Source organism: Mesorhizobium sp. M2D.F.Ca.ET.226.01.1.1 (assembly GCF_004022705.2).
Taxonomy (GTDB): Bacteria; Pseudomonadota; Alphaproteobacteria; order Rhizobiales; family Rhizobiaceae; genus Mesorhizobium.
This window is the reverse complement of the sequence record NZ_RZOY02000002.1, coordinates 163,758-612,457: the sequence shown is the minus strand read 5'-3', so window position 1 is coordinate 612,457 and position 448,700 is coordinate 163,758. Positions and strand designations below refer to the sequence as shown.

432 protein-coding genes, 4 tRNA genes, 1 other RNA gene, 8 pseudogenes and 2 riboswitches (2 of these 447 cut by a window edge) are annotated in these 448,700 nt (G+C 63.6%); of the genes and pseudogenes, 252 read left to right on the top strand and 193 right to left on the bottom strand.

The annotated features are described in order from the left end of the window. The 4 genes in view from EN869_RS06795 to EN869_RS06780 are tightly spaced (at most 3 nt apart) and all read right to left on the bottom strand, a layout consistent with a single transcriptional unit that may run on beyond the window. Positions 1–1,385: the 5' portion of an E2 ligase fold family C protein gene (locus EN869_RS06795; protein ID WP_126057776.1), read on the bottom strand. 145 nt of this gene lie to the left of the window's left edge; 1,385 of the gene's 1,530 nt are visible here — the first part of the coding sequence; it begins with the start codon at positions 1,383–1,385; its stop codon lies beyond the left edge, outside the window. A 3-nt stretch (positions 1,386–1,388) separates the two neighbouring features. Beyond that, positions 1,389–1,877, bottom strand: a complete 489-nt coding sequence (locus EN869_RS06790; protein ID WP_126057777.1) for a Mov34/MPN/PAD-1 family protein — start codon at positions 1,875–1,877, stop codon at positions 1,389–1,391. Continuing rightward, positions 1,874–2,491 (bottom strand): putative metal-binding protein, encoded by a 618-nt coding sequence (locus EN869_RS06785; RefSeq protein ID WP_126057778.1) that lies wholly within the window; start codon positions 2,489–2,491, stop codon positions 1,874–1,876. Before EN869_RS06785 ends, EN869_RS06790 begins: the two co-directional genes overlap by 4 nt. Then, on the bottom strand, positions 2,484–2,780 hold the full coding sequence (locus tag EN869_RS06780; RefSeq protein ID WP_126057779.1) for a DUF2604 domain-containing protein: 297 nt from the start codon (positions 2,778–2,780) through the stop codon (positions 2,484–2,486). The genes EN869_RS06785 and EN869_RS06780 overlap by 8 nt, the downstream gene beginning before the upstream one ends. Before the next feature lie 311 nt (positions 2,781–3,091). On the opposite strand from EN869_RS06780, the pseudogene EN869_RS34745 reads away from it, so the two are divergent. The 16 genes and pseudogenes from EN869_RS34745 to EN869_RS06705 all read left to right on the top strand — a co-directional run. Beyond that, positions 3,092–3,331, top strand: a pseudogene (locus EN869_RS34745) (hypothetical protein); the annotation flags it as partial. Further along, a pseudogene (gene fni / locus EN869_RS06775) lies at positions 3,320–4,243 on the top strand (type 2 isopentenyl-diphosphate Delta-isomerase); the annotation flags it as partial. The pseudogenes EN869_RS34745 and fni, both read left to right, overlap by 12 nt. A gap of 515 nt (positions 4,244–4,758) precedes the next feature. Beyond that, complete coding sequence (locus EN869_RS06770) at positions 4,759–7,065, top strand: S9 family peptidase (RefSeq protein ID WP_126080685.1); 2,307 nt, start codon at positions 4,759–4,761, stop codon at positions 7,063–7,065. A gap of 833 nt (positions 7,066–7,898) precedes the next feature. Beyond that, positions 7,899–11,420 carry a Ulp1 family isopeptidase gene (locus tag EN869_RS06765; protein ID WP_245454737.1) on the top strand — a complete coding sequence of 1,174 codons (3,522 nt, stop codon included), beginning with the start codon at positions 7,899–7,901 and terminating at the stop codon, positions 11,418–11,420. A 206-nt stretch (positions 11,421–11,626) separates the two neighbouring features. Next, the gene (locus tag EN869_RS06760) at positions 11,627–13,651 is read left to right on the top strand and encodes a conjugal transfer protein TraG (protein ID WP_024502848.1); all 2,025 of its coding nucleotides are present in this window, start codon (positions 11,627–11,629) and stop codon (positions 13,649–13,651) included. 116 nt (positions 13,652–13,767) lie between these two features. Continuing rightward, positions 13,768–14,181 (top strand): CopG family transcriptional regulator, encoded by a 414-nt coding sequence (locus tag EN869_RS06755; protein ID WP_095488561.1) that lies wholly within the window; start codon positions 13,768–13,770, stop codon positions 14,179–14,181. After that, the gene (gene trbB / locus EN869_RS06750; protein WP_024502850.1) at positions 14,178–15,146 is read left to right on the top strand and encodes a P-type conjugative transfer ATPase TrbB; all 969 of its coding nucleotides are present in this window, start codon (positions 14,178–14,180) and stop codon (positions 15,144–15,146) included. The genes EN869_RS06755 and trbB overlap by 4 nt, the downstream gene beginning before the upstream one ends. 12 nt (positions 15,147–15,158) lie before the next feature. Next, entirely contained in the window at positions 15,159–15,467 is a 309-nt protein-coding gene (locus EN869_RS06745) for a TrbC/VirB2 family protein (RefSeq protein ID WP_126057781.1), read from the top strand. Continuing rightward, positions 15,467–15,739, top strand: a complete 273-nt coding sequence (locus EN869_RS06740) for a VirB3 family type IV secretion system protein (RefSeq protein ID WP_024502852.1) — start codon at positions 15,467–15,469, stop codon at positions 15,737–15,739. The genes EN869_RS06745 and EN869_RS06740 overlap by 1 nt, the downstream gene beginning before the upstream one ends. Then, positions 15,733–18,183, top strand: a complete 2,451-nt coding sequence (gene trbE / locus EN869_RS06735) for a conjugal transfer protein TrbE (RefSeq protein ID WP_126057782.1) — start codon at positions 15,733–15,735, stop codon at positions 18,181–18,183. Before EN869_RS06740 ends, trbE begins: the two co-directional genes overlap by 7 nt. Next, complete coding sequence (trbJ, locus tag EN869_RS06730) at positions 18,180–18,905, top strand: P-type conjugative transfer protein TrbJ (protein WP_024502854.1); 726 nt, start codon at positions 18,180–18,182, stop codon at positions 18,903–18,905. The genes trbE and trbJ overlap by 4 nt, the downstream gene beginning before the upstream one ends. 33 nt (positions 18,906–18,938) lie before the next feature. Next, on the top strand, positions 18,939–20,261 hold the full coding sequence (gene trbL / locus EN869_RS06725) for a P-type conjugative transfer protein TrbL (protein WP_126057783.1): 1,323 nt from the start codon (positions 18,939–18,941) through the stop codon (positions 20,259–20,261). After that, complete coding sequence (gene trbF, locus EN869_RS06720; RefSeq protein WP_126063930.1) at positions 20,262–20,993, top strand: conjugal transfer protein TrbF; 732 nt, start codon at positions 20,262–20,264, stop codon at positions 20,991–20,993. 1 nt (position 20,994) lies between these two features. After that, the gene (gene trbG, locus EN869_RS06715; protein ID WP_127232321.1) at positions 20,995–22,020 is read left to right on the top strand and encodes a P-type conjugative transfer protein TrbG; all 1,026 of its coding nucleotides are present in this window, start codon (positions 20,995–20,997) and stop codon (positions 22,018–22,020) included. After that, positions 22,017–23,231, top strand: coding sequence for a TrbI/VirB10 family protein (locus EN869_RS06710; protein ID WP_126057785.1), 1,215 nt, complete (start codon positions 22,017–22,019; stop codon positions 23,229–23,231). The genes trbG and EN869_RS06710 overlap by 4 nt, the downstream gene beginning before the upstream one ends. Positions 23,232–23,243: 12 nt before the next feature. Next, complete coding sequence (locus EN869_RS06705; RefSeq protein WP_126057786.1) at positions 23,244–23,486, top strand: DUF2274 domain-containing protein; 243 nt, start codon at positions 23,244–23,246, stop codon at positions 23,484–23,486. A 235-nt stretch (positions 23,487–23,721) separates the two neighbouring features. On the opposite strand, the gene hemN is transcribed toward EN869_RS06705, so the two are convergent. Further along, positions 23,722–25,071, bottom strand: a complete 1,350-nt coding sequence (gene hemN, locus EN869_RS06700) for an oxygen-independent coproporphyrinogen III oxidase (RefSeq protein ID WP_126059321.1) — start codon at positions 25,069–25,071, stop codon at positions 23,722–23,724. Between the two features lie 152 nt (positions 25,072–25,223). On the opposite strand from hemN, the gene EN869_RS06695 reads away from it, so the two are divergent. The 13 genes from EN869_RS06695 to EN869_RS34980 all read left to right on the top strand — a co-directional run bounded on the left by EN869_RS06695 (position 25,224) and on the right by EN869_RS34980 (position 38,988). Next, positions 25,224–25,967: a Crp/Fnr family transcriptional regulator gene (locus EN869_RS06695; protein WP_126057787.1), complete on the top strand. Its 744-nt coding sequence runs from the start codon at positions 25,224–25,226 to the stop codon at positions 25,965–25,967. A 496-nt stretch (positions 25,968–26,463) separates the two neighbouring features. Continuing rightward, positions 26,464–28,083, top strand: a complete 1,620-nt coding sequence (ccoN, locus tag EN869_RS06690) for a cytochrome-c oxidase, cbb3-type subunit I (RefSeq protein ID WP_126057788.1) — start codon at positions 26,464–26,466, stop codon at positions 28,081–28,083. Beyond that, positions 28,083–28,814, top strand: a complete 732-nt coding sequence (gene ccoO / locus EN869_RS06685) for a cytochrome-c oxidase, cbb3-type subunit II (protein ID WP_126057789.1) — start codon at positions 28,083–28,085, stop codon at positions 28,812–28,814. The genes ccoN and ccoO overlap by 1 nt, the downstream gene beginning before the upstream one ends. 11 nt (positions 28,815–28,825) lie before the next feature. Beyond that, positions 28,826–28,975, top strand: coding sequence for a cbb3-type cytochrome c oxidase subunit 3 (locus EN869_RS06680; protein ID WP_024502864.1), 150 nt, complete (start codon positions 28,826–28,828; stop codon positions 28,973–28,975). Between the two features lie 2 nt (positions 28,976–28,977). Continuing rightward, positions 28,978–29,841: a cytochrome-c oxidase, cbb3-type subunit III gene (ccoP, locus tag EN869_RS06675; protein ID WP_126057790.1), complete on the top strand. Its 864-nt coding sequence runs from the start codon at positions 28,978–28,980 to the stop codon at positions 29,839–29,841. A gap of 166 nt (positions 29,842–30,007) precedes the next feature. Beyond that, positions 30,008–31,567 (top strand): cytochrome c oxidase accessory protein CcoG, encoded by a 1,560-nt coding sequence (gene ccoG, locus EN869_RS06670; protein WP_126057791.1) that lies wholly within the window; start codon positions 30,008–30,010, stop codon positions 31,565–31,567. Beyond that, positions 31,564–32,061 carry a FixH family protein gene (locus EN869_RS06665; protein ID WP_126057792.1) on the top strand — a complete coding sequence of 166 codons (498 nt, stop codon included), beginning with the start codon at positions 31,564–31,566 and terminating at the stop codon, positions 32,059–32,061. Before ccoG ends, EN869_RS06665 begins: the two co-directional genes overlap by 4 nt. Next, a complete protein-coding gene (locus tag EN869_RS06660; RefSeq protein WP_126059322.1) occupies positions 32,058–34,331 on the top strand; it encodes a cation-translocating P-type ATPase in 2,274 nt (757 codons plus the stop codon). Before EN869_RS06665 ends, EN869_RS06660 begins: the two co-directional genes overlap by 4 nt. Before the next feature lie 5 nt (positions 34,332–34,336). Further along, positions 34,337–34,492, top strand: coding sequence for a cbb3-type cytochrome oxidase assembly protein CcoS (gene ccoS, locus EN869_RS06655; RefSeq protein ID WP_081714250.1), 156 nt, complete (start codon positions 34,337–34,339; stop codon positions 34,490–34,492). Between the two features lie 612 nt (positions 34,493–35,104). After that, entirely contained in the window at positions 35,105–35,449 is a 345-nt protein-coding gene (locus EN869_RS06650; RefSeq protein ID WP_126057793.1) for a hypothetical protein, read from the top strand. A gap of 280 nt (positions 35,450–35,729) precedes the next feature. Further along, the gene (ubiM, locus tag EN869_RS06645; protein ID WP_185928959.1) at positions 35,730–36,911 is read left to right on the top strand and encodes a 5-demethoxyubiquinol-8 5-hydroxylase UbiM; all 1,182 of its coding nucleotides are present in this window, start codon (positions 35,730–35,732) and stop codon (positions 36,909–36,911) included. A 254-nt stretch (positions 36,912–37,165) separates the two neighbouring features. Continuing rightward, positions 37,166–38,329 carry a GGDEF domain-containing protein gene (locus EN869_RS34985; RefSeq protein ID WP_245455339.1) on the top strand — a complete coding sequence of 388 codons (1,164 nt, stop codon included), beginning with the start codon at positions 37,166–37,168 and terminating at the stop codon, positions 38,327–38,329. Then, the gene (locus EN869_RS34980; protein WP_245454739.1) at positions 38,323–38,988 is read left to right on the top strand and encodes an EAL domain-containing protein; all 666 of its coding nucleotides are present in this window, start codon (positions 38,323–38,325) and stop codon (positions 38,986–38,988) included. The genes EN869_RS34985 and EN869_RS34980 overlap by 7 nt, the downstream gene beginning before the upstream one ends. Positions 38,989–40,442: 1,454 nt before the next feature. Here EN869_RS34980 and EN869_RS06635 read toward each other — a convergent pair. The 3 genes from EN869_RS06635 to EN869_RS06625 form a co-directional block, all read right to left on the bottom strand. Beyond that, positions 40,443–41,765 (bottom strand): integrase, encoded by a 1,323-nt coding sequence (locus EN869_RS06635; RefSeq protein ID WP_126057794.1) that lies wholly within the window; start codon positions 41,763–41,765, stop codon positions 40,443–40,445. Positions 41,766–41,879: 114 nt separating this feature from the next. After that, a tRNA-Ser gene (locus EN869_RS06630) sits at positions 41,880–41,969 on the bottom strand. Positions 41,970–42,105: 136 nt separating this feature from the next. Further along, on the bottom strand, positions 42,106–43,260 hold the full coding sequence (locus EN869_RS06625) for a serine hydrolase domain-containing protein (protein ID WP_127225467.1): 1,155 nt from the start codon (positions 43,258–43,260) through the stop codon (positions 42,106–42,108). Between the two features lie 274 nt (positions 43,261–43,534). Between EN869_RS06625 and EN869_RS06620 the strand changes: the two genes are divergently transcribed. The 3 genes from EN869_RS06620 (at position 43,535) to EN869_RS06610 (ending at position 45,312) form a co-directional block, all read left to right on the top strand. After that, a complete protein-coding gene (locus tag EN869_RS06620) occupies positions 43,535–44,230 on the top strand; it encodes a 50S ribosomal protein L21 (RefSeq protein ID WP_127225466.1) in 696 nt (231 codons plus the stop codon). A gap of 100 nt (positions 44,231–44,330) precedes the next feature. Beyond that, entirely contained in the window at positions 44,331–44,600 is a 270-nt protein-coding gene (rpmA, locus tag EN869_RS06615) for a 50S ribosomal protein L27 (protein WP_040991608.1), read from the top strand. Between the two features lie 124 nt (positions 44,601–44,724). Next, positions 44,725–45,312, top strand: coding sequence for a GNAT family protein (locus tag EN869_RS06610; protein WP_127225465.1), 588 nt, complete (start codon positions 44,725–44,727; stop codon positions 45,310–45,312). Between the two features lie 184 nt (positions 45,313–45,496). Here the strand turns inward: EN869_RS06610 and EN869_RS06605 are convergent, their stop codons facing one another. Beyond that, positions 45,497–46,357 (bottom strand): endonuclease/exonuclease/phosphatase family protein, encoded by an 861-nt coding sequence (locus EN869_RS06605; RefSeq protein ID WP_127225464.1) that lies wholly within the window; start codon positions 46,355–46,357, stop codon positions 45,497–45,499. A 245-nt stretch (positions 46,358–46,602) separates the two neighbouring features. Here EN869_RS06605 and obgE point away from each other — a divergent pair, with 245 nt between their 5' ends. The 5 genes from obgE (at position 46,603) to EN869_RS06575 (ending at position 52,312) form a co-directional block, all read left to right on the top strand. Beyond that, the gene (obgE, locus tag EN869_RS06600) at positions 46,603–47,637 is read left to right on the top strand and encodes a GTPase ObgE (protein WP_127225463.1); all 1,035 of its coding nucleotides are present in this window, start codon (positions 46,603–46,605) and stop codon (positions 47,635–47,637) included. Then, complete coding sequence (gene proB / locus EN869_RS06595) at positions 47,634–48,773, top strand: glutamate 5-kinase (RefSeq protein ID WP_127225462.1); 1,140 nt, start codon at positions 47,634–47,636, stop codon at positions 48,771–48,773. The genes obgE and proB overlap by 4 nt, the downstream gene beginning before the upstream one ends. A gap of 30 nt (positions 48,774–48,803) precedes the next feature. After that, positions 48,804–50,090, top strand: coding sequence for a glutamate-5-semialdehyde dehydrogenase (locus EN869_RS06590; RefSeq protein ID WP_127225461.1), 1,287 nt, complete (start codon positions 48,804–48,806; stop codon positions 50,088–50,090). Positions 50,091–50,339: 249 nt separating this feature from the next. After that, a complete protein-coding gene (locus tag EN869_RS06580; protein WP_127225459.1) occupies positions 50,340–50,927 on the top strand; it encodes a nicotinate-nucleotide adenylyltransferase in 588 nt (195 codons plus the stop codon). Between the two features lie 98 nt (positions 50,928–51,025). Further along, positions 51,026–52,312: an MFS transporter gene (locus EN869_RS06575; RefSeq protein WP_127225458.1), complete on the top strand. Its 1,287-nt coding sequence runs from the start codon at positions 51,026–51,028 to the stop codon at positions 52,310–52,312. Positions 52,313–52,331: 19 nt separating this feature from the next. Here EN869_RS06575 and EN869_RS06570 read toward each other — a convergent pair whose 3' ends face one another. Then, positions 52,332–53,183 carry a mechanosensitive ion channel family protein gene (locus EN869_RS06570; RefSeq protein ID WP_127225457.1) on the bottom strand — a complete coding sequence of 284 codons (852 nt, stop codon included), beginning with the start codon at positions 53,181–53,183 and terminating at the stop codon, positions 52,332–52,334. Positions 53,184–53,425: 242 nt separating this feature from the next. On the opposite strand from EN869_RS06570, the gene rsfS reads away from it, so the two are divergent. The 8 genes from rsfS (at position 53,426) to EN869_RS06530 (ending at position 61,691) form a co-directional block, all read left to right on the top strand. Then, on the top strand, positions 53,426–53,803 hold the full coding sequence (gene rsfS / locus EN869_RS06565; protein WP_126080694.1) for a ribosome silencing factor: 378 nt from the start codon (positions 53,426–53,428) through the stop codon (positions 53,801–53,803). A gap of 62 nt (positions 53,804–53,865) precedes the next feature. Next, positions 53,866–54,348 carry a 23S rRNA (pseudouridine(1915)-N(3))-methyltransferase RlmH gene (gene rlmH, locus EN869_RS06560; protein ID WP_127225456.1) on the top strand — a complete coding sequence of 161 codons (483 nt, stop codon included), beginning with the start codon at positions 53,866–53,868 and terminating at the stop codon, positions 54,346–54,348. Between the two features lie 144 nt (positions 54,349–54,492). Then, complete coding sequence (locus EN869_RS06555; protein WP_127225455.1) at positions 54,493–55,827, top strand: murein hydrolase activator EnvC; 1,335 nt, start codon at positions 54,493–54,495, stop codon at positions 55,825–55,827. A 1-nt stretch (position 55,828) separates the two neighbouring features. Next, positions 55,829–57,160, top strand: coding sequence for a S41 family peptidase (locus EN869_RS06550; protein ID WP_167498458.1), 1,332 nt, complete (start codon positions 55,829–55,831; stop codon positions 57,158–57,160). 193 nt (positions 57,161–57,353) lie between these two features. Further along, entirely contained in the window at positions 57,354–58,547 is a 1,194-nt protein-coding gene (locus tag EN869_RS06545; RefSeq protein ID WP_127225454.1) for a divergent polysaccharide deacetylase family protein, read from the top strand. Positions 58,548–58,598: 51 nt separating this feature from the next. After that, positions 58,599–59,114, top strand: a complete 516-nt coding sequence (locus tag EN869_RS06540; protein WP_127225453.1) for an RNA pyrophosphohydrolase — start codon at positions 58,599–58,601, stop codon at positions 59,112–59,114. A gap of 75 nt (positions 59,115–59,189) precedes the next feature. Then, on the top strand, positions 59,190–60,341 hold the full coding sequence (gene alr, locus EN869_RS06535; protein WP_127225452.1) for an alanine racemase: 1,152 nt from the start codon (positions 59,190–59,192) through the stop codon (positions 60,339–60,341). Between the two features lie 87 nt (positions 60,342–60,428). Continuing rightward, positions 60,429–61,691, top strand: a complete 1,263-nt coding sequence (locus EN869_RS06530; RefSeq protein WP_127225451.1) for a D-amino acid dehydrogenase — start codon at positions 60,429–60,431, stop codon at positions 61,689–61,691. Positions 61,692–61,719: 28 nt separating this feature from the next. Here the strand turns inward: EN869_RS06530 and EN869_RS06525 are convergent, their stop codons facing one another. Beyond that, positions 61,720–63,885, bottom strand: coding sequence for a phosphatidylserine/phosphatidylglycerophosphate/cardiolipin synthase family protein (locus tag EN869_RS06525; protein ID WP_127225450.1), 2,166 nt, complete (start codon positions 63,883–63,885; stop codon positions 61,720–61,722). Beyond that, a complete protein-coding gene (locus EN869_RS06520) occupies positions 63,882–64,322 on the bottom strand; it encodes a hypothetical protein (RefSeq protein ID WP_127225449.1) in 441 nt (146 codons plus the stop codon). The genes EN869_RS06525 and EN869_RS06520 overlap by 4 nt, the downstream gene beginning before the upstream one ends. Positions 64,323–64,466: 144 nt before the next feature. On the opposite strand from EN869_RS06520, the gene EN869_RS06515 reads away from it, so the two are divergent. After that, entirely contained in the window at positions 64,467–65,042 is a 576-nt protein-coding gene (locus EN869_RS06515; RefSeq protein WP_127225448.1) for a hypothetical protein, read from the top strand. On the opposite strand, the gene EN869_RS06510 is transcribed toward EN869_RS06515, so the two are convergent. Further along, a complete protein-coding gene (locus EN869_RS06510) occupies positions 65,039–65,920 on the bottom strand; it encodes a LysR family transcriptional regulator (protein WP_127225447.1) in 882 nt (293 codons plus the stop codon). The two genes, EN869_RS06515 and EN869_RS06510, sit on opposite strands and share 4 nt — an antisense overlap. A 159-nt stretch (positions 65,921–66,079) precedes the next feature. On the opposite strand from EN869_RS06510, the gene EN869_RS06505 reads away from it, so the two are divergent. The 3 genes from EN869_RS06505 to EN869_RS06495 all read left to right on the top strand — a co-directional run bounded on the left by EN869_RS06505 (position 66,080) and on the right by EN869_RS06495 (position 68,870). After that, a complete protein-coding gene (locus tag EN869_RS06505; protein ID WP_127225446.1) occupies positions 66,080–67,576 on the top strand; it encodes a CoA-acylating methylmalonate-semialdehyde dehydrogenase in 1,497 nt (498 codons plus the stop codon). Between the two features lie 410 nt (positions 67,577–67,986). Next, the gene (locus EN869_RS06500) at positions 67,987–68,286 is read left to right on the top strand and encodes a hypothetical protein (RefSeq protein WP_127225445.1); all 300 of its coding nucleotides are present in this window, start codon (positions 67,987–67,989) and stop codon (positions 68,284–68,286) included. 266 nt (positions 68,287–68,552) lie between these two features. After that, positions 68,553–68,870, top strand: coding sequence for a hypothetical protein (locus EN869_RS06495; protein ID WP_127225444.1), 318 nt, complete (start codon positions 68,553–68,555; stop codon positions 68,868–68,870). A 33-nt stretch (positions 68,871–68,903) separates the two neighbouring features. Here the strand turns inward: EN869_RS06495 and EN869_RS06490 are convergent, their stop codons facing one another. Beyond that, positions 68,904–69,608: a GntR family transcriptional regulator gene (locus tag EN869_RS06490; protein WP_127225443.1), complete on the bottom strand. Its 705-nt coding sequence runs from the start codon at positions 69,606–69,608 to the stop codon at positions 68,904–68,906. A gap of 68 nt (positions 69,609–69,676) precedes the next feature. On the opposite strand from EN869_RS06490, the gene EN869_RS06485 reads away from it, so the two are divergent. The 3 genes from EN869_RS06485 (at position 69,677) to EN869_RS06475 (ending at position 73,000) form a co-directional block, all read left to right on the top strand. Continuing rightward, a complete protein-coding gene (locus EN869_RS06485; RefSeq protein ID WP_127225442.1) occupies positions 69,677–70,600 on the top strand; it encodes a dihydrodipicolinate synthase family protein in 924 nt (307 codons plus the stop codon). 14 nt (positions 70,601–70,614) lie between these two features. After that, positions 70,615–71,922, top strand: coding sequence for an FAD-binding oxidoreductase (locus EN869_RS06480; RefSeq protein WP_167498457.1), 1,308 nt, complete (start codon positions 70,615–70,617; stop codon positions 71,920–71,922). Between the two features lie 76 nt (positions 71,923–71,998). Beyond that, on the top strand, positions 71,999–73,000 hold the full coding sequence (locus tag EN869_RS06475) for a 4-hydroxyproline epimerase (protein ID WP_127225441.1): 1,002 nt from the start codon (positions 71,999–72,001) through the stop codon (positions 72,998–73,000). 20 nt (positions 73,001–73,020) lie between these two features. On the opposite strand, the gene EN869_RS06470 is transcribed toward EN869_RS06475, so the two are convergent. After that, positions 73,021–73,899 carry a LysR substrate-binding domain-containing protein gene (locus EN869_RS06470; protein WP_127225440.1) on the bottom strand — a complete coding sequence of 293 codons (879 nt, stop codon included), beginning with the start codon at positions 73,897–73,899 and terminating at the stop codon, positions 73,021–73,023. A gap of 175 nt (positions 73,900–74,074) precedes the next feature. Here EN869_RS06470 and EN869_RS06465 point away from each other — a divergent pair, with 175 nt between their 5' ends. The 10 genes from EN869_RS06465 (at position 74,075) to EN869_RS06420 (ending at position 85,310) form a co-directional block, all read left to right on the top strand. Continuing rightward, complete coding sequence (locus EN869_RS06465) at positions 74,075–74,461, top strand: ectoine synthase (RefSeq protein ID WP_127225439.1); 387 nt, start codon at positions 74,075–74,077, stop codon at positions 74,459–74,461. 417 nt (positions 74,462–74,878) lie between these two features. Further along, positions 74,879–75,781, top strand: a complete 903-nt coding sequence (locus EN869_RS06460; RefSeq protein WP_127225438.1) for a branched-chain amino acid ABC transporter permease LivH — start codon at positions 74,879–74,881, stop codon at positions 75,779–75,781. A gap of 5 nt (positions 75,782–75,786) precedes the next feature. Beyond that, positions 75,787–77,178 carry a high-affinity branched-chain amino acid ABC transporter permease LivM gene (livM, locus tag EN869_RS06455; RefSeq protein WP_127225437.1) on the top strand — a complete coding sequence of 464 codons (1,392 nt, stop codon included), beginning with the start codon at positions 75,787–75,789 and terminating at the stop codon, positions 77,176–77,178. Then, positions 77,178–78,353, top strand: coding sequence for an ABC transporter ATP-binding protein (locus EN869_RS06450; protein WP_127225436.1), 1,176 nt, complete (start codon positions 77,178–77,180; stop codon positions 78,351–78,353). The genes livM and EN869_RS06450 overlap by 1 nt, the downstream gene beginning before the upstream one ends. Next, positions 78,353–79,081: an ABC transporter ATP-binding protein gene (locus tag EN869_RS06445; protein ID WP_127225435.1), complete on the top strand. Its 729-nt coding sequence runs from the start codon at positions 78,353–78,355 to the stop codon at positions 79,079–79,081. Before EN869_RS06450 ends, EN869_RS06445 begins: the two co-directional genes overlap by 1 nt. A gap of 14 nt (positions 79,082–79,095) precedes the next feature. Then, the gene (locus tag EN869_RS06440) at positions 79,096–79,440 is read left to right on the top strand and encodes a DUF6867 family protein (protein WP_127225434.1); all 345 of its coding nucleotides are present in this window, start codon (positions 79,096–79,098) and stop codon (positions 79,438–79,440) included. Between the two features lie 137 nt (positions 79,441–79,577). After that, on the top strand, positions 79,578–80,699 hold the full coding sequence (locus EN869_RS06435) for a branched-chain amino acid ABC transporter substrate-binding protein (RefSeq protein WP_127225433.1): 1,122 nt from the start codon (positions 79,578–79,580) through the stop codon (positions 80,697–80,699). Positions 80,700–80,969: 270 nt separating this feature from the next. After that, on the top strand, positions 80,970–84,428 hold the full coding sequence (pyc, locus tag EN869_RS06430; RefSeq protein WP_127225432.1) for a pyruvate carboxylase: 3,459 nt from the start codon (positions 80,970–80,972) through the stop codon (positions 84,426–84,428). Between the two features lie 152 nt (positions 84,429–84,580). After that, positions 84,581–84,841 (top strand): DUF2312 domain-containing protein, encoded by a 261-nt coding sequence (locus EN869_RS06425; protein ID WP_040991643.1) that lies wholly within the window; start codon positions 84,581–84,583, stop codon positions 84,839–84,841. 22 nt (positions 84,842–84,863) lie between these two features. Further along, the gene (locus EN869_RS06420) at positions 84,864–85,310 is read left to right on the top strand and encodes a hypothetical protein (RefSeq protein ID WP_127225431.1); all 447 of its coding nucleotides are present in this window, start codon (positions 84,864–84,866) and stop codon (positions 85,308–85,310) included. Between the two features lie 9 nt (positions 85,311–85,319). Here the strand turns inward: EN869_RS06420 and EN869_RS06415 are convergent, their stop codons facing one another. Together EN869_RS06415 and EN869_RS06410 are read right to left on the bottom strand one after the other, a co-directional pair. After that, complete coding sequence (locus EN869_RS06415) at positions 85,320–85,595, bottom strand: hypothetical protein (RefSeq protein WP_189341220.1); 276 nt, start codon at positions 85,593–85,595, stop codon at positions 85,320–85,322. Between the two features lie 75 nt (positions 85,596–85,670). Next, positions 85,671–86,180, bottom strand: coding sequence for an arsenate reductase ArsC (locus tag EN869_RS06410; RefSeq protein ID WP_127225430.1), 510 nt, complete (start codon positions 86,178–86,180; stop codon positions 85,671–85,673). Between the two features lie 156 nt (positions 86,181–86,336). Between EN869_RS06410 and EN869_RS06405 the strand changes: the two genes are divergently transcribed. Then, positions 86,337–86,663, top strand: a complete 327-nt coding sequence (locus tag EN869_RS06405; RefSeq protein WP_127225429.1) for a hypothetical protein — start codon at positions 86,337–86,339, stop codon at positions 86,661–86,663. A gap of 57 nt (positions 86,664–86,720) precedes the next feature. Here EN869_RS06405 and msrB read toward each other — a convergent pair whose 3' ends face one another. The 4 genes from msrB to EN869_RS06385 all read right to left on the bottom strand — a co-directional run bounded on the left by msrB (position 86,721) and on the right by EN869_RS06385 (position 89,795). Continuing rightward, on the bottom strand, positions 86,721–87,125 hold the full coding sequence (gene msrB / locus EN869_RS06400; protein ID WP_127225428.1) for a peptide-methionine (R)-S-oxide reductase MsrB: 405 nt from the start codon (positions 87,123–87,125) through the stop codon (positions 86,721–86,723). Positions 87,126–87,219: 94 nt separating this feature from the next. Continuing rightward, positions 87,220–88,410 (bottom strand): VWA domain-containing protein, encoded by a 1,191-nt coding sequence (locus EN869_RS06395; protein WP_127225427.1) that lies wholly within the window; start codon positions 88,408–88,410, stop codon positions 87,220–87,222. A gap of 7 nt (positions 88,411–88,417) precedes the next feature. After that, positions 88,418–88,864, bottom strand: a complete 447-nt coding sequence (locus EN869_RS06390; RefSeq protein ID WP_127225426.1) for a GNAT family N-acetyltransferase — start codon at positions 88,862–88,864, stop codon at positions 88,418–88,420. A 91-nt stretch (positions 88,865–88,955) separates the two neighbouring features. After that, positions 88,956–89,795, bottom strand: coding sequence for a MoxR family ATPase (locus EN869_RS06385; protein ID WP_127225425.1), 840 nt, complete (start codon positions 89,793–89,795; stop codon positions 88,956–88,958). A gap of 164 nt (positions 89,796–89,959) precedes the next feature. Between EN869_RS06385 and ssrS the strand changes: the two genes are divergently transcribed. The 5 genes from ssrS (at position 89,960) to EN869_RS06360 (ending at position 93,093) form a co-directional block, all read left to right on the top strand. Beyond that, positions 89,960–90,115: non-coding RNA, 6S RNA (gene ssrS, locus EN869_RS06380), on the top strand. An 82-nt stretch (positions 90,116–90,197) separates the two neighbouring features. Beyond that, the gene (locus EN869_RS06375) at positions 90,198–90,782 is read left to right on the top strand and encodes a 5-formyltetrahydrofolate cyclo-ligase (RefSeq protein ID WP_127225424.1); all 585 of its coding nucleotides are present in this window, start codon (positions 90,198–90,200) and stop codon (positions 90,780–90,782) included. An 80-nt stretch (positions 90,783–90,862) separates the two neighbouring features. Then, entirely contained in the window at positions 90,863–91,381 is a 519-nt protein-coding gene (locus EN869_RS06370; protein ID WP_127225423.1) for a DUF3592 domain-containing protein, read from the top strand. 49 nt (positions 91,382–91,430) lie between these two features. Continuing rightward, complete coding sequence (locus EN869_RS06365; protein WP_112129722.1) at positions 91,431–92,255, top strand: YmdB family metallophosphoesterase; 825 nt, start codon at positions 91,431–91,433, stop codon at positions 92,253–92,255. Positions 92,256–92,325: 70 nt separating this feature from the next. Beyond that, positions 92,326–93,093: a TerC family protein gene (locus EN869_RS06360; RefSeq protein ID WP_127225422.1), complete on the top strand. Its 768-nt coding sequence runs from the start codon at positions 92,326–92,328 to the stop codon at positions 93,091–93,093. A 19-nt stretch (positions 93,094–93,112) separates the two neighbouring features. Here the strand turns inward: EN869_RS06360 and EN869_RS06355 are convergent, their stop codons facing one another. From EN869_RS06355 to EN869_RS06345, 3 genes are read right to left on the bottom strand one after another with little or no spacing between them, the layout of a single operon-like run. Beyond that, positions 93,113–93,580, bottom strand: a complete 468-nt coding sequence (locus EN869_RS06355; protein ID WP_127225421.1) for an SRPBCC family protein — start codon at positions 93,578–93,580, stop codon at positions 93,113–93,115. A 21-nt stretch (positions 93,581–93,601) separates the two neighbouring features. Continuing rightward, positions 93,602–93,994 carry a VOC family protein gene (locus EN869_RS06350; RefSeq protein WP_127225420.1) on the bottom strand — a complete coding sequence of 131 codons (393 nt, stop codon included), beginning with the start codon at positions 93,992–93,994 and terminating at the stop codon, positions 93,602–93,604. A gap of 45 nt (positions 93,995–94,039) precedes the next feature. Next, positions 94,040–94,522, bottom strand: a complete 483-nt coding sequence (locus EN869_RS06345; RefSeq protein ID WP_127225419.1) for an SRPBCC domain-containing protein — start codon at positions 94,520–94,522, stop codon at positions 94,040–94,042. Between the two features lie 51 nt (positions 94,523–94,573). Here EN869_RS06345 and EN869_RS06340 point away from each other — a divergent pair, with 51 nt between their 5' ends. From EN869_RS06340 to EN869_RS06320, 4 genes are all read left to right on the top strand, one after another. Further along, positions 94,574–94,897: a helix-turn-helix domain-containing protein gene (locus EN869_RS06340; protein WP_127225418.1), complete on the top strand. Its 324-nt coding sequence runs from the start codon at positions 94,574–94,576 to the stop codon at positions 94,895–94,897. Positions 94,898–95,182: 285 nt separating this feature from the next. Then, positions 95,183–95,932 (top strand): YebC/PmpR family DNA-binding transcriptional regulator, encoded by a 750-nt coding sequence (locus EN869_RS06335; protein ID WP_127225417.1) that lies wholly within the window; start codon positions 95,183–95,185, stop codon positions 95,930–95,932. A gap of 336 nt (positions 95,933–96,268) precedes the next feature. After that, complete coding sequence (locus EN869_RS06325; RefSeq protein ID WP_127225415.1) at positions 96,269–96,811, top strand: RDD family protein; 543 nt, start codon at positions 96,269–96,271, stop codon at positions 96,809–96,811. Next, entirely contained in the window at positions 96,808–97,119 is a 312-nt protein-coding gene (locus tag EN869_RS06320; RefSeq protein WP_127225414.1) for a SelT/SelW/SelH family protein, read from the top strand. The genes EN869_RS06325 and EN869_RS06320 overlap by 4 nt, the downstream gene beginning before the upstream one ends. 33 nt (positions 97,120–97,152) lie before the next feature. Here EN869_RS06320 and EN869_RS06315 read toward each other — a convergent pair whose 3' ends face one another. After that, complete coding sequence (locus tag EN869_RS06315) at positions 97,153–97,629, bottom strand: DUF1772 domain-containing protein (RefSeq protein ID WP_127225413.1); 477 nt, start codon at positions 97,627–97,629, stop codon at positions 97,153–97,155. 122 nt (positions 97,630–97,751) lie between these two features. On the opposite strand from EN869_RS06315, the gene EN869_RS06310 reads away from it, so the two are divergent. Beyond that, on the top strand, positions 97,752–98,393 hold the full coding sequence (locus tag EN869_RS06310) for a TetR/AcrR family transcriptional regulator (protein WP_127225412.1): 642 nt from the start codon (positions 97,752–97,754) through the stop codon (positions 98,391–98,393). Positions 98,394–98,571: 178 nt separating this feature from the next. On the opposite strand, the gene rpmE is transcribed toward EN869_RS06310, so the two are convergent. Continuing rightward, the gene (gene rpmE / locus EN869_RS06305) at positions 98,572–98,793 is read right to left on the bottom strand and encodes a 50S ribosomal protein L31 (protein ID WP_095816661.1); all 222 of its coding nucleotides are present in this window, start codon (positions 98,791–98,793) and stop codon (positions 98,572–98,574) included. Positions 98,794–98,999: 206 nt separating this feature from the next. On the opposite strand from rpmE, the gene EN869_RS06300 reads away from it, so the two are divergent. After that, a complete protein-coding gene (locus EN869_RS06300; protein WP_127225411.1) occupies positions 99,000–100,802 on the top strand; it encodes an ABC transporter transmembrane domain-containing protein in 1,803 nt (600 codons plus the stop codon). A gap of 55 nt (positions 100,803–100,857) precedes the next feature. Here EN869_RS06300 and EN869_RS06295 read toward each other — a convergent pair whose 3' ends face one another. Further along, positions 100,858–102,852, bottom strand: coding sequence for a DUF3857 domain-containing transglutaminase family protein (locus tag EN869_RS06295; protein ID WP_167506948.1), 1,995 nt, complete (start codon positions 102,850–102,852; stop codon positions 100,858–100,860). A gap of 212 nt (positions 102,853–103,064) precedes the next feature. After that, the gene (locus tag EN869_RS06290; RefSeq protein ID WP_127225409.1) at positions 103,065–104,549 is read right to left on the bottom strand and encodes a carboxypeptidase M32; all 1,485 of its coding nucleotides are present in this window, start codon (positions 104,547–104,549) and stop codon (positions 103,065–103,067) included. Positions 104,550–104,694: 145 nt separating this feature from the next. Between EN869_RS06290 and EN869_RS06285 the strand changes: the two genes are divergently transcribed. Continuing rightward, positions 104,695–105,036, top strand: a complete 342-nt coding sequence (locus tag EN869_RS06285; protein WP_127225408.1) for a DUF1304 domain-containing protein — start codon at positions 104,695–104,697, stop codon at positions 105,034–105,036. A 250-nt stretch (positions 105,037–105,286) separates the two neighbouring features. On the opposite strand, the gene EN869_RS06280 is transcribed toward EN869_RS06285, so the two are convergent. From EN869_RS06280 to EN869_RS06255, 6 genes are all read right to left on the bottom strand, one after another. Beyond that, positions 105,287–106,315, bottom strand: a complete 1,029-nt coding sequence (locus tag EN869_RS06280; protein WP_127225407.1) for a peptidoglycan -binding protein — start codon at positions 106,313–106,315, stop codon at positions 105,287–105,289. Position 106,316: 1 nt separating this feature from the next. Further along, positions 106,317–107,339 carry a MotA/TolQ/ExbB proton channel family protein gene (locus EN869_RS06275; protein WP_127225406.1) on the bottom strand — a complete coding sequence of 341 codons (1,023 nt, stop codon included), beginning with the start codon at positions 107,337–107,339 and terminating at the stop codon, positions 106,317–106,319. A 160-nt stretch (positions 107,340–107,499) separates the two neighbouring features. Next, positions 107,500–108,192: a hemolysin III family protein gene (locus EN869_RS06270; RefSeq protein ID WP_127225405.1), complete on the bottom strand. Its 693-nt coding sequence runs from the start codon at positions 108,190–108,192 to the stop codon at positions 107,500–107,502. A gap of 110 nt (positions 108,193–108,302) precedes the next feature. Further along, a complete protein-coding gene (locus EN869_RS06265; RefSeq protein WP_127225404.1) occupies positions 108,303–109,103 on the bottom strand; it encodes an inositol monophosphatase family protein in 801 nt (266 codons plus the stop codon). An 89-nt stretch (positions 109,104–109,192) separates the two neighbouring features. Continuing rightward, positions 109,193–109,759 (bottom strand): elongation factor P, encoded by a 567-nt coding sequence (gene efp, locus EN869_RS06260; RefSeq protein WP_042645720.1) that lies wholly within the window; start codon positions 109,757–109,759, stop codon positions 109,193–109,195. Positions 109,760–109,889: 130 nt separating this feature from the next. Further along, positions 109,890–110,753, bottom strand: a complete 864-nt coding sequence (locus EN869_RS06255) for a LysR family transcriptional regulator (protein WP_127225403.1) — start codon at positions 110,751–110,753, stop codon at positions 109,890–109,892. 104 nt (positions 110,754–110,857) lie between these two features. Between EN869_RS06255 and EN869_RS06250 the strand changes: the two genes are divergently transcribed. After that, complete coding sequence (locus tag EN869_RS06250; protein WP_127225402.1) at positions 110,858–111,874, top strand: NAD(P)-dependent alcohol dehydrogenase; 1,017 nt, start codon at positions 110,858–110,860, stop codon at positions 111,872–111,874. Between the two features lie 6 nt (positions 111,875–111,880). On the opposite strand, the gene EN869_RS06245 is transcribed toward EN869_RS06250, so the two are convergent. The 4 genes from EN869_RS06245 to EN869_RS06230 all read right to left on the bottom strand — a co-directional run bounded on the left by EN869_RS06245 (position 111,881) and on the right by EN869_RS06230 (position 115,748). Further along, entirely contained in the window at positions 111,881–113,026 is a 1,146-nt protein-coding gene (locus EN869_RS06245; protein ID WP_245489375.1) for a tetratricopeptide repeat protein, read from the bottom strand. Between the two features lies 1 nt (position 113,027). Next, positions 113,028–113,675 (bottom strand): thiamine phosphate synthase, encoded by a 648-nt coding sequence (locus tag EN869_RS06240; protein WP_127225401.1) that lies wholly within the window; start codon positions 113,673–113,675, stop codon positions 113,028–113,030. Positions 113,676–113,784: 109 nt separating this feature from the next. Then, a complete protein-coding gene (locus EN869_RS06235) occupies positions 113,785–114,375 on the bottom strand; it encodes a PH domain-containing protein (RefSeq protein WP_127225400.1) in 591 nt (196 codons plus the stop codon). Between the two features lie 275 nt (positions 114,376–114,650). Beyond that, on the bottom strand, positions 114,651–115,748 hold the full coding sequence (locus EN869_RS06230; protein ID WP_127225490.1) for an adenylate/guanylate cyclase domain-containing protein: 1,098 nt from the start codon (positions 115,746–115,748) through the stop codon (positions 114,651–114,653). A 161-nt stretch (positions 115,749–115,909) separates the two neighbouring features. Here EN869_RS06230 and EN869_RS06225 point away from each other — a divergent pair, with 161 nt between their 5' ends. After that, positions 115,910–116,344 (top strand): SRPBCC domain-containing protein, encoded by a 435-nt coding sequence (locus tag EN869_RS06225; protein ID WP_127225399.1) that lies wholly within the window; start codon positions 115,910–115,912, stop codon positions 116,342–116,344. A gap of 127 nt (positions 116,345–116,471) precedes the next feature. Here EN869_RS06225 and EN869_RS06220 read toward each other — a convergent pair whose 3' ends face one another. Continuing rightward, positions 116,472–116,930 carry a GNAT family N-acetyltransferase gene (locus EN869_RS06220; RefSeq protein WP_127225398.1) on the bottom strand — a complete coding sequence of 153 codons (459 nt, stop codon included), beginning with the start codon at positions 116,928–116,930 and terminating at the stop codon, positions 116,472–116,474. Positions 116,931–117,090: 160 nt separating this feature from the next. On the opposite strand from EN869_RS06220, the gene EN869_RS06215 reads away from it, so the two are divergent. Continuing rightward, complete coding sequence (locus EN869_RS06215; RefSeq protein ID WP_127225489.1) at positions 117,091–117,861, top strand: sulfite exporter TauE/SafE family protein; 771 nt, start codon at positions 117,091–117,093, stop codon at positions 117,859–117,861. A 155-nt stretch (positions 117,862–118,016) separates the two neighbouring features. Here EN869_RS06215 and EN869_RS06210 read toward each other — a convergent pair whose 3' ends face one another. Beyond that, positions 118,017–118,568 (bottom strand): DUF2269 family protein, encoded by a 552-nt coding sequence (locus EN869_RS06210; RefSeq protein ID WP_127225397.1) that lies wholly within the window; start codon positions 118,566–118,568, stop codon positions 118,017–118,019. A 533-nt stretch (positions 118,569–119,101) separates the two neighbouring features. Between EN869_RS06210 and EN869_RS06205 the strand changes: the two genes are divergently transcribed. The 6 genes from EN869_RS06205 to EN869_RS06180 all read left to right on the top strand — a co-directional run bounded on the left by EN869_RS06205 (position 119,102) and on the right by EN869_RS06180 (position 124,327). Beyond that, complete coding sequence (locus EN869_RS06205) at positions 119,102–119,632, top strand: DUF1465 family protein (protein ID WP_127225396.1); 531 nt, start codon at positions 119,102–119,104, stop codon at positions 119,630–119,632. 280 nt (positions 119,633–119,912) lie between these two features. After that, the gene (locus EN869_RS06200; RefSeq protein WP_127225395.1) at positions 119,913–120,977 is read left to right on the top strand and encodes a glycosyltransferase family 2 protein; all 1,065 of its coding nucleotides are present in this window, start codon (positions 119,913–119,915) and stop codon (positions 120,975–120,977) included. A 91-nt stretch (positions 120,978–121,068) separates the two neighbouring features. Further along, positions 121,069–121,578: a crossover junction endodeoxyribonuclease RuvC gene (gene ruvC, locus EN869_RS06195; RefSeq protein WP_127225394.1), complete on the top strand. Its 510-nt coding sequence runs from the start codon at positions 121,069–121,071 to the stop codon at positions 121,576–121,578. 10 nt (positions 121,579–121,588) lie between these two features. After that, positions 121,589–122,209 (top strand): Holliday junction branch migration protein RuvA, encoded by a 621-nt coding sequence (gene ruvA, locus EN869_RS06190; protein ID WP_127225393.1) that lies wholly within the window; start codon positions 121,589–121,591, stop codon positions 122,207–122,209. A 43-nt stretch (positions 122,210–122,252) separates the two neighbouring features. Further along, positions 122,253–123,290, top strand: a complete 1,038-nt coding sequence (ruvB, locus tag EN869_RS06185) for a Holliday junction branch migration DNA helicase RuvB (RefSeq protein ID WP_127225392.1) — start codon at positions 122,253–122,255, stop codon at positions 123,288–123,290. Positions 123,291–123,424: 134 nt separating this feature from the next. Beyond that, on the top strand, positions 123,425–124,327 hold the full coding sequence (locus tag EN869_RS06180; RefSeq protein ID WP_127225391.1) for a metallophosphoesterase: 903 nt from the start codon (positions 123,425–123,427) through the stop codon (positions 124,325–124,327). 9 nt (positions 124,328–124,336) lie between these two features. Here EN869_RS06180 and EN869_RS06175 read toward each other — a convergent pair whose 3' ends face one another. Both EN869_RS06175 and EN869_RS06170 read right to left on the bottom strand, forming a co-directional pair. Beyond that, positions 124,337–125,026: a glutathione S-transferase family protein gene (locus tag EN869_RS06175; RefSeq protein ID WP_127225390.1), complete on the bottom strand. Its 690-nt coding sequence runs from the start codon at positions 125,024–125,026 to the stop codon at positions 124,337–124,339. Between the two features lie 47 nt (positions 125,027–125,073). Next, a complete protein-coding gene (locus EN869_RS06170) occupies positions 125,074–126,327 on the bottom strand; it encodes a cellulase family glycosylhydrolase (protein ID WP_127225389.1) in 1,254 nt (417 codons plus the stop codon). A 53-nt stretch (positions 126,328–126,380) separates the two neighbouring features. Between EN869_RS06170 and ybgC the strand changes: the two genes are divergently transcribed. The 10 genes from ybgC to ftsH all read left to right on the top strand — a co-directional run bounded on the left by ybgC (position 126,381) and on the right by ftsH (position 136,816). Next, on the top strand, positions 126,381–126,854 hold the full coding sequence (gene ybgC, locus EN869_RS06165) for a tol-pal system-associated acyl-CoA thioesterase (RefSeq protein WP_127225388.1): 474 nt from the start codon (positions 126,381–126,383) through the stop codon (positions 126,852–126,854). A 309-nt stretch (positions 126,855–127,163) separates the two neighbouring features. Beyond that, positions 127,164–127,874 carry a protein TolQ gene (tolQ, locus tag EN869_RS06160; RefSeq protein ID WP_127225387.1) on the top strand — a complete coding sequence of 237 codons (711 nt, stop codon included), beginning with the start codon at positions 127,164–127,166 and terminating at the stop codon, positions 127,872–127,874. A gap of 15 nt (positions 127,875–127,889) precedes the next feature. Then, on the top strand, positions 127,890–128,345 hold the full coding sequence (gene tolR / locus EN869_RS06155) for a protein TolR (RefSeq protein ID WP_127225488.1): 456 nt from the start codon (positions 127,890–127,892) through the stop codon (positions 128,343–128,345). Positions 128,346–128,352: 7 nt separating this feature from the next. Then, entirely contained in the window at positions 128,353–129,507 is a 1,155-nt protein-coding gene (locus EN869_RS06150) for a TonB family protein (protein WP_127225386.1), read from the top strand. A 39-nt stretch (positions 129,508–129,546) separates the two neighbouring features. Then, complete coding sequence (tolB, locus tag EN869_RS06145; protein ID WP_127225385.1) at positions 129,547–130,860, top strand: Tol-Pal system beta propeller repeat protein TolB; 1,314 nt, start codon at positions 129,547–129,549, stop codon at positions 130,858–130,860. A 60-nt stretch (positions 130,861–130,920) separates the two neighbouring features. Next, positions 130,921–131,298, top strand: a complete 378-nt coding sequence (locus EN869_RS06140) for a four helix bundle protein (RefSeq protein ID WP_127225384.1) — start codon at positions 130,921–130,923, stop codon at positions 131,296–131,298. 230 nt (positions 131,299–131,528) lie between these two features. After that, complete coding sequence (pal, locus tag EN869_RS06135; protein ID WP_127225383.1) at positions 131,529–132,035, top strand: peptidoglycan-associated lipoprotein Pal; 507 nt, start codon at positions 131,529–131,531, stop codon at positions 132,033–132,035. 218 nt (positions 132,036–132,253) lie between these two features. Next, positions 132,254–133,411: a tol-pal system protein YbgF gene (gene ybgF / locus EN869_RS06130; RefSeq protein WP_127225382.1), complete on the top strand. Its 1,158-nt coding sequence runs from the start codon at positions 132,254–132,256 to the stop codon at positions 133,409–133,411. After that, the gene (gene tilS / locus EN869_RS06125) at positions 133,405–134,760 is read left to right on the top strand and encodes a tRNA lysidine(34) synthetase TilS (RefSeq protein ID WP_245489373.1); all 1,356 of its coding nucleotides are present in this window, start codon (positions 133,405–133,407) and stop codon (positions 134,758–134,760) included. The genes ybgF and tilS overlap by 7 nt, the downstream gene beginning before the upstream one ends. A 121-nt stretch (positions 134,761–134,881) precedes the next feature. After that, a complete protein-coding gene (gene ftsH, locus EN869_RS06120) occupies positions 134,882–136,816 on the top strand; it encodes an ATP-dependent zinc metalloprotease FtsH (RefSeq protein WP_127225381.1) in 1,935 nt (644 codons plus the stop codon). 293 nt (positions 136,817–137,109) lie between these two features. On the opposite strand, the gene EN869_RS06115 is transcribed toward ftsH, so the two are convergent. Then, positions 137,110–137,568 carry a hypothetical protein gene (locus EN869_RS06115; protein WP_127225380.1) on the bottom strand — a complete coding sequence of 153 codons (459 nt, stop codon included), beginning with the start codon at positions 137,566–137,568 and terminating at the stop codon, positions 137,110–137,112. Positions 137,569–137,806: 238 nt separating this feature from the next. Then, positions 137,807–138,667, bottom strand: coding sequence for a hypothetical protein (locus EN869_RS06110; protein ID WP_127225379.1), 861 nt, complete (start codon positions 138,665–138,667; stop codon positions 137,807–137,809). Positions 138,668–139,035: 368 nt separating this feature from the next. Here EN869_RS06110 and glmM point away from each other — a divergent pair, with 368 nt between their 5' ends. From glmM to serA, 5 genes are all read left to right on the top strand, one after another. Continuing rightward, the gene (glmM, locus tag EN869_RS06105) at positions 139,036–140,388 is read left to right on the top strand and encodes a phosphoglucosamine mutase (protein ID WP_127225378.1); all 1,353 of its coding nucleotides are present in this window, start codon (positions 139,036–139,038) and stop codon (positions 140,386–140,388) included. A 219-nt stretch (positions 140,389–140,607) separates the two neighbouring features. Next, the gene (locus tag EN869_RS06100; RefSeq protein WP_127225377.1) at positions 140,608–141,453 is read left to right on the top strand and encodes an outer membrane protein; all 846 of its coding nucleotides are present in this window, start codon (positions 140,608–140,610) and stop codon (positions 141,451–141,453) included. 202 nt (positions 141,454–141,655) lie between these two features. Continuing rightward, positions 141,656–142,438 carry an outer membrane protein gene (locus EN869_RS06095; protein ID WP_127225376.1) on the top strand — a complete coding sequence of 261 codons (783 nt, stop codon included), beginning with the start codon at positions 141,656–141,658 and terminating at the stop codon, positions 142,436–142,438. Between the two features lie 198 nt (positions 142,439–142,636). Further along, a complete protein-coding gene (locus EN869_RS06090) occupies positions 142,637–143,812 on the top strand; it encodes a phosphoserine transaminase (protein WP_127225375.1) in 1,176 nt (391 codons plus the stop codon). A gap of 64 nt (positions 143,813–143,876) precedes the next feature. After that, positions 143,877–145,478 (top strand): phosphoglycerate dehydrogenase, encoded by a 1,602-nt coding sequence (gene serA, locus EN869_RS06085; RefSeq protein WP_127225374.1) that lies wholly within the window; start codon positions 143,877–143,879, stop codon positions 145,476–145,478. A gap of 80 nt (positions 145,479–145,558) precedes the next feature. Here the strand turns inward: serA and EN869_RS06080 are convergent. After that, positions 145,559–146,458, bottom strand: a pseudogene (locus tag EN869_RS06080) (DMT family transporter). 301 nt (positions 146,459–146,759) lie between these two features. On the opposite strand from EN869_RS06080, the gene EN869_RS06075 reads away from it, so the two are divergent. Next, positions 146,760–148,058, top strand: coding sequence for an adenylosuccinate synthase (locus EN869_RS06075; RefSeq protein ID WP_127225373.1), 1,299 nt, complete (start codon positions 146,760–146,762; stop codon positions 148,056–148,058). Positions 148,059–148,127: 69 nt separating this feature from the next. Next, complete coding sequence (locus tag EN869_RS06070; RefSeq protein ID WP_127225372.1) at positions 148,128–149,966, top strand: hypothetical protein; 1,839 nt, start codon at positions 148,128–148,130, stop codon at positions 149,964–149,966. A gap of 14 nt (positions 149,967–149,980) precedes the next feature. On the opposite strand, the gene EN869_RS06065 is transcribed toward EN869_RS06070, so the two are convergent. Genes EN869_RS06065 through EN869_RS06050 form a run of 4 tightly spaced genes read right to left on the bottom strand, consistent with a single transcriptional unit; the run spans position 149,981 to position 153,048 of the window. Next, entirely contained in the window at positions 149,981–150,280 is a 300-nt protein-coding gene (locus EN869_RS06065) for a CcdB family protein (protein WP_127225371.1), read from the bottom strand. After that, positions 150,280–150,522, bottom strand: a complete 243-nt coding sequence (locus EN869_RS06060; protein ID WP_127225370.1) for a type II toxin-antitoxin system CcdA family antitoxin — start codon at positions 150,520–150,522, stop codon at positions 150,280–150,282. Before EN869_RS06060 ends, EN869_RS06065 begins: the two co-directional genes overlap by 1 nt. Positions 150,523–150,578: 56 nt before the next feature. Further along, entirely contained in the window at positions 150,579–152,393 is a 1,815-nt protein-coding gene (locus EN869_RS06055) for an ABC-F family ATP-binding cassette domain-containing protein (protein ID WP_127225369.1), read from the bottom strand. 10 nt (positions 152,394–152,403) lie between these two features. Beyond that, positions 152,404–153,048, bottom strand: coding sequence for a thiamine diphosphokinase (locus EN869_RS06050; protein WP_127225368.1), 645 nt, complete (start codon positions 153,046–153,048; stop codon positions 152,404–152,406). Positions 153,049–153,183: 135 nt separating this feature from the next. Continuing rightward, positions 153,184–153,288, top strand: a riboswitch (TPP riboswitch). A 43-nt stretch (positions 153,289–153,331) separates the two neighbouring features. On the opposite strand from EN869_RS06050, the gene thiB reads away from it, so the two are divergent. From thiB to EN869_RS06025, 4 genes are all read left to right on the top strand, one after another. Further along, complete coding sequence (gene thiB, locus EN869_RS06045) at positions 153,332–154,342, top strand: thiamine ABC transporter substrate binding subunit (RefSeq protein ID WP_127225367.1); 1,011 nt, start codon at positions 153,332–153,334, stop codon at positions 154,340–154,342. 229 nt (positions 154,343–154,571) lie between these two features. Next, entirely contained in the window at positions 154,572–156,182 is a 1,611-nt protein-coding gene (gene thiP / locus EN869_RS06035) for a thiamine/thiamine pyrophosphate ABC transporter permease (RefSeq protein WP_127225366.1), read from the top strand. After that, complete coding sequence (gene thiQ, locus EN869_RS06030; RefSeq protein WP_127225365.1) at positions 156,179–156,967, top strand: thiamine ABC transporter ATP-binding protein; 789 nt, start codon at positions 156,179–156,181, stop codon at positions 156,965–156,967. The genes thiP and thiQ overlap by 4 nt, the downstream gene beginning before the upstream one ends. 153 nt (positions 156,968–157,120) lie before the next feature. Continuing rightward, positions 157,121–158,587, top strand: a complete 1,467-nt coding sequence (locus EN869_RS06025) for a M48 family metalloprotease (protein ID WP_127225364.1) — start codon at positions 157,121–157,123, stop codon at positions 158,585–158,587. A gap of 123 nt (positions 158,588–158,710) precedes the next feature. On the opposite strand, the gene EN869_RS06020 is transcribed toward EN869_RS06025, so the two are convergent. Next, positions 158,711–160,606, bottom strand: coding sequence for a caspase family protein (locus EN869_RS06020; RefSeq protein WP_245489372.1), 1,896 nt, complete (start codon positions 160,604–160,606; stop codon positions 158,711–158,713). Between the two features lie 204 nt (positions 160,607–160,810). Continuing rightward, positions 160,811–161,674 (bottom strand): RNA polymerase factor sigma-32, encoded by an 864-nt coding sequence (locus EN869_RS06015; protein WP_127225362.1) that lies wholly within the window; start codon positions 161,672–161,674, stop codon positions 160,811–160,813. Positions 161,675–161,977: 303 nt separating this feature from the next. On the opposite strand from EN869_RS06015, the gene EN869_RS06010 reads away from it, so the two are divergent. The 3 genes from EN869_RS06010 (at position 161,978) to EN869_RS06000 (ending at position 164,359) form a co-directional block, all read left to right on the top strand. Then, the gene (locus EN869_RS06010; RefSeq protein ID WP_127225361.1) at positions 161,978–162,751 is read left to right on the top strand and encodes an amino acid ABC transporter substrate-binding protein; all 774 of its coding nucleotides are present in this window, start codon (positions 161,978–161,980) and stop codon (positions 162,749–162,751) included. 160 nt (positions 162,752–162,911) lie between these two features. Beyond that, positions 162,912–163,592, top strand: a complete 681-nt coding sequence (locus EN869_RS06005; RefSeq protein WP_127225360.1) for an ABC transporter permease subunit — start codon at positions 162,912–162,914, stop codon at positions 163,590–163,592. Then, a complete protein-coding gene (locus tag EN869_RS06000; RefSeq protein ID WP_127225359.1) occupies positions 163,589–164,359 on the top strand; it encodes an amino acid ABC transporter ATP-binding protein in 771 nt (256 codons plus the stop codon). The genes EN869_RS06005 and EN869_RS06000 overlap by 4 nt, the downstream gene beginning before the upstream one ends. 254 nt (positions 164,360–164,613) lie before the next feature. Here the strand turns inward: EN869_RS06000 and EN869_RS05995 are convergent, their stop codons facing one another. From EN869_RS05995 to EN869_RS05970, 6 genes are all read right to left on the bottom strand, one after another. Next, positions 164,614–165,195, bottom strand: coding sequence for a CarD family transcriptional regulator (locus tag EN869_RS05995; RefSeq protein ID WP_040974338.1), 582 nt, complete (start codon positions 165,193–165,195; stop codon positions 164,614–164,616). 375 nt (positions 165,196–165,570) lie between these two features. Next, positions 165,571–165,909, bottom strand: coding sequence for a ferredoxin FdxA (fdxA, locus tag EN869_RS05990; protein WP_095767304.1), 339 nt, complete (start codon positions 165,907–165,909; stop codon positions 165,571–165,573). Positions 165,910–166,059: 150 nt separating this feature from the next. Beyond that, positions 166,060–166,446, bottom strand: a complete 387-nt coding sequence (locus tag EN869_RS05985) for an RNA-binding S4 domain-containing protein (protein WP_127225358.1) — start codon at positions 166,444–166,446, stop codon at positions 166,060–166,062. A gap of 70 nt (positions 166,447–166,516) precedes the next feature. Next, entirely contained in the window at positions 166,517–169,960 is a 3,444-nt protein-coding gene (locus EN869_RS05980) for a helicase-related protein (protein WP_127394957.1), read from the bottom strand. 697 nt (positions 169,961–170,657) lie between these two features. Continuing rightward, positions 170,658–171,383 carry an acetoacetyl-CoA reductase gene (phbB, locus tag EN869_RS05975; RefSeq protein ID WP_127225357.1) on the bottom strand — a complete coding sequence of 242 codons (726 nt, stop codon included), beginning with the start codon at positions 171,381–171,383 and terminating at the stop codon, positions 170,658–170,660. Between the two features lie 121 nt (positions 171,384–171,504). Next, entirely contained in the window at positions 171,505–172,689 is a 1,185-nt protein-coding gene (locus EN869_RS05970; protein WP_127225356.1) for an acetyl-CoA C-acetyltransferase, read from the bottom strand. A 305-nt stretch (positions 172,690–172,994) separates the two neighbouring features. Here EN869_RS05970 and phaR point away from each other — a divergent pair, with 305 nt between their 5' ends. Then, positions 172,995–173,588 (top strand): polyhydroxyalkanoate synthesis repressor PhaR, encoded by a 594-nt coding sequence (phaR, locus tag EN869_RS05965; protein WP_127225355.1) that lies wholly within the window; start codon positions 172,995–172,997, stop codon positions 173,586–173,588. Positions 173,589–173,791: 203 nt separating this feature from the next. Here phaR and EN869_RS05960 read toward each other — a convergent pair whose 3' ends face one another. Further along, positions 173,792–174,934 carry a citrate synthase gene (locus EN869_RS05960; protein WP_127225354.1) on the bottom strand — a complete coding sequence of 381 codons (1,143 nt, stop codon included), beginning with the start codon at positions 174,932–174,934 and terminating at the stop codon, positions 173,792–173,794. A gap of 89 nt (positions 174,935–175,023) precedes the next feature. Here EN869_RS05960 and EN869_RS05955 point away from each other — a divergent pair, with 89 nt between their 5' ends. The 6 genes from EN869_RS05955 to EN869_RS05930 all read left to right on the top strand — a co-directional run bounded on the left by EN869_RS05955 (position 175,024) and on the right by EN869_RS05930 (position 184,157). Next, entirely contained in the window at positions 175,024–176,109 is a 1,086-nt protein-coding gene (locus EN869_RS05955) for a citrate synthase/methylcitrate synthase (RefSeq protein WP_127225353.1), read from the top strand. A 191-nt stretch (positions 176,110–176,300) separates the two neighbouring features. Further along, a complete protein-coding gene (locus tag EN869_RS05950) occupies positions 176,301–177,431 on the top strand; it encodes a patatin-like phospholipase family protein (RefSeq protein ID WP_127225352.1) in 1,131 nt (376 codons plus the stop codon). Positions 177,432–177,555: 124 nt separating this feature from the next. Next, entirely contained in the window at positions 177,556–178,977 is a 1,422-nt protein-coding gene (locus EN869_RS05945) for a coniferyl aldehyde dehydrogenase (protein ID WP_127225351.1), read from the top strand. 363 nt (positions 178,978–179,340) lie between these two features. Further along, the gene (locus EN869_RS05940) at positions 179,341–180,549 is read left to right on the top strand and encodes an efflux RND transporter periplasmic adaptor subunit (protein WP_127225350.1); all 1,209 of its coding nucleotides are present in this window, start codon (positions 179,341–179,343) and stop codon (positions 180,547–180,549) included. Positions 180,550–180,623: 74 nt separating this feature from the next. After that, positions 180,624–183,800 carry an efflux RND transporter permease subunit gene (locus tag EN869_RS05935; protein ID WP_127225349.1) on the top strand — a complete coding sequence of 1,059 codons (3,177 nt, stop codon included), beginning with the start codon at positions 180,624–180,626 and terminating at the stop codon, positions 183,798–183,800. Between the two features lie 198 nt (positions 183,801–183,998). Beyond that, complete coding sequence (locus tag EN869_RS05930; protein WP_095816715.1) at positions 183,999–184,157, top strand: DUF3309 family protein; 159 nt, start codon at positions 183,999–184,001, stop codon at positions 184,155–184,157. A 62-nt stretch (positions 184,158–184,219) separates the two neighbouring features. Here EN869_RS05930 and EN869_RS05925 read toward each other — a convergent pair whose 3' ends face one another. Continuing rightward, complete coding sequence (locus tag EN869_RS05925) at positions 184,220–185,176, bottom strand: SDR family oxidoreductase (protein ID WP_127225348.1); 957 nt, start codon at positions 185,174–185,176, stop codon at positions 184,220–184,222. A gap of 96 nt (positions 185,177–185,272) precedes the next feature. Here EN869_RS05925 and EN869_RS05920 point away from each other — a divergent pair, with 96 nt between their 5' ends. Continuing rightward, positions 185,273–186,166 carry a LysR family transcriptional regulator gene (locus EN869_RS05920; RefSeq protein ID WP_127225347.1) on the top strand — a complete coding sequence of 298 codons (894 nt, stop codon included), beginning with the start codon at positions 185,273–185,275 and terminating at the stop codon, positions 186,164–186,166. A 77-nt stretch (positions 186,167–186,243) separates the two neighbouring features. Here EN869_RS05920 and EN869_RS05915 read toward each other — a convergent pair. The 3 genes and pseudogenes from EN869_RS05915 to EN869_RS05900 form a co-directional block, all read right to left on the bottom strand. Next, positions 186,244–187,437: pseudogene (locus tag EN869_RS05915) on the bottom strand (MFS transporter). Positions 187,438–187,768: 331 nt separating this feature from the next. Beyond that, positions 187,769–188,077, bottom strand: coding sequence for a DUF1244 domain-containing protein (locus EN869_RS05905; protein ID WP_127225346.1), 309 nt, complete (start codon positions 188,075–188,077; stop codon positions 187,769–187,771). Positions 188,078–188,103: 26 nt separating this feature from the next. Continuing rightward, positions 188,104–188,901, bottom strand: coding sequence for an N-formylglutamate amidohydrolase (locus EN869_RS05900; protein ID WP_127225345.1), 798 nt, complete (start codon positions 188,899–188,901; stop codon positions 188,104–188,106). A gap of 170 nt (positions 188,902–189,071) precedes the next feature. On the opposite strand from EN869_RS05900, the gene EN869_RS05895 reads away from it, so the two are divergent. Together EN869_RS05895 and pyk are read left to right on the top strand one after the other, a co-directional pair. Beyond that, positions 189,072–189,626 (top strand): DUF1036 domain-containing protein, encoded by a 555-nt coding sequence (locus EN869_RS05895; protein ID WP_189341219.1) that lies wholly within the window; start codon positions 189,072–189,074, stop codon positions 189,624–189,626. Continuing rightward, on the top strand, positions 189,623–191,050 hold the full coding sequence (gene pyk, locus EN869_RS05890) for a pyruvate kinase (protein ID WP_127225343.1): 1,428 nt from the start codon (positions 189,623–189,625) through the stop codon (positions 191,048–191,050). The genes EN869_RS05895 and pyk overlap by 4 nt, the downstream gene beginning before the upstream one ends. Positions 191,051–191,275: 225 nt before the next feature. Here the strand turns inward: pyk and EN869_RS05885 are convergent, their stop codons facing one another. The 3 genes from EN869_RS05885 to ykgO form a co-directional block, all read right to left on the bottom strand. Further along, positions 191,276–192,337: an alpha/beta hydrolase gene (locus EN869_RS05885; protein ID WP_127225342.1), complete on the bottom strand. Its 1,062-nt coding sequence runs from the start codon at positions 192,335–192,337 to the stop codon at positions 191,276–191,278. 169 nt (positions 192,338–192,506) lie between these two features. After that, positions 192,507–193,127, bottom strand: coding sequence for a hypothetical protein (locus tag EN869_RS05880; RefSeq protein WP_127225341.1), 621 nt, complete (start codon positions 193,125–193,127; stop codon positions 192,507–192,509). Positions 193,128–193,290: 163 nt separating this feature from the next. Continuing rightward, entirely contained in the window at positions 193,291–193,416 is a 126-nt protein-coding gene (ykgO, locus tag EN869_RS05875; RefSeq protein WP_040974291.1) for a type B 50S ribosomal protein L36, read from the bottom strand. Between the two features lie 260 nt (positions 193,417–193,676). Between ykgO and EN869_RS05870 the strand changes: the two genes are divergently transcribed. After that, positions 193,677–194,087 carry a lysozyme inhibitor LprI family protein gene (locus tag EN869_RS05870; protein WP_127225340.1) on the top strand — a complete coding sequence of 137 codons (411 nt, stop codon included), beginning with the start codon at positions 193,677–193,679 and terminating at the stop codon, positions 194,085–194,087. A gap of 5 nt (positions 194,088–194,092) precedes the next feature. Here EN869_RS05870 and EN869_RS05865 read toward each other — a convergent pair whose 3' ends face one another. The 8 genes from EN869_RS05865 to EN869_RS05830 form a co-directional block, all read right to left on the bottom strand. After that, complete coding sequence (locus tag EN869_RS05865) at positions 194,093–195,169, bottom strand: 5-(carboxyamino)imidazole ribonucleotide synthase (RefSeq protein ID WP_127225339.1); 1,077 nt, start codon at positions 195,167–195,169, stop codon at positions 194,093–194,095. Then, positions 195,166–195,663 carry a 5-(carboxyamino)imidazole ribonucleotide mutase gene (gene purE / locus EN869_RS05860; RefSeq protein ID WP_127225338.1) on the bottom strand — a complete coding sequence of 166 codons (498 nt, stop codon included), beginning with the start codon at positions 195,661–195,663 and terminating at the stop codon, positions 195,166–195,168. Before purE ends, EN869_RS05865 begins: the two co-directional genes overlap by 4 nt. Before the next feature lie 77 nt (positions 195,664–195,740). Beyond that, positions 195,741–196,946, bottom strand: a complete 1,206-nt coding sequence (locus tag EN869_RS05855) for an aminotransferase class V-fold PLP-dependent enzyme (protein ID WP_127225337.1) — start codon at positions 196,944–196,946, stop codon at positions 195,741–195,743. An 18-nt stretch (positions 196,947–196,964) separates the two neighbouring features. Beyond that, on the bottom strand, positions 196,965–197,426 hold the full coding sequence (locus EN869_RS05850; protein WP_127225336.1) for a RidA family protein: 462 nt from the start codon (positions 197,424–197,426) through the stop codon (positions 196,965–196,967). Positions 197,427–197,464: 38 nt separating this feature from the next. Then, on the bottom strand, positions 197,465–198,259 hold the full coding sequence (locus tag EN869_RS05845; protein ID WP_127225335.1) for an amino acid ABC transporter ATP-binding protein: 795 nt from the start codon (positions 198,257–198,259) through the stop codon (positions 197,465–197,467). A gap of 4 nt (positions 198,260–198,263) precedes the next feature. Beyond that, positions 198,264–198,914: an amino acid ABC transporter permease gene (locus EN869_RS05840; protein ID WP_127225334.1), complete on the bottom strand. Its 651-nt coding sequence runs from the start codon at positions 198,912–198,914 to the stop codon at positions 198,264–198,266. A gap of 1 nt (position 198,915) precedes the next feature. Then, positions 198,916–199,581, bottom strand: a complete 666-nt coding sequence (locus EN869_RS05835; protein ID WP_127225333.1) for an amino acid ABC transporter permease — start codon at positions 199,579–199,581, stop codon at positions 198,916–198,918. Positions 199,582–199,695: 114 nt separating this feature from the next. Next, on the bottom strand, positions 199,696–200,526 hold the full coding sequence (locus EN869_RS05830; RefSeq protein ID WP_189341225.1) for a transporter substrate-binding domain-containing protein: 831 nt from the start codon (positions 200,524–200,526) through the stop codon (positions 199,696–199,698). 163 nt (positions 200,527–200,689) lie between these two features. Between EN869_RS05830 and EN869_RS05825 the strand changes: the two genes are divergently transcribed. After that, a complete protein-coding gene (locus tag EN869_RS05825) occupies positions 200,690–201,490 on the top strand; it encodes an IclR family transcriptional regulator (protein ID WP_127225332.1) in 801 nt (266 codons plus the stop codon). A 166-nt stretch (positions 201,491–201,656) separates the two neighbouring features. Here EN869_RS05825 and EN869_RS05820 read toward each other — a convergent pair whose 3' ends face one another. Next, positions 201,657–201,860, bottom strand: a complete 204-nt coding sequence (locus tag EN869_RS05820) for a DUF465 domain-containing protein (RefSeq protein ID WP_040985243.1) — start codon at positions 201,858–201,860, stop codon at positions 201,657–201,659. A gap of 241 nt (positions 201,861–202,101) precedes the next feature. Here EN869_RS05820 and EN869_RS05815 point away from each other — a divergent pair, with 241 nt between their 5' ends. The 3 genes from EN869_RS05815 to EN869_RS05805 all read left to right on the top strand — a co-directional run bounded on the left by EN869_RS05815 (position 202,102) and on the right by EN869_RS05805 (position 204,651). Then, entirely contained in the window at positions 202,102–202,281 is a 180-nt protein-coding gene (locus tag EN869_RS05815) for a YdcH family protein (RefSeq protein ID WP_095816731.1), read from the top strand. Between the two features lie 254 nt (positions 202,282–202,535). Continuing rightward, entirely contained in the window at positions 202,536–203,786 is a 1,251-nt protein-coding gene (ispG, locus tag EN869_RS05810; RefSeq protein WP_127225331.1) for a flavodoxin-dependent (E)-4-hydroxy-3-methylbut-2-enyl-diphosphate synthase, read from the top strand. A 4-nt stretch (positions 203,787–203,790) separates the two neighbouring features. Then, positions 203,791–204,651 (top strand): transglycosylase SLT domain-containing protein, encoded by an 861-nt coding sequence (locus EN869_RS05805; protein WP_127225330.1) that lies wholly within the window; start codon positions 203,791–203,793, stop codon positions 204,649–204,651. 240 nt (positions 204,652–204,891) lie between these two features. Here the strand turns inward: EN869_RS05805 and EN869_RS05795 are convergent, their stop codons facing one another. From EN869_RS05795 to EN869_RS05780, 4 genes are all read right to left on the bottom strand, one after another. After that, the gene (locus EN869_RS05795; RefSeq protein ID WP_127225329.1) at positions 204,892–207,234 is read right to left on the bottom strand and encodes a response regulator; all 2,343 of its coding nucleotides are present in this window, start codon (positions 207,232–207,234) and stop codon (positions 204,892–204,894) included. 150 nt (positions 207,235–207,384) lie between these two features. Beyond that, positions 207,385–207,597 (bottom strand): 4-oxalocrotonate tautomerase family protein, encoded by a 213-nt coding sequence (locus EN869_RS05790; protein ID WP_127225328.1) that lies wholly within the window; start codon positions 207,595–207,597, stop codon positions 207,385–207,387. Between the two features lie 25 nt (positions 207,598–207,622). After that, a complete protein-coding gene (locus EN869_RS05785) occupies positions 207,623–208,516 on the bottom strand; it encodes an SDR family oxidoreductase (RefSeq protein WP_127225327.1) in 894 nt (297 codons plus the stop codon). Positions 208,517–208,527: 11 nt separating this feature from the next. Continuing rightward, positions 208,528–209,262, bottom strand: a complete 735-nt coding sequence (locus tag EN869_RS05780) for an SDR family oxidoreductase (protein WP_189341218.1) — start codon at positions 209,260–209,262, stop codon at positions 208,528–208,530. Positions 209,263–209,366: 104 nt separating this feature from the next. On the opposite strand from EN869_RS05780, the gene EN869_RS05775 reads away from it, so the two are divergent. After that, positions 209,367–210,260 carry a LysR family transcriptional regulator gene (locus EN869_RS05775; RefSeq protein ID WP_127225325.1) on the top strand — a complete coding sequence of 298 codons (894 nt, stop codon included), beginning with the start codon at positions 209,367–209,369 and terminating at the stop codon, positions 210,258–210,260. Positions 210,261–210,291: 31 nt separating this feature from the next. Here EN869_RS05775 and EN869_RS05770 read toward each other — a convergent pair whose 3' ends face one another. Beyond that, positions 210,292–211,209, bottom strand: a complete 918-nt coding sequence (locus EN869_RS05770; RefSeq protein WP_127225324.1) for a polyprenyl synthetase family protein — start codon at positions 211,207–211,209, stop codon at positions 210,292–210,294. A gap of 127 nt (positions 211,210–211,336) precedes the next feature. On the opposite strand from EN869_RS05770, the gene EN869_RS05765 reads away from it, so the two are divergent. The 3 genes from EN869_RS05765 to EN869_RS05755 all read left to right on the top strand — a co-directional run bounded on the left by EN869_RS05765 (position 211,337) and on the right by EN869_RS05755 (position 213,011). Next, positions 211,337–212,044: a transglycosylase domain-containing protein gene (locus EN869_RS05765; protein WP_189341224.1), complete on the top strand. Its 708-nt coding sequence runs from the start codon at positions 211,337–211,339 to the stop codon at positions 212,042–212,044. A gap of 154 nt (positions 212,045–212,198) precedes the next feature. After that, positions 212,199–212,381, top strand: coding sequence for a 50S ribosomal protein L32 (gene rpmF, locus EN869_RS05760; RefSeq protein ID WP_006203806.1), 183 nt, complete (start codon positions 212,199–212,201; stop codon positions 212,379–212,381). A gap of 228 nt (positions 212,382–212,609) precedes the next feature. Continuing rightward, positions 212,610–213,011: a hypothetical protein gene (locus EN869_RS05755; protein ID WP_042641631.1), complete on the top strand. Its 402-nt coding sequence runs from the start codon at positions 212,610–212,612 to the stop codon at positions 213,009–213,011. On the opposite strand, the gene EN869_RS05750 is transcribed toward EN869_RS05755, so the two are convergent. Further along, the gene (locus EN869_RS05750) at positions 213,003–213,521 is read right to left on the bottom strand and encodes a helix-turn-helix domain-containing protein (protein WP_127225323.1); all 519 of its coding nucleotides are present in this window, start codon (positions 213,519–213,521) and stop codon (positions 213,003–213,005) included. The two genes, EN869_RS05755 and EN869_RS05750, sit on opposite strands and share 9 nt — an antisense overlap. A gap of 88 nt (positions 213,522–213,609) precedes the next feature. Between EN869_RS05750 and EN869_RS05745 the strand changes: the two genes are divergently transcribed. The 4 genes from EN869_RS05745 (at position 213,610) to EN869_RS05730 (ending at position 215,995) form a co-directional block, all read left to right on the top strand. After that, a complete protein-coding gene (locus EN869_RS05745; RefSeq protein ID WP_127225322.1) occupies positions 213,610–214,437 on the top strand; it encodes an alpha/beta hydrolase in 828 nt (275 codons plus the stop codon). A gap of 84 nt (positions 214,438–214,521) precedes the next feature. Beyond that, positions 214,522–215,178: a glutathione S-transferase family protein gene (locus EN869_RS05740; protein WP_127225321.1), complete on the top strand. Its 657-nt coding sequence runs from the start codon at positions 214,522–214,524 to the stop codon at positions 215,176–215,178. A gap of 6 nt (positions 215,179–215,184) precedes the next feature. After that, positions 215,185–215,520, top strand: coding sequence for a metalloregulator ArsR/SmtB family transcription factor (locus EN869_RS05735; RefSeq protein WP_127225320.1), 336 nt, complete (start codon positions 215,185–215,187; stop codon positions 215,518–215,520). Between the two features lie 10 nt (positions 215,521–215,530). Further along, positions 215,531–215,995, top strand: a complete 465-nt coding sequence (locus EN869_RS05730) for an SRPBCC family protein (protein WP_127225319.1) — start codon at positions 215,531–215,533, stop codon at positions 215,993–215,995. A 9-nt stretch (positions 215,996–216,004) separates the two neighbouring features. Here the strand turns inward: EN869_RS05730 and EN869_RS05725 are convergent, their stop codons facing one another. From EN869_RS05725 to EN869_RS05715, 3 genes are all read right to left on the bottom strand, one after another. Further along, on the bottom strand, positions 216,005–216,280 hold the full coding sequence (locus EN869_RS05725) for a metalloregulator ArsR/SmtB family transcription factor (RefSeq protein ID WP_127225318.1): 276 nt from the start codon (positions 216,278–216,280) through the stop codon (positions 216,005–216,007). Positions 216,281–216,311: 31 nt separating this feature from the next. Continuing rightward, the gene (locus EN869_RS05720) at positions 216,312–217,559 is read right to left on the bottom strand and encodes an MFS transporter (protein WP_127225317.1); all 1,248 of its coding nucleotides are present in this window, start codon (positions 217,557–217,559) and stop codon (positions 216,312–216,314) included. An 80-nt stretch (positions 217,560–217,639) separates the two neighbouring features. Continuing rightward, entirely contained in the window at positions 217,640–217,834 is a 195-nt protein-coding gene (locus tag EN869_RS05715; RefSeq protein ID WP_059189946.1) for a DUF1192 domain-containing protein, read from the bottom strand. A 113-nt stretch (positions 217,835–217,947) separates the two neighbouring features. Here EN869_RS05715 and EN869_RS05710 point away from each other — a divergent pair, with 113 nt between their 5' ends. From EN869_RS05710 to EN869_RS05700, 3 genes are all read left to right on the top strand, one after another. After that, complete coding sequence (locus EN869_RS05710; RefSeq protein WP_127225316.1) at positions 217,948–218,958, top strand: NAD(P)H-quinone oxidoreductase; 1,011 nt, start codon at positions 217,948–217,950, stop codon at positions 218,956–218,958. 300 nt (positions 218,959–219,258) lie between these two features. Continuing rightward, positions 219,259–219,399 (top strand): DUF1127 domain-containing protein, encoded by a 141-nt coding sequence (locus tag EN869_RS05705; protein WP_095816751.1) that lies wholly within the window; start codon positions 219,259–219,261, stop codon positions 219,397–219,399. 287 nt (positions 219,400–219,686) lie between these two features. Further along, positions 219,687–220,379, top strand: a complete 693-nt coding sequence (locus tag EN869_RS05700; RefSeq protein ID WP_127225315.1) for a DUF1013 domain-containing protein — start codon at positions 219,687–219,689, stop codon at positions 220,377–220,379. Positions 220,380–220,466: 87 nt separating this feature from the next. Here EN869_RS05700 and EN869_RS05695 read toward each other — a convergent pair whose 3' ends face one another. From EN869_RS05695 to EN869_RS05685, 3 genes are all read right to left on the bottom strand, one after another. Further along, a complete protein-coding gene (locus EN869_RS05695; protein WP_127225314.1) occupies positions 220,467–221,186 on the bottom strand; it encodes a YafY family protein in 720 nt (239 codons plus the stop codon). A 15-nt stretch (positions 221,187–221,201) separates the two neighbouring features. Continuing rightward, positions 221,202–221,612 carry a hypothetical protein gene (locus EN869_RS05690; protein ID WP_167506946.1) on the bottom strand — a complete coding sequence of 137 codons (411 nt, stop codon included), beginning with the start codon at positions 221,610–221,612 and terminating at the stop codon, positions 221,202–221,204. Between the two features lie 208 nt (positions 221,613–221,820). After that, a complete protein-coding gene (locus tag EN869_RS05685) occupies positions 221,821–221,985 on the bottom strand; it encodes a hypothetical protein (protein ID WP_116397974.1) in 165 nt (54 codons plus the stop codon). Between the two features lie 183 nt (positions 221,986–222,168). On the opposite strand from EN869_RS05685, the gene EN869_RS05680 reads away from it, so the two are divergent. After that, a complete protein-coding gene (locus EN869_RS05680; RefSeq protein ID WP_167506936.1) occupies positions 222,169–222,348 on the top strand; it encodes a hypothetical protein in 180 nt (59 codons plus the stop codon). Between the two features lie 3 nt (positions 222,349–222,351). On the opposite strand, the pseudogene EN869_RS05675 reads toward EN869_RS05680, so the two are convergent. The 7 genes and pseudogenes from EN869_RS05675 to tkt all read right to left on the bottom strand — a co-directional run bounded on the left by EN869_RS05675 (position 222,352) and on the right by tkt (position 231,875). After that, positions 222,352–223,087, bottom strand: a pseudogene (locus EN869_RS05675) (SGNH/GDSL hydrolase family protein). A gap of 64 nt (positions 223,088–223,151) precedes the next feature. After that, entirely contained in the window at positions 223,152–223,892 is a 741-nt protein-coding gene (locus tag EN869_RS05670; RefSeq protein WP_127225313.1) for a thioredoxin family protein, read from the bottom strand. Between the two features lie 153 nt (positions 223,893–224,045). After that, positions 224,046–225,071, bottom strand: coding sequence for a class I fructose-bisphosphate aldolase (locus tag EN869_RS05665; RefSeq protein ID WP_127225312.1), 1,026 nt, complete (start codon positions 225,069–225,071; stop codon positions 224,046–224,048). Between the two features lie 138 nt (positions 225,072–225,209). Further along, positions 225,210–226,406, bottom strand: coding sequence for a phosphoglycerate kinase (locus EN869_RS05660; protein ID WP_127225311.1), 1,197 nt, complete (start codon positions 226,404–226,406; stop codon positions 225,210–225,212). A 161-nt stretch (positions 226,407–226,567) separates the two neighbouring features. Then, entirely contained in the window at positions 226,568–228,457 is a 1,890-nt protein-coding gene (locus EN869_RS05655; protein WP_245489371.1) for a potassium/proton antiporter, read from the bottom strand. Between the two features lie 260 nt (positions 228,458–228,717). Beyond that, positions 228,718–229,728 (bottom strand): type I glyceraldehyde-3-phosphate dehydrogenase, encoded by a 1,011-nt coding sequence (gene gap / locus EN869_RS05650; RefSeq protein ID WP_127225310.1) that lies wholly within the window; start codon positions 229,726–229,728, stop codon positions 228,718–228,720. Between the two features lie 158 nt (positions 229,729–229,886). After that, on the bottom strand, positions 229,887–231,875 hold the full coding sequence (gene tkt, locus EN869_RS05645) for a transketolase (RefSeq protein ID WP_127225309.1): 1,989 nt from the start codon (positions 231,873–231,875) through the stop codon (positions 229,887–229,889). 260 nt (positions 231,876–232,135) lie between these two features. Here tkt and EN869_RS05640 point away from each other — a divergent pair, with 260 nt between their 5' ends. The 3 genes from EN869_RS05640 (at position 232,136) to EN869_RS05630 (ending at position 233,632) form a co-directional block, all read left to right on the top strand. Further along, on the top strand, positions 232,136–232,408 hold the full coding sequence (locus EN869_RS05640; RefSeq protein WP_040973690.1) for a DUF4164 domain-containing protein: 273 nt from the start codon (positions 232,136–232,138) through the stop codon (positions 232,406–232,408). Between the two features lie 5 nt (positions 232,409–232,413). Further along, on the top strand, positions 232,414–232,779 hold the full coding sequence (locus EN869_RS05635; protein WP_127225308.1) for a cell division protein ZapA: 366 nt from the start codon (positions 232,414–232,416) through the stop codon (positions 232,777–232,779). A 193-nt stretch (positions 232,780–232,972) separates the two neighbouring features. Next, positions 232,973–233,632, top strand: coding sequence for a peroxiredoxin (locus tag EN869_RS05630; RefSeq protein ID WP_127225307.1), 660 nt, complete (start codon positions 232,973–232,975; stop codon positions 233,630–233,632). Positions 233,633–233,919: 287 nt separating this feature from the next. Here the strand turns inward: EN869_RS05630 and rpoH are convergent, their stop codons facing one another. Next, entirely contained in the window at positions 233,920–234,831 is a 912-nt protein-coding gene (gene rpoH / locus EN869_RS05625; protein ID WP_112100827.1) for an RNA polymerase sigma factor RpoH, read from the bottom strand. A 214-nt stretch (positions 234,832–235,045) separates the two neighbouring features. Beyond that, the gene (locus EN869_RS05620) at positions 235,046–236,110 is read right to left on the bottom strand and encodes an RluA family pseudouridine synthase (protein ID WP_127225306.1); all 1,065 of its coding nucleotides are present in this window, start codon (positions 236,108–236,110) and stop codon (positions 235,046–235,048) included. Between the two features lie 26 nt (positions 236,111–236,136). Between EN869_RS05620 and EN869_RS05615 the strand changes: the two genes are divergently transcribed. The 3 genes from EN869_RS05615 (at position 236,137) to EN869_RS05605 (ending at position 237,090) form a co-directional block, all read left to right on the top strand. After that, entirely contained in the window at positions 236,137–236,520 is a 384-nt protein-coding gene (locus tag EN869_RS05615) for a fimbrial protein (RefSeq protein ID WP_127225305.1), read from the top strand. Continuing rightward, positions 236,517–236,930, top strand: a complete 414-nt coding sequence (locus EN869_RS05610) for a VOC family protein (protein WP_127225304.1) — start codon at positions 236,517–236,519, stop codon at positions 236,928–236,930. Before EN869_RS05615 ends, EN869_RS05610 begins: the two co-directional genes overlap by 4 nt. An 85-nt stretch (positions 236,931–237,015) precedes the next feature. Next, positions 237,016–237,090, top strand: a tRNA-Glu gene (locus EN869_RS05605). A gap of 50 nt (positions 237,091–237,140) precedes the next feature. On the opposite strand, the gene EN869_RS05600 is transcribed toward EN869_RS05605, so the two are convergent. Beyond that, positions 237,141–237,395: a hypothetical protein gene (locus EN869_RS05600; RefSeq protein WP_127225303.1), complete on the bottom strand. Its 255-nt coding sequence runs from the start codon at positions 237,393–237,395 to the stop codon at positions 237,141–237,143. Positions 237,396–237,959: 564 nt separating this feature from the next. On the opposite strand from EN869_RS05600, the gene EN869_RS05595 reads away from it, so the two are divergent. The 4 genes from EN869_RS05595 to EN869_RS05580 all read left to right on the top strand — a co-directional run bounded on the left by EN869_RS05595 (position 237,960) and on the right by EN869_RS05580 (position 241,807). Then, the gene (locus tag EN869_RS05595; protein ID WP_127225302.1) at positions 237,960–239,501 is read left to right on the top strand and encodes a winged helix-turn-helix domain-containing protein; all 1,542 of its coding nucleotides are present in this window, start codon (positions 237,960–237,962) and stop codon (positions 239,499–239,501) included. 216 nt (positions 239,502–239,717) lie between these two features. Further along, on the top strand, positions 239,718–240,299 hold the full coding sequence (locus tag EN869_RS05590) for a VOC family protein (RefSeq protein WP_127225301.1): 582 nt from the start codon (positions 239,718–239,720) through the stop codon (positions 240,297–240,299). A gap of 23 nt (positions 240,300–240,322) precedes the next feature. Continuing rightward, on the top strand, positions 240,323–241,186 hold the full coding sequence (locus EN869_RS05585; protein ID WP_127225300.1) for a glutathione S-transferase family protein: 864 nt from the start codon (positions 240,323–240,325) through the stop codon (positions 241,184–241,186). A gap of 276 nt (positions 241,187–241,462) precedes the next feature. Beyond that, positions 241,463–241,807: a hypothetical protein gene (locus EN869_RS05580; RefSeq protein ID WP_245489385.1), complete on the top strand. Its 345-nt coding sequence runs from the start codon at positions 241,463–241,465 to the stop codon at positions 241,805–241,807. A 17-nt stretch (positions 241,808–241,824) separates the two neighbouring features. On the opposite strand, the gene EN869_RS05575 is transcribed toward EN869_RS05580, so the two are convergent. Both EN869_RS05575 and EN869_RS05570 read right to left on the bottom strand, forming a co-directional pair. Continuing rightward, positions 241,825–242,058, bottom strand: coding sequence for a hypothetical protein (locus EN869_RS05575; RefSeq protein WP_127225299.1), 234 nt, complete (start codon positions 242,056–242,058; stop codon positions 241,825–241,827). 165 nt (positions 242,059–242,223) lie between these two features. Beyond that, positions 242,224–242,583: a hypothetical protein gene (locus tag EN869_RS05570; protein ID WP_127225298.1), complete on the bottom strand. Its 360-nt coding sequence runs from the start codon at positions 242,581–242,583 to the stop codon at positions 242,224–242,226. A 239-nt stretch (positions 242,584–242,822) separates the two neighbouring features. On the opposite strand from EN869_RS05570, the gene EN869_RS05565 reads away from it, so the two are divergent. The 7 genes from EN869_RS05565 (at position 242,823) to phoB (ending at position 252,468) form a co-directional block, all read left to right on the top strand. Continuing rightward, positions 242,823–246,545, top strand: coding sequence for a PAS-domain containing protein (locus EN869_RS05565; protein WP_245489370.1), 3,723 nt, complete (start codon positions 242,823–242,825; stop codon positions 246,543–246,545). 722 nt (positions 246,546–247,267) lie between these two features. After that, entirely contained in the window at positions 247,268–248,326 is a 1,059-nt protein-coding gene (gene pstS, locus EN869_RS05560) for a phosphate ABC transporter substrate-binding protein PstS (protein WP_127225297.1), read from the top strand. A 65-nt stretch (positions 248,327–248,391) separates the two neighbouring features. Further along, on the top strand, positions 248,392–249,378 hold the full coding sequence (gene pstC / locus EN869_RS05555; protein WP_127225296.1) for a phosphate ABC transporter permease subunit PstC: 987 nt from the start codon (positions 248,392–248,394) through the stop codon (positions 249,376–249,378). Between the two features lie 3 nt (positions 249,379–249,381). Then, complete coding sequence (gene pstA / locus EN869_RS05550; protein WP_127225295.1) at positions 249,382–250,233, top strand: phosphate ABC transporter permease PstA; 852 nt, start codon at positions 249,382–249,384, stop codon at positions 250,231–250,233. Next, positions 250,230–251,033 (top strand): phosphate ABC transporter ATP-binding protein PstB, encoded by an 804-nt coding sequence (gene pstB / locus EN869_RS05545; RefSeq protein WP_127225294.1) that lies wholly within the window; start codon positions 250,230–250,232, stop codon positions 251,031–251,033. Before pstA ends, pstB begins: the two co-directional genes overlap by 4 nt. A gap of 20 nt (positions 251,034–251,053) precedes the next feature. After that, complete coding sequence (gene phoU / locus EN869_RS05540; protein ID WP_127225293.1) at positions 251,054–251,761, top strand: phosphate signaling complex protein PhoU; 708 nt, start codon at positions 251,054–251,056, stop codon at positions 251,759–251,761. A 17-nt stretch (positions 251,762–251,778) separates the two neighbouring features. Continuing rightward, complete coding sequence (phoB, locus tag EN869_RS05535; RefSeq protein WP_010911896.1) at positions 251,779–252,468, top strand: phosphate regulon transcriptional regulator PhoB; 690 nt, start codon at positions 251,779–251,781, stop codon at positions 252,466–252,468. A 426-nt stretch (positions 252,469–252,894) separates the two neighbouring features. Here the strand turns inward: phoB and EN869_RS05530 are convergent, their stop codons facing one another. Then, positions 252,895–254,136 carry an ROK family protein gene (locus tag EN869_RS05530; RefSeq protein WP_127225292.1) on the bottom strand — a complete coding sequence of 414 codons (1,242 nt, stop codon included), beginning with the start codon at positions 254,134–254,136 and terminating at the stop codon, positions 252,895–252,897. 270 nt (positions 254,137–254,406) lie between these two features. Here EN869_RS05530 and xylF point away from each other — a divergent pair, with 270 nt between their 5' ends. The 4 genes from xylF (at position 254,407) to EN869_RS05510 (ending at position 259,609) form a co-directional block, all read left to right on the top strand. After that, positions 254,407–255,447 (top strand): D-xylose ABC transporter substrate-binding protein, encoded by a 1,041-nt coding sequence (gene xylF / locus EN869_RS05525; protein ID WP_127225291.1) that lies wholly within the window; start codon positions 254,407–254,409, stop codon positions 255,445–255,447. A 235-nt stretch (positions 255,448–255,682) separates the two neighbouring features. Then, on the top strand, positions 255,683–257,035 hold the full coding sequence (locus EN869_RS05520) for a sugar ABC transporter permease (RefSeq protein WP_127225290.1): 1,353 nt from the start codon (positions 255,683–255,685) through the stop codon (positions 257,033–257,035). An 18-nt stretch (positions 257,036–257,053) separates the two neighbouring features. Next, positions 257,054–257,854, top strand: coding sequence for an ATP-binding cassette domain-containing protein (locus tag EN869_RS05515; RefSeq protein ID WP_127225289.1), 801 nt, complete (start codon positions 257,054–257,056; stop codon positions 257,852–257,854). 132 nt (positions 257,855–257,986) lie between these two features. Next, on the top strand, positions 257,987–259,609 hold the full coding sequence (locus EN869_RS05510) for a CHASE domain-containing protein (RefSeq protein WP_127225481.1): 1,623 nt from the start codon (positions 257,987–257,989) through the stop codon (positions 259,607–259,609). Between the two features lie 183 nt (positions 259,610–259,792). Here EN869_RS05510 and EN869_RS05505 read toward each other — a convergent pair whose 3' ends face one another. The 6 genes from EN869_RS05505 to EN869_RS05485 form a co-directional block, all read right to left on the bottom strand. Next, positions 259,793–260,038 (bottom strand): YMGG-like glycine zipper-containing protein, encoded by a 246-nt coding sequence (locus EN869_RS05505; RefSeq protein WP_027166589.1) that lies wholly within the window; start codon positions 260,036–260,038, stop codon positions 259,793–259,795. A gap of 83 nt (positions 260,039–260,121) precedes the next feature. Continuing rightward, on the bottom strand, positions 260,122–260,448 hold the full coding sequence (locus EN869_RS05500; protein ID WP_127225288.1) for a hypothetical protein: 327 nt from the start codon (positions 260,446–260,448) through the stop codon (positions 260,122–260,124). A 172-nt stretch (positions 260,449–260,620) separates the two neighbouring features. Continuing rightward, positions 260,621–260,791 (bottom strand): hypothetical protein, encoded by a 171-nt coding sequence (locus tag EN869_RS34305; protein WP_167498453.1) that lies wholly within the window; start codon positions 260,789–260,791, stop codon positions 260,621–260,623. Between the two features lie 132 nt (positions 260,792–260,923). Next, positions 260,924–261,895, bottom strand: coding sequence for a PAS domain-containing sensor histidine kinase (locus EN869_RS05495; protein ID WP_189341223.1), 972 nt, complete (start codon positions 261,893–261,895; stop codon positions 260,924–260,926). A 249-nt stretch (positions 261,896–262,144) separates the two neighbouring features. Continuing rightward, on the bottom strand, positions 262,145–262,309 hold the full coding sequence (locus tag EN869_RS05490; protein WP_018429836.1) for a DUF1328 domain-containing protein: 165 nt from the start codon (positions 262,307–262,309) through the stop codon (positions 262,145–262,147). A 169-nt stretch (positions 262,310–262,478) separates the two neighbouring features. Beyond that, entirely contained in the window at positions 262,479–263,273 is a 795-nt protein-coding gene (locus EN869_RS05485) for a response regulator (protein ID WP_127225286.1), read from the bottom strand. Between the two features lie 220 nt (positions 263,274–263,493). Between EN869_RS05485 and EN869_RS05480 the strand changes: the two genes are divergently transcribed. After that, complete coding sequence (locus tag EN869_RS05480; RefSeq protein WP_127225285.1) at positions 263,494–263,697, top strand: NepR family anti-sigma factor; 204 nt, start codon at positions 263,494–263,496, stop codon at positions 263,695–263,697. A gap of 3 nt (positions 263,698–263,700) precedes the next feature. Beyond that, complete coding sequence (locus EN869_RS05475) at positions 263,701–264,252, top strand: RNA polymerase sigma factor (protein WP_027166584.1); 552 nt, start codon at positions 263,701–263,703, stop codon at positions 264,250–264,252. A 43-nt stretch (positions 264,253–264,295) separates the two neighbouring features. On the opposite strand, the gene EN869_RS05470 is transcribed toward EN869_RS05475, so the two are convergent. Next, a complete protein-coding gene (locus EN869_RS05470) occupies positions 264,296–264,676 on the bottom strand; it encodes a response regulator (RefSeq protein ID WP_127225284.1) in 381 nt (126 codons plus the stop codon). Between the two features lie 154 nt (positions 264,677–264,830). Here EN869_RS05470 and EN869_RS05465 point away from each other — a divergent pair, with 154 nt between their 5' ends. The 4 genes from EN869_RS05465 (at position 264,831) to EN869_RS05450 (ending at position 266,862) form a co-directional block, all read left to right on the top strand. Further along, positions 264,831–265,592, top strand: a complete 762-nt coding sequence (locus tag EN869_RS05465; protein ID WP_127225283.1) for a Crp/Fnr family transcriptional regulator — start codon at positions 264,831–264,833, stop codon at positions 265,590–265,592. Positions 265,593–265,669: 77 nt separating this feature from the next. Beyond that, positions 265,670–265,996, top strand: a complete 327-nt coding sequence (locus EN869_RS05460; protein WP_127225282.1) for a DUF883 family protein — start codon at positions 265,670–265,672, stop codon at positions 265,994–265,996. Positions 265,997–266,002: 6 nt separating this feature from the next. Beyond that, positions 266,003–266,467, top strand: a complete 465-nt coding sequence (locus tag EN869_RS05455) for a phage holin family protein (protein ID WP_127225281.1) — start codon at positions 266,003–266,005, stop codon at positions 266,465–266,467. A 191-nt stretch (positions 266,468–266,658) separates the two neighbouring features. Then, positions 266,659–266,862 (top strand): hypothetical protein, encoded by a 204-nt coding sequence (locus EN869_RS05450; protein ID WP_127225280.1) that lies wholly within the window; start codon positions 266,659–266,661, stop codon positions 266,860–266,862. 8 nt (positions 266,863–266,870) lie between these two features. Here the strand turns inward: EN869_RS05450 and EN869_RS05445 are convergent, their stop codons facing one another. Continuing rightward, a complete protein-coding gene (locus EN869_RS05445; protein ID WP_127225279.1) occupies positions 266,871–267,791 on the bottom strand; it encodes a diacylglycerol kinase family protein in 921 nt (306 codons plus the stop codon). Positions 267,792–268,051: 260 nt separating this feature from the next. Between EN869_RS05445 and EN869_RS05440 the strand changes: the two genes are divergently transcribed. Further along, complete coding sequence (locus tag EN869_RS05440; protein WP_127225278.1) at positions 268,052–269,380, top strand: PRC-barrel domain-containing protein; 1,329 nt, start codon at positions 268,052–268,054, stop codon at positions 269,378–269,380. Positions 269,381–269,467: 87 nt separating this feature from the next. Here EN869_RS05440 and EN869_RS05435 read toward each other — a convergent pair whose 3' ends face one another. Further along, positions 269,468–271,030 (bottom strand): alkaline phosphatase family protein, encoded by a 1,563-nt coding sequence (locus EN869_RS05435; RefSeq protein WP_127225277.1) that lies wholly within the window; start codon positions 271,028–271,030, stop codon positions 269,468–269,470. A gap of 213 nt (positions 271,031–271,243) precedes the next feature. Between EN869_RS05435 and EN869_RS05430 the strand changes: the two genes are divergently transcribed. The 5 genes from EN869_RS05430 (at position 271,244) to EN869_RS05410 (ending at position 274,901) form a co-directional block, all read left to right on the top strand. Further along, positions 271,244–272,176 carry a VOC family protein gene (locus tag EN869_RS05430; protein ID WP_127225276.1) on the top strand — a complete coding sequence of 311 codons (933 nt, stop codon included), beginning with the start codon at positions 271,244–271,246 and terminating at the stop codon, positions 272,174–272,176. 4 nt (positions 272,177–272,180) lie between these two features. Beyond that, positions 272,181–272,810, top strand: a complete 630-nt coding sequence (locus tag EN869_RS05425) for an alpha/beta hydrolase (RefSeq protein WP_127225275.1) — start codon at positions 272,181–272,183, stop codon at positions 272,808–272,810. Beyond that, entirely contained in the window at positions 272,811–273,110 is a 300-nt protein-coding gene (locus EN869_RS05420; RefSeq protein ID WP_127225274.1) for a GNAT family N-acetyltransferase, read from the top strand. Positions 273,111–273,365: 255 nt separating this feature from the next. After that, the gene (locus EN869_RS05415; protein ID WP_127225273.1) at positions 273,366–274,424 is read left to right on the top strand and encodes a dipeptidase; all 1,059 of its coding nucleotides are present in this window, start codon (positions 273,366–273,368) and stop codon (positions 274,422–274,424) included. A gap of 60 nt (positions 274,425–274,484) precedes the next feature. Next, positions 274,485–274,901 (top strand): VOC family protein, encoded by a 417-nt coding sequence (locus tag EN869_RS05410; protein WP_127225272.1) that lies wholly within the window; start codon positions 274,485–274,487, stop codon positions 274,899–274,901. Between the two features lie 11 nt (positions 274,902–274,912). Here EN869_RS05410 and EN869_RS05405 read toward each other — a convergent pair whose 3' ends face one another. The 4 genes from EN869_RS05405 to EN869_RS05390 are packed head-to-tail and all read right to left on the bottom strand — an operon-like array spanning position 274,913 to position 279,612. Beyond that, positions 274,913–275,167: a hypothetical protein gene (locus EN869_RS05405; protein WP_127225271.1), complete on the bottom strand. Its 255-nt coding sequence runs from the start codon at positions 275,165–275,167 to the stop codon at positions 274,913–274,915. Positions 275,168–275,169: 2 nt separating this feature from the next. After that, positions 275,170–276,429, bottom strand: coding sequence for an aminomethyltransferase family protein (locus tag EN869_RS05400; RefSeq protein ID WP_127225270.1), 1,260 nt, complete (start codon positions 276,427–276,429; stop codon positions 275,170–275,172). A gap of 2 nt (positions 276,430–276,431) precedes the next feature. Next, on the bottom strand, positions 276,432–278,006 hold the full coding sequence (locus EN869_RS05395) for an NAD(P)/FAD-dependent oxidoreductase (protein WP_127225269.1): 1,575 nt from the start codon (positions 278,004–278,006) through the stop codon (positions 276,432–276,434). Further along, complete coding sequence (locus tag EN869_RS05390) at positions 277,993–279,612, bottom strand: NAD(P)/FAD-dependent oxidoreductase (RefSeq protein ID WP_127225268.1); 1,620 nt, start codon at positions 279,610–279,612, stop codon at positions 277,993–277,995. The genes EN869_RS05395 and EN869_RS05390 overlap by 14 nt, the downstream gene beginning before the upstream one ends. Before the next feature lie 201 nt (positions 279,613–279,813). Here EN869_RS05390 and EN869_RS05385 point away from each other — a divergent pair, with 201 nt between their 5' ends. The 5 genes from EN869_RS05385 to EN869_RS05365 all read left to right on the top strand — a co-directional run bounded on the left by EN869_RS05385 (position 279,814) and on the right by EN869_RS05365 (position 284,949). After that, on the top strand, positions 279,814–280,608 hold the full coding sequence (locus EN869_RS05385) for a methyltransferase domain-containing protein (RefSeq protein ID WP_127225267.1): 795 nt from the start codon (positions 279,814–279,816) through the stop codon (positions 280,606–280,608). 6 nt (positions 280,609–280,614) lie between these two features. Next, on the top strand, positions 280,615–281,298 hold the full coding sequence (gene betI, locus EN869_RS05380) for a transcriptional regulator BetI (RefSeq protein ID WP_127225266.1): 684 nt from the start codon (positions 280,615–280,617) through the stop codon (positions 281,296–281,298). Between the two features lie 80 nt (positions 281,299–281,378). Further along, positions 281,379–282,461 carry an ABC transporter substrate-binding protein gene (locus tag EN869_RS05375; protein ID WP_127225265.1) on the top strand — a complete coding sequence of 361 codons (1,083 nt, stop codon included), beginning with the start codon at positions 281,379–281,381 and terminating at the stop codon, positions 282,459–282,461. Positions 282,462–282,577: 116 nt separating this feature from the next. Next, positions 282,578–283,654 carry an extracellular solute-binding protein gene (locus EN869_RS05370; protein WP_127225264.1) on the top strand — a complete coding sequence of 359 codons (1,077 nt, stop codon included), beginning with the start codon at positions 282,578–282,580 and terminating at the stop codon, positions 283,652–283,654. Further along, on the top strand, positions 283,651–284,949 hold the full coding sequence (locus tag EN869_RS05365) for a flavin monoamine oxidase family protein (RefSeq protein WP_127225263.1): 1,299 nt from the start codon (positions 283,651–283,653) through the stop codon (positions 284,947–284,949). The genes EN869_RS05370 and EN869_RS05365 overlap by 4 nt, the downstream gene beginning before the upstream one ends. On the opposite strand, the gene EN869_RS05360 is transcribed toward EN869_RS05365, so the two are convergent. The 3 genes from EN869_RS05360 to EN869_RS05350 are packed head-to-tail and all read right to left on the bottom strand — an operon-like array spanning position 284,913 to position 287,759. Beyond that, positions 284,913–285,986, bottom strand: a complete 1,074-nt coding sequence (locus EN869_RS05360; RefSeq protein WP_127225480.1) for an ABC transporter ATP-binding protein — start codon at positions 285,984–285,986, stop codon at positions 284,913–284,915. The two genes, EN869_RS05365 and EN869_RS05360, sit on opposite strands and share 37 nt — an antisense overlap. A 37-nt stretch (positions 285,987–286,023) precedes the next feature. Beyond that, complete coding sequence (locus EN869_RS05355) at positions 286,024–286,845, bottom strand: ABC transporter permease (protein ID WP_127225262.1); 822 nt, start codon at positions 286,843–286,845, stop codon at positions 286,024–286,026. Continuing rightward, positions 286,842–287,759 (bottom strand): ABC transporter permease, encoded by a 918-nt coding sequence (locus EN869_RS05350; protein WP_127225261.1) that lies wholly within the window; start codon positions 287,757–287,759, stop codon positions 286,842–286,844. The genes EN869_RS05355 and EN869_RS05350 overlap by 4 nt, the downstream gene beginning before the upstream one ends. Before the next feature lie 291 nt (positions 287,760–288,050). Here EN869_RS05350 and EN869_RS05345 point away from each other — a divergent pair, with 291 nt between their 5' ends. Beyond that, the gene (locus EN869_RS05345; protein WP_127225260.1) at positions 288,051–289,469 is read left to right on the top strand and encodes an aminotransferase; all 1,419 of its coding nucleotides are present in this window, start codon (positions 288,051–288,053) and stop codon (positions 289,467–289,469) included. A 47-nt stretch (positions 289,470–289,516) separates the two neighbouring features. On the opposite strand, the gene EN869_RS05340 is transcribed toward EN869_RS05345, so the two are convergent. Then, positions 289,517–290,719 (bottom strand): aromatic ring-hydroxylating dioxygenase subunit alpha, encoded by a 1,203-nt coding sequence (locus EN869_RS05340; RefSeq protein WP_127225259.1) that lies wholly within the window; start codon positions 290,717–290,719, stop codon positions 289,517–289,519. A gap of 458 nt (positions 290,720–291,177) precedes the next feature. Between EN869_RS05340 and EN869_RS05335 the strand changes: the two genes are divergently transcribed. Further along, complete coding sequence (locus EN869_RS05335) at positions 291,178–291,588, top strand: hypothetical protein (RefSeq protein WP_127225258.1); 411 nt, start codon at positions 291,178–291,180, stop codon at positions 291,586–291,588. Between the two features lie 233 nt (positions 291,589–291,821). Here EN869_RS05335 and EN869_RS05330 read toward each other — a convergent pair whose 3' ends face one another. After that, a complete protein-coding gene (locus EN869_RS05330) occupies positions 291,822–293,930 on the bottom strand; it encodes an ATP-binding protein (protein ID WP_167498452.1) in 2,109 nt (702 codons plus the stop codon). 34 nt (positions 293,931–293,964) lie between these two features. Beyond that, entirely contained in the window at positions 293,965–294,693 is a 729-nt protein-coding gene (locus EN869_RS05325) for a response regulator transcription factor (RefSeq protein WP_167506945.1), read from the bottom strand. Between the two features lie 93 nt (positions 294,694–294,786). Between EN869_RS05325 and EN869_RS05320 the strand changes: the two genes are divergently transcribed. Next, a complete protein-coding gene (locus tag EN869_RS05320; protein WP_127225257.1) occupies positions 294,787–295,488 on the top strand; it encodes a response regulator transcription factor in 702 nt (233 codons plus the stop codon). Positions 295,489–295,558: 70 nt separating this feature from the next. On the opposite strand, the gene EN869_RS34300 is transcribed toward EN869_RS05320, so the two are convergent. Next, on the bottom strand, positions 295,559–295,723 hold the full coding sequence (locus EN869_RS34300) for a hypothetical protein (protein ID WP_167498450.1): 165 nt from the start codon (positions 295,721–295,723) through the stop codon (positions 295,559–295,561). A gap of 36 nt (positions 295,724–295,759) precedes the next feature. Continuing rightward, positions 295,760–296,092 carry a hypothetical protein gene (locus tag EN869_RS05315; RefSeq protein WP_127225256.1) on the bottom strand — a complete coding sequence of 111 codons (333 nt, stop codon included), beginning with the start codon at positions 296,090–296,092 and terminating at the stop codon, positions 295,760–295,762. Between the two features lie 352 nt (positions 296,093–296,444). Here EN869_RS05315 and EN869_RS05310 point away from each other — a divergent pair, with 352 nt between their 5' ends. Beyond that, positions 296,445–296,900, top strand: a complete 456-nt coding sequence (locus tag EN869_RS05310; RefSeq protein ID WP_127225255.1) for a L,D-transpeptidase — start codon at positions 296,445–296,447, stop codon at positions 296,898–296,900. 146 nt (positions 296,901–297,046) lie between these two features. Here the strand turns inward: EN869_RS05310 and EN869_RS05305 are convergent, their stop codons facing one another. Together EN869_RS05305 and EN869_RS05300 are read right to left on the bottom strand one after the other, a co-directional pair. Next, positions 297,047–300,130 carry an efflux RND transporter permease subunit gene (locus EN869_RS05305; RefSeq protein WP_127225254.1) on the bottom strand — a complete coding sequence of 1,028 codons (3,084 nt, stop codon included), beginning with the start codon at positions 300,128–300,130 and terminating at the stop codon, positions 297,047–297,049. Then, entirely contained in the window at positions 300,127–301,446 is a 1,320-nt protein-coding gene (locus tag EN869_RS05300) for an efflux RND transporter periplasmic adaptor subunit (RefSeq protein WP_245489368.1), read from the bottom strand. Before EN869_RS05300 ends, EN869_RS05305 begins: the two co-directional genes overlap by 4 nt. Positions 301,447–301,590: 144 nt before the next feature. Here EN869_RS05300 and EN869_RS05295 point away from each other — a divergent pair, with 144 nt between their 5' ends. Together EN869_RS05295 and EN869_RS05290 are read left to right on the top strand one after the other, a co-directional pair. Then, positions 301,591–302,124: a TetR/AcrR family transcriptional regulator gene (locus EN869_RS05295; RefSeq protein WP_127225253.1), complete on the top strand. Its 534-nt coding sequence runs from the start codon at positions 301,591–301,593 to the stop codon at positions 302,122–302,124. 82 nt (positions 302,125–302,206) lie between these two features. Beyond that, positions 302,207–303,817: an inorganic phosphate transporter gene (locus EN869_RS05290; protein ID WP_127225252.1), complete on the top strand. Its 1,611-nt coding sequence runs from the start codon at positions 302,207–302,209 to the stop codon at positions 303,815–303,817. A 12-nt stretch (positions 303,818–303,829) separates the two neighbouring features. Here EN869_RS05290 and EN869_RS05285 read toward each other — a convergent pair whose 3' ends face one another. From EN869_RS05285 to EN869_RS05275, 3 genes and pseudogenes are all read right to left on the bottom strand, one after another. Continuing rightward, positions 303,830–304,711 (bottom strand): MFS transporter, encoded by an 882-nt coding sequence (locus EN869_RS05285; RefSeq protein ID WP_127225251.1) that lies wholly within the window; start codon positions 304,709–304,711, stop codon positions 303,830–303,832. Between the two features lie 187 nt (positions 304,712–304,898). After that, entirely contained in the window at positions 304,899–306,059 is a 1,161-nt protein-coding gene (locus EN869_RS05280) for a patatin-like phospholipase family protein (RefSeq protein WP_127225250.1), read from the bottom strand. Then, positions 306,052–306,840, bottom strand: a pseudogene (locus EN869_RS05275) (acetoacetate decarboxylase). The gene EN869_RS05280 and the pseudogene EN869_RS05275 overlap by 8 nt, the downstream one beginning before the upstream one ends. A gap of 225 nt (positions 306,841–307,065) precedes the next feature. On the opposite strand from EN869_RS05275, the gene EN869_RS05270 reads away from it, so the two are divergent. The 5 genes from EN869_RS05270 to EN869_RS05250 all read left to right on the top strand — a co-directional run bounded on the left by EN869_RS05270 (position 307,066) and on the right by EN869_RS05250 (position 312,138). After that, a complete protein-coding gene (locus EN869_RS05270; protein WP_127225249.1) occupies positions 307,066–307,854 on the top strand; it encodes a 3-hydroxybutyrate dehydrogenase in 789 nt (262 codons plus the stop codon). A gap of 180 nt (positions 307,855–308,034) precedes the next feature. Next, complete coding sequence (locus EN869_RS05265) at positions 308,035–308,853, top strand: sulfurtransferase/chromate resistance protein (protein ID WP_127225248.1); 819 nt, start codon at positions 308,035–308,037, stop codon at positions 308,851–308,853. Next, positions 308,850–310,238, top strand: a complete 1,389-nt coding sequence (gene chrA, locus EN869_RS05260) for a chromate transporter (protein ID WP_127225247.1) — start codon at positions 308,850–308,852, stop codon at positions 310,236–310,238. Before EN869_RS05265 ends, chrA begins: the two co-directional genes overlap by 4 nt. 459 nt (positions 310,239–310,697) lie before the next feature. After that, complete coding sequence (locus tag EN869_RS05255) at positions 310,698–311,225, top strand: sigma-70 family RNA polymerase sigma factor (protein ID WP_245489384.1); 528 nt, start codon at positions 310,698–310,700, stop codon at positions 311,223–311,225. Then, complete coding sequence (locus EN869_RS05250) at positions 311,212–312,138, top strand: anti-sigma factor (protein ID WP_127225246.1); 927 nt, start codon at positions 311,212–311,214, stop codon at positions 312,136–312,138. The genes EN869_RS05255 and EN869_RS05250 overlap by 14 nt, the downstream gene beginning before the upstream one ends. A gap of 83 nt (positions 312,139–312,221) precedes the next feature. On the opposite strand, the gene EN869_RS05245 is transcribed toward EN869_RS05250, so the two are convergent. The 3 genes from EN869_RS05245 to EN869_RS05235 all read right to left on the bottom strand — a co-directional run bounded on the left by EN869_RS05245 (position 312,222) and on the right by EN869_RS05235 (position 314,208). Next, positions 312,222–312,401 (bottom strand): hypothetical protein, encoded by a 180-nt coding sequence (locus tag EN869_RS05245; RefSeq protein WP_127225245.1) that lies wholly within the window; start codon positions 312,399–312,401, stop codon positions 312,222–312,224. 435 nt (positions 312,402–312,836) lie between these two features. Further along, positions 312,837–312,913 (bottom strand) — tRNA-Arg (locus tag EN869_RS05240). A gap of 131 nt (positions 312,914–313,044) precedes the next feature. Next, positions 313,045–314,208 carry a M20 aminoacylase family protein gene (locus EN869_RS05235; protein ID WP_127225244.1) on the bottom strand — a complete coding sequence of 388 codons (1,164 nt, stop codon included), beginning with the start codon at positions 314,206–314,208 and terminating at the stop codon, positions 313,045–313,047. A 234-nt stretch (positions 314,209–314,442) separates the two neighbouring features. Here EN869_RS05235 and EN869_RS05230 point away from each other — a divergent pair, with 234 nt between their 5' ends. Both EN869_RS05230 and EN869_RS05225 read left to right on the top strand, forming a co-directional pair. Then, the gene (locus tag EN869_RS05230) at positions 314,443–315,615 is read left to right on the top strand and encodes a D-alanyl-D-alanine carboxypeptidase family protein (RefSeq protein WP_127225243.1); all 1,173 of its coding nucleotides are present in this window, start codon (positions 314,443–314,445) and stop codon (positions 315,613–315,615) included. 8 nt (positions 315,616–315,623) lie between these two features. Continuing rightward, positions 315,624–316,769, top strand: a complete 1,146-nt coding sequence (locus EN869_RS05225) for a GTP-binding protein (protein ID WP_127225242.1) — start codon at positions 315,624–315,626, stop codon at positions 316,767–316,769. Positions 316,770–316,771: 2 nt separating this feature from the next. On the opposite strand, the gene EN869_RS05220 is transcribed toward EN869_RS05225, so the two are convergent. From EN869_RS05220 to EN869_RS05200, 5 genes are all read right to left on the bottom strand, one after another. Further along, positions 316,772–317,011 carry a sulfurtransferase TusA family protein gene (locus EN869_RS05220; protein ID WP_127225241.1) on the bottom strand — a complete coding sequence of 80 codons (240 nt, stop codon included), beginning with the start codon at positions 317,009–317,011 and terminating at the stop codon, positions 316,772–316,774. 11 nt (positions 317,012–317,022) lie between these two features. Further along, on the bottom strand, positions 317,023–318,312 hold the full coding sequence (locus EN869_RS05215; protein ID WP_127225240.1) for a murein L,D-transpeptidase family protein: 1,290 nt from the start codon (positions 318,310–318,312) through the stop codon (positions 317,023–317,025). 233 nt (positions 318,313–318,545) lie between these two features. After that, a complete protein-coding gene (locus EN869_RS05210) occupies positions 318,546–319,496 on the bottom strand; it encodes an acetyl-CoA carboxylase carboxyltransferase subunit alpha (protein ID WP_127225239.1) in 951 nt (316 codons plus the stop codon). Positions 319,497–319,597: 101 nt separating this feature from the next. Continuing rightward, positions 319,598–320,512: a site-specific tyrosine recombinase XerD gene (locus EN869_RS05205; protein ID WP_127225238.1), complete on the bottom strand. Its 915-nt coding sequence runs from the start codon at positions 320,510–320,512 to the stop codon at positions 319,598–319,600. 21 nt (positions 320,513–320,533) lie between these two features. Then, the gene (locus EN869_RS05200) at positions 320,534–320,686 is read right to left on the bottom strand and encodes a histidine kinase (RefSeq protein WP_127225237.1); all 153 of its coding nucleotides are present in this window, start codon (positions 320,684–320,686) and stop codon (positions 320,534–320,536) included. Positions 320,687–320,875: 189 nt separating this feature from the next. Here EN869_RS05200 and EN869_RS05195 point away from each other — a divergent pair, with 189 nt between their 5' ends. From EN869_RS05195 to EN869_RS05185, 3 genes are read left to right on the top strand one after another with little or no spacing between them, the layout of a single operon-like run. Further along, entirely contained in the window at positions 320,876–321,505 is a 630-nt protein-coding gene (locus EN869_RS05195; RefSeq protein ID WP_127225236.1) for a shikimate kinase, read from the top strand. After that, complete coding sequence (gene aroB / locus EN869_RS05190; RefSeq protein ID WP_127225235.1) at positions 321,502–322,647, top strand: 3-dehydroquinate synthase; 1,146 nt, start codon at positions 321,502–321,504, stop codon at positions 322,645–322,647. The genes EN869_RS05195 and aroB overlap by 4 nt, the downstream gene beginning before the upstream one ends. Beyond that, the gene (locus EN869_RS05185; protein WP_127225234.1) at positions 322,644–323,540 is read left to right on the top strand and encodes a transporter associated domain-containing protein; all 897 of its coding nucleotides are present in this window, start codon (positions 322,644–322,646) and stop codon (positions 323,538–323,540) included. The genes aroB and EN869_RS05185 overlap by 4 nt, the downstream gene beginning before the upstream one ends. Before the next feature lie 188 nt (positions 323,541–323,728). Here the strand turns inward: EN869_RS05185 and EN869_RS05180 are convergent, their stop codons facing one another. Genes EN869_RS05180 through EN869_RS05170 form a run of 3 tightly spaced genes read right to left on the bottom strand, consistent with a single transcriptional unit; the run spans position 323,729 to position 328,577 of the window. After that, positions 323,729–325,273 carry a SpoVR family protein gene (locus tag EN869_RS05180; protein WP_127225233.1) on the bottom strand — a complete coding sequence of 515 codons (1,545 nt, stop codon included), beginning with the start codon at positions 325,271–325,273 and terminating at the stop codon, positions 323,729–323,731. A gap of 11 nt (positions 325,274–325,284) precedes the next feature. After that, positions 325,285–326,598, bottom strand: a complete 1,314-nt coding sequence (locus EN869_RS05175) for a YeaH/YhbH family protein (RefSeq protein ID WP_127225232.1) — start codon at positions 326,596–326,598, stop codon at positions 325,285–325,287. Positions 326,599–326,627: 29 nt separating this feature from the next. After that, the gene (locus EN869_RS05170) at positions 326,628–328,577 is read right to left on the bottom strand and encodes a PrkA family serine protein kinase (RefSeq protein WP_127225231.1); all 1,950 of its coding nucleotides are present in this window, start codon (positions 328,575–328,577) and stop codon (positions 326,628–326,630) included. Between the two features lie 295 nt (positions 328,578–328,872). Between EN869_RS05170 and EN869_RS05165 the strand changes: the two genes are divergently transcribed. Further along, positions 328,873–329,679, top strand: a complete 807-nt coding sequence (locus tag EN869_RS05165) for an alpha/beta hydrolase (RefSeq protein ID WP_127225230.1) — start codon at positions 328,873–328,875, stop codon at positions 329,677–329,679. On the opposite strand, the gene EN869_RS05160 is transcribed toward EN869_RS05165, so the two are convergent. Beyond that, complete coding sequence (locus EN869_RS05160) at positions 329,680–329,982, bottom strand: BolA family protein (protein ID WP_127225229.1); 303 nt, start codon at positions 329,980–329,982, stop codon at positions 329,680–329,682. It abuts the gene before it with no gap. Between the two features lie 135 nt (positions 329,983–330,117). Between EN869_RS05160 and EN869_RS05155 the strand changes: the two genes are divergently transcribed. The 4 genes from EN869_RS05155 to EN869_RS05140 all read left to right on the top strand — a co-directional run bounded on the left by EN869_RS05155 (position 330,118) and on the right by EN869_RS05140 (position 334,819). Beyond that, positions 330,118–330,741 (top strand): DnaJ domain-containing protein, encoded by a 624-nt coding sequence (locus EN869_RS05155; RefSeq protein WP_127225228.1) that lies wholly within the window; start codon positions 330,118–330,120, stop codon positions 330,739–330,741. A gap of 124 nt (positions 330,742–330,865) precedes the next feature. Further along, complete coding sequence (gene cobS, locus EN869_RS05150; RefSeq protein WP_127225227.1) at positions 330,866–331,852, top strand: cobaltochelatase subunit CobS; 987 nt, start codon at positions 330,866–330,868, stop codon at positions 331,850–331,852. Positions 331,853–331,907: 55 nt separating this feature from the next. Beyond that, positions 331,908–333,806, top strand: coding sequence for a cobaltochelatase subunit CobT (cobT, locus tag EN869_RS05145; protein WP_127225226.1), 1,899 nt, complete (start codon positions 331,908–331,910; stop codon positions 333,804–333,806). After that, positions 333,803–334,819: an esterase-like activity of phytase family protein gene (locus tag EN869_RS05140; protein WP_127225225.1), complete on the top strand. Its 1,017-nt coding sequence runs from the start codon at positions 333,803–333,805 to the stop codon at positions 334,817–334,819. Before cobT ends, EN869_RS05140 begins: the two co-directional genes overlap by 4 nt. Before the next feature lie 41 nt (positions 334,820–334,860). Here EN869_RS05140 and EN869_RS05135 read toward each other — a convergent pair whose 3' ends face one another. The 5 genes from EN869_RS05135 to rpmB form a co-directional block, all read right to left on the bottom strand. Continuing rightward, entirely contained in the window at positions 334,861–335,670 is an 810-nt protein-coding gene (locus EN869_RS05135; protein WP_127225224.1) for a hypothetical protein, read from the bottom strand. A 215-nt stretch (positions 335,671–335,885) separates the two neighbouring features. Continuing rightward, positions 335,886–337,661, bottom strand: coding sequence for a GtrA family protein (locus EN869_RS05130; protein WP_127225223.1), 1,776 nt, complete (start codon positions 337,659–337,661; stop codon positions 335,886–335,888). Positions 337,662–337,747: 86 nt separating this feature from the next. After that, a complete protein-coding gene (locus tag EN869_RS05125) occupies positions 337,748–338,422 on the bottom strand; it encodes a hypothetical protein (protein WP_127225222.1) in 675 nt (224 codons plus the stop codon). A gap of 29 nt (positions 338,423–338,451) precedes the next feature. Next, a complete protein-coding gene (locus EN869_RS05120; protein ID WP_127225221.1) occupies positions 338,452–339,132 on the bottom strand; it encodes a queuosine precursor transporter in 681 nt (226 codons plus the stop codon). A gap of 111 nt (positions 339,133–339,243) precedes the next feature. Continuing rightward, a complete protein-coding gene (gene rpmB / locus EN869_RS05115) occupies positions 339,244–339,540 on the bottom strand; it encodes a 50S ribosomal protein L28 (RefSeq protein ID WP_040989302.1) in 297 nt (98 codons plus the stop codon). 258 nt (positions 339,541–339,798) lie between these two features. Between rpmB and EN869_RS05110 the strand changes: the two genes are divergently transcribed. Genes EN869_RS05110 through EN869_RS05100 form a run of 3 tightly spaced genes read left to right on the top strand, consistent with a single transcriptional unit; the run spans position 339,799 to position 342,180 of the window. Beyond that, entirely contained in the window at positions 339,799–340,590 is a 792-nt protein-coding gene (locus EN869_RS05110; RefSeq protein WP_127225220.1) for a DUF3108 domain-containing protein, read from the top strand. A gap of 34 nt (positions 340,591–340,624) precedes the next feature. After that, the gene (locus EN869_RS05105; RefSeq protein ID WP_127225219.1) at positions 340,625–341,512 is read left to right on the top strand and encodes a DMT family transporter; all 888 of its coding nucleotides are present in this window, start codon (positions 340,625–340,627) and stop codon (positions 341,510–341,512) included. After that, entirely contained in the window at positions 341,509–342,180 is a 672-nt protein-coding gene (locus EN869_RS05100; protein ID WP_127225218.1) for a lysoplasmalogenase family protein, read from the top strand. The genes EN869_RS05105 and EN869_RS05100 overlap by 4 nt, the downstream gene beginning before the upstream one ends. Here the strand turns inward: EN869_RS05100 and EN869_RS05095 are convergent. Then, positions 342,177–342,608 carry a cupin domain-containing protein gene (locus tag EN869_RS05095; RefSeq protein ID WP_127225217.1) on the bottom strand — a complete coding sequence of 144 codons (432 nt, stop codon included), beginning with the start codon at positions 342,606–342,608 and terminating at the stop codon, positions 342,177–342,179. The two genes, EN869_RS05100 and EN869_RS05095, sit on opposite strands and share 4 nt — an antisense overlap. 145 nt (positions 342,609–342,753) lie before the next feature. Further along, complete coding sequence (gene gloB / locus EN869_RS05090) at positions 342,754–343,521, bottom strand: hydroxyacylglutathione hydrolase (protein WP_127225216.1); 768 nt, start codon at positions 343,519–343,521, stop codon at positions 342,754–342,756. A 100-nt stretch (positions 343,522–343,621) separates the two neighbouring features. Between gloB and EN869_RS05085 the strand changes: the two genes are divergently transcribed. The 3 genes from EN869_RS05085 (at position 343,622) to EN869_RS05075 (ending at position 347,199) form a co-directional block, all read left to right on the top strand. Then, positions 343,622–344,398, top strand: a complete 777-nt coding sequence (locus EN869_RS05085) for a methyltransferase domain-containing protein (protein WP_127225215.1) — start codon at positions 343,622–343,624, stop codon at positions 344,396–344,398. A gap of 117 nt (positions 344,399–344,515) precedes the next feature. Next, on the top strand, positions 344,516–346,345 hold the full coding sequence (locus EN869_RS05080) for an ABC transporter ATP-binding protein/permease (protein WP_127225214.1): 1,830 nt from the start codon (positions 344,516–344,518) through the stop codon (positions 346,343–346,345). A gap of 53 nt (positions 346,346–346,398) precedes the next feature. Continuing rightward, positions 346,399–347,199, top strand: coding sequence for a DUF1194 domain-containing protein (locus EN869_RS05075; protein ID WP_127225213.1), 801 nt, complete (start codon positions 346,399–346,401; stop codon positions 347,197–347,199). 110 nt (positions 347,200–347,309) lie between these two features. Here EN869_RS05075 and EN869_RS05070 read toward each other — a convergent pair whose 3' ends face one another. Beyond that, positions 347,310–348,239 carry a glycosyltransferase family 2 protein gene (locus tag EN869_RS05070; RefSeq protein WP_127225212.1) on the bottom strand — a complete coding sequence of 310 codons (930 nt, stop codon included), beginning with the start codon at positions 348,237–348,239 and terminating at the stop codon, positions 347,310–347,312. Positions 348,240–348,358: 119 nt separating this feature from the next. Next, positions 348,359–348,688: a hypothetical protein gene (locus EN869_RS34295; protein ID WP_167506935.1), complete on the bottom strand. Its 330-nt coding sequence runs from the start codon at positions 348,686–348,688 to the stop codon at positions 348,359–348,361. On the opposite strand from EN869_RS34295, the pseudogene EN869_RS05065 reads away from it, so the two are divergent. Together EN869_RS05065 and EN869_RS05060 are read left to right on the top strand one after the other, a co-directional pair. Continuing rightward, positions 348,572–348,893, top strand: a pseudogene (locus tag EN869_RS05065) (DUF1330 domain-containing protein). The gene EN869_RS34295 and the pseudogene EN869_RS05065 overlap by 117 nt on opposite strands. Continuing rightward, positions 348,847–349,362, top strand: a complete 516-nt coding sequence (locus EN869_RS05060; protein WP_245489367.1) for a macro domain-containing protein — start codon at positions 348,847–348,849, stop codon at positions 349,360–349,362. Before EN869_RS05065 ends, EN869_RS05060 begins: the two are co-directional and overlap by 47 nt. A gap of 3 nt (positions 349,363–349,365) precedes the next feature. Here the strand turns inward: EN869_RS05060 and metW are convergent, their stop codons facing one another. Both metW and EN869_RS05050 read right to left on the bottom strand, forming a co-directional pair. Beyond that, positions 349,366–349,983, bottom strand: a complete 618-nt coding sequence (metW, locus tag EN869_RS05055; RefSeq protein WP_127225210.1) for a methionine biosynthesis protein MetW — start codon at positions 349,981–349,983, stop codon at positions 349,366–349,368. Beyond that, entirely contained in the window at positions 349,980–351,149 is a 1,170-nt protein-coding gene (locus EN869_RS05050) for a homoserine O-acetyltransferase (protein ID WP_127225209.1), read from the bottom strand. The genes metW and EN869_RS05050 overlap by 4 nt, the downstream gene beginning before the upstream one ends. 96 nt (positions 351,150–351,245) lie before the next feature. Next, a riboswitch (SAM riboswitch) is annotated at positions 351,246–351,323 on the bottom strand. A 146-nt stretch (positions 351,324–351,469) separates the two neighbouring features. On the opposite strand from EN869_RS05050, the gene hisC reads away from it, so the two are divergent. Together hisC and EN869_RS05040 are read left to right on the top strand one after the other, a co-directional pair. Next, positions 351,470–352,573 carry a histidinol-phosphate transaminase gene (gene hisC, locus EN869_RS05045; RefSeq protein ID WP_127225208.1) on the top strand — a complete coding sequence of 368 codons (1,104 nt, stop codon included), beginning with the start codon at positions 351,470–351,472 and terminating at the stop codon, positions 352,571–352,573. A gap of 6 nt (positions 352,574–352,579) precedes the next feature. Then, positions 352,580–353,515, top strand: coding sequence for a prephenate/arogenate dehydrogenase family protein (locus EN869_RS05040; protein ID WP_189341216.1), 936 nt, complete (start codon positions 352,580–352,582; stop codon positions 353,513–353,515). A gap of 120 nt (positions 353,516–353,635) precedes the next feature. Here EN869_RS05040 and EN869_RS05035 read toward each other — a convergent pair whose 3' ends face one another. Both EN869_RS05035 and EN869_RS05030 read right to left on the bottom strand, forming a co-directional pair. Continuing rightward, entirely contained in the window at positions 353,636–354,580 is a 945-nt protein-coding gene (locus tag EN869_RS05035; protein ID WP_127225206.1) for a sugar kinase, read from the bottom strand. An 86-nt stretch (positions 354,581–354,666) separates the two neighbouring features. After that, a complete protein-coding gene (locus tag EN869_RS05030; RefSeq protein WP_127225205.1) occupies positions 354,667–355,665 on the bottom strand; it encodes a DUF2125 domain-containing protein in 999 nt (332 codons plus the stop codon). A gap of 116 nt (positions 355,666–355,781) precedes the next feature. Here EN869_RS05030 and EN869_RS05025 point away from each other — a divergent pair, with 116 nt between their 5' ends. From EN869_RS05025 to EN869_RS05015, 3 genes are all read left to right on the top strand, one after another. Further along, complete coding sequence (locus EN869_RS05025; protein WP_127225204.1) at positions 355,782–356,303, top strand: gamma-glutamylcyclotransferase; 522 nt, start codon at positions 355,782–355,784, stop codon at positions 356,301–356,303. A 173-nt stretch (positions 356,304–356,476) separates the two neighbouring features. Then, positions 356,477–357,424, top strand: a complete 948-nt coding sequence (locus EN869_RS05020; RefSeq protein ID WP_127225203.1) for an aldo/keto reductase — start codon at positions 356,477–356,479, stop codon at positions 357,422–357,424. 77 nt (positions 357,425–357,501) lie between these two features. Further along, the gene (locus EN869_RS05015; RefSeq protein ID WP_127225202.1) at positions 357,502–358,122 is read left to right on the top strand and encodes a LysE family transporter; all 621 of its coding nucleotides are present in this window, start codon (positions 357,502–357,504) and stop codon (positions 358,120–358,122) included. Between the two features lie 105 nt (positions 358,123–358,227). Here EN869_RS05015 and EN869_RS05010 read toward each other — a convergent pair whose 3' ends face one another. Together EN869_RS05010 and EN869_RS05005 are read right to left on the bottom strand one after the other, a co-directional pair. Further along, complete coding sequence (locus EN869_RS05010; protein ID WP_127225201.1) at positions 358,228–359,022, bottom strand: 1-acyl-sn-glycerol-3-phosphate acyltransferase; 795 nt, start codon at positions 359,020–359,022, stop codon at positions 358,228–358,230. An 80-nt stretch (positions 359,023–359,102) separates the two neighbouring features. Further along, positions 359,103–360,005, bottom strand: a complete 903-nt coding sequence (locus EN869_RS05005) for a LysR family transcriptional regulator (protein ID WP_127225200.1) — start codon at positions 360,003–360,005, stop codon at positions 359,103–359,105. Positions 360,006–360,106: 101 nt separating this feature from the next. Here EN869_RS05005 and EN869_RS05000 point away from each other — a divergent pair, with 101 nt between their 5' ends. Continuing rightward, positions 360,107–360,727: a pyridoxamine 5'-phosphate oxidase family protein gene (locus EN869_RS05000; RefSeq protein WP_127225199.1), complete on the top strand. Its 621-nt coding sequence runs from the start codon at positions 360,107–360,109 to the stop codon at positions 360,725–360,727. Here EN869_RS05000 and EN869_RS04995 read toward each other — a convergent pair. The 3 genes from EN869_RS04995 to ftsE form a co-directional block, all read right to left on the bottom strand. Then, positions 360,724–361,404, bottom strand: a complete 681-nt coding sequence (locus tag EN869_RS04995; protein ID WP_245489366.1) for a YdcF family protein — start codon at positions 361,402–361,404, stop codon at positions 360,724–360,726. The genes EN869_RS05000 and EN869_RS04995 overlap by 4 nt on opposite strands. A gap of 205 nt (positions 361,405–361,609) precedes the next feature. After that, on the bottom strand, positions 361,610–362,602 hold the full coding sequence (locus tag EN869_RS04990; RefSeq protein WP_127225197.1) for an ABC transporter permease: 993 nt from the start codon (positions 362,600–362,602) through the stop codon (positions 361,610–361,612). Then, positions 362,595–363,254, bottom strand: a complete 660-nt coding sequence (ftsE, locus tag EN869_RS04985) for a cell division ATP-binding protein FtsE (RefSeq protein WP_027167480.1) — start codon at positions 363,252–363,254, stop codon at positions 362,595–362,597. The genes EN869_RS04990 and ftsE overlap by 8 nt, the downstream gene beginning before the upstream one ends. A gap of 180 nt (positions 363,255–363,434) precedes the next feature. Between ftsE and EN869_RS04980 the strand changes: the two genes are divergently transcribed. The 3 genes from EN869_RS04980 (at position 363,435) to EN869_RS04970 (ending at position 365,349) form a co-directional block, all read left to right on the top strand. Further along, positions 363,435–364,070, top strand: coding sequence for a hypothetical protein (locus tag EN869_RS04980; RefSeq protein ID WP_127225196.1), 636 nt, complete (start codon positions 363,435–363,437; stop codon positions 364,068–364,070). A gap of 178 nt (positions 364,071–364,248) precedes the next feature. Next, positions 364,249–364,791 carry a hypoxanthine phosphoribosyltransferase gene (gene hpt, locus EN869_RS04975; RefSeq protein ID WP_095816886.1) on the top strand — a complete coding sequence of 181 codons (543 nt, stop codon included), beginning with the start codon at positions 364,249–364,251 and terminating at the stop codon, positions 364,789–364,791. A 186-nt stretch (positions 364,792–364,977) separates the two neighbouring features. Next, a complete protein-coding gene (locus EN869_RS04970; RefSeq protein WP_127225195.1) occupies positions 364,978–365,349 on the top strand; it encodes a response regulator in 372 nt (123 codons plus the stop codon). Here the strand turns inward: EN869_RS04970 and EN869_RS04965 are convergent. Further along, the gene (locus tag EN869_RS04965) at positions 365,332–366,285 is read right to left on the bottom strand and encodes a DMT family transporter (RefSeq protein WP_127225194.1); all 954 of its coding nucleotides are present in this window, start codon (positions 366,283–366,285) and stop codon (positions 365,332–365,334) included. The genes EN869_RS04970 and EN869_RS04965 overlap by 18 nt on opposite strands. A gap of 186 nt (positions 366,286–366,471) precedes the next feature. On the opposite strand from EN869_RS04965, the gene EN869_RS04960 reads away from it, so the two are divergent. Beyond that, positions 366,472–367,356, top strand: coding sequence for a LysR substrate-binding domain-containing protein (locus EN869_RS04960; RefSeq protein WP_127225193.1), 885 nt, complete (start codon positions 366,472–366,474; stop codon positions 367,354–367,356). Here the strand turns inward: EN869_RS04960 and EN869_RS04955 are convergent. The 3 genes from EN869_RS04955 to EN869_RS04945 form a co-directional block, all read right to left on the bottom strand. After that, positions 367,353–367,955 carry a DsbA family protein gene (locus tag EN869_RS04955; protein WP_127225192.1) on the bottom strand — a complete coding sequence of 201 codons (603 nt, stop codon included), beginning with the start codon at positions 367,953–367,955 and terminating at the stop codon, positions 367,353–367,355. The genes EN869_RS04960 and EN869_RS04955 overlap by 4 nt on opposite strands. 74 nt (positions 367,956–368,029) lie before the next feature. Next, positions 368,030–370,618, bottom strand: coding sequence for a TIGR02302 family protein (locus EN869_RS04950; RefSeq protein ID WP_127225191.1), 2,589 nt, complete (start codon positions 370,616–370,618; stop codon positions 368,030–368,032). Positions 370,619–370,732: 114 nt separating this feature from the next. After that, positions 370,733–371,674 carry a threonine/serine dehydratase gene (locus tag EN869_RS04945; protein ID WP_127225190.1) on the bottom strand — a complete coding sequence of 314 codons (942 nt, stop codon included), beginning with the start codon at positions 371,672–371,674 and terminating at the stop codon, positions 370,733–370,735. Between the two features lie 49 nt (positions 371,675–371,723). On the opposite strand from EN869_RS04945, the gene EN869_RS04940 reads away from it, so the two are divergent. Further along, entirely contained in the window at positions 371,724–372,026 is a 303-nt protein-coding gene (locus EN869_RS04940; protein ID WP_127225189.1) for a metalloregulator ArsR/SmtB family transcription factor, read from the top strand. Between the two features lie 16 nt (positions 372,027–372,042). On the opposite strand, the gene lysA is transcribed toward EN869_RS04940, so the two are convergent. The 3 genes from lysA to argH all read right to left on the bottom strand — a co-directional run bounded on the left by lysA (position 372,043) and on the right by argH (position 375,068). Next, complete coding sequence (gene lysA / locus EN869_RS04935; protein ID WP_127225188.1) at positions 372,043–373,311, bottom strand: diaminopimelate decarboxylase; 1,269 nt, start codon at positions 373,309–373,311, stop codon at positions 372,043–372,045. 21 nt (positions 373,312–373,332) lie between these two features. Then, complete coding sequence (locus tag EN869_RS04930) at positions 373,333–373,539, bottom strand: lipoprotein (protein WP_112100590.1); 207 nt, start codon at positions 373,537–373,539, stop codon at positions 373,333–373,335. Between the two features lie 128 nt (positions 373,540–373,667). After that, positions 373,668–375,068 (bottom strand): argininosuccinate lyase, encoded by a 1,401-nt coding sequence (gene argH / locus EN869_RS04925; RefSeq protein WP_127225187.1) that lies wholly within the window; start codon positions 375,066–375,068, stop codon positions 373,668–373,670. Between the two features lie 33 nt (positions 375,069–375,101). Between argH and EN869_RS04920 the strand changes: the two genes are divergently transcribed. After that, a complete protein-coding gene (locus EN869_RS04920; RefSeq protein WP_127225186.1) occupies positions 375,102–375,785 on the top strand; it encodes a TlpA disulfide reductase family protein in 684 nt (227 codons plus the stop codon). Positions 375,786–375,790: 5 nt separating this feature from the next. On the opposite strand, the gene EN869_RS04915 is transcribed toward EN869_RS04920, so the two are convergent. Next, the gene (locus EN869_RS04915; RefSeq protein ID WP_127225185.1) at positions 375,791–378,274 is read right to left on the bottom strand and encodes a bifunctional diguanylate cyclase/phosphodiesterase; all 2,484 of its coding nucleotides are present in this window, start codon (positions 378,272–378,274) and stop codon (positions 375,791–375,793) included. A 160-nt stretch (positions 378,275–378,434) separates the two neighbouring features. Beyond that, positions 378,435–379,475, bottom strand: coding sequence for an endonuclease/exonuclease/phosphatase family protein (locus tag EN869_RS04910; RefSeq protein WP_127225184.1), 1,041 nt, complete (start codon positions 379,473–379,475; stop codon positions 378,435–378,437). A gap of 241 nt (positions 379,476–379,716) precedes the next feature. Here EN869_RS04910 and EN869_RS04905 point away from each other — a divergent pair, with 241 nt between their 5' ends. From EN869_RS04905 to EN869_RS04885, 5 genes are all read left to right on the top strand, one after another. Beyond that, entirely contained in the window at positions 379,717–381,069 is a 1,353-nt protein-coding gene (locus tag EN869_RS04905; RefSeq protein WP_127225183.1) for an extracellular solute-binding protein, read from the top strand. 105 nt (positions 381,070–381,174) lie between these two features. Continuing rightward, positions 381,175–382,059, top strand: coding sequence for an ABC transporter permease subunit (locus tag EN869_RS04900; RefSeq protein ID WP_127225182.1), 885 nt, complete (start codon positions 381,175–381,177; stop codon positions 382,057–382,059). A 7-nt stretch (positions 382,060–382,066) separates the two neighbouring features. Continuing rightward, positions 382,067–382,981 (top strand): ABC transporter permease subunit, encoded by a 915-nt coding sequence (locus tag EN869_RS04895; RefSeq protein WP_127225181.1) that lies wholly within the window; start codon positions 382,067–382,069, stop codon positions 382,979–382,981. A 12-nt stretch (positions 382,982–382,993) separates the two neighbouring features. Then, a complete protein-coding gene (gene ugpC, locus EN869_RS04890; RefSeq protein ID WP_127225180.1) occupies positions 382,994–384,103 on the top strand; it encodes a sn-glycerol-3-phosphate ABC transporter ATP-binding protein UgpC in 1,110 nt (369 codons plus the stop codon). 16 nt (positions 384,104–384,119) lie between these two features. Beyond that, positions 384,120–384,917 (top strand): phosphodiesterase, encoded by a 798-nt coding sequence (locus EN869_RS04885; protein WP_127225179.1) that lies wholly within the window; start codon positions 384,120–384,122, stop codon positions 384,915–384,917. Positions 384,918–384,931: 14 nt separating this feature from the next. Here the strand turns inward: EN869_RS04885 and EN869_RS04880 are convergent, their stop codons facing one another. The 3 genes from EN869_RS04880 to EN869_RS04870 form a co-directional block, all read right to left on the bottom strand. Beyond that, positions 384,932–386,014: an ABC transporter ATP-binding protein gene (locus tag EN869_RS04880; RefSeq protein ID WP_127225178.1), complete on the bottom strand. Its 1,083-nt coding sequence runs from the start codon at positions 386,012–386,014 to the stop codon at positions 384,932–384,934. After that, positions 386,011–387,567 (bottom strand): iron ABC transporter permease, encoded by a 1,557-nt coding sequence (locus EN869_RS04875; RefSeq protein WP_245489383.1) that lies wholly within the window; start codon positions 387,565–387,567, stop codon positions 386,011–386,013. Before EN869_RS04875 ends, EN869_RS04880 begins: the two co-directional genes overlap by 4 nt. 193 nt (positions 387,568–387,760) lie before the next feature. Then, positions 387,761–388,765: an iron ABC transporter substrate-binding protein gene (locus tag EN869_RS04870; protein WP_127225177.1), complete on the bottom strand. Its 1,005-nt coding sequence runs from the start codon at positions 388,763–388,765 to the stop codon at positions 387,761–387,763. Positions 388,766–388,970: 205 nt separating this feature from the next. On the opposite strand from EN869_RS04870, the gene EN869_RS04865 reads away from it, so the two are divergent. The 3 genes from EN869_RS04865 to EN869_RS04855 all read left to right on the top strand — a co-directional run bounded on the left by EN869_RS04865 (position 388,971) and on the right by EN869_RS04855 (position 392,275). Continuing rightward, a complete protein-coding gene (locus tag EN869_RS04865) occupies positions 388,971–389,507 on the top strand; it encodes a sigma-70 family RNA polymerase sigma factor (protein WP_127225176.1) in 537 nt (178 codons plus the stop codon). A gap of 1 nt (position 389,508) precedes the next feature. Next, complete coding sequence (locus EN869_RS04860) at positions 389,509–390,147, top strand: NrsF family protein (RefSeq protein ID WP_127225175.1); 639 nt, start codon at positions 389,509–389,511, stop codon at positions 390,145–390,147. 151 nt (positions 390,148–390,298) lie between these two features. Beyond that, a complete protein-coding gene (locus EN869_RS04855; RefSeq protein WP_245489365.1) occupies positions 390,299–392,275 on the top strand; it encodes a PAS domain S-box protein in 1,977 nt (658 codons plus the stop codon). 30 nt (positions 392,276–392,305) lie between these two features. Here EN869_RS04855 and EN869_RS04850 read toward each other — a convergent pair whose 3' ends face one another. The 7 genes from EN869_RS04850 to EN869_RS04820 form a co-directional block, all read right to left on the bottom strand. Further along, the gene (locus EN869_RS04850; protein ID WP_127225173.1) at positions 392,306–393,184 is read right to left on the bottom strand and encodes a 3-hydroxybutyryl-CoA dehydrogenase; all 879 of its coding nucleotides are present in this window, start codon (positions 393,182–393,184) and stop codon (positions 392,306–392,308) included. A 200-nt stretch (positions 393,185–393,384) separates the two neighbouring features. Continuing rightward, complete coding sequence (locus EN869_RS04845) at positions 393,385–394,314, bottom strand: electron transfer flavoprotein subunit alpha/FixB family protein (RefSeq protein WP_127225172.1); 930 nt, start codon at positions 394,312–394,314, stop codon at positions 393,385–393,387. Positions 394,315–394,338: 24 nt separating this feature from the next. After that, positions 394,339–395,088: an electron transfer flavoprotein subunit beta/FixA family protein gene (locus EN869_RS04840; protein ID WP_127225171.1), complete on the bottom strand. Its 750-nt coding sequence runs from the start codon at positions 395,086–395,088 to the stop codon at positions 394,339–394,341. Between the two features lie 161 nt (positions 395,089–395,249). Beyond that, the gene (locus EN869_RS04835; protein WP_127225170.1) at positions 395,250–396,059 is read right to left on the bottom strand and encodes a rhomboid family intramembrane serine protease; all 810 of its coding nucleotides are present in this window, start codon (positions 396,057–396,059) and stop codon (positions 395,250–395,252) included. Positions 396,060–396,081: 22 nt separating this feature from the next. Then, positions 396,082–396,663 (bottom strand): cob(I)yrinic acid a,c-diamide adenosyltransferase, encoded by a 582-nt coding sequence (locus tag EN869_RS04830; protein WP_127225169.1) that lies wholly within the window; start codon positions 396,661–396,663, stop codon positions 396,082–396,084. Between the two features lie 19 nt (positions 396,664–396,682). Beyond that, entirely contained in the window at positions 396,683–396,874 is a 192-nt protein-coding gene (locus EN869_RS04825; protein ID WP_127225168.1) for a twin transmembrane helix small protein, read from the bottom strand. Between the two features lie 25 nt (positions 396,875–396,899). Next, positions 396,900–397,766: an SDR family oxidoreductase gene (locus EN869_RS04820; protein WP_127225167.1), complete on the bottom strand. Its 867-nt coding sequence runs from the start codon at positions 397,764–397,766 to the stop codon at positions 396,900–396,902. Between the two features lie 58 nt (positions 397,767–397,824). On the opposite strand from EN869_RS04820, the gene EN869_RS04815 reads away from it, so the two are divergent. Beyond that, positions 397,825–398,676, top strand: coding sequence for a YihY/virulence factor BrkB family protein (locus EN869_RS04815; protein WP_127225166.1), 852 nt, complete (start codon positions 397,825–397,827; stop codon positions 398,674–398,676). A 157-nt stretch (positions 398,677–398,833) separates the two neighbouring features. Here the strand turns inward: EN869_RS04815 and EN869_RS04810 are convergent, their stop codons facing one another. After that, a complete protein-coding gene (locus EN869_RS04810) occupies positions 398,834–399,712 on the bottom strand; it encodes a DMT family transporter (RefSeq protein ID WP_127225165.1) in 879 nt (292 codons plus the stop codon). A 156-nt stretch (positions 399,713–399,868) separates the two neighbouring features. Between EN869_RS04810 and EN869_RS04805 the strand changes: the two genes are divergently transcribed. After that, a complete protein-coding gene (locus EN869_RS04805; RefSeq protein WP_127225164.1) occupies positions 399,869–400,156 on the top strand; it encodes a hypothetical protein in 288 nt (95 codons plus the stop codon). Positions 400,157–400,175: 19 nt separating this feature from the next. On the opposite strand, the gene gluQRS is transcribed toward EN869_RS04805, so the two are convergent. After that, positions 400,176–401,051, bottom strand: coding sequence for a tRNA glutamyl-Q(34) synthetase GluQRS (gene gluQRS / locus EN869_RS04800; RefSeq protein WP_127225163.1), 876 nt, complete (start codon positions 401,049–401,051; stop codon positions 400,176–400,178). 91 nt (positions 401,052–401,142) lie between these two features. Here gluQRS and EN869_RS04795 point away from each other — a divergent pair, with 91 nt between their 5' ends. Then, positions 401,143–401,802: a DNA-3-methyladenine glycosylase gene (locus EN869_RS04795; RefSeq protein ID WP_127225162.1), complete on the top strand. Its 660-nt coding sequence runs from the start codon at positions 401,143–401,145 to the stop codon at positions 401,800–401,802. A gap of 110 nt (positions 401,803–401,912) precedes the next feature. Then, the gene (locus EN869_RS04790; RefSeq protein WP_027167440.1) at positions 401,913–402,470 is read left to right on the top strand and encodes an HNH endonuclease; all 558 of its coding nucleotides are present in this window, start codon (positions 401,913–401,915) and stop codon (positions 402,468–402,470) included. A 162-nt stretch (positions 402,471–402,632) separates the two neighbouring features. Here EN869_RS04790 and EN869_RS04785 read toward each other — a convergent pair whose 3' ends face one another. Then, the gene (locus EN869_RS04785) at positions 402,633–403,151 is read right to left on the bottom strand and encodes a disulfide bond formation protein B (RefSeq protein WP_127225161.1); all 519 of its coding nucleotides are present in this window, start codon (positions 403,149–403,151) and stop codon (positions 402,633–402,635) included. Between the two features lie 24 nt (positions 403,152–403,175). Then, entirely contained in the window at positions 403,176–403,763 is a 588-nt protein-coding gene (locus EN869_RS04780; RefSeq protein ID WP_127225160.1) for a YqaA family protein, read from the bottom strand. Positions 403,764–404,043: 280 nt separating this feature from the next. On the opposite strand from EN869_RS04780, the gene EN869_RS04775 reads away from it, so the two are divergent. Then, positions 404,044–404,128 (top strand) — tRNA-Leu (locus EN869_RS04775). A 72-nt stretch (positions 404,129–404,200) separates the two neighbouring features. On the opposite strand, the gene EN869_RS04770 is transcribed toward EN869_RS04775, so the two are convergent. The 6 genes from EN869_RS04770 to EN869_RS04745 form a co-directional block, all read right to left on the bottom strand. Continuing rightward, entirely contained in the window at positions 404,201–405,367 is a 1,167-nt protein-coding gene (locus EN869_RS04770; RefSeq protein WP_127225159.1) for a YncE family protein, read from the bottom strand. Next, complete coding sequence (locus EN869_RS04765) at positions 405,364–406,158, bottom strand: creatininase family protein (protein WP_245489364.1); 795 nt, start codon at positions 406,156–406,158, stop codon at positions 405,364–405,366. The genes EN869_RS04770 and EN869_RS04765 overlap by 4 nt, the downstream gene beginning before the upstream one ends. Before the next feature lie 60 nt (positions 406,159–406,218). Then, the gene (locus tag EN869_RS04760; RefSeq protein ID WP_127225157.1) at positions 406,219–407,499 is read right to left on the bottom strand and encodes a GNAT family N-acetyltransferase; all 1,281 of its coding nucleotides are present in this window, start codon (positions 407,497–407,499) and stop codon (positions 406,219–406,221) included. Further along, positions 407,499–408,902 carry a lipopolysaccharide biosynthesis protein gene (locus tag EN869_RS04755; protein ID WP_127225156.1) on the bottom strand — a complete coding sequence of 468 codons (1,404 nt, stop codon included), beginning with the start codon at positions 408,900–408,902 and terminating at the stop codon, positions 407,499–407,501. The genes EN869_RS04760 and EN869_RS04755 overlap by 1 nt, the downstream gene beginning before the upstream one ends. Positions 408,903–409,167: 265 nt before the next feature. Next, entirely contained in the window at positions 409,168–409,620 is a 453-nt protein-coding gene (locus EN869_RS04750; protein WP_245489382.1) for a hypothetical protein, read from the bottom strand. 429 nt (positions 409,621–410,049) lie between these two features. Next, entirely contained in the window at positions 410,050–410,322 is a 273-nt protein-coding gene (locus EN869_RS04745; RefSeq protein WP_127225154.1) for a DUF4242 domain-containing protein, read from the bottom strand. Between the two features lie 294 nt (positions 410,323–410,616). Here EN869_RS04745 and EN869_RS04740 point away from each other — a divergent pair, with 294 nt between their 5' ends. Beyond that, positions 410,617–413,202, top strand: a complete 2,586-nt coding sequence (locus EN869_RS04740; protein ID WP_127225153.1) for a LuxR family transcriptional regulator — start codon at positions 410,617–410,619, stop codon at positions 413,200–413,202. Positions 413,203–413,410: 208 nt separating this feature from the next. Here the strand turns inward: EN869_RS04740 and secA are convergent, their stop codons facing one another. Continuing rightward, positions 413,411–416,143, bottom strand: coding sequence for a preprotein translocase subunit SecA (gene secA, locus EN869_RS04735; protein ID WP_127225152.1), 2,733 nt, complete (start codon positions 416,141–416,143; stop codon positions 413,411–413,413). Between the two features lie 263 nt (positions 416,144–416,406). Between secA and EN869_RS04730 the strand changes: the two genes are divergently transcribed. Then, the gene (locus EN869_RS04730) at positions 416,407–417,321 is read left to right on the top strand and encodes a peptidylprolyl isomerase (protein WP_127225151.1); all 915 of its coding nucleotides are present in this window, start codon (positions 416,407–416,409) and stop codon (positions 417,319–417,321) included. Positions 417,322–417,369: 48 nt separating this feature from the next. On the opposite strand, the gene EN869_RS04725 is transcribed toward EN869_RS04730, so the two are convergent. After that, on the bottom strand, positions 417,370–417,966 hold the full coding sequence (locus tag EN869_RS04725) for a TetR/AcrR family transcriptional regulator (RefSeq protein WP_127225150.1): 597 nt from the start codon (positions 417,964–417,966) through the stop codon (positions 417,370–417,372). Between the two features lie 188 nt (positions 417,967–418,154). Here EN869_RS04725 and argJ point away from each other — a divergent pair, with 188 nt between their 5' ends. The 5 genes from argJ (at position 418,155) to EN869_RS04700 (ending at position 421,368) form a co-directional block, all read left to right on the top strand. Continuing rightward, positions 418,155–419,396 carry a bifunctional glutamate N-acetyltransferase/amino-acid acetyltransferase ArgJ gene (argJ, locus tag EN869_RS04720; RefSeq protein WP_127225149.1) on the top strand — a complete coding sequence of 414 codons (1,242 nt, stop codon included), beginning with the start codon at positions 418,155–418,157 and terminating at the stop codon, positions 419,394–419,396. Beyond that, positions 419,396–420,175, top strand: coding sequence for a GNAT family N-acetyltransferase (locus EN869_RS04715; protein WP_189341215.1), 780 nt, complete (start codon positions 419,396–419,398; stop codon positions 420,173–420,175). Before argJ ends, EN869_RS04715 begins: the two co-directional genes overlap by 1 nt. Then, a complete protein-coding gene (locus EN869_RS04710; RefSeq protein WP_127225148.1) occupies positions 420,172–420,594 on the top strand; it encodes a (deoxy)nucleoside triphosphate pyrophosphohydrolase in 423 nt (140 codons plus the stop codon). Before EN869_RS04715 ends, EN869_RS04710 begins: the two co-directional genes overlap by 4 nt. A 166-nt stretch (positions 420,595–420,760) precedes the next feature. After that, positions 420,761–421,081 (top strand): hypothetical protein, encoded by a 321-nt coding sequence (locus EN869_RS04705; protein ID WP_127225147.1) that lies wholly within the window; start codon positions 420,761–420,763, stop codon positions 421,079–421,081. A 107-nt stretch (positions 421,082–421,188) separates the two neighbouring features. Further along, positions 421,189–421,368, top strand: coding sequence for a Flp family type IVb pilin (locus EN869_RS04700; RefSeq protein WP_127225146.1), 180 nt, complete (start codon positions 421,189–421,191; stop codon positions 421,366–421,368). Between the two features lie 145 nt (positions 421,369–421,513). Here the strand turns inward: EN869_RS04700 and EN869_RS04695 are convergent, their stop codons facing one another. After that, on the bottom strand, positions 421,514–422,386 hold the full coding sequence (locus EN869_RS04695; RefSeq protein ID WP_127225145.1) for a methyltransferase domain-containing protein: 873 nt from the start codon (positions 422,384–422,386) through the stop codon (positions 421,514–421,516). A gap of 64 nt (positions 422,387–422,450) precedes the next feature. Between EN869_RS04695 and EN869_RS04690 the strand changes: the two genes are divergently transcribed. The 4 genes from EN869_RS04690 to EN869_RS04675 all read left to right on the top strand — a co-directional run bounded on the left by EN869_RS04690 (position 422,451) and on the right by EN869_RS04675 (position 424,882). After that, on the top strand, positions 422,451–423,251 hold the full coding sequence (locus EN869_RS04690; RefSeq protein ID WP_127225473.1) for a ComF family protein: 801 nt from the start codon (positions 422,451–422,453) through the stop codon (positions 423,249–423,251). Between the two features lie 76 nt (positions 423,252–423,327). Beyond that, a complete protein-coding gene (gene grxC / locus EN869_RS04685; RefSeq protein WP_127225144.1) occupies positions 423,328–423,591 on the top strand; it encodes a glutaredoxin 3 in 264 nt (87 codons plus the stop codon). 2 nt (positions 423,592–423,593) lie between these two features. Next, a complete protein-coding gene (locus tag EN869_RS04680) occupies positions 423,594–424,460 on the top strand; it encodes a carbon-nitrogen hydrolase family protein (protein WP_127225143.1) in 867 nt (288 codons plus the stop codon). After that, complete coding sequence (locus tag EN869_RS04675; protein ID WP_127225142.1) at positions 424,457–424,882, top strand: DUF1178 family protein; 426 nt, start codon at positions 424,457–424,459, stop codon at positions 424,880–424,882. Before EN869_RS04680 ends, EN869_RS04675 begins: the two co-directional genes overlap by 4 nt. 178 nt (positions 424,883–425,060) lie before the next feature. Here the strand turns inward: EN869_RS04675 and EN869_RS04670 are convergent, their stop codons facing one another. Continuing rightward, positions 425,061–425,558 (bottom strand): MarR family transcriptional regulator, encoded by a 498-nt coding sequence (locus EN869_RS04670; RefSeq protein ID WP_127225472.1) that lies wholly within the window; start codon positions 425,556–425,558, stop codon positions 425,061–425,063. Positions 425,559–425,657: 99 nt separating this feature from the next. Between EN869_RS04670 and EN869_RS04665 the strand changes: the two genes are divergently transcribed. After that, positions 425,658–426,590, top strand: a complete 933-nt coding sequence (locus EN869_RS04665; protein ID WP_127225141.1) for a DMT family transporter — start codon at positions 425,658–425,660, stop codon at positions 426,588–426,590. Here the strand turns inward: EN869_RS04665 and EN869_RS04660 are convergent. After that, a complete protein-coding gene (locus EN869_RS04660; RefSeq protein ID WP_127225140.1) occupies positions 426,587–427,168 on the bottom strand; it encodes a winged helix DNA-binding protein in 582 nt (193 codons plus the stop codon). The two genes, EN869_RS04665 and EN869_RS04660, sit on opposite strands and share 4 nt — an antisense overlap. 110 nt (positions 427,169–427,278) lie before the next feature. On the opposite strand from EN869_RS04660, the gene EN869_RS04655 reads away from it, so the two are divergent. Continuing rightward, on the top strand, positions 427,279–428,403 hold the full coding sequence (locus EN869_RS04655; RefSeq protein WP_128334323.1) for an LLM class flavin-dependent oxidoreductase: 1,125 nt from the start codon (positions 427,279–427,281) through the stop codon (positions 428,401–428,403). Between the two features lie 103 nt (positions 428,404–428,506). Further along, the gene (locus EN869_RS04650; RefSeq protein WP_127225138.1) at positions 428,507–429,010 is read left to right on the top strand and encodes a flavin reductase family protein; all 504 of its coding nucleotides are present in this window, start codon (positions 428,507–428,509) and stop codon (positions 429,008–429,010) included. Positions 429,011–429,168: 158 nt separating this feature from the next. Here EN869_RS04650 and ubiG read toward each other — a convergent pair whose 3' ends face one another. Beyond that, positions 429,169–429,918, bottom strand: a complete 750-nt coding sequence (gene ubiG, locus EN869_RS04645) for a bifunctional 2-polyprenyl-6-hydroxyphenol methylase/3-demethylubiquinol 3-O-methyltransferase UbiG (protein ID WP_127225137.1) — start codon at positions 429,916–429,918, stop codon at positions 429,169–429,171. 143 nt (positions 429,919–430,061) lie between these two features. On the opposite strand from ubiG, the pseudogene EN869_RS34975 reads away from it, so the two are divergent. Together EN869_RS34975 and EN869_RS04635 are read left to right on the top strand one after the other, a co-directional pair. Then, positions 430,062–430,202: pseudogene (locus EN869_RS34975) on the top strand (putative glycolipid-binding domain-containing protein); the annotation flags it as partial. Between the two features lie 114 nt (positions 430,203–430,316). Further along, the gene (locus tag EN869_RS04635; protein WP_127225136.1) at positions 430,317–432,548 is read left to right on the top strand and encodes a diguanylate cyclase; all 2,232 of its coding nucleotides are present in this window, start codon (positions 430,317–430,319) and stop codon (positions 432,546–432,548) included. A gap of 2 nt (positions 432,549–432,550) precedes the next feature. Here the strand turns inward: EN869_RS04635 and EN869_RS04630 are convergent, their stop codons facing one another. Further along, the gene (locus EN869_RS04630) at positions 432,551–432,847 is read right to left on the bottom strand and encodes a hypothetical protein (RefSeq protein ID WP_127225135.1); all 297 of its coding nucleotides are present in this window, start codon (positions 432,845–432,847) and stop codon (positions 432,551–432,553) included. A 213-nt stretch (positions 432,848–433,060) separates the two neighbouring features. Here EN869_RS04630 and EN869_RS04625 point away from each other — a divergent pair, with 213 nt between their 5' ends. From EN869_RS04625 to EN869_RS04590, 8 genes are all read left to right on the top strand, one after another. Then, on the top strand, positions 433,061–434,314 hold the full coding sequence (locus tag EN869_RS04625) for an aspartate kinase (RefSeq protein WP_127225134.1): 1,254 nt from the start codon (positions 433,061–433,063) through the stop codon (positions 434,312–434,314). An 83-nt stretch (positions 434,315–434,397) separates the two neighbouring features. Next, a complete protein-coding gene (gene ptsP / locus EN869_RS04620; RefSeq protein WP_127225133.1) occupies positions 434,398–436,668 on the top strand; it encodes a phosphoenolpyruvate--protein phosphotransferase in 2,271 nt (756 codons plus the stop codon). 9 nt (positions 436,669–436,677) lie between these two features. Beyond that, entirely contained in the window at positions 436,678–437,757 is a 1,080-nt protein-coding gene (gene prfA, locus EN869_RS04615; RefSeq protein ID WP_127225132.1) for a peptide chain release factor 1, read from the top strand. Continuing rightward, the gene (gene prmC / locus EN869_RS04610) at positions 437,750–438,628 is read left to right on the top strand and encodes a peptide chain release factor N(5)-glutamine methyltransferase (protein ID WP_127225131.1); all 879 of its coding nucleotides are present in this window, start codon (positions 437,750–437,752) and stop codon (positions 438,626–438,628) included. Before prfA ends, prmC begins: the two co-directional genes overlap by 8 nt. A gap of 331 nt (positions 438,629–438,959) precedes the next feature. Next, positions 438,960–439,973: a DUF4167 domain-containing protein gene (locus tag EN869_RS04605; protein ID WP_245489362.1), complete on the top strand. Its 1,014-nt coding sequence runs from the start codon at positions 438,960–438,962 to the stop codon at positions 439,971–439,973. Positions 439,974–440,195: 222 nt separating this feature from the next. After that, positions 440,196–442,802 (top strand): ATP-dependent chaperone ClpB, encoded by a 2,607-nt coding sequence (clpB, locus tag EN869_RS04600; RefSeq protein ID WP_127225129.1) that lies wholly within the window; start codon positions 440,196–440,198, stop codon positions 442,800–442,802. A gap of 116 nt (positions 442,803–442,918) precedes the next feature. Beyond that, positions 442,919–443,278 carry an MmcQ/YjbR family DNA-binding protein gene (locus EN869_RS04595; RefSeq protein WP_127225128.1) on the top strand — a complete coding sequence of 120 codons (360 nt, stop codon included), beginning with the start codon at positions 442,919–442,921 and terminating at the stop codon, positions 443,276–443,278. Positions 443,279–443,418: 140 nt separating this feature from the next. After that, positions 443,419–444,963: a L,D-transpeptidase family protein gene (locus tag EN869_RS04590; RefSeq protein ID WP_127225127.1), complete on the top strand. Its 1,545-nt coding sequence runs from the start codon at positions 443,419–443,421 to the stop codon at positions 444,961–444,963. Here EN869_RS04590 and EN869_RS04585 read toward each other — a convergent pair. Further along, positions 444,937–445,569, bottom strand: a complete 633-nt coding sequence (locus tag EN869_RS04585; RefSeq protein ID WP_127225126.1) for a TMEM175 family protein — start codon at positions 445,567–445,569, stop codon at positions 444,937–444,939. The genes EN869_RS04590 and EN869_RS04585 overlap by 27 nt on opposite strands. Positions 445,570–445,845: 276 nt before the next feature. On the opposite strand from EN869_RS04585, the gene EN869_RS04580 reads away from it, so the two are divergent. Then, entirely contained in the window at positions 445,846–447,399 is a 1,554-nt protein-coding gene (locus EN869_RS04580; protein WP_127225125.1) for an MFS transporter, read from the top strand. Here the strand turns inward: EN869_RS04580 and EN869_RS04575 are convergent. Then, positions 447,396–448,700: the 3' portion of a M23 family metallopeptidase gene (locus EN869_RS04575; protein WP_167506944.1), read on the bottom strand. It continues 675 nt past the right edge of the window; the window shows 1,305 of its 1,980 coding nt (coding positions 676–1,980); the start codon falls outside the window, past its right edge; its stop codon occupies positions 447,396–447,398. The two genes, EN869_RS04580 and EN869_RS04575, sit on opposite strands and share 4 nt — an antisense overlap.

Here is a 448,700-nt window from a genome sequence, read left to right as displayed (position 1 = left end):
CTCATGGGAAACCCCGCACTATGCTTGACCAAATCCGCGGCAAGCATAATCCCGGCAAGCACCGACTGAAAGGCCATCGGAACCACAGTTCGAACGCGGCGACTTCCTTCGCTAAGCTGGAACACCAGACCGCCGCAGATAGCCTGCTGATAAAAGGAGCGCAGGGGCTGGCCGACAAACGGGGCTAGCGGTTCAAACGGCACAGCCATCGCTGTAGCCACGCGAACTACAAAGTCGTTGGGAACTCCGGCATTTGTCTGCAGGAGCGTTTTCACCTGCTCGTGTGCTTCCGGTATTCCGAGTTCCTCGGCAATCAGCTGGTGCTCGTCCTTGGATTTTCCGGATGGCAGGTACATGCAACAAAGGCAAGCCTGGCCGTCATCGAAACCATGCCGGGAGATACCGAGATCGTGCTCCTGCATCCAAGCGTTTGCGATCCATCGCGGCAGTGCACCTTGGACAGCCAGACGGTCGGCGGCGGTGTCAAGCGCCACACCCACTTGGTCTAAGACCCAATTGCCCCGGCGCGCAACATATTCTGCCCACGTCAGAGGGTGCGCCTCGACCTCAAGGCCAGTCGATCTAAGGGCGGTGGCTGCAAGAACCGCCTTGGACATACCAATCTCCGCCTGGCCGGCCAATGCGTAGCGCTGCAGGTTTGAGAGTTCGATCGCTTCGTGATCGATTACATGCAGACGACCCTTGAGATCGGGTTGTCTCGCTAGCGCCCAAAGCGAGCCATGGCCTATCGCACCGAGCCCAACGAGGTGGGTTTCGCCAAGGTCGACTGGGAAGTCGATCGGGCCAGCCTCCCCGGCTTTGGTCTTGTCGTAGCTGCATAGCGAGAGGTCGATGGTTTCGTCCAACTCGGCGCCGGTCAACTGGGCGGCGAAGATAGTTCGAAAGACGTTGGCGGCGCCGAAGCAACTGGCGGCGCCAGCTCCAAAAGGCAGCAGACTTGGGCCAGAGCCCACCGGGTCCGTACGCGACAGCTTTGCCGCCCAACCGTCCGATCCCACGAAAAAGATCGGGCACCGGAGTGATGGGCGCGTTACCCCTGCAACGACGCAGACGGTGGCAGACTTGCCGGAACGCCGGATGCCGACTTTTGGATTGATCGACTTTGCCAAGCGCTCCAGCGCTTGGGCTTGAGAGCTCGCCGCGCTGTCCAGCGGGAGTATCGCCAGAACCGGGTAGAGCCTAGCGAGCAATCTCACCGCAAGATCTAGTGTCGCCTGGCCTTCGGCGCAGGAAGCGGCCTGATGGTCGAAGGCGACTGCCACGACCTGCTTTTCAAGAGCTGCTTTGAAGTCTCCCAGATGAAAATCGGCCAGGACCTGAGATGCCGCCGTGGCGGCACGATCGATGAAGTTAGCGAATGCCATTGTTCAACTCGATATCATGATCATTCGCGACAGTGCCGCGGGAGGGAGCGCATTCCATTTGGCCTTTTCGTCAAGCCGATAGGCGGCGACCCGAGCAAAATCGAAAGGCTCGCGGGCGAAATTCGGCACTACCAGCGACAGACACCCAACCGTGGTAGCAACCGCATAAGCGTCGTCCGTCGTCGAATGGTAGGCGCGGCCCGGATGGCTGTGAATCTGGGCCAAGAGTTTCAGGCCGCTTTTGTAGAGCCAGACATTGAGCCGGTGCAGTTCTTCGGCCGCAACGATCACGCAAACGCCATCGTTTGTCCGAATGTGACGCTGCGCCGGGATAACCGTCTCTGTTACGGCAAAGTGCCGGTCTTGCTGAACGCCGACCCAGAGCGCCATCCCCTCATTGCCTTCGCGACCAACTGAGCGCAGATGCCCATGCGTGGTCGAGATGCAGCCGCGCGGGAGAGTCACGATCGTTACATCTCTCAAACCAGTCATTCTTGTATCGCCTGAGGGGATACCACCATTCCTACGATTGCCGGTGGGAGTTGAATCTGCAACTGCTCTATAGGAATGATTCCGTACTTGATGATCTTGTCCAGGATGAAGGCCAAACAGCCTTCGCCAGAACCCCGATGAAGTAGCCATGGATCACCTGAATGGGCTGGATTGTCGTGGTATTCCCGGACGCCCGCCATGCACAGGAATGGTTCGTCCTCGGGACTGTTGGCCTGGATGAAGTCCGTCAGCGGCACGGCGTTCTGCTGGATGAGAGCTCCTATCATCTCCGGCGGCGTTCCGGGCAGCGGCGGACGTCTAAGCATTTTCAGGTATAGATCTTTCCGGGCAATCGGATGACGCGTAAACGGATCGACGAAGACCACGGACGGTGGTCTTAAGTCGTAGTCGGTGAAGTCGACCTCGCTCGCTGCGCTGATCACCCGTGGTTTTAACTTGAGGCTTGCGAAAATGAAGAAAGCGCGCGGAAAGGTCGCCTCGATCAAGAAGCAGCCCTGAGCCCGATAGACATCAGCATATGGCCGGAACCGGCCGATCTCCCGATCAAACTTCGCTCGGGAGACCTCCGGATCCACACTTTGGGGTTTAGGCACCTGCGACGCCCGCCTTCAGGCTGAGGAACAGGGTCACAGTATTCGGGAAACCGAAATCGCCAAGCTTCTTGTCGACGTCGAGCAAGTTGCCGGCCTCATCCTTCAATTCCCAATTCTCGGCTGGTTGGGCGACATTCTGCGTGTTCTCAAGGGCTTTGGTACGAATGACGTGAAGCGGCTGGTTGGGATTGGCTTCGACCTGCGTGGGCTGGCCGTTCACCACCATCGTGATCTCGATCTTGCCCGGCCCGCCGCCGTGATTATCGCCCTTACCCGAATCCTTCGACATTGTCCTACTCCTGTGGCTTGCCAACCGTCCCACGCCCTGGCGCCCACCTGCGAGTGAGACCGGCGGTCTTCAATCGTTCACCCGGCGCCACGGCCGCGAGTACGCGAAAGACAGGGGATAAGCTACCGAATCGGTGCTTGCCTTCTTTTATGGGTGACTTGAGCCGCAAGTAAATGGTCTCAAATTGCTCCTCACAACTATAATCGATTATAGCAATGCGAAAATATTGGCGACACGCCTATTCATCTGCTCTCTCACTCGCCTGCTCCGTGCTTGGCAAGGGGAGCTTTGACTGCGTCACGCGTCCCCCAATCCTGCAACGCATTCACCCGAGCCTGCGCGACACCAGCGCCCGCACCGGCCGTGATCCGCAGAACGAAACGCTGATCGTGGCGTTCTATCGCGAACTGGCGCTGCTGTTCTGGCTAGACGATTGCAACGACGTTGGCCTGATCGCGCCGGAGCAGCTCGCCGCCGTGGAGCAGGCGCTGGGGCACGGCGTACCGTGCGTTCTCTCCGGATTCGAGGGCTGCGCTCAGCTGCGCGCTTCGCTGGTGCTGGATCGGCGAACGGCGCCGGCCACGGTGGCCGCTGGCTGGGAGTACATCCATTTCGAACACTGCGCACTGCCCGAGTTGGACCTGACGCAGATCGACCTGCGCGCCTCGCTGCTGGGCAAGGCTATGCGCGCGCCGCTGCTGATCAGCTCTATGGCCGGCGGCATGCCACGGGCCGAGGCCATCAACCGGCATTTGAGCGAGGCAGCGCAAGCCTTGCGGATCGCCATGTGCGGTTCGCAGCGTGTGAGCCTGCAATCCCGTAACTCCCAGGGGCTAACGCGCGCGCTGCGCCGCCTGGCGCCAGACATTCCCTTGCTGGCCAATATCGGCGCCGCGCAACTGCGGGAGGCCGACGGCCTGGACCTGGCGCGTCGCGCGGTGGACGCGCTGGAGGCCGATGGGCTCATCGTCCATCTCAATCCGCTGCAGGAAGCGGTACAGCCGGGAGGGCGACCGCGACTGGCGCGGCGTCCTGGCGCTGATCGCTGGCGCCGCGCGCATCGTGGGCGTGCCGATCGTGGCCAAGGAAGTGGGGGCGGCCTGTCCGCCTCGGTGGCCTGTGCGCTCGTCGAGGCGGGCGTGGCGGTAATCGATGTCGCCGGCGCCGGCGGCACCAGTTGGGCCGCAGTGGAGGGCGAGCGCGCCCGCAATGCCGCCGACCGTGCAGTGGCGATGTCATTCGCCAATTGGGGGATTCCCACCCTGACCAGCGTGCAGGCGGTGCGTCGGGCGCTGCCAACGGTGAAGCTGATCGCGTCGGGCGGGATCCGCGATGGCGTCGACGTGGCCAAGGCCATCCGCCTGGGCGCGGACATCGCCGGGCAGGCGGCCAGCGTGCTGGGCGCGGCGACAGTGTCCACCGAGGCCGTTGTCGCGCATTTCGAGATCGTCATCCGCCAGTTGTTGGGTCACCATCAAACCAATTTGACGCCCCGGGACAATATCGTCCGGCATTGTCCGGTGTGCGACGATGTTGGGGATGCGACATAGGCGGATTGCCGTGTATTAAACCGCTTTTCCTTTGGCACGCATATTGCGCCCTATCGGTAAACCTCGTCATGGGCCGGCGGCAATCGCTCGGAGATTGTCGAAATAGCACAATCTGCCGGGGTGACATCCGGCCCGACTAGAGCAGGACCTTTCAGATGATGCAGAAAAGCAAGCGGCCATACTCGCGGGGAAATAGTCGCGTCAGGGCTGCATGGACGCTCTTTCCTGGTTGTTTCGGCGACGGACGCCAACTCTTCAATCGGCACCCGAACCAGTGCCTGGATGTCCAAGGAGCGCCCCTGTTGCGCGTGCCTGGCTGCACCCGCGTGCTGGCTCTCCTCCAAGGCGACGCTCGGCGCTGCTGCAGACCGGCGACGAGAACCCAACTTCAAAATTAGCATTCCGAAAACCGAAAGAAGTGAACAGGTATGTCCAGGATCGGCGCTTTGACGCGCGCGGCATGGCGATCGGCAACTCAGACGCTGGCCAAGGGTTCGAAAAGTTTACACCCGACGCTAGCGCCGGCCGATTTCAAGCGCGCACTTACGATCAACGATCGATATGGCGGGCTCACTGTCAATGTCCCCAAAATGCCTTTCTGGCTGACCGGGGGTGAAGCCTTCGTCTACCGCCGGACTAGCCACGGCGAGCAGCAGTTCATGCAGGTCGATGCTGCCACGGGTTTCAAGCGGCCCGCTTTCGATCAGGCGCGTCTGGCGGCAGCGCTAAACAAGGTGAGCCATGAGAGCTATCAAGCCGGCAATCTTCCGTTCGACCGTTTCGAACTGAGTGAGGATGGTCGCAGGCTCGACTTCCAGATTGAAGACACCCGGTGGAGCTGCGACCTTGCAAGCTATGACTGTACCAGCACCACATTCGATGCAAGGAAAGGGGACCGTAGGGAGCTCAGCCACCGCTACACGCCGCCAGCGGAGAACAACCCCGACAAGAGCAACGCGTCGCCCGACGGCAAATGGATCGCCTATATCAAGAACTGCAACGTTTTCCTGCGCAGCGAGGACGGATTGCAGGATGTTCCTCTGAGCCGGGACGGAGCCGAAGGCAATTGCTACGTCTTTTCGACGCTGAGCTGGTCGCCGGACTCGCGCCACCTCGCCGCTTACCTTGTTCGCCCCGGCTATAGGCGAGAGGTCCGCTACCTCAATTCATCGACGGACCAGTTGGAGCGGGAATATTCAACAATATTCTATCCCAGGCCGGGCGATGTCCTTCCGCTGCCCCAACCAGTCCTGTTCGACATTGCCGGCCGGCGCCAGATCGTGATTGACGGTGCCCTCTTCTCGAACGTCTTCGAACTTTCCCCTCTCCGGTGGTGGGCGGACAGCCGCGGCTTCACTTTCGAATATAACCAGCGCGGGCATCAGCTCTATCGCTTGGTCGAGGTAGACGCCGCCTCGGGCCGCGGGCGCTCCCTGATCGATGAGACCAGCGAGACATTCGTGGATTATTTGCCGCTGGGGCATGGCCAGGAGGATGCCGGAAAAATCTTCCGTTACGATGTCGATGACGGGAAGGAGATCATCTGGGCATCAGAGCGCGACGGGTATGAGCATTTGTATCTTTTCAACGGCCGGACAGGCGCGCTCGAAAACCAGATCACCCGAGGTGAGTGGGTCGTCCGGAGGGTCAACCATGTCGATCCGGTGAAGCGTCAGATCTGGTTCGAGGCGAGCGGGATGAACTCGCAGGAGGACCCCTATTGGGTCCATGCTTACCGCATCGGCTTTGACGGCAAGGGACTGACTGCACTGACGCCCGAACCGGCCAACCACCATATCGAGTTCTCGCCTGACAGGCGCTATTATGTCGATCTCTGGTCACGCATCGATCTGCCCCCGCGCATGGCACTCTACCGCGCCAGCGACAATGCCAAGCTCCAGCAGATCGAGACGGCCGACATTTCCGAGCTCGTCGCCGCAGGCTGGCAGCCGCCGCTCAGTTTCCATTCCAAGGGGCGCGACGGCAAAACTGACATCTGGGGTGTGCTCCACCTGCCAGCCAACTTCGACCCGACGAAGAAATACCCGGTTGTGGAGAATATCTATGCTGGACCCCACGGCTCCTTCGTCCCAAAATCCTTCTCGCGGTGGACAGAGCCGCTCACGCAGCTGGGCTTCGTCGTTGCTCAGATCGACGGCATGGGCACCAACAACCGCTCCCGCGCCTTCCATGATGTTGCTTGGAAGAATCTGAAGGACGCAGGATTTCCCGATCGCATTCTGTGGCACAAGGCGGCGGCCGCGCAATATCCATGGTACGACATATCCAACGTCGGCATTTTTGGCGCATCCGCCGGCGGCCAGAGTGCAGTCAGCGCGCTGCTCTTTCACCCCGATTTCTACAAGGTCGCCGTCGCCAAAAACGGCTGCTTCGACAACAGGATAGACAAGACCTGGTGGAATGAACTGTGGATGGGGTGGCCGGTCGGCATTGAATATTCGCAATCCTCCGCCGTTGACAATGCTCACAGGCTGCAGGGCAAGCTGATGATCGCGGTCGGCGAAATGGATGATAATGTCGATCCGTTTTGCTCGTTCCAGCTTGCCGATCGACTCATCAAGGCAGGAAAAGATTTTGACATTGTCTACGTTCCTGGTGCCAATCACCATACTCTAGGCACCTACACCGAGCGCAAACTCCTAGACTTCTTCGTTCGCAACATTCTCGGTCAGACCCCGCCCGACTGGAACAGCAAACCGATCGAGCTGGAGTAGCTTGTGGCTCTTGCAATTGTTAGCTCGCCTTATCGGCTGTAATCAGGGCGAGGCGCGAGCAAATCTGCACCGAAGGACGATCGTGGAGTCTAGGACTTGCGCTGCGTATTGAGGATAGGCTCGCCGCGACGTTGGTCTGAGCAAACTGCTTGATAGGCACGCCTGCAGACCGCGTGTGTGCGATTGCAAGATCCCCTATCAGCCTGGTGTGAAGCGTTCAGGGGAAAAGCCGCACCCAACGCCGCTTCCGCTCGCCGTAACGCTACGGCGGTGCGGCCCACCCGATCCGCTCGACGAGCATAGGAACACATAGGTCCCCGAACGGACGATTACCTTGGCAATAGAAGACCCTCGTCGGTCATCGCCGCTGTGGGTGGCAGCCCGTCGGTCTGGAGCTGCCACGATTCTCATCCTCGCGTCACATATGAGCTGAAGCTTTCCGGATCGGGTATCCAATCGGCATCCAGTTGCTCGGCGATATGGTTGAATTCTACCTCAGGACAAGAGTGAGTAGAGCAGCCCCGCTACGAAAATCCTATCCTGGTTCGTTTGACGCATCGACTATTCAGATTGATTGGCGTGATACCCGGCGCGGCCGCAACACGCTAGGCCGTCAACCGCTGAGCAGAAAACCAGCCTTCGCCTTCCGCGGCGGCGGACCTCGTCAGCCTTTCGAAAGCTTGCCTGAGTAGGTTGCTCATGTGATCTGTGGAAGTGAGGCTAGCGTGCACCCGTACAAACTGGACATTCATCGTAGCAGCTTGGCTGCAGGTGCAGCACGCCGTACCGCACGAGCAAGCGGACAAGCCGGCCAAGCCGGTTTTGAGCAGCACTTGGGCGAATTGCAGGCGGCGGATGAGTTGATGAGTGCACCAGGCGAGGATGTCCTCGTCAATGGCTCGCATGGCAAAGGTGAGTTGAGACCAACGAAGAGGCAGAGGATCCAAAGCAATCTGCAGCATGCTGTCACTGAGCGGCAACCAGGTCAGGTTGGTGACTCAGGCGCTCGCGCGATGATGCAACTCCCTGCCCATCAGGTGGGTACATCGGAACGGGAGGCGCAGCTCGCGATGCAGGGGGATGAGCACGAATACACCCCAGCGCCGCATCTCGATGGGTCGATGCCCTCGACAGTGCAGCCGGATCGTCCAATTGTGGCCCCCGACGGTGCCGACAAGCGTCCTGTTTATTCCAACGATGCCACCGCCATCGAAGGGCTGAAGTCTGCACTCCTTGCGGGTAAAGCCAGGCCGGACACGGTCACTCGCAGCGCAAATTCTCTTTTCGGCTTTAGTCGTTGGCTCTTTCAAAACAAAAAGCCAGGGTTTGCTGCTCGGCTTTACCATCCGTCGCTGAGCCAGGATCTCGAGGAGTACGAGAGTAGGGGTGGTTCCTCCACAGTGGCTGGCGCACTGCGTCAACTGATGAAGCCGATAGGCGGAGCCGCCCCGATTGTGGGTCGCGCTGTCCTGAACCCCCATCCTGACGACGCCGCGCTCACTAGACATTTCAGATCCGCGAGCGGCTACGCAACTGCTCTTAACCATTTCAGTCATTACCTACGTCAAAATGACAAGCTCGGGATTGCGGGCCGGATTTACGATGAATCGCTGGATAAAGATGTTGAGAGCTACAAGGCCGCCTCCTCTACTCGTGGAGCTCCGATCGAATCTGCACTGGTTTATATCCGCAAGCACCCGCCGCGCGTTATACTCGGGAGTCATCTGGAAAACGCGGTCAGCATGGAGGCTCGTCCCCGTGGCGACGCTGCTCAGCATACCGCACCACAGCAGGGATTCGATTGGCCAGAGGAGCTCCTGCCGGTAGGTTATAAGGAGGGCACCGATCTACCATTGTCTCTCGCCCCAACCGCGCACCAACACCAAGCACCCGACTTTGGAGAGGCCGTCCCTCACTTGAACTGGCGCCACGGCGACCAGGGCGCCCCGGAGGGGCTGGTAGCTGCACGGGACAGGAGCAGCCCGCTGCCAAGCGAGGCGGTGCCACATAAATCTGGACGGGGACTCGCTACGCAGCCCAGATTGTGGGCGGAGAAATCCGCCTCGCCAGAGCTCTTTCGACGGCGGGCGGAGCAGGCTCTGCCGGCGTCCGCCAGAGGTGTGGAGACATCCTCCGCGGTTGATGAAGCCGCCGCTCGCCAAGCTTTGGCTTGGTTGCAGCAGGAGATGGAGGGGATCGAACCGATGCAGGATCCTCATAAGGTGGCTACACCGGAATCTGAGGCGCAGCTCGTCAGGCAGAGGGATGAACACGAATCCACCCCAGCACCGCATCCCGGAGGTGGTGGTTCGATGTCCTCGACAGTGCAGCCGGATCGTCCAATTGTAGTCCCCAACGGTTCCGACAAGCGTCCTGTCTATTCCAACGATGCGACCGCTATCGAAGGGCTGAGGGCAGCATTCCACGCGGGTAAGGCCAGCGCGAACACGGTCACTTTCAATGTAAATTCTCTTTTCGGCTTTAGTCGGTGGCTCCTTCAAAACAACAAGCCAGGGTTTGCTGCTCGGCTTTACCATTCGTCGCTGGATCAGGATCTCAAGGAGTACGAGAGTACGGGTGGTTCCTCCACCGTGGCTGGCGCACTGCGTTACCTCAAGAAGTCGACAAGCGGAGCCCCGATTATGGGTCGCCCTCTCGTGATCCCCTATCCTGACGATGCCGAGCTCATTAGAGATTACAGAGCCGCTTCGACCAAGGAGTACCTGGCAGCGCCTGCGACCGGACGGAATCCAGATACCGTGGGCGGCTATACAAATTTTCTTAGACATTTTAGCCAGTATCTGCGTCAAAATAACAAGCCTGGGATTGCCGCTCGGATTCACGACAAATCGCTGGATAAAGATGTTGAGAGCTTCAAGGCTGTCTCCTATGGTAATAGACTAAGTATCGGTTCTGCATTGGCTCACCTCCGGGATATCCTGCCGCGCATTGTGCTCGGGCGCGAAACTGTCCTTGCTGCTCATCCGGCAGACGCAGTCACCAGGCGCGTTGGGGCCGCTGCTGAAGCTGGGCCAGCGGCACCGGCAAGAGCTCCCCAACCCGCCTCGCCAGCAACCGCTAAGCTGCCAGGCACCTACCGCGGCCTTCCACTGGTTGATGTGACCACACTGACGACCAGTTCCTCTGGGGCTCAGATCGGGGCGCTCGATCCGACAGCCCCGTCCAACGTTGCAACGGGGCGGGTGCTCGGCGCCGCCGAATGGCTGAGCGACGCCCATGTCCAGAGAGATTACAATTTGCTGGAGCGGCAACTGCAGGGGATCAATCCGGCGCTCGCTGCCCGGACTCGGCTGGTGGATCCTTCCGTATCCCATCTACTGCGACACACGTCGCCGCAAGACGCTCGAGGCATATTGCAGTCCATCTATAATCAAAACAACGCCACAGCCGACTTCCTGTTCTTGCCAGTGAATAATGGCACGGCTACTAGCCCCGGCACCCATTGGTCGCTGCTGCTCGTTGATCGCCGCGACCCCGAAAGGCGGTTCGCCTATCACTACGACTCCCTCCAGCGAGAGGGATATAACGACGTGCCTGCAAAACAGCTCGCAGGACTGCTGAATGCTACCTTGGCGCCAGCCCCCATGGCCAGACAGACGAACCATTATGATTGCGGCGTATTTGTCCTGGAGGGCACGTGGGCGCTGGTTGAACGATTGGTGAAAGGGCAGCGGCCAGACCACGAGCCGCTGCCCCTCGACAACCTCGTTGCCGATCGGCAGGCGCTGCAAGACCGGCTAAGGAGGCGCTTGCCGCACGAGGAAGAGCCGCGGCAGCTGCTGGAGGATGAACCCGCCTCCCCACCGATGATGGCATTCGAGCCAGGGGAACTGCGGCAACTGTTGGAAGACGAGCCTGACTCCCCACCAATGATGGCGTTCGAGTCAGGGGAACTGCGGCAACTGTTGGAAGACGAGCCTGCCTCCCCACCAATGATGGCGTTCGAGTCAGGGGAACTGCGGCAACTGTTGGAGGACGAGCCTGCCTCCCCACCAATGATGGCGTTCGAGCCAGGGGAACTGCGGCAGCTGTTGGAGGATGAACCCGCTTCCCCACCGATGATGGCGTTCGAGCCAGGGGAACTGCGGCAGCTGTTGGAGGATGAACCCGCTTCCCCACCGATGATGGCGTTCGAGCCAGGGGAACTGCGGCAACTGTTGGAAGACGAGCCTGCCTCCCCACCAATGATGGCGTTCGAGCCAGGGGAACTGCGGCAACTGTTGAATGATGAGCCTGCCTCCACTTGGGCACAAATCAATTCGACCCCACATGCGCGAGCGGACGGTGTTCATCAGCCAGCCCAGGCGCCCTGGCTCCCTGAACGCAGAAGATAACTTTGCGGAGGAGCGGTCACGCAACTGTCGGCGGCGCCGGGCCTCAGGGTGAATGGAGAGGATGGTGTCGCGTGAAGGCGCAACACGCGTGCTGACCGACCTGCATAGTAGGAAGTCGTTCATTGCTCCCAAATCGTATGTGAGGAACATTCCTGTCCCGGCTGCACCGCGCGATGCTAGGTCGCGTTGTTCAGCGGGCCAAGCCGATGACACCTACGAAGCTACTGATCGGGCAGATCGCCGTTGTGTGCGCAATTGTCATTATCGGCGTATGGACGGCAACCCAATGGTGCGCTCAAATGCTGACCTACCAGACGCCTCTCGGCGCACCATGGTTTCTCTTCGCCGGCTGGCCAATCTACAAGCCGTGGAAGCTGTTTGAATGGTGGTTCCACTTCGATGCTTATGCGCCGGAGGTCTTCGACAAAGCCGGTACGCTTGCAGGCGCCAGCGGATTCCTGGGCTGTGCCGCCGCAATCGCAGGCTCGCTTTTGCGCGCGCGACAGCGCGGGTCGGTTACGACCTATGGGTCTTCACGGTGGGCCACGACTCATGAGGTCGAGACGGCAGGGTTGTTACGGCCGGCGGGCGTTTTCCTCGGTAGGCTGAACGATCGCTATCTGCGCCATGACGGCCCGGAGCACGTCATGGCATTTGCGCCGACGCGTTCGGGCAAGGGCGTGGGGCTGGTTGTTCCAACGCTACTTTCCTGGACCGGGTCTGCCATCATTCATGATATAAAAGGCGAAAATTGGCAGTTGACCTCCGGCTGGCGGTCGAAATTCTCGTACTGCCTTCTGTTCAATCCGACCGACCCGAGATCGGCACGCTACAACCCGCTGCTGGAGGTGCGCAAAGGCCCAGATGAGATCCGGGACGTTCAAAACATCGCCGACATCCTCGTCGATCCCGAGGGCGCGCTGGAGCGACGGAATCACTGGGAGAAGACCAGCCATTCACTCCTAGTTGGCGCCATTTTGCACGTGCTCTACGCTGAAGAGGACAAGACGCTAGCCCGCGTCGCCACCTTCCTGTCGGACCCGCAACGCTCGTTTGCCGCAACGCTACGGCGGATGATGACGACAAACCATCTCGGGACGGGGCATAACCCTCAGGTCCATCCCGTAGTGGCCTCGGCGGCTCGCGAACTCCTGAACAAGTCGGAAAACGAGCGCTCAGGCGTCCTCTCGACCGCCATGTCCTTTCTTGGGCTTTATCGTGATCCAACGGTCGCGGCGGCCACTTCGTCCTGCGACTGGCGCATCGCTGACCTAGTGGATGGAGAGCGACCGCTGTCGCTCTATCTGGTCGTGCCGCCTTCGGATATCTCGCGCACCAAGCCTTTGGTGCGACTGATCTTGAACCAGATCGGCAGGCGGTTGACGGAGCGTCTGGAGGGGGACCCGAAGAAGAGCCGTAAGCATCAGCTGCTCATGATGCTGGACGAGTTTCCGGCGCTCGGTCGCCTCGACTTCTTCGAAACGGCGCTCGCCTTCATGGCAGGTTATGGCATTCGCTCCTATCTGATCGCACAATCTTTGAACCAGGTTTCAAAGGCCTATGGCGAGAACAATGCTATTCTCGACAATTGCCACGTGCGAATTGCCTTTTCCTCCAATGACGAACGCACGGCCAAGCGCATCTCGGATGCCCTCGGCACCGCAACCGAACTTAGGTCGATGCGCAACTATGCGGGCCATCGGCTTGCGCCCTGGCTTTCACATGTCATGGTGAGCCGCCAGGAAACCGCGCGCCCGCTCCTGACGCCAGGCGAGGTGATGCAATTGCCGCCGTCAGACGAATTGGTCCTGGTTTCTGGGTTGCCGCCGATCCGCGCCAAGAAGCTGCGCTATTATCAGGATCAGAATTTCACAGATCGGGTGCTGCCTGCGCCGGTGCTGCACGACGGACCCTATGCGGACTGCCCTGCATCACGCCCGGACGGCTGGACTGGACAAGTGTGCAGCGTCGATAGCCGACTTGCTGCGGACGAGGAAAGCGCCGACGCGCCAGTTGAAGACGAGGGAGGCGTTCAGCAGCAACGCCATCCAAGCCTGCCCGAAGAAGACGTTGTTGTCTCTCAAGAGCCCGATCAGGCCGATCTGTACAAGCCCGCAGACGATGACAGCGAAGCGCTCGCGGACAAGCGTGTCATGGATCGGATTTCCACTGCGGCCCGCGCCTACGGTATCAACGAGGGCAGGGGCGACGATGTCATTCCCGGCTTCTGAAGTCCGCTGAGTTGCAGAGCGCACCTCAGCGTAGATAACGGCCATAAGCAATTTTGAGCGTCTGGCCGATGCTTCTCCCGTCGCCGGCGCAACGCCGGGCCGTCGGAACGAGCCGCATGAAGCCGCACCGCATTCGCCATCAGTTTCTGCTTGAGCCGGAGCTCAGCGAGAAACTGGACAACCTCAGTCGCGATCCGTCAACGACCAAATCAGCGATCGTGGCGAAGGCGATCGAGGCGTTCATCGAGCGGCGTGGCGAGAGCGAGTTCGATCGGCGCTACGGCGTAAGGCTTGACCGGCTCTCCCGCGATCTTGCCCACGTCAGGCGCGATTCCGAGGTGATCCTGGAGAGCCTGGCGCTCTTCATCCGCTTTTCGATCACCCTTCACGCCCACACGCCGGTCCCGGATCGGGCAACGCAGGCTATTGCCCAAGAGCGTTTCGAGAAATTCGTTGAGAAGGTCGGCCGCCAGATCGCTTCCGGCAAAAAGTCGCTTAGCAAAGACAATGGTGGGGGAGGGGAAGGATGAGCTCTCATCCCGAGGCCGACCACCGGCGGCGTGTCATGCTGCGCACCGCCATGGGTCCGGCAATCACCGAAGCCCTGGCCGATCCGTCCGTCATCGAGGTGATGGTCAATCCCGACGGCGCGCTGCGACTCGACCGGTTAGGCGAAGGTCGGGTCGATACCGACGTTCACATGCACCCGTCCGAGGCAGAACGTATCATCCGCCTGGTTGCTTCGCACGTGCGCGCCGAGGCGCACGCCGACAACCCGATCGTCAGTGCCGAATTGCCGTCTGGCGAACGCTTCGAAGGCCTGCTGCCACCTGTGGTGTTGGCGCCATGTTTTGCCATCCGCAAGCCCGCCGCGAAAGTCTACACCCTGGCCGACTATGTTGCCGAACGCATCATGCTGCCGCTGCAGGCCGATGCGCTGAAAAAGGCCGTCCGCGAGCGGCGCAACATGCTGATCGCCGGCGGCACTTCCTCGGGGAAGACAACACTCGCCAACGCTCTGCTGGCTGAAGTCGCCGAATGCGACGATCGGGTGATCCTGATCGAGGACACACGCGAACTGCAGTGCGCGGCCAGGGACTGCGTTGCCCTGAGAACAAGGCGGGGCTCGGTCACCCTTGCCGATCTCGTGCGCTCGACGCTGAGGCTCAGGCCGGACCGCATCATCGTGGGCGAGGTGAGGGGCGCGGAAGCGCTCGACATGCTGAAGGCATGGAACACCGGGCACCCAGGCGGCATCGCTACCGTACACGCCAATTCCGCGCGCTCGGCTCTCTATCGCATTGAGCAACTCGCCCAGGAAGCGGTGGTCACCGTTCCCCGCCGGCTCATCGCTGAGGCGATAGATCTGATCGTCTTCATAGCGGGACGCGGCTCGTCGCGCCACATCGACGCAATCGCCGAGGTCACCGGTCTCGACGGCAGCGGCGATTACGCCGTTGCCCCGCTCACGCTTTCGCAACTCCAGCAGCTTTGAAAGGCCTTCCTCATGCGCAAGAAGCTTCGCTTTCTTTCGTCCACAGCGCTCGCGTTTCTTAACACGGCCCCGGTTTATGCCGCCGGCTCCGGCATGCCGTGGGAGCAGCCGCTGCAGCAGATCCTGGAGTCCGTGCAGGGACCGGTCGCCAAGATCGTTGCGGTGATCATCATTATCACCACCGGCCTGACGCTTGCCTTCGGCGACACCGCCGGTGGTTTTCGGCGCCTGATTCAGATCGTCTTCGGTCTGTCAATCGCCTTCGCGGCATCGAGCTTCTTCCTCTCCTTCTTCTCCTTCGGTGGTGGGGCGCTCGTCTGATGGCCGCCGGGGAGCAGCATATCGAGGGCTTCGCAGTACCGGTCCACCGGGCGCTGACCGAGCCGATCCTGCTCGGCGGGGCTCCGCGCGCGGTGGCGATCCTCAACGGTACAGTGGCCGCGGCCATTGGCTTCGGCTTGCAGCAATGGATTGCTGGTCTGGTGCTTTGGATCGCAGGCCACTCGTTAGCGGTGTTTGCCGCAAGACGCGATCCGGACTTCGCCAGCGTGCTTGTGCGCCACCTACGTCTGAAGGGGTGGCTTGCATGCTGAACCTTTCGGAATATCGAAGCAAAGCCGACCGGCTTGCCGACCATCTACCCTGGGCTGCCTTGGTGGCGCCCGGCATCGTGCTCAACAAGGACGGCAGCTTTCAGCGGACGTTGCGGTTCCGCGGCCCGGATCTCGAAAGTGCGACGGAGGCTGAACTCGTCGGCATTTGCGCCCGGGCGAACAATGCTCTCAGACGCCTTGGCTCTGGCTGGGCATTGTTCTTTGAGGCCGAGCGCACAGAAGCGCTGGGCTATCCGAACTCGCATTTTCCTGACGCCGCGTCGTGGCTGGTCGACGAAGAACGCCGCGCTGCTTTCGAGGGGAAGGTAGCGCACTACGAGAGCCGCTATCATCTGACCTTGGTGTTTATGCCACCGCCGGACGCCCAGGCGCGCGCAGAAAGCGCGCTCGTCGACTCTCATTATTCCCGAGGAGAAAGAGACTGGCGCCAGGATCTGGCGAGGTTCCGTGACGAGACCAACCGCGTGCTCGATCTCTTCTCGGGTTTCATGTCCGAAGTACGCGTCCTCGATGATGCTCAGACGTTGACCTACCTCCACGGCACGATTTCGCCTCGTCGCCATCCTATCATGGCCCCGGAAACGCCGATATATCTGGATGCAATCCTGGTCGATGCGCCGCTTACCGGTGGCCTGGAGCCGATGCTGGGTGAGCAGCATCTTCGCACACTGACCATCCTCGGCTTTCCGAACCTCACCCGGCCCGGAATCCTCGATACCCTCAATCATCAGGATTTCGCCTATCGCTGGATGACGCGCTTCATTCCGCTCGAGAAAACGGAAGCCACGAAGACGCTGACGCGATTGCGCCGGCAGTGGTTTGCCAAGCGCAAATCGATCGTGGCAATCCTACGCGAGGTCATTACCAACGAGCCGGTCCCGCTTGTCGATAACGATGCCGACAACAAGGCGCTCGATGCCGACGAAGCCCTTCAGGCATTGGGCGGTGATCATGTGAGTTTCGGCTATCTCACCACCACCGTGACGGTGTGGGGCGAGGATCGCCAAGCCGCTGCAGAGAAGCTTCGCGCGGTCGAGCGCATCATCAATGGGCTCGGCTTCACCACGATCCGAGAAGGCGTCAATGCGGTCGAGGCTTGGCTCGGCTCATTGCCTGGCCATGTCTACGCTAACGTTCGCCAACCGCTCGTTCATACATTGAACCTTGCCCATCTCATGCCGCTGTCGTCGGTTTGGGCCGGTCCTGCGACAAACGAGCATCTCGCGAAAGTCACCCAAACCGAAGCGCCACCGCTTTTCGTTGCCGAGACCAGTGGGTCGACACCGTTTCGGCTTTCCACCCACGTCGAAGATGTCGGCCACATGCTGGTTGTTGGTCCGACCGGCGCCGGCAAGTCGGTTCTGCTTGCTCTGATTGCTCTGCAGTTCAGGCGCTATGCCGGCGCCCAGGTTTATGTCTTCGACAAAGGCAATTCGGCCCGTGCTGCAACACTTGCCATGGGTGGAGAACACCACGCGCTAGGAGCGGACGGTTCCCTTGCCTTTCAGCCACTGCGCAGCATCAACGACCAGGCTAGCCGAAGCTGGGCGGCCGAATGGATCGCCAGCCTTGTTGCCCACGAGAACGTCACCGTCACGCCGGAGGTGAAGGAGGCTATTTGGTCAGCGCTGGCCAGCCTTGCCACCGCGCCGGCGCAGGAACGCACACTGACCGGTCTTTCGGTCCTGCTTCAATCCAATGCGCTGAAGACCGCATTGATGCCCTACACGCTCGACGGTCCCTTCGGCCGCCTGCTCGATGCCGATCATGATGGGCTGGCCTTGTCGGATGTGCAGTGTTTCGAGACCGAGGAGTTAATGCACAGCCAAGGCGCTTTGCTGCCGGTGCTTACCTATCTGTTCCAGCGACTTGAGGAACGGTTCGACGGACGGCCCACGCTGATCATGCTCGACGAGGCGTGGGTCTATCTCGACAATCCGCTGTTCGCCGCCCGCATCCGCGAATGGCTGAAGGTGCTGCGAAAGAAGAACGTGTCGGTTGTCTTCGCTACGCAGTCGCTGGCTGATATCGCGGGCTCTGGCATAGCGCCGGCAATCATCGAAAGCTGCCCGCAGCGCATTTTCCTTCCCAATGATCGTGCCGTGGAACCCCAGGCGCGCACAGCCTACGAGCGCTTCGGTTTAAGCGAGCGGCAGATCGAATTGATCGCCCGCGCCACGCCGAAGCGTCAGTATTATCTGCAATCGCGCCGCGGCAACCGTCTGTTCGAGCTCGAGCTTGGCCCCATCGCTCTTGCGCTTTGCGGTGCTTCCGATCCGGCCACGCAGACTCTGATCGACAGGATCATGTCCGAAGACGGGCAAGGCAGCTTTGCCTCGCAGTTCCTGATCGCGCGCGGCCTCGATTGGGCCGGCGAACTTCTCAAGCAATTCCCTCAACCAGACAAGGAGCAATTCTCATGATGCGGCGACGCCTTCTCTCCGGCCTGATCACCGTTTCCCTGATCGCCAAGCCTATGGCCGACTATGTGCAGCCCGCGTACGCCCTTATCGTGTTCGATCCGTCCAATTATGCGCAGAACGTGCTGACGGCCGCGCGCGCATTGGAGCAGATCAACAACCAAATCCAGTCGCTGCAGAATCAGGCGACCATGCTGCAGAACATGGCGCGCAATCTTCAGCGTCTGGATTTCTCTTCCGTTGGCCAACTCACCGGTTCGCTCCATCGCATCGACGGCTTGATGGACCAGGCGAGTGGCCTCAGCTTTGATCTGGGCAAGCTTCAAGACCAGTGGCGCAGCCAATATCCGGAAAGCTACGACGCCACGATCAAAGTCAGCGATGTGGCGAGTGCTGCGCGGGAGCGTTGGCAAACCGCCATGCAGGCGTTCCGCCAGACCATGGGTGTCCAGTCGCAAATCGTCGAGAACGTCCGCGCCGACGGCGATCTGCTCGCCGATCTCGTCAACCGCAGCCAAGGGGCGGCCGGTGCGCTTCAGGCAAGCCAGGCCACCAACCAGCTGATGGCGCTTTCGACAAAACAGCAGATGCAGATCCAGACGCTGCTCGCAACGCAGTTTCGAGCTGAGGCCGAGGATGCCGCCCGCAAGGCCCAGTCAGACGAAGCCGCCCGCGAGATGACGAAGCGGTTCTTGGGTACCGGCTCGGCTTATCCCGGCAATTAATCACGAGTTCATCACGACGAGAAAGGCAGCGGCATGAACGACCTTGGCGTCATCGATCGCTTCATGGAGACCTTCATCCGCTACATCGACAGCGGGTTCGGTCTGCTATCGGGCGACCTCGCCTTCCTCACTACCATTCTGATCGGCATTGACATCACACTTGCCGGCCTGGCGTGGGCGCTCGGCGACGAAACCAGCGTTCTCGGCCGGCTTGTCCGCAAGGTGCTCTATGTTGGCGTCTTCGCCTTCATTCTGAACAATTTCAAGAACCTCGCCGATATCGTTTATCGTTCTTTTGCCGGTCTCGGGATTAAGGCGTCGGCCGGCAATCTGTCGGCAGACAATCTCTTGCGCCCGGGCCGCATTGCCGCGACCGGTTTCGAAGGTGCTTGGCCAATGCTTGACCAAGCCAGTCAGCTCCTGGGCTTCCCGGAAATCTTCGGCAACGCACTGACCATCTTCGTGCTGCTGATGGCCTGGTTCCTGGTTATCATCGCCTTCTTCATCCTTTCCATCCAGCTTTTCATCACCATCCTAGAGTTCAAGCTCACCACGCTGGCAGGTTTTGTTTTGGTTCCATTCGCACTTTGGAACCGTTCAGCGTTCCTGGCCGAACGCGTGCTCGGCCATGTTATCTCGTCAGGCATCAAGGTGATGGTGCTCGCCGTCATTGTCGGTATCGGCTCCACGCTCTTCGGGGAGTTCGCTTCCGCATTGCAAGGCAAGGAGCCGGATCTTGCCGGTGCCATGTCCCAGGTACTGGGCGCACTGGCACTGCTTGGCCTTGGCATTTTTGGGCCGGGGATCGCGTCGGGTCTTGTCTCAGGCGCACCGCAGCTTGGGGCGGGCGCCGCCCTCGGCACGACCGCGGCGGCAGCGGGTGTATCACTCGTTGCTGGAGGCACAGCATTTGCTGGCGCGCGTATGGCAACCAGCGGCGGTCTCGCCGCCATCCGAGCCGGCACAACAATGGGATCGGCTGCTTCCACGTCATGGCAGATCGGGCGCGCAACCTCGCCCGACGCTGGCCTCTCCGGTGTGGCTGCTGGAATGCATGGTGTAACCAGTGCAGCTGGCGGCGCCGCTATACGCATAGCGCGATCCGCCACTGCAAGTGTTGGGCGCAACGCCGATGCCGGGCGCGATGCCGCGTGGACCGCGACCGGCGGCGCGCCGACAGCGTCAATGACCGAACGCTCTGCCGGTTCGGCCACTGTTTCGGCGCCGACGTGGGCAAGGCGCCTACGTTCTGAACAGACCGCCCGGGCAAATCGCCACGCTGCCATGCAAGCTGTCCGAGACGGAGACCGGCCGGGAGGCAGCGCCAACCCCTCTCTCAACGACAAGGATGACTAGATGCTCTTCAAGCGACCCGTGCACCGTTACGGCAAAACACCCGAACCGGTCACGCCGTATCAAAAAGCCGCCCAACTGTGGGACGAGCGCATCGGCTCATCTCGACTGCAGGCCAGGAACTGGCGGATCATGGCCCTTGGCTGCCTGGCCTTGGCGACCGGGCTTTCCGGCGGACTCGTATGGCAGTCGATGCAAAGCCGTGTCGTGCCTTATGTCGTCGAGGTCGATGGCTTCGGCGAGACGCGCGCCGTCGCGCCGGCGGTCCGGAATTATGAGCCCTCGGATGCTCAGATCGCCTGGCATCTCGGCCGCTTCATCCAGAATGTCCGTTCCGTTTCCACCGATCCGGTTTTGGTTCGGCAGAACTGGTTGGCAGCGTACGACTTTGCTAGCGATCGCGCAGCGCTCTTCCTCAACGAATACGCCAAGGCGAACGACCCCTTCGGTCAGATCGGAACGCGCAGTGTTTCGGTACAGGTCACCAGCGTGGTCAGAGCCTCCGAAAGTTCATTCCAGGTCAAATGGACCGAGCAGGTGTTTGAGCGCGGAAGCCTTGCCAGCACGATGCGCTGGACTGCGATCCTCACGATCGTGATCCGCTCGCCAAGCAATACGGATCAGCTGCGCAAGAATCCGCTCGGCGTCTTCATCAATGCCATTGACTGGTCACGCGAGCTCGACAGCGCCGTCCCAGCCCCCCTTTCTCCGACGGAGTCCACCAATGAAAGGTAAAATGTCACCGATTCGTGCCGTGCTGATCCTATCGGTGTCGGCAGCGGTCGTTTCCGCTTGTGCATCGAAGAAGGTGCCGCCGCCTGAGATTTCCTATGACGCTGCCGACTTCAAACCGGCCGCGATCGAAAAAGCGCCGGAGAGGCCGATTAGAATTGTCGAGGTGCCAAAACCACTGCCGCTGCCTGGCCAAATGCAGCCCGAGCCCGGCAAGGCCGAGGACAAGCGCCCTCCTGAAGAACGCGTCGCTGATGCCAACAAAGCCGCGACCCAGCAACCCACCAAGTACGGGTATGTTAATGCAGTGCAAGTCTACCCCTTCACCGATGGCGCGCTTTATCAACTCTATGCCGCGCCGGAGCGCGTGACCGACATCGCTCTGCAGCCGGGCGAGAAACTAACCGCCGTGTCGGCTGGCGACACCGTGCGCTGGGTCATTGGCGATACCGCAAGCGGCACCGGTGACAATCAGCGCACCCATGTTCTGGTAAAACCCTTCGCGCCGGGTCTTGCCACCAATGTCGTCATTACGACGGACCGGCGGACCTATCATTTGCAGCTTCAAAGCACCGAGAAGACCGCAATGGCGGCAATCTCCTGGACCTACAGCCAAGACCAGATCATCGCGCTTCGCCAGCGCAATGCTCAAGCCGAGGCAGTTACACCGGTCGCGTCGAACATCGCGCTCGAAAACCTTCGCTTTCGCTACTCAATCAGTGGCGACACACCGCCCTGGAGACCGACGCGAGCCTTCGACGACGGCAGCAAGGTCTATATTGAGTTCCCTCGTCGCATAGATCAGGGCGAGGCGCCACCACTCTTCATCGTCGGCGCAGATGGGAGCAGCGAGCTCGTCAACTATCGCGTGCGCGGCAACTATTACATCGTCGATCGGCTCTTCGCCGCGGCCGAACTTCGCCTCGGCACCAAGCGGCAGCAGGTGATCCGCATCAGCAGGATTGACGGCAGGCAACCGCAACGGCGGATCTCGCTCTTTCGCGGCAGCCGGCGAGGTGAGGGCTCATGATCGAAAATTCCCGCTCTGGCATCCCGCCGAAACTGGATCCCGAGGAACTGCAGCTTCGGGCCTCTCCCCGCCGCGTGGTGCGGTTCAGGCGCGGTGTGATCATCGCTATCGCAGCGCTCGGATCCGGCGCTGTCTTCGGCGTTACCATGATCGCCCTCCAGGGGCCGGCCCTTCGCATCAGGGATCAGGCGGAAGATCTCTACAACACTGAGCGCAAACCAACCGCCGAGGGACTCGATACGCTTCCCCATGACTATTCCGGCATGAAGCCAAAGCCTCCCGTCCTTGGGCTACCTTTGCCGGGCGACCTCGGCCGCCCCATCCTCGAGCGGCAGCGCCAGCTCGGCATCGTGCCGGGCCAAGACATCTCGGCCGAGGAGCAGCGTCTAGCGCAGCAGGCGATCGAAGCGCGTGAATCGCGGGTGCTTTTCCGCGTCGAAAATCGAGCTCAACAGACAGATGTCGGAGAGAGCGTGCAAACTGCTCAGCATCCATTTGAGGCGCTTCCCCAATCCGAAGCAGGACGCGCGTCAGCCTCGGTGGCGGCGGCGGAAGGCGACCAGAACAATCAGCAGCGAAAGCTTGATTTTCTCAGCCAGCGGAGCACTGGCGGGATCTACAATCCGCATGCGCTTCAGACGCCGATCTCGCCATATCAACTGATGGCTGGCAGCGTGATTGCCGCCAGCCTGATCACCGGCATCAATTCCGATTTGCCGGGCCTTGTCGTCGCGCAAGTCACCGAAAATGTGCACGACACGGTCACGGGCAACATATTGCTGATTCCGCAGGGCTCACGTCTTATCGGCGTCTACGACAGCGTCGTCGCGTTCGGGCAAAAGCGAGCGCTGCTGGTCTGGCAGCGCATTCTGCTGCCCGACGGCTCGTCGGCCGAAATCGACAATCTGCCCGCGAGCGACACCGCCGGCTACGCAGGGCTGGAAGACAAAGTCGATTTCCACACTTGGCAGATGATCAAGGGAGTGGCGCTTGCCACATTGCTCGGTGTCGGCACAGAATTCAGCCTCGGCGAAAACGAGAGCGATCTGGTCAAGGCGATCCGGGAATCAGCCCAGCAGAACGCCAGTCGAGCCGGCCAGCGCATCACCGAAAAAAACCTCAATATCCAGCCCACCATCGTCGTCCGCCCAGGTTGGCCACTGCGCGTCATCGTGCACAAGGACATCGTGCTGCGGCCATACGCCAGTTGAGCAGGAGTTATCATGGCTGACCTGAAACTTGGAAAACTTCCGGACCGAACAGCTTCGAAGATCACCATTACCGTCAGCGCGGAGCTGAGCCAAACACTCAAGGAGTATGCTGCACTTTACCGTCAGACCTATGGTCAGTCTGAAACCGTGGCAGAACTCATCCCTTTCATGCTGGCGGCGTTTCTGGAAGGCGACCGAGCCTTTGCCAGGGCCAGAAAAGAACGTCTGCCGACGGAGCTTGCCGGAAAATCGTGACTCCTCCGCTAGGGCAGCTGGAACATTGCCTAGCTGTCGCGACCTACCTGCTCCTCGCGAAGCATAGGATCAAACCCCTTGGAATGTAGGTATGCGCAAGAGAGGATGTGGAAGGAGATACCGCGCAACAGCCTAAGTTTGCATTTTCGATTTGATGCGGTAGTCGCCTATGAGCGGTCAAAACGAACGCAGCTGGTTCGCCGATCGACCAAACGGCGAGCGCACTGTGCTTTGCTCAGACCGCCACCGAGTGCCTCGCCGTTCCCCCTTTGAAATATGTATCGAACTTGGCCGCGATGGTTCGAATGAAGGGGCGACTTTCAGTCCGTACGAGGAAACTGTCACCATCGAATTCAAGCGCTCGGGCAGGATCGTGGAGTGCGATGGACCTCGAGCGATGAAGGAGCTGCTCGCCGGCTTTGCCGAACCGCTCCACCAGATCGACTGCCGAGAAGGCAAAATCACACATCAGCCGCTCGATGATCCAGCCACGGACGCGATCGTCGTCGGAAAGGGCAACGCCGCGGACGGCAGCCAACCCGCCATCCGCAACCATGCGCCCGTACCCGGCAGTCGAAGCCATGTTTTGCACGTAGCCTTGGCGAAAACGACCGATGGACGAAGGGCCAAGTCCGATCAGTGTCGGGCAGCGATCCTCAGTGTAGCCCTGAAAATTGCGATGCAAAACCCCTGCGCGGGCCGCTATGGCCAGCGCATCGTCGGGCTTCGCGAAATGATCGAGTCCTATTGCCTCATATCCCTTGGCGACAATTGCCCGCGCCGCGAGTTGAGATTGGGCGAAACGCTCAGTGGGACTCGGCAGCCATGCCTCGTCGATCATCGTCTGATGCTTCTTGAACCAGGGCACATGTGCGTAGCCGAACAGGGCCATCCGGTCTGGCTCCAAGGTCAGTGCCTGCGCCACCGTGGAACAGATCGTCTCGCGTGTCTGATTCGGGAGCCCGTAGAGCAGGTCCAGATTGACCGATTCGACGCCCCGCGAACGAACCCCGTCGACGACTGCCTTGGTCTGCAAAAAACTCTGCTCACGATTAATTGCTTTTTGCACTTGCGGATCGAAATCCTGCACGCCGAGGCTCGCCCGGGTTACGCCGATTTGAGCAAGTGCATCAAGGCGCGCCTTGTCCATGTCGTTGGTTTCGATTTCGATGCTGACCGTAGCATCCGGGAGAAAGTCGAAGCTGTCCCGCAAGGCCGCTCCAAGAGCAACCATATCATCGGGCCTCAGAATAGTTGGCGAACCGCCACCGAAGTGGATTGCACGGACATGTGCCTTGCCGCTCAGCAGACCGGCAATCGTGACGATTTCGGCATTCAGCGAGCGCAGATAAGCGGCCACCGGCTCATATTGGTGCGTCTGCTTGGTGTGGCAGGCGCAGAACCAGCAGAGCTTGTCGCAGTAAGGAATGTGCAGGTACAGCGAGATTTCGTCGCCGCTTTCCAGCGTCTCCAACCAGCCACGGTAAATGGCAGCATCGATCCCCGAATGGAAATGCGGCGCCGTCGGATAGCTGGTGTAGCGTGGGACGTTCTCGCTGAGTTTGACAGCTATTTCCGATTGCATCTCGCGTTCACCGTGTTGCCCGCCGGAACACTGCACGCATCGCTGAAGCAGACCCTGATCTCGATCAGCCGCGCTCATGGACAAACCGCCGCAGGATTTCTCTACCCTGGATGGGTATCCTGCCGGCAGTTAGGATCGGGTAAGGCGAACGCATGACCTTTCGGCAAGACATTCATAGTTCCGGCATTCCTGTTCTTTGCTTCCCTTGCGAGGCACGGCGTCGCGGTGTCTGCGGTGCGCTCGATCCAGACAATTTGGTTGGGCTCGCCAAGACTTGCTCGCGTCGCCGGATCGAGTCAGGAATGGAGTTGACCGGCGAGGCACAGAACGTCGACAGCTACTCCAACGTGCTTTCAGGCGTTGTAAAGCTATCAAAGAGCCTGTCGGATGGGCGCCAGCAGATCGTCGGTCTCCAGTTTGCACCGGATTTTCTGGGACGTCCTTTCAAGGTGGAAAGCTCGATCAATGCGGAAGCGGCAACAGCAGTCACGCTGTGTTCGTTTCCGCGAGCGGCCGTCGAACGGATGATGAAGGCGTCACGGGAATTCGAGCATCGCCTGCTCAAACAGACGCTGAATGAACTCGATGAGGCGCGCGAGTGGATGGTGACGCTGGGGCGCAAGACAGCTCCGGAAAAGGTAGCGACTTTTCTCCTCATGATGGCCCGGAATATCGATTCCAGTCTCGATGCGGCTTCCGGGTCGGCGTCCTTCGATCTGCCGCTGACGCGTGTCGAAATGTCTGATTTCCTTGGAATCACCAACGAGACCGTGAGCCGCCAACTGACGCGATTGCGGGCTGACGGGGTGATTCGGATTGAGAACGCACGCCATGTGACGGTGGACAGCATAAGCCGTCTGGAGAAGCGCTGTGGCGGCGGACGCGAGCGGCCCTAAGCGGCGAGGCCATGTCGCATGACTCCGGGGCGGGCCGTGTTTGCCTTTTAATGCGATGTTGCCGCGCCTTCGACGAAGCGGCGTCACGGTCGAGACAAACAGCTTTCGGGCTTTGATAGGAACGTGACCAATCGCCAGGTGTGTTTCGGCACATACCGGCGAAGCATGGTCCTTAATCTGCCACGGCTCGGCGGAACGATCGCGTTCGTTTCCAATGGGATCCGAACAACGTTTGGCAGGGCATCGGCAATAGCATCCAACGCGCGCAGGGCCTCAGCTTTCGCCTCAGCGATCGCGTCTGCGCCCGCCCAACCCAGGGAACGCCTTCCATGAGGGGGGTGAGCCCGCGCTGCGTTCCTCGTTCATTCGCCACCTGCTGATTGCGCCGCCGACACAAAATCTTGCGGCCTGACATAGATCAGGGCGAGGGGGCGGCGGCTGCGCGATTAGTGCGCTGCGGATTTGGCATCCACCAGATTCGAGATCGGGATCTGCAATGAAATTCGGCACAGAGATCGTCCTTCTAAGCGTGTTCGCTTTTGCGGCCCTGGTGGCCGCCGGCTTCGGCGTGGATGAACCTTTCCGCCGACACATGTGGGTGTTGTTCTTCGCAGTGGCTGGTTTCACTGCGATCCTGTTGCGCAACACGGAGTTCAAGCCAGCAGCTCCGATTGACCCATCCGCTTACATGGATGGTCCGATCCGCTACGGCGCGATCGCCACCGTGTTCTGGGGTGTCGTCGGCATGCTGGTCGGCGTGGTGATCGCGCTGCAGCTCGCCTACCCCGATCTCAACATCCAGCCCTGGTTCAATTTCGGTCGTTTGCGGCCGTTGCACACATCCGGTGTCGTCTTCGCCTTCGGCGGCAACGCGCTGCTTTGCACGTCTCTGTATGTCGTGCAGCGCACCTGCCGCGCCCGCCTCTTCGGCCGTGATCTGGCCTGGTTCGTCTTCTGGGGCTACCAGCTGTTCATCGTCATGGCCGCGACCGGCTACCTGCTCGGCATCACCGAGGGCCGCGAGTACGCCGAACCCGAATGGTATGTGGATGTCTGGCTGACCATCGTCTGGGTCGCCTACCTCATTCTGTTCCTTGGCACGATCCTGAAGCGCAAGGAACCGCATATCTACGTGGCCAACTGGTTCTACCTGTCGTTCATCGTCACCATCGCGATGCTGCATGTGGTCAACAACCTGTCCATACCAGTCTCGTTCCTGGGCTCCAAGAGCTACTCCGCCTTTTCAGGGGTCCAGGACGCCTTGACGCAATGGTGGTACGGCCACAACGCGGTCGGCTTCTTTCTCACCGCCGGCTTCCTCGGCATGATGTATTATTTCGTGCCCAAGCAGGCGAACCGGCCAGTCTATTCGTACCGGCTGTCGATCGTCCATTTCTGGGCGATCATCTTTCTCTACATCTGGGCCGGGCCGCATCACCTGCACTACACCGCCTTGCCCGATTGGGCGCAGACGCTCGGCATGGTGTTCTCGATCATGCTGTGGATGCCGTCCTGGGGCGGCATGATCAACGGCCTGATGACGCTGTCCGGCGCCTGGGACAAGCTGCGCACCGATCCGATCATACGCATGATGGTGATGGCCGTCGCCTTCTATGGCATGTCGACCTTCGAAGGCCCCATCATGGCGATCCGGGCGGTCAATTCGCTGTCGCATTATACCGACTGGACGATCGGCCACGTCCATTCGGGCGCGCTCGGCTGGGTTGGCATGATCTCGTTCGGCGCAATCTACTACATGGTGCCGAAGCTCTGGAACCGGCAACGGCTCTACTCGTTGCGGCTGGTCACCTGGCATTTCTGGCTGGCGACACTTGGTATCGTTGTCTACGCCGCGGTGATGTGGGTATCCGGCGTCATGCAGGGCCTGATGTGGCGCGAATACGACGAGCAGGGCTTCCTGGTCTACTCCTTCGCCGAGACCGTCGCCGCCATGCACCCCTACTATGTCATGCGCGCCATCGGTGGGGCCATGTACCTCTCCGGCGCGCTGATCATGGCCTGGAACATCACCAGGACCATCCTCGGCCACCAGCGCGAGGAGGAGCCGATGCCGAGCCCCGTCGCCATCCGACCTGCGCGATCAGGAGCCAGGTAATGGGCTTGATGGACAAACACGCAATCATCGAGAAGAACGCCACGCTTCTTCTCGTTGGCTCGCTGCTCGTGGTGACGGTCGGCGGCATCGTCGAGATCGCGCCTCTCTTCTATCTCGACAATACGATCGAGAAGGTGGAAGGCATGCGCCCCTATTCGCCGCTCGAACTTGTCGGGCGCAACATCTATATGCGCGAGGGCTGCTACCTCTGTCATAGCCAGATGATCAGGCCGTTCCGCGACGAAGTTGAGCGCTATGGCCACTACAGCCTAGCTGCCGAGTCCATGTACGATCACCCCTTCCAGTGGGGATCGAAGCGCACCGGGCCGGATCTCGCCAGAGTTGGCGACCGCTACTCGAATGCATGGCATGTCGCGCATCTTACCGACCCGCGCTCGGTGGTGCCGGAATCGATCATGCCGAGCTATGGGTTCCTGAAAGACACGCCGATCGACGTGAAGGATTTCTCAACGCATCTGGTCGCCAACAGGCTTGTAGCCGTCCCTTACACCGATGACATGATCGTCCACGCCAATGCGGATCTGGCGGCGCAGGCCGATCCCAATGCCGACACATCAGGCCTTGAGGCGCGTTACCCAAAAGCCAAGATCGGCGACTTCGACGGCAACCCGCAACAGGTCACCGAAATGGATGCCCTGCTCGCCTACCTGCAGATGCTTGGCACACTGGTCGACTTCAAAAATTACGACGAAGCCGCCGGCTACCGCTGAGGAGAACGCTGATGACCTACAATTTGATGCGGGCGTTTGCCGACAGCTGGGGCCTGGTTGCGATGGCGCTGTTCTTCGTGGGGTGCATCGCCTTTGCCCTACGCCCCGGCAGCCGAAGGCTGGCCGACGAAGCGGCCCGCATTCCGCTCGAGGACGAGTGATCATGAGCGACGAGCATATCGATGAAATCTCTGGCGTCTCGACCACCGGCCACGAATGGGATGGCATCCGGGAGCTGAACAACCCGCTTCCCAGATGGTGGGTTATCACCTTTTACGTCACCATTGTCTGGGCGATAGGCTACACCATCGCCTATCCAGCATGGCCTCTGTTGCACTCGGCGACGAAGGGTGTGCTCGGCTATTCCAGCCGCAACGAGGTCAGGAACGAGCTGACTGCGGCTGAGGCCGCCAAGGGCAAATATATCTCGGCGGTGGAGTCCAAGAGCGTCTCGGAGATCTCCGCGGACGACGGCCTGCGCGAATTCGCAATCGCCGCCGGTGGCGCCGCTTTCAAGGTCAATTGCGTACAATGTCACGGCTCCGGCGCCCAAGGTTCCAAGGGCTTTCCCAATCTCAACGACGACGACTGGCTATGGGGCGGCAAGGCCGAGCAGATCCAGCAGACGATTACGCACGGCATCCGCTTCGCATCCGATCCGGACACGCGCCTGTCGGAAATGCCGGCCTTCGGCGACATCATTACCGCCGACCAGATCGCACAAGTCAGCGCCTACGTGGCCAGCCTTTCCGGCAAGGTCCGCGATGCAAGTCTGATCCAACCCGGCGCCAAGGTCTTTGCCGAGAACTGCGTCGCCTGTCACGGCGACAATGCAAAAGGCAACAGGGAATTCGGCGCCCCCGACCTGACCGATGCGATCTGGCTCTATGGATCCGGTGAGACAGCCATCGCCGCACAGGTCCGTGCGCCAAAACAGGGCGTCATGCCGGCCTGGGTTGGCCGTCTCGGCGAGATCAAGGTCAAGGAACTTGCAGTTTATGTCCATTCGCTTGGCGGCGGAGAATAGGAATGGAAGTCCTATTCTTCGGTCCCCCCTGCCAAGCGGACGAGGCCCGGCGTGAGCCGGGCCTCGACACCATCCCTAATGCGATCTGCACAACCCGGCAAGGCTATCCTACCGCGAGGCTTTACGACAGGTGCCCCTGACATTGGCTGGGAAAGTGGAGTTGCACATGCGTGATAAGACGCAGTTGACACGGCTCGAAACAGAAACTGTCAATTCCGCCAAAACCCGCAAGCCGCTTTATGCCGCGCGTCAAAAGATCTTTCCGAAGCGCGCCTCGGGCAACTTTCGTCGCTTCAAATGGCTGGTGATGACGATCACACTTGGCATCTACTACCTGGCTGCGTGGCTGCCTTGGGCTCGCGGTCCATTTGCCCCGGACCAGGCAGTCCTGCTCGATCTCGCGAACCGGCGCTTCTACTTCTTCTTCATCGAGATATGGCCCCAGGAATTCTTCTATGTGGCCGGCCTCCTGGTCATGGCGGGCGTCGGTCTTTTCCTGATCACCTCGACTGTCGGCCGTGCCTGGTGCGGCTATGCATGCCCTCAGACGGTGTGGGTCGATCTGTTCCTCGTCGTCGAACGTGCGATCGAGGGGGACCGCAACGCCCGCATGAAACTTGACGCAGGTCCCTGGACCGCGCGCAAGCTCATGCTGCGTGTGTCCAAGCACACCATCTGGCTGGTCATAGGGGCGGCGACTGGCGGCGCCTGGATCTTCTACTTTGCCGATGCACCGACGCTGCTCGGCGAGCTCTTCACCGGCACTGCGGCGCCCGTCGCCTACATCACTGTCGCCGTCCTGACGGCTACCACCTACACGTTCGGCGGTCTGATGCGCGAACAGGTCTGCACCTATATGTGCCCGTGGCCCCGCATCCAGGCGGCCATGCTCGATGAAAATTCCCTCACTGTCACCTACAATGACTGGCGCGGCGAACCGCGTTCGCGCCACGCCAAGAAGGTGCTGGCCGCAGGCCAGCCCGTGGGCGACTGCGTCGACTGCAATGCCTGTGTCGCGGTCTGCCCGATGGGGATAGACATTCGCGACGGCCAGCAGCTCGAATGCATCACTTGCGCGCTCTGCATCGACGCCTGTGACGGCGTCATGGACAAGCTCGGCAAGGAGCGTGGGCTGATCGCCTATGCGACGCTCTCCGACTACAACGCCAACATGATGCTGGCGACTGCAGGCGGGTCCAGCTCAGTCAATCCATCGCTGATCAGGACCGCTGATGGCCTGTTCTCCGACAAGGTGGCGCATTTTCACATCCGCAAGATCTTTCGGCCGCGCACCTACGTCTACATGGGCTTGTGGTCGCTGATCGGCCTCGGCCTGCTCTATTCGCTGCTGACGCGCGATCGGCTCGAACTGAACGTATTGCATGATCGCAATCCCCAGTTCGTCACGCTGACCGACGGATCCATCCGCAATGGCTATACCGTCAAGCTGCTCAACATGATCCCCGAGCCGAGGACGATCGTCGTAACCATGCAGGGCCTTGAAGGCGCTGACATGGTCGTCGTCGGCGACGACATCCCCGCAGGCCGTTCCTTCGCCATTCCGGTCGAACCCGACCGCCTGAAAATGCTGAGGGTCTTCGTTCGCCAGCCGGCGGACCAGATCCGCGCTCCGGCACAGACCTTCAAGTTCCGCGTCGAGGACAGAGCCAGCTTTGAGTCGAACGAGTACACCGCCACCTTCAACGCGCCGGAGCCCCTCAGATGACTGCCAATGTACAAAAGCCTCGTGAATTCACCGGCAGGCACATGCTGGTCATCATCCTGGCCTTTTTCGGCGTGGTCATCGCAGTCAATCTGACCATGGCAACGCTCGCCAGCACAAGCTGGACTGGCCTCGTCGTCGAAAACACCTATGTGGCGAGCCAGCAATTCAACAAGAAGGCCGAGGAAGGACGGGCGCAGGCAGCACTTGGCTGGACCGGCAAGCTGACCATCGCATGGGGCGAAGTTCGCTATGGCCTCGCCGACGTCGCCGGCAAGCCGGTTCCCTTGCACGGCGTCAAGGTGCTGTTTCGCCATCCCGCGTACGAGAAGGAGGACAAGTCGGTCACCCTCGCACCCGCCTCGGGCCAGGAATTCGCAGCCCAGCACATGCCGAAGGACGGCGTCTGGATTGTCGAAGTCGACGCCGACGCCGGTCTGGACAAACCGTATCGCGACGTCCGCCGGATCATGATTTCCAATGGAGCGCTGCAATGAGTTGTTGTGCACCGGGCGCCGAAATGGCGCTTGATCTGGTCAACACCGGATCGGTCCTGCCGTCCAGCCAGGAGATCAGGCTGGCGAGCCGATCGCTTGGCGATGATCTTCACCAGACCGATCTTTCAGTACCGACGGTTCATTGCGCAGGCTGCATCCAGACGATCGAGACGGCGCTGGGAAAGCTCGATCGCGTCGAGAGCGCCCGCGTCAACCTGTCGACGAAACGGGTCTCTGTCCGGTGGCGTGGTGACGAGGTCCCACCGTTCGTCGTCGCGCTTGGGCGGCTAGGCTACCAGGCGCATCTCTTCCCTTCCGAGGTCGGCGACAAGGACAGGACGTTATCGGATTTGATCCGCGCGGTCGCGGTTGCCGGCTTTGCGGCGGGCAACATCATGCTGCTTTCGGTCTCGGTCTGGTCCGGCGCCGAAGGTGCTACCCGCGACCTGTTTCACTGGGTCTCGGCGCTGATCGCCATTCCTGCCCTCGCCTTCGCCGGCGGCATCTTCTTCCGTTCGGCCTGGAATGCTTTGCGCCATGGCCGCATGAATATGGACGTGCCGATCGCGGTCGGTGTTTCGCTCGCCTACGCCATGAGCCTCTACGAGACGATCAACCATGGCGATCACGCCTATTTTGACGCGTCGGTATCGCTGCTGTTCTTCCTGTTGATCGGCCGCACGTTGGATCACGTGATGCGCGAACGTGCCCGGACCGCTGTGAAAGGCCTGTCCCAGTTGGCCGCACATGGCGCCATGGTGCTGCGCAGCGACGGCGCGCGCGACTATTTGCCGGTCGGCGAGATCGAACCAGGCATGCGGTTGTTGATCGCAGCCGGTGAGAGGATCCCCGTCGACGGCAAGATCATCCAGGGAACGTCGGATCTCGACTGCTCGCTGGCCTCAGGCGAAAGCACGCCGAAAAACGTGGCGCCGGGCGAAGCAGTTCAGGCCGGCGTGCTCAATCTTACCGGCCCGCTGACGATTGAGGCGACAGCCGCCGCGAAGGATTCGTTTCTGGCGGAAATGGTTCGTCTTATGGAAGCCGCAGAGGGCGGCCGCGCGCATTATCGCCGGATCGCCGATCGCGTTTCAGCGCTCTATGCCCCGGTGGTTCATCTCACAGCCTTCGCGACGTTCCTTGGCTGGATGGCGGTGACCGGCGACTGGCACCGGGCGATAACCATCGCCATTGCCGTTCTGATCATCACCTGCCCGTGCGCGCTCGGCCTCGCCGTACCGATCGTTCAGGTGGTCGCCGCGCGGCGCCTGTTTGAGAACGGCATCATGGTAAAGGACGGTTCTGCCATGGAGCGCCTGGCGACGATTGATACAGCGGTGTTCGACAAGACCGGAACGCTCACGCTCGGCCAGCCCCGGCTGGTCAATGCATCGTCGATCGATCCGGCCATGCTGGCAGTCGCGGGAGACATGGCTACGCATTCCCGCCATCCTTTTTCAAAGGCCATAGCCGGTTTTGCCCATCCCGGCGGGCAGTACAAATTTGATGCCGTCACCGAGCATCCAGGGTTTGGAATCGAAGCCACTGGAGCCGGAAGCACCTGGCGGCTAGGCCGACGCGGATGGGCTGGATGGAGAGCCCGGACCGGTGGTGAAGGCAAACATGGCGGAACCGTGCTGACAAAAGACGGGTTCATTGTCGCGACCTTCGATTTTGAGGACGCGCTGCGCGCAGACGCCAAGGCGGCGATCGGGCAATTGAGCCATGCCGGGGTGTCAGTGGAAATGCTGTCGGGCGATACTGCGGGTGCCTGCGGTGAAGTCGCAGAAATGCTGGGTGTCAAGGACTTCGTTCCGTGCCTGCTGCCATCCGGCAAGGTCGAGCGCATCGAGACCCTGGCGAAAGACGGACACAAGGTTCTGATGGTTGGCGACGGCCTCAACGACACGCCGGCGCTCAGCGCGGCGCATGTCTCGATCGCTCCAGCTACCGCCGCCGACATTGGCCGCAATGCCGCCGACTTCGTATTCCTGCGCGAAAGCCTTCTGGCAGTGCCTCTCGCGCTGGACGTCTCGCGCAAGGCGGGACACCTGATCCGCCAGAACATCGCGATTGCGATCGTCTACAATGCGGTGGCAGTACCAATCGCCATCCTCGGGCACGCCACGCCTTTGTTAGCGGCGATTGCCATGTCTGCCTCATCGGTGCTTGTTATTGGAAACGCATTGCGCTTGCACGGCTTCGGGGCGAATGCGACGCTGCAAGTTATTCAAAAAGTCGGACGCTCCGCAGTCAGCTATTCGGCATAATCCTCGTGACGACGTTGCTCTATCTCATACCAGTGGCCCTTTTTCTGGGTGCACTGGGTGTGTCCGGCTTCGTCTGGGCATTGCGAAGCGGTCAATACGAAGATCTCGACGGAGCCGCCGAGCGGATACTAATTGATCGGGACGACAAACCGGAACGCTGATTTCAATCCGCTGTGCATAAGATGCGCGGATCGCGCTCGTCAGTCGAGCCGGCTCGGTCGGGAACAAGCTGTCCATGCTCCATGCTCCATGCTCCATGACCATCTTGACCTAAGCTGCACACTACATTTGTGAAAAGCCTCTGTCGTGCGAAGGACTGCCTCCCATTGCACCCAGTATGAGGCGGCTGATGCCACGAGAGTACCTCGCGTGGCCGGACGAGAGCTTGGCCATGTGCGCACGGGTTCCAAAGTGGAACGTCACGGTCGATCACCTGACCGTGAACCGCCAGTGCCGATTGGTCATGTCTGGCTGATCCAGATCAGGGTCATACTCATCGGTGTGTTCTATTGACCAGTCTTCGACGGAGAAATGCATGACTTACGGAAAGATTGGTCGTCATTATCAGCACCTTCACGGTTCTGGGTTTTCTGTCGTGTGGTCGGCCATGCCTTGTGCTTACGGCGCAGCCATTAGCTGACCGGCGTCGTGTGTATCTCGCTTGCTGGCTGACCATCCGCGTGGCTGCGCGGACACGGGGGCCGATCAACAGCTTTCGCCTTTGATGGGTTGTGTGCGTCGAAAGTGGCCTTCTTTGGGCTGACTTCGTAGAAATGTTCCAGGGCTCGCATCCAGCGCCGAAGATCCTCGTGATGTCAACGTGCTGCGGAGCATCATCGGGGTTGGGACGTGCGTTTTCGAGATCGATCAACCGTCCGAAGTTGATCATTGGTTCGAGTGACGCGCGCTATTTCGACGACTATGTCGCCGCGTGGGCTTTGCTCTATCGGCGACTGAATTGCAAGGACATCGACATCGAAGCCATGCAGCAGGTTCTTGATGAGATATGCGCGGTCGTGGATAAAAGTTTCCGCTACCTTGGCTGGGATGACGAGAGAGAGCGCTACGTTCGATACCCTCGCAAGAGAGCCCGCTTCGACGTCGTGGAGCGTGAGTAGTATGCGCAAGGGTTCCAGGTGGAATGTGGCGATCGATGCGGCGCGGCCGTGGCTGACCAGCGTCGCGAGTGTCTCGCTTGCTGGCGGCGATCTGCGCGGCTGCGCGGCCAAAGGGCGGGATCGGTTAGCCGCATCCACCTCTGAGCGCTTTGAGTGCTTCGTTGCCGATCGATGCGAATCTCCCGGCCCAGCGCCTTTAGGCAATGCGGCGGCCACGGAGCTCATGTCACTCGGCTCAGTTCCACCGTTACACGAGGATAGGCGACCGGATGGCGGCACGCTGATGGGCTCTGACGATAATTTTGACATCGTTGTCGTTGGAGCCGGCCCGGTCGGCCTTTCGTTCGCTGCGTCGCTTGCCCAAAGCGAACTCAAGGTGGCAGTTGTTGAACAGAACACATTCGATAGTCTGGCGAATCCGGCTTTCGATGGTCGCGAAATCGCGCTGACCAACGCTTCGATCAGAACCCTTCGCGAGCTCGGCGCCTGGGATGTCATCCCGGCTTCGGACAAATCAGCACTTCAAGGCGCGCGCGTGCTCAACGGCTCGAGCGCATTCGCTCTTCGTTTCGATCCTCCCAGCAACTCTGGAGAACCGCTGGGGGTTTTGGTTCCAAATTGCCGGATCCGCGAGGCGCTGTTCAAAATCGTCCGCTTGCAGGATCGCGCCCGGCTGTTGTGCGGCCACTCGGTCGTCGATGCAACAAACAGCCAAGAAGGAGCAGTCGTAACGCTCTCTAATGGCGCGCGTTTAACTGCTCGGCTGGTTGTTGCCGCGGATTCGCGTTTGTCCGCCACGCGTGATCTGCTAGGCATCGGCGCCGATATCAACCGGCTTGGCCACTCGATGCTGATTTGCCGAGTGAGGCACGAGCGCGCCCACCACCAGATCGCCATCGAATGGTTCGATCACCATCAGACGATAGCGATGTTGCCCCTCGCGGAGGGCATGTCGTCGCTGCTGCTCACATTGCGCTCAAACGAGGCCTATAGACTGCTTGCCTTCGATGATGATTTGTTCCTGTCGGAGTTGACGAAACGGTGTCGAGGGCGCCTTGGAAAAATGACCTTGGCAAGCAAGCGCCACACCTATCCGCTGGTCACGACCTGGGCGCACAAATTCCGGGCGCCGAGCGCCGCACTCATCGGCGACGCTGCCATCGGCATGCACCCGGTGACCGCTCACGGATTCAACATCGGTCTCAGCAGCCAGAAGCAACTCGCCCGTGGAATCATGACTGCGTGCCGCGACGGCCGCAATGTTGGCGACCCCGACATGCTGCATATATACGAAAGGCGGCTGCGCCTGTCGGCGGCGCCGCTCTACCATGCAACGAACATATTGATTGGACTCTACTCCAGAGACCACCTGGCGGCACGGCTTGCAAGGCATCTGGGGCTTCGCTTTGCCCAACATGTTCCCCTTGTCCGGCATGGGATATCGGCGGAGCTCCAGCGGTGATACTGCACCAGCAGTCGCATTTTTGCGCGTGCTGGGCGAGCGATGGGAGAGAGTGCATGATGCACCGGAGTAATCCTGCTCCCCGACGCTGATCTCCGATTGAAGAATTAACCCGTCCTTCAGGGGGGCTGCATAGGCTGCGGACAAGCAGGAGTAAGCAAGCTGACCCGTCCAGCCTTGGAAAAGAAGATCCGCTGGAGGCGAGAATCCTTCAGGACCAGCTCGCTGATCTGAGGGCAGGCCTTTTCGTCTCAATGCCGATAAGCATTGTGCTGTCCGGGCTGATTTTGACCGTGCAGGCCCTTTCCGGGAACGGTCTTGCTGGCGCGGCCTGGTTTTCGGTCGTTAATGCGATAAATGCCGCCCGCCTTGCACTCGCCCGTCATCAGCTGAAGGAACCCGGAGTCCAGGATGATCTGACACGGGTTTGGCTGCGGCTTCGCTGGTTTGGCAGGCTTGCTCTTCTGGCGGGATTCACCTGGTCATTCCTTGCCATCCTAACGGCTGGATACACGACGTCTCAAGCATCGCTGCATCTAATAATTCTGGCGGGCATTTCAGCTGGCGCGGTCACGTACGGCAGCTCATATGCTGCGGCAGCGATATGCTTCATCACACCGCCACTCCTCATTGCCGCCGCATGTTTGCTGACGAAGGGAGCCCCGGAAAACTACATTCTGGCTTTTGCCGTCCTGCTTTTCGAGGGCGGCCTGGTTCGATCCTCGTTCGTTGGACAAGCGCGCTTCCGTGACGCGAGCCGCCTGAGACATCAAGCCGAGCGGCTTGCCGCGGAAATGGAGCGCAATTCCAGGGAGGACCATCTTACCGCGCTCCTCAACAGGCGGGGCCTCGAACATGCAATCGATCAGTTTGAGAACACCGATGGACCCTTTGTGGCCATGCTGATTGATCTGGACGGGTTCAAATCTGTCAACGGTACCTACGGTCACAGAACGGGTGACGAGCTGCTTGCCAGGATCGCCCGCCGAATAGAGGAAGAAGCACCGGAGGGCTCAACGCTCGCCCGCATCGGTGGGGATGAATTCGTGCTGGTTTTTTCTTCGCGAAAGAATTCTCCTTCTCCCACCAATCTCGCGTCCAATCTCATAGCCAAGCTTGCTCGCCCCTATCCTGGGATCGCATCCGTCCGCATTGGAGCGTCTATAGGAATCTACTTGGCTGAAAACCCCGGACTGACGGAAATGTTGTTGCGGGCCGACATCGCCCTTTACACAGCTAAGCGCCGCGGCAGGAATGAATTTTGTCTGTTCGGTGCCGAGCTAGCCCGGGAACTGCAACGCCGCCAGTCAATCGAACGCGATCTTCATTCGGCGATAACGATGAGAAGCTTGGTCGCTTGGTTTCAGCCAATCGTAAGACTCGAAACTGAAGCGTCGTCGGTTTTGAAGCCTTGCTAAGATGGTCTCACCCGCTTCACGGTCCCATTTCTCCGCCCGAGATCATGACAGCGGCACGCGAAACTGGAATGCTTCAGCTGCTAACTCAAACGGTATTCGCCGACTGTTGCGCTCTTATCGAGGGCTTGGTCAAAGCTGACCGTCGTGATGTTCGTGTGGCGATGAATGTTTCACCGCGCGAGTTGGAAGCTGGCGATATTGACGAGATGATTCTTAATGGTCTGGCGGCAAAAGACCTCCCTGCAACGATGTTCGACATCGAGATTACCGAAGAAGCCCCAGTGGATCCGGACAGAGTGGATGAAAAGCTCGGCCAGCTTTCACATGCTGGCATTTCTATCGCGCTCGAGGACTTCGGCACCGGTTTTTCGACGTTGGCATCGCTCAAGGACAGTCGGATCAGGAAAGTGAAAATAGATCAGGGCTTCATTCGCGGCTTAGCCAAGTCCCGGGAGAATCGGCTGCTTGTCAAAGCGGTGATTGACCTTGGTAGGACGCTCGGGATCGAGGTCATGGCCGAGGGCGTTGAAACAGAGGCAGATCGGCAAACTCTGTACAAGCTTGGCTGCAGAACCGCGCAGGGCTTCCTGTTCTCTAAGGCAGTGCCTCTCCATTTGGCACTTGATTCGGTAGTAAAAGAGCACGCGAAGGAGTTGTGACCGGCCTCTCCGTCCGTGCTGCTCGCGGAACTTTCATGTGGGGTGGACCTGACGCGCGAAAGCCGTTTCGGACGGTAGAGTTATTACGGGGGCGAAACTGAGCACGTGGTTTGGATAGCAGCAATCCGGTCCACCGGCGCACATGCAGCGGCTTCATACAAGCGTTCAAGTTGCGAGATGAGCTTGAGTGAACGACGTCGGAGAATTGCGTCCCTTGGACGCTGGTTTCGCGGTTCCCGTAGGATTCGATTACGGGAAGCGTTCTTGGCTGCTTCTCGGCTCAGCGCTCATCTGGATGAACAACGTACCCGCGGTCAAGGTTTTCGCGACCTCAACCCAGTCACCATCCCGCAACAGCAGCGGTCGGGTCCTGATCAAGCGCTCAGCCTCAGCACAGGTGCTGGAGCAACGGTAGAGCGCGGAAAACGTGTATCGGAATGCGCTGGCTCACCATAGGAAGCTGCCACGGCATGTCGAATGTCCCCAGGGGGCGGGACCGTTCCCTTGCATTTGTCTCGATGACGGGCTCTCAAAGCTAAAGCCAAGAGAGCTTTATAAAAATCGCACCCGATCGGCTGCGCAACGACGACCAGCTGAGGCCCGATCGGGTGCTAAGGTCGTGCCAAAAAAGGCGCGTCACTGTCGCATTTCTAGCCGGCTTGCGATCGGACGTCATCTCTTGGCGATCGTTGCCCCTTCTCTCAAATGCGCTTAGCGGCGCCGACGGCGAATAGCGCAAGCTTTTCCACCCGTTTCTACTCCACTACCGAGACTCGTCACCAACCTCCTTTTATTCGCTTCCATATGGCCCATCCTGTCTCCAATCGAGGAGGAGCGCGAACATGGGCCAAGCCGTAGAACGTCTCAGTCTCGGGAATTCTTCTGCTCGCCAAACTGCCGTTGTCACCGGCACCATATTTGGCAGGGTGACAGTGAACGACAAGATATCAGGCGTTCTTGTCTGGGCTGAACTATGCTTGCAAGCCATAACCCAAAAATCGCCGATCCCTTTGAATTCGAGCCGGATGAATGGGTGTTTCAAAATTTTTGGCGGTTTTAGGCAGAACCCTCCGATGGCCCGCGTACCGGTCAAGCTTCGTGAGCACTTTAGGTTCGTCGATCAGGCATAGGTTTGTATCCCATGCCACATGCTGGCCGTTTGCCTAGTTCGGAAGCCCTCGAGAGGCGTTGCTCGTCTTGGTATGGCGTCGCCCCTTTTTCCGATCCATCGGCCACGGAGCTAGAATGCTGTCTAGCTGTTGCCGCCTACTTGGTCATCCGGCATGGAGATGCCTATATACCGACCTTCGAAAGGCTGGAATACGAGGTCGAACAAATGCGGCGGAAGCTCGGAAATCGCGAGCGAGCGCAGCGCGTGCTGGCCACGCTCAACCTAAATGGCTCGGACAGCTGGAGCCGTGAGGTTGGTTCTCAAGGCCTGGATGGCGCCGCAATCACATTCGCCCGGGCGGGGTAAAAGCGATTTTTTGAAGCCACTCGCGCTTTTGCGCTAACGAAGGTCCCGCGCCGTATTTGGGCCGGATCCATTTGTGGCCCATCAGAGAAGCAATTACCTTCTCCGGCGCCTCAACTGCCGTCAGCCGGTCCTCGAAAGTGTGTCGCAGGCTATAAAGACTATGCTCGGAAGTCGGCAGAAGTTCCTTGCTGGCGAGCACCTTGTTGACGAGCGCTGAAAGTGACGCGGCCTTGTCGCGATAACGAGGAAAGCCGTCCGGATGGAGCTTGATGGCTGCAAGTGCGCCGCCAACCAAGGGAATGTCACGGGCTGAATGACCGGTCTTCAAGCGACGGCCATTGGGGCGCACCCGCACATGCGGGATTTCTTGATCGAGGTGGATTGTTTCGGTGGTGAGGTTTGCCGCTTCAGAAAGCCTGAGTCCGGTATCGGCAATCACATAGATTAGATGGCGGGCTTCGTCATTGAGTCCGTCGAGCGCGCCTTCAGCGAGTATCTTCTCCTGAATGAACTCCGCTGTGAACGCAGCGCGTTGCCCGGGGACGGCGCCGGAAAGACGCAGGTTTCGAAAAACCGGCTCCAGCTTGAGCTGGTGAGTCAGATCGACGACGCGCAGCATTTTCGAAACATGGCCGATGTCCTTGTTGGCCGTACCGATATCAAGTCCATCCTCAACGATCCGCTTTTGCCACCACTCGCGGAACGCGATTGCGTCGTCCCGAGTGAGGCTTGCGATCTCCTTGTCGCCAATGACTCCAACCAGATTGGCAACTGCGCGCTTTTTGGGGTTACGCCATTTCTTGATTTGGTTAGGCGACATGGTCAGCAAGTTCTGTTGCTCGATCGTCTCGAATTCCTTGATAAGACCGCTCAGGCGGACCGCTGGCCGCTTCTCCCCACCCATGACGGCCGAGACGTCCTGCGCGTCCTCGATCGATTTTTTGTCGAGGAGCAGCTTGATACGGGCCATGAGTTCGTCGAGCGGCCCCGCTGCTAGTTCCTCGTTAGAGCGATAGGCCAATCCAAATGACCGCGCGCGCTTCCTCGCGGCTTCGAAACGCAGCCCCGCCTCGGCGGATTGGCCTTCCCGCAGTCTACGCCAATACGCCTCCAGCCCCGCGCCGAGGCTTTGCACTGCATCTCGCGCCCGTACACCGCGGGGATCGTCAGCCACGGCGACGCCCGTGGAAATGCGTACTAGGCAGCGGCGATCAAACGCCGCGAATTCCTTCGGCACCCTGCGGACGAGATACCAGATGCCTTCACGTTTATGCGGCTTTGGCGCTGCGGAACGTCGCATTATCTTTCTCTAATGTTACACAGTTTGTTACACAGTCTAAGATAAGTTTCGCTTCGCGCTGGTCAAGCGCAACAAGGAAGCTTTTGAAAGGAAACGATTATTATGGAAGCTAAATGGCGGAGAGGGAGGGATTCGAACCCCCGATACCCTTGCGAGTATGCCGCATTTCGAGTGCGGTGCATTCGACCACTCTGCCACCTCTCCGCGAGGTCATGGTCGGCCGTTGCCGGCGCGGCGCACTAGATAACGGCTGGTTGATCCACTTACAAGGCCCTATTCGCGCGATTTCCGGCTTCTTCGAAAAGCGATGCCTGGACCACAGTCTACCCCAGCGACGCGCTTAGGGTTTCTTCACCGCCTTGCCGTCCGCGGGCGCCGTATCCTTGGAAGATGGCGCCTCGGGGACGTCATAGGCGGCACTTTCAGTCATCGCCGCGATCACGCTCTTTTCCAGCGCCGCATAGGTCTTGCCGTCATTCTCGCCGGAAAAGATAACGACCGCGGCATAGCCGGCCTCGTTGACGAAGAAGAACGAGCCGCCCGTCTTGGGATAGTCGGGCATGTGATGGTGCAGCAGGCCGTCGTGATAATACTGCGTGCCGCGCGCCGTGCGTTTCATGCAGACGCCGAAGCCATAGGCAGGCTTGCCGGAAAAACGCGGGCAGGGCGCCTGGGTCGGCGGCGACTTCTGGCCCTTGGCATAGCCGGGATCGCCGGCAAGCGTGTCGAGCCATTGCCGTGTCTTCGGGCCAAGCACGCCGGACTGCGGGTCGAAAGCGTAGAGGAACCTGGCATAGTCATCGGCCGAGATGTCCCAGCCGCCATTCGGCGCGCGCGCGGCCAGCGTTGCGTCGATCGTGCCTGTGTTGGCCGGCATGCCCAGCCTCGTGAAGACCTTGCCGCAGGTGACGGGGTAGGGCCGGCCGCCGATCAGCTGGGCAACATAGCCCAGCACCAGGTAGCCGCTGTCGCTGTAGGAAACCGTGCCGCCCGGATCGAAGTCGAGCATGGTACGGGTCGCGGTCCGGAAGGAAGCGGCCAGCGAATGGTCGTTCTTGTCGTCGAAAGCGTTCTTCTTCAGTCCGGCGCGATGGGTGAGCAGTTCTTCGATGGTGATCGTCTTGAAGCGCGGGTCCTTCGGCTCGCTGTCCTTGTGCTTGCGGGCGAAATAGCCGCCAAGGGCCGTGCCGAGCGGCTCGTCGAGCGACAGCTGCTTGTGGTCGACAAGGCCGGCGATGCAGAGGCCGGTGATCGCCTTGGAGAGGCTGGCGACGGGTTGCCGGTCCGTCGCCTTCCAGCCATGGTCGAATGCGCCGACGATGTCCTTGTGCAGCGCCACCGCCACTTCGGCGTCAGCGATGTGCCGTTCGGCCATCCAGGACGTGACCGCAGCATCGACTTTAGCGGCGACCTCGTTCGGTTTGGCCGATGCGCGCGAGAGCCAGGCAACACACAGCACAAACAGAACCGGCCAAGCCCGCAACCGCCTGAGCATCCTCTTCCCCCCGGAAATGTCTGCTTCCTCGGCGGCGATGTTGCCATGACCGTGCGGTGAGCGCCAATAACAGTCTTGACAACAAGCCGATAGCCGGCTGCTTGCCTTGACTCCGCTTGCCTTGACTCTGGCGCAACCTTCGGTTAGGGACAGCCCGCATTCGGCGTGGAGGCTCTTCCGCGCCGCTTGTTTTTTGAACCCGCAGACTGACAAAAAGACGGCCGAACCGCGTGAAGCGGTTCATCAAGGCCGACCGAACAGCGAAAGGCAAAAAATGTTCGCAGTCATTAAAACGGGCGGCAAGCAGTATCGCGTGGCCGCCAACGATCTCCTGAAGATCGAGAAAGTCGAAGCCAAGGTCGGCGATATCGTCGAGATCGGCAGTGTGCTCGCGCATGGCGAGGGCGAGAATGTCATCTTCGGCGCACCGTTCGTCGATGGCGCGCTGGTCACGGCGGAAGTCGTCGAGCAGGGCAAGAACCGCACCGTCATCGCTTTCAAGAAGCGCCGCCGCCAGAATTCGCGCCGCAAGATCGGCCACCGCCAGCTTTTGACCACCGTGCGGATCGCCGAGATCCTGCTGGGTGGCGCCAAGCCGTCGAAGAAGGCCGCCGCGAAGCCGGAAGCCAAGGCAGAGGCCAAGACTGAAGTCGCCGCCGAGGCGAAGGCCGAGGTGGCTGCGAAGGAGCCGAAGGCCAAGAAGGAAGCCAAGGCAGACGCCGCAGCTGGCGAAGAGGCCAAGGCCGCGCCGCTGTTCAAGGCCCCGAAGGGCGAGCCGGACGACCTGACCGTGATCAAGGGCATCGGCCCGGTCGCGGCGAAGGACCTCGCCGAGCAGGGCATCGTCACCTTCGCGCAGCTCGCCAAGCTCAGCGACAAGGATGTCGCCAAGATCGACGAGCACATGCCGTTCAGCGCCGACCAGATCAAGGACTGGCGCGAGCAGGCCAAGGAACTGGCGAAGAAGTAATTTTTCCGGCGACGATCGTCGCCGGTACGGGACTTGAAACGGAACGCGAACGCGTTCATAAGACCATTCAAGCGCCTCAGGGCGCATCGGAGTTAGTCAAATGGCACACAAGAAAGCTGGCGGTTCGTCGCGCAATGGTCGCGATTCGCACTCCAAGCGTCTGGGCGTGAAGAAGTTCGGTGGCGAAGCCGTCGTCGCCGGCAACATCATCATTCGTCAGCGCGGCACGCAATGGCATCCGGGCACTAATGTTGGCATGGGCACGGACCACACCCTTTTTGCGCTCGAAGCCGGCGCAGTCACCTTCAACAAAAAAGCCAACGGCCGAACCTACGTATCGGTGAACCCGATTACCAAAGCAGCGGAGTAGCCGGTTCCGCACCACAACACCGGCGCCCATCTCGGGAACCGGTGTCTGGCCAGGCCAGGAAAAGGATCAGGAGAGATGGGCCACCATCTCTCCTTTTTCATTTTTCTTGCCCTGGAGGACTAAAATGGTTGCCGAAGCGGAAGATACCGAAGACGAAAGTTACGCGATCGATTGCCCGGTGCTCGCCACCGAGCGGCTGGTCATGCGCGGCCCGCGCGAGAGCGATCTCGAGCAACTCGTCACGCTTGCCGACAACCGACATGTCGCCGAAATGCTGGCCCGCATGCCGCATCCCTATGGCGAGACCGAGGGCCGCACCTTCCTCGCCATGGCGGCGTCGCGCCGCGCCGGCATCGTCTATGCGCTCACCCTTGCCGGCACCGGCACCTTCGTCGGCTGCGCCGGCTTGAACACCACCGATCGCGGGCTGGAGCTCGGTTACTGGATCGGCGAGCCCTATTGGAAGCGCGGCTATGCCACCGAGGCCGCGCATGCGCTGGTCGACCTTGCTTTCCAGAGGACGACGATCCAGGTGCTGCATGCCTCGACCAGGGTGATCAACCCGGCCTCGCGCCGGGTCATCCACAAATGCGGCTTCCAGTATGCTGGCCAGGGTATGCTGAACTCGATCGTCGCCGGCCAGGTGCCGGTCGAGCGCTATCGCCTGGACCGGAAGACGTGGACCAGCCTCAGGAATTGGGTGCATTTTTGATGGTTGCTTGCGAGGGTTGAGCCAGCGCCCCCTCACCCGGATTGCCAGCCGAATTGCGAAGGGCAATTCGGGGCAATCCGACCTCTCCCTGAGGGGAGAGGAGCAGGTAGGCGCTGGCGTCAGCCTCTTCTCCCCTCGGGGAGAAGGTGGCCGCGTAGTGGCCAGATGAGGGGGAGTCCAGAACTCAGCCCAACTCAGCCCAGAGCGGCAGATGATCCGATCCGACGGCCTCCCGGTCGGACCACAGGCGCTGCAGCGATCTGGCCAGCGAGGCACTGGTGAAGATGTAGTCGATGCATTTGTAGCGGCGGTCTTCGGGGCGCTCCGGATCGACCCAGGTGATCAGGTCGGCGACGCCCAGCCGTTCAGCGACGTCGACGGCGAGATCGGCGGTCAGCGGCATGCCGAACTCATGGTCCGGGCGGCCGGCAAGTTCGACATATTCGGGCGAGCCCGGCAGCATGTTGAAGTCGCCCATGACGATGAAAGCTTCCGGATAGGGCAGGTCCGGCAGCCCGATCTCGGGAATGCCTGACAGGCCGCCGCCTTCCAGCGCGTAATTCAAGAGGCGCTGGCGCAGGAAGCGGATTTGGTTCTGGCGCTCGACCGGGCTGCGGTGGTCGAGATGGGTGGAATAGAAGCGGATGAAGCCAAGCGGCGTCTCGATCAGCGCTTCGAGGGCGCCGCGCTGGAAGTTCATGGCCTCGAGGCTACGGCTGCGCGGCAGAAGGAGATTGCGCGACAGCTGAATGGGCGTCGTCGACAGCACCATGTTGCCGAGCTGGAAGGAGGTCGAGATGGCGCGGCCGTTCTCCAGGCGCGAGCCGATATTGACTTCGAAATTGCTGCCATAGGCGGCAAAATAATCGGGCAGCGCCCCGCAGATTTCGGCCACCATGTCGCGGCCGCCATTGCGCGGGTTGTTGCGGGTCACTTCCTGCAGCGCAATGACATCGGCACCGCGCACGGCATCGGCGATACGGCCGACATCGTATTTGCCGTCGAGGCCGATGCCATATTGGATGTTGTAGGAAACGATCTTCATTGCGCGCCCGTCCAGTCACGTCCCCGCAACAGTGCTACCGCGTCCCCGGCAAAAGGGCATCCGGCGCTTTAGTCGCAAATCGGCCTCGCGCTAGATCGTTTCACCGTTTCAAGGAAACGGCGAACCGCTCTATCTCTTTGTTTTTACGCAATTCCGGAGGGAAAACCGTTCTTTTCCTGGAATTGCTCTGGGCCCTGCCTTGGTTTAGAGCAATCCCGCAAGCGCAATAGCAGAAACTCGAAACGATGAAATTCCTCGACCAGGCCAAAGTTTATATCCGCTCCGGCGACGGCGGCGCCGGATCGGTGTCGTTCCGGCGCGAGAAATTCATCGAATTCGGCGGGCCGGACGGCGGTGACGGCGGCCGCGGCGGCGATGTCTGGGCGGAAGCGGTCGACGGGCTGAACACGCTGATCGACTATCGCTACCAGCAGCATTTTAAGGCCAAGACCGGCATGCACGGCATGGGCCGCAACATGACCGGCGCCAAGGGCGCCGACATTACGCTGAAAGTGCCGGCCGGCACGCAAATCTTCGCCGAGGACAATGAGACGCTGATCTGCGACCTGACCGTGGTCGGCCAGCGTTTCCTGCTTGCCAAGGGCGGCAATGGCGGCTTCGGCAACCAGCATTTCAAGACCTCGACCAACCAGGCGCCGCGCCGCGCCAATCCCGGCCTGCCTGGCGAGGAGCTGAGCATCTGGCTAAGATTGAAGCTGATCGCGGATGCCGGCCTCGTCGGCCAGCCCAATGCCGGCAAGTCGACCTTCCTTGCCGCCGTCACCGCCGCCAAGCCGAAGATCGCCGATTATCCGTTCACGACGCTCTATCCGGGCCTTGGCGTCGCCCGCATCGACGGCCGTGAATTCGTGCTCGCCGACATTCCCGGCCTGATCGAGGGCGCGCATGAGGGCGTTGGCATCGGCGACCGCTTCCTCGGCCATGTCGAGCGCACGCGCGTGCTGCTGCATCTGGTCTCGGCGCAGGAGGAGAACCCGGGCAAGGCCTATAAGACGGTGCGCGCCGAGCTCGAAGCCTACGGCCATGGTCTGGCGGAGAAAGCCGAGATCGTTGCGCTCAGCCAGGTCGACATCCTCGACCCGGACGCCCGCAAGAAGAAGACGGCTTCGCTGAAGCGCGCCGCTGGTCGCACGCCGCTGCTTGTGTCGGCCGTCACCGGCGAAGGCGTCGAGGCGGTGCTGCGCGCGCTGATGGCGGTGGTTGCCGAATCGCGCGACGCCGTTCCGGCTCCCGTCGAGACGCGTTGGCAAAACCCATGAAGTCGTTGAAGTCCTACAAGCGCATCACGGTGAAGATCGGCTCGGCGCTGCTCGTCGACCGGACGACGGGCTTGAAGCGTGACTGGCTGACCTCGCTTGCCGACGACATCGCGGTGCTCGCGAATGCCGGCGCGGAAGTGCTGGTCGTGTCGTCGGGCGCGATCGCGCTCGGCCGCACCATCCTTGGCCTTGGCAAGCGCGCGCTGAAGCTCGAGGAGAGCCAGGCGGCGGCGGCCGTCGGCCAGATCGCGCTCGCCGGCGCCTGGTCGGACGCGCTCGGCAAGGACGGGCTGAAATCCGGCCAGGTTCTTTTGACGCTTGGCGACACCGAGGAACGTCGCCGCTACCTCAACGCGCGCGCGACGATCTCCACCTTGCTCAAGATGAAGGCGGTGCCGGTCATCAACGAGAACGACACGGTGGCGACCTCGGAGATCCGCTATGGCGACAATGACCGGCTGGCGGCGCGGGTGGCGACGATGATGGGCGCCGATCTTCTGGTGCTGCTCTCCGACATTGACGGGCTCTACACGGCTCCGCCGGCCAGAGATCCGGCAGCGAAATTCATTCCGGTGGTCGATCGCATCACGCCTGACATCGAGGCGATGGCGGGCGCCGCCGCGTCCGAGCTGTCGCGCGGCGGCATGCGCACGAAGCTCGACGCTGGCAAGATCGCCAACGCCGCCGGCACCGCCATGATCATCACCTCGGGCACCAGGCTTTCGCCGCTGATGGCGATCGAGCGCGGCGAGCGGGCGACCTTCTTCAAGCCGAGCGCCAATCCGGTGAAGGGCTACAAGACCTGGATCGCCGGCCAGCTCGAGCCGGCCGGCCGGCTCACCGTCGATGCGGGCGCCATCGGCGCGCTGAAGTCGGGCAAGTCGCTGCTGCCGGCCGGCGTGAAACTGGTGAGCGGCAATTTCTCGCGCGGCGACACGGTGGCGATCCTGTCGCCCGAAGGCCGCGAGATCGCGCGCGGCCTTGTTGCCTATGATGCCGCCGATGCCGTAAGGATCGCAGGCTTGAAGACGGCCGAGATCGAAAACGTGCTCGGCTACGAGGCGCGTTCCGCGATGATCCATCGCGACGACCTTGTGGTAAGCGTCGCCGGCGACCACGTATTGGCCGACGACTAGGTACTGAACGACGACGGGCGGAGGATGACCATGCTGAAGCTGCATGAAAAATCCGGCGAAGACACGATTGCGCTGATGGCCGATATCGGCCGCCGCGCCCGTGCAGCCGCCCGACCGTTGGCCGTTGCTTCGATCAAGGCCAAGAATGCCGCGCTCGTCGCCATGGCCGATGCCGTTTTGCGCAATGAGCAGGCGCTCCTCGACGCCAACGCCATCGATATGTCGAATGGCGAGGAGGCCGGGCTGTCCGGTTCCTTCATGGACCGGCTGAAACTCACACCGTCACGCATTAAGGCGATGGCCGACGGCATTCGCGAGATCGCAGCGCTCAAGGATCCGGTCGGCGACGTCATTGCCGAATGGGACCGGCCGAACGGGCTGCATATCGAGCGCGTGCGCACGCCGCTCGGCGTCATCGGCGTCATCTATGAGAGCCGGCCGAATGTGACGGCGGATGCCGGCGCGCTTTGTCTCAAGGCCGGCAATCCGGTCATCCTGCGCGGTGGCTCGGATTCGCTCAATTCGTCGGCCGCGATCCATGCCTGCATGGTCGAAGGGCTAAAGGCCGCCGGCCTGCCGAAAGATGCCATCCAGCTGGTACCGACCACTGACCGCGCCGCCGTCGGCGAGATGCTCAAAGGCTTGAGCGGCAATCTCGACGTCATCATCCCGCGCGGCGGCAAAAGCTTGGTCGGGCGCGTGCAGACCGAGGCGCGGGTGCCGGTCTTCGCGCATCTCGAAGGCATCTGCCATCTCTATATCGACGGTTCGGCCGATCTCGACATGGCGGTGAAGATCGCGGTCAATGCCAAGATGCGGCGCACCGGCGTTTGCGGCGCCGCCGAGACGCTTCTGGTCGACCGCGCTGTGGCCGCCACGCATCTGGTGCCGATCCTCGAAGCGCTGCGCGCTGCCGGCTGCGAGATCCACGCCGACGCCGAGGTGATGAAAGCCTTCGCCGATGCCAGCCCGGCGACCGACGCCGACTGGGTGACCGAGTATCTCGATGCCATCATCGCGGTGAAGCTGGTCGACGGGGTCTGCGAGGCGATCGAGCATATCGAGACCTTCTCCTCGCACCACACCGAGGCAATCATCGCCGAAGACGCGCAGGCGGTCGAAAAATTCTTCAACGAGATCGACTCGGCGATCCTGCTGCACAACGCCTCGACGCAGTTCGCCGATGGCGGCGAGTTCGGCATGGGCGCCGAGATCGGCATCGCCACCGGCAAGATGCATGCGCGGGGGCCGGTCGGCGTCGAGCAGCTCACTTCGTTCAAATATCGCGTGCGCGGCTCGGGGCAGGTGAGGCCTTGAAGTTGTTTGCCTTAAGGGTTTGAAGCTTGCGCCCAGGCCCCCCCCTCTGGCCTGCCGGCCATCTCTCCCTCAAGGGGAGAGATTGGATATCGCCTTGGCTTTCGCCAATCGCCAAGGTTGCAAGGAGAGGCGAGGCGCCTGAGCTGCCAATCTCCCCCCTTGAGGGGGAGATGCCCGGCAGGGCAGAGAGGGGAGCCTAGCACCGTGCTTTCCCTTTCTGAACCACCGGTTCCTTCACGCTACTTCCGCATGCCCCACGCCCCCAAAGGCCTGACCGTCGGTCTCTTCGGCGGCTCATTCAATCCGCCGCATGCCGGGCATGCGCTGGTCGCCGAGATCGCGCTGAGAAGGCTCGCGCTCGACCAGCTGTGGTGGATGGTGACACCCGGCAATCCGCTGAAAAGCGCCCGCGAACTGGCGCCGCTCGCCGAGCGCATCGAGCTGTCCGAAAAGATCGCCAGGAACCCGAAGATCAAGGTTACCGCCTTCGAGGCGGCGCAGCATGTGCGCTACACTGCCGACACGCTGGTGCTGATCAAGGCACGCAACCCTGGCGTCGATTTCGTCTGGATCATGGGCGCGGATAGCTTGCGCGATTTTCATCGCTGGCAGCGCTGGCGCGAGATCGTGCTGACCTTCCCCATCGCGGTCATAGATCGTCCGGGCGCCACGCTCTCGTTCCTGTCGTCGGTAGTCGCCAGGACCTTCGACTATGCCCGTGTCGACGAGGGCGACGCCCCGCTGCTTGCCCGCATGCAGGCGCCTGCCTGGACCTTCATCCACGGTCCGCGCTCGTCGCTGTCGTCCACGGCGATCCGCAAGGCGGCGAAGGGCTGAGCGCTGATTCTCCCTTCTCCCACAAGGGGGGAAGGGAAGGCGCGCCATGTCGCTTTTACGGCGGCCTTTTGCTCTTCGGTAAGCCAAGCTGCGCAGGCATGCTGCAGCAGAACCAAACCACGACCGATCCCGGACGCGTCGCGCAATCGGCGCCGCTGATCGCCATTGCCAGCGTCATTGTGTCGATGGCGCTGATCGCGATCGGCAACGGACTGATGTTCGCCTATATTCCCGTGCGTCTCGGCGCCGATGGCTTCGACCCGACCTGGGCAGGGCTGATCGTCACCGGGCTTTCAGCCGGCGGGCTGGCCGGCTGCATCCTGACCGGACCGCTCGTCAAGCGGGTCGGACACGCCCGCGCCTTCATGGTGCTTTCGGCGCTGATCGCGCTTTCCAACGCGGCGATCGGCGCCGGGCCGATCCCGCTTTTGTGGATCGCCGCGCGGGCGCTTTACGGCTTCGCCATTTGCGGGCTGTTCATCGTCGCGCAGAGCTGGCTGAACGACGCCCTGCCGAATTCGATCCGCGGCCGGGTGATGGCGGTGTTCTATGTCGCCTATATTGCCGGGCTCGGCGTGGGATACGCCGCGCTCGCCCTGGTCGACATCCATACGGCCGCCGCGTCGCTGATCGGCATCACCTTCACCGCGCTCTCCATCCTGCCGGTCGGCATGACGCGGCTTGCGCAGCCGCCGGCGCCGCAGGCTGCTTCCGTCGCGCTGCGGCGTGCCTGGCGCATCTCGCCGGTCGGCGTCACCGGCATGCTGGCGGTCGGCGGCCTGTCGATGATCGTTTCCGGCTTCGCGCCGATCCATGCCACCGCCAAGGGCTACAGCCAGGCGGACGTGGCGCTGCTGTTGTCGGCGATGCCGGTCGGCACGCTGATCCTGCAGATCCCGCTCGGCTGGATTTCCGACCGCACCGACCGGCGCTATGTGCTGGCGGGCGCGGCGGCGCTCGCGACCGTCGCCAGCGTGCTTGCCATCGTCTTCGACGGCGGCGCGCTGATGGCTCTGGTGGTGATCTATCTGATCTGGGACGGCGCGTCGGAATCGATCTATGCGCTGTCCAGCGCGCATGCCGCAGACCGCGCCGGCAAGGATGAGCTCCTGGCGCTGTCGAGCTCGATGCTGTTTGCCTGGTCGCTGGCCGGCTTCATCGTGCCAGGCATCGTGACGGCGCTTTCCGCCGTCTTCGGCACCGCGACCTTCATCTATGTTGGCATCGTCATTGCTTCGGCCTTCTGCCTGTTCGTGCTGTGGCGCGTGACGGCGGGCCGGCCGACACCGGCGGCCACAAGCGGCAGTTTCGCGCCGATGTCGGCGCAGACGCCCTTGCCGGTGGAGCTCGCCTTCTCGCCGGACGAGACGGCAACCAAGCGCTGATCGGGAAGCACCGGTCGAGCTACTGCTTACGTGCCTCCGGCGCCGGCACTTCCGGCGGCGGCAGCGGGATCGAGATGCCTTCGCTGTCGAAAGCCTGTTTGGCGCGCTTGGTCGTGTCGATCTGGGTGGAGAAATAGTCGGCGGCGGAAGTCCAGTAGCGCAAGGTGAGTGAAACCGTCGAGTCGCCGAGACTCGCGATGAAGGCGATCGGCGCCGGTTCGCGCCGGATCCGCTTTTCCGCGCCGGCAATAGCAAGCAGCGTCTTCTGCCCGCGGTCGATGTCGTTCCACGAGCCGTTGCTCAAGGTGACGTCCGTGCGGCGCACGCCGTTGCGGGTGAAGTTGCGCACCGGCTGGTTCCACAGGGTGGAGTTAGGCGCCAGTATGTAGACGCCTTCGGCATTGCGCAGCTTGGTAGCGAACAGGCCGATCTCTTCGACGATGCCGGCAATCGAGCCGACCTCGACATTTTCACCGATGCGGAAAGGCCGTAGCGCCAGAAGCATGATGCCGGCGGCGATGTTCTGCAGCGTGCCTTGCAAGGCTAGCCCGATGGCCAGGCCGGCGGCCCCTATCGCCGCGATGATGGAGGCCGTCTGCACGCCGAATTGGCCGAGCACCATGATGACGACAAGGATCAGGATGGCGTAGCGCACGACCTGCGAGAAAAAGTGCCGCAAGGTCTCGTCGAAACCGTGGATATGACCGAGGCCGGAATAGATCGAGCGTTCGGCCAGGCCGGCGACGAGATAGCCGACAACCAGCAGAATAACAGCGCCGATGGCCGAGAAGGAATAGGAAACGATCAGCGTAGAGAGCTGCGCGAGTCCGGCCTGGATGGTGATGAGGGCGCTTTGCGGGTCGGTTGGCATGGCGGGGATCCCGTTGATCGGTCAGCCGATAACCCACGCATCCGGGATCAGTTCCTGCTTTTTAGACCCTCCTAACGCAGTGATCCGGACCAATGCGCGGTACAGCCGAAGGGCTCTCGTCTTGAAACTGCAATGGAACTCTGCCTATCTAAGTGGTGTCACCTGATTTGCATGGTGATTTGGTTGTTCTTGTTGGGAAAGGAAACACACTGAGAACAGCACTGCGGAAGAAGGCTGACGTCATGCCTTCGCCGGCCGGGATCAGCGGCAACGCCGCCGCGTCCCTCGCCATCGACACAGTCCTTGCCAGTCTGGAAGACTCCAAGGCCGAAAACATCGTCTCAATCGACATCCAGGGAAAATCGAGCCTCGGCGACTATATGGTCATCGCCTCGGGCCGATCGCACCGTCATGTCTCGGCTGTCGCCGATCATCTCCTCAAGGCGCTGAAGGATGCCGGTCTCGGCAATGCGCGGGTCGAGGGGCTGGCCAGCGCCGACTGGGTCCTGATCGATTCTGGCGACATCATCGTCCATGTCTTCCGCCCCGAAGTCCGCGAATTCTACAATCTCGAAAAGATGTGGCAGGCGCCGGACCTCGAGGAAGAGACCTTGCACTGAGCCTTGATCCGCCTGCCGTGAACCGTCACGGTATGCGCTGAAACAAGCTCGCCGGGGCGAGGATGAAGATCACCGTTCATGCCGTGGGCCGGATGAAGACCGGCCCCGAGAGAGAACTCGCCGACCGCTATTTCGAGCGCTTCGCCAAGAGCGGGCCCGCGGTCGGGCTGGAATTTGCCGGCATCGTCGAAATCCCCGAAAGCCGCGGACAGAGCGCCGACGAGCGCCGCCGCGAGGAAGCCCAGAAGCTGCAGGCCCAGTTGCAGGCGGGCGCTGTCCTCGTCCTGCTCGACGAACGCGGCAAGTCGCCTTCCTCGGAGGATCTCGCCGCCCGCATCGGCCAGTTGCGCGACGGCGGCCGCAAGGCGCTGGTCGTCGCCATCGGCGGCGCCGACGGCCATGACAAATCGTTGCGCGAGCAGGCTGACCTTGTGCTGTCCTTCGGGGCGCTGACCTGGCCGCACCAGTTGGTGCGGGTGATGCTGGGCGAGCAGCTTTATCGGGTCGCGACCATTCTCTCCGGGCACCCCTATCATCGCTCGTGAATGGCGCTTGCCATCTCCAAAAGCTGGGGATTGCTTATCCCGGCTCGGATTTTCGCCTCAAAGGCTGAACATCACTGCTGGAGTAGGGCGTTTCTAACATGGTTGATGGTTCGTTAACGAAGCGGCGGATAGGTTAGAGGCCTGATGTCTGAGGGCTGGTACCCGATTATGCGCGCCTGGCGCAGCCGCTGCGGCTTGACCCTTGTCGCCGCCGCGATCGCGCTCGGGCCGGTCCGGGCGGCCGAAAATTCGCTCGACCTGGCGCCCGATCCGGATCAGAGCCGGGCCGAATACGAGCAGGTGTCCAAGGAAATCACGCTGTCGTCGGAACGGCTGGCCAAGCTCGCCGCCGAAATCGCCTCGGTGCGCAAGGATTATGCCTCGATCACCGCGGCGCTCATCCAATCGGCGATGACGGAACAGAAGCTCGGCCAGGACATCGAGGATATCGGCGCCAAGCTCGAAGGGTTGAAGGCCGAGGAAACCAAGCTGCGCGCCTCGCTCATGGCGCGGCGCGACGTGCTGGCCGAAGTGTTGGGCGCGCTGCAGCGCATGGGGCTCAATCCGCCGCCGGCGATCCTGGTCAAGCCCGAGGATGCGCTGTCGTCGGTGCGCAGCGCCATCCTTCTCGGCGCGGTTGTGCCGGAACTGCGCCAGCAGACCGACCGGCTGATGGCCGATCTCAAGGAACAGACCCGCGTGACGGCCTCGATCGAGGCGGAACGGGCACGACTCACCGCCGCCGTCACCGACCAGACGGCGGAAAAGAAGCGGCTCACCATGCTGCTCGAGGCCAAGAAGAAGCTGCAGGCCGATACCCAAACGGCGATCGCGGCCGAGCAACGGCATTCGCAGGAACTGGCCGCGAAAGCGAGCAGCCTCAAGGACCTGATCGCCTCGCTCGAAGCCGACAAGGCGCGCAAGGCGCAGGACCAGGCCAAGGCCGGCGAACGGAAATCGACCGACAGCGACACGACGGCCTCGACGACCGAGCTCGCCGCGTTGCCGGTGCCGGAGGCCAACCGCCTCACGGGGTCGGCGCCGTTTTCGGCACTGCAAGGCCAGATCGCGCTGCCGGTCATCGGCAAGATCAAGCGGCGTTTCGGCACCGACGACGGCAGTGGCGCGGCGATGCAGGGCGACATGGTTGCGACACAATCGGGGGCCATCGTCACCGCGCCGGCGGATGGAAACGTGCTTTATGCGGGGCCGTTTCGCTCCTATGGTCAACTCTTGATCCTCAATGCGGGCGACGGGTATCATGTCGTTCTGGCTGGGATGAGCAGAATCAGCGTCGCGACCGGACAGTCGGTGCTCGCAGGAGAGCCGATCGGCGCGATGGGAGAGGCCCGGGTGGCAAGCACCTCGGCCTCGCGGAATGAAAGTTCGACGTCGGAACTCTATGTCGAGTTCCGCAAGGATGGAAAACCCGTCGATCCGGCCCCATGGTGGGCGAATCGATTCTCTGGAAGGACGTGAAATGATGCGGAAACTGTCGCTTCTGTTTGCCGGCGCGCTGATGGGCGCATCGGCAATGAGCCTGGTCTACGGCGCACCGGGTTCGGCGGCGAACGCTGCAGGTTCGGAAACCTACAAGCAGCTGGCGATCTTCGGCGACATCTTCGAGCGCGTGCGCGCCAACTATGTGACGCCGCCGGACGACAAGTCGCTGGTCGAGAACGCCATCAACGGCATGTTGTCCTCGCTCGACCCGCACTCCTCCTACATGAATGCCGAGCAGGCGCAGGATATGCGCGTGCAGACCAAGGGCGAGTTCGGCGGCCTCGGCATCGAGGTCACCATGGAGAACGACCTGGTCAAGGTGATCACGCCGATCGACGACACGCCGGCCGCCAAGGCGGGAGTGCTTGCCGGCGACTACATCGCCAAGATCGACGGCGAGGAGGTTCGCGGCCTGACCCTCAACGACGCGGTCGAAAAGATGCGCGGCCCGGTCAACACGCCGATCAAGCTCACGATCCTGCGCCAGGGCGCCGACAAGCCGATCGAGCTGACGGTGGTGCGCGACATCATCAAGGTCAAGGCGGTGAAGTACCGGGTCGAGAACGACATCGGCTACATGAAGATCACCTCCTTTACCGAAAAGACCTATGACGATCTCGAGAACGCCATCGAGAACATCAAGAAGCAGGTGCCGAACGACAAGCTGAAGGGCTATGTGCTCGACCTGCGCCTCAATCCGGGCGGCCTGCTCGACCAGGCGGTCAGCGTGTCGGATGCCTTCCTCAAGCGCGGCGAGATCGTCTCGACCCGCGGCCGCGATCCGAAGGACGTCACCCGCTTCGACGCCAAGCCGAAGCAGGTCGACGACATCAACGGCAAGCCGATGATCGTGCTGGTCAATGGCGGTTCGGCGAGCGCCTCGGAAATCGTCGCCGGCGCGCTGCAGGACCTGCGCCGCGTCACGGTGGTCGGCACGCAGTCCTTCGGCAAGGGCTCGGTGCAGACCATCATCCCGCTCGGCGAGAATGGCGCGCTGAGGCTGACGACCGCGCTCTATTACACGCCTTCGGGCAAATCGATCCAGGGCAAGGGCATCACGCCCGACATCAAGGTCGACCAGCCGCTGCCGCCGGACCTGCAGGGCCGTGACCTGACGCGCGGCGAATCCGACCTCAAGGGCCACATCAAGGGCGCCGATGAGAGCGCCACCGGCTCGGGCTCGGCCGCCTATGTGCCGCCGGATCCGAAGGACGACCTGCAGCTGATCTACGCGGAGAAGCTGCTGCGTGGCGAGAAGACCGATCCGGCCTTCCCGCCGAACCCGGACAAGGCCGTGCTGAACCAGTAAGGCCGTCACGGCCGGGGCAAAGCTCTGGCCGGCCGAGCGAAGCAGTGCAATGCTGCCGGGACCGCGAGGTTCCGGCAGTTTGATTCGGGGACTAAGCTTGGGGCGCCACGCGTCTGGGGTATCGCGCCGAGGATTGCGCAGGATTTCACGTAAAGCGTGACATTCACTTCAAGCGGCGTGCTGGGAACATAAGTTGGCTCACATCGGCAAGGACATTGAACGCCCGCTCGGACAGTCGCTCCAGCCCAAGCGGCCTGCCTCGCGCGGCATCGGTTCCGGCTCTCTCGTCGCGGTGCTGGCCGTGCTTGGCGTGATCGGCGTCTCCGGCGCGATCGCGCTGCGTGAAAAACCGTTCCGCAAGCCGCAAGAAGTGGCCGTCTCGACACCGAAGGTGACCGCGGCGCCTGCTGCTGCGGCGGCACCAGCGCCGGCGCCTGGCCCGGTTGCGGCCGCCGCGCCGCAGGCAAGCACGCCGATGAAGAGCGGCGGGCCGCAGATCATCCATGTCCAGACCGAAGAGGGCGACAGTCCGCCGAAGGCGGCGATCGTTATCCGCGATCCGTCGACGCTCGGCCAGAACCTCAAGGTCGCCCACATCCCGGACAGGGCGCTAATCGAGACCAGCGAGACGGGTCCGCTGCCGGTGCGCTCGGCCGACGGCAGGCGGCCCTTCGACGTCTATGCGCGGCCATGGTCGGGCGCGCGCGGCGCACGGGTGGCAATCGTCATCGGCGGGCTCGCCGTCTCGCAGACCGGCACGCAGGCCGCGATCACCAAGCTGCCGGCCGAAGTGACGCTGGGGTTCGCGCCGCAGGGCAACAGCATCGGCCGCTGGATGCAGGCGGCGAGGCAGAGCGGGCATGAGATCGTCATGCAGGTGCCGCTCGAGCCGTTCGACTATCCGAACGTCAATCCCGGCCGTAACACGCTGACGGTGTCGGCCAGCCCTGACGAGAATCTGAAAAGCCTGCACTGGGCGCTGTCGCGCACGACCAACTATACCGGGGTCATGAACTATATGGGCGCGCGCTTCTCGGCCGATGCCTCGGCGATGGAGCCGTTCATGGCCGAGCTCGGCAAGCGCGGACTTGCCTATGTCGATGACGGCTCATCCTCGCGCAGCGTCGCGCCTGACCTGGCGCTGAAGGACGGCGTGCCGTTCGTCGCCGGCGACACGGCGATCGACGCGGTGCAGGATCGCGGCGAGATCCTGAAGAAGCTGGACAGCCTGGAAGCGACGGCGCGCGCCAAGGGCAGCGCGGTCGGCATCGGCTCGGCCTTCGACATCACCGTCGACACGGTGACGTCCTGGATCGCCGAAGCGAAGAAGCGCGGCATCGAGATCGTGCCGATCTCGGCGGTGGCCATCGACCCGCAAAAGGGCTAACGCTGCCCTTCTCGCCGCAGTCAATCCTCAAGACCGCTGGAACACTGACACATGGCCAAGACGATCGATCCCGAAACGCTGCCTTACCGTCCCTGCGTCGGGCTGATGATCCTCAACAGAGCAGGCCTGGTCTGGGTCGGCCACCGCATCGCCGAGCCGGACAGCGAGTTTGCCGGCACGACGCAGCTCTGGCAGATGCCGCAAGGCGGCATCGACAAAGGCGAGGAGCCGATCGAGGCCGCGGGGCGTGAGCTCTACGAGGAAACCGGCATGCGCGGCGTGACGCTGCTTGCCGAGGCGCCGCATTGGATCAACTATGATCTGCCGCCGCATCTGGTCGGCGTCGCCTTCAAGGGCCGCTATCGCGGCCAGACGCAGAAATGGTTCGCCTACCGTTTCGAGGGCGACGAAAGCGAGATCGCGATCAACCCGCCGCCCGGCGGTCATACCGCCGAATTCGATGAATGGGCCTGGCGGCCGATGCGCGAGCTGCCCGAACTGATCGTGCCATTCAAACGCAAGGTCTATGAGCAGGTGGTGGCGGCATTCCAGCACCTGGCTCCCTGACGAACCAGTCCCTGCCGGTTGTCGCGGCGGCCTCGTGGCCGTATTGATTGGCGACATAAACAAGCGGGGGTCGCCATGAACGACGACACCGGACGCGGGTTTCCGGCAAAAGACGTAGGCAGCGGTTCGCCTGTTAGCGAGGCGGCCGCCGGCGCGATCTTGACAATCGACCTTGGTGCCATCCGCGAAAACTATCGCCGGCTGAAGGTACGGCTGAAAGGCGTGCGCTGCGCCGGCGTGCTCAAGGCCGACGGCTATGGGCTTGGTGCTGCGCAAGTGGCCTCGGCGCTGGCGAAAGAGGGCTGCGACATCTTCTTCGTCGCGCTGCTCGGCGAGGGCATCGCGCTGCGCAAAGCGATCGGCCCCGGACCGGACATCTTCGTGCTGAACGGACTGGCGCCGGGTTCGGAACCGGAAGCCGTGGCGGCCGGACTTTGCCCTGTCATCAATAGCGCCGTTCAGCTGAAGGCTTGGCGCCAGGCCGCGCGAGGCGTGGGCCGCAGCCTGCCTGCCGCCATCCAGGTCGACAGCGGCATGGCCAGGCTCGGCATGGCGCCGGCGGAAGTCGAGGCGGTCGCGGGCGAGACCGGCGCCTTCGATGGCATCGACATCCGCTTCGTGATGAGCCATCTCGCCCGCGCCGACGAGCCGCTTCAGCCGGCAAACGAGAAGCAGCGGCGCGAATTCGAACGGTTGCGCAAGATGCTGCCAGCGGCGCCTGCCTCCTTGGCCAACTCTTCCGGCATCTTTCTCGGCCCGGCCTATCACTATGACTTGGCTCGTCCGGGAGCAGCACTCTACGGCGTCAATCCGACGCCCGACCAACCCAACCCGATGCTGCCGGTGATAAGGCTGCAGGCCAAGGTGGCCCAGATCCGGGAAGTCGGCACCGGCGCCGGCATCGGCTATGGCCACGCCCATCAGGCGGGCGGGCCGCTCAGCCTGGCAACCATTTCGCTAGGCTATGGCGACGGCTGGCACCGGCGCGCTGCTTCGGCCGCCTGGTTCGAAGGCGCGCGTCTGCCCTTCGTCGGGCGCGTGTCGATGGATTCGATCATCCTCGACATTTCGGCGCTTCCGGCAGGCCGGCTCGGCGAGGGCGATCTCGTCGAGCTCATCGGCCCGTCGCAAAGCGTCGACGACGCGGCCGGCCACGCCGGCACCATCGGCTACGAAATATTGACCAGCCTCGGCGCGCGCTTTCACCGCCGCTACGTCGGCGCCTGACCTCGCCCCTTGGCGGGCGCCGCAAAATCCGGCACACAGATGGAAGAGCCAAGCGCTTCGGCGCGCCCGGCCTTTGAGGGAGACAGAATGAAAGTCATTGTGCTGGGCGGCGGCGTCATCGGGGTCACCACTGCTTACTTCCTCACAGAGGCCGGCCACGAGGTCACGGTCTATGATCGCCAGCCCGGGCCCGCCCTCGAAACCAGCTTCGCCAATGCCGGCGAAGTGTCGCCCGGCTACGCCTCGCCCTGGGCCGGACCCGGCATCCCGGTCAAGGCCATCAAATGGCTGCTGATGAAATACGGCCCGCTGGTTGTGCGGCCGGCCTTCGACCCGAATATGTGGACGTGGCTGCTCAAGATGCTGCGCAACTGCACGGCCGAGCGCTACGCGCTCAACAAGTCGCGCATGGTTCCGCTTGCCGAATACAGCCGCGACACGCTGAAGGCGCTGCGTGAATCGACCGGCATCACCTACGACGAACGGACCAAAGGCACGCTGCAGCTCTTCCGCAAGCAGAAGCAGCTCGACGGCACCGGCGGCGACGTCGAGGTGTTGAAGAAATACGGCGTGCCCTACGAGATCCTCGACCGCGACGGCTGCATCGGCGCCGAGCCGGCGCTTGCCGCGGTGCGCGAGAAATTTGTCGGCGGGCTCAGGCTTCCCGGCGACGAGACCGGCGACTGCAAGATGTTCACCGACAAGCTCGCCGAACTCTGCGTGGCGCGCGGCGTGACCTTCGAATACGGCTCGACCATCCGGCGCATCGTCAGGAACCGCAATCGCCTCACCAATGTGCTGACGGACAGCGGATGGAAGACCGCGGACGCCTTCGTGATGGCCATGGGCAGCTATTCGCCGCAATTCATGCGCTCGCTGGGGCGGCCAATTCCGGTCTATCCGGTGAAGGGCTATTCGATCACCGTGCCGATCACCAACGCCGAGGCCGCACCGGTGTCGACCGTCATGGACGAGACCTACAAGGTGGCGATCACCCGGCTCGGCAACCGCATCCGCGTCGGCGGTACCGCGGAGATTTCAGGCTATGATCTTCGCCTGCACGAATCGCGCCGCCGCACGCTCGAACATTCGGTCGGCGACCTCTTTCCAGGCGGTGGCGATCTCAAGGCGGCGAGCTTCTGGTGCGGCTTGCGGCCAATGACACCGGACGGACCGCCCTTGATCGGGCAAAGCGAGGTTGCCAATCTCTACCTCAACACCGGCCATGGCACGCTCGGCTGGACCATGGCCTGCGGCTCGGCCAAGGTGCTCGCCGACATCATGTCGAACCGGGTGCCCGAGGTGAACGCGCGCGACCTGAGCCCAGAGCGATACCTGAAACCGATCTAATGATTCTCGAGCTTCAGGCGTATCGTATTCAGAACGCCTCCCGGACCGATTTGTCGCTGAACAGCAGCCGGTAGGCCCAGCCGATCGTGACATTGGCGGAGACCGGGCGCGAATGGGCGAGGTAATCGTCATAGACCGGCTTCATGCGGCGGTAGAAGGCCGAATCGAGCACCACGAAGCCGTTCTCCGAGTCATGGAAGAAGCTGCGGTTGTTGAGGTTGACCGAGGAGATGGCGACCAGCCTTTCGTCGATCATCATGATCTTGGAGTGCAGCACGACATCCGGCGCCTTGAACTCACGGATGTTGATGCGATCGCCATATCTCTCGACGAACAGCTTGTTGAGCGCGGTGAGGAAGCGGCCACCGATATCGCCCTTGAGGTCGATGCGGCCGACGACATCGATCTTCACGCCCCTGGCCAGCGCTCGGTCGAAGGCGCTCGCAATGTCGGGCGTCAGGTTGAGGTAGGGATTGACGATCTCGATGCGATGCTCGGCGGTGTCGATCAGCTCGACGAAATAGGCCTCCAGCGCATGCCCGTCCTCATAAGGCACGGAAATGAAATGCCGCGCCACGCACCGCGGGCTTCCGCCGGAACGAACCGGAATGGAAAACGGCCGCGACAGATTGGTGTTGGCGTCGCGCAGCCAGATGGTCGACAGATGCGCGGCCAGCGTCTCGACGGTCGTCTGGTCGGCGATCTCGATGTCGAAATCGCTCCAGTTGGAATAGTAGTTCAGCGAGAAGCCGTCGGTCTTGCCGTATTGCTGGAGGTCCGGATAGCGGGTCAGGTCGACCGGCCGGTGGAACAGAAAGCCGTCATGGATGTTGCGGCCGCCGATGATGACGCGCGAGCGGCCAGGCTCCTCGGCCAGCGTCGCCAGCATCTTGACGTGGTGGGTCTTGTGCAGCTGTGAGATCTGCTCGTCGAATGGCGCGCCCTGATCGGCCTGCCAGCGATATTCCTGCAATTCGACATTGGGGAATTCGGAGGCCAGCCGGTGCAGCATGGCGTCGTCCTTCTCGCGCTCCAGCACGTCGGTCACCAGGATGCGCACCTTGGTGCCAAGTGCGGCGTGATGGCGGATCAGCCGCTCCATGACGCGGCCGGAGAAATCCGCCTTGAACTCCAGCGACGACAGATAGATCAGCCTGAGTTTGGGCGCGTTGGAGAAATCGAGCGGCAGTTCGGGATCGGCCTTGTCGAGGGCGCTGTCCGGCAGCGTCTTGCCAAGCAGGGCTTCGACCTTGGCGTTGAAGCCCTCGCGCGATTTGCGCAGCAGGGTCGGCGACCCCAGCGGCAGCGCGCAGGTCTGGGACAGCCAGCGGCTGGCATAAAAAACGCGGTCGAGTTCTTCCAGTCCCGCCGGGTCGGGCACCGGGCAGCGGTCATAGCGGCTGTCGAGCCCCGCGATCCATGGATCGGCAGCCTCCTCGCGCAGCAAGGTCAGCGGCGCGCCAGCAGGCGCCTGGGAAGAGCTGATGCGCAAATCGCAGCGGCTGAGGGTCTCGTCAGGAAACAGGCTGACGGAGGACGTGTCGGCGACCGGCAGGCTCAAATGAAACGGTGAAGCCCTTGCGACCGTGGTGGATCGGCCGGACGCGCGGATCGCGAGCGGGCCGTCACAGGAGCCGCCGATGTCGACAGGCTGCTGCCCGGCTTGGCGCAGCACGATCTGGACCGAACGCGCCTGCAGGCCGGAGAAGCTGAAGGTCTTGGGCGCCGAAGGCCGCGCGGCGGCATCGAGATAGAGCGTCTGTCGCGACATGCGCCAGCGTCCGGTGAAATGGCCTTCACCGGGCTGGCCCTGCACCGGCGCCACCTCGGTCTTGTCGAGCGGTTTCACCAGCTGTTGCAGCGCCGGATAGGCGGCGTGGAAGCCGCTGTTCTGGACGTCGCGCCAGTCGCGGCCGAAGCGGCCGGTGCCGTTGGCGCGGTCGAGCGCATCGAGGCGGCTTTGGGCGAGCAGCGCCTGGAATTCTCTCTCGTAGGCGCTGTTGCCGTCGCTTGCGAAATAACCGGCCGCGGCGATCTCTGTGCCGCCGCTGTCGGCCGAGATGGGCAGTCGGCCGCAGGCGGCGTCGCCCGAAAAGAAAGCGCAGGCCGAATGTCCGGGCATGCCGGCGCAACTGGCCAGCGTCGCCAGCGCCAGTCCAAGCAACGCCCTGGTGACGGCCGACCTGACGCTCATCCGGTCGTCCCGTTCATGGCCTTGAGCTCCGCCGGGCCGCGCGGCGGCAGGAAGCCTTGAGGAAAGATCCTGCAGACGGGAAATGCGAAGGTGGCGATCAGCAATTCAGCCTCGTTGCGCATCTTGCGCGGCGCCGTCCTGTCGTCGCGAATCTTCCTGGCGGAAGCGACGAGCGCGCCGTCGCAGTCGCAGTGGTTGTGGCGGGCAATGTAGCAGGCGTCATGGACCCGGCAGGCGGCGTCGAGACGGTCGATCGGCCTGGCCGACAGGTCGCCGGTGCGCGTGCCGGGGCCGCAATAATTGCCGATGACGAAAGGCGAGGGGCGCGCCATGACATAGCGTATCGGCTTCGGCAGCTCCGCTTCCGGAACCTTGGCCCAGGGATTGGCGCAGTCGGACAGGAAGAGCAGCGGCAGAATGGCAAGAACGGCTCGCATGTTTCCGCCGGTGATCCGATATTCCCCTCGCCGGCCATACGCGCGGCGAAACGCTGGTGCCACACTCGCCGACTTTGTGGCAAGTGCAAGGCGGCACGCCGCGCCGCTGTGCTATGATTGACAGCGCTTGGGGAGAATATGCGAATGCGGCTTTATCGTCTGGCCACGGCGGCGGCATGCCTGATCTCAGCCACGGCTGCATTTGCCGCTGACAAGACCGTTCACGACAAGGAGCACGTCTCTTCGCTGACCTATCCGGAGGCGTGGACGAGCGAAACCAACTTCGACAATACCATACGGCTCAAGGTCAAATCCGGTGACGGAGGGCTCACCTGCCGTGTGTCGGAAAATTCGTACGATCCGACCGCCCCGGACAATCCCCCCGACCGCAGGGTCTTCATGGAGAAGGACTGGTCGATCAGCGACTGGCAGAAACTGATGGCCTCCGCCTATGACAAGGCCAGCTTCAGCCTGGACAGGCTGGCGCATTTTCCGGACGGCTATCCGGTGCGGATAACCGACATGGATTTCCACTATGCCGATGAGAATGTCCGCTTCTACGGCCATTCCCGCATCGCATTGACGCTGCGCCGCTCGCATTATGGCTTCGTCGACTGCGGGGTCTCGGCCGACAGCGCCGAGGAGGCCGCGCGCAAATGGGCGCCTCTGGCGGACGAAGCCGGGAAGGTGGTGAATTCGTTCGTGCTCGACGCGGATTAGACGAAAAGACCGCGTTCCCGCTCCACCGCCTTGGTGATGAAGTTGGCGACAAGCTGGACGCGGCGCAGCGGCCGCACCGATTCATGATAGACCAGCCAATAGGCGCGGCGGATCGGTGCAACGATGTCGACCGGCACCAGTTCCGGCATCGAGCGGGCGACGAAAGTGTGCAGGATGCCGATGCCAGCACCGGAGCGCACCGCCTCGGCCTGGCCAAGCGCCGAAGAGATGGCGAAGCTGGTGCGCCAGTCCGGACTGAACTCGGCGGCATAATCGAGCGAGGGGCTGACGATGAGGTCCGGCACGTAGCCGATCAGCGTGTGCCGGCCGAGATCTGCCGGCGCTTTCGGCAGGCCGTTGGCCTCGGCATACGCGCGAGACGCGAAGAGGCCGAGCGTATAGTCGACCAGCTTGCCGGCCACCAGCCGGCCTTCGGTCGGCCGCTCGACGGTGATCGCGATGTCGGCTTCGCGCCTGGACAAAGAGAAGGAGCGCGGCACCGGCGCCAGCTGGATGGTGAGCTCGCGGTGCAAGACGGTCAGTTCGCCCAGCCGCTTCGCCAGGAAAGCGACGCCAAAGCCGTCGGGCGCGCCGATGCGCACGGTGCCTGACACGTCGTCGCCCTCGCCGGCGATGGTCGAACGCGCGGCGATCATGTCGCCTTCCATGCGCTCGGCGATGTCGAGGAAGCGCTCGCCGGCCGGTGTCAGCTCGCTGCCAGTGGTCAGGCGGCGGAAGAGCTTTGTGCGCAGCGCTTCCTCAAGCGCGGCGATGCGGCGCGAGACAGTGGCGTGGTTGAGCTCCAGACGTTTGGCGGCACCCAGGATCTGGCCGGCGCGCGCCACGGCGAGAAAGATGCGGACGTCATCCCAGTTCATTGGAACCTCCGACGACAGGCGCACCTGCCATTTGCGACAATTAATGCACGCTCTGCCATCGTTGTCTATTTACCGCACAACGGTTGCGATCTTCCTCGCGTTGCCATCGCCGCCGCAAAGGCGGACAATGGCCTCATCACCAAACAAGGGAGAGAAACCATGATCGAATATGGTCATTTCATCGGCGGCAAGCGTGTCGCCGGCACCAGCGGCCGCAAGCAGGATGTGATGCAACCGATGGACGGTTCCGTGCGCGGCACGGTGGCGCTCGCCTCGCAGGCGGAACTGCGCGCCGCGGTCGAGAACGCCAAGGCGGCGCAGCCGAAATGGGCCGCCACCAACCCGCAGCGCCGCGTGCGCGTTTTGATGAAGTTTCTCGAACTGGTCCAGCGCGACTATGACGAACTGGCCGACATCCTGGCGCGCGAGCACGGCAAGACCATCGCCGATGCCAAGGGCGACATCCAGCGCGGCCTCGAAGTGGTCGAGGTCTGCATCGGCGCGCCGCATATGATGAAGGGCGAGTTCACCGACGGTGCCGGCCCCGGCATCGACGTCTATTCGATGCGCCAGCCGCTCGGTGTCGTCGCCGGCATCACCCCGTTCAACTTCCCGGCCATGATCCCGCTGTGGAAGATCGCGCCGGCCATCGCCTGCGGCAACGCCTTCATCCTGAAGCCGTCCGAGCGCGATCCGGGCGTGCCGTTGCGTATCGCCGAGCTCTTCATCGAGGCCGGCCTGCCGGAAGGCATCCTCAACGTCGTCAACGGCGACAAGGAAGTCGTCGACGCCATCCTCGACGATCCGGACATCAAGGCGATCGGCTTCGTCGGCTCGACGCCGATCGCCCACTACATCTATTCGCGCGGCACCGCCTCGGGCAAGCGCGTGCAGTGCTTCGGCGGCGCCAAGAACCACATGATCATCATGCCCGACGCGGACATGGACCAGACGGTCGATGCGCTCATCGGCGCCGGCTACGGCTCGGCCGGCGAGCGCTGCATGGCGATCTCGGTGGCGGTCCCGGTCGGCAACGACACCGCCAACCGGCTGATGGAAAAGCTGGTGCCGCGCGTCGAAAGCCTGAAGGTCGGTCCGTCAACCGATTCTTCCGCCGATTTCGGTCCGCTCGTAACGGCGCAGGCGCTGGAGCGCGTCAAGGGCTATGTCGATATCGGCGTCAAGGAGGGCGCCAAGCTCGTCGTCGACGGCCGCGGCTTCAAGATGCAGGGCTATGAGAACGGCTACTATATGGGCGGCTGCCTGTTCGACAACGTGACCGCCGACATGCGCATCTACAAGGAAGAAATCTTTGGGCCGGTGCTCTCGGTGGTGCGCGCGCCGCGCTACGAGGATGCCATCAAGCTCGCCAACGACCACGAAATGGGCAACGGCGTCGCCATCTTCACCCGTGACGGCGACGCCGCGCGTGACTTCGCCTCGCGCGTTCAGGTCGGCATGGTCGGCGTCAACGTGCCGATCCCGGTGCCGATCGCCTACTACACCTTCGGCGGCTGGAAGGCGTCGTCCTTCGGCGACCTCAACCAGCACGGCCCTGACGCGTTCCGCTTCTACACCAAGACCAAGACGGTCACCTCGCGCTGGCCGTCCGGCATCAAGGACGGTGCGGAATTCGTCATCCCGACGATGAACTAGCCGGACGGTCTTCGTTTGCACGTCCTCGCCTTCGGCTGCGGGCGTGCGGGCTGGCATCAAGGACGGTGCGGAATTCGGCATCCCGACGATGAACTAGCCGGGCGGATTTCCGAAATCAGTCGCGATAAAAGCGCGGTGCAAACCGCGCTTTCTTCTTTTTTAGAAGCCGGGAAAACCCGCCGGTTTTCCTCAGCCCAGCACTGCGCCGCCCAGCTCATTCCGCAACGGCGAAGTGCAAGTTCAGGTGCACTTCGTGCTCAGCGAGCATCCGCACCTTCTAAAATTTCCGTGGCCGTGTGATGGAACCAACAGACCACCATCCGTCTTAGCCTGTATTCCTGCCATGCGTGCAGGCAATCAAACAGCGCCGGTGGCAGCCGGGGTTCTCGTCTGGCGCGAGGAGGTGTCAGATGACACGATTGGTTATGGCGACAATGTTGGCGGCGGCGGCGGCGATCGGCGGAACCGTGCAGGCGAACGCAGCGCAATGCGCAGCACGCGCGGACATTATCAAGGCGCTGGGCGACAAGTATCACGAAAGCGAAGCCGGGCGCGGTCTGATCAACCCGAACGTCGTGCTCGAGATTTTCGTCTCGGATCAGGGCAGCTGGACCGTGCTGGCCTCCGATACCAAGGGTCAAAGCTGCGTCCTGTCGGCCGGTGAGGGCTGGGACAGCCCGACGATCAGGGCGGCGATGCCAGGCGCCTGAACCGGTACCGGGCGTTGGGCTGAGCGCCACGGAGGCCCGCGCGGCCGAGCTTCGGGGCCGCAGCGGGGCGCCTTCGGCGGCACCGCTTGTTTACGAGGCGAAGCTTCACCATATCGAATCCAGGGAGTGATGATCTCCCCAGGACAGACCGGAAACCAGAAGGAGTGACGTGATGAAGACGTCGAATCCGGCCTGGAGCTTTCCGGCACACTGAGGCGGCCGTATGTGCCTCCCTTGCCGGAATGCGAAGGCGAAGGAGGTGCCCCATGGCACGCAAATTTTCATTTCGATGGGTTAAGCTTGCAGCCGTCGGCGCCCTGATGGCGCTGCCGGCTATCCCGGCGCAGGCGCAAGTCATCTGCGGCGGCCATGACGTTCTGGTGGCGCGGCTGGCAGCGGGTTTCGAGGAGAACCGGCTCGGCTACGGCGTGGCCGGGCAGGTCGCTATTTTCGAGGTGTTCGTCTCGCCAAGCGGAACCTGGACCATAGTGATGACCGACGTTAAGGGCCAAAGCTGCATCCTGGCCGCGGGCGACGGATGGGAGGACACTCTGGCCACCGCCGTCCAGCAGCCGGGCGGCTGAGCAAGCCGCTCCAGCGTTGAACGGCCGCTCCGCTCACCGCGTCGCGGCCACCTCGGCGTGGCCGCGCAGCAGCGCCATCAATTTCTTGGCATCCTTGGCGGCCGCTTCCTCGTCGCCGTCGAGGATGGAACGGATCAGCGCGACGTGGTGCTCGGCCGATTCGGCGAGGCCGGTGTCGGCCTTGTAGCGATACCAGAAGCGGCGGCTGTGGGTCTGCAAGGGGGCGGCGACACGCGCCGCGAAGGGGTTGTCGGCGGCGATGGCCAGCGCCTCGTCGAGCGCCTTGTCGGCCTGGATGAAGGCCAGCACGTTGCCGGAAATCACCGCCTTCTGCATCGCCAAGGCCGCCTCGTGGAACAAGTCGGCTGCCTCGCGGGTGACGAAGCGGGCGGCCGAGCGGGCGAGCACCACCTCGATGCCGCGCCGCGCATCCAGCACCCGCAGCCAGTCGCCGGCGTGAAGCGGCGCGACCGCGATGCCGGCGCGGGGTCTTATGTCGAGAAGTCCTTCCCAGGCCAGCCGCTGGATCGCTTCGCGCACCGGGGTGCGGCCGAGACCCAGCCGATCGATCAGCGCGCCTTCGGTGACGAAGCTCGACGGCGCCAGCTCGAGCGTGACGATCATGTGTTCCAACGCGCGATAGGCCTTGGTCGCCGCAGGCTCGAAGGCCGCGTTCGTTTCGGCGGATATTAGTGGGGAGATCAATGACAGGCTCCTGATATATTTTTCATATATCATAGCGGATTCAGCGTTGACAGGCCAACTCTTAATAGATATACGACTGATATATCAGAGGAGAGTTTGCCATGTGGACCGGAGTTTTCCCAGCCGTCACGACCAAATTCACCGCCGACGACCGACTCGACCATGCCGAGATGGAGCGCTGCTACGGGCTGCAGATGGAGGCCGGCTGCGACGGCATCATCGTCTGCGGTTCGCTGGGCGAAGGCCCCATGCTTTCGCCTGACGAGAAGATCGAGGTGCTGAAGACGGCGCAGAAGGTCGCCGGCAAGAAGCCGGTACTTTTGACCGTCAACGAGCCCGGCACCCGCGAGGCGGCAAGCATCGCCAAGCGCGCCGCCAAGGAAGGCGCTGACGGTCTGATGGTGGTGCCGAGCCCGATCTACCACACCGACCCGCGAGAGACGGTCGCCGCCCTGCGCGCCGTCGCGGAAGCCGGCGATCTGCCGGTGATGATCTATTCCAACCGGCTCGCCTACCGCGTCGACGTCACCGTCGAGCTGATGGAGGAGCTGGCGTCGGACAAGCGCTTCGTCGCCATCAAGGAATCGTCCGACGACATCCGCCGCTCGACCGAGATCATCAACCGGTTCGGCGACCGCTACGATCTCTTCACCGGCGTGGACAACCTCGCCTTCGAGGCGCTGTCGGTCGGCGCCATCGGCTGGGTCGCCGGCCTGGTCACCGCCTTTCCGCGTGAGACCGTCGCCATCTACCAGCTGATGAGAGAGGGCCGCCGCGAGGAGGCCCTGTCGATCTACCGCTGGTTCCGGCCGTTGCTCGACCTCGATGTCTCGACCTATCTGGTCCAAAACATCAAGCTTGCCGAAGTGTTGGCGATTGGTACCAATGACCGCGTGCGCATGCCGCGCCAGCCGCTGTCGAGCGAACGCCGCAAGGCCGTGGAAAAGATCATCCGGGACGCGCTGGCGGTGCGGCCGAAGCTGCCGTCGTTCCAGACGTCGGACAGACTGGTGGCGGCCGAGTAAGGGACAGCATTCGCGTGCAGGAAAGTTCAGAGGAGGGGCGCCGCCCCTCAGCCGCCCTTCGGGCACCTTCTCCCCGTGAACGGGGAGAAGGGGAAGACATCGCCATCATCGGTGGCGGCATCATCGGCATCTGCGCCGCGGCCCTGCTTTCGGAAGCAGGGCGCGGCGTCACCGTTTTCGACCGCACCGGCATCTGCGAGGAGACGAGCTCCGGCAACGCCGCCGCCTTCGCCTTCTCCGACGTGCTGCCGCTGGCGCATAAGGGGATGATCCGGCAATTGCCGAAATGGCTTGCCGATCCGCTCGGGCCGTTGGCCATTCCGCCGGCCTATCTGCCGAAACTCCTGCCCTGGCTGATCCGCTTCTGGCGGGCGGGCGCGGCGAAGCACTATGAGACAAGCCTGGCAACGCAGGCCGGTATGATGAAGCTGGCCGAGGTCGAATGGATGGGCCTGCTCGACCGCTCCGGCACGCGGCCGATGCTGCGCGAGGATGGTTCGCTGGAATTCTACGAGAGCGAGGCGGAGTTCCGCGCCTCGCTGCCAGGCTGGGCCGAGCGTCAGCGCTTCGGCATCGGTTTCCGCCATGTCGAGGGCGAGGAGATGGCGGCGCTGCAGCCGGGCCTGGCGCCGCGCTTCGTCAAAGGCACCTTCGTGCCGGGCTGGAAGACGGTCGCTGATCCCAAGCTGCTCGGCAAGGCGGTCTGGGCCTATGCGGAAAAACGCGGCGCCCGTTTCGAGCATGCGCGGGTCGAGCGCATAGAAGCCAGCGCAACCGGAGCCACGATCTTTCTGGCCGACGGTAGCAGGCGGACATCGAAGAAGCTCCTGATCGCCGCCGGGGCATGGTCGCATCTGCTGGCAAGGAATCTCGGCGACCGCATCCCGCTCGAAACCGAGCGCGGCTACAACACGACGCTGCCGGGGTCGGCCTTCGACGTGAAGCGGCAACTGATCTTTTCCGGGCACGGCTTCGTCATCACACCGCTGGAAACGGGCCTGCGCGTCGGCGGCGCCGTCGAGCTCGGCGGCATCGAGCGGCCGCCAAATTTCGCCCGTTCCAAAGCGATGCTGGAGAAAGCAAAACGTTTCCTGCCCGGACTCGACCCATCCGGCGGCCGCGAGTGGATGGGCTATCGCCCGTCACTGCCGGATTCTCTGCCGGTGATCGGCGCGGCGCGCGCGCCGAACGTCTATTATGCTTTCGGCCACGGCCATCTCGGCCTGACCCAGTCGGCGGCGACCGGTCGCTTGATCCGCGATCTCGTTCTCGGGCAGACTCCGCCGCTCGACCTCACCCCTTTCCGTCCGCAACGGTTCTGAGCAGTCTCTTTGTTTTGACGCAATTCCGGACAGAAAACCGCTTCACACTTTTCCTGAAATTGCTCTAGGAAGCATCATGGCCAAAAAATCCTTCTTCTGCATTGACGGCCACACCTGCGGCAATCCGGTGCGTCTCGTCGCCGGCGGCGGACCGTTGCTCCAGGGCTCGACGATGATGGAGCGGCGGGCGCACTTCCTTGCCGAGTATGACTGGATCCGCACCGGGCTGATGTTCGAGCCGCGCGGCCATGATGTGATGTCGGGCTCGATCCTCTATCCGCCGACGCGCGAGGACTGCGATATCGCCATCCTGTTCATCGAGACGTCAGGCTGCCTGCCGATGTGCGGCCATGGCACGATCGGCACGGTGACGATGGCCATCGAGCACGGGCTGGTGAAGCCGAAGACGCAAGGCGTGCTCAGGCTCGATACGCCAGCCGGCCTGGTCATCGCCGAATACAAGCAGGTTGGCGAATATGTCGAGGAGGTGCGTATCACCAACGTGCCGTCCTTCCTCTACGCCGAAGGCCTGACCGTCGAATGCCCGGTGCTCGGCGAGATCAGCGTCGACGTCGCCTATGGCGGCAATTTCTACGCCATCGTCGAGCCGCAGAAGAATTACCGCGACATGGCAGACTATTCGGCCGGCGACCTCATCGCCTGGAGCCTGGTGGTGCGGCAGCGCCTCAACGAAAAATATTCCTTCGTGCATCCGGAGAATCCTGGCATCAACCGGCTGTCGCACATGCTGTGGACGGGCAAGCCGAGGAACGCCGAGGCCGATGCGCGCAACGCCGTGTTCTATGGCGACAAGGCGATCGACCGCTCACCCTGCGGCACCGGCACCTCGGCGCGGATGGCGCAGCTGCATGCCAAGGGCAAGCTCAAGCCCGGCGACAGCTTCGTTCATGAATCGATCATCGGCTCGCTGTTCAAAGGCAGGGTCGAGAAAGAGGTCAGCGTCGCGGGCAAGCCGGCGATCATTCCCTCGATCGGCGGCTGGGCGCGCATGACGGGGTTGAACACCATCTTCATCGACGACCGCGATCCGTTCGCGCACGGCTTCATTGTCACCTGAGACGATGAGGCGGCATGCCTTCAGATGTCGGCCGACACCTGATCGCAGAACCAGTCGGCGAATTTGATCTCGGCCGCCGAAGGCTGAGCCGACATCGTCAAAAAATAGCCCTTGTCGTCGTCGGTCGAAATATCGGAGACGACGACAAGGTCGCCGCGCCTCAGTTCCTCGCGAAAGACCTCGATCGGACAAAGGGCGACGCCGTGGCCGGCGATGACGGCGGTCGCCAGGATGTTGAAGTCGGCAAAGACCGGCCCGTGGCCAATGTCGGTCCTTCCGGTCCCGGCTTTCGCGAACCATTCCTGCCAACCCTGGCGCGTCTCGTCATGCAGCAGGTCCGCCGCCGCGATCCGCGCCGGCGTATCCAGTCGGCCCTTGCGCGCCAGGTAGTGCGGACTGCAGGCCGGCCGGCTTATGCGGGAAAACAGCTTCAGGCTGGCAGCCTTCGGGGATGGATCCGCGCCCAGCGTGATCAAGACATCGTTGTCGTCGTCCTCGAGCCGGTCATCGGCCTTCGCATAGGCGACCCGGATCGCGATCTCCGGATGGCGAGCCGTAAAGTCCGACAGGCGGGGCACCAGCCAGCGGCTGGCGATGGAGGGAATGCAGCCGACCGAAAGCGACTGCAGGCCGGCGCTCCTGCGGATGCGCCGGCAGGCGGCGTCGAGCTCCGCCAGCGCGGCGCCGGCGGATGCCTGCAGCGCCAATCCGGCTTCGGTCAGGCGGACCTTGCGGGCGTCGCGATGAAACAGCGCCACGCCAAGCCACTCCTCCAGCCTTCTAATCTGGTGGCTGATGGCGGGATGGGTGACGTGCAGCTCTTCACCGGCCGCGGAGAAGCTCAAGTGGCGGGCAGTCGCCTCGAAGGCCCGGATCGCGTTCAGCGGCAGATAGTCCATCTGTAAAATTCTCTAACAGATCAAGCCAAAATCCATCATTTGAAGCATGGTTCGACCTGCGTCATTGATCTGGGGTGCGGCGTGAAATCTAACCCGTCAGTGACGGAAAAGTCCACCTCGGCCGTCGATCTCGAAGCACTGACGCTTGGCAAACCTGTCTTATGGAAAGGCTCCCATGTTTACCCGGCAATTGGCTGATGTAGAAAAAACTGACTTTTTTGTCGACTGGGGCAACGGCACCAGTCATCGGCTGCTGACGAGCCAAGACGGCATGGGCTTCACGGTGTGCCACACAGTGGTGCGCGCCGGCAGCGAATCGCGCCTGCAATACCGGCGGCACCTGGAGGCCTGCTACTGCATTTCCGGCAGCGGCGAGGTCGAGGACATGGCCGGCACCGTCCACCGCGTGGGGCCGGGAACGATCTATGTGCTCGACGCCCATGACGATCATTTCCTGCGCGCCGACAGCGCTGGCGACATGGTGCTGATGAGCGTGTTCAATCCGCCGCTCAACGGCACCGAGAAGCACAGCCTCAATGCGGACGGAGGCTCTGCTTACTGAGGCTTCTTCTCGAGGCTTTTCCATTTCGGCGAGGTTGCCCCGCGCGCAAGGTGCCTCGCCGTCACATGGCCGACACACATGACGGAATCCTGACCCAACGGAAGGCGCGGGGGCCCAAAACCGGGCGCCTCGGATTGCGCAAGGATTCGTCCCATCAACTTATTTTGACGCCGATTTCTTCGAAATAGGGCTCATCATAGGATTGAATCGTCAAAGACATTGCGTTGTGCCAATGATAGGGTCCGCGATAGTCCAGGGGTCGGATGCGAAAAAAACGGGCAATCGGACAGCGTGCTTCCAAACCACGCGGAGCGATTGAAAAATCACGTTGCAATCCGGGCTCGAAACTTTACGACTAGGGGAAATACGAAAAGGAATGCGCCCTGAAAGGCGACATTCCAGGGGAGCCGCTTAAATATGCAGTACTTCGTCCAGCAGCTTATCAACGGGCTGACGCTGGGATCGATCTATGGCCTGATCGCGATCGGCTATACGATGGTCTACGGCATCATCGGCATGATCAATTTCGCCCATGGCGACATTTTCATGGTCGGCGCCTTCACCGCCCTCATCGTCTTCCTGATCCTCGGCGCGCTGTTTTATTCGGTGCCGATCGTGGTGGCGCTTCTGATCATGATGATCGTGGCGATGCTCCTGACCAGCCTCTACAACTGGACGATCGAAAAGGTGGCCTACCGGCCGCTGCGCGGCTCGTTCCGTTTGGCGCCGCTGATCACCGCCATCGGCATGTCGATCGCGCTGTCCAACTTCGTGCAGGTCACCCAGGGTCCGCGCAACAAGCCGATCCCGCCGCTGGTCAGCCAGGTCTATACGATTGACGGCATCAGCATCTCGCTGAAGCAGATCATCATCGTGCTGGTGACGGCGGTGCTGCTGGCGATCTTCTGGTACCTCGTCAACAGAACGGCGCTCGGCCGGGCGCAGCGCGCCTGCGAACAGGATCGCAAGATGGCGGCGCTGCTCGGCATCGATGTCGACCGCACCATCTCCATCACCTTCATCATGGGCGCGGCCCTTGCCGCCGTCGCCGGCACGCTGTTCCTGATGTATTACGGCGTCGTGGTGTTCTCGGACGGCTTCGTGCCAGGCGTGAAAGCCTTTACGGCGGCCGTGCTCGGCGGCATCGGCTCGCTGCCGGGCGCCGTGCTCGGCGGACTCTTGATCGGCTTCATCGAGAGCATGTGGTCGGCCTATTTCTCGATCGACTACAAGGACGTCGCCGCCTTCTCGATCCTGGCGATCGTGCTCATCTTCCTGCCCTCCGGCATACTGGGCCGGCCTGAAGTCGAAAAGGTCTGATCCTCATGGCCGCTACCGTGTCCTCGGAGCGCGACGACGTCGTTCCTCCCATCCAGCGCGCTTTGCGCGAAGGGCTCTATGCCGGCGCCATCGCGCTTGGCCTGTTCGTTCTGTTTATCGGTCTAAGAACCGACCAGAACATCAGCAACGAGCTGATCCTGGTGCAGCGCTGGCTGCTGCTTGCCCTGGTGGTTGTCGCCACCGCCGTCGGCCGCTTCGTCTACGTTGGCTACGCGCAGCCGGCGATGGAGCGGGCGAAGGCCGAAAAGGCCAAGGCGCCCGCAGTCGTGGCGGAACCTGGTTTCGTGCGCCGGAACTTCAACAAGATCGGCATCGTCGTGTTGCTGCTTTATCCGATCGCGATGGTGCTCGCTTTCGGCTTCCAGGGTTCGCTGAAATGGGTCGACAATTTCGGCATCCAGATCCTGATCTATGTGATGCTGGCCTGGGGCCTCAACATCGTCGTTGGCCTCGCCGGCCTGCTCGATCTCGGCTATGTCGCCTTCTATGCCGTCGGCGCCTATGCCTACGCGCTACTCGGCACGCATTTCGGCCTGTCGTTCTGGATCCTGCTGCCGGCCGCCGGCTGCATGGCAGCCTTCTGGGGCGTCATGCTCGGTTTCCCGGTGCTCAGGTTGCGCGGCGACTATCTGGCGATCGTGACGTTGGCGTTCGGGGAGATCATAAGGCTTGTGATCATCAACTGGCGCGAAGTGACCAACGGCTCGGCCGGCATTTCCGGCATTCCGAAAGTCTCATTCTTCGGGCTGATGTCGTTCAACGTGTCTGACCCGAATTACATCGCCAAGGTGCTGCACATCGCCCAGTCGGGCGCCTACTACAAGATCTTCCTCTATTATCTGATCCTGGCGCTCTGCTTCCTCACCGCCTTCGTCACCATCAGGCTTCGCCGCCTGCCGGTGGGCCGCGCTTGGGAAGCGCTGCGCGAGGACGAGATCGCCTGCCGCTCGCTCGGCATCAACACCACCACCACCAAGCTGACGGCCTTTGCCACCGGCGCCATGTTCGGCGGCTTTGCCGGCTCGTTCTTCGCCGCCCGGCAAGGCTTCGTCAGTCCTGAATCCTTCGTCTTCCTGGAATCGGCGATCATCCTCGCCATCGTCGTGCTCGGCGGCATGGGTTCGCTGGGCGGCATCGCGGTAGCGGCGCTGGTGATGATCGGCGGCACCGAGATCCTGCGCGAGCTCGGCTTTCTCAAGGTGGTGTTCGGCCCCGACTTCACGCCGGAGCTTTACCGCATGCTGTTGTTCGGCATGGCCATGGTCATCGTCATGCTGTGGAAGCCGCGCGGCTTCGTCGGCAGTCGAGAACCGACAGCCTTCCTCAAGGAGCGAAGAGCGGTCTCAGGGTCCTTCACCAAGGAGGGCCACGGCTGATGAACGTCCAAGCTTCCCAGAGCGACTTCATCCTGCAGGTCGAGCATCTGTCGATGAAGTTCGGCGGCCTGGTCGCCATCGGCGACCTGTCGTTCCAGGCCAGGCGCGGCGAGATCACCGCGCTGATCGGTCCGAACGGCGCCGGCAAGACAACGGTGTTCAACTGCATCACCGGCTTCTACAAGCCTACCGAGGGCATGATCACGCTCAACAAACGTGACGGCTCGACCTACCTCCTGGAGCGCCTGCCCAATCACGAGATCCCGGCACGCGCCAACGTCGCTCGCACCTTCCAGAACATCCGCCTGTTCTCGGGCATGACGCTGCTCGAGAACCTGCTGGTGGCCCAGCACAACAAGCTGATGAAGGCCTCGGGCTACACCTTCCTTGGCCTGTTCGGCTTTCCGAGCTATCGCCAGGCCTCGGCCGAATCGATCGAGCTGGCCAGGCATTGGCTGGAAAAGGCCGGTCTCGTCGACCGCGCCGACGACCCGGCGGGCGACCTGCCCTACGGCGCGCAGCGACGTCTGGAGATCGCGCGCGCCATGTGCACGGGTCCCGAGCTTCTGTGCCTCGACGAGCCGGCCGCCGGTCTCAATCCGAGAGAGTCGGCGGCGCTCAACGAACTCTTGATGGACATCAAGAACAGCACGTCGATCCTGCTGATCGAGCACGACATGTCGGTGGTCATGCAGATCTCCGATCATGTCGTCGTGCTCGAGTACGGCCGCAAGATCTCCGACGGCAGTCCGCAGACGGTCCGCACCGACCCGCGCGTCATCGCCGCCTATCTCGGCGTCGACGACGAGGAAGTGCAGGAAGTGCTCGTCGAAGTCGGCGACGAGGACGTCATCGAGCAACTCGATACGGGCCCCGACTCCGCGCATGGCCCTGGCAATTCCGCTTCGATGCTGGCGGGACCGGTCTCCGATACCGTCGAGCACGCGGACGAGGGCGAACGGGTTACGGTGTCGAAAGGCGCTTCGAAAGCGGCGCAGGTAGACGCGCGCTCTGCGTCAATCGCCAGCAAGCCCCAACCGGCAGCCAAGCCGGCCGCGAAATCCAGCACTGCGAAAGCGGCGCCGAAGAAGCCGGCCGCGAAAGCCGACAACGCTTCGAAAGGCACTGAAGCAGCGGCCAAGCCCGCATCGGGCAAGCGCGGAGGGGACAAATAATGGCCGGCACAACGCTGCTCGATATCAAGGGCGTCGAGACCTATTACGGCAACATCCGGGCGCTCAATGGCGTCAACGTGCAGGTCAACCAGGGTGAGATCGTGGCGCTGATCGGCGCCAACGGCGCCGGCAAGTCGACATTGATGATGACCATTTTTGGAGCTCCGCGCGCTCGCGCGGGCACCATCACCTTCGCCGGCACCGACATCACCCAGATGCCGACGCATGAGATCGCCCGCCTGCGCGTAGCCCAGTCGCCGGAAGGACGCCGCATCTTCCCGCGCATGACGGTGATGGAAAACCTGCAGATGGGCGCCAGCCTCGACAACCTCAAGCATTACGACGAGGACGTCGAGAAGGTGTTCGCACTGTTCCCGCGACTGAAGGAACGCATCAGCCAACGCGGCGGCACGCTATCGGGTGGCGAACAGCAGATGCTGTCGATCGGCCGCGCGCTGATGGCGCGGCCAAAGCTTCTATTGCTCGACGAGCCGTCGCTGGGTCTCGCACCGTTGATCGTCAAGCAGATCTTCGACGCCATCCGCGAATTGAACAAGTCGCAAGGGTTGACCGTGTTCCTGGTCGAGCAGAACGCCTTCGGCGCGCTCAAGCTCGCCACGCGCGGCTATGTCATGGTCAACGGCAATGTGACGATGAGCGGCACCGGCAAGGAACTGCTCGCCAATCCGGAAGTGCGCGCCGCCTATCTCGAAGGCGGACATCACTAAGAGGAGTCTTCACTATGGGCATTATCTACGAAGAAGCCTCGATCTGGCAGTTCCTGTTCGTCACCTGCCTGCTTGGCGGCTGGGCGGCGTGGATGACCGGCAAGGCCGCCGCACAGACGTGGAGCAGCCACGTTCAGCTGTTTTTCTACATGCTCGGTCTCGGCATCGGCATCAGGTTCATCCATCACGCGCTGTTCGACGGCACGATGTTCTCGCTGCATTACTATGTCGTCGACACCATCGTGCTGATGATCTTGGGCTTTCTCGGCTATCAATACACGCGCACCAACCAAATGGTTACACAGTACAACTGGCTCTATGAAAGAGCTTCCTTGTTAAGCTGGAAGCCAAAAGGTTGACGTTCACCATTACGCCGTCTCGGGGGACGAATCGGCGTGACAAGTGCCTGAAAATCGGCATTCTATGCTTTCTGCGATAAGGGTGGGCATCGCATGAAAGTATCATCCACGCCCACTCCGTAAATGGGAGCGTTTCAATGAAAAAATCACTCTTGTCCGCCGTTGCGCTGACCGCGTTCATCGCGTTCAGCGGCAGCGCGTGGGCCGCTGACATCCTGATCGGCGTCGCCGGTCCGATCACCGGCCCGAACGCCGCCTTCGGCGCACAGCTGCAGAAGGGCGCTGAACAGGCTGTCGCCGACATCAATGCGGCGGGCGGCGTCAATGGCCAGCAGCTCAAGATCGAGATCGGCGACGACGTCTCCGATCCCAAGCAGGGCATCTCGGTCGCCAACAAGTTCGTCGCCGACGGCGTCAAGTTCGTCGACGGCCACTTCAATTCGGGCGTGACCATTCCGGCTTCGGAAGTCTATGCCGAAAACGGCATCCTCGTCATGACGCCGTCGGCAACCAATCCGAAGCTTACCGAGCGCGGCCTGTGGAACACCTTCCGCACCTGCGGTCGCGACGACCAGCAGGGCAAGGTGGCCGGCGACTACATCGCCAAAAACTTCAAGGACGCCAAGATCGCCATCGTCCACGACAAGACGCCTTACGGGCAGGGCCTTGCCGACGAGACCAAGAAGAATCTGAACGCCAACGGCATCAAGGAAGTGATGTATGAAGGCATCAATGTCGGCGACAAGGACTTCTCGGCCCTCATCGCCAAGATGAAGGAAAACAACGTCAACCTGATCTACTGGGGTGGCCTGCACACCGAAGCCGGCCTGATCATCCGTCAGACGGCCGACCAGGGCCTGAAGGCGCCGATGTTCTCGGGCGATGGCATCGTCTCCAACGAACTGGCCTCGATCGCGGGTGACGCGGTTGCCGGCACGCTCAACACCTTCGCTCCGGACCCGCGCAAGAACCCGGACGCCAAGGAAGTCGTGGAGAAGTTCCGCGCCGCCGGCTTCGAGCCGGAAGCCTACACGCTCTACTCCTATGCCGCCGTGCAGATCATCTCGCAGGCTATCGCCAAGGTCGGTTCGGCCGACGATGCGCAGAAGGTTGCCGAAGTGATCAAGTCCGGCGGTCCGTGGAAGACGGTTATTGGCGAGATCGGCTACGACGCCAAGGGCGATATCACCCGTCCGGACTACGTCATCTACGAATGGAAGAAGGGTGACGACGGCAAGTACAGCTACTTCGAGAAATAAGCCGGCCACTCCAGCCGACTTTCAATGGGATGCCCGGCGCTTGCGCCGGGCATTTTAGTTTGCGGCCTTGCTGCCGTAAGGGGCCCGCGCTCGGCCCTGGGCGACCCTCCCGCTACCTACCAACGGCGTTGGAAGAAACAGCGGCGGCACGTTTGGCGCAAACAAACGATTTAAATCGGTTTAGATGTCGTGCAAATTCGGTTGCACTGCAGCATTTTCACGTTAATCATTGCGCGGTTTGCTTTTCCTTCCGCTGCTGGAGCCCAGTCCTTGGCAATCACGAAGATTCTTGTCGCCAACCGGTCCGAAATCGCCATTCGCGTGTTCCGCGCGGCCAATGAGCTTGGCCTCAAAACCGTGGCGATCTGGGCGGAGGAGGACAAATATTCGCTGCACCGCTTCAAAGCCGATGAGAGCTACCAAGTCGGGCGCGGACCGCATCTTGCCAAGGATATGGGGCCGATCGAGAGCTACCTGTCGATCGAGGAGGTGATCCGCGTCGCGAGGCTGTCGGGCGCCGACGCCATCCATCCCGGCTACGGTTTGTTGTCGGAAAGCCCCGAATTCGCGGAGGCATGCGCGGCGGCCGGCATCACCTTCATCGGCCCGAAGCCCGAAACGATGCGCCGGCTGGGCAACAAGGTCGCCGCGCGCAACCTGGCGATCGAGGTCGGCGTGCCGGTCGTGCCGGCAACCGATCCGTTGCCGGACGATATGGAGGAGGTCAAGAAGCTCGCCGCCCAGATAGGCTATCCTGTGATGCTCAAGGCGTCGTGGGGCGGCGGCGGCCGTGGCATGCGCGCCATCCGCGCCGAGGCCGACCTCGCGCGCGAGGTGATGGAAGGCAAGCGCGAAGCCAAGGCCGCCTTCGGCAAGGACGAGGTCTATCTCGAAAAGCTGATCGAACGCGCCCGCCATGTCGAGGTGCAGGTGCTGGGGGACACCCACGGCAATGCGGTGCATCTGTTCGAGCGCGACTGCTCGATCCAGCGCCGCAACCAGAAGGTCGTGGAGCGCGCGCCGGCGCCCTATTTGAGCGAAGAGCTGCGCCAGGAGCTTTGCGGCTATGCGCTGAAGATCGCGCGCGAGACCAGCTATATCGGCGCCGGCACGGTCGAGTTCCTGCAGGATGCCGACACCGGCAAGTTCTACTTCATCGAGGTCAATCCGCGCATCCAGGTCGAGCACACCGTCACCGAGCAGGTGACCGGCATCGACATCGTCAAGGCGCAGATCCATATCCTCGACGGCTTCGCCATCGGCACGAAGCAATCCGGCGTGCCGGCGCAGAAGGATATTCGGCTCAACGGCCATGCGCTGCAGTGCCGCATCACCACCGAGGATCCGGAACACAATTTCATTCCGGACTACGGCCGCATCACCGCCTATCGCGAGGCGGCCGGCTTCGGCATCCGGCTCGACGGCGGCACCGCCTATTCGGGCGCGGTCATCACCCGCTTCTACGATCCGCTGCTCGAAAAGGTGACGGCCTGGGCGCCGACGCCGGGCGAGGCGATCTCGCGCATGAACCGGGCGCTGCGCGAGTTCCGCATCCGGGGTGTGGCCACTAATCTCACCTTCCTCGAAGCGATCATCAACCACCCGCGCTTCGCCGACAATTCCTACACGACCAAGTTCATCGACACGACGCCGGAACTGTTCGAGCAGGTGAAGCGGCAGGACCGCGCCACCAAGCTGCTCACCTATCTGGCCGATGTCAGCGTCAACGGCCATCCCGAAACGCGCGGCCGGCCGGTGCCGAAGGCGAATGCGGCCGCGCCCGTCGTGCCCTATCTCAACGGCCACGTCCCGGACGGCAGCAAGCAGCGGCTCGACGTGCAGGGCCCGGAGAAATTCGCCGCCTGGATGCGGGAGCAGCGCCAGGTGCTGGTCACCGACACGACGATGCGCGACGGCCACCAGTCGCTGCTCGCCACGCGCATGCGCACCTATGACATCGTCGGCATCGCCGGCACCTATGCGCGGGCGCTGCCGCAGCTCTTGTCGCTGGAATGCTGGGGCGGCGCGACGTTCGACGTCGCTATGCGCTTCCTCACCGAGGATCCGTGGGAGCGGCTGAGCAAGGTGCGCGAGGCCGCGCCCAACCTTCTGCTGCAGATGCTTTTGCGCGGCGCCAACGGCGTCGGCTACACCAACTATCCCGACAATGTCGTGCAGCATTTCGTCAAGCAGGCAGCCAGCGGCGGCGTCGACCTGTTCCGCGTCTTCGACTGCCTGAACTGGGTCGAGAACATGCGCGTCGCCATGGACGCTGTGGGCGCCGAGGGCAAGCTGGTCGAAGCGGCAATATGCTACACCGGCGACATCCTCGATCCGGCGCGCGCCAAATACGACCTCAAATACTATGTCGGGCTGGCCAAGGAACTGGAAGCAGCCGGCGCCCACATCATCGCCGTCAAGGATATGGCCGGGCTGTTGAAGCCGGCCGCGGCGCGCGTGCTATTCAAGTCGCTACGCGAAGCGACCGACCTGCCGATCCATTTCCACACGCACGACACGTCGGGCCTCTCGGCGGCGACGGTGCTGGCGGCGGTGGAGAGCGGCGCCGACGCCATCGACGCGGCGATGGATTCCTTCTCCGGCAACACCTCTCAGCCTTGCCTCGGCTCCATTGTCGAGGCGCTGAAGGGCACCGAGCGCGACCCCGGCCTCAATCCGCAATGGATCCGCCACATCTCCTTTTATTGGGAAGCGGTGCGCAACCAGTACGCCGCCTTCGAAAGCGACCTCAAGGGGCCGGCATCGGAGGTCTATCTGCACGAGATGCCTGGCGGCCAGTTCACCAATCTCAAGGAGCAGGCCCGCTCGCTTGGCCTCGAGACGCGCTGGCACGAGGTGGCGCAGGCCTATCACGACGTCAATCTGATGTTCGGCGACATCGTCAAGGTGACGCCGTCGTCCAAGGTGGTCGGCGACATGGCGCTGATGATGGTCAGCCAGGACCTCACCGTCGCCGATGTCGAGAACCCGGCCAAGGACATCGCCTTCCCGGATTCGGTCGTGTCCATGCTGCGCGGCGATCTCGGCCAGTCGCCCGGCGGCTGGCCGGCCGCGCTGCAGAAGAAGGCGCTGAAGGGGGACAAGCCGATCACCGTCAGGCCCGGCTCGCTGTTGAAACCCGCCGACCTCAAGGCAAGCCGCAAGGACATCGAGACGAAACTCGAGCGCAAGCTCTCGGAATATGAGTTCGCTTCCTGGCTGATGTATCCGAAGGTGTTCACCGATTTCGCCGCCGCGCAGGAGACCTACGGGCCGGTGAGCGTGCTGCCGACGCCGACCTATTTCTACGGCATGAAGTCGGAGGACGAGATCTTCCTCGACATCGAGAAGGGCAAGACCCTGGTTGTTCGCTGCCAGGCGTTCGGCGACGTCGACGACAAAGGCATGGTCACTGTCTTCTTCGAGCTCAACGGCCAGCCGCGCCGCATCAAGGTGCCGGACCGGGCGCATGGCGCTTCCGCCGCCAAGGCGCGCCGCAAGGCCGAGCCCGGCAATGAGGGGCATGTCGGCGCGCCGATGCCCGGTGTTGTATCGGCGCTTGCCGTGGCGGCCGGCCAGGCGGTCAAGGCGGGCGACGTGCTGTTGTCGATCGAAGCGATGAAGATGGAAACCGCGCTGCACGCCGAATGCGACGGCGAGATCGCCGAAGTGCTGGTCAAGGCGGGCGACCAGATCGACGCGAAGGATCTGTTGATCGCCTTTAAATGATGGTCGGAGCGTGATGCTTGATGGGCGGCTGACAGCAGCCGTCCACAGCCGCTCGACAAGTGTCTTGACCCGCCGCGTCCGCTCGGGCAGGGAACCCGCTCCAATTTGCCGTGGCGGGAATCGCCATGGCTCCAGAAGACGCGGAGAGAAAAATGGCCGACGAAATCACCGAGACCAGCCAGACTGTAGCCGCCGGCCAGCTGCGCACCATCATCGAGCGTATCGAGCGGCTCGAGGAAGAGAAGAAGACGATCTCCGACGACATCAAGGATGTCTATGCGGAGGCCAAGGGCACCGGCTTCGACACCAAGGCGATCCGCACCATCGTGCGGCTGCGCAAGAAGGACCAGGCCGAGCGCCAGGAGGAGGAATCGATCCTGGACCTCTACAAGGCTGCTCTCGGCATGGTCTGAGGCGCATGGCCGGAGGCCGGCCATGAACGAGTTCGACTTCGGCGGCCGCCGTGCCTCGGAGTTCCGCCATCGCGGCTTCTGGGCGCTGTTCGCGGAGCGGCATCCGGAAGAAAAGCCAAGGATGGCGCGGCGCGGGCCATGGTTCTGGCAGCGTGGGCTGCCGGACTTCGCCCTGGTCCTTTCGATGTATGTCGCGCCGGCGCAGAACCATGTCGGCGTCTTCTTCGGCCGCAATGAAAAGTACGGCGCAACGGAGTCCTGGTCGCGATTGAAGCCATTCCAGCCGGCGATCGAGACCAGGCTGAAGCTCAAGCCCGAACAGAGTTGCGAGGGCCTCGGTATCAACTCGATGTGGCGGGTGAACTGCTATGCCGAGGATAACTGGCCAGCCATGGCCGACTGGCTGGTGACCGAATGCTCGCTCTTCGAACAGGCCGTCCTCGCCGTGCTGGGGGACGCCCGGCCGTAAGACCTGCGCTCAGTTCGGTGCGAGCGTGAGCGCTCGATCGAAGAATGCCGGGATTTCCTCGCCGAGTTGCTTCAGAAATTCCGCGCGATCGAAGCCGGGAGGGTCGGCGCTGATGTCGCCATCCAATGTCGGGATCGGGGCGCTGGCGGGGTTCATGAAGGCGAAGTGCCAGGCGTTTGCGATGACGCGATAATCCGCTCCGGGAAGGTTTTGCCCGATCCATGCGGCGTGAAAGCGTGGCGGTAGCCAGCGGTCCTTCTCCGCGGCGTAGATCAGGGCCGGCATGGTGATGACCTTCAGGGATTGCTAACCGTCCTGAAGGACCCGGCCGTTGCGCGGCTACGCCCCACGCAGTCACCGTCAGTTCGCCGCAACCTGATCGCGGCCGATATCGTCCAGGTGCTGCTGCAGCGCCATCTGGTCTAGCGAATGGATCGGCAGGTTGGCGAACAGGCCGATACGATTGCTCATCATGCGGTAGGCGTCGGCGAAGGCGAAATGCTGCTCGGCGTCGTTGCCGGTAGCCTTGGAGGGATCCGGCACCGCCCAGAGCGCCGTCAACGGGTGGCCGGGCCAGACCGGGCAGCTTTCATTCGCCGCGCTGTCGCAGAGCGTGAAGACGAAATCCATCCTCGGCGCATCCGGTCCGGAGAATTCGTCCCAGCCTTTCGAGCGGGCGAAGGATGTGTCGTAGTTCAGGCTTTCCAGAAGCTGCAGAGCGTAGGGATTGACGGTGCCGCTGGGATTCGCGCCGGCGGAATAGGCCTTGAAGCGGCCGGCGCCGAGCCGGTTGAGAATGGCCTCGCCCATGATCGAGCGGGCCGAGTTGGCGTTGCAGAGAAAAAGAACATTGTAGACGTGACCGGCCATTCTGAACCTCTCCGTGTTTGCCATGCAAAAGACAGAATGCGATGCGGATCACAGGCTTGTGATGGTACACGTTTTGGCGGGCGATTTCTGCACCTCCCGGCATCCGATTTTCGTCAAGGATCTGAGATTGCAATGGTGGCCCGAGAAGCCCGATTGATGGAAAAGGCAAACCCGGCAGCAGGTAAGAATACCGGTTTCTTCCGCGCCCGCTGGAGAGGCGAGGCGCCGCTCGACCGGCTGTTCTGGCGCGACATGCTGCTTGTCGGCACAGCAATCAGCATCACCTCGTCGGCGCTGGCGCTCGTGCTGCTAGGATCGAAGCTGCCGCTCTGGCTGGTGCTGGCGGTGCATTTCCTCCCCGTTCCCTACAACATCTTCTTGACGATCGCCGTCTGGCGCACGGCGGAGAAGGCCGGCGGCTTCAAGGCGCAGCTGATGATGCTGGGTTCCGCGCTCTGGTTGATTGCGACTGCCGTCGCCTGAGCTTCCACGAAAAAGGGCGGCCGAAGCCGCCCTTTGCGAAGTCATATCCGAAATAGGTCAGGCCGCAGGCTCGAAACGCAGCGCCACGCCGTTGATGCAATAGCGCAGGCCGGTCGGCGGAGGGCCGTCCTCGAAGACATGACCGAGATGGCTGCCGCAGCGCGAGCAGTGGCATTCGGTGCGGACCATGCCGTAGCTGCGGTCGACGGTGGTTTCGATCGAGCCGGCAACGGGATCGTTGAAGCTCGGCCAGCCGGTGCCGCTTTCGAACTTCAGCTTGGATTCGAACAGCGGCTGATCGCAGCCGACGCAATAGAAGGTGCCGGCGCGCTTCTCGTAGAGCAGGGCGCAGCTGCCGGGACGCTCGGTGCCGTGGTTGCGCATCACGGCATATTGCTCCGGCGTCAGCCGGGCGCGCCACTCGGCGTCGGTGCGGATGACGGGATAGGCGTGGGTGTCCATGAAATCTCCTCGGCCTTAACGGCTCGTTGTTGCTTGCAACGGGTATTCGCACGAAGGTAGGTGATTGTTACACCACTTGCCAACGCCATCCCAGCTAATGCTTGCGCGACAACTGCCTGGTCGCAGCCTCCAGCCCAGCCAGCGTCAGCGGGAACATGCGGCCACCGAAGATCTCGCTGATCATCTGGGTCGAGTGGGTGTAGCGCCAGTTCTTCTCCGCTTCGGGATTGAGCCAAATCGCGTTCGGCCATTGCTGCAACAGGCGCGCCAGCCAAACACTTCCGGCCTCGGGGTTCCAGTGCTCGACCGAGCCACCCGGATGGGCGATCTCGTAGGGGCTCATCGAGGCATCGCCGACAACGATCACCTTATAGTCCGGTCCGTATTTGTGGATGAGGTCGAAGGTCGGGATCGTCTCGGCAAGGCGGCGCCGGTTGTCCTTCCAGACGCGCTCGTAGAGGCAGTTGTGGAAGTAGAAATATTCGAGCTGGCGGAACTCGGCGCGGGCGGCCGAGAAGAGTTCCTCGACGCCGCGGATATGGTCATCCATCGAGCCGCCGACATCGAAGAACATGAGAAGTTTTACCGCGTTGCGCCGCTCGGGCCGCGTCTTGATGTCGAGGTAGCCATGCTCGGCGGTGGCGTGGATGGTGCCGGGCAGGTCGAACTCTTCCTCGGCGCCCTCGCGCACCCAGCGGCGCAGCCGCTTCAGCGCCACCTTGATGTTGCGGGTGCCGAGCTCGACGGTGTCGTCGAAATTCCTGAATTCGCGCTTGTCCCAGACTTTCACCGCTCGGCGATGCCGGCTCTCGTGCTGGCCGATGCGCACGCCTTCGGGATTGTAGCCATAGGCGCCGAAGGGCGAGGTGCCGCCGGTGCCGATCCATTTCGAGCCGCCCTGGTGGCGGCCTTTCTGTTCCTCGAGCCGCTGCTTCAGCGTCTCCATCAGCTTGTCGAAACCGCCCAAAGCCTCGACCAGCCTTTTTTCCTCCTCGGTCAGGTGCTTTTCGGCCAGCCGACGCAGCCATTCCTCGGGAATGTTGGCGACATCGACGGCATCCGGGCCGCCGAGCGCCTCGACGCCCTTGAAGACATGCGCGAAGACCTGATCGAAACGGTCGATATGGCGCTCGTCCTTCACCAGGGCCGAGCGCGCAAGATAGTAGAAAGCCTCGACGTCATAGTCGACCAGCCCGGCTTCCAGCCCTTCCAGCAGCGACAGATATTCCCGGAGCGAAACGGGAACCCGCGCGGCCTTCAGTTCGAGGAAGAAAGGGATGAACATTCAGCCCTTATAGCAGATCGTACTCGATGAAGCCTGTCCGCCGCGCCACATGGTCGTAAAGCCGGCGCGCCGTGGTGTTGGTCTCATGCGTCATCCAGTAGACGTTCTTGACGCCGATCTTGCCGGCCTCGTCCTGCACAGCCTTGATCAGCGCCGCGCCCACGCCTTTGCCGCGCACGTCCGGGTCGGCGAAAAGGTCCTGCAAATAGCAGTTGTTGACCGGCGACCAGCAGGAGCGGTGGTAGAGGTAATGGGTCAGGCCGACGGCCTTGCCGTCCAGCGTGGCGATAAAGCCCTTCGGCTCGAACTCGCCGGCCGTGAACAGCCGCTTCCAGGTGAGATCATAGACCTCTTGCGGCAGCTTGGTCTCGTAGAAGGTGAGGTAAGCGGTCCATAGCCGCCGCCAGTCGGCGTGGTCGGACTGCGCCAGCGGGCGGATGGTGATTTCGGACATTTTCTCTCCTCCAACATTTGCACCCGAAGCTGCGGCAGCGGCCGCTTGCCGGCAACGGTCCACAGAAGGGGAAAGCGCTATTGCTGCCGGCTTAACCCTGCCGCCTGGCCATGAATGCCAAGCGCTCAAACAGATGCACGTCCTGCTCGTTCTTCAAGAGCGCACCGTGCAGTTTCGGCAGCATGTTCTTCGGGTCTGCGCGCAGGTCTTCCGGTGCGATGTCATCGGCGACCAGCAGGCGGATCCAGTCGAGCGCTTCGGAGGTCGAGGGCTTCTTCTTCAGGCCAGGCACATCGCGGATTTCGTAGAACTGGGTGAGCGCCGCCCGCACCAGGTTCTGCTTGATGCCGGGATAATGCACTTCCACGATGCGATGCAGCGTGTCGATGTCGGGGAAGCGGATGTAGTGGAAGAAGCAGCGGCGCAGGAAAGCGTCCGGCAGCTCCTTCTCATTGTTCGAGGTGATGATGACGATCGGCCTGAATTCGGCGCGGATCGTCTCTCCGGTCTCGTAGACGAAGAACTCCATCCGGTCGAGCTCCTGCAGGAGGTCGTTGGGGAATTCGATGTCGGCCTTGTCGATCTCGTCGATCAAAAGCACTACCTTCTTTTGCGCCGCGAAGGCGTCCCACAGCTTGCCGCGCTTGATGTAGTTGGCGATTTCGTTGAAGCGTTCGTCGCCGAGCTGGCTGTCGCGCAGCCGCGAGACCGCGTCATATTCGTAGAGGCCCTGCTGCGCCTTGGTGGTCGACTTGACGTTCCACTCGATGAAGTCCAGCCCGAGCGCCGACGCCACTTGCCGGGCGAGCTCGGTCTTGCCGGTGCCGGGCTCGCCCTTGACCAGCAAGGGCCGCTCCAGCGCGATCGCGGCGTTGACCGCGACCATCAAATCCTTGTCGGCGACATAGGCCGCTGTGCCTTCGAAACGCATTTTTTCTCCTGGCTATTTTGCGGCGACCGTAAGGAGCCGTGCGCATGCGCGCAAGCTTCGACGCCAAACTGGCCCGCCTGGGCGATAGGCGACCAAGCAAATAACGCTCAAACGCCCATCCGTTTCTCTGGCGCCCGGCCACCCGCCGGCCTATATTCGCTACCGGCGGTCTGCGCTTCCCGGCAGGAGAAACTTATCCCCGGGGCCTTATCGATCCTTAGGGAGCTGTCCCTGGGAAGACCCGTGGGTTTTCCCACACGGCGCCCACCTACTTTGTAGGCACCCGGGATCGACCTCTCCACCGGTTGTGTGGATCGTCGCTCTCCCGATTTTGGGAGACATGCGCTAGAAAACGTCGCTCTTAAAACTCCATCCAATTCCGGCCCTTTCTAGCGTCTGAGCATGACCTCACCGAAAGACCTCAAAAAACAGCTTCGCAAGGAAGCGCTGGCGCGCCGCGATGCGCTCGACGAATTCTGGCGCGTGGAGATCGCGCTCGAGATGGCCGAGACCGCGAAGGAAAAAATCGACTTCGAGCCCGGCCGGATCGTCTCCGGTTTCTGGCCGATGCGCTCGGAGGTCGATGTGCGGCCGCTGATGTTCGCGCTGCGCGAGAAGGGCGCCAGGCTCTGCCTGCCGGCTATCCTCGACAAGACCACGATCGTCTTCCGCGAGCTGGTGCGCGGCGCGCCGATGGTCGAGATGGGCTTCGGCACGGTCGGTCCGCATGAAGAGGCGGAAGTGCTCGACCCGACGCTGATGCTGGTGCCGCTCGCCGCCTTCGACGCCCGCGGCCACCGCATCGGCTATGGCGCCGGCTACTACGACCGGGCGATCGCCAGGCTGGCTGAAAAGGGCATCACGCCGAGGCTGATCGGGATCGCCTTCGACTGCCAGGAAGTCGAGCGGGTGCCGGAAGAGAACCATGACGTCATCATTGCGGAAATACTGACCGAGAGCGGGTTGCGCCGCTTCGATGTCGGTTAAAATATCGCGATCCGTTTAACGCGTTTCAAAGAACCGTCGGGTAATATTCGAACAATATAGTTCGAGCCGACGGGGTCGTGGTGTTTATCTTCGCACGCTACTTGCTGATGCCTTTCGCCCTGATCGCCGCCGTGCTGTTTGCGATGGGAGCCCACATCGTCGGCACAAGCTTGCATCACCAAGCCGCCTGGCAACGCACCGTCGCCACCGTAACGGATGTCAGTCCGTACAGCGAAACGCGGGCGAACGGTCTCACCACGGATGGCATCAATGTCGCCGTCAGCTATGTCGCCAACGACGCGCCGATGACATGGTCCGGCAAGGACAAGGAGATTGGTCTCTACAAGGCAGCCAAGGGCGACAGAATAGAATTCTACTACGACCCGGCTGATCCATCGAACCTCGATACGGCGGCGATGAAAGGATGGCGCGGCGGGCTGCTGCTGCTTGCCGCCACTGGCGGGTTCACTTTGCTCTACGTCTGGTTCTTCTGGCTGCGCGGGCGCAACGCCCCGCCCATGACGCCTTCGACCATTCGCGCTGCCGGGGCGGGCGCCAAGCCAGCCGGACAGCAACGCGGCACTTTCGGCCGGCATTAGGACCTCGGTGCCGCTTGCCTAGCGTCCACAGCTCTGGATAGAAGGGGCTATGAGACTCCTCTTTCTCGGCGACATGGTTGGCAAAACAGGGCGCACGGCGGTTTGGGAACAGCTGCCGGGGCTGATTTCCGACTTCAGGCTCGACTTCGTCATCGTCAATGGCGAGAACGCCGCCGGCGGCTTCGGCATCACCGAGGAGATCTTTCGCGAGACGCTCGCGGCGGGCGCGGATGTTGTCACCACCGGCAACCATGTGTGGGACCAGCGCGACGCGCTGATCTTCGCGCCGCGCGAGGAGCGCTTCCTGCGGCCTTCCAATTTCCCCAAAGGCACGCCGGGGCGCGGCTCGGGCGTCTACATCGCCAGGAACGGCGCGCGCGTGCTGGTCGCCAACATCATGGGTCGCGTCTTCATGCACCCCGAGCTCGACGACCCGTTCCAGGCCGGCGAGCGCGAGCTGGCGGCCTGCCCGCTCGGCGAGCAGGCCGATGCGGCAATCGTCGATTTCCATGCCGAGGCAACCTCGGAGAAAATGTGCTTCGCGCATTTCGTCGACGGCCGCGCCAGCCTGGTGGTGGGGACGCATACGCATCAGCCGACCGCCGATCATCAGATCCTCAATGGCGGTACCGCCTATATTTCGGATGCCGGCATGTGCGGCGACTACGATTCGTCGCTCGGCATGGACAAGGAAGAGCCGCTCAACCGCTTCCTGTCGAAAGTGCCGAAAGGCCGCTTCGAGGCGGCGACCGGACCGGCGACATTATGCGGGGTCGGCGTCGATATTTCCGACCGCACCGGACTTGCCGAAAAAATCGCGCCGTTTCGTCGCGGGCCGCGGCTGGAAGAAACGGCGCCGTCGTTCTGGTCGTGACATTGATATAGGCGTGCAGAGTACCTAATTGCCGGCAACACTGCTCTAGATCGTAGAGGGGACGACCTCCATGCAGCTTGTCGAATTTCTGGCGCCGCATTTCGCCTTTGTTTTCAATCCGACCGCGTGGATCGCGCTTTTGACCCTGGTGGTGCTCGAGATCGTGCTCGGCATCGACAATCTGATCTTCATCTCGATCCTGACCAACAAGCTGCCGGAAGCGCAGCGCGCCCGCGCCCGCCGGCTGGGCATCTCGGCCGCGCTGGTCATGCGCCTCATCCTGCTCGCCACGATCTCGATCATCGTGCAACTGACGACGCCGGTGTTCACGGCGTTCGGACACGGCTTTTCCTGGCGCGACCTGATCCTGATCGCCGGCGGCCTGTTCCTGGTCTGGAAGGCAACCAAGGAAATCCATCACACGGTCGACCCGCAGGACCATCAGGACACGATGGTCGGCGGCACGCTGCAGATGAGCCTTGCGGGCGCCATCTTCCAGATCCTTTTGCTCGACCTCGTCTTCTCGATCGATTCCATCATCACCGCCGTCGGCATGACCGACGAGATCGCGATCATGTATGTCGCCGTGATCGTGGCGGTGAGCGTGATGATGCTGGCGGCGACGCCGCTCGCCAATTTCATCGCCAGGAACCCCTCTATCGTCATGCTGGCACTGGGCTTCCTCTTGATGATCGGCATGACCCTGATCGCCGACGGCATGGGCTACCACGTGCCCAAGGGATACATCTACACGGCCATGGGTTTTTCGGCGCTGGTCGAGGGCCTCAACATGCTGGCACGCAATCGCAAGAAGCAGGCGTCGGGCGAGGGACACTGAGGTCGCGGAGCTGCGGCCTCTACCCGCCTGAAATGCCCTTCGGGTGACGGTCGCCGACCAGGCCTAGCGTCAGGCCCTGTTCCAGCCATGCCTTGGCACCGGCCAGCACCAGCGAGAAGCCGCCGGTCGAGTCGACCGCCTGCTTGACCTGCTCGTCGCCCGGGCCGACGAAGCCGAAGTTGCGGACTTCGAGGAAGGTCGCATCGCCAGTCATATCAGTGAAGGTCCAGACGACGGTGGTCGGCGGGTCGTTCCATTGCATGACGATCTTTTCGTTAGGAACGATCTCGCTGACCTCGACCTTGGTCGAGACGCCATACATGCGCCACTCCCACTTGACAGGCTCGCCTTCGTCCAGCCGGCCGCTGGAATGCGTGAACCAGAATTTCGTGGTGACCGCCGGATCGAGGATCGCCTCGAAGACTTCGGCGACCGGCCGGCGGATCAGCATGGCGGTTTCAGCGGTTGGAGTTTCCTTAAGTTCCACTGTGATCCTCCTGGGATTGTTTCACGGCAGGTTGATCTGCCACGAGACGCCGAAGCGGTCGTTGAGCCAGGCGAAACGTTGACTGAAGCCGTAGCTGCCGGTGGGCATCAGGAAGCCGCCGTCCTCGGACAGAACGCCGACGATGCGCTCCAGTTCCTCCTCTGACGAACAGTCGACGAAGAAGGAGAAGGACGGCGTGAAGGTGAAGGCGTGATGCACGGGACTGTTGTAGATCCTGACCTCGACGCCGCCGATCAAAGCGCGCGCCAGCTTGAGCGTTCCTTCCGCCCCGTGCTCGCCCCGGTCGTAGCGCGTGATGTCGAGGACCTCGCTATCGGGAATGGTCCCGCAATACAGGGTCATGGCCTCCTCGGCCCTTCCCTCGAACATCAGGAATGGCGTTGCTTTCGTCATCGGGCGGCCTCCTCCTGCCGGGTTATCGTGACTTGAATATCGAGCTCAGATGTTGGTCTCGTTGGCCGGTTCGCCCTTCATCTCGCTGCGATAGTAGCCATCGCGCAGATTGATGCCGTATTCGAGATAGGCCTTCATGAAGGCCAGCATCTGCGACCAGCCTTCGCAGTTGAGGTAGGACTTCTTCAGGCCGACCTCGCCTTCGTGCCAGCCTTGCTCGGCAATGGTGACGAAGGTGCCGCCATCCTCCAGCGGTTCGAAATTCATCTCGATGCGGGTCTTGTAGGCGGGCCTGCCGTCGGCATCAGTGGCGTCCCAGCGCAGCACGATGCGCTTGTCCTTGGTCACTTCATCGACCTCCACCGGTACCATCTTCCACCAGGTCACGGTGGTGCCGGCGACAAGCGGCGCCGAGGCGCCGCCGATGGTGGTGAAGTAGCCACTGAGCTTCGTCGGGTTGACGACGGCGTCGAAGACCTCAGCGACCGGTTTGCCGATGCGTCCGGAAATCCTGAATCCGAGGGACATATCCACAGCTCCTTCCTTGCTCAACGAAACGATATGTTATAGAAATATAACATGTCAAGCCGAACCCCGGACGACCATGTTTTCAAGGCCTTGGCGCATCCGCGCCGTCGCGAATTGCTGGATCGCCTGAAGGATCAGCCGCAAACCACTGGCATGCTGTGCGGGGCTTTTCCGGACATGGACCGCTGCACGGTGATGATGCATCTGAAAGTGCTGGAGGAGGCGGACCTGGTTGTTGCGAAGCGCGAGGGGCGCGAGCGCTGGAACCATCTCAACGCGTTGCCGATCAGGCAGATCCACGATCGCTGGATCAGCCAGTATGCCGGCCACGCCATCAGCATTCTGGACCGGCTGAAATCCGATCTGGAAGGGTGAGCGGGCTGCTTCGGTGCCCCTGTCCTTTCGCAAGTCCGAACGGAAGGCTACGGCAAAGGCGTCGAGCCCAACCGCCGCGTACATTTCCTGGAATTGCTCCAGCGCCACGGCGCGTCTGGACGAATTGAGCCGATTTATCTATAAGCCGGCCATTCCGACAAAGAGCGCCGCATGCCTTCACAGGCGAGGTCAGGACGTTCTGAAGATTGAATTCGAGCAATCCGCGGGTGGCAAGGTGATCGCACTTGGCTCCGCAATGCTCTAGCCGAACACGACAGGGGTGCCATGGCTGGCCATTCGCAGTTTAAGAACATCATGCACCGCAAGGGCCGCCAGGACGCGGTGCGGTCGAAAATGTTTTCCAAGCTGGCGCGCGAAATCACCGTCGCCGCCAAGACCGGCACGCCGGACCCGGCGATGAACCCGAGGCTTCGCCTTGCGGTGCAGAACGCCAAGGCCGTGTCGATGCCGAAGGACAACATCCAGCGCGCCATCAACAAGGCATCTGCGGGCGACGGCGAGAACTACGAAGCCGTGCGTTATGAGGGCTATGGCCCGGGCGGCGTGGCGCTGATCGTCGAGGCACTGACCGACAACCGCAACCGCTCCGCCTCCAATGTGCGCGCCGCCTTTACCAAGGCCGGTGGGGCGCTCGGCGAAACCGGCTCGGTTTCCTTCATGTGGAACCGCGTCGGCGAAATCTACTATCCGGCTTCGGCCGGCAGCGCCGACAAGGTGATGGAAGCCGCGATCGAGGCCGGCGCCGACGATGTCGAGTCCGATGAGGAAGGCCACACCATCTATTGCAGCTTCGAAAATATGGGCGAAGTGTCGAAGGCTCTCGAAGCTGCGCTCGGCGAGGCGGAATCGGTGAAGCCGATCTGGCAGCCGCAGAACAACGTGCCGGTCGACGAAGAACGCGCGCAGTCGCTGATGAAGCTGGTCGCCACGCTCGAGGACGATGACGACGTGCAGAGCGTCTACGCCAATTTCGAGGTCGACGACGAGACCATGGCCAAGCTCAGCGCGGCGTGAGTTGTGCACTGTCTTACAACGAAGCGCATTCTGACATCATAGCCAAGAACTCCCCGCCTACAGTATAGATCTGTCAGCGGGTGGGGAGAAAAGATGACTGACCAGGGGACTGAACTTGCCGACGCGACGGCTTGGCCACATCGCGGCGGTTTCTGGCGACGGTTTTTCGCTGCGCTTATCGACTATCTTGTCGTAATGATACCCCTGTTTGCGCTGGTAGCAGTCTTATTCCAGCTGACTGACGGAGGCGTGAAAGGTCACTTCTGGCTCAACTGGAAACTATGCAGCTCAGCTACGGTGCACGGAAATCAGTCGCTTGAATGATACAATTGGCAGATGTGCAGAACATCTTTCTTAGGCTTTCCGGTAACCGACTGGGCGGCCGGCACAGCCAAGGATGCCCAGGACGGGAAGGCCGAGACCGTTTCAATCGATCTTGATTCGAAGGGGAACTTTCGGCCTGCGGCCTTGGATCTGGGTTTTCTCGAATTGCCCGTTCTGGCGATCTATCTTTTCGTGATGGAGATGATGTCGGGCCAATCAGTCGGCAAGCGTGCCCTGTCGCTTGTTGTGCATGATGAGTACGATTGGCGCAGGGTCGGCCTTTCCCCAAAAAAGGCGGTTCGCCGACAAGTGATAAAGTTTCTCGGCACGTTCCCCTCCATGCTGACGGGGGCCTGGTTTGCTTTTCAGAGCTGGCGGAGCGTTCCTGGACCGGTGCCGAACTATTTCCAAGTGGAGATTGTATGCGCCGTCGCCGCGTCTGTCTTGGTTTTGATTTGGCCTGTCTGGATCGGATTGTCGATTGCTTCGGGCAACGAGCCGATTCACGATCGGGTTGCCGGCACGACCGTCCGTATCAGCGAGACCAATGAATGAGCCTGTCGGAGAAACCTCGGATCGTCATCACCTACTGCACGCAATGCCAGTGGCTGCTGCGCGCCGGATGGATGGCGCAGGAACTGCTCTCGACCTTCGGCACCGATCTCGGCGAAGTCACGCTGGTGCCGGGCACCGGCGGCATTTTTACGATCTCCTGCAACGATCAGCTGATCTGGGACCGTAAGCGTGACGGCGGCTTTCCAGATGCAGCGAAGCTGAAGCAGCTGGTCCGCGACGTCATCGATCCGGAGCGAGATCTGGGGCACTCGGATCGCAAGGGACACGAGACCAAGGACCGCGCCTAAGCGGGGTCTTTGGTATTCGCGGGCTGCTTATCCTCAGATCAATGCCATGATGAAGCAGGCCATCGACACGATGGCGGTGATGGTGCGGACGTGGTTCCACATCACCCATTCACTCAGATGGTTCGCCCACACGGCGGCGCCGTTGGCGCTCTCCCGATCGACGGCGGCTAAAGCGTCGTTGAGCGGAACGTTGAAGACCATAGTCACGAGCGGATTGCCGACGAAATAGATCACGGCGCCGGCAAGCAGCCAGTACGAGCCCGATTGGCTCCAGCCGAAGAGAACGGCGGCAACGAGCACGAGGCAGATGAGGCCGGTGCCGAACAGCGCCGTCATGAAGGTCGGGGTGATCACCGTGATGTTGATTGAGTTCATCGCGGCGATGCCGCTTGGGACCGGCAGCCGGGCAAGTGCTGCCATGACGAAATTGGAAAAGGCGAAGAACACGCCGCCGACCACGCCGGAGCCGATCGCGGCGATGAAGGTGAGGGTGGGAAGAAGTTTCATCATATCAGTTGCTCCAGATGCCAGGTTTCGTTAAAACATGAGAAATCCTCACATTTGCAAAACGTGATAAACCCTCGTATTTTGCGAGTCAAGCCAGTTTTCGGAAAAAGCGTCCGGAGAGAGCCATGGATGAAAAAGTCACCGCGAAGGCCGATCAGCCCGGTATCGCTTCGCCGCGGCGATCGCCGAGCCAGCAGCGCAGCCGTGAGCGGGTCGAGCGCATGCTTGCGGCCGCCTCGGCGCTGATTGCCGAGCAGGGCAGCGATGCGATGCGGATGGGTGAGGTGGCGGAGCGGGCCGGGGTGTCGATTGGCTCGCTCTACCAGTTCTTTCCGGACAAGCGGGCGATCGTCTGGGCGCTGGCCGAGCGCTACACCGCCGAAAGCCAGGCCTGCATTTCGGCGGCGCTGAAGGATGTCAGAGACGTGGAGGGCTTCAAAAGCGCGTTTTCAGAGCTGGTCGACATCTATTACCAGCTGTTTCTGGCCGAGCCTGTAATACGCGACGTCTGGTCCGGCACTCAGGCCGACAAGGCGCTGCGTGCGCTCGAGCTCGCCGACAGCCGGGCCAATGCCGAATTTTTGGTCGCTGTGCTGAAGCGGCTGAGGCCCGATGCCGATCCGGTCGAGCTGGAAACGACCGCCTTCCTCGTCTGGCAGATGGGCGAGGCGGCCGTGCGACTGGCGATCTCGGTCGATCGGGAAGAGGGCGACAGGCTGGTTGAGGCCTACAAGCGCATGGCGCTGAGGGAATTGGTGGGCGCGTAGGAAGCCCACCCTCCCCCTTGTGGGGAGGGTCGCTGCGCAGCAGCGGGGAGGGGGCAGCGCACGTCCCCCACCCGGACCTTCGGTCCGACCTCCCAACAAGGGGGAGGTAGGGGCAGGTGCAGCCAACAAAAAACCCGCCTCGAAGGCGGGTTTTTCAAATCCTGCAGGCGTATCCGGCTTAGAGGCCGAAACCCTCGAAGCGCTTCTTGAACTTCGACAGGCGGCCGCCGCGGTCGAGCAGGGTCTGCTGGCCGCCGGTCCAGGCCGGGTGCGTGGTCGGGTCGATGTCGAGGTTCATCGTGTCGCCTTCCTTGCCCCAGGTCGAACGGGTCAGGTACTCGGTGCCGTCGGTCATGACGACCTTGATGGTGTGGTAGTCGGGATGGATAGAGGCCTTCATTGTCTTATGTCCTGGCTTGCCGGCGCCGGTGACGGGCCAAAGGCCTGCGTCGATGCGCCCCTTTTTAAAACTCGAAGCCGCAGCTAATGAAAAGCCACGGCTTCTAAAACGGTCGGCGAGCCTATACATCAGCCGGAATTGAATCACAAGGCCGCGGCAAGCGCATATTGAAGCGCGGTATTGGCAAGCGGCCAGAGGAAACGCTCATGGCGGATATCGGTGCCAGTGGAGACCAGCGCAGGCGCTCGGTCCGGCCGCTGAGGAACCTTTTTCCCTATATCACGCGCTACCGGAAACTGGCGGTCGGCGCGATCCTATCGCTGATCGTGGCCGCGGTGACCACGCTTGCGTTGCCGATGGCCGTGCGGCGCATGATCGATCATGGTTTCCAGGCATCCGGTTCAACCTTCATCGCCGAATATTTCGCCGCGCTGGTGGTGATGGCGGCCTTGCTCGCGGCGGCCTCGGCCAGCCGCTATTATTTCGTCATCACGCTCGGCGAGCGGGTCGTGGCCGACATCCGCCGCGACGTTTTTTCCCATGTCACGACACTTTCGCCGGCGTTTTTCGATCGCGCGCATTCGGGCGAGATCGTGTCACGGCTCGCCGCCGACACCACGCAGGTGAAGTCGGCGGTCGGCGCCACCGCATCGGTCGCGCTGCGCAATCTCATCCTCGGCCTCGGCGCGGTGGCGATGATGGTCGTCACCAGCCCGAAACTTTCCGCCCTGGTGATCGCGGCCATTCCGCTGATCGTGCTGCCGCTGGTCGCCTTCGGCCGCTCGGTGCGGCGCAAGTCCCGGCAGGCGCAGGACACGCTTGCCGAAGCCACTGCCTATGCCAGCGAGCAGATCGGCGCGGTGCGCACGCTGCAGGCCTTCACGAACGAGAAGCTGGTCACCGGCCGCTTCGCGGCTGCGGTGGATGCCGCCTTCGAGGCGGCGCGGGCTTCGGTGTTCGCGCGCTCCTTCCTGACCTTCTTCGCCATCTTCATGATCTTTTCCTCAGTGGTGGCGGTGCTGTGGTTCGGCTCGCGCGACGTGCTTGCCGGCACGTTGTCGCCGGGCACGCTCAGCCAATTCCTGCTCTATTCGGTGTTCGCCGCCGGCGCACTCGGCGCCTTGTCGGAGGTGTGGAGCGAGCTGTTGCAGGCGGCGGGCGCGGCCGAGAGGCTGACGGAAATCCTGGCCGAGAGACCGGCCATCCAGCCACCTGTCGATCCTCAGCCGCTGCCGACCACCGCCAAGGGCGTGATCAGCTTCGACGACGTCTCCTTCTCCTATCCGGCGCGGCCGGACCGCGCCGCCGTGCATGGCCTGAGCTTCCAGGTGAAGCCCGGCGAGACGGTGGCGATCGTCGGACCTTCGGGCGCCGGCAAGAGCACCGTCTTCTCGCTGATCCTGCGCTTCTACGATCCCGAGACCGGGCGCATCGTCATCGACGGCGTCGACCTGCGCGAGGCCGATCCGGCCGCCATCCGCCAGCGCATCGCCATCGTGCCGCAGGACGTCACCATTTTCGCGGCAAGCGTGCGCGACAATATCGGCTTTGGTCGGCAGGGGGCCGGCGCCGCCGAGATCGAGGCGGCCGCCAAGGCGGCGCTTGCCGACGAATTCATCGCTAGGCTCGACAAGGGCTATGACAGCCAGGTCGGCGAACGCGGCGTGACGCTGTCGGGCGGCCAGCGCCAGCGCATCGCGATCGCCCGCGCCATCCTGCGCGACGCGCCGATCCTTTTGCTCGACGAAGCGACCTCGGCGCTCGACGCCGAAAGCGAGACGCTGGTGCAAACGGCGCTGGAGCGGCTGATGCGCGGCCGCACCACCATCGTCATCGCGCACCGGCTGGCGACGGTGCTCAAGGCCGACCGCATCCTCGTCATGGAGGGCGGGCGCATCGTCGAGGAAGGCACGCATCAGAGCCTTGTCGCCAAGGGCGGCATTTACGCGCGGCTCGCCAAGTTGCAGTTCGAGACAGGCGCCGGCGCCTTCAAGGGCGCGGCGGAGTAAAGGGCCGCCCCGGGGCCGCGCGTCCTCCCCGGCAGGCAAATATCGCGGCTTGCGGCTACCAGCGCCGCAAGGCCATGAAAAGCGGTATGCCGACAAAAATCGAGACCAGCAGCAAACCGCCAATGACCTGCTGTTTGGATCGGTCTTCCGGGGCTGCGACCGGCGCCGGATCTTCGGACGCATCCTTATAGGCAAAGTTGAAGGACCAGTCGGTGTTGTCACCGAGGTCCTTGACCGACTTCAAATAGTCCCCGATGGCCTTGGCTGGAACCTGCGTTGCCAGCGTCCGGAAGTCCCACTTCACATCGAAGGTGGTCGGCGTGTTGCTCCATGACGATCTCAGCGAGACATAGGGCGTCACGACATTTTTCATGTCCTCGCCGGAAAATCTTGCCTTCAGATTGCTTACCGTTATGGCGTGGCTGCGGTAGACGGGCGCGCCCAGCGAAACCGGCCCGACGCGGTCCACCATGGTCGGTGTCGGCAGATCGGTGCCGAGATCGGCCGCCGTGAGCGGAAAATTCTTGGCCAGATCGTTGGCCGCCAGCGCCTGCGCCGGCAATTGGTAGCTCTCCCGCACATTGATGATGTTGCCGTCGCGATTGTCAAAGACCTCCAGCTTCGCCACGCTCTCGATGCCCGGATAACGCTTGCTGTAGTATTTCAAGTAGGAGTCCGACAGATCGCTCAGCGACCGGCTGGCAAGCCTGCTGCGCATGTCGTCGGCGTCGGCGCCGGCGTAGGTCGAAAGCACCGCCAACGTCAGATGGCCGTCGGGCCTGTCGGGAAAGGAAAAGTCCTCGGCGACCTTGATCGACGGGCTGGTCAGTTCCGGGCTGGGCATCTTCTCCAGCTGACCGTTGCCGAACAGCGGCAGGGCAAAGCCGTAGTCGGGCTGCCAGAAGTTGCTGGCATCGCCGCCCTGCAGGTAGTTGGTGGCGTCGAGCCAATAGATTTTTGCGCCGATCGCCGCTTTGACGATGGCATGGTCGAAGGCGCGGATTGCCGGCAGACGCTGGTCCAGCGCGCGGCCCTTGTCGAGGTCGGCCAACGCCACCTGCGCCGGGACGCCCAGCCGCTGCAGCGCCGAGGCCAAAAGCAGGGCCTTGTCCTTGCAATCGCCGAAGCCGCTCTGGATGACCGTCGCCGGATCGCGCGGAATGTAGGAGCCTGAGCCCATCGACAGGCTGACATAGCGGATCTCGTCCTGGACCAGACGCATCGCCTGGATCATGCGATCCTCAGGCTGCGGATGTTTGGCCGCGATCTCGTCCAGCTTCGCGGCGAAAGCGGCGGGGAAGGCGGTCGCCGGCTTGTAATAGGGTTGGATGGCGTCCACCACGCCCTGCCAGCTGGCGGTCGAGGAAATGTCGATCGATCCCCAAGCCGGAAATTCCACGGGCAGGTTGTCCTCGACCTTGACCGGTTTCGGATTGGCGATCTCCCAGAGATAGACCGTGTCCGAGCCTGACGTGGTGACGATGGGCTTGATGTCGGTGCCGCGTGGCTTGATCGCCAGCGGCTGAGCGGCCGGCCAGATGATGCTGGTGCGGATCAACCCAACCGGCTCGTCCCATTCGGCCGAGAAGCTGTCGAAGAACAGATCCTTGCCGACGAGCGGCGTATTCTCATAGGTCTGGCCATAGTCGACGATGTCGCCGACGCGCACGTCGTTAATGTTGACGTGAGCGGTCAGCCAGCCGTCATAGACGCCTTTTTCGGCGTCTTTCTCCTGGCGGAAAATGTCGAACTTGACGTCGGCCAGCCGGTCCAGCGTCTGGCCGTCGCGGATAATGCGCAGGTGATTGAGCGTGACCCTGTGGCGCGAGGGATCGAACTGCAGGTCGATGCCGGCGCCCCGCTCCAGGCCGGGCCGGTCGACTATTTTGTAGACCGAGCGCCAATAGTCGTCGTAGCCGTGTTCGCGATGGATGATCTGCTCATCCGCCAGCAGCCATGAGATGCCGTTCTTGATGCGGTCGGCGCGCGCCGGATCGACGGCCGGGATATCGACCGTCTTGATCCAGTCCGCCTCCGGTCCCTTGCGCACAATTTCATCCGCGCCCGCAAGGGAGACCGGACCTGCCAGCAAGATCAAAAAGAGCAGGAGGCAGCGGAAAGACCTGACCCCGCGAAGACTGTTACCCACCAACAATCCAAGCCCGTTGACGCAACCAGACTCTTTGTCGAAGTCTTTCCCGCCAAAGTAAAGCCCGGCCGCGCAGTTTTGCGCCTGTGGCTCAACAGACATCCACGGATGCGTCAGTTGCCGTAGCGCTTGCGCAGATGTTCCGTGAAGTAAACGGCGTTGAGCTTCTCGCCGGTGGCGCGCTTGAGGAGTTCCGGTGTCGACCAGCGCGAGCCCTGCGACCAGATCTTCGCGCGACGCCACTCGTTGATGGCGCTGAAATCGCCCTTGGCAAGATCGTCGTCGGCGGTCGGATGCTCCCTGGTCAAGGCCGCCCATTGCTGCGCCGCCATCATGGCGCCCAGCGTGTAGGAGGGGAAATAGCCGAAAGCGGCACCCGGCCAATGCACGTCCTGCATCGGCCCGTCGGCCGGGTTGTCGATGGTCGAGAGCCCGAGATAGTTGCGCATCCCGGCATCCCAGGCTTCCGGTAGGTCGGCGACCTCCAGCCTGCCGGACACCAGCTCCTGTTCGAGCTCGTAGCGCAGGATGACATGCAGCGGGTAGGTGACCTCGTCGGCATCGACGCGGATCAGGCCGCGCTCGACATGGTGGACATGCGGCAGGATGTCGTCGAGCGCCCAGGCTTCGCCGAGATGTTTTTCGACCACTGGCAGCGCCCAGCGCCAGAAGGCCGGGTTGCGGCCGATCTGCTTTTCGACAAACAGGCTCTGGCTCTCATGCACGGCCATGCCGCGCGCCTTGCCGAGCGGCCAATGCGACCAGGCTTTGGGCAGGTTCTGCTCATAGAGCGCATGGCCGGTCTCGTGCAGCACGCCCATCAGCGCCGACAGGAAATCGGAGGTCTTGTAGCGGGTGGTGATGCGCACGTCGGTCGGCACGCCGCCGCAGAAGGGATGGTGCGACACCGACAGCGAGCCTTGGGTGAGGTCGAAGCCGACCGCCGCCATCATGGCGAGACCAAGCTCGCGCTGCTTCTCGATGGCGTAGCTGCCGGAGAGCGGCTTCAGCGGATGCCTGGCCAGCCGCGCATCCTGCACGGCCAGCGCATGCGGCAGGAAATCCTTGAGAAAGGCCTTCAGTTCGGCAAAGACCGGCGTGATATCGCCGGCTCGGTTGCCGGGGTCATATTGCTCCATCAGCGCGTCGTAAGGGGCGAGGCCGAGCGCATCGGCGCGCAAGGCGGCTTCCTCGCGCACCAGGGCGACGACGCCTTCCAGCGCCGGCTGGAACCCAGCCCAGTCGTTCTTGGCGCGCAAGTCGCGCCAGAGCTGCTCTGATCGCATGCGCGCCACTGTCTGGCGCTCGACGAATTCGACCGGCAGACAGGTGAGGTTGGTGTATTGCCGGCGCAACTCTCGGACCGCCGCCCGCTGCTCTTCGCCGAGCGGCTCGGCTTCGGCGGCGGCGATCCAGTCGCCGATCTCGGGCGCCGTGGCCTGGCGATGCAGCATCCCGGCAAGCGAGGACATCGCCTTGGCACGCTTCTCGCCGCCGCCGACGGCCATATGCGTCGCTTCATCGGCACCGAGGATGGCCAGCGCGTGTTCCAGCGCTTCGAGCTTGTGGCCGAGTTCGTCGAGTTTCTGGAAGGACATGGATGGATCCCAGCTTCAATTTGGCTGGCGCGAAAAGATACCAAGGCACCGCGCTTGGCAACCCTGCTCGGTCGGTGGGATCAGCAGTCTTGCCTTGTGACATGACCGCGTGATCAATGCCGGGGACAAAATGCTGGAGGGGACTATGATCGGCAATATCCTGGTCGGGCTGGTGGCGCTGATCCATTGCTACATCGTCTATCTGGAGATGGTGCTGTGGGACACGCCGCGCGGCCACAAGGCGTTCAAGCTGACGCCTGAATTCGCCGGCGCATCCAAGGTGCTTGCCGCCAACCAGGGGCTCTACAACGGCTTTCTCGCGGCGGGCCTGATCTGGGGCCTCTATCTCGGCGCCGCAGGCTTCCAGATCAAAATGTTCTTCCTGCTTTGCGTCACTATTGCCGGCCTCTACGGCGCGGCGACCGTCGGCCGCAAGATCCTCTACATCCAGACGGTGCCGGCGGTGCTCGCCATCCTCGCGCTCTGACTGGGGTGGTGACGGAGAAGGACGCCCTCGGGCGCCAGGTGGTCCCTTCCTCTAGTCTAGGGCAACTCCAGGAAAGTGTGAAACCGCTTTCCCGGAATTGCGTCAAAAGAAGCGGCTCGTCGCTTCCCAGGAACGGCGAACACCCAAACCGCGTCGCGATCTTTCAGATACGCTCTGTGTGCTTTAGGTCTTTGATTCTACGCATGTCTTTGTCCCGAAACCGGTTCGCGTTCGGGAGACATGCTTTAAATCACCGTTCGGTGAGCTTGAGTTCAATACGACGGTTCTTGCCGCGCGCTTCGTCGGTGTCGGCGGGGTCGAGCGGCTGGAACTCGCCGAAACCGGCGGCGACCAGACGGTTGGCCGGCACGCCGTTCTCGATCAGGAACTTCACGACCGAAGTCGCGCGCGCCGTCGACAGTTCCCAATTGTCGCGATAGCGGCCGGTGCCGGACAGCGGCTTGTTGTCGGTGTGGCCGTCGACGCGCAGCACCCAGCTGATCTCCGGCGGGATTTCCTTCTGCAATTCGATGATGGCGTCGGCGAGCTTCTTCATCTCGACCTTGCCGGCATCGTTGATCTCGTCGGAACCGGTCGGAAACAGCACCTCCGACTGGAAGACGAAACGGTCGCCGACGATACGGATGTTCTCGCGATCGGCGAGGATCTCGCGCAGGCGGCCGAAGAAGTCGGAGCGGTAGCGGTTGAGCTCCTGCACGCGCTGCGCCAGCGCCACGTTCAGGCGGCGGCCGAGATCGGCGATCTTGGTGTTGGAGTCGCGGTCACGCTGCTCGGAGACGTTGAGCGCGTCTTCGAGCGCGCCGATCTGCTTGCGCAGTGCCGCGATCTGCTGGTTGAGGATCTCGACCTGGCTCAGCGCCTGCTGGCTGATCTGCCGCTGATTGCTGAGCTCGCCGGAGAGCTGGTCGGCGCGCTTGTTGGCCGCGTCGCCGGCGCCGGCGCCTTGCTCCAGCAATTGCTGAAGACGACTCTTTTCCGCCTGCGCCGCCGACAGCGAAGCCTGCAGATTGGTAAGCGTATCCTCCTTGTCCTGGCTGTTCGAGCGTTCCAGCGCCAGCAGCTGGGTCAGCTCGTTGATCTGCGAGTTGAGGCGGTTGAGCACCGTGTCCTTGCCGGAGATCTCGCGGCTGAGCAGGAATTGCGCCAGCACGAACACCGTCAGCAGGAACATGATTGCGAGCAGAAGCGTCGACAGCGCGTCGACGAAACCCGGCCAGTAGTCGATGCGGCGGTCGGCGCGCCGTCTTGCCAGCGCCACGTCAGTGGACCCCTTGCTTCTTCAGCGCGTCGGCGATCTTTTCCAATGTGTTACGCATGGCCTTCTGCTCGTCGGACTGGGCCTCGACCCAGTCGCGCATGATCTGCTGCTCGGAGCGCATGTTCTTCACCAGCCCGGAGATGCCGTCGGCGAGGTTGGCCATAGCGGTGGCGACGCGCGGGTTGGAGCCGCCGCCATTCTCCTGCAGGCTGCGCAGCCGCTCGGACAGCAGGCGGATATCCTCGGAGGATTCGGTTGCTTTCGACGTGTCAGAGACGACGATGTCGGACGACAGGTCGGTGACGGAAGACAGCCAGTTCTCGAGCTCGGTGTAGAAACGGGTCTGGGCGCGGCCGGCCTGCAGGTCGAGGAAGCCGAGCACCAGCGAGCCGGAAAGGCCGAACAGCGAGGACGAAAAGGCGGTGCCCATGCCGGCGAGCGGCGCCGACAGGCCCTGCTTCAGCGCATCGAGCACGGCCGCCGCATCGCCGGTGCCCGGGTCCAGCGCCTCGATCGTCTCGCGGATCGAGGCAATGGTGTTGAGCAGGCCCCAAAAGGTGCCGAGCAGGCCGAGGAACACCAGCAGGCCGACCAGATAGCGCGAGGTGTCGCGGCTTTCGTCGAGGCGGGTGGCGATGGAATCGAGCATCGTGCGCATCGAGGAGGTCGAGAACGCCATCGAGGACGAACGGCCGATCATCGCCTTCATCGGTGCCAGCAGGACGGGCTCGGTGGTCTCGGAGCCGGCGCGGAAGGAATTAACCCAGCGCACCTCGCGAAACAGCCGTCCCACCTGCGTGAAGGCAAGCAGGATGCCGACCACCAGCACGCCGACGATCAGTCCGTTGAGACCGGGATTGCTGGAGAAGGCGGTGGAGATCTGGCGGGTGAGGATGGCGGCGATGAAAGCGACGATGATCAGGAAGATCATCATGGTGAGCAGGAACACCTGCGGGCTCGACAGCTTGTGCGGATCGTAGATCAGGACGTCCGATCGCCTGCCGAAGGATCTGAGAAAAGCCATCCGTGCCCCGTTTCCGATGCCACCGCCGCAGAATTGCCGCGACTCTAAACGGAATTGTGACCAAATTGAATGGCGCTTGGCAATATCGCCTATGCCTCCCTGTTCTGGCGCAATTCCGAACGAAAACCGCTACACACTTTTCCTGGAATTGCTCCACGGTTTAGAACCGGTTGACGACCAGGCAGTCGACCATGGCGGCGAGATGCAGCCCGGCGCCGGTGACGACGAAGCCGTGCCAGACCGCATTGTGGAAGCGCAGGCCCTTCCAGGCGAAGAAGATGACGCCGCAGGAATAAACGATGCCGCCGGCGACGAGCAGCGCGACCGAGGCCGTCGGCAGCGTCTCGACCAACGGTCCGGCCAACACCACGCCGCTCCAGCCGATGGCGAGGTAGAAGACGATAGCCAGCCGATCATAGCGGCCGGGCAGGAACATCTTGATGGCGATGCCGGCCAACGCGGCGCTCCAGACGACGATGATCGTAGGCACGGCGAGCGCCGATGTGTGAAGCTGCGCGAGGAAGGGCGTGTAGGTGGCGGCGATCAGCAGATAGATCGCGGCATGATCGAAGCGCCGCAGGATCCATTTCGCCGGCCACGACACCGGCCACAGATTGTAGGCCAGCGACACCGAGAGCACGGTGAGCAGCGACACCACGTAGAAGACGGCGGCGACATACTCGCCCGGGCCGGAATGGAATGCGGCGAGCGCCAGGAAGGCCGAGCCTGCGGCGATCGCCAGCACGATGCCGACAGCGTGGATGATGCCGTCCGCGATCATCTCAGCGCGCGAATAGTGCCAGCGCCCCACGAAGGGGATTTCGATCTGGGTATCTGGCCGCGCGTCGCTCATGAATGATCCTGAAGCGCCTAATCTGGGCGCTCGCGGACCAGTATTTCAAGCTTCGGTTGCGGTTTTGCGACTAAAGTCGCGCGTCCTTTCGACGCGCAAGGACGCTGTAGTCAGCGCGTGGCCAGCGGCTTCTTCACGGTCTTGAGCAAAGCGCGCTGGATGATCTCGTTGCCGGCGCAGACCTCGCCCTTGTCGAGCATGTCCTGTCCGCCGCTCATGTCGGAGACGAAGCCGCCCGCTTCGCGCACCAGAAGGGTGCCGGCGGCGATGTCCCAGGACGACAGGCCGGTTTCCCAGAAGCCGTCCATGCGCCCGGCCGCGACATAGGCAAGGTCGAGCGCCGCGGAGCCCAGTCGGCGCACGCCGGAGACTTCTGCCATGACATTGCGCAGCTCGATCAGGAAATTGCCGTGCTGGCCGCGGCCGAGATGCGGCACGCCGCAGCCGATCACCGCGTCGGTCAACTTGGAGCGCCCGGCAACGCGCAGCCGGCGGTCGTTCATGAAGGCGCCGCCGCCGCGCTCGGCCGTGTAGAGCTCGTCCATCGCCGGATTGTAGACGACGCCGGCAACGACCTGGCCCTGGCGCTCGAGCGCGATCGATACCGAGAACAGCGGGATGCCATGCAGGAAGTTGGTGGTGCCGTCGAGCGGATCGACGAGCCAGCGGTGCTGGGCGTCCTCGCCTTCGACGGCGCCGCGTTCCTCCATCAGGAAGGCATAGCCCGGCCGCGCCTTGGAAAGCTCGGCAAAGACGATCTCTTCCGCCTTGCGGTCGGCCTGGCTGACATAGTCGCCCGGCCCCTTCATCGAAACCTGCAGGTTCTGCACCTCGCCGAAGTCGCGCGACAGCGATCGGCCGGCCTTCATCGCAGCCTGAACCATGACGTTGAGGAGAGCGGAACGCGCCATTTTTTCTTCCTGGCTTTCTTCCTACCGGCCGGCTGTCTTTTTTGAAGCATGATCTTTTCCGAAAAGTCTGCAACTTTTCGGGATCATGCTCAGTCGGCGCGGCGCATATAGGTGATTTCGTTTGTGTCGACGATGATGCGCTCGCCGGCCGAGATGAAGGGCGGCACCAGCACGCGGATGCCGTTCTCCAGCACCGCCGGCTTGTAGGAGGACGCGGCCGTCTGGCCCCGCACCACCGGATCGGCCTCCGTGACGGTCAGCGTCACCTGGTCGGGCAGCGAGATGCCGATCGGCCGCTCTTCATAGAGCTGCACCGTCACCATCATGCCGTCCTGCAGGAAGGCGGCGCGCTCGCCGACGAAGTCCTTGGCGAGCTCGAGCTGCTCGTAGCTTTCGGTGTCCATGAACACCAGCGCGTCGCCCTGTTCGTAGAGGAAGGAGAAATCCTTCAGGTCGAGCCTTATTTGCTCGACGGTTTCGGCCGAGCGGAAGCGTTCGTTGAGCTTGGTGCCGTTGATCAGGTTCTTCAACTCGACCTGGTTGTAGGCGCCGCCCTTGCCGGGTTTGACGGTGTTGGTCTTGACCGCCACCCACAGCCCGCCATCGTGCTCGATGACGTAACCGGGACGGATTTCGTTGCCACTGATCTTGGCCATGTTGAACTGATCCGAGTGAGATTTTTCCGGCGCGGGTCGCGCTTTGGCGCCTCCAAGACCACAAATTGCACGTACTAGCAAGGGAGGGAGGCAAGGGAGGCGGGATACGGCCGCGCGAAGCGAGCCGGTGTCAGTCATTGCCAGCGATCATGTTGCCGACGGCCTGAGCGATGGCGTCCGCGGCCTTCGCCAGGCGATTGAGGTGCGGCGAGCGGAGCGCCACGACCCGCATCGAAAGGTCGAGATCGCCGGCGTCGACAAGTGCGAGGCCATCGGGAATTCCGCGTGCCGCGAGTCGCGACGGCATCAGACCCAGGCCGTGTCCCCGACGGACCCATTCCATCTGCATGGCGGGGTCCTGAATTTCCGCCGCCACGACGAGTTGGCGCCGTCCGTCGCTCCCCATTGCGGACAGCAGCCTTTGCCGGGCGTCGCAGGGCTCGGGGCTCAGCACCCATGGCACCGGAGACCGGACTTCGAGGTGTTCAGTGCCGCCGGCCTGCGCGATGACGCTGAGGCGCTCGATGCCGAGCGCACCGGGACCCTCATAGTCGAAGGGTTTCAGGACGATCGCCATGTCGAGTTGCCCGCCGTCGAACTCATCGGCGAGCTCCGCGCTCCAGGCGGTTCGCAGACGCAGCGAGACTTTCGCAAAGGCCGCTGCGGCATTGGCGGTTGCGCCAGCGATAGCGGCGTCGGACAGGCCATGCGCCAGGCCGACGCGCAGCACCCCTTGCGGCTCAGACTGCGCGGCGAAGGATTTCAGAGCCTCTACCGAGGCGAGAATATCCCTGGCGCGCGAGAGCACTTCCGATCCTGCCGCCGTCAGCCGCGGCGGCTTTTGCCGGCGGTCGAGCAGCGTCGTGCCGAGCAACTCCTCCAGCCGCTGTAACTGCCGTGTCACCGCCGGCTGTGTCAGCGGCAGGCGCTGCGCGACTTTCTGAATTGAGCCCTCCTCGGCGAAAAGGACAAGGGTGCGCAGTTCCTCAAGCATCGATTATGTCCAGTATGCATAATCATGCTGATTATTATGAATTTGAAATCCAGTATGACGCAAGCGATTTTCCTGCCCTGCTCAGGCAGTCAAGGAGAACCCAAATGCGCACGATTGAATTGCAGGCCCCCGGCGGCATCGAAAATCTCAGGATGGCCGAGCGTCCGACGCCGGCGCCGGGCCGGCAGGAAATCCTGATCAAGGTGAAGGCAAGCGCGCTCAACTACCGCGATGTCGAAATCGCCCGCGGCAGCTATCACACCAAATTCGCTCTGCCCCTGGTGCCGCTTTCCGACGGCGTCGGCGAGGTGGTTGCCGTCGGCGCGGAGGTCAGCCGGTTCAAGATCGGCGACCGTGTCTGCGGCACTTTCTGGCAGCGCTGGGTGGCCGGCGGCTTCGTCATGGCCGAGGCGTCCTATCAGCGCGGCGGGCCGATCGACGGCATGCTCAGCGAGTATGCGCTGCTCGATGAGCAGGCGGCGGTGCTGGCGCCCGCCCACCTCAGCGACATCGAGGCGGCGACGCTGGCCTGCGCGGGCGTGACCGCCTGGCACGCGCTGTTCACCGAAGGCAGGCTGAAGCCGGGCGAGACGGTTCTCACTCTCGGCACCGGCGGCGTATCGCTGTTCGCCCTGCAGTTCGCAAGGACCGCCGGCGCGCGCGTGATCGTCACGTCGAGCAGTAATGAAAAGCTCGCCCGAGCGAAGGAGCTCGGCGCGCATGAGGGCGTCAACTATCGCGACAATCCGGACTGGGCGGAGGGCGTGCTGGCGCTGACGGAGGGCCGTGGCGCCGACCACATCATCGAAGTCGGCGGGCCGCAGAGCTTCGCGCAGTCGCTCAAGGCAGCTGCGCGCGGCGCGCAGATCAACGTCATTGGCTATCTCGGCGGCAGCGACGGATCGATCAATCCGCTCGACATCTTCCGCCGCCAGGTCACGGCGCGCGGCATTCAGGTCGGCTCACGTCAGTCTTTCGAGGCAATGAACCGGGCGATTGCCGTCAACGGCCTGCGTCCGGTGATCGACAAAGTGTTTGCTTGGCGCGAGGCGGCATCGGCGCTTCGCTACCTCGAGCATGGAGCGCCTTTCGGCAAGGTCGTGCTCGACCATATGCAGTGAGGGGGGTTACGGCAGCCGGTTTGCCTTTTGCAGCGCCTGCTTGGTCTGGTCGTCGTCGAGGCCCTGCAGGAAATCGTCCATCTGCGGGTCGATCAGTCCGGCGCGGCGGGCGACGATGTACCAGGCGCCGGCGAGGATCAGATCCGGGTCGGTGCCGATGCCGCCCATATAGAGCTTGGCAAGGCGGTTCTGGGCGGCGACGTTGCCGCCTTCCGCTGCCCGCCGCATCCAGGCGAAGCCAGATTTCAGATCGCGTGGGCCGCCACGGCCCTCAATCATCCAAGCGGCGAGGTCGATCTGCGCGGTGTCGTAATTCTGCCTCGCGGCCTGCGCCAGCAGGATGCGCGCCTGGGCGTCGTCATGCGGCTTGCCGCCGGCGCCATTGGCATAGAGCTGCGCCATTGCATATTGCGCGTCGGCAAGGCCGGTGGCGGCCGCGCGCTCGTAATAGACGGCGGCCTTTGCAAGGCCGGCGTCGCCCGGATCCTGCTGGACGACCAATTGCGCGAAGTTGAACTGGGCCAGCCGGTTGCCAGCCTCGGCCGCGGCCTGCATCAGGGCGAAGGCGGCCTTTTCGTCTTTCTTCACGTAGCGGCCGTCGAGCTGCATCAGGGCATATTGGAACTGCGCCTCCGGCACGCCCTGTTCGGCCGCCAGCGCATACCACTTGCCGGCCTCCGCGGGATTGACCGGCACACCGAGCCCGCGCGACAGGATTTCGGCCACCAGCGTCTCAGCCGCCGGATCGCCGTTCTTGGCGCGCTCCATGGCAAGGTTATAGGCGGTCTTGTAGAGCCCGCGCTGGAAAGCGCCGTAAGCCGCATCCGGCTGCTTAGCGCCGAATCGGTCGGGATTGACCGTGTCGGCCGATGGCGGTGTCATGGTGGCCGGTTGCGGCAGCGTGTTCTGGATAGGCTTGTCGATATGGGCGGCGGGCTTGCCCTCGTCCGGCTCGCCAGCATTTTGATTGCCGGCATCCGGCTTGCTTGCATCCGAATTGCCCGTGTTGGGAGCGCTCTTATCCGGCACGCTCGTGTCCGGCCGGGGTTGCGGCACCGGTGCCGTTTCGGCCGCGGTCGCCACGTCGCCCAGCCAGCAAGCCGGGGCGATCAAGCCGGCCAGGACAGCCAGAAAAAGGACACGCAGCCGCATGTCAGTCCTCGAAACGCGGCGCGGTTTCGTCGAGCAGCGCGTTGGCGGCGGCGACCGCCGCCCGCGGGTCGCGGCCGTCGGCAAACACGGCGCTGGAAAGCGCCACGAATTCGGCGCCGGTCGCGGCCACCGTCTCCACGGACGAAAGCTCGCAGCCGGCCATGACGATGCAAGGGATCGAGATCATCTCCGCCCACCATTCGCCGAGAGCGAGGTTGCGGTGGTGCGGCTCCGGCTTGTTGTCATAGCCGAAGCGACCGAAGAACATGTAGTCGGGTCGTTGCTCGCCAAGCTCCAGCGCCTCGTCGCGCGTCTTGGCGCCGCCGACGCCGACCATCATCTTGCCTGCCAGGCGCTCGATCGTCTCGGCAAGCTCCTGCGGTCTCGTTTCGACATGGATGCCGTCGGCCTGGACGCGCCCGGCGATGCGGCTGTCGCCGGCGATGATCACGGCGACGCCGGCGCCTTGAGCGATCGGCACGATCCTTTCGGCGAAGGCCTGGAAGGAGGCGTCGTCCATGCCGTTGTCGGGCAGGATCAGCGAAGCGACGTCGCCGCCCTCGAAGGCCGCGCAGATATGCTCTGCCGGTACAAAAGGCGGCGCGATCAGCACGATGCGGCAGCGATTGGGCGGGTTTAAATCGTTCATTGGCCTTCGATCCCGGTTTCGCCTATGCCGGGCGAAGATGGTTGCATTGCGGCATAGAGCAAAGCGCTAGGTTTGAACAGGCAGGGCCGCGCAGCGGCGCGGATCGGTTTCAACGCCTGCTGTCGTGTCTCGTCTTCATGACAAGGTCAAACACGCGTCGCGGATCCTGGATGCCGATAAATTGCGGGACCGGGTCAAGAGCCGGAAACCATCCGGTCATTCTTGAATAGCCGGAGAGCGGATAGCCTGACGCAGCCGCTCCGAAACGCAAAGTGCCTCTCGTTGCGGTTTCCCCCGTCAGCTGAACATCGGGAATGCGGTCGAGGTCGATCGACGTGAAATTGGCGGATGGAGCCTGGCGCATTATGAGGATGCGCTGGTTCGTGACGGCGTAATGTATCCGCTGCCTCAACCATGCATCGAATATAAACCTGCCGAAAACGAAAAACAGCCCGATACAGACGAACATCGCGCCCCAGGCGTCGAAGAACAAAGGCGCGCCCTGTTTTGTCGCCATATAGGTCCAGAAAATCGCGAAGCCGCCCCAAAGCAGGCTGAATGGTATCAGGAAGATATCGCGACCTGAGAAAAGCAGCCCTTGTGCGGGGATTCCGCTCCACAAAATGCGCTCATGCGACAACAGCCGACCTTGAAGAAGCTGATTTTCCACGCCGCCGCCCACTGCTTTGCGCCGGCTCATTCATCGCATAAGTGATGCGGACAGAGAAGGGCAGACATGGCGCAGAACATTTGCGACCGGCCGGATTTCTTCGAGGGCTATAGTTTGCCTCGGTCGCCCGGATGATACCAGCCACATCGGTGGGAAGCTGGGATAGATCGGCGACGGGTGGTGCCAGTGGTGAACCGCTCTATCCCTTTGTCTTTACGCAATTCCGGACGGAAGACCGCTCACACTTTCCTGGAATTGCTCAGGTGCGGTTCACCGTCTCACGAAACGCCGAACCGTTGTAGGGGTCACCCGTCCGGCAGGCCGAAGACGGCGCACGGTCTGACAATTCCACGCAATTGGTGTTCGCCCAGCGGGACCAAGGGTGTCGATGTTTCCGCCGCGACAGCGCCCGAGATCAGCACACTCCGTCCAAGCGGCCGGCACAGTCCTTCGAGCCTGCTGACTAGATTCACGGCTGGGCCGATCGCGGTGAAATCCAGCCGGTCGGCCGTGCCGACGTTGCCCCACACCATGTCGCCCAGATGCAGCGCCATGCCGAACTGCAGTTCGGGCATGCCCTGTCTGGTGCGGACCTGATTGAGTTGCGCCATTCCCGCCCGCGCCGCTCCGATCGCGCGCAACGCTGCCTCGCAAGCCTCTGAAGCCGAGCGCTCGCCGACAGGAAAGATCGCCAGCACCCCGTCACCGATGAATTTCAGCACCTCGCCGCCAAAAGCGTGAACGGCGCCGGCGATGCGGTCGAAGCTGGCGTTGAGCGCCGCCACGACCTGTTCGGCGTCCGTCTCCTCCGACAGGGCGGTAAAGTCGCGCAAATCGCTGTAGAACAGGACGGCGCGGATCGTCTCACCAACCTCGCGCCGCGAACGGCCGGCCAACACCTGCGCCGCGCTTCGCTGCCCGAGATAGGCCTCAAGCAGGGCCGACAGCGCTGACCTGGCGGCGAGAGCGGCAAGTGGCGCGGCGGCAAAGCGCGCCACCTGGTCCAGTGTGTTCGATTCGTGCTCCGCGAGAGGACGGGCCGCGACCCAATTCAGTTTTGGATGCTCGGATTGCGCACCCCCGCGCTCGGAGCCAACCGTGTAATCGTGCACGACACCAGTTCCCAGTCCCGCCAGCCATTCGCGTCCGAGATCGCCCTCTCCGGTTCCAGGCATCGTGCCGGCGCCAAAAACTAGCGCCTCCATGACGACGCCCGTATCGGCCCGCCACAGCCAGGCGCGGCGTGTTATGATCGGATGCGGTACGGCGAGCGTCAGGGCTCCACCGGCGAGCGGCAACCCATCTTCAACCAGCCGCGCGCCGAGCGTGGCCAGAAAATCATCCGGCTGGACGGCGCCGCCAGCGCTGTCGACCAGCCAGGCGAGAGTTGAAGAAAGCCGCATCGATATGATCATGCTTCGGCGTTCCGTCGCTGTCACCAGCGCGAATCGACCAACGAAATTTTAGTTGAACGGCAGGGCGATTTGGCTTCGAATCGAAAGCGCTGGCCCGGCACCACCTGCCAGACGAGCCGTGTTGGCGCGCGCAAACCCGGGAGATTTCGATGGCTGAACCCTTGATCGTTCGTCGCGAAGTACAGATCGCGGCGCCGCCGGCGACGGTCTTCGCCTTCCTGACAGATCCGGACAAGATTGTGCGCTGGATGGGAACGGAGGCAACGGCAGAACCCAACCCCGGCGGTCTCTATTTGCTGAATTTGGGAGGAAGGGCCACGGCTCGCGGCCAATTCACCGAGGTCATACCCGTCCACCGCCTTGCCTACAGCTTCGGCTGGGATGGCAACGACCGGACACCACCCGGTTCGACCCTTGTCGAAATCGATCTGGTCGAAGAGCCGGGCGGGACGCGGGTCAAGCTCACCCATAGCGGCCTTGCCGACCGAGAGATTTGCGACAGCCATGAGAAGGGCTGGACGCACTATCTGGGCCGGCTCGCAATCACCGCCGCCGGTGGCGACCCGGGACCGGACAAGATGTAGGGCTGCGGCCGCGATTGCCGACAGCCAATCACCAGAGCGTTTCACCGTTTCACGGAAACGGCCAACCGCTCTATCTCTTTGTTTTGACGCAATTCCTGACGGAAACCGTGTCACACTTTTCCTGGCTCTAGAGTTCGAGCTTGTAGCCGATGTGGCTGGCTTTGAAGCCGAGGCGATCATAGAAGCGATGCGCATCGAGCCGGCTCTTGTCGGTTGTCAGCTGGACCACCCGGCAGCCGCGCTCGCGGCATTTCTCGATCGCCCATTCGAAAAGGCGCTGTCCCAACCCCTCGCTGCGGCGGTGTTCGGCGACGCGCACAGCCTCGATCTGCCCGCGCCGGGCGCCGCGCAGCGACAGTCCGGCAATAAAGGTGATCTGCAGCGTGCCGATGATTTCGTCGCCGTCGGTCATCACGGCAAGGAACTGGTTCGGATCGCCGTCTATCGTGGCGAAGGCATCCAGATAGGCTTGCGACAGCGGCAGGCTGGCGTCTTCACGGGCCCGACCGAGCGCGTCGTCGGCAAGCATCGCGACGATCGCCGCAACATCCGTTTCGCGTGCCCGGCGAATGCTGATCGCGCTCATTTCCACACCTCGGAGTTGGCGAACCGGCCGACAAAGCATTGCGATGCGGCCGGTCGTTCATCTTGGCCGGCAATAACGGATGCCGGCATAAATGACTATCCCGCAGGCCGTGTTCTGCGCTATGGCTGAAGTCCCGCCTTCCTCAACCTTCCCTTTGCCGATGTCAGGCCTGCTCAGCGATCCGTGGTTCTATGCCGCCGCCTCTCCCGCGGTGATCCTTGTCGGCCTGTCGAAAGGCGGCTTCGGCGGCGCCGTTGGTTTCGTCGGCGTGCCGCTGATGGCGCTGACCATCCCGCCGGTGCAGGCGGCTGCCATCCTGCTGCCGATCCTGTGCCTGATGGACATCGTTTCGGTATGGACATGGTGGGGCGTCTATGATCGCAAGATGCTGGTCGACATGATGCCGGGCGCCGTCATCGGCATCGGGCTCGGCTGGCTGACCGCGGCTTTGGTGACCGAGGAGATGGTGCGGCTGATCGTCGGCGCCGTCGCGCTGGTGTTCGTGCTGCGCTGGCTCTACCTGCAGTTCCGCCATGGCGCCGACCATGCGGCGGAGCCGAACCGCGTTGCCGCCGCCTTCTGGGGCACGGTGGCCGGCTTCACCAGCTTCGTCGCCCATGTCGGCGGGCCGCCCTTCCAGGTCTATGCGCTGCCGATCCGCCTCGACCCGAAAGTTCTGTCGGGGACGGCGGCGATCTTCTTTGCCGCCACCAATGCGCTGAAGCTCATCCCCTATTTCGCGCTCGGCCAGTTCGACACCACCAACCTCACCGCCTCGGCGGTGCTGATGCCGTTGGCGCCGCTTTCGACCATCGCCGGCGCTTGGCTGGTGCGCCGCATGCGGCCGGAAATCTTCTATCCGTTCACCTACGCCACCGTCGCGGTGGTGGCCGTCAAGCTGCTGTGGGACGGAATTGCCGGCCTGATGTGAGGCGCGTCGATATTCAGGTGAGACCGGCCTGCAAATGTCGATTTCGCTTCCGGTGCTCACGTACTTTAAGTACGCTCCGCTCCGGTTCTCGGAAACCACCATTTTCGACTCGGCCTGACCTGAATCTCAACGCGCCTTCGGGCGGGCGCTTAAAGTCAGGCGGCGCTCGGCACCATCTGGCGGCTGCCGCCGAAGGCGAGCGCGGCGCCCAGTGCAACCACCATCGCCATGCCGGCAAGAATGCCGATGTCGTGCAAGGTCGGCTTCAGCACCATGTCGGCGATGATCACCAGCATCACCGCATAATCGAGGCGCGCCCATTTCATCATGCGCTGGCCGATGGCGAGAGCCGCCGGCGTCACCCCGTCCTTGGCGATCATGGCGCCTATGCGCTCGCCGGTCGGTTTGAAGACCAGCATCCCGATCGAGAAGGTCGTGGCATAGCCGACGAGGCCGATGACGATCCACAGTTCGGTGAAGCCGACCCAGAAGCCGCACATGACGAGACCGAAGATCAGCGTCAGCATCGACATCGGCGCGAAGAACTTGCTGCCGAGCTCTCCGCTGGCGCGCATAGCCTGCAGCTTGTCCTCGATGTTGCCGGCGCGCTCGGCCAGCACGCCGAGCAGGAACAGCACGAAGCCGCCGCCGACCCACAAAATGGCCGAAACAACGTGCAGGAATTTGACGATCGAATACCAGTCCATGGTTTGCTCCCGGATGTGCTTGTTGATTTGCGCCGGCGCGGGTTTGCGTGGCGCTTGAGAGGAGCGGCCTTTTGCGTGGCGCGTGTTTCGGAACGATGCCGCGGCGGCAGCCGGCATGTTTCCAAGCCGCGACCGATGGCCGAAAATCCGGCTTTCCGACGATCTTGGAAAAGGCGGCCGGCTGTCCTGTTCCGGCACATGAAAGTGCGTTCGATCAAAAAATCGCCGCGGCGTTAAGGCTTCATTAAGCTTTACAGGCGTTTATTATCCACATCCAGTTTTGCTGGATTCTTACCGAGTGGTTGGAGCCACTTTGTTTGACGCCTCCCTGTTAAACTCCTGAGAGCCGCCTTATCCGCGGCTCTTTTTTTGTCCGCGAGCGGCCGGCTCCGAAGCGGCCGGCGTTAACCGTTTGTTAAACATGCGCTTGCCTTCATGGGTATCGAAGCGCATTTTCAAGCCTCAGTCATTTAGGGTGCTGGCCACGTCGGCAAGATAGTCGAATCGGCTGGCGGCAGTGCAGGGGCGTATCGATGAACGAGCCTTCGAAGGGCAGCGCGAAAACCATCAAGCTAGCGGAGCGCCGGGTTTTCTCCCAATCCTTCAAGCCGCTCTACCAGGAAGGCATGGGGCTGGTCGAACAGGCCGCCGAATATCTCGATGGCAAGGGCAGGCTCGAGGCCAAGAAATTGTCGCGCACGGCGGCGACGCTCTATGCGGCGGAATCGATGCGGCTGACCACCAGGCTGATGCAGGTCGCCTCCTGGCTTTTGCTGCAGCGGGCGGCGAATTCCGGCGAGATGACACGCGACCAGGTGGCCTCGGAGAAATCCAAGGTGCGGCTCGACACCGCGTCCGCGCATGACGAGGCGCTCGGCTGGAACGAACTCCCGAAGGAATTTCTGGAACTGGTGACGCGCTCGCTGCGCCTGCAGGCGCTGGTGCGGCGCATGGATGAAGAAATCTATGGCGGCGTCATCAACGACGTGCACGCCCCCAGCCGCCGGGCCAACCCGGTTTCCGACCAGATCAGCCTTTTGAATACGGCGTTCGCGCGCGGCTGAGCCGCGTTTACATCAAACACCGCGATAGTCCGCCCAGAGCTGGCATAGCCTCCACCCGGTTGTGATCTGGCGAGCCATGGTTTTTGGACGTCTGCGGCTCCAACCGGTCTTCGATGTTGCGGTAGCCCTCGCGCATAGTATGGCCTTCGCAAGAAGAAACACCCTTGCCTTGAAGTGATTGGCCCCTACTTGGGGCCGTTCGCCGCTGCCGGGTCGGCCCGACCCGGTCTTGCATCAAATCACCGTCACTGTGACCAAATGAGATTGCGAGGCTTGACCCGTGCATTCGCCATTGGACCGCATCCCGGTATCGATCATCATCCCCAATTATAACTACGAACAGTTTCTGGGACGCGCCATCGACAGCGCCTTGGAACAGGACCACCGCAATGTCGAGGTCGTGGTCGTCGACGACGCATCGACCGATGCGTCGGTGGCCGTCATCGAATCCTATGGCGACAAGATCCGCCCGTGCCTGAGGCGCCGGAATGGCGGGCATGCTGCCGCATTCAACACCGGGTTCGAGGCGAGCACCGGGGAGATCGTCCTCTTTCTCGACGCCGACGACTATCTCTATCCGCACGCCATTTCCGAGGTGCTCGGAGAGTGGGACGCGGCTGTCGCGCAGGCGCAATTCAGACTGCATCTCGTCGATGAGGACCAGCAGATCAAGGATGTCTTTCCGCCGCCGGAACAACCGTTCGACTCCGGGGACGTCGTCCCGGAATTGCTGCGCAAGGGACGCTATCATACGACGGTGACAAGCGGGTTGGCGTTCGACCGCGAGGCGCTGGCAACGATCATGCCCGTGCCGGAACGCGATTTCCGGCAGGGTGCCGATGGCTATCTCGCGACGCTTGCACCGCTTCAAGGAGAGGTGAAATCCATCGACACCTGCCTGGGCGCCTACCGCATTCACGGCGCCAACCATTCGGTCTTCGCCGAAAAGCTGGCCGAGCGAGCGCGCTGGCGCGTAGAGCATGATTTCCGGCGCCTTGAAGCTTTGTCGGTCCGCGCGGCCGAGATCGGCCTGACGGTGCAGCAGGAGGCCGGCCTTCGCGATCCGGTTCACCTGGAAGAGCGGCTGGCTTCGCTCTGTGTCGACGAACCCCAGCATCCCGTTGCAACCGACTCCCGGCTGGGACTGGCAAGAGCTGGCGCCGCCGCAAGCCTGGAAATGAATGCATCCTGGCGGCGGCGGGCAGCTCTGGCGTCCTGGTTCCTTTGCATCGGCATCCTGCCGCGGCGCATGGGCAATGCGGTCCTGGCGTGGAAGCTGGTCGCATCGTCCAGACCGGAATTTCTCAAAAGGCTGTCGAAGGCCCTTCGTCGCATGACGAGCTGAAGCGCATCGCGTGACGATCTTAAGATCGCAACTGTTTCTGGTTTGTTCACATTTTGCTGGCATCGCTTGCCGCCACGGCTAAACTTGGCGCATGGGGGAAGCGATTCGCATCATCGGCATCGATCCGGGCCTGAGGCGCACCGGCTGGGGCATCGTCGAAAGCGTGGGCAATTCGCTGCGCTTCGTCGCATCGGGCACCGTGCGTTCGGACGACAAGGCGCCATTGGCGACAAGGCTTTGCCAGCTGCATGACGGATTGGTCGAGGTGTTGCACCAGGCCTTGCCGCATGAAGCAGCGGTCGAGCAGACGTTCGTCAACAAGGACGCGACGGCGACGCTGAAGCTCGGCCAGGCGCGCGGTATTGCCATGCTGGTTCCGGCGCGCGCCGGGCTGGTGGTCGCCGAATACGCCCCCAACGCGGTCAAGAAAGCGGTGATCGGCGTCGGCCATGGCGAGAAGAAGCAGATCCATATGATGGTCAAGGTGCTGATGCCCAGGGCAATCTTCGACACCGACGACGCCGCCGACGCTCTTGCCATCGCGATCTGCCACGCGCATCACCGCCCGAGCGTCGCCTACCGGATGGCGGTTGCGGGCTAAGGGGAAAATCATGATCGGCAAGCTGAAAGGCACGCTGGACGAGATCGACGAGGACAGCTGCCTCATCGACGTGCACGGGGTCGGCTATGTCGCCCATTGCTCGGCGCGCACGCTGGCATCATTGCCGTCGCCGGGCGAGGCGGTGGTGCTATTCATCGAGACCTATGTGCGCGAGGACATGATCCGGCTCTACGGCTTCCAGTCCGGGCTGGAGCGCGAGTGGTTCCGGCTTTTGATGAACAATGTGCAGGGCGTCGGCGCCAAGGTGGCGCTGGCGGTGCTGTCGACGCTGGCGCCGGCCGACCTCGCCAACGCGATTGCACTGCGCGACATCGCCATGGTTTCCCGCGCCCCTGGCGTCGGCAAGAAGGTGGCCGAGCGCATCGTCACCGAATTGCGCACCAAGGCGCCGGCCTATGCGGGCGCGGCCGCCGGCACGATCGGCCTCAAGCAGGAGCTCGGCGAAGGCGTCGCGGCCGCGCCGATCACGGACGCGGTCTCGGCGCTCGTCAATCTCGGCTATTCGCGCGACATCGCGGCGAACGCCGTTGCGGCGGCGCTGAAATCGGCCGGCGAGGGTGCCGACGCTTCGAAGTTGATCCGTTTCGGCCTGAAGGAACTGGCGCGGTGAGGCAGCGCTTGTTCCGCCGTCAGTCCTATGCAAGGAAGGCGGCATGAGCCTTTCGCCCCGCCTCATTGCCCCCGACAAGCGCGGCGAGGATGCCGATCAGACGCTGCGGCCGCAGTCGCTCGACGAATTCGTCGGCCAGGCGGCGGTGCGCGCCAATCTCAAGGTCTTCGTCGACGCCGCCAAGAGCCGCGGCGAGGCGCTCGACCATGTGCTGTTCGTCGGCCCGCCGGGGTTAGGCAAGACGACGCTGGCGCAGATTATGGCGCGCGAGCTCGGCGTCAACTTCCGCTCGACCTCCGGTCCGGTCATCGCCAAGGCCGGCGACCTCGCGGCGCTGCTCACCAATCTCGAGGAGCGCGACGTCCTCTTCATCGACGAGATCCACCGCCTCAATCCGGCGGTCGAGGAAATCCTCTATCCGGCGATGGAGGATTTCCAGCTCGACCTGATCATCGGCGAGGGGCCGGCGGCGCGCTCGGTCAAGATCGACCTGGCCCGCTTCACCTTGGTCGCGGCGACGACGAGGCTTGGGCTTCTGACCAATCCGCTGCGCGACCGTTTCGGCATTCCGGTGCGGCTCAATTTCTACACGGTCGAGGAGTTGGAGCTGATCGTGCGGCGCGGCGCCCGCATCCTGTCGATGCCGCTCGGCGATGACGGCGCGGTGGAGATTGCGCGCCGCGCGCGCGGCACGCCGCGCATCGCCGGCCGGCTGCTGCGCCGTGTGCGCGATTTCGCCAGCGTCGCGGGTGCTTCGCATGTCGACAGGAAGATCGCCGATGAGGCGCTGACCAGGCTTGAGGTCGACGCGCTCGGCCTCGACGCGCTCGACCGCCGCTATCTGTCGATGATCGCGCGCAATTTCGGCGGCGGGCCGGTCGGGATCGAGACGATCGCGGCCGGGCTCTCGGAGCCGCGCGACGCGATCGAGGACATCATCGAGCCCTATCTCATCCAGCAGGGCTTCATCCAGCGCACGCCGCGCGGCCGTGTGCTGACCGCCAATGCCTGGCGGCATCTTGGGCTCGACCCGCCGAAGGACATCGCCCAGCAGCAGATCAGCCTGTTCCAGGAAGAGTAACGCAGATTTGTTCGCCTTCCTGCCGCGCGCAGGCCGATCTGCGCGGAATCTGCGCGCCTCGGCCTAGCTGAGGGCGCAATTGCTGCCTTTAAGCCAACGTATCTGATGCAAATCCCAAGGGGCTTGGGCGATCCATGATCACCAGACGCGCTTTCCTGCGCCTTGTCGGCGGCTCGGCCTTCGCCATGGTGTCGCTCGGCGCCTATGCGGTCGGCATCGAGCCGATGCTGCTGACCCATGTGAAGCGCTATGCGCTGACGCCGCCGCATTGGCCGGCCGGGCTCAAGCTGCGCGTCGTGGCGCTTGCCGACATCCATGCCTGCCGGCCGTGGATGACGCCGGAGCGCATCGCAGCGCTTGCCGAGCAGGCCAATGCGCTGCAGCCGGACGTCATCGTCATGCTTGGCGACTATCCTGCCGGGACGCGGCTGGTGACCGGCTGGGTCGACGCATCGGAATGGGCGCCCGCCTTGTCCGGGCTCAAGGCGCCGCTTGGTGTGTTTTCGATCCTCGGCAATCACGACTGGTGGGAGGATCGCGCCGCGCAGGCCGCCGGAGCAGGGCCGACCATTTCCCGCAAGGCGCTGGAGGCTGTCGGAATTCCGGTGCTGGAGAACGACGTCCTGCGCCTGGAAAAGGACGGGCAGAGCTTCTGGATCGCCGGGCTCGCCGACCAGATTGCCCTGCTGCCGGACAGAGCCAAAGGACGCAAGGGGCTCACCGGCCTCGACGACCTGCACGGCACGCTGGCCAAGATCGGCGACACCGCTCCCATCATCCTGCTCGCGCATGAGCCGGATATTTTTCCCAAGGTGCCATGGCGGGTGTCGCTGACGCTGTCCGGCCACACCCATGGCGGACAGGTGCGGCTGTTCGGCTATTCGCCGGTCGTGCCTTCCGCCTTCGGCAACCGCTACGCCTACGGTCATGTCGTCGAGAACGACCGCAACCTGATCGTCTCGGGCGGTCTCGGCTTCAGCATCGCCCCGGTGCGTTTCGGGGTGCGGCCGGAAATACTGCAGATCGATCTCGGCTGAGGTTTCCGATCAAATGGCGCGGATGGGGGTGCCGTCGGCTTCGTAGCCGGTGATGCCGGGTTCCCACCACAACACCGGATTATTCCGGAAGCTGGCGCGATCCTCCATCCTGTTCACGAGCGCGCTGATTTTCGGATGCGCGGCGAGCCGGGTATCGACGTCCAGTGGCCGGTTGGCGATGAAGCGAAGGTGGCAGGTGAGAAAAATGTCCTGGACCGACACGACTTGGCCGAAAAATCCCTCGCCGTCGCGGTCGATCCGCTCTTCCAGCCACCCGATCAGATGGGCGATGCGCTCGGCGCAGCGCGTCAGATGCGAATTGCCGTGATGTCCGACGCCAGACCATTGCATCTGGCTGATCGTCGTCGCGGCGGTGCCCAATGTCTGGATCGAAGCAAAGAGCAGTCGATCCTGCCATTCCGATCCGGCCCGCCACATCGAGGATGCCAGAGCCGGATCGCGCCCGACGCGCTGCGGATAGGTGGCAAGCAGATAGTCGGCGATCACGCCGCTCTCCCATAGCGTCAGGTCGCCGTCGCGTAATGTCGGAACTTGAAGCGCGGGCGTCCATTCGGCACGAGACGCGGCGGATGGCGTCGTCGTCTCCTCCCGGCGTTCGTATTCGAGGCCGATTTCATCGAGCATGACGCGAATGCCGCGCGCGAAAGGTGATCCGGTCGTGTAAAGCAGCGAGCGCATAGCCCAACCCCCTCGATGCCAGCGCGGAATGGTAGCATCGCTGGTGACTAACGCGGAAGTTGGCGGATTACATCCATCACGTCGGGTTCCGCCTTCTCGCCGTCGAAGGCATCGACGATGCCGAAGGCGCCGCCATAGCTCCACACCGACCAGGAAAAGCCATGCGCCTCGGCGCGGGCGATCATGTCGCGCACATAGGCCGCGCGGTACGCGGCCGGTATGACGAAGCCGTTGCCGTATTCCTTGCGGATCATGCCGAATTCGCCGAGCGTGATATCCTGCGGCTTGACGCCATTGGCCTTCGCCCAGGCCTCGACCGTCCTGAACGGCTGATCCATCAGGCCAAGCAGCTTCTCGGGGCTGTCCATCGTCGCCACCTGCTCGTCGAGATAGGCGAGCATGCCGCTCCGCCGCGCCCAGGGTGCCTCGGCCCGGATGCGGTCGCGGATCGTGTCCAGCGTCATGTCCAACTGCGCTTTCGGAACGGCCGTCAGCGGGTAGGGCAGGCCGGTGACATATTGGATGAAGTCGCCGGCCCAGGTCGCGCCCTGATGCGTCAAAAGGAAAGGGTCATAGGAGTGGAAGGCCCAGATGATGTTGTCATCCGCGATCGCTTTCGCATCGATCTTCGCCAAGGAGGCTGCGTTCGAATAGCAGCCGCCGGTGAGCACCAGCGTCAGCCTGGTGGCGGAGGCACGCGCGGCCGCGAACAATTGCTTCTGGCGCTCGGGCCAAAGACTGGTGCCGTTCTCGTCGCAATCGACGATCGGCTCGTTCATCAGTTCCAGCGCGACCTGTTCGGGGTCTTCCTTGGCCAGCGTCCGCGCCATGTTGCGCACGACCTCGGCATAGGCATCGAAGACGGCCGGATCGTCCATCACCTGCCCCATGCCGATTCTGCGGTTGCCGTCGGCGGGGATGAGATGCAGGTCGACCACGACCTTCAGGCCGGCGCGATTGATCATGCGCGCTGAGTCCAGGACGCCGGCATAGAGCTCGTCGCGAAGAGCCGTGGTCCGGTCCGAGAGAAAGGGCGCGGGATCGACCGGCATGCGCAGGAAGTCGAGACCTGCATCCTTGAGCGTCTTTAGATCGTCGTCCTTGAGAAATTTGCGCCACTCCGGATAGGGCAGGATCGCCTGGCGCTCGCCCCATTTGTCCTCGGTCGGCCAGGTCACCCACTGGTCGAGATTGAGGCCGCGTTTCATCGAGAACGTCGCGGCTTTGGCTGGAAGCACCAGCGGGCCAAGCGCAAGCAGCGCCGCCATCAAGGTCTTGATCATCGTGCCCAACAGTGCCATCCCGTTCCCGCGCGACAAACACCTGCCTTTCTGGGCTGAAAAAGGAAAGCGCGATGGACGATCATGGTGAATCGGCGGCGCTCAGCGCCGGGCTTTCCGGAGCGCTGACGGATTTCGGCCACCGGCTGATGGCCAGGGTCTACTATGCCGACACCGATTTTTCCGGCGTCGTCTACCATGCGCGCTATCTCGAATTCCTCGAGCGCGGCCGCTCCGACTATCTGAGACTGACCGGCGTCCATCACACCGAACTTCTGGACGGCAAGCATGGCGAACGCATCGTCTGGGTGGTGCGGCGTATGGAGATCGACTTCCGTTCGCCGGCGCGCATGGACGATATCCTGACCATCGACACCCGCACCAACGACATTTCCGGCGCCCGCATCTTCATGGGGCAGCAACTGAAGCGCGGCGGCGATGTGCTGGTGGAGGCGAAAGTCGAAGCCGCGATCATCGGTGAGAACGGCCGACCCAAACGGTTTCCGAAAGAATGGATCGCCGCCTTCATGCCTCGGGGGAAGGGTTAATTTAGCGCCTGCCACCTGATCTTTGGCCCATTAACCCGACGGTTCCAGGCGCCACGCCGCCCTGCCAAGCGCGGCAATGCGCCGCGCCTTACGTCCTAACCCATCCTTAACCATAACGGTTCATGAAGGAATTGGCGAGGATTGGCGCAATTCGTGCGCCTTCCTTTCACCAATATTTGCCCCGAAAAGGCCGCGAAACGGTGCATTCGGGGCTTGTCCCGCAAGCTTCTAGCTTCGCGCGATCGGACCAAAGGGATGCCCATGGGTCAGCCGCCAGCGACGCCCGGAAAATTCTTAAGGACTTAAGTCATGGAAAATATCGCTCTTGCCGATCCGGCAGCGCATTTGTCGATCTGGGCGCTGTTCATGCAGGCCGGCTGGGTGGTCAAACTGGTCATGATCGGCCTGCTCTGCGCCTCGATCTGGACCTGGGCGATCATCATCGACAAGCTCGTCGCCTATAGCCGGATGCGGATGGCGCTCAACCGCTTCGAGCAGGTGTTCTGGTCGGGTCAGTCGCTGGAGGACCTCTACCGCACGCTCGCCGACCGCAAAACCACCGGCATGGGAGCGATCTTCGTCGCCGCCATGCGCGAGTGGAAGAAAAGTTTTGAGAAGGGCGCGAAATCGGCGCTGGCGCTGCAGACCCGCATCGACAAGGCGATGGATCTGGCGCTAACGCGCGAGATGGAGAAGCTGGAGGGCCGCCTCGGCTTCCTCGCCACCACCGGCTCGGCAGCGCCCTTCATCGGCCTGTTCGGCACCGTCATCGGCATCATGACGTCGTTCCAGGCGATCGCGGCTTCCAAGAACACAAGCCTGTCGGTCGTGGCGCCCGGCATCGCCGAGGCGCTGCTCGCCACCGCCATCGGCCTGCTCGCGGCCATTCCGGCGGTTATCGCCTACAACAAGCTGTCATCGGACGCGAACAAGATCGGCATGCGCATGGAAGGATTCGCGGACGAGTTCTCCGCCATACTCTCGCGCCAAATCGATGAAAAAGTAGCGCAGAAGGCCTGAGGAACGATCATGGGGATGTCTGCTGCAGGGGCAAGTGGATCGGGGCGAGGCGGACGCGGCCACAGGCGGCGTGGCCGGCACCATGCCCTGATGTCGGAAATCAACGTCACGCCGATGGTCGACGTGATGCTGGTGCTGCTGATCATCTTCATGGTCGCGGCGCCGCTCTTGACGGTCGGCGTGCCGATCGACCTCCCCGAGACGAAAGCCAAGGCACTGAATGTGGACACGCAGCCGATCACCATCTCGATCGGCGCCAATGGCGAGATCCACCTGCAGGAAACCGAGATCCCGCTCGACGAGCTGGTGGCCAAGCTGCAGGCGATCTCGAAGACCGGTTATGACGAGCGCATCTTCATCCGGGGCGACAAGGCTACCAATTACGGCGCCGCGATGAAGGTGATGGGTCTCATTCAGGCCGCCGGTTACAAGAATATCGGCCTGATCTCGCTACAGGAACAGGATCAGTAGACGCCAAATGCGGACGGGTCTCACCTCATCGGTGATCTTGCATACGGTGGCGCTGGCCTTCGGGCTGTTCACGCTGTCGTCGCCGCCGGCCATGCCGGCCAGCGATGTAGAGTCGGTGTCAGTGGACATCGTGCCGATGGAAGCCATCGCGCAAACGCTGCAGGGCGACAAGAAAGCAGTCATGCATGACAAGCCCGCGCCCGTTCCAACAAAGCGCCCGGATATCGTGCCAAATGCCCAGAAGGTCGGCGAAAACACCGTCGACACCGAGAAGCCGGTGACGGACGAAGCCAAGCCGAAGCCGATTGAGAAGACGGCGGCGCCGCCGCCCGCGCCGACGCCGACCGAGAAGCCGGCGGTCGAGGACGTGCCGAAGCCGCAGGAAAAGCCGAAGCCGACGCCTGCGACCGAGGTCGCGCCGACACCGACGCCAAAGGAAGAGGTCAAGCCCGAGCCGGTCAAGCAGACGGAGCCCAAGCCGACGCCGGCCAAGCAGCCGGCGCCGACACCGCCGAAGGACACGACCGCCGCCATCCCGAAGGAAGAGGTGAAGCCGGACGCCGTCGCCGAAGCAATCGATCAGCAGCAGCCGACCGAGGAAGCCAAGCTTCCGGATTCCGCGCCGGCGCCGGAGGCGCGGCCGAAGCCGCAGCCGGCGCAGGCCGAGAGCGCCAAGGCGCCGGACCGCAAGGATGCGGAAAAGCCGGTGAAGGAGGCCTCGTCGAAGCCGAAGTCGGATGAGAAGCAGTTCAACGCCGACGAGATAACGGCCCTGCTCGACAAGCAGAAGCCGTCCGGCGGCGGCGCCAAGCGTTCGACCCAGCAGGCCTCGCTCGGCGGCGAGAAGGATCAGGGCCAGAAGCTTTCCAAGTCGGAGCAGGGAGCGTTGGAGGCTCAACTCGGTGGTTGCTGGACCCTTCCGGTTGGCCTCGAAGGCTCTGAGGATTTCACCGTGGTCGTCCGTTTCAACCTGAATGCCTCCGGCAAGCTGGAGGGCCGCCCGACTGTCGAAAAGTCCAGCGGTAATCCCCAGTTCGACGCCAGCGCGGTTCGCGCCGTGCAAAAATGCGACGTCGCCGGGCTGCAGGTTCCCGCCGGAAAGCAGGACATATGGTCTGACGTTCGCGTCAACTTTGACCCGAGAGCGATGCTTGGTCTTTAGCCTGAGCGTCCGAGAAATCAGCAAGAGAAGCGAGAAGACATGAAATTCATCCTCAAGCCGCTCCTGATGGTCGCCGCGATGGCGATGGGCATAAATGCAGTGGTCACCTTGCCTGCTCGGGCGACCCTCGAGCTCAACGTCAACAAAGGCAATGTCGAGCCGATGCCGATCGCCATCCCCGATTTTCAAGGAGGACTTGGGCCACAGATATCGGAAATCGTAACAGCCGATCTGAAACGGTCCGGGCTGTTCGCGCCGATCGACAAGGCAGCCTTTGTCGAAAAGATTACCAATCCGGATGCCCAGCCGCGCTTCGACGACTGGAAGGTCATCAACGCACAGGCGCTGGTGACCGGCAGCGTCAGCAAGGAAGCGGATGGCCGCATCCGCGCGCAGTACCGGCTGTGGGATATTTTCGGCAACACGCAGCTGGCCGGTGAGCAGTTTTTCGCCAACGACGCCAATCAGCGCCGTGTCGCGCATATCATTGCCGATGCGATCTACGAGAAGATCACTGGCGAGAAAGGCTATTTCGACACGCGCGTGGTCTTCGTCGACGAATCCGGCGCCAAGAACGCGCGCAAGAAGCGCCTTGCCATCATGGACCAGGACGGCGCCAATGTGCGCTATCTGTCCGACGGCCGCGCCATCGTGCTGACGCCGCGCTTCTCGCCGAACCGGCAGGAAATCACCTACATGTCCTATGAGAGCGGACAGCCGAAGGTGTATCTCCTGCAGATCGAGACCGGACAGCGCGAGCTGGTCGGCAACTTCCCCGGCATGACGTTCGCGCCGCGCTTTTCGCCCGATGGCCAGAAGGTGATCATGAGCCTGCTGCGCGATGACGGCAATTCCAACATCTTCGCCATGGATCTGAGAAGCCGCTCGACCACGCGGTTGACGGATTCGACCGCGATCGACACCTCGCCGTCCTATTCGCCGGACGGCTCGCAGGTCGTCTTCACCTCCGACCGCGGCGGCGGCAGCGGCCGCTCGCAGATCTACGTCATGGGTGGCGACGGCTCGAACCCGCACCGCATCTCCTTCGGCGACGGCGTCTATTCGACGCCGGTCTGGTCGCCGCGCGGCGACTTGATCGCCTTCACCAAGCAGAGCGGCGGCGAGTTCCAGATCGGCGTCATGAAGACGGACGGTTCGGGCGAGCGCATCCTGTCCTCCGGCTTCCAGCAGGAAGGCCCAACCTGGGCGCCGAACGGCCGCGTGCTGATGTTCTTCCGCGACTCGGGCGGTGGACCGAAGCTGGTCTCGGTCGATCTCACCGGCCGCAACGAGCAACCGATTCCGACCGCGAACTATGCCTCGGATCCGGCGTGGTCGCCGTTGCTGGAGTGAGGGGCGGGGGCAGGAGAGGAATTGAAGAACTGATGAATTGAAGAATTGAAGAATTGAAGAATGGAGAAAGAGGGCAGCTACATCAAGCGCGCGAAGGATTTGGAAGTCTATAGGCGTGCTTATGCAGTTTCCCTTGACGTCCATAGAGGCACGCTCGTTTTTCCCAAAATCGAGCAATACGCGCTGGCGGACCAAATGCGTCGGTCCAGCAAGGCGATCTGCGCCAATCTGGCGGAGGGCTTCGCCAAGCAGACGCACTCCAGGCCTGAATTCGCACGGTTCATTTCGATGGCTATGGGATCCTGCAGCGAAGTTGAAACGTGGATTTCTTACGCGTTCGATCTTGGCTACATCGCACAAGCGCAGCGCGACGAATGGCTGCAGGCCTATGTCCATATCTATGGAATGCTGGTGAATTTGCGGGAGAGGCTGAAGTGAGCTTTTTCTTCAATTCCTCAATTCTCCAATTCTTCAATTCCTCTTTTTCACAGGCTGGTCGCCTTTTGGCCGCATTTCCGCCTACGGTCCCCGCGCAATGTGAGCCCGGCAAAAACGGCCGAGGACGGCGGCTCGAAACCAAAAATTAACCGTGTTTCTTGAATGCCGGTTAACCCAAACGTGGTTACTGGGTGATCAACGAAATCACTCGAATGCGAAGGAGAGGCGGCATGGGCCGTATCGCAGCACTTACTCGAAACCCGGCCATGATCGCGCTTGTGGCAGCGCTTGCCATCACCGGCTGCGCCTCGAAGAAGACCCCGAACAGCCCGGCCGATCTCGGCCTCAACGGCGCCGGCGCCGCGACGCCCGGTTCGGCGCAGGACTTCACCGTCAACATCGGCGACCGCATCTTCTTCGACACCGACTCGTCGTCGATCCGCGCCGACGCGCAGACCACGCTGGCGCGTCAGGCGCAGTGGCTTAACCAGTATCGCCAGTACGCCATCGTTATCGAAGGCCATGCCGACGAGCGCGGCACGCGCGAATACAATCTGGCGCTGGGCGCCCGCCGCGCCGCCGCCACCCGCGACTTCCTGGTCTCCAAGGGTGTCGCCGCCAATCGCCTGAAGACGATCTCGTACGGCAAGGAACGTCCGGTCGCCGTCTGCGACGACATCTCCTGCTGGTCGCAGAATCGCCGCGCCGTCACCACGCTGTCGGGCGCCGGTTCCTAGGGCCTGGCCGCCGCGGCGTCGGTTCAGGCAGACCGCGGGCGACAAAAATACAACATCCCGGACATGAAAGGCGGCCTTCGGGCCGCCTTTTTCATTTGCAACACCCCGAAACAAAATTTGGCCGAAGTCTCGCGTCCTGCTATGAGCGCGAGGGCGCTTCCTCCCCCTGTTTTGATTTGGAAAGGCGCATCAGGCCAACACCCACCGCGAGAGACAGAATGCATTTTAGAACGGTCCTGAGCGGCACGCTTGCGCTGCTGCTCGTATCAAGCCTCCCAAGCCTCGCCGCGCCGGCCGACAGCGCCGGGCAGTCTTCCGGCAGCGGATTCACCTTCCATCTGCCGACGCTCGGCATCTTCGGCGACAAGAAGAAGCCTGAACAGGCGCAGGTCGCGCAGCAGGATAGCAGCGGCGGCGTGACCGGTCTGGAAGATCAGCTGCGCCAGCTGAACGGTAAGATCGAGGAGATGAATTTCCAGATCCTGCAGATGCAGGAACAGATCCGCAAGCAGCAGGAAGACAATGAATTCCGCTTCCAGCAGCTCGAGGGCGGCTCGCAGGGCGGCGCCAAGCCGGCCGGGCAGAAGAAATCGGAAGCCACGCCCCAAGGCGGGAATAGCAGCGAGGGCAACACCAATCTCGGCGATGCCGGCACCGGTCAATCCGGAACCGGCGACGCCGGAACCGACAACAGCGTCGCCCAGGCCCCGGCGCCGAAGGCGCCGGCCGACACCAGCAGCGGCAAGAGCGTCGGCGACGTCATCGTGGAATCGCAGACCGGCGACCCCGGCAAGTTGATTACTGGCGCGCCGCCGAAGAATTTCGGCACCATCACCGTCGACAAGAACGGCAACGTCGTGAATGCCGAGAGCAATCCGCAGCCCAGCGCGCCGGCGCAAGCGCCCACGGCCACGGCAAGCGCTCCCTCCGCCGAGACACCGGCCAAGAAGAACAAGGCCGGCGGCACCGAAGTCGCGGCCCTGCCGTCGACCAACGATCCCGACGAGCTCTACCGCAACTCCTACCAGTTCATCCTGTCGGGCGATTATCCGACCGCCGAACAGGGTTTTCGCGATCATATCTCCCGCTTCCCCAAGGACGCCAAGGCGTCGGACGCGCATTATTGGCTCGGCGAGTCGCTGCTCGGGCAGCAGAAATACCGCGACGCGGCCGAGGTCTTCCTTGCCGCCAGCAAGGATTATCCGAAGGCCAAGAAGGCGCCCGACATGCTGCTCAAGCTCGGCGTTTCACTGGTCGGCCTGAAGCAGAACGACGTCGCTTGCGCCACCTTCAATGAAATCGGCAAGCGCTATCCCGATGTCTCCATCACGCTCAAGGAACGCATCAAGCAGGAAAAGGCTCTGGCGGCGTGCTGACGCCCGATACCAAATCCGATCTTTCAGACCGCCTTTTCCGTGACCTAGACTTTTCGACCGGCGCTGTTGCGGCCGTGTCCGGCGGCAGCGACTCGACCGCCCTTCTCCTCCTTCTCAAAGATCACCTCGACCGGACCGCGCCCGCCGCCAGGCTGCTTGCGGTGACGGTCGATCATGGCTTGAGGCCGGACTCGGCCATTGAGGCGCGGCTGGTTGCCGATTTCTGTGCCGAGCGCGGCATTGCGCATCGCATTCTTGCCTGGAGCGGCGACAAGCCCCTAACCGGGCTGCCGGCCGCGGCGCGCGCGGCGCGCTACAATCTGCTTGCCGAGGCGGCCTATGCGGAAGGCACAAAGCTAGTCCTGACCGGCCACACCGCCGACGACCAGGCCGAGACGGTGCTGATGCGGCAGGCGCGCGACGATGACGGACGCGGTCTTGCCGGCATGGCGCCGGCCACGCTTTACGACTGGCGGACATGGATCGCCCGGCCGCTGCTCGGCACACGGCGCGCGGTCCTGCGCGACATGCTGCGGCGTCGCGACATCGGCTGGATCGAGGATCCGACCAATGTCGATGCCCATTTCGAGCGGCCGCGTATGCGCGCGGCGCTGGCGCTGCGCGATGGAGAGCGGCGTATCGCGGAAGCGCTGGCAAGGGCTGGGCAGGCTGCTCTCGAACGCGAGGACCTCGGGCATCGTGCCTCCGTGCTGATCGAGGCTTTTGCCAGCAGGCCGGTTCCGGGCCTCATCCGCCTCGACTGCGATTTTGCCGCGCATGGGGACGAGAAGGCGGCCGTCTACGCGCTGCGCATCCTGCTGGCCACAATCGGCGGCACGGCGTTCCTGCCCGACGAAGCGCGCTGTGCCGTGCTGCTTGCTCGCCTGCGGGAGGCTTCGCTTCGCGCCACATTGTCGCGGACGGCGATCGACGCGCGCCGGGCGGGCATTTTCCTTCGCCGCGAGAACCGCAACCTGCCCGCCCCCGCTCTGCCAGCGGATAACGGGCTTTGGGATAACCGGCGGCGCATCACTTTGAACGACAGACGGGGCGGTTTGGTGATCGCGCCGCTGGGGGCCGCCGCCAGGCAAGCGCCGGTGAGCGATGCTGTTCCAGCAAGCCTTTCACGCGCCGCACTTGCCACGGAACCCTCGCTGTGGTCCGGCGCCGAACGCCTTGATTTTGCTGGCGGCAGTGCCGGCTCGCAACCGGTCTCGATCGCTCCGGCGGTGGCCCCTTTCGCGCGCTTCCTGCCCTCCTTCGACCTGGAACCAGCCACCGCTGTCGCGGTGCTCGTCGGCGCGCCGCCGCCCGTCGCGCCGCCATTCCGCCGCCATGATGGTGGTTGAGGGTGGGCGAAAGCTTAACCGATACGTGCTGTTCTGCTTGGCAAGGGGGAACGCTCTCCCTATGTTAGGCACAGCTTCTCCATCATCGCGGGTCCGCGCGCGGACGCCAACGGGACAATAGATGAATCCGAATTACCGCAACCTTGCGCTCTGGGCGATCATAGCGGTCCTGCTCATAGCCCTGTTTAATCTTTTCCAGACGCCCCAGACGCGCGGTGCAACGACGGATATCCCCTATTCGCAGTTCCTGCAGGACGTCGCCTCGGGCCGGGTCAAAAGCGTGACCATTGCCGGCGCCCGCGTCTTCGGCAACTACACGGACAACGCCAACGGCTTCCAGACCTATTCGCCGGGCGACCCGTCGCTGGTCTCCAGACTGCAGGACAAGAACGTCACCATCACCGCCAAGCCCGAGACCGACGGCTCCAACTCGCTGTTCGGCTATCTGATTTCGTGGCTGCCGATGATCCTGATCCTCGGCGTGTGGATATTCTTCATGCGCCAGATGCAATCGGGCTCGGGCCGCGCCATGGGCTTCGGCAAGTCGAAGGCCAAGCTGCTCACCGAGGCGCATGGCCGCGTCACCTTCCAGGATGTCGCGGGCGTCGACGAGGCCAAGGAAGACCTCGAGGAGATCGTCGAATTCCTGCGCGATCCGCAGAAGTTCCAGCGCCTCGGCGGCAAGATTCCGCGCGGCGTGCTGCTGGTCGGCCCGCCCGGCACCGGCAAGACGCTGCTGGCCCGCTCGGTCGCCGGCGAGGCCAATGTGCCGTTCTTCACCATTTCCGGCTCGGACTTCGTCGAGATGTTCGTCGGCGTCGGCGCAAGCCGCGTGCGTGACATGTTCGACCAGGCCAAGAAGAACGCGCCCTGCATCATCTTCATCGACGAAATCGACGCGGTCGGCCGTCATCGCGGCGCCGGCCTCGGCGGCGGCAATGACGAGCGCGAGCAGACGCTGAACCAGTTGCTGGTCGAGATGGACGGTTTCGAGTCCAACGAGTCGATCATCCTGATCGCCGCCACCAACCGGCCCGACGTGCTCGACCCGGCGCTGCTGCGGCCCGGCCGTTTCGACCGCCAGGTCGTGGTGCCGAACCCCGACATCGTCGGCCGTGAGAAGATCCTCAAGGTGCATGTGCGCAACGTGCCGCTGGCTCCCAATGTCGACCTCAAGGTCATCGCGCGCGGCACGCCCGGCTTCTCCGGCGCCGACCTGATGAACCTCGTCAACGAATCCGCGCTGATGGCGGCGCGCCGCAACAAGCGGCTCGTCACCATGGCCGAGTTCGAGGACGCCAAGGACAAGATCATGATGGGCGCGGAGCGCCGCTCGTCGGCGATGACGCAGGCCGAGAAGGAGCTGACCGCCTATCACGAGGCCGGCCATGCCATCCTGGCGCTCAACGTGCCGACGGCCGATCCGCTGCACAAGGCGACCATCATCCCGCGCGGCCGCGCGCTCGGCATGGTCATGCAGCTGCCGGAAGGCGACCGCTATTCGATGAGCTACAAATACATGATCTCGCGGCTTGCGATCATGATGGGCGGCCGTGTCGCCGAGGAGTTCAAGTTCGGCAAGGAGAACATCACCTCCGGCGCCTCCTCCGACATCGAGCAGGCGACCAAGCTGGCGCGCGCCATGGTGACGCGCTGGGGTTTCTCCGACAAGCTTGGCCATGTCGCCTATGGCGACAACCAGGAGGAGGTTTTCCTCGGCCATTCGGTGGCCCGCACGCAAAACATCTCGGAAGAGACGGCGCAGATCATCGACGCCGAAGTGCGGCGGCTGATTGACGATGCCTATTCGACCGCCAAGGCCATCCTGACCAAGAAGAAGAAGGAATGGATCGCGCTGGCCGAGGGACTGCTCGAATACGAGACGCTCTCCGGCGACGAGATCAAGCAGCTGATCGCGGGCAACAAACCCGCCCGCGACCTCGGCGACGATACGCCGCCCAGCCGTGGCTCGGCCGTACCGAAGGCCGGCACCGGCGGCCGCCGCAAGAAGGGTCCCGAGCCCGAAGGCGGCATGGAGCCGCAGCCGTCAAGCTGAGCTCGGTGTGCGAAAAGACTGATCGAGAAGCGCCGCGGCTTGGTCCGCGGCGTTTTTGTTTGGGAATTGGAGAGACAAAGCAAGGCTTCCCTCGTCCCGGCGCCCAGAGTGTTTCACCGTTTCACGGAAACGGCGAACCGCTCTATCCTTTTGTTTTTGCGCAATTCCGGACGGAAAACCGCTCACACTTTTCCTGGAATTATCGCCCGACAGCGATCCTTGGACGCGCCCAAGGATGATGGCTCAACGTCCGCGGGAAAAACGGTGAACGGCTTTATCCGCCGTATCGATTTTTATGATTCAGCTTTCAGCCGCGCATTGCAAAGGCTGTAGTAACCGCCGCCCTTCTGGATCCAGCGAAGGCCGTTCAACGTACCCGCCTCCTTGTTGTCGTGGTAACCCTGCAGACAGGTCTTCATCCGGGCCTTCGCGGGTTTTTCGGTCTTGAACTCGACCGCGAGGGTGGTCGGGAATGTCACGCCTGCCGGCGCTACAGTAGGGGTGACCGCCGCGCTGGTGTCCTTTTTCTGCTGCTCCGCGGTTTGGACCGAATCCGCGCTGACACTATCCGCCGCGGACGTCGCGCATTTCTCCTTGCGAAAAGCGTTCCAATCCATGCCGTTCAGAGTGCCGCCTTCCTTGGCTGCCCGATAGGTCTCGCCGCATTCCTTCATCGTCAGCGCGCTCGCAGGTGAGGCGCTCCAAGCGACCAGTGCCGTCACAGCCAACGCCGCCAATTTCCAACTGAACATAAGACCCTCCTGATTGATAATAAGTTCGACGCCTTTTGTATACTGTTTGTTCCCTATATGTTCAACTGGAATCTTTGCGAATACCGACAAGCCTGGCGGTGGGCAGTGTGGGCGAATCGATGATGCCGACAGTCCTGCGATATGCAGATGCGAGCAAGGCTGCCGGCGTCTTCGCGGGCAACAAAAAGCCCGCGCATCTTGCGATGCGCGGGCCTTTTCTCTTCGAATAATTAGGCGATCAGCTCTTCAGCTTGGCGTTGCAGAGGCTATAGAAGCCGCCGCCCTTCTGGATCCACTTCAGGCCGTTCAGCGTGTTGGCGTCCTTGTTGGCATAGTACTGCTCGAGGCAGGTATGCATGCGGCCCTTGGCCGGGGTCTCGGTGGCGAACTTCGGCGAAATCGCCTTCGGGAAGCTCACGCCCTTCGGCGCGGCGACGCTCGGCTTCTCAGGCTCGCTGGTGTAGGTGGCTTCCGTCGGAGCCGGCACGGTGTCGTCGTCGGCAGCGCCGGCGCCGCACTCGGCCTTGCGGAAGTCGTTCCACTTCATGCCGTTGAGCTTATTGGCGGTCTTGGCAGCCTGGTACTTGGTGCTGCATTCGGCCATGGTCAGGCCTTTGCCGCCGGCAGCCGGAGTGGCGGTCGTGGCAGCTGCTGCGGTCGTTTTGGCCGGCTTGGTATCGGTCGCGGCAGCGGCAGTGGCGCCAGCGGCGCACTCGCTCTTGCGGAAGTCGTTCCACTTCATGCCGTTTAGCGTGCCGGCGGCTTTCGCAGCCTGGTACTTGGCGCTGCATTCCTTGGCCGTCAGGCCCTTGGCCGAGCTGCCGGCCGCGGCGGCGGTGGCTTCCTTGGCCTTCTTGGCGGGCTTGGTTTCAGCCGCCTTGGTGTCGGTTGCCTTGGTCGTGGTCGTGGCGGCCGCGGCATCGGTGCCGCACTGGGCCTTGCGGAACTGGTTCCAGGTCTGGCCGGCGAGCGTTCCCGCATCCTTGGCCGCGTTATACTTGGTGCTGCACTCGGCCATGGTCAGCGCGTTGGCCGGCGCCGCCACGAAAAAGGCTGCGACGGCGAGGCCCGTCAATGTTGCAAGTCTATGAATAAGCATGGCGTTTTCTCCCTTGCTGCCGCCAATAGGTGTCCCTATACCAAATCAATAACGCTCAATCTCTGGCTGCGCCAGATGCTTCGAGCGTGGACGTCCTCACAAAGTGTGTTGCTCCCGACAAGGTGATGAATTGCTTGCGGGTTTGCCGGCAGCCAAGCTTTGCCGGTGGATGGGGCGTCGAAAAGCCTTGCGCAAGCAGGTTTAGCGCCGCCAAGTCAAAGGTGGTGATGGGCTGTCGGATCACTTGCATCGCCCACGAAAATGATTTTCTAAGGATTGGTAATATACAATCATGAAATTTGATGATCGGATGCGACCCAATTGTGGCATTACGGGCGGCTGAAAATCCGACGGGGACTGTAAGGGACATGGCAGGTCAGTATTTCGGCACGGACGGTATCCGCGGACGCGCCAACAAATTTCCGATGACGGCCGAGGTCGCCATGCGCGTCGGCATGGCCGCCGGGCTTTCCTTCCAGCGCGGCAATCACCGTCATCGCGTCGTGCTCGGCAAGGACACGCGGCTTTCCGGTTACATGATCGAGAACGCCATGGTGGCGGGCCTGTGCGCCGCCGGCATGGACGTCTTCCTGCTCGGACCGATCCCGACACCGGCCGTCGCGATGCTGGTGCGCTCGTTGCGCGCCGATATCGGCGTGATGATCTCGGCCTCGCACAATCCTTATTACGACAACGGCATCAAGCTGTTCGGGCCCGACGGCTACAAGCTTTCCGACGAGATCGAAGAGCGCATCGAAGGCATGCTCGATAAGGACATCGAGCTGGCGCTCGCCGATTCCGACGGGCTCGGCCGCGCCAAGCGCGTCGACGGCGTGCATGACCGCTATATCGAATTCGCCAAGCGCACGCTGCCGCGCTCGATGTCGCTGTCGGGTCTCAGGATCGTCGTCGATTGCGCCAACGGCGCCGCCTACAAGGTGGCGCCCGCGGCTCTTTGGGAACTGGGCGCCGAGGTCATTGCCATCAATGTCGAGCCGAACGGCTTCAACATCAACAAGGAATGCGGTTCGACCCATCCGGCCGGCCTGCAGAAGAAGGTGCATGAGGTACGCGCCGACATCGGCATCGCGCTCGACGGCGACGCCGACCGCGTCGTCATCGTCGACGAGAACGGCGCCATCGTCGATGGCGACCAGATCATGGCGCTGATCGCCGAATCCTGGCACCAGAGCGGACGGCTGGCCGGCGGCGGCGTCGTCTCCACCGTGATGTCCAATCTCGGCCTGGAGCGCTTCCTCGGCGATATGAAGCTGCAGCTCCACCGCACCAAGGTCGGCGACCGCTATGTCGTGGAGCATATGCGCGCGCATGGCTTGAATGTCGGCGGCGAGCAGTCCGGCCATATCGTGCTTTCCGATTTCTCGACCACCGGCGACGGCCTGGTCTCGGCGCTGCAAGTGCTGGCCTGCATCAAGCGGCAGAACCGCCCGGTCAGCGAGCTGTCGAAGAAGTTCGAGCCGGTGCCGCAGCTGTTGAAGAATGTCCGCATCTCCGGCGGCAAGCCGCTTGAGGAAGCGCCGGTCAAGGCGGCGATCGAAGCAGGGCGCAACCGGCTCGGCAAGTCCGGCCGCCTCGTCATCCGGCCCTCCGGCACGGAGCCGCTCATCCGCGTCATGGCCGAGGGCGACGATCCGCAGCTGGTCGAGGCGGTCGTCAACGAGATCGTTGGCATCCTTCAGGAAACCCGCAGCGCCGCCTGAACCCGGTCGCGCAGTTCCTCAGAATTCGCAAGTCCGCCGCCCGGCGGGCTTTTTCGTGCGCCCGTAGCGACCCCGGACAACGGTCTACCATCTAAAATTGTATAGATTCGTGGTTAATCGGTACGGTTAAACGGCTTTTAACCTTTGCAATTCATTATCCAAACCCGAGGTCAATCACTTCGGGCGGGTGTCGTCCCGAGGCTTCTTAGGGGTGACAGAATGTTCAAGACAGCAAGAATGGCATTGCTTGCCGTGCTGTTCGCGGGCTTGGCCGGACCGCTCTTCGCGGCCGACCTCCCCGAACCGCAGGTCGAAGAGGCTCCGCCGCCGGTCGTCGAGCAGCCGATCGAGATCGGCGGCTGGTATATCCGCGGTGATATAGACTATCACTGGTCCCGCTTCAGCGGCGGCGACTACATCACCTATGGTGCCGCGCCTCAGGTCCAGGGCAGCTTTGCCACCGGTGACCTAAAGGGCGCTTTCTCTGCTGGCGCCGGTATCGGTTACCAGATCGACGACCACTTCCGCACGGATTTGACGGGCGACTATCTGTTCAGCTCGAACTTCCACGGCTCGACCAGCGGCTTCTGTAACACGCCCGCTCCCAACACGCCTTGCGTATCAAGCGACACCTCGTCCTACTCCGCGCTGCTGCTGCTGGCCAACGCCTACGTCGACATCGGCACTTGGCATGGCGTGACGCCTTATGTCGGCGCTGGTATCGGCGGTGCCTGGGTCAAGTGGGACACGCTTCACAACAGCGACGCCGACGGCGACTTCTTCCATCAGGGCGGCAAGGGCTGGCGCTTCGCCTATGCGCTAATGGCCGGCGCCTCCTACTGCCTGACGGACCGCGTCAAGCTGGACGTCGGCTACCGCTACAGCCACATCAACGGCGGCAAGATGTTCGAATATGCCTCGGACAGCAACGTCGGCCCCGGCTACGACCGCGGCATCAACGTGCATGAAGTGCGTGGCGGCCTTCGTTACCAGTTCGGCGGCCAGTCCGACTGCGCTCCGCCGCCGGAACCCTACGTCCCGCCGGAACCGATCTACACTAAGTAATCGCGTCCCCAGATCCTGGAATTCAAAGCCGCCCGGCGTCAGCCGGGCGGCTTTCGTTTATGCAATGCTGGTAAATATCGATCGAAATCAATTCGGTAACTGGCTGTTATCCTTAACCGCCACTTAACCACTATGGTTAACAATGGCTCCTTGAAACGGCGCCCGCATTCGCGGCTGGTGCCAATGTCGGGAGCCGGGGACCATGATATCCAGATTGCGCACCGTGTCAGCGCTTGCCGCAGCCATCCTGTTGCCGATGACGCCGGCGCTCGCGGCCGACTACGATCCGCCGATCTATGTCGACCAGGCGCCGGACTACCAGCCGGTCGAAGTCGGCTCGGGCTGGTATCTGCGCGGCGACGTTTCCTATCTGCCGCAGAAGAGCTTCAAAAATGGGGATTTTACTTTCCCGTCAACAATCAACGACGAAAGCTTCAGCGAGAGCCAAGACGCCTATTTCGCAAGCATCGGCTTCGGATATCATTTCAACGATTACCTGCGCGCCGACCTCAACCTCGGCTATCTGCCCGGCAACAAGGTCAACCTCAGCTATGATGATGAGGCGGTCGTAACGCCGCCGACATTGTCGACCTCGGGTTCGGCGTCGCTGAAGAATTATGCCGTTTCCGGCATGCTCAACGGCTATGTCGATCTCGGCACCTATGTCGGGATCACGCCTTATATCGGTGCCGGTATCGGTGTCGTGCGCAGCACGCGCAAGCTTTCGGCGATCTACACCGACAACAATGTCCCCGCCAACAGTTTCACCGTGGAGGACAACAAGTCCAAATACTCGCTCGCCTATACGCTGAATGCAGGCCTTGCCTATCAGGTGAGCAAGAATGTTCTGATCGATCTCGGCTATCAGTATTTCTCCGCGCCAAATGCGGAATATGTGACCGCCGCGAGCCTGACCTCCTATCCGGTTCGCAAAGGCATCAGCAACCACCAGGTCAAGCTCGGCCTGCGCTACGACCTTTGGTAAGCGGAGCAGCAGACCAGGAAATGCCGACGGCGGGCGCTTTGGGTCCGCCGTTTTCATTTCGGGCTGGAGCCGCTGGACCAGGGAATATCCTGACAGCGACAGAAACTTTGCTCTTGACGCCGAAAGCCTAAACGCATATCGCCGTCCGTGGGCCACCCCTCCCCAACGAGGGGCCACTATCTGGAAGGATAGACCACGATGACGACAGCTACCAAGCCCGGACTCCGTCCGGCAAACCCCAATTTCTCCTCAGGTCCCTGCGCAAAACGCCCCGGCTGGTCGGCCGAGGCGCTCTCGAAGGCCGCGCTCGGCCGCTCCCATCGCGCAAAGATCGGCAAGAGCAAGCTCGAACAGGCGATCGCGATGACGCGCGAGATCCTCAAGGTGCCAGCGGATTATCGGATCGGCATCGTGCCGGCGTCGGACACCGGCGCGGTCGAGATGGCGATGTGGTCGCTGCTCGGCGAGCGCGGCGTCGACATGGTCGCCTGGGAGAGCTTCGGCTCCGGCTGGGTGACGGATGTGGTCAAGCAGCTCAAGCTCGCCGACGTGCGCCGCTTCGAGGCCGGCTATGGCGAACTGCCCGACCTGACAAAGATCGATTTCGACCGCGACGTGGTCTTCACCTGGAACGGCACCACCTCTGGTGTGCGCGTGCCGAACGGTGATTTCATTCCCGCGAACCGCAAGGGCCTGACCATCTGCGACGCCACTTCGGCGGCCTTCGCGCAGCGGCTCGATTTTGACAAACTCGATGTCGTCACCTTCTCCTGGCAGAAAGTGCTGGGCGGCGAGGGCGCGCATGGCATGCTGATCCTGTCGCCCCGCGCCGTCGAACGGCTGGAGACCTACAAGCCGGCCTGGCCGCTGCCGAAAATCTTCCGCCTGACCTCGGGCGGCAAGCTGATCGAGGGCATCTTCAAGGGCGAGACCATCAACACGCCGTCGATGCTGTGCGTCGAGGACTATCTCGATGCGCTCCTTTGGGCAAAGTCGATCGGTGGGCTCGAGGCGCTCATCGCCCGCGCGGACGCCAATGCCGCGGTGCTCGACCGGTTCACCGACAAGTCGACGTGGCTCGGCCACCTCGCCGTCGATCCGGCGACGCGCTCGAACACGTCCGTCTGTCTCTCCTTCACCGATCCGGATGTAGCGGCGCTCGATGCCGACGGGCAGGCAGCCTTCGCCAAGGGGATCGCGTCCGCGCTCGACAAGGAAGGCGTCGCCTACGACATCGGCTCCTATCGCGACGCGCCGCCCGGCCTGCGCATCTGGTGCGGCGCCACCGTCGAGACCGGCGATCTCGAAGCGTTGCTGCCCTGGCTCGACTGGGCCTTCGTCACGCAGAAGGCCGCGCTCAAGGCTGCGGCCTGAAATCCGTGGCGGCCTCCGGCCGCCACCATTTCCCGATACATCCAATCCCTTGAAGGAGGCCGCCATGGCGCCCCGCGTTCTCGTTTCCGATAAACTTTCCACCACCGCCGTGCAGATCTTCAAGGATCGAGGCATCGAGGTCGACTACCTGCCCGATCTCGGCAAGGACAAGGACAAGCTGCTCGAGGTGATCGGCCAGTATGACGGCCTTGCCATCCGCTCGGCGACCAAGGTCACCGAGAAGCTGATCAACGCCGCGGGCAGGCTCAAGGTCGTCGGCCGCGCCGGTATCGGCGTCGACAATGTCGATATCCCGGCGGCAAGCCGCAGGGGTATCATCGTGATGAACACGCCCTTCGGCAATTCGATCACCACGGCCGAGCATGCGGTGGCGATGATCTTCGCGCTGGCGCGGCAGATACCGGAAGCCAATGCTTCGACCCATGCGGGAAAATGGGAAAAGAACCGCTTCATGGGTATCGAGATCACCAGCAAGACGCTTGGCGTGATCGGCTGCGGCAATATCGGCTCGATCGTCGCCACACGCGGCGTCGGCCTGAAGATGCATGTCATCGCCTTCGACCCGTTCCTCTCGGACAGCCGCGCCGAGGAACTGGGGGTCCAGAAGGTCGAGCTCGACGAGCTCTTCGCCCGCGCCGATTTCATCACGCTGCACACGCCGCTGACCGACAAGACGCGCAACATCATCGACGCGGCCGCGATCGCCAAAATGAAGGACGGCGTGCGCATCATCAATTGCGCGCGCGGCGGCCTGGTCGTCGAAGCCGACCTTGTCGCGGCGCTGAAGAGCGGCAAGGTGGCGGGCGCCGGCGTCGATGTGTTCGAGGTCGAGCCGGCCGAGCAGAACCCGCTGTTCGGCATGGAAAATGTCGTGGCCACCCCGCATCTCGGGGCCTCGACCACGGAAGCGCAGGAGAATGTCGCGCTGCAGGTCGCTGAGCAGATGAGCGATTATCTGATCAAGGGCGCGGTCTCCAACGCCATCAACATGCCCTCGATCACCGCCGAAGAGGCGCCGCGGCTGAAGCCCTTCGTCAAGCTTGCCGAAGTGCTCGGCGCCTTTGTCGGCCAGGTCACCGAGGATCCGATCAAGGAGGTGGAGATCCTGTTCGACGGCTCGACCGCGACGATGAACACGCGCGCGCTGGTCAGCGCCACCCTTGCCGGCCTGATCCGGCCGCAGGTTTCCGACGTCAACATGGTGTCGGCGCCGATCATGGTGAAGGAGCGCGGCATCATCGTCGCCGAGGTCAAGCGCGACAAATCCGGCGTCTTCGACGGCTATATCAAGCTCACCGTCAAGACCGAGCACATGACGCGCTCGATCGCCGGCACCTGCTTCTCCGACGGCAAGCCGCGTTTCATCCAGATCAAGGGCATCAATCTTGACGCCGAGGTCGGCCAGCACATGCTCTATACGACCAATGCCGACGCGCCCGGCATCATCGGCCTGCTCGGCACTGTGTGCGGCGAGAACGGCGTCAACATCGCCAACTTCCAGCTCGGCCGCAACCGGCCCGGCGGCGACGCGATCGCGCTGCTTTATCTCGATGCGCCGTTCCCGGAAAAAGTGCTCGATCAGCTGCGGGCGCACCAATCGATCGACTCGGCCAAGCCGCTGCATTTCGACGTCGGCGCCGAGTGAACAGCCCGATACGCTCCGCCTGCACCGGCAGGCGGAGCGTATTCGTTCAAGTCAAGAAATACACGTGCAGCGCGGGGCCATTACTGCATCTGCAGCGCTGCCTTGCTGCCGCTGTATTCGGCGAGCGCGATACCGCCGAGCACCAGCGCGAGCGCGAGGGCCTGATAGGGCTGAAACTGCTCGCCGACGATCTGCACCGAAAGCAGCATGCCGAAAATCGGCACTAGGTTGATGAACAGGCCTGCGCGGTTGGCGCCGATCAGCTCGTTGCCCTTGATGTAGAGAACCTGCGAAACGACCGAGGCGCCAAGCGCCGTGTAGAGCGTGAGCGCCCATCCGGTTGCGTCCGGCATGACAGCGCGGCCGGCCGCGATCTCCCAGATGACGAAGGGCACGGAGATCAGCAGCGCGGCGATCGACAGCGCCAGCATCAGGCTTTGCCAAGGTATCGCCGGCTTGAGGCGTAGACCCACCGAATAGAGGCTGTAGCAGAGCACCGCGACCAGCATGATGGCGTCGCCGAAGTTGAGGCTGAGCTTCAAGAGCTGGCCGAGGTCGCCATGGCTGGCAGTCAGCGCGACGCCGACGATGGTGAGCACGACGCCGACGATCTGCAGAGGCTGCACACGCAGCCTGAACAGCACGAAATTGGCAAGGATGATGACGATCGGGATAGCTGCCTGCTCGATCGAGACGTTGATGGCGGTCGTATAGTTGAGCGCCGTGTAGAAGATGACGTTGAAGATGGTGAAGCCGCAAGCGCCGAGGCCGGCAATCAATCGCCAGTGCCTGCGCAGTTCGGGCCAATCCTCCCGCAATGGCCGCCAGCCGATGGGCAGCAGGATCAGTACCGCCATGACCTAGCGCAGGAACACCAGTGTCATCGGCGAGACATGGCCGACCGCAAGCTTGCCCGCCACCGAATTGCCGCCCCACAAGAGCATGGTCGACAGAAGGAACAGATAGGCGGCTCGGTGCATGAAGGATCCGACCCTGCGGGGTGTTCGAGGGTCAGGCCGACCTAGTGCGGCAGCGGCGGCAAGTAAATGATGCGAAAGCCGGAATTTGTTGTGCCTGGATCAGGATGGCATTCGTTGTATGGTGATCCCTGCTCTTCGTGGGAGCATGATCTCTTATCCCGCTTTTCGCCTACGCGGTCCTTCGGTTCGGGATCATGTTCCGGGGTTGCGGCGGCAAAGAAAGGGTCGCGCCGGCCGGCGCTTGACGCTATAGAGGCCTGTCGTTTCAGGCCGCCCGCGCGGCATTTCAAGGGAAAAGAACATGGCCAATGTGGTGGTCGTCGGCTCGCAATGGGGCGACGAAGGCAAGGGCAAGATCGTCGACTGGCTGTCGGAACGGGCCGACGTGGTCGTGCGCTTCCAGGGCGGTCACAATGCCGGCCATACGCTGGTCGTCGACGGCAAGGTCTACAAGCTCTCGCTGCTGCCCTCGGGCGTGGTCAGGCAGGGCAAGCTTTCGATCATCGGCAATGGCGTGGTGTTCGATCCGCACGCCTTCGTGGCCGAAGCCAAGAAGCTCAAGGAGCAGGGCGTGGAGGTCACGCCGGAACGCCTGAAAATAGCCGAAAACACCGCGCTTATCCTGTCGCTGCACCGGGAGCTGGATGGATTCCGCGAAGATGCCGCCTCGAATTCCGGAACCAAGATCGGCACGACCCGCCGCGGCATCGGCCCGGCCTACGAGGACAAGGTGGGCCGGCGTGCGGTGCGGGTGATGGATCTGGCGGATTTGGAAACGCTCCCCTTGAAGGTCGACAGGCTGCTGACGCATCACAATGCGCTGCGCCGCGGGCTCGGCCATGCGGAAGCGACGCATGAAGCGATCATGCAGGAATTGACCTCGGTGGCCGGCGAGATCCTGCCTTATATGGACCGGGTCTGGAAGGTGCTCGACGACAAGCGTCGCGCCGGCGAACGCATCCTGTTCGAAGGCGCGCAAGGCACGCTGCTCGACATCGACCACGGCACCTATCCGTTTGTCACATCGTCGAACACGGTGGCCGGCCAGGCGGCGGCGGGATCGGGCACCGGCCCCGGCGCGATCGGCTACGTGCTCGGCATCACCAAGGCCTATACGACGCGGGTCGGCGAAGGGCCGTTCCCGACCGAGCAGAAGAACGAGATCGGCGAGTTCCTGGGCACGCGCGGCCATGAGTTCGGCGTCGTCACGGGGCGCAAGCGCCGCTGCGGCTGGTTCGATGCCGTGCTGGTGCGCCAGGCCGTCGCGGTCAACGGCATCAAGGGCATCGCGCTGACCAAGCTCGACGTGCTCGACGGGCTGGACGAAATCAAGGTCTGCACCGGCTATCGCCTCGACGGCGAGATGATCGATTACCTGCCGGCCAGCCAGGGCGCGCAAGCGCGGGTCGAGCCCGTCTACGAGACGCTCGAAGGCTGGAAGGGAACCACGGCCGGCGCCAGAAGCTGGAACGATTTGCCGGCGCAGGCCGTCAAGTATGTCCGCTATATCGAGGAGCTGATCGGCGCCCCGGTGGCGCTGCTCTCCACCAGCCCCGAGCGGGACGACACAATACTTGTGACCGACCCGTTTCAAGACTAATTTCACAGCCCTTCCCGGCGCTATGGCTGATTTGCGGCCGGCGGGAAAAGAATGCAGGTCACCTGACGCATGGCAGATTTCGTTAGTGTTCTGAAAAAGCAGCTCGACAAGAAGGCCGATCCTTCGTTCGAGGTGCGCAAGCAGATATACGACGGTGCCCGCGCGGTGCTGGCGAAGAAGCTCGCCGAGTATTCCCCGCCGCTTGCGCCTGATGTCGTCAGCAAGCAGAAGCGTTCGCTGGAAGATGCCATTTCCAGCGTCGAGCGCGACTATGTCAAACGCCCTCCGGCCGAGGACCCGTTGGCGGAGCTGGAGCATATTTTCTCCTCTATCGACCGCAACAAGAACCAGCCGAGCCATGCCCGCCAGCCGGCGGCGCCCGAGCCGGCGAAGCCGGATCCGTTCAAATCCGAGCCGTTCAAGGCAGCGCCCGCGCCCGGCAGGACGGAACCGAGTTGGCAAGGAACGCCGAAGACCGAGCCCGCATCTCAAGCTCCCGCCAAGGCCGAGCCGGCCTGGCAGAGCACGGCAAGGACGGAGCCAAGCTGGCAGGCCACGCCAAGGCAGGAGCCCGCGTGGCAGAAGGCTCCGCCACCGCCGATGCCTTCGCCGCGCGAGGACGATGTCGGCCTCGCGGGCATGGATTCCGACGACGGCAGCGACGTCTTTGCCAATGACGAGCAGCCGGCAGCCGATACATTTCAGCGGCTGCGGCCCCAGCCGCAGCGGCGCAAGCGCAGCTATGGCGGCCTGATCGCCGCCGTCGTCGCGCTGCTGGTGCTGGCTGGCGGCGGCTACGGCATATGGCTGAACAAGAACGCGTTCGGCTCGCTCTTCGGCCTTGGCGGCAGCGGCAACAAGACGGTCTCGACCGAGCCGCTGGTCAAGCCCGCCCCAGCCAAGCCTGCGACCGAGACGGCGGCCGCGCCGGCCCCGGCCCCGGCGGCCACCAGCGAGCCGGCCGACACGACCAAATTTACCCAGCGCCTGACACCTGAGGGCAAGGAAACGGATCCCGGTCCCGCCGGCGGACAGGCGACGATCGGCGAAGGCGAATCCGTCGCGGCGCTGACCTCGCGGCCACCGGCCGCGCCGGCAACCGCGCCCGCCGCGACCGGCACCCCGCCTGCTCCGGCGACGCAAACGCCGGCGGCGCCTGCCGCGGGAGCAACGCCTGCGCCGGCGACTAGCGCTGCCAATCCGACACCGCCGGCGGCCGGAACCACACCGCCAACGGCCAATGCACCAACGCCGCCAGCGGCTGGCGCCACGCCACCCGCGACGGGGGCACCGCCACCGGCCGCAGGCACCGCGCCGGCCACGCCCGCACCGGCCACGGCCGAGGCGACCGTGCCGGTCGGGCAGAAGGCGATCTTCTATGAGGAGCGCACCAGCACCCAGCAGGGCACGGCCGAGCCCGGCAGCATCGTCTGGTCGCTGGTGCAGGAATCGCCTGGCGGCGACCTGCCGCCGGAGCCGGCGATCCGCGCCGAGGCGACGATTCCTGGCAAGAACATCCAGCTGCGCATGACGATCCGGCGCAACGCCGACCAGACTTTGCCGGCCAGCCATATCATCGAAATGATCTTTCTGACGCCGAAAGACTTCGACGGCGGCGGCGTCGACGGGCTTCTGCGCATTGCCATGAAGAGTTCGGAGCAGGATGCCGGCAGTCCGCTGATCGGCCTTCCGGCCAAGATCGGCGACGGCTTCTTCCTCGTCGCGCTCAACGACACCAAGGCCGACGTGGACGCCAACCTGACGCTGCTGAGGGGACAGGCTTGGATCGACGTGCCGGTGGTCTACAAGACCGGACGCCGCGCGCTGCTCACCATGGAAAAGGGCATACCGGGCGAGAAAGTGTTCGACGAGGCGCTGAAGGCCTGGGCGGCGAAGACGTCGGGGTAAGCCAGAGGCACGTCCTAAAATCCTTGAAAGAGCATATCAAGCGCCGCGACGATCTCGTCCTGGTGTCTTGCAAGGTTTCCTTCTGCCGCCCGGAGTTCCGAAGCCGTTACAGCGGAAATGAACTGAGTGACCATCACATGGTCTTTGCCGTCGATCCTGAAGATCGGGTTCAGCCTGCGCGCAGGCAATGGCGCGATGTTGGGCGGCAGAAGCGGAACGACGACGTTGGTATCGAGGTGCTCCAGTATGTCGGACTGGATGTCAAGGAGATAGCCGTCGCTTGCTGCGCTCCGATAGAAATCATAGCGGGCCATCAAAACAGCCGGTACTTGGCTAAGGGCAGACCGTTGCGCCTGACGTATTCGTTGGAGCTTTCGAGCGCTTCCTTGTTCTCCTCCTGCCAGCGACGCGTCTTCTCGGCAGAAATTGCCTTGGCGATCCCTTGCTCGGCGGCACGAGACATATTGATGCCCAGCGTCTTGGCCTCCTCGATCAATCTGGAATCAATCGAGGTGTTGACCGACTTGCGTTGTGGTTTTGCAGTTGATTGAAGCATAGCCTACCTCTTTATGCGCATAAAATAAGCGCATGTCTGAGTGCAAGCAAGCCAATTTACCCCTCCATCTCCTCCCTTAGCATCTCCAGCTCCAGCCACTCTTCCTCGAGCGCGGCGAGCGTGGTGCGCTCCTTGTCGAGCGCGGCGATGGTTTTCTGGAACGAGACCGGGTCGCGCTCGTAGAAGGCGGGGTCGGCGATGTTGTTCTCAAGCCTGGCGATCGAGGCCGTCACAGCCTCAATCTTCTTCGGCAGCGAATCCAACGCGAATTTCTGCTTGAAGGAGAGCTTTTTCGCGGGCCCCTTCGGCGCGGTTTGTTCGGGTTTCGGCGAAGCATCGACGGTCTCGGCTTTCGACCTTGCCTTGCGATCCTCCAGCTTCGAGCCGCCACGCTGCGCCAGCATGTCGGAGTAGCCGCCGGCGTATTCAATCCAGCGCCCACCGCCGTCCGGCGCGATCACGCTGGTGACGGTGCGGTCGAGGAAATCGCGGTCGTGGCTGACCAGGATCACGGTTCCGGCAAAGCCAGCGACCAGTTCCTGCAGCAACTCCAGCGTTTCCATGTCGAGATCGTTGGTCGGCTCGTCGAGCACCAGAAGGTTCGCCGGCCGCGCCAGCACGCGGGCCAGCAGCAGCCGCGCCCGTTCGCCGCCGGAAAGCTCGCGCACCGGCGTGCGCGCCTGCTCCGGCTTCAACAGGAAATCCTTCATATAGGAGACGACGTGGCGCTGCTCGCCATTGACGAGCAGGTTCTCGCCGCGGCCGTCGGTCAGGTAATGCGCCAGTGTCTCTGCAGGGTCGACGGCCTCGCGCTTCTGGTCGAGCGTCGCGATCTCGAGGTTGACGCCGAGGCGCACGGTGCCGGCATCCGGCGGGAGCTCCCTGGTCAGCATCTTCAGCAATGTCGTCTTGCCGGCACCGTTCGGCCCGACCAGGCCGACGCGGTCGCCGCGCTGGATGCGGGTCGAAAAACCCTTGACCACAGTCAAGTCGCCAAAACTCTTGTCGATGCCTTTGGCCTCGATCACCAGCTTGCCGGATTCGGCCGCATCGCTCGCCACCATGGTTGCCGTGCCTTCGGCGCCGCGATGGCTGCGGAAGCGCTGGCGCATCGTCTGCAATTCGCCGAGGCGGCGCATGTTGCGCTTGCGCCTGGCGGTCACGCCATAGCGTAGCCAATGCTCCTCGCGCACGATCTGGCGGCCGAGCTTGTGCTGCTCGCGCTCTTCTTCTTCCAGCACCTGGTCGCGCCATTCCTCGAAATGGGCAAAGCCCCTGTCCAGCCGCCGCGTCTGGCCGCGGTCGAGCCAGACGGTGGCGCGGGTTACGCGCTCGAGAAAGCGGCGGTCGTGCGAAATCAGGATCACGGCGGAGGAGGTGCGGGCAAGTTCTTCTTCCAGCCACTCGATCACCGAAAGATCGAGATGGTTGGTCGGCTCGTCGAGCAGAAGGATATCGGGTTCCGGGGCCATGACGCGGGCGAGGGCGGCGCGGCGCGCCTCGCCGCCGGACAAGTCGTTCGGCCGCTCCTCGCCGGTGAGGCCGAGATGCTCCATCAGATAGGTGGCGCGATGCGGATCGTCGGCCGGGCCGAGACCGGCTTCGACATAGGCGCGCACGTCGGCGAAGCCGTCCATATCCGGCATCTGCGGCAGGTAGCGGACCGTGGCCGAAGGTTGGCGGAACACCTCGCCGTCCTGCGGCTCGATCATACCGGCGGCAATCTTGAGCAGGGTGGACTTGCCGGAGCCGTTGCGGCCGACCAGCGCGATCTTCTCGCCGGCGGACGCGCTGAGTGCTGCGCCATCGAGCAGCGGAGTGCCGCCGAAGGTCAGCTTAATGCCGTCGAGGTTGAGCAGTGGCGGCGCCATGTCTGGAATGTCAGCTTTCGGGAAGAGGGTAGGGGTGAGCCAGTAGCAAGGCCCGGCCGCGCTCCAGCGCGATGCCGAGCCGCCCTTTGACCTCGTTTGATATAGTGAGCGAGGAGCCGAACGCCACCTCGACGCGGTCGAGCGGCCATTTGGCGCCGGTAACCGTCAGCCCGGACAGCTCGGAGAAGCCGAGCACCGAAAACAGCGTGCCGTTGTCGTAGTCGAAGCTGGCTTTGCCGGGCAGCACCGGAACGCCCTCCTGCGCGCCGCTGGTCAAAAGCACGTGCGTGCCGGCCGCGGACAGCCGCACGGCCAGCGCCAGATGCAGGAAGGCGTGGTCGGCGCGCTTGCCGCCGAAGGCGCCGGCCAGCACCAGGCTGGTGGCGCCGCGCTGAAGCGCTTCCGCGATGGCGAGCTCGCCATCGGTCATGTCCTTCTCGGCCGGAAAAACTTTACGCGGCACAGCGGCCAGGTCTTTCGGCAGGTTCGCCGGCACCGAATCGAAATCGCCGACCCAGAGTTCCGGCAGCAGGCCGAGCAAGCGGGCATGGCCGATGCCGGCGTCGGCGGCGATGACGCGCGAGCCTTCGATCTGACGTTCAAGGCGGGGCGTGCGAATAAGTTCGCCGCCAAGCAGGATGGTGAATGTGCCCATGGCCGTCGCCCTTACCAGCCCTCCAGGTGAAACGGAAGCCGGGAGGGCCCGCACGTCGCCTCCGAGGCCATCTCGAACATTAGCTGCCCGGCAAACTTCCGCTTGCGCGCCGCTTCGGCCGGGCCTATCTGTCGAGGCGCTCTAACGGGGTGCCGGACGTTATCCGGCTGAGAGGCGAAAAGCCAACCCGCTGAACCTGATCCGGTTTGTACCGGCGGAGGGATTAGACGTTTCGGAACATCCGGCGCCTCAATTCCTTGTCACTCGAACGAAGGAGGCGCCGATGCGCGCGATGTGGTCCAAGCTTGTTCTCGCAACCGGTCTTGTTTCGCTTCTGGCGGGCGTTGCGCCCGCCGCCGCGAAGGACAAGCTCACCGTTTATACCTATGAGAGCTTCACCGCCGATTGGGGTCCCGGACCGGCGGTCAAGAAGGAATTCGAGGCCGAGTGCGGCTGCGACCTCGAATTCGTCTCGGTCGCCGATGGCGTGGCATTGCTCAATCGCGTCAAGCTGGAAGGCGCCGGAACCAAGGCCGACATCGTGCTCGGCCTCGACACCAATCTGACCGCCGATGCCAAGGCGAGCGGCCTGTTCGCGCCGCATGGCGAAGTCTCCGGCATCAATGTGCCCGGCGGCTGGAGCGACGACACTTTCGTGCCCTTCGACTATGGCTATTTCGCCGTCGTCTACGATACCGAAAAGCTGAAGACGCCGCCGAAGAGCCTGAAGGAGCTGGTCGAGGGCGCCGGCACCGACAAGATCGTCATCCAGGATCCGCGCACCTCGACGCCCGGCCTTGGCCTGCTGCTCTGGGTGAAGTCGGTCTATGGCGACAAGGCGCCGGAAGCCTGGGCCAAGCTCAAGCCGAAAGTGCTGACGGTGACGCCGGGCTGGAGCGAGGCCTATGGCCTGTTCACCAAGGGCGAGGCGTCGATGGTGCTGTCCTACACCACCTCGCCGGCCTACCACATGGTGGCCGAGAACACCGAGCGCTACCAGGCGGCGTCGTTCGACGAAGGCGAGTACCTGCAGATCGAGGTTGCCGGTATCACCACGACCGGCGCCAAGAACCCGCTGGCGCAAAAATTCATCGCCTTCATGACCGGGCCGAAATTCCAGGACGTCATCCCGGAAACCAACTGGATGTTCCCGGCCGGCAAGACCGACAAGCCGCTCAACCCGGCCTTCGAAAAACTGCTGAAGCCGACCAAGACCTTGCTGTTCAGCCCGGAGGAAGTCGCGGCCAACCGCAAGGCTTGGGTGGATGAGTGGCTGGCGGTGATGAGCAAGTAGGCTGCGATGCTTGCGCCAAGGCCCCCCTCTCTGTCCTGCCGGACATCTCCCCCTCTAGGGGGGAGATTGGCTGTCATCCCGACTTTCGCCAATCTCAAACGTTGCAGGACGGAGCGGGGCGCTGAAGCCAATCTCCCCCCTAGAGGGGGAGATGTCCGGCAGGACAGAGGGGGGCGCGAAAGAACGCGGCGTTCGCTGAATTCCGCCAAGGTGCAGCGTGCAGTCCACGTTGCACTCTGACTCCCGTATAACCGCCGGCATTATTGCGCTCGCGGCCGTCGCGGCGTTGATCGGTGGCGCCTTTGCCGGTCTCATCCTCGAAGGTGCGCACGACCGCTCAGGCGCTCTCGCCGCCTTCGACAGCTACCTCCTCCGTGTCGCCCGCTTCACGCTCTGGCAGGCGCTGCTGTCGACATTGCTATCGGTCGCGCCGGCGCTGCTGGTGGCGCGCGCCTTGTCGAGGCATCTGGAATTTCCGGGACGCCGCCTGGTCCTGCAATTGTTCACCGTGCCGCTGGCACTGCCGGCGATCGTCGCGGCGCTCGGGATATTGGCGCTCTATGGTCGGGCCGGTTATTTTGCCGGCGTCTTCGCCAGGCTTGGTGGCGGAGAATGGCCCGGTATCTATGGCCTGTCCGGCATCCTTGTCGCCCATGTCTTCTTCAACCTGCCTTTGGCCACGCGCCTGTTCCTCGAGGCTCTGGGCACCATTCCCGCCGACCAATGGCGGCTGGCGAGCCAGCTTGGTATGGGCGCCCGGCCGGCCTTCCGGTTGATCGAATGGCCGGTGCTGCGCGCGGCCCTGCCGGGGGTTGCCGGCCTGGTCTTCATGCTCTGCATCACGTCCTTCACCATCGTGCTGACGTTGGGCGGCGGTCCGGCGGCGACAACGCTGGAGGTCGCCATCTACCAGGCGCTGCGCTTCGACTTCGACCCGGCCCGCGCTGTGGTGCTGACGCTGCTGCAGATTGCGCTCACCTTCGTCGTGGTCGTCGCGCTCACACGGATCGGCGCCAATACGGTCGGCGATGCCAATCTGCCGGTGGCGCCGCGCCGCTATCTTTCGGCGGGCCGGGTGGAGAGCGCGATCAATGCCGGCCTCATCGCGCTTGCCCTGCTGTTCGTTGCCGGGCCGATGATGGCGACGGTGTTTTCAGGTCTGAAGGCCGATCTCGGCCGATTGGCGGGTGAGGAAGCGGTGCGCCGCGCGACGCTCACCAGCGCAGGCCTCGCCTTCATCGCGGCGCTGCTCAGCGTTGCCTTGTCGCTGGCGCTGATCGCGGCGCGGCGCGCGCTGGCGCTGCGGCGCAGGGCAGGCGGCGCCATGGGCCTGCTCGAACATGCAGCCGACACCGGCGCCGGTTTCGTGCTGGTCGTGCCGCCGATCGTGCTTGGCGCCGGCTGGTTCCTGGCGTTGCGCGACGTCACCGACGTCTTCGCCATCGCGCCGGTCATGGTCGTCGCCGTCAACGCGGTGATGGCGATGCCCTTTGCCATCCGCGCCATCCGCCCGGCCTATGACGCGGCGAGCGAGCGCCACGAGCGGCTCTGCGTGGCGCTTGGCATATCCGGCTGGAACCGGCTCAGCCTGATCGACTGGCCGTCGCTCAGGCGGCCTCTGGCCACCGGCTGTGCCTTCGCCATGGCGCTGTCGCTCGGCGATCTTGGCGTGATCGCGCTGTTCGGCAGCGATTCCGTGCAGACCTTGCCCTATCTTCTGCTCGCACGGATGAGCAGCTACCGGACCGCCGACGCGGCGGGCCTCGCCTTGCTGCTCGGCCTCGTTTGCCTGATGCTGGTCGTCGTCGCCGATTGGCTGGGGCGGGAAGCAAAGGCATGACACCGAGGGACAACGGCATCGCGGCAGGGAAGGCGCTGGCCGTCACGCTCGAAGACGTCGCGTTCAGCTATGGCGAGGCATCCTTCCGCTTCGATGCCGAATTCGCTGCCGGCAGGATCACCGCGATCATGGGGCCGAGCGGCTCCGGCAAGTCGACGCTGCTCAACCTGATAGCCGGCTTCGAATCGCCGAATACCGGCAAGGTGCTGATCGGCGGGGCCGATGTCGGCAGCGCGGCGCCTTCGGCGCGCCCGGTGTCGATGGTGTTCCAGGAAAACAACCTGTTTGCGCATCTTCCGGTCGAAGCCAATGTCGGGCTTGGCCGCTCGCCGTCGCTGAAGCTCGGCGATGCCGATCGAGCGGCGGTCATGGAGGCGCTGGCGCGAGTCGGGCTTGCCGGCAAGGAAAAACGGCTGCCGCGCGAGCTTTCCGGCGGCGAGCGCCAACGCGTGGCGCTGGCGAGAGTGCTTTTGCGCGACCGGCCCGTGTTGCTGCTGGATGAGCCTTTCGCGTCGCTGGGCCCGGCGCTGCGAGACGACATGCTCGACCTCGTCGCCGGCATCCATGCCGAGCGCAAAATGACGGTGCTCTTCGTCACGCATCAGCCCGAAGATGCGCGGCGCGTCGGCCAGGACGTGGCATTTCTCGACGAAGGCGCGATCGCGGCAATCGGACCGGCCGACGACTTCTTCGATCGATCTGGACCGGATGCGTTCCGGCGCTATATCGGCGATCGAGGCGGCACCGTTGCCGGATCACAACACATTGCCCGGAAGCGGACATAATTTGCGGCCAAACCGGTAGCGGGTGATCCGGCGTTTGCTTGCCTTGTCCGGGGGAGTGTGGCTAGGTCCGGCCATGCTGGTCCGGCGGGGCCGTGATTTGCCGAAAGATTTCGAAAGGAAGCCGATCTGTCGACCGGCGCTGAAAAGGTGTGGATGAGGCCGCTTGCACGATTTTTCGCGCTGGCAGGCGTTGCCGTGCTGGCGAGCTGCCAGATGTTCACGCCGCCGGACGTGCAGGAGAACGGCTTCCAGCCTTCCGATAAGCCGATCACCGTCGACAACGTCGTTGCCAACGCCAAGCTCGCCGAAATGGCCAAGGCGCAGCATCCGCGCATCCTGGCCACCTATGGCGGCGAGTATTCCGACCCTAAGCTCGAACGCATGGTGGCAAAGGTCGTCGGCAATCTGACGGTGGTGTCGGCCAACCCGACCCAGACCTATCGCATCACCATCCTCAACTCGCCCAACGTCAACGCCTTCGCGCTGCCGGGCGGCTATCTCTATGTGACGCGCGGCCTGCTGGCGCTGGCCAACGATTCCTCCGAGCTGGCCGCCGTCATCGCGCATGAGATGGGCCACGTCACCGCCAATCACGGGCTGCAGCGGCAGCAGCTCGAGGCCGAAGAGGGTCTGGCGACCAAGGTGGTGTCCGACGTGCTCGGCGACAGCCCGACCGCCAAGGCGGCGCTGATCCGCGGCAAGCTGAGGCTGGCGCAGTTCTCGCGCAACCAGGAACTGCAGGCCGACGCCATCGGCATCAAGTCGATCGGCGAGGCGGGCTATGATCCCTATGCCGCCGGCCGCTTCCTGCAGTCGATGTCGGCCTATACCGATTTCCGCTCCGTCAGCGGCGCCACCGATGCCAGTCTCGACTTTCTGGCAACGCACCCCAACACGCCGCAGCGCATCGAATTGGCGCAGCGCCTCGCGCGCAATTTCGGTCCCCCGGGCGTCGGGACGCGTGACCGCGATGCCTTCCTCGCCGGCATTGACGGCCTGCTTTACGGCGACACGCCGGAAGAAGGTTATGTGCGCGGCCAGACCTTCATGCACCCCAATCTCGGTGTCTCCTTCACCGTGCCGGACGGTTTCGTCATCGACAACACGGCCGCCGCCGTGACCGCGACCGGGCCGGGCGACATCGCCATCCGCTTCGACGGCGTGGCGATCGACAAGTCCGTCTCGCTCACCGATTATATCCGCAGCGGCTGGGTGGCGGGCCTGGAAGACGCCAGCGTGCGGCAGGACACGATCAACGGCAACGATGCGGCGATGGCGCACGCCACCGCGCAGGGCTGGCAGTTCGACATCGCCGTGATCCGCGCCGGCGGGCAGGTTTACCGGCTGCTGACGGCCGCACCTTCGGCTAGCACCTCGCTCGATCCGGTGGCGCGTTCGGTCAGCGCATCCTTCCGCGTGCTCACACCGGCCGAGAAGGCGGCGCTGAAGCCGCTGCACATCCGCGTCGTCACCGTTCAGGCCGGCCAGACAATGGGCTCGCTCGCGGCCCAGATGGTCGGCGTCGACCGCAAGCTCGATCTGTTCCGAGTGCTCAACGCGATGTCGCCGGGCGCGAGCGTGTCGGCCGGCGACAAGGTCAAGATCGTCACGGACAAGTAAGGCCTGCCGGTGAGCAGACTGTTGTTAGCAGCAGTTGCTTTCAGGTGACTGCGTCGCAACCGTTGTCTCCTGAATGAACATTCTGCAGTCTGCGACGGCAGCACGCGGCCATCGCCGATACCATCAGCCATCGCTGCCACCGCCTTGGGACTGCGACCGATCGTGATCGCCGTCATTATTTCCGCCGCGCCAGGGCGGCACCGGCGGGAACTTTGGCGTGGTGATCGTCGTCGTCGGCGCTTCTGGCGCGGGAGTACGGATCACCTTTACCTTGGTGATCACTTTCGTCACCACCTTGGGCTTGCACACCGCGAGCGTCGGGGTGTTCCGCTTCGGTGAAAGCCCGAGAATGGCCATCGAATAAGCTTCCTGCCGGTCGATGCCGGCTCTGAGGAAGGCCAGAGCGCGCGCCGGATCGGCAGGCACGCCGTTGCGGCCTTGCTTGAAGATCAGCGCCAGATCGTTCATGGCGCCGACATGCCCCATCGCCGCTGCCTTAAGCAGCAGATCCAGCCCCTTGCCGGTATCGCGCTGGACGCCGACACCATCGAACAAGGCGCGCCCCCAGGCGGTCGTGGCGTAGGGGTCTCCCTTGTCCGACGCCTGCGCATAAAAGCCGGTCGCTTTCGTCAGATCAGGGGCCGCCCCTATTCCGGCGGCGGCGATGTAGCCGAGTTCGAACACGGCGCGGATATGGCCCTTGTCGGCCGCCTCCTGGATTGCTCTCCTGGCGTCGTCCACCCTGCCGGCGGCGAGCAGCGCCCGCCCGAGTTCGTAGCGGAAGCGGGGGATATCGGGATGGGCTTGCACCGCTGCCTCGCAGACCTCCACCGCTCCACCGCCGATCTCATTCGGCAAGCGGCCGGGGACAACGCCTTGCAGGTCGAGCGGCTCGCCGGCGGCCTGATCGCAAGGGTCGACGCTTGGCGACAGCTTTATCGTTGCCTGTTTTAACGCTTTGCCGGCGCCGATCTGGAAGCCGACCTCGACCGGAGCGGCCTGGCCGATCTGCGGCTCGTAACGCAATTGGTCGACTTCAGTGGCCATCAGGCTCGACTGCGGCGACAGGACGCGATCCGGCAAGGACAGCGTCCCGCTCGCCGGGTAGCTGGCGAGCTTGAGGCTGATCGGGACATCCGCGGCCGGGAGATCCAGTTTCAGCGGGACTGGGCCGACGCCGACCGAGACGCCTATGTCGCGATTTCCGATCGCTTCGGCGACCTGAATTCCTCGTTCCACCACCTGTTGGTTTTGTTGGCCGTCGGGCGCCGGCGCCGGCTGCTCCACACTGCGCATCAGTACCACGTCGTCGAGCAGCGACGAATTCTCCCACGGAACCTGCTTGCCGTTCGTCGCCTTGACGACGTCGCGGCGCACGGCCGACATGACCGAGCGTATCTCCTGGTTCGGCGCCAGCGCGCGGTGCGAAAAGGCGGACGAGAACGGGCTGAGGTCGCCGGAGCCGTCAAAGGCGACGGCGCCGGGCTCGGTGGCGAACGCGATCAGCGTGTTCTGCGAGCCTGTCAGCTGGGCAAGGCCGGTGCCGCCGGCGACGATCAGCTGGTCGCGCAGCCAGTAGTCCTTGCGCGGGAAGGGATTGTTGCGGCAGGCGTCGAGGATGATCACCTGGATCTTTGATTTCGAGCGCAGCTGCTGCAGCACATCATCGACCTTGATGGCCTGAACTTCCATGTCGGCCGGATCCTTCAGCGAAGCATCGACCGGGATCAGGAAATTCTCGCCGCCGATCTGGAAGCCGTGGCCGGAATAGTAGACGACCGCAAGATCGGCGCCGTTGGCCGCCGCCAGATAGTTGCGGAACTGCTCCTCGAACTGGAGCCTGGTCAGATCCTTCGCGGTGAACACATCGAAGCCGGCCAGCCGGAACGTCTTCGACACATCCTCGGCGTCCTTGTCCGGGTTTTTGAGGGCCGGGATTTCGCGATATTCTGAATTGCCGATGACGAGGGCTACCCTTCGGTCGGCATGCGCCTCAAGCGTTGTGAGACTTACAAGCATCAAGGCTGCCAAGGATACGCAGAATCGCAGCATGGCAAATCCCCCATCCATTATGATCTGGAGGCTTCAACAAGACGGATTGCGCTCTGATGGTATGTTAAAAAACTCACAGTTTGTAGATACGGGCGAAGAAAATCCTCCGCCAGCTAAAATATATGTCTATTTAATCAACTTCTAATCTAATAATCGAGATTGTACTCTCATTCACGCGGCTTCAGCCAGAAATTCCGGGTTCTGTTTGACCAGTGCCAACTTCAGCTTTTCCATGGCGCGCGCCTCGATCTGGCGGACACGCTCCTTGGAGATGCCGAGTTGCTCGCCGAGCGATTCCAGCGTCGCGCCGTCATCGCTCAACCGGCGCTCCTCGATGATGCGAAGCTCGCGGGCGTTGAGCGCGCCGAGCGCGCTTTTCAGCCAGACGGCCCGGCGCTGGATGTCGATCCGGTCGCCGACGATCTCGTCGGGCAGCGGGTCTTCTGAGACCAGGAAATCCATCCGCTCGGCGGCGCCGTTCTCGTCGGCCAAGGGCGCATTGAGCGAGCTGTCGGGGGAGGACAGGCGCGAATCCATCATCGCCACGTCGGCCTCCGGCACGCCGAGCGCCGCCGACACCTCGCGGTAGAGCGAGGCGTTGGAGATCGGCTCGGCGCCATTGGCGAGACGGGCGCGCAAACGCCTGAGATTGAAGAACAACGCTTTCTGCGCCGAGCTGGTGCCGCCGCGCACGATCGACCAGTTGCGCAGGATGTAATCCTGCATCGAGGCGCGGATCCACCAGGTGGCGTAGGTCGAGAAGCGCACTTCCCGCGCCGGCTCGAAACGGGCCGCGGCCTCGAGCAGGCCGACATGACCCTCCTGGATCAGATCGCCGAGCGGCAGGCCGTAATGGCGGAATTTCGAGGCCATGGAGATGACCAGCCGCATATGGGCGACGGTTATCCTGTGCAATGCGTGCTGGTCGTTCTCTTCCTTCCAGCGGAGCGCAAGGACATGTTCCTCGTCGCGCTCGAGATAGGGAGCCCTCATTGCCGCCCGGACCAGGGTCCGTCCTGCCGCGTCCTCGATCATGCCGGCTCCTTTTGGCGGTGATTGCGCTGATGGCGGTTGAAAAGACGCCGCCGCGCCCTACAACAGCCATGCAACGTGTCAGGCGCATGGATGGTTCCGCCGCCCGAAGGGGCATGTTGCCAGTAGGAATTTTCTGTTATCGGCCCGGAAATGCCGCTTGGCGGATTGTCGGGTGATTTTGAGAATCAGATTTCTGGCAGAGCCGATATTTGAAATCTGGTTCCTTATTTCGCGGCCTTCTATCTGTCAGTTTCCGGCTCTCACATCGCGCCGGGGCACCGGTCAAAACGGGATCACAGAAAAATGAAATGGCTTAAATCGCTCCTTGTCGCCGGAACGCTGCAGGTCCTGGCGGTCACCGCCGGTCATGCTGGCGCCAATCTCGACCAGATCAAGCAGACCGGCGTGCTCAAGGTCGGCACCGAAGGCACCTATGCGCCCTTCACCTATCACGACGAATCCAACGCGCTGGTCGGCTTCGATGTCGAGATCGCCAAGGCCATCGGCGACAAGCTCGGCGTCAAGGTCGAGTTCCTCGAAGGCAAGTGGGACGGGCTGATTGCCGGCCTCGACGCCAACCGCTACGATGCCGTCATCAACGAGGTCGGCATCACCGACGCACGCAAGGCTAAGTACGATTTCTCAGAGCCCTACATCGCCTCGAAGGCGGTGCTGATCGTGCGCGGCGACAACACCGACATCAAGACCTTCGCCGATCTCAAGGGCAAGAAGTCGGCGCAGTCGCTGACCTCCAATTTTGGCAAGCTCGCCGAGAAGAACGGCGCAGAGCTCGTCGGCACCGACGGCTTCGACCAGTCGATCCAGCTGCTGCTCACCGGCCGCGCCGACGCCACCATCAACGACAGCCTGTCCTTCCTCGACTTCAAGAAGCACAAGCCGGATGCCAATGTGAAGATCGCCGCGCAGGAAGAGAATGCCGACTATTCCGGCGTCATCGTGCGCAAGGGCGATCCGGAGCTGGTCGCCGCCATCAACAAGGCGCTGGCCGACATCAAGGCCGACGGTACCTACAAGAAAATCGCCGACAAGTACTTCGGCCAGGACGTCTCGCAGTAAGCCATTGTCGTTTGTTCGAAACCGGCGGGCCGTCGACGACGGCCCGCCATTTTTTTCATGATATCGATCGGGGGCCGTTTTTGACGGCCCGCCGGTTTTTGCATGATAGTCATTCCGTACGGGGGAAGGTGCCGCCGTATCTGGAAAGGAGAAGCGCCCCGTGCCGCACTGGCTGCAATTGATGCTGGAATCGTTGCCGACGCTGTTATGGGCGGCGCTGATCTTTACCGTGCCGCTGACGCTCCTGTCGTTCGCACTCGGCCTCATCGCCGGGCTGGTGACGGCGTTGATAAGGCTGTTCGGGCCGAAGCCGCTGGTCGCGCTGGTGCGCTTCTACGTCTGGATTTTCCGCGGCACGCCGCTGCTCGTTCAACTGTTCCTGATCTTCTACGGCTTGCCGTCGGCCGGCATCCTGCTCGATGCCTTCCCCGCGGCGCTGATCGGCTTCACGCTCAATATCGGCGCCTATACGTCGGAGATCATCCGCGCCGTCATCGGCTCGGTGCCAAAGGGCCAATGGGAAGCTTCCTATTCGATCGGCATGACCTGGAGCCAGGCGATGCGGCGCACGATCCTGCCGCAGGCCGGCCGCGTCGCGGTGCCGCCGCTTTCCAACACCTTCATCTCGCTGGTCAAGGACACTTCGCTGGCGGCGGCGATCACGGTGCCGGAGATGTTCCAGGCCGCGCAGCGCATCGTCGCCACCACCTATGAGCCGCTGATCCTCTATGTCGAGGCGGCGGCGCTCTATCTCGCATTGAGCTCGGTGCTATCCGCGCTGCAGGCGCGGCTGGAGGTACGGCTCAACCGCTATGGCGGGTTCCTGGAGGCCAACGCATGATCGGCCTCACCAATATAGAAAAGCGCTTCGGCGACAATCTGGTGCTGAAAGGGGTCAGCGTCAGCCTCGACGAGGGCAGCGTGACGGCGCTGGTCGGCCCTTCTGGCGGCGGCAAGAGCACGCTGCTGCGCTGCATCAACCTCCTGGAGATCCCGACCTCCGGCAGCTTGCGCATCGGCGAGGAGACGCTGGACTTCCATCCTGGCGTAAAGGTGCCGGCCAAGGATATCCAGCGCATCCGCCTGCAGACCGGCATGGTGTTCCAGAATTTCCAGCTCTTCCCGCATCGCACGGCGATCGAGAATGTCATGGAAGGGCTGGTTACGGTGCTGAGATGGCCCGAGCCGAGGGCGCGAGAGCGAGCGATGGCGCTGCTCGAAAAGGTCGGCATGGCGCACAAGGCCGATGCCTGGCCGGCGACGCTGTCCGGCGGCCAGCAGCAGCGCGTGGCGATCGCCCGCGCGCTGGCGCCCTCGCCGCGCGTGCTGTTGTGCGACGAGCCGACCTCGGCGCTCGACCCGGAACTGGCGCAGGAAGTGGTCGACGTGCTCGGGCAGCTTGCGCGCGAGGGCACGACCATGGTGATGGCCACGCATGACCTTCGGCTCGCCTCCAAGATCGCGCAAGAGGTCGTGTTCCTCGATGCAGGCGTCGTGGTCGAGAAAGGCCCGGCGTCGGTGGTGTTCGACAATCCCGAGCGCGAGCGCACGAGGCGCTTCATCGCCTCGCTGCGCCAGGAAGAGGCGCAGAGGGAAGGGGGCGGCTGAGCGAGCCTGCTGACTTTCCCCTTTCGTGGGGCCAATCGCTTAGGACGGCGCCGGCCCCTCATCCGACCGCTTCGCGGCCACCTTCTCCCCGATGGGGAGAAGAGCTTGGCGCCAGCGCTGACCGCCTCCTCTCCCTGGGGGAGAGGTCAGTCGAGCGAAGCGGAGGCTGAGTGAGGGGGGCGCCGTATGCGAGAGTCCACAAACAAAAAACCCGGCGCGAGGCCGGGTTCTTCGTACTCCAAAAGCGGAAAAGCTCAGGCAGCTTCTTCCTGCTCGGCTTCCTCGTTGTCGGCCTTGGCGCCGCGCTTCGGACCCTTGTTGAGGTTGACCTCGATGAGGCGCACCGCTTCGGTCTCCGACATACGGTTCACTGCGGCGATCTCGCGGGCCATGCGGTCGAGCGCGGCTTCATAGAGCTGACGCTCGGAATAGGACTGCTCCGGCTGGTTGTCGGCGCGATAGAGGTCGCGCACCACTTCCGAGATCGAGATCAGGTCGCCGGAATTGATCTTGGCGTCATATTCCTGCGCGCGGCGCGACCACATGGTGCGCTTGATGCGGGCGCGGCCCTGCACCACCTTCAGCGCACGGTCGACATAGTCCTCTTCCGACAGCTTGCGCATGCCGATCGAGGTCGCCTTGGCGACCGGCACCTTGAGCCGCATCTTGTCCTTCTGGAAGTCGATGACGAACAGTTCCAGCTTGTGACCTGCCACTTCCTGCTCGTCGATCGCCACGATCTGGCCGACGCCATGCGCCGGGTAGACGATGAACTCGCCGGTTTTGAACCCGTGGCGGGCCGCGGTGGACTTCTTCTGCGGGGTTATCGTTGCCATTACGCCCTGAACTCCTTGGTTGTAGCGCCGGCATGGCGGCGCCGGCTGAACTCGTGTGACCGGCGATGACCGGCCATTAGCCGCACAACAGGTGAACCTGCCGGAAAAAGCCGAGACCAGCAAAGCGCACGAATGCGGCCGCCTGTCCCAGATCGCTCTGGCTCGGGTTTGAGAAGCTCACCTTTCAGTGATTTGGGGCGTTAGCGCCATAAATCGACGTCGTGTCACCGGCATGTTTTGCTCATGTAACACAAAAAGTCGGAAGAATCAAGGTTTTGCTGCGTTCGCTCACGTCAAACGACACCGCTGCCTGTCAAGACAGCAGTTGTTTCGGCCACGTTACGCCGCGTCACACCGGCGCTACCGGCGCCTATATCAATCGCCTTCGCCGGGCTCCGCCGAGAAATATTTCTCGAACTTTCCGGTCTCGCCGTCAAAGGTCTTGGCGTCGGCCGGCGGCTCTTTCTTGGCAGTGATGTTGGGCCATTTCTCGGCGTATTCGGAATTGATCTGCAACCATTTGTCGAGGCCGCCCTCGGTGTCCGGCTTGATCGCATCGGCCGGGCATTCAGGCTCGCAGACGCCGCAGTCGATGCACTCGTCGGGATGGATGACGAGCATGTTCTCGCCCTCGTAGAAACAGTCGACCGGACAGACCTCGATGCAGTCCATGTATTTGCATTTGATGCAATTGTCGGTCACGACATAGGTCATTGCAGGCTCCGGAACGTCCCGATTTGCTCGGCTTTTTCAGGTGAGGTAACCCCTTTGCCCGCCGCATGCAAGGGCAGGGGTTGCGGGCGCGGCCCGTGTCTTTCGGAATGGAATTTTCTTCCGCCTGCCGCAAGGACACGGCGTCGTGCCTCAATCTTCGCCGAGCAGCCGGTCGGTCTGCCGCCGCTCGCGTTTGGTCGGGCGGCCGCTGCTGGCCTCGCGCAACGCCGGAATGGCATCGGGAACGGCCTCGCCTTTTGGCGTCGGCGCAGGCGACATGTCCTCGTAAAGCAGCCGCGCCTCGTCCGACGGGCCGCGTCGCGTGCCGCAGTTCAAGACTTTCCAGACGAGGATGCGGCCCTCCAGCGTGATGGTCAGCACATCACCTGGCTTCACCAGATCCGAGGCCTGCGCTGCTTTGTCGCGATTGATGCGGACGCGTCCGGCGACGACGACCTTCGCCGCCAGGGACCGCGACTTCACGGCGCGCGAGAAGAACAGCCATTTGTCGATGCGTTGGCGGCCTTCTCCAACCATCGGGGCTAGCTTTGTTGGAGCATGATCTCGCCCGAAAACCGGTTCCCACCTTTCGGGATCATGCTCTGGCCTATTTCTTCAGCTGGTCGCGCAAGGCGGCAAGCTTGGCAAAGGGGGAATCCGGGTCGAAGCGCTGCGGGCGCTTCTCGCGCGGCTTGCTCTGGAAGGCCGGCTTGCCGCCCGGAGCGTTCCCCTTGGCGTCCTGCCTGTTGCCCTTCCAGTCCGGCCGGCCCTCGCGGCGCCCCCCCTCGTGGCGATCCGGGCGCTCGCCTTGCGGCCTGCCTTCGCGCCGTTCACCACCTTCGCGACCCGTCTCCGGACGCGGCTTGTATTTCGAGCGGTCAAAGCGCGGCTTGCCGGCACCGTCGCGCCGACCCTCATGGGCAGGCTTGTCGCCGGGCTGGCCGCTTGTGGCATCCGCCCCGCGTGCGGGCTGGCCACCGCGCGGACGATTGTCACGGCGGTTGTCATGACGATGGCGCGGCCGCTGATGGTCGAAGCGCGCCTGCCGCCACAGAAGGATGGGCTTGGGCTCTTCAGCCTCGGCCGGAGTTTCGCTGGCCTTACCCTCCCCCTCGTGGGGAGGGTCGGCGCGCAGCGCCGGGGCGGGGGGAGCGCCGGCGTCGGTAGTATCGGCACTGCCTGCATCGTCGGCACCGTCACCCCCACCCGCGTCGCTTCGCGCCGCGACCTCCCCCATCGAGGGGGAGGTAAAAGCGTCGGCGCTTACGGCCGCGTCAGTCGCTGCAGCAATGTCCACCGCTGCGGTCTCTTCCACAGCCGGAGCCTCTTCCGCGACCCCGACCGAAACGTCCTGCTCTCCCGCGACAGGTTCCGCTGCCACTTCCGCGACGGCTTCAGCCGGCGTTTCGGCTGCGGGTTCGACGGCGGCCGGCTCAGACCCCTCGGCCGATGTGTCGGCAACCGTGTCCGTCGTCGCAACTTCAGCCGCCGCCGCTTGCGCGGCACGCGCGGCCTCTTGCGCCGCGAGCTTGGCCGCGGCCGCTTCGCGAGCGGCATTGTTCTGGGCTTCGAGCTTCGCCTTCACTTCGGCCGCGGGCTTGGGCTCGGCGCGGTAGCCAAGACCTTTGAGGATCTCTTCCATGTCGTCGGCGGTAGCGCCGAGGATCGACATCATCGGCGGCGTCACCATGAAGGCGTGGCCGTCATAGGCGCCGTCCGGACGCTGGCCGAGGCCGGGCTTCCAGTTGGTCGCCGGGCGGATGAGATCGGCAAGCCGCTCGAGGATATCGATGCGCACGGCGCGGCGGCCGAGATTGCGATAGCCGGCGAGCTTGTAGAAGGTCTTGTCGAAGGCCGGGTCGATGACCACCGAGGTACGGCCCGAGGCCAGCGCATGCACCACGTCGCCGAAGCCTGGCTTGTCCTTGCCGTCGTTCTTCAGAGCCCACAGCAGCGTCACCAGACCGGCCGGCGCCGGCTTGATCAGCGCCGGCACGAATACATGGTAGGCGCCGAAGCGCACGCCGAGGCGGCGCAGCGCGGCCCGGCCTTCCTGGTCGAGCGTCTTCATCTCCTCGGCGATGTCGCGGCGATTGATCAGGCCGAAATGCTCGACGAGCTGGAAGGCGATGCCGCGCGCGATGCCGGTGAGCTGGTCGGCGTTCTTCAGATCGACCAGTGGCTTCAAAAGCGACTCGATCTGGAAATTGACGAAACGCTCGGCGCGCGCGGCGACCTTGTCGCGGGCAGGGCCGGTCAGCTGCTCGTCAGCAAGCAGGACCAGACGCGGCTTCAGCGCCTCGTCACCGGCAACCAGCGTGCCGATCGGCGCGCCGATCCAGCGCAGGACACCGTCGGAGCCCAAGGCCACATCGCCATTGGCGCAGGCGGCAAAGCGTTCCGCGCGCACGTCGAACTCGGCCGCAAGCGCCTTCTGGGCAGCGGTGCGCACCGCCTTGGCGTCCTCGCCGCCGGCGCTCTGGTCGGCGGTGAAGCGAAACCCTTGCAACTCGCCGACATGATGACCTTCGACGAGGACGGTTCCGGTTGGGCTGATTTCGGCTTCAGGCATGGTATTTTCTCTAAGGCGCCGCATGAGGACGGAAGTCCTGCGGTCTACGAAGCGTTTCGTCAACCGCTCATGCAGCGCATCGGACAATCTGTCTTCGATTTCGCGCGTCTTTTCCTGCCAGTGTAGCTGATCGGCCAGCCAGCCAGGCCTGTTGGAGACGAAAGTCCAGGTGCGGATCTGGGCAATGCGGTGCGACAGCGTGTCGATGTCGCCTTCCGTCGTGTCGGCGCGCCGCACCTGCTCGGCCATGTAATTCTCATCGACATGGCCGTGGCGTGCAAGGTCCATATAGATCGAGGCGATGAGGTCAGCGTGCTGGGCCGGCGCGATCTTGCGGTAGTCGGGGAGCGCGCAGGCCTCCCACAGCAGCGCGACGCGCTCCTTGCCGGTTGCCAAAGCGCGGATGTCGCCGTCCTTCGACAGATGCTCCAGCGCCTGCGCGTCGACAGCCGGCAGCGCGCGAGTCAGGCCCTCGACCGGCGCATTGGTCTCGATCGAGCGCTTCAGTTGATCGAGGCTGGAAAAATCGAAATCGGCGGTGCGCCACTGCAACACCTTCACCGGGTCGAAGTCATGCGCCTCGATCTTGGCTACCAGATCCTCGTCGAAAGGATCGACCTGGCCGGTGACGCCGAAGGTGCCGTCACGCAGATGCCGGCCGGCGCGGCCGGCGATCTGGCCGAGCTCGGCGGCGGTCAGGTTGCGGTACTGGTAGCCGTCGAACTTGCGGTTCTGAGCGAAGGCGACGTGCTCGAGGTCGAGGTTCAGCCCCATGCCGATGGCGTCGGTGGCTACGAGATAGTCGACGTCGCCTGACTGGAAGATCTCCACCTGAGCGTTGCGGGTGCGCGGCGAGAGCGCGCCGAGCACGACGGCCGCGCCCCCTTGCTGACGGCGGATCAGCTCGGCGATGGCATAGACCTCGTCGGCGGAGAAGGCGACGATCGCCGTCCGCCGCGGCAGGCGGGTGAGCTTCTTCGAGCCGGAATAGGCAAGATGCGAAAGCCGCGGCCGCGTCACCACCGACACGCCCTTCAACAGCTTCTGCAGGATGCCATGCATGGTGGCGGCACCCAGAAGCAGCGTCTCCTGGCGGCCGCGCAGATGCAGGATGCGGTCGGTGAAGATATGCCCGCGTTCGAGATCGCCTGCGAGCTGGACCTCGTCGATGGCGACGAAGGCGGCGTCGGTCTCGCGCGGCATCGCCTCGACGGTGCACACCGAATATTTTGCCCCGGCAGGCACGATCTTCTCCTCGCCGGTGATCAGCGCCACCTTGTGGGCGCCGACCTTCTCGCAGACGCGGGCATAGACCTCGCGGGCAAGCAGTCTCAGCGGCAGGCCGATGATGCCGGTCTCATGCGCGACCATGCGCTCGATGGCGAGATGGGTCTTGCCGGTGTTGGTGGGGCCTAGCACGGCCGTCACGTCGCGGCCGGAAAGGATCAGCGGCTGGGAATGTTTCGGCTGGATGTTCATCGGCCCGGAAATAAGGTTTCTGCCGCTTATAGTCTGAAGCACGGCGGCGCCGCCGCATGTGACAGGCGACACATAGGGACTTCGGGCGCGAAGCGAAAGCGGAATGTTCCTTTAGGGCCAAACGAGCCCGGCCGGGGCCGTGCAAAAGCGGCTGTTATTAACGGGTGGAACGAGTCTGGAACGAATCGGCGACGAATCGCTGACTCTCTCTGATTCAGGTTTTGTTCACGGCTATATGTGGATTTTTTGACGCTGAGTCTCACCACATGCTGAATCAGGAAATTGGCCCAATTCATGCTTTGCCTCCGCTGGAGCCGAGTCGTCGTTAACCTTTGCCGGTGAACGATCGCGCTCGACTGGAGGGCCGCCCTCAAGATTATGAAATTGTTGATTTTTCTTAATCGCTTTTAACGATTTTAATGACGTTTGCGCCGTCCGCCGTTAACTTCTCGACCAAAGCCGGAACGAATCGGCGACGAATCAGAGATGGACAAAGTTTCCTGGTTTGTTCACCCCCAGATATGGTGTTGTCCACAGCTTACCCACCGATAACTCACAGCTTGTGAAGCGGTTGCGCACAGCACGCCGTCCGGGCTGTTAACCTTTGCGTGCCGAATTGAGGCAAGGTGTCGCGCCGCCCCTGCCGGCGGGCGAAAAGGCGGCCCGGTGTCAGGGCCGCCTTGGTAACAATTAGGTCTTAGACGAAATACTGGCCGCCATTCGCGGTGATGGTCGAGCCGGTGATGAAGCCGGCCTCGTCGGAGGCCAGGAAGACGACGCAGCGCGCGATCTCTTCCGGCTCACCGAGGCGACCGACCGGGATCTGCGGAATGATGCGCTCGTTGAGCACCTTCTCGTCGATCGCCTTGACCATATCGGTGGCGATATAGCCTGGACAGATGACGTTGACGGTGATGCCCGCACGTGCCCCTTCTTGTGCGAGCGCCTTCGAGAAGCCGATATCGCCAGCCTTCGACGCCGAATAGTTGACCTGCCCGGCCTGGCCCTTTTGGCCGTTGATCGAGGAAATGGTGATGACGCGGCCGAACTTGCGGTCGCGCATGCCGTTCCACAGAGGATGCGTCATGTTGAAGACGCCGGAGAGGTTGGTGTCGATCACTTCCTTCCACTGCGAGGGCGTCATCTTGTGGAACATGGCGTCGCGGGTGATGCCGGCATTGTTGACCAGCACGCCGACCGGGCCGAGATCGGCTTCGACCTGCTTGATGCCGGCAACACAGGCCTCGTAGTCTGCGACGGACCATTTGTAGACCGGGATGCCGGTCTCGGCCTTGAATTTCTGGGCCGCCTCGTCATTGCCGGCATAGTTGGCCGCGACCGAATAGCCGGCGTTCTTCAAGGCGACCGATACCGCAGCACCAATGCCGCGCGATCCGCCGGTGACGATTGCTACTTTGCTCATGTGGTCCTCCCTTTGAAATCGTCTGAGCGAATAGGGAGCAGCGAATAGCGAGTAGGGATTTGATGTCCCGCCGCACGTCGCTTTTTCTTCCCCTATTCGCTACTCCCTATTTGCTATTCGCTCACAGCGCTTCCACGCACATGGCGACGCCCATGCCGCCGCCAATGCAAAGGGTGGCGAGGCCTTTCTTGGCGCCGCGGCGGCGCATCTCGTAGACCAGCGTGTTGAAGATGCGGGCGCCGGACGCGCCGATCGGATGACCGATGGCGATGGCGCCGCCATTGACGTTGACGATCGAGGGGTCCCAGCCCATGCCCTGGTTGACGGCGCAGGCCTGCGCGGCGAAGGCCTCGTTGGCCTCGACGAGATCGAGGTCCTTGACCGACCAGCCGGCCTTCTCCAGCGCTCGCTTCGAGGCGGGAATAGGTCCGGTGCCCATGATCGCCGGGTCCACGCCGGCGGTCGCCCAGGAGGCGATGCGCGCCAGCGGGGTGATGCCGCGGCGGGCGGCCTCGGCCTCGGTCATCAGCAGCGCGCCGGCAGCGCCGTCATTGATCCCGGAAGCGTTCGCGGCGGTGACCGTGCCGTCCTTGTCGAAAGCGGGCTTCAGCTTGGTCATGGCGTCGAGCGTCGCGCCATGGCGGATATACTCGTCCTGGTCGACGACGGTATCGCCCTTCTTGCCATTGATGGTGAAGGCGACGATCTCGTCCTTGAATTTGCCGGCCTTCTGCGCGGCCTCTGCCTTGTTCTGCGAGGCAAGCGCGAACTCGTCCTGGGTTTCGCGGGTGATCTGGAACTGGCGGGCGACGTTCTCGGCGGTGTTGCCCATGTGGTAGCCGTTGAAAGCGTCCCACAGGCCGTCCTTGATCATGGTGTCGATCATCTTGTAGTCGCCCATCTTGACGCCGGCGCGCAGATGCTCGGCATGCGGCGACAACGACATCGATTCCTGGCCGCCGGCGATGATCACCCTGGCGTCGCCGGCGGCGATCTGCTGCATGCCAAGCGCAATGGCCCGCAGGCCCGAGCCGCAGACCTGGTTGAGGCCCCAGGCGGTGGTTTCCTTCGGCAGGCCGGCGTTGATCGAGGCCTGGCGTGCCGGGTTCTGCCCTTGCGCGGCGGTCAGCACCTGGCCGAGGATAACCTCATCGACTTCCGCGGCCTCGACATTCGCCCGCGTCAGCAGCTCCCTGATGACGACGGCGCCGAGCTCATGTGCCGGCGTGGCGGCGAAACTGCCGTTGAAGGAACCAACCGCGGTGCGGGCGGCGCTGGCGATGACAGTTGAATTGGAAGCGGACATTTTCTTCTCCAGACTTCGAGTGGTCTTATTTTCGGGATCCTTTAGGACTTTCTTGCCCGTTCGAACCCTTGAGTCAAACCGGAAATGGGCATGACCGTCATGCGCGGCAAGCAGAGCGCGCACCAGTCGCGGTAACATGACGTTGGCCATGCAGCCGATTCTGCAATGGGCTGTGCAGCATTAATTGATGCCGCAGTGCACAAACCACTTGGAATTGTGAGGCTTTTGCGCGTATCCTCGATAGAGGGCGCAATCGTTACCGGCCGCTTACTCCTAGAGGTGCCGGTGTCCTGGGGAGGATACGGATGGCCGCAAAAGACGACCCGATCGTCATCAAGAAGTATGCCAATCGCCGGCTCTACAACACCGGCACGAGCACCTATGTGACGCTCGAGGACCTGGCCGAGATGGTCAAGAAGGGCGAAGAGTTCACGGTCCAGGACGCCAAGACCGGCGACGACATCACCCATCCGGTGCTGACGCAGATCATCTTCGAGCTGGAGAACAAGGACGGCCAGAACATGCTGCCGATCCCGTTCCTGCGCCAGCTGATCTCCTTTTACGGCGATCAGATGCAGATGATCGTGCCGAGCTTCCTCGAACAATCGATGATTGCCTTCTCCAAAGAGCAGGAGCGGTTTCGCGAGCAGCTCAAGGGCGCCTTCGGCAAGACGCCGATCGACATGATGAAGACGCCGATGAAGGCGCTCGAGGAACAGACGCGCCGCAATGTCGAGATGTTCCAGAACGCCATGCGCATGTTCACGCCGTTCCCGCCCGCCGGCGGCAATGCCACGGCCCCGGCCGAACCGCCGAAGAAGGAAGAGAAGTCCGACGATCTGCAGGAATTGAAGGCGCAGATTGCGGCGATGCAGCGTAAGCTCGACACGATGTCTTAGGGTATGCCGATATTCGGGTGAGGCCGGCCTGCGAACGACGGCTGCCTGCGCTTCCGGGGCTCACGTACTTTGAGTACGGTCCGCTCCGGTCCTCGGCAGCCATCGTTCTCGACACGGCCTGATCCGAATCTCGGCACACCCTGGCGCGCCTTACCGCAAGGCAAAGCGCTGAGCGCTTCACCCTTTGGACCCATCGGCGTCCACTAAATCCCGACCGGGCCGTCATAGCGGGCGCGTGGCCGGATCAGCCTGTTGCTGGTCACCTGCTCGATGGCATGCGCCGTCCAGCCAATGCTGCGGCCGAGCGCGAACAGGCGGAAGGGGGCGTCGGGGGGCAGGCGCAGGCTGCGGGTCATCGCGGCGAGCGCGAAATCGATGTTCGGATGCAAGCCGGTTGCGGCGAGGACCGCCTTGCGCAGCCGCGATAGGCCATCGTCGATTTTGAGGCCGGAAAAAAGCCCTTCGGCGCGCGGATCGCCTTCCGGATAGAGCGGGTGGCCGAAGCCGGGCAGCGGCCGGTCATGCGCCAGCCAGCGGGCGATTGCTTCATCGGGGCCCAGTCGCTCCGCATCCTCGACCAGCGCGATCGCCGCCGCGCCCGCACCGCCGTGGCGCGGGCCGGTGAGGGTGGCGAGACCGGCGAGCAGGCAGGCGGCGACCGGCGCGCCGGTGGAGGCGGCGACGCGGGCGGCAAAGGTCGAGGCGTTGAGCTCGTGATCGGCCAAAAGCACCAGCGCCTTGCGGATGAGATCCGCGCCCTCGTCTTCCACCGACCAGCCCTGCGCCAGCCGCGTATGTACGGATTCGGAACCCGGCGCCGCGCCGAGTGCCGCGGCCAGCGCGCTGGTGGCGGTGGCGCCGTCCTGCTGCAGCATGGCCGGCCTGCGGCCGAGCGAGGGCCAGCCTTCGGCCGCGAGCGCCGACAGCCTGGCAAATGCCGTTGGCGTGCCGCTGTGCCTTGCGGCCGAAGCGGTCAGCGAAGCGAACGACACCGGACGGTCGGAAGCCCACAGGAGTTCGGCGGTCTCCTCCAATGTCGCCGTCGCCGAAAGCACCACCGCGTCCTTGCCGCGATAGATGAGACGGCCATGCAGCACCGTCGAGACCGATGTGGTGATCGCCGGTTCGCCCCAGGCGATGGCGCTCTCGGCGATCGCCTGCGGGCTTCGCCCCCGCTCGCGGCGCGTGGCAAGTGCTGCGATATCGTCGGCGCGGTACTGGCTGCGGCGGGGGTCGGCATCGTCCGGCTTCATGCCGATGCGGCCGCGGCTGACATAGGCATAGAGCGTCTGCGGCCTGACATTCAGCCGCTCCAGCGCCTGCTCCCGCGTCAGCCATTCCGTCATGCACCGCCTCACATTGATTATATTGATCAAGATTGATGCATTGATTGGGCAGCATTAATTGCAATGCGCAAAAGGTCAAGGAGACGATCATGGCAAATGGGCTCGATGATGTTGTGGCGGCCGACACGGTGCTTTCCGATGTCGACGGCGCGGGTGGGCATCTGACCATCCGCGGCCATTCGCTGGCGGAGCTCGCCGGCCGCTGGCACTACGCGCAGGTGGTACGACTGCTGTTCGACGGCTTCTTCGACGATCTCCCAAGCGATGCCGAGCTGGAGAAAGCCATCGGCAAGGCGCGCGTCGACGTGTTCGATCGCGTGCGGCCGATGCTCACCCAGCTTGCGCCCCTCGATATCTACAGCGGCATGCGGGCCGGCATGGCCATCCTGCCGGACGGCGACGCGCTTGCCGATGCGCTGCGCTTGATCGCGGCGCCGGCGGTTCTGACGCCGGCGCTGCTGCGCCTTGGCCGCGGCGAGGTGCCGATCGCTCCCGATGCAAAAGCCGATCATGCCCGCGACATGCTGCGGATGCTTTCCGGCGCCGCGTCGCCCGCGCTCGCCAGGGCATTGGACAGCTACCTGGTGACCGTGTGCGACCACGGGCTCAATGCCTCGACCTTCGCGACGCGCGTGGTGGCGTCGACGCAGGCCGGACTAATCTCGGCGATCCTGGCCGGGCTCGGCGCGCTGAAAGGCCCGCTGCATGGCGGCGCGCCGGGGCCAGTGATCGAGATGCTGGACGCTATCGAGGAGAGCGGCGATGCGACCGCATGGGTGCGTAATGAGATCGCGCATGGTCGGCGCATCATGGGATTCGGCCATCGCATCTACCGCGTGCGCGATCCGCGCGCCGACGCATTGAAAGCGGTCGTGCGGCAGCTCGCTTCGCGCAACGAGACCGGTAGCCGTCTCGCTTTCGCCGAGACGGTGGAACAGGCGGCGCTCGAGGTGCTCAGGATCGCCAAGCCGCAACGCTCGATCCAGACCAATGTCGAATTCTACACCGCGCTTCTGCTGGAAGCGGTCGGCTTCCCGAAAGAAGCATTCTCCAACGTCTTTGCCGCCGGCCGTGTCGCCGGCTGGATTGCGCATGCCCGCGAACAGCAGGCCACGGGGCGATTGATCAGGCCGCAGTCGCGTTACATCGGGCCGGTCCCCGATCTGGTGGCTTGAGAAGCAGTTCCTCGACCCACCTTGCGGGGGCGAGGTAAGAGCATCTCATGACCGAAATGTCATGTGATCACGCTTGTTTGTCCGTGTTCTTGCCTTGGTTCGTCCTTATATGCTGCACTGCAACATAGGCAGGCAGAAGCCGCCCCCTGCGATAACGCTGGGGCAGGCAGCCGCATCAGGACAGGAACGCCATGGCGAAGAACGGCAAGGCGGAGGACAAGAAGAAGATCAACATCGCTCTTCAGGGCGGCGGCTCGCATGGCGCCTTCTCCTGGGGGGTGCTCGACCGCCTGCTCGAGGACGGCAGGCTGGAGATCGCGGCGGTGTCTGGCACCAGTGCCGGCGCCATGAACGCGGTGGCGCTGGCCGACGGTTTGGTGCGCGACGGCGTCGAAGGCGCGCGAAAAAAGCTCGACGATTTCTGGCGCGCCGTGGCTTCGAAAGGCCGCTTCAGCCCGGTGCAGCGCATGCCGTGGGACGTGGTCTGGGGCAACTGGTCGATCGAGAACACGCCCGGCTACGTCTTCTTCGACACGATGTCGCGGGTGTTTTCGCCTTATGTCGCCAACCCGCTCGGCCTCAATCCGCTGCGCGATGTGGTCGAGAAGGAGATCGACTTCGACAATGTGCGCGCCTGCAAGTCGATGGAACTGTTCATCTCGGCGACCAATGTCGAGACGGGACAGCTGCGCGTCTTCTCCGATGGCGAGATCGACCTCGATACGGTGATGGCCTCGGCCTGCCTGCCGCAACTGTTCCAGGCGGTGGAGATCAAGGGCGTGCCCTATTGGGACGGCGGCTATGGCGGCAATCCGGCGCTCTATCCGTTCTTCAAGACGGCGGCGACCGAGGACGTGCTTCTGGTGCAGATCAATCCGGTGGTGCGCGAAGGCACGCCGAAAAGCGCCAACGAGATCCAGAACCGCATCGACGAGATCACCTTCAACGCCGGGCTGCTGCGCGAATTCCGTTCGATCGCCTTCATCAAGGAACTGATCGCGGCCGGACGCCTGCCGCATGGCGAATATCGCGACATCCGCATGCACCGCATCGATGCCGACGAGGCCTTCAAGGACCTCTCGGCGTCGTCCAAGGTCAATGCCGAGTGGGCTTTCATCGCCTATCTGCGCGACCTCGGCCGAAGTGCTGCCAGCGACTGGCTGGAAGAGAACTACGACGCCGTCGGGACCCGAGCGACGCTCGACCTGTCGGGCGAGCTCGACGACGGCTTCAAGCCATTGCGCGGCCCGGCGCCCGGGCGCCGCGTGAAGGAATTCCTCGCCGCGCATATCAAGCCGGAATCCGCGCGGCGTCGGGCTTAAGGTCTTCCCATATCTGTCAGCAGGTCCGTCCCGGCTGTCAGCATCTTCCCTTGGGGAACCGGCGGGGCGCTGGATCATGCCAGTCACGCGATGTAGTCTTACCTGAACGTAAGGGGAGGTTGCGATGCTGCAGACCAGGCAGAACGCGCTCGGAGTCCGGTTTGAAGCGCAGTGCAGGGCCTTCGAGAAGGAACCCTTCCCGACGCTGGATGTGCGCAAGGACCGACTGAACCGCCTGCTCGCGCTCACCGAAAAGCACGAGGCCGAGATCTGTGCTGCGATCGACAGCGATTTTTCCGCCCGCTCGGCGCAGGAAACGCGGCTTGCCGAATTGTTCGTCGTGCGCGCCGGCGTCAGGCATGCGCTGTCGCATCTGCGCAGTTGGATGCGCGAGCGGCGCGTCGCAACCAGCCTGCCGTTCCTGCCGGGACGCAACCGCCTCTTGCCGCAGCCGCTCGGCGTGGTCGGCATCGTCTCGCCCTGGAACTATCCTTTCCAGCTCGCCCTCGCGCCGGCGACCGCGGCGCTCGCGGCCGGCAACCGCGTGCTGATCAAGCCGTCGGAGCTGACGCCGAAGTTTTCGGACCTGCTCGCCGGCCTCGTCGAGAAATACTTCGCGGCTGACGAGGTCAGCGTGATGGTCGGCGACGCGGAAGTCGGCAAGGCGTTCGTGTCGTTGCCGTTCGACCATCTCCTATTCACCGGCTCGACCGCTATCGGGCGGCAGGTCGCGCTGGCGGCCGCCGCCAATCTGACGCCGGTGACGCTCGAACTCGGCGGCAAGTCGCCGGCAATCTTCGACCCGTCCTGCGACCTCGACGCGGCGGTCGCCAGCGTCGCCTATGGCAAGCTGCTCAATGCCGGTCAGACCTGCATCGCGCCGGACTATCTCATGATCCCGCAAGGCCAGGGCGCGGCCATCGCGGCCAAGTTTGCCGCCGCTATTGCCAAGCTCTATCCGCGCCTCGGCGACAACCCCGACTATACGGCCATCGTCAGCGATCGGCATCATCGGCGGCTGAGCGACATGGTCGCCGAGGCGCGCGACAGCGGCGCAGACATCACCGAGGTCAATCCGGCGAATGAGACGCTCGGCGTCAGCGACCGCAAGATGGCGCCCGTGCTGGTGCGCAACGCCGGCGACAGTCTGCGGCTGATGCGCGAGGAGATTTTCGGACCGGTGCTGCCGATCATCGAATATGGCACGGTCGACGAGGCCATCGAGCATGTGAACCGGGGCGAGCGTCCGTTGGCGCTCTACTGGTTCGGCGGCGACAGCGCCAACCGCCAGAGGGTCATGCGGGAAACCATAGCCGGCGGCGTTACGGTCAATGACTGCATGATGCATCTGGTGCAGGAGCGGCAGCCTTTCGGCGGCGTCGGCGACAGCGGCACCGGCGCCTATCACGGCGAATGGGGCTTTCGCACCTTCAGCAAGGAAAAGCCGATCTTCATCCAGTCGAAGCTCAGCGCCGGCGGCCTGCTGCGCCCGCCTTACGGCAAGACCTTCGAGCGTATCTTCCGGCTGCTGAACCTCATCACTTGACAGCTTCAAGCCGGGGAGCGCGGGGCAGGGCCGTGCTCAACCATGCAATTGCCTCCGGATGTCGAAGATTTTTGCATCATGCTGACGGCTGCTGCCAGTGACCTTGGGGAAGCCTCGGGAAAGTCATCTGCGTGCCCGCAAAAGTGCGGCCGGCTGGCAGAAAAGCTTCGTTTTGTCGAGGTATTGCATTCCCTGGCGCAATGATCCCGCAACTTTTCCGACTATATTGCGCCGCAACTTTCAGGTAGAAGGCGCACTTCGCCGATCACGGCAAATTGAACCGGACCCTGCGCGCACCCATATCGGCCGCGCGCCCGAAGTCGGAAGCGCCGACTTCGCCAGGCCCTGCAACGGAAAATGACGATGCCGAAAATCAGGTTTCACAAGCTTGCGGCCATAGCTGTGCTCATCGGATTTGGCGCCTGGATGGGAACAGGCGAATTTTCGTCCGTCGGCAGCGCCGCGAATAAGTCGGTTACCACCGACAAGTCGGTCACCACCGACAAGCCCGCTGACGCGGGCAAGCCGGGCGCGGCGAAGCCGGAAGCGGCCAAGCCGAACACCGCGCAAGCCGAGCCCAAGGCCGCGCCGCGTACCGTCGCGGTGGTGACGCCGCCGCGCAAGACCTTCGCGCGGGCGATACGGATCTCGGGCCTCACCGAGGCCGACAAGCGCGCGGTGCTTGCAACGCGCGTCAACGGCGTCATCGACAGGCTGCCGGTCAAGCAGGGCGACCACGTCAAGACTGGCGACCTGGTGCTGATGCTTGCTGCAGAAGAGAAGATCTCGATGGTCGACAACGCGAAGCAGCTTGTGGTGCAGCGCAAGGCCGAGCTCGATGCCGCCGAGCGGCTGGCCAAGACCGGCAATCTGCCAAAGCTGCAGCTCGACACCGCCCGCTCCAACCTGACCCAGGCGCAATCGCAGCTCGACACCGCGCAGGCCGAGCTCGACCGCAACGAGGTCAAGGCGCCGTTCGACGGTGTCATCGACCGCATTCCGGTGGAACTCGGCAGCTCGGTGATGCAGGGCGGCGAGGTGGCGACGATCCTGAAGCTCGATCCGGTGATCGCACGTGGCGAGATCAGCGAGCGCGACCTGCGCTACGTCAAGATCGGCGACGAGGCCGATGTGCGCCTGGTCAACGACCAGAAGGTCACCGGTACGGTACGCTACATCAGCCGCGATGCATCGGCGCAGACCCGTACCTTCCGCGTCGAAGTGGCGATCCCCAATGGCGACGGCTCCATCCCCGCCGGCATGACGGCCGAGATCACGCTCAGCGCCGAGCCGACCAATGCGGTCATGCTGCCGCGCTCGGTGGTGACGCTTGGCGACAAGGGCGATCTCGGCATTCGCGCCGTCGGCAAGGACGACAAGGTGGCGTTCTTCCCGATCGACCTCGTCGACGACACGCCGCACGGACTGGTGCTGGGCGGCATTCCGGAAGATGCGCGCATCATCGTCGCCGGTCAGGAACTGGTGAAGGAAGGCGACCTGGTGAAGCCGGTCGAGGCCGACCAGGCGACCATCAACAAGCTGATCGGCGAAGCCACCGCCGGCACGCAGTAAAAGCACGACACGTCCGTCGCCGGACCATCAGGCGACGGCAGTTCGCAGCCTTTGAAGCATAACAGGCCGAAGTCATGGATATCGTCAGACTCGCCATCAACAACGCCCGCCTCACAATATCGGCGCTGCTGTTCCTGGTCGTCGCCGGCTGGGTCGCCTATCAGTCGACGCCCAAGGAAGCGGAACCCGACGTTCCGATTCCGATGATGTATGTCAGCCTGATCTATCAGGGCATCTCGCCGGAGGATTCCGAGCGGCTGCTGCTAAGGCCGATGGAAAGCAAGCTCAAGAGCCTCAAGGGGCTCAAGGAGATGCGCTCGGCCGCCTTCCAAGGCGGCGGCTACGTGCTGGTCGAATTCCAGCCGCAGACCAATCTGGCGACCGCGTTGCAAGATACGCGCAGCAAGGTGCAGGACGCCAAGGCCGACCTGCCGCAGGCGGCCGAGGAGCCGACGGTCAACGAGGTCAACGTCTCGGAATTTCCGGTTCTGGTCGTCACGCTTTCCGGCGATGTGCCGGAGCGTGTGCTGACCGCGGCGGCGCGCGAGCTGCGCGACCGTATCGAGGAAGTGCCGGGCGTTCTGGAAGGTTCTTTGCAGGGTGCGCGCGACGACCTGGTCGAGGTCGTCATCGATCCGGTTAAGCTCTCTTCCTATGGGTTGCAGCTTGACCAGGTTATCCAGGGCGTCGGTGCGTCGAACAGCCTGGTCGCGGCCGGCAACCTCGAGGGTTCGGAGGGTAAATACGCGGTCAAGGTGCCGTCGCTGATCGTGACGCCGGAGGACGTCGCCGACCTGCCGGTTGTCGCCACGCCGAATGCCGTCGTGCAGGCCAGGGACGTCGCCACCATCCGCTCGACGTTCAAGGATGCCGAGACAGTCACACGCCTCGACGGCAAGCCAGCGATCGCCATCGAGGTGAAGAAGCGCATCGGCGCCAATCTGATCGACACGCTGAGCCATGTCAGGCAGGTCTCCGATGCCTTCATCAAGACGATGCCCGAGGGCATGCATGTCACCTACACCCAGGACAAGTCGGTCTTCGTCAACCAGCTGCTCGGCGACCTGCAGAACCATGTGATGATCGCCGTCATCCTGGTGTTCATCGTCATCCTCTATGCGCTGTCGGGACGCGCCTCGCTGCTCATCGGCCTTGCCATCCCGTCGTCCTTCCTGATCGGCATCCTGCTGCTCGCCATGATGGGCTACACGATCAACATGATCGTGCTGTTCAGCCTGATCCTTGCGGTCGGCATGCTGGTGGACGACGCTATCATCGTCACCGAATTCGCGGAACGGCGCATGAGCGAGGGCATGCCGAAGGCGGACGCTTTCGCGCTGGCCGCCAAGCGCATGGCCGGCCCGGTGATCGCCGCGACGATGACGCGCATCGCCGCCTTCTCGCCGCTGCTCTTCTGGCCCGGCATCATCGGCGACTTCATGAAGTACATGCCGATCACGCTGATCGTGACACTGTCGGCCTCGATGCTTTACGCGCTGGTGTTCGCCCCGACTTTGGGCGCGATCTTTGCCAAGGCGCCCGAGCATCACGAGGACGATCATCGCGACGGCTGGTATATGGCGATCGTCAAGCAGGCGGTGCGCTTCCCGGTGACCGTGATCCTGCTCACCGTCGGCCTGCTGGTCGGCGTCGGCTTCGCCTATTCGAAATACGGCGCCGGCGTCGAATTCTTCCCGAGCGTCGAGCCGGACTATGGCCTGCTCTACGTGCACGCCCGCGGCAACCTCTCGCTGGCCGAAATGGATGCCGCCACTAAGACGGCGGAAAACCGGCTGCTCGGCTGGCCCGGCGTGAAGTCGGTCTATACGCGCGTGGGCAAGACGCAAGGCGGCGGCCAGGATGTTCCGGAAGACGTCGTCGGCGTCATCCAGTACGAGTTCGTCGACTGGCGCGAGCGCAAATCGGCCAACCAGATCCTGAGTGAACTGCGTACCGTCATGGCCGACATTCCCGGCGTCGATGTCGAGGTGCGTGTGCCGGAGGCCGGTCCGCCGACCGGCAAGCCGATCCAGATCAGGCTGTCGGCCGCCGATCCGGCCGGGCTCGACGACAAGGCGCGCGCGGTGGCGGCGCGGATCGCCAAGGTGCCCAATGTCATCGACATCTCGGATGGCCTGCCGCCGCCCGGTGTCGACTGGGCGCTCGAGGTGGACCGCGCCAAGGCCGCGCAATATGGCATCAGCCCGACCTCCGTCGGCACCGTGGTGCAACTGGTGACCAACGGCCTCAAACTCTCCGAGTACCGGCCGGCAGGGGCCGACAAGGCGGTTGACATCAGGCTCCGCCTGCCGGAGGACCGGCGCACGCTGTCGACGCTGGACGAGCTGCGTGTGCAGACCTCGCAAGGTTCGGTGCCGATCTCGAACTTCGTCGTGCGCAAACCCGAACCGACCGTCGGCATCCTGAACCGCATCGACGGCGCGCGCACCGTGGTCGTCCAGGCCAATGTCAGCGCCGGCGCGCAGGTGGCGGCGGTGCAGGAAGAGGTGACCAAGGCGGTCGCCGACATGGGCCTCGGTAGCGGTATACGCTGGAAGCTCGCCGGCTCCAACGAGGACAGCGCGGAAGCCAGCGCCTTCCTCGGCAAGGCCTTCGGCGCTGCGCTCTTCCTGATCTTCCTGGTGCTGCTGGCGCAGTTCAACAAGTTCACCAGCGTGTGGCTCGTCTTGTCCTGCGTGGTCATGGCGACGATCGGCGTGTTCCTCGGCTTGCTTTTGACGGGCGAAGCCTTCGGCATCGTCATGTCGGGCATCGGCGTGATCGCGCTCGCCGGCGTGGTGGTGAACAACAACATCGTGCTCATCGACACTTACGACCGGCTGCGCGAGGAAGGCTGGGACAAGATGGAAGCGGTGCTGCAGACCTGCCGCGAGCGCGCTCGTCCCGTGGTGCTGACGGCGGTGTCGGCCATCCTCGGCGTGCTGCCGATCGCCTTCGGCCTCGGCCTGGAAATCTTCCATCACGAGACGACGATCAACGCGCCGTCGACGCAATGGTGGATTTCGCTGTCCTCGGCGATCGTCTTCGGCCTGTCCTTCGCCACGCTGCTGACCCTGGTGGTGACACCCTCGATGCTGATGGTGTTCACCCGCGCCAAGGTGAAGCCCGGTGCGAGGCGAAACTGGTTTGGCCGCCTGTTCCGGCGCGGCAAGGGCAAGGTCTCGACCGACGCGCCAGCCAACGAGGCCGGCGTCGAGCCGGCGGAGGCCTTCCCGAAAGCCGCGGAATAGAGCGGGTTCACAACCACAAGGACAAAAGCCGCCAGGGAACAACCGGGCGGCTCTTTGCATTGTTCCCTCAAGTTCGATTAGTGCGTTTCACCGTTTCACGGAAACGGCGAACTGCCCTATCTCTTTGTTTCTACGCAATTCCAGACGGAAAACCGCTCACACTTTTCCTGGAATTGCTTTAGACGGCGAGGGTTTCTTATGACCATCACCACACTTCTCGTAATCATCCTGATCCTGATCCTGATCGGCGCCGTGCCGGCCTGGCCGCATTCCCGCTCCTGGGGCTACGGCCCATCCGGTATCGTCGGTGTCCTTTTGATCGTGTTTCTGATCCTGCTGCTGATGGGCAGGATCTGACCTTCAACGAATTGCGGCCGGGCTTCGAAACCCGGCCGCACCATTTCCGATGCAGCTTGCGATCAGGCAGCCTGACGCGAGGTCGAGACAGTGATACCGATATCCCGCAGCGCCTGCTTCACCGCCTGGTCGAGCGGGGTGTGCGGGATTTCGCCGATCACCTTTTCCAGCCGCGTCGAAGCAAGCCGGTGCGCTTCGAAGCGCAGATAGGACATCGAGACGATCTCGCGCCACATGGCGACGAATGGGCTGCCGGCGCGCAGCACCCACCAGGGCATGAAGGAGAGCTTAAGCTTGCGGCCGAGCGCCTTTTCGGCCGAGGCCTTGATGTCGAGGTCGGTGATGGCGTGACCGGGGAAGTTGATGGCCTCGTAGAAGCCGAGCTTATCGAGATTCTTCGCCAGGTCGACGAAAGCCACGGCGAAGTCCGGCAGATAGGCCCATTCATGCATGAGGTCGGCCGGGCCGGGCGCGGTGTAGACGCCCTTGTTCATCTTGGCGGCGACGACGAGGTCGAACCAGGAACCCGAGCCGGTGCCGCCGAAGAAATCGCCCGCACGCAAGACGATGGTGCGTACCCGGCCGGCTTCGGCCTCGCGGCGGAACAGGTCTTCCATGGCGCAGCGGATGCGGCCCTTCTCGGTGGTCGGATGGAACGGCGTCGCTTCCGTGATCACCTGCGGCATAGGCGAGCCGTAATTGTACACGGTGCCGGGGAAGAGATGCAGCGTGTTGTTCGCCAGGCAGGCGGCCATGACGTTCTCGGCCATCGGCGTGCACTTGCCCCAGTCGGTGTAGATCGGGTTCAGGCCGTTGAAGATGATGTCGACGCCCTCGGTGGCGCGGATGAGGGATTCGCGGTCCAGCCCGTCACCAGCAACTGACGTTGCGCCCTTGAGTTCCGCCGGCACCTTGCCGGTGCGGGTGACGGCGCGGACGTCGAAGCCGGCGTCGATGAAAGCCTTGCCAACCACGCGGCCGAGCCGGCCATTCGCGCCGAGGATTGCGATCTTGGTCATTTGTTCTCTCCGTTGCTTGCGTTTGCCCGGCTAATGTGAGGCGTTCACAAACGAATTGAAATTGACTGAAATCGGCGTTCTGTTATTCAAAAATGAATGAAGGAATTCGACTGGAACCTGATCAAGAGTTTTGTGGCGGTCGCCGAAACCGGCAGTCTTTCGGGAGCGGCACGCAGGCTCGCAGCCAGCCAGCCGACGCTTGGCCGCCATATCGCCGAACTGGAAGCGGCGCTGGGTGTCACGCTGTTCCGGCGCGGGCGGCGCGGCTACGAGCTGACCGAGGCCGGCAGCACGCTTTACGAACGCGGCCAAGCGGTCAGCGAGCAGGCCAGTGCCTTTTCGCTGCTGGCGCTGGGGTCGGTCGAGGCGATCGAGGGAACGGTACGCGTCGCTGCCTCGGAGGTGGTCGCCGCCTTCGTGCTGCCGGACATGATGGCGCGGCTTGGCGAGGAGGAGCCCGGTATCGAGGTCGAGATCGTCGCCTCGAATCAGGTCGAGAACCTTTTGCGTCGCGACGCCGACATCGCCATCCGCATGGTCAGGCCGGCGCAGAACGAGTTGGTAGCGCGCAAGGTCACCGACATCCCGCTCTGCCTATGCGCGGCCAGTTCCTATCTCGACCGACGCGGCCGTCCCGCAAAGCCTGCCGACCTTGCCGATCATGCCCTGGTCGGGTTCGACCGCAGCGACGAGATCATTCGCGGGCTCACTTCGTTCGGCATTCCGGTCGGCCGCAGCCATTTCCGCTTCCGGACCGACAACCAGATCGTGCTGTGGGAGGCGGTGCGGTCCGGCAACGGCATCGGCATCGGCCAGGAGCCGCTCGTCGACCGCGATCCCGACATCGAGAAGCTGCCATTCGATGTGCCTTTGCCTGAGTTGCCGGTGTGGCTCGCCATGCATCGCGATGTGCGCACCAGCATGCGCATCCGCCGCGTGGCGGATTTCCTGCATGAGGAGTTGAAGCGCTATTCGGCCGGCACAGGCTAGAGCATGATGCCGAAAAGTGTGAAGCGGTTTTCGGACGACATCATGCTCTATTCTCTGATCCTAGAGCCCGATGTATTTCAGGTCGGTTCGACCTGAAATACATCGGGCTCGGGAGCGAATTCGGCCCGGTGAGCGAGCCCGGCCATCAAGAGCACGACGACCAGCAGCCCCGACAGCGCGACGAAGATCGGCCCGAAGCTCGAACGCTCGGCGACGAAGCCGATCGCCGACGGCGCCACCAATATGCCTGAATAACCCATGGTGGTGACGACGCTCATACCGGTGCCGGACGACATGCCTTCCTGGTTGCCGCCGGCCGAGAACAGGATCGGCACCATGTTGGCGATGCCGAAGCCGCAGAAGGCGAAGGCGGCGATGGCGAGGTAAGGCGAGGACGAGAGGCCGGCGACCAGCATGCCGGCAGCGGCGACCAGCGCCGAGCCGCGCAATGTCGCCACGGCGCCGAAGCGGTTGCGCACGCCGTCGCCGAGGAAACGCATCAACGCCATGACGCCGGAGAAGGCGGCATAGGCGAGACCGGCGACCGCGAGGTCGGCGCCCAGTTCCTGGTGCAGGAAGAGCGCTGCCTAGTCGAGCACCGCGCCCTCCGAGATCATGGTGAGCAGCGCCATCAGCCCGACCAGATAGACGGCCGTGTGGCGCGGCAGCGTGAATTTCTGCTGCTCGACAGCCTGCGGCTTGTCCTCGGCGACGAGATAGCGAATGGCAAAGGCGATGAGGGCCAAGGCGATCACGGTTACCGCAACGGCATGGGGCAGATAGCCGTAGTTCTGGATCGAATAGCCGCCAAGCGCGCCGCCGGCGAAGCCACCAAGGCTCCAGAAGCCGTGCGAGGACGACATGATCGCGCGGGAGAGTTTTCGTTCCACCACGACGGCATTCGAATTCATGGCGACATCCATGCCGCCGATCGAGCCGCCGAAGATGAGCATGGCAATCGCCGCAAGCGGCACGTTGGGCGCGAGCGCCATGATCAGCAGGCCGAAGCTGCCGCAAATGCCGAACAGCCGAGTCACACTACGCGAGCCATGCCTGGAGATAAGATGGCCGCACCATGTCATGGCCATGACCGCGCCGACGCCGAACAGGAGAATCAGCAGGCCGAGCGTGAATCTGGTGATGTCGAGCCGGGTCAGGAACACCGGGATCTGCGGCGCCCAACTGCCGGTCAAGAAACCATTGGCGAGGAAAATGCCAGCGACGGCCCAGCGGCCGCGCGTCGCGGCCTCAATCGTGGTTTGCATGCTCATGATTTCGAAGTCCGCTACGCCAAATGGCTTCGCGCGGCAAATTAGATCGATTCAATCGGCAGTCAAGAACCGTGATGAGGAAGTGCTTGGACCAGGTGCGGGCGAATGAAAAGTCGCTCGGTAGCGATCCTTCGCGCCCCCATCTGTCCTGCCGGACATCTCCCCCACAAGGGGGGAGATCAGATGTCGTGTCGGCTTTCGCCAACCGCCAGCGTTGCAGGAAAAGCGGAGCGATGACGCGCTCAATCTCCCCCCTTGTGGGGGAGATGGCCGGCAGGCCAGAGGGGGGCGCTGTCCCGCGAGCATTCGCTCTTATGCCCTCGCCGTTAGCTCAATGATCCTTCGGCCGCCTGGCTTCGAACTCAGCCTTCTTGGCTTCCGACGCTTCGGTCTGGTTGAGCGCCTGCCATTCGGCATAGGGCATGCCGTAGATGATCTCGCGCGACGCATCTTTCGACAGCGGCACGCCCTCGGCCACGGCGGCCTCGCGGTACCAGTTGGACAGGCAGTTGCGGCAGAAGCCGGCGAGGTTCATCAGGTCGATGTTCTGGACATCGCCGCGCTCGCGCAGATGCTGCACCAGCCGGCGGAAGGCGGCTGCCTCGAAATCGCGCTTCTGGTCGTCGCTGAGCTCGGTCATTCAGGAACTCCCGGCCGTGGCGGCCCTTATGCCGGCCCCGTGCGCGAGCCGAACATCTTCACCTGATGTATATCGGCACGCCGGTCGATTGCGTCAACGATCGGCGCCAGCCGCTCGGTCCAGGCAAGCGCCCCGGCGCGGTCGGCGATCAGATCCTGGCGGATCTCGAGCAATGCATGGGCGTAGCCGTTGACGATGGCATGGCGGAACATGGTGTCGCCACGCAGCGCGCCGTCATAGGGTTCGTTGTCGCCGACGACGAGGGATTTGTCCTGCGCCAACATATCGATCAGCGGCCGCGCCACGCGGTCGTCGCGGTCCCACAGCACGCCGACATGCCAGGGGCGGACGAAACCCTGCATCACCGGCGTGAAGGAATGAACCGAGAAGATGAACGGCGCCCTGCCCGAGGCATGGGCGACGGAGGCGATCATCGCGCCGACGGCGTCGTGATAGGGCCGGTAGAAGCGATCGAGCCGCCGCTCGCGTTCTTCCGGGGCCATCGGATAGTTGCCCGGCACCACGGTGCCGTCATAGAGCTGACGGATCATGGTCGGGTCGTCCTCACCCCGGTTGGGATCGATCAGCAGCCGCGAAAAACCGGCAAGCACCGCGGGCGCGTCGAGCGCGGCCGCCAGCTCGCGCGTCACGGTCTCGACGCCGATGTCGTAAGCGATGTGACGGTCGAATTCGGAAGCCGGCAAACCGAGGCTGCCATACTCTTCGGGCAGGTCGCGGCGGGCGTGATCGGCGAGAAGCACGATGCCTTTCTTGCGGTCGCCCTCGACAATGTCGAACGGCGCGAAAACTGTGGATCGGGTCATCAGCTGAAAAGGGGGTGGTGGCTTCGGTGTGGTATCGTCATTCCACGAAGAGGGCACTGGCGCAATGCCGTTGTTTGGCCAAGGTTTCCGCAAAAAATCCCCGATGGGACAAGAAATTGCGCGGCCGGCCCTTCTAAATCGATTGGAATTGAACAAAACGGCGCGTTGACATGCGACCGGAGTTTGCTGAAAAGGGGCTTCGAGAGATGCAAATGTGGTTCGCAAGGGGATCTGCGATGGGTTTTGGCGGTCGGTTGCGCAAGCGCCTGGCCGTGCCGTTGCTGATCATCGGCGCGGGATTGGGCGCGGTTGTCGCGACCTCGCCGGCCCGGGCAGACTTTCGCGTTTGCAACGCAACGCAAAATCTGGTGGGCGTCGGCATCGGCTATCGCGCCAAGGCCGGCTGGATCACCGAGGGCTGGTGGCACATCGAAGGATCGACCTGTAAGACGCTGATTGAGGGTCCGCTGTCATCAAGGTTTTACTATCTTTATGCAGAAGACGCCGAACGCGGCGGGCGCTGGGACGGCCCGATCAACATGTGCGTCGCCGAAAAAGAGTTCAAGATCGCCGGCGTGAATGATTGCGTCGCCCGGGGCTTCCAACGCGCCGGATTTCAGGAATATGACACGGGCGAGCAGGCCAGCTGGATGGTCCAGCTGACCGACGAGCCCGCAACGGGAGGCGCGCCAGCGACCCCCGCCCCGGGAACAAACAGTCAATGAGACGCAACCGCAAGGTCAAGATCCTCGCCACCATCGGTCCGGCTTCCTCCTCCGAGGAAATGCTGAAGAAGCTTTTCGAAGCGGGCGCTGATGTCTTCCGCATCAATATGAGCCACACCGACCACGAGCTGATGCGCACACTGGTCGGCCGCATCCGGGCCGTCGAGGCCGCCGTCGGCAGGCCGATCGGCATCCTCGCCGACCTGCAGGGTCCGAAGCTTCGGGTCGGCAAGTTCGCCAATGTCAAGGAAGCGCTGACTCCGGGGCAAACGTTCACGCTCGACGACAACCCGGAACCTGGCAATTCCAGCCGTGTGTATCTGCCGCATCCCGAAATCCTGAGCTCGGTCGAGCCCGGTCACCGTCTTTTGATCGACGACGGCAAGCTCGAGCTGAAGGCGATAAAGAGCGACGGCAAGTCGATCACCTGCACGGTGGTTGCCGGCAGCGGCATTTCCGACAAGAAGGGCGTCAGCCTGCCCGACACCGACCTGCCGGTCGGCGCGCTGACCGAGAAGGACCGCGCCGATCTCGACGCGGTGCTGGCGGCCAGTGTCGACTGGGTGGCGCTGTCCTTCGTGCAGCGGCCGGAGGACCTGGCGGAAGCCCGCAAGATCGCGCGCGGCCGCGCGCTGATCATGGCCAAGATCGAGAAACCGCAGGCTGTCGCGCGGCTGCCTGAAATCATCGAGCTGTCCGACGCGCTGATGGTCGCCCGGGGCGATCTCGGCGTGGAAATGCCGCTCGAAGCCGTGCCGGGCATCCAGAAGCAGATCACGCGCGCGGCGCGCCGCGCCGGCAAGCCGGTGGTGATCGCGACTCAGATGCTGGAGTCGATGATTACCGCGCCGGTGCCGACCCGCGCCGAGGTCTCCGACGTGTCGATCGCCGTCTTCGAGGGCGCGGACGCGATCATGCTGTCAGCCGAATCCGCGGCCGGCGCCTATCCGGTCGAAGCGGTCGCCATGATGAACCGCATCGCCACCAAGGTCGAAACCGATCCGACCTATGCCGGTATCATCAACGCGCAGCGTTCGGAACCCGAGGCAACCGGGGCCGACGCGATTTCGCTGGCCGCCCGCGAGATCGCCGAGACGCTGAAACTGTCGGCAATCATCTCCTACACCGCGTCGGGCACCACGGGCCTGCGTGCCGCGCGCGAGCGCCCGCAGGTGCCGATCGTGGCGCTGTCGCCGATCCTCAACACGGCGCGCCGCCTATCGCTCTTGTGGGGCACGCATTGCGTCGTCTCGCCGGATGCCACCGACCTCGACGACATGGTCGACAGGGCCTGCCGCATCGCGCTGGAAGAAGGTTTTGGCAAGCCGGGCGACCGCGTCATCATCACGGCCGGCGTGCCGCTGCGGACGCCCGGATCGACCAATATGCTGCGCATAGCCTATTTGGGATCTGAGACTCACTAGGGTGCGTTGAGATTCGGGTGAGGCCGGCCTGCAAATGCCGGCTTCCTGCGCTTCCGGTGCTCACGTACTTTGAGTACGCTCCACTCCGGCCTTCGCCGGCCGAAGCCCTCATAGGTGTCTCGGCTCTATGAAAGGCTACGGCCGGCGTAGGCCGGTTCTCGGAAACCATCATTTTCGACTCGGCCTGACCCGAATCTCAACGCACCCCAGGCGCTTGGTCTTCGATCAGCCTGGCGCGAGTTCTGCGTCGGGCACCTTGAGTTCTGCGCAGCGGCCGGCGCCTTGCGCATCCCCGGCGATCCGGCCTTCCACGGCCTTAGCCATCGCCTGCAAGTCGATCGGCGCGCCGCTCACTTTCTCGATCGCGTCGACCACGAGGCCGGGCGCGATCCAGTCCGGCTTGTGGCCGAGATTGTGGACCCAGACCAGCTCGGCACCCGGGATGTCGCGCTCCAGGCCGGCGGAATGGATCGCCGCGTAGACCACCTTGTCGCGGTCGCCTGAGATGACGACGGTCGGCGCCTTGATCTCGCGGTAAGTGGGCGAGGCGGCGCTGACATAGTCGTAGAGCTGGGCGACGTCGCGGGCGTTGGCGCGAAAGGCGGATGGCCTGAGCACCAGCGGGATCGAAGCCTTGCCGATGTAATCGTCCGGCAGGTTGTTGGGCGAGAAGACGCAAGCCGTCGCATCGCCGATCCGCAGCATACCGGCCGGATAGGCGAGGGTTTCGGAAAACAGCCAGCCGACCACGGGCATGGCGGTGAGCTTGTAGTACCAGGCGGTCGCGCCGCCCGGCCAGGGATGCGTGGCGGGTGACACGAAGACGAGACCGGCTGTTTTTTCGGGATGCTGGCGGGCGAATGCCGTGGTGATCGCGCCGCCGAAGGAATGCGCGACGATGACCGCCCTCTGGATGCCGAGGCGGTCCATCAGCGCGGCGATCGTATCGGCTTGCTCGGCAAGTGTTTCATTGTCGCCGCGTTCCGACCAGCCGAAGCCCGGGCGGTCTAGGAACAGCATGTCAGCGCGGCCCTCGAGCAGGGGTTTTAGCGGCAGCATCTGGTCCTTGAGATTGGCGCTGGCGCCGTGGATGAAGACCACCGGCGGCAGGTCCGCGCCGCCCGACGCAGGGATATGGACGTAGTGGATTCGCGCGCCGTTGATCTCGGCGAATTCGCCCACAGGCGGGTTGCGGCGCTCGATCGACCAGATGCCGACGCGGGTGACGCCGGCAAGGGCAAAGAGGAGCGCGATGAGGAACAGGAAGGCGGCGCAGATGAGGTTCATGCGGGGAGATACGGGTGGGAGGAGAATTAGTTTGAGGCAGTAGGGCAGTAGGCAGTAGGCAGTAGGCAGTAGGCAGTAGGCAGTAGGCAGTAGGCAGTAGGCAGTAGGCAGTAGGCAGTAGGCAGTAGGGCTCTCTTTTCCCTACTCCCTACTGGCCAATTCCTACTGCCTAAATACCTTCGCCGGCCAGCTCTTCCGAAAGCGTCGAAACCTGGTTCTGGGCGCTGCGCATCATTGGGTAGATCGCCAGCACTTTTTGCCAGGCTTCCAGCGCCGACTGCTTGTGGCCGGTCTCGGTCATGATCTGCGCGAGGCCTGAAAGGGCGCCGAAATGGCGCGGCTCGAGCTGTAAGGTGCGGTCGATGTCGGCCATCGACTTCCCGTAATTCTTCATCAAGAAATGCACGGTGGCGCGGCGGTTCCAGCCTTCGGCGTAATTGGGCTGCAAGGTCACGACCTGGTCGAGGAAATCGAGCGCGACGTCGAATTTCTGTTCTTCCGTCGCCTTTTGCGCCCATTGCATCATCAGGTCGATCGAGGCGCTGCCGGACTGGTTCCACTCGCTCCAGATATGGCCAGCAATACGCTCGGCGGCTTTTTCGTTGCGTTCGCGCTTCAACTCGGCGAAGAGCTGGTCGAGGCGGCCCTGCTTGGTCGGGGCGGCCGGCGGCGGTGTCGCGGCGGGCGGCGCGGCATCTGGAGGCAGCGCGCCTGGCACCGTTTCTGCTGCTGCGGGCAAAGCTATGCCTGACAGCAAAAGGGCGGCGAGAAATGCAAAACGAATCCGCATCTCCGGAATCTAATCCCGGGCGGCGGATCGTCCAAATGATTTTAGCGTGAGAGAGCCGGCGAGCCGGCAATCAACATCAAACAGGCGCGGTCTCTTTGTGCATGTCGTTGTCCCAAAACCGCTTGGCACTTTTGGGCGACATGCACTACGCCGCGCGCAAAACTCAGCCCTGGCGCGCCTTGTAGCGCGGAGCGGTCTTGTTGATGATGTAGATGCGTCCCTTGCGGCGAACCAGCCGGTTGTCGCGGTGACGCGCCTTGAGCGCCTTGAGCGAATTCTTGATCTTCATGGTCTTGCCTGTTCGGTCAGGGCCCGTCCCGGGCCGAATTTTAAAAGGCGCGCCCGGAAAAAGCGCGCCTTTGAACTTGCGGTGGCTCATAAACGAGGAGTGTTGTCCGTGTCAACCACGTGACGATGCCCGAATAGGGCAATTGACGCGATCCATTAAATATTCGCCATCCCGGCCGGCGCGGCATTGCGCGACTCACGGACGATTGGAATGGTGGGTCGACTGGAATGGTGTCCACGCCCAAGCGACTGGAGATTCGCATGCGCCGTCTGTTTCTGTCCGCCTGCCTTGTCCTTCTTACCGCGCCGGCCGCTTTTGCCGAGGATTGCGACCGCAGCGACGACAGCCAGTCGATGATGAACATCTGCGCCGATGCCGACTTTCAGGCGGCCGATGCCAAGCTTAATGCCGCCTATAAAAATATCGTCAGCCGCAACGATCAGGCCTCGAACAAGCTGTTGCAGACGGCGCAACGCGCCTGGATCGCCTTCCGCGACGCCGAATGCGCCTATTCGACCGCCGACAGCGAAGGCGGCTCCATCCATCCGATGGAGGTATCGCAGTGCCTGACGAAGCTCTCAACCGAGCGCACAAAGCAGCTGACCTCCGACGCCAACTGCAAGCTGAGCGATCCGAGCTGCGCCGGCTCGGACGCGGGCGACGACCAATAGGGGAGTTATCGCGCCCGGAAGAGGCGTGTGAAATGGCCCATCTTGCGGCCGGGGCGTGACTCCGCCTTGCCGTAAAGATGCAGCATCAGGTCGGGCTCGTTGAGCAGCGCCGGCACCTTCAGCATGTCGTCGCCGATCAGATTTTCCATCACGCAGTCAAAATGCCGGGCGGGCGAGCCCAGCGGCAGGCCAGCGACGGCGCGGATATGCTGCTCGAACTGCGAGATGATACAGGCAGCCTCCGTCCAGTGGCCGGAATTGTGCACGCGCGGCGCCAGCTCGTTGGCGAGGAGCGAGCCGTCGGCGAGGACAAAGAACTCGACACCGATCACGCCGACATAGTCGAGCGCGGAAAGGATTTTCGAGGCGGCAGCCTTGGCGGCGGCGGCCGTTTGCGGGCGGATGGCCGCCGGCAAGGTCGAGCTGCGCAATATACCTTCGCGATGGACATTCTCAGCCGGATCGAAAGCAGCGACAGTTCCGTCGAGACCCCGCACGGCGATCACGGAAATCTCGCGCTCGAAGGCGACCAGCGATTCCAGGATCAGCGGCACATTGCCCATCGCCTCGCAGACGCCGGCAAAGCCGCCCGTTTCCATGTTGCGGAAGACGCGCTGGCCCTTGCCGTCATAGCCCATGCGCCGCGTCTTCAGCACGCCGCTGCCGTTGAACTTCCTCAACGCCTCGGTCAGCTGGTCGTCATTGTCGACTGCGCAGAATTCGGCCGTGGGAATGCCGATGCCGTTCAAAAAGCTTTTCTCGGTGACGCGATCCTGCGCCACTTCGAGCGCGCGGGCGGGCGGATAGACCGGAACTTTCGCCGCCAGCGTTTCGGCGGCGGCAACCGGGACATTCTCGAATTCGTAGGTGACGACGGCGCTGGCGGCGGCGAGCTCGGCGAGCGCTGCCGGATCGTCATAGGCGGCGACGATCTGCCGGTTGGCGACCTGGGCCGCCGGGCAGTCGGCCTGCGGTTCCAAGACAACGATGTGGTAGCCGAGACGGGCGGCGGCCATCGCCAGCATGCGGCCGAGCTGGCCGCCGCCGATGATGCCGATGGTCGATCCGGGGGCGAGGCTCACGGCGTGTCCGTCGGCTCGGTGGCGACCTTGGCGGTCTGCGCCGAGCGCCAGGCGTCGAGCCGGGCTGCCAATCTGTCGTCGTTGAGCGCCAGCACGGCGGCGGCGAGAAGTGCGGCATTGGCCGCTCCCGCCTTGCCGATCGCCAGCGTGCCAACCGGGATGCCGGCCGGCATCTGCACGATGGAGAGCAGCGAGTCCTGGCCGGACAGCGCCTTGGATTCGACCGGAACGCCGAAGACCGGCAGCGGCGTCATCGCCGCCGTCATGCCGGGCAGGTGCGCCGCGCCCCCGGCGCCGGCGATGATCACCTTGAAGCCGGCAGCCTTGGCGCCCTTGGCGAAGTCATAGAGGCGGTCGGGCGTGCGGTGCGCCGAGACGATCAGCCTTTTGTGCGGGATGCCGAGCGCTTCCAGCGTTTCCGCCGCCTGGCGCATCGTCGCCCAGTCGGACTGGCTGCCCATGATGATGGCGACGTCGGCACGCTGATCGGTCAAGGTATCGCTCCCGGCGGCAAAGGCGCGCCTTAGCGGAATTCGCCTGCTGCCGCAAGGATTGTCATGCCGGCGGCCAGCTAGTCCGGCCAGCGCAACGATCCGGCCGAATCCTTGCGCGACACTTTCATCGCGTTAGCCGGCCGGTCCTTCGCCGTCAGCACCGCGCGCAGTTGCTCGGCCACAATCTCCGCCTCGCCGGGATGCAAATTGCAAGGGTCGAGGAAGAAATGACCGCGCTCGACCTCGTGGTTGCGCACGATGATCGGCGGCGAGCCAGCCGCGAGCGCGGAGGCGAGACCGGCAGCCGTGAAGCGGCTTTCGGGGCGCACGAAAACCTGCAGGCGGTCGAGAGGATTGCTGGTCGGATCGGGTATGATCTCAGCGCCGATGCCGGGAATGCCCTGCAGGGCATCCTTCCACAGGTTGAGCGCCGCCTCCTCGCGCCGGCGGATGCCTGCATGGTCGCGCCTCTCCCAGGCGTCGAGCGCCGCCATCGTGCCGGCGATGCTTTCCTTACCGACCTTCATGGCGCGCGCCACGCCGCGGTTCTGCAGATAGGCAGCGCGCACCAGGTCCTTGCGGCCGGTGACGATGCCGCTGGTAGGCCCTGAAAGGAATTTGTGGCCGCTATAGACGACGATATCGGCACCGCGCGCCAGGAAGCTGCGCAGGTCGTATTCCGAAGCGGCGTCGACGATCACCGGCACACCCTTGGCCTGGCAGATCTCGCAGAACTCCTCCAGCGAAAGCATACCGTATTGCACCGTGTGGTGAGCGACGACGAAGAGGGCCGCCGCCGTGCGCTCGTTGATCGCCTCGCGCACATGATAGTCCTGTGTCACGCTGACAGTGCCCGCCGGAATGACCTTGGCGCCGGCGACGCGGATCGACTGGTCGATGGGCGCGCCATAGTTGACGATATGGCCGAGCTGGATGACGACCTCCGACTTCAGGCCTTCGGTGTCGTCCGGCAGGCGCTCGATCGCCAGGAGATTGGTGCCGGTCATCGCGCCGGCGATCGCCATGGTGATGCCCGAGGCGCAGCAGGCGGTTATGAAGCCGGCCTCGCCGCCGGTGAGACGGGCGACGACCGCGCTCGCGGCTCGCTGCAGATCGTCCATCTCCACCCATTGCGAGGCGATCTCGGCCATGGCGCTGATGGCTTCCGGAACGATGATCGAGGCCCCGAGCGCCGTCATCGTGCCAGAGACGTTGATGATGGGCCGCAAGCCAAGCCGCTCGCGGATCGTGGTGTTGGAGCCGGCGTCGGAATAGGTTTTCATGAGGGCGAACTCCTAAAGTCAGGCAGCGATCTCGACGACCGCTTCGATTTCGACGGTGATGTTTCCGGGCAGCGAGCCGACGCCGATCGCTGAGCGGGCGTGGCCGCCGATCTTGTCGAAGACATCGGCGAAAAGGTCCGAGCAGCCATTGACCACTTTGGGGTGGTCGCTGAAAGTCGGGATCGCGTTGACGAAGCCGAGCAGCTTCACCACGCGCACGATACGGCCGAGGTCGCCCGCCGCCGCATGCATGACAGCCAGCAGATTGAGGCCGGTGAGGCGGGCATGCTCATAGGCTTGCTCGACGGTTACGTCCTCGCCGACCTTGCCGGTGCACAGCGTGCCGTCGGCGCGCAGCGGCCCCTGGCCTGAGAGGAAGATCAGCCGGCCGCTTTCGGCATGGGTGACGAAATTGGCGATCGGCGTCGGCGGCTCGGGCAGCATCAGGCCGAGTTCGGCGAGCCGGGTGTAAGGCGTCATGGAAGAATGCTCCTTGGACGGCTAAAAACCATCCGATGTCAGAAATGCGAGGCGCGGAAGCGCGCCAGGAAGGTGCGCAGCCGCTCATTGGTGGTCTCCGCGGCAAGGACCTCCCTCGGCGGTCCGACCGCCGAGACGCCGCCGTCGGCCATGAAGACGATGCGGCTGGAGGCATCGCGGGCGAAGGCCATCTCGTGCGTCACCATCACCATGGTCATGCCGTCCTCGGCCAGGCTGCGCACCACCGCCAGCACCTCGCCGACGAGCTCCGGATCGAGCGCCGAGGTGATCTCGTCGAGCAGCAGGATTTTCGGCTCCATGGCGACGGCACGCGCAATGCCGACGCGCTGCTGTTGGCCGCCTGATAGCTCGGCCGGCAGGCTGTCGGCCTTATGGCCGAGGCCTACCCGGCCCAGCCAATGCTCGGCGATCGAGCGCGCTTCCGCACTGCTCTTGCCGCGCACCTTGGTGAGGCCGAGCATGATGTTGCCGGCTGCGGTCAGATGCGGGAAGAGGTTGAAGCCCTGGAACACCATGCCCGTCTCGGCGCGCATGGCGGCGAGATCTCTTTCGCTGCGCCGCTGGCGCGTTCCGGCATCACGGTATCCAACTTCCTTGCCGTCGATGCGGATCGAGCCCGAGTCATAGCTCTCGAGGAAGTTGACGCAGCGCAGCAGCGTGGTCTTGCCGCTGCCGGACGGGCCGATCACGGTCACCACCTCGCCCTTGGCCACCGTCAGGCTGACAGAGCGCAGCACGCTGACCGAGCCGAAGGATTTCGAGACCTCGGCAATATCGAGAAGCGCGGTGCTGTTGTTCGAACTGGTGGCCATCACGTTAGTCCCGGATGAAAGCGAAGCGCCGTTCCAGCCGTCGGCTGGCGTATGAAAGCGCATAGTTGACGGCGAAGTAGATGAGGGCGCCGAGGATATAGAGCGGCATCGCTTCATAGGTGCGGCCGATCACCTGGTTGATCGCCTGCATCAGATCGGTGATGCCGAGCAGCGAGACCAGCGCGCTGCCCTTCACGGCGTCGGTGACGCCATTGATCCAGGGCGGCAGGAAGCGGCGGAAGGCCTGTGGAAAGATGACGTAGGCGAGCCGCTGCCGGAAGGTCAGGCCGATCGCCATCGCCGCTTCGGACTGACCCTTTGGAATCGAGGCGACGGCGCCGCGCAGATATTCGACGACCTGGGCGGTCTTGAACAGAGTGAGCGCCAGCACGGCGGCCCAGAAGGACTGCAGGTGAACGCCGACCGCCGGCAGGCCGTAATAGACGAAGAAGATCAGCACCAGGATCGGAATGCCGCGGATGGTGTCCGAGAAGATGCGCACAGCCCAGCGTATTGGCGCGGGTCCATAGACCAGGCCGACGCCGAGGATGACGCCGGCGACGAGCGACAGCACGACGACCAGCAACGACACCCAGAGCGTCAGCGCGAAGCCTTGGGCGAGGAACGGCAGAGCGTAGGCGATCTGACCCAGCATCTCAGCGCGCCGTCCGGTACCAGCGCTCGACAAGGCGCAGCGCGAAAAGCAGAATATAGCCCGTCATCAGATACATCGCCGTCACCACGAGATAGACCTCGACGATGCGGAAGGTGTTGAAGTTGATCCACTGCGCGCCATAGGTCAGCTCCGGCACCGAGATGACGGAAGCGACGGACGTATCCTTGAACAGCGAGATGAAGGTGTTGGAGAGCGCCGGCAAGGTGATGCGCATCATGGTCGGGAGGCGCACATGGATGAGCCGCTGCCAGGGCGTCAGCCCGATCGCCTTGCCGGCATCGAGCTGGCCGCGCGGCACGGCTTCCAGGCCGGAGCGGAACACTTCGACCAGATAGGCGCCGCTGTAGAGGGCGAGCGTCGCGACGAAAGAGGTCTGCGCGCTATAGACGAGATCGACGACCGTCGGCAGGCCGTAGAAGACCAGATAAACCAGCAGGATCAGCGGCACGTTGCGGATGAATTCGACATAGGCCGCGATGATGCCGCGCACCACGCGTCCGGCCGAGACATACCAGACCGCCAGCACAAGGCCGATGACGATGCCGATGGCGATCGAAATCACGGCAAGCTCGAGACTGAGCAGCAGCCCGCCCCACAGCTTGTCGAAATGCCGCCAGATCAGGTTGAAATTGAGCGTATAGCCCATGCGTCCGTCTCAATAGCCAGCGATGACGGATCGAGCATCCGTCACCCGCCAGGCCTGTGTCGAGGAAAAACAGGCGGAAGGACGGCTCCCTCCGCCGGCTTGGCGTATGGCTTGTCAGATGACCGGGAAGCCCGGATGACGCGGCGGCGGCTCCTGGCCGAAATATTCCTTGAAGGCGGCGTCGTAGAGCGCCGTCTCATGGCCGAACATGGCGATGGTGAAGGTCTGGTTGACGAAGGTCAGCCAGTCGAGATCGCCCTGCCTGACGGCCGCGCCGTAAAGCATCGAGTACCAGCTCTTGCCGGCATCGAAATATTTGTCCGGGTTGCGCGAGGCGAGCCAGCGCACGGTCGAGAGGTCGACCGCGGCGGCGTCGACGCGCTTGGACTCCAGCGCCTGCAGCACGTTGGCCTGGGTGTCGATCTGCATCACCTGCGCCTGCGGCAAGGCGAAATGCACCGAGCTTTCGGCATCGACATTCTGCAGGATCGAGATGCGGGTGTTGGCGCCGTTGGCCAGGAGCTTGTCGAAGGTCTTGTTCTCGGAGCCGGGCAGGGTGAGCAGCGCGACGCCTTCGACATAGTAAGGCCGCGAGAAATGGATCAGCTGCGAGCGCTGCGCGGTCATGGTCATGAACTGGATAGTGATGTCGACCTTGTTGGTCGTCACGTTCGGGATGCGCTGCGCCGGGTCCTGGGGTACGAACTCGACCTTGGTCGGGTCGTCGAAAAGGCCCTTGGCGAGGATGCGGCCCATGGTGATGTCCATGCCGACCAGCTCGCCGGCATCATTCTCGAAATGCCACGGCGCATTGGTGCTGCCGGTGCCGACGATCAGCTTGCCGCGATCGAGCGCGGTGCGCAGCACGCTGTCCGACGCGGCTTGCGCCGCCGCCTTCTCGGCGCTGATTGCGGTGAGCGCGCCGGCGGTGGCAAGGCCCGCCATTCCCAGTTTCAGAAAATCACGTCTGCCGGATGTGTCGTTCACGGCGACCTCCTTTGATGGTTTGTTCCCCAATGCTGCAGAAATACGCATCGCGACAGCGATTGTCTCTTACAAGAGACGCGTGTATCCTGTACAAGACAGATACTAACACCAGGAATCGACAATGCAAGATGGTGAAACGCTGAACGCGTGGCCGACCGAAGGCGCCGACGAAGAGCGGCCCGCGAACTCGCGGGAAAAGGGCCTCAACAGGGTCTTGAACATGCTGGAATTCCTGCACGCCAATCAGCGCGCGATCGGCATTGGCGAGTTGGCCAAGGGGCTGAATGCCCCGCGCTCGACGACCTACACGCTGGTGCGCGAGCTGGTCGAAGCCGGGCTCCTGGAAATGGCCGGCGACGGCAACCGCGTCTATTTCGGCAAGAAGCTCTATCTCTATGGAATGGCCTATATGCGCGGCAACGACCTCTTACGGCGCGGCCGCCAGGAGGTCGACACGCTGTCGCGAGAGACCGGCGAGACATCAGAGCTGTGCATGCTGCAGAGCGGCCGCTACACGATCGTCCACTCCAGCCCCGGCAACAGGCCGTTCCGCATCAGCTCGGCCACCGGCTTGCAGATCCCGCTGCCCTGGACGGCTTCCGGCCGGCTGCTGCTTGCCGGTCTCGACCGCGGCCGGATCGAAGCGATGGTCACGCAAGACGATCTCGTGCTGCCGGACGGCCGCAAGATCGCGCTCGACGATTTCATCGACGACATCGGAAAGGCCCGGGTCACCGGCTATTGCGTCACATCGGGCCTGGTCGATGCCTATACCAAATGCCTTGCGGCGCCCGTGTTCTCGGCTCCCGGCAAGGTCGAGGCGACGATGTGCCTGGTGGTGCCGATCGACACGTCCGAGGACCGTACAGGCGAACTGCTGACCGTGCTGCGCGAGCGCGCGGCGCGGCTTTCGATCTCGTGACGGCGTTGAGCCGGTTATTGATCCAAGGCGTGTCGATATTCAGGTGAGGCCGGCCTGCGAATGGCGGCCTCCTGCGCCTCCGGTGCTCGCGTACTTCAAGTACGCTCCGCTCCGGTTCTCGGAAACCACCATTTTCGACTCAGCCTGACCTGAATCTCAACACGCCTTAGGCGATGATGTCCGGGATAATGCGGTCCTCCAGCGCCGACAGCCGGTCTTTCAGCATCAGCTTCTTCTTTTTCATGCGCTGGATCTGAAGCGGGTCACAACCGGTGGCGATCATCGCGTTGATGGCGGCGTCGAAATCGGCGTGTTCCTGTTTGAGCCGGGAATATTCGAGGCGTATTTCAGCCTGTTCCTGTTCGGACATTATCTACCGTTTTGCGTATGCGTCGCCCAATCGGGCTGTCTGGGCGGGGCCGGTCGGGTTTCTGTCGGTGACCGGCGCGCAGCCCTTATCACATTTCACTTTGTCGTGGAATGCTACCACGTGGCATTCGACATCGAGATCGGTTGGTGGCAAAGTGTCATGGTGCCGTCACAGTCGCAACCTGCGGTGGAGGCGCCCGCGACGGCTGCAATCGAGGAAACCATGAAAGGGAGAACCAATCATGTCTCTTGCATCCCATCTTGATGAGTTGCAGCGGAAACACGGTGACATCGAGCGTGAACTTATCGATGCGATGAACCATCCTTCGGTGGACGACCTCGAAATTGTGAATCTCAAGCGGCGCAAGTTGGCAATCAAGGACGAGATTGAAAAGCTGAAAGGGAAACCGACCTCGCACTGAGCCTTCTTCAGGCGACATCACCGCTCCCGCCGCGGTGCCAACCTACCGGTGGCAAGAAATGCCACCGGCCCGTTGTCTTTAACCGAATCATCTGACCGTTTTTGCGTAGATCTTGCGGCCCAAGGCTTTTGCATGAGCCCTGCGGCCGCTGATCGCGGGTGATCGATTTGCAGGCCTTGCCTGCCGCTTGCCATTGACAAGCCATCTTTGCTCCGCCACCTCATGCCCGGAACCCCCAGATGAAGGCGGCCGGCATGACCGGATATTTTTCCTCTCCCTTCCCGCGGCGCACGTCGGTCGGCGTGTCGGTCGGCGGCGTGATGGTCGGCCGCGGCGCGCCGGTGGTCGTACAGTCGATGACCAATACCGACACCGCCGATATCGACCAGACCGTCGCCCAGGTCGCGGCGTTGCATCGCGCCGGCTCGGAAATCGTGCGCATCACTGTTGACCGCGACGAGAGCGCCGCGGCGGTTCCGCGCATCCATGAGCGGCTGTCGCGGCTCGGCATCGACGTGCCACTGGTCGGCGACTTCCACTATATCGGCCACAAACTGTTGGCGGATCATCCGGCCTGCGCCGAGGCGCTGGCGAAATACCGCATCAATCCCGGCAATGTCGGCTTCAAGGACAAGAAGGACCGCCAGTTCGCGGCGATCGTCGAAATGGCGATCAAGCACGACAAACCGGTGCGCATCGGCGTCAACTGGGGCTCGCTCGACCAGGAGCTGTTGACCCGGCTGATGGACCAGAACCAGGCCCAGGGCTCGCCGCTCACCGCACAGGAAGTCACGCGCGAGGCGATCGTGCAGTCGGCTATCTTGTCGGCCGAGATGGCCGAGGAGATCGGACTTGGCCGCGACAAGATCATCCTGTCGGCCAAGGTCAGCGGTGTGCAGGACCTGATTGCCGTCTATACCGAGCTTGCCACACGCTCCGACCACGCGCTGCATCTCGGCCTCACCGAAGCCGGCATGGGCACCAAGGGCATCGTCGCCTCCTCCGCCGCGATGGGTATCCTGCTGCAGCAGGGCATCGGCGACACGATCCGTATCTCGCTGACGCCGGAGCCGAACGGCGACCGCACGCGCGAGGTGCAGGTGTCGCAGGAGCTGCTGCAAACCATGGGCTTCCGGCAGTTCGTGCCGATCGTCGCGGCCTGCCCGGGCTGCGGCCGCACGACATCCACCGTGTTCCAGGAGCTCGCTCAGAGCATCCAGGCCGATATCCGCAAGAACATGCCTGTATGGCGCGAGAAATATCCCGGCGTCGAGAACCTCAAGGTCGCGGTGATGGGCTGCATCGTCAACGGGCCCGGCGAATCGAAGCATGCCGACATCGGCATCTCGCTGCCCGGCACCGGCGAGACGCCGACGGCGCCCGTCTTCATCGACGGCAAGAAGGCGGCGACTTTGCGCGGTCCCTCGATCGCGCAGGATTTCGAGAAGATGGTCGGCGACTATATCGAGCAGCGCTACGGACACGACAAAGCCGCGGCCGAGTAGGCCGATGCACCGTTTCCTCGCGGTGGCCCTGGCCTTGCTTTGCAGCTTCAGTTGGGTGGCAGGCGCGTCCGCCGACCCGCCGCAGTCGAAATCGGCTGCCAAACGGTTGATCAACCGTGTCTGCGATCTGATCGAAGCCCAGGCCCAGCAGAATGGCCTGCCCAAGGATTTCTTCGCCAGGCTGATCTGGAAGGAAAGCCGCTTCGATCCGAACGCGGTGAGCCCGGTCGGTGCCGAAGGCATCGCCCAATTCATGCCCGGCACCGCCAAGATGCGCGGCCTGGCCAATTCCTTCGACATCGAGCAGGCGCTTCCCGCCTCGGCGAAGTACCTTGCCGAGATGAAGGCTGGCTACGGCAATCTCGGCCTCGCGGCTGCCGCCTACAATGCCGGGGAAAACCGGGTGTCGCGCTGGCTGGATTCCGGCGGCTTCCTGCCGATGGAGACGGAAAGCTATGTCTTCGACATCATGGGCGAACCCGTCGACAAGTTCTCGGACAAATCTTATGCCGGCACCGTCCAGCCGCTCGATCCGAAGATGAGCTTCGCGGTCGCCTGCCGCAGGCTGCCGGTGATCATGTCGCAAACCGTCGCCATGGCTTCGATCAACGTCAAACCGTGGGGCGTGCAGGTGGCGGGCAATTTCCGCCGCTCGGCGGCGATCGGCCAATGGCTGAGGGTCAAGAGTCGGTTCCCGGCGCTGCTCGCCAGCCATGATCCGGTGGTGAGCCGGGTGCGCACGCCGATCGGCCGGCGCGGCATCTATGCGGTCAGGATCGGCGCCGACTCGCGCGGCGAGGCCAACGGCATCTGCGACAAGCTGCAAAGCGTCGGCGGCGCCTGCGTGGTGATGCGCAACCGGTAGCAGCAGGCCGGAAAGTGAGAAACGTCGGCGGGACAGCACCCCCTCTGTCCTCCCGGACATCTCCCCCGCAAGGGGGGAGATCAGATGTCGCACCGGCCTTCGCCAATCGCCACCGTTGCAGGACTGAGCGAGGCGCCGAAACTGCCAATCTCCCCCCTTGCGGGGGAGATGGCCGGCAGGCCAGAGGCGGGAACCCGGCAGTTGATCTTTATCGAGAGCTGCCCTCGTTCGGCAAACCGCTCAAGCCGTCTTCGCCGACACGGTCTCGCTGAGCCAGGTGCCGATCTTGGCGCCGAGGCGATCGGGCGAGACCGGCTTCGGCAGATAGTCGTCCATGCCGGCCTCGATGCATTTTTCGCGGTCGCCCTTGAGCGCGTGCGCGGTGACGCCGATGATCGGCGTGTGATCGCCGCTCTGCGCTTCGATTGCACGGATGGCGCGGGTCGCCTCATAGCCGTTCATCTCCGGCATCGAGACATCCATCAGCACCAGGCGAGGACGCAGTGAGCGGTACATCTCGACCGCCGTGCGGCCGTTGCCGGCGATGCGGTAGCTGAGACCGAAGCCGTTGAGGATCTGGCCGAAGACCAGCTGGTTCACGTCATTGTCCTCGGCGATCAGGATATCGACCGGGCCGCTCGGCGCGGCGGTCGATTCCGGCGCTGCCGGGACCGGAACGGCCGGGCCACGGATGACGGTGAAGGCCGGCTGGGGCGCCGGAACCGCCTGGGTCATGACCGGCTCGCGCACGAAATGCGCCTTGGCGCCTTGCGTGCGCGCCTTCTGGATGGCGGAGATGACGGTGCCGAGCAGCACCGCCGAGCGCGCCGGCTTGGTGAGATGCGCGACGATGCCGAAATCGATCACCATCCGGCCGAAATCGACCTGGTCGACCGAAGTGAGCAGCACGACCGGAATCGAGGAAAGGCGACTGTCGGCCGCGATGGCTCGCGCTACATCGGCGCCGTTCATGCCGGGCATCTGGTAGTCCAGGATGATGCAGTCGACCGAGGCGCCGAGCTGGCAGGCGCGGTCGAGGAAGGCGAGGCCGACGGCGCCGCTTTCGGCGGCCGCGCAGTCGAAGCTCCAGCTTCTGAGCTGCTCCAGCAGGATCTCGCGGTTGACCGGATTGTCGTCGATGACCAGGACGCGGGCGCCGGTGACATCGACCGGCACGAGGTCGTCACGCGCCTGCTGGTCATGCGAGGGCAGCGGCACGGCGAACCAGAAGACGGAGCCGCGGCCGATCTCGCTTTCGACGCCGATCTTGCCGCCCATCAGGTCGACGAGCCGGGCCGCGATCGCAAGCCCAAGCCCGGTGCCTTCGTGGCGGCGGGTCGAGGAACCGTCGACCTGGGCGAATTTCTCGAATACGCTCTGCAGTTTCTCGGCCGGGATGCCGATGCCGGTGTCCTCGACGCGGACCTTGAGCTGGACCACGCCGTCGACGACATCGCCGCCGACGTCCACCAGGACATGGCCCTTCTCGGTGAACTTCACGGCGTTGCCGAGCAAATTGGTGACTATCTGCCGGAAGCGCCCGGCGTCGCCGACCACGAACGCCGGCAGGCGCGGGTCCACGCGCACGATGAGCTCGAGATTCTTTTCGGCAACGCGCGCCGACACTAGCGTCGCCACATCCTCGACCGCTTCAGCCAGGCGGAAGGGGGCGGGGTCGAGCGTCAGCTGGCCGGCATTGATCTTGGAGAAATCGAGGATGTCGTTGATGATGGTGAGCAGCGCGTTGCCGGATTTGACGATGACGTCGGTGAAGGTCTTCTGGCGCGGCGTCAACTCCGTCTTGGCGAGCAACTCGGCCATGCCGAGCACGCCGTTCATCGGCGTGCGGATCTCATGGCTCATATTGGCGAGGAATTCCGACTTGGCGCGGTCGGCTGCCTCGGCCTTGAACAAGGACGCGGCGGTCTCGGCGAAGGCGCGGCGGATTGCGTTCTCCATCGGCCGGAAGATCAGAACCGCGGCGACGGCGAGCACGGCAAACAGCAGCCCGCTCGCCCACAAGAGCAGTCGGTCGTTGGAGGCGTCGGCGAGGCGACGCTCGTCGTCGAGCGCGGTGCGCACCTTGACCAGCATCGGCTGGGCGAACAGGTCGTTCTGGTTGCGGATCTCGCGGTAGCTCCATTCGTCGACCTTCTGGGCGGTCGACATCAGATTGAAGTTGCGCACCATGTCGCGCGCTGACCAGAACAGGTCGTCATTCACCGAGGCGGTATCCAGCGTATTGATGGAGTTCCTGGACAGGCGCGGCTTGATCGCCGCAAGCTCGGCGTTCAGGATCTCGATCTCGGCCGTCAGCCGTTCCGAATGACCGCGCGCGGCGGCCGTCAGCGCGTCGCGCGTCTCGCTGCGCCAGGCGGTGCCGGTCGTCTCGGCGAAATTGGTGGCGTTGCGCAGGTCCCGGGCGAAGATGACGAAATTGCCGCTGAGGGCATCGACCTCGTGGCGGTACGAATTCACACGGTTGAGCGCGAACATGACCGCCGCCGAAGCCAGCGCGAAGATCAGCAGTCCCGAAATGTAGCGGATCCGGATCGACCGGAGGAAAGAAGAATATTCCGGCATGCGCAACCCCAACACATACGCACAATTTTAATGGCCGAGATTACGCTTGATTTACATTAAGATTTCGTTGGAGGGCGAGATCCCCCTGCGCTGACGGATCGAGGCGGGCGGGCCGCTCTGCAAGCGGCCCGCTTTGCTCGGGTTCAGATCCTATTCCTTGGCCCGGTAGGCGTCAGGAATGACGAAGACCTCGTCGGCGCGGCCATAGCCCCCATCGGGAACCTCCTCGATCAGCACCATCGTGGTGGGACGCACACCTTCGCCGAAATAGTCGACGAACATCTGCGTGGTCTTGTGGACCAGGTCCTCTTTCTGCGCCTTCGTGAGAGCGGCTTCGGGCATCTTGAAGTTGGCAAAGGGCATTTCCAGGTTCCTTTCAGGTTGGGTTTCAGGGCTTTGGATGAAGGAGGTCGGCAAGGCCGATGCGCTCAAGGAGCTGCGCCCGCACGCGGTCGGCAACGCCGTTGACGATGGCCGCGCCGTCGTCGGACGGGTCGATATGGACGCGGAACGGCCGGCGGCCATGCGGCATCGCCACCAGATCGACGATGGCCTGCGCGACCTTTGAGGGGTCGGCGTCGGCGGGCTCCAGGCCGGCAAGGCCCTTGAGTGCTTGGTCGTCCACGCCGGCGTAAGGGCCTGACCAATAAGCGGCGGCGCGCGGGGTGTCGGCGGGCTTGCCGGAATGGGCGAAATGCTCCGTGCCCTTGGTGAAGGCGCCAGGCACCACGATGCTCGTCTCGATGCCGAAACGGGAAATCTCCAGCGCATAGCTCTGCGCCAGCGCGTCCATGCCCGCCTTGGCGGCGAAATATGGCGCGAGAAAAGGCGGCGTGCCGCCGCGCGTGCTGCTCGATCCGACCCATATCATCAGTGCGCGGCCGAGCGAGCGCATATGCGGAAGCACCGCACGGTTAACGCGCTGGGTGCCCAGCACATTGACGTCGTAGAGCGCAGCCAATTGCTCCGGCGTGAAGGCTTCGGCCGGTCCGAAGACCATGTGGCCGGCATTGTGGATGACGACGTCGATCCGGCCGGCTTCGGCGAGGATGGTTTTGACCGCCGCCTCGATCGACGGTTCGGACAGCACGTCGAGTGCAATGGCGCCGAGCGCCAGCTTCTCCTCGCGCGCCAGCCTTTCGATTTCGGCGGTCGCGGCGCCTCCGCGCGCTTGCGGATCGCGCATCGAGGCATAGACCCGGTGACCGGCCCTGGCGAGCGCCTTCGCGGTCATTGCGCCGAAGCCGCTCGACGCGCCGGTGATGAGAATTGTCCGCTGCATGACCGCCTCCCTCAGATAGTACCGCCATTGGCGCGGATGGTCTGACCGTTGACCCAGTGGCTGTCCGGACCAGCTAGGAAGGCGACGAGCCCGGCGATATCGTCGGGCTGGCCAAGGCGGCCGAGCGGAATGAGCTTGGTGATCGCTTCGATCTGCGCGGCGCTCTTGCCCTCGGTGAAGAGTTCGGTGTCGACCGGGCCGGGTGCGACGGCGTTGACGGTGATGCGGCGCGAGCCGAGTTCCTTGGCCAGGATGTGCGTCATCGCTTCGACGCCGGCCTTGGTTGCGGCATAGACGCCATAAGTCGGCTGGTAAAAGCCCACGACACTTGAAGAAAAGTTGATGATCCGGCCGCCATCGTTCAGACGGCTCGCAGCTTCGCGCATGCCGCGGAACGGGCCGCCGAGATTGACGGCAAGCTGGCGCTCGAACTCGGCGTCATCGACTCCCGCGATCGGCGACAGCTTCATCATGGCGGCGTTATTGACGAGAATGTCGATCCCACCGAAAACCTTTTCGGCCGCATCGAACAAAGCGGCCATGCCGCCCGGTTCGCCGATGTCGGCCTGCACCGCGAGCGCCTTTCCGCCGGCGGCTTCGATGACTGATACGACTTCGTCGGCGGCGTCCTTGCCACGCGCATAGTTGACGATGACGGCGATGCCGTCCTGGGCGAGCCGTTCGGCTATCGCCGCGCCGATGCCTCTGGACGCGCCGGTCACAATCGCCGTTCTTGTCTTTTGCATGATCGATCTCCGTTCATTGTTGTGAAGCGGATATAGATCGCGGCGCTTTCCGGATAATCAGTCTTCTATTGACAGAAGTATTCGGCTGCGGCGAACAATCCAACATGGATCGACTCGACAGGATGCGGCTGTTCGTTCGCGTGGTGGAGCGGCGCAATTTCACCGCGGCTGCAGCCGATCTCGGCCTGCCGCGCTCGACCGCGACGGAGGCGATCCAGCAGCTGGAGGATCATCTGGGCACGCGTCTGCTGGACCGGACGACCCGCCATGTCGCCACGACGCTCGACGGGCAGGCCTACTACGAGCGCTGCCTTTTCATCCTCGGCGAGGTGGAGGATGCCGAGGCCGGGTTCCGCCGCGCCGAACCCCGCGGCTTGTTGCGCATCGATGCGCATCCGCTGCTCACGCAGCGGTTCCTTTTGCCGGAACTACCCGCCTTCCTCGAACGCTATCCCGAGATCGATCTGCATATCGGCCAGGGCGATCGGCTGGTCGACCTGGTGCGCGAAGGCGTCGATTGCGTGATCCGCGCCGGCGAGCCGCAGGACAGCGGCATGATCATGCGACGCCTGGCGATGATCGGCGAAATCACCTGCGCCAGCCCGAGCTATCTGAAGCGGCATGGGATGCCGGCCTCACCGGAAGCGCTGGACGGCCATCAGGCCGTCGGGTTCGTCTCCTCGCGCACGGGCGAGGTCCTGCCGCTGGAGTTCACGAACGGCTCAACGGTGCGTCAGATCACGTTGCCCGGCCGGGTGCGGGTGAATAATTCCGACACCGCCGTCGCGCTGGCGCGCCTCGGTTTCGGGCTTCTGCAAGCGCCACGCTACCGGCTGGAAAAGGACCTCACGGACGGGACGCTGGTCGAGGTTCTGGGGGATTTTCCACCGACGCCGACGCCGCTCTCGGCGCTCTATCCGCAGAACCGTCAGCTCGCGCCGCGGCTGCGTGTGTTCCTGGAATGGGCGTCGCGCATTTTCGCCAAGGCAAAACTGTGAAACCGGTTCGGCTCGGCTAATACCCACGTCTTCAGCTGTTGCGCGTCGCCACGAAAGTCGCGGCTTCCTTGAGCAACTCCGCCTGCTCTCCATAAGGCTCGAGCAGCGCATGCGCCTGGTCGATCAGGCCGTGCAACTGGCCGCGCGCCCAGTCGGGTCCGTGCAGCGCGGCAAGCGTCGCTTTGCCGGCGGCGGCGTCCTTGTTCGTTGCCTTGCCCATCTGCTTGGCGTCCGCCGTCAGGTCGAGCAGGTCGTCGGCGAGCTGGAAGGCGAGGCCGATCGCCGAGCCGAACTCGGCCAGCCGCTCGCGATCTGCGGGCGGCGCGCCGGCAACGATCGCGCCGGCCTCGCAGGCGAAGCGGATCAGCGCGCCGGTCTTCATCGCCTGCAAGGTGATGATGCCCGCCTCGTCCGGCCGTTTGCGCTCGGCGTCGAGATCGAGCATCTGGCCGCCGACCATGCCGCCGGCGCCGGCCGCGCGAGCGAGTGCGAGAACAAGTGCTGCCCGGCGTTCCGCCGACAGCGCGGTCGCCTCGTCGGCGATGATGTCGAAGGCCAAAGTCAGCAGCGCGTCGCCGGCGAGGATGCCGGTGGCTTCGTCGAAGGCCTTGTGCACGGTCGGCTGGCCGCGACGCAGATCGTCGTCGTCCATCGCCGGCAGGTCGTCATGGATCAGCGAATAGCAATGCACACATTCCAGCGCCGCGGCGACGCGCAGCGCGGCGTCATTGTCGGCCGAAAACAGCGCCGCACTTTCCATGACCAGAAAAGGGCGCAGCCGCTTGCCGCCATTGAGCACGCCATGGCGCATGGCCGCCATCAGGCGTTCGGGCCGCGCGATCTCGCCCGAAAGCGGGCGCGCGTCGAGGATGCGCCGCAGCTCGGCCTCGACGGCGGCCGCGCGCAGGAAAAGCGCGGATTCGAAGGCGATCTGGTCGTCTTTGCTCATGGCCGGACCGGTAGCCGACACTCAGACATTGCGCAAGCAGGCGCGCGCCTTTATGCCGGAGAGGGCGAGGCACGGGTGGGACGGCTTGACGGAACCGATCGTCGAATATGAAAGCGAAGGGCTGGACATGGCGCGACGTCGGCGCCTGAACCGCGCCGGTATGCAGCGCATCGCCCGGCGCTGCCTGGTCGTGGCGCTGGTGCTGGCAGCTATCCCGGTCGTGCTCACCTTCCTTTATCTGCCGTCCTTCGTGCATCCGATCTCGACCCTGATGCTGAAGGACCTCGTGACCTTCTCCGGCTATGACCGGCGCTGGGTGTCGATCGACGACGTAGCCCCGGTGCTGGCGCATTCGGTGATCATGTCCGAGGACGGACAGTTCTGCTTCCACCGCGGCGTCGATCTCGGCGAATTGCGCGGCGTGGTCGACGACGCGCTGGCCGGCGAGGCGACGCGCGGCGCCTCCACCATCACCATGCAGACGGTGAAGAACCTTTTCCTGTGGTCACGGCCGCTGGGCAGCGTGCGCAAAGTGGTGGAGCTGCCCTTGGCCGTCTATTTCGACGCGGTGATGTCGAAGCGCCGGATCATGGAGATCTATCTCAACATCGCCGAATGGGGGCCGGGGATTTACGGCATCGAGGCCGCCGCCCAGCACCATTTCGGCGTCTCTGCCAAGCAATTGTCGCGCCGGCAGGCGGCGCTGCTTGCCGTTTCCTTGCCCAATCCGATCGCGCGCAATCCGGCCAAGCCGGGGCCGGGACTGAGGCGTCTTGCGAGCTTGATCGAACGCCGTGCAAGCAGGTCGGGCGCGTATGTCGGCTGCCTCGATTAGGACAAAGCGGCGCCGGCTCAAAAAAATTCGTGGGCGACGCTGGCCAAAACGGCGCAAGGCGTGTATAGGCACCCGACTTTCTCAGATTATGGCCTCGATGCGGCCCTTTCGCGAGGGTTGCCGGGGCATTTTGACCATCTAGTGGAGCATATCCATGGCCGTTCCAAAAAGAAAAACCTCTCCGTCGAAGCGCGGCATGCGCCGCTCGGCCGACGCCCTCAAGGCCCCGACCTATGTCGAGGACAAGAATTCCGGCGAAATGCGCCGTCCGCATCACATCGACCTGAAGACCGGCATGTATCGCGGCCGCCAGGTTCTGGAGCCGAAGGAAAGCTGAGAAGCTTTTACGGGTTCATGACGTTCAAAAGACCGGCCTCTGGCCGGTCTTTTGTTTAGGCGCCAGCGGCGTTCGGAATTGATCGCTCGCGCTGCCGATGGCGGCGCAATCGGCTGACATCGTTATTTCATTAGGTCTTACAGCGTGTTTGCAGCCGCCAGCGAAAAACCTTGACGGCGCGCTTGCGGCGGATTTTACAAAAGGGGGTGCCCCATTGGAGTCGCCCAGATGTTCGGTGCCATCCCGCTGCTGATCGTGCCCTTCGTCCTCTACAATCTCGGCCTGCTCGGATTGTTCGGCGGTGGCGACGATCCCTGGATGACCGAGATGTTCTCGTTCCGCATGATGTCGGGCGGCGTCTTCTCGATGACACTCGGCGACCTGATGGTGCTGATCGGGCTGATCTTCCTGTTCATCGAGATCTCGAAATCGGTGCGCACAACCAACGCATCGATCCTGGATCATCTGTTGTCGACGCTGGTCTTCATCGCCTTCCTGGTCGAATTCCTGCTGGTCAAGGGCGCGGCGCATTCGGTGTTCTTCACGCTGATGATCATCGCGCTGTTCGACGTGCTGGCCGGCTTCTCGGTGTCGATGCGGTCGGCGAGCCGCGACATCAACTTAAACTGACGGCGCCTCAGCCTTTCGCGCGACCACTTCCTCGTAGGCGGCCCGCAGCTGCTGGCGCACGGTCGGCGTGTCCGGCGGCGTCTTCGATGGCAGGCCCAGATGCTCGTGGCGCAACTCGTCCATGAACTGCTCCCATAGCGGCGGGCCGCCCTTTTCGAGCAGTTCGGCGCGGATCGACAATTCTTCCGTAACCGGCAGCCAGACGCGTCCCCAGGCGCCGAGTTGCGCCATGATCGGCACCAGTGTGATGGCCATCTCGGTCAGGCTGTAGATTGCCTTCTGCTTGTGGCTGGGATCGTCGGCCTTGGTCAGAAGCCCGAGCTCCATCAGCCGCTTCAGGCGGTCGGCCAGGATGTTAGAGGCGATCCCCTCCAGCGAAGAGTTGAGCAACTCGCGAAAATGGCGTTTTCCGCCAAAGATCATGTCGCGCAGGATGATCAGGCTCCAGCGGTCGCCGAAAACCTCCAGCGACAGATTGATCGGGCAGCCGGATCGACGGTCGATGCTCATTGCAGTCTCCAGAAAAACCAGTTGCATTATGATATCGGTTTCATTATCGTGCAACTGATTGCAAAATGCAATCGGATTGGAGGAGTCTATGACGATGTCGATACAGCGCCCTGAAATCGTCTCGCAGACGTTTGGCGATCGAGCCGATCCGGCGATCCTTCTGATCATGGGCGCCATGGCTTCGATGCTGTGGTGGCCCGAAACCTTCTGCCGGCAGCTCGCCGAGCGCGGCCGCTTCGTCATCCGCTATGACAACCGCGATACCGGCCTGTCGACGAAATATCCGCCAGGTTCGCCGACCTACACCTTCGAGGACATGGCGGACGATGCCGTGCGCGTGCTGGACGACCATGGCATCGCCAAGGCGCATGTGGCCGGCATGTCGATGGGCGGCATGATCGCGCAGAACGTGGCGCTGAAATATCCCGAACGCGTCAGCGCGCTCACCGTGATCTCAAGCTCGCCGCTCGGCGTCGACGCGTCCGGTCTGCCGGGAATGACCGAGGCCTACAGGGAGCATTCGGCAGGGGGCGGCGGCGTCGATTGGTCGAACCGGGAGCAGGTGCTCGACTTCATGGTCAAGGATGCGCGGGCGATCGCCAGCACGCTGCATCCGTTCGACGAGAAACGGACGCGTGCGATGATCGAGGACGATTACGACCGCTCCGGCGGTCTTGCCAACGCGACCAACCATTTCCTGCTCAAGGGCGGCGGCCCGCAACGGACGGTGCGAGACCTGCGCACGCCGCTGCTCGTCATCCACGGCGCCACAGATCCGCTCTTTCCGATCGAGCACGGCGAAGCGCTGGCCAAGGCCGTTCCGGGCGCAAGGCTGGTGCGGATCGAAGGCGGCGGTCACGAACTGCACCGCAACGACTGGCCGCAGATCGTCGACGCCATCACTTCACAGCCGTAACGGCTTTGCCCTTGACGTGACCGTCACGCGTCAATAGTTAAGTAAATGCTTCAGTTTTGACACGAAGACGACAAGAGAGCAAGAATGTCCCTGACGCTGCATTTCCATCCGCTGGCATCCTTCTGCTGGAAGCCGCTGATCGCGCTTTACGAGAACGACACACCCTTCGATCCGGTCATCGTCGATCTCGGCGACGAAGCCTCGCGGGCGGCTTTCCTGAAAGTGTCGCCGACCGGCAAGATGCCGGCCTTGCGCGACGACGAGCGGAACCGCACCGTGCTGGAATCGACCATCGTCGTCGAATATCTCGCCGCGCATTATCCAGGTCCGGTCGAGCTCGTTCCCGCCGATGTCGATCTCGCCCTCCAGGTCCGCCAGGCCGATCGCTTCTACGATTTCTATGTGCAGCATCCGATGCAGAAGATCGTCGGCGACAGGCTGCGGCCGCAGGACCAAGTAGACCCGTTCGGCGTCGAGGAGGCCCGCGCGCAGCTGCGCAACTCCTATGCCATCATCGAAGAGGAGATGGCGGGAAGAAGCTGGGCGGTCGGCGAGACTTTCACCATGGCCGATTGTTCGGCGTCGCCGGCGCTGTTCTACGCCAACAAGGTCGAGCCGTTCGGCGAAAAATTCCCGGCCGTGAAACGCTATCATGACCGGCTGCTTGCGCGCCCGTCCTTCGCCCGCGTCATCGAGGAAGCGCAGCCCTATTTCAAGCTCTTCCCTTACAACAACGGCTGACCCGCGATGCTGCACGATCCCGCCCAGCTCGACCTGATGTTCCAGGCGCTTGCCGATCCGGCGCGGCGGCAGATGGTGGAACGGCTGTCGCGCGGGCCGGCATCGGTCAGCCAGTTGGCGGAGCCGCTGGCGATGTCGCTCTCGGCCGTGGTCCAGCATCTCAACGTGCTCGAGGCAAGCGGTCTGGTGAGGACCCAGAAAATCGGGCGGGTGCGGACCTGCCAGATCGAACCGAAGGCGCTGAGCGCGGCCGAGACCTGGATCAACGAGCGGCGGCTCGCCTGGGAGCGCCGGCTGGACCGGCTCGGCGATTTTCTCGCTGAAAGCAAAGATGAAACCTGAAGGGCTTGTCATGACCGAACGATCCGTCGTCCATTCCACCTTCGTCATCGAGCGCGTCTACCCGGTGGCGCCTGAAAAGGTCTATTTCGCGCTGAGCGACGCCGAGGCGAAGAAACGCTGGTTCTTCGATCCCGACAATCCGATGCCCAGCCGGCATGAAATGGACTTTCGTGTCGGTGGCAAGGAGGTGAACGCCGGCTGTCCCAGCGACGGGCAGATGCATTTCTACAACGCGGTCTATCAGGACATCGTGCCCAACCGGCGCATCGTCTACAGCTATGAGCTCTTGTTCGGCGAAACGCGGGTCTCGGTGTCGCTCGCGACGATAGAGCTTATCGCCGAAGGCAAGGGAACGCGGCTGATCCTGACGGAGCAGGGCGCCTTCTTCGACGGCATCGACTCGACGGCCACGCGCGAGCATGGAACCGGCGAACTGCTTGACGCGCTTGGGACGGCCCTGGAACTGGCGACATGAGGCGGCAGCCTATTCTCCGGGCGCCGCCTCCCAGAACTGATCGAGCCAGATGTTGAGCCTGAGGAAGCCGGCGCTGCTGACGGTATAGACGCGCCTTGTGCCTTCGGCCTTGGCATTGACCAGGCCGGCGTCGAGCAGGACCTTGAGATGCTGGGAAACAGCAGGGCGCGAGACGGGCAATCCGGCCGCCAGTTCGTTCACCGTCTTCGGGCCGCGCCGGAGTTCTTCCAATAGATAGCGCCGGTTGGGATCGGCGATCGCCACGAAGGCATCAGAAAAGATCATACCTTATTTGTGGGGCAAAGTTTTCCAAATCTCAACCGTCGGTTTCAACCTTTCTGCGCGGATCGAGCCGAGTTGCCTCCGGCGTGAGGGCGCGGTCGGCGGGTTGCGTCTTGAAGGCGTCGCGGTTTTCGATCGGTACCGGCGCGCGGGCACGGATGCGCAGCAGCGTGTAACCGGCGAGGCTGAGATGCGCGAGCGCGGTTGCAAGAAAAAGCCCCTCCGGACGCACCCACCCCATCAGGGCCGCGGCCAAAAGCGGCCCGATCATGGTGCCGAATCCGTAGAGCAGGAGCAGGCCGCCGGAAACCTTGACGAAGTCCTCGGCGCGGGCGTGGTCGTTGGCATGCGCGACGGCGATCGAATAAAGCGTGTAGGCGAAAGCGCCATAGGCGGCGGTCAGCACGATGACGAAGACACCCGAACGCGGCGCAATCAGGAAGATCAGCACCGCGACCAGAGCGGCGCCGAAGGCAGCACCCGCCAGCACGAAGCGGCGGTCGGTTGTATCGGAAAGGCGTCCGGCCGGAAGCTGCATGGCGGCGCCGGAGACGACAACAAGGCTCATCATCAGCGCGATCTCGGCGGTCGAGATGCCTATGCGGGCGCCATAGACAGCGCCCAGCGTGCCCCAGGCGCCGTTGGCGATGCCGACCAGGAGGCAGGCCACTGCCGACACCGGGGAATTGGCGTAGAGGCTTTTGACGTCGAGCTTGACGTCCTGCAGCGGCTTCGGGGTCGATTGGGTAGAAACCGCCGTCGGGATGAGCGACAGGCAAAACAGAATGCCGGTGATCATGAAGAGCGAGGCCGACCGCACGTCGCCGCCAGCGACGATCATCTGGCCGCCCATGATCGAGGCATAGGTGACCATCATATAGAGGCCGAAGACGGTGCCGCGGTTCTCGTTGGTGGCCTTCTCGTTCAGCCAGCTCTCGATCACCATGAAGGCTCCGGCCATGGTGAAGCCGGTGAAGGCGCGCAAAAGGATCCAGAAATACTCGTCGATGATGAGGCCGGTGAGCAGCGCAATGATGGCGCCCGACGCAGCGAAAGCGCCGAAGGCCCTGACATGGCCGGCGCGGCGCACGAGGCGCGGCGCGAAGAAGCAGCCGGTGACGAAGCCACCGGCCCAGGCCGTGCCCATCAGGCCGAGCGATGCGGTCGAAAAGCCCTCGATCTGGCCGCGCAGCGGCAACAGCAGGCCGTGCAGACCGGAGGCCGCAAGCAGGAAGGCGGTACCGCGCAGCAGCGAGAGGATCGGTCTGTAAGTTGCAAACATCGCTTGGTCCTGGTTCGGGGCGCAGGTCTGAAGACAGACGTATTGGGGCTTTTCGGCGGCGGCCTTACGGGCCGATAAAATTATCCGCGGCGGAACAGCGCGTCGGCGGCGGATTTGGTGGCGCCCTTGGCGGCCCGCTCGGCCTCCAGCCTGGCGATCTCGTCGCGCAGCAGCGCGATGCGCTCCGACAATTCGTCGACGGACAGCAGCGACAGATCCTGGCCGATCTCGTGCGGGCGCGGCTTTTTCCTGGGTTCGTCGTCGAAGATCGCCATCGTCGCTCCTCCCTTACTTGGCCATTTGCCTGATTTGGCAATCAGCATACATAGGGCAGGGGCGCCGATGCAAACCACGAGCGACGACACGGGATCCGAGGAGACGGGAAGCCATGGCAAACGGACAGAAGATACCGGCAAAGATGACGGCCATCGCGATCTCGCAGCCCGGCGGTCCGCGGGTGCTGAAGCCCGAAACCCGTGACGTGCCCGTGCCCGGCCCCGGCGAAGTGCTGATCCGTGTGCACGCGGCCGGCGTCAACCGGCCGGACGTGCAGCAGCGCAAGGGCGCCTATCCGCCGCCACCCGGCGCATCCGACCTGCCCGGCCTCGAAGCCTCGGGGGAAATCGCCGCGCTCGGTGACGAGATATCGCGCTGGCGCATCGGCGACCGGGTCTGCGCCCTGACGCCCGGCGGCGGCTATGCCGAATATGTCAAGGTGCATGCCGGCAGCGTGCTGCCGATCCCGGCGGGCTTCACGCATTCGGAGGCCGCGGCGGTGCCGGAGAACTATTTCACCGTCTGGCACAATGTGTTCGAGCGCGGCGGCCTGAAGAAGGGCGAGACGCTGCTTGTTCATGGCGGCTCGTCCGGCATCGGCACCACGGCCATCCAACTCGCCTCGGCCTTCGGCGCCTATGTGATCACCACCGCCGGCACCAAGGAGAAATGCGACGCCTGCCTGAAGCTCGGCGCCGACCGCGCGATCAACTACCGCGAGGAGGATTTCGTCGCCGCGGTGAAGGACGCGACCGGCGGCAAGGGCGCCGATGTCATCCTCGACATGGTCGGCGGCGACTATGTCCAGCGCAACTACGATGCGGCAGCGATGGAAGGGCGCATCGTCCAGATCGCCGTGCAGGCCGGCGCCGTGGCCAGCGCCGACTTCTCAAAGATCATGGTGAAGCGGCTGACGCATACCGGCTCGACGCTTCGCCCGCGCACCGTCGAGTTCAAGGCGGCAATTGCCGCCGCGCTCGAAGCCCAGGTGTGGCCGCTGCTCGGCACGCGTAAGGTCGCCCCGGTCATGGACATGATCTTTCCGCTGACCGAAGCCTGGCGAGCGCATGAGCGGATGGAAGAGGGCGAGCATATAGGCAAGATCGTCCTCGACGTCGGGTAGGACGGGTCGATATTCAGGTGAGGCCGGCCTGCAAATGGTGGCGTTCTGCGCTCCCGGTGCTCGCGTACTTTTAGTACGCTCCGCTCCGGTTCTCGAAGCCCACCATTTTCGACTCGGCCTGACCTGAAACGCGGTACATCTCGACCGAATACGCTTCCCCGGTTCCAAGCTGAACGAAACCTTAATGCTGCAATGCACAAAACGCATTGCGGCCATGCAAAAGCGTCCGTTCAATTCTTGGGCAGGCATGCCTATTTACGCGGCATCAAACGATTTCCTCAAATGACTGGAGAAACTGAAATGAACCCGATCCGTGCTTTCCGTAAGTGGCGCATGTACAACGAGACCGTGCGCGAATTGAACAAGCTCAATGCCCGCCAGCTGAACGACCTCGGCATTAGCCGTGGCGACATCGAGCGCATCGCCCGTCAGGCGGTGTAATCAAAAACGGCCCGGTCGCAAGGCCGGGCTGGACAGGCAAGCCAGAGCCGTCGAGACGCTTGCTTCGTTTCCGGTTCCGAGCCCGCTGGACCTCGTCCAGCGGGTTTTGTCTTTATCAGTGCCTGAAAAACCCGCTGCGTCTCGGCCAGATGCCCTGGATCTGCCTTCTGCCCAAAAATATTGCGAAAATTTGAGGGAGCGTTTATACAGGCAGCGAATTTCCCATTTTGGTGGCTCTAAAACCACCGCCCGCGCGGGAACGCGGGCGAACGAGAAGGATTTTTGATATGGCCAATTCGCTGCTCATGCCCAAGGCCACCGCCGTTTGGCTGGTCGACAACACCGCGCTTTCCTTCGAGCAGATCGCGCAGTTCTGCGGGCTGCATCCGCTCGAGGTCAAGGCGATCGCCGACGGCGAGTCGGCGCAGGGCATCAAGGGCATGGACCCGATCATCACCGGACAGCTGACGCGCGACGAGATCGCGCGCGGCGAGAAGGACACCAACCACCGGCTCAAGCTGTCCGACCCCAAGGTTCGTGTGCCGGAATCGAAGCGCAAGGGCCCGCGCTACACGCCGCTTTCGAAGCGCCAGGATCGTCCGAACGCCATTCTCTGGCTGGTGCGCAACCATCCCGAACTCAAGGACGCGCAGATCTCCCGCCTGGTCGGCACGACCAAGTCGACGATCGAGCAGATCCGCGAGCGCAAGCACTGGAACTCGGCCAATCTGCAGCCGATGGATCCGGTGACACTCGGCCTTACCTCGCAGATCGATCTCGACCTCGAAGTCAACCGCGCCTCGCGCGGCCGCGAGCCGGCGCAGCCCGTCGGCGACACGCTGCTGCCCGCGGCGCTCACCGAACGGCTGGTGCCGGCGCCCGAGAAGCCGAAGGACGAGGATCAGGAACTCGACGCCAACGCCGTCTTCGCCAAGCTCTCGGCGCTCAAGTCGAAGAACAAGGACGAAGGCGAAGAGTGAGGAAAGGCCGGCTTCGGCCGACCAGCCACTCAACAAAAAAGCCCGCTTCAAGCGGGCTTTTTTGTTGGACAGTGGCTTGGGAGGGAGTCACGTTCGCGCCGCGCGGTCGGGCGCCATGCCGTAATCTTCTGAGCGCTCGACGGCGCGGTAGAAATCGGCAAGCTGCTTGCCGCGCTCAGGCTTGAAGATGCGGCCGGCAATCACGACCGAGGCGATGCGGTCGATGCGGAAGGCGCGGAAATCGTCGCGCATCTCGCACCAGGCGACCAGCGTCCAGACCTTGCCCCAGAACCATAGGCCGAGCGGCCTGATGTCGCGCGCAGTGCTGCGGCCGGCCTCATCGGAATAGTCGATGGTCAGCACCTGGCGCTTCTCGACGGCGCGCTCGATCAGGTCGATCGCTTCGCGCGCGGCGTCGCTTACCACCCACATTGGCGTGTGGATCTCGGTGCGAGCGATGCGGTCCTTCTCGGTGTCGGGCAGCACCGCGCCGATCTTGACCAGCGCCTCGTCGGCCGCCCTTGCCATTGCGGCGCCGCCAAAGGCGCGCACCATGCGGGCGCCGGCAACCAGCGCCACGATCTCGTCACGCGTGAACATCAGCGGCGGAAGGTCGAAACCCTCCCTCATCATGTAGCCGACGCCTGCTTCGCCGTCGATCGGCACGCCGGTCGACTGCAGATCGGCAATGTCGCGGTAGATGGTGCGTTCGGAGACCTCGAGCCACGTGCCGAGTTTCTGCGCGGTGACCAGCCGGCCACCCCGCAAATGCTGGACGATCTGGAAAAGCCTGTCGGCACGACGCATCGGTTTCTCCCGGGTTTATGGCTTCAGCCCTTCGCGCTTGCGCTGCGCGGCAACGAACTTCGCTCCGAAGGACAGTCTGCCCGTCGTCGGCGTCTGAGCATCCAGCACACGCCAGAACGGCGCGACATCGCTCAGCGCCATGCCGCGTTCAATGTCCTCATGAGCGGCCTCGGCAACGGTGCGAAGATGGTAGCCGATCGTCACCGGACATGTCACTTCGGCGCCGTGCTCGACGGCCAGGGCCGTGCGCAGCGCGCGAACGTCCATCTCCATCCCTTCGGGGATCGAGCGGATGAAGTCGTCGACCTGGCGCGCGGTCGGCACCAGCATCGACTGGCCCTCAACGACATCGCCGACCGTGCGCGGCGACGGCTTGATGCCGTTGATGCCCGGCGTGTTCAGCCTGTCGTTCCAGCTTTTCACCATACGCGGATTACTCCGGATAGTCGGTTCATGTTCGTTGCTGTCAGGATCGAAGCCGCTTCAATTACCGTATGCCTCCTGACAACATGCTGTCAGGAGGCTGAGGCGAAGCTACCGGCAAACAAAGGCTTCTTTCCGTAAACTCGACGTCACTGGCCGCCATTACATCTGGGCGCGCTGCCGCCACAATCCAAGTTGCGGCGGCAAAATTTCAGTTTTCGCGCACACGGCCGGTGTAAAGGTCGGGCCAGCCGATGTCCTTGCGGATGTCCGCCGGCAAGGTGTTCAGAAAACGCTGGGTGCGGATCTCGTTGCGCACCGTGCGGATTCTGCCGACATAGTGCTGCACGCTGCGCAGGATGGTAAAACCGTTCATGACCTCACTCCTCTCTTTTCGATGAGAAGAGTATCTCACACCCCTGCTGACAGCAGTCTGTCAGGAGGTTGGCAGGGATCCGCGAAGGGCGTCAAAAGGCCTGGCGCGGGCGCTAGGGGATCGAGGTTTTGTCAGGAGTGTTCAGCCCAGGCGCTCCCCAGAAGGCTTTGACAGGGGCGGGCATTGCTGGTCAAAGGCGGCATGACGAAACTGCTCGCCCTTGTCATCTGCGGCATCATGCTGATCCAGATCATCAAGCCGCTCGGCTGGCCGGGGCTGAAGCGGCGCGGCGATTTCTGGAAGCTGGCGCTGCTCGCCATGGCCGCGATCTCGCTGGCGGCGGTGCTTGGGCATTGGACCTGAATCTCAGCCGGCCTTATCCGGACTTTCGTTGCCCAGCACGAAATCCAGAAGATGCTCCGCCCAGGCGCGATAGCCTGCCGCCGAGGCATGAAAACCATCGGAGGCAAAGCCGGCCTCCGGATCGGTGATCGGCAGGCGCGCGGCGGCAATGGCGCCGCGCTCGTTGCAGAGCCGCACGCCCATGCGGTTCATCTCAGTGGCGCGGATTTCAAGGATCTTGCCGAGCAGTGGCGGCATTGCCGGCGCGCGGGTGAACTCCAGCACCGGCGACCAGATCACACGCGCTTCCGGCCATTTGGCGCAGCGCGTAGAGCAGGCCGCCGAACTCCTTCTTGAAGCGCGGCACCGAGTGAAAGTTCTTGGTGTCGTTGGTGCCGATCGCAAGCACGACCTGCGTCCACGGGTCGGCCGACAGGTTGGGCAGGACATAGTCGCGGATCTGGCCGGATGTCGCCGAATTGAAGCCGGCGGCGCGCCAGCGCACAGCGCGGCCGGTGCGTTTCGCGATCAGGTCGGCAAGCTGTGCGGCAAGTCCGTGTTCCGACTGCTCGATGCCGACTGATGCAGCCGATGAATCGCCCAAAACCAGCAAGGAGATGGCAGGTGCATTGCCCGCGATCTCATGCATGACCGGGCCTTGCGCCGGCAGCATGCGGCTGGTGCGGCGGCGCACGCCAAGCCCTTGCCAGACATAGACCGGGAAGGCGAGCCAGGTGAGGAGGGCAAGCAGGCGCTGCATGGCGGTTCCGTTAGCGTGGCCTGAAGCCATTAGCGCATGTTTCAGCCGACGTGAACGAGGCCGATTACCCGCAGCAGTCGGGCCGGTCCTTGGTCTTGTCCTGGTATTCGTCGTGGAGACGCACCCAGTCCACCAGATTGTGATAGGGGCCGGTCTCGTCGCGGCCCTTGGGCGTCATGTCGAGATAATGATAGGCGCCGATCAACGCGTCGCCGCCGCGGGCGCGCGACATGAAGGTGAGGAAGATGTCGCCGCATTCGTTGCGATAAAAGACGCTGGTGCCGGGCAGGTCTTTCGAGCGCAACGGACGCTTCTCGAAATTGTAGGTGGTTTCGCTGGCGGCGATCTGCTTGTCGGTGAAGGAGACCTGCAGGTCGAAGTTGAAGTCCGACGCATAGGACGACACCCAATCGAACTTCCAGCCCATGCGCTGCTTGTAAGGCAGGATCTCGGCCAGCGGCGCGCGTGCGACGACGACCAGCGATACGTCATGATGTTTCAGATGCTGGTTGGCGCCGTCGATATGGTCGGCGAGGAACGAGCAGCCCTGGCAACGGTGATCGCAACCCGGAGCCATCATGAAATGATAGACGATGAGCTGGCTCTTGCCGGCGAAGAGGTCGCCAAGGCGTTTCGGCCCGGCTTCGCTCTCGAAGACGTAATCCTTGCGCAGCTTGAACCAGGGCAGTTGCCGCCGCTCGGCGGCAATAAGGTCGCGGAACTTCGTCAGTTCCTTCTCGCGCTCGAGGTGTTTCCTGTGCGCCTCGAACCAGTCCTCACGTGAAACCACGGCATTGCGTTGCATGACCATCTCCTGTCCTCTCCTGCCAAGGACGTTCGACATCGGCGCAACCCGACACAGTCGCCGTTGTTTCGCAGCATCAGGTAGGAATGCGGCCGGCAAAAAACAAAACCCGGGCCGAGGGCCCGGGTTTTCGCTTGAATTCGAAGGCTGGCTTCAGGCGGCCTTTTCCAACGCCGGCTGCCATTTTCCGAGCGCCGCCAGATGGTTCATATGGGCGCGGTGGGTGAAGGCAGCCTGGCCGGCGGCGACGTTCGAGGCCTTGCCGCTCCACGCCTTCTGCGGCGCGGCCTGCAGGGCGCGGCCGTAGGAGAAGGTCAGTTTCCACGGATGCGGCCCGATGGCGTTGATGGCGTTGAGGTTGGCGGTCGCCTCCTCGTCCTCCTGGCCGCCGGAGAGGAAGGCAATGCCCGGCACCGCCGCCGGCACCACTTCGCGGAACAGCTTTATCGTCTTTTCGGCGATTTCCTCAGGGCTGTCGGTCTTGCCCGATTTCTTGCCGGAGATGACCATGTTCGGCTTCAGGATCGAGCCTTCCAGTACGACACGCGCCGCGTAGAGCTCGTCATAGAGCTTGACCAGCGTTGCCTTGGAGACGTCGTAGCAGGTGTCGATCGAGTGGGCGCCGTCCATCAGCACTTCCGGCTCGACGATCGGCACGATGCCGGCCTCCTGGCAGAGTGCAGCATAGCGGGCCAGCGCATGGGTGTTGGAGGCGATCGAATTAGCGGAAGGCACGCCCTTGCCGGTGTCGATGTCGATCACCGCGCGCCATTTGGCGAAACGGGCGCCGAGCTTGTAATAATCGGCAAGCCGCTCGCGCAGCCCGTCCAGGCCCTCGGTGATAGTGTCGCCGGGAAAGCCGGCAAGAGGCTTGGCGCCGGCGTCGACCTTGATGCCCGGAATGGAGCCGGCCGCCTTGATGATATCGACCAGCGGCGTGCCGTCGGCAGCTTTCTGGCGGATGGTCTCGTCATAAAGGATGACGCCGGAGATGTACTTCGTCATCGCTTCCTTGGAGCGGAACATCATCTCGCGATAGTCGCGCCGGTTGTCGGCGGTCGATTCGACGCCGATGACGTCGAAGCGCTTTTTGATGGTGCCGGAGCTCTCATCGGCGGCCAAAAGGCCCTTACCACCGGCCACGATGGCAGCGGCAATATCTTCGAGACGTTCGCTCATGGGTGCTCTCCTTGACGGTGTCGGTTCCGCGCTTAGCGGAACTCTACCGCCAAGGGAATGGCGTCGAAAAGCACGAATCGATTGAAAGTTTTCGCGACTGAAATCGGGCAGCCCAGTGTTGGTCGCCCCTTGCCGGTCTTACCGCTTCAGCACTTCGACGCCGGGCAGCGGCTTGCCTTCCATCCATTCGAGGAAGGCGCCGCCGGCGGTCGAGACATAGGTGAAATCGTCGGCGACACCGGCATGGTTGAGCGCGGCCACCGTGTCGCCGCCACCGGCGACAGACACCAGCTTGCCTGCCTTGGTCCGGGCTGCTGCATGCTTTGCCGCCGCCACCGTGGCGCGGTCGAAGGGTTCGATCTCGAACGCGCCGAGCGGGCCGTTCCAGACCAGTGTTGCGGCGCGGTCGATCCAGTCGTTGACGCTCTGCACGGTTTTCTCGCCGACATCGAGAATCATGCCGTCGGCCGGCACGTCCGAAATGGCGACGGTCTCGCTGGCCGCGCCCGCCTTGAATTCCTTGGCGACCACGCCGTCGGCGGGCAGGATGATGGCGCAGCCGGCTTCCGCCGCCTCGATCATGATCTGCTTGGCAGTGCCGGCAAGGTCATGCTCGCAGAGCGATTTGCCGACATCGGTGCCGCGCGCGGCAAGAAAAGTGTTGGCCATGCCGCCGCCGATCACCAGCGCGTCGACCTTCTTCACCAGATTCATCAGAAGGTCGATCTTGGTCGAGACCTTGGCGCCTCCAACGATCGCCACTACCGGTCGGACCGGATTGCCGAGGCCCTTCTCCAGCGCGTCGAGTTCCGCCTGCATGGTGCGGCCGGCATAGGCCGGCAAATGGCGGGCCAGGCCTTCAGTCGAGGCATGCGCGCGATGCGCGGCGGAAAAGGCGTCGTTGACATAGATATCGCCATTGGCGGCGAGCTTTTCGGTGAAGGCCGGCTCGTTCTTCTCTTCGGCCTTGTAGAAGCGGGTGTTTTCGAACAGCAGCACGTCGCCGTCCTTCATGGCGGCAACCGCCTCGGCAGCCTTGTCGCCGACGCAGTCGGCGGCGAAGCCGACCGGGCGGCCGAGAACTTCGGCCGTCGCCCTGGCGATCGGCTCCAGCGAGAATTCGGCGGAGGGGCCATCCTTGGGCCGGCCGAAATGCGCAAGCAGGATGACCTTGGCGCCCTTCTTCGAAAGCTCGGCGATGGTCGGCGCGATGCGCTCGATGCGAGTGGCGTCGGTCACCTTGCCGTCGGCGACGGGAACGTTAAGGTCGACGCGCACGAGCACGCGCTTGCCGCTGACGGCGCCGATATCGTCGAGTGTCTTGAAGCCGGCCATGGTCGTTCCTTCCTGATGCCTTGACGCAATTCCGGACGGAAAACCGCCCACACTTTCCCTGGAATTGCTTTAGCGAAAACGCGGGCGACCTTACCCGGCGCGAAGGACGATGCAAGGGTCGCGTTGAGGCGGGCGCGCAAAAATGATGTCGTCGTGAGACGTCAGCCTTCGCCGGTTGCCTTTTGCTCGCCCGGTGCCGGCGCCACGGGGTCGATCGGCACGTCCTCGACCGGCTGCTTTTCCACCGGCCTGCGCCAGTTGCGGATCAGCGCCGCTATGCGGTCGCCGATCTCGCCGGCACTCATAAACACCGGCACGCGCGCCACCGGCGCGGTCGGCTCGAAGGAGAGGCCAAGCCCGGTGATCCTGCCCTTTTCGTCGACATCGCGCACGATCAGCTCGATCGGACCGATCACGACGCGGTCGGCATATTCGGGGCGGCCGCCGAGCCGCTCCGAAACCAGTGCTGCGACGGTGAGTTTCTGTTCGGCCTCGGTCAGGCCCGGCCCGTAGGCGGCTTCAAGTTCGGCCGCCGGGCGGGCCGGATCGACGGCGAAGGCGCCGAAGAAGTCGGCATCCTCGGGGTCGACCACGGCACGGCTGGCGAAAAGCTTGTCGAGCAGGCGCGGATAACGGTCGGGCACGAAGATGTAGACCTGATCGCCGGCGGTGAGCCGGCCCATGTCCTGGAAGCGCATCGAGCGGCCGTCGCGCAGCACCAGCGACGGCCTTGCCCAGCGCGGGATGCGCTCGCCGCGCGCCACCGGGCTGCCGGGCACCACGCGATAGGCGAGCAGCTCGTGATGGGCCGAGCCCGGCAATTCGAGCTCGACCTTGTCCAGCGGCCCGAGGCGGGCCGGCACGATCAGGCCGAGGCGGCGCGCCAGCGGACCGACCGTCCAGCCCTGCACCACCAGCGATACCAGCACGATGATGAAGGCGGCGTTGAAGATCAGGCGGCCATGCTCGAGGCCACCGAGTAGCGGCGTGATGGCAAGCAGGATCGAGACCGCGCCGCGCAGGCCGACCCAGGAGACGAAGGCGACCTCGGGACGCGGCAGCCGGAACGGCATCAGGCACAGCCAGACGGCGACCGGCCTCGCCACGAAGATCAGGAACAGGCCGAGCAGGACCGCCGGCACCAGGATCGCCGGGAACTGCGAGGGCGTGGCGAACAGGCCGAGGATCAGGAACATGATGATCTGCGCCAGCCATGACATGCCGTCCTGGAAGCGCTTCAGGATGGTGACGGCGCGAATGTCGGAATTACCGGCGATCAGCCCGGCAAGGTAGACGGCTAGGAAGCCCGAGCCGCCGATCGCTCCGGCCGCCGCGAAGACCATCAGCGACAGCGTCAGCACGAAGATCGGCAGCAGGCCATGATCGAGATTGAGCCGCTCGACGAGACGCACGATGCCGAAGCCGCCAAGCACGCCGATGACGGCGCCAAGCCCCATATTTACGAGGAAGCCGAGCAAAAGGCTGGTCGCGAGCACATTGGCTTCCGGGTTGGCATGCGCGGCGATGATCTCGACCAGTGTGATGGTGAGGAAGATGGCGATCGGGTCGTTGGTGCCGGATTCCACTTCGAGTGTCGAACGCACGCGCTCGCGCAGATGGATTTCGCCGGCGCGCAACAGGAAGAACACCGCGGCCGCATCGGTCGAAGCGACGGCAGCGCCAAGCAGCGAGGATTCCAGCCAATCGAGTTTCAGAACATAGGACGCGGCGGCAGCAAAGATGCCGGTGGTCAGGATAACGCCGATCGTGGCCAGCGACAGCGCCGGCCCGGCCGCTTGCCTGAGCGCGTTGAGCGGCGTGCCGAAACCGGAATCGAACAGGATGATGGCCAGAGCCAATGAGCCGGCAAAGTAAGCCAGCCGCGCATTGTCAAATTCGATGCCGAGACCGTCGACGCCGGTGGCAAGGCCGATGCAGAGGAAGAGGAGCAGTAAAGGTGCGCCGAAGCGGAAGGCGATCAGGCTCGAAAACGCGGCGGCGACAATAAGCGCCGTGCCGACCAGCGTCACGAGATAGATCGCATGCTCCATCCGCCAGTGCCCCTCCTAGAGCGTTTCACCGTTCGCGGAAACGGCGAACCGCTCTATCACTTTCCATTGACGCAATTCCGGACGGAAAACCGCTTCACACTTTTCCTGGAATTGCTGCAAATCCCTCTATTTGTCGCTTTACCGGAGAGTGGGGCGAAGACATGACCGGTGCAAGGCGACAGCGTGGTTTTTGGCCCGGGCGGCCAATAAAAAACGCCCGGCCGAAGCCGGGCGTTTCAAAGCGCTTAGCGAGCGTTCGATCAGGCGATGGTCTTGCCGAAGGCAACCGCGGTGTCGCCCATGCGGTTCGAGAAGCCCCATTCATTGTCGTACCAGGAGAGCACCGAAACGAAGTTGCCTTCCATCACCTTGGTCTGGTCGAGCGCCACGATCGAGGAATGCGGATCATGGTTGAAGTCGATCGAGACGTTCGGGTGTTGGGTGAAGGACAGAACACCTTTCAGCTTGCCCTTGGAGGCGGCGATGACCGCCTCGTTGATTTCCTGCGCGGTGGTCGAGCGCTTGGCGATGAACTTGAAGTCGACGACCGAGACGTTCGGGGTCGGGACGCGGATCGAGATGCCGTCGAGCTTGCCCTTGAGGTCGGGCAGCACTAGGCCGATCGCCTTGGCGGCACCAGTCGAGGTTGGGATCTGGGAGAGCGCCGCGGCGCGGGCGCGGTAGAGGTCCTTGTGCATGGTGTCCAACGTCGGCTGGTCGCCGGTGTAGGAGTGGATCGTCGTCATCATGCCCTTCTCGATGCCGACGGTCTCGTGCAGCACCGCCGCCAGCGGCGCTAGGCAGTTGGTGGTGCAGGACGCGTTCGAAATGACGATGTGGTCCTTGGTCAGCTTGTCGTGGTTGATGCCGTAGACGACCGTGAGGTCAGCGCCTTCGGCGGGCGCCGAAACCAGCACACGCTTGGCGCCGGCGGTGAGATGCGCGGCGGCCTTGTCGCGGGCGGTGAAGATGCCGGTGCATTCGAGCGCGATGTCGACGCCGAGTTCCTTCCACGGCAGCTGGCTTGGATCCTTGATCGCCGTGACCTTGAACTTCTCCTTGCCGACCGAAATCTGGTCGCCGTCGACGGTCACCTCATGCGGGAAGCGGCCATGCACGCTGTCATAGCGCAGCAGATGCGCGTTGGTCTCGACCGGGCCGAGATCGTTGACGGCGACGACCTCGATGTCCTTGCGGCCGGATTCATGGATGGCGCGCAGAATGTTACGGCCGATACGGCCAAATCCGTTGATGGCAACTCTGACGGTCATTGTTTTCTCTCCCTAGGGGCTGGGCGCAATTGGGTCCGCTGCTTCATAGCGGCCATGGGCCAAAGAATCCAGCCGCAGAAGGCTGGATTTAAATCGATTAGATTGGTCCAGCAGGGCGGAGCCGCCTATTTGCGGCCCCGCGAATTGACGCAGCCCGGTCAGCCGTGCAGACGGGCTTCGACCGCCTTTGCCGCTGCCTCGGCGGTGATGCCGAAATGCGGATAGAGCTGCTCGATCGCGCCCGAGGCGCCGAAGCCGTGCATGCCGATGAAGATGCCGTCGGTGCCGATCAGGTGATCCCAGCCCTGGCGAATGCCGGCTTCGATCGCAACCTTGACCTTGGCGTTGCCGATGGTCTTCTTGCGGTAGTCGTCGCTCTGCTGGTCGAACAGCTCGAAGCAGGGCACCGAAACGACGCGGGTCGGGTGGCCGTGCTTTTCGAGCAGGTCGCGCGCGCCGAGTGCAATCTCGACCTCGGAGCCGGTGGCGAAGATCGTGACCACCGCCTCGCCACTGGCGGCGGCCAGTTCGTAGGCGCCCTGACGGCTGAGGTTCTTCTCGATGAATTCAGTGCGCACCGTCGGCAGGTTCTGGCGGGTCAGCGCCAGCGTCGACGGCGTCTTTTCGGATTCGAGCGCGATCTGCCAGCATTCGGCGGTTTCCACCGCATCGGCCGGGCGAAAGAAATTGTGGTTCGGGATGGCGCGCAACGCCGCCATATGCTCGACCGGCTGGTGGGTCGGGCCGTCCTCGCCGAGGCCGATGGAGTCATGCGTCATGACGAAGATCGAGCGAATGCCCATCAGCGAGGCGAGCCGCATCGACGGGCGGGCATAGTCGGAGAAGCACAGGAAGGTGCCGCCATAGGCGATCAGGCCACCATGCAAGGTCAGGCCGTTGATCGCCGCCGCCATGCCATGCTCGCGGATGCCGTAATGGACATAGCGCTGGCCGTAATCGTCCGGCGTGATGTTCTTGGTCTGGCTGGTCTTGGTGTTGTTCGAGCCGGTGAGGTCTGCCGAGCCGCCGATGGTTTCCGGCACTGCGCCGTTGATGACTTCGAGCGCCATTTCGGAGGACTTGCGGGTGGCGACCTTCGGCTTGTCGGCTGAGAGCTTCTTCTTGTAGTCGGCGATGACGGCGTCGAAGTTGGAGGGCAGCTTGCCGGCGATGCGACGCTCGAACTCGGCCTTGAGCTTCGGCTCGGCCTTGGCGAGGCGGCCTTCCCAGTCGGCGCGCGCCTTGGCGCCGCCCGTGCCGATGGCGCGCCAGGCGTCGAGGATGTCGGCGGGAATTTCGAAGGGCGGCGAGTCCCAGTTGAAGAATTTGCGGGCGCCGGCGATTTCCTCGGCACCGAGCGGCGAGCCATGCGCCTTGTTGGTGCCGGCCTTGGTCGGGGCGCCGAAGCCGATGGTGGTCTTGCAGGCGATCATCGTCGGCTTGTCGGAATGGCGCGCAGCCTCGATGGCGAAGGCGATTGCTTCCGGATCGGTGCCGTCGATGTGGCTGGCGTTCCAGCCAGACGCCTGGAAGCGGGCTACCTGGTCGGTGTTGTCGGCCAGCGACACCGGGCCGTCGATCGAGATGTTGTTGTTGTCCCAGAAGACGATCAGCTTGTTGAGCTTCAGGTGCCCGGCCAGCGCGATGGCTTCCTGGGAGACGCCTTCCATCAGGCAGCCGTCGCCGGCCAGCACGTAGGTGTAATGGTTGACGAGGTCGTTGCCGAAAGCGGCGTTCATGATGCGCTCGCCGAGCGCGAAGCCGACCGAATTGGCAAGGCCCTGGCCGAGCGGGCCGGTGGTGGTCTCGATGCCGGCGGCGTGGCCGTATTCGGGGTGTCCGGCGGTCTTGGAGCCGAGCTGGCGAAAATTCTTGATCTGGTCGATCGTCATGTCCTCATAGCCGGTGAGGTAGAGGAGCGAATAGAGCAGCATCGAGCCGTGGCCTGCCGAGAGAATGAAGCGGTCGCGGTCGGCCCAGTGCGGCGCCTTGGCGTCGAATTTCAGGAAACGGCTGAACAGCACCGTGGCGATATCGGCGCAGCCCATCGGCAGGCCGGGGTGACCGGAGTTCGCCTTCTCGACGGCGTCCATGGAAAGAAAACGGATCGCATTGGCCATCCGGTCATGTTGTTCGCGCGAGCTCATGCTTCCTCCGGGAATGGGGTTGGGCTTGGGAAAACCCTAGGGAAAGGGTGCGCGACACATAGCAGGCACGGCCTTTTAGTCAACAAATCGGGGCGGATTTTGCCGGGCTTGTGATCGCATCGAGCGCCTTACATTAGCGATAGCGGGGGACAGTCGCGAGAGCTTTGTTGACGCGCCCTTCACCCGGTGCCTAATCTTTCCGAGGTAACGCGTTCTGAACGCGAGCGATTCGGTGATGGGCAGGGCATAGGACGAAGGCCATGACCGGGGAAACGACCCTCAAGGAAGTCATCGCCAGGCTGGGCAAGGCCATGGAAGGCCTGGAAAATGCCGTGGCGGCGCGGCTCGAGCACGAGCGCGATTACTCTGAAGCCGAGGCCGAGGTGCAGCGCATGAATGCCGACCGCTCGCGCCTGGCGCAGGAGCTCGACAATTCCGAGGCACGCGCCGAACGGCTGGAAGACGCCAACAAGGAAGTGTCGCGCCGGCTGGTAACCGCCATGGAAACCATCCGGGCGGTTCTGGACAGGTAGGGCCAATGGCACAGGTCACGGTTTCCATCGACGGCAAGCAATACCGGATGGCCTGCGACGAAGGCCAGGAAGAGCACCTGATCGATCTTGCGGAGCGTTTCGACCGCTATGTCTCGCATCTGAAGGATTCATTTGGCGAGATCGGCGATCAGCGGCTTACCGTCATGGCCGGCATCATGGTGATGGACGAGCTGTCCGAGCTCACCAAGCGCGTCAAGGGCATGGAGAGCGAAGTGCTGACCTTGCGCAAGACGCGCGACGAGGCGCTGACCAAGGCGGATAAGAGCGACAGCGTGCTGACCACGGCGCTCGATGCGCTGGCGCAGCGCATGGAAGACCTCAGCGCCACGCTCGCCATAAGGAAGGCCTGAGCACCTCCCACTCCCAACATGGCGGAAAATCCTGCCGTGAATTGGTGGCCGTCGCGCAAAAATTTCGCCTTGCGCAAGGCGTGGTCATCATCGCGAGCGTTTAATCGGCGCCGTGATGGTGCTAGGCTTCGGCGCCGGCAACGGCCAGCCGCAAGCCGGCTACAATTTTTTCGAAAAAGGGTAGGGACAGGCCATGAGTCTTCGTATCAACGACATCGCGCCGGATTTCACGGCCGAGACCACACAAGGCACCATCAAGTTCCACGACTGGATCGGCGACGGCTGGGCGGTGCTGTTCAGCCATCCGAAGAATTTCACCCCGGTCTGCACCACCGAGCTCGGCACCATGGCCGGCCTCGAAGGCGAGTTCAAAAAGCGCAACGTCAAGATCATCGGCATCTCGGTCGATCCGGTGTCGAGCCACGACAAATGGCAGGCAGACATCAAGACCGCCACCGGCCAGACCGTGCACTACCCGCTGATCGGCGACAAAGACCTCAAGGTCGCCAAGCTCTACGAAATGCTGCCGGCGGGGGCCGGCGAGAGCTCTGAAGGCCGCACGCCGGCCGACAACGCCACGGTGCGTTCGGTCTACGTCATCGGCCCGGACAAGAAGATCAAGCTGGTGCTGACCTATCCGATGACCACGGGCCGCAACTTCGACGAGATCCTGCGCGTCATCGATTCCATCCAACTGACCGCCAAGCACCAGGTGGCGACGCCGGCGAACTGGAAGCAGGGCGAGGACGTCATCATCACCGCCGCCGTTTCCAACGAGGATGCGATCAAGCGTTTTGGGGCGTATGAGACGGTCCTGCCGTATCTGCGCAAGACCAAGCAGCCGACGGCGTGAGAGCCTTTCCTTCTCCCCGTTCCACGGGGAGAAGGTGCCCGAAGGGCGGATGAGGGGCGGCGCGGCGTTTGAAGCCCGGCTTCCTCTCGGATCCGGAAATGTTCGCTCTAAGCGACAACCTCGCAGACTTGGCGCTGCCCCTCATTGCCCTGCCCATCCTTCGCTGCAGCTACGGAGGGTGGACCGGGCATTTCTCCCCGTGAACGGGGAGAAAGGGCTGGTTCGCCGCTTTCGCCAACAAAAAAGGCGGCGCCGAAGCGCCGCCTTTTTCAATCGTGCCTTGAGCTTTACGCCGCGGGCTGCGCCTCGATTGTGCGCAGCGCCTGGGTCTGGCGCTTGGCGGCGGCCTTGACCGCATCCTGCACCTTCTCGAAGGCGCGCACCTCAATCTGGCGCACGCGCTCGCGGCTGATGTCGAACTCGGCCGAGAGCTCTTCCAAGGTCAGCGGCTCTTCGGCGAGGCGGCGCGCCTCGAAGATGCGCCGTTCGCGCTCGTTGAGCACCGACAGAGCGCCCGAGAGCATCGAGCGCCGGTTTTCCAGTTCGTCCTGCTCGATCAGCATCTCTTCCTGGCTTTCGTGGTCGTCGACCAGCCAGTCCTGCCATTCGCCGGACTCGCCTTCGCTCGCCCGGATCGGGGCGTTGAGCGAGGCGTCGCCCGACAGGCGGCGGTTCATCGACACCACTTCGGCCTCGGAAACGTTGAGGCGCGTGGCGATCTCGGCGATCTGGTCGGGCTTCAAGTCACCATCGTCGAGCGCCTGGATCTTGCCCTTCACCTTGCGCAGGTTGAAGAACAGACGCTTCTGGTTGGCGGTGGTGCCCATCTTGACCAGGCTCCACGAGCGCAGGATGTATTCCTGGATCGAGGCCTTGATCCACCACATGGCATAGGTGGCGAGCCGGAAACCACGCTCCGGTTCGAATTTCTTCACGGCCTGCATGAGGCCGACATTGCCTTCCGAGATCACCTCGCCGATCGGCAGGCCGTAGCCGCGATAGCCCATGGCGATCTTGGCGACGAGCCGCAAATGGCTGGTGACGAGCTTATGGGCAGCCGTGGTGTCCTGATGCTCGGCATAACGCTTGGCGAGCATGTACTCTTCCTGCGGCTGAAGCATCGGAAAGCGGCGGATTTCTTCCAGGTAACGGGCGAGACCGCCTTCACCGGAAACGATACTGGGTAATGATTGGGCCATGATAGCGCCCCCTCTCTCTTTGGAGTGGATGCCCCCGAAACGCGGCGGGCACGCGTCACGGATGCCAAAGGCTCATCCGCGACAACCTGTGTATATAGGAACAAAACCAGAAAAGACAGGCATTTGTTCAACGCTAAACAGTCTGTCACGCTAAAGTGAACAACGCCGGTCAGGTTTTTGATGGCTGGTTTGCAGCTTGTTCGTGGCGGGTGGTTCAAAGTTTCCGGAAGTCGCCGACGAGTTCCTCCATGTCTCCGGGCATCGGCGCTTCGAACCTCATCGTTAGATGGGTGGTCGGGTGCCGAAATTCAAGGAGCCAGGCGTGCAGGGCCTGCCGGGGAAGGGCTTTGACCTTGGTTTTCAAGGGTTCGGGCAGCCGGTTGGCCTTGGTGCGGAATGCCTGGCCGTAATCCGGATCGCCGATCACGGGATGGCCGATATGGGCCATGTGGACGCGGATCTGGTGGGTGCGGCCGGTCTCCAGCCGGCATTCGACCAGGCTTGCGGTGGCAAAGCTCTGCTGTTCCTCACCGAAGCGCTCGACGACGGAGAAATGGGTGACGGCATGCCGGGCGTCGTCGCGGCTTTCGGGCACCACGGCGCGGCGGACGCGGTCGGCTGCGCGGCCCAAGGCTGCGTCGACGGTGCCGGTCGGCCGCTGCGGTATGCCCCATACCAGCGCCAGATAGGCGCGCTCGAGATCGCCGGTGCGGCCATGGTCGGCGAAGGCCTCCGACAGCGCCTTGTGGGCGCGGTCGGTCTTGGCCACGACCATGACGCCGCTGGTCTCCTTGTCCAGCCGGTGCACGATGCCCGGCCGCCTGACCCCGCCGATGCCGGACAGACTGTCGCCGCAATGTTGGATCAGCGCGTTGACCAGCGTGCCGGTCCAGTTGCCGGCGCCGGGATGGACGACCAGCCCCGCCGGCTTGTTGATGACGATCAGCTCGTCGTCCTCGTAGAGGATGTCCAGGGGAATGTTCTCGCCCTGCGGCTCGGCGGGTTCCGGCGCGGGGACCAGAATTTCGACGCGCTCGCCGGCCGTCAGCTTGCGCTTGGCTTCCAGCACCGGCTTGCCGGCAATGGAGACGGCGCCTTGGCGGATCAGCGCCTGTACGCGGCTGCGCGAGAGATCCGGCCCGAGCCGGGCGGCAAGCCACTGGTCGAGGCGCTGGCCGGCGGCGTCCGGGCCGGCTTCCAGCGCGACGGCTTCGCCGGATTCCTCGTCCGCCAATTCGTCCTCTATCAATATAGGGGTCTCTTCGCTATGAGCGCTCATCGAAACCCGTTGCGGATTGTTTTGCCATGGCCAGGCCTCTTGCCGAAGAAGACGAGGAAAAGCCGCTCGACCCCGCGGCCGAGAATGTGCGCCGCAAGCTCGTTCGCTTCATGATCGTCAATCTCGGCCTTCTGTTCATCGCCCTTATGGTGGTGATCGGAGCGCTTGTCTACAAAGCCCGCAACGCGCCGGTGGCCGGCCTTGCGCCCGCCGGGGATGTCCAGGCGCCGGCCGGCGCGTCGCTATCGGGCGACATCGTGCTTCCCGTGGGCGCCAAGATGGTCAGCCAGTCGCTCTCCGGCAACCGCCTGTCGATCGACGCCGAGCTCGCCGACGGCAGCCGTTCGATCTTTGTCTACGACATCGCCGAACGCCGCGTCATCGGCCAGTTTGCGATCCGCAACAAATGAGCGGCTTTGCCGAACGCCGCAGCGTCGCGACCGTCGCGCTCGTCGTCGCCAATTACGACGAGGCGGTTCGCTGGTATGTCGAGCGGCTCGGCTTCGTGCTGACCGAGGATGTCGACCTCGGCGGCGGCAAGCGCTGGGTCACCGTCGCGCCGGCGAAGGGCCAGGGCGCGCGGCTGCTCCTGGCGGAAGCTTCCGGCGAGGAACAGGCAAGCCGCATCGGCAACCAGACCGGCGGCCGGGTTTTTCTCTTTCTTGAGACCGACGACTTCGCCCGCGACCACCAGGCGATGCTGGCGAAAGGCGTCGATTTCCGCGAAGCGCCGCGTCATGAAGCCTACGGCACGGTGGCGGTCTTTTCCGATCTCCATGGCAATCTCTGGGATCTGATCGAGCCGAAACGGCAGGGCTGACCGGCGGCCTTGAGCAAAGTGGGTGGAGTGCCTGAAACCCCAGTTGCTTTTTCCCAGCCGCCAGCCTATGTAGCCGGTTCTGAGCGCGCCCATCGTCTAGCGGTCAGGACACCGCCCTCTCACGGCGGGAACAGGGGTTCGATTCCCCTTGGGCGTACCAAGCTTCCGAGAACACGATCGAACAGCCTCAACCCAGTTGAGCATGCTCGGTTACTCGGCTGCCAGGGAGACGGAAGCCGCGAGCCCGGCTTCGGTTCTTTCCCGAGCCGCCTGCTCCAGTAACCTCGACAGGTGCTGGAGGTGCATCGATTGCGCATCTTCAAGCAATTGCAGAAAGTTGGACGCCTTGCCCCGCGGCAACCGGTGGCGCTTCAGCGCGGCGATACGCGCGCGCTGGCGCTTTATGTGCCGCTCGGCTTGCAGAACGTGCCGTTCTGCCATCTGGATGTCGTCAGCGAGTGCCATCAACCGCTAACGGTCACTGCGGGCAGAGAGTTCCGAAGGGCAGGCGCGATCTTAAACGCAGGTCTCGATTGGAGCCTGCCCCAGCTATAGCTATCACGACATGCAAAGCATGTCCGAGTCGGTCCAAACTGCTGAGCCGTCGCCGGCCTAAAGGCGCTTTAGGAGCAACTTTCCCGATGCAGACGATTTGGGACTGCTGCGAAACTTCTCGATGATTTTCACCGGCGAAACGGCCCAGCACGACGTTGACCGTTTCCGCATCCGCAGACGCGATCCGGCGCGTTCGCCAAACCGCTCGACAGAGTCTGCATAGCGTCTTTGTTGTTCGGCATACAAGGCCATGTAGCGGTCGAGCGCGGCACGGAACTCCTCCTCACGTCGGGGAGGGCTTTGAGCCGGCCTTACAGTTGGGGCTTCAGTTGCCATCGTCGGGTAGTCCCGGCTCCCAAGCATTGCACGCTCTCCTGTGGCTGAGCTGGAGCCAAGATGTCAGGCCGCCTACAAAACGTATCGAAGCGCGGCCGAACAGTTCCGAAAATCACCGAAAACACATAATGTCTCGCAATGCCGGAGCAGCGGCTCGCATTTGGCCCTTTTGTGCTCAACCCCGAGGCGGGAACGCTTCTGAGGCAGGGCCTGCCTGTCGCGATCAGCTACCGGGGGCTGCTGCTCCTGTCGGCGATGGCAAGGAGCGCCGGCGAGGTCCTGACCAAGTCCGAACTACTGGACGCCGCTTGGCCGGGGACCGCAGTCGAGGAAAGCAATCTCTCGGTCCAGGTCGCGTCCCTGCGGCGGCTTCTGGGCTCCATGGCAGACGGAACAGAGTGGATCGCAACCGTTCCGCGGGTTGGTTACCGTTTCACCGGCGCGATCGAGAGGCTCGACGAGGTAGCAGCCGCGCGAGATTCTGAGGAGCCTGAGCCTTCGATTGCCGTGCTCCCTTTCGTCAACTTGAGCGACGATGCCGAGCAGCAATATTTTGCCGACGGTCTCGCTGAAGATATCATCACGCGGCTGGCGCGGCTGAGGTGGCTTTTCGTCTGCGCCCGCAACTCGTCCTTCAGCTACAGGAACAAAGCCCTCGACGTGAAACAGGTCGGGCGTGAACTCGGAGTCCGTTACGTGCTGGGCGGCAGTGTCCGCCGCTCGGGTCAGCGGCTCAGGATCAGCGCCGAGGCGAGTGACACCTCCAGTGGGCGCCAAGTATGGACAGAGCGATACGACGTCCAGCTGGCTGATTTCTTCACGCTGCAGGATCAGATCGCCGATAGCGTCATCGGTGCCGTCGAACCTAAACTCTATGCGGCAGAGCATCAGCGTTACATCAGCCGGCCTCCCGCCAGCCTGGACGCCTGGGGTTTCGTAATGAAAGCGATGCCTCACATATGGAGCTGGAGCTCGGAAAGCGAGCTCGCGGTCGCCGAGCAACTGCTACGCAGGGCCGTAGACGCTGACCCGGACTACCCGCGTGCCAATAGCCTGTTCGCCTGGACGATGGCTTCCCGGGTGCTGCTCGGATTGGCGGAGCCGGCCGAGGTTCTTCCGAGGGCAAATGAGATGGCTCAGCGAGCCATTGCGCATGATGCCGACGATCCTTGGACGCATTTCGCTGCCGGATACGTGCACATGATGGCACGCCGAACGCAGGCAGCCGTCGCCGCACTAACCGATGCGATCACGCTCAATCCAAACCTGGCCATCGCACATGTCATTCTGGGCGCCGCTTACGGCTTTGGTGGAATGCCGGAGGACGGCCTGCACCATCTCGCGATCGCCGAGCGACTTAGCCCGCGCGATTCCACGCAGCAGCCGGGAGTTTTGACCGTGACCGGGATGTGTCACTTCGTTGCTCAACGATTCGTCGACGCAGCGAGTTTCGAGCACCGAGCAGTGCAGCTTCGGCCACATTTTGGGGCTGCGTGGCGTACGCTGGCCGCCGCGGCAGGAATGGCAGGGGATCTCGATGAGGCGGCACATGCCCTTTCAGAGGCGAAGCGGCTCCATCCAACGCTGTCGGTCCAATGGGTGGAGAAATACTACCCGATGATCCGGGAACAGGATCGCGCCGCCTATATCGAGGGGCTGCGGGCCGCCGGCCTCGAATGATCCGCGCGTTTCGAGGAGCCTGCCACGGCGGGATAGGGGTTCGATTCCCGTTAGTCGTCCAAGCTCTTCCATCCAGGTTCAGAGCGACACATGTCCCTTCTGGCGTGGTGTCGCGGATTGAATTAGCATTGCGTCATGCTCCCTGGCCGAAGGCGCCAGGGCTACGGTTTCGAACTCGCCCAGCGGAAGAGGCGAGAGGAACGCGGGGAGGAACCAATGCGGAAGCTGCAGTCGCAGGGCGTTCATCACATCACGCTGGTCGGCGCCGGCCGCCAGACCTCGATCGACTTCTGGGAAGGGGTGCTCGGCATGCCCTTCATCTTCGAGCAGCCCAATCTCGACAAGGCGAGCGAAAGCCATCTTTATTTCGACCCGGGCGACGGGCGCCTGATCACGGTCTTCACCGACGAGAGCCGGACCCCGGTCAAGCGGCGGACGCCGACAGATATCGGTTGCGTCCATCACATCGCCTTCGCGGTGTCGCGGGTCACCTTTCTGCAGGCGGTCGCGCGTCTCGACGAGCGCGGCATCAAACACAGCGGCGGCAAGGATCGCGGCTTCATGGATTCGATCTATTTCGAGGATCCGCTCGGACTGTTGATCGAACTTGCGTCCTATCGCTTCGAGCCGCCGGCCGGCTTCACGCATGCCGACGTGCTGATGGAGGCGCACAAGATCCGCGTGGAGCGCGGCGACTACAATATCGCCGAACTCCATCTCGCCGACGCCATCCAGGCGCTGGTCGAGCGGTCGCGCGAAACCCTGTCGGATGAGCGGACGGCGAAGAATCCATATTGAGCAAGCCATAAGGGGAGGAACAGATGGCAAAGGCTGCAACGAAGAGCGCGAAGAAACCCGCGGCAAAGCCGGCAGCGAAGGCAGCGGCAAAAGCTGCGACGACGGCAAAAGCCGCGCCTAAGGCGACAACTAAAGCCGCGGCTAAAGCGACGGCAAAAGCCGCGCCCAAGGCCAAGGCAAAGCCGGCCAAGAAGCCCGGGATAAAACTCAGCATGCTGAGGCCGAGCGTCAACAACATGACGGTGCGGGTGTTCGCGCGCGCGGCCGGGCTCGATCCCGGGGAGACCGACGCCTGGGGCCATACGCGCTCGCCGGAATTCCTGGCGCGCAATCCGGCGCATCTGACGCCGATGATCGAGGACAAGGGCCTGCCACGCGGGGTGCTGTGGGAAAGCTGCGCCATCATGCAGTATCTCGCCAACAAGCACGGGCTGGAGAAGTTCTATCCGAAGGCGCCGGCCAAGCGGGCGATGATCGACAGCGCCATGTTCTATCTGATCGGCACGCTTTATCCTTATGTCGCGCGCGCAACCTATCCGGCGCTCGGCTTTCCGCAATATGCCGGCGAGGTTGGCCACAGCGACGCCCATCCCGACAAGAAATCGGAGGCGCAGAAGGCGGCGATGGCCGCGATCGCCGAGCCGCTCGAGGTGTTTCACTCCTTCTTCCGCAACGGCAAACCGTTCATCGGCGGCAACCACCCGTCGATCGCCGATATAAGGCTGGCGGCAACGCTCGAATTCCTGGCGGTCGTCGACTACCCGCTGCCCAAATGGGCGCAGGAATATATGGCGGCGCTGGAGAAGAAGCTCGGCAAGGCCTATGCGGAACCGGCCGGCGACGTGCGCGGCTACATCGCGCATGTGAAATCGCAGGCGAGAGCCTAGCGGCGGTTAAGGTTTCGTTTACCCAAGGCCTGTCTACTGGTCTCAGTCCTCGCAGCGACCACGGATGTACTGGCGCGATGGCGAGGCAAGGGAAAGGTCGGCTCCGTGCCGGCCTTTTGCTTTTTTGCGGCCATCGCCGAAATCACGACAGTATTATTGCACCACCGACCGGTGGACTGAAAGCCTATTGTCATCCTCGTCATGGATCGTACGATGCCGTCAGGGGCAGAGCGACGGCGACGAGGACCTGCGATGAACACGGCAAGATTTCTGATGATGGCGGGAGCGCTGTCGGTTGTGCCCTTTCCAGCGGGCGCCACCGCACCGCTCAACGGCATGAACGAGGTCGGCGCCGCCCTGCTGGCCTGCTGGACGCCGCCGGCCAATTCCGACAATTCCTCGGTCACGCTCAGCTTCAGCTTCAAGCGCGACGGCACGCTGATCGGGCCGCCTAAAACAACCGCCATTCATGTCGCCGGCGACGACAAGGCGCGCAAGGCCTATGTCGATGCGGCGATAAAGGCGCTGAATGACTGCCTGCCGCTCAGCCTTTCGCCGGCGCTGGCGCAAGGCATTCCCGGCAACGTCTTCACGCTACAGTTCAATTCGCCGAAGAAATGAGCGGCAGGCTCACCGTTTCAAGTCAGGCCGCCCACGCCTGACCTGGTACGCCTGAGTTGGGCATGTTTTTCCAACTCCGGCATCTCGAAGACATAGTCGCTCCAGGCCGAGTCCGGGATCTGCCCGGCCAGGTAACAATCCAGCAGAAGGTTCTGTTCCGGGGTAAGGGGCCTCGGCGCCTGCTCATGATTCAACCAAAGCGAATGGATCAGGTTCCTGGTCAGGCCAGAGACGGTGAAGTGAATGGACATCTTCAGTCTCCTGGGTGCAGCGCGGATCGCATCAATGCCGGGAAACGTCACCACCGGTCAAAGGTTTCATCAGCAATCCGTGATCGCGACGGCGGCTCGGTTTCTTACGCTGGCGGTTGTTCGGCGCTTGTCCGGCCGGCACTGCATCCACAGATTGAAGGAACTTTATTCGCAGACGACGCGATAGCGCTTGCCGTCTTCGCCGACATTCCTGCAGGTGAGGGGGCTCTGCTCGCCGGATGCCGGGTCGGACAGATCCTGGCCGAAGGACGGCTTCGTCGAAGCGGGTCTGGAGTGGCGCCGGACGGTCGGGCTCGCCGGCAGGCTTGCCGGCGCGCTCGGCGGCAAGGGAAACACATCCGAGGCGATCTGCCGCGATGCGACCGTTCCCGGCGGCGCCCGGTCCCAGACACGCCTGACATCCATCCGGCTCGGAACGATCACCGTGCCATCGTCGCTGCGCGCGCAGCCGCCCGCTGCAAGCAGCGCCGGGCACAGGATAAAGGCAGCGAATCGACCGAACATTAGCAATACCTCAGGCACCTTATAGGCGTCGCTCCCATGATCGCCAACAGGCGGACTAGCGCATCCGGCGCCAGGGTTGCGATTGTCTCAACGGCATTCGACGGCGCGTGGTTGCAATTCGTTATGGTTAGCGGATCGTTAATGCTTGTCGGGCACATTCCGCTGACGAACCGCGAAGGGGGTTCGGTTGGGGTGGCAACAATATGGCGGATGTGGGCAAGACGAGTGGGACAAGCGGCATGCGCAACCCCCTCGACGCAACGGTTGGGCATGACGACGACACGCCCGTCGACGAAGGCGGCGAACAGCATCTTGCCGATCTCGAACGCACGATGGACGCCATGCGCATGGGCGTCGTGCTTCTGGACGCCCAGCTCGACACGCTGATCATCAACAAAGCCTACCGGGAGTTGTCCAAGATCCCCGACGGGGCGGTGACTGTCGGTGCGCCATTCAGCCGCCTGATGGATCTCAATCGCCGCAACGGCATCTATGGCGAGATCGACGAACAGGAGTGGCAGCGCTACCTTGCCAGCCGAATCGCGGAAATTCGTGCCGGTTCCGTCGCGCCGCGCGAGTTCGTCCATGCCGACGGCCGCACGATGATATTCTCGGTGACGGCATTGTCCGGCGGCAAGCGCCTGTTGACCTACTATGACGTCACCGAGGTCAAGCGCCGAGACGCCGAGATCGAAAGAGCCAATGCCAGGACGGCCGAGACGTTCAGCAATCTCAGCCTGATGGTCGATTCGATGCCGATCGGCGTCATCGTTGTCGATGCCGAATTGCGTGTCGAGGTGATCAACCGGGCCTTCTACGACTTCTGGAAGGTCGATCCGCTGCGCGCTCCGGCCGGCATCTCCTTTCGCGACCTCATGGAAGCCACTCGTGCCGCCGATCCGTTCGGCGGCGAGGAGCGGAACTGGCAAAGCCATGTGGCCGAGCGGGAAGCCGAAATCCGGGCCGGCGCCGCAGGCTCCAGGCAGTTGCCGCGCAGCGACGGCCGCACCCTGATCGCCTCGCTGGCGCCGCTTCCGGGCGGCAAACGGCTGATCTCCTATGTCGACATCACCGATATGAAGCAGCGCGAGACCGAGGCCGAGGACGCGCGCAGGAACCTCGCCACAGTTCTTGAATCGCTGCCGGCTGGCGTCATCATCTACGACCGCGACGACCGCTTCGTCTTCGCCAACCGCAAGCTGCAGGACACGCTGCCGGCGCTGAAGCCGGCCTGGCAGCCGGGCTGCACGTTTCGCGAAGCATTGGTTCTCGGTCATTCGGTCGGCTATTTCCGATCGAGCGGCGACACCCAGATCGACAGTCTGTATGGCGTCGACACCGAGCGCTGGCTTGACGCCATGCTCAAGCGGTACCGTTTGCCAAATTCCGCCTACGAGCGACTCAACGCCGACGGGCGCTGGTACCAGGTCTATGACATGCGCACCGATGACGGGACGTTCATCGGCGTGCGCGTCGATATCACCGACATCAAGGTCCGCGAGAAGGCGCTGCGCGAGTCCATGCGCCAGATCGACCTCTACCGGCACGTGATGGACGAGCTGCCAGTGGCGGCCTTCATCAAGGCCGACGATCTCAGCATGGAATTCGTCAACAAGGCCTGGTGCGCGCTGACCGGATTCGACAAGGACGAGGTGCTCGGCAAGACGGATCGTGAGCTTTTCGCGTCGGAAGAAGCCGATGGCTTCAGCAATGACGACACCGAAGTCGTGGCGACCGGCGCCGGGCTCGAGGTCGAGGAGGCCGTCACGCATCGCGACGGCACGGTGCGGCAGCTGATGACGCGCAAGAGCCGGCTGGTGGCGACCGACGGTTCGGTGCACCTGGTCGGCTCCAGCACCGACATCACCGACGTCAAGGCGCGCGAGCAGGCGCTTCGGCAAAGCATGAGCGAGAACGAGGTGTTCCGCAGCCTCATCGACAATGTGCCGGTGTCGATCTACGCCAAGCGCTCGGACCTCAGGCAATTCTACGTCAACCAGGGCTGGTGCGATCTCACCGGCTTCAGCAGGGCAGAGGCGATCGGCAAGACCGATGTCGAGATATTCGGAGCGGATGGCGAAGCCTTCGTGGCCGGTGACCTCGCCGTGCTGCGCACCGGTGAGACGCAGGAGATCGAAGAGACGGTGACGCTGCCGGACGGCAGCGTCCGGCACCAGTTCGCGCGCAAGGGCGCGATGATCGCCTCCGACGGCTCGCTCTATCTCATCGGCTCCACCACCGACATTACCGAGCTCAAGCAGCGCGAGGCCGAGCTCAGCGAAGCGCGCCGGCGTGCCGTGCTCGCCGACCGGGCCAAGTCGGAATTCCTCGCCAATATGAGCCACGAGATCCGCACGCCGATGAACGGGGTCCTTGGAATGGCAGAGCTTTTGGCAAAGTCGGACCTCGATCCGAAGCAGAAGACGTTCACCGACATCATCGTCAAATCCGGCAACGCGCTGCTCACCATCATCAACGACATCCTCGACTTCTCCAAGATCGACGCCGGCCAGCTGGTGCTCGACCCGGCGCCGTTTAACCTTGCGGAGGCGATCGAGGATGTGGCGACGCTGGTGTCGACGCGCGCCAAGGAGAAGGATCTGGAGCTCATCGTCCGCGTCCAGCCAGGGCTCGACGGCCAATTCGTCGGCGATGTCGGCCGCGTCAGGCAGATCGTCACCAATCTGCTTGGCAATGCCGTGAAATTCACCGACGAAGGCCATGTGCTGGTCGACGTGACGGGCGAGCGGGTTCCCGCGGGAACAAGGCTCACAATATCGGTCACCGACACCGGCATCGGCATTCCAGAAGACAAGCTGAAGCTGGTGTTCGAAAAATTCAGCCAGGTCGACACCTCCTCGACCAGGCGGCACGAAGGCACCGGGCTCGGTCTTGCCATCACCTCGCGGCTGGTCGAGATGATGGGCGGCGAGATCGGCGTGGACAGCGCCGAAGGCAAGGGCTCGAGCTTCTGGTTCACCGTCACGCTGCCCAGGGCCGAGCAGGGCGGGCAGCGCATCACGCCGGTTGACGTCACCGGCGCGCGCGTGCTCATCGTCGATGACAATGCCGTCAACCGCTCGATCCTTAGCGAGCAGATGGCGTCGTGGACGTTCGATGCCTGCGCGGCCGAAAGCGGTGCCGAGGGGTTGAAGGTGCTGATTGCCGCCGCCGCCTATGGCGTGCCGGTCGATTGCGTCGTGCTCGACTACCAGATGCCCGGCATGAGCGGCGCCGAGATGGCGCGCATCGTGCGCAACACGGCTGGCCTCGCGCATACGCCGATCATCATGCTGACCTCGGTCGACCAGTCGCTCGCCAACACGGCCTATCGCGATCTCGGCATCGATGCGCAACTGATCAAGCCGGCGCGCTCGTCCATCCTCTTGGAAACGCTCGTCGCGACCATCCAGCGCCATCGCCACAGCAGCGCCGCGGCGCAACCGGCCGCCGCCGCTCAAGGCGCGCCGCGGGCCGCGCCGGCGCAGACGGCGGCATCGGATCGGGCCATGCTGCAGCCGCCGCCGGCGCGCGCGCGTCCGCGCCCGGCCGATGCGGAGCTCGGGCTCGACATTCTGGTCGCCGAGGACAATGAAGTGAACCAGCTGGTGTTCACCCAGATCCTCGGCGAGACCGGCTACCGCTTCGAGATCGTCAGCAACGGCCGCAAGGCGCTCGAGGCGTTCGGCAAGCTCAATCCGCGCATGATCCTGATGGATGTGTCGATGCCGGAAATGAACGGGCTGGAGGCGACCGGCGCCATTCGCCGGCTCGAGGAAGACATGGGCACGCATGTGCCGATCGTCGGCGTGACCGCGCACGCGCTGAAGGGCGACCGCGAACGCTGCCTGGAAGCCGGCATGGACGATTACCTGCCGAAGCCGATCAGTCCGCGGGCGCTGCTCGAAAAGCTCGAGCGCTGGCTGGGTCCGGACATCGAATCCCGGCGCAACGCCGGCTAATGCATGTCGCCCAAAAGTGCGCAGCGGTTTGGGGCAACGACATGCATAAAACAACAACCTAAAGCGCGTCGCATGAGGCCGTTCAGACGCGACTCGCTTTAGGGCGTTTCACCGTTTCACGGAAACGGCGAAACGCCCTATCTCCTTGTTTTGGCGCAATTCCAGGCGGAAGGTTACGGCGAACGCGCCGAACCTAACCGCTCACACTTTTCCTGGAATTGCTCTGATCGCGCCAAAATCGCGGGCCGACGCCGGCGAGACGCTTACGCACGCGTATGGTGCGATCGCACCATATCAAAGCAAACGCCAAGTTCGGACAATGTTGGCACTGATTCCGCCTTTCGGTTACGGGCGGGAGCAAGCGACCGCCAACAAGAAACAGCGTCGACTCTACCCCAACGGACCTGTTTTCGGCGATGGCCAAGCCATGATCCGCTCTGGCGTACAGGCAACGCGCTCTCGTCCGGATTTTATTTCCCGGCGGCCATGATCCGGCCGCCGGGATAATTTTTTATTCAAAAGTCAGACAAGTTGCTGATTCCCGCGGCAAACTCCGGCCGGCCCGGAAAGCCTGGCGGAACCCCTCCCGAACATGGTCGTTCAGTCGTTACCGGGCTGACACGAAACTGTCATGCGACTGTAATAATCGAAGTCTATTGCCCTCACCGGGCGCCGGCAGAAGGCGGTGCCAAGAGACCATATTCCGAACAGGAGCAGGCCACATGAGACATTTTATCCGCTCGGCGGCCGTTGCGATTGCAATGGCTACGGCGTCCACGCTCACCCTGTCCGCCGCTTGGGCCGCGGACATCTCCGGTGCCGGCGCCACATTCCCCTACCCAATCTATGCGAAGTGGGCCGACGCCTATAAAAAGGAGACCGGCACCGGTCTCAACTATCAGTCGATCGGCTCCGGCGGCGGCATCAAGCAGATCAAGGCCAAGACCGTGACCTTTGGCGCTTCCGACGCGCCGCTCACGGGCGACGATCTCAAGTCGAGCGGCCTCGCGCAGTTCCCGACGGTGATGGGCGGCATCGTTCCGGTCGTCAACCTCGAAGGCGTCAAGCCGGGCGAGTTGGTGCTTGACGGCCCGACGCTGGCCGACATCTTCCTAGGCAAGATCACCAACTGGAACGACGCTGCGATCAAGAAGCTCAACCCCAAGATCAAGCTGCCCGACCAGGCGATAGCGGTCGTCCATCGTTCGGACGGCTCCGGCACCACCTTCAACTTCACCTACTATCTCGGCGACGTCAGCGCCGACTGGAAGTCGAAGGTCGGCGTCGACAAGGCTGTGGAATGGCCTGTCGGTATCGGCGCCAAGGGTAATGAGGGCGTAGCCAACAATGTCTCGCAGACCGGCGGCGCGATCGGCTATGTCGAATATGCCTATGCCAAGCAGAACAAGCTCACCTATACCGACCTTATCAACAAGGACGGCAAGAAGGTCGAGCCGACCGCCAAGGCGTTCTCGGCTGCCGCGGCCAATGCCGACTGGAGCTCGCAGCCGGGCTATGGCGTCATCCTGGCCAACCAGGCAGGTGCCGAATCCTGGCCTATGACCTCCGCCACCTGGATCCTCGTATATCAGAAGCCCGACGATGCAGCCGCCACGGCCGAAGCGCTCAAGTTCTTCGCCTGGTCCTATGCCAAGGGCGATAAGATGGCTGCAGAACTCGACTACGTTCCGATGCCCGACAAGGTCGTGAAGAGCGTCGAGGAAATGTGGGGCAAGGACATCGTCGACAAGGACGGCAAGCCGATCTACTCCGGCATGTAATTCTTAGCGAATGGGGAGGGCGCTCCGGCGCCCTCCTGTCTTTCTTTCGAAATGCGAGGGGCTCGATGAGTGCCGTTTCCGAAGCCGTGACATCGTCCGCGATGCGGACCAGAGAAGCGACGGTGCGCCGCTTCGCCCTCACCGACACGATCTTCCGAACGGCCACGCGTCTTTCCGCCATACTCGTTCTGGTCCTTCTCGGCGGCGTCGCGATCTCGCTGTTCGCCGGCTCGTGGGAGGCGCTATCGAAGTTCGGCTTCTCCTTCCTGACCACCGAATCCTGGAATCCGGTCACCGAGAATTTCGGCGCCCTGGCGCCTATCTACGGCACCATCGTCACCTCGGCCATCGCCATCCTCATCGCCGTGCCGATCGGCATCGGCATCGCCGTCTTCCTGACCGAGCTCTGCCCGCGCCCGCTGAGGCGCCCGATCGGCATCGCTGTCGAACTGCTCGCCGGCATTCCTTCGATCATCTACGGCATCTGGGGCCTGTTCGTGTTCGCGCCGTTCCTGCAGACGAAGGTGCAGCCGTTCATCATCAATATCTTCCACGGCATACCGGGCCTCTCCAGTCTGTTTGCCGGTCCGCCTTACGGCATCGGCCTGCTGACGTCGTCGCTGATCCTTGCCATCATGGTGCTGCCGTTCATCACCTCGATCACCAAGGACGTGTTCGATACCGTGCCCGCGGTGCTGAAGGAATCGGCTTACGGAATCGGCTGCACGACCTGGGAAGTGACGCGGCGCGTGACCATCCCCTACACCCGCGTCGGCATCATGGGGGGTGTCATGCTCGGCCTCGGCCGCGCGCTCGGCGAGACGATGGCCGTCACCTTCGTCATCGGCAACGCGCACCGCATCAGTGCCTCGCTGTTTGCGCCGGGCACGACGATTTCGGCGACCATCGCCAACGAATTCACCGAGGCCGACGGCGAGCTTTATACCTCCTCGCTGGTGGCGCTCGGCCTGATCCTGTTCGTCATCACCTTCATCATCCTCGCCATCGCGCGCTACATGCTGTTGCGCATCGATAGTCGCACGGGAGCATGACCGATGTCGGTAGCTATGTCGCTTCACCAGAGACGCAAGCGCAAGAATGGCGTGATGATGGCGCTGTGCGTCATCGCCGCGGGCATCGGCCTTGCCTGGCTGGCGCTCATCCTCGGCGCGCTGATCTATAAGGGCCTGTCCGGCGTCTCGCTGGCGGTCCTTACCGAGATGACGCCGCCGCCCGGCGACGCCGGCGGCCTGCTCAACGCCATCTACGGCAGCATCGTCATGACCATCATCGGCATCGTCGTCGGCACGCCGATCGGCGTGCTCGCCGGGACCTATATGGCCGAGTATGGCCGCTTCTCGCGTCTCACCACCGTGGTGCGCTTCATCAATGACATCCTGCTGTCGGCGCCGTCCATCATCGTCGGCCTGTTCGTCTATGAGCTGCTGGTGCGGCCGATGGGCCATTTCTCGGCGATTGCCGGCGCGGTCGCTCTGTCCATCCTGGTGATCCCGGTCGTGGTGCGCACCACCGAGGACATGCTGAACCTCGTGCCCAACGCGCTGCGCGAAGCCGGCACCGCCATCGGCGCACCGCGCTGGGTGGTGATCCGCTCGGTCGCCTATCGCGCGGCGCTTTCCGGCATCGTCACCGGCATATTGCTGGCGATCGCCCGCATTTCCGGCGAGACGGCGCCGCTGCTCTTCACCGCGCTCAACAACCAGTTCTGGTCCAGCAATCTCAACGCGCCGATGGCCAGCCTGCCGGTGACCATCTTCCAGTTTGCGCTGAGCCCCTATGAGGAATGGCAGCAGCTGGCCTGGACGGGCGCACTCATAATCACCCTGACGGTTCTCGGGCTGAGCATCTTCGCCCGCAGCCTTACCGGACGCAGAGAGGACAGATGAAACCGATGTTGTCCACTGACCTGAACGCAGCCGACACGACAGTCGAGAAGGCCAAGATCGAGGTCAAAGGCCTCAACTTCTACTATGGCCAATCGAAGGCGCTGAAGGACATCAACCTGTCCCTGCCGGAGCGCAGCGTCACCGCCTTCATCGGGCCGTCGGGCTGCGGGAAGTCGACACTGCTGCGCGTCTTGAACCGCATCTACGAGCTCTATCCGAAGCAGACCGCCGAGGGCCAGGTGCTGCTCGACGGCAAGAACATCCTCGACCGCTCGCAGGACCTCAACCTGCTGCGCACCAAGATCGGCATGGTGTTCCAGAAGCCGACGCCGTTCCCGATGTCGATCTACGAAAACATCGCCTTCGGCGTCAGGCTCTATGAGAAGATCAGCAAGGCCGAGATGGACAACCGCGTCGAGTCGGCGCTGAAGCGCGCCGCGCTGTGGAACGAGGTCAAGGACAAGCTCAACGCCAGCGGCCAGAGCCTGTCGGGCGGCCAGCAGCAGCGCCTGTGCATCGCCCGCACCGTCGCGGTGAAGCCGGAGGTCATCCTGCTCGACGAACCGGCCTCGGCGCTCGATCCGCTCTCGACCGCCAAGATCGAGGAGCTGATCGACGAATTGCAGGCCGACTACACGATCGTCATCGTCACCCACAACATGCAGCAGGCGGCGCGCGTGTCGCGGCAGACGGCGTTCATGTATCTCGGCGAGCTGGTGGAGTTCGACCGGACCGAGAAGATTTTCACCTCGCCGCGTGAGAAGCGCACGCAGGACTACATCACCGGCCGCTTCGGCTGAGCTCATACGAGGACATCATCATGGCCGAACATACCGTTGCCTCGTTCGACGAGGATCTGAGGCAGATCAGCCGGCTGATCAACGACATGGGCGACCTGGCCGGTTCGATGGTCGGCGCCGCAACCAGGGCTTTGCTGGAGACCGACAATGCGCTGGCGCAGCGCGTCGTCTCCGACGACACCATCATGGACGCGCGCCAGCGCGAGCTCGACGACCGCGCGATCACGCTGATCGCCAAGCGGCAGCCGATGGCGGACGATCTTCGCCACGTGGTCGGCTCGATCCGCATGGCGGGCGATCTCGAACGCATCGGCGATCTTGCCAAGAACATCGCCAAGCGGGTCGGCTCGGTCGGCATCAGCGCCGCGCCGCGCGACCTCACACATTCGATCGATTCCATGGCGCAGCTGGTGCTGATCCAGGTCCAGGCGGTAGTCCAGGAATACACGGTGGGCGATGCTTCGGCGCTGGCCAAGCTGCGCAACGACGACGAGCGCATCGACGTCAAATACACCTCCGTGTTCCGCGAACTCCTGACCTACATGATGGAAGATCCGCGCAACATCACGGCTTGCACGCATCTTCTGTTCTGCGCCAAGAATCTCGAGCGCATCGGCGACCATGTGACCAACATCGCCGAGAACGCCTATTATGTGCTGACCGGCATGCAATTGCCCGCCAACCGTCCGAAGCAGGACGAGACGGCAATGTCGGCGCCGGCGGCCTGACGGAAAAGGTTACCCCGATGATCGCGCCACGCATCATGGTGGTGGAGGACGAGGAGCCGCTGGGGGTGCTGCTCCGCTACAACCTCGAATCCGAGGGTTACCAGGTGGAAGTGGTGACCCGCGGCGACGAGGCCGAAATCCGCCTGCAGGAAAACGTTCCCGACCTGCTCGTGCTCGACTGGATGGTGCCGGCGGTTTCCGGCATCGAGCTTTGCCGGCGCCTGAGGATGCGGCCCGAGACCGAGCGGCTGCCGATCATCATGCTGACCGCGCGCGGCGAGGAAAGCGATCGGGTTCGAGGTTTGTCCACCGGCGCCGACGACTATCTGGTCAAGCCGTTCTCGACGCCGGAGTTCATGGCGCGCGTCAAGGCGCTGCTGCGCCGCGCCAAGCCGGAGGTGCTGTCCAGCGTGCTCAAGGTCGGCGACATCGTGCTCGACCGCGAATCGCACCGCGTCTACCGCAAAAAAAGCGAGATCAGGCTCGGCCCGACCGAGTTCCGGCTGCTCGAATTCATGATGCGTCATCCCGGCCGCGTGTTCTCGCGCAGCCAGCTGCTCGACAATGTCTGGGGCGAGACGATCTATATCGACGAGCGCACGGTGGACGTTCATGTCGGACGCCTGCGCAAGGCCGTCAACAACGGCCGCATGCCCGATGTCATCCGCACCATTCGTGGCGCGGGGTATGCCATTCGCGAGGACTGAGGCGACGCTCGTGGAATTGACGCGTCCGCTACCGGATCGCACGCGTTGGTGAGTAGCCGAGACGTTCGTGCTTCGTCATCCACGGGCGGAGCAGGAGCGAAGCGACGCGGCGCAGACCCGAGGATCCATTTCGTGACTTCGACGCGCCACCACGATGCAGAATTCTGCTCCGCCGCGCCCCACGTCCGAGGTAACGGAATGGATACCAGGGTCTTCGCGACGAAGCTTCGCTCCTGCTTCGCCCTGAATGACGAAGCTTCAGGGCCTTCGCTAGGGCATTTCACCGTTTCACGGAAACGGTGAAATGCCCTATCCCCTTGTTTTGGCGCAATTCCGGACGGAAAACCGCCTACACTTTTCCTGGAATTGCTCTAATCTCCGGTGTCTGAACGGGCACGCGGAAACCAACGATCACTTCAAAGCTGCTCAGGCGACGTTCTTTCCCGCACCGCTTCTCGCCTGAACACCCGGCGCGAAGATCTCCTGGTCGACGAAGGTCAAAGCGCGCATGGCGCAGCCTTCGCGGATCAGCGGCAGTTCGTTCGGCTCGGTGTCGAAGGAGATCGATTTCGAGTGCTGGCCGCCCGCGGTCTGGGCGATCGCTTCGCGCAGCGCCGGCTCGATCAGGTCGAAGGCGGCGGCGCTGACCCCGACCATGGCGACGGGCGCCGGATCGATCAGCGCGAACAGGTTGCCGAGGCCGAAGCCGAGCGCCTCGCCGGCCCGCCGATAGGCCTCGCGCTCGGGGCCGTCCTTTTCGCGCGCCTTGGCGGCAAGAGCGCGCATGTCGGCGTCGCCGACATCGACCGGCTCGGCGTCCTCGCTCATCTTCATGGCGCTGCGCCAGATCGCATAGTTGCCGGCATACGCCTCGACGCAGCCGCGGCGGCCGCAGCGGCAAAGCGCGCCGCCCGGACGATGGATCATGTGGCCGAACTCGCCGCCGGAAGAATGCGTGCCGGTGAACAGCGTGCCCTTCAGCACAAGGCCCATGCCGATGCCGTGCGACAACAGGATAGCGATGAAGTCGTCGCGATAGCGCTCGGGGTCGCGCCATTGCAGCGCCACCGCCATCATGTTGCAGTCGTTCTCCGTTGTGGCGGGGATGCCGAATTCCTTTTCGAGGATGTCGGCAAACGGAATGTCGGTCAGCGGCGTGATCGGCGACCACAGCATGGCGCGCGCATGGGTATCGGTGATGCCCTGGATACCCATGGCGATGCGGGCAACGCTGCCGACATCAAGGTCGGGATCCTGCAGCCGGCGCCGGACGATGGCCACGCATTCGCCGATCAGCTCGTCGCGCGGCATGACGAGCGTGTCCAGACGCAGCTGTTCCTCGGCAACCACCTGGCCGGCATAGTCGATCACGGCGACCGACAGGAAGTTCAGCGACAACACCACGGTCAGCACCGCAGCGGCTTCAGGGTTCAGCGCCAGGCCGATCTGCGGCCGGCCGCGCTTCAACGCCGTCGGCTCGCTGGCCTTGCTTTCGGCGAGAATGCCCTCCTGGATCAGGTCGGCGGAGATCGCCGAAATGGTCGAGTGGCTGAGCCCGGTGGTGGCGGCAATCTCCGTCCGCGATGGCTGGCCGGCGCGGCGCACGGCCGAAATCACCATGGCGCGGTTGCGCCGGCGCAAATCGTCGTGACGGATTCCGACCGACATCGTCTCGCAAGTCCTCCCTGGTCATCGCGGGCCTTGTGATGATGCCATGGCCTGTCGCTGACACGCCAGGGATAGTGGCAGAAGCCAAAGCCGATGTCATTAATTATTGCGGACCCCGAAAAAAATGCCTGGACCCATCAAATGCCATCAGAATCTCGGTTGACAGCTTCATTTCGCTGGACCAGTATTTTTTTGGGGCTCGAAAAAAAGCCTTTATGCCGGCCTTCGGGCCAGTCTGGGTCGCGCCGCACAAGGCGCAGGGAGGATATCATGAAAAAATTCGCAGCCGCCATTCTGGCGGGCGTTGCCATGTCGCTGACGCTGGCTTCGGTCGCCGAGGCGAAGGACAAGGTGATCGGCGTCTCGTGGTCGAATTTCCAGGAAGAACGCTGGAAGACCGACGAAGCGGCGATGAAGGAGGCCATCGAGGCCGCCGGCGACAAGTATATTTCGGCCGACGCGCAGTCCAATCCGGGTAAGCAGCTGACCGACGTTGAAAGCCTGATCTCGCAGGGCGCCAATGCGCTGATCATCCTGGCGCAGGATGCCTCGGCAATCGGCCCGGCGGTGCAGAAGGCGCTCGATGAAGGCATCCCGGTCGTCGGCTACGACCGGCTGATCGAGAACAAGGACGTGTTCTACCTGACCTTCGACAATAAGGAGGTTGGCCGCATGCAGGCCCGGGAGGTGTTCAAGGCCAAGCCGGAGGGCAATTACGTCTTCATCAAGGGCTCCGGTTCCGATCCGAATGCCGACTTCCTGTTCTCCGGCTCCATGGAAGTGCTCAAGGCGGCGATCGACAGCGGCAAGATCAAGAATGTCGGCGAGGCCTATACCGACGGCTGGCTGCCCGCCAACGCGCAGAAGAACATGGAACAGTTCCTGACCGCCAACGACAACAAGGTCGACGCGGTCGTGGCCGCCAATGACGGCACCGCCGGTGGCGTCGTCGCGGCGCTGACGGCGCAGGGCCTGGCCGGCACCGTTCCGGTCTCGGGCCAGGACGGCGACCACGCGGCGCTCAACCGCATCGCGCTCGGCACCCAGACCGTGTCGGTGTGGAAGGATGCGCGCGAGCTCGGCAAGAACGCCGCCGAGATCGCCTCGCAGCTCGCCGACGGCAAGAAAAATGCCGACATCGCCGGCGCCAAGGACTTCACGACGCCTGGCGGCAACACCGTCAAGTCGCTGTTCCTGACCCCGATCGCGATCACCAAGGACAATCTCAACCTCGTCATCGACGCCGGCTGGATCAAGAAGGACGAAGTCTGCGCGGGCGTGCCCGCCGGCAGCGTCAAGGTCTGCAACTAAGCTCTACGACGTTTGACCAAGATACCTGCGCCGCGGCCCTGGAGCGGTTCAATGAACCGCTCCAGTTCTTTGTTGCCGCAATCCCGGACGGAAAACCGCTTACGCACTTTTCCTGGGACTGCTTTTAAAGCCGCGGCGTTTTCTCAGAAGGATTTGTGTGTTTCCGCGTTTGGCGGATAGCTTCTAGGCTTGCTCCGGCATCCGCGCCAGACGGGCAAGCCGGCGGGAGGAAATCATGACCGACACGACGTCTACCTCGCAGGCAGACACCGCGCGCGCATCGGAGCTGAGCGCCGTCGCCCGGTTCCTGAAGGCCACCGAGCTCGACACCCGCATGCTCGGCATGATCGGCGCGCTGCTTTTGATCTGGGTCGGGTTGCATGTGATCTCCAGCCTGCGCCTTGGCGTCAATCCGCTCGATTTCGACAGCCGTACCTTCCTCACGCCGCGCAATCTCTGGAACCTTTCGGTGCAGACTTCAGCCGTGGCGATCATGGCCTCCGGCATGGTGCTGGTCATCGTCATGCGCAACATCGATCTGTCGGTCGGATCGGCCGAAGGGCTGATCGGCATGATCATGGGCTTTGCCCAGGTGCATTTCCTGGTCCGCTTCGTCGGGCTGGAACTCGGCAGCCCCTGGATCTGGGTCCTGGCACTGCTGATCGGCCTGGCGCTAGGCCTGCTCGTCGGCGCCTTCCAGGGTTTCATCATTGCCTATCTCGAAGTGCCGGCTTTCATCGTGACGCTGGGCGGGCTGCTGGTCTGGCGCGGTGCCGCCTGGTGGGTCACCAGCGGCCAGACGGTGGCGCCGCTCGACGCAACCTTCCAACTGATGGGCGGCGGTCCGGCGGGCTCGATCGGCGCCAGATGGAGTTGGGTCGTCGGCATCGTCGCCTGCCTGGCCGTGATCTTCATGCATTTCAATGGCCGCGTGCAGCGCAAGCGCTTCCGCTTCCCGCTGCGTCCGGCCTGGGCCGAGACGCTGCTCGCCACGGTCACCTGCGCGATCATCCTGGGCGCGGTGTGGCTCGCCAATTCCTATCCATGGCCGGTCGGCATCGTGAACCGCTATGCCGCCGCCAACAACATCACCGTCCCCGAAGGCGGGCTGTTCATCGCGCATGGCATCGCCATCCCGGTGCTGATGGCGGTCGCTGTCGGCCTGATCATGACCTTCGTCACCAAGCGCACGCGCTTCGGCCGCTATGTCTTCGCCATCGGCGGCAATCCGGAAGCCGCCAACCTCGCCGGTATCAACACGCGCTGGATCACCATGAAGGTGTTCATGATCATGGGCGTGCTGGCGACGATTGCCGCCGCCATCTCGTCGGCCAGGCAGAATTCATCGACCAATGCGCTCGGCACTCTGGACGAGCTGCTGGTCATCGCCGCCGCAGTCATCGGCGGCACTTCGCTCGCCGGCGGTTCCGGCACCGTGCTCGGCGCCATGCTCGGCGCGCTGCTGATGCAGTCGCTGCAGTCCGGCATGGTGCTGCTCGGCGTTGATTCGCCGCTGCAAAGCATCGTCGTCGGGGCCGTGCTGGTCATCGCGGTATGGCTCGACACCCTCTATCGCAAGCGCGTCTGAGCTGGGAGGAGAACGAACATGGCTGAAAAATCCGCTCCCCCCGCCGTTCCGCTGGTCGACATGCGCAACATCTCGATCGCCTTCGGCGGCATCCGCGCCGTCGACGACGCATCGGTCGATCTTTTCCCCGGTGAGGTGATGGCGCTGCTCGGCCATAACGGCGCCGGCAAGTCGACGCTGATCAAGATCCTGTCCGGCGCCTACAAGCGTGACAGCGGGCATATCTTCATCAATGGCGAGGAGGCTTCGATCTCCAACCCGCGCGACGCCAAGAAATACGGCGTCGAGACGATCTACCAGACGCTGGCGCTGGCCGACAATGTCGATGCCGCGGCCAATCTCTTCCTCGGCCGCGAGCTGATGACGGGCTGGGGCACGCTCGACGACGTGGCCATGGAAGCCGAGGCGCGCAAGGTCATGGGCCGGCTCAATCCGCGCTTCCAGCGGTTCAAGGAGCCGGTCATCAAGCTGTCGGGCGGACAGCGGCAGTCGGTGGCGATCGCGCGCGCGATCCTGTTCAACGCCCGCATCCTGATCATGGACGAGCCGACAGCCGCGCTTGGGCCGCAGGAGACGGCCCAGGTCGGCGAATTGGTCAAGCAGCTCAAGGCCGACGGCATCGGCATCTTCCTGATCAGCCACGACATTCACGACGTATTCGAGCTCGCCGACCGGGTTTGCGTGATGAAGAACGGCCAGGTGGTCGGCACCGCGCGCACCAGCGATGTCACCCAGGACGAGGTGCTCGGCATGATCATCCTCGGCAAATGTCCGCCCGGCGCCATTCCCGGGCCGGGCGCGCTGAGGATCGCGGCGTGAGGCTATAAGATAGCCGGCTAATTAACGGCTGGTTGATGGACCAGCCGGCATTAAGGCTTGGCCCCGCCATTGTGTTGGCGCGGAGACTTGCCCATAAAGGTCGTCGACCGTCCATGGGCCGCATTTTCCGATTTGAAGAAGCTTTTTCCAATCGTCGCCTTCATCGCCGTCGCGCTGATCAGCCTGACGATGGCGGGGTTCGCCTATTTCGCGACCCAGGAAGCGGCGCGGATCAAGTTCGAAGGCACCGCCGACGATGCGCTCAGCCGAATCGAAAGCCGCATCGACCTGCATCTGTCGCTGTTGCGCTCGACGCAGGCGCTGTTCGATGCGCGCAACGGCGACATCACGCGCGGCGAATTCAAAGCCTTCTTCACCGCGCTCGACATCGACGACAATTTCGCCGGTCTGCGCGGCATCGGCTTCCTGAGGCTCGCCAAAGCCGGCGACGAGGCCGCTGTCGAACGCGATATCCTGCGCGACCATGGATCGGCTCATCCGATCTACCCCCATACGACCGAGCCATGGCGCACGCCCATCGTGCTGTTCGAGCCGCTCGACACGTCGAACCAGTCGATCATCGGCTTCGACATGTTCAGCGAACCGGTACGCCGCGCCGCGATCGAGAAGGCGATGGCCGACGACCAGCAGCATGCGAGCGGCCTTGTCCAGCTTGGTCAGGGCGCCGGCGTGGCGCAGACGTTCACGGGCTTCCTGGTCTTCGTGCGGCTGAACGTCGAAACCGCGCCCGACGTCATCAATGCTAGCCGCTCCTCCACCGCCGGTTTTCTCTATGCCGCCTTCCGCGCCCAGAACCTGTTCCAGGTCGCGCTCAGCCATTCGCCGCTGCTGCCGGTCAATGTCGAGGTCTATGACGGCAAGCCGGAGGCCGGCAAGCTGCTTTTCCGGTCGGAAGCGCCGCCGGCGGAACGCATTGGCGCGAAGCTCTTGGCACGTCGCGATATCGTCGTCGCGGGCCAGCCCTGGACCTTGCTGTTCAGGCCGACAAGCGCCTTCGAGCCACCGTCCTCGCGCGTCATTCCGGTGATGCTCGGAATGTTCGGTTTGCTGCTTGCCGGCGCCATTGCCCTGGTGGCGCGCTACCAGGAGCGTGCCTATGACGCGAAATCGGCGCTGCACGAGGCGACGGAAAAGAGCCTGCTGGAAAAGGACCTGATCCTGCAAGAGATGAAGCACCGCATCAAGAACTCGATCACCCGCGTGCTGGCGATCGCGCGGCAGACGGCCTCGCAGGCCACCGACGTCAAGGAGTTCTCGGCATCGTTCTCGGCGCGCCTCCAGGCCATGGCCGCATCGCAGGATATGCTGACGCGCTCGCGCTGGCAGAAAGCCGATCTCGGCGACCTGCTGCGCATCGAGCTCGGGCAGGTGTTCGGCAAGGAGCTTCCCGAAGGCGTGCTGTCCGGGCCGGAGGTGCTGCTCGACGAGACGACGACGCAGGCGCTTGGGCTGACCTTCCACGAACTCGCCACCAACGCGCTGAAATATGGCGAAGCCGGCAGCTCGGTGGGGGCTCTCAAAGTCGACTGGAACGTGAAGGGGCGCGGCCGCGAGCGGACGCTCACCCTGAACTGGCGCGAAGCGGGTCAGAAGAGATTGGATGCGCCGGCAAAGACCGGCTTTGGCACCAAGCTGATAGATCTCAACGTCACGCGCGAATTGCGCGGCACGATCGCGCGCGACTATCGCGGCGACGGATTAAAGGTGGAAATCAAAATCCCCTTGGCCGAGTGAGCGGCCAAAATGGCCCGCGATGGCGGGCGAATCAGCGGATTGGAGCCGGAGGCCGGCTAGAGCGGTTCGCCGTTTCACAGAAACGGCGAACCGCTCTATCTCTTTGTTTTTACGCAATTCCGGACGGAAAACCGCTCACACTTTTCCTGGAATTGCTCTAGCGGCCTCCGGTTGTTTTCCGTATCAGTTGCAGCGAGCCGTATAGATTCGGCCGCGATGATCGCGATACTGGCAATAGCCGTTGCGCAGGTTGCGAACCAGGAGGCCCGACCCGGCGCCAACGGCCGCGCCGATCAGCGCACCCTTGCCGCCGCCGACCAGTCCACCCACGCCGGCGCCGATCAGGCCACCGCCCACAACATCCTGCTCGGTCGTGGTGCAGCCGCTGACAGCGACAACGGCAACCATGGCAATAATCATCTTCCGCATTGAAATGCTCCTCACTTTTGTCCTCACTTTCGGCAGTGCCAGCCGCCATTTAGCATGAAAAAACGGGCTTTGCCTGCCCGATCTTACTGTTGTTTAAGATAGTCTTTTTCGGGGCGCGCGCTGTTCGACGCGACAAGCATGCCCGAAACCTCCAAAGACGCGACCAGCGTGCCGTCGGGCCGCACGTTCCAGGCGATCTGATCGTAATCGTCTTCCAGGGCCGGATCGACGGCAAGGCACTTGCCGATAATGCGGGGAGCCCGGCCCTGCAGGTCGCCAAGGGCGAAGGGTCTTTCTGCAACACAGGCTTGCGCGGTCTCAAAGACACTGACCGGCACTTCGAGTTCGCGGCAATCGGTCATCGTGCTCGAGCAACCGACGACGAAGAGCAGCGCGGCGACGTGTTCCATGGCTCCAAACCTCTCGCCGCAAACAACGATTCTCGGCGAACGAAAGTTCCGGGGGCCGGGTTCAAAGCGTGGCGTGGAATGGATTCAGGCGACGCGCTTAAGGTCCTGTCGTCTACCCAAAGCCGCCGCGCAACTTTGGTCGACATGCTCGCGTGTCTAGGCCGCCTACTGATCAGAACAATTGCCAGGTCGCGGCCAGGGCCACGGCGGCCAGAAGCGCGATCGCGCCAAGGCGAAGCGAAAGATGAAATGATCGTGGCGCCGGCGGCGATTCGGCATCCTGGAACCCGCTCATCGAGACGCGGGCGGCCTGCTCAAGCCTGTTCATGTCGGCAACCGTCATTTCAGTCTCCCAGATCGCGCGCCGTGGCGCGGATGGGTTTCCAGCGCATTGTTAGCCGGGATCATAGGATCGAACTTTATGGTGAACAGCCGGTAAAGGGCTTTCGCCGGCAAGGCTGGAACGGCAGCGCAATCAATCCGTTTCGAAATTCCCGTGCGGAACGGTGAGGCGGTATTCCATGCGGTCCTTGCCGATTTCGAGCGTCGCGGAACCATTGAGCGACATCGGCACGACGCGCTCCAGCGCCACGCTGCCAAAACGCTTCGCGTTGCGCGGCGCGTCGCCGACCGCTTCCGTCCAGGTCAGCAAAAGGTTGGGCGGCGCTGCGTTCTCAGCTTCCAGCCTTGCGCGCACCTCGACGTGGCCGTCCGGCCGCGACAGCGCGCCATAGCTCACGGAGTTCACGGCCAACTCGTGCATCGCCAGACCGATATGCAGGGCGGCGTTGGGATTGAGGTATGGATTCTCGCCCCCGAATTGCAGGCTTTGCGCCAGATCGCTGCTGTAGCGGCCGACCTGGCCGGATACGAGCTCCCGCAGAGCCGCGCCGCGCCAGTTGGAGGATGTGACCAGGTCCTGCGAGGAAGCGAGCGATTGCAGCCTGCCGCGAAACCGCGCCAGGAACTCGCCGAGCGTCTCCGAATAGCGCCCCGTCTGGGTGGCGATGCTCTGGATGATGGCGAGCAGATTCTTCGATCGATGGCTGACTTCGCGCAGCAATGTCTTCAGCGTCTGCTCGCGGCGTTTCTGCTCCGTCGTCTCCACCATGGTGGTGACGACGCCGATCACTTCGCCGACTTCGCCGCAGTCGGCATCGATCCATAGCTGAAACCAGCGTATGCCCTGGCCTCCCGGAATGCTGAGCTCGAGCTGGTCCGCGTCGCCGGATTCGATCACCTTGAGTTTGGCCAGCCTTATGCGCTCCGCCTGCGCCGGCGAAAGCAAATCCTTGCCATCGGCGGTTTCAGACGCCCAGGGCGCGCTCATATTGCGCGCCCAAACCGTTTTCATCTGCCGATCCTGGTAGAGAACTGAAATTCCGGCATTGTGCAGGGCATGAAGTAGGGCCCGCCCCAGCTGCATCCCGCTCTCGGCCGGATGCATCGCGATCACTTCGCTGTCCTGCTTTTCAGCCCTGTCCTTCGTGGGACCTTCGGAAGGCATCGGAATCCCCACACTCGGTCCTTGTCCGCACCCGATCCTTGAACGGCTCAATTCGCAACTGGTTCCGCGCGGTATGCCCCCCGAATTTGCGGGGCTCCCCAGAAAACGGTCCGCCGGACAGTGCTCTTTCGAGGCGCCGTCCGGCGGTGGCTGGAAACCGTTTGAGGGGTGCGGCTTCCAGTGTTGCGGTCAGGCTCTCCTGAAGAGGCCTGCGATGAGTGAAATCACCAGGAAGGCGAGGAAGATGAAGAACAGAATCTGCGCGATGCCCGCCGATGTACCGGCTATGCCGCCGAACCCAAGCGCGCCGGCGATGATCGCAACTACGAGAAATACGAGCGCCCAGTACAGCATGATGAGTCTCCTTTTATGTCGGGAAAAGAACGCGGCTCGGTGCCGTTTGTTCCACCATTTTCCGAAAAAGACGACCCCTTGAAGAGGCTTTTCAGATCGCAAATGGACAAGCGCCACACGAGGCCCGAAGGCCTCGCATGACGCTCGAAGGTCCGAGCCTTGGACCGGATCAGGCGGCGGCTTTGGCCTGCCGGTCGAAGAACAAGGCCTGGCTGATCAATGCCTTGACCATGTCGGGGTTGAAGGGCTTGGTGACCAGGAAAGCCGGCTCCGGACGCTCGCCAGTGAGCAGGCGTTCCGGGAAGGCGGTGATGAAGATCACCGGCACCGGCGTCGAGGACAAGATCTCGTTGACTGCTTCGATGCCGGAGCTGCCGTCGGCGAGCTGGATATCGGCCAGGACCATTCTCGGCCGGGTCTTGCCGAACAAGGCCACCGCCTCGGCATGTGTGCGCGCGGTGCCGACGACGCGGTGGCCAAGGCTTTCGACCATCTCCTCGATATCCATGGCAATCAGCGGCTCATCCTCGATGATCAACACGTCGGTCGCGACCTGACGCGAAATCTCGTTGCTTGCCTGGGCGAGCAACTGGGAGAACTCCTCCTCGTCGGCGTCTAGGACTTCTGCCGCCTCCCCCTCGCTGAAGCCCTCGACTGCGACCAGCAGGAAAGCCTGCCTGGGCCGAGGTGCTATCGCATTCAGATTGGCGGCTGCCCGTTGCTCCCAGGCGGTCTGCGGCTGCTCCTGCGGCACGCGGATGGCGACGGAGGTGAACAGCCTGGCGAAAACCTTGTACAGCGCGATGCGGTCGCTGGAGGCTTCGGGGAAGATGTTGGTATCGGCGATGATGGCTTCCAGCATCGCGGCGACCAGCGCGTCACCGCTCTCCTGCGATCCCGATACCGCCCGCGAGAAGCGGCGCAGGAACGGAAGATGCGGAGCGATGGTTGCGGACAAACTCATATTATTTACGTCTCCCTCAGCTGACGTTGCCTGTCAAAGGCCATGCCGATCGCACGCCCCGAAAATCAAACGCCGGCTTTCCGAAAAAGTTCCGCCGGCTGTGGAACTAAATTAGCAGGTCGGCGTTTCGGGACTTCGGGATGGGCAACCAGACGAAGGTTCCGCTTGCGTTGTGGTTTGAAGTCGAAGAGCGGTTCGAATGCTGGAAATTAGGGCGACTATGAAAGAAATGTCAAAAAAGCAGATGGCTGATGCCGCAAGAAGGCATCGGAACGGGGATGGCAATCCGCTTGGAGCGAACTCCGAAATTGCCCGCAAGCTCAAGCAATATTATGACGAATTGGTCTCGGATCAGGTGCCGGACCGTTTCGCTCAGTTGCTCAGCCAGCTGGAACAGACCGAACCTGCCCAGAAAAAGGACTGAGGCATGGCGGCGGTGTCCCAGAGCTTCAAGACCGAGCTGCTCGGTGCGATCCCGAGCCTGCGCGCTTTCGCCGTGTCGCTGACGCAGAACGCCGATCGGGCCGACGACCTCGTCCAGGAAACGCTGGTCAAGGCGTGGGACAAGCATGAGAGTTTCCAGCCGGGCACCAACCTCAAGGCCTGGCTGTTCACAATCCTGCGTAACGAATTCTATTCGCAAATGCGCAAGCGCGGCCGCGAGGTGCAGGACAGCGACGGCATCATGACGGCCAGGCTTGCCGTTCATCCGGCCCAGCATGGCCAGCTCGACCTCAAGGATTTCCGTGGCGCGCTGGAGCAATTGCCCGAGGACCAGCGCGAGGCCATCATCCTGATCGGCGCTTCTGGCTTCTCCTACGAAGAGGCGGCCGAAATCTGCGGCTGCGCGGTCGGCACGATCAAGAGCCGCGTCAGCCGGGCGCGCACCCGGCTGCAGGAGATTCTGAAGATTTCCGGGGAAGACGAGTTCGGTCCAGACGCGATCTCGGCGCAGGTGACGGGTTCGAACGCCGCGTGAGCCGAACCGAACCATCGAGGGGTTTTACCGAAGCTATGGCCAGTCAGGCCGCGTTGGCGCGGCCGCAGGCCATGGCCACGGCTTCGATCAGGTCGTCGCCCGAATAAGGCTTGGTCACCAGCCGAACGTCCGGGAACGAGCTCTTGATTTCGTCCGAATCCGAATAGCCGGAGGCGAACACGAACGGCACGCCCTCGCTGCGCAGCCGTGCGGCGAAATCCAGGGTCGACATGCCGCCAAGCATCAGGTCGACAACCGCGGCGTCGAAGTGTGACGGCAGCGCCTGCCCGTCGATCTCCGCGAGCTCGCGGGCGATCGTCACATCCGCGGCGCCGTGGTCCCGGCAAAGCTGCTCGACATCCATCGCGATCAGGAACTCGTCTTCCAGGATGAGAATACGCAGTCCGTCAAGCAATGCTGGCACTTATCAGTGTCTCCTCGGCGGGGCCGCACTCATGCGCGGAATTCGGCGCTATGTCATTTAAAAAAGACATGGGCCTCCATGCCTCGCGGAACCCCTGTCGGTCTCAAACGTTTGCATGCGCCCGCAAGGGCAGGGATTTCGAAGAGGGGTCGAAATGTCCAGCCAAAGCACACGTTCGGTCGCCAGTCGTCAATACCCTTGCGAAAAGTGCCCGTTGCGGCCGTTGCCTGGCTTTCGCGAATTCGACAAGCAGGAATTGTCCTTCATCAGCACCTTCAAGCGCGGCGAACTCGCTGTCGACAAGGGGGCGACGGTCCTGGTCGAAGGCAGCCATAGCGCGCACCTCTACACTGTGCTGTCGGGCTGGGCGTTCCGCTACAAGCTCTTGCCGGACGGGCGGCGGCAGATCCTCAATTACTCCATGCCCGGCGACCTTATCGGCCTGCAGGGCAGCCTGATGGGCGAGATGCAGCATTCCGTCGAAGCCCTGTCGCCGATGCTGCTTTGCGTCTTCGAACGGGAGCAACTGCATGAACTCTACCGCAACTATCCGGGCCTTGCCTATGACATCACGTGGATCGCGTCCCGCGAAGAACGGATGCTGGATGAGAATCTGCTGAGCATCGGCCGCCGCACCGCGCTCGAACGCGCCGCCTATCTCATTGCTTTCATCGCCAGCCGGGCCCGCGGCGCCGGCCTCAACGGCAAGACACCGGTTCAAATCCCGATCACGCAACAGCACATCGCCGACACGCTTGGCCTTTCGCTGGTTCATACCAACAAGACGATCCGCAAGCTGATGGACCGCAAGCTCGTCTTATGGCGGGACGGCGGCTGCGAGGTGATCGATTACGACGGACTGAAGAGTCTCGCCCGCTGGGAGGGGCTGGGCGAGGAACGCAGGCCGCTTATCTAGCGCAGCTTGAACCGCTAGACTTGGAACCTTAGCGTAGAACTGACGTTGAAATCCGAGCAAACGCAAGGAGTTAGAGAATGGCAACCGCCGCAGGCAGATCCACGACCGATCAAGCGACCACCGCCGACCTGGAGGCCGATATCGAGCAACTGAAAGCCGACATCCAGAAGCTCACCGAGCAACTCGCCAAGACCGGCCAGCACGGCTATGGCGCGGCCCGTCGCGCTGCCGCGGACGGCGTCGAACAATTGCGCGCGCAAGGTGAGGCCGCGTTCGAGAGCATGCGCGGAAGCGCGGAGGACATGGAAGCACAGCTGATCGCAAAAGTGCGCGAGAAGCCGGTGACGTCGCTGGCGATCGCGGCGGGCGTCGGCTTCCTCTTCGCCCTCCTGTCCCGCCGCTAGCTTCAGATGGGGACGCTTGTCTCGCTGATCTCGGCTCTTGTCTCGGGTGAGGCGATGGCCGCCCTGCAAAGAGCGCGGATGACGGCAATCCTTTACGGGCTTGCCGCCATTTTTGCATTGTGCGGAGTCGGCTTCCTCCTCGGCGCTGCCTATATCTGGGTGGCGGCGCGCTACGGACCGCTGGCGACCAGTCTCGGTTTCGGCATCGGATTCCTGGTCATAGCGGGCCTGATCGTGGTCATACACAAGCTGACCACCAGCATGCGCAGCAGGCGGCGCGCAAGACGGCGGCAGGTCGACATGACCGCGTTGGGCATTACCGCGGCGCTTGCCCTGCTTCCGGCACTTGCCAAGAGCAAGGGCGGGCTAGGGGCTGTCGTCGCGCCTGCCTTGGCGGTCGTTGCCTACGCCATCTATCGCGAGAACGCCAAGCCCAATCCGCCCAAGCCAGATCCGGAAGATCGGACTTAAAGCGACGAATCGGACCAAGGATTTGGCGGCTGACTTGCCCGTCACCGCTTCCGAATGGTCATGCCCCCCGCCGTCGTTCGCCTCATGATCATGAGAGGCGCTGCCGCCCGGTGGGAACCTTCGTGCTAACGCCCCGTTACCTGACCAGTCGCGCCTCGAGCGCCCGCCGCCGCGCAGTTTGGAGGCCAAGTGTGACCAAGAGCGTACCTGAAAACAAAGCGCGCCAAGGGCGCTGGGGCTGGCATGGCCTCAGGATCCTCGTCGCCGGGTTGTTGCTCGCCTTCATCGCGTGGGGCGCGGTCGAGATCTATGGCGAACTGATCAAGCCGCCGACGACACAGCAGACCCTGCCGGAAGCGCCGCCCGCCGGGCAGAAATCCACGCAGGGGAGCTGATCCTTTCATCACGCCGCCTTTGCCTGAGCATTGCTTGACGGGACAAGCACCTTCAACGCGCCGGGATGAATTTCGACTGTGGTTTCGCGCTCCAGCCGGACCAATTCGCCATCCAGGACCGCGCTGAACTTCCTGGCCGGCGAGCGGATTTTCAGCACCACCTTGCGAGCCTGATGCACTTCGACATGCGCGCTCTGGCGCAACCGGCCACGCAGCATGTCCAACAGCAACTTTGCCAGGTGATGACGCCGGCGCGCGACGCTGACATAGATGCCGAGCACGCCGCCGGCCGGATTGTCGGCATAGGGCAGATGGCCTTCGCCGAACAGATTGTTGGAGATGCCGATGCCGGTCGTGCGGGTGACGATTTCCGCCTCGCCGATGCTCAGGCTCACCTTAAGCGCCGGCGGGTTCTTGATCGTCGCCCATGCGGCGCGGACCGAGGCTCGCATCTTTCCAAACCGCGAGCCGAAATCCATGGTTTCGCGCAGCTGAACCATCTTGGCATGCATGCCGACCGAGAACTGATGAACGAATGGCTGGCCGTTGGCGCTCGCCATGTCGACGGCGATCACCTCGCCATCGGCAAAGGACTGCAGCGCCGCTTCCAGCGTCTGCGGAATGCCCAGACCTCGGGCAAAAAGGTTCATCGTTCCGGCCGGCAAAATGGCCAGGGCCTTCTTCTTGTTCATGAGGAGGGACGCGGCGGTGGAAATCGTGCCGTCGCCGCCGCCGGCAAGCACGACATCGACATTGCGGCTGGCGATGGCCTTTTCCAGCGCCGTGGCGATGTCGCGGCCGGCAACGATATCGATATCGACCGAATGCCCCGCCGCTTCGAGTGTCTGGCGCAACTGCTCGGAAAACGTTTCCATGTCGATGGTGCGCAAGGTGCCGCCATCCTGGTTCAGCACCGCAGCAAACCGCATGGCCCCGCTCCGTCTTGTCTTTAAACCTGGGCTCTTCAAACCTGGGCTGAAAGACGCATCAGCCGCAGGCTGAAACGAGAAGAGGGGTGCGAAGGTTCCACTAGGGGTCGAGAACTCGGGCGGCTGTGGGACGTTCGACATTTTGGAACAACGCTTGGGTCACAACGTTGTGAACCTGTCGACCATGCCGCTTCAGGCCTGCCGCTTATCGGTAGCCGGGGAAGTCGCATGCACGAAATCAGGCACGAGGAGAGACCATCATGATCCGCACCCTTTTCGCTACAACCGCGCTTGCAACACTGCTCGCAACCGGCGCTTTCGCGCAAAACACTACTCCCGCTCCGGCACAGCCGGCTGCCGAAACGGCGGCTCCTATCCCGCGCGCCGAAGGCGCGCTGATGACCAATATCATCGGGGAGTCGGTCTATAACGGCACCGGAAACGACGCCCAGAACATCGGCAAAGTCGACGATGTCGTCTTCGATTCCAGCGGCAAGGCCAAGTCCGCCATCATCGGCGTCGGCGGGTTCCTGGGTGTCGGCAAAAAAGACGTTGCCTTCGACTATGGCAAACTGGAATGGGCCGAGAAAAATGGCGACCGCTGGCTGGTGGCAAAGACAAGCAAGGAAGAGCTGAGCGCCCAGCCGGCTTTCGACCGCAAGCCATATGATGCGACCCCGCCACAGGCCACCGACGCCACGCAGCCTGCGGCGACCGATACGACCGGAACGCAGAAACAAGCCGCCACGCAGCCGGCCGAGCCGGTGAAGAAGGCAGAGGGCAATCTCGCCACCAACATCATCGGTAAGGCGGTCTATAACGGCACTGCGGACGACGCCCAGAAGATTGGCGACGTGAACGACATCGTGCTGGCCAAGGACGGAAAGGCGCAATCGCTGGTGATCGGCGTCGGCGGCTTCCTCGGCATCGGCGCGAAGAACGTCACCTATGATTTCGACAAGGCCAAGTGGGCCGAGAAGAACGGCGACCGCTGGCTGGTGGCCGAGACGACGAAGGAGCAGCTTCAGGCCCAGCCGGACTTCGACCGCAAGGCCTATGATCCGGCACCCGCCTCGTCGACGGCTGCAAGCAATGCGCCGGCCACGACCACTCCCACGGTGGCATCGTCGAATACGACCTCCGACAAGGGCGCCAAGCCGGCTCAACCGGCTCAGGCGACGGCTGAAAACAAGCCGGCCGACAACGGCGCTGCCGCCACGGACCAGACCAAGACCGCTTCGATCGACAAGTCGACGCTGAGCGAGATGCCGATGGGCAACATCAGGGTCGATGATCTGAAGGGCACGACAGTCTATGGCGCCAACGACGCCAAGATCGGTACCATCGGCGATGTCGTGCTGACGCCCGACAAAAAGCCGGACGCGGTGATCGTCGACGTCGGCGGATTCCTCGGCATCGGCGCGAAGGAAGTGGCGGTCGGCATGGACAAGCTCAAATTCATGACCGACAAGAACGGCAAGAAATACCTCTACACCAACTTCACCAAGGAGCAGCTGCAGGCGCAGGCCGCCTACGACAAGAGCAGTTATGCCGCGAACCGTGATCAGCAGCGGATGATGTTGAAGTAAGGGAGAGTAAGGGAATAGGGGAGTAAGGGAATAGGGAGTAGAAAAGGAAGCTGGCGGATAACGACCGTTGTGTTTTCCCCTACTCCCCTACTCCCCTACTCCCCTACTCACGTACCCAGCCACGCCGTCTTCCGTCAGCTCCGCCAGCGCCAGTGACTGATCCAGGTGGGCTGCGCGCCAGGCGAGCATCCTTTCGGCGAACTCCAGTCGCACCGGCAGATAAGCCGGGTCGTTCGCCACATTGTTCAGCTCTCCCGGGTCCTTCGACAGGTCGAACAAAAGCGGCGGCAGGCTGCTACTGAAATGGACATATTTGAAGTCCGCCGAGCGGACGACGGCGAGGTTGCATTGCCGCGAGCCGACGCCGAAATGGCGCTCTGCTTCACCCTCGGCGACCGTGCGGAAGTCAAATTCCCAATGAGCGGCGTCGCGCCAACCCTCCGGCTCCTTGCCATCGATCCAGGGTGAGAGCGAACGGCCATCCAGGTGCCGCTGCGGCGCGGCGCCGATCAGGTCGAGCAAGGTCGGGAAGACATCGACGGCCTCGGTGAAATGGTCCACGGATGAGCCGGCCGAGGCTCTCCGGCTCGGATCGCGGATGATCAGCGGAATATGGTAGCTGCCATCGAAGAAGCCGCCTTTGCCGAGCATGAAATGGTCACCCATCATCTCGGCGTGGTCGGAGGTGAGCACGATGACGGTGTCGTCCCAGGCGCCCGCCGATTTGATCGCCTGCCAGAGGCGGCCAAGCTGCGCGTCGACCTCGGAGATCATGCCGTAATAGATCGCGCGGATGCGGCGAAAGTTCTCCTCGCTCCAGTCGGGCACCTTGCCCTCGATGCCGGGGACGAATTTTGTTCGCTTCTGCCTGGCGAGATCATAGGCGAGATAGGGGTGCCTTTCCGCCTCGACTTGCCAGCTTGCCGCGCGCCGGAAAGCCGGGCCGTCGGCGGGGTCATACATGGCGTTGTAGGGCTCCGGCACGATGAAGGGCGGGTGTGGGCTGATGAAGGAGATGTGTGCGAACCACGGCGCGGCCTCTTCCTGCTCGCCAAGCCAGCGGATGAATTCGCCGGCCAGGAATGCGGTCGGCGTCTGGTACTTCGTGTAGATCGGGGGCGCGTCGGTCACGTCGCCCTTGCCCTGTCCGCCGGCCGGACGGTGGATGGCCGGACTTCCGGCGCTTGTGTCGATGCCTTGCGCGCGCAGCCATGACAGCCATTGCTTCTGATGCTCGGGCAGGGCCTGCCGCACCGTGAAGCCGGGCAGCACGCCCTCATAGCTTGTCAGCCGCGGATCCCCGGCCGCAAGCTGGCGCGGATCGAGCGCGACATCGGTGTAGCCGAACAAGGTCGGATCATAGCCCGCCGCGCGCGCCGAAAGCGCGATGTTGCCATGGCGCGCATCGAGCGGCGTGCCGTTGCGGCAGACGCGGTTGTTCATCTGGTAGAGGCCGGTGTAGAGGCACGCGCGGGCGGGAGAACAGGGCGCCGCGCCGCCATAATGGCGGCGGAAGAGCACGCCCTCCGCGGCCAAAGCGTCCACATGCGGCGTCTTCACCACCGGATGGCCGACCGCCGACAGGCAATCGCCGCGCCATTGGTCGCAGGTGATGAGGAGAACATTCGGGCGACTCGTCGGATTGTCCAAGATCGTCTCCTTTGTGAGGCGCCCAGATGGAACGGAAAATCACCGGCGTTGCAAGCCGACGCAGGTGATGGATTGGTGAACATATTTTGAACGGTCGTTCACTTTTGTGACACAGTCCATTCTGTGTTTGCCCGCTTTGCGGCCGGCCGGGCTATCCTCATATTGGCGTGGACAGCGGCGAGGGCCGCACAAAGAACAAGGAAGGAGCAATTCATGCTCAATCAGATCAAGGGCCTGCATCACGTCACCTCGATGGCCAGCGATGCGCGCCGCAACAATGAGTTCTTCACGAGGAAGCTCGGCCTGCGCCGGGTCAAGAAGACGGTCAACTTCGACGCGCCGGACGTCTACCATCTCTACTACGCCGACGAGGTCGGCACGCCGGGTTCGGTGATGACCTATTTCCCGTTCCCCGATATCGCCAAGGGCCGGCACGGCGTCGGCGAGGTCGGTACCACGGTCTTCTCGGTGCCGGAAGGCACGCTCGCCTATTGGGAAAAGCGCTTCGCCGATGAGGGCGTGGGCAATGTGGCGCGTGGCGAAAGTTTCGGTGAGAAGCGGCTGACCTTCACCGGTCCCGACGGCGACAGTTTTGCCCTCGTCGAGGACAAGGCCGACAGCAGGGCGCCTTGGGTGAAGGGCGGCGTTCCCGGCGACGAGGCGATCCGCGGCTTTCACTCGGTCTCGCTCCGGCTGAAGGATGGCGGCGCCACCGAGGAACTCTTGAAGTTCATGGGCTATGAGGAGGTCGACAAGTCCGGCAACACCCGCCGGCTGGCGATCAAGAACGGCAATGGCGCCGATGTCGTCGACATCGAATCGCTGCCGGGCGCAGGCTTTGCCAATCTCGGCGCCGGCTCGGTGCACCACGTCGCCTTCGCGGTCGAGGATCGTGCCAAGCAGCTCGAAGTGCGCAAGGCGCTCATCGACACGGGCTACGGCGTGACGCCGGTTATCGATCGCGACTATTTCTGGGCGATCTATTTCCGCACGCCGGGCGGCGTGCTGTTCGAGGTGGCGACCAACGAGCCGGGCTTCGACCGCGACGAGGATACCGCGCATCTGGGTGAGGCGCTGAAGCTGCCGACGCAGCACCAGCATCTGCGGCCTTACCTCGAAGAGCATCTGCAGAAGCTGGAAGGCTGAAGCCATGAGCAAGGACGCTTACATCCACAAAATGCTGCCCGCTTCGCCGGGCAGCCCGCTGCTCTTCGTCTTCCACGGCACTGGCGCGGACGAGAACCAGCTTCTCGGCTTCGGCCGCGAGCTTTTGCCTTCGGCGACGATCATCTCGGCGCGTGGCGACGTATCGGAGCATGGCGCAGCCCGTTTCTTCCGACGGACCGGCGAGGGCGTTTACGATATGGAGGACCTGACGCGCGCGACATCGAAAATGGCGGGCTTCGTCAAGGCGCATGTCGAAGCGGCAAAACCGTCGGCGGTGTTCGGCCTCGGCTACTCCAATGGCGCCAACATCCTGGCTTCGGTGGTGTTCGCCGAGCCCGGCCTGTTCGATGCCGCGGCGCTGATGCATCCGCTGATCCCGTTCGAGCCTCGTGTCCAAGGCAGCCTTGCCGGCCGCCACATCCTGATCACGGCCGGCAGGCGCGATCCGATCTGCCCACCCAATTTGACGTCGCGGCTGGAAGCCTATTTGCGCGCCGACGGCGCCGATGTCACAGTGGAATGGCACGACGGCGGGCATGAGGTTCAGCCGAACGAAATCGAGGCGGCGCGGCGGCTTTTCGCGCTGACTCCGGCCGCCCAAGGAGGCAAATAAATGGCTGACCAACTGCCCGAGATCGAACTTGAGGATCGAGGCTCCAAGGGCCGCTATGTGCTGCGCGGCCCCGGCGGAGCCGAGGCCGAAATGACCTTCACCAAGATCGGCGAGCACCAGCTCATCATCGATCATACCGAGGTGCCGGACGTCTTTCGCGGCCAGGGCGCCGGGCTTCGGCTCGTCACCCGCGCCGTCGAGGATGCGCGCGCGGCCGGCAAGAAGATCATCCCGCTCTGCCCCTTCGCCAACGCCCAGTTCAGGCGTCATCCGGAATGGGCGGATGTGCTGAAGCCGTGAGCGCTTTTACCTTCTCCCCTTGCGGGAGAAGGTGGCCGCGAAGCGGCCGGATGAGGGGTGTTCCAGGGAAAGCCGGCGTCTCACTCCGCTGGAGCACCCCTCATCCGTCTCGGCGCTGCGCGCCGACCCACCTTCTCCCACAGGGGGAGAAGGAAAGAGCCAGCCTTCGCGTTTGCACCGCTCGGTCATCTTGCCTAAGTTGACGGTTCGCTCGGACGAACGTCCCGCCCGTCACTGATTTGAATGGCTCCCCTGATGACCGATACCGACCTGATCCCCGTTTTCGACGGACATAACGACACGCTGCTTCGACTTTACCAGTCGAAGGAATCAAATGTCGAAAAGCTGTTCATCGAGGGGACGCCGGGCGGTCATATCGACCTGCCGCGCGCCAGAAAAGGCGGCTTTGCCGGCGGCATGTTCGCGATCTTTCCGCCGCCGGTCGAAAAGACGAAACGCAGCGCCGTGCCGCCGGCGCCAAGCGACAACGAGCCGTTGCCGCCGGAACTGCCGCAGGCGGAGGCGATCACCTCGACCATCGGCATGGCCTCGATCCTGTTCAGGCTGGAGCGCGCCGGCGCGCTCACCGTCTGCCGCAGCGCCGGCGATGTGCGGAACGCGATGGCCAAGGGCTCTATCGCGGCGATTTTCCACATCGAAGGCGTCGAAGCGATCGATCCCGATCTTGCCATGCTCGATGTGCTGCATGCCGCAGGCCTGCGCTCGCTGGGCATCGTCTGGAGCAGGCCGAACGCGTTCGGCAATGGCGTGCCGTTCCGCTTTCCCTCCTCGCCCGACACTGGGCCTGGTCTCACAGATGCCGGCAAGGCGCTGGTCAAGGCCTGCAACAAACTCAGGATCATGATCGACCTCTCGCATCTCAACGAGAAGGGTTTTCGCGATGTGGTCGATCTTAGCGACGCGCCGCTGGTCGCCACCCACTCCAACGTGCATGCGATCTGCGGTCACTCGCGCAACCTGACCGACTGGCAGCTCGGCGCGATCCGCGAATCCGGCGGCATGGTGGGCCTCAACTTTGCCACCGGCTTCCTGCGCGAGGACGGGCGCATGAACGCCGACACCAGCATCGACCTCATGGTGCGTCATATCGATTCGCTGCTCCAGGCGCTGGGTGAGGACGGCGTGGGTCTCGGCTCCGATTTCGACGGCGCCATGATCCCGGCTCCCATCGGCGACGTCGCCGGCCTGCCCAAGCTCATCGACGCGCTCGCGGCGCGGGGTTTCGGACGCTCGCTGATCGAGAAGATCGCTTATCGCAATTGGTTGAGCGTGCTGGAAAGAACCATAGGGTGAAGTGGACCGGCCGTCTTTCGTAAACGGTCCATGCACCTTATTAGACAATGGGTGTGCGCCATGCTCACATATGTCTACTTCGGAACAAATGACCTGAAGCGGGCCACAGTGTTCTATGATGCCGCTTTGACGCCGCTCGGCACGGAACGCTGCATCACCGGCGATCCTGACTGGGACATCACTTCTGCCGGCTGGGGCATCTACGAGGACGGCGGTTTGCGCGAACTGGCGTTCTGGATCGGAAAACCATTCGACCAACAAGCTGCGACGACAGGAAATGGCAGCATGGTCGCGTTCAGAGCGCGATCATGGAAAGAGGTCGACGGTTTTTATGCCGCGGCCCTCGCCAATGGAGGCAGTTGCGAAGGTCCCCCTGGCCTGCGATTGCACTACAGCCCGGACTTCTATGCAGCTTATGCGCGCGATCCAGACGGCAACAAGCTCGCCGCTGTCTGTCGCGGCGTGCAGGTGCCCTGACGCGCTGTGGCCTATTCGAAACCCATGCGCTTCAGCCAGTCCTTGCCGACGCCGCGGTCGAGGATGATCGACAGGGGATTTTCCGCATCGAGCCGGGCGCAGATACGGTAGACCTCCAGCGTCTCGGCATTCATCTCGCCGCGCTTGAAGAAGAACATCGCCGCCGCGTAGCGGGTGCGGCCGGACCACATCTCGCCGAGCGGCGTGTTCACCAGCTGCCACTGTTCGGCGGCTTCCGCTTCCAGGTCATTCGCTTCGCTTGCCATGGTCAAAAGTCCGCCGGGGGGTTGGCGGTGCGGCGGTCGAGCTTGATGAAGGGCCGTGGTACCACCTTCGCCTTCTTCATCAGCTTCTGGTACTGCAGCTCGCGCATGGCGTAGATCTCGACCCAGAGATCGTCGACGATCGTGTCGCCATAAGGCCGCTGCAGCGAGGCGAGCGCGATGTTGCGCTTGGCCATAGGCGACCACATCGCCGCGCTGACCAGTCCGACCTCCTGGCTTTTGCGGTAATAGACGATGGCGTGTTCGGCCGGGATATTGCCTTCGATCTCCAACCCGACCAGCACGTGGCGCAGCTTCTTCTTGGAGCGAGCTTCGAGGATGGCGCGGCGGCCGTTGAAGTGTCCCTTGTCCGGATCGATCATGAAGCCGAGGCCGATCTCGTCGGGCATGCGCAGGCGGTCGGTGCGGATGGCATGCTCGGACGTAGTGAAGTCGGCATTGGCGACGATCAGCCCGGCTTCCAGCCGGGCGCGGTTCAGTGCGGTATAGCCGATGGCGCGGGTGCCGCGCAGCTCGCCTGCCGCCATCAGCCGGTCCCACAGGCTGAGCGCCTTGTCGGTCGTCACGAACAGCTCGTAGCCGAGATCGCCGGTGAAACCGGTGCGCGAGATGGTCACGGTCCCACCGTCATGCGCGAATTCGGCCAGATCGAAGACCTTCAGCCGCTCGATGCCGGCAAAGCCCGCGTCGCGCAGGATGGCGAAGGAGGTCGGGCCCTGCAGCGCCAGGCCGGCGACCGCTTCGGTCTCTTCCTCGACTCTGACCTCGTAGCCGATCGCACTGTCGAGCAGCCAAGGCAGATGACGCTCCTGCGAGCACAGCCGGAAGCGTGTCGGCGACAGCCTGAACAGCGTGCCATCGTCAAGCACGAAGCCCTCGTCGTCGCACCAGGCGGTGTAGTGGACGCGGCCGGGTTTCAGTTTCGTCACGTCGCGCAGCGTTACGCGATCGAGATAGGCTTCGGCGTCGGGGCCCTCGATCCGGTATTTGGTCATCGGCGAGATGTCGAAGAGCGCCGCCTGGCTGCGGATGGCGAAATATTCGAGCTCCTCGTCCCACAGCGAATGCGGTGCGCGATAGCCGGCCCAATTGTACCAATCCTGCTTCAGCCCCAGTGCGTCGATGCGCGGCTGGAACGGCGTGCCGAGGCGGAGCGTGCGGAAGTGGGATTGGGCGAGGGTGCGTGCGTCGGTCGCGGCGTCGATCTCGCTCTCAGCGAGCTTCTTGCTGGTTGCTTGCGCCATGCTCATGCCCTCATCGCGATTATGCGGCGCGCGGCGTTGAGGCCTGGCGCGCCGGAGATGCCGCCACCCGGATGCGAGCCGGCGCCGGCGAGGAAGAGTCCTTCGAGCGGCGTGTCGTAGCCCGACCAGTCGGAGACCGGCCGCGACATCAGCATCTGATCCGCCTGCAACTCGCCATGGTGCCAGTGACCGCCGGGCATGCGGTAGCGGGCCTCGATATCGGCCGGGGTCAGCAACTCGGCGTGGCGCACTGTGGCGCCGATGCCGGGCGCATGAGTTTCGAGCTCACCCATGATCGCCTTGAGGAATTTCGTCTTGCCGGCGGTCCAGCCCTCTCTCAACGCATAGGGCGCGTATTGCACCACCGCCGAGAGCACGCAGGCGCCGGCCGGCGCGAGCGATGGATCGGCGAGGCTGGGGAGCGTGATCTCCATCACCGGCTCTGGAGAGAACTCGCCATATTTCGAGGGGTTGAAGGCGCGCTCGACATGATCGGGCGAAGGGGCAATGACGAGGCGGCCTTTGTGCTCGGTGGCATCGAGGCCCGCGAATTGCGGCGGCCGGTCGAGCGCCAGATGCAGCTTGGCCGCATCGCCCTTCATGCGGATGTTCTTCACCTTGCGCACGAAGCCGGTATCGACCTCGCGCGGCCCGACGAGATCGAGGATGGTCGTCGCGAGATTGATGGCCGAGACGACGGTCTTGGCGCGCAGCGTCTCGCTGCTCTGCGTGACGACGCCGACGGCGCGACCCTTCTCGACGATCACCTTGGCGACCGGCGAAGCGTGGCGGATGGAAACGCCAGCCTTTTCCGCCGCCGCGCGGATGGCGGCGACGACAGCGCCCATGCCGCCCTTCGGCTGGACTTGCGCGCCGGCAAGGCCGCCGATCTCGCCGGCAAGCCTATAATAGAGGCCGAGCAGCGAGGTCGGCGAGCGCGGGCCGAGATGCGAGCCGAGTGTCGCGTCGAAGGCAAGCAAGCCTTTCAGCCGGTCATCCGAAAGTTGCTCATCGAGCAGGTCATAGACATTCATCAGAAGCACGCGCAGGAAGTCGCGCATGTCTTCCTTGCCGAGCCGCTTCAGCGCCAGTGCGGTCTGGCCGAGCCCGATCATTTCGGCGAGCGAGATGCCGGCAAGGTCAGGCGGCCGGCGCGACAGGAAAGGCTTCAAGACGCCGGCATAGCGCAGCAGCTGGGCGCGCAGCTGCTTCCATGCGGACTGCTCCGCCGGGCTGGCGCCGGTCAGTACCTCGCCATAGGCGCCGTGCAGCACCAGCGGACCGTCCTTCGACAGCGCGACCGATGGCACGAAATCGCTGCGCTCGACTTTCAGCCCGTGGCGCTCCAGCTCCAGCGTCTTCGCCACATCGGGATGCAGCCGATTGAGCAGATGGGCGACCGCGGAAACGCGGAAGCCTGGCGCAAATTCCTCGGTGCGCGCGGCGCCGCCGACATCGTTGCCGGCCTCGAGCAGCAGCACCTTGCGGCCCGATTTCGAAAGCGTCGCGGCGGCGACGAGGCCGTTATGGCCGCCGCCGATGACGATGGCATCCCAGTTCAAATCAGATGACGTCATGGGCCGGGCTCATATGCAGGGTTGGCTTTGCGAGATCGCGCAGGATTTCCGCGGCGGCGTTGCGTCCTGGCGCGCCCATGACGCCGCCGCCCGGATGGGTGGAGGAGCCGCACATATAGAGCCCGCCAACGGGCGAGCGGTATTGCGCGTAGCCCGGCACCGGGCGGTTGAAGAGCAGCTGGTCGAAAGTGAGCTCGCCCTGAAAGATGTTGCCTTCGGTGAGGCCGACCTCGGCCTCGATCTCGCGCGGCGTGCGCACCTCCATATGGACGATGCGGTTGCGGAAGCCGGGCGAGTACTGAGCGATCTGCGAAATCACGCTTTCGGCGAAGCCGCCGCGGTCGGTGTCGGTCCAGTCGCGGCCGTCTATCTTGGGCGGCGCATATTGCACAAAGCAGCTCATGAAGTGTTTTCCCGGCGGCGCCATGGTCGGGTCGAGCGTGGTCGGGATCATCATGTCGAGGAAAGGGTCGGCCGACCAGCGTCCCGCCTTCCAGTCGTCATAGGCGCGCTCCATGCGCTCGATGGAATCGGTGAAGTGCATGTCGGCGCGGTAGACTGGCGAGTCCTTCGGCAGAGCCGGGAATTCGGGCAGCGAATCCAGCGCGATGTTGACCTTGCCGGACGAGCCGCGGATTTTGAAATTCCTCACACGGCGCAGGAAGATGTCGGGCAGTTCCTTCTCGTCGACCAGCTTCAGGAAGGTGCGCTTGACGTCGGCATTGGAGATGACGAGCTTGCCGTAGATTTCCTCGCCGCCGGCAAGCACGACACCCTTGGCTTTGCCGTTCCTGATCAGTACATGATCGACCTCGGCGCCGGTTCGGATGGTGCCGCCGGAGGCCTTGAAGGAGGCGGCAAGCGCCTTGGTAACGGCGCCCATGCCGCCGCGCGCATAGCCCCAGGCGCCGACCGAGCCGTCGACCTCACCCATATAATGGTGCAGCAGCACATAGGCGGTGCCGGGCGACATCGGCCCGAGCGCCGTGCCGATGATGCCGGAGAGCGCGAAGTTCGCCTTGATGACGTCGGTCTCGAAATACTCGTCGAGGAAGTCCGCGATCGACATCGTCCAGAAGCGCAGGGTCAGCGCCATCTCCTCAGCCGAGAGGCCGGCGAATTTTTTTCCCAGATAGAGCAGTTCACCCAGGTCGCGCGGCTTGAAACTGGTGGGGTCCGGCGCGGTGCGCATCAACAGCGGCTGGATGAAGCGGCACTGCCTGGTGACGTCGCGCGAATAGCGGTCATAGGCCTCGGCGTCGCGTTTTGAAAAACGGGTGAACTCGCGGCGGTGCGCATCGTGGTCGCGGTAGTTGGCGAGGTAGTCGCCGTCGCGCGTGAACACCGCGCCGCCTTCATAAGAGATCACCTGCAGGCCGAAGCGCGGCAGCTCCAGATCGCGCATGATCTCGGGCCTGAACAGCGAACAGACATAGGAGCAGTTGGAATAGAGGAAGCCCGGCGTCAGCTCGCGGCTGGTGGCGGCGCCGCCAACCCAGTCGTTCTTCTCGACCACCAGCACATCCAGCCCGGCGCGCTGCAGGTAACAGGCGTTGACCAGGCCGTTGTGGCCGCCGCCGATGACGATTGCGTCCCATGCCTTCATGCGCGCTTACCCTCCATCCGGCCGCCGTTCTTTCGATGCGGTCTTGTTCCCTGATTGCTCGAATTTGGCACGGATCACGGTTTTTTGTCCAGCCATATTGAATGAATGTTCAACAAATGTTGTTGCGTTTTCGCGTTGATGCGCTAGGCTTTGTCAGCATTCTGGACCTGATCCACATCGGCATTTGGGGTTGAAGATCCGATGATCGAAACGGCTGACGCCGAGCCGGAATATGACGACACCGCCATCCGCTTCTTGGAGGCGTTGTGGGGCGAGGGCTACCTGTCGCCGGGCGGTCCCGACGAGGTCGACCGCCTGGTCGAAGGCCTTTCGCTCAAGGGTAAGACGATCCTCGATGTCGGTTGCGGCGCCGGCGGCATCACGCAACATCTGGTGGCAACGCACGACGCTGCTTATGCCACCGGCTTCGATGTCGAGAAGCCGGTGATCGAGACGGCGAGGCGAGGGGCGGCTAGGCAAGGCCTCGAAGATCGCGTCAGCTTCGTACAGGCGCCGCCGGGGCCGCTGCCTTTCCCGGGCGCTTCCTTCGATGTCGTCTTCTCCAAGGATGCGTTGCTGCATGTGCCGGACAAGGACGCGCTGTTCGCCGAGATTTTTCGCGTGCTGAAGCCGGGCGGGGTCTTCGCGGCGTCGAACTGGATGATCGGCCATGACGGTGAGCCGTCGCCTGAGATGAAGGCTTACATCGCGGCCGAAGGACTCTCCTTCGCCATGGCCTCGCCGGCGCGCTATGCCGAAGCGATGCGGCGCGCCGGCTTCACCGACATCACGGTGCGCGACCGCAATCCATGGTACCGCGAGGTCGCGCGCGAAGAGCTTTCGCGGCTCAAGGGGCCGCTCTACGCCCGGGCCGCGGCAGCGGTCGGCGCGGCGTATGTCGACAAGAACATCAGGACTTGGGAGGCGATGCAGAAGGTGCTTGACAGTGGCGAGCACCGCCCCACTCATCTGCGCGGTTGGAAGCCGGTTGGATAGCCGGCCATGCTGGAGACCGTCACACCCATGAAGACTGAGGCGAGCGATGCCCTCTCCGAAACGGCGCAAAAGACCGAGGCCGAAAAGCGCGGCCGCAAGGCCTCGAAAGAGGTCCGGCAGCTGCAGCTGATCGAGGCGACGATCGATTCACTAGCCAAGCGCGGCTATGCCGAAACAACGATGGCGGATGTGGCCGATGGCGCCGGTCTCTCGCGCGGCATCGTCAACTTCCATTTCGAGAGCAAGGAAAAGCTGCTGATCGCCACGCTGCAGCACATGTATGACGAGTATTCGGCGCATTGGCGCACCGCCTTGCAGAAGGCCGGCGACGATCCGGCCAGGCAGTTGCAGTATCTGGTCTGGGCCGATTTCGACCGATCGATCTGCAACAAGCGCAAGCTCGCGGCATGGCTGGCCTTCTGGGGCGAAGCCAAGTCGCGGCCGATCTATCAGGCGCTGAGCAGCTCGCGCGACAATCACTACCAGCAGGTCTTCATCAATCTGTGCACGACGCTCAAACAAAGCGGCGGCTACGCCTATGAGCCCCAGGCCATCGCCCTGGCGCTCAGCGCCATGCTCGAGGGCCTGTGGCTGCGGCTGATGATGGGGACGGAGGACACCACGCGCGAGACCGCGTTGCAGGCGGCGAACGCGTTTTTGGCCGCTGCCTTTCCGAAGCACTATGGCTAGCGAGAACTGGGGCTAGCAAAAGCCGGGGTTAGCAACAGCCGGCCAGCAAGACCGGCAGACCAAAAGAGGATGGAGCAAGCATGAAGAAACTCAGCCGACGCCTGACACTGACATTGGCGCTTGGGAGCGCGATCGCGGCTTCGGCGGCGGCGTTCGCCGTTGCCGCCGACAAGGACCTGATCGTGTTCGACTGGTCTGGCTACGAGGACCCGAGCTTCCACGGCAAATATGTCGAGAAGAACGGCGACTCGCCGACTTTCGCCTTCTTCGGCGATGAGGACGAGGCATTCGAAAAGATCCGCTCAGGCTTCAAATCCGATATCGGCCATCCCTGCTCGCAGAGCGTGGTGAAGTGGCGCGAGGCCGGCCTGCTGCAGCCGCTGGACACCTCGAAGATTGCCGGCTGGAAGGACCTCAATCCTGGCATCATGGCGATGAAGGATCTCGCCACCACGTCCGACGGCAAGGCCTGGTTCATGCCCTGGGACTGGGGCGACACCCAGCTCACCTATAATTCCGACAAGATCACCGAAAAGGACGTGCAATCGCTGAAGGTGTTCGCCGATCCGAAATACAAGGGCAGGGTCTCGATCGGCGACAATGTCGACGACGCCTATGCGCTGGCCAGCCTCGCCATCGGGCTCAAGGACTGGACCAAGATGACGGACGACCAGTTCAAGCAGGCTTCCGATTTCCTGCGCCAGGTGCACAAGAATGTCCGCTCCTATTGGACCGACACCACCGACATCGTGCAGTTGCTCTCGGGCGGCGAAGTCGACCTCGCCTGGGCCTGGAACGATGCGACGGTGCAGTCGGTCAAGGCCGGCGTGCCGATCAAGTCCAAGAAGGACACCGACGAGGGCATTTCGACCTGGGTGTGCGGTTACGTGCTGTTCAAGGACGCGCCCGGCAACATCGACAAGGCCTATGACTACCTCAACGCCGTCAACGATCCCGAAGTCGCCAAGACGCTGGTCAAGGACTGGGGCTACGGCCAGGCCAATGCCAAGGGCATGGCCGGCGTCGACCCCGCGGTGCTGAAGGAAAAGGGCTACGACAACGTCGAAAAATGGGTCGACAAGACGTTGTTCCAGCAGCCGCTGCCCTCGGAACTCAAGCTTAAGATGATCGCGGAGTTCGAGAAGATCAAAGCCGGCTATTGAGCTGAATCTCAGCGACCCGCTCATTTGCCAAGTAGGCAAAGTGAGCGGGCTCGCCAAAGCGCGGGAATTCTCCTAACTTTCTCGGCAATGCTCGCGATGGGGGAGTTTCTCGCGCCATGAAAACCATGCTTCGCCGCCTTGCCCTTGCCGCCGTCGTTACCGTCGGCGCGGGCACCGCCTATGCGCTTGCTGAAGGCGGCGGCAACCTCGTCGTCTTCGACTGGTCCGGTTACGAGGACCCGCTTCTGCATCCGGCCTACACCGCCAAATACAATGCCGAGCCGACCTTCTCCTTCTTCGGCGACGAGGACGAAGCCTTCGAGAAGATGCGCGCCGGCTTCAAGGCCGATATCGCGCATCCCTGCTCGCAAAGCGTGGTGAAATGGCGCGAGGCCGGGTTGCTGCGGCCGCTCGATACGTCGAAGATCGCCGGCTGGAAGGACCTCAATCCCGGCATCATGGCGATGAAGGACCTCGCCACCACCGCCGACGGCAAGGCCTGGTTCATGCCTTTCGACTGGGGCAATACCTCGCTGCTCTACCGCACTGACAAGGTCAGGGCGGACGAGGCGCAGTCGCTGAAGATCTTCGCCGATCCGAAGTTCAAGAGCCGCGTCACCATCGGCGACAATGTCGACGACGCCTATGCGCTGGCGAGCCTGGTCATCGGGCTGAAAGACTGGACCAAGATGACGGACGAGCAGTTCAAGCAGGCCTCCGCCTTCTTGCGCGACGTGCACAAGAATGTCCGCCTCTACTGGACCGACGACACCGACCTCAACCAGGCCTTCACCGGCAATGAGGTCGACCTGGTCTGGGGTTGGAACGAGACCTATGTGACACTGAAGGGCCAGGGCATGCCGATCGCCATGAACCGCGACACCAAGGAAGGCATTTCGACCTGGGTGTGCGGTTATGTGCTGCTCAAGGATGCGCCGGGCAAGCTCGACCAGGCCTATGATTTCCTGAGCGCCGTCAACGCGCCGGGTGTTTCGGAGTATATGGTGAAGACCTTCGGCTACGGTCACGGCAACAGTGCCGGCATGGCGGCGATGGACCAGAAGCTGCTCAGCGACCGCGGCTTCGACAATCTCGACAAATTCCTCGACAAGACGCTGTTCCAGCAGCCGGTGGCGCCGGACCTGAAGCAGCGCATGGTCGCCGAGTTCGAGAAGATCAAGGCCGGCTATTGAGCAGCATCATCGAAAGAACCGACGTCGCCATCGTCGGCGCCGGCTTCACCGGCCTATCCGCCGCGCTTGACCTTCAGCGCGCCGGCATCGATTTCCTTGTGCTCGAAGCGCGCGACCGTGTCGGCGGGCGCGTGGAAGCCAGGCCGAACGGACTCGGCGAGTTGATCGACAGCGGCGGCCAGTTCCTGTGCCAGGACATGCCTGAGCTGATGGCGCTGGCAAAAGCGCGGGGCAAGACGTTCGTCGAGACCTATATCGAAGGCGAGTTCATCACCCATCCGTGGATGTCGGCCGAGGCGGCCGAGCGGACCTATCAGGTCGCGATGGCGATCCGCGAGCGCATGAACAGGATCGAGCCGGACGATCCGTCGATCGCCGGACTGACCGTGGCAACATGGCTCGAGCGCCAAAAGGACACGGCCGACGCCAAGGCGGCCTTCCGGTCGATGATCGAAGGCCTGTGGTGCCTGGCGCTGGACAAGGTGCCGCTCTGGTACCTGATCGACAATGATCGCCGCATCACCAACGAGGTGTTCGAGCTGCAGTATTTTCTGGGCGACACGATGCAATCGCTGGTCGACGATCTTGCCGGCGACGTCGCCGACCGGCTGCGGCTCGGCGAAGCCGCGACGCGGATCGAGCATGGGCCGCAAGGCGTTCGCGTTATCTCGGCCCGCGGTGTCATCGAAGCACGATCGGCGCTGCTTGCCCTGCCGCCGGCGACTGCCGCGAAGCTCGACTTCACGCCTGCCTTGCCGGCGGAGCTGGCAAAGGCGCTGAGCGTCTGGGAAAGCGGCGCGGTGATCAAAATCCTGGTGCGCTATGCCAGCCCGTTCTGGCGCGAGCGGGACCTGTGCGGCATGGTCATGTGGCGCGATCAGCCGGGGCTGTTCGCCTGCGACGCCAGCAAGGACGCAGACCATGCCGCGCTCGTCGTCTTTGTCGGCGGGCCGCTGGCGTTGCGCTGGCATCCACTCGATGAGGCGGCGTTGCGCGCGGAGGTCACGAAGCGGCTCGTGGACGCACTTGGCCCGCAGGCCGCCGACATCGTCGATTTCAGCGCGCGTGACTGGACGCATGACCGCTGGAGCGGTGGCGCCTATAGCGACCTCATCATCGATGTGACGGCGCGCGATGCCGAGCGCGTGATCCTCGCCGGCGCGCCGCCGGTCCATTTCGCCGCGTCAGAAGTTTCGCCGTCTTTTCCGGGCTATGTCGAAGGCGCGATCGTTGCCGGACGCATCGCTGCTGCAAAGATTCAGTCGGCCATCGCCACCAAAGCCTCAGGGTCGTAGGCGAGACGGATCGGGGCGCCGACCGGGATATCGTCGGCGCCGAAATCGTTGGTCTCGGTGACCGAGAGCGGCTTTTCCAGCCCCGGTATCTCGACGATCAGATGCGTGATCTCGCCGAAATAGTGGCGCTCGACGACCTTGCCGGCGACCTCGAATTTCGCCGATGCATTATCCCACAGGACGCGCAGGCGCTCGGGGCGGATGCCAAGCGTGGCGGCGCCGCCATTCCTCACGAAAGCCTTCGGCTTGTCGGCCCTGACGCGGCCGAAGCCCAGCGTGTCGAGCACTAGCGAAGCGCCGTTCTCCTCGACGATCTCGGCCTTGACGAAGTTCATGCCGCCGAGGAAGTCGGCCACCTGGCGGTTGACCGGGCGCTGGTAGATCTCCTTCGGCGAGGCGACCTGCGCGATGCGGCCGCCGAACATCACCGCGATGCGGTCCGACATCGCCAAGGCCTCATACTGGTCGTGTGTGACCAGCACGAAAGTGATGCCGACCGCCTGCTGCAGCCGGCGCAGCTCGACCTGCATCTGCTCGCGCAGCTTCTTGTCCAGCGCGGAGAGCGGCTCGTCCAGCAGCAGCACTTTCGGCCGCATGACCAGCGCGCGGGCGAGCGCGACGCGCTGGCGCTGGCCGCCGGAAAGCTCGGTGGCGCGGCGCTTGCCGAGGCCGGTGAGCGAGACCTGGGCCAGCGCCTCCTCGACGCGGCGTTTTTCCTCGCCGGCGTCGAGCCTCAGCCGCTTCAGCCCATAGGCGACGTTCTGCTCGACATTGAGATGCGGGAAGATCGCGTAGCTCTGGAAGACCATGTTGGTCGGCCGCCGGTTGGCGGGAATGCCGTCCATCGGTTGCCCGTCGACGGCGATCGAGCCGCTGGTCGGCGTGTCGAAGCCGGCGATCATGCGCAAGAGCGTGGTCTTGCCGCAGCCGGAGGGACCGAGCAGCGAGAAGAACTCACCCTCGCGGATCGCCAGCGAGGCATTGTCCAGCGCCTTGAACGATCCGTAGCTGCGCGTGACGTCGCGGATGTCGATCATCGTGCGATCGGATTGGGTGCGTTCCGTTTGGACCCGCTCAAGCATGGAGGCCTCCCTCGTTCTGGGTGCGTCTCGCCGCGCGGCGGCGCAGGATTTCGGCGACAGTCATCAGCACGAAGGACGCCAACAGCAGCAAGGTGCCGAGCGCCAGCACGCCGGGAAGCTTGGCCGCGAACCGCAACTGGCCCCAGATGTAGATCGGCAGCGTCGCCTCGGTGCCGGTGAGGAAAAAGGCGATGATGAATTCGTCGAGCGAGATGGTGAAGCAGACCAGCAGGCTGGAGATGATCGCCGGCGCGACCATCGGCAGCGTCACGCGCCGGAAGGTGCCGAAGGCGCTCTCGCCAAGGTCGGCGGAGGCCTCCTCGAGGCTGCGGTCGAAACCTTCGAAACCGGATGTCAGCACGGTCATCGAATAGGGGATGCAAACCAGCACATGGCCGAGCACGACGGTAAACAGCGACAGGCTGAGGCCCAGCTGCAGCATGACCAGCAGCATCGAGATGGCGACGATCACCTCGGGCAGCACCAGCGGCGCCATGATCAGGCCGTTGATGGTGCGCCGGCCCGGATAGCGGTAGCGGGTGATCGAGCGGGCGGCGAGGATGCCGAGCACCGTCGACAGGATCGAGGCGGAGACGCCGACGATCAGGCTGTTCCAGGTGGCGTCGATCAGTGCCGGCGTGTGCGGCAGGTCCTCATACCACTGAAGCGTGACGCCGGAGAGCGGGAATTTCGGCGTCGCCGCGGTGTTGATCGAGAAGATCGGCAGGAAGATCACCGGCAGATAGAGGAAGAGGATGTAGAGGGCGGCATAGCTCGACAGCCATCCAGGCAGCAAACGTCTGATCGCCGTCATCGCGCCAACCCCTGCAGAGCACGGATACTCAGCACCGTGGCGCCGGCCATCAGCGAGACGATGACCATGGTGGTGACCGAAAGCGCGGCTCCCAGCGGCCAGTTCGCGGCCTTGCCGAACTGCGCCTGGATGGCGTTGGCGATCATGACGCCGTCCTTGCCGCCGACGAGCTTGGGCGTGACATAGTCGCCGACGGTCGGAATCATCACGATCAGCGCCGCCGAGATGACGCCCGGCGCCGAGAGCGGCAGGGTCACGCGCAGGAAGGAGCGCAGCGGCCCGTCGCCGAGATCGGTCGCCGCTTCGACCAGAGTGCGGTCGACTTTTTCCAGCGAAACGAAGATCGGCAGGATGGCGAAGGTCGCCCAGGCATGGGTGAGCGTGATGATGACGGCGGTGGAATTGTAGAGCAGCGCGTCCGACGGCTCGCCGATGATGCCGAGGCCCATCAGGCCGGAATTCAAGACGCCGTTATAACCGAGGATCACCTTCCACGACATCACGCGCAGCAGATAGCTGGTCCAGAACGGGATGGTGATGAGGAAGAGCCAGAGACTCTTATGGCGGCCGCCATGGAAGGAAATGAAGTAGGCCATCGGGTAGGCGAGCAGCACGGTGAGCAGGCTGACAGTCAGGGAGATATAGAGCGAGCGCCAGAGCAGGTCGCGGTAGATCGGCTCGGTCAGCGCGATCCGGTAGTTCTCCAGCGTGAAGGTGTGGTCGATGGTCAGGTAGTGCTGCGTCCAGAAGGAATGCGCGATAACCACCAGGATCGGCAGGACGAGCAGAATAAGGGCATAAACGAAGGTCGGGCTGATCAGGGCAAAGCCTTGAACGGCTTCCGACTGCAGAAGGGGACTTCGTCTCGATCCCGCCATGCGCAGCGGGGGCGACCCTTCCGCTGCAACCGTCATTGCAGCGCTCCGGGCGTGATTTCGGTAGCTGGCTCGGACTGTCCCGCCATGCGGCCTTCCCATTAGTAGCGCCGGCCGCCTGTTCCCGATTTATGCATGGAGCGCAATGGCTCCCTGGCTTGCCGGCTTTCTTTCATCATGAGCGTATCCACCGATTGAAATCAAGCGCTATTTCTGCAATATTGATTGAACGAACATTCAAAATGAAGCGATGAAAAGCCGAATTTCCCTGGTTTTCCGCGCTGTTTGATGTGCGACAAAATATCTGCAACCTGTTGATGTGAGGCGAAGATGGCGGCTCAAAGCAAGATCAAGGCAAGCGAACTCATCGAGCCTGGCGATGACGATGCGGTCGAACTCGCCAAGCGCCATCTCGTCCAGCCCTGGCCCTATGCCGGCTCGGTCGGCAACGAGGCGCGCACGCTGATCGGCGAGGGCGACGGCATCTACATCACCGACGCCTCCGGCAAGCGGCTGATCGACGGCCCGGCCGGCATGTGGTGCATCAATGTCGGGTATCGCCGCGAAGAGCTGGCCAAGGTCATGTACGACCAGGCGATGGCGCTTTCCTACAACACACCCTGGTACACGATGAATGCGCCCTCGGCCGAGCTTGCACGCCGCATCGCCGATGCCGCCCCCGGCGACCTCAGCCACACCTTCTTCACCACCGGCGGCTCGTCGGCGGTGGAGACGGCGCTGCGCTTCATGCAGTTCTACAACAATGTGCGGGGACGGCCGGAGAAGAAGCTCATCCTCAGCCGTGGCGGCGCCTATCACGGCTCGACCTATCTGTCGGCCTCGCTCAACGGCCGTCCGCGCGATCACGACTGGATGGACGGCGCCGGCGATCTGGTGATCAAGCTGTCTTCGCCCGATCCGTTCCGCCGGCCCAAGGGCATGAGCGTTGCAGACTTCACCGATTTCCTGGTCGACCAGTTCCGCGACACGATCGCGCGCGTCGGCGCCGAGCGCATCGGCGCCTTTGTCGGCGAGCCGGTACAGGCCTCGGGCGGCGTCATCGTGCCGCCGGACGGGTATCTCAAGCGCATCCGCGAGATCTGCCGCGAGAACGACATCCTCTATGTCTCGGACGAGGTGGTGACCGGCTTCGGACGGCTCGGCCACGTCTTCGCCTCGGGCGACGTGTTCGGCATCGATCCGGACATGATCACCTTCGCCAAGGGCGTCACCTCGGGCTATTTCCCGCTCGGCGGCGTCATCATCTCCGAGCGGCTGCTCGAAGAGCTGCGCCGCTCCAACCATCCGGGCGCGATGTTCGGCCATGGCCTCACCTACACCAGCCATCCCATCGGCTGCGCGGTGGCGCTGAAGAACCTCGACCTGCTGGAAGAGGGCGTGCTTCAGCATACGCGCGAGATCTCGCCCTATTTCCAGGCGCGACTGAAGACACTGGAAGAGCTGCCGCTGGTCGGCGAGGTGCGCGGCATCGGCCTGATGGCTTGCGTCGAATGCGTGGCCGATCGCGAAAGCAAGGACCCGCTGCAGCTCGACAAGAATGTGGGAAAACGCATCGACGCGCATTGCCACGAGCTCGGCCTTCTGGTGCGGCCGCTGATCAACATGTGCGTGATGTCGCCGCCGCTGATCATCACCAAGGAGCAGGTCGACGACATGGTGGCGATCCTGCGCGAAGGGATTTCGCGCACAATGGATGATTTGAGGAAAGAAGGCGTCTGGCGGGGGTGATTAGCCTCTTTCCTTCTCCCCGTAGAACGGGGAGAAGGAAAGAGGGGCTAGTCCCTCGACCGCAGCGCGTCGTTCAGGCCCCACATGTCCTTTTCCTCGGGCGCCGTCTCCAGGTTCAGCACCGGGACCTGGCGGCGGAGGTGATCGTGATGGGTGCGCACGCCGTACTCCAAATCCGACAGGTAGAAGCCTTCAAAAGCTTCCGACAGCATGGATTCGTTCGACCACACCGAGAGCTGGACGTCCTCGTTCATCGTGTCACGGTCGATGCGGTAGGCGAGGTAGCGCGCCGCTGCCTGTTCCCTGGTCTCGTCCTTGTAGCGGTAGATCGCGCCGCGCAGCAGCGTCTCGCCGGTGGAGAGCGGGAACTCCTGATAGAATTGCACCGATTCCGGCATGATCGACAGCGCGTTGTTGGGGAAGATGCCGTAATAGATCCAAGCCTTGCGCAGATGCTCCGGCAGATGCATCGCCTCGGGCGCGAGCTTCATGTATTCGCGCACGCTCCAGCGCCGTCCGGCATGCGGATTGTAGGTGGCGAAGGACCGCGACACGCCGTTGACGAAAGGCTCGTCGAAATAGGTCGCGCCATAGAGATCCTGCAACGCCGGATGCGCCATGGCGACGTGGTAGCCTTCATTGTCGACGTCGCGCACCGACTTCCAGTTGACCGGCGATTTCTGCGTCCAGATGCCCCAGGACGGCACCATCTCGGCGATGTTGTAATGCGCCATCTCGGCTTCGATCGGCTTCAGCAGCTCGGCGACGGAAGGCTGCGGGCCGCCCTTGCGGAAGCGGATGAAGATGAAGCCCATCCAGATTTCGAGGTCGAGCGGCATCAGGCCGAACTCGCTCTTGTCGAGCTCGGGGAAGGAGCGCGGACGGGCAGCGCCGCGCAGAGTGCCGTCGAGATTGTACACCCAGCCATGGAACGGGCAGACCAGCGCGTTCTTGCAACTGCCCTGGCTGTCGGCGACGACGCGGCTGCCGCGGTGGCGGCACATGTTGTTGAAAGCGCGCACGACGCCGTCCTTGCCGCGCACGATCAGCGCGCGCTCGCCAATGACGTCCATGGTCAGATAATCGCCCGGATTCGGCACGTCGGAGACATGGCCGGCGATCTGCCAGTGATTGCGAAAGACGTATTCCTTCTCAAGCTCGAGAAGGGTGTTGGAATGGTAACTCCACCCCGGCAAACCCCGCCGGTCCCAATCGTTGGGGATCGCCACGTCACGGAGGTGCGGGTTCATGGACATGCTCATCTTTTTGTTGAACACTCATTCAATATAGGCATATTTCTTGTGGAAATGCAATGGCTTGTGAGAATATGGAAATTCCATGGCGGCGATTTTCGGTTCGCCTAAGCCGGAAAAATCCCGGAAAATCCGGGCCTTAATCGAGGAAGCGAAACAGCGATTGCGAGCGCGGATCGCCATTTCGGAGAAGGCCTGTTTCGACCTCTGCCAGGCGAGCGGCGATCCTCGATTTGAGCGTGCTTGTGTGAGGCACGTTACAGTCGGCCGGCCGCGACAGCCGCATAAATCCCTGCGACCAACTTCGACAACATCGAATGGTTGCGGCAGGGCGAGAAGGCCAGCGCCTGTTTCAATTCTGTTACACAGACAATGTTGCCAATCATTCGGTTGTTACCTGGTGCGATTAAGTTCGTTTCATAGCCAAAAAGAAAGATAATGAAGGGAACAAACCGATGTTCGCGAAAGTCCGCATTGCCGATACCAGCCGCCGCTTGAATGGCCCGGAGCGCAATGACCGCCGGCCGAAGCTGGCGTTGCGCCAGCGCGCCAGCGATCATCCGATGGCGATGTTCATGCTGATCGGCGCCTGCGCCTTTGTCGGCATGCTGGCAGCACCCGCCTCAGGCCCGGCTTTCGCCTCGATCAATCCGCCGGCCAATGTCGTCGAGGGCGCGCAGACCACGCTCAAGACCGCCCGCCTGCCGGAACGATCGATAGACTTTGCCTGCAAGGGCCAGAATTGGGGCGCCGAGAGCATCGACTGCCTGCGCGCCATCGCCGAGCAGTCCGGCCAGCACCGGGAGCGCGCGATACGCATGATCGCCAACGCCGCCCCGCTCACCAACACGCCGAATATTTTTTAAGCCCTCCCCTGAGCGCGCCCTCCTGCGCTCCAGTCAGGCTCCCGCCGCATAAGTCGGTCGGGAGCCTCTTTTTTTCGGCCCTATCGATATTCGGGTGAGGCTGGCCTGCGAACGGTGCATTCCTCCGCTTCCGGTACTCACGTACTTTAAATACGCTCCGTTCCGGTTCTCGGAATGCACCTTTCTCGGCTCAGCCTGACCCGAATCTCGACAGACCCGGACAGCGAGTCATCTCAGATGTGAGCGCCGTTGTCGGCCGCGGCGGCGGCCTCGTCGGCGACGGTCGAGAGGACGCCGCGGACGTCGAGGGTTGAAAACGGCTTCTCCAGGATTTGCGGCCGTTGTTGCGGCGGCAGCGCTTCGATCTCCGCCTTGGCGCCGATGAGGTCGCCGGTCACCAGCACGAAACGCTTGGCCAGAGCGGGCTGCTGCGACAGCAGCTCACGATAGATCGCTATGCCGCTGATGCCTGGCATGCGTAGGTCGGAAAAGACGATGTCCGGCGGCATATGGCCGGTGAGCACATCGGCGGCGGACGTCCAGCTTGGTACCACGCGCGACTTCAGCCCCATCAGCTCCAGTATATCCGAAAGCGAACCCGCGACATCGGGCTCGTCGTCGATGATCAATGCATGACGCAGCCCGCTCGAACGCGCCGGACCTTCGCCGGGCGTGGCGCTGTTGGCCGCGATCGCCGGCAGTTGCACGACGAAGCGCGCGCCGTGCGGCTCAACCTCCTCGAACCAGATATTGCCGCTGTGGCGCTCGACGATCGATTTCGAGATCGACAGGCCGATGCCGGTGCCGACCCCGACGGGCTTAGTGGTGAAGTAGGATTCGAAGATGCGTGAGCGGATCGCCTCGGGAACGCCCGGGCCGTTGTCCTCGACGGAGAATCCCGGATTGCCGCGCTCGTTGCGGAAGGTCCGCACCTTGATGGTGCGCTCGCCGGTAACGCCGGCCAGTGCATGCTGGCTGTTGATGAGGAAGTTCGCCGCCACCTGGGTGATATGGTCGGCGTCGGCCATGGCAAGCAGTGGACCGGTGGCGAAATCGGTGTCGATGATGATGCCGCTGGAGCGCGCGCCGTAGGCGGTGACCTCGAGTGCCGAGCGCATCACCTGGTTGAGATCCGTCTCGGCCTGCTCGGTCGGGTGCAGCCGCACCATCGACAGGAAGCTCTTGACGATGCGGCCGCAGCGCTCGGCGGCGGCGCGCACCTTCTCGGCGCGCACCTTGGTCTGCGGGTCGCCGGCGAATTCGTGCAGCAGCGTCGACTGCGCCACCACCACCGCCAGTGGGTTGTTGAGCTCGTGCGAGACGCCGGCAAGCAGCGAACCCATCGCCGCCATCTTCTCGTTCTGGTGCAGCTTCTCGCGCTGGCGGTTGATCTCTTCCTCGGCGTGCAGCTTTTCGCGCAAATCGCGGATCGAGCCGAAGATCAGCCGGCGATCGGCGACGCGCATTTCCGTCGCCGTCAGCTCGATCGGAAAAATCTCGCCTGCGGCGTTCTGCGTGACGGTCTCCAGCCGCTGGCCGACCATCGGCGCGCCGCGGCCAGCCATGTATTCGGCGCCCGAGGCATAGCCTTTGCGGTAATAGATCGGGACGATGGTGTTGAGCAGATCCTTGCCGAGTATGGCGCTGCGCGGAAAGCCGAACATCTTCTCGGCCGCCGGATTGAACTCGATGATCGAGCCCGTCTCGTCGATGACGATGATGGCGTCGAGCGAGGCCTGCAGCATGGTGCGGCGGATCACTTCGCTGGCATGGGCCTCCGACGGCGAGCGCTCGATGGCGTCGCCGATGGCAAGAGCGATGATGTGCAGCGTCGCTTCTTCCTCGTCCGTCCATTCACGCTCGGCGACGCAGTCGTTGACGGCCAGCGTGCCCCAGAGGTGGCCATGCGCGAAGACAGAAACCGACAGGAACGACTTGATGCTCTGCTTCTCGAAGTCTGCCCGCAGGAAACCGTCGAGGTCGCGTGTATGGCCGGAGAAGATCTTGCCCTGCCGCTCGTCTTCCTGGAGCCGTTCCAGAAGCGAGTCGGAGTTGATAATCGACTGCATGATCACCGTGGGAGACGCCAGCTCGCCGCCGAAATCCGGGTCGATCCAATAGGCGGCGACGGACTGGGCGAAACCTTCACCCGGCAGCTCGCGCAGGCGAAAGAGGATGCCGCGCTGGCAATCCATCTTGCGGCACATCGTCTCCAATATGCCGTCCATCTCGCGCTGCCAGTCGCCCGCTTCGCGCAGGCGGCGCACGACATGGACGGCCGCCATCGCGGCGCCGCCTGGACGCGAGCTGTGCATATCTGTGCGTGCTGCGTCAGCAGTCATGGTCGGCCGTCTCTCTGACCCCGCGCGTGCGAGTTCAATTGCTGTCGCCGCTCGGCAGCGAGAAGATATAGCCTTCGCCGCGCACCGTGCGCAGGAATTTTGGATTGGCGGGGTCGGCCTCGATCTTCTTGCGCAAGCGCATGATGCGGATGTCGACCGCGCGCGACGATTCCGGATCTTCGACAAAGCCGATCGCTTCGGAAATCGCTGCCCGCGTCAGAAGCCGGTTGGCGCGGGTAAGGAAAACCTCGAGCACGTCGAATTCGCTCTTGGCCATCTCGATGATCGCGCCATTGACGCCGGTGACCATGCGGCCATCGAAATCGGCCTGGAAGCCGCCGAAAGTCATGAAGCGGCGGTTGCCGGTTTCGGCCTTCGCCGCTTGCGGCTCGGCCGGCTGCGGCACGCGGCGCAGCACGCTGCGCACGCGCGCCAGCACCTCGCGCAATTCGTATGGCTTGACGATGTAATCGTCGGCGCCGAGCTCAAGCCCGACGATGCGGTCGAGCGCGGTGCCAGCGGCGGTGGCGTAGATGATGCCGATCTGCGTCTTCGAGCGCAGCCAGCGGCCGAGTGACAGCCCGTCCTCGCCGGGCATCGCGATGTCGAGAATGGCAATATGGAAGGGTTGCGCCTCGAACAGCGCGCGCGCTGCCGCGGCGCTCTCGGCCGTGACGACGTCATAGCCGCTGGCGCCGAGATACTCGGCCACGGCCTCCCTCAGATCCGGTTCGTCCTCGACGACAATAATGCGTGCCTTCACAACGCGCTCGCTCCCGCTTTCAGTGGAAAGTAGATTGGGTATAAACATGATGTCCAGCACTCATCTCGAGTTGTCTGTGGCGGGGTGAAGAAAATGGCCGCACGATCCGTCATTGCGCTTGTCTCCGTCGCCGAAGTGGTGGCGGGTGATCTCGCCAATCATCTCGAACGGCGCGGGCACGATGTGCGCCAGGCGCGCCAGCCCTGGGAGGCGGAGACGCTGCTTTCGGCCGGCGGGATCGATGTGGTGGTGGTCGGCGACGACGTCAGCCAGGCCGAAGGCCGCGAGCTGCTCAAGCGTTACAGCAGCCAAGGGGGGGGCGGCGAGGGCGGTCCCGACTTCATCCTGATCTGCCGGCCGCGCGACCTCGTCGACAAGGTGCTGGCGCTGGAGCTCGGTGCTGCCGACGTGATCGAAAGCCCGCTCAACGTGCGCGAGCTTGCCGCGCGCATCGGCGGCCTGCTGATGAGGCGCGGCAGGGCCCCCGGGGAACTGATCGTGCTGGAGAACGCCACCGTCGATCTGCGCTCGGCCATGGTCATGCATCGCTCGGGAACGGAGGATCAGCTTTCTCCCGGCCAGGTGGCGCTGCTCAAACTGTTCCTGGCCAGCCCGCGCAAGGTGCTGACGCGCGACGACATCATTGCCGCCGCGCCCGCCGAGAATGCCGACGCTTTCGACCGCTCGATCGATTCGCGCATCGTGCGGCTGCGCCGCAAGCTCGACACCGAGACCATCACCACCATAAGGGGCGCCGGCTACCGTTTCGATCCGCCGACGCCGCGCAACGAGTGAGTTCGACCGACCAGGGCTTTTGAGCATCGGATTCCCCAAAGCGAGGCAAATCTGGTCCGACGCCTGGCGCTCAGCGCACCACGATGACTGAGGGTCCAGTTGGAATGTCGGCGCTGGCCGTCATCTCGGTCTGGGCGCGCTCCTTGAGCAGCACCGTCGCAAGCGCGGCAAAGCCGAGCAAGCCTTGAGCGTAAAGCAGAGCGGAAAGCACTGAGGCAGCGACTTTCGTGTTCATCTCATCAATTCCCAATCTTTTAAAATCGTCGGTGCTTCAGGAAACTCCCGAAGCGCCCGCGCCGCTCACGGAGCCCCCCGCTGCGGCGCGGGCCTTCGGTCCTCTCGGCAGCAAGTAGCCGGAGGGGCCGCGCGTCCTCATCAGCCGAAGGCCGACCCGCCAGAGGGCCTTCAGCCGGTGGACGCGCAGGCTGGAAACAATCCAGACCATGGCGATGAACAGAGCCATGTGCAGCGTCGAAACCTCGCCGGACGTCATCGCCGCCAGCGTCGTCGCCGGGTTGCCGGCCACTGAGCCGGCGCCGCCGATCACGATCGCCGCGACACTGATCCTGCGAAACCAGGAGCGGAGGTTCGATTTCCTGCCCATTTTCGTTTGCTGATGTCTGTTCCCGTTGCGTCAAACCTGACGCCGGCCTGTATCAGCATCATGCCGCCCTGCCTGCGCTTTGTTGCAGGTTGGTTTCGAAAATGGCTACGTGCCTTTCATATACGGCCGAAATGAACTTTCGTTTCCGAACTTGGCTCATTGTGCGAGCCTCGGCCGGCCTTGCGCGTAAGGGATCTGGAGAAACTCGCGGTGGGCGTGCTGTTAACTTTCGGAAACGAATTCGAAACAGAAACGAGCATCAAGCGAAATTGGTCTGAAACGGACGAACCCGATAAGTGCCGCATCGAAATTGAAGCCGGACATAACGGCAAAAAACACAGAGGGATCCGTCATGAACACCGCCATTTCCGCCAAGCTCATCCACATCACCGCCGCCGCGCTCACCGGCGCGGCGCTGCTCTTCGGTGCCGGCAATGCCGCCCACGCCAACCAGCTCGTCGCCACGGTTTCGCTGTCGCAGCAGGTCATGGAAGTGACGGTCGACGGCCGGCCGACCTACACCTGGAAGGTGTCGACCGGTGGCAGGGGGCACATCACGCCGACCGGCTCGTTCAAGCCGACCCGCATGCACGAGATGTGGTACTCGAAGAAATACGACAACGCGCCGATGCCGCATTCGGTGTTCTTCAGCGGCGGTTACGCGGTGCATGCCACTTACGCGGTCAATCGCCTCGGCCATCCGGCCTCGCATGGCTGCGTGCGGCTTCACCCCGATGCCGCGGCCGACTTCTACCAGCTCGTCGAGGCCTTCGGCCCCGGCAACACCAGCATCGTCATCGTCAAGTAACGAACTGGGTTAGTAACGAACCGGATCAAGTAGCAGGCAGGTTGCCGCCTTCAGCGTAGTTGGAATGCAGCGCCGAAGCCGTGAGGCCACCGCCAAAAAAGAGGCCGGAAATTCCGGCCTCTTTTGTTTTTTGGCTCTGGTGCCGTTCAGCTCGGCAGCGCCGGCATCAGCTTCGGATCGGGCTTCTCGGCAAGGTGCGGCAGATCCCTGCTGGCGATGAACGTGTAGAACATCGGCACGACGAAGAGCGTGAACATGGTGCCGACCAGGATGCCGGTGAAGATGACCAGGCCCATCGAATAGCGCGCGGCGGCACCCGCGCCGCTGGAGACGATCAGCGGCACGACGCCGAGCGCCATGGCCGCCGTCGTCATCAGGATCGGCCGCAGGCGCACTTTGGCCGAAGCGATGATGGCGTCGCGCCGGCGCATGCCATGTATCTCGCGCTGCTGGTTGGCGAACTCGACCAGCAGAATGCCATGCTTGGTGATCAGGCCGATCAGCGTGATCAGGCCGACCTGGGTGTAGATGTTGAGCGTTCCCAGGCCAATGTTGAGCGGCACGATCGCGCCGAAGATCGACAGCGGCACCGCCATCATGATGATCAGCGGGTCGCGGAAGCTCTCGAACTGGGCAGCCAGCACCAGATAGATCACGATCACGGCCGCGGTGAAGGCAATCAGGATGGTGTTGCCCTGTTCCTTCTCTTGCCGCGACTGGCCGGAATAGTCGACGAAGAAGGTGTCGGGCAGGGTCTCCTTTGCAAGGTTCTCCAGCACCTGCAAGCCGTCGCCGGTGGTCACGCCGGGCAGCGGCAGGGCCGAGATCGTCGAGGAGTTCAGCTGGTTGAACTGCTCGATGGCCGCTGGCGAGGCGTTGGTCGAAATCTTCACCACCGCCGACAGTGGCACCATCTTACCGTCGACGCTGCGAACGAAATACTCGCCGAGCCTCTCGGGATTGTCGCGGAACTGCTGCGGCACCTGGGGGATGATGTCGTAGCTGTTGGAATCACGATCGAACTGCGCCACCTCGGCGCCGCCGACCAGCAGCGTCAATGTGCGGCCGATGTCGGCGATCGGCAGGTTCAGCGCCGCCGCCCGCTCGCGGTCGATGGTGACCGTCACCTGCGGCGCGTCGTAAGCCATCGAATTCTGCACGACGATGAAGCGGCCGGAAGCCTGCGCCTTGTTCTTGATCTTCTCCGCCTGGTCGAAGACCTCGGAAGGATCGCCGGTCGAGCGAACCACCATGGAGATCGGCAGACCGCCGCCGGAACCGGGCAGGGTCGGCGGCGCGAAGACAAAGGCCTGAACGCCCGCCACCTTGGCGAGGCGGCCCTGGATGTCGGCCTGAAGCTCCTTCGAACTGCGCTTGCGCTCAGCCCAGTCCTTGAAGGCGAAACCGACGAAAGCACCATTGGTCGCGCCGCCGAAGGCGACGGCCGAGAATTGCGCCCTGGTCTCCGGGATGTCCCTCACCAGGCCGAGCATCTGGTTGACGTAGGTCTCCGTGTAGTCCGACGTCGCGTAGCGCGGCGCCGTCACGATCGAAAGCAGGAAGCCCTGATCCTCCTCCGGCGCAAGCTCGGTCGAGGTCTTGGTGAACATGAAGCCGGTAAGCGCAACAAGCGCCACGACGATGATCAACGTCACCGGTCGGTTTCTCAAGGAGGCGGTGACCGCGCGCTCGTAGACATACTCGACGCGGCCGAAGATGCCATCGACGATGCGCTGGAACCGGCCATGCGCGCCGGCCTTCAGCAGGCGCGCCGACATCATCGGCGTGATGGTCACCGCGATCAGGCCGGACAGCACCACGGAGCCGGCAAGCGTGACCGCGAATTCGCGGAACAGCGCGCCCGTCAGACCGCCGGTGAAGGCAAGCGGCGCGAACACCGCGGCCAGCGTGATGGTCATGGCGACGATGGCCGAGAAGATCTCGCGCATGCCGTTGAAGGCCGCCTGCATCGGCGACATGTGGTCCTCTTCCATATGGCGGTGGATGTTTTCCACCACCACGATGGCATCGTCGACGACGAGGCCGATCGCCAGCACCATGGCAAGCAGCGACAGAAGGTTGATCGAGTAGCCGACCGCAAACAGGATGAAGCAGACGCCGATCAGCGACAGCGGGATCGTCACGATCGGCATCATGACCGAACGGAACGAACCCAGGAACAGAAGGATGACCACGATGACGATGGCAACCGCCTCGCCGATGGTCTTGAACACCTCCTCGATCGAGGCGCTGATCTGTCCGGTGGCGTCGTAGACGACCTCGATCGTCATGCCTTTCGGCAGCGTCTCCTGAATCACCGGCACGAGCTTGGTAACCGCCGCCGCAGTCGTCAGCGGGTTGGCCGCCGGCGTCGGAAAGATGGCGAGGAAGGTGCCCGGCTTGCCGTTGAAGCTTACCCTGGTGTCAGTGCTTGCGGCGCCGAGTTCGACGCGCGCGACATCGCGCAGGCGCACCACCTGGCCATCCGTCGAGCGGATCGGCAATTGAGCGAAGGCCTCGGGTGTCTGCAAGGTCGAATGCACGGTGATCGAGGAGACCACATACTCGTTCTGGGTATTGCCGGGCGCCGACAGGAAGTTCGAGTTGTTGATCGCGGTCAGCACGTCGACGGCCGTGGCGCCGCGGGCGGCGAGCCGGACCGGGTCGATCCAGATGCGCATGGAATATTCCTGGGCGCCGAAGACCTGGACATTGGCGACACCTTCCACCGTCGAAATGCGTGGACGAATGACGCGCTCGATATATTCGGTGAGCTGCTCCTTCGTCATGTTCGGATTCTGCATCGAGATATACATCATCGCGAACTGCTGACCGGTGCCCTTGACGATCACCGGGTCCTTGGAGGCATCCGGCAAGGTGCCGCGCACGCCCTGGACCTTGGACAGCACCTCGGCGAGCGCGACGTCGGGATTGGAGCCAAGCTTCATCTGCACCGTCACCGTGCTCGAAGACGGACGGCTGGACGAGGTGACGTAGTCGATGTTTTCGGTGGAGGCGACGGCGCGCGCGATCGGCGCCGATATGAAGCCTTGGATCAGATCGGCGCTTGCGCCCGGATAGGCGGTGGTGATGGTGATCGCGGTCTCGTCGACCTTGGGATACTGGCGGATCGACAGGCTGAAGATGCCCTGGAATCCCAGAAGCAGGATCATGCAGGCCAGCACCGTCGAAAGAACGGGCCGGCGAATGAAGAGGTCGGAGAAGTTCATTGCTGGACCTGCTTGTTCGCCGATTTGCTGGGGTCGATGGTGTTGTCGACGGCAACCGACATGCCGTTGAACAGCCGGTTCTGGCCGGCCGTGACGACCTGGTCGCCATCCTTGAGGCCCTCGGTGATCTCGACCATGCCGTTGTTGCGGCGGCCGAGCTTCACGAATACCTGCGAGATGACGAGCGCGGGCTGTTGGGCGGCCCCGGCCGGTTTGGCGCCGTCAGCCGCTGGCTTGGCGTTTTCGGCAGGCTTCATCGCATTGTCGGCGGGCTTGGTCGCGCTGTCGGTCGGCTTGGAGGCACCAGCCTGCGGCTTGGCGGCATCGCCGGCCGCCTTGTCGGCGCCGGCCTTCTGCTCGTCCGGCTTTGCCGGCGCGGCAGCGGCACCCCCAGCGGGCTTTGCCGGCTCGACGACGAAAACAAAATCGCCGTAGAGGCTTGTCGTCACCGCCGTCTGCGGCACGGAGATGACATTGTTTTCCTGGGGCAGCTCGACACGGATCTGCACAAACTGGCCGGGGGTCAGCTTGCCTTCCGGATTGGCGACCTCGCCGCGGATCGAAACCAGCCGGCTTGCCGGATCGATCTTGGGGTCGATGCCGCGAATGGAGCCGGCAAAGGACATATCGGTCAGATTGCTGCCGAGCTTTATGGTCTGGCCGATCTTGAGCAGCGGCAGCTGCTGTTCGGGAACCGTGAAGTCGACCCGCATCGTGTCCAGATCCTGGATCGTCACCACCGAGTTGCCGGGGGTCAGGTATTGGCCGACGTCGATCTTCGGTATGCCGACCGTACCGCCGAAGGGCGCGGACAATTGCTTCTGGTCGAGCACCGCCTGCATCTTGTTCACTTGCGCGGCCGAGGCGTCAGCCGCCGCGCGCGCGGCGTCAAGCGTCGCGTCGGTGCCGACGCCGCGCCGCTGCAATTCGATGGCGCGGGTCAGTGCCGCCTGATCGGACGCGGCCTGCGCCTTCTGGGCCACCAGATCGGCTTTCTCGACGGCGTCGTCCAGTTGCAAGAGCACGGCGTCGGCGCCAACCTTCTGGTTGGCGTGGAAGAGAATCTCCTTGACGATGCCGCTTGTCTCGACGGTGAGGTCGACACCGCGCACCGCGTTGACAGTGCCGATCGCCTCGACGCCGGGCGTCCATTCCGCCGGCTTGACGGTAACGGTCGAGACGGTCGCAGCCGGCGGCTTCATGGTGGCAAAGAATTGCTTGATGCCGGCATCGCGCATGAAATTGAAGCCCACGATGCCGCCGCACACCACGATGAGCAAAATCAAGAATCCGGCGATGATGAAAAAGCGCTTCACGGACAGTCCCCTTGAGCCGGCAACCGGCAAAACAATCGACGCCGGGACATATCGACGATAAGTCCCGATTTCAAATGGCGGGCGCCTTACTGTACCGGCTGGACGGTCTTGTCAATTCCGCCTAGGCTAATGTAGGGGAGCAGCATGAGAGCACGCAGGGCCAACTCGCGCGAAAAGATACTAGCCGCCGCTGCCGACGTGGCGCGCGAGGCAGGCCCGGGAAGCCTGTCGCTCGAGGCGGTCGCCAGCCGTGCCGGCGTGTCGAAAGGCGGGCTGCTCTACAATTTTCCGACCAAGGCCAAGTTGATGCAGGGGCTCGTCGAGAGCTACCTCAGCGACTTCCAGGAAGCGCTCGAAGCACGCGCAGCGGAGGCCGGCCATGAAAGCGCGCTCTCAGCCTATATCAAGCTGTCGGCCGACGATTGCGAGCGGCCCAAACCCTCGGCTTCCTGGATGTTCTCGGCGATCGCGGAGGACCCCGATTTCCTGACGCCGATAAAGGCGTTCAAGCGGCAGCTCTTAGAAAGGCTGAAGGGGGAAACGGACGACCTCGGCTCGCTGCTGATCTGCTTCCTCGCCATCGAAGGTCTGCGCAGCATGAATCTCTTCGATTCCGACGTGCTCTCGGCGGAAGAGCACAAGCTTCTGGTTTCCTCGCTTCTAAAGATAGCCGGATAGGTTGTAGAGCGTCACACCAGCTTCATCCTGGGAACATAGCGTCCTTCCTGGTTCTTTGCTGCGATGCAAATGGAGTGGGACAATGGTGGACGTAGTTTCCAGTGAGGCGGGGATCCCGAGACCGGATCATCCCTTGGAACAATCGGGCGGGGCCAAATGGTTCCTGCCGGCTTTCGGCGTGCTGGTGCTCGTCGGCGTGATCTATGTCGGCTATGCGCTCAGCCATGATCTGGCCATCGCCAAGACGGTTCCCTGGATCCTGCTCGGCATCGCGCTGCTGATTGCGCTGGGCTTCGAGTTCGTCAACGGCTTCCACGACACCGCCAACGCGGTGGCCACCGTCATCTACACGCGTTCCCTGCCGGCCGAGTTCGCGGTCATGTGGTCGGGCGTCTTCAACTTCCTCGGCGTGTTGACGTCGAGCGGCGCGGTGGCGTTCGGCATCCTGTCGCTGCTGCCGGTCGAGCTCATCCTGCAGGTCGGCTCGTCCTCGGGCTTTGCCATGGTGTTCGCACTGCTGGTCGCCGCCATCCTGTGGAACCTGGGAACCTGGTTCCTCGGACTGCCGGCTTCCAGCTCGCACACGATGGTCGGTTCGATCATCGGCGTCGGTCTTGCCAACCAGTTCATGGCTCCGGCCGGCAGTGCCACCAGTGGCGTCGATTGGGGGCAGGCGACCAATGTCGGCACCACCTTGCTGGTCTCACCGATCATCGGCTTCTTCGCCGCCGCCGTGCTGCTCTATGCGATGAAGCTCCTGGTGCGCAATCCTGCCCTCTACGAAGCGCCGAAGGGCAACACGCCGCCGCCATGGTGGATCCGCGCGCTGCTGATCTTCACCTGCACCGGCGTCAGCTTCGCGCACGGTTCCAATGACGGCCAGAAGGGCATGGGCCTGATCATGCTGATCCTGATCGGCGTGGTGCCGACCGCCTATGCGCTCAACCGCACGCCCGACATCAACTATCTTGACGCCTACAAGTCGGCCTCGGTCGCCGTCGAGCAGTCGCTGGGCAAGTATGTCAAGCCGGGCGTCACCGTCGCGGATGCCAATGCCGCAAAAGCGGCCGTGCAGGAAGCCGTGCGCAGCAAGTCGTGGAACGATCAGACGACGCTCGCGCTGCAGACCTATATCCACAACACGACGGCCGAGCTGCAGCCCTACGCTACGGTCGACAAGGTGCCGACCGACCTGGTCAGCAACGCCCGCAACGACATCTATCTGATCGGTGAGGCGCTGAAGCTGATCGACAAGAAGAAGCTGCTGCCGATGCAGGACGCCGACCTGAAGGCGGTCACCGACTACCATAAGGCGGTCGACAACGCGACGAAGTTCATCCCGCTGTGGGTGAAGATCGCCGTGGCGCTGGCGTTGGGTCTCGGCACCATGGTCGGCTGGAAGCGCATCGTCGTCACGGTCGGCGAGAAGATCGGCAAGAGCCACCTGACCTATGGCCAGGGCGCTGCCGCCGAGCTGGTCGCCATGATCACCATCGGCATGGCCGATCGCCTCGGCCTGCCGGTTTCGACCACGCATGTTCTGTCGTCCGGTGTCGCCGGCACGATGGCGGCCAACGGCTCCGGCCTGCAGTGGTCGACCGTGCGCAACCTTCTGTTGGCCTGGGTGCTCACGCTGCCCTGCTCGATCGCGCTTGCCTTTGTGCTGTTCGTGATCTTCCGCCAGGTATTCTGACCGGGAAAACCATCAAAGAAACGGCGCGGCTTGCGGCGCCGTTTCTGTCTGCGGCCGCGCAGCCTCCGCCCGGCTGCGGCGCCGCAACTGGCGCAGCGACAACATGTGCAACATGATCGAGCTTGGCACAACGAAAGCAGGGGTCAGCACACCCGGATAGGCGCCGGCGCCGATGCTCTGCACATCCGGGACGATCAGTTGCAACGGGCCGGGCGAAGTAATCACGCCCATGGTAATAGCGACCGCGAAATCGGCAAGGCCGAGGATGTTCCAGAAAGTCGCCGCTCTCCGGCCCTCGGCTGTGCCGGTCGCCACTGCTAACGCCGCGGGCAACGCGAACAGCCCGGTCAGCACATCGCCGATGCCTGCGGGCACTGCGAAGGCGCCTGGCAGGGCACTATGCAGCCAGGCCGCGAGCGCCCAGCCGCCGAATATGCGGTAGAGCTGAAGCGCGACGAGCCAGCTTGCCGGCATCGCATCGAGCACCTGCCCGATCCGCTTCGAGAACAGCAGCGGCGGCGCGCCTATGATCAGCGGCAAGAAGATCGCCGATGGCAACACCGGTAAGGACGAGGTGTCCGTGTGAAAGACACCATTGATCGCGGCGCTCCAGGCGATGGCGAGCCACAGCGTATCCGGGATCATGACCGCCAGCCAGGTCACGCGGCGTTGATTTGGGGTCAGACTCGTCTGTTCGAGACCGAGCCACAATCCCAGCGCGATAAGCCCGTGGGCCGCGAGCTGGTGGGCCGTGGTCGGAACGCCGCTGGCCTGGATCGCCGGCAAGGCAAAGATCAGCAGCAGCCAGAGCGCCGTGAGCGGCGCGAGCCAAAGCAGGCCGCGCCACGCGTCACCAGATGGAACGATAGCAGGGCGAACAGCTTCGGTGGTCACCGGCGGTACCCCATTGAGGCCAGCGCTTTTGCGCCGCTGTCTGGATGTACGCCTGCTTTATGCGAGCGGCTATTGGCGACAATGTTGATAGGCTATGAAGAACAGCTTCACAGTCGGGCGAGCGTTTCTAAGCCCTGCACCGCAATTCTCGCCGCCTTTCTTGCTCCGCCTGTACTGGACCTAAGTATCAGGTCGGGCCTTCGCGGTGCAGGTCGTGGATGGCGACGCCCTCGACATTGGTGGGCAGCATCAGCCACTTGTTGTGGCGCAGCGTGCGCTCGGTGTCCTCCAGGCCCATTTCCCAGTGCTCGCGCATCGAGGTGCCCGAGAACTCGTAGTCCTTGGCGTGGCCTTCATAGCCTTTGTGCTGGTAGATCAGGTGGACGATGTTGACGACGCCGGCGTCGGAATAGTCGGCGATCAGCTCCTTCTCGCCGTCCCTGAGCTGTTCCGGCGGCACGCGCTTCAGCGCGTCGAGCAGTTTCATCTTCAGCGCATGGATGCGCTCGAAATTGTCGGTGTTCTGGCGCGTGCGGCTCGAATACATGATGTCCTTGTGGCGCGACAGGACATCGGCCATGCTGCGCGGCAGCACGCCGCGCGCGCTGAACAGGTCGACCTGGGACACCAGCGAGGACCGGTCCTCTTCCTGGTCGAGCAGATATTGCAGCGGCGTGTTGGAGACGATGCCGCCATCCCAATAATACTCGCCCTCGATGCGGATCGAGGGGAAGGCCGGCGGCAGGGCGCCGCTCGCCATGATGTGCTCCGGCCCGATGCGCACCTTGTCGGTGTCGAAATAGACGAAGTTGCCGGTCCTGACATTGACCGCGCCGACGCTCAAGCGCTTCCTGCCGTCGTTCAGCACGTCGAAATCGATCAGGCTTTCCAGCGTGTCTTTGAGCTCGGCGGTGTCGTAGAAGCTGGTGGCGCCTTCGGCGCCCGAGAGCTGGAACCAGGGGTTGGGGCTGCGCGGCTTAAAGAAGCCGGGCTGGCCCATGGCCATGGTCATCAACGACGAGGTCTGGTTGCGGATGTCGCGATAGATGTCGCCTTCCGGCGTATAGGCCCAGATCTTGCGGCCCGAGACCGTCTGCCAGAACTGTTCCAGCCGCTGCAGGCGGCGGCTCGGCTCGTTGCCGGCGATGATCGAGGCGTTGATGGCGCCGATCGAGACGCCGGAAAGCCAGGTCGGCTCGCAGCCGGCGTCGGCAAGCGCCTGATAGACGCCGGCCTGATAGGCACCGAGCGCCCCGCCGCCCTGGAAGACCAAGGCGACGCGGTCATATTGCGCGGTGATTTCCTGGATGGTGGCGGCGGCCGTCGTGTTGCGGGTGCGTTCAAGCACTGACTTTCTCCAACTGGGCCGCGCCGGCGGCGGAATGGCCGCGGTCTGCGAGGTAATCATGCACGACTTCGCCGAGACCCAGGGTCAGATCGGCGGTGAAGTGAACGGCCGAGACGATGTCGAGCACCGGCAGCTTGGCGACATCGGCCATCACATGCGGGCGAAGATCCAGCGGCGGGCGCCGTCCAGGCTTCCTTGAGCGTGACGTCGGTCAGGTAATAGCGGACCAGCTCGCAAATGCGCGGGTTGCCGTCGACATGCGGGATGATCTTGATCAGGAAATTGGGCGCGGCGAGCGAAGCGAGCACCTGGTCATGATCGGCTTCGCGGTGCTTGTAGCCCATCGTCCCGGTGGCGCACAGAACGCTGCCATAGTGCAGCGTGCCGACCACCACTTCGCCTTCATGCACGATCTTTGGGTTGGCAAGCTTCTTCGGGAAACCCCAGAGCTCGCGGCCACCGGCGATCGGCGCGTCATCGTCGAGATACATGGAATATGCACGTAGCCGCCATGCTGGCCCTTGTAGCGCACCGGGATGACTTGGCCGGTCTCGGTGTAGTCGCCGAAGCCGGTCGAGTCCGGCATGCGGATGAACTCATACTTGACCAGCGGCTCGTCGATCTCGAGCGGCGCCGGCACCACCGCTTCCAGCGCCTCGCGCGTGGTGCGGTAGGTGATGATGATGTATTCGCGGTCGAAGAAACGATAAGGGCCGGGCGGGAAGGACGGATTGGTGAGCGGCATCGCATAGGCGCGCTTCACGACGTCGGCGATTTCCATGAGGTCCACCCGTCGGTTCAGGAAATGATACGCGCGAAAGGCGCAGGAGGAGTATGTTGCACGGCACCATGACAGTGCCATGTCATCGTCTTCGAGCGCCAGCCTCAGGGCTCTCACACCGCATCACAACATTGTAATCGCAACGACATATGGCCATGGCATTGTCATGCTGCAGTGCACAAACTATGTGCCGTAGGTCCCTTCCCTCCTGTCGCGAGATCTCCCATGGGTTCCCTGTCTTCGAAGAATGCGCTCGTCACCGGCTCGACCAGCGGCATCGGCCTTGCCATCGCCCGCGCCTTTGCCGCCGAGGGCGCCAACGTCACCATCAACGGCCTGGGCGATGCCGCGGCGATCGAGCAGGAGCGGGCCGGCATCGAGAAGGATTTTGGCGTCAAGTGCCGTTACTCGGGTGCCAACATGATGGACGGCGCCGCCGTCACGGCGATGATCCACGAGGCCGAGGAAGCGTTCGGCAGTCTGGACATCCTGGTCAACAATGCCGGCATCCAGCACGTGGCGCCGATCGAGGAATTTCCCGAAGACAAGTGGGAGGCCATCATCCGCATCAACCTCCTGGCCGCCTTCTACGCCATCAAGGCGGTGGTTCCGGGCATGAAGCAGCGTAAGTGGGGTCGCATCATCAACACCGCGTCGGCGCATGCGCTGGTCGCCTCGCCGTTCAAGTCGGCCTATGTCTCGGCCAAGCACGGCATTTCCGGCCTGACCAAGACGGTGGCGCTGGAAGTCGCGCAGGACGGCATCACCGTGAACGCGATCGCGCCCGGCTATGTCTGGACGCCGCTGGTCGAAAAGCAGATCCCCGACACGATGAAGGCGCGCGGCATGACCGAGGAGCAGGTCAAGCACGATGTGCTGCTGGCCGCGCAGCCGACTAAGGAATTCGTCACCGTCGAGGAGCTTGCGGCGCTCACGCTGTTCCTGTGCACCGACGCGGCCAAGCAGATCACCGGCACGACCCTGCCGATGGATGGCGGCTGGACGGCGCAGTAAGCGCAACGGCGCTCGCGATGGGAAGGCGCGGCGGAGGCTTCGTCCTTCCCTGACAATTGGATTCTTGACAATCGGCGGCGAGCGATCCAGCATCCTGGTCAAGGGGTTCCCCGCGACGACCCCGTGAGGCGTCAGCCCAACGATCGCGTCCAAACTCTCTTTGTTCAGGAGGTGGACGCCATGCCATCAACGACCGCAATCACCGTTTCCCAACTTATTCGTCTCGTCGGCCTGCCGGATGCGCCCGTTCTCATCGACGTGCGCGTCGATGATGACTACGCGGCCGATCCGCGCCTGTTGCCGGCTTCGCGCCGGCGCGACTTCAAAACCGTCTCGACCTGGGCGGCCGAGTTCTCCGGATCGAAAGTCGCCGTCGTCTGCCAGAAAGGCCAAAAACTCTCGCAAGGCGTGGCGGCATGGCTGCGCCACGAAGGTATTCAGGCGGAATCGCTCGAAGGCGGCTTCGAGGCCTGGGCCGCGGCCAAGGCGCCTTTGGTCACGGCGAGCGCAATCCCGCCGCGCGACGAGAAGGGGCGCACCGTGTGGGTCACTCGTTCGCGGCCGAAAATCGACCGTATCGCCTGTCCGTGGCTGATCCGCCGCTTCGTCGATCCCAAGGCAGTGTTCCTTTTCGTCGATCCGGCCGAGGTGCCTCTGGTCGCAGATCGTTTCGCCGCGGTTCCCTTCGACATCGAAGGCGTGTTCTGCAGCCATCGTGGCGAGCGCTGCACCTTCGATACGATGATCGAGGAGTTCGGCCTGCGTGCGGAGGCGCTCGACCGTCTGGCGCTGATCGTGCGCGCGGCCGACACGGCGCGCCTCGACCTCGTTCCGCAGGCGGCCGGGTTCCTCGCAGCTTCGCTCGGCCTGTCGCGCATGTTCCGCGACGATCTCGAGCAGCTCGAAGCGGGCATGCTGCTCTACGACGCCTTCTTCCGCTGGTGCCGCGACGCCACTGACGAGACGCACAATTGGCCGGTCGGAGGCAAGGCGCCATGACCGCGCTTGCCAAGGACGCCGCCGCGCCGCCGGCCGCTATCCCGGCCATGCCGAGTTTTCGCGAGGCGACGCGGCTGTGGGCGAAGATCGGCCTGCTCTCCTTCGGCGGGCCGGCCGGGCAGATTGCGCTGATGCACAAGGAACTGGTCGAGGAGCGCCGCTGGATCGGCGAGGCGCGGTTTCTGCACGCGCTCAACTACTGCATGCTTCTACCTGGCCCCGAGGCGCAACAGCTTGCCGTCTATATCGGCTGGCTGTTGCATCGGACGGCGGGTGGCCTGGTTGCCGGAACGTTGTTCGTGCTGCCCGGTGCTCTGGTGATGCTCGGCCTGAGCAGCTTCTACATGGTCTACAACGACGCGCCGGTCGTCGAGGCGCTGTTCTTCGGCGTCAAGGCGGCGGTGCTTGCCGTCGTCGTCGAGGCGGTGATCCGCATAGGCAAGCGGGCGCTGAAGAACCGTGTGATGGTGGCGATCGCGGTGGCGGCTTTCCTCGCCATCTATGTCCTCAAGCTGCCGTTCCCGCTGATCGTGCTTGCGGCAGGCCTCATCGGCTGGATCGGCAGCCGCGTCGCACCGGGGCTGTTTTCCGGCTCGGCGCATGGCAAGGGTGGGGCCGATGCCGACCGTCGCGGCGTGGTCGACCTGATGTTCGAACGCGGCGAGCTCGGCCACACTTCGCCGAGTAGATGGCATGCAGTTCGCACCATCGCCATCTGGCTGCCGGTCTGGCTCGGTCCGGTGGCACTGATCGCGCTGCTTGCCGGCCCGGCCAGCGTGTGGGCGCAGCTTGGCGGCTTCTTCAGCCTGATGGCCGTCGTCACCTTCGGCGGCGCCTATGCGGTTCTGGCCTATGTCGCGCAGGCGGCGGTCACCTCTTTCGGCTGGCTTTCGCCGGGAGAAATGGTTGACGGGCTCGGACTTGCCGAGACGACGCCCGGGCCGCTGATCCTGGTGCTGCAATTCGTCGGCTTCGCCGCCGCCTATCGTCATGCCGGTTTTGCCAGCCCATTGCTCGCCGGATCGCTCGGATCGCTGCTGACGCTCTGGGTCACCTTCGTGCCCTGCTTCTTCTGGATATTTCTAGGCGCGCCCTACATCGAGCAATTGCGGCAGAACAAGGCGCTGGCGGCGGCGCTCGGCGCGATCACCGCGGCCGTCGTCGGCGTGATCATGAACCTTGCGCTGTGGTTCGCGCTGCATGTCGTCTTCGGCAAGGTCGCAAGCGTCGGCTGGGGCGTCGAGGTTCCGGTCCTGTCCTCGCTCGACTGGCGCGCCGCGCTGCTGTCGGCGGCGGCGATGGTTGCCATATTCAGGCTGAAGGCGGGCATGCTGCCGACGCTGGCCGGATCGGCGCTGGCGGGGCTTGCGCTGCAGGTGCTGTGAGGCCGCTCAACAAACCGATCACGCCAGGCTTGAACAAAAAAAGCTGGTTGCCGGGAATAAACAGCTCAGTCCGCTGGTCTCCAGGGCATGCGCCACGTGCGCAACAGCAGGAGACCACCATGACGCGGCATGAAAGTACGAGCGTGAGGGCCGAAGAGGGCGAGAGCATGAGCAGCCGCCGGCCCTGATCCGTGCCGGTCAAAACCATCGAGAACCACGACCATGACGGCGAGCACCTCATTGCAGCCAGCGGTGCGCCGTTCCTTTCCGAGGCGCGCCGCTCCTCTGAGATACTTGACTTCGGTGACACCAATGCCTTCTCCTCCCTCGAAGCAGGCGCCTGCGCCTGCAGTCGCGATCTTCACCCGCATGAGCAGGGACAGGTCCGCCCCACCTGCCGAGGGCGGCCGCAAGCCCCTGACGGAAGCGGCTGACGGTGGAACGGTGTTGAGCGAAAAGATGCTGGCCGCGCGTTTTGCCGAAGTGGTGCTGCCGCATCTCGGCGACGCGCTGTCGCTTGCCCGCTGGCTCACCGGCAATCACGCCGATGCCGAGGATGTGGTGCAGGAGGCCTGCCTCAAGGCGCATGCCGGCATTGCCAGCTTTGCCGGCGGCAATGCCCGTGCCTGGCTGCTCACCATCGTGCGCAACGCCTCCTATACCTGGATGGCGAAGAACCGCCCGCGCAGCGTGATGGCGGTCGGCGACCTTGCCGATCTCGACGATGTGTCGCCGCCGCCCGACAATGATGCCAACAGTCCGGAGACGGCGCTGATCGCCAAGGCGAATTCGGCGGCGGTGGAAGCGGCGATCGCAAGGCTGCCGCAGGCCTTCCGCGAAACGCTTGTGCTGCGCGACATAAACGGTCTCAGCTACCGCGAGATCGCCGCCATGCTGGGCGTGCCGCAAGGCACGGTGATGTCGCGGCTGGCGCGGGCCCGCGGCCTGCTGATGACGGAACTTGGAGGGCGCAATGAGCCCGCATGAAAATCGCCCGCGTGAGGATGGATTGCCGCAAGACCCGCAGGATATGAAGCTGATGATCCACGCCCTTGTCGATGGCGAGCTCGATGCCGCGGCGGCACTTGCCGTCGAGCGCCGCATGGCCGCCGATCCAGAGCTTGCCGCCGAGCATGCGCGCCTGGTGGCGCTGCGCGGCGCTGTCGCCAACCTGCCGCGCCCGACCGTCAGCGACGATTTCCTGGCGCGCATCGCGGCCATCGCCGAGATCAAAGGCGCCGGGGAAGCCGAGGCAGTTCAGCCCGCAGCCGCGAAGGTGGAGCCGCAGCTGTCCGCGCAGCCGCAACAGCAGCAAGGCAAGGTCGTCGCGATGCGGCCGCGCGCGTCCCGCTGGTCCTTCGACTGGCGCCAGATGGCGGCCTCGATCGTGCTCACCGCACTCCTCGCCAGCGGCGCGACGCAATGGCTGACGACGGCGGACAATGGCACCGACAGCTTTGCGGTCGCCGTCGCCAATGGCCATCGTCGCAGCCTGCTCGCGGCGACCCCGGTCGACATCGTCTCTTCCGACAGGCATACGGTGAAGCCGTGGCTGGACGGGCGCATCGGCGTCTCGCCGCCGGCGCCGGACATGGCCAAGGACGGCTATGCGCTGCTTGGCGGACGCGTCGAGGTGATCGGCGACAGGCCGATGCCGGCACTGGTCTACCGCCACCACGAACACCTGATCACGCTGGTGGCCGCGCCTCGGCAGAACGAGGCCAAATCGATGCCGGTGGCGGACGACCTCTCGGCCGGCGGCTTCCTGCTCGTCCACTGGACCGACGACGCCTTCTCCTACTGGGCGATCTCGGATGCCGAACGCCCGGCGCTGGATGATTTCGTCGCCCGCTTCCGGGCGGCGATCATCGCCAATCCGGCGGCCGGCAGCCCAGGATGATGCTGCTATCAAGAGGCTGGATATATCGACGACATCGAGATTGGGTGGTCCCGACAGGGATCAAGGCTTCGGTGACGTGGTCTTTACTCACTCGTCGCCCGGTTCACCTCGGCCAACTCGCCGAGCGCCTCTTCGATCCTCGCGATAGATTCGTCGATACGGCCGAGAAGGACCAATGCCTCATAGGTCAAGGCAATCTTGGCCTGGGGATGCATATCGCTGGCCTGCGTGGCCGCAATGTTAAATCTCGGATTCGGGATCATTGAACAACAACCTCGGTGCGGACGGGTTGAACCTTCAGGCACCGAAAAGCATTTTGCGGGTGTTTTGGTTCCGACACGGTTCGAGACAGGCTGTCACACAGCGTCAAACAGCGTGTTTTGCGGCACTGGCAGGTCGAAGCTAGCGATGCAAAGGCCGCATCGGTCCGGCTGCTGCGGGACAGAACTCGGATGTTGGGGCTTGCAATAGTCGCGACTTCTCAGCTCGAGATCCATTCTCGACGGCGGAGAAGCATATGATCCGCCAACTGGCGAATCTCGGAGTGAACCGGTGCGTCAGTTTAAGCATGTTCAGTTGGGAGGGGCAGTTGACCCGGCCTTCGGGATACAATGATCGATCGTATTGGCTGACAGCGATGACGCCTACATCCGATAGGGTATCTTTGCAGCGATCACCACCTAAATAGTTGAATTATTTGGTGATCCCGACAGGAATCGAACCTGTGACCTACAGATTAGGAATCTGCCGCTCTATCCTACTGAGCTACGGGACCACGCGGCCCGACACATAAACGCTTCGGGCCGGTTCGCCAAGGGGAGTCTGACGCGCTGGCGGGCGGCCTTGCGATATGCGGCCGCCCAGTTCGTGCCTCCCTCAGGCTTGGCCCGCTCCAGCTTGCGCCGCTCAGGCCGCCAGCGCCGTCTCGGCCAGCTTCACCCAATAGCTCATGCCATGCGGGATGACCTCGTCGTTGAAGTCGTAGGCCGGGTGATGCAGGCCGGCAGTGTCGCCGTTGCCGATAAAGATGAAGGCGCCGGGACGAGCTTCGAGCATGTAGGAGAAATCCTCGCCGCCCATCACCGGCTGGATGGCGCGGTGGACGTGGCTGTCGCCGGCGACATTGGCCGCGACATCGCCGGCAAAAGCGGTTTCCTCGGCATGGTTGAAGGTGACGGGGTAGTTGGCGTCGTAATCGACCTCGATGGTGGCGCCGAAGGCGGCCGCGATGCCGGCGCAGATGGCGCGGATCCGCTCTTCCGATTTCTTGGCCACTTCCTTCTTCAGCGTGCGCACGGTGCCGGCGATCTCGGCGCTTTCCGGGATGACGTTATAGGCATCGCCGGCATGGAACTTCGTCACCGACACCACCACGGCCTCGACCGGGTCGGTGGTGCGCGAGGCAATGGTCTGCAACGCGCCGACCAGCTGGCTGGTGATGACGATCGGGTCGATGGTGCCATGCGGCATCGCGGCATGGCCGCCGCGGCCCTTGACGGTGATGGTGAATTCGGCGGTCGCGGCCATGATCGGGCCGGGCTTGATGGCGAACTGGCCGACCGGCAGGCCCGGCATGTTGTGCATGCCGAATACCTTCTCGATGCCGAAGCGCTCCATCATGCCATCCTTGACCATTTCGTTGCCGCCGCCGCCGCCTTCCTCGGCCGGCTGGAAGATGACAGCCACGCTGCCGGCGAAATTGCGCGTCTCGGCAAGATATTTGGCGGCTCCGAGCAGCATCGCGGTATGGCCGTCATGACCGCAGGCATGCATCTTGCCGGAAACCGTCGACGCCCATGGCTTGCCGGTGATCTCCTCAATCGGCAGCGCGTCCATGTCGGCGCGCAGCCCGATTGTTCCGCCATCGCCCTTGCGGCCACGGATGATACCGACGACACCGGTCTTGCCCAGCCCTGTCACCACCTCGTCGCAACCGAAGGTCTTGAGCTTCTCAGTGACGAAGTCGGCGGTCTGGAAAACGTCGAAATTCAGCTCCGGTGTCTGGTGCAGATGCCGTCGCCAGCCAGCAACTTCTTCCTGCATTTCCGCGGCGCGGTTCAGAATCGGCATGATCGGTCCATTTCTCGGTTCATTGTCGGCAAATCGGTCGGAACCGCTGCTCAGCAATGGTGATTGTCAATTGTGAATGTCTGGCACTTTGCCATTTTGGCGTCACATAGGGTAAATAGCACCGCAAGGATGCGGTCCTGGGTCGAGGGTCTGGCCGCATTATGCTGGCGACCGCGTAACGAAATCTTACGGACCCAGCGGCGATTACGGCAAGAGGCGATTTCGGATTTGATCATGCGGCAGAGGCATTTCCTCAACCTATTGCTGGCAGGCGCGCTGGCTCTTCCGGTGCTTGCCGGTGCTGCCCGCGCCAATCCGGTCGTCCTTTTCGACCTGAAGAGCGGCTCCATTCTGGAGCACCAGGATGCGTTCAAGCGCTGGTATCCGGCCTCGCTCAGCAAGCTGATGACGGCCTATGTCGCCTTCCGCGCCATCCAGGCCGGCGAAGTGGCGCTCGATTCGCCGATCAGGGTAACGAAACACTCGGCCGGCGAGCCGCCGAGCAAGATGGGCTTCAAGCCCGGCTCGGTGATGCGGCTCGACAACGCGCTGAAGATGATGCTGGTCAAGTCCGCCAACGACATCGCCATGGCCATCGGCGAGAATATCGGCGGGTCGCAGGCCGCCTTCGCCGACCGAATGAACGCCGAAGCGGCCCGGCTCGGCATGACAGGCACGCATTTCGTCAATCCGAACGGGCTTTATTCGCCGGACCAGTACACGACCGCGCGGGACCTCGCCGTCCTGGTAACGGCGATCCGCAACGACTTTCCGCAATACGCGCCGTGGTTCTCGATCGAGGGACTTGCCGTCGGCAAGAAGGCGCTGCCGAACTACAATCTGCTGATCGGGCGCTATCCCGGCGCCGACGGTATGAAGACCGGCTTCGTCTGCTCTTCCGGATTCAACATGATCGGCTCGGCGACGCGCAACGGCCGCACGCTTGTCGCCGTCGTGCTTGGCGAGAAATCCGCCGTCAGCCGCGCCGAGGCGGCGGCAAAGCTGCTCGACCAGGGTTTTGATACGCCGGCGACGGGTTCGACCACGCTGGCCGCGCTCAAGCCCTATGGCGACACGCTCTCGCCCAACGACATGCAAGAGGAGATCTGCAAGAAGAAGCCGAAAGATGAGCAGTCCGAGGCAGCCCCCGAGGTCGCCGCCAAGGATAAGCCGAAGTCGCCTTACCAGGTGAAACTCGATCATCCTACGCTGATCGCGGTTGGTCTCGGCGGCGCCACGGGACCGGCGCCCAAGGCCTTTGTCGACCAGACCGACCAGAACTACGCCGATGTGCCGCTGCCGAGCTGGCGGCCAGATGTGCCGGCGCCGGCCGGCGCCGAGCCGCTGGCGACGGGAACGGCAGCCGCCGCGGCGCAGGGCGATCAGCCGGTCAAGGCGGCGAACTGATCTCTGAAATGAGCAGCGGCTTTCCCATTCCTGTTTCGGTGCTCACCGGCTTTCTCGGCGCCGGCAAGACGACATTGCTCAACCGGCTGCTCAAGGATCCGGAGCTTGCCGATACGGCGGTGATCATCAACGAGTTCGGCGAGGTCGCGATCGACCACCTGCTGGTCGAGCAGGCGTCCGACGGCATCATCCAGCTTTCTGACGGCTGCCTGTGCTGCACGGTGCGCGGCGATCTGGTCGACACGCTTGCCGATCTCGTCGACAGGCTGCAGACTGGCCGCATCGCGAAGCTGGCCCGCGTCGTCGTCGAGACGACAGGGCTGGCCGATCCGGCGCCGGTGCTGCAGTCGATCATGGCGCACCCTGCGCTGCTCCAGGCCTTCCGGCTCGACGGCGTCATCACGCTGGTCGATGCCGTCAATGGCGAGGCCACGCTCGACAGCCATGTCGAGGCTCTCAAGCAGGCGGCGGTGGCCGACCGCATCGTGCTGACCAAGACCGACCTTGCCGAGGCGGCCGGGATCGAAGCGTTGCGGGCGAGACTCAGGCAGATCAATCCGGGCGCCGTGGTGCTCGACGTCAACCAGCCCGGCACCGGCGCCGCGGCGCTGTTCAATTGCGGCCTCTATGATCCCCGGACCAAGTCCGCCGATGTACGGCGCTGGCTCGGCGAAGAGGCGGCGCATGATCAGGATCATTGCCATGATCAGGATCATCACCATGATCATGACCATCATCACCATGGCGGCGACCATGGTCATGATCACCATCATGAGCATCGCCATGACGCGCGGGTGCGCTCGCACTCGCTCGTGCATGAAGGCCCAGTGCCGTTCTCGTCAATCGAGATGTTCCTCGATCTTCTGCGCTCGACGCATGGCGAGAAGCTGTTGCGCATGAAGGGCGTCATCGAGCTCGCGGAGGACCCGTCGCGGCCGCTGGTGATCCATGGCGTGCAGAAGATCCTGCATCCGCCGGCAAGGCTGCCGGCATGGCCCGACGGCCAGCGCGGCACCAGGCTGGTGCTGATCACGCTGGACATGCCGGACGACTATATCCACCGGCTGTTCGCCGCCTTCACCAACAAGCCGTCGATCGACACGCCGGACAGGGCCGCGCTTGAGTCCAATCCGCTGGCGATCGCCGGGTTGTAGGTTCAGGCCGCGCTGCCGCGCTCGACCAGGAAACGATGACCGCCGGTGACCGCGGCCGTCTCGATCAGCTGGTGACCGGCATCGGCGCAGAAGGCCGGGATGTCGATCACCGCCAGCGGATCTGTGGTTTCGAGCCAAAGCCTGGCACCCGGCCGCATCGCGGCCAGCCGCTTGCGGGCTTTCAGCACCGGCAGCGGACAGTTCAGTCCCTTGAGATCGTAGGTGGCGGCCGGTTTTGCCAAGCTGAAGGCTCTCAGCCGCCGAACATGCCAAGCAGCTTCCTCTTCAGCTTCGACACCGTGCCTTGATCGGCATCCGCCGCCTGCTGCGTTTCCTGGGCGGGCGCGGCCTCGACGCCGGCCGTAACGACCGGCTGCTGGGCAGCCTGCTTGGCGGCTTCCTTCTCTGCCAATGCCTGCGCCTTGGCCTGTTCCTTGGCGGCCTTGGCAGCCTCGATCGCCGCCAGGCGCTGCTCCTCGGCCTTGCGCTTGGCTTCCTTCTCGGCGTCGAGCGCGGCCATCTTGCGGCCGGCGGGGGAATCGATGCGGCCCATGCGGGTCGTTTCCGTCACCGAGCCGTCCGGATTCATCGACGGCGGTTCGATCGGCACGCGCTCGCCGCGGGCGCGTCGCTTCGACCAGTCGGAAACGATGCTGGCCTCCTTGATGCCGGCGATCGTCGGCTTCGGCGCCACGCTGCTCGAATTCACGGCCGACTTGAAGGCCGCGTCGTAACTCTTCTCGTAATTGGCGTAGGCGGTCTTCAGCGAGTCCGGCTGCGTTGTCTCGGGGCAGGGGCCGGTCGGGTTGAAGGTCGTACCTTCAGGCGCGACCTGGTTGAAGACGTAGCGCTTCTCGCAGACGTCGACCTTCGGCGGCACCTTGGTGATCTCGAAATTGTCGTAGCCGACCTTCAGCATCTTCCAGAACTCGTAGTTCGGGTCGTTGCGATAGCGCGCCATGTTGGCGGCGGTCATGCGGAACGGGAAGGCCTGGATCTGGAACTCGGTCTGGCCGCCCTGGAAGGCGTCGCGGCCGAAGGCATAGATCTGCTCGATCTGCGCGTCGGTCATCGAATAACAGCCGGACGAGGAGCAGGCGCCGTGCACCATCAGGTTCTGGCCGGTGCGGCCATTGGCGCGGTCATAGGCGTTGGGGAAACCGATGTTGAAGGACAGATGATAGTTCGAGCGCGGGTTCATCTGCGAGGGACGAACCGTGTAGAAGCCTTCCGGCGCCTGGCGGTCGCCCTCGGTGTATTTGGGACCGAGCTTGCCCGACCATTTGCAGATGTCGTAGCTGGCGACGAGATCGTAGCGGCCGTTGGTCTTGGCCTTCCAGATCTCGAGCTTGCCTTCTTCCTTGAAGATGCGCGCCATCACCGAGGAGGTGCGCACCATGCCCTTGGCCTGCATATCGGCAAGGATCTTGTCCGGCAGCGGCTTGTTGGCCTCCGGCGCGAAATCCTTCATCGACGAATCGTTGCAGCCGGCGACGCCGACGGCGGCGATCAGGACTCCAGTGCGGGCGAGCTTGGCAAACATGGGTACGGCTATGCTTTTCTCTCGGGTCTCGGGCCAACGGCTTTCGGCATGGCCGGGCCCGCAGGCTGAACACCAGTGGACCGTAAGCCCGTTAACCTTGAAAATTCCTTACCGCAAGTCTCGCCAGCAGATCTTGGCCAACCCCTCGCGACAAGTTTCATTGAGCCGAATGCGGCGGCATTTTTGTGGCGAAATTGGTCATGGCCGCCACAGTTTACCGCCAGATGCCCGATTTAGAGGCTGCGGCCCATTGCCAGGTACTTCTCACGGCGCTGCTCGCGGAAATCGGTGTTGGCGCCGGCAAAGTCCTTCATCGTCCTGGCGATGAGGTCGCCGGTGGAGGCGATCACCGTTTCCGGCGCGCGCTGGGCACCACCCATCGGCTCGGGAATGATGGCGTCTATGATCTTCATCTCCAGAAGATCCTGCGCGGTGATCTTCATGTTGGTCGCCGCGTCCTTCGAGCGGGTGGTGTCGCGCCACAGGATCGAGGCGGCACCTTCGGGCGAGATCACCGAATAGATGGCGTGCTCCAGCATGTAGACGCGGTTGGCGGTGGCGATCGCGATGGCGCCGCCGGAGCCGCCTTCGCCGATGACGACCGAGATCGACGGCACTTTCAGCGAAAGACACGCGGAGGTCGAACGCGCGATCGCTTCGGCCTGGCCACGCTCCTCGGCGCCGACACCGGGATAGGCGCCGGCGGTGTCGACCAGCGTCAACAGCGGTATGCTGAAGCGATCGGCCAGCTCCATCAGGCGCACAGCCTTGCGGTAGCCCTCGGGCCGCACCGAACCGAAATTGTGCTTGATGCGGCTTGCCGTGTCCGAGCCCTTCTCCTGGCCGATCACCGCCACCGGCTCGCCGCGGAAGCGGGCGAAGCCGCCGACGATCGCCTGGTCGTCGCCAAAGTTGCGGTCGCCGGCCAGCGGCGTGAAGTCGGTGAACAGCGCTTTGATGTAGTCGACGCAATGCGGGCGGTCGGGATGGCGCGCGACCTGCACCTTCTGCCAGGGCGTGAGCGCCTTGTAGAGGTCGCGCAATGCGTCGCGCGAGCGCTTTTCCAGCCTGCTGATCTCTTCGGCGACATCGACCGCTTCGCCGTTCTCGGCAAGCTTCTTCAGCTCAAGGATCTTGAGCTCCAGATCCTGCACCGGCTTTTCGAAGTCGAGGTAGTTGTACATGCTTGGGCGGACCGATCCGTCGGAAGGCGAAATGGCTGGCGGAACCGCTGAAATGCCGGCTCCGGGCGGTGGAACGTCGCCCTCACATAGCGATATGAGGCCTAGTCGGCAAGCGGATGATGATCGTTGACCAGCCGCACCAGCCGCTCTTCCAGAACATGGGTGTAGATCTGCGTGGTCGAGATGTCGGCATGGCCAAGAAGTTGCTGAACGGCTCTGAGATCGGCGCCGTTCTGCAGGAGATGGCTGGCAAAAGCGTGGCGAAGCACATGTGGCGAGATTTTCGCCGACGCGATGCCGGACCGTGCGGCCAAACCCTTGAGATCGCGGGCGAAAACCTGCCGGGAGAGATGGCCGCTGTCGGAGGAGGCCGGAAACAGGAACGGGCTCTCGGCAAAGGCCGGCCGCCCGGCCCTCGCGCCAAGCCAGGCGCGCATGGCGTCGCGCGCCTTGGCCGACAGCGGCACCATGCGTTCCTTGTCGCCCTTGCCGCGCACCATGAAGAAGCGGTCGTCGCGCAACGCCACCGTGACCGGCAGGCCGACGAGTTCCGATACGCGCAGGCCGGTGGCGTAGAGCACCTCGACCAGCGCGTGCAGGCGCAATGCGGCCAAGCTGTCGCCGTCCGGTCCGGATTCGCCGGCTTCCTGCGCCGCCCGGTCTAGCAGGCGGCCGGTCTCGGCCTCGCTCATCGTCTTCGGCAGCGGCCGGCCCTTGCGCGGGCTGTCCAGCGTGCCGGTAGGGTCGTCGCCGCGCAGGCCTTCGGCGTACAGGAATTTGAAAAACTGGCGGATCGCCGACAGTTTGCGCGCCTGCGAGGCCGGCGCGAAGCCTCTGGCGGCGATATCGTCGAGATAGGCGCGGATGTCGGCCGATCCGGCGCCCGCCAGCCCGCCTTTGATCGCCTCAGAAGCGTCCTCGAGGTCACGGCGGTAGGAGGAAAGCGTGTTTTCGGCCGCGCCCCGCTCGGCGCTCATCATTTCGAGGAAGGCTTCGATGCGGGCGGCGCTGTTCATCGGGCCAGGATCAGTGCTTCGTCAGTTTTTCTTCGGGTTCAGCTTTTCGGCCGGGATACGGATGCTTATTTCCGCTTTTTTAGGCTCCACGAACATCGCCAGCGCGAACATCGCGCCATAGGCGATGGCTGCAAGAACCGCCAGCGTCACGACAAACCGAAACAAAGTCGGCATTCAAATTTTTGCCCGTCTTCTTGTTCTGCGATTCCAAAGCCCTGTGCCCTTATGGGACGCCAAGCCGGCCAATTCAAGGACGAGGATTCCGGTCTACAAATGTTTCGCCGGAAATGCTTCTTGGACGTTTGCCTGCCCGCGCTTGACGCAAACAGGCTTTTGATGTCGATACGGCGCAAAGAGGCCCTGATGAACGCTCTGCCCGCAAATCCAACGGACGAAGGCCATGCCGCGCTGGTCGAACGGCTCGGCGGCCGTTCGATCGTCTTCGTCGGGCTGATGGGGGCGGGCAAGACAGCGATCGGCCGCAAGGTGGCGACGATGCTTTCGCTGCCCTTCATGGACAGCGACCAGGAGATCGAGAGCGTCTCGCGCATGACGGTGCCGGAATTGTTCGAGCGCTATGGCGAGCCGGAATTCCGGGCGCTGGAGCAGCGGGTGATCCTGCGCCTGCTGGAGAACGGGCCGCAAGTGCTGTCGACCGGCGGTGGCGCCTTCATGAATGCGCAGACGCGCGAGGCGATTTCCGCGCACGGCGTATCGGTCTGGCTGAAGGCCGATCTGGACCTGTTGATGGAGCGCGTCTCCAAGAAGCAGAACCGGCCGCTGCTCAAGAACCCCGATCCGCGCGGCGTGCTGGAGAAGCTGATGGCTGAGCGTTACCCGGTCTACGCCACCGCCGACCTGACCGTGCCGACGCGCGACGACCGCAAGGAGATCATCGCGGACGAAGTCGTCGCTGCGCTCTGCACCCATCTCGGCGTCGAGGCGATCGCGACGGGCGCTACAAGCGCCACAACCGACGAGGTGCAGTCGTGAGCAATGCCGAACCGGTGAAGGTCGAGGTCGGGCTCGGCGACCGCGCCTATGACATCCTCATCGGTTCCGGATTGCTAGCGCGCTCCGGCGAGGAGATCGGGCGCCGCCTTCCCGGCACCCGCGCGGCCATCGTCACCGATGAGAACGTTGCCGCCGCGCATCTCGACACGCTGAGGGCGGGATTGGAGAAGGGCGGCATCCAGTCCGCCGCCATCACGCTGCCCGCCGGCGAGAAGACCAAGAGCTTTGCCCATCTCGAAGAGGTGGTGGATGGCGTGCTCGCGGCAAAGCTCGAACGCCGCGACGTCGTCATCGCGCTCGGCGGCGGCGTCATCGGCGATCTTGCCGGCTTTGCGTCCGGCATCGTGCGACGGGGCATGAATTTCGTGCAGGTGCCGACCTCGCTCCTGGCGCAGGTCGATTCCTCCGTCGGCGGCAAGACCGGCATCAACAGCCGGCGCGGCAAGAACCTCGTCGGCGTCTTCCACCAGCCGAAACTGGTGCTTGCCGACACCGGCGTGCTCGACACGCTGCCGATCCGCGAGTTCCGCGCCGGCTATGCCGAGCTTGCCAAATACGGGCTGATCGACCGTCCGGCCTTCTTCGCCTGGCTCGAGCAGAACTGGGAGCAGGTCTTTGCCGGCGGCCCGGCGCGAGTCGAAGCGATCGCCCAGGCCTGCCGCGCCAAGGCCGATGTCGTTGCCCGCGACGAGTTCGAGACCGGCGACCGCGCCCTGCTCAATCTCGGCCACACATTCGGCCATGCGCTGGAAGCCGCCACGCAATATGACGGCGCGCGTCTCGTCCATGGCGAGGGCGTCGCCATCGGCATGGCGCTGGCGCATCGTTTTTCGGCGCGGCTCAACCTGGCGAGCCCCGATGACGCGGAACGCGTCGAAGCGCACCTTCGCGCCGTCGGCCTGCCCTGGCGCATGGCCGACATTCCCGGCGAACTGCCGGACGCCGAGGCGCTGCTCGGTTTCATCACCCAGGACAAGAAGGTCTCGCGCGGCGCGCTGACCTTCATCCTGACGCATGGCGTCGGCCAGGCCTTCATCGCCAAGGACGTGCCGCCCTCGGAAGTGCTCTCCTTCCTCAAGACAAGCCATCCCGAACGGTCCAAGAGGAGCCGTTCCGGATGATCGACGCCGGCTGGATCGTCGCCGCCGTCCTCGCCGCCATCGTGCTCCTGGCGCTTCTGTTCCGCGCCCAACTGCTGGCCGCTTTCGGCTACGTGCTGCGGCCGGTAGAGCCGGCCCAGCGGTCCGAGCGCATCGGCAAGGATGAAGACAGCGACGAACTCCGCCGCGATGGTGGGGCTGCCGGTGAGGCGCGCAACCGGCTCGAGGGCCTCTTCGACCTCGAAGAACTCGAGGTGTCGGATATCATGGTCCACCGCACCAATATGCGCTCCGTCAATGCCGACAACGCGCCGGAAGCGGTGGTGCGCGAAATACTCACGAGTCCGCACACCCGCATGCCGCTCTGGAAAGGCTCGCTCGACAACATCGTCGGCGTGCTGCACGCGAAAGATCTGCTGAGGGCCCTCAACGAGGTCGGCAACGATTTTTCGCGGATCGACGTGATGAAGATCGCGGCCAAGCCTTGGTTCGTGCCGGACACCACGACCTTACAGGAACAGCTCAACGCCTTCCTGCGGCGCAAGGCGCATTTCGCCATCGTCGTCGACGAGTATGGCGAGGTCGAAGGGCTGGTGACGCTGGAAGACATCATCGAGGAGATCGTCGGCGAGATCGCCGATGAGCATGATGTCGACATGCAAGGCGTAAAGAAGGAGGCGGACGGCTCGGTCGTCGTCGAGGGCACGGTGCCGATCCGCGACCTGAACCGCGCGCTCGACTGGGACCTGCCCGACGAGGAAGCCACGACCATTGCCGGCCTCGTCATCCACGAGACGCAGTCGATCCCGGAGGAGAAGCAGGCCTTCACCTTCCACGGCAAACGCTTCGTGGTGATGAAGCGCGACAAGAACCGAATTGCCAGGCTCAGGATCAGGCCCGCCGGCGATAATTAAAGCGCGTCGCGATCTTTCAGCTTGGCTCCACGCGCTTTAGGTTTTTGATTTCACGCATGCTTTATCCCGAAACCGGTTCCCACTTTCGGGAGACGTGCTTGAGAGCAATTCCAGGAAAAGCGTGCAGCGGTTTTCCGGCCGGAATTGCGCTGAAACAAGGCTTGGGGCGGGCGATCGAGTGATGCCGCTCAAAGATCCTTCGTCGAGCGTTCGCCGAGCACCGCGCCGGTCTCGGCATCGACCGCCGCCAAGCTGACGTCATAGCCCCAGAGGCGCCTGATGTGACGCAGCGTCGCGTCGCGGCTTTCGCCGTCGAGCAGGATGCCGTTCTTGACATTGTGCTGCAGCCTCAGGTGCCGATCACCCAGGAGGTCGACGTCCACCACCTCGATGTCGGGCCTTTTCGCGCCAATCTCATAGCTGTGAGCCAGCGCGGAACGTATCTTGCGATAGCCGCGCTCATTGTGGATCGATGCGACCTGGTAATGCGGCTCGTCGGCGCCGTCGGCCAGCACGAAGAGCCGCCATTTTCGGATCAGCGCGGGGCTGAGATACTGGTGGATGAAGGATTCGTCGCGATGGTTGGCCCAGGCATCGAGCAGGGTCTCGCGCCAGTCGCCGCGGCCGGCGAAGTCCGGGAACCAGTCGCGATCCTCGGCGGTCGGCGCGGTCGAGATGCGCTGGATATCCTGCATCATATCGAGTCCCAAGGCATAGGGATTGATGCCGGAGAAACGCGGGTCGTCAAAGCCTGGCTGAAAGACGACGTTCGAGTGGTTGCGCAGGATCTCCAACATGGCGCCTTCGCTGATGCGGCCGCGATCGAAGAGGAGGTTCATGATCGTATAGTGCACGAAGGTTGCGCAGCCTTCGTTCATCACCTGAGTCTGCCGCTGCGGGTAGAAATATTGCGCGACGACACGCACGATCCTGACGACCTCGCGCTGCCAGGGCTCCAGCACCAGGCTGTTCTTCTCCAGGAAATAGAGCAGGTTCTCCTCGGGTAGGTTCAGCGACTTTTTGCGCTCCGCAAGGATTTCGTCCCTTGCCTCCGGCTTATTCTTTCCCGATGACGGCGGCAGCGTGCGCCAGAGGTCGTTGAAGGAACGCTCCTCATATTCCAGCCGCTCGCGCAATCCTTCGCGTTGCTGCTCGGAGGACAGTTTCGGGGGGCGATGGTAGCGGAACACGCCTTGCTCCATCAGCGCGTGGGCTGCATCGAGGATCGACTCCACCGCGGCCAGCCCATGCCGCTCCTCGCAGCGGGCTATGTAGCCCTTGGCGAAATCGAGATAACTGAGAATCCCTCCGGCATCCGTCCATTGCCGGAAGAGATGATTGTTCTTGAAGAAGTGGTTGTGGCCGAGTGCCGCATGGGCAGTCACCAGCGCCTGCAGCGCCATGGTGTTCTCTTCCATGAGATAGACGATGCAGGGATTGGAGTTGATGACGATCTCGTAGGCCAGCCCGCGCGCGCCCTTGCGGTAAAGCAGCTCGTCATAGATGAAATGCTTGCCGAACGACCAATGGCGATACATCAGCGGCATGCCGACGGACGAATAGGCATCGAGCATCTGTTCGGAGGAAATGACCTCCATCTGCACGGGATAGATGTCGAGGCGGAGCTCTTCGAGGGCGATCGCTTCGATCTCGTCATAGACCCGCGACAGTTTCGCGAAATCCCAGTCCGACCCGGAAAACAGCAGTGCGGATTTGCGCGCCTGGCTGGCCATCGGCGATGTCCTCAAGCGCTCTTGCGCAGATCGGGTTGCCTGGCGAAGAGCTCGCGGAACACCGGGTAGATATCGGCCGGAGCCGCGATGCGCCGCATCTGGAAGCTCGGCCATTTCTGATCGACGGCGTTGTAAGCGCGCCAGAGCGACGTTCCGTTCTCGGTCGAACCAAAAATGTGGCTCTCCCGTTCGTCGATGATCTCGACATAGGCGAAGTACTGGCAAAGTCGCATCAGCCTGCGATCGAGCAGCTCAATGCAGCGCTCGGAGTCGGTGGCGAAGTTGTCGCCGTCGGAAGCCTGGGCGGCATAGATGTTCCATTCGGAGGCCGGGTAGCGCTCCTCGATGATGCGGTGCATTTCCTCGAGCGCCGTGGAAACGACGGTGCCGCCGCTTTGCGTGTGGTAGAAAAACGTGTGCTCGTCCACCTCCTTGGCCTCGTGAGTGTGGCGGATGAAGACGATTTCGGTGCGCTCGTAGCGCCGCGTCAGGAACAGATGCAGCAGCACGAAGAAGCGCTTGGCCAGATCCTTCTCCCGCTCGCCCATCGATCCCGACACGTCCATCAGACAGAACATGACGGCGCTGGCATTCGGCCTCGGCTGCGGGTCGAAGCGATTGAAGCGAATGTCGACCGGGTCGACATACGCTATCCGCCGGCGCCGGCGTTCCAGCCGGTCGAGTTCCTCGCGCAAGGCCACGATGCGTTCATGCGTCTTGGCATTTGGCGGCTTTGCTTCCAGGTCGGCGATCTGCTGGGCGAGAGCTTCCACCTCCGCCCGTTTCGGACGTCTCAACGCGATACGTCGCCCGTGGCTGTTTCGCATCGTGCGCCCGACATTGATGTTGGTCGGCGCGCCGCTGGCCGCGAAACCCGCCCGCTTCGGCTTGAAGCTGAGGATCTGCTTCAGGCTGAGCTTGACCAGATCGGGGAGTTCGAGGTCTTCGAAGAAGAGATCCAGCACCTCCTCGCGCGACAGCACGAAGCGGAAATCGTCCTCGGATTCAGTCGTTCCGGGAGCCGATGCGCCTGCGCCTCCACCGCCGCTTGGCTTGGGGACTAGGTCACCCGCGTTGAACGACTTGTTGCCGGGCAAGATATGCTGGCGCCGGCCGCTATCCTTAGCGTCGCTGAACGTAGGCTCGCCGGTGCCTTTGCGCGGGATCGGCACGGCATGCTCGCGATCCAGGTCGGCGATGCCGCCGGCGCGCACGCGGTCGCGGATGTTGCGCTTGAGCTCTTCGCGCGCGCGCTTCAGGAAGCGTTGGCGATTGCCAAGGCTTTTGTCCTTCGGGTTCAGGCGGCGGTCGATGAAGATCGGCATGAAACCGTCCAGGCTTTTCCAGGCTTTGCTCAGCCCGCCTTGTTCACACGCATATACCAGTCGACCAGCCGACGCACCTGCCGCTCGGTGTAACCGCGCTCCACCATGCGCTGCACGAATTCATTGTGCCGCTTCTCGGTGACGCTGTCCTGCTTGGAGCCGAAGCTGATCACCGGCAGCAAATCCTCGACCTGTCCGAACATGCGCTTCTCGATGACCTCGCGCAGCTTTTCATAGCTTGTCCAGGACGGATTACGGCCGTGATTGCGGGCGCGGGCGCGCAATGTGAATTTGACCACTTCGTTGCGGAAGTCCTTGGGATTGGCGATGCCGGCCGGCTTTTCGACCTGAGACAATTCCTTCTCCAGGACCTCGCGGTTGAGGATCTGGCCGGTGTCCGGATCCTTGTAGTCCTGATCCTCGATCCAGGCATCGGCGTAAGCGATGTAGCGGTCGAAGAGGTTCTGGCCGTACTCGCTATAGGATTCCAGATAGGCCTTCTGGATCTCGTGGCCGATGAACTCCGCATAGCGCGCCGCGAGCTCCGACTTGATGAATTCGAGGTAGGCGGCTTCCGTTTCCTTCGGGAACTGCTCGCGCTTGATCGCCTCCTCGAGGATGTACATCAGATGCACCGGATCGGCGGCCACCTCCTTGGTGTCGTAGTTGAACGTCTGCGAGAGGATCTTGAAGGCGAAACGTGTGCTCACCCCGGTCATGCCCTCGTCGACGCCGGCGGCGTCGCGATATTCCTGGACCGACTTGGCTTTCGGATCGACTTCCTTGAGGTTCTCGCCGTCATAGGCGCGCATCTTGGTGTAGAGAGGCGAATTGTCGTGCTCGGCAAGGCGGGTCGAGACGGTGAAGCGGCTGAGGATGTCCAGCACCTCCGGCGCGCAGGGGCTGTTTGCCAGCTCGCTTTCGCGCAATAGCTTTTCGTAGATCTGCCTTTCCTCGGTGATGCGCAGGCAATAGGGAACCTTGACCACGAGGATGCGGTCGAGGAAAGCCTCATTGTTCTTGTTGTTCTTGAACTGCTGCCATTCCGATTCATTGGAGTGGGCGACGACAATGCCTTGATAAGGGAAGGCGCCGAAATTCTCGGTGCCGTTGTAGCTGCCTTCCTGGGTTGCCGTCAGCAACGGATGCAGGACCTTGATGGGCGCCTTGAACATCTCGACGAATTCGAGCAGCCCTTGCGTGGTCCGGTTCAAGCCGCCGCTGTAGGAATAGGCATCCGGGTCGGACTGGCTGAAGTTTTCCAATTGCCTGATGTCGACCTTGCCGACCAGTGCCGAGACGTCCTGATTGTTCTCGTCACCAGGCTCGGTCTTGGCGATGGAAATCTGGCGCAGCCGCGACGGCGACAGCTTGACGACACTGAATTTGGAGATGTCGCCGGACAATTCGTCGAGGCGCTTGGCCGCCCAGGGCGAAATCAGTCCATTCAGGCGGCGGCGGGCTATACCATATTTGTCTTCCAGCAGATCGCCCATGCGGTCGGGGTTGAAAAGGCCGAGCGGCGATTCGAAGACCGGGCTGATCTGGTTGCCGACCTTGAGCGTGTAGATCGGCCGCTGCTCCATCAGCTTCTTCAGCCGTTCCGCGAGCGAGGATTTGCCGCCGCCGACCGGGCCAAGCAGATAGAGGATCTGTTTGCGTTCCTCCAAACCCTGCGAGGCATAGCGGAAATATCCGGCGATGCGCTCGATCGTATCCTCCATTCCGTAGAAGTCGGAGAAGGAGGGGTAGATCTTGATGGTGCGGTTGGAGAAAATGCGGCCGAGCCGCTCGTCCTTGCTGGTGTCGACCAGGTTCGGCTCGCCTATCGCCTCGACCATCCGCTCGGGGGCCGAGGCATACATGGATTTGTCCTCGCGGCAGGCTAGCAGATATTGCTGGAGGCTTATCTCTTCCTGGGCCGCGTTCGCATAGATCTCCGAAAACAGGTCGAAGACGTCTGATTGATTCTCGCGCATGATTGCCTTGCCTCGGAGCCGACAGGCTGCCAATCGGCTCATCGCTCCTTCAACTGCCGGCAAGCCTTATTTGTTCCCGGCAAACGCAATTAACCGGCTGCGGTCACTTAGCTTTGAGGGGATCACTCCGCGTGGTCGCAAAGAAGCGTCGCGTCGCGCATCCCGTCGTGAACCAGTGTCGCCCACCCGAATCAACAGCCAAGATCAGTGTGCGCGCGGTCGGCTTGTTTGCCAACTGATAACTGGACGTGCCCACTACTGCGATGCACTGTTGCGGCAAGATCAGGAGAGGGCGATGATAGACCGGCGAGATTTCATGCTCGCGTCGCTGGCAGCGATGCTGCCGGCCGGCGCCTCTGCCGCTTTGCGGCTACACCAGCCGGAACCGCAAACCCTCGATTACGGTCCGGCCAAGCTCGACATCTACGCCTCAGCCGGCGCGAACAAGCTCCCGGTGGTGTTTTTCGTCCATGGCGGCGCCTGGCGGTTCGGCAAACGCAGCCAGGTCGGCGCCAAGCCAGACTTCCTGCTGGCCAACGGCTTCGTGTTCGTTTCGATCGACTACCGCATGCTGCCGGAGGCCGATGTGGCCACCCAGGCCGGCGACATCGAAAAGGCTTACGCCTATGTGCGCGCCAGTATCGCGCAGCACGGCGGCGATCCGAACCGGATTGTCGCCATGGGCCATTCGGCCGGCTGCCATCTGATCGCGCTGACCGGCATGCGGGGCGGACTGCCTGGCGTCGCCGCGCTGATCCTCGACGACACCCGGGCCTACGATCTTGCCGCGCTTGCCAGGAATGGCGGCATGGTGCGCGCCTATGCGCGTGTCTTCTCCGACCCGACGCAATGGGCAGCACTTTCGCCGGCGACTTATGTCGACGGCATAAAACATCCGCCGACCTTCATCGCTTATTCGCGCGCGCCCGGAAGAGGTGAAGAGTCAAAGGCTTTCGCGGAACGCCTGCGCGCCACGGGAACCAAGGTCACACTGTTCGACGGCAGCGCCTATACGCATATGTCGATCAATGGCGATTTCGGCGAGGATGGCGACGCCTTGACGGCGGCCGCGTTGGCGTTCCTGAAGGCAACGGTCGGCTGACTACCAGCGCGTCTTCTCGCCGGGCGCGGCGGGCTCGATCGCCAGCGCATGCACGCCCGCTTTCAGTTCGTCGGCAAGCAGCTCGTTGACGGCGCGGTGGCGCTCGATGCGGCTCATGCCGGCAAAGTTCGGCGAGACAATGCGGACGCGAAAATGCGTCTCGCCGGTGCCGTCGAAACGGGTCTCGTGACCGTGCTCGGCGTGGTGATGCCCGGCGTGAAGGTGGCTTTCATTGATGACGGCGAGCCGTTCTGGCGAAAACGCTGCCTTCAGCTTGTTTTCCATAGTCGACTGTATGGACATCCGGGCTTCCCTTCCCCACATCTGCGGCACAGCCGCAAATCTTGAATTTCGACCGCTTTTAAGCCGCGATTCAGCGGTTAGGGCGATCATCGGCGAAATGTCAATTCTTGTTTCGCATATGCGAACAGCCCATAAATGGGTGAGATGAAAGCGTATCCCAAATATTTCGAGAAAATCCGGATCCGGCCGGAGAAGGACGCGGAGCTGAAGTCGCGCGCGCCGGTCTGCCAGTGGGACGGCTGCAGCGAGGCCGGCACGCATCGCGCGCCGGTCGGACGCCTCAAGGAGGGCGAGTATTTCCGTTTCTGCTTCGAGCATGTGCGCGAATACAACAAGGGCTTCAACTACTTCTCCGGCGTCTCGGACAGCGAGATCGCGCGCTTCCAGAAGGAGGCCCTGACCGGCCACAGGCCGACATGGCGCATGGGCGCCAATGGCGGCGGGACGCGCTCGGCGCCGGATTTCGCGCAGCAGCGTTCGGGGCGCGCCGGCTACTACAACCGCATGCGCGATCCCTTCAACTTGTTCAGCGGCGGAGCGCGGGAACCGCGCGAGCGCAAGGCAAAGCCGCTTGAGGCCAAGGCGCTGGAAACGCTTGGCCTTGATACAAAGGCGACTGGTCAGGACATCAAGGCGCGTTATAAGGAACTCGTTAAGCGCCACCATCCGGATGCGAATGGCGGCGACAGGGGTTCGGAAGACCGGTTCCGCGATGTGCTGCAGGCCTATCGCGTGCTCAAGCAAGCAGGATTGTGCTGAGCGGCCCTACGGTCCCAAGTCGTTTTCCAACTTTCATAAGGTTGGAAAAGGCTCTAAGACCGCCCCCGGACAAAATCGATTGCCGGCGAAACGCGGCGTTTCGCCCGTGGAGACGTTGATAGAGATGAACAAGGTCGATCGCGACATCGCCAACCTGCCCGATACGACGGTGTCGGTGAAGGAGAAATTCGGTTTCGACTCCAAGATGGTCGTTCCGGCCTATTCGGCGGCGACCGAGCATGTGCCGGACATCGATCCCGACTACCTGTTCGACCGCGCGACGACGCTCGCGATCCTCGCCGGCTTTGCCTATAACCGCCGCGTCATGGTGTCGGGCTATCACGGCACCGGCAAGTCGACGCATATCGAGCAGGTCGCGGCGCGGCTCAACTGGCCCTGCGTGCGAGTCAACCTCGACAGCCATGTCAGCCGTATCGACCTCGTCGGCAAGGACGCAATTGTCGTCAAGGAAGGCCTGCAGGTCACCGAGTTCCGCGACGGCATCCTGCCCTGGGCCTATCAGCACAATGTGGCCCTCTGCTTCGACGAATACGATGCTGGCCGTCCTGACGTGATGTTCGTCATTCAGCGCGTGCTGGAATCATCGGGGCGGCTCACGCTGCTCGACCAGAGCCGCGTCATCCGCCCGCACCCGGCGTTTCGGCTGTTCGCCACTGCCAACACGGTGGGCTTGGGCGACACCACCGGCCTCTATCACGGCACGCAGCAGATCAACCAGGCGCAGATGGACCGCTGGTCGATCGTCACCACGCTCAACTATCTGCCGCACGACAATGAAGTGAACATCGTCCTGGCCAAGGCCAAGCACTATCGCGACAGCAAGGGCAAGGACATCGTCAACAAGATGGTGCGCGTCGCCGACATGACGCGCTCGGCCTTCATCAATGGCGACCTGTCGACCGTGATGAGCCCGCGCACCGTCATCACCTGGGCCGAGAACGCCGAGATCTTCGGCGATATCGGCATGGCGTTCCGGCTGACCTTCCTCAACAAGTGCGACGAGCTGGAGCGTTCGGTGGTGGCCGAGTTCTACCAGCGTGCCTTCGGCGAGGATCTGCCGGAAAGCGCCGCCAACGTGGTGCTGGGCTAGGCGCGCAACTGAAGGGCCCCAGGCCTTTCGGCATGAACCGCGCAGGGAATGATGAATGGCGGGTCCGGGCGACAACACGCGCAACAAGCCGAAGAACGGGTCTGAAGCGGACAGCTTCAAGCGCGCCGTCACCGTGTGCATGCGCGCCGTCGCCGGCGACAAGGACCTCGAGGTCGGTTTCGCCAAGGACCGGCCGGCGCTGGCCGGCAACCGCGCCCGCCTGCCCGAGCTGCCGAAGAAGGCTTCCCGCAACGACATCGCGATCACCCGCGGTCTGGGCGATTCCATGGCGCTGAAGCGCGCCTGTCACGATCAACGCATCCACAACAAGCTGGCACCCGAAGGCAAGCTCGCGCGGTCCATCTTCGATGCCGTAGAGCAGGCGCGCGTCGAGGCGATCGGCAGCCGCGCTATGCAGGGCGTGGCCGACAATATCGGCTCGATGCTCGAGGACAAATACGCCAAGGCGAACCTCGTCGACGTCAGGGACAAGGCTGACGCGCCGCTCGAGGAAGCGATCGCGCTGATCGTGCGCGAAAAGCTCACCGGGCGGCCCGTGCCGAAGAGCGGCGAGCGGCTGGTCGATCTCTGGCGGCCCTGGGTCGAGGAGAAGGCCAGCGGCGACCTCGACGGGCTGTCGGCCAAGCTCGAGGACCAGCAGGCCTTTGCCCGTGTCGTGCGCGACATGCTGGTTTCCATGGAAATGGCCGAGGAGCTCGGCGACGACCAGGAAACCGACGACACAGAGGAAAACGAAGAGAACGAGCAGCAGGGCGAAGAACAGAGCGAGGAGGGCGGCGAGGACGATTCAGGCTCCGAGCAGTCGCAGTCCGAAGATGCCGAGGCCTCCGCCGACGAGGAAGAATCGGCCGAGACGGAAGCGACCGACGCCACGTCCGACTACCTCTCGGACGAGGATGATTCCGACGCCGAGACGCCGGGTGAGGCCAAGCGCAGCGACAATCCGTTCCTCAACCTGCCGAAGGAGATCGACTATAAGGTCTTCACCACTGCCTTCGACGAGACGGTGGGCGCTGAGGATCTTTGCGAGGAAGAGGAGCTCGATCGGCTGCGTGCTTTCCTCGACAAGCAGCTCGCCAACCTTTCCGGCGTCGTCGGACGGCTGGCCAACCGCCTGCAGCGCCGGCTGATGGCGCAGCAGAACCGCTCCTGGGATTTCGACCTGGAGGAGGGCTATCTCGATCCGGCTCGCCTGGTGCGCGTCGTCATCGATCCGATGCAGCCGCTGTCCTTCAAGCAGGAGCGCGACACCAAGTTCCGCGACACAGTGGTGTCGCTGGTGCTCGACAATTCGGGCTCGATGCGCGGACGGCCGATCACGGTCGCGGCGACCTGCGCCGACATTCTGGCGCGCACGCTGGAGCGCTGCGGTGTTTCGGTGGAAATCCTCGGCTTCACCACCCGCGCCTGGAAAGGCGGGCAGGCGCGCGAGAAATGGCTGAAGGACGGCAAGCCGCCGAATCCGGGACGGCTCAACGATCTGCGCCACATCATCTACAAATCCGCCGATCATCCGTGGCGTCGCGCGCGGCGCAATCTCGGGCTGATGATGCGCGAGGGCCTGCTCAAGGAAAACATCGACGGGGAGGCGCTGCTTTGGGCGCATAACCGGCTGATCGGCCGGCCGGAGCAGCGCAAGATCCTGATGATGATTTCGGACGGCGCGCCGGTCGACGACTCCACACTCTCGGTCAATCCGGGCAATTATCTGGAACGCCATCTGCGCGCGGTCATCGAGCTGATCGAGACGCGCTCGCCGGTCGAGCTGCTCGCCATCGGCATCGGCCACGACGTCACGCGCTATTATCGCCGCGCCGTCACCATCGTCGATGCCGAGGAACTGGCCGGCGCCATGACCGAGCAGCTCGCCTCGCTGTTCGCCGAGGAAAGCGCGCGCGACACGCGACGCGGCGGGTTGCGGCGCGCCGGATGATCTTGTCGGGCGGGCGTGCGCGGCGGACGCTTTTCGCCTGCATGCTGGCCTGCGTCTCGCCGGCCGTGGCCGCCCAGCGCGCTCCGGTCGAGGCCGTCGGGATTTCAGCGCGGCCGATCACCCAGTTCCATACCGGCCATGACGAGACGCGGTTCGGGCCGCTCGAATTCGTCGGCGGGCTGGAGATGACCTCGCCGGCGCGCGATTTCGGCGCGCTGTCGGCGCTACGGTTCCTGAAGCCGGGCAGTGATTTCATCGGTGTCGCCGACACCGGCTTCTGGTTCTTCGGTACGATCACACATGACGCCAACAAGCGCCCGTCCGGCGTGACGAATTTCCGTATGCAGCAGATGGTCGACGCCTCGGGCCAGCCGATCGACCGGAAATGGGAAATTGACGCGGAAGGGCTTGCGGTCAAGGACGGCATCGCCACTGTCGGCTTCGAGCGCGACCACCGCGTCGCCCAGTTCAAGATCGATCCCGACAACATGAAAGCGCCGATCCGGCAGCTCGACTACCTGGTTCCCGCGAGAGAGCTGCGCCAGAACCGCGGCTTCGAGACAGTCACCCATGCCAACCCTTACGGGCAGCACGAGGGCGCGCTGGTCGTGGTCTCGGAAAGGAGCCTCGACACATCAGGCAACGTCTATGCCGCTATCATCGAAGGGCCGCATAAGGGCGTGTTCACGGTCAAGCGCAACGGCGATTTCGACATCACCGACGGCGCCTTCCTGCCGGACGGCGACCTGCTGCTTCTCGAGCGGAGTTTTTCCATCGCGCGCGGGGTCAAGATGCGGCTGCGGCGCATCTATGGCGAAAGCGTCGAGAAGGGCGCGGTCGCTGACGGGCCGGTGCTGATGGAAGCCGACATAGGCTACCAGATCGACAATATGGAAGGGCTCGACGTCTGGACGCGCGACGACGGCGCGCTGATCGTGTCGCTGATCTCCGACGACAACCATTCTATCCTGCAGCGCAACCTCTATCTGGAATTTATCCTGCACCAGGATTGACCTTCGTCGGAACTGCCGGCGGTAAGCACGGCGGGGGAAGGTCACCTGCCGACGTGCCGGACCTCGTTCATCACGAAATTGGCCACGCGCTTGCTTCGGTTGCGGATCTTGAGCGACGCGGTGTTGTCGACGAAATAGGTGTGCAGGATGCTGTCGCGGGTGCGAACCTCCGGCCCGACGGTATCGACCGCGTGCCAGGTGTCGGTCCCGACCGCAAAGGCGTATCCCGTATTCGGGGAAAACGACATCTTGTGCGAATCCTCGAAACGCCCGTCCGGCCTGCGCTGGGCAAAGCGCGTGCCGACGTGGTTGATCGAGTCGTCCTCCGGCAAATAGAACTGGACGGTGATGCCCTTCCATTCAGTGTCGGTGTGGAAACCGATCTTGTAGCCTGCCACGTCGCGCGTCAGCATAGGCACCGGATACATGCCGACTTTCATGAAGTCCGACCCGAACCGGCGCTCCAGGCCGGGAGCAAGGCGGCGCATGAATGCGTCTTTCAGGTCCGGTGCATGCAATGCCTTCCCGACCAGGGCCCAGATGGCCCGTTTCTCAGCCGGCAGATGGCGGATATATTCGGGGTAGAGGTCGATCTTGATCCGTGTTGCGGTGCCGTCGGCCTTGATATTCACTTTGTTGCGCCCCTTGAGCGCGCGATATTCACGCGCCTCGGGCATGGCGGCGCGCATGCGCAGATAAAGGTCCGCCGGGAAAACATCCGTCATTTCCAGGTGCCAGAAAGGCGTTTCCACGAACGCGGCGCGGTTCACGGCTTCCACCATGTGGGAGACGACGTGCTGCAATGCTTGCGTGGCTGATGCCGGCGCCGCCGCGCCATCTATGGCTGACATGGACGTCCTCCCCCAAGCTAAAAGCCCTGCATCCAAATTCAGGGATGCATATGCCGCTGCCCAGACGGAATGCTAACCAAAGCACAGGCCGGATTGCAACAATCCATCCGCCGATTGCAGTCGCGGTTTTCTGCATCACAGAGCGCATATGCGCCGCGGAATTTCCAGGCGAGCGCGCTGCGAAGCGCGTTATTGTCGACGTTGCCGGCCGATATTCAACGAACCTTGTAGATCTCGATCGGTTTTCCGGCGGTCGAGCGGTCGAGCTCCAGCCATTGCGGCACGTCGCCCCGCAACAGTTCCGCGGCAAGACCCTTGGGCGCGTCCAGCCCCAGCGATATTTCTTCGGTGTTGCCGCTGCAGATCGCGATCAGCCCGACATGCTCGCGCTCGATAACGGCGCGGGCGGCGTCCGGCGTTCCCATGAAAGCGTCGAGCATGGCGAGGTTGCCGCCGACATTGCGGTGGTAAGGGCCGGCCAGCGCCCGGTGGTTGGTAAACATCAATATTCCCGAGCCGAGATTGGACGAGGCAAGCACCGTCGTCGCCGGCATAGCGGCAAGATCGCGGAAGTCGGCCGGCTTGCCGCAGGTCACGGCATGGTCGGCATCGGAATTCACCCGCTGCGGTGCCTTCTGGACCACGGACTGCGCCGCCACAGCGACTCCGGCCCAGGTCGCATTGAGCGAAACCAGCCATGCCATGACGATGCCGGTGGAGACGCGCCATGACGGTGCGGCGCTTGCCCTGAGGCGGATTTTCGCGATCCAGGCCGAGAGCGGCAGCACGGCGAGGGCGACGGAGAAGGTCGAGCCGCGCACCTGCCAGAGGCTGACGCCGAAGGCGACGATGAGCAGGACGGCGGCAAGCATCTCCTCGCGGCGCAGGCGGCGGCTTCGCAGTTGCAGGCCGATCAGCAGGATGGCGATGAAGGGCGTCACGTAGCGCGCCGCCATCAGCTTCGGCTGGTGGACCGCAACGCTCCAGAAGGGCTGCGCTTCGACCACGTCGTTCAGCCAATAAATGCGGACACGCTCGTCCATGGCCGCATAGGGCGACGCCAGGCATTGCGGGAAGACCACGATCGCGACAGCCGCGACCACCACCGCTAACATCAGCATTGAAGCAAGCCGTGCCCGCGCGGTCGATGCGGTCAACATGCCGGCGGTCGCGAGGCCGAGGCCGGAAAGTGCCGCGATAGCGAACTGGAAGGACGAGAAGGCGTCGCATTGGGCGATGCCCCAGTCGGCCGGCCGGATGGTCGCCACGAAGACCAGGCAGGCGACGCCGGCAAATCCGAGGCCGAAGCCGCGTGCGGTGACACGCTCCTTGTCGTCGAGGATGAACAGGACCGCTGCACAGATGCCGAGCACCGCCACATAGGGAGCGGTCTCCATGCCGACGGCGAGTGTGAGGCCCGCGCAAATGCCCGACAGAAGAGCGGCGGGCCGCCAGGAGGTCGCTTCCATCAGAAGCCAAAGGCTGGCCGCGGTCAAAAGCAGCTGGACATTATGGTGATCGATCACGCCCGGGCTGTAGATCACCAGGAAGAAAAGCGCCGCCGTGGAAAGGATCACCGCAGGCATTGCTACATCGGCGCTGGCGAAGCGCTGCGAGCCGCGTATGAGCACGAATATGGTCAGCCCATAGAGCAAGGTCGGCCAGATGATCTGTGCGGCCCGCTCGGCGGTGGCGGTGCTGGCGCCCAGCGCATCGAAGGCCATGATGATCAGCACGAGCGGCGTATCCACCAGCCGCGACCAGTGCATGACGAAGCCGCCCGCGGTGCCCATCCTGTATTGATGGAGATCGAACCAGCTTTGGCCGGCGAGCAGGTCGCGGACCTCGACCAGCCGCAGCATGCTGTCATTGTCGGCGCCATAATCGCGAAGGGTCGGAAAACCGGAAACCGCGTTGATCGTCAGCACCACCAGCGTGGCGCTCAACGCAAGCAGGAGATCATTTTTCCAACCGGTGCCTGGCACGGTCATGCTGGTGGCGATGCCCTGGAGAGTTTTCGCGATCCTGCATCATCGGCCGTAACAAAGCGTAAAGCGGCGATCGCAATCCTGTCGGCTCAAAGCCCCTTGGCTGCAATCCAGATCACGTGGCGGGCGCCGCGCTTGCCGTGGGCGCGCGTGGCGACCTCCTCGACCGCGAAGCCTGCCTGCTTCAGCCGCCGGGTGAAGCCGCTGTCCGGTCCCTGGGACCAGACTGCCACCACGCCGCCTGGCTTCAATGCGGCGCGCGCGGCGGCCAACCCGGCCGCGTCATAGAGCGTATCATTGCCCTTGTAGACGATGCCTTCGGGACCGTTGTCGACATCGAGCAGTATGGCGTCCCAGGCCGCTTTTTCCGCCCTGATCAGCTGACCCACATCGGTCTCGCGAATGGTGACACGGGGATCGTCGAGGCAGCCGCCGAAGATCGTCGACATCGGGCCGCGCGCCCAAGCGACGACCGCGGGGACGAGTTCGGCGACGGTGATGGCGGCATCTTCACCAAGCGCTGCAAGAGCGGCGCGCAAGGTGAAGCCCATGCCGAGCCCGCCGATGAGGATCCTTGGTTGCTTACGGCCGGCGATCTGCTCACAGGAAAGCTTGGCCAGCGCCTCCTCGGAGCCGCTGAGGCGGCTGTTCATCAGCTCATTGGTGCCCAGCATGATCGAAAATTCAGTGCCGCGCTGCTTCAGGCGAAGTTCCTGGCCGCCATCGGGCGTGCGGGCTGAGTCGAGCTGAACCCAAGGGATCACGGCCTGATTCCCTGCGCTCGAAGCATGGCTTAGACCGCTAGTGCCGGCTGGCTCCAGCGTGCGGCGAGCAGCCGGTAGGGAATCAACGCTACCACGGCAATGATCAGCTTCACCGAAAGATCGCCAAGCGCCCAGGACACCCATCGCATCGTCTCGACCGGCAGCACGCCCATCAGTGGCGCCGTCTCCAGCGCGAAACCGTCATTGGGGCCGACAAAGGCGAAGGCGGCGGAGAAGGCGACGCCGAAGAAAACCACCGTGTCGAACACCGAGCCGGCCAGCGTGCCGACAATCGGCGCGCGCCACCAACTCTGCCGGCGCAGCCGGTTGAAGACGGTGACATCGAGCAACTGCGCGGTGAGGAAGGCAGCGCCTGAAGCGGCGGCGATGCGCACCAGCCGGTCGGCGGCTGTCTCGAACTCGATCAGGCCATGACGAAACAGGAAGGGCGGGACCAGGATCGAGCAGATCACTGCCGTCATGAAGCCGACGAACACCACCTTGCGCGCCACGGCCGGGCCGTAGCGTCGGTTGGCGAGGTCGGTGACCAGGAAGGAGAACGGATAGGTGAAGGCGCCCCAGGTGAGCACGTCAGCCAACGCCAGGCTGCCGACCTGGCCCTGCATCGGGAACTGCACGAGGATGTTGGAGGCCACGACGACAAGCGCCATGGCGGCCACGAAGGGCAGGTATCGCGTCAGGAAATTCATTTTTTTATCCTGGGTAATGGAACCAGCCGAGCGCCGTGCCGACGCTCGCTCTTATTCCGGGGCACCGGTCTGGCCGATGCCCGAGGCGGTCGTCCCCCGCCTGAACGCTGCTCAGGCGGCCGACTGCTCGGCAAGCTTCTTGGCGATCTGCTTCTTCAGCAGGCGAGCGCGCTGCGACAGTTCCTTGACGTCAGCCTTGACCAGGAACGCGTCGAGGCCGCCGCGATGCTCGACCGAACGCAGCGCGTTGGCCGAAATGCGCAGGCGAACGTTCTGGTTCAGCGCTTCGGAAATCAGCGTCACATTGACCAGGTTCGGCAGGAAGCGACGCTTGGTCTTGTTGTTGGCGTGGCTCACATTGTTGCCGGTCTGAACTGCCTTGGCAGTGAGTTCGCAGGTGCGGGACATCTTGACTAACCTTCAGTTTCTAAACCTGCCAAACCATTCTGCCCGCGCCAAGCGGCGCGCGGTCTCGGTCAGGCGGCCTTTGGAAAAGTTGGCGTTCCATAGTGGCATTTAGCCAACGCGTCAAGCTCCGGCACATGCATGGACGTGGAGCATGCTCCTTATAAAGGCCGGATTTCACTCTATAAGCCCTTTGCGAAGGGATATGCCAGGCTGGAAACCACAATTTCCCGCCGACGAACCAAGGATTCGCCGCCCGCCATGCTTTGCCGATCCCACGTACTCGCCACCCTGCTTGCCGTCACCGCGCCAGCGTCAAGCTTCGCGGCGTCCAGCCCGCAATCCTTCAAGGGCGAATATACGGTGTCCTTTCTTGGCCTTTCGATTGCGAGGTCGACGTTTTCCAGCCGTTATGAGAACGGCGTCTACTCGATCGACGGCAGCGTCTCGGCCGCGGGACTGGCCAAGCTGTTTGACGATACACGCGGGACAATCTCTTCCAAGGGCACAATTTCAAGCCAGAAAATGGTGCCGCAGGCGTTCCGCGCCGACTACACCTCCGGCAAGAAGGCCTCTCTGGTCGATATCCGTTTTGGCAACGGCAATGTCACCTCCACCAAGGTGGTTCCGGCACCGGAAAAGCGCGATCCCAAGTCCTGGGTGCCGCTTGGCGCGGGTGACCTGAAGTCGGTGCTCGATCCGATGGCGGCGACCGTCATCTACGCCGACAGTCTCGACAAGGTCTGCGGGCGAACGGTCAAACTCTATGACGGCGAAATGCGCGCCAACCTGACGTTGACCTACGCTTCGAAAGGCTCGATCTCGGTGCCTGGCTATAAGGGTGACACGGTGACCTGCAGGATGAGCTTCGAGCCTGTGGCGGGCTACCGCAAGGGCCGCAAGGCGCTGGAGTTCCTCAAGAACAGGAGCCGGATGATGGTGACGTTTGCACCGCTCGGCAAATCCAGCGTATATGCGCCGATCCACGCCACAGTCGGGACCCAGATCGGTCCGCTGACGATAAGCGCGAGAAGGTTCGAAGCAGTCGATTAGTTTTGGGCGCCACGCCGCGCCGCCGGGGGAATGGATGGGGCGCGCGACATTGATCGGGTTTTCGGCGGTCGCCATGTGGGCGCTGCTGGCGTTGCTCACCGACGCCTCGGGCCAGGTGCCGCCGTTCCTGTTGTCGGCTATCACCTTCGCCATCGGCACCTGCGTCGGCCTGGCGGCGCGGCTGGTGATGCCAGCCGCCGACAGGAACCAGAAGATTCCGCCCCAGGTCTGGGTGATCGGCATAGCCGGGCTGTTCGGCTATCATTTCTTCTACTTCACGGCGCTGCGCAACGCGCCGGCGGTCGAGGCTAGCCTGATCGCCTATCTGTGGCCGCTGCTGATCGTGTTGGGTTCCGCGCTGATGCCGAGCGAGCGGCTGGCCTGGAACCATGTCGTCGGCGCGCTGCTCGGCCTTGCCGGGACCTTCCTGATCGTCACCAAGGGCGGCGGGCTGGCCTTCGATGCGCGCTACGCCTTCGGTTATGCGATGGCCGCGGTCTGCGCGCTTTTGTGGTCGTCCTATTCGCTCTTGTCGCGGCGTTTTCCGTCGGTGCCGACTTCGATCGTCACCTGGTTCTGCGCGGCGACGTCGGTGCTTTCACTGGCCTGTCATCTTCTGCTTGAGAAAACCGTGCTGCCGGAGGGCCCTGGCCAGTGGCTGGCCGTCATCGGGCTCGGCCTGATGCCGGTTGGCGCGGCCTTCTACGCCTGGGATATCGGCGTCAAGCGCGGCAACATCCAGGTGCTTGGCGCGGCGAGCTATGCCGCGCCGCTTCTATCGACGCTGGTGCTGATCGCCGCCGGCGTCGCCGAGCCGTCGCTGCGCATCCTCGCCGCCTGCGTGCTCATCACCGGGGGTGCTGCGCTGGCCGCGAAGTCGCTGCTGATGCGCAAGCCGGCGGCCAAGGAGGTGAACGCATGATGCCGTTTCCCGGCGGCATCGAGGCCAACGCCAATGCGACGCTTTTGTTTTCGTTCGTCGCGGCGGTGATCTACGCCTTTGCGCTCGACATGCCGCCGAAGTGGACGCGCACGGCTGCAAAGACGGCTGCTGTCGCCTTCCTGGCCGTGCTTGCGGCCATGCAAGGCGGTCCGCTGCTGCTTGTCGCGGCGCTGGGCTTGAGCGCCGTCGGCGACGCCTTTCTGTCGCACGACGGTGAAAAGGCCTTTCTCGGCGGGCTGGCGAGCTTTCTCGCCGCCCACATCATCTATGTCGTGCTGTTCGTAGAGGCCGGCGGCGGGCTCGACCTTTTGAGCGCCGATGCCTGGCGCGGCGCCATCGCGCTCGCCATGGCCGCATTCAGCGTCATCATGCTTGCCGCGCTCTGGCGCCGCGTCGGTCCGCAACTGCGCATTCCGATCTCTGTCTATGTCGCGGCGATCCTCGCCATGGGCATTTCGGCCCTCACGACCAGTGCCCCCTTGGTGATTACCGGCGCGGTGCTGTTCATCGCCTCGGATGGGCTGCTGGCGGCCGAGCGCTTCCTGCTCGCGGCGATCTCGCCGCATCGCGTGTGGATGCGCTACGCGGTCTGGGTGCTTTACTACGCCGCCCAACTGGCGATCACGCTGGGGTTCCTGCTGAGCTAAGCATTCCCTGGCTGCCAGCCCGGCTCGGCCAACTCGAAAGTAGCGAAGTCGAAGCCGGGCGCCACGGTGCAGCCGACCAGCGTCCATTCCCCCAAGCTGCGCGCCGACTGCCACCAGCCTGCCGGAACGACGATTTGCGGGCGCTCGCCCGCGGCAAGGGCTGTGCCCAGCACCTGCTCGATGACGCTGCCCGCGCCCTCTTGATGCATCGACAGCGCCAGCGGCGCGCCGGTATAGTAGTGCCAGACCTCAACCGCGTCCTTCACCCGATGCCAGGCCGAAAGCTGGCCCTGCTCGAGCAGGAAGTAGATCGCGGTCGAATGACCGCGCGGGCCGCCAGCGGCGTCGCGAAACGTCTCGGCATACCAGCCGCCCTCTGGATGCGGCGCAAGGCCTAGCGTGGCGATGATCTCGGCGGCGCTGGTCATTGGCGGTCTTTGGCCCGATGCATGTCGCTAGTGCGGTTCACCGTTTCACAGAAACCGTGAACCGCACTATCTCTTTGTTTTGTCGCAATTTCCAGGCGGAAAAACTGCTCACACTTTTCCTGAAATTGCGCTAAATGCGGTGGAGTTAGAAATTATCCTTGCGCTTGCGGATCTCGGCGAACACCTCGGCGTCCGAGGCTTTCTCCATGCCGAGATGCTTGCGGATCGACGGGTCGTGCCAGCGCAGGAACGGGTTGGTCGATAATTCCTCGCCGATGGTCGTCGGCAGCGTCGGCTTGTTGTCGGCGCGCAGCGCCTCGATTTTCGCCGCGCGCTGCTTCAGGGCCGGATTGCTTGGGTCGACCGTCACCGCGAAGCGGGCATTCGCCAAAGTGTATTCGTGGCCGCAATAGATGGCCGTCTCGGCTGGGAGCGCGGCCAGTTTCTTCAGCGAGTCATACATCACCGGCGGCTTGCATTCGAACAGGCGGCCACAGCCCAGCGCAAACAGCGTGTCGGCGGTGAAGGCCACTTTCGAAGCCGGCAGATGGTAGGAGACGTGGCCGGCCGTGTGGCCGGGCGTCTCGATGACCTCGACCCTTTCCTCGCCGAGGCGCACGACCGAACCTTGCTTCACCGTCTCGTCGATGCCGGGAATCTTTGCCTTCTCGGCCTCCGGGCCGACGATGCGCAGCTTGAAGCGTTCCTTCAGCGCCAGATTGGCTTCGACATGATCGGTGTGATGGTGCGTGGTGAGGATCAATGTCGGCGTCCAGCCGGTGCGCTTGATCGCCGCCAGGATCGGCGCCTCTTCCGGCGCGTCGATGATCGCCGTCTCACCGCTTTTCGGATCATGCACCAGCACGCCGAAATTGTCGGTGCGGCACATGAACTGCTCGATTTCGACCGGCATCGGCATCTCTCTCCGTTGACCGGCCAGACATAGGGCGCTTGAGCGCCGATGTCATCGCCCTTTGTTGAACTTGGGCCCCTTCGCAGCTACCGTCCCGCGCATGCATTCGGATATCGTCGACCTGCGCTCCTTCTACTCGTCCACGCTCGGGCGCCTGGCCGAGCATTCAATCACAATGGCGCTGTCGTCCATTTGGACGACCGTGCCCAACGAGCGGCTGGTCGGCCTCGGCTATACGCTGCCCTGGCTGGAACGCTTCGGCACCGATGCCGAGCGCGTCTTCGCTTTCATGCCGGCGACGCAAGGCGCGGTGGTGTGGCCGGCGATCGGGCCGGCGGCGACGGCGCTGGTCTTCGACGAGGAACTGCCGCTCGTCGATTCCTGCATCGACCGCGTGCTTTTGGTGCATTCGCTCGAACATGCCGAGAACCCGCGCGAGACGCTGAACGAGATCTGGCGCGTGCTGTCGCCGGCGGGCCGTGTCGTCATCGTGGTGCCCAACCGGCGCGGCGTCTGGGCGCGCTTCGAGCATACGCCCTTCGGCAACGGCCGGCCGTTCTCGCGCGGCCAGCTCACCGAATTGCTGCGCGAGGCGAATTTCACGCCGGCGACATGGAGTGATGCGCTGTTCTTCCCGCCGTCGCCGCGGCGTTTCATGATGCGGTTCCACAATGTGCTGGAGCGGGCCGGCAGGCGGTTCTGGCCGATCTTTTCCGGCGTCATCGTCGTCGAGGCGCAGAAGCGGCTCTACCAGGGCGTGCCCGTCGCGCAGCGCGCTTCGCGCCGCGTCTTCGTGCCGGTCTTCTCGCCGCAGGGCGCGACGCGGCTTGGCCGGCGGGCAGCCGACGCCGCGCCCGGCCAAGTGACGCGTTCGTGATCGCGGCAGCGCCTTGCATCGCGCGGCGATCGTCACCCTATCTGAGGCATGCTCGATCTGAGCCATGCTCGTTTGGCGCGGCATTCGTGACCGCCGCGGAAATCAGGAATATCCTTCATGGACGACCAGACCAATAGAAATCCGGCCCCGCAAAAGGTCACTGTCTCAGTCGAGGCAAGCAGCCTCGCCGACCAGGTGGCGACGATCAGGCAGGGGCTCAAGTCCTCGCCGGTGCGCCGGCAGCTTGCCTGGGTCTCGATCGGGATCGTCGCGGTCATCGTCGCGACCTCGATCGGGCAGGTTCTGCTCAACCGCTGGAACCAGCCCTTCTACGACGCGCTGGCGCGGCGCGACATGGCGGATTTCCTGCACCAGCTTCTGATCTTCGCGATGATCGCCGGCGGGCTTCTGGTGCTCAATATCGGCCAGACCTGGCTCAACCAGATGATCCGTTTGCGGTTGCGCGAGGCGCTGACGCTGGACCTGATCGATCAATGGATGCGTCCGGCGCGCGCCTTCCGGCTGGCCAACGCCGGCGCCATCGGCGTCAATCCCGACCAGCGCATGCAGCAGGATGCCGCTCACTTGTCGGACCTGTCGACGGATCTCGGCGTCGGCCTGCTGCAATCCCTCATCCTGCTCGTCTCCTTCATCGGCGTCTTGTGGGAGCTGTCTTCCGGCTTCGTGTTCCATATCGGCGGCTATTCATTGGCGTTACCGGGCTACATGGTGTGGGCGGCCTTCCTCTACGCCGGCATAGCCTCCTGGCTGAGCTGGCTGGTCGGGCGTCCGCTGATCAGCCTCAACAGCGAGCGCTATACCCGCGAGGCGGAGCTGCGCTCCTCGATGGTAAGGGTCAACGAGAATGTCGACGCGATAGCGCTCTACCATGGCGAGCCCGACGCCAGGCGCCGGCTCGAGCTTGACCTCGGCACGGTGCTGGGCGCCATGCGGCGCATCTTTACCGCGCAGATCAACCTGTCCTGGGTGACCGACACTTATGGCTGGATAACGGTCGTGGCGCCCATACTGGTGGCAGCGCCGGTCTATTTCTCGGGCGACATCAGCTTCGGCGGGCTGATGATGGCGGTTGGCGCCTTCAACCAGGTCCATTCGTCGCTGCGCTGGTTCATCAACAACATCGGCAGCATCGCCGACTGGCGCGCGACGCTGATGCGCGTGGCGGACTTCCGCATCGCGCTTACCGAAACCGATACGCTGCATGGCACCGAAAAACGCATTCAGTTCGGCGAAAACGCCAATGGCCGCCTGACGTTCGACAAGCTTCAGGTGTCCTCACCGGAAGGCTGCACCAAGCTTGCCCAGACGGATGTCGAAATCCATTCCGGCGAGCGTGTCATGATCACCGGCGAGTCGGGTGCCGGCAAGACATTGTTCTTTCGAGCCATTGCCGGCCTGTGGCCATGGGGGAGCGGCCGGATCGGGCTGCCGGCCGGCGAGACCCCGATCTTCGTGCCCCGCGTGCCGTATTTCCCGGCCGGTACGCTGCGCGAGGTTCTCGACCATCCAAACGGGGAGGCCCCGGCCAGCGACGCCGAGATCGGGGCGGTGCTTGCCGAGGTTGGCCTTGATCGGCTGTCAGTCGATCTGGACCATTCCGGACGGTGGGAACGCGAGCTCAGCGATGACGAACAGCGGGCGCTGGCCTTCGCCAGGCTCGCCTTGCGCAAGCCGAACTGGGTGATCATCGACGAAGCGCTTGACGCGTTCGACGGCCCGTCGCTGCGGCGGGTGCTGGCGATGATGGAAAAGCGCCTGCCGGAGACCGCCATCCTCAACATCGGACGCGGCCTGCACAACACTCAGTTCTTCCCGCGCTCTCTGAGCATCGTGAAGGATACCGGCGCGCAGGCATTGAAGCCGGCCCGTGTCCGCGCCGGGGCGATCGAGCCGCCACCCAGCACGGCCCATCGAAAGAAGAAATAGCTTTATTTTCGCCGCGATCGCCGGGAAGATTCGCCGGGTCGTTCGAGGCTGCCATGCTTGCGATACTCGGCCTGCTTGCCTGCCTTGCCTGCGCCGAGGCGGCGCCGTTACCCGCACCGGCCGATGGCTCGCCGGTGGATGTGGAACTCGTGCTTGCCGTCGACATCTCGCAGTCGATGGATGAGGACGAGTTCGCCCTGCAGCGCGCCGGCTATGTCGGGGCGCTGCGCCATCCCGACTTCATCAACGCCGTGCGCTCGGGTCGAAATGGCCGCATCGCGCTCGCTTATTTCGAATGGGCGGGCGTGGTGCGCGACGATGGGGTCATCGCCTGGCAGATCATCGATGGCGAGGACAGTGCCAACGCTTTTGCCGACAGAATAGAAGCGCGGCCGTTCCGCAGCTTCCGCGGCACCTCGATTTCAGGCGCCCTCGGCTTCGGCGCCGGGCTCCTGGAGAGAGCCGGCTTTTCGTCGCCGCGCCGCGTCATCGATATATCGGGCGACGGACCCAACAATATCGGACGGCCCGTCGCCGCGATCCGCGATGCCGCCGTCGCCAAGGGTATCGTCATCAACGGCCTGCCCATACTCATCAGGCCGTCGCCGAGCGTCAGCCGCCTCGACCGATACTATGCCGATTGCGTGACCGGAGGAGCCGGGTCCTTTGTGCTGCCGATCTACGCAGCGTCCGAATTCTCGACCGCCATCCGCCGCAAGCTGGTCCAGGAGGTGAGCGGCCTCACCGACGCCAGATCCATTCGCGTCGAGGATGCCGCACCCGTCGATTGCCTGCTGGGCGAGCGCCTCAGGCAGCGCTTTTCCGATCCATATTTTCCGGAACTCGACAGATAGTGCGTTTCACCTTTTCACGGAAACGGTGAAACGCACTATCTCCTTGTTTTTACGCAATTCCGGACGGAAAACCGCTCACACTTTTCCTGGAATTGCTCTAGCAGTCCGTCTCAGACAGCGCGGGCGCCGTATTTGGCGCGGAACTCGTCATAGCAGTCGCGGCGCCAGCGCCGGCCGACGACATAACCGCGCAGCAGTTGCGGCAGCGAATAGCCGAGCGCCTTGGACGAGCGGTTGGCGAGATAGCCGGAAAAGGCCTGGTGCAGCCGGCCCTTCAAGATGTCGGCGATGATCTGGCGCGCGATCATATAGGGCGGAACGTCCGGATATCGGTCGGCGATATAGGGGTGCTTGTCGATCAGATTGGCATAGGCCGCGACATAACCGTCGCGGCGGCCGGAGATCGAGTTCTCCGAATTGTACTTCTTCCAGTCGATGTCTTCGGACAAAAGGGCGCCGCCGCGGCGGGCGAAGCGCAGCAGAAGCTCGCGATCCTGCATGCGCGTGATGTCGCTGTCGTAGCCGCCGATCGCGAGCAGCGACTCGTGCCTGGCGGTGATCGCCGAGCCGGCAATGAAGATGGTCTGCGAGACCAGGGCGCGCTGCAGTTTGCTTTTGTCGAGAAAGGCCTCGCGGTTGATGCATTTGGTGCTGCGGCTGCCCTTCAGCGACAGGAACGAACTGATGAGGACCTCGAGCGAGGGATTCTGGTCGAAGCGCGCCAGCGTCCGCTCCAGCCGGTCGGGCAGATAGACATCGTCCGAATCGAGGAAGGTCACCACCGGCGCACGGGCGCGCTCGATCCCCGCATTGCGCGCGGCATTGGCGCCGCGCCATTTGGCGCCGACATAGATCAGCCTCGGGTCGCGGATTTCGGCCAGCGCGGCAGCCGTCCCGTCCGTCGAACCGTCGTCGACCACGATGTGCTCGAAGCGGGTAAGTGTCTGCGCCAGAACGCTTTCCACCGCCCGCACGACCTGGCTGCGCCGGTTGTGCGTCGGCGTGATCACCGTAATCAGCGGAACGTCTTCGCTCGACATCGGGGTGCCGCTACCGGTCGGTTCTGGTGTCTGCCGGACGGGTTTGATGACTATGTTCGTATCCCACCTTTGATTTGTGGCCGACGCTACAAAAAAGCCACCTTTCTGTCACGCTGCGCTTACCAAGAAATGCCGGAAATCCGCGGCTTTTCCGCAACATTGCGGTTTGATGGCAACACCAATCGGCCTCCCGGTTGGCGTGACGGTTCGTCCGCGAGGCCAGGGGCGGCCTTGTCGCTATAACCTCCAAGGTAATCGACCGGACTACCTGGGTTTTGCACGATGATCCCAGGAAGCCGGCCGATCGGCTTCAGCCATGAAGAAGCAGGATCATGACCGCTTACGCCGTTGCCCTTATGCGCCAAATCACGCCAGGCCCCTGGATCATCGAAAATCTCGAGAAGATAGACGCCACGCTGGCGCCGTTCGGCGGTCGCTTCGTCGTCCATGGCGGCGATGTCGAGGGTCGTCGAAAACGCCTGGCCTGGGCATCTGATCGTCATCGAATTCCCGGACGGGCAGCATGTGCGGGACTGGTACCGGTCGCGCCCCTACCAGGAGATCCTCGCATTGCGCACCGACAATTCCCAATCCGACGTGATCTTCGTTGACGGCGTCGAGCATCCGCACAAGGCTACGGATGTGCTTGGCTGAGGGAATTGGCTTGATGCGGACGATTCGCGGCGACCTGCTGCAGCTTGCGCTCGACGGCGCGTTCGACGCGATCGTGCATGGTTGCAATTGCCAATGTGTGATGGGCAAGGGCATTGCTCTGTCGATCAAACAGCGTTTTCCCGCGGCTTACGTCGCCGATCTAGCGACGGCCAAAGGCGACCGATCCAAACTGGGAACCATTACGCTCGCCGAGATCGAGCGCGGAGGGCGGAGTTTTCATGTCGTCAACGGCTACACCCAGTTTCATTGGCAGGGACAAGGTGCGAAGGCCGACTACCAGGCAATCCGAAACGTCATGAAGGCGGTCAGGGCGCGGTTTTCCGGCCAGCGCATCGGCTATCCAAGGATCGGCGCTGGCCTCGCAGGCGGGGATTGGACAATCATAGCCTCGATCATTGACGAGGAACTCGCTGGCGAGAACCACACGCTGGTCGAGTATGCTCCGTAGCGTTCAGGCCCTCTTCAACAAAAACACCGCCTGCTGGCCGAAGAAATTCCAGAACCACCAGGGCATCGACAGGCCGATCTTCTGGCCGTTGGCGTCGAGCGCGGTCGCTTTCTCCACAGTCGCGCCGAGCTCCTCGCACAGATTGACGAAGTCGCGGATGGTGCAAAAGTGGATGTTGGGCGTGTCGTACCAGGAATAGGGCAGGTCCTTGGTGACCGGCATCCTGCCCTTGATCAGCAGCGAAAAGCGCACGCGCCAATGGCCGAAATTGGGGAAGGAAACGATGGCGCGGTTGCCGATCCTGAGCAGTTCATCGAGCACCACCTTCGGGTTGCGCGTTGCCTGCAGCGTCTGCGACAGCACGACGAAGTCGAAGCCCTTGTCGGCGTAGAATTTCAGATCCGTGTCGGCGTCGCCCTGGATAACCGATAGCCCGCGCGCCACGCATTCATTGACGCCGCGCTGCGACAGTTCCAGCCCGCGGCCGTCGACCTGCTTGGTCTCCTGCAACAGTTCCAGGAGCACGCCGTCGCCCGAGCCGACATCGAGCACGCGCGAATTGGGCGGGATGAGGTCGGTGACGACGTCGAGGTCGACACGCTGGGCGCGGTTGACGCTCATAGGCCGAGCCCCCTGGCGCGGGCGGCCGAGGCGATGAAGCCGTTGATGGCCGCGAACAGCTCCGGCTCGTCGAGCAGGAAGGCGTCGTGGCCGCGATCGGTCTCGATCTCGACGAAGGAGACGGAAGCGCCGGCCGCGTTCAAGGCATGCACGATCGAACGGCTCTCCTCGGTCGGGAACAGCCAGTCGCTGGTGAAGGAAACCAGGCAGAAGCGCGTCCTGGTGCCGGCGAAAGCGTCGGCGAGGCGCCCGCCGTGATCGGCGGCCACGTCGAAATAGTCCATCGCGCGGGTCAGATAGAGGTAGGAATTGGCGTCGAAGCGGTCGACGAAGGTCATGCCTTGATGGCGCAGATAGCTCTCGATCTGGAAATCGGCGTCGAAGCCGAAGGTCAGCGCTTCGCGGTCCTGCAGATTGCGGCCGAACTTGCGGTGAAGCGCGGCTTCCGAAAGATAGGTGATGTGGGCGGCCATGCGCGCGACGGCGAGCCCTTTTTCCGGGCGCTTGCCGAAATCGAGATATTTGCCGCCATGCCATTCCGGATCGGCCATGACGGCCTGCCGGCCGACCTCGTGAAAGGCGATGTTCTGCGAGGAATGGCGGGCGCCGGTGGCGATTGGCAGCGCCGAGAAGACCCGTTCCGGATAGCTCGCTGCCCATTCCAGCACCTGCATGCCGCCCATCGAGCCGCCAAGCACGCAAAACAGTTTTTCGATGCCGAAATGGTCTACAAGCATCGCCTGCGCGCGCACCATGTCGCGGATGGTGATGATCGGCAGGTCGAGCCCATACGGCCTGCCGGTCGCCGGGTTGGTCGAGGCCGGACCGGTCGAGCCAAGGCAGCCGCCGACAACGTTGGAGCAGATGACGAAGAAGCGGTTGGTGTCGATAATCTTGCCGGGGCCGATCAGCACTTCCCACCAGCCCGGCTTGCCGGTCACCGGATTGGTGTTGGCGACATGCTGGTCGCCGGTCAGCGCGTGGCAGACGAGGATGGCGTTGGAGCGCGCGTCGTTGAGCGTGCCGTAGGTCTGGTAGGCGATCTGGAACGGCGAGAGCAGCGTGCCGGCGTCGAGCTTCAGCGGCATGTCGGAGCCGAACTGCAGCACCGGGCTCGACGGATGGTCGACCTCGTCCTTGGTTCTTGCAGCGCGCTGAGCGACCATGTCCGTCCCCATCCTGTCCCGCATCGGTCTCGTCCCGATGCGATGTCCGGCCGGCCGCGGACAACAAAAAACCGGCATTGCCGTCGCAAAGCCGGTTACAGGTTGCAAACGGCCCTTTAGCGAGTTGTTTAACGTGGCTGCAAGCCGACCGGCCAAATCACCACGGAAGTCTGGCAGTTCTTCTAGGACCAGCGCTGCTGTTCGTCAACGGGTAGCCTCCTGGCGGCCGGACGCGGTGCCGTGCGCCGGCACTCGACATTCCAGCCTGTGGCCTGTATTTCCGCTGCGGCCTTTAAAGGCCTTCTCGACGGATTTGTGACATGAAGCAGGATCAACCTCGTCCAACGCCCCGCGCGGGCATCATGGACATCGAGGCCTATGTGCCGGGAAAAAGCACCGCGCCGGCCGGCGTGACGAAGGTCTACAAACTGTCGTCGAACGAAAACCCGCTCGGGCCTTCGCCGAAGGCAATCGAGGCGGCGCGCGAAGTGGCGGCGAAACTCGACGTCTATCCCGACGGCACGGCGCGGCGGCTGCGCGAGGCGATCGCCGAGGTGCATGGGCTGAATCCGGCGAACATCATTTGCTCCAACGGCTCCGACGAGATCCTGGGGCTCCTGGCGCAGACCTATCTGGCACCGGGCGACGAGGCCGTGTTCACCGAACACGCCTTCATGGTCTACAAGATCTACATCCAGGCGGCGGGCGCCAAGCCTGTCGCGGTCAAGGAAACCGACGAGCGCGCCGATGTCGACGCGATCCTTGCCGCGGTCACGCCCAAGACGCGGATCGTGTTCCTTGCCAATCCGAACAATCCGACCGGCACCTATGTGCCGTTCCAGGAGGTGCGCCGGCTGCACGCGGCATTGCCCAAGAACGTGCTCCTGGTGCTCGACGCGGCCTATGCCGAATATGTGCGGCGCAACGACTACGAGGCCGGCATCGAGCTCGCCGGCAGCTCCGAGAACGTGGTGATGACCCGCACCTTCTCCAAGCTCGGCCTTGGCGGCGCCCGCATCGGCTGGGTGTATGGGCCGGCGCATATCGTCGATGCGATCAACCGCATTCGCGGCCCCTTCAACGTCAATGCCACGGCGATCGAGGCCGGCATCGCCGCGATCCGCGACCGCGCCCATATCGAGCGCAGCGTGACGCATAACGAGAAATGGCTGGCCTGGCTCACCGCCGAGCTGACCGAGCTCGGCCTGCGTGTCACGCCCAGCGTCGGCAATTTCGTGCTGATCCATTTTCCCGACGACAAGAAGCATTCTGCCGCGGCCGCGGACGACTACCTCAGCCAGCGCGGTTACATCCTGCGCCGCGTCACCGGCTACGGTTTTCCCAACGCGCTGCGCATGAGCGTCGGCATCGAGGAGGCCAATCGCGGCGTCGTCGATGCGCTGAAGACCTTTCTGAAAAGCTAGAACGCCATGGCATCACCGATGTTCGAGAAAATAGCGCTGGTCGGCATCGGCCTGATCGGCTCGTCGCTGGCCCGCGTCATCCGCCGCGAGGGGCTTGCCAAGCACATCGCCATCGCGACGCGCAGCGCCTCGACGCTCAAGCGCGCGGAAGAGCTAGGCCTGGGCGATACCTATTCGACGGATGCCAGGGAAGCGGTGCGCGATGCGGACCTCGTCATTGTCTCCGTGCCGGTCGGCTCGTCCGGCGAGGTCGCGGCCGAGATCGCGCCGGCGCTGAAGAGAGGCGCCATCCTCACCGATGTCGGCTCGACCAAGGCCTCCGTCATCGCGCAGATGCAGCCGCATGTGCCGGAAGGCGTGCATTTCATCCCCGGGCATCCGCTGGCGGGCACGGAGAAATCCGGACCTGACGCGGGCTTTGCCGATCTCTTCGAGAATCGCTGGTGCATCTTCACGCCGCTGCCGGGCACTGATCCCGTGGCCCTCGAGAAGCTTTCGGAGTTCTGGCGGCGCTGCGGCTCCAACATCGACACGATGGACCCGCAGCATCACGACATGACGCTCGCGATCGTTTCGCATCTGCCGCACATCATTGCCTACAACATCGTCGGCACGGCGGACGATCTGGAAGCGGTGACCAAGAGCGAGGTCATCAAATATTCCGCGTCCGGTTTCCGCGACTTCACCCGCCTTGCCGCCTCCGACCCGACCATGTGGCGGGACGTGTGCCTGCACAACAAGGACGCGATCCTGGAGATGCTGGCGCGTTTCTCGGAAGATCTGGCCTCGCTGCAGCGCGCGATCCGCTGGGGCGACGGCGAGAAGCTGTTCGACCTCTTCACCCGCACGCGCGCCATCCGTCGCTCGATCATCGAAGCCGGCCAGGATATCGATGTGCCGGATTTTGGCCGGCAAGCGGTAGAGCACCCCAAAGGGAACTGATATTCAGGTGAGGCCCGTCTGCAAATGGCGGGTCCCTGCGCTTCCGGTGCTCACGTACTTCAAGTACGCTCCGCTCCGGTTCTCGGAACCCACCATTTTCGACTCGGCCTGACCTGAATCTCAGCTCCCTTTGCCTTTTTGGGCTGGCGGCCAGTGCGCCGCCATCATGGCCAACGTCTCGGCCCTGGTCGGCGCGCCGAGCCTTCCGCCGAAGCGCAGGCATTTGAGCGCGGCGGCGGCGCTGGCAAAGCGCAGGGCCTCTTCCATGGGCATGGCCTCGGCCAGGCCGACGGCAAAGGCGCCGTGGAAGACGTCGCCGGCGGCGAGCGTATCGATTGCCTTGACCTTCGGCGCCTCGACATGGCGCACGCGCCCGGTTGCCCGGTCGTGCCACCATGTGCCTCCCGCGCCGCCGGTCACGGCGACGAAGGCATCGGTGCGCGAAGCGAGGTCGGCGCAGGCGCTTTCCGGGTCGAGCGCATGGCCGCAGACGATGCGCGCAGCCGGTTCTGACGCGACGATGTGCGAGGCCAAGGGCAGGAGGCGCTCCAGCACCTCGACGGGCGCTGTGTCGGCATCCAGGATCGCTGGACGGCCGATCGATCTCGCCGCGCTCAAGGCGAGGGCCGCCGCTCCCGGCCAGCGAACATCCACCAGCACGGCATCAAAAGCGGAGAGGTCGGCGAGCGGCAGCGCATCGGGATCGGCCTGCGCTTGTCTGTCGTAGAAGGGGACGATGATGCGCTCGCCATGCGCATCCACCAGGATGGCGGCGAGTGCCGAACGCGCGCCGGTGACGCGGCGGATCAGGCTGCAGTCGACGCCTTCGCCCTCGATGTCCGCGATCAGCTGGTCGCCGACCGGATCGTCACCCGCGCTTGCCCACAGCGAAACTTCGGCGCCGAGCCGGTGCGCGGCGCAGGCGGCGCTCGTCGCCATGCCGGAGGCGATCTGGACGCCGTCGCTGGCGATGAACTTGCCTTGATGCGTGGGCAGCGTTTCGATGCGAAGGATGGTGTCGAGAGTGAAGGCGCCGACGCTGAGCAGTCTGACCGGTTTTGCCATTGTAGTGCTCTTCTTGGCCGGCATGGTCTTATCTGAAAACCGGTTCCCACTTTTTGCTACGCAGACCTTCGGTTCGGGACCATGTCCTACTCAAGCGGCTTGATCTTGCCGAGCGGGATGAAGCCGAGCGAAGCCTTGCCCTTGACGATCTTCAGCGGCATCGACGGTTCCTTTCCGAGCATCGCCAGGGCGGCAAAGCCCTGTTCGATTTCGCTTTTGTGCTCGGGAATCGCGCCGGCAAGGATAGAAGCCACCGCCTTGGGATCCTTGAGCTTGATCATCAGGTCCCCGTTGACCAGCCCTTCCGTGTCGACCGAGACAGGCCCGGACACGGTAATGCGCGCCGTGCCGGACGACAGGTCGAGACTGGCGATCTGGATCGACTGGCCGCGCAGGCTCTTCGGGGGTGCCGCGATCAACGCCACGCCGTTCTTCAGCGTTACGTCGCCGCTGCCGTCCAGCGCCGGCAGCACGCGTCCGTCGATGGCATCGGCGTTGATCTCCAGATCGCCGAAGCTGCCGACATAGTTGATATCCTGGCCGGACGGCTGCAACTGGCCCGCCGCCTTTCCGGCGCTGAACAACTGCATCGGGTCTGTGTCATCCTGCGGATCGGTCTGGCCGTTGAGCCCTTCGGCCTGCAGCGACACGCTCCTCGGCAGCGGCCACGACACTTTGACCTTCGCCTGCAACTGGTCCCAGTCGATCCAGAGCGGCGGCATGCCAGGCGCCATCGTTCGCAGCGGCCCGCGCAGGTCAGCGACCGGCGACAAGGGGCCGGTGATCGCGGCGACGGCATTGAAGCTTCCAGTGGAGGCGGCGACCCTCCGGGCGTCGTCCTCGTAGGCGATATTGTCGCAGGAGACCGTGAAGCTCATCGGATAGCCACTGACGGTGAGGTTGGCGCAGCCGGCGGCGATGCCCTTGCTGCCCAGTCGCGCCACCGCCTGGTCGGCCCCGGTCTTCAGCCTGTCGGCAAGATAGAACCAGCCGGCGCTGTAGATGGCGAACAGCACGACAAGAAATGCGGCAAGCCAGAACAGCCGGCGGCGAGGTTTGGGCGGTCGCTCGTCACTTGACGTCATGCTGCGGCTCTCGTTAACCCCGCGAGGGGGCATTCACTCTCACGCAAACAAGCGGGGGATAAAAGAGCACCTTCCGGTGCGATGTCGTTCACTCGAATGCGATCAGGCTTGGCGATATGGGCGATTTTTGGGTTTTTGGCTATGGGTCGCTGATCTGGCGACCCGGATTTGCCCATGTCGAGACGCGCCGCGCCCGGCTATACGGCTACCGGCGCTCGCTTTGCGTCTATTCCTTCGTGCATCGCGGCACGCGCGGGCGGCCGGGCCTCGTGCTCGGCCTCGACCGGGGCGGCTCCTGCATCGGCCTGGCCTATCGTGTTCCCGGCAATCTGCGCGACGAGGTGCTTTCCTACCTGCGCGAGCGTGAGCTGGTGACCAGCGTCTATCTCGAACGCATGCTGGACATCCGGCTGGATGGCGGCGTTTCGGTCGAGGCGGTCGCCTACATCGTCGACCGGCAGCACGAGCAATATGCCGGCGCACTCGATGCCGATCACGCGGCAAGGATCGTTCGCGGCGCCGTCGGCCAGTCAGGCCGGAATGAGGATTATGTGCTGAGCACGCTCGATCATCTCGAGGCGCTCGGCATCCGCGATCAATGGCTGGAAGAGGTAGGCCGCCAGGTCTCGCCTTCGTGAGGGGCTTTTTGTTTGCACAATTCCGGACGCAAAACCGCGACGCACTTTTGCTGGAATTGCTCTGGTCCGATCAAAAAGCAAAACCATGCCTTTGACCTCGGGAGGCCACGACCTAGCTTAGCGGCAACCCTTCCTTGGCCATCAGGCCCGTTCCAGCATCACGGAGATCAGCCTTGCAGAAACGCCGTCTCGGTCGCACAGACCTTTCCATCGCGCCTCTGGTTTTGGGCGGCAACGTCTTCGGCTGGACAGCCGACGAGAAGGCCTCCTTCGATCTGCTCGACCGGTTCGTCGGCGCGGGCCTGAATGCCATCGATACGGCCGATGCCTATTCGCGCTGGGTTCCCGGCAACAAGGGCGGGGAATCGGAAACGATCATCGGCAACTGGATGAAAAGCCGCGGCAACCGCGACAAGGTCGTGATCATCACCAAGGTCGGCTCCGACATGGGCCAGGGCAAGAAGGACCTCTCCGCCGCCTACATCGAAAAGGCGGTCGACGCGTCGCTGAAGCGGCTGCAGATCGACGTCATCGACCTCTATCTGTCGCATTGGCCGGATCCGGCCACGCCTTACGAGGAAACGCTCGGCGCCTATCAGCGCCTGCTCGAAAAGGGCAAGATCCGCTATCCGGGCTGCTCCAATCTCGATGCCGGTCAACTGCGCGCCGCGCTCGACGTCGCCAGCCTGCGCAGCCTGCCGCGCTACGAGGTTCTGCAGCCTGAATACAATTTGTACGATCGCTCGTCGCTCGATGGGCCGCTGCTCGACCTCTGCAAGGCCGAAGATCTCGGCGTCATCACCTATTTCAGCCTCGCCAAGGGTTTCCTGAGCGGCAAATACCGGAGCAAGGCCGATCTCGGCCAAAGCGAGCGCGGCGAGGACGTGGCCGAGTATCTCAATGAGCGCGGCATGCGCATCCTTTCCGCGCTCGACGCCGTGGCCGAGCGCCATTCGGCCAAGCAGGCGGAAGTGGCGCTGGCCTGGGTCATCGCGCGGCCGGGCATCACCGCTCCGATCGCCAGCGCCACCACGCCGGCCCAGATGGACAGCCTGATCCGCGCCGCGTCGCTCAAACTTTCGGCGGATGATATCGCAGCACTGGACCGCGCCAGCTCGTAGCATTCGCACGATCGTCCAAGACGGTCATGACGATCCCTCCTAAATCCTGTGGCATCGCGGCAGGAGGAGGGTTCGGCATGGCTGGTAGTGTTCTGGGCGATGCGCAGCCTTGGCAGCAAGTGCTGGCGCTTGTCGTGGCCGCGGCGGTCGTCATGGGCAGTCCGGGACCGGCGACGATCAGTGTGACCGCCGTCGGCGCGGCTTTCGGCCTGCGTCCTTCCCTGGGTTACACCTCGGGCGTCGTGCTCGGCACGATCGCGGTGCTTCTGGCGGTGGCGGCCGGGATTTTCGGCATATTGACCTCGGTGCCGGGAGTGGCGCCGGTGCTGGCGATCCTGTCGGCCGCGTACATCCTTTGTCTCGCCTTCAAAATAGCGACCGCGCCGCCGTTGGCCGAGCGTGCAAGCACGGCGACGAAGCCCGATTTTCTCGGTGGTTTCATGCTCGCGGTCGCCAATCCGAAGGCCTATGTGGCGATCGCCGCGGTCTTCGCCGGCGCCGCGTCGCAAACCGATGCGCTGGGCGCTTCCACGAGGCTGTTGGTGCTTGTCGCGATGATCGTCGCCATTCATATCGTTTGGCTACTGGCAGGAACCGCCTTCGCGCGCTTCCTTCGCCATCCGCGGGCGTCGCGGGTCATCAATCTGGTCTTTGCTGCGACGCTGGTGCTGACGACCCTGCTCGCGGTACTGCGATAGGCATTTCGCCGTTTCACGGAACCGGTGAAATGCCCTATCTCTTTGTTTTTTATGCAATTCCGGACGGAAAACGGCTTACACTTTTCCTGGAATTGCTCTGGCCGATCAGCTCTTGGCAGTTACGCCGAGCTCGGCCAGGCGCTTGACCGCAGTCGGCGGTATGGGGGGTGGATTCGGCGCCTGCGCGGCCTCGACCAAAAGCTGGTCGCAGGCAGCTTCGGTCTCGCCGATCAGCCGCTGCATGAATTCCTCCTTGCCGAGACCGGGCGGAATAGCGGGCAGGAAGCGGGCCTTGATGGTGCCGGGATAACGCATGAACTTGCGGCGCGGCCAGTAGAGCCCGGCGACATGGGCGACCGGCACCACGGGCACTCCCAGTTGCGAATAGATCTCGACGATGCCGTATTTGTAGGACGGCTCGGCGCCCGGCGGGCGGCGCGTGCCTTCGGGATAGATGATGAGCTGGCGCGGATTGCGGTTCATCTCCTCCCTGGTCGCGACGACGACGGCCTTCAGCGCTTTCGAGCGGCTGCCGCGGTCGACCGGGATCATGCGCATCTTCATGATGTACCAGCCGAAGAAGGGGATCCAGGTCAACTCGCGCTTCAGGATGTAGAGCGCGTCGTCGAGATATGGGAAGAAGGCGATCGCATCCCAGAAGGACTGATGCTTCGGCGCCAGGATGAAGGATCCTTCGGGCAGGTTCTCGACACCGGTGATCTCGCTCTTCGTCGCGGCGATCTTCTCATAGAGCCACATCGAGGTGCGCGACCAGAATTTCGGCACGAACCAGGCGCGGTGGCGTGGCGACAGGAAATAGAAGGGCGTCCAGAAGATCATCTGGACGATCAGGCTGAGATAGAAGACGAAGTTGAACGCCAGCGAGCGGATGATGAGCATACAAGGGGCCCGTGAGGAAGTGTGCGTTGGTTACACCAAGCGGCGGCAAAAAGGAAACGGCGCAGCGGTCGAATCTACCCCTACAACGACCGCGCCAGCCGCTCCCTCAGGCGCGGCGCCGCGAAATCGAGGAAGGCGCGCAGTTTCACCGGCAGCCGGCCTTGGCCGGCATGAACAAGGCTTACCGGCCAGGGCGGAGGCTCGAACGACTCCAGCACGACCCGCAACGCGCCCGCGCGCACCGCGGCATCCGCCTGGTAGGAGAGCACCTTCGTCAGGCCGAGCCCGGCAATGGCGGCATCGATCGCCGCCTCGGCGGTGTTGACCTGCAGGCGCGAGCGAACCGCGGTGGCGGTTTCTGTCTTGCCGGCGCCGAAGTTCCATCTGGCGGGCGCGGCGAGACCTTCGAAGGTGATGCAGCTGTGGCCGGCAAGCTCCGGCGGTTTCTCCGGCGTGCCGCATTTCGCAAGATAAGCGGGGCTGGCGCAGACGATGCGGCGGATCGAGCCGACGCGGATCGCCACCATGGCCGAATCCGGCAGCTCGCCGATGCGCAGGGCAAGATCGATATGCTCCTCCACCAGCTGGGTGATCCGGTCGGACAAGGTCAGGCGGATATCCACTTGCGGATAGAGGGCGAGGAACTCGGTGATCACCGGCAGCACATGCAGGCGCCCGAAGACGACCGGCGCCGTGATGACCAGTTCGCCAGTCGGGCTCGAATATTCGCCGGCCGCGGTGCGCTCGGCTTCGCCTACCTCGTCGAGGATGCGGCGGCAGGCGGCAAGATAGGACTGGCCGGCGTCGGTCAGCGTCAGGCGCCGGGTCGAGCGGTTGAGCAGGCGCGTCGTCAAATGCCTCTCCAGTTCGGAGAGCTTGCGGCTGACGGTCGCCAACGGGACGCCGGCACGCCTGGCGGCGGCGGAAAGGCTGCCGGCCTCCGCTGTGGCGACGAACAGGGACATGGCGTCGAGGCGATCCATTATTCTTCCGGAATGTGGAAGGATTGATTGCAAATATGGCATCTACATCCGATTTCCGGAAGAGGCTAAATGATGTGCGATCCTGTTCGAGGAGCGCCAGCATGAATGCCTCTACCAGCGACGTCGCCTTCACGCCGACCGTCAAGGCCATCCAGTCCCGCAAAGGGTCACGCGACTCCTATGCGCGCGTCGAGCAGCGCGGCGGCTGGCGGGCAACGATCACGCCCGACCTCGCCGCCTTCATCGAGGTGCAGACCAGCGTGTTCCTGGCGACGGCCAACGCCGAAGGCCAGCCCTACATCCAGCACCGCGGCGGGCCTGCCGGCTTCCTCAAGGTGCTCGACGAACACACGATCGGCTTTGCCGATTTTTCCGGCAACAGGCAGTTCATCACCCAAGGCAACCTACAGGACAACGACCAGGCCTTTCTGTTCCTGATCGACTATATGCTCAGGCAGCGCATCAAGATCTGGGGCACGGCGCGGGTCGTCGAAAACGACCCGGAGCTGACGGCGAAGCTGATGCCGGCGGGCTACAAGGCGCGGCCGGAGCAGGCGATCCTGTTCACGGTCACGGCCTGGGATGCCAATTGCCCGCAGCACATACCGCAGCGTTTCGAAGCGGCAGATGTCGCGGCGGCGCTCGCTGAGCGCGACGGGCGCATCGCCGGCCTGGAGCAGGAGATTGCGCGCCTGCGCAACAGCGCGCCGAGCGAAACTTAGTTTTTAGACGTTGCTGAGGCCTCGGCGAGTGTCATGCCTTCGGGCGTCGTGCGAAGCGGCAGGAAGCCGCGCGCCAGCGACAGCACATATTTGCTGTATTCGGTGAGCAGCACGCGCAGCGCCTCAGGCTTGGTCAGCCAGTTGCCATTGCCCAGATTGGTGTTGACCACCGGATAAGGCTCGAGGCGCGCGCCATGCAGCAGCCGGCCCATCTCGAGCAGGCTGCGCGGCATATGGTAATTGTTGGTCACGATGATGATGCTGCCATAGGCGTGGTTCTCCACCCATTTGGCGCTTTCCTCGGCATTGCCGATGGTGTCGAGCGCGGCGCGGTCGATATCGACGCAGCAGGAGAAGAGCTGCTTGTCGCCGCCCATTGCCGCCTGCAGCTGGCGCTTGGTGGCCGAAGGATGGACGCCGCTGATTAGCAGCCGTTCGCCCTTGCCTGAGGCCAGCAAGTCCATCGCCGCGTCGAGCCGCGACTGTCCGCCGGTGAGCACGATGATGGCATCGGCCTTGGCCGGATTGAGCGGGGTCGTCATATGGCTGACCTTGTCGGCAAACCAGCCGAAGCCGCCGGCAAAGAGCGCCAGCGCGGTAAGAATCACGAAACCGCAGACACGCAGGGCGAGCCGCAAACGACCAAACCCGGCGGGGGCAGCGCTGCCCGCACGCATCGCCGGCATCCGTCCAACCGTATCGATCGAATCCCGCGCTTCCATGATCCCCAGGTTAATCCTGAAAACTTCTAATGGTTAACTCCGAAATGCGGCCTTTGATAGGTAGGGCGGCGCACTTTGCGTTACGGCACCTGCTCAACCCGTGATCGTTGTCTTGTTTGTATTCAACGCCTTGCGCGGTTTTTCGGCTGGAGTTCATTGGTCAGCCCGCATCCGGCTGGCGAACGTCGATGTCGCTGAGATAGGCGACGACGGTCGCGTGCGAGGTCGCCGCGGTCAGCGCGCCGATCACCAGCACCATCAGGCCGACACCGAAATAGCCTGCCGAGCCGATGGCGAAGTTGCCGAACAATGCGGTCGCCTGGTCGGCCTGCGGCGTGGCCATATTGCGCGACGACCACCAGGAAAAGACGATGAAGACGACGATCGCGAGCGCACCGCCAGCGGCGGCGCCCTTCATGCCGGTGACCAGGAAATGCCAGCGGAATTCGCGCGCGATAAAGCGCGCCTCGGCGCCGACGAAATGCAGCACCTCGATGATATGGCCATTGCCTGCCATGGCGCCGCGCGTGGCGAACACTACCGTCAGCACCGTCGCCGACAGCATCAGCGCCAGCACGGCGATGCCGATCGTCACCGTTGTGTGCGCCATGGCGACCAGGCGGTCGACCCAGGTTCGGTGATCGTCGAGCGACGCAGTCGGGATTTTCGGCGTGATGGCGGCGCGCATGGCGGCGAAGTCGGGCGGGCTTGCCTCGTCGATGGTGACGATGATGAGGCGCGGCACCGGCAATTCGTCAATGTTGAGGCCGCTGCCCAGCCACGGCTCCAGAAGGCGCGCCGTGGCGTCCCGGTCGATGATCTTGGTGCCCTTCACGCCGGGGAACTCGCTGGCGATCTGCGAGGCCTGCGCAAGCGCCGCCTCCATGTCGAGGCCGTCGGCCGGTTTGATCTGGATCGTCGCCTCGCGCGAGATCTGGTTTTCCCAGACCGAGGCGGTGTCGCGCACCAGCGTCACCGCGCCGAAGGTGAGGCAGGACAGGAAGGTCATGATGGCGATGACCAGCACCAGCGCCCGTCCGGCAATGTTCTGCGCCGGCACGATCGGCGCCGTCTTGCGCTGGGCACGCCGGACCGTCACCGGCGTCTCGGCGCCGGCTTCATCGTGGAACTGATCGGCCGGAAAGTCAGTCATAGACGTCCAACCTTCCACCGGCCAAAATCATGCGACGCGCATCGACCTGCTCCATCAGGCCAAGGTCGTGGGTGGCGATCACGACCGCGGTGCCCAGCCGGTTGAGCTCGATGAACAGCCTGAGCAGCCGGCGCGCCAGCGGCGGGTCGACATTGCCGGTCGGCTCGTCGGCCAAAAGGATCTCCGGCTGTTCGATCAGGGCGCGCGCGATCGCGGCGCGCTGCTTCTCGCCCCCCGACAGCACCGGCGGCAGCACATGCATGCGGTCGCCGAGGCCGACCCATTTGAGAAGCTCGGTGACGTCGGTGCGGTAGCTCGCCTCCTCGCGCCCGCGCACGCGCAATGGCAGCGCGACATTCTCGTAGGTCGTCATGTGGTCGAGCAGGCGGAAATCCTGGAACACCACGCCGATGCGGCGGCGCAGCAGCGGCAACTCGCCGCGCGAAATGCGCGAGCGGTCCTTGCCGAAAATGGTGATCAGGCCGCGTGTCGGCTTCAGCGACATGAACAAAAGGCGCAGCAAGGTCGTCTTCCCTGCGCCCGATGGGCCGCTCAGGAACTGAAAGGAGCGCTCCGGAATGTGCAGGGAGATGTCGCGGAGGATTTCCGGACCCATGCCATAGCGGAGGCCGACATTTTCGAAGCGGATCACGTTCGGCGACCTGAAACTTTCGGCGGCGACGCGCCACAATCTACATTAACAGACCATCGGCCGGCATGGTTAACCGGCGGTTAATTTTTCAACGATCGACACTCGTCAGAGCCATTCCGGTGGGGAAGCGTTAACCAATTCCGTTTACGCAAAAGCAACGAAGACTCCACTGGTGCCGTAATGGCTGACGAGAGAACCGCGCGCCCTGTTTCCGGCGAAATCATGACCGGCACGGCAACAAATGCCGCGCCGGAGCGCGTCATCTTCGAGGCGGCCGACATCGTCGACGCGGACTTTATCGTGCTGCCGCGTTTTGCCGCGCGACCGGAAACGGCGCCGCCCCAGCAACTCCCCTCGACGCCGTCGATCGAAGGCATGGGCATGCTGCGCAAACCGGAGGCCGCGCTCTCGCGGCCCGCGCGGCGGGGCGGTCCGATGTTCTGGATTTCCGGCGTCGGCATAGCGCTGGTCTCCTTCTGGGTATCGGGCGGCCATGCGCTGGTCGGGCAGGGGCCGTTCCGGGTGGCCGCGGGGCCGGCGAGCGCGCTGACCATTTCCGGCGTGACGTCGCGCATCGATGCTTCAGGCCTGAAGCCGGTGCTGTTCGTTGACGGCGAGGCAGCCAATGACGGGATGAGGTCGGAGGCATTGCCGCCGCTCGAAATCCGCGTCACCGACAATGACAGCAACATCATCCGCTACAGGCTGGGGACATCCAACCGCTCGCTGGTGCCGGGCGAAAGATTCGGCTTTTCCAGCCGCCTCGATGTGCCTAGAAACGGCGTCAGGACAGTCTCCGTAATCTTCGCCGGCTAGGTGTGTCGATATTCAGGTGAGGCCGGCCTGCAAACGATGGCTTTCTGCGCTTCCGACGCTCACGTACTGAATGTACGCCCCGCTCCGGTTCTCGAAAGCCATCATTTTCGGCTCGGCCTGACCTGAATCTCAACACACCTAGCGCCCGGCATTGCAGTCGATTTGAAGGACAAAAAGAATGCCAGTTGTGCGCGGCAAGGACATCGAGGTCCTGTTTTCGGCGTCGGCGATCGCGCGCCGCAATCTCGAGCTCGCCAAGGAAATCGCCGGGCGCGACTATCACGACCTCTTGGTGATCTCGATCCTCAAGGGCTCGTTCGTCTTCGCCGCCGATCTCATCCGCGCGATGCATGATGTCGGCCTGTCGCCGGAAGTCGAGTTCATCTTCATCTCCAGCTACGGCGCCGGGACCACGAGCGGCGAGGTGAGGGTGCTGCGCGACATCGACAATGAGGTCGCCGGCCGCGACGTGCTGTTGATCGACGACATTCTGGAATCCGGCAAGACGCTTTCCTACACCCGCGACCTGATGCTTTCGCGTGGCGCCAAGAGCTGCGCCATCGCGGTGCTGCTCGACAAGCGCATGCGCCGCCAGACCGCGCTCAACGCCGACTATGTCGGCTTCGACTGCCCGGACTATTTCGTCGTCGGCTACGGCATGGACGTCGCCCATGCGTTCCGCGAGCTGCCTTTTGTCGGCGTGGTCAAGGGCGACGCCTGAAGCGGCGGCCAAAGCGCGTCGCGATTTCAGGTTCGCTCCATGCGCTTTAGCTTTTTGATTTTGCGCATGTTTTTGTCCCGAAACCGGCTACCACTCTCGGGAGACATGCCTTTAAGTCATCCCGAAAAGTCGCCGATCGTTAGAATTTTCAGAAAACATCAACGTTTCGGCGGCATCTATTTCGCCATGGCAAAGCTTCTGATCGTCGAGGACGACGAGTCCGTCCGCACCCTCGCTGCCCGCGCGCTGGAGCGCGACGGCCACAATGTCACCATCGCCACCGACGGCGCGCAGGGGCTGGACACCATCCGCCAGGCCCGTGGCGGCTACGATCTTGTCGTGTCCGACATCCGCATGCCGGAGATGGACGGCATCGAGATGGCGACAGCGGCGGCGAGAGAATTCCCGACGATGAAGATCATGTTGATGACCGGCTATGCCGACCAGCGCGAGCGCGCCGAGGAACTCAACGGCATCATCCTCGACGTGGTGCAGAAGCCGTTCACGCTTGCCGAAATTCGCGCCCGCGTCGGTAAGGCGTTAAGCTGCTTCGCTTGAAACGGCACCAGCCGCCGGAGCGGCACTTCGCCGGCGCTCGCCGTTGAGCGCAAGGAGGCCGGCGCCGATGATCAGCGCCGCACCCAGCACGGTCGTTTCACGCGGCACTTCGGCAAAGAACAGGAAACCCCACAGCGGCGACCACAGGATGCCGGTATATTCGAACGTGGCGACGCGGTTGGCCGGCGCCATGCGGTAGGCCTGCGACAATAGGATCATGCCGGCGGAGGCGACGAAACCGCAGGCGGCCATCTTCAGGAAATCCGGCATTGTCGGCCACACCCACGACCGCACCAGGAAATCGACGCTCGGATGCGCCGCATGAGTGATGCCGGCAAGGTGGAACACAGTTGCAACAGCAATCGCGCCGCTCAGATAGGCGCCGTTCTGGTAGAAGGCCATCACAGTCGACGATTCGGTGTCGCCAATACGGCGCGCCATCAACTGCGAACAACCGTAGAGGCAGGCTGAGCCCAGCGACAGCAACGCCGCCCAGTCGAACACGCCGGCGCCGGGACGCACCATCACAACCACGCCGACCAGGCCGATCAGCACCGTCGCCAGGGTTTTCCAGGAGACGCGCTCGCCGAGATAAGGCCCGGCCATCGCCATGATGAACAGCGGCGCCATGAAATAGAGCGCCACCGCGTCGGCCAGCGGCAAAGCCGCGATCGCCAGGTAGTAGACCGTGTAGGAGGAGAACTGGATGAAGGCGCGCAGCGTCAGCATGCCGAAGCGCTTCGACAGCACCGCTCTCAGGCCGACATCGGCCTGGACGATGACGATCAGGATCGGCAGCGCGACGATGGCGCGGATCGCCATCACCTCGGTCACCGGATAGCTACCCGACACCGCCTTCACCAGCGGATCCTGCAGCGAAAAAACCAGCACGCCGAGGCAGAGGCTCAGAATGCCAAGCACCATCCGGTTCCGCATCGTCGTTCCAGCGAAAAAGAGCCCGCTACCGTTTCGGGCAGCGGGCGCGAGTGAGGACTCTTCGAATTGGTCCGCGACCGATTCGCGGCCGCATATCCAATGGGTGCGCGACTATCCCGCCGCGTTTGACATGTTGCAAACGAATTGGAATGATGCCAGCAATCAGATTCTCTTATGGCGAATTCGATGAGACCAGTCCTCGACAGCGACCTCCTACGTACCTTCGTAGCGGTGGCCGAAACCGGCAATTTCACTCGCGCGGCAGAGAAAGCCGGGCGCACCCAATCGGCCGTTTCGATGCAGATGAAGAAGCTGGAGGACATGGTCGGCGACAATCTGTTCGAACGCGGCTCGCGCGGCGTGGCGCTGACACGCCGCGGCGGCGAGCTCATCGCCAACGCGCGCCGGATTGTCTCGCTGCTCGACGAGACTGCCGCCTCGCTGGTGGCGCCGCCGCTCGGCGGACTGGTGCGCATCGGCATCCCGGCCGAATATGGCCGTTCGATCCTGTCGCGGGCGCTCGGCGAATTCGCCAAGCGCCATCCTCGCGTCGAGGTCACGGTGCGTTATGCGCATTCGGATTCGCAGGTGAGGGCGCTCGCGGCCGGCGAACTCGATCTCGCCGTTGTGTTCGAATGGGAAGGGTTTTCCGGTGGCGAGGTGCTGATGCACGACCCGACGGTGTGGGTGACATCGACGCTGCATCACATGCATGAGGAACGGCCGGTGCCGATCGCGCTTTACAGCCGCAACGGCTGGTGCCGCGACTTCGCGATCAAGTCGCTACAGCAGCGCGGCCTCGACTACCGTGTCGCCTACACCAGCGACACCAATGGCGGCCTGACGCTCGCGGTGACTTCCGGCCTGGCGATCGCGCCGATCTCGCGCAGCAATATCCCGCCCGATTGCCGGGAACTGACGGCCACCGACGGGTTCGGCGACATCGATTCCTCCAACGTGGTGCTGCATCGCAATCCGCTGGCGACAGGCGAAGCGATCGACGGCATGGAGAATGCGATCCGCGAGGCTTTCATGCTGACCAGGCAGGCGGGCGCGAAGGTCGACCTTTAATCCGGCGGACCGCTTTCGATCTGCCTGTGCCAGCGCATGGCATCGTCGAGGCGATCGTCGCCCCAGAACAACTCGCCGTCGACGACGAAGCTCGGCGAGCCGAAAATGCCGAGCGCCTTGGCCTGTTCGGTCGCGGCCGCGAGATCAGCCTTGGCGGCGTCGCTGTCGGCCTGCCGCAGGACCGGCTCCGGCTTTTGTCCTGCTTTCTCGATGCTTGCGGAGATGTTCGGCTCGCTGCCCGCCGGCTCGCCCATCTCGAACCAGCGCCGGTAGCTCTCCCTGGCATAGGCCTCGCACCAGCCGTCGCGCGCGGCGATGATCGCGACACGGTTTGCGCGCTCGAGTTCAGCAAGCGGATAGGGCGCAGGCAGCTTCGGCACCATGTTGTACATCGCCGCGCGGCGCTCGATGTCGCGCCACATATAGGCGGCCTTCGCAGGCTTCCTGGCGAAAGGGATGTTGTCCATCTCGATCATGATGGCGCGCACGTTGAATGGCCGCCAGCGGAACTCGATGCCGGTCTCGGCCTGGACCCCCGCCAGCCGCATCACCGAAAGGTAGCTGTAGGTGCTGCCGATGGAAAACCAGAAGTCGATCATCGCCCTATCCCATCGGCCGCGACGCTATCGGTTCTGACTTTGCGCGGCAATCTCGCGACACCGATGGGCGCCGACTATTTCAGCTCCAGCAGCCTTTCGAGATAGCTGCGCTCGATGTCGGGGCTCAGCGCGTTGCCGAGCCGCTTGCGGATCGCGTCGAGGATCTGGCGGGCGCGCTGCACGTCGATCTCGTCGGGAACCTTGACCGAGGTGCCGTCATCAGGGCCGTTGGTGGCGCGCGGCCGTCCAAGCGGATCGCGATCGGCGTTCTGCTCGCGGCCGCCCTGCTCGCTGCCGCCCTGGTCGCCCTGCATGGCCTGCATCTGCTTCATCATATCCTTGGCGCCACGGCGCAGTGCCTCCAGCGCACGGCCCTGGTGCCCGACCGCCTGGTCGCCGTCGCCCTGGCCGAGCGACCGTTCGGCGTCGCCCATCGATTTACCGGCCTCGCCAAAACCCTCATTGGGCTCCATGCCAAGGCCCTCGAGGCCCTTCTTCAACTGGTCGAGGTCGCTTTGCAGCTGGCCCTGGCCTTCCTGCAACTGCTTCAGCGCATCGGCCAGGTCCTTGGGCGACATTTTCGGCCGTCCCAGCGGATCACGGTCCTGGCCGGGGCCAGGCCGCTGTTCGTCCTGGCCCTGCTGCGGCTCGCCATCCTCGCCCAGCTGTTGATCGCCGTCCTGGCCACGCTGGCCGCGCTGCATCTGGTCAAGGCGGAAGGTGTCGTTCATCATCTCCTGCTGGCGGCGCATGATGTCGCCGAGCTTATCCATCTGCTGGCGCATCTCGCTGTCCTGCTCGCCGCCCGGCTGCTGACGGCCGGCCTGCAGGTTGTTCATCATGTCCTGCAGTTCGGACAGCAGCTGCTGGGCCTTGTCGCGATCGCCCGATTTGGCCAGGTTCTCGATCTGGTCCATCATGCGGTCGATGTCGCTCTGGCGCAGCTCGCGGCCGTTTTGCTGCATCTGCGGCGCGTTCGGGTTCTGCTGCGCGCGCTGGGCGAATTCCTGCAGGAACTGGTTCATCGCCTCGCGCAGTTCCTTCATCGCCTTCTCGATCTCCTGGTCGCTGGCGCCGTTCTTGATGGCGTCCTGCAGCGCCTGCTGCGCCTGGCGCAGCCGCCGCTCGGCGGCCGACAGATTGCCTTCCTCGATGCCGAGTGCGATCTCCCACAGATAGGACACGACGTTGCGCAACTGGTCGTCGCTGTCGGACAGCTTCAGGCGGCTCCTGGCGCTCATGATGGCGAGATAGTTCGACATGTTGTCGAACGTATCCTCGGGACGCAGCGTGATTGCGTCGATCAGGTCGAGAACGCGCGGCTTGGCATTGGTGTCGAGCGCCAGCAGCCGGCGCTGTTCAATCACCGCGCGGGCCAGCGGGTTGGCGAAGGGCCGCTCCGGCATGACAAGCGTCCTGGTGTCGCTGGTCGCGGTGTGGCCGGCATCGTCGGTGACGCTCAGCGTCAGCTTGATGCTGGAGCCGGCCCAGACATGCTCGGTCAGGTCCTTGGTCGTCTTGGCCACATTCGTCTTGCCGCCGCGGCGCGGCAGGGTCAGCGGCATGTCGGGCGGGCCGTAGAGCGGATGGACGTTGGCGGTCGGCGGGTCCGACAGGTCGAAAACGGCCTTGGCGGAGGCGGCGCCGTAGTCGTCGGCGATCTCATAGTTGAGCTCGATGGAGCCGTTGACGGCGCGTTTCGGCTCGCCGACGAAGCGGATCGTCGGCGGCTTGTCGGGGATCACGGCAAAGGCCCAGTGGCCAAGATCGCCGTCACCGGAACTCAGCGTCAGCGTGCCGGCGGTGTTCAGCTTGCCGGAGAACTGGCGCACCTTGGGCGCCGCCTGGCTGGCGGCGGGCGCGGCCGCCTTGGGCGCCGCGGGTTCGATGGCGCGGGCATTGCCGCCCGTATCGGCATAGCTCAGCGTTTCCTCGCCAGAGCCGCCGGTGACGCGCAGTGAGATGTCACTGCCTTGCGGAACCGAGAAGGTCTGGACGGCCTGGTTGGCATCGGCGGTGAGGAACAGCGGTGCCTTGCCGGTATAGGCGGGCGGCGTCACCCAGGCGTCGATGCGCGGCGGCACGGTATCGCGTGCGGCGCGGGCGACGAAACCGTCGCTCACCCTGCCGCCAAAGGGGCCGAAGGAGAAGGCGAGAGCGGTGACGAGCAGCAGCCCGGCTATGGCGCGCAGGCCCCAGCGGTCGTAGTTCGGCACGCTGCTGCGCGGCCGGTCGGCGCCAAGGTTCGAAAGCCGCTCGGCCATGCGCTTCTGGTGCTCGCGCCACAGCGCCTGCGAGAAGATGCTCTCGGCGCCGCTCGGACGGTCGGTCTGCACCTGCACCGGGCTGTGCAGCAATGCGTTCGCCGCCTCGATGCGCCGGTCGACCTCGGCGGCCGTCGGAATGCGGAAGAAGCGGAGCGGATAGAGTGCAGCGATCGCCGCCAGCGCGAACAGGATCAGAAGGCCGATGCGCGCTGCGTCCGGCAGACGCAGGAACAGACCGAACCAGGAAAAGCTGAGGAACAGGCTGACCAAGACCAGCAGCGGCAGCACGAGCGGCCAGCCGCGCTCGGAGACCATCGAGGCCCGCGTCGCCAATCGGCTGAGCGCCAGGCGTGCGGCCAGGCTGCGCTCGCCGCTGGAAGTGGGTCGTTCCGTCATCGGCCCTTCCTGCCCGGGCAGGATAGCCCGGACGTCATCACCAGAAGGATACCAGCAAACACGGCAAAGGCGAGGCGGGTTCCAAAAACGTGAAGCGGTTTGCCCGGGTTATGATCAGAAATTGGCCGGATTCGTGTTGGAACCGCAGACCAGGACCGCCACTCGCTCGCCCTCAGCCGGCTCATAACGTCCGGAAAGCACGGCGGCGAAGGCTGCCGCGCCGCCCGGTTCGGCGATGATTCGCACACGGTCCCACAGCGCTTTTTGCGCGGCGACGATGTCGTCGTCGCTGACCAGGATCGAGCGCTCGACGAAAGCTTCGGCGAGCGGGAACATCATTTCGCCGACCCGCTTCGGCGCCAGCGAATCGGCGGCAATGCCTTCGGCTGGCGCATCCACCGGCTCGCCGGCTTCCAAAGCGCGGTAGAGCGTCGGCGCGCCCTCGGGCTCGATGGCGATGATGCGGATGCGCCCCGAGAACCAGGCGGCGGTGCCGCCGATCAGCCCGCCGCCGCCGACGGCGACCAGCAGCGTGTCGATTTCCGGCAGATCGGCCTCGATCTCCATGCCGAGCGTGCCCTGGCCGAGCAGCGTTTCCTCCTGGTTAAAGGCATGGATCTGCAGGGCGCCGGTCCTCGCCGCGAAGTCCTCGCTGGCGGCCAGCGCCTCGGCATAGCGCGCGCCGCCGACCACCAGCTCGGCGCCATAGCCGCGAATGCGCTCGATCTTGGCAGGCGGGCTGACCTCGGGCACGAAGATAGACGCCTTGTGTCCGAGCTTCATGGCGGCATAAGCGACCGCCGCGCCGTGATTGCCGCCCGACGCCGCGACCACGCCAGCTTTTGGCGCCGGCCGCGTAAGCAGGTTGGTGAAGGCGCCGCGCGCCTTGAAGGAGCCGGAATGCTGCAGGCATTCGAGCTTCAGATCGACCGGAAAGGGCGACTTACCGAAATCCGCCATGTCGACGCGCATCACCGGCGTGTGGCGCACATAGGGCCGGATGCGCGGTTCGATTGCGGCGATGCGCTCGCGCGTGATCGTTCTGGTCTTCACCATGGCCTGCTCCTCGGGTTGACTTCAATTAGTAACTTAGCAAAATGGCTAAATGCAAGAGGTCGACATCTTCAAGGCATTTGCCAACGAGCGCCGGCTGCAGATCCTCAATTGGCTCAAGGATCCGCGCGCGCATTTTCCACGCCAGGCCGATGGCGATCTGGTCGATGACGGTGTCTGCGCGCTGCTGATCGCCGAAAAGCTCGGCATCACCCAGGCGACGCTGAGCGAGCATATGCGCGTGCTGACCCAGGCCGGCCTGCTCAGCACCAAGCGCACCAAGCAATGGACATTCTATCGCCGCGACGAGGGCCGGATCGCCGAAGCCAAGGCGCTTATCCAAGAGAAGATCTAGCGTTAGACGGGAGAGGCTATTTCAGCCAATCGGGGATCGAATCCAGTCCGATCAGGTCTTCATAGGTCTGGCGCGGCCGCACGACATGGAAGCGGTCGCCGTCGACCAGGACCTCCGGCACCAGAAGCCTGGTGTTGTAGGTGCCAGCCTGCACCGCGCCATAGGCGCCGGCGGTGGAAACGGCGATCAAGTCGCCCGCCTTGAGCCTTTGCAGGTCGCGATCAAGGCCGATGAAGTCGCCGGTCTCGCAGACCGGGCCGACGACGTCGACCTTCATGCGCGGCGTCGATGCCGGCGGCTGCACCACCGACCTGATGTCATGGAAGGCGTCATAAAGCGTCGGCCGGATCAGGTCGTTCATGGCGGCGTCGATGATGAGGAAATTCTTGGCGTCGCCTTCCTTCACATAGACGACTTGCGACACCAGGATGCCGGCATTGCCGACGATCAGGCGGCCTGGTTCGAACATCACCTTGAGATCGAGCTTGGCGACGTGCTTCCTGACGATCTCGGCATAGGCGTCGGGCAAGGGCGGTGGGCTGTTGTCGACACGGTAGGGAATGCCGAGGCCGCCGCCGAGATCGACATGCTCGATCGCATGCCCGTCGGCTCGCAACGCTCCAACCAATTCGACCAACAACGCGAAGGCGTCGTCGAACGGCTGCAGCTCGGTGATCTGGCTGCCGATATGGGTGTCGATGCCGGTCACCTTGATGCCCGGCAACTCAGCCGCGCGGGCATAGACCTGCCGCGCGCGCTGCCATGGAATGCCGAACTTGTTCTCGGCCTTGCCGGTCGAGATCTTCTTGTGCGTCCTGGCATCGACATCCGGGTTGATGCGCAGCGAGACGGACGCCACCTTGCCGAGCGCCACGGCGCGCGCCGATAGCAGCTCGAGTTCAGGCTCGGATTCGACGTTGAAGCAAAGGATGCCGGCGTTGAGCGCGAAGTCCATCTCGCGCGCGGTCTTGCCGACGCCGGAAAACAGGATCTTGTTGGCCGGGATGCCGGCGGCCAAGGCGCGCCGCAGTTCGCCTTCCGAGACCACGTCGGCGCCCGCGCCCTGCCTGGCGAGCGTCCTCAGCACGGCTTGGTTGGAGTTCGCCTTCATGGCGTAGCAGACCAGCGCGTCGAGGCCGGCGAAGGCCTCCTTGAAAACACGGAAATGCCTGGTCAGCGTCGCCGTCGAATAACAATAGAAGGGCGTGCCGACCTCGGCTGCGATATCGGGGATCGCGACGTCTTCGGCATGGAGCACGCCGTCGCGGTAATCGAAGTGGTTCACGAGGATTGGTTCCGGAAAAGATCAAAGCAAGGGGTCGAGAATGAACTTCTTGTCCTTGACCGGTTTTTCCGGCTCGGGCGGCACCGGCTGCTTGGCGCGCTCGGCATCCTTGCGCGCCTGCTCTGCCGCCTCATAGGGCGTGTCGAGCCCGGTCTTCCTGCCGCAGGCCGTGACGGTGACAACCGCCGCCAGCAGCGCGAGCGTCACCAAAATCCTGCTACGGGTCATCGATTCATCCGTTCGAACTGTTGCTTGTGCCGCCGCTTTTAGCCGAGTTTTTGGCGCTTTGCATCCCGGCAATTGTATTGCTGCATGTCGTTGTCCCCGAACCGCCGCGCACTTCTGGGCGACATGCATTAAGCCTTGGTGAGCCGCTTTTTCCAGTAGCGGATCTGCTTTCGCACTTCCGATGGCGCGGTGCCGCCGAAGCTCGTGCGGCTCTTCACCGAATTCTGCACGGCAAGCACCGAGAAGATATCCTCGGTGATGCCGGAATCGATCGAGCGCAGATCCTCCAGCGAGAGCTTCTCCAGTCCGACCTGCCTTTCCTCGGCCAGCGCCACGGCGCGGCCGGTGACATGATGGGCTTCGCGGAAGGGCAGGCCGAGATTGCGCACCAGCCAGTCTGCAAGGTCGGTCGCCGTGGCGTGACCGGCGCCGGCGGCCTTCTTCATGGCGGCGGCATTGACGGTCATGTCGCGCACCATGCCGGTGGTCGCGGCCAGCATCAGGTCGAGCGTCTCGGCGGCGTCGAAGACCGCTTCCTTGTCCTCCTGCATGTCCTTGCCGTAGCTCAGCGGCATGCCCTTCATCACCGTCAGCAGGCCAACCAGGTGGCCGTTGACGCGGCCGGCCTTGCCGCGCACCAGCTCGGCGGCGTCCGGGTTCTTCTTCTGCGGCATGATCGAGGAGCCGGTGGAGAAGGAATCCGAGAGCCGGATGAAGCCGAATTGCGGCGTCGACCAGATGACGATCTCCTCGGCGAGCCTGGATAGATGCGTGCCGCAGATCGCGGCCAGGCTCAGGAATTCGAGCGCGAAGTCACGGTCCGACACGCTGTCGAGGGAATTGCGCGTCGGCTCGCGGAAACCGAGCGCCTTCGCCGTCATGTGGCGGTCGATGGAAAAGCTGGTGCCGGCAAGGGCTGCCGCGCCCAGCGGGCTCTCATCCATGCGCTCGATGGCGTCGCGGACGCGCGACAGGTCGCGGCCGAACATCTCGACATAGGCCATCAGATGATGGCCGAAGGTCACCGGCTGCGCCGCCTGCAGATGGGTGAAGCCGGGCATGACGGTTGCCGCATGCTCCTCGGCGCGTTCGAGGAAGGCGGCGATCAGGTCCTTCAGCGCCTCGGCGACGCGCAGGCATTCCTGCTTGACCCAGAGTCTGAGGTCGACCGCAACCTGGTCGTTGCGCGAACGGGCGGTGTGCAGGCGTCCAGCCGCCGGGCCGATCAGGTCGGCAAGCCGGGCCTCGACATTCATGTGGATGTCTTCCAGCCTGGTCGAGAATTCGAACTTGCCACCCTCGATCTCTTTCAGGATCGTGTTCAGCCCGTGAGCGATTTTTTCTTGATCGGCGGCTGAAATAATGCCCGTTTCAGCCAGCATCTCGCTGTGGGCAATCGAACCGCTTATGTCCTGCGCATAGAGCTTGCGGTCGAAGCCGATCGACGCGTTGATCGCTTCCATGATCGCGGCCGGACCCGAGGCAAAACGTCCGCCCCACATCTGGTTGCTGGCCTTCTTGTCGCTCATCGCTATAACCCGTGCTCCGGAGCAGTTTTGAAAATGGCAGACGGCAGTAGATTTTTGTTTCCGGCTACGCGCCTCATCCTCGCCGCTTTGGTGGCGGGCGTGCTGGCCGGCGCGGTCGCGGTATATGTCAGCGAGAGCGGTTCTGGCAACAATGCTCCGGAGAAGGCCGCCGCCGTCGCCGGCACGGGCGATGCCGCCTGCGCGGCCAAATCCGCACGCGCCAAGGCTGTCGCGGCGAAAGCCGTCGGCCAGGTCGCGGCACTGCAGCCGGCGGATCCGCCGCAATCGCTGAAAAGCCTGGCTTTCAACGGCCCCGACGGCAAGCCGATGACGATTGCCGACCATGCCGGCAAGACCGTGCTGCTCAATCTCTGGGCGACATGGTGTGCGCCATGCCGGGCCGAGATGCCGGCGCTCGATGCGCTGCAGAAGGAAAAAGGCAGCAATGCCTTCGAGGTCGTCGCGGTCAATGTCGACACCGGCGACGACACGAAGCCGAAAAAGTTCCTCAAGGAGATCGGCGTCGAGACGCTCGGCTTCTACCGGGACCCGACGATCGCCCTGTTCAACGAGGCGAAGACGCGCGGGTTGGCGCTCGGGCTTCCGGTGACCATGCTGATCGACGGCGAAGGCTGCCTGATCGCGCATATGAACGGCCCGGCCGAGTGGTCGAGCCCCGACGCCAAGCGGCTGGTGGAAGCGGCGCTAACGCCGTGATGATTTCAGACTGAACGCGCGGCCGCGGCCGGCTGCAGCATCAGGATGCTGCCGCCCCTGGCTCTTTCGACCTTGGCGGTTGCCCCGACCGCACCGTCTTCCTTGACGCCTTCGTCGGCCGCCGGAGCCCCCGTCAGATCAGCGAACGCCTCGATCGGGCCGGGCCTGCCCAGAAAATATCCCTGGCCGATGTCGCAATCCTCGGCATCGAGGAAGCGCAGCTCGTCCAGCGTCTCGACGCCTTCGGCCAGAACCGGCAGGCCGAGGCCGCGCCCCAGGCCAAGCACGGCGCGCACGATGGTCGCGACCTGATCGTTCCTGTCGACCGATTTGATGAAGGACCCGTCGATCTTGATCTTGTCGAAGGGGAAGGCGCGCAGGTTGGACAGTGACGAATAGCCGGTGCCGAAATCGTCCATGGCCACGCGCACGCCGAGCGCCTTGATCTGACGCAAGGTGGCCAGCGCCCGCGGCATGTCCTTGATCAGCGCCGTCTCGGTGATCTCAAGCTCTAGCCTGCCTGCCGCCAGTCCCGTGCGCAGCAGCACCTCGTGCACCTTGCGGCTGAAATCGGGATTGTGGAGCTGCACCGCCGAAACGTTGACGGCGATCGTCAGCGGGTTCCTCCAGCTAGCGGCCTCCTTGCAGGCCGTCACCAGCACCCATTCGCCGATCTGGGCGATCGCGCCGCCATCCTCGGCCACAGGGATGAACACAGATGGCGCAATGTCGCCGCGTTCGGGATGTTGCCAGCGGATCAAGGCCTCGAAGCCGACCATGCTGCCGCTGCTGATTTCCTTCTGCGGCTGATAGACGAGACGGAACTCGCCGCGCGCCACCGCCTGGCGCAGGTCCTGCTCCATGATGCGCCGGTCGCGCGCCTCGGCGCCCATCGAGGCCTCGAAATAGCGGAAGGTGTCCTTGCCTTCGGCCTTGGCGCGATAGAGCGCGGTGTCGGCGTGGCTGATCAATGCCGCCTGTTCGTCGGCGTCGAGCGGATAAAGCGCGATGCCGATGCTGGCCGACACCATGCCGCCAGGCGACAGCCGGTTTTCCTGACGCAGCGCCGACAGCACCGCTTCGGCAATGCGGCCGGCGGCCTGGGGGTCGGGAAGATTGGGGGCGATGATGGCGAATTCGTCACCGCCGAGCCGAGCCAGCATCTGGCCTTGACGCAGCACGCTGGAGGCGCAGTGAGCCACCTTTTGCAAGACCGCGTCGCCGGCGGCGTGGCCGAAGAGATCGTTCACTTCCTTGAACCGGTCGAGATCGAGAAGCATGAGCGCCAGCTGGCTGCCCTTGCCCCCGCCTTTGCCGCCAGGAGCGGCCGAGGCGATCTCGGCTTCCAGCCGGCTGGTGAAGGAGCGCCGATTGCCGAGCCCGGTGAGCGGGTCGTAATGCGCAAGCCGCATGATCTCTTGCTCGGCCTTCCGGCGCTCGCGAATGTCGCGGACGGCAACGACCAGATGCGGCTTGCCGCAATAATCGATGCTCCTGGCGATCAGCTCGACCGGGATCGGGCTGTCGCCCTGGCCGCGAAGGTCGGCTTCCTGCGCCTGTCCGTTGCCGGCGGCGACCGCCGAGGCGACGCGCTCGCCGAACAGTTCGCCGAGCGTCATCGTGTTCAGCGTGGCGGCGGCAATGCCGCTCAGCGCCGCGATGCTGTCATTGGCGCTGACGAGGCGGTTGCCGTCGCAGACGATGAGGCCCTCGACGGCGGCATTGGCGAGGCCGTGCATGCGCTCCGCCTCGATCCGGTGGCGGCGAAAGCGCAGATCGATCCACAGCGCCGTGGCGGCCAGCACCAAGATGATCAGGCTTGCCGTGGCGGCGGCGAAGGCTTGCGACATCGGCGCGATCGTGAATTTCGAGATCTCTATCGAGGAATCCGGATAGATCGAGACCGCGGCCATGGCGATGAAATGCAGCGTGCAGATCGCCAGCGTCAGCAGGACGGCGCCGGCGACTGTCGCCAGGGTCGACGGCCGGCGCAGCACGACAAGCAGCGAAAGCGCGGCAAGAATTATGCCCGAGGCCAATGAGGCGGCGACGAAAAGCTGGTTCCAGACGATCCGGCCTTCGACCTCGAAAGCCGCCATGCCGGTATAGTGCATCGCCGCGATGCCGATGCCCAGCACGGCGCCGCCGACGAGATGGTGGTCGACGCCGCCGCGCATGGTCGCGATCCACATGCCGGCCGCGGTCAGAATGACGGAAAGCGCCAGCGAAGCGACCGAAAGCTCGGCGTTGTAGGCGTTGGGTATTCCCGGCGTGAAGGCGATCATGGCGATGAAATGCGTCGCCCAGATGCCAAATCCGGTCGAAGCGGCGGCAATCAGCAGCCAGGCATAACGGTTCCGGCTGGTCGATTGCACGACATGGCGGAGCAGATTGACAGCGGCGAAACAGGAGATTCCGCAAATGAGCGCGGCCAGTACGACCAGTCTCAGATCGTGCTCGTTCACGATGCAATTATAGACGGTCAACATCCTGCTTCACCTGATCTACCCGCATCAATCAAGGCAATGAGATTGATTAGGGCCGGACAACTGAAGAATCGATTATGCCGCCCGCAACCCTTGCGTGCCTAGCAGGTTGTATTTCTCAATATGAGGATCGACGAGGATTCGGGTTCAAGCTAGGCCGGCGTCATTTCACCCGCACCGTCACCACCAGCGCCTCATGGTCGGCGCTGGGGCTGCCGTCCGGCAACACTGCTGGCAGCGTCGCCGGCGCGCTTGCGGAAAGGCCGCGCGCGAAGAACCAGTCGATATGGCCGGCCGGCGTCAAGTCGCCGGCCGCGCGCCGCTGCGTCGGCTTGTCGAACGCGTTGGCGTCGCGCCAGTTGTAGCCGCGTTCGGCCATGACAGCGAACAGGGGCTCGTGACGGTCCGGGCACATCAGCCGGTCCGGTTCGGTGGCGATGCGCGTTCGCCACGCGGCAGGGTCGTCATTGCGTTCCGGATAGGTGGCGGTCAGCGTGTTGAAGTCGCCGCCGATCAGCACCGGCGCGTCCGCGTCATATTTGTCGATGGCATCGAGCAGGTGGCGTGTCTGGCCGGCACGGCCGGCGGGAGTGGTGCGGTTTTCAAGATGCACCGAGACGACGGTGACCCGACGGTCGCCGACCATCACCTGGCCGCCGAGCGCCATGCGGCCGCCGACGCGCGGTTGGCCGTGCTCCGGCAGGAACCAGGCGCCGGCGGCATCGAAGCGAATGAGAAAGGGCCGCAGCAGTGGAACGGCGCTGGTTATGGCATTGCCGTGGAAGCCCTCCATGTTCTCAGCGCCGCCATTTGCCGCCTGCTCGGTCTCGTTGCCGGTGCCGAGTTCCAGGAATTCGACGCCATAGGCGAAGGAATGGCCCAGACGATCGGCAAGCCGCCTCAACAGATGGCCGTTGCCGGAGCGCGCCATGCCCTTGTCGACCTCGGACAGCAACACGACGTCTGGCCCCTGGCCGGCGATCGTTTCGGCAATGGCATCGATGTGACGCAGCCGCTCGACGTTCCAGGCCATGACGGTCAGGCTCTCGCCGGCGCTCTCAAGCGACGCCTTGCCGCCGACCTCGATCTCGCCGAGGGCGGGAATGGCCGCCGCGTGGCGCAGATGGGTGGCGCTGTCGCGCGGCCCGTCGCGCATCGCGTTGCGCTCGCTGACGGGCACGTGTGTGAGCTGCGGGACCAGCATGTGTCTTCTCAATCAGTTAGCCGGTTAATCACGTCAAAATCTTTTCGACGCTTCTAGGCGCCCTAGCTCCTAGAGCGCCGATGTGACGTTTTCATGCCGGCATGGCCGCTACCGGAGAGGAGGGACTGGCTGTCCACAGGGCCTTCGAGCCGACAACAGAACTGTCACATACCTCCTCTATGAGAGCGGGCAAGGACTTGCGCAAAACCCTTGTCACACTGCCACTCAAGAGGGAAAAACCATGACGATCATCAAGCGGGGCCTTGCTGCCCTTGCCGCCGCCGCGCTCAGCACCGCGCTTGCGGTTCCTGCTTTTGCAGAGCCGGTCAAGTTCGATTTCTGGTTCGGCCTGTCGGGCGACCTCGCCCGCGTCGTCGACACGCTGTGCAAGAACTTCAACGCTTCCCAGAAAGACTATGAGGTCGTCTGCACCAGCCAGGGCAATTACGACGCCACGCTGCAGAACACGATCGCCGCCTTCCGCGCCGGCAAGCAGCCCACCGTCGTCCAGGTCTATGACGTCGGCACCGCCACCATGATGCTGTCGGGCGCCTACAAGCCCGCCGACAAGCTGATGGAAGAGAACGGCTACAAGATCGACTACAGCGATTATTTCCCCGGCATTGCGCGCTATTACGCGACGTCGAAGGGCGAGATGCTGTCCTTCCCGTTCAACTCATCGACGGCGCTGATGTACTGGAACAAGGACGCCTTCGCCAAGATCGGCAAGACCGAAGCGCCGAAGACCTGGGAAGATGTCGGCGCCGACCTCAAGGCGCTGAAGGACGCCGGCTATGATTGCCCGATGGCGATCAACATCTCGGCCAATGAAAGCTGGCAGCTGATGGAGCAGTTCTCGGCCATTCACAATCAGCCGATCGCCAGCAAGAACAATGGTTATGACGGTCTCGACGCCCGCCTGGAAATGAACAAGACCAAGTTCGTCCAGTACGTCACCGACCTGAAGAAATGGTATGATGCCGGCCTGATCAAGATCAAGTCGAAGGACCTCGGCCAGGATATGGTGCAGGCCTTCGCCACCGGCACCTGTCAGATCATCATGACCTCGGTCGGCGACCACGGCACGGTCGGCAAGACGCAGAAGGAAGGCATGAACTGGGATGTCGCCGAGCTGCCGGTCTATGCCGGTACCGAGCGTAAGAACTCGCTGGTCGGCGGCGCCTCGCTGTGGGTGCTGTCCGGCAAGTCGGACGCCGAATACAAGGGCGCAGCCGCCTTCCTCAACTTCATCCACGACCCCAAGACCGCTTTGTTCTGGTCGACCAACACCGGCTACATTCCGGTGACGAAGTCCGGCTTCGAATACATGAAAGCCAACGGCTTCTACGACAAGGCGCCCTACAAGGGACGTGAAGTGGCGATCGCCAGCCTGACCGCTTCGGAACCGACCGAGATCACCCGCGGCATCCGCCTCGGCAACTTCACCCAGATCCGCGCCGAATTCGGCACCCAGATGCAGGCGATCTTCGCCAACAAGGAAAGCGTCCAGGACGGTGTCGACGCGCTGGTCAAGAACGGCAACGCGATCCTCGACCGCTTCCAGCAGACCTATCCGAACAAGACGCTACCCTGATCCGGATACTGGAACGGCCGCCCGCCGCGCATCGACGGGCGGCCATTTCATATCTAGTCTTGTTCCGCGAGAGCGGGTTGGCGGTTCGATGACATCGGCGGATCGATGGAAAAACGCGTCACTTTCGGCAAATGGACGATCGGCATCCTGTTCGCGGTGCCGCAGCTCATCCTCATCTTCACCTTCTTCTACTGGCCGGCCGGACAGGCGGTCTACTGGTCGCTGACGCTGCAGCAGCCATGGGGCGGCGGCAACATCTGGGTCGGGCTCGACAATTTCCGCTCGATCCTGGCCAACGCCGACTACTGGAATTCGATCACCGCCAGCCTGATCTTCGCCGGCATCAGCACCGGCCTAGCGATGTTCATCGCGCTGGTGCTCGCCGCCCTGACCGACCGTCAGCTTGCCGGCTCATGGCTGTATCGCGTGGTGCTGATCTGGCCCTACGGCATTGCCGCGCCGGCACTGGCGATGGCCTTCCGCTTCATCCTGGCCCCCGAGGCGGGCTTCATGGCCTTCGCCAACCACTTCTGGCCGGGCTTCTGGGACCCCGGCCTCAACGGCGCCGATGCGATGGCCTCCGTCATCATCGCCTTCTCCTGGAAATATGTCGGCTACAACTTCATCTTCTTCCTGGCCGCCTTCCAGGCGATTCCGCGTTCGCTGATCGAAGCGGCGGCCATGGACGGCTCCGGCGTCATCCGGCGCTTCTGGGATATCCAGTTCCCGCTGATTACGCCGACCATCTTCTTCCTGCTGGTCATCAACATCACCGAGAGTTTCCAGGACTCCTTCGGCATCGTCGACATCATGACCGCGGGCGGCCCGGCCAATGCCACTAACCTGATGGTCTACAAGATCTATTCCGACGGCTTCAAAGGCCTCGATTACTCCGGCGCCGCCGCGCAGAGCATCATCCTGATGCTCTTGATTATCGCCCTTACCATCGTCCAGTTCCGCTTCATCGAGCGGCGCGTGCACTATCGTTGAGGCGGCCATGGTCGAGCGCACCCCGATCCTCAATTTCTTCACGCACCTGATCCTGTTCGTCGGCTTCGTATTCTGCGTGGCGCCGTTCGTCATCGTGGCGGTCGCCGCCTCGCACAATCTGAAGGACGTCAACGACGTGCCGATGTCGCTGCTGCCTGGGAGCGATTTCTGGGTCAACATCAAGACGGCCTGGACCACCACCGATCTCGGCCCGAATCTGCTGAACTCCTTCATCATGGCGTTTGGCGTCGCCGCCGGCAAAGTGATCGTCTCGGCGCTAACCGCCTTCTCGATCGTCTATTTCCGCTACCCCGGCCGCATGCTGATCTTCTGGCTGATCTTCATCACACTGATGCTGCCGCTCGAAGTGCGCATCGTGCCGACCTATGCGGTGGTCGCCAACGTGCTCGATCCCTATCAGACGATCATGGACCTGACCGGTCTCTCTTGGCTGATCCAGAAGATATCGGGGGTTCAGGTCCAGCTCAGCCTCGGATTGCTCAATTCCTACAGCGGCCTGATCCTGCCGCTGGTCGCCACCGCCACCGGCACGTTCCTCTACCGCCAGTTCTTCCTGACCGTGCCGGACGAATTGACCGAGGCCGCGCGCATGGACGGCGCCGGCGCGCTGCGCTTCTTCGTCGACATCCTTCTTCCGTTGTCGCGCAACAACATGGCGGCGCTCGGCACCATCATGTTCCTGTGGGCCTGGAACCAGTATCTGTGGCCGTTGCTCATCACCACCGATCAGTCGCATGCGATGGCGGTGACCGAGTTGAAGCAGCTCATCCCCAATGTCGGCGGGGCGCCCGAGTGGCATATCGCCATGGCCGGCACGCTGATCGTCATGCTGCCGCCACTGATCGTCGTGGTGTTGATGCAGCGCTGGTTCGTGCGCGGCCTGATCGCCACCGAGAAATAGGGAGACGATAAAATGGCCTCCATCACCATCCGCGGCGTCAAGAAGAACTACGCCAAGACGCAGGTCGTGCACGGCGTCGACCTCGACTTCGCGTCTGGCGAATTCGTCGTCATCCTCGGGCCGTCCGGCTGCGGCAAGTCCACGCTGCTCAGGATGATCGCGGGGCTGGAAGAGATTTCCGACGGCACGATCGCCATCGACGGCGCCGTGGTCAACAAGCTCGAGCCGCGCGAGCGCGGCTGCGCCATGGTGTTCCAGAACTACGCGCTCTACCCGCACATGAGCGTGGCGCAGAACATCGGCTATTCGCTGAAGGTGGCCGGTGTTCCGGCGGCCGAGCGCACGCAGCGCATCCGGGCGGTGGCGCGCGTCCTGGAACTGGAGCACCTGCTCGACCGCAAGCCGATGGCGCTTTCGGGCGGCCAGCGTCAGCGCGTCGCCATGGGCCGCGCCATGATCCGCGAACCGAAGGTGTTCCTCTTCGACGAGCCGCTCTCCAACCTCGACGCCAAGCTGCGCGTGCAGATGCGCTCAGAAATCCGCAAGCTGCACCGCCGCCTCAGTGCCACGTCCGTCTTCGTCACGCATGACCAGGTCGAGGCGATGACGCTGGCCGACCGGCTGGTGGTGATGAATGGCGGCCGCGTCGAGCAGGTCGGCACGCCGGCCGATGTCTACAGCCGGCCGGCAAGCCGCTTCGTCGCGACCTTCGTCGGCGCGCCGGCGATGAACATGCTGGAGGGCGAGGTCGTCCTCGACGGCCTTTCGCTGCTCGGCGGTAGCCGCAAGCTCAACGTGTCGCGCACCGGTCTTGCCGTGGGCTCGAAAGTCGCGGTCGGCATCCGGCCCGAGGCGGTGCGCATGGTGGCGCCTGGCACACCGGGCGCGCTCGCGGCGACTGTCGACCTCATCGAGGAATTGGGCGCCGGCCGCGTCATCTATGTCGATCTCGACGGCGCGTCGTTCTCGGCCGTGACATCGGAGACCGTCCATCCCGAACCAGGCAGCACGGTGGGCCTGCAGTTCGCCGAGTCGGACCTGCATTTCTTCTCCTCGGAAACCGGCGCCAGGCTCGACGTGTTCAAGGCTTCGGTGCCGGCGCCGGCGCCGGCGACTTTGTGAATTTGAGGTTCATGCAATGAAAATCATCCAGGTCACCGACGTCCATCTCGGTCGTCGGCGCGAGATGCGCTATGGCGCGAACCTGAATGAGCGGCTCGATCGCTGCATCGATCATATCAATCAGCGCCACAGCGACGCGACGCTCTGCGTCTTTACCGGCGACCTGACCGATGACGGCGAGGCCGAGAGCTATGCCGACCTGAAGGCGGCGCTGAGCCGGCTCACCGTACCTTACCGGCTACTGCCCGGAAACCACGACCGCCGCGCCAACCTCATCGCCGCCTTCCCCGAAAACGGCACCGATGCCAACGGCTTCGTCCAGTCGGTTTTCGACACGCCGGAAGGTCGCCTGGTATTCCTCGACAGCCTGGCGGAAGGCCGCGTCACCGGCGAGTTGTGCGACGACCGGCTCGGCTGGCTCGGCGCCAGGCTCGCCGAGGCGGCAGGCAAGGCGGCCTATGTCTTCCTGCACCACCCGCCGGTCGAACTCGGGCTCACGCTGCTCGATCCGCTCGGCCTCGAACAGCCGCAGCGGCTCATCGATGCGCTGACCCGCCACGGCAATGTCCGCTACATCTTCTTCGGCCATGTCCATCGCGACATAGCCGGCACCGTCGCCGGCATTCCGTTCTCGGTGCAGCGCGGCCTGCATGCCCGCTTCATGCTCGACCTGGTCGGCGAGGAGATGGTCGAGCAGGCGCCGCCCGCCTATTCGATCATCCTGATCGACGGCGCTCGCGTCGTCATCCACAGCTGCGATTTCCTCGAGCACTGGCCGCTCTGGTCGCCGGCGACGGGCGAACGAGTTCGTTGATGCCACGCTAGCATTCAGGCAAAGACATGCGCCTTGCCGGTGACGGTGAGGCGCACGATCTCGCCGACTGCGGGCGCGTCCATGCCGGTCCTGCGAAGGATGAGCGGAGTGTTGCCGATCGCTGCCGCGTCGGGCGGATCCGGGCTGTTCAGCAGCCGCACCGCGACGGTGCAGATCGAGCCGGCGAATTCGCAGTCCGTCACTTCGCCGAACAGCATGTCAGGCGTGCCCGACATGCCTTCGCGCGAGGTCCATTTGAGCACAATCTGCTCCGGCCGCAGCATGATGCGCGCGACGTCGCGCCGTTCCTGCGTGTCGACGGCGATGCGGCCGAGCCGCGATTCGGCAAAGCCGTCGGCGATCCTGGCCGGCACGATGATGGCATCGCCGAGGAATTCTGCGACCATCCTGTCCCTGGGCTGGAAATAGAGCTCGCGCGGCGTGCCGACCTGCGAGAACAGGCCGTCGCGCATCACCGCCACCTGGCTGGCGAAGGACAGCGCCTCGGCCTGGTCGTGCGTCACCAGGATGGTGGTGATGCCGGCCTCTTCCAGAAGCTCGGCCACCGCCTTGCGCATCGAGGCGCGGAGCCCGGTGTCGAGCGCCGAGAAGGGCTCGTCGAGCAGCATCAGCCGCGGCTTCATCGCCATGGCGCGTGCGAGCGCCACACGCTGCTGCTGGCCCCCGGAGAGTTCGTGCGGCCGGCGCTTCAGGATCGCCTTGTCCAGTCCGACGATATAGGCGAGCTCGACGATATGTTCGGCTCGCCTGTCGGCGTTCCGCGCGATGCCGAAACCGATATTGTCGGCGATGCTGAGATGCGGGAACAGGGCGCCGTCCTGGGCCACCACGCCGATGCCGCGGCGATGCGCCGGCACGGCGGCGCCGCCATTGGCGAGCACTTTGCCGTCGAGGACGATGCGGCCGCGATCGGGCGCCTCGAAGCCGGCAATCAACCTGAGCAAGGTGGTCTTGCCGCAGCCGGATGGGCCGACGATCGCGGTGCGGCTACCGCTCTCGACCTGAAGGTCGACGCCGGCAAGCGCCGCCACCGGGCCGTAGTTCTTCGCCACGCCGCTGAGTTCGAGGAAGCTCATCGTCCGGCCATCCGCTTCGACTGGACGTAAAGCCACCAGGTCATCGGCAATGACATCACCACCATGATCAGCGCGTAAGGGGCAGCGGACGCGTAGTCGATCTCGCCGCTATAGGACCAGAAGGCCATCGCCAGGGTACGGGTGCCGTTGGGCGCCAGCATCTGGGTGGCGGTGAGCTCGTTGGTTATGCCGAGCGCCACCATCGCCATGCCGGCCGCCGCACCCGGTGCCGACAGGCGGATGGTCGTCGACCACAGCGCCTTGACCGGCGGCCGGCCGAGGCTGGAAGCGGCGCGTTCCAGCTCCACCGGTGCCTGCGCGATCGAGGCGCGCAGGCTCACCAGCGCGCGCGGCAGGAACATCAGCGCATAACCGAACAGGATGGTGAACAGCGTCTGATAGAGCGGCAGCGCGACGCGCACGGTGATCGTCACCAGCGCCAGCGCGATGACGACGCCCGGCAGCGCGCCGACGATGTAATTGCAGCTCTCCAAGAGGCGCTGCAGCCGCCCCGGCGCGCGAATCGAGATCCAGGCCATCGGCATGGCGGCAATCGTTGCAAGCACCGCTCCGGCGATGGCGAGGAACAGGGTCTGGCCAAGCGCCAGGCCGATCTCGTCCCAACGCCAGACATCGGCGCCGCCGGCGAGCAGCCAGCGGCTGACCGTGACGAAGGGGACGCCCAGCGACAGGAGCGCGACGCCTGCCGGCAAAAGCAGGCAAGGCAAGGTGGCGCGACCGAGGCGGGCGCGCTGCTGCTTGCGCGCCGCGCCGGAGCCGACACGGGCATAGCGCTCCTCGCCGCGGACGATCACCTCGAGCGCGAGCAGGAACAGGCAGCAGGCCACAAGCACCGCCGCCAGCATGTTGGCGGCCGGGCCGTTGAAGGTCGACTGGAACTGGTCGACGATCGCGGTGGTGAAGGTGTCGAAACGGATGAAGACATAGAGGCCGTATTCGGCGAGCAGATGCAGGCCGACCAGCAGCGAGCCGCCGCAAATGGCGAGCCTCAGCTGCGGCAGCACGACGCGCGCGAAAACCCGCCAGGGCCCGAGGCCAAGCGCCGCGGCGGCATCCTCCAGCGCCGGATCGAGCCGGCGCAATGCCGCGGCGATCGGCAGATAGAGGAACGGGAAATAGGCGATGACGGAGACCAGCACGCCGGCCCACAGCCCGTGCAGGCCCGGCACGAAGCTGATCCATGCATAGGAGTGCACGAAAGCAGGGATGGCGAGCGGCGCGACCGAAAGCCACGACCACAACCGATTGCCAGGCAGGTCGCTGCGCTCGGTCAGCCAGGCCAGCGCCACCGACAGCGTGATGGCGATCGGCACGGTGACGATGACGAGGAGCACTGTGTTGATCAGGAGTTCGCCGACGCGCGGGCGAAAGATCAATGCCACCACGGTATCCCAGCCGGTCTGGATCGCGACCCAGACAATGAAGGCGAGCGGCAGCAGCGCGATCAGCGAGATCAGGGCGGCGACGAGCGTGATCCACGACGTGGACCGACGCTTCTTCATCCCGGCTGCCGGCAGTCTCGCAGGCGCCATGTCGATCGCCGACTGCATTAGGCGCGCCACCATGTCGCCAACGCCGCATGGCGGAAGCGATCTGTTATGCCGGGTGAGCGGCTCGATGCGCAGTCGATCGTCATCGACGAGGCGATCTCCAAACAAAAGTGCTCCCGCGCAAAGCGAATTCGCGCGGGAGCACGGTCGTTTGCCCTTTTAGGACGAACGCGGACTAAAGCAAGCCGGCTTGCGTCATCAGGTCGATGACCTTCTTGGAGTTCAGCTTCGCCGGATCGACTTTCGGTGCCTGCAGGTCGGCCAGCGGCACCAGCTTCGGGTTGGATTCGGCACCCTTGCCGACCGCGTATTCATAGGACGTGCCGGTCTTCAACACGTCCTGGCCGCCCTTGCCGGTCACCCACTTCAGGAACGCCTGGGCTTCCTTCGGATGCTTGCTGGAAGCCAACACGCCGCCACCGGAGATCGACACGAACGCGCCCGGATCCTGGTTCTTGAAATAGTACTGCCCGATATTCCTGCTGTTCTCGCCCGTCTTGGCCTGATCGCCGAGATAGTAATAGTGGAAGATCACCCCGCCATCGATCTCGCCGGCGTTGACCGCCTTCATCACCGTGTTGTTGCCCTTGTATGCGGTGGAGTTTGCCTTCATGGCCTTCAGCCAGTCGGCGGTCGCGGGTTCGCCCTTGAGCTCAAGCATTGCGCTGACGATGGCCTGGAAATCGGCGCCGGCCGGCGAGGCGGCCCAGCGGCCCTTCCAGCTCGGATCGGCGAGGTCGAGCAGCGACTTGGGGAGCCTGTTTTCCTTCAGCTTGCTCTTGTTGTAGACAAAGACGGTGCTGCGGGCAGCGACGCCCACCCATTTGCCCGTCGACGGCTGATATTCCTGCGGAACCTGGGCCAGCGTGTCGGCGTCGACCGGCGCGAACAGGCCCGCCGCCTCGACCAGCGCCATGGCCGGCGAGTTCTCGGTCAGGAAGACGTCGGCCGGCGAGGCCGCGCCCTCGGCGACGATCTGGTTGGAGAAGTCGCTATCGCCGCCATTGCGAAGCGTGACCTTGATGCCGGTCTCCTTGGTGAAGCCTTTCGCCCATTCCTTGGCGAGGCTCTCATGCTGGGCGTTGTAGACGACGATGCCTTGATCCTCGGCCATAGCAGAACCGGCGATCAGGCCAAGCGCCAGCGCGGCGCCGGCGAGCGTGGAAAGGGCAATTTTCATGGGCATCGTCCTCAAATTTTCGAGACAGGGGTTCGGGCACGGCTGCACCTACCAATACCTGATTGTTGTAGTCAAGATTGTGGCCCTGCTTCAATCGGTCGCCGGCCGCAAACTTTCGTGATTTTGCGGTAGTTTGGCTTGGACATTATTTCGCCGGCCACGTAACAAACCAAGGCCGAGACGCGAACTTCGGGGGTAAACTCTTGTGACCGGCAAGGACGAGGCAGAGCTGTCCGGGCTGCTAAGGGCCGCGATCGCGGGAGACGAAAGGGCCTATGCCGACTTTCTGCACCGGGTCGCCGCTCTCGTTCGCGGCTATGCCCGGCGCAAGATCGTTCAGGGCGGGGTCGACCCCGAGGATGTCGTGCAGGAAACCTTGCTGGCCATTCACGTCAAACGCCATACCTGGCGGCCGGATGCGCCGGTGCTGCCCTGGGTCTATGCGATTGCCCGCTTCAAGCTGATCGACGCGTTTCGCCGCCGAGGGCGGCGCATCGAGGTCGAGATCGACGAGATCGCCGAAACCTTCGCCGAGCCGGAGACGGAAACGGTCAGCGAGCGCGACATAAACCGGGCGCTCGAGGGACTGCCGCCGACGCAGCGTTCGGTGGTTTCGTCAATCTCGGTCGACGGCCATTCGATCGGCGAGACCGCCACCAAGCTCGGTGTCAGCGAGACGGCGGTGCGCGTGTCGTTGCATCGCGGCCTCGCCGCGATCGCCAAAAGATTCGGGCGACAGTGACATGAGGACAGAGGATCTCATCAAGGCGCTCGACGCAGATGCCCGCGACAAGGCGATGCCGCTCGGCAAGGCCTGGTGGCTGGCCGTCGGCGTCGCCGTGGCGATCGCGGCGGCCGTGTTCTGTACGACCATCGGGCCGCGTCCGGACATCATGCCGGCCATGCACACGATGCGCTTCATGTCGAAATTCGTGTTCACGCTGGCGCTCGCGGCCAGCGCCTTCGCGCTGATCCGCGCGCTGTCGATGCCGGGCGCTTCGACAAGGCGGGCAATGGCCTGGATGATCGCAGCGCCCGCGCTGGTCGTGCTGGCGGTGGTTCTGGAGCTTCTCGTCGTGCCCCAGGCCGATTGGGGCAAGCGGCTCGTCGGCTCGAACATGATGATCTGCATGAGCTTCATCCCGCTGATCGGCATTGGCCCGCTGGCGATTTTCCTCGGCATGCTGCGCTATGGCGCGCCGACGCGGCCGGTGCTTGCCGGCGCGGTCGCCGGCCTGCTCGCGGGCGGCCTCGCGGCAACCTTCTATGCCGCGCACTGCTTCGACGATTCGCCGCTCTTCGTCGCCACCTGGTATACGATCGCGATCGCCTTCCTGACCCTGCTCGGGGCCATTGGCGGGCGGCTTTTCGTGCGCTGGTAGCCGCCGGAGCGCTTTCGCAACAGTCCCTTAATCATGCGGGCAACTGTTTGCCGGTTAGCGGAGCGGTCGCAGCCTTCCACGCAACCATTCCTTAAAATCGATCCGCCAGGGTTGTGGCGACGTGCAGTTGCGCATTGGGTGGGATCGCATTGTGTCGTGGTTGAACTGGAAAGGGCTTCGTGCCGACAGGCACGCCGCGCAGGCTCTGCTGGCGGTCGGGGTGGTTGCCACCGTCGCATCGATCCTGTTGCCGCGCCTTGAATTTGGCGCCGATGCGCTGAAGCTCTGCCTGCAGATTTCCGTCGCCATCACGGCCGCGACGCTGTTTTTGTCGGCATTCTTCATTCACCGCATCGTCGATGACCGCCGGCAGATCGCCGAGAGCGAGCAGCGCTTCCGCCGCGCCATGGAAGATTCGGCGATCGGTGTCGCCATTGTCGGCCTCGATGGGCGCATCCAGCAGGCCAATCCCGCTTTCGCCGCCATGCTGGGTTACAGCCGCGCCGAGATCGAGGCGCTGACTTTCCCGCAGATCACGCATCCGGACGACCTTTTGATCGGCCGCGAGACGATGCTGAACGTGAAGGAAGGCAGGATCAGTTCCTACCATTTCGAAAAGCGCTACCTCAGGAAGGACGGGACCCCGGTCTGGGCGCAACTCGCCGGGTCGGTCATCCTCGACGAGGACACCGGCAAACCGCTTTATCTGGTGTCGCAGATCGAGGACATCGACGCGCGCAAGCAAGCGGAGGCGCGCATCGCCGAGGCCGAGACCCGGTGGAATTTCGCGCTCACCAGCACCGGACAGGGGGTCTGGAGCCTCGATATGCGCAAGGGCGGCACGACCTATTCCGAAACCTGGGTGAAGATGCTGGGCTATGCCGACGGCGAGCTCGACGGCGACCCTGAACGCTGGCTGACCATGATCCATCCCGACGACCAGGCACGCGTCGCCGAGGCGGATCGCGCGCACCTTGCCGGCGAGACGCCCTTTTTCGAAGCCGAGTTCCGGATGCGGCACAAGGACGGCCACTGGGTCTGGATCCTCGACCGCGGCAAGACGATCGAGCGCGACGCGGAGGGCCGGCTGATCCGGGCCATCGGCAGCCTGACCGATATCACCGAGCGCAAGGAGGCCGAGGCGCGGCTGATGGTTTCGGCGGCGATGCTGGCCGACGAGAAGGAGCGTCTCAGGGTGACGCTGCAGTCGATCGGCGACGCGGTGATCTGCACCGATGCCGCCAACCGCATCACCTTCATGAACCCGGTTGCCGAAAAGCTCACCGGCGTTGCCGTGGGAGAGGCCTTGGGAAAGGTGCTCGGTCATGTCTACTGGGCGGTCGACGAGGAAAGCGGGCAGCGGATCGGCCTGACGCGTCCTTCGGCGAGTGAGCGGTCTTCCAGCGACCAGAACACGCGCGCGGTCCTCGTGCGGCGCGACGACACGCGCTGCAGCATCCGCCAGGTGGTGTCGCCGATCATGAACGACCGCCACGAGTTCTGCGGCCTGGTCATCGTCTTCCAGGATTTCACCGACGCGCGCGCCCTGCAGCGCCAACTGGCCTACGCCGCCGCCCATGACGCGCTGACCGGGCTTGCCAACCGCTCGAGTTTCATCCGCACCATGGAGGAGCTGGTCGACCAGTGCCGCCTGAATGGTAGCGAGCATCAATTCATGTTCGTCGACCTCGACCACTTCAAGGCGGTCAACGACACCGGCGGCCATGCCGCGGGCGATGCGCTGCTGAAGCGCGTGGCCGACACATTGCGCAATGTGCTGGGTCAAGAAGACGTCGTCGCCCGGCTCGGCGGCGACGAGTTCGCTGTCATCCTCAAATCGGGCGCGGCGTCGCGCGGACCGGTGGCGGCGCGCTCGATCATCGATGCCATCCGCAACCTCAATTTCAGCTGGGACAGGCGCCCGCATTTGATCGGCGCCAGCATCGGGCTTGCACCGATCCGGGCCGGTTGCGGCGAAGTGGACGAGATCATCGCCCGCGCCGACGCCGCCTGCTATGCGGCCAAGGCGGCAGGCCGGGGCTGTGTCTCGGCGGCGCCGGACGAAGTTTCGACGGACGAGGTTTCGAAAGACGACATGACGGCCTTGCCGCTCGCCGCGGCGTCCTGAGCCCCTTCGAAGGCGCTCAGTCGGAAGGGCTCAGCGCGTCGGCACCGGATGATCGCCGCGATAGTCGTAAAAGCCGCGACCGGTCTTGCGGCCGAGCCAGCCCGCCTCGACATATTTCACCAGCAGCGGGCAGGGGCGGTATTTCGAGTCCGACAGGCCCTCATGCAGCACCTGCATAATCGAAAGACAGGTGTCGAGGCCGATGAAGTCGGCGAGCTGCAGCGGCCCCATCGGATGGTTGGCGCCGAGCCGCATGGCGGTGTCGATGGCGTCGACCGTGCCGACACCCTCATAGAGCGTGTAGATCGCCTCGTTGATCATCGGGAGCAGGATGCGGTTGACGATGAAGGCCGGGAAATCCTCCGAGACAGTGATCGTCTTTTCGAGGTGCTTCACATAATCCTTGGCCGCCTCGAAGGTCTGGTCCTCGGTGGCGATGCCGCGCACAAGCTCGACCAGCTTCATCACCGGCACCGGGTTCATGAAATGTATGCCGATGAAGCGCTCGGGGCGGTCGGTCTGCGCGGCGAGCCGGGTGATCGAGATCGATGAGGTGTTGGTGGCGAGGATCGCCTCCGGATTGAGCTGTGGGCAAAGCTGCGCATAGATCTTGCGCTTGACCGTCTCGTCCTCTGTCGCCGCTTCGATCACGAGGTCGGCGGCGGCGAGGTCGGCCATGGCCGGAGCGGCGGAAATGCGCGCCATCGCTTCGTTGCGCGCCTTTTCCTCAAGCTTGCCGGAACCGACCTGGCGGGCCATGTTGCCGCTGATGGTGGCGATGCCCTTCTCGATCCGGTCGGCCGATATATCGTGGATCAGGACCTTGTAGCCACCCAGCGCCGAGACATGGGCAATACCGCCACCCATCTGACCCGCGCCGACAATGCCGATCGTCTCGATCTTGCTCATGACCCCGATCCCGTCCGGAACGCCTGCACTTCCGTGAAGTACAATGACGCTCCTGCTTGTTTGTTTCCCGCAATCCGGATGCGAACCGCCGGATTGGCTCCGGGCCTTGATGGCCCGCTTTTTGTGCAGTGCAAACTAAAAGGGCGGGGCGACTTCGTCTACCCCACCCTTTGGATTTTAATATGCCGGAACGGACGGCGTCAAAGCGCCTTTTGCAGCTCCGGCAGGATGACGAAGAGATCGCCGACCAGGCCGTAATCGGCAACCTGGAAGATCGGCGCCTCCTCGTCCTTGTTGATGGCGACGATGACCTTCGAATCCTTCATGCCGGCCAGATGCTGGATGGCACCCGAGATGCCGACGGCGATGTAGAGGTCGGGCGCGACCACCTTGCCGGTCTGGCCGACCTGCCAGTCGTTCGGCGCATAGCCGGCGTCGACCGCGGCGCGCGAGGCACCCACGGCGGCGCCAAGCTTGTCGGCGACCGGCAGGATGACTTCCTGGAACTTCTCCGAGGAACCCAGCGCACGGCCACCGGAGATGATGATCTTGGCCGAGGTCAGCTCCGGACGATCATTTTCGGAGAGCTTGTTCTCGACGAAGGACGAGAGGCCGGGATTGGCGGCGGCGTTGGCCGTTTCGACCGAGGCAGAGCCGCCTTCGGGCGCAGCCGAGAAGGAAGCTGTGCGCACGGTGATGACCTTCTTGGCGTCGGTCGACTGCACGGTCTGGATGGCGTTGCCGGCATAGATCGGCCGCTTGAAGGTGTCGGGCGAGACCACCTCGATGATCTCGGAAACCTGTGCGACGTCGAGCAGCGCGGCGACGCGCGGGGCGATGTTCTTGCCGGCGGAGGTCGCCGGCGCAATGATCGTGTCGTAGCCGCCAGCAAGCGACACCACGAGAGCCGCCGTCGGCTCGGCCAGACGCTCGGAAAGCTCGTCGGCTTCGGCGAGCAGCACCTTGCGCACGCCTTTGAGCTTGGCGGCGGCATCGGCCGCGCCCTTGGCGCCCTTGCCGGCCACCAGCACGTCGACATCCGAGCCGATCTGGAGGGCCGCCGACAGCGCCTTGGCCGTCTGGTCGGAAAGGCTCGCATTGTCGTGTTCGGCGATGAGGAGAATTGCCATTTTCTTTGTCCTTTCCTGACCGCTTTACAGAACGCCGGCTTCGTTCTTCAGCTTCTCGACCAGCTCGGCCACCGACTTGACCTTGACGCCCGCCTTGCGGCCGCCCGGCTCCTCGGTCTTGATCACCTTGAGGCGCGGCTTGACGTCGGCGCCGTAGTCGGCCGGGCTCTTCTCGTCGAGCGGCTTCTTCTTGGCCTTCATGATGTTGGGCAGCGAGGCATAACGCGGCTGGTTGAGGCGAAGGTCGGCGGTGACGATCACCGGCATCTTCAGTTCCACCGTCTGCAGGCCGCCATCGACTTCGCGCGTCACCTTGGCCGTGTCGCCGGCGAGCTCGACCTTCGAAGCGAAGGTGCCCTGGGCCCAGCCCAGAAGCGCCGCCAGCATCTGGCCGGTCTGGTTCGAATCGTCATCGATCGCCTGCTTGCCGAGGATGACAAGGCCCGGCTTCTCCGCCTCGACCACGCCCTTCAGCACCTTGGCGACGCCGAGCGGCTCGGTCTGCTCGTCGGTCTTGACCAGGACGGCGCGATCGGCACCCATGGCGAGCGCGGTGCGCAGCGTCTCCTGCGCCTGCTGCGGGCCGATCGATACGACGATGATTTCCTCAGCCTTGCCGGCTTCCTTGATGCGGATCGCTTCTTCGACCGCGATCTCGTCGAACGGGTTCATCGCCATCTTGACGTTGGCAAGCTCGACGCCCAACCCGTCGGCCTTCACCCGGACCTTGACGTTGGCGTCCACAACCCGCTTCACGGGCACAAGGATCTTCATTTTCCTGTCACCTCTCCTGAGATAATCGGGGCGCTATAGCAGCGCGCGCCCTGTCAGAGTTGTCGAAAGCCGACATTGCCGGCGGAATATCCGCCCAACGGTGCCGTTTCCGTAGTGGCGGCAAATCGGCGCGTCAATATCCACGACGAACCCAAATCGGTTCAGTCCTGGCGCGTTGCTGCTCCACGGCCCCATTGTGACGTCGGCTGCGCCGGGGCGCCGTCATGTGCGGCCGGCTCGACGGGAACAGGCGGCTGCTGGACGTTCGGCGTCGGGTCCGGCTCGCCGTCGGCGCCGGCCAGCAGCGGCACGCCGCGGCTGCGCAGCACCAGCACCAGGATCAATCCGGCGATGATGCCGCCGATGTGGCAGGACCAAGAGATCTGGTTCTCGCCGCCGGAAGCAAACATCACCACCTGGAACAGGATCCACAGGATCAGCGGGATGAAGGCCGGGATGCGCAGCGGAATGCGGGCAAAGGCCAGCACCCAGACTTTCACGCGAGGGTAGAGGATCAGATAGGCGGCGACGACGCCGGCAATGGCGCCTGAGGCACCAATCAACGGCGTTTCCGAATTCCAGGCGACCAGGCCCTGGAAGAAGGCGCCGGCGGCGGCACAGGCGAGATAGAAAATCAGGTAGCGGATGTGGCCGAGTGCGTCCTCGACATTGTCGCCGAACACCCAAAGAAACAGCATGTTGCCGCCGAGATGGAAGATGTCGGCGTGCAGGAACGAATAGGTGAGGTAGCTCAGGCTCTCGGGGATGACGACGAATTCGGGTGACAGCTCGACCTTGTCATGGACCACCGAGGGGATGAAGCCGAGACCGAGCACCGCCGCATTGTTGAAGTTCTCGCCGCCAAGCGTGGTCGCCAGATAGACCAGCGCATTCGCCACGATCAGGCCGATCGTCACATATTGCAGGCGGATGTGACGCAGCCTGTTGGTGTCGTAAAGCGGGATGAACATCGGATCCTTCCGCTTGTGAAAATCAGCGGTTCTTGCCGGGAACCCATAGCACGTCGGCATTTCCATTGTCATTGACGGCACGGGCGGCGACGAACAGAAAGTCCGAGACGCGATTGATGTATTTGAGCGCCTCGCGATTGACATGCTCGGCCGGGTCCTGCGCCAGCGCCACCATCAGCCGCTCGGCGCGGCGCGCCACGGTGCGGGCCAGATGCAGCGCAGCCGCGGCCGGCGTGCCGCCGTTCAGCACGAAGGATTTCAGCGGCTGCAGGTCCTTGTTGAGGAGATCGATATCGTGCTCGACACGGTCGGTCTGGGCAGCAACAATGCGCAGCGGCTCATAGTCCAGCGGCTTGCCGTCGTCCGGCACGGCGAGGTCGGCTCCCAGATCGAAAAGATCGTTCTGGATGCGCGACAGCATGGCATCGATCGCGGGATGTTCGCTGCCGGTGTGGAGGCGGGCCATGCCGATGCAGGCATTGGCCTCGTCGACGGTGCCGTAGGTTTCGACGCGCAGGTCGGATTTCAGCCGCCGCTCGCCGGTGCCGAGCCCTGTCGTGCCGTCATCGCCGGTGCGGGTGTAGATCTTGTTGAGCTTGACCATAACGTCCCCCAAAAGACCCCTATTTGCGCGTGAAATAGACCACCAGCAATAGCAGCGCCAAGGCGACGGCCTGCAGCATGACGCGCGCCTGCATCAGCTTGTTCGAGGTGACGCCGGAGCCGCCGCGCATCATGTTGATGAGGCCGCGGACCAGCACGATCAGCACGGCGGCCATCGCGATGACGGCGAAAATCTTCAAGACGATGACCATCTGGCTGGCTCCAGTTCGGTTTCGGTCAGGCGCGCCTGGCGAGCACGCGGTAGAGCAGGGACGCCGGCAGGATGCGCTTCAGCAGCGCGCCGATCTTGGCCGGCACCGTTACCACATAGTGCGGGCGCGGGCGCTGTGACAGAAGCGCGTGGCGAAGCGCCTTGTGCACGATCTCCGGTCCGGGCTTCAGTTTCGACACGCTGCCGCCGGCCTGGAGCCGAGCGAGTTGCGCCTGATAGTCGACGCGGTGGACGGAGTTCTCGACGTCGATGTTCTTCAAAAACCAGGGCAAGCCATTGCTGGCGATCTTCGAAGTCACCGGACCCGGTTCGATGAGCGAGAGGTGGATGCCGCTGCCTTCGAGTTCCTGGCGCATGCACAGCATCAGGCCTTCGATGGCGTGCTTGGACGCCGAATAGGCGCCGCGGAAGCGGACCGGCGCCAGGCCAAGGATCGAGGAACAATGGACGAGGCGGCCGTGTCCCTGGCGTCGCATGACCGGCATGACGCGCCGGGTCAAATCGTGCCAACCGAAGAAATTGGCCTCGAACTGCTCGCGAAGCGCCTCCACGGGCAGGTCCTCGACGGCGCCGGGCTGCGCATAGGCGCCGTTGTTGAACAACGCCTCGAGCCGGCCGCCTGTGCGCTCAAGCACGGCATCGACCAGGGCGGCGATGGATTGCGGCTCACGGTAGTCGAGATAGAAGGCCTCCAAGCCGTCGGCTTCGAGCGCGGCAATATCGGCCGGCTTGCGCGCCGTGGTGAAGACCCGCCAGCCTTCCGCCTTCAACGCCCGCGCGCAATAGGCGCCGATGCCGGAAGAGGCTCCGGTGACGATGATGGTGCGCAACTCTTCGGCGGCGGGGCGCGTTGTGAGACCTGGGGTTGCCATTTGCCGCAATCACTTCCCATATTCGCGGCGTTGACACAATCGAGCGGAGCGCGGGCCCTTGCTGCGGAATATCGTCGCCGTCAAGCGCGTGCTCTACGATGCGATTGGCCATTTCAACACCGATGACGGCTGGGCGATGGCCAGCCATCTGGCGATCACATCGCTGATGGCGCTGTTTCCCTTCCTGATCTTCGCCACGACGCTTGCCAGCTTTCTGGGCGCGCGCGCCTTCGCCGACACGGCCGTGCATCTGGTCTTCGACACCTGGCCGGAGCAGATCGCCAAGCCGATCGCGCATGAGGTGCAGAATGTGCTCACGGTGCGGCGCACCGACCTTCTGACCTATGGCGTGCTGCTTGCGGCCTATTTTGCCTCGAACGGCATCGAGGCGCTGCGCACCTCGCTCAACCGCGCCTATCGGATGACAGAGACGCGCGGCATCATCCACCGCAGGGTGCAGAGCATCATCTTCGTCCTGATCGCCACGGCCTGTTTCCTTGCCGTCAGTGTGCTTCTGGTGTTCGCGCCGCTACTCGGGCGGCTGGCCGAAGCGCATCTGGAATGGATCAAGCCCTATATGGGCACGATCACCATCTGGCGTTACATCATCGCCTCGACGGTCATCGTCATCGGCCTGTTCTCCGTGCATATCTGGCTACCGGCCGGCAAGCGCCGTTTCGTCTCGATCATACCCGGCATCGTCTTCACGCTGGTCGCCTGGCTGGTCGGCTCGACGATTTTCGCTATCTATCTCGACCATTTCTCGTCCTATGTGACGACCTATGCCGGGCTCGCCTCGATCATGATAGCGGTCGTCTTCCTCTACATCATATCGGCGATCTTCATCCTAGGCGGCGAGCTCAACGCAGCGATCAGCCGCTATCTTGAAGCCCGCGCAAGGGTTGGCTGAGTTGGCGTGCTTGGCGGAGGAATTGAAGAAATGAAGAAATGAAGAATTGAAGAATTAAAGAATTGAAGAAGAACAACGCCGTTAGTATTGTGGCCTCTTCCTCAGTTCCTCAGTTCCTCAGTTCCTCAGTTCCTCAGTTCTTCAATTCCTCAATTCCTCAATTCCCCTTCCCCTTCCCCGCTGTCGCCAGGGCAACGCCCAGCGTGGCGATCGCCATGCCGGCGATCTGCAGCAGGTTGAGCTGTTCGTTGAAGAGCACCCAGGCAATGATCGCGGTGACGGCTGGCACGAGGTAGAACAGCGAGGCGACCTTCGACATCTCGCCGTCCCTGATCATCACCATCAACAGAAAGATGGCGCCGACCGACAGCACCAGCACCAGCCAGGCCATGGCGAAGATCAACTCGCCATTGACGGTGATCGCACGCGTCTCGAAGGCGAGCGAGCCCAGGATCGTGAAGGCCGAGCCGCCGACATATTGCCACATCGTCGCCGATACCAGATCGCCGCCGGAGGCATAGCGCTTCTGCCAGATGGTGCCGGCGCTCATGCCGAGCACCGAAACGAGCGAAGCGATCAATGTTGCCGCGGTCACACCGCCGCCGACGGCTCCGAGCTTCGGCCACAGCACAATGACGACGCCCACAAGCCCGACAGCGAGCCCTGCCCAATGGCGGGGCAGGATCGCTTCGCCGAGGAATCGGCCCGCAAGCACGGCCGTGATCAGCGGCTGCAGGCCGACGATCAATGCCGAAAACCCGGCCGGCATGCCCCGGTGGATCGCCCAGAACACCGCGCCGAGATAGACGCCATGCATCAGCACGCCGGCCACCGTCGCGTGCAGCGCCTCCTCGCGCGTCGCCCGGCGCGAGCCGAGCAGCAGGGTGAGGCCGGCAAACAGGATCGCGGCGATCACGAAGCGAATGGCAAGGAAGGTGAACGGCTCCGCCCACGGCATGGCATAGCGCGCGCCGATGAAGCCTGTCGCCCATAAAACGACGAAGGAGGCGGGGATGAACCGCTTGATGCTCTGCATGTAGGGAGGCCGCCGAGGGTGAAAGGTTGATGACGGCAATTGCTCTAATGCCGTTCAATCCGGCAAGCAAAACGAAACGGTTGATCCATAAGCTAAGTCGAATTCAACAAACCGTGCCAACAGGGGCATGGCGCATCGCCGCGCCATGGTGAAGGCATGTTTTTGCATCTCGATTCGACATCGCTTTTGTTCGGCTTCGCTCTCATTGCCGCTTTCGGCTTCTTCTTCGGCACCGCGCTCGACGCGATCATGAAGGAAGGCGGCTTCGGTCCGACCGGCAACACGCTGCTGTTCATCTTCGGCTTTTTTGCCGCCGTAACGGTCGCCAACAGGCATGGCATCAACCTGAGCGATCCGAAGATGGCAGTTGTCTGGGGGCTGGGCGGCGCCTTTGCCTTCATCAGCGTGCTGGCGCTGATCAAGGCCGGGCTGGCGCGCCTCTAAGTTCCTGGAATTGCTCTGGTCATAATCCGACCAGTCGCGTGACGTCCTGCGGCGACAGGCCCGCCTGCCTCAGCGCGGCAAGGCCGGTGTCCTTGAAGCTCTTGGACAGTTTCCTGCCGTCCGGGCCAAGGATCAGGCGATGATGGAAATAGCGTGGCTGCGGAAGGCCGAGCAGTTCCTGCAGTAGGCGCTGCACGCTTGTCGCCGCATAGAGGTCCTGACCGCGCACGATATGGCTGACGCCCTGCAGCGTGTCGTCGAGGACGACGGCGAGATGATAGCTGGTCGGGATATCGCGGCGGGCGACGATGACGTCGCCCCAGGCTCGCGGTTTTGCTTCGATAGCGCGCGTGGCCGACATCGTTTCGTCCGTGAACTCGGCCCATGACAGGCCAGCCGAGACGCGCGCAATCGCCGCCTCGACGTCCAGCCGCCAGGCGAAAGGCATGTTCTCGGCAATCCGCCGCCTGCGCTCCCTGGCCGGCAGCGCTTTGTCCAGCGGCGGGTAGAGCGGCACGCCGTCCGGATCGCGCGGCCAGCCGCGGCCGCGTTTTTCGGTCTCGGCGATGAAGGCGCGGATCTCGCCCCGGCTCATGAAAGCCGGATAGACGAGTTCCTCAGCGATCAGCCGGTCAAGCACCGCCTGGTATTCGGCAAAATGCTCGGACTGGCGGCGCACCGGCTGCTCCCACCGCAGCCCCAACCATTCGAGGTCGCGCAAAAGGCCGGCTTCGAATTCGGGCGTGCAGCGGGTGATATCGATATCCTCGATGCGCAGCAGCAACCGTCCGCCGGCCCGCGCCGCCATACGCTGGTTGAGCAGGGCGGAATAGGCGTGGCCGAGATGCAGCTCGCCATTGGGGCTTGGCGCGAAGCGGAATGTCAGGAGCGTCATCTCTGAGGCAGCATTCGGGTTGAAAGGCGCTTTTGCCAATTGGTAATTAGCTATCAATTGCCACTTCGCGGGCGCCCTGGGAACAAGCAACGTGCAACGCATCGCCTCGCTCGACGACATTGCGGCAGGGCTCGATGCGCTCTGCCGGATCGACCCCCGGCTGGAGACGGTGCGCGACAAGGCGGGCGAAGTCCCGCTTCGGCTGTCGGAGCCAGGCTTTCAAAGCCTTGCTTCGATTATCGTTTCGCAGCAGGTTTCCCGCGCCAGCGCCGACGCCATCTTCGGCCGACTGATCAAGCTGGTCGATCCGTTGACGCCGCAGGGGATCCTTGCCGCCGGCGAGGACATTTTTCGCGAGGCCGGGCTGTCGCGGCCGAAACAGCGCGCACTGCTCGCGGTCGCCGAAGCGGTGGCCGGCGGACTCGATCTTGATCACCTGTGCACGCTCGATGCCGGCGAGGCGATCGCCGCGATGACGGCTGTGCCCGGCATCGGTCCATGGACGGCCGAATGTTACCTTTTGTTTGCCGCCGGCCACCCCGACGTGTTCCCGGCGCGCGACGTCGCCCTGCAAACGGCGGTCGGCCATGCGCTGGGCATCGAGCCCCGTCCGCCGGAGAAAATGCTTATCCGGCTGGCCGAATCATGGAGCCCCTGGCGGGGTGTAGCGTCGCGGCTTTTTTGGGCCTACTACCGAGAACTGAAGGGCAGGGACGCGGCGCCTCCCGTCGAAATGGCCGAAAAACCCTGAAAATCATGCGTTTTTGGGGATTTGGTCGCATGACAATCCGCTTCACATCCCTGTCATGTCGGGCTTACAGTATCCGCGCCGTTCGGTTCTGGAACCAAGGAGGCAAGGACGTGACGGTTGCCGTATCTCCGGATGGGCTTCCCGCGCTGGTGCTGAATGCGGACTACCGTCCGCTCAGCTATTACCCCCTGTCGCTCTGGTCGTGGCAGGACGCCATCAAGGCTGTCTTCCTCGACCGGGTCAACATCGTCGCCGAATACGAGCACGCCGTCTCCTCGCCGACCTTCTCGATGAAGCTGCCCAGCGTGGTCAGCCTCAAGGCCTATGTGAAGCCGTCCAGGCATCCCGCCTTCACGCGCTTCAACGTGTTCCTGCGCGATCGCTTCCAGTGCCAATATTGCGGTACGCCGGAGGATTTGACCTTCGACCACGTCATCCCGCGCCATCGCGGCGGGGCGACGACCTGGGAGAATGTCGTTGCCGCCTGCTCGCCCTGCAATCTTCGCAAGGGCGGCATGATGCCGGCGCAGGCCAAGATGTGGCCGCTGCAAAAACCCTATCAGCCGACGGTGCACGATTTGCACAACAACGGCCGCCTGTTCCCGCCCAACCATCTGCATGAAAGCTGGATGGATTATCTTTACTGGGATGTCGAACTCGAACCTTGAGATCGTTCGAGAATTCGGGAGGCTGGCCGTCTGAAGCAAGCGTCTGCGCTTCCGGTGCTCACGTACTTTAAGTACGCTCCGCTCCGGTTCTCGACGCTCACTTCATACGACTCATCCTGCCGAATTCTGTGAACGATCTCGCGCCGGCGCTTTGGTGCCGGTTCAATCCCGCGCCAGCGCGCTGCGGAAGGCGACAGCGGCGAGCACGAGGCTTGCGATGGCATTCCAGCCGGCGAGCGACAGGCCAAGGATGCGAAGCGCGGCCTTGTCGCAGGAGGGCGGCACGAATTTGTCGAGCGCGTCGAGCACGCCCTTGCCGCCGGTGTCGACAGGGCCGGCGCCCGCCGTGCAGTCGGTCGGGCCGGCCCACCAATGCCATTCGACGCCGGAATGGTAGACGCCGAGATAGAGGCCGTAGAGCATCAAAAGGCCGCCGATCGCGAGCAGGCCGCGCGTCACCCAGGCGGGCGCGCGCAGCATGGAGGCGATGACCGCCAGCAGCATCAGCGGTGCGCCGACATAGTAGGGGGTGCGCTGCTCGAGGCAGAGGTGGCAGGGGATGTAGCCGCCGATATATTGGAAAGCCAGCGCCGAGCCGACGGTCGCGGCCATGGCGACGGCGAGAAAAAGCGCCGCGCGCGTGCGCTGGCGTCCGGTGTCGGCATTCATGGTCGCGGTCATCGATCGGGTCCGTCTGTTGCGTCGCTATCCGTGGGCGTATCTGACGAGGATATAGAGCAAAATCAGGGCAGCCGCGCCGGCGCCTACAATCAATCCCAAGCGCTTTTCGATGAACTCCCTGATCTCTTCGCCGTAACGGCGCAGCAGCCAGGCAAGCAGCAGAAAGCGGGCGCCGCGCGCCACGATGGCCGCGACGATGAAGACAGCAACGTTGACGTGAAGCGCGCCCGCCAGAATGGTGACCACCTTGATCGGCGGCAGGTGCGCGGCGCCGGATGTGACGAGCAGCACCAGCATCAGTCCGGTGCCCGAGGACTGCCACTTCTCGAACGTCTCAAGGCCGCCGAAATGCTCCAGGATCGGCCGTGCTATTGTGTCGTAGGCATAGTAGCCGATCAGCCACCCGGCAATGCCGCCCAGCACGGAAGCAGCCGTGGCGGTCAGCGCGTAGCGATAGGCGCGTTCGGGCCGCGCCAACGCCATGGGCAGGAACAGCACGTCGGCCGGGATAAAGAACACCGAGCTTTCGACGAAAGCGATGAAGGCCAGCCACCATTCGGCGGATTTGCGCGCCGCCAGCGACAGGGTCCAATCGTAAAGTCCGCGAAGCATCGGCTCTCCTAATGCATGTCGCCCGAAGCGCTTAACGGGTTTTGGGCAACGACAGGCGGGAAGACAAGAACCCAAAGCGCCGCAGTAGGCGCTCGCGGCGGGGGGTATTTCGGCACGTCGCTTGTCTAGAAAGATTTCTCGCGCCGCACAATGGCGGCGGCCCTTACGAAACCGTAAGACGCTGTCTGGCCGAAACGGTGTCCGGCAAATCCGCAACAGGCCAGTTGACGAAACCCCGTCCAACCGTATAGTCCGCGCCCATCCAGGCCGCCCGGCCTGAGCCCCTATGGCGGAATTGGTAGACGCGCTCGACTCAAAATCGAGTTCCGCAAGGAGTGCTGGTTCGATCCCGGCTAGGGGCACCATCCTTCGCTCTGCGAGCTTCGGATGGCAGGCCATCCTTCGCGAGCTTCGGATGGCGGCCATCCCAAAAGATCCTACCGCATATTCCCTGTATGCCCCTGCGAATACCGCCCCGGCTGCGGCCATACGGTGAGGCCGTGCGGCTCGATGCCGACGCGGATTTTCGTCACCGCGCCGCTCGTCGTGTCGATCATGTAGACCTCGCTGTCGAAGCGGCCGGAGAGCCATAGCTGCTTGCCGTCGGCGCTGACATTGCCCATGTCGGGGCTGCCGCCGCCGGGGATCGGCCATTGCGCGACGACCGCGCGCGTGGCGAAGTCGATCACCGTCACGCTGCCCGGACCCTTCGCCTTGCCTTGCTCCATCTTGTGCGAGCCGCGGTTCGAGACATAGAGCCGCTTGCCGTCGCGGCTGACGACGAAGCCATGCGTGCCGATACCGGTCGGGATGAAGCCGATCTCCCTGAAGCTGTCGCCGTCGATCAGGAAGACGCCGTCATTCATCATGTCGGCCACGTAAAAAACCTTGCCGTCGGGCGACAGGCGGATGTCCTGCGGCATGCCCATCTTCGAGAGATCGAGATGGCCGAGCACCTTCTGGTTCTTCAGGTCGATCTTGGCCAACCCGCCATCGCCATATTCGCAGGTGAAGATCGCATAGGAACCGTCGGCCGAAAAATCGGCATGGTTGATGCCGGGGCAGGTCGGCGTCGGCAGGCTCGATTTCAGCGCCATGCTGTGCGGGTCGCGGAAATCGAGCTGCTGCATCGCCTCGTCGACGACGATGGCGGCGCTGCCATCCGGCATGAAATAGAGGTTGTAGGGGTCGTCGACCGGGACCTGCTCGCCGGGCTTGGCCGTCATCGGATCGATCGGCGTCAGGCTGCCATTCTTGCCGGTGCCGTTGTTGGCGACCCAGAGCGTCTTCAAGTCCCAGGAGGGCACGACATGTTGCGGCTTGCTGCCGACATTGAAGCGGTCGACTTCCTTGAGCGTTACACTGTCGATCACCGACACGCTGTTGGAGGAGCGGTTGGGCACATAGACGCGCGGCAGCGCGCCGGTGGTCACGGGGCTGAGATGGCCAGCGGCGGTGTGCCTGTAGATGCTGACGGCGGGCGGCGGCGCGGGATCGCTGCAATCCTCCGGGCAGGAGCCGGCATGCGCTGTAGCGGTCGACAGGATCGTCAGCAGTGCGAGCGGCGCGCCAAGACGGGGGAAGCGCGGAAAAAGATTGATCATTTAGTTTGACTTGCGATGAAGGCGCGAATTGCTTGTGTCGTGCCGTTGACGATAAGATCCACGCCAAGCTGCCCGAATTCCGCCGACGACCTTGCCGGGTCGCCGCCGTAGGCGCCATCCCGGGCGCCGAGCTTGGGGGAGCCGGCGATGCGGTCCTTGCGGACGAGGGATGGATCGATCGCCAGCATCAGCGAGGTGTCGGCCAATCCGGCGTGTGACCCGATCTCGGCTTGCTTGGCGCCTGCGGCCACAAGTTTCTCGCTATAGGGACCCCGCGAGAGCCTATAATAGTCGAGAGCGGCATAGACCCGTGCCGGCGTCTTTGCCCATTCGGCATTCAGTTGGTCGGCCACATGGCTTTCGTCGACCTGGTAGCCGCCGTGGTCGCCCATCAGGACGATGGTCCTGAAGCCATGGTGCCTGAAGCTGCGGGCGGCGGACTCCAGCAGTTGCTCGAAGGTCCTGTCGCTGATGGTGATGGTTCCCGGAAAACGCATGTGGGAGGAGGGCGGATCGATGTTGCCTTCGGGTACATAGGAGATAACTGGCGCTACTAGCGCATTGCCCAGTTTCTCCGCAATCTTGGCGGCCAGGAATTTCACCCGCACATTGTGCTTGCCCAGCGCCATTGCCGGGCCGCTCTGCTCGGTGCCGCCGATCGGGATGATGATCGTGGTCGTTCCGGCCGCAATGACGTCGCGTAGTTCGGTCCAGGTGAGGTCCTCGAGGAAAACAGATGCCTCGGCCGGACTCGCAGCAGACAAGGCCAGTGCCACAGTGAGGCCTGCCATGAACGACCTCAGCGCGCCTCTCCCGATTGTAAGAATCATGCGCCTAAAATCCGCTGACCATCACCGACGCTTCAACAGGCTCCGCATGCGGTTGCGCAGGATGCGCGCCATGTTGCGGGTCTCGCGGTAGAGGTGCAGTTGCGAGCCCGCCTGGCGGGCCAGCCGGTCGGCATCCGGCGTCAGCCCGATCACCAGTGTGCCCATCGGCTTGCGCTCAGCCCATAGCCGGCTCATCACCGGATGGTCCGGCACCGCGCAGGAATCGGTCATGACGATGTTGGGGTCGTCGAGATGCTGCCTGGTCACCTCGATCATCAGCAGCGTGCCCGGCGAAAAGGCGGAGAGCGCCTCGTCATAGGCCGTTTTCCAGGTGTAGGCGATGCCGGCCTCGACGAAGACCACCAGGCAGGCGATGGCACGGCCGTCGAGCGTCAGCAGATGAATGCGGCACATGTCCTGCTCGGCCAGGCGGTGCACGGCCTCACGGGCGAAGGCGGCGCGGTAGCGGTCGATCGCCATGGCGGTGCGTTCGCGGCCTTTCCAGCCGGCCGCCTCCAGCGTCAGGAAGTTTTCGATGGCATGGCGGATCTCGTCCGGCCCGCGCGCCACGACATGCTCGACCTTGCCGAGGTCGGCCAGGCGCCGTTTCAGGCGGCGGAACTCGCGATAGTGATGCGAGCGCAGCGAGGCCTTGAGGTAGGCCTCGCCATCGGCTTCGCTTTCAAGCACCGGACGCTCGACCTTGCCGGTGGTCACCATGGTCAGGCCGCGACTGTCGGCAAAGGAGGTGAGCAGGCTCGCCACCGGGCCGTCGAGGCGCATGTCAGGCAGCACGAAGACTTTTGGCAGCTTGAGGTGCGGCCGCGACAGCATCGAGAAGAAATCCTCGATGACGCCGACCGGATCGTCGCGATCGACCAGCGGCGTGCCGAGCGGCCCGAACGGGCTCGACCATGTGCGCATCACCGGAACGCCGAGCGGGATCGCCGGCCGCTCGACCGAGAACGGCACCAGAAGCCGCAGCCGGTTGCGGTATTCGTCGCCGTCGCGGATCACGGCCAGCCGCACCTCGCGGTCTTCCAGCCGGGGCATTGCCGGCGCCAGGAAGCGCGGGTTGAAGAAGACGTTGGGCTCCGCCGTGCGGGCGCTGAGATAGTCGAGCTCTTCGACGAGGTCGAACCCGGCCGAGGCCGGGTAGATGGCGAGCTTGCGCTCCGGCCTGTTGCTGGCGAAGAGTTCGATATGGGCGGGATCGACCTCGCGCGCCAGGCCGGCAAGGTTGGAGACCATGGCGCCGGCGGGGCCGCCGCTGGTCTCTTCGAGCAACGGGACGGCGGCCATCAGGCGACTTCCTTTTTTGCAGGCATGAAGATCGCCATCACGATGCCGAGCTTGCGCCAGACGGTGAAGGAGAGCGCGCTGGCCTCGAACACCATGGCGAGGCTGGTGGCGATTGCCGCGCCCCAGAGACCGAACAGCGGGATCAAGAGCACGTTGAGTCCGATGTTGAGGGCAAGCGTCATGGCATAGACGGCAGCGCAGATGTTTTGGTTGCCGCTCATGGTGAGCAGGCTTTCGCAGGGGCCGACGGCGGCGCGCGCCACGACGCCCAGGACCAGCAGGAAGAGCAACGGATAGCCGGCGGTGAATTCGGGACCGAACAGCACCAGCATCGGCTCGCCCAGCGCCAGCACCAGCAGCGCCATCAAAAGCGAAGGCCAGAAGGTCCAGGAGACCGTCTCGCGGGCGAAGGTGGCGAGCTTGTCCGGCTCGCCATGGGTGAACTGCGCGTAGCGCTGGGCAACGCCGGCCTTGACCGCGAAATAGACGAAATGCACCAGCGCCAGCGTCTTCACCGTGGCGAAATAGACGGCGACGTCATTGGGATCGAGATAGGCGCCCACCATCAGCACGTCGGCATTGGTGAGCAGGAAGAAGAAGCTCTCAACCAGGAAGATCGGCAGCGAAACCAGGATCCACTGGCCGAAATGCACCGCTATCGGTCCGGCCGGGATTTTCTTCTCCATGCGCGAGCTGACGGCCATCAATTGACCGAGCGTCGTGACATAGGTGGCGGCAATCGAGGCGAAGATCGCGGTCTTGGCGTCGGGCACGTAATGCAGGGCGAGCATCAGCGCCATGAACACCAGGATCAGCACCGGCCGCACCAGATAGGTGGGCGAGAGCGCCAGCAGCGCCCAGGAATTGGCGCGCGCCAGCCCTTGCAGCAGATCGCCCAGCGCGATCATCGGCAGGCAGATGACGCCGAGGATGAAGGGGATGACGTAGTAGTTCTCGATCCAGTCCGAAGCCAGCCAGACGCCTAGCGCGCCAAGGCCCGCGATCAGCGTCGAGGCGACCAGCACGAACAGGCGGCTGGCCAGCACGATGCCGCGCATTTCGGCCAGCATGCCGCGCTCGCGATATTCGGGAATGAAGCGGATGACCGAGGTGTGGAAGCCGAGGCAGGCGAGATTGCCGACGATGACCATCGTCACCCAGACCAGCACCGAGATGCCATATTCGAACGAGCCCATCCAGCGCGCCATCAGCACCTGGCTGACAAAGGCGATGAAGGCGCTGATGATGCGGATGGAGAAGGCGATCAGCGACATGCGCCCGGCTTCGCCGCGCTCGTCGGCGGTGAAGAGCACGGCATCGATACGGCCAAGCAGCGGCCGCATGCGCAGCGCCCAGCGCTGCGGCAAGAACCGCCCGGCAGTCGTTGCCGCGGAAAAGCGCACCCACAACTCTCCGTTTTCCGCCCTTTTTCCAGCGTTCCGGTCTATCCGAAACACCTTAAGAAAGGGTGGGCGGGGTGCTTCCCTTCTCCCCGTCGCTACACGGGAAGAAGGTGCCGGCAGGCGGATGAGCGCCGGCTTTCAAAAATTTGCGTTGAGGCGTGCTCTGTGGGGCAAAGACGACTGCAATCACAAAACGCAGGCACCGCCCCTCATCCTGCCCTTAGGGCCACCTTCTCCCCGTGAAACGGGAGAAGGAAGAGGCGCCTTACATCCCCTGCATCGCGTCGCAGGACACGTTGGGGTTCATGTCGGCGAAGGCGCCGGTCGGGTTCGGCTTCCAGGCCCAGACATGCAACTCGTAGAACGGGCCGAGGCCGTAGCGGTTGGGCGCGGTGTTGAAGTTGAACAGATGGCCTTCGAGCGAGGCCGGCCCTTTCGATGTGATGTATTCGACGGCGATCAGCTTCAGCGTGCCGTCGGCCATCGGCTCGTACATCACCGCTTCGGGCTTGGCGACGTCGACGCCGTCGTCCTTCAGATAGGCGGCGTTGACGTAGTGGATGCCCATGGCGCCGCCGGTGAGGCCGCTGGCGCAGGGGATCGGCGCATAGCCTTCGGCCTTGGCCACCGCGACGTCCTCGAAGCGGCTGTCGAGCGCCCGCACTTTTTCGGCGAGCGGATTGACGGCTTCCGCGGTAGCGGCGCCCGCCATCAGCATGATGATCGAGGCAGAAGCGCCGATAACGCATCTGGTTAAGGTCTGAATACTCATTTCTCTCTCCAATTGCGGCGCGCAAGCAGCGGGCCGGCCGGTCAAAGCCAACTCCGCACGCCGGCGGCGCCTGTCGGTAAAAGGGGATGGTCGCTGGCCCCGACGCGGCGGGATCAGCGGTGATGCCACCAATATTCCCAGTATTCGCGCGGGTTTTCCCCCTCCCTGAGACCGATGTCGCGTCTCAGGTAATCGTCCCGCGGCGGCAGAAGGCGGCGCCGGTTTCGCAAGCGCGAAAGCAGCGCCGACACGGCCCGCCGCATGAGGCCGCGCCGTGGCGGGATAGTATCCGCCGCGGCGGATACACTCTCGCTCCCTGGCACGGCATCAGGTCCGCCGGCGACGGGTATGGTCTGCCCGACATGGTCTTCCCGGTCAGCGATAAAAGTAGGGGTCGAGGACCCGCACCTCCGTGATCTTGTCGACGGGAAGCGAGTTCTTCTGCGCCGTGCTGCGGATCGCCTCCGGCGATGGCGCATCGTAGATGCAGAAGCTTTTGCCCTTGTCGGGCGAGACGAAGGACTGCACCCAGGTGACGCCCTTCTCGGCATTGCGGGCGATGACGCCGCCCATCGCCATGGCGCCGGCATCGTTCATCGGTACGTGCAAGCCTTCCGGGAAAGTGCGTTCAACGAGATAACGTGGCACGATTGTCGTTCCTTTCGTGGATTCTAAGTCTCCGCAATTCCAGACGGAAACCGCTACGCACTTTTCCTGGAATTGCTCTGGGCTCGTTTCGAGCGAGGCGGATCCCACCATTTCCGGAAAGGCCGCGCATCGGAGCCATTCCCCATATTGGCCGGGACGAATCCCTATCTTTGCGACGTTTTATGTGGAAGATGGCACTTCAATGTGTGGAAGGTCACATAGCAGAGCCGTCTCCCAGGCTATCGCGGCGGCGATCCGCCACGATGGAAATTCCGGTTTCGCGAGAGAGTGACGATGCTTCTGGAACGACAGACGCAGTTGCAGCAGATGGACGTCTTGTTGGCGGATGCGACCGCGGGCCGCGGCCGCCTTGTGGTCCTTTCGGGTGAGGCCGGCGCCGGCAAGACGGCGTTGAGCGAGGCGTTTGCAAGCCGGCTGGACGAGGATCTGACCGTGCTTCGCAGCGCCTGCGAGGACCTGTCCATTCCCGATCCGCTGGGGCCGCTCTACGATTTGGCCCGCGAAGCGCAGTGGGAGCCGCCGCGGGCGATCGAAGACCGCGAGCTTCATCGGCTGCCGCTGTTTTCCGAGGCGCTCGAGGTCTTCGAGGCGAAAGGCCCTTGCCTGCTCGTCATTGAAGACCTGCATTGGGCGGATGACGCTACGCTCGATTTCGTCCGTTTCCTCGGCCGGCGCATTGCAAACACGCACATCCTGCTTTTGATCACGGCGCGCACCGACCGCAGCGAGGGGCAGATGCGCGTGCGCCGGGCTCTCGGCGAGATCCCGGCCGGCAATGTCCAACGCATCGACGTGCCGCTGCTTAGCGAAAGGGCGGTGCTCTCGCTTGCCGCGGCGGCCGAGCGCGACGGCGACGCAATCTACCGGGCGAGCGCCGGCAACGCCTTTTTTGTCACCGAGCTGCTCGCCGCCGAGGGCGATGGCGCCCTGCCGGCCAGCGTGCGCGACGCCGTGCTGGCGCGCGCCGAAAGATTGTCGCCGGGTGCCCGTTCGATGCTCGACGCGGTGTCGGTTTTTCCGCGCCGTGCAGACGCATGGGCGCTGAGCGGGCTTTGCGGAATTGCGGCGGCCGGCCAACTTGCCGAATGCGTCTCGCACGGTCTGCTCGAGGATATGGGCGATGCCTACGCGTTCCGGCACGAGATCGCCCGCACGGCAATCGAGATGGCGCTGACGCCGAGCCAGCGCCGCGCCTATAATGAGCGTGCGCTCGCGGCGTTGCGGGAAAACCCGGATGTGGCCAATGCAAGGCTGGTGCACCATGCGGTTGAAGCCCAGAACATCGAGGCGGTGCGCGAGCTCGCGCCGGTCGCGGCGCGCGAGGCCTCCCGCGTCGGCGCGCATCGCGACGCCGCCGGCTATTATGAAGTCGCCCTTCGGTACGCGGATATCCTTCCGATCGAGGAGCGGGCTGAGCTTTATGAAGGCCACGCGTTCGAATGCCACCTGATCGGCCGCATCGACGCGGCCATCGAGGCGCAAGGACAGGCGCGCCAGTTGCGCCAGGCGCTGGGCGACCGGATCAAGGAGGGTGACGCTCTCAGATGCCTGTCGCGCTTTGCCTATCTGCTCGGCGATCGCGAGGCCGCGGACCGGTTCGGTGCGCAGGCCGTGGAGCTTTTGGAAACGGCGCCCGACAGTGCCGAACTCGCCATGGCCTATTCCAATCTCTCGCAACTGGCGATGCTGGCCGAGCGGCTCGAGGAGACGCTTGCGTTCGGCGGCAAGGCCGTCGAGCTGGCGGAGCGGCTCAACCGGGCCGACATACTTTGCCATGCCCTCAACAATGTCGGGGCGGCCGGGCAATGGCTGGACTTCGCCAAGGGGCGGCGCGATCTCGCCCGCAGCCTTGGACTTGCCCTTACGGGCAACTTTCAGGAGCATGCGGCGCGCGCCTTCACCAACTGCGCCTGTGTCGAGATGAACAGGTTCAACCTCACCGAGGCGGCGGCGTTTCTGGATCGCGGCATCAGCTATTGTGTCGAGAACGATCTCGCGACCTGGCGCGATTACATGCGCGGCGTGCAGGCACAGCTACTGCTGAGGCTCGGCCAGTGGGACGACGCCGCGGCCACGGCGCATGAGGTCGTCGACGACGAGGCAACGACGCCACTGGTGCGCTATCCCTCGCTCGTCGCGCTGGCACGCTTGCGCATCCGCCGGGGAGATCCTTCGGCCGAGCCGGTTCTCGACGAGATGAAGCTGTTCCTGGACAAGGGCATGGAGCTGCAACGGCTTGTGCCCTTCGCCGAGGTGATGGCTGAACTGGCATGGCTGGGCGAGGGCGACAGGAATGAAGCGCTGCGCCTGATCGCCCTTGCCGAAAGCCTTGCCCCGACGCGGGCGGTGTTCGGCGAACTGGCGATATGGCGGCAGCTGTTGCTGCCTGAAAGCGATCCGGGCGAGACCGACGGCATGGCTGAGCCGCATCGCCTGCAACTGCTTGGCGACTGGCGCGGCGCCGCCGCGCTCTGGGCGAACATGGACGCTCCCTTCGAACGGGCGCTTGCCCTGCTGCAAGGAGACGAGGCCGCGCGGCGCGAGGCGCTCGATATTTTCGAGGTGCTCGGTGCAAGGCCGGTGGCGCAGCATGTGCGCGGCCTGATGCGGCAGAGCGGGCTGATCCACATCGCCAGGGGCCCGAGGCAGGCGACGCGCGCCAACCAGGCCGGCCTCACGCAGCGCCAGATGGAAGTCCTGCAGCTGATCGAGCGAGGCTTTTCCAACAAGAAGATCGCCGCGCATATGGCAATCTCGCCGAAGACAGTCGATCACCATGTTTCGGCGGTGCTGGAGAAGCTGGAAGCCGTTTCGCGCGGCGAGGCGGCAGCCGCGGCGCGTGCGTCCGGACTGGTGTGACCGTCAATCGATAGGAAAGCCTAAGTCTGGCGCCCCACTGGGATCATGGAAACGTTGGCGCTGCCCCTCATCCGCCCTTCGGGCAGCCGGCCCTTCGCTATCGCTCCGGGCGTTCGTCGTTCGAAAAGCCAAGCAATTGGCTTTTCGTTCCGCCGCGCGGACCACTCCTCACCCTCCCCCCCCGCAAGCGGGGAGAAGGAAAGAAGGGTCAGGCGAAGGCGCCGTGGCAGTGCTTGTACTTCTTGCCGGAGCCGCACGGGCAGGCTTCGTTCCGGCCGATCTTGCCCCAGGTCGCCGGGTTCTTCGGGTCGCGGTTTTCCGGCGCGACGACGGCGGTGGTGTCCTGGCGCATCAGAAGCGCCGTCTCGCCGCCCTGGAAATCGTCCTCGCCGGTCGAGCCGTCGATATGGCTGCCGAACATCTCGGGCGCTTCGGGCGGCGGCGCATCCGCTGCCTGGCGCACCAGCTCGACGCGCATCAGCTGCGCGGTCACGGCCTGGCCCAGATTGCCGAGCAGGCCCTGGAACAGCTCGAAGGCTTCGCTCTTGTATTCCTGCAGCGGGTCGCGCTGGGCATAGCCGCGGAAGCCGACGACCGAGCGCAGATGGTCGAGATTGACGATGTGCTCGCGCCACAGATGGTCGAGCGTCTGCAGCACGACCGAACGCTCGACATAGTTCATGACGTCGGGACCAAAACGGTCGGCGCGCTCCTTGGCGGCGGCGTCGGCGGCAGCCGTGATGCGCTCGCGGATGTCGTCCTCGGCGATGCCCTCTTCCTTGACCCATTGCTCGATCGGCAGCTCGAGGTTGAGATACTGCGCCACCTCCTCCTTGAGGCCGGCGACGTTCCACTGCTCGGCATAGGCGTTTTCGGGGATGTTCTTGGCGACAATCTCCTCGATGACGCCTTCGCGCATCTCGGCAACCGTCTCCGACAGGCCTTCGCCGTCCATCAGCTCGATGCGGCGCTGGAACACCGCCTTGCGCTGGTCGTTGGAGACGTCGTCATATTTCAACAGGTTCTTGCGGATGTCGAAGTTGCGCGCCTCGACCTTCTTCTGCGCCTTCTCCAGCGCCTTGTTGATCCAGGGATGGATGATCGCCTCGTCTTCCTTGAGGCCGAGCTTCTGCAGCATGCCGTCCATGCGCTCTGAGCCGAAGATGCGCATCAGATCGTCCTGCAGCGACAGGAAGAATTTCGAGCGGCCCGGGTCGCCCTGGCGGCCGGAGCGGCCGCGCAGCTGGTTGTCGATGCGGCGCGATTCATGGCGCTCGGTGGCCAGAACATAAAGGCCGCCGGCGGCCAGCGCCTTTTCCTTCAGACGCTCGACGTCGTCGATGATCTCTTTTTCCCGCGCCGCGCGCTCGGGGCCTTCGGGCATGTCGCCCAATTCCTCGGCGATGCGCATCTCGGCGTTGCCGCCGAGCTTGATGTCGGTGCCGCGGCCGGCCATGTTGGTGGCGATGGTGATGGCGCCGGGCTTGCCGGCCTGGGCGACGATGGACGCCTCGCGCTCGTGGTGACGGGCGTTCAGCACTTCGAAATCCTTGATGCCTTCCTTGCGCAGGCGTTCCGCCAGCAGCTCGGATTTCTCGATCGAGGTGGTGCCGACCAGGATAGGCTGGCCACGCTCGCGGGCGTCGCGGATCTCCTTGACGATCGCCTTGTACTTCTCGTCGACCGTTCGGTAGACCTCGTCGTCCTCGTCCTTGCGGGCGACCGGCAGGTTGGTCGGGATCTCGGTGACTTCGAGATTGTAGATGTTGGCGAATTCTTCGGCCTCGGTCAGCGCCGTGCCGGTCATGCCGGAGAGCTTCTTGTAGAGGCGGAAGTAGTTCTGGAAGGTGACGGAGGCCAGCGTCTGGTTCTCCGGCTGGATCTGCACATGTTCCTTGGCTTCGAGGGCCTGGTGCAGGCCTTCCGAGTAGCGGCGTCCAGGCATCATGCGGCCGGTGAACTCGTCGATAATGACGATCTCGCCGTTGCGCACGATGTAGTCGCGGTCCTTCTGGAACAGAAGATGCGCCTTCAGCGCATTGTTGACGTGGTGGACGATGGCGACGTTCTCTACGTCGTAGAGCGACTCGCCCTTCAAGAGGCCGGCGTCGCGCAGCATGTTTTCCAGCTTCTCAGTGCCGTCCTCGGTGAAGATCGTCGTCTTCTGCTTCTCGTCGACCTCATAGTCGGCCGGGCCGAGCCTCAGCATGAAGGCGTCGATGGTGTTGTACATTTCCGAGCGGTCCTCGAGCGGACCGGAAATGATCAGCGGCGTGCGCGCCTCGTCGACCAGGATGGAATCGACCTCGTCGACGATGGCGTAGGAATGTCCGCGCTGCACCATCTGCGCGCGCTCATACTTCATGTTGTCGCGCAGATAGTCGAAGCCGAGCTCGTTGTTGGTGGCGTAGGTGACGTCGCACGCATAGGCGTCGCGGCGCTCGTCGTCGGAAAGGCCGTGGACGATGATGCCGACGGTCAGGCCGAGGAATTTGTAGACGCGGCCCATCCATTCGGCGTCGCGCTTGGCGAGGTAGTCGTTGACAGTGACGACGTGCACGCCCTTGCCGGCCAAAGCGTTGAGATAGACCGGCAAGGTGGCGACCAGGGTCTTGCCCTCGCCGGTGCGCATCTCGGCGATGCCGCCATTGTGCAGCACCATGCCGCCGATCAATTGTACGTCAAAAGGCCGCATGCCGAGCACGCGGCGGGCCGCTTCGCGCACCGTGGCGAAGGCCGGGACCAGGAGATCGTCGAGCGAAGCGCCGTTGGCGAGATCCTGGCGGAATTTTTCCGTGCGGCCCCTGAGATCGGCGTCGGAAAGCGCCCGCATCTCGTTTTCCATGGCGTTGATGGCTTCGACCCTGGGCCGGGTCGCCTTGACGCGGCGATCATTGGAAGAACCGAAAACCTTACGGGCGAGACCGCCGAGACTGACCATCCAATGGTCCTTTCGATAGCAATTTTGGCCGTTTGCGACAGGCGCCTGGCGGGCCCATCAAATCCGCGTGAATGCGGACAAACGCAAAAAGCGCCCGGAAAACGGTTCTGGACGCCAAGTCGTTGGACAGATAAGAGGGGGCTCAATCGATGTCAACGCCGCGTTAGCCCTACGGGCAGCGCCAAATTCCGCCACAATCCGACTGATCTGGAACCCTTCCGCTCACGCGATCCTTATTGGCAATCCCATTGGAGTTTATCTTGATGTCCCTGTCGTTCCGCCGTGCCTCGCTCGCCAGCCTCGGCCTGGCCTTCGGGCTCTCGGCTCTTTGCCTGTCGCCGCTGATGGCGCAGGAGACCGCGCCGGCCCAGCCGGATGCCGCCGCTCCCGCGGCTCCGGTCGATCCCAATGCCGTGGTTGCCACCGTCAATGGCGAGAAGCTGACCGAGGCCGACCTGCAGCTCGCCGAAGGCGAACTGTCGCAACAGTTCGCGCAGCTGCCGCCCGAGCAGCGCCGCGCGGCCGCGCTTTCGGCGGCGATCGAAATTCGCGTCATGGCCAAGAAGGCCCTCGATACCGGCCTCGACAAGGATCCGGACTTCCAGCGCCGCATGGCTTTCCTGCAGGCGCGCGCCCTGCATGGCGCGGTCGTCGAGAAAGAAGTGGTCGACAAAGTAACGGACGCCGAGGTGCGCGCCCGCTACGACCAGGAAATCGCCAACACGCCGCCGGTCAATGAAATCCACGCCCGCCACATCCTCGTGAAGACGAAGGAAGAGGCCGACGCGATCATCAAGCAGCTCGACGGCGGCGCCGACTTCCAGAAGCTTGCCAACGAGCACACCAGCGATCCGAGCGGCAAGACCAATGGCGGCGATCTCGGCTGGTTCGGTCCGGGGCAGATGGTGCCGGAATTCGACAAGGCGGCGTTCGCGCTCGAGGTCGGCAAATATTCGAAGGAGCCGGTGCAGTCGCAGTTCGGCTGGCACGTCATCAAGGTCGAGGACAAGCGCGCCAAGCAGCCGCCGGCCTTCGACGACGTCAAGGACCAGGCCAAGCAGGCCGTGATCCGCGACAAGTATTTCGCCATGGTCAAGGACCTGCGCGCCGCCGCCAAGGTCGAGATTCCGGACGAAAAGCTCAAGAAGGCCATCGACGCGCTGGAAGGCAGCAAGTAATCCGCCGCCGGCCGATCGTTTGCAAAGGGCGCCTTCTGGCGCCCTTTCTTATGGGACGCGGGCTATCCCTCGCACCACATAGCGCACGGCGGCGCGGATCGCGGCTTCGTCCTCGTCGAGGCGGTTGCTCAACAGATGCCGCCAGGCATAGGCAGCGACCAAGTCGGCGACGATCCCGGTATCGACATTCGCCGCCACCTCGCCGCGCGCCTTGGCGCGCTCGATCATCAGGCCCGTGTGGCTGCGGCGCCCTTTCGAGTATTCGGCAAGCGCGGCCGCGGCCGTCTCGTCCGATTGCGCCTCGGCAATCAGCGAGCGGAAGACGTTGCCGGACGGGGTGTCGCGCCAATGCGCGAACAGGTTCCTGAGGAAGCCGGCCAGATCATCCTCGACGTTTCCCGTGTCGGGCGTCTCGACATGCTTCTGGCGCTGGTAGACTTCGATCAGCAGCGCCGCCTTGCTCGGCCACCAGCGATAGATGGTCGGCTTTCCCGCCCGCGCCCGCCGGGCGACGGCCTCGATCGAGAAGCCGGCATAGCCGGCCTCGCGCAGCACCGCCTCGGCCGCCTCGACAATGGCGTCGGCGCTCTCGGGATTGCGCTTTGCGCCGATCGACTTGCGCCCGCGGGCGGCGACCTCGCCCATTCCGTTGTTCCTTAGCCGGTGAATCTGCCGCCAATCATATTGGCTTCGCGGCTGAAACGAAACGATCCGTTTTCGGTTGCAGGACGGCCGGTTCGGCCGACGGCGCGCGGCCAGAACGCCCCTTGCGCCGGGGCGCGCTATCGGGCAAACCGGCCTTCCTTTCGCTTTATTGCCGCTCCGGGGTCATGATGTCCGCTACGATTTCGCCGCTCGCACCCAAGAAATACCCGAAGATGCCGGTCATCGAGGGCGTGCGCATCGCGACCGCCGAAGCCGGCATCAAATATCGGAATCGTACCGATCTGCTTGCCATGGTCTTCGATCCGGGCACGGCCGTCGCCGGCGTGTTCACCAGGTCGAAATGCCCGTCGGCGCCGGTCGACTTCTGCCGTCAGAATCTTTCCGCCGGCAAGGCGCGCGTGCTGGTGGTCAATTCCGGCAACGCCAACGCCTTCACCGGCAAGAAGGGCAAGGCTTCGACGGCGCTGACCGGCGAGGCGGCGGCCAAGGCCGCCGGGTGTTCCGAGAGCGAAGTGTTCCTGGCCTCGACCGGCGTCATCGGCGAGCCGCTCGACACGACCAAGTTCAGCCATCTGCTCGCAGGCCTGGTCAAGGGCGGCAAGCCGGATCTCTGGACCGAGGCGGCCAAGGCCATCATGACCACGGACACCTATCCGAAGGTGGCGACGGCGACGGTCAAGCTCGGCGAGACCGACGTCACCATCAACGGCATCGCCAAGGGCGCCGGCATGATCGCGCCCGACATGGCGACGATGCTCTCCTTCATCGCCACCGACGCGCCGATCGCCGCTTCCGTGCTGCAGGACCTGTTGTCGCGCGGCACGGCCAAGACCTTCAACGCGGTGACCGTCGATAGCGACACCTCGACCAGCGACACGCTGCTTTTCTTCGCCACCGGCAAGGCCGCCGCGCGCGGCGCGCCGGCGATCAGCGATGCCAAGGACGCGCGGCTCGGCGCGTTCCGTCGGGCGCTCGGCAAGGTCTTGAAGTCGCTGGCGCTGCAGGTGGTGCGCGACGGCGAGGGCGCGCGCAAGCAGGTCGAAGTCACCGTGACCGGCGCCAAATCGGCGCGCTCGGCCAAGCGCATCGCGCTGTCGATCGCCAATTCGCCGCTGGTCAAGACGGCGGTCGCCGGCGAGGACGCCAATTGGGGCCGCGTCGTCATGGCCGTCGGCAAGGCCGGCGAGCCGGCCGACCGCGACCGGCTGTCGATCTGGTTCGGCGACAACCGCCTGGCGCATGAGGGCGAGCGCGACCCGGCCTACTCCGAGGAGGCGACGTCGGCCTATATGAAGCGCGACGACATCCGCATCCGCGCCGATATCGGCATTGGCCGCGGCAAGGCGACGGTGTGGACTTGCGACCTCACCAAGGAATACGTCGCCATCAATGGCGACTACCGGAGCTGATGGCGCCAGTGTCCAGGCATCCGGCAAGCGTGCTGGCGGTGGTGCGCCGCTACGAGGCGGCGGGGTTTCGCGCCTGGCCTGCGGCGGCCGTCCATTATGACGGGACCTGGGTGGTGCGGCTCACCGCCGGGCACCCGGCCAAGCGCCTGAACTCGGTCAATCCGCTCGATCCGGGCGACACGCACGCCATCGAGGAGCGCATCGGCCGCGCGGCGCGCCGCTTCGACGCCTATGGCCGACCGCTGACCTTTCGGATGTCGCCGCTGTCGGGGCAGGTGCTGTCCACCCACCTCGACAAGGCCGGCTGGAACAGGTTCGACGAATCCCTGGTGATGCGGCTGCCGCTGAAAGAGGTCGAGCTTGGCGCGGCCATGGACCAGATCCCGCTCAAGGACATCAGCCGCTTTATCGGCGCATCGCTCAAGACCGGCGGCTCGGACGCCTCGCTGCGGCCTGGCCTGTCCGAGGTCATCGGCGCCATCCAGCCGGAAGCGGGGCTGTTCGCGCTCGAGGATGGTAACGAGCCGCTGGCGACGCTGATCTGTGTTCATGACGGGGATCTTGCCGGGCTGTTCGAAGTCGCCACCGAAAAGTCGGCGCGCAAGAAGGGCCACGGCCGCAACCTCATTCTCTCCGCGCTCAAATGGGCGCGGCTGCGCGGCGCGCGCGAGGCCTGGCTGCAGGTCGAGGCCGGCAACGCGCCGGCGCTCGCCCTCTACCGGTCGCTCGGCTTCGAGGAAGTCTATCGCTATCACTATCGACGGCCGCCGGGCGCATGAGCGAGGTCAAGTCAACCGGAAAGCGGCTGCTGCTGGTCGCTGCCTGTGCGCTGGTCGACGCCGACCGGCGCGTGCTTCTGGCTCAGCGCCCGCAGGGCAAGCAACTGGCCGGCCTGTGGGAGTTTCCGGGCGGCAAGGTCGAGCCCGGCGAGACGCCGGAGGAGTGCCTCGTCCGGGAGTTGCAGGAGGAACTCGGCATCGAGACCGAGATTCCGTGCCTGGCGCCGCTCACCTTCGCCAGCCATTCCTATGACGATTTCCATCTCCTGATGCCGCTCTATGTCTGCCGCCGCTTTCGCGGCATCGCGCAACCGAAGGAAGGCCAGGGGCTGAAGTGGGTCCGGCCAAAACAGATGCGCGATTATCCGATGCCGCCGGCCGATGCCCCGCTGATCCAGTTCCTCATCGACCTCTTGTGATTTCGCGGCCTGCTTTCGTGGCGGCCCACCGCTCTTGGAAACGGCGAGCGTTTCGCGCTGTTTCCGCAGCTGCTTTAGCCAGCGTTAATGGAAGATTTATCTCGACGTGAAAAATTGCGCGAAGCCGTTCGCGCGGCGAGACGGTCGACGACTTGGGAAACACGGCATGAGCCTTCAAAGAGACTGGGACTCGATCCGGCCCGACCGCGGCTTTCGCGCGGTGGATGCCGGCATGGGCATCCTACGGATCACGCTGCTGTTCGGCTCGGCCGCAGTGGCGCTGGCGCTGATCGCGACGCCTTTCCTGGACAACCAGATCCGGCCGCAGAGCGCCCGCGACGGCTTCGTCGGCGGGCTCGACATGACCGCCACCGGATCGATCGGCCATCGCACCAATACATATACGCTTCGCCGCAGCGTGCTGCAGCCATTGCCCAGTTCAGTCTGCGTCATCCGCAATGACGGCAGCCACAGCGGCGAGTGCTGACTTGGTTAATGAATTTAGGGCTCGGCGGCATTTCACTCGCTGTTAAGCTTTTGCCGTTAACCTTTCTTAACGGGTAGCGCATTAGAATTTCTGCATGAGGGATGACCATGAAAAACCTGTTGCAGCAATTCATTGAAGACGAAACGGGCGCGACGGCCGTCGAATATGGCCTGATCGTCGTGGTGTTGTCGCTCGCCATCATCGCCGGCGTCCAACAGGCGGCCGATGGACTCGTGTGGCTGTTCACCGACAACAACAGCAAGCTCGCCAACGCCTTCGCTCATTAGAGTGTTCCACCGTTTCACGGAAACGGCGAACCGCTCTAACTCTTTGTTTTGACGCAATTCCGGACGAGGGCTACGGCGAAGTCGTCGAGCCTGACCGCTCACACTTTTTCCTGGAATTTGCCCTGGAGCTGTTTCCGGGGCGGGTTCAGCTCTTCGGCGGATTCTCCAGGATTGCCTTCAGCGAGACCTTGGCCGATCCCGGCTTGAGCGGCTTTTGCTGCGAGGCATCCGGCGCCCAGCCGGACATCCAGACGATCGAAAAGCTGGCGCGGATACGGCCATCCGGGTCCGAGAACCGTTCGGCGTAGATTTCGGCGGCCCGGGCAAACAGGCGTCTGCTTCCTGGCCGCCGGCTGCGATCGATGAGCGCGCTGGTTTCACCCATGGCGCGCAGATCGGCGACAAGATCGAAGAGCGTATCGTAACGCACCACGACCGTTTCGACATCGGCGACGGGCAATGCCAAGCCGGCGCGCTGCAGCAGCGCGCCTGCGTCGCGCACGTCGGTGAAAGGAAAGATGCGCGGGCTCGCGCCGCCGTGGAGCTCCGTCTCGGCCGCCAGCATGCTCTCGCGCAATTCCGCCAGCGTGCCGGCGCCGGCGAGAGCGCCGAGGAACAGTCCGTCCGGTTTCAGCGCACGTCGGATCTGGGCAAGCACGCCGGGAATATCGTTCATGGCGTGCAGCGAGAGCAGGGAGACGGCAAGATCGAGGCTTGCGTCCTCGAAGGGCACGGTCTCCGGCGGCACCACAAGACCGGGGCGGCCTGCAAGAAACGCTTCGTCCATCTCGACGCGCAGGATTTCGCCGACCTTGCCGCTGCTTGCGAGCACTTCCGCAGCCGCCGATGTCTGGCAAAACAGCGCGGCCGCCTTGCCGAAGCGGCGCTCGACGGCGTCCAATCTGTCGGCAAGATCTTCCGCCGCGCGCCGCATCAGGAAATCGGCCCCTTCGACGGGGCGGGCGAGCGCCCGGCGCTTGCGCGCAAGCCAGATCTCAGTGTCGATCAAGGGCTGCAATGAAATCTTCCTGTTGTCCCCGCGGGCCGCGGTGGTGTTAAGGTGGCGCGGGGTTTCCAATCACGTGGCCGATCCGGTGCGCAAGATCAAGACCAACGCGGTCCAGGATATGGCGCGGCAGGCGCTGGCCTGGCCGGCGCGCCTGTTGTTTCCGCCGGTTTGCGCTGGCTGCCGTCGCCATGTGTCGCAGCCTGGCGTGTTGTGTGGCGCCTGCTGGCCGAAGCTTCGGCTGCTGGAGAAGCCCTGGTGTCCGGTGATGGGCACGCCTTTCACGCATGACATGGGCGAGGGGTTTCTGTCGGCGGAAGCGATCGCCGATCCGCCACCCTTCGAGCGGGCGCGGGCGGCTGTCCTCTATTCGGGCGTGGCGCGGCAGATGGTGCAGGGTCTGAAATATCAGGACCGCACCGACCTCGCGCCCTGGATGGCGAACTGGATGGTCCGCGCCGGAGCCGAGTTGATCGCGGAGGCCGACCTGGTCGTGCCGGTGCCGCTGCATTGGCGGCGCTTCTTCCGGCGCCAGTTCAACCAGTCGGCCGAACTCGGACGGGCCGTTTCAAAGCTCAGCGGGCTGCCCTTCTCGCCATCCGCGGTCAGGCGCGTGAAGCTGACGCGCCAGCAGGTCGGGCTCGAACGGCATGAGCGCGAGGAGAATGTGCGCGCTGCCTTTCGCGTGCCGGCGGACGCCGAGATCGAAATCGCCGGCCGCCGAGTGCTGGTGGTCGACGACGTCTACACCACCGGCGCCACTGTAAGGGGGGTCGCCAAGGCGCTGAAGCGGGGCGGCGCCGGTGCGGTCGACATCCTGACTTTCGCCCGCGTCCTGCCTGGGGACTTTCGGCCCGATGACTCCGCGACTATATAGGTCTGAGTTGTTTGTTTTGCCGCATGTCGTTTTCGTACAATCATTGGACGGCGTGCGTGAGCAGGATTGCCGGCCAATGGCTGATGTGACGATCTATACTCGAATGATGTGCGGCTACTGCAATGCCGCCAAGCGGCTGCTCGACCGCAAGGGCGTGGCCTATACCGAGCATGATGCCTCGTTCTCGCCCGAACTGCGCCAGGAAATGATTTCCAAGGCGCATGGGCGAACCACTTTTCCGCAGATTTTCATCGGCGGCACGCATGTCGGCGGCTGTGATGACCTCCACGAGCTGGAGTCGCAGGGCCGGCTGGACGCGATGCTCGTAAACGGGAGCTGATCATGGGTATTTTCAAAGCCGCCGCCGTTCAGATGCGGTCGGGCACGAGCCCGGAGCGCAACGCCGCCGACATGGAAATCCTCGTCCGCCAGGCTGCCGGTCAGGGCGCGACCTATGTCCAGACGCCGGAAATGACCGGTGCGCTGGTGCGCGACAAGGAAGCGGGCGCGGCCGCTTTTACCACCGAGGACAAGGACATTGTCGTCGCAACGGCGCGCAGGCTGGCGAAGGAGCTCGGCATCTACCTGCACATCGGCTCGACGGCGATTCGCCGGGCCGACGGAAAGCTCGCCAACCGCGCCTTCCTGTTTTCGCCCGACGGGGCCGTGATCGCCGGCTATGACAAGATCCATATGTTCGATGTCGATCTCGACAATGGCGAGAGCTGGCGCGAATCCGCTTCCTACGAGCCGGGAACGGAAGCGGTGGTGACCGATATCAACGGCGCGAAGCTCGGCTTTGCCGTCTGCTACGACCTGCGCTTCCCGCAGCTGTTTCGAGCCGAAGCGATGGCCGGGGCCGAGGTGCTGACGGTGCCTGCCGCCTTTACGCGCCAGACCGGCGAGGCGCATTGGCACGTGCTGCTGCGCGCCCGCGCCATCGAGAACGGCGCCTATATCATCGCTGCTGCCCAGGGGGGCCTGCATGAGGACGGCCGCGAGACCTATGGCCATTCGCTGGTCGTCGATCCGTGGGGGCGCGTCATCGCCGAGGCCGCGCATAACGAGCCGGGTGTGATCGTCGCCGAGATCGATCCGGCGCAGTCGCTCGCCGCGCGCCGTAAGATCCCCAATCTGAAGAACGCGCGCGACTTCACCGTCAATGCCGGCGCGGGCGAAGCGCCGCGCCTGAGGGGTGCAGCCTCTTGATCCGTTTTTCCCTGATCTGCGAGCACGAGCACGAGTTCGAGGCGTGGTTTCGCAGCAATGACGACTTCGACACGCAAAAGAAGCGCGGCTTCGTCGATTGCCCGAGCTGCGGCTCGCACAAGGTCGAGAAGGCGCTGATGGCGCCGGCCGTCTCGACCTCCCGCAAACAGGAAAAGGTCGCGCTCGCCATGGGTGAGGCGCAGAAGCAGGCGCTTGCGCAGCTGAAGGCGCTGGCCGAGAAGGTGCGCGAGAATGCCGACTATGTCGGCGACAAGTTCGCCGAGGAAGCGCGCAAGATCCATTTCGGCGAAACCGATGCGCGCGGCATCTATGGCGAAGCGACACCGGAGGAGGCGCAGAGCCTCGTCGAGGACGGCGTCGAGTTCATGCCGATACCGAGCTTTCCGGACGACCGCAACTGAGGTGTGTCGATATTCAGGTGAGGCCGGCCTGCAAATGTCGGTTTCCTGCGCTTCCGGTGCTCACGTACTTAGGTACGCTCCGCTCCGGTTTCTCGGAATCCGTCATTTTCGGCGCGGCCTGACCTGAATCTCAACACACCTTGGTGGAAGCTCAGGAAGGCAGAAATCAAGATACGCTCTAAGCAGTGGTTTGGCCTAAGCTCCCGATCAGTTTTTCCAACAGTTTCGCCAACATCTCCCGGTCCTCGCGCGTGAGGCCGGCAAGGATTTCGTGCTCGTTGGCGACGTGGGCGGTGAGTGCGGTGTCGGTGAGCTCGAGGCCCTTCGCGGTGAGCTGCACGACAACCCCGCGCCGGTCGCTCGGGTGTGGCGCGCGTTGGGTCAGACCGGCATTTTCCAGACGATCGAGGCGGGCGGTCATGGCGCCAGACGTCACCATCGTCGCCTCGTAGAGCTCGGTCGGCGTCAGCGCATAGGGGGCACCCGACCGGCGCAGCGTTGCCAGCACGTCGAATTCGCCGGGTTGCAGCCCGAAGCGGGCGAAGACCGGCGCCAGCCGGTCGCGCGCGATCAGCGACGACGCTTCATTCAGCCGTCCGATTACCCCCATCGGCGACACGTCGAGATCCGGCCGCTCCCGCCGCCACTGTTCCATGGCCCTGCCTGCTCGATCCATATCGCTCACCGCAAAGTATCTTGACATCAAGAATCTTTACGCTATCTTACCGCAAGATGAACCGGCCGCCAAGCGGTCATGCTGCGACGGGACAGCCCGATGAAATTTCTCTGGGATTCGGCGATTGGCCTTCTGGTGGTGACGGGCGGGCTGCTTGGCATGACGCTGCCATTCGGCAAGCTCGCGACCGCGGCGGGTGTTCCGGCCATGGTCTGGGCCTTCGTCATTTCGCTGGGCGCCGGCGGCGTGCTGCTCTTGGCGCTTCTGCTGCGCGGCGAGCGCGTCCGGCTGACGCCGCACAAGCTGCGCTATTTCTTCATCACCGCCGCGATCTCCTATGCCATTCCCAATCTCTTGATGTTCTCGGCCATTCCGCATCTCGGCGCCGGCTATACCGGCATCATGTTCACGCTGTCACCGGTCATCACGCTGGTGTTCTCGATCCTGCTCGGGGTCCGGCGTCCCAACCTGCTCGGCGTCATCGGCATCGCCGTCGGCTTCGTCGGCGCGGTGATGGTGGCGCTCACGCGCGGCGAGGCCGGCCAGCCGGCCGACTATGTCTGGGTGGCCATCGGGCTCTTCATCCCGGTCAGCCTCGCGGCCGGCAACATCTACCGCACCGTCGACTGGCCGGAAGGCACCGGCCCGATCGAGCTCGCCGTCGGCAGCCATCTGGCTTCGGCCACGCTGCTCCTCGTCGGCATTCTGACGCTTTTGGGCTGGCAGGCCTTCGCCCCGCTCACCGGCGTGCCGCTGGTGATCGTTGGACAGGTCGCTTCGGCCTCGGCGATGTTTGCCTTCTTCTTCCGCCTGCAGGCGGTCGGCGGCCCGGTCTATCTCAGCCAGATCGGCTATGTGGCGGCGGCTGTTGGCCTGTTGGCCGGCACGATCTTCCTCGGGGAGCACTACCAGCTTCTGACCTGGCTGGGTGCGGCCATCATCACCGCCGGCGTCTTCATCACGACCAAGGCGCAAAGCCAGACCGGCGCGCCGATGCCGATTCGGATCGAGCCGGCGTCGTCCCGCAGCTAATCCTCCTTGCCGCCGGTTTCCGGCTGTGGATGGCGGCGGCGATGGGTGGCGGCGGCACGCGCCGCCTGCTCGTAAATGCCCGTCATCAGCTCCAGCGTGCGCGCGACGTCCTCGAGTTTTTCAGCCATCTCGGGAATGCGCTTCACCGCCTCGATCAGCAGGACCGAGCGGATATCGGCGTAGCGTTCCGTCACCCGATAGCCGAGCGGCGTCACCTCATACGTCACGCCAGCCCTGCCGCTGCCGGTGCGCGTGATAAGCCCGCCCTTCAACAGCTTGCGCAGGCTGTACTGGATGTTGGGAATGTCGTCGCGATTGGTCATTTGGGCGAGATCGCGGACGCTCTTCGGCCGGTCGTTCATCCTGATGATGTGGAGCAGAGCGTTTTCCGGCCCGCTGGCCGAAAACTCGATCACCGTGGCGAGACACTCCGCCTGCCAGTGGCCGAATGCCTCATATGAGCGCATCAGCGCGTATTCGACCTCGGTAACGTCGATCTCCAGCGGCGTGCGCGCCAGATGCCAGCCGCGATCCAGCAACTTGTCCTGTGTTTCCGAAGATTTGCGCCGATCGTTCATCCGCGTGTCCCTCGCGAGCAGCATGCGCCGAGCGAGGCGATTGCGTCCACATGAATTTATGATAGACTTTCTATTATAAATTATAACGAAAAACAGAGGAGAACATCGTCATGGGCATGCTCGACAAGTCCGCGCCTGGCGCGCAGCCTTTCTTTCTCGGCACCTTCGCATCCAATTGTTCCGGCGGCATGACCGTCACCAAAGTCGCCGAGCGCTGGGATAATTCCTGGGACAACAATCTCAAGCTCGCCCGGCTTCTCGACGATGCCGGCATCGACTTCATGCTGCCGATCGCCCGCTGGATCGGTTACGGCGGCGAAACCAATTTTCATGGCAACGTGCTTGAGACGATCACCTGGGCGGCGGGCCTGTTGGCGCTCACCCATAACCTCACCGTCTTTGCCACCACCCATACGGCGGCCAATCACCCGGTGGTCGTGGCCACGCAACTGGCGACCATCGACCAGATCAGCCGCGGCCGCATCGGCCTCAACATCGTCGCCGGCTGGAACAAGCCGGAATATCAGGCGCTTGGGCTGACGCTGCCGGACGACCACACCACACGCTACGGCTATGCGCAGGAATGGTTCGACATCGTGCGCGCCTTGTGGAGCCGCACGGAAGCCTTCGACTGGGACGGCAGCTGGTTCAAGCTCAAAGATGTGCTGGGCGATCCGCGCCCGTCGTCGCCGCTGCCGATCCTCAACGCGGCCGGCTCGGAAGAGGGGCGCAAATTTGCCGTCCGCAACGCCGATTTCCTGTTCACCCCGCCCATCGACCTCTCACGCTCGAAAGATGAGATCGCGGCGTTGAAGGAACAGGGCAGTACTGCAGGCCGGGACGTCGATGTGCTGACCTTCGCCCATGTCGTGTGCCGGCCGACGGAAAAGGAAGCCAGGGACTATCTCGAGCATTTCGGCCGCGCCAATGCCGATTGGGCGGCGGTCGACAATCTCGTGCGCCTCCAGTTCGCCCACGCGCAATCCTTCCCGCACGATCTTCTGGCGCTCATCCGCGACCGCATGGCGGCCGGCCATGGCGGCTTCCCGCTGACCGGCACGCCCGAGCAGGTGGCCGATGGCATCACCGCCCTGCACCAAGCCGGCTTCCGCGGCTCGACCTTGTCCTTCGTCGATTATGTCGAGGAATTTCCCTATTTCCGCGACACCGTCCTGCCTATCCTCGAAGAAAGAGGCATTCGCGTCGCACCAGCCGCGATGCAGTCGGCAGCCTAGAACGGCCACGCTTTGCTGCCCCATTTATAAGTTCGCCTTGACGCTATTCCAGACGGAAAGCCGCGGCGCATTCTGGAACTGCTTGCCGAAAGAGGAGAGAGCCATGTCCACGCCAGAAGCTACGGTCAGCGTCGCGGATTTTCGCGCCGCCATGCGGCTCATCGTCGGCAATGTCAGCGTCATCACCGCCGGCATTGGCGACGACCGATCCGGTCTCGTGGTCATTTCCGTGGTGTCGCTGTCGGCAGAGCCGCCGAAGGTGATCGCCTGCGTCAACCGCTCCTCGTCGACCTGGCCGATCATCGAGCGCTACCGGCATTTCGGCGTCAACTCGCTCGGCCCCCAGCATCAGCGGGTGGCCGAGCGGTTCTCGGGCTTTGGCGGCATCAAGGGCAAGGACCGCTACGAAGGCGCCGAATGGACGACGTTGAAGACGGGCGCATCGCTGCTTGCCGATGCGGTGGCCGCGTTCGACTGCAGCCTTGACGAGATGATCGACCGGGGCACGCACTCGATCGTCATCGGCTCGGTCGAGGCGGTCAGGACCCAGGATGCCGGCCAGGCGCTGATCTACTGGCGGGGCGGCTACCGGCCGCTGGACGCTTAGGGAATGCCGATATTCAGGTGATGCCGGCCTGCAAATTGTGACTTCCTGCGCTTCCGGTGCTCACGTACTTCAAGTACGCTCCGCCCCGGTTCTCGGAAGCCACAATTTTCGACTCGGCCTGACCTGAATCTCGGCGCTCCCTTCCGGGAGGGAGCACGTCAGACCGAAGCTTTTTCGGCCAGCACCATGTAGTTGACGTCCATGTCCTTCGAGCGCTGCCAGCGGTCGGCCAGCGGATGATAGATGACCCCGGTGCTGTCGATCACCGTGAGCCCGGCGGCGCCCAGCGCCTTGGCCAACTCTTCCGGCCGCACCAGCTTGCCGAACTGGTGCGTGCCGCGCGGCAGCCAGCGCAGCACATATTCGGCGCCGATGATGGCGAGGCCGAGCGCTTTCAGCGTACGGTTGATGGTGGCGACGAACATGATGCCGCCGGGGCGGACCATCTGGCCGCATTTGGCGACGAACAGGTCGATATCGGCGACATGCTCGACCACCTCCATATTCAGGATGACATCGAAGGTTTCGCCGGCATCCGCCAGCGCTTCCGCCGTGGTGGCGCGATAGTCGATGCTGACGCCGGCTTCCCCCGCATGCAGCTTCGCCACTTCGATATTGGTGGCGGACGCGTCGGCGCCGACGACATCGGCGCCAAGCCGGGCCATCGGCTCGCACAACAAGCCTCCGCCGCAACCGATATCGAGAAAGCGCAGGCCCTCGAAGGGCCGCGCCGCGCGCGGATCGCGGCCGAAGCGGGCCGCCACCTGGTCGCGGATATAGGCAAGCCGCACCGGATTGAACTTGTGCAGCGGGCGGAACTTGCCGTTCGGGTTCCACCATTCGGCGGCAAGGGCGGAGAAGCGCTCGACTTCTCCAGCATCGATGGTCGATCGGCGGGGTTCTGGCATGGCGGGTCTCCTCGACGCCAAGAACTCGGGTCCCGGCCTAAGAAAGTCAAGGCAGGTTTTTTCGGCAGCCACGAGCGCGCTGGGCAACCCGGCGATGGGCCCCGCCTCCTGTCGGCACCTGGCAGGTAGCTGTACGTCTCGATCAGACCTACCGTCGGCTCGACGAAAGCCGTTACCCCTATGCCGCGCCCATGTTCGGCTACGAGGCCGTGCTGGATGTCTCGGTGATCGGCTTGGTTCTCGATTATCCCGGCCTGTGGACAAGTGTGGCGCGGCCTGGTTGAGACGAAGCGGATTCGGCAGCCTTTAACATCAAATTTACCGGGTTGACGATTTCCTAGGACGTGGCCGGTCTTTGGCATGTACATTGCTGGCCGTGTGTCGAGAGAGAGGGCTTGATGCGCATCAAGACCCAGATCATAGCCACGCTCTTGAGCGCCGCGGCCCTGATCGGCGTGGTAGGCGCTATTGCCGTCTTCTCCCAGATGTCGGTCACCAAAACCGCGGCGTTAGCCGAGGCGACGGGCGTAGCGCGCCAGCTCGCCGAAGCTGTTGCCTTCAGGGCTTCGGACGCACCGCGCTCGCTGTTCGAGCGGCCCGCGGCGCTGCGCGATTTCGTATCCGCACAGCATAGCCAATCGAAACGCGATCTCGTCATCGTGGATCGCGGCAAGATCGTCCTGGCCGACGTGCCAGGCGAGGAACAGAATGTCGGCAAGCCGTTCGGTCACGATCACGACAATGAAGTCGGCCGCGTGCTCGAGGACAATCAGCCGCTTGCCTTCGTCGAGGACAGCGCCGACGTGCCGGAGCCGATCAATCTGGTCGCGGTGCCGATCGAGAGCGCGCCGGGCCAAATCGTCGGCGCGGTGCTTTTCGAATACACGCCGCTGCTGCGCGCCGCGCAGGACCGCACCAACGCCATGCTCTGGCTTGTCGGCCTTTGCACCGCGGCGGCCATGCTGATCGCCGCGTTTTCCGCCGTCCTGTTGCTCAATCGTTTCGGCGCCGGCCTCTCAAGCCTCAACCGGGGCATCGGCTCGTTGACGCGCGGCGATGCCGGAGCCCGCATCGGGCTGGTGTCCAGGGATGAGTTCGGACAGTTGGCGCAGGGGTTCGATAGCATGGCGTCGGAGCTGGAATCCTCGCGGCGGCAGCTCGTCGAGCAGAAGACCTATATCGAGGATATCGTGCGCACCGTAGCCGAAGGCATCGCCGTTATCGATGGCGAGGGACGGATCGTATCCGTCAACCCGGCCGCGGCCGACCTTGCCGGGCGGCACGCCAGCAGAATCGAGGGGCAGGAGTGGCGCTCGATCCTGGATATGCGAGGTGCGTCCGGCGACAAGCTTGCGCCCGGAACCTCCCCGCTCGAACTGACCCTTGCCACCGGTCGGCGGCATCAAGGCGAAGTGCGGCTGGTAAAGCCCGACGGCTCGCAACTGCCGGTGATCGCCAGTTGCAATCCGCTCAACCGGGCCGATGCCGGCATCGTGCTGACGCTCAGCGATATCAGCGAACTGCGCAGCGCCGAGCGGGCGGTCAATGACCGTGCCGAGGAACTGGCGGTGCTGAACCGGGAACTGAAACAAACCTCGGAAGCCACCAACCGCCTGGTCAAGCTCGGTGAATTGCTCCAGGCTTGCGTCACCTTTCAGGAGGCGTTTTCGGTGGTTGGGTCGGCGATGCCCGACTTTTTCGGCGGCTTGAGCGGAAGCGTCCACCTGACCAGCGCCTCGCGCAATCTGGTCGAGGAGATGGCGCATTGGGGCGAAATCCGCTCCAGCGTGGGGCAATTTGCGCCTGAAGACTGCTGGGCCCTGCGCCGGGGCCAGGAGCATGCTGCCGGTCCGGGCATGCTGACGCCGCGTTGCAACCACATCAGCGAGAATGACGGTCGCGGCTATGTCTGCGTGCCGCTGGCGGCGCAGGGCGAAACGCTGGGCATCGTGCATCTATGCGAGCCCAACGCCGCCGACAGGCCGGATTGGGTCTCGCAGCGGCAACAGGTGTTGCGCGGTGTCGTCGACACGCTGGCGCTGGCGCTCGCCAATTTGCGCCTGCGCGAGACGCTGCGGCAGCAATCGATCCGCGATCCGAACACCGGCCTCTACAACCGCCGCTATCTCGAGGAAACCAGCGGTCGCGAACTGAGGCGGATGGAGCGCAGCGGGCAGCCCATGGCCATGATCATGCTCGATGTCGATCACTTCAAGCAGTTCAACGACACCTTTGGTCACGAGGCGGGCGATCTCGTGCTCAAGCAGGTCGCCGCCACGCTGCTCGACCATGCCCGGGAAAGCGACGTGGTCTCGCGTTACGGCGGCGAGGAGTTCGCGCTGATGATGCCGGGAACCTCTCTCGCCGATGCCGCCGAGCGGGCGGAGGCACTGCGCAAGGCCATCAAGCATCTGCATCTGACGCATCGCGGCCGCACCCTGGGCACCATCACAGCATCGTTCGGGGTGTCCGCCTTCCCCGAGCTCGGCGCCTCATGGGTCGAAATCGTCAACGCGGCCGATCGTTCGCTCTACCAGGCGAAGGCGGACGGCCGCGACCGGGTCGTGGCCGGATTGGGCAAGGTCGATCCGGAGTGGGATATTTCGACTGCGGAGCAAAGGACCGGTTGACTTCAGCGTGAGAGGGCGATTTCGGCATGGCTCATGTCGACGCTGGCGGGCTCGATCGCCTGCAAGGCTTCGCTGTCGCCGATCTCGGCCATGATGCGGTCCGCTGCCGCCCGGGCCTGTTCCATGCTTCGCCAGCGCACGATATCCACCCACGTCCCATCCTCGCGCCTGCCGTGATGGCGGCTGAGAAAACCTGGTTGCCGGGCGAGCCAGTCACTCACGAGCCCGTTACTGGCGACAAAGCCGGCTTCGGTGCCGGGCTTGAGGCGGAACGTGACGATTTCCAGGGTATCGGTCATTAGAATCTCCAACAGGCCGTTTCGCCAATCTTATGGCATGATCGGCGACAGGATTCCGTCAGGAGAGACGGCGCGGGGCCGCATGTGGCCGCGCTCGCTTGCGAAGCCTTGCTGTTTTGGCTAAGGAGGCCGCGCATTCCGGCGCTGGGCTTAACCCGGCGTTTCCTCTCGTTCCGGCCCTGAGTCGGCTTCAGTCAAAGGCATTTCGCTTCCATGGCGCGTATCGTGATGAAATTCGGCGGAACCTCGGTCGCCGACATCGCCCGCATCCGCAATGTGGCGCGGCATGTGAAACGCGAGGTCGACGCCGGCCACGACGTTGCCGTGGTGGTCTCGGCGATGGCCGGCAAGACCAACGAACTGGTCGCCTGGACGCGCGAAGCCTCGCCGATGCACGATGCGCGCGAATATGACGCCGTTGTTGCGTCGGGCGAGCAGGTCACGGCCGGTCTTTTGGCGATCACGCTGCAGAATATGGGCATCCATGCACGGTCCTGGCAGGGTTGGCAGATCCCGATCAAGACCGACAACGCGCATGGCGCGGCGCGCATCCTCGACATCGACGGCGCCTTCCTGGTCAAGCGCTTCGGCGAGGGCCAGGTGGCGGTGATCGCCGGTTTCCAGGGCATCGGACCGGACAACCGCATCGCCACGCTCGGCCGCGGCGGCTCCGACACCAGCGCCGTGGCGATCGCGGCAGCCGTCAAGGCCGACCGCTGCGACATCTACACCGATGTCGATGGCGTCTACACGACTGATCCGCGCATCGAGCCGAAAGCCCGGCGTCTCGCCAAGATTTCCTTCGAGGAAATGCTCGAAATGGCCTCGCTCGGCGCCAAGGTGCTGCAGGTGCGCTCGGTCGAGCTTGCCATGGTACACAGGGTGCGTACCTTCGTGCGGTCGTCCTTCGACGATCCCGATGCGCCCGGAATGGGGGATTTGCTCAATCCGCCCGGAACGCTTATTTGCGACGAGGAAGAGATCGTGGAACAGCAGGTCGTCACCGGAATTGCCTACGCCAAGGACGAAGCGCAGATTTCGCTGCGCCGCGTCGGCGACCGTCCAGGCGTTGCCGCCGGCATCTTCGGGCCGCTGGCCGAGGCCAACATCAATGTCGACATGATCGTCCAGAACATCTCCGAGGACGGCAAATTCACCGACATGACCTTCACCGTGCCGTCCGGCGACGTCGACAAGGCGCTTGCCGTGCTTGAGAAGCTCAAGCCGGAAGTTGGCTACGATGTCGTGCAGTCGGAAGCGGGCATGTCGAAGGTTTCGGTCATCGGCATCGGCATGAGGAGCCACGCCGGCGTCGCAGCCACCGCCTTCAAGGCGCTGGCCGACAAGGCGATCAACATCCGCGCCATCACCACTTCCGAGATCAAAATCTCGATACTGATCGACGGTCCCTATACGGAACTTGCAGTTCGTACTTTGCATTCCGTCTACGGTCTCGATAAGCAATAGCAAGAACTGAGTCAGTTGTTGCGTGAGCGCCGGCCGCGGGAGAAACTGCGGCGGGCGAAATGCCCATTGGAGAACAAGCCGCGATGCGTGATACGGCCAGTGGCCCGCGCGTTCTGCTCAAACGGCTTCGCGAGCTCATGCAGGAGCCGCTGGAGCCGCAGGAGCGGCTCGACCGTATCGTGCGCGACATCGCCTCCAACATGGTCGCCGAAGTCTGCTCGCTCTATGTGCTGCGCGCGGACTCGGTGCTCGAACTCTATGCCACCGAGGGTCTGAACCCGAACGCCGTCCACCTGTCGCAGCTCAGGCTCGGACAGGGCCTAGTCGGCACGATCGCCGCCAGCGCGCGGCCGCTCAACCTGTCCAACGCGCAGGAGCACCCGGCCTTCGCCTACCTGCCGGAGACCGGCGAAGAGATCTACCATTCCTTCCTCGGTGTGCCGGTGTTGAGGGCCGGGCGCACGCTCGGCGTCCTGGTCGTCCAGAACAAGACCATGCGGCAGTACCGCGAAGACGAGATCGAGGCGCTGGAAACGACGGCGATGGTGATCGCCGAGATGATCGCCACCGGCGATCTCGCCCGCCTGACCAAGCCGGGGCTGGAGCTCGACCTGCGTCGCCCGGTGAGCTTCACCGGCCTTTCCTTCAATGACGGCGTCGGCCTTGGCCATGTCGTGCTGCATGAGCCGCGCATCGTCGTCACCAACCTGTTCAACGAAGACAGCGAGGAGGAGGTGCGCCGGCTCGACCGCTCGCTGGGTTCGCTCAGGCTGTCGATCGACGACATGCTGGAGCGCCGCGACGTCGCCTTCGAGGGCGAGCATCGCGAGGTGCTTGAGGCCTACCGCATGTTCGCCAACGACCGCGGCTGGGTGCGGCGGCTGGAAGAGGCGATCCGCAACGGCCTGACGGCGGAAGCGGCGGTCGAAAAGGTGCAGAGCGACATGCGCGCGCGCATGCTGCACATGACCGACCCCTATCTGCGCGAACGCATGAGCGATTTCGACGATCTCGCCAACCGGCTGTTGCGCCAGCTGATGGGGCGCGGTCCTGAGGATGTCGCGGCTTCGCTGCCCAAGGATGCCATCCTGATCGCCCGGTCGATGGGAGCGGCCGAGCTGCTCGACTATCCGCGCGACAAGCTGCGCGGCCTGGTGCTGGAGGATGGCGCGGCGACCAGCCATGTCGTCATCGTCGCGCGCGCCATGGGCATTCCGGTCGCGGGCCAGGTGAAGGGCGCCGTTTCCATGGCGGAAAACGGTGACGCCATCATCGTCGACGGCGAGGAAGGCACCATCCATCTCAGGCCGCAATCCGACCTGGAAGCAGCCTACGCCGAGAAGGTCCGCTTCCGGGCGCGGCGGCAGGAAGTCTATCGCGAGCTGCGCAAGAAGCCGTCTGTAACCAAGGACGGCGTTGCGGTCGATCTCCTAATGAATGCCGGCCTTGCAGTCGACCTGCCGCAGCTGACCGAGTCGGGCGCCGCCGGCATCGGCCTGTTCCGCACCGAATTGCAGTTCATGGTCGCCTCGACCTTCCCGCGCGCGGAGGCGCAGGAGCGGCTTTACCGCGATGTGCTCGACGCCGCGCGCGGCAAGCCTGTCACCTTCCGCACCATCGACATCGGCGGCGACAAGGTGCTGCCATACTTCAAGGGTGCCATCCAGGAAGAAAACCCGGCGCTCGGCTGGCGGGCGATCCGGCTGACGCTTGATCGTCCCGGGCTGCTGCGGACTCAAATCCGCGCGCTGCTGAAGGCCTGCGGCGGCCGCGAGTTGAAGCTGATGCTGCCGATGGTGACCGAGCTGTCGGAAATCGCGCAGGCGCGCGAGATCATCGACCGCGAAGTCCGGCATTTGTCACGCTTTGCCCATCACTTGCCCACCAGCCTGAAGCTCGGCGCGATGCTGGAAGTGCCGTCGCTCTTGTTCCAGCTCGATGAATTGATGAAGGCGGTGGATTTCGTCTCTGTAGGCTCCAACGACCTGTTCCAGTTCGTCATGGCGGTCGACCGCGGTAACACCCAGCTTGCCGACCGTTTCGACAACCTGTCGACGCCGTTCCTGCGCGTGCTGAAGATGATTGCCGATGCCGGCCAGCGCAACAATACGCCGGTGACGCTGTGCGGCGAACTCGCAGGAAAACCGATATCGGCCATGGCGCTGATCGGCCTCGGCTTCCGCTCGATCTCGATGTCGCCGGCATCGATCGGCCCGGTCAAGGCGATGCTCACCGAACTGCCGCTGCAGGAGCTGGAAGGCTTCTTCAACGACAATCTGATGGCGCCCAGCCAGAAGCTGCCGATGCGGGCCTTGCTGCAGGCCTTTGCCGACGACCGCTCCATTCCGCTATAGCATCCCGTCATGATCAACCTGCCCCGCGACCGCATGGATCAAGTCGTCAAGCGTTTCGACATGCTCGAAGCGCAGATGGCGGCCGGACCCGCCGCTGATGCCTATGTGAAAATGGCCTCGGAATATGCCGACATCCAGGAGATGGTGGGCAAAATCCGGGCGCTGCGGGCCGCCGAGCAGGAGCAGGCGGACCTCGAGGCGATGCTCGCCGACAAGGCGACCGACGCCGATATGCGGGCGCTGGCCGAGGCGGACCTGCCGGCGGTCGAGGAGCGCATCGAGGGGCTGCAGAAGGACATCCAGATACTGCTTCTGCCCAAGGACGCGGCCGACGAGAGGAACGCCATCCTCGAAATCCGTGCCGGCACCGGCGGCGACGAGGCGGCATTGTTCGCTGGCGACCTTTTCCGCATGTATGAGCGCTATGCCGCCGAACGCGGCTGGCGGTTCGAAACGGTGTCGGCCAGCGATGGCGACGCAGGCGGCTACAAGGAAATCATCGCCACGGTGTCAGGCAGGGGTGTCTTTGCCCATCTGAAATTCGAGTCCGGCGTGCATCGTGTGCAGCGCGTGCCGGCGACCGAAGCCAGCGGACGTATCCACACGTCGGCCGCCACGGTTGCCGTTTTGCCGGAAGCCGAAGAGGTCGACATCGAAATCCGCGCCGAAGACATCCGCATCGACACGATGCGCGCCTCGGGTTCCGGGGGCCAGCACGTCAACACCACCGATTCGGCGGTCCGCATCACGCACTTGCCGACCGGCATCATGGTGGTCCAGGCGGAGAAGTCGCAGCACCAGAACCGGGCAAAGGCCATGCAGATCCTGCGCGCCCGGCTCTATGACCTCGAGCGCAGCCGGGCGGACGAAGAACGCTCGGAATCGCGCAAATCGCAGGTCGGCTCGGGCGACCGATCGGAGCGCATCCGGACCTACAATTTCCCGCAAGGGCGCGTCACCGACCACCGCATCAACCTTACGCTCTACAAGCTCGACCGGGTGATGATGGGCGAACTCGACGAGGTGATCGACGCCCTGATCGCCGACCATCAGTCGAAGCTGCTTGCCGATATGAGCCTCGATGGCTGATCAACTGCCCGCCGCGCTCGGGCCGCTGCTCAGGGCAGCGCGCGAGCGTCTGGCCGCCGCCGGCATTGCCGATCCCGCGCTCGATTCGCGGCTGATCGTCGAACATTTCTCCGGCACGACCCGCACCCAGGCCATTGCCGAACCGGGGCAACAGGTGGATTCCGCGGCGCTTTCGGCGATCGAAACGGCCCTGAGGCGTCGCGTCGCAGGCGAGCCGGTGCATCGCATCCTCGGCTACCGCGAATTTTACGGCCTGCGCCTGTCGCTCTCGCCCGAGACGCTGGAGCCCCGCCCGGATACCGAGACGCTGGTCGACGCCGTCCTGCCCTTTGCCAGGACAACCGCCGAAAGGCTGGGCGAATGCCGCATTCTCGATCTCGGCACCGGCACCGGCGCCATTGCGCTCGCTTTGCTCAGCGCCGTCCCGACGGCCACCGCGACAGGCGTCGACATTTCGCTCGACGCGCTGGCGACGGCGGCCGGAAACGCCCGGAATCTGGGGCTTAGCGGGCGTTTCAAGGCCTTGCATTCCAACTGGTTTGAAAAAGTTTCGGGGTCCTACCATGTAATTGCCTCGAACCCTCCCTATATACCCAGTGGAGAGATTGGAAATCTGCAGGACGAAGTCCGCGATTTCGACCCGCACCAAGCCCTTGATGGCGGTGCGAATGGTTTGGACCCCTACAGGGTCATAGCCGCAGAGGCGGCAGGATTTCTGGAAACGCAAGGCAGAGTAGCGGTCGAGATCGGCCACACGCAGAAAAACGAGGTCAGCGGGATATTCGCGGCAGCCGGCTATGTGTTAGCCGGGACACATCGCGACCTCGGCGGCAATGATAGAGTTCTGGTGTTCGAGCGGCGAAAGCCCTGATGCAGTGCGAAAAAACCGCTTGGCAATACCAGGGAATGCAGTTAGGGTCCGGCTCAACCGGATGAGACGAAGCAGGCAGTGCTCCCAGCGATTCGGTTTTCCTTGGAAATAGCTGCCTTCTTGCGCAAACGACGCCCAAGCTTCGTGCGGGAATCGTCCGGCAAGTGATGTAACCGGAACAGGATGGCACGTGGCGCCAACGCAATTGATGCGGGCGAACGCCGGTGAAGAAACGAAACGGCTGGCTGCATGAGCGCCTCCGTTCGTGAAGAGTTTTTCGAAAATTCACTATGAAGAGAGTCTAATGAGGCCACAACAGCAGAACAGGCGCATGCGCGGTCGCAACAACAATGGCGGCGGCGGTGGCAACAACAACAACCGCAAGGGGCCGAACCCCCTGACCCGTACTTACGAGAGCAACGGCCCGGACGTGAAGATCCGCGGATCGGCTCAGCAGATCGCCGAAAAATACGCCACGCTCGCCCGTGACGCGCAAAGCTCCGGCGACAGGGTGATGGCGGAGAACTATCTGCAGCACGCCGAACATTACAATCGCATCATTGCCGCCGCGCAGGCGCAGATGCCGATCCAGAACACCCAGCAGAACCGCGACGACTTCGACGATGATCTCGATGAGGATCGCGACGAGTTCGATAATGCCGGCAACGCAAACGCCGGCGACTCGCAGGCCGCGGCGAACGGCTCCGGGCCGCAGCCGGTGATCGAAGGCACGCCGGCCGAACTCGCCTACAACCAGGAAAACGGCCGCGACAACAACAACCGCCGCGACAATAATCAGCGCGACAACAATGGCCGCGACCGGCATCGCGACCGCCGCAATGGCGGCTACGGCCAGTATGGCCAGAACAGTCAGCGTGGCGAAAACGGCCCGCGCGGCGAGCATGGCGGCCAGCAGTTCGACCAGAACCGCCGCAATGAGACGCAGGCGCAGCCCGAGGCCTCTGGCGAGGCCGGGACCCAGGCCGGGCAGGCGCCGCAGTTCGACAGTTTTTCGCCGGCAGCGCTCGCCGCGCAGGCCGAGCTCAACGAGGCCGCCATGGACAATGGCGGCGGTCGCCGGCCGCGGCGTCCGCGCCGCCCGCGCGGCAACTATGCCGACCAGGCCGGCAATGGCGAGCAGGGTGACCAGCCGCAGAGCGCAAGCCCCGAAAATTCAGGCGAAGCACATAACGCGGTGAACAATGGCGATGAGCCCGGCGCCAAGCCCGCCGAAGAGGCGAGGCCGACGAGCGAGTCTGTCGCCAGCGAGCCTGTCGCCAGCGAGCCGGCGCCGGTCGCCGGCGAAGCTTCTGGCGAGCCCGTGACCGCCGACGCGAACAACTGACCGAAACGCCATTTCAGGCATTGCAGACGGCGGGGATCTTTCTCCGCCGTTTTCGTTCGTGCGTACTTGGAATATTCTGCTTTGATCGACATCAAGGCGTCTTGAGGGACCGTGGCCCATACACCATATCTCGGCTGAACTGGGCTCGGCTCTTATGGGCGGGTCCGTCACCGCAGTCTGATCCGGTGCCGCAAAGCGGGCCGGTGATGGAAGGAGACAGATATGAATCTTGAGAAATACTCGGAGCGCGTGCGCGGCTTCATCCAGTCCGCGCAGACCATGGCGCTCTCGCGCAATCACCAGCAATTCACGCCCGAACATATGCTGAAGGTGCTCGTCGATGATGACGAGGGCCTTGCCGCGTCCCTGATCGAGCGTGCCGGCGGTCGTGCCCGCGACGTCAAGCTTGGCGTCGAGGCGGCGCTCGAAGCCATGCCCAAGGTCGAGGGCGGCAATGGCCAACTCTATCTTGCCCAGCCGCTCGCCAAGGTGTTTTCGACCGCCGAAGACCTGGCCAAGAAGGCCGGCGACAGCTTCGTCACCGTCGAGCGCCTGCTGCAGGCGCTTGTCATGGAGAAGTCGGCCAAGACCGCCGACATCCTGTCCAAGGCTGGCGTCACCGCGCAGGCGCTCAACCAGGCCATCAATGATATCCGCAAGGGCCGCACCGCCGATTCGGCGAGTGCCGAGCAGGGCTATGACGCGCTGAAGAAATACGCGCGCGACCTGACGGCTGACGCACGTACGGGCAAGCTCGATCCGGTCATCGGCCGCGACGACGAGATCCGCCGCACCATCCAGGTGCTGTCGCGGCGCACCAAGAACAACCCGGTGCTGATCGGCGAGCCGGGCGTCGGCAAGACGGCGATCGCCGAGGGCCTGGCGCTGCGCATCGTCAATGGCGACGTGCCGGAATCGCTGAAGGACAAGCAATTGATGGCGCTCGACATGGGCGCGCTGATTGCCGGCGCCAAATATCGTGGCGAGTTCGAGGAGCGGCTGAAGGCCGTGCTCAACGAAGTCACGTCGGCCAATGGCAACATCATCCTGTTCATCGACGAGATGCATACGCTGGTCGGCGCCGGCAAGGCGGACGGCGCGATGGATGCCTCGAACCTGCTGAAACCGGCGCTGGCGCGCGGCGAGCTGCACTGCGTCGGCGCCACCACGCTCGACGAATATCGTAAGCATGTCGAAAAGGACCCGGCACTTGCCCGCCGTTTCCAGCCCGTCTTCGTCGACGAGCCGACGGTGGAAGACACGGTTTCGATCCTGCGCGGCCTGAAGGAGAAATACGAGCAGCACCACAAAGTGCGCATCTCCGATTCCGCGCTGGTCTCCGCGGCGACGCTGTCCAACCGCTATATCGCCGACCGCTTCCTGCCTGACAAGGCGATCGACCTTGTCGACGAGGCCGCCTCGCGGCTGAGGATGCAGGTCGATTCCAAGCCCGAAGCGCTGGACGAGGTCGACCGTCGCATCATGCAGCTCAAGATCGAGCGCGAGGCGCTGAAGGTCGAGAAGGACGAAGCCTCGAAGGACCGGCTCGCCCGGCTGGAAAAGGAGCTTGCCGGCCTGGAGGAGGAGTCCACCGAGCTCACCTCGAAGTGGCAGGCCGAAAAGCAGAAGCTTGGCCTTGCCGCCGATCTGAAGAAGCAGCTTGACGAGGCGCGCAACGAACTGGCCATCGCGCAGCGCAAGGGCGAATTCCAGCGCGCCGGGGAGCTTGCCTATGGCAAGATCCCGGAGCTCGAGAAGAAGCTGAAGGAGGCGGAAGCGCAGGACGGCAAGACCGGCATGGTGGAAGAGGTGGTGACGCCAGACCATGTCGCGCATGTCGTGTCGCGCTGGACCGGCATTCCGGTCGACAAGATGCTGGAAGGTCAGCGCGAGAAGCTGCTGCGCATGGAAGACGAGATCGGCAAGCGGGTCGTCGGCCAGGGCGAAGCGGTGCAGGCCGTGTCCAAGGCCGTGCGGCGTGCCCGCGCCGGGCTGCAGGATCCGAACCGGCCGATCGGCTCGTTCATGTTCCTCGGCCCGACTGGTGTCGGCAAGACCGAGCTCACCAAGGCGTTGGCTAGCTTCCTGTTCGACGACGAGACGGCGCTGGTGCGCATCGACATGTCGGAGTTCATGGAAAAGCACTCCGTTGCCCGGCTGATCGGCGCGCCTCCCGGCTATGTCGGCTATGAGGAGGGCGGCGCGCTGACCGAAGCGGTGCGGCGCCGGCCTTATCAGGTCGTGCTGTTCGACGAGATCGAGAAGGCACATCCGGACGTGTTCAACGTGCTGCTGCAGGTGCTCGACGATGGCCGGCTGACTGACGGCCAGGGCCGCACGGTCGATTTCCGCAACACGCTGATCATCATGACGTCCAATCTCGGCGCCGAATATCTGGTCAATCTCAGCGACGACCAGGATGTCGATGCCGTGCGCGATGAGGTCATGAGCGTCGTGAAAGCCTCGTTCCGGCCGGAGTTCCTCAACCGTGTCGATGAGGTGATCCTGTTCCACCGGCTGCGCCGGCAGGACATGGACCGCATTGTCGAGATCCAGCTCAAGCGGCTGGAGAACCTGCTTGTCGACCGCAAGATCACGCTTTCGCTGGATCACGACGCGATCGAGTGGCTGGCCTCGAAGGGCTACGATCCGGCCTATGGTGCCCGACCGCTGAAGCGGGTGATGCAGAAGGAACTGCAGGATCCGCTGGCGGAGAAAATCCTGCTCGGCGAGATCCTCGACGGTTCGACCGTCAAGGCCACCGCGGGTTCCGATCGGCTGAACTTCCGCTCGAAGCCGACCGTGGTGGCGACGGAAGCCGCCGCCTGATCTCGGGCAGACGAATGAACACAGGCGCGTCGCACCGGACCGGTGCGGCGCGCTTTGTTATTTACGGCGAGCGCGCATAATCAACTGCCGATTCGGAACGGCTGGGGAGGGCCTCGTTGACGCTCGACGACTATAATGGCTTCTGCGCCTCGCTGCCCGCGACGACGCATGTGGTGCAGTGGGGCGGCGCCCATGTCTGGAAGGTCGGCGGCAAGGTGTTTGCCATCGGCGGCTGGAACGACGGCGGCCAGCTGTTCGTCACCTTCAAATGCTCAGAGATGGCCTATGACGTGCTGAAGGATCAGCCGGGCTGCCGGCCTGCGCCCTATCTCGCCTCGCGCGGCATGAAATGGATCCAGCGTCAGACAAGCCAAAGCATGCATGATGCGGCGCTCAAGGACTATCTGCGCGAGAGCCATCGCCTGGTGGTGCTGAAGCTGACGAAACTGGTGCGCGGCGAGTTAGGGCTGCGCTGACATTCATTCGGAGGCGTCGTGAAACGCCGGAAATCCGCCATCTTCATGCCCGGTTCATATTGGAACCTTAATTTTGGTAACTGGTTTGCTGGCGAAGGGTTCGCCCGCAGGGGTCCAGTGGACCGGAGAGCTCGACCGCCATGCTGCGCTTGATTTTTACCCTTTCGGCACTCGCGGCCGGGCTGGTGTCTTCCAGTGCGTTCGCAACGCCGAGCGTGGATGGTGCGCCGCAGGCGACACGGCCGGCCCAGCGCGGCGCGCTGATGCTGGCGCAGGAAGGCAATATCGACATCTACTACGACGCCAGGGGCAACCGGGTGCTGGTCGATGCCGATACCGGCAAGGTGATCGCCATCCAGCCGCCGGGGAGCAGGCTCGACCGCCGCGCGCTGCGCCGGCAGATGCGCATGCAGGAACTCGGCCGCGCGCCGGCCGATGACAACGACCGCTATTATCTCGACAATCCCGAGGACATGGCGCGCTTCCGCCGGCGGCAGCTGGAGGAGAATGGCCGGGTCATCCCGCCGCCGGTCGACGAATATGACCCGAACAGCGACGACAATTCCGTCGATGCCTATCCGCCGGCGCCACCCAATAATGACGAAGGCTCCGCGAGCACCTACCCGGCGGCGCCGAATACGATCAAGCGCCAACCGCTGAACGAGGCGTCGATCGATCCGGGACAGCCGGGTCAGGGCGAAGTGTTGCAGACCAATCCTGATGCCCAGGCGTCGTTGCCGCCGAACACGGGCGGCAAGGCGACCGTCGATCCATCGCTGTCGCTCGGGGTACGCCAGGACGTTGCGGCACTGCAGGTGCTGCTCGACCGCGGCGGCGCTTCGCCGGGCGTGATCGACGGGCGCTTCGGCTCGAATGTCGACAAGGCGCTGGCCGCCTACAACGAAATCAACGGCACCAATCTGAAATCGACCGATGCCGTCGGCATCCAGTCGGCGCTTGCCCAGTCCGGTGGCGACGCCTTCGCCTCCTACACGATCACGCCGGAAGATGTGGCCGGCCACTATGTCGCGTCGATCCCGGAGGACTACAGCCAGAAGGCCAAGCTCGACTGCATGTGCTACACCTCTGTCACTGAGGCGTTGGCCGAACGCTTCCACATGGATGAGACCTATCTGAAGTCGATCAACAAGGGCGTGGACTTCAACCGCCCCGGCACGATGATCAAGGTCGCCAATTTCGGCAAGCTGGTGTCGACACCGGTGGCGCGCATTGTCGCCGACAAGACCAAGAAGGAAGTCTACGCCTATGACGCCGGCGGCAAGCTGGTCGCGGCCTATCCGACCACGATCGGCTCGGCCGATACGCCATCGCCGACCGGCATTCATGCCGTCTCGCGCATCGCGCTCGACCCGAACTATACCTACAACCCGAACATCAATTTCAAGCAGGGTCAGAACGACAAGATCCTGACCGTCCCGCCGGGGCCGAACGGTCCGGTCGGCTCGGTGTGGATCGCGCTGGACAAGCCGACCTACGGCATCCACGGCACGCCGGATCCCTCCAAGATCGGTAAGACCGAGAGCCATGGCTGCGTGCGCCTGACGAATTGGGATGCGCGCGAACTCGCCAAGCTGGTGTCGCCGGGCGTCACGGTGGAGTTCGTCGGCGGACCAACAATCGCGGAGATCGGCGGGACCTCAACCGATGAGTTTACGCAGCAGTGAGCCGCGCGGCGCGGCGGCATAGATTAGCTGCACCAGCAGGATGAAGCCGATGCCGAGCAGCGGCGTGATCAGGCAAAGTGCCGCGCCGAGCGCCCACAGCGCCTGCGCCTTGACGATGCGAGTGTAGACGGAGCGCCGCGTTTCGGCGTCCACGTCCTCGGCGATCATGCCGTTCCTGTCGGCATACCACCAGCTTGAAAACAGGGTGGCGCCCAGCATCAGCAGATTCAGCCAGTAGACCAGCACCGCGATCCTGAATTCCAGGAAATCGGCAAGAAGGTCGGTGGAGAAGGGCAGCAGCGCGATGAAGGCGAGAAAGCACAGGTTCAATGTCGCGAGCCTGCGGTCGGATTTTGCGATCAGGCCATGCTGCGCCTGCTGGCCGAACCAGAAGATGGTCAGTGTGAGGAAGCTCAACGCATAGGTCAGGAATCGCGGCGCCAGCGCGAGGATGGCGGCAAGCAGCTCGCCTTCCGAATGCACCGCCTCATGCGACGGCACCCTGATCTCCAGCACGATCAAGGTCAGCGCGATGGCGAAGACGCCGTCGGTTACGCCGACGATGCGCCCGCGTCCTTCCGCCGACGGTTCAAGCGGCCGCTTCATGGCTTCCCCCCCTTCACAAGTAATGCGGGAACCTAACACGCGATTGGCGGTTTGCATCAGAATTGGTGGCCACCCCGCCACCTGGCTAGAGCTGGATGCTCTCAGGTCTGTTCGATCTGAAATCTGTATCCGTCTCTAGTCATAAGAAATGAAGCATGATGTCGCTCGAAAACCGCTTTACACTTTTCGGCATCATGTTCCGGCGTCATCTGGTTTCAAGAACAGCGATGCTCTGGCTTGTTGTTGCGCACATGACAGAGGGCTAAGCAGGGATTCATGTCATCCGCCAATGAAACGAGCGCTGATTCGCGTTCGCCCGCGCGTGCGAACGGTACCTTCTGTCCGCAGACGCGGCGCAAATTCGTGCTGGTCGCGGCAATCCTTGCCTCGGCGCTCGGTTTTATCGACGGTTCGATCCTGGCGATCGCGATGCCGGCGCTGCGCGTCGATCTCGGCGCCAGCCTTGCGGAAGCGCAGTGGATTTCCAACGCCTATGCGCTGACGCTGTCGGCACTCATCCTGGCGGGCGGCGCCGCCGGCGACCGGTTCGGGTTGCGACGCGCCTTCGTCACCGGAATCGCGCTGTTCATCACGGCCTCGCTCGCCTGTGCGATCGCGCCCGATCCGGCCATATTGATCGCCTTCCGCGCCATACAGGGTATTGGCGCGGCGATCATGGTGCCGGGCAGCCTCGCCATCATCGCCAAAGCCTATCCGAAGAAAGAGCGCGGCCGGGCCATCGGCATCTGGGCCGCCGCTTCGGCGCTGACCACGGCGCTAGGGCCGGTGCTGGGCGGCTTTGTGCTCACGACTTTCGGCGATGGGGTCTGGCGCGCGATCTTTGCCATCAACCTGCCGCTTGGGCTGATCTCGATCTATCTGCTTTTGGCCAAGGTGCCGGCCGACAAGCCGACCGAAAAACGCAACCTCGATCTCGGCGGTGCCGCGCTGGCGACGCTGGCTTTCGGCCTGCTCGCCTACGGGCTGACGGCAATGAATGCCGAAGGCGGTGGGATGCTGTCCAGCCCGGCTATCATCGCCGGCGTGGTCCTGCTTTTTGTCTTTATCTTTTATGAGTTCAGGCAGCGCGATCCGATGATCGATCTCAACCTGTTCCGCATCCGCGCCTTTGCCGGCGCCAATCTGGCGACATTCTTCCTCTATTTCGCGCTTTCGGCCAATTTGTTCTACCTGCCGATGCTTCTGATCGCCGGCTGGAGGCTGAGCGAGGCCGAGGTCGGCTTCATCTTCCTGCCGCTGTCGGCGTCGATCGCGCTTTTGTCCGGGCCGGTCGGTCAGTGGTCGGACCGGATCGGTCCGCGCTTTCCGATCGCCAGCGGCAGCATGGTCGTCGCCATCGCCTTCGCCGGCCTCGCCATGCTCACCTATTTCGGCATCCACAGCTTTTGGACCGGGACCTTTCCGCTGATGGGGCTGATGGGGCTAGGCATGGCGCAAGTCGTGTCGCCGTTGTCGACCGCGGTCATGACGTCCGTCGAGGACAAGGACACCGGCGCCGCCTCCGGCATCAACAATGCGGTCTCGCGCGTCGGCGGCCTGATCGCGGTGGCGGCGATGGGCTCGCTGGCGGCCTGGGTTTACGCGCGCATGGCCAGCAATGCTGCCGGGATACCCAGTTTCGGCGAGCCGCCCGCATCCGGTCTTTCGGCCAATGTTGACGCGGTCAGGGTCGCCGCAAGCGATTCGGCTTTCGCCGCGGTCGCGGCGACCACGACGCTGCTTTGCGTGCTTTCTTCAGTCATCGCATGGTTCACCGTGCCCGGGCAGGCCTCGCCCTGGCCGCGGCAGTCAAACGATTCGCGCGGTTAGTTCGGAAGCTGCGAATCAGTTTTGGCGCTGGCAACCTTCAGCGAGTTGCCGTCTTCCTGCTTCAAAAGATCGTCGATGCGCTCGCGCTCGCGCTTGAAGGCGACGAGATCGTCGCCCTTCAGCACCTTGCCGACCGGCAGGCGGACGCGCATCGAATCGACCTTGGTGCCGTTGACGATCAGCTCGTAGTGAAGATGCGGGCCGGTCGAGAGACCGGTCTGACCGAGATAGCCGATGACTTGACCCTGGCGGACGTGAACGCCTGGCTCGATGCCTTTGGCGAAGGCGCTTTGATGGTTGTAGGAGGTCTCATAGCCATTGGCATGGCGGATGATGATCTGCTTGCCATAGCCGCCGGCCCAGCCGGCCTTCTCGACCACGCCATTGCCGGCGGCGATGATCGGCGTGCCGATGGGCGCTGCCCAGTCGGTGCCGGTGTGCATGCGCACATAGCCAAGGATCGGGTGGCGGCGCGCGCCGAAGCCCGAAGTGAAACGGCCGTTGGGCAGCGGGTTGCGCAACAGAAACTGCTTCGCGCTCGAACCATTTTCGTCGAAATAGTCGATGCTGCCGTCCTGCATCTGGAAGCGGTAGAAGTTGCGTGTCTGGCCGCCGAAGGTCGCCGACACATACAAAAGGTCGGAATTGTCGGAGGTCTGGTCGTCGTTGTCGGGCTGCGAGAACAGCACCTCGAGGCGGTCGGCCGGTGAAAGCCGCGACTGGAAATCGACGTCGGAAGCGAGAAGCTTGATCAGCTTCTGCGTCATCGCCTTGGACATGCCGTAGGAATAGGCGGTGCGGTAGATGCCGTCATAGACATTGGGCAGGTTGCCGCGCACCACGACGGGCTGCGAATCATCGAACGCCGTCAAAAGCTCGGGATTGGCCTCCGGCTCCTGCGCCGGCACATATTGCCCGCGGTCGTCGAGCGCGATGGTCACGATATGCGTTGTCTTGTCGTAGACGCTGGTGCGCACGACCTTGGCGATATCGCCGCGCACTTCGAGGCCGACGCGCAGCACCGTTCCGGCCTTCAGCGCCGGGGCATTCAAGAGCTTGCTGATCGCCTCCGCCATGCCGGTGGCGTCAGCGCCGGTATAGCCCGAATCAGCATAGGCCTCGGCGATATTGGTATCCTCGGTGAAGGGGATGATTTCCTCGGCAAAGGCCGGCACCTGGTCGTCCTGCGTAGCGCGCGGCGCCACGGAAACGTTTTCCTGCGTGATTTTTACGTCATAGGAGCCAGCCATCGATTCGGCGAAGGCATCGCCGAATCGCTGCGGATCGACATAATGCAGCGC

Coding starts and splice junctions, on each gene's coding strand:
- EN869_RS04940 (WP_127225189.1), top strand. CDS start 371,724: ATGCAAGAGGTCGACATCTTCAAGGCATTTGCCAACGAGCGCCGGCTG.
- EN869_RS05935 (WP_127225349.1), top strand. CDS start 180,624: ATGGATATCGTCAGACTCGCCATCAACAACGCCCGCCTCACAATATCG.
- xylF (WP_127225291.1), top strand. CDS start 254,407: ATGAAAAAATTCGCAGCCGCCATTCTGGCGGGCGTTGCCATGTCGCTG.
- EN869_RS05565 (WP_245489370.1), top strand. CDS start 242,823: ATGCGCAACCCCCTCGACGCAACGGTTGGGCATGACGACGACACGCCC.
- EN869_RS05075 (WP_127225213.1), top strand. CDS start 346,399: ATGCTTGCGATACTCGGCCTGCTTGCCTGCCTTGCCTGCGCCGAGGCG.
- EN869_RS06250 (WP_127225402.1), top strand. CDS start 110,858: ATGCGCACGATTGAATTGCAGGCCCCCGGCGGCATCGAAAATCTCAGG.
- EN869_RS05420 (WP_127225274.1), top strand. CDS start 272,811: ATGGCTGACCAACTGCCCGAGATCGAACTTGAGGATCGAGGCTCCAAG.
- EN869_RS04835 (WP_127225170.1), bottom strand. CDS start 396,059: ATGTTCATCCCGCTTTACGACACCAACAGGCTGCGTCACATCCGCCTG.
- EN869_RS06755 (WP_095488561.1), top strand. CDS start 13,768: ATGAAGCCGCACCGCATTCGCCATCAGTTTCTGCTTGAGCCGGAGCTC.
- EN869_RS05335 (WP_127225258.1), top strand. CDS start 291,178: ATGTTCGCGAAAGTCCGCATTGCCGATACCAGCCGCCGCTTGAATGGC.
- EN869_RS06680 (WP_024502864.1), top strand. CDS start 28,826: ATGACCTACAATTTGATGCGGGCGTTTGCCGACAGCTGGGGCCTGGTT.
- EN869_RS06550 (WP_167498458.1), top strand. CDS start 55,829: ATGATGCGGAAACTGTCGCTTCTGTTTGCCGGCGCGCTGATGGGCGCA.
- ptsP (WP_127225133.1), top strand. CDS start 434,398: ATGCGTGATACGGCCAGTGGCCCGCGCGTTCTGCTCAAACGGCTTCGC.
- EN869_RS05350 (WP_127225261.1), bottom strand. CDS start 287,759: ATGACGGTTGCAGCGGAAGGGTCGCCCCCGCTGCGCATGGCGGGATCG.
- EN869_RS05855 (WP_127225337.1), bottom strand. CDS start 196,946: ATGAAAACCTATTCCGACGCCGGCTCCAACACCACGATCCGCGAGCGG.
- tkt (WP_127225309.1), bottom strand. CDS start 231,875: ATGAGCTCGCGCGAACAACATGACCGGATGGCCAATGCGATCCGTTTT.
- EN869_RS06340 (WP_127225418.1), top strand. CDS start 94,574: ATGTCAAGCCGAACCCCGGACGACCATGTTTTCAAGGCCTTGGCGCAT.
- EN869_RS05270 (WP_127225249.1), top strand. CDS start 307,066: ATGGGTTCCCTGTCTTCGAAGAATGCGCTCGTCACCGGCTCGACCAGC.
- EN869_RS06140 (WP_127225384.1), top strand. CDS start 130,921: ATGGAGAAAGAGGGCAGCTACATCAAGCGCGCGAAGGATTTGGAAGTC.
- EN869_RS05925 (WP_127225348.1), bottom strand. CDS start 185,176: ATGACCAAGATCGCAATCCTCGGCGCGAATGGCCGGCTCGGCCGCGTG.
- EN869_RS04785 (WP_127225161.1), bottom strand. CDS start 403,151: ATGACCGCGACCATGAATGCCGACACCGGACGCCAGCGCACGCGCGCG.
- EN869_RS06605 (WP_127225464.1), bottom strand. CDS start 46,357: ATGAAGATCGTTTCCTACAACATCCAATATGGCATCGGCCTCGACGGC.
- EN869_RS06470 (WP_127225440.1), bottom strand. CDS start 73,899: ATGGACTATCTGCCGCTGAACGCGATCCGGGCCTTCGAGGCGACTGCC.
- EN869_RS04680 (WP_127225143.1), top strand. CDS start 423,594: ATGGGTATTTTCAAAGCCGCCGCCGTTCAGATGCGGTCGGGCACGAGC.
- EN869_RS06505 (WP_127225446.1), top strand. CDS start 66,080: ATGATCGAATATGGTCATTTCATCGGCGGCAAGCGTGTCGCCGGCACC.
- EN869_RS05050 (WP_127225209.1), bottom strand. CDS start 351,149: ATGGTCGCTCAGCGCGCTGCAAGAACCAAGGACGAGGTCGACCATCCG.
- EN869_RS05395 (WP_127225269.1), bottom strand. CDS start 278,006: ATGACGTCATCTGATTTGAACTGGGATGCCATCGTCATCGGCGGCGGC.
- EN869_RS05085 (WP_127225215.1), top strand. CDS start 343,622: ATGCATTCGGATATCGTCGACCTGCGCTCCTTCTACTCGTCCACGCTC.
- EN869_RS06220 (WP_127225398.1), bottom strand. CDS start 116,930: ATGAGCGCGATCAGCATTCGCCGGGCACGCGAAACGGATGTTGCGGCG.
- EN869_RS05170 (WP_127225231.1), bottom strand. CDS start 328,577: ATGCGCGAGAATCAATCAGACGTCTTCGACCTGTTTTCGGAGATCTAT.
- efp (WP_042645720.1), bottom strand. CDS start 109,759: ATGGCCAAGATCAGTGGCAACGAAATCCGTCCCGGTTACGTCATCGAG.
- EN869_RS06245 (WP_245489375.1), bottom strand. CDS start 113,026: ATGCGGCTGCGTGTCCTTTTTCTGGCTGTCCTGGCCGGCTTGATCGCC.
- EN869_RS05720 (WP_127225317.1), bottom strand. CDS start 217,559: ATGTTTGCAACTTACAGACCGATCCTCTCGCTGCTGCGCGGTACCGCC.
- EN869_RS05795 (WP_127225329.1), bottom strand. CDS start 207,234: ATGCCGGAATATTCTTCTTTCCTCCGGTCGATCCGGATCCGCTACATT.
- EN869_RS06610 (WP_127225465.1), top strand. CDS start 44,725: ATGGTTGCCGAAGCGGAAGATACCGAAGACGAAAGTTACGCGATCGAT.
- ccoG (WP_126057791.1), top strand. CDS start 30,008: ATGCGTGATAAGACGCAGTTGACACGGCTCGAAACAGAAACTGTCAAT.
- EN869_RS04605 (WP_245489362.1), top strand. CDS start 438,960: ATGCGCGGTCGCAACAACAATGGCGGCGGCGGTGGCAACAACAACAAC.
- EN869_RS06485 (WP_127225442.1), top strand. CDS start 69,677: ATGTGGACCGGAGTTTTCCCAGCCGTCACGACCAAATTCACCGCCGAC.
- EN869_RS05980 (WP_127394957.1), bottom strand. CDS start 169,960: ATGAACATCCAGCCGAAACATTCCCAGCCGCTGATCCTTTCCGGCCGC.
- EN869_RS05305 (WP_127225254.1), bottom strand. CDS start 300,130: ATGAACTTCTCCGACCTCTTCATTCGCCGGCCCGTTCTTTCGACGGTG.
- EN869_RS06660 (WP_126059322.1), top strand. CDS start 32,058: ATGAGTTGTTGTGCACCGGGCGCCGAAATGGCGCTTGATCTGGTCAAC.
- EN869_RS05315 (WP_127225256.1), bottom strand. CDS start 296,092: ATGGGCAGGAAATCGAACCTCCGCTCCTGGTTTCGCAGGATCAGTGTC.
- EN869_RS04585 (WP_127225126.1), bottom strand. CDS start 445,569: ATGAAGCGGCCGCTTGAACCGTCGGCGGAAGGACGCGGGCGCATCGTC.
- EN869_RS06095 (WP_127225376.1), top strand. CDS start 141,656: ATGATATCCAGATTGCGCACCGTGTCAGCGCTTGCCGCAGCCATCCTG.
- EN869_RS06350 (WP_127225420.1), bottom strand. CDS start 93,994: ATGACGAAAGCAACGCCATTCCTGATGTTCGAGGGAAGGGCCGAGGAG.
- EN869_RS05530 (WP_127225292.1), bottom strand. CDS start 254,136: ATGTCGGTCGGAATCCGTCACGACGATTTGCGCCGGCGCAACCGCGCC.
- EN869_RS05805 (WP_127225330.1), top strand. CDS start 203,791: ATGCACCGTTTCCTCGCGGTGGCCCTGGCCTTGCTTTGCAGCTTCAGT.
- EN869_RS06580 (WP_127225459.1), top strand. CDS start 50,340: ATGCCCCACGCCCCCAAAGGCCTGACCGTCGGTCTCTTCGGCGGCTCA.
- EN869_RS06395 (WP_127225427.1), bottom strand. CDS start 88,410: ATGTTCATCCCTTTCTTCCTCGAACTGAAGGCCGCGCGGGTTCCCGTT.
- EN869_RS04860 (WP_127225175.1), top strand. CDS start 389,509: ATGAGGACAGAGGATCTCATCAAGGCGCTCGACGCAGATGCCCGCGAC.
- phoB (WP_010911896.1), top strand. CDS start 251,779: ATGATCGCGCCACGCATCATGGTGGTGGAGGACGAGGAGCCGCTGGGG.
- EN869_RS04625 (WP_127225134.1), top strand. CDS start 433,061: ATGGCGCGTATCGTGATGAAATTCGGCGGAACCTCGGTCGCCGACATC.
- thiQ (WP_127225365.1), top strand. CDS start 156,179: ATGACACCGAGGGACAACGGCATCGCGGCAGGGAAGGCGCTGGCCGTC.
- EN869_RS05445 (WP_127225279.1), bottom strand. CDS start 267,791: ATGCGGTTTGCTGCGGTGCTGAACCAGGATGGCGGCACCTTGCGCACC.
- EN869_RS06230 (WP_127225490.1), bottom strand. CDS start 115,748: ATGCGGCTTTCTTCAACTCTCGCCTGGCTGGTCGACAGCGCTGGCGGC.
- hisC (WP_127225208.1), top strand. CDS start 351,470: ATGAAGCAGGATCAACCTCGTCCAACGCCCCGCGCGGGCATCATGGAC.
- EN869_RS06740 (WP_024502852.1), top strand. CDS start 15,467: ATGGCCGCCGGGGAGCAGCATATCGAGGGCTTCGCAGTACCGGTCCAC.
- EN869_RS04955 (WP_127225192.1), bottom strand. CDS start 367,955: ATGATCGACTTCTGGTTTTCCATCGGCAGCACCTACAGCTACCTTTCG.
- EN869_RS04825 (WP_127225168.1), bottom strand. CDS start 396,874: ATGGTCATCGTCTTGAAGATTTTCGCCGTCATCGCGATGGCCGCCGTG.
- EN869_RS06275 (WP_127225406.1), bottom strand. CDS start 107,339: ATGGCTTTTCTCAGATCCTTCGGCAGGCGATCGGACGTCCTGATCTAC.
- EN869_RS05180 (WP_127225233.1), bottom strand. CDS start 325,273: ATGGCCAGCCAGGCGCGCAAATCCGCACTGCTGTTTTCCGGGTCGGAC.
- obgE (WP_127225463.1), top strand. CDS start 46,603: ATGAAATTCCTCGACCAGGCCAAAGTTTATATCCGCTCCGGCGACGGC.
- EN869_RS05015 (WP_127225202.1), top strand. CDS start 357,502: ATGGCTGGTAGTGTTCTGGGCGATGCGCAGCCTTGGCAGCAAGTGCTG.
- EN869_RS06115 (WP_127225380.1), bottom strand. CDS start 137,568: ATGTTCAGTTGGAAATTGGCGGCGTTGGCTGTGACGGCACTGGTCGCT.
- EN869_RS05095 (WP_127225217.1), bottom strand. CDS start 342,608: ATGACCAGCGCCGCCGAGATCATCGCCACGCTAGGCCTTGCGCCGCAT.
- EN869_RS05210 (WP_127225239.1), bottom strand. CDS start 319,496: ATGTACAACTACCTCGACTTCGAAAAGCCGGTGCAGGATCTGGAGCTC.
- phbB (WP_127225357.1), bottom strand. CDS start 171,383: ATGAGCAAAGTAGCAATCGTCACCGGCGGATCGCGCGGCATTGGTGCT.
- EN869_RS05295 (WP_127225253.1), top strand. CDS start 301,591: ATGAGAGCACGCAGGGCCAACTCGCGCGAAAAGATACTAGCCGCCGCT.
- serA (WP_127225374.1), top strand. CDS start 143,877: ATGGCGCCCCGCGTTCTCGTTTCCGATAAACTTTCCACCACCGCCGTG.
- EN869_RS05735 (WP_127225320.1), top strand. CDS start 215,185: ATGCTGCACGATCCCGCCCAGCTCGACCTGATGTTCCAGGCGCTTGCC.
- EN869_RS05770 (WP_127225324.1), bottom strand. CDS start 211,209: ATGAGCAAAGACGACCAGATCGCCTTCGAATCCGCGCTTTTCCTGCGC.
- EN869_RS05570 (WP_127225298.1), bottom strand. CDS start 242,583: ATGTTCGGTCGATTCGCTGCCTTTATCCTGTGCCCGGCGCTGCTTGCA.
- rpmF (WP_006203806.1), top strand. CDS start 212,199: ATGGCCGTTCCAAAAAGAAAAACCTCTCCGTCGAAGCGCGGCATGCGC.
- EN869_RS34305 (WP_167498453.1), bottom strand. CDS start 260,791: ATGACGGTTGCCGACATGAACAGGCTTGAGCAGGCCGCCCGCGTCTCG.
- EN869_RS05100 (WP_127225218.1), top strand. CDS start 341,509: ATGATGCCGTTTCCCGGCGGCATCGAGGCCAACGCCAATGCGACGCTT.
- EN869_RS05360 (WP_127225480.1), bottom strand. CDS start 285,986: ATGATCGACATCCGCGACGTCACGCGCAGCTACGGATCGTTCAAGGCG.
- EN869_RS05850 (WP_127225336.1), bottom strand. CDS start 197,426: ATGACGCCTTACACCCGGCTCGCCGAACTCGGCCTGATGCTGCCCGAG.
- EN869_RS04895 (WP_127225181.1), top strand. CDS start 382,067: ATGGTCGAGCGCACCCCGATCCTCAATTTCTTCACGCACCTGATCCTG.
- EN869_RS34985 (WP_245455339.1), top strand. CDS start 37,166: ATGCCGATAAGCATTGTGCTGTCCGGGCTGATTTTGACCGTGCAGGCC.
- EN869_RS06320 (WP_127225414.1), top strand. CDS start 96,808: ATGAGCCTGTCGGAGAAACCTCGGATCGTCATCACCTACTGCACGCAA.
- argH (WP_127225187.1), bottom strand. CDS start 375,068: ATGAGCGACAAGAAGGCCAGCAACCAGATGTGGGGCGGACGTTTTGCC.
- EN869_RS04760 (WP_127225157.1), bottom strand. CDS start 407,499: ATGGCCGCCGTCCCGTTGCTCGAAGAGACCAGCGGCGGCCCCGCCGGC.
- ugpC (WP_127225180.1), top strand. CDS start 382,994: ATGGCCTCCATCACCATCCGCGGCGTCAAGAAGAACTACGCCAAGACG.
- EN869_RS06780 (WP_126057779.1), bottom strand. CDS start 2,780: ATGTCGAAGGATTCGGGTAAGGGCGATAATCACGGCGGCGGGCCGGGC.
- EN869_RS04715 (WP_189341215.1), top strand. CDS start 419,396: ATGGCGCCAGTGTCCAGGCATCCGGCAAGCGTGCTGGCGGTGGTGCGC.
- EN869_RS05985 (WP_127225358.1), bottom strand. CDS start 166,446: ATGGTTGGAGAAGGCCGCCAACGCATCGACAAATGGCTGTTCTTCTCG.
- EN869_RS05930 (WP_095816715.1), top strand. CDS start 183,999: ATGACCATCACCACACTTCTCGTAATCATCCTGATCCTGATCCTGATC.
- rlmH (WP_127225456.1), top strand. CDS start 53,866: ATGAAGATCACCGTTCATGCCGTGGGCCGGATGAAGACCGGCCCCGAG.
- EN869_RS06385 (WP_127225425.1), bottom strand. CDS start 89,795: ATGCGTTTCGAAGGCACAGCGGCCTATGTCGCCGACAAGGATTTGATG.
- EN869_RS05830 (WP_189341225.1), bottom strand. CDS start 200,526: ATGGCGGGCCTTGCCACCGCCGGCGCGCTCACCGCAATCAGCGCCGAG.
- EN869_RS04915 (WP_127225185.1), bottom strand. CDS start 378,274: ATGTTGACCGTCTATAATTGCATCGTGAACGAGCACGATCTGAGACTG.
- EN869_RS05640 (WP_040973690.1), top strand. CDS start 232,136: ATGACCGGGGAAACGACCCTCAAGGAAGTCATCGCCAGGCTGGGCAAG.
- EN869_RS04840 (WP_127225171.1), bottom strand. CDS start 395,088: ATGAAGATCCTTGTGCCCGTGAAGCGGGTTGTGGACGCCAACGTCAAG.
- ybgC (WP_127225388.1), top strand. CDS start 126,381: ATGGACGATCATGGTGAATCGGCGGCGCTCAGCGCCGGGCTTTCCGGA.
- ftsH (WP_127225381.1), top strand. CDS start 134,882: ATGAATCCGAATTACCGCAACCTTGCGCTCTGGGCGATCATAGCGGTC.
- prmC (WP_127225131.1), top strand. CDS start 437,750: ATGGCTGATCAACTGCCCGCCGCGCTCGGGCCGCTGCTCAGGGCAGCG.
- rsfS (WP_126080694.1), top strand. CDS start 53,426: ATGCCTTCGCCGGCCGGGATCAGCGGCAACGCCGCCGCGTCCCTCGCC.
- EN869_RS05585 (WP_127225300.1), top strand. CDS start 240,323: ATGGCAAAGGCTGCAACGAAGAGCGCGAAGAAACCCGCGGCAAAGCCG.
- betI (WP_127225266.1), top strand. CDS start 280,615: ATGCTGGAGACCGTCACACCCATGAAGACTGAGGCGAGCGATGCCCTC.
- EN869_RS06315 (WP_127225413.1), bottom strand. CDS start 97,629: ATGATGAAACTTCTTCCCACCCTCACCTTCATCGCCGCGATCGGCTCC.
- EN869_RS06425 (WP_040991643.1), top strand. CDS start 84,581: ATGGCCGACGAAATCACCGAGACCAGCCAGACTGTAGCCGCCGGCCAG.
- pal (WP_127225383.1), top strand. CDS start 131,529: ATGGGCCGTATCGCAGCACTTACTCGAAACCCGGCCATGATCGCGCTT.
- livM (WP_127225437.1), top strand. CDS start 75,787: ATGGCCGCTACCGTGTCCTCGGAGCGCGACGACGTCGTTCCTCCCATC.
- EN869_RS06745 (WP_126057781.1), top strand. CDS start 15,159: ATGCGCAAGAAGCTTCGCTTTCTTTCGTCCACAGCGCTCGCGTTTCTT.
- EN869_RS05200 (WP_127225237.1), bottom strand. CDS start 320,686: ATGCCGACTTTGTTTCGGTTTGTCGTGACGCTGGCGGTTCTTGCAGCC.
- EN869_RS05130 (WP_127225223.1), bottom strand. CDS start 337,661: ATGACCGTGCCAGGCACCGGTTGGAAAAATGATCTCCTGCTTGCGTTG.
- rpoH (WP_112100827.1), bottom strand. CDS start 234,831: ATGGCCCAATCATTACCCAGTATCGTTTCCGGTGAAGGCGGTCTCGCC.
- EN869_RS05430 (WP_127225276.1), top strand. CDS start 271,244: ATGCTCAATCAGATCAAGGGCCTGCATCACGTCACCTCGATGGCCAGC.
- EN869_RS06475 (WP_127225441.1), top strand. CDS start 71,999: ATGGCCAAAAAATCCTTCTTCTGCATTGACGGCCACACCTGCGGCAAT.
- EN869_RS04995 (WP_245489366.1), bottom strand. CDS start 361,404: ATGCGTGCGGGCAGCGCTGCCCCCGCCGGGTTTGGTCGTTTGCGGCTC.
- EN869_RS05620 (WP_127225306.1), bottom strand. CDS start 236,110: ATGAGCGCTCATAGCGAAGAGACCCCTATATTGATAGAGGACGAATTG.
- EN869_RS06060 (WP_127225370.1), bottom strand. CDS start 150,522: ATGCTTCAATCAACTGCAAAACCACAACGCAAGTCGGTCAACACCTCG.
- EN869_RS06090 (WP_127225375.1), top strand. CDS start 142,637: ATGACGACAGCTACCAAGCCCGGACTCCGTCCGGCAAACCCCAATTTC.
- EN869_RS06010 (WP_127225361.1), top strand. CDS start 161,978: ATGAAATGGCTTAAATCGCTCCTTGTCGCCGGAACGCTGCAGGTCCTG.
- EN869_RS05790 (WP_127225328.1), bottom strand. CDS start 207,597: ATGCCCTTTGCCAACTTCAAGATGCCCGAAGCCGCTCTCACGAAGGCG.
- EN869_RS05905 (WP_127225346.1), bottom strand. CDS start 188,077: ATGACCGAGCTCAGCGACGACCAGAAGCGCGATTTCGAGGCAGCCGCC.
- EN869_RS04750 (WP_245489382.1), bottom strand. CDS start 409,620: ATGCTGATGGCGGGCGCCGCTACCGCGGAAGCCGTCAATCCGCTCGCC.
- EN869_RS05230 (WP_127225243.1), top strand. CDS start 314,443: ATGCGGCAGAGGCATTTCCTCAACCTATTGCTGGCAGGCGCGCTGGCT.
- pstB (WP_127225294.1), top strand. CDS start 250,230: ATGAAACCGATGTTGTCCACTGACCTGAACGCAGCCGACACGACAGTC.
- EN869_RS06375 (WP_127225424.1), top strand. CDS start 90,198: ATGACCTCACCGAAAGACCTCAAAAAACAGCTTCGCAAGGAAGCGCTG.
- EN869_RS04665 (WP_127225141.1), top strand. CDS start 425,658: ATGAAATTTCTCTGGGATTCGGCGATTGGCCTTCTGGTGGTGACGGGC.
- EN869_RS04590 (WP_127225127.1), top strand. CDS start 443,419: ATGCTGCGCTTGATTTTTACCCTTTCGGCACTCGCGGCCGGGCTGGTG.
- EN869_RS05595 (WP_127225302.1), top strand. CDS start 237,960: ATGCCGGAGCAGCGGCTCGCATTTGGCCCTTTTGTGCTCAACCCCGAG.
- phoU (WP_127225293.1), top strand. CDS start 251,054: ATGGCCGAACATACCGTTGCCTCGTTCGACGAGGATCTGAGGCAGATC.
- pstA (WP_127225295.1), top strand. CDS start 249,382: ATGTCGGTAGCTATGTCGCTTCACCAGAGACGCAAGCGCAAGAATGGC.
- EN869_RS06435 (WP_127225433.1), top strand. CDS start 79,578: ATGAAAAAATCACTCTTGTCCGCCGTTGCGCTGACCGCGTTCATCGCG.
- EN869_RS06620 (WP_127225466.1), top strand. CDS start 43,535: ATGTTCGCAGTCATTAAAACGGGCGGCAAGCAGTATCGCGTGGCCGCC.
- pstC (WP_127225296.1), top strand. CDS start 248,392: ATGAGTGCCGTTTCCGAAGCCGTGACATCGTCCGCGATGCGGACCAGA.
- EN869_RS06020 (WP_245489372.1), bottom strand. CDS start 160,606: ATGCTTGTAAGTCTCACAACGCTTGAGGCGCATGCCGACCGAAGGGTA.
- EN869_RS05005 (WP_127225200.1), bottom strand. CDS start 360,005: ATGGATCGCCTCGACGCCATGTCCCTGTTCGTCGCCACAGCGGAGGCC.
- EN869_RS05845 (WP_127225335.1), bottom strand. CDS start 198,259: ATGGCCACCAGTTCGAACAACAGCACCGCGCTTCTCGATATTGCCGAG.
- EN869_RS05610 (WP_127225304.1), top strand. CDS start 236,517: ATGAGCGGCTTTGCCGAACGCCGCAGCGTCGCGACCGTCGCGCTCGTC.
- EN869_RS06285 (WP_127225408.1), top strand. CDS start 104,695: ATGATCGGCAATATCCTGGTCGGGCTGGTGGCGCTGATCCATTGCTAC.
- chrA (WP_127225247.1), top strand. CDS start 308,850: ATGACCGCGCTTGCCAAGGACGCCGCCGCGCCGCCGGCCGCTATCCCG.
- EN869_RS05615 (WP_127225305.1), top strand. CDS start 236,137: ATGGCCAGGCCTCTTGCCGAAGAAGACGAGGAAAAGCCGCTCGACCCC.
- tolR (WP_127225488.1), top strand. CDS start 127,890: ATGTCTGCTGCAGGGGCAAGTGGATCGGGGCGAGGCGGACGCGGCCAC.
- EN869_RS06390 (WP_127225426.1), bottom strand. CDS start 88,864: ATGTCCGAAATCACCATCCGCCCGCTGGCGCAGTCCGACCACGCCGAC.
- grxC (WP_127225144.1), top strand. CDS start 423,328: ATGGCTGATGTGACGATCTATACTCGAATGATGTGCGGCTACTGCAAT.
- rpmB (WP_040989302.1), bottom strand. CDS start 339,540: ATGTCCCGCACCTGCGAACTCACTGCCAAGGCAGTTCAGACCGGCAAC.
- EN869_RS06335 (WP_127225417.1), top strand. CDS start 95,183: ATGGCTGGCCATTCGCAGTTTAAGAACATCATGCACCGCAAGGGCCGC.
- EN869_RS05820 (WP_040985243.1), bottom strand. CDS start 201,860: ATGTCCGAACAGGAACAGGCTGAAATACGCCTCGAATATTCCCGGCTC.
- EN869_RS05355 (WP_127225262.1), bottom strand. CDS start 286,845: ATGACGGCGATCAGACGTTTGCTGCCTGGATGGCTGTCGAGCTATGCC.
- EN869_RS05750 (WP_127225323.1), bottom strand. CDS start 213,521: ATGAGCATCGACCGTCGATCCGGCTGCCCGATCAATCTGTCGCTGGAG.
- EN869_RS05185 (WP_127225234.1), top strand. CDS start 322,644: ATGATCGACGCCGGCTGGATCGTCGCCGCCGTCCTCGCCGCCATCGTG.
- EN869_RS05030 (WP_127225205.1), bottom strand. CDS start 355,665: ATGACGTCAAGTGACGAGCGACCGCCCAAACCTCGCCGCCGGCTGTTC.
- EN869_RS06070 (WP_127225372.1), top strand. CDS start 148,128: ATGGCAGATTTCGTTAGTGTTCTGAAAAAGCAGCTCGACAAGAAGGCC.
- glmM (WP_127225378.1), top strand. CDS start 139,036: ATGGCAGGTCAGTATTTCGGCACGGACGGTATCCGCGGACGCGCCAAC.
- EN869_RS04580 (WP_127225125.1), top strand. CDS start 445,846: ATGTCATCCGCCAATGAAACGAGCGCTGATTCGCGTTCGCCCGCGCGT.
- EN869_RS06420 (WP_127225431.1), top strand. CDS start 84,864: ATGAACGAGTTCGACTTCGGCGGCCGCCGTGCCTCGGAGTTCCGCCAT.
- EN869_RS05195 (WP_127225236.1), top strand. CDS start 320,876: ATGAACGCTCTGCCCGCAAATCCAACGGACGAAGGCCATGCCGCGCTG.
- EN869_RS05945 (WP_127225351.1), top strand. CDS start 177,556: ATGCTGCAGACCAGGCAGAACGCGCTCGGAGTCCGGTTTGAAGCGCAG.
- EN869_RS04725 (WP_127225150.1), bottom strand. CDS start 417,966: ATGGGCGAGGTCGCCGCCCGCGGGCGCAAGTCGATCGGCGCAAAGCGC.
- EN869_RS05495 (WP_189341223.1), bottom strand. CDS start 261,895: ATGCATCCGGCCGAGAGCGGGATGCAGCTGGGGCGGGCCCTACTTCAT.
- EN869_RS06100 (WP_127225377.1), top strand. CDS start 140,608: ATGTTCAAGACAGCAAGAATGGCATTGCTTGCCGTGCTGTTCGCGGGC.
- EN869_RS04960 (WP_127225193.1), top strand. CDS start 366,472: ATGAGACCAGTCCTCGACAGCGACCTCCTACGTACCTTCGTAGCGGTG.
- EN869_RS05465 (WP_127225283.1), top strand. CDS start 264,831: ATGTCCAGCCAAAGCACACGTTCGGTCGCCAGTCGTCAATACCCTTGC.
- tolQ (WP_127225387.1), top strand. CDS start 127,164: ATGGAAAATATCGCTCTTGCCGATCCGGCAGCGCATTTGTCGATCTGG.
- EN869_RS05385 (WP_127225267.1), top strand. CDS start 279,814: ATGATCGAAACGGCTGACGCCGAGCCGGAATATGACGACACCGCCATC.
- ykgO (WP_040974291.1), bottom strand. CDS start 193,416: ATGAAGATCAAGAATTCGCTCAAGGCGCTCAAGGCGCGTCACCGCGAC.
- EN869_RS06450 (WP_127225436.1), top strand. CDS start 77,178: ATGAACGTCCAAGCTTCCCAGAGCGACTTCATCCTGCAGGTCGAGCAT.
- EN869_RS05485 (WP_127225286.1), bottom strand. CDS start 263,273: ATGAGTTTGTCCGCAACCATCGCTCCGCATCTTCCGTTCCTGCGCCGC.
- EN869_RS04710 (WP_127225148.1), top strand. CDS start 420,172: ATGAGCGAGGTCAAGTCAACCGGAAAGCGGCTGCTGCTGGTCGCTGCC.
- alr (WP_127225452.1), top strand. CDS start 59,190: ATGAACGACGACACCGGACGCGGGTTTCCGGCAAAAGACGTAGGCAGC.
- EN869_RS06290 (WP_127225409.1), bottom strand. CDS start 104,549: ATGTCCTTCCAGAAACTCGACGAACTCGGCCACAAGCTCGAAGCGCTG.
- ccoO (WP_126057789.1), top strand. CDS start 28,083: ATGGGCTTGATGGACAAACACGCAATCATCGAGAAGAACGCCACGCTT.
- EN869_RS05895 (WP_189341219.1), top strand. CDS start 189,072: ATGCGACCGGAGTTTGCTGAAAAGGGGCTTCGAGAGATGCAAATGTGG.
- gap (WP_127225310.1), bottom strand. CDS start 229,728: ATGACCGTCAGAGTTGCCATCAACGGATTTGGCCGTATCGGCCGTAAC.
- EN869_RS04670 (WP_127225472.1), bottom strand. CDS start 425,558: ATGGATCGAGCAGGCAGGGCCATGGAACAGTGGCGGCGGGAGCGGCCG.
- EN869_RS05740 (WP_127225321.1), top strand. CDS start 214,522: ATGTCCCTGACGCTGCATTTCCATCCGCTGGCATCCTTCTGCTGGAAG.
- EN869_RS06405 (WP_127225429.1), top strand. CDS start 86,337: ATGGAAAAGGCAAACCCGGCAGCAGGTAAGAATACCGGTTTCTTCCGC.
- EN869_RS04870 (WP_127225177.1), bottom strand. CDS start 388,765: ATGAAAATTGCCCTTTCCACGCTCGCCGGCGCCGCGCTGGCGCTTGGC.
- ccoP (WP_126057790.1), top strand. CDS start 28,978: ATGAGCGACGAGCATATCGATGAAATCTCTGGCGTCTCGACCACCGGC.
- EN869_RS05870 (WP_127225340.1), top strand. CDS start 193,677: ATGCGCCGTCTGTTTCTGTCCGCCTGCCTTGTCCTTCTTACCGCGCCG.
- secA (WP_127225152.1), bottom strand. CDS start 416,143: ATGGTCAGTCTCGGCGGTCTCGCCCGTAAGGTTTTCGGTTCTTCCAAT.
- fdxA (WP_095767304.1), bottom strand. CDS start 165,909: ATGACCTATGTCGTGACCGACAATTGCATCAAATGCAAATACATGGAC.
- EN869_RS05635 (WP_127225308.1), top strand. CDS start 232,414: ATGGCACAGGTCACGGTTTCCATCGACGGCAAGCAATACCGGATGGCC.
- EN869_RS05310 (WP_127225255.1), top strand. CDS start 296,445: ATGAACACCGCCATTTCCGCCAAGCTCATCCACATCACCGCCGCCGCG.
- EN869_RS04770 (WP_127225159.1), bottom strand. CDS start 405,367: ATGATCAATCTTTTTCCGCGCTTCCCCCGTCTTGGCGCGCCGCTCGCA.
- ruvC (WP_127225394.1), top strand. CDS start 121,069: ATGGGGGAAGCGATTCGCATCATCGGCATCGATCCGGGCCTGAGGCGC.
- EN869_RS06410 (WP_127225430.1), bottom strand. CDS start 86,180: ATGGCCGGTCACGTCTACAATGTTCTTTTTCTCTGCAACGCCAACTCG.
- EN869_RS06345 (WP_127225419.1), bottom strand. CDS start 94,522: ATGTCCCTCGGATTCAGGATTTCCGGACGCATCGGCAAACCGGTCGCT.
- EN869_RS05670 (WP_127225313.1), bottom strand. CDS start 223,892: ATGCAACGCAATGCCGTGGTTTCACGTGAGGACTGGTTCGAGGCGCAC.
- clpB (WP_127225129.1), top strand. CDS start 440,196: ATGAATCTTGAGAAATACTCGGAGCGCGTGCGCGGCTTCATCCAGTCC.
- EN869_RS06570 (WP_127225457.1), bottom strand. CDS start 53,183: ATGCCAACCGACCCGCAAAGCGCCCTCATCACCATCCAGGCCGGACTC.
- EN869_RS04650 (WP_127225138.1), top strand. CDS start 428,507: ATGTCCACGCCAGAAGCTACGGTCAGCGTCGCGGATTTTCGCGCCGCC.
- EN869_RS06175 (WP_127225390.1), bottom strand. CDS start 125,026: ATGCGCTCGCTGCTTTACACGACCGGATCACCTTTCGCGCGCGGCATT.
- EN869_RS06360 (WP_127225422.1), top strand. CDS start 92,326: ATGCAGCTTGTCGAATTTCTGGCGCCGCATTTCGCCTTTGTTTTCAAT.
- EN869_RS05390 (WP_127225268.1), bottom strand. CDS start 279,612: ATGAAGGCATGGGACGCAATCGTCATCGGCGGCGGCCACAACGGCCTG.
- EN869_RS05520 (WP_127225290.1), top strand. CDS start 255,683: ATGACCGACACGACGTCTACCTCGCAGGCAGACACCGCGCGCGCATCG.
- EN869_RS06770 (WP_126080685.1), top strand. CDS start 4,759: ATGTCCAGGATCGGCGCTTTGACGCGCGCGGCATGGCGATCGGCAACT.
- EN869_RS06445 (WP_127225435.1), top strand. CDS start 78,353: ATGGCCGGCACAACGCTGCTCGATATCAAGGGCGTCGAGACCTATTAC.
- EN869_RS05080 (WP_127225214.1), top strand. CDS start 344,516: ATGGACGACCAGACCAATAGAAATCCGGCCCCGCAAAAGGTCACTGTC.
- EN869_RS05825 (WP_127225332.1), top strand. CDS start 200,690: ATGCAAGATGGTGAAACGCTGAACGCGTGGCCGACCGAAGGCGCCGAC.
- EN869_RS05730 (WP_127225319.1), top strand. CDS start 215,531: ATGACCGAACGATCCGTCGTCCATTCCACCTTCGTCATCGAGCGCGTC.
- proB (WP_127225462.1), top strand. CDS start 47,634: ATGAAGTCGTTGAAGTCCTACAAGCGCATCACGGTGAAGATCGGCTCG.
- EN869_RS05995 (WP_040974338.1), bottom strand. CDS start 165,195: ATGGCAACGATAACCCCGCAGAAGAAGTCCACCGCGGCCCGCCACGGG.
- EN869_RS05600 (WP_127225303.1), bottom strand. CDS start 237,395: ATGGCACTCGCTGACGACATCCAGATGGCAGAACGGCACGTTCTGCAA.
- EN869_RS04655 (WP_128334323.1), top strand. CDS start 427,279: ATGGGCATGCTCGACAAGTCCGCGCCTGGCGCGCAGCCTTTCTTTCTC.
- EN869_RS05040 (WP_189341216.1), top strand. CDS start 352,580: ATGGCATCACCGATGTTCGAGAAAATAGCGCTGGTCGGCATCGGCCTG.
- EN869_RS05725 (WP_127225318.1), bottom strand. CDS start 216,280: ATGATCTTTTCTGATGCCTTCGTGGCGATCGCCGATCCCAACCGGCGC.
- ubiG (WP_127225137.1), bottom strand. CDS start 429,918: ATGCCAGAACCCCGCCGATCGACCATCGATGCTGGAGAAGTCGAGCGC.
- EN869_RS06225 (WP_127225399.1), top strand. CDS start 115,910: ATGGCTGAACCCTTGATCGTTCGTCGCGAAGTACAGATCGCGGCGCCG.
- EN869_RS05480 (WP_127225285.1), top strand. CDS start 263,494: ATGAAAGAAATGTCAAAAAAGCAGATGGCTGATGCCGCAAGAAGGCAT.
- EN869_RS06695 (WP_126057787.1), top strand. CDS start 25,224: ATGACCTTTCGGCAAGACATTCATAGTTCCGGCATTCCTGTTCTTTGC.
- EN869_RS06310 (WP_127225412.1), top strand. CDS start 97,752: ATGGATGAAAAAGTCACCGCGAAGGCCGATCAGCCCGGTATCGCTTCG.
- ccoN (WP_126057788.1), top strand. CDS start 26,464: ATGAAATTCGGCACAGAGATCGTCCTTCTAAGCGTGTTCGCTTTTGCG.
- EN869_RS05405 (WP_127225271.1), bottom strand. CDS start 275,167: ATGGCAAGCGAAGCGAATGACCTGGAAGCGGAAGCCGCCGAACAGTGG.
- EN869_RS05655 (WP_245489371.1), bottom strand. CDS start 228,457: ATGGAGCATGCGATCTATCTCGTGACGCTGGTCGGCACGGCGCTTATT.
- EN869_RS06515 (WP_127225448.1), top strand. CDS start 64,467: ATGCGGCTTTATCGTCTGGCCACGGCGGCGGCATGCCTGATCTCAGCC.
- EN869_RS05370 (WP_127225264.1), top strand. CDS start 282,578: ATGAAAACCATGCTTCGCCGCCTTGCCCTTGCCGCCGTCGTTACCGTC.
- EN869_RS05660 (WP_127225311.1), bottom strand. CDS start 226,406: ATGGCCGGCTTCAAGACACTCGACGATATCGGCGCCGTCAGCGGCAAG.
- EN869_RS05900 (WP_127225345.1), bottom strand. CDS start 188,901: ATGACCCGATCCACAGTTTTCGCGCCGTTCGACATTGTCGAGGGCGAC.
- EN869_RS04780 (WP_127225160.1), bottom strand. CDS start 403,763: ATGCTTCGCGGACTTTACGATTGGACCCTGTCGCTGGCGGCGCGCAAA.
- EN869_RS04965 (WP_127225194.1), bottom strand. CDS start 366,285: ATGCGGAACCGGATGGTGCTTGGCATTCTGAGCCTCTGCCTCGGCGTG.
- EN869_RS06215 (WP_127225489.1), top strand. CDS start 117,091: ATGTCAGGCCTGCTCAGCGATCCGTGGTTCTATGCCGCCGCCTCTCCC.
- EN869_RS06710 (WP_126057785.1), top strand. CDS start 22,017: ATGATCGAAAATTCCCGCTCTGGCATCCCGCCGAAACTGGATCCCGAG.
- EN869_RS04660 (WP_127225140.1), bottom strand. CDS start 427,168: ATGAACGATCGGCGCAAATCTTCGGAAACACAGGACAAGTTGCTGGAT.
- EN869_RS05225 (WP_127225242.1), top strand. CDS start 315,624: ATGAGCAGCGGCTTTCCCATTCCTGTTTCGGTGCTCACCGGCTTTCTC.
- EN869_RS04930 (WP_112100590.1), bottom strand. CDS start 373,539: ATGACCCGTAGCAGGATTTTGGTGACGCTCGCGCTGCTGGCGGCGGTT.
- EN869_RS04845 (WP_127225172.1), bottom strand. CDS start 394,314: ATGGCAATTCTCCTCATCGCCGAACACGACAATGCGAGCCTTTCCGAC.
- EN869_RS06150 (WP_127225386.1), top strand. CDS start 128,353: ATGCGGACGGGTCTCACCTCATCGGTGATCTTGCATACGGTGGCGCTG.
- EN869_RS06500 (WP_127225445.1), top strand. CDS start 67,987: ATGACACGATTGGTTATGGCGACAATGTTGGCGGCGGCGGCGGCGATC.
- EN869_RS04700 (WP_127225146.1), top strand. CDS start 421,189: ATGAAAAACCTGTTGCAGCAATTCATTGAAGACGAAACGGGCGCGACG.
- rpmE (WP_095816661.1), bottom strand. CDS start 98,793: ATGAAGGCCTCTATCCATCCCGACTACCACACCATCAAGGTCGTCATG.
- EN869_RS04945 (WP_127225190.1), bottom strand. CDS start 371,674: ATGGTGAAGACCAGAACGATCACGCGCGAGCGCATCGCCGCAATCGAA.
- EN869_RS05215 (WP_127225240.1), bottom strand. CDS start 318,312: ATGTTTGCCAAGCTCGCCCGCACTGGAGTCCTGATCGCCGCCGTCGGC.
- EN869_RS05575 (WP_127225299.1), bottom strand. CDS start 242,058: ATGTCCATTCACTTCACCGTCTCTGGCCTGACCAGGAACCTGATCCAT.
- ybgF (WP_127225382.1), top strand. CDS start 132,254: ATGCATTTTAGAACGGTCCTGAGCGGCACGCTTGCGCTGCTGCTCGTA.
- EN869_RS06265 (WP_127225404.1), bottom strand. CDS start 109,103: ATGGCGCGTTCCGCTCTCCTCAACGTCATGGTTCAGGCTGCGATGAAG.
- EN869_RS06180 (WP_127225391.1), top strand. CDS start 123,425: ATGATCACCAGACGCGCTTTCCTGCGCCTTGTCGGCGGCTCGGCCTTC.
- EN869_RS05120 (WP_127225221.1), bottom strand. CDS start 339,132: ATGAATTTCCTGACGCGATACCTGCCCTTCGTGGCCGCCATGGCGCTT.
- EN869_RS05580 (WP_245489385.1), top strand. CDS start 241,463: ATGGCGGGAGCGCTGTCGGTTGTGCCCTTTCCAGCGGGCGCCACCGCA.
- ruvB (WP_127225392.1), top strand. CDS start 122,253: ATGAGCCTTTCGCCCCGCCTCATTGCCCCCGACAAGCGCGGCGAGGAT.
- gloB (WP_127225216.1), bottom strand. CDS start 343,521: ATGCCGGTCGAAATCGAGCAGTTCATGTGCCGCACCGACAATTTCGGC.
- EN869_RS06510 (WP_127225447.1), bottom strand. CDS start 65,920: ATGAACTGGGATGACGTCCGCATCTTTCTCGCCGTGGCGCGCGCCGGC.
- EN869_RS05490 (WP_018429836.1), bottom strand. CDS start 262,309: ATGCTGTACTGGGCGCTCGTATTTCTCGTAGTTGCGATCATCGCCGGC.
- EN869_RS05880 (WP_127225341.1), bottom strand. CDS start 193,127: ATGCGGATTCGTTTTGCATTTCTCGCCGCCCTTTTGCTGTCAGGCATA.
- EN869_RS04880 (WP_127225178.1), bottom strand. CDS start 386,014: ATGAGCTTCCTCGAACTCAGCGGCGTGGCGAAGAACTACGGCCCGGTG.
- EN869_RS04820 (WP_127225167.1), bottom strand. CDS start 397,766: ATGGCAACCCCAGGTCTCACAACGCGCCCCGCCGCCGAAGAGTTGCGC.
- EN869_RS05375 (WP_127225265.1), top strand. CDS start 281,379: ATGAAGAAACTCAGCCGACGCCTGACACTGACATTGGCGCTTGGGAGC.
- EN869_RS34295 (WP_167506935.1), bottom strand. CDS start 348,688: ATGGACGACGAAGCGACCGCCGAACGGCGCCAGCGTGGCGTCTATCTT.
- EN869_RS05685 (WP_116397974.1), bottom strand. CDS start 221,985: ATGAACGGTTTTACCATCCTGCGCAGCGTGCAGCACTATGTCGGCAGA.
- EN869_RS05920 (WP_127225347.1), top strand. CDS start 185,273: ATGAAGGAATTCGACTGGAACCTGATCAAGAGTTTTGTGGCGGTCGCC.
- EN869_RS06555 (WP_127225455.1), top strand. CDS start 54,493: ATGTCTGAGGGCTGGTACCCGATTATGCGCGCCTGGCGCAGCCGCTGC.
- trbF (WP_126063930.1), top strand. CDS start 20,262: ATGCTCTTCAAGCGACCCGTGCACCGTTACGGCAAAACACCCGAACCG.
- EN869_RS06270 (WP_127225405.1), bottom strand. CDS start 108,192: ATGAGCGACGCGCGGCCAGATACCCAGATCGAAATCCCCTTCGTGGGG.
- pyk (WP_127225343.1), top strand. CDS start 189,623: ATGAGACGCAACCGCAAGGTCAAGATCCTCGCCACCATCGGTCCGGCT.
- EN869_RS05970 (WP_127225356.1), bottom strand. CDS start 172,689: ATGTCCGCTTCCAATTCAACTGTCATCGCCAGCGCCGCCCGCACCGCG.
- EN869_RS04810 (WP_127225165.1), bottom strand. CDS start 399,712: ATGCAGAGCATCAAGCGGTTCATCCCCGCCTCCTTCGTCGTTTTATGG.
- EN869_RS05700 (WP_127225315.1), top strand. CDS start 219,687: ATGGCCAATTCGCTGCTCATGCCCAAGGCCACCGCCGTTTGGCTGGTC.
- EN869_RS06650 (WP_126057793.1), top strand. CDS start 35,105: ATGTTCCAGGGCTCGCATCCAGCGCCGAAGATCCTCGTGATGTCAACG.
- phaR (WP_127225355.1), top strand. CDS start 172,995: ATGGCCGCAAAAGACGACCCGATCGTCATCAAGAAGTATGCCAATCGC.
- EN869_RS06365 (WP_112129722.1), top strand. CDS start 91,431: ATGAGACTCCTCTTTCTCGGCGACATGGTTGGCAAAACAGGGCGCACG.
- EN869_RS05500 (WP_127225288.1), bottom strand. CDS start 260,448: ATGGAACACGTCGCCGCGCTGCTCTTCGTCGTCGGTTGCTCGAGCACG.
- EN869_RS06170 (WP_127225389.1), bottom strand. CDS start 126,327: ATGGCACTGTTGGGCACGATGATCAAGACCTTGATGGCGGCGCTGCTT.
- EN869_RS05695 (WP_127225314.1), bottom strand. CDS start 221,186: ATGCGTCGTGCCGACAGGCTTTTCCAGATCGTCCAGCATTTGCGGGGT.
- EN869_RS05320 (WP_127225257.1), top strand. CDS start 294,787: ATGGCCGCACGATCCGTCATTGCGCTTGTCTCCGTCGCCGAAGTGGTG.
- EN869_RS06520 (WP_127225449.1), bottom strand. CDS start 64,322: ATGCGAGCCGTTCTTGCCATTCTGCCGCTGCTCTTCCTGTCCGACTGC.
- trbE (WP_126057782.1), top strand. CDS start 15,733: ATGCTGAACCTTTCGGAATATCGAAGCAAAGCCGACCGGCTTGCCGAC.
- EN869_RS06635 (WP_126057794.1), bottom strand. CDS start 41,765: ATGCGACGTTCCGCAGCGCCAAAGCCGCATAAACGTGAAGGCATCTGG.
- EN869_RS06210 (WP_127225397.1), bottom strand. CDS start 118,568: ATGGACTGGTATTCGATCGTCAAATTCCTGCACGTTGTTTCGGCCATT.
- metW (WP_127225210.1), bottom strand. CDS start 349,983: ATGAGCGTCAACCGCGCCCAGCGTGTCGACCTCGACGTCGTCACCGAC.
- EN869_RS05885 (WP_127225342.1), bottom strand. CDS start 192,337: ATGAACCTCATCTGCGCCGCCTTCCTGTTCCTCATCGCGCTCCTCTTT.
- EN869_RS05690 (WP_167506946.1), bottom strand. CDS start 221,612: ATGGTGAAAAGCTGGAACGACAGGCTGAACACGCCGGGCATCAACGGC.
- EN869_RS05960 (WP_127225354.1), bottom strand. CDS start 174,934: ATGACGGAATGGCTGACGCGGGAGCAGGCGCTGGAGCGGCTGAATGTC.
- thiB (WP_127225367.1), top strand. CDS start 153,332: ATGCGCGCGATGTGGTCCAAGCTTGTTCTCGCAACCGGTCTTGTTTCG.
- EN869_RS06110 (WP_127225379.1), bottom strand. CDS start 138,667: ATGCTTATTCATAGACTTGCAACATTGACGGGCCTCGCCGTCGCAGCC.
- rpmA (WP_040991608.1), top strand. CDS start 44,331: ATGGCACACAAGAAAGCTGGCGGTTCGTCGCGCAATGGTCGCGATTCG.
- EN869_RS04850 (WP_127225173.1), bottom strand. CDS start 393,184: ATGAGCAAGATCGAGACGATCGGCATTGTCGGCGCGGGTCAGATGGGT.
- cobS (WP_127225227.1), top strand. CDS start 330,866: ATGAACAAGGTCGATCGCGACATCGCCAACCTGCCCGATACGACGGTG.
- EN869_RS05415 (WP_127225273.1), top strand. CDS start 273,366: ATGACCGATACCGACCTGATCCCCGTTTTCGACGGACATAACGACACG.
- EN869_RS05460 (WP_127225282.1), top strand. CDS start 265,670: ATGGCAACCGCCGCAGGCAGATCCACGACCGATCAAGCGACCACCGCC.
- EN869_RS04900 (WP_127225182.1), top strand. CDS start 381,175: ATGGAAAAACGCGTCACTTTCGGCAAATGGACGATCGGCATCCTGTTC.
- EN869_RS06575 (WP_127225458.1), top strand. CDS start 51,026: ATGCTGCAGCAGAACCAAACCACGACCGATCCCGGACGCGTCGCGCAA.
- EN869_RS06325 (WP_127225415.1), top strand. CDS start 96,269: ATGTGCAGAACATCTTTCTTAGGCTTTCCGGTAACCGACTGGGCGGCC.
- EN869_RS05010 (WP_127225201.1), bottom strand. CDS start 359,022: ATGCTCATCATCCGCTCGCTGGCGTTCAACTTCGTCTTCTATCTCAGC.
- EN869_RS06665 (WP_126057792.1), top strand. CDS start 31,564: ATGACTGCCAATGTACAAAAGCCTCGTGAATTCACCGGCAGGCACATG.
- EN869_RS05205 (WP_127225238.1), bottom strand. CDS start 320,512: ATGAACAGCGCCGCCCGCATCGAAGCCTTCCTCGAAATGATGAGCGCC.
- EN869_RS06000 (WP_127225359.1), top strand. CDS start 163,589: ATGATCGGCCTCACCAATATAGAAAAGCGCTTCGGCGACAATCTGGTG.
- EN869_RS06205 (WP_127225396.1), top strand. CDS start 119,102: ATGAACGAGCCTTCGAAGGGCAGCGCGAAAACCATCAAGCTAGCGGAG.
- EN869_RS06525 (WP_127225450.1), bottom strand. CDS start 63,885: ATGAGCGTCAGGTCGGCCGTCACCAGGGCGTTGCTTGGACTGGCGCTG.
- cobT (WP_127225226.1), top strand. CDS start 331,908: ATGGCGGGTCCGGGCGACAACACGCGCAACAAGCCGAAGAACGGGTCT.
- EN869_RS06240 (WP_127225401.1), bottom strand. CDS start 113,675: ATGAACGATTTAAACCCGCCCAATCGCTGCCGCATCGTGCTGATCGCG.
- EN869_RS05250 (WP_127225246.1), top strand. CDS start 311,212: ATGAGCCCGCATGAAAATCGCCCGCGTGAGGATGGATTGCCGCAAGAC.
- EN869_RS06050 (WP_127225368.1), bottom strand. CDS start 153,048: ATGGGCACATTCACCATCCTGCTTGGCGGCGAACTTATTCGCACGCCC.
- hpt (WP_095816886.1), top strand. CDS start 364,249: ATGCCAGTTGTGCGCGGCAAGGACATCGAGGTCCTGTTTTCGGCGTCG.
- EN869_RS06590 (WP_127225461.1), top strand. CDS start 48,804: ATGCTGAAGCTGCATGAAAAATCCGGCGAAGACACGATTGCGCTGATG.
- EN869_RS04635 (WP_127225136.1), top strand. CDS start 430,317: ATGCGCATCAAGACCCAGATCATAGCCACGCTCTTGAGCGCCGCGGCC.
- EN869_RS04990 (WP_127225197.1), bottom strand. CDS start 362,602: ATGACTGACTTTCCGGCCGATCAGTTCCACGATGAAGCCGGCGCCGAG.
- EN869_RS06300 (WP_127225411.1), top strand. CDS start 99,000: ATGGCGGATATCGGTGCCAGTGGAGACCAGCGCAGGCGCTCGGTCCGG.
- EN869_RS05840 (WP_127225334.1), bottom strand. CDS start 198,914: ATGCTGGGTCAGATCGCCTACGCTCTGCCGTTCCTCGCCCAAGGCTTC.
- EN869_RS05110 (WP_127225220.1), top strand. CDS start 339,799: ATGCTTTGCCGATCCCACGTACTCGCCACCCTGCTTGCCGTCACCGCG.
- EN869_RS05475 (WP_027166584.1), top strand. CDS start 263,701: ATGGCGGCGGTGTCCCAGAGCTTCAAGACCGAGCTGCTCGGTGCGATC.
- EN869_RS05955 (WP_127225353.1), top strand. CDS start 175,024: ATGGCAAATGGGCTCGATGATGTTGTGGCGGCCGACACGGTGCTTTCC.
- EN869_RS34300 (WP_167498450.1), bottom strand. CDS start 295,723: ATGAACACGAAAGTCGCTGCCTCAGTGCTTTCCGCTCTGCTTTACGCT.
- EN869_RS04905 (WP_127225183.1), top strand. CDS start 379,717: ATGACGATCATCAAGCGGGGCCTTGCTGCCCTTGCCGCCGCCGCGCTC.
- EN869_RS05155 (WP_127225228.1), top strand. CDS start 330,118: ATGGGTGAGATGAAAGCGTATCCCAAATATTTCGAGAAAATCCGGATC.
- ruvA (WP_127225393.1), top strand. CDS start 121,589: ATGATCGGCAAGCTGAAAGGCACGCTGGACGAGATCGACGAGGACAGC.
- pstS (WP_127225297.1), top strand. CDS start 247,268: ATGAGACATTTTATCCGCTCGGCGGCCGTTGCGATTGCAATGGCTACG.
- EN869_RS05290 (WP_127225252.1), top strand. CDS start 302,207: ATGGTGGACGTAGTTTCCAGTGAGGCGGGGATCCCGAGACCGGATCAT.
- trbJ (WP_024502854.1), top strand. CDS start 18,180: ATGATGCGGCGACGCCTTCTCTCCGGCCTGATCACCGTTTCCCTGATC.
- EN869_RS05000 (WP_127225199.1), top strand. CDS start 360,107: ATGAATGCCTCTACCAGCGACGTCGCCTTCACGCCGACCGTCAAGGCC.
- EN869_RS05105 (WP_127225219.1), top strand. CDS start 340,625: ATGGGGCGCGCGACATTGATCGGGTTTTCGGCGGTCGCCATGTGGGCG.
- EN869_RS04920 (WP_127225186.1), top strand. CDS start 375,102: ATGGCAGACGGCAGTAGATTTTTGTTTCCGGCTACGCGCCTCATCCTC.
- EN869_RS05710 (WP_127225316.1), top strand. CDS start 217,948: ATGGCAAACGGACAGAAGATACCGGCAAAGATGACGGCCATCGCGATC.
- EN869_RS05785 (WP_127225327.1), bottom strand. CDS start 208,516: ATGCAGCGGACAATTCTCATCACCGGCGCGTCGAGCGGCTTCGGCGCA.
- EN869_RS05765 (WP_189341224.1), top strand. CDS start 211,337: ATGGCGCGACGTCGGCGCCTGAACCGCGCCGGTATGCAGCGCATCGCC.
- EN869_RS06255 (WP_127225403.1), bottom strand. CDS start 110,753: ATGCTTGAGGAACTGCGCACCCTTGTCCTTTTCGCCGAGGAGGGCTCA.
- EN869_RS05755 (WP_042641631.1), top strand. CDS start 212,610: ATGTTCGGTGCCATCCCGCTGCTGATCGTGCCCTTCGTCCTCTACAAT.
- hemN (WP_126059321.1), bottom strand. CDS start 25,071: ATGCAATCGGAAATAGCTGTCAAACTCAGCGAGAACGTCCCACGCTAC.
- tolB (WP_127225385.1), top strand. CDS start 129,547: ATGAAATTCATCCTCAAGCCGCTCCTGATGGTCGCCGCGATGGCGATG.
- EN869_RS06760 (WP_024502848.1), top strand. CDS start 11,627: ATGACACCTACGAAGCTACTGATCGGGCAGATCGCCGTTGTGTGCGCA.
- EN869_RS04730 (WP_127225151.1), top strand. CDS start 416,407: ATGTCCCTGTCGTTCCGCCGTGCCTCGCTCGCCAGCCTCGGCCTGGCC.
- EN869_RS05070 (WP_127225212.1), bottom strand. CDS start 348,239: ATGTCGAGCGAAGACGTTCCGCTGATTACGGTGATCACGCCGACGCAC.
- EN869_RS05455 (WP_127225281.1), top strand. CDS start 266,003: ATGGGGACGCTTGTCTCGCTGATCTCGGCTCTTGTCTCGGGTGAGGCG.
- EN869_RS05025 (WP_127225204.1), top strand. CDS start 355,782: ATGGGCGATTTTTGGGTTTTTGGCTATGGGTCGCTGATCTGGCGACCC.
- EN869_RS05135 (WP_127225224.1), bottom strand. CDS start 335,670: ATGTCAGCCATAGATGGCGCGGCGGCGCCGGCATCAGCCACGCAAGCA.
- EN869_RS04875 (WP_245489383.1), bottom strand. CDS start 387,567: ATGGCGCCTGCGAGACTGCCGGCAGCCGGGATGAAGAAGCGTCGGTCC.
- EN869_RS04765 (WP_245489364.1), bottom strand. CDS start 406,158: ATGGCAGGCCTCACTGTGGCACTGGCCTTGTCTGCTGCGAGTCCGGCC.
- EN869_RS06705 (WP_126057786.1), top strand. CDS start 23,244: ATGGCTGACCTGAAACTTGGAAAACTTCCGGACCGAACAGCTTCGAAG.
- EN869_RS04885 (WP_127225179.1), top strand. CDS start 384,120: ATGAAAATCATCCAGGTCACCGACGTCCATCTCGGTCGTCGGCGCGAG.
- EN869_RS04705 (WP_127225147.1), top strand. CDS start 420,761: ATGAGCCTTCAAAGAGACTGGGACTCGATCCGGCCCGACCGCGGCTTT.
- EN869_RS06540 (WP_127225453.1), top strand. CDS start 58,599: ATGGCCAAGACGATCGATCCCGAAACGCTGCCTTACCGTCCCTGCGTC.
- EN869_RS05410 (WP_127225272.1), top strand. CDS start 274,485: ATGCTCACATATGTCTACTTCGGAACAAATGACCTGAAGCGGGCCACA.
- EN869_RS04630 (WP_127225135.1), bottom strand. CDS start 432,847: ATGACCGATACCCTGGAAATCGTCACGTTCCGCCTCAAGCCCGGCACC.
- msrB (WP_127225428.1), bottom strand. CDS start 87,125: ATGGACACCCACGCCTATCCCGTCATCCGCACCGACGCCGAGTGGCGC.
- EN869_RS04910 (WP_127225184.1), bottom strand. CDS start 379,475: ATGCTGGTCCCGCAGCTCACACACGTGCCCGTCAGCGAGCGCAACGCG.
- EN869_RS05630 (WP_127225307.1), top strand. CDS start 232,973: ATGAGTCTTCGTATCAACGACATCGCGCCGGATTTCACGGCCGAGACC.
- EN869_RS06235 (WP_127225400.1), bottom strand. CDS start 114,375: ATGAGCCGGCGCAAAGCAGTGGGCGGCGGCGTGGAAAATCAGCTTCTT.
- prfA (WP_127225132.1), top strand. CDS start 436,678: ATGATCAACCTGCCCCGCGACCGCATGGATCAAGTCGTCAAGCGTTTC.
- EN869_RS05235 (WP_127225244.1), bottom strand. CDS start 314,208: ATGCCGATTCTGAACCGCGCCGCGGAAATGCAGGAAGAAGTTGCTGGC.
- EN869_RS06460 (WP_127225438.1), top strand. CDS start 74,879: ATGCAGTACTTCGTCCAGCAGCTTATCAACGGGCTGACGCTGGGATCG.
- EN869_RS05245 (WP_127225245.1), bottom strand. CDS start 312,401: ATGATCCCGAATCCGAGATTTAACATTGCGGCCACGCAGGCCAGCGAT.
- EN869_RS05705 (WP_095816751.1), top strand. CDS start 219,259: ATGAACCCGATCCGTGCTTTCCGTAAGTGGCGCATGTACAACGAGACC.
- EN869_RS06490 (WP_127225443.1), bottom strand. CDS start 69,608: ATGATATATGAAAAATATATCAGGAGCCTGTCATTGATCTCCCCACTA.
- EN869_RS05345 (WP_127225260.1), top strand. CDS start 288,051: ATGGCGGCTCAAAGCAAGATCAAGGCAAGCGAACTCATCGAGCCTGGC.
- EN869_RS05665 (WP_127225312.1), bottom strand. CDS start 225,071: ATGAGCGAACGTCTCGAAGATATTGCCGCTGCCATCGTGGCCGGTGGT.
- trbB (WP_024502850.1), top strand. CDS start 14,178: ATGAGCTCTCATCCCGAGGCCGACCACCGGCGGCGTGTCATGCTGCGC.
- EN869_RS05505 (WP_027166589.1), bottom strand. CDS start 260,038: ATGCGGAAGATGATTATTGCCATGGTTGCCGTTGTCGCTGTCAGCGGC.
- EN869_RS05715 (WP_059189946.1), bottom strand. CDS start 217,834: ATGGCGATCTTCGACGACGAACCCAGGAAAAAGCCGCGCCCGCACGAG.
- EN869_RS06790 (WP_126057777.1), bottom strand. CDS start 1,877: ATGACTGGTTTGAGAGATGTAACGATCGTGACTCTCCCGCGCGGCTGC.
- EN869_RS06075 (WP_127225373.1), top strand. CDS start 146,760: ATGGCCAATGTGGTGGTCGTCGGCTCGCAATGGGGCGACGAAGGCAAG.
- trbL (WP_126057783.1), top strand. CDS start 18,939: ATGAACGACCTTGGCGTCATCGATCGCTTCATGGAGACCTTCATCCGC.
- EN869_RS05940 (WP_127225350.1), top strand. CDS start 179,341: ATGCCGAAAATCAGGTTTCACAAGCTTGCGGCCATAGCTGTGCTCATC.
- EN869_RS05400 (WP_127225270.1), bottom strand. CDS start 276,429: ATGGCGCAAGCAACCAGCAAGAAGCTCGCTGAGAGCGAGATCGACGCC.
- EN869_RS05425 (WP_127225275.1), top strand. CDS start 272,181: ATGAGCAAGGACGCTTACATCCACAAAATGCTGCCCGCTTCGCCGGGC.
- EN869_RS05780 (WP_189341218.1), bottom strand. CDS start 209,262: ATGCAAAAGACAAGAACGGCGATTGTGACCGGCGCGTCCAGAGGCATC.
- EN869_RS05255 (WP_245489384.1), top strand. CDS start 310,698: ATGCTGGCCGCGCGTTTTGCCGAAGTGGTGCTGCCGCATCTCGGCGAC.
- EN869_RS05340 (WP_127225259.1), bottom strand. CDS start 290,719: ATGAACCCGCACCTCCGTGACGTGGCGATCCCCAACGATTGGGACCGG.
- EN869_RS06440 (WP_127225434.1), top strand. CDS start 79,096: ATGGGCATTATCTACGAAGAAGCCTCGATCTGGCAGTTCCTGTTCGTC.
- EN869_RS05175 (WP_127225232.1), bottom strand. CDS start 326,598: ATGCCGATCTTCATCGACCGCCGCCTGAACCCGAAGGACAAAAGCCTT.
- EN869_RS05590 (WP_127225301.1), top strand. CDS start 239,718: ATGCGGAAGCTGCAGTCGCAGGGCGTTCATCACATCACGCTGGTCGGC.
- EN869_RS05835 (WP_127225333.1), bottom strand. CDS start 199,581: ATGGGCTATACGCTCAATTTCAACCTGATCTGGCGGCATTTCGACAAG.
- EN869_RS06025 (WP_127225364.1), top strand. CDS start 157,121: ATGAGGCCGCTTGCACGATTTTTCGCGCTGGCAGGCGTTGCCGTGCTG.
- EN869_RS05330 (WP_167498452.1), bottom strand. CDS start 293,930: ATGACTGCTGACGCAGCACGCACAGATATGCACAGCTCGCGTCCAGGC.
- EN869_RS05815 (WP_095816731.1), top strand. CDS start 202,102: ATGTCTCTTGCATCCCATCTTGATGAGTTGCAGCGGAAACACGGTGAC.
- EN869_RS05440 (WP_127225278.1), top strand. CDS start 268,052: ATGATCCGCACCCTTTTCGCTACAACCGCGCTTGCAACACTGCTCGCA.
- EN869_RS05745 (WP_127225322.1), top strand. CDS start 213,610: ATGACGATGTCGATACAGCGCCCTGAAATCGTCTCGCAGACGTTTGGC.
- EN869_RS04980 (WP_127225196.1), top strand. CDS start 363,435: ATGGCTGACGAGAGAACCGCGCGCCCTGTTTCCGGCGAAATCATGACC.
- EN869_RS05160 (WP_127225229.1), bottom strand. CDS start 329,982: ATGTCCATACAGTCGACTATGGAAAACAAGCTGAAGGCAGCGTTTTCG.
- EN869_RS06415 (WP_189341220.1), bottom strand. CDS start 85,595: ATGCCGGCCCTGATCTACGCCGCGGAGAAGGACCGCTGGCTACCGCCA.
- EN869_RS04830 (WP_127225169.1), bottom strand. CDS start 396,663: ATGGTCAAGCTCAACAAGATCTACACCCGCACCGGCGATGACGGCACG.
- EN869_RS05035 (WP_127225206.1), bottom strand. CDS start 354,580: ATGGCAAAACCGGTCAGACTGCTCAGCGTCGGCGCCTTCACTCTCGAC.
- ispG (WP_127225331.1), top strand. CDS start 202,536: ATGACCGGATATTTTTCCTCTCCCTTCCCGCGGCGCACGTCGGTCGGC.
- EN869_RS05775 (WP_127225325.1), top strand. CDS start 209,367: ATGGATCGACTCGACAGGATGCGGCTGTTCGTTCGCGTGGTGGAGCGG.
- EN869_RS06015 (WP_127225362.1), bottom strand. CDS start 161,674: ATGATCGAGGACGCGGCAGGACGGACCCTGGTCCGGGCGGCAATGAGG.
- EN869_RS05950 (WP_127225352.1), top strand. CDS start 176,301: ATGGCGAAGAACGGCAAGGCGGAGGACAAGAAGAAGATCAACATCGCT.
- EN869_RS06495 (WP_127225444.1), top strand. CDS start 68,553: ATGGCACGCAAATTTTCATTTCGATGGGTTAAGCTTGCAGCCGTCGGC.
- EN869_RS06065 (WP_127225371.1), bottom strand. CDS start 150,280: ATGGCCCGCTATGATTTCTATCGGAGCGCAGCAAGCGACGGCTATCTC.
- EN869_RS05265 (WP_127225248.1), top strand. CDS start 308,035: ATGCCATCAACGACCGCAATCACCGTTTCCCAACTTATTCGTCTCGTC.
- EN869_RS06055 (WP_127225369.1), bottom strand. CDS start 152,393: ATGGCGCCGCCACTGCTCAACCTCGACGGCATTAAGCTGACCTTCGGC.
- EN869_RS04805 (WP_127225164.1), top strand. CDS start 399,869: ATGTTTTTGCATCTCGATTCGACATCGCTTTTGTTCGGCTTCGCTCTC.
- trbG (WP_127232321.1), top strand. CDS start 20,995: ATGTCACCGATTCGTGCCGTGCTGATCCTATCGGTGTCGGCAGCGGTC.
- EN869_RS04740 (WP_127225153.1), top strand. CDS start 410,617: ATGCTTCTGGAACGACAGACGCAGTTGCAGCAGATGGACGTCTTGTTG.
- EN869_RS05140 (WP_127225225.1), top strand. CDS start 333,803: ATGATCTTGTCGGGCGGGCGTGCGCGGCGGACGCTTTTCGCCTGCATG.
- argJ (WP_127225149.1), top strand. CDS start 418,155: ATGTCCGCTACGATTTCGCCGCTCGCACCCAAGAAATACCCGAAGATG.
- EN869_RS05515 (WP_127225289.1), top strand. CDS start 257,054: ATGGCTGAAAAATCCGCTCCCCCCGCCGTTCCGCTGGTCGACATGCGC.
- EN869_RS04950 (WP_127225191.1), bottom strand. CDS start 370,618: ATGACGGAACGACCCACTTCCAGCGGCGAGCGCAGCCTGGCCGCACGC.
- EN869_RS06465 (WP_127225439.1), top strand. CDS start 74,075: ATGTTTACCCGGCAATTGGCTGATGTAGAAAAAACTGACTTTTTTGTC.
- EN869_RS06625 (WP_127225467.1), bottom strand. CDS start 43,260: ATGCTCAGGCGGTTGCGGGCTTGGCCGGTTCTGTTTGTGCTGTGTGTT.
- EN869_RS05165 (WP_127225230.1), top strand. CDS start 328,873: ATGATAGACCGGCGAGATTTCATGCTCGCGTCGCTGGCAGCGATGCTG.
- gluQRS (WP_127225163.1), bottom strand. CDS start 401,051: ATGACGCTCCTGACATTCCGCTTCGCGCCAAGCCCCAATGGCGAGCTG.
- EN869_RS06530 (WP_127225451.1), top strand. CDS start 60,429: ATGAAAGTCATTGTGCTGGGCGGCGGCGTCATCGGGGTCACCACTGCT.
- EN869_RS04970 (WP_127225195.1), top strand. CDS start 364,978: ATGGCAAAGCTTCTGATCGTCGAGGACGACGAGTCCGTCCGCACCCTC.